This window comes from Paucibacter soli, assembly GCF_037482845.1.
GTDB lineage: Bacteria > Pseudomonadota > Gammaproteobacteria > Burkholderiales > Burkholderiaceae_C > Paucibacter_B > Paucibacter_B soli.
The window spans coordinates 1-350,414 of the sequence record NZ_JBBHJW010000006.1; the positions used below are offsets into that span (position 1 = coordinate 1).

The 350,414-nt window shown below is 67.3% G+C and carries 290 protein-coding genes, 8 tRNA genes and 1 other RNA gene; 194 read left to right on the forward strand and 105 right to left on the reverse strand.

The window, feature by feature from the left end; translation table 11 throughout:
* The 6 genes from WG898_RS13340 to ybiB all read right to left on the reverse strand — a co-directional run.
* Positions 1–291: phosphoadenosine phosphosulfate reductase domain-containing protein (locus WG898_RS13340; RefSeq protein WP_339603299.1), on the reverse strand; the 291-nt coding region annotated here is incomplete at its 3' end.
* Entirely contained in the window at positions 288–1,082 is a 795-nt protein-coding gene (locus tag WG898_RS13345; protein ID WP_339603300.1) for a phosphoadenylyl-sulfate reductase, read from the reverse strand. The genes WG898_RS13345 and WG898_RS13340, both read right to left, overlap by 4 nt.
* Positions 1,079–1,582: a DUF934 domain-containing protein gene (locus WG898_RS13350; protein WP_339603301.1), complete on the reverse strand. Its 504-nt coding sequence runs from the start codon at positions 1,580–1,582 to the stop codon at positions 1,079–1,081. Before WG898_RS13350 ends, WG898_RS13345 begins: the two co-directional genes overlap by 4 nt.
* Positions 1,583–1,597: 15 nt before the next feature.
* A complete protein-coding gene (locus WG898_RS13355; protein WP_339603302.1) occupies positions 1,598–3,301 on the reverse strand; it encodes a nitrite/sulfite reductase in 1,704 nt (567 codons plus the stop codon).
* Positions 3,302–3,318: 17 nt separating this feature from the next.
* Positions 3,319–4,086 (reverse strand): sulfite exporter TauE/SafE family protein, encoded by a 768-nt coding sequence (locus WG898_RS13360; RefSeq protein WP_339603303.1) that lies wholly within the window; start codon positions 4,084–4,086, stop codon positions 3,319–3,321.
* A 118-nt stretch (positions 4,087–4,204) separates the two neighbouring features.
* A complete protein-coding gene (ybiB, locus tag WG898_RS13365) occupies positions 4,205–5,122 on the reverse strand; it encodes a DNA-binding protein YbiB (RefSeq protein WP_339603304.1) in 918 nt (305 codons plus the stop codon).
* 36 nt (positions 5,123–5,158) lie between these two features.
* Between ybiB and WG898_RS13370 the strand changes: the two genes are divergently transcribed.
* The 4 genes from WG898_RS13370 to WG898_RS13385 all read left to right on the forward strand — a co-directional run bounded on the left by WG898_RS13370 (position 5,159) and on the right by WG898_RS13385 (position 7,716).
* Positions 5,159–5,299, forward strand: a complete 141-nt coding sequence (locus WG898_RS13370; RefSeq protein ID WP_339603305.1) for a hypothetical protein — start codon at positions 5,159–5,161, stop codon at positions 5,297–5,299.
* A gap of 96 nt (positions 5,300–5,395) precedes the next feature.
* Entirely contained in the window at positions 5,396–6,592 is a 1,197-nt protein-coding gene (locus tag WG898_RS13375) for an ATP-binding protein (RefSeq protein WP_339603306.1), read from the forward strand.
* Between the two features lie 30 nt (positions 6,593–6,622).
* Positions 6,623–7,060, forward strand: a complete 438-nt coding sequence (gene cadR, locus WG898_RS13380; protein WP_339603559.1) for a Cd(II)/Pb(II)-responsive transcriptional regulator — start codon at positions 6,623–6,625, stop codon at positions 7,058–7,060.
* A gap of 125 nt (positions 7,061–7,185) precedes the next feature.
* Positions 7,186–7,716, forward strand: coding sequence for a hypothetical protein (locus WG898_RS13385; RefSeq protein ID WP_339603307.1), 531 nt, complete (start codon positions 7,186–7,188; stop codon positions 7,714–7,716).
* Positions 7,717–7,729: 13 nt separating this feature from the next.
* Here WG898_RS13385 and WG898_RS13390 read toward each other — a convergent pair whose 3' ends face one another.
* Together WG898_RS13390 and WG898_RS13395 are read right to left on the reverse strand one after the other, a co-directional pair.
* Positions 7,730–8,629, reverse strand: coding sequence for a DUF4399 domain-containing protein (locus WG898_RS13390; protein WP_339603308.1), 900 nt, complete (start codon positions 8,627–8,629; stop codon positions 7,730–7,732).
* 102 nt (positions 8,630–8,731) lie between these two features.
* Entirely contained in the window at positions 8,732–9,760 is a 1,029-nt protein-coding gene (locus WG898_RS13395; RefSeq protein ID WP_339603309.1) for an MBL fold metallo-hydrolase, read from the reverse strand.
* A 103-nt stretch (positions 9,761–9,863) separates the two neighbouring features.
* Here WG898_RS13395 and WG898_RS13400 point away from each other — a divergent pair, with 103 nt between their 5' ends.
* Complete coding sequence (locus WG898_RS13400; protein ID WP_339603310.1) at positions 9,864–10,508, forward strand: TetR/AcrR family transcriptional regulator; 645 nt, start codon at positions 9,864–9,866, stop codon at positions 10,506–10,508.
* Here WG898_RS13400 and WG898_RS13405 read toward each other — a convergent pair.
* Genes WG898_RS13405 through ocd form a run of 3 tightly spaced genes read right to left on the reverse strand, consistent with a single transcriptional unit; the run spans position 10,492 to position 13,617 of the window.
* On the reverse strand, positions 10,492–11,313 hold the full coding sequence (locus tag WG898_RS13405; protein ID WP_339603311.1) for a M14 family metallopeptidase: 822 nt from the start codon (positions 11,311–11,313) through the stop codon (positions 10,492–10,494). The two genes, WG898_RS13400 and WG898_RS13405, sit on opposite strands and share 17 nt — an antisense overlap.
* On the reverse strand, positions 11,310–12,548 hold the full coding sequence (locus tag WG898_RS13410) for an MFS transporter (RefSeq protein ID WP_339603312.1): 1,239 nt from the start codon (positions 12,546–12,548) through the stop codon (positions 11,310–11,312). The genes WG898_RS13405 and WG898_RS13410 overlap by 4 nt, the downstream gene beginning before the upstream one ends.
* A gap of 22 nt (positions 12,549–12,570) precedes the next feature.
* Positions 12,571–13,617 (reverse strand): ornithine cyclodeaminase, encoded by a 1,047-nt coding sequence (gene ocd, locus WG898_RS13415; protein ID WP_339603313.1) that lies wholly within the window; start codon positions 13,615–13,617, stop codon positions 12,571–12,573.
* Between the two features lie 180 nt (positions 13,618–13,797).
* On the opposite strand from ocd, the gene WG898_RS13420 reads away from it, so the two are divergent.
* Genes WG898_RS13420 through pncB form a run of 3 tightly spaced genes read left to right on the forward strand, consistent with a single transcriptional unit; the run spans position 13,798 to position 16,261 of the window.
* Complete coding sequence (locus WG898_RS13420) at positions 13,798–14,223, forward strand: Lrp/AsnC family transcriptional regulator (RefSeq protein WP_339603314.1); 426 nt, start codon at positions 13,798–13,800, stop codon at positions 14,221–14,223.
* Positions 14,220–15,068: a cysteine hydrolase family protein gene (locus WG898_RS13425; protein ID WP_339603315.1), complete on the forward strand. Its 849-nt coding sequence runs from the start codon at positions 14,220–14,222 to the stop codon at positions 15,066–15,068. The genes WG898_RS13420 and WG898_RS13425 overlap by 4 nt, the downstream gene beginning before the upstream one ends.
* Positions 15,065–16,261, forward strand: coding sequence for a nicotinate phosphoribosyltransferase (gene pncB / locus WG898_RS13430; RefSeq protein ID WP_339603316.1), 1,197 nt, complete (start codon positions 15,065–15,067; stop codon positions 16,259–16,261). Before WG898_RS13425 ends, pncB begins: the two co-directional genes overlap by 4 nt.
* Here the strand turns inward: pncB and WG898_RS13435 are convergent.
* A complete protein-coding gene (locus WG898_RS13435; RefSeq protein ID WP_339603317.1) occupies positions 16,252–18,624 on the reverse strand; it encodes a penicillin acylase family protein in 2,373 nt (790 codons plus the stop codon). The genes pncB and WG898_RS13435 overlap by 10 nt on opposite strands.
* 79 nt (positions 18,625–18,703) lie before the next feature.
* On the opposite strand from WG898_RS13435, the gene WG898_RS13440 reads away from it, so the two are divergent.
* Both WG898_RS13440 and WG898_RS13445 read left to right on the forward strand, forming a co-directional pair.
* Positions 18,704–19,618 carry a patatin-like phospholipase family protein gene (locus tag WG898_RS13440; RefSeq protein WP_339603318.1) on the forward strand — a complete coding sequence of 305 codons (915 nt, stop codon included), beginning with the start codon at positions 18,704–18,706 and terminating at the stop codon, positions 19,616–19,618.
* Between the two features lie 11 nt (positions 19,619–19,629).
* Positions 19,630–20,253, forward strand: a complete 624-nt coding sequence (locus WG898_RS13445) for an LON peptidase substrate-binding domain-containing protein (RefSeq protein WP_339603319.1) — start codon at positions 19,630–19,632, stop codon at positions 20,251–20,253.
* Here WG898_RS13445 and WG898_RS13450 read toward each other — a convergent pair.
* Both WG898_RS13450 and phaP read right to left on the reverse strand, forming a co-directional pair.
* Positions 20,246–21,145, reverse strand: coding sequence for a DUF3667 domain-containing protein (locus WG898_RS13450; protein ID WP_339603320.1), 900 nt, complete (start codon positions 21,143–21,145; stop codon positions 20,246–20,248). The genes WG898_RS13445 and WG898_RS13450 overlap by 8 nt on opposite strands.
* A 151-nt stretch (positions 21,146–21,296) precedes the next feature.
* Positions 21,297–21,851 (reverse strand): TIGR01841 family phasin, encoded by a 555-nt coding sequence (gene phaP / locus WG898_RS13455; protein ID WP_285233079.1) that lies wholly within the window; start codon positions 21,849–21,851, stop codon positions 21,297–21,299.
* Positions 21,852–22,078: 227 nt separating this feature from the next.
* On the opposite strand from phaP, the gene WG898_RS13460 reads away from it, so the two are divergent.
* From WG898_RS13460 to WG898_RS13480, 5 genes are read left to right on the forward strand one after another with little or no spacing between them, the layout of a single operon-like run.
* Positions 22,079–23,044, forward strand: coding sequence for a histone deacetylase family protein (locus WG898_RS13460; RefSeq protein WP_339603321.1), 966 nt, complete (start codon positions 22,079–22,081; stop codon positions 23,042–23,044).
* Positions 23,041–23,484 (forward strand): acyl-CoA thioesterase, encoded by a 444-nt coding sequence (locus WG898_RS13465; protein ID WP_339603322.1) that lies wholly within the window; start codon positions 23,041–23,043, stop codon positions 23,482–23,484. The genes WG898_RS13460 and WG898_RS13465 overlap by 4 nt, the downstream gene beginning before the upstream one ends.
* A 2-nt stretch (positions 23,485–23,486) precedes the next feature.
* Positions 23,487–24,194, forward strand: coding sequence for a nitroreductase (locus WG898_RS13470; protein ID WP_339603560.1), 708 nt, complete (start codon positions 23,487–23,489; stop codon positions 24,192–24,194).
* Positions 24,194–25,543, forward strand: coding sequence for a sodium:proton antiporter (locus WG898_RS13475; protein ID WP_339603323.1), 1,350 nt, complete (start codon positions 24,194–24,196; stop codon positions 25,541–25,543). Before WG898_RS13470 ends, WG898_RS13475 begins: the two co-directional genes overlap by 1 nt.
* 1 nt (position 25,544) lies before the next feature.
* Entirely contained in the window at positions 25,545–26,510 is a 966-nt protein-coding gene (locus WG898_RS13480; protein ID WP_339603324.1) for a 2-hydroxyacid dehydrogenase, read from the forward strand.
* On the opposite strand, the gene WG898_RS13485 is transcribed toward WG898_RS13480, so the two are convergent.
* Together WG898_RS13485 and WG898_RS13490 are read right to left on the reverse strand one after the other, a co-directional pair.
* Complete coding sequence (locus WG898_RS13485; RefSeq protein WP_339603325.1) at positions 26,511–28,541, reverse strand: M13 family metallopeptidase; 2,031 nt, start codon at positions 28,539–28,541, stop codon at positions 26,511–26,513.
* A gap of 55 nt (positions 28,542–28,596) precedes the next feature.
* Positions 28,597–29,382, reverse strand: a complete 786-nt coding sequence (locus tag WG898_RS13490; protein WP_339603326.1) for a hypothetical protein — start codon at positions 29,380–29,382, stop codon at positions 28,597–28,599.
* 70 nt (positions 29,383–29,452) lie between these two features.
* Between WG898_RS13490 and WG898_RS13495 the strand changes: the two genes are divergently transcribed.
* From WG898_RS13495 to WG898_RS13520, 6 genes are all read left to right on the forward strand, one after another.
* Positions 29,453–30,805: a DNA recombination protein RmuC gene (locus WG898_RS13495; RefSeq protein WP_339603327.1), complete on the forward strand. Its 1,353-nt coding sequence runs from the start codon at positions 29,453–29,455 to the stop codon at positions 30,803–30,805.
* On the forward strand, positions 30,802–31,968 hold the full coding sequence (locus tag WG898_RS13500; RefSeq protein WP_339603328.1) for an MFS transporter: 1,167 nt from the start codon (positions 30,802–30,804) through the stop codon (positions 31,966–31,968). The genes WG898_RS13495 and WG898_RS13500 overlap by 4 nt, the downstream gene beginning before the upstream one ends.
* 49 nt (positions 31,969–32,017) lie before the next feature.
* On the forward strand, positions 32,018–35,071 hold the full coding sequence (locus WG898_RS13505; protein WP_339603329.1) for a CHAT domain-containing protein: 3,054 nt from the start codon (positions 32,018–32,020) through the stop codon (positions 35,069–35,071).
* Between the two features lie 8 nt (positions 35,072–35,079).
* Positions 35,080–38,031, forward strand: a complete 2,952-nt coding sequence (locus tag WG898_RS13510; protein WP_339603330.1) for an EAL domain-containing protein — start codon at positions 35,080–35,082, stop codon at positions 38,029–38,031.
* A 104-nt stretch (positions 38,032–38,135) separates the two neighbouring features.
* On the forward strand, positions 38,136–39,464 hold the full coding sequence (locus WG898_RS13515) for an OmpA family protein (RefSeq protein ID WP_339603331.1): 1,329 nt from the start codon (positions 38,136–38,138) through the stop codon (positions 39,462–39,464).
* A gap of 15 nt (positions 39,465–39,479) precedes the next feature.
* Positions 39,480–42,302 carry a caspase family protein gene (locus WG898_RS13520; protein ID WP_339603332.1) on the forward strand — a complete coding sequence of 941 codons (2,823 nt, stop codon included), beginning with the start codon at positions 39,480–39,482 and terminating at the stop codon, positions 42,300–42,302.
* On the opposite strand, the gene WG898_RS13525 is transcribed toward WG898_RS13520, so the two are convergent.
* The 3 genes from WG898_RS13525 to WG898_RS13535 form a co-directional block, all read right to left on the reverse strand.
* Positions 42,299–43,012 carry a substrate-binding periplasmic protein gene (locus WG898_RS13525; RefSeq protein WP_339603333.1) on the reverse strand — a complete coding sequence of 238 codons (714 nt, stop codon included), beginning with the start codon at positions 43,010–43,012 and terminating at the stop codon, positions 42,299–42,301. The two genes, WG898_RS13520 and WG898_RS13525, sit on opposite strands and share 4 nt — an antisense overlap.
* Before the next feature lie 67 nt (positions 43,013–43,079).
* Complete coding sequence (locus WG898_RS13530; protein ID WP_339603334.1) at positions 43,080–44,336, reverse strand: caspase family protein; 1,257 nt, start codon at positions 44,334–44,336, stop codon at positions 43,080–43,082.
* Positions 44,333–45,070 carry a hypothetical protein gene (locus WG898_RS13535; protein WP_339603335.1) on the reverse strand — a complete coding sequence of 246 codons (738 nt, stop codon included), beginning with the start codon at positions 45,068–45,070 and terminating at the stop codon, positions 44,333–44,335. Before WG898_RS13535 ends, WG898_RS13530 begins: the two co-directional genes overlap by 4 nt.
* A gap of 100 nt (positions 45,071–45,170) precedes the next feature.
* Here WG898_RS13535 and WG898_RS13540 point away from each other — a divergent pair, with 100 nt between their 5' ends.
* Both WG898_RS13540 and WG898_RS13545 read left to right on the forward strand, forming a co-directional pair.
* Entirely contained in the window at positions 45,171–45,842 is a 672-nt protein-coding gene (locus WG898_RS13540) for a FecR family protein (RefSeq protein ID WP_339603561.1), read from the forward strand.
* 16 nt (positions 45,843–45,858) lie between these two features.
* The gene (locus WG898_RS13545) at positions 45,859–48,669 is read left to right on the forward strand and encodes a M16 family metallopeptidase (RefSeq protein ID WP_339603336.1); all 2,811 of its coding nucleotides are present in this window, start codon (positions 45,859–45,861) and stop codon (positions 48,667–48,669) included.
* Here the strand turns inward: WG898_RS13545 and WG898_RS13550 are convergent.
* From WG898_RS13550 to WG898_RS13575, 6 genes are all read right to left on the reverse strand, one after another.
* Entirely contained in the window at positions 48,666–50,675 is a 2,010-nt protein-coding gene (locus tag WG898_RS13550; RefSeq protein WP_339603337.1) for a M3 family metallopeptidase, read from the reverse strand. The genes WG898_RS13545 and WG898_RS13550 overlap by 4 nt on opposite strands.
* Positions 50,676–50,856: 181 nt before the next feature.
* Complete coding sequence (locus WG898_RS13555; RefSeq protein ID WP_339603338.1) at positions 50,857–52,314, reverse strand: ATP-binding protein; 1,458 nt, start codon at positions 52,312–52,314, stop codon at positions 50,857–50,859.
* Positions 52,311–53,357, reverse strand: a complete 1,047-nt coding sequence (locus tag WG898_RS13560) for a S66 family peptidase (protein WP_339603339.1) — start codon at positions 53,355–53,357, stop codon at positions 52,311–52,313. Before WG898_RS13560 ends, WG898_RS13555 begins: the two co-directional genes overlap by 4 nt.
* Positions 53,358–53,361: 4 nt before the next feature.
* A complete protein-coding gene (gene folD / locus WG898_RS13565) occupies positions 53,362–54,222 on the reverse strand; it encodes a bifunctional methylenetetrahydrofolate dehydrogenase/methenyltetrahydrofolate cyclohydrolase FolD (RefSeq protein ID WP_339603340.1) in 861 nt (286 codons plus the stop codon).
* 64 nt (positions 54,223–54,286) lie between these two features.
* Complete coding sequence (locus tag WG898_RS13570; protein WP_339603341.1) at positions 54,287–54,910, reverse strand: response regulator transcription factor; 624 nt, start codon at positions 54,908–54,910, stop codon at positions 54,287–54,289.
* The gene (locus tag WG898_RS13575; RefSeq protein ID WP_339603342.1) at positions 54,907–57,459 is read right to left on the reverse strand and encodes a PAS domain-containing sensor histidine kinase; all 2,553 of its coding nucleotides are present in this window, start codon (positions 57,457–57,459) and stop codon (positions 54,907–54,909) included. Before WG898_RS13575 ends, WG898_RS13570 begins: the two co-directional genes overlap by 4 nt.
* A 151-nt stretch (positions 57,460–57,610) precedes the next feature.
* Between WG898_RS13575 and aceE the strand changes: the two genes are divergently transcribed.
* From aceE to lpdA (WG898_RS13590), 3 genes are read left to right on the forward strand one after another with little or no spacing between them, the layout of a single operon-like run.
* Positions 57,611–60,319 carry a pyruvate dehydrogenase (acetyl-transferring), homodimeric type gene (aceE, locus tag WG898_RS13580; RefSeq protein WP_339603343.1) on the forward strand — a complete coding sequence of 903 codons (2,709 nt, stop codon included), beginning with the start codon at positions 57,611–57,613 and terminating at the stop codon, positions 60,317–60,319.
* A gap of 24 nt (positions 60,320–60,343) precedes the next feature.
* Positions 60,344–62,029: a dihydrolipoyllysine-residue acetyltransferase gene (gene aceF, locus WG898_RS13585; RefSeq protein ID WP_339603344.1), complete on the forward strand. Its 1,686-nt coding sequence runs from the start codon at positions 60,344–60,346 to the stop codon at positions 62,027–62,029.
* 15 nt (positions 62,030–62,044) lie between these two features.
* Positions 62,045–63,853 (forward strand): dihydrolipoyl dehydrogenase, encoded by a 1,809-nt coding sequence (gene lpdA, locus WG898_RS13590; RefSeq protein WP_339603345.1) that lies wholly within the window; start codon positions 62,045–62,047, stop codon positions 63,851–63,853.
* A 67-nt stretch (positions 63,854–63,920) separates the two neighbouring features.
* Here the strand turns inward: lpdA (WG898_RS13590) and WG898_RS13595 are convergent, their stop codons facing one another.
* Positions 63,921–65,507 carry an outer membrane protein assembly factor BamB family protein gene (locus WG898_RS13595; protein WP_339603346.1) on the reverse strand — a complete coding sequence of 529 codons (1,587 nt, stop codon included), beginning with the start codon at positions 65,505–65,507 and terminating at the stop codon, positions 63,921–63,923.
* 130 nt (positions 65,508–65,637) lie between these two features.
* Complete coding sequence (locus WG898_RS13600; protein ID WP_339603347.1) at positions 65,638–66,261, reverse strand: Crp/Fnr family transcriptional regulator; 624 nt, start codon at positions 66,259–66,261, stop codon at positions 65,638–65,640.
* Between the two features lie 80 nt (positions 66,262–66,341).
* Here WG898_RS13600 and WG898_RS13605 point away from each other — a divergent pair, with 80 nt between their 5' ends.
* Positions 66,342–67,352, forward strand: a complete 1,011-nt coding sequence (locus WG898_RS13605) for an alpha/beta fold hydrolase (RefSeq protein ID WP_339603348.1) — start codon at positions 66,342–66,344, stop codon at positions 67,350–67,352.
* 139 nt (positions 67,353–67,491) lie between these two features.
* On the opposite strand, the gene WG898_RS13610 is transcribed toward WG898_RS13605, so the two are convergent.
* The 3 genes from WG898_RS13610 to WG898_RS13620 are packed head-to-tail and all read right to left on the reverse strand — an operon-like array spanning position 67,492 to position 72,027.
* Positions 67,492–68,799, reverse strand: a complete 1,308-nt coding sequence (locus WG898_RS13610) for a lytic murein transglycosylase (RefSeq protein ID WP_339603349.1) — start codon at positions 68,797–68,799, stop codon at positions 67,492–67,494.
* A gap of 54 nt (positions 68,800–68,853) precedes the next feature.
* Positions 68,854–70,527, reverse strand: a complete 1,674-nt coding sequence (gene gpmI / locus WG898_RS13615; protein ID WP_339603350.1) for a 2,3-bisphosphoglycerate-independent phosphoglycerate mutase — start codon at positions 70,525–70,527, stop codon at positions 68,854–68,856.
* 36 nt (positions 70,528–70,563) lie between these two features.
* Positions 70,564–72,027 carry a peptide MFS transporter gene (locus tag WG898_RS13620; RefSeq protein ID WP_339603351.1) on the reverse strand — a complete coding sequence of 488 codons (1,464 nt, stop codon included), beginning with the start codon at positions 72,025–72,027 and terminating at the stop codon, positions 70,564–70,566.
* A gap of 159 nt (positions 72,028–72,186) precedes the next feature.
* Between WG898_RS13620 and WG898_RS13625 the strand changes: the two genes are divergently transcribed.
* The 4 genes from WG898_RS13625 to WG898_RS13640 are packed head-to-tail and all read left to right on the forward strand — an operon-like array spanning position 72,187 to position 75,040.
* On the forward strand, positions 72,187–72,585 hold the full coding sequence (locus WG898_RS13625; protein ID WP_339603352.1) for a LiaF transmembrane domain-containing protein: 399 nt from the start codon (positions 72,187–72,189) through the stop codon (positions 72,583–72,585).
* Entirely contained in the window at positions 72,582–73,277 is a 696-nt protein-coding gene (locus WG898_RS13630) for a LiaI-LiaF-like domain-containing protein (protein WP_339603353.1), read from the forward strand. The genes WG898_RS13625 and WG898_RS13630 overlap by 4 nt, the downstream gene beginning before the upstream one ends.
* A gap of 9 nt (positions 73,278–73,286) precedes the next feature.
* The gene (locus WG898_RS13635) at positions 73,287–74,321 is read left to right on the forward strand and encodes a sensor histidine kinase (RefSeq protein WP_339603354.1); all 1,035 of its coding nucleotides are present in this window, start codon (positions 73,287–73,289) and stop codon (positions 74,319–74,321) included.
* Positions 74,318–75,040 (forward strand): LytR/AlgR family response regulator transcription factor, encoded by a 723-nt coding sequence (locus tag WG898_RS13640; RefSeq protein ID WP_339603355.1) that lies wholly within the window; start codon positions 74,318–74,320, stop codon positions 75,038–75,040. The genes WG898_RS13635 and WG898_RS13640 overlap by 4 nt, the downstream gene beginning before the upstream one ends.
* Here the strand turns inward: WG898_RS13640 and WG898_RS13645 are convergent.
* From WG898_RS13645 to WG898_RS13655, 3 genes are all read right to left on the reverse strand, one after another.
* A complete protein-coding gene (locus WG898_RS13645; RefSeq protein WP_339603356.1) occupies positions 75,033–75,614 on the reverse strand; it encodes a hypothetical protein in 582 nt (193 codons plus the stop codon). The genes WG898_RS13640 and WG898_RS13645 overlap by 8 nt on opposite strands.
* Before the next feature lie 32 nt (positions 75,615–75,646).
* A complete protein-coding gene (locus WG898_RS13650; RefSeq protein ID WP_339603357.1) occupies positions 75,647–77,836 on the reverse strand; it encodes an acetate--CoA ligase family protein in 2,190 nt (729 codons plus the stop codon).
* A 63-nt stretch (positions 77,837–77,899) separates the two neighbouring features.
* Complete coding sequence (locus WG898_RS13655; RefSeq protein WP_339603358.1) at positions 77,900–78,763, reverse strand: HDOD domain-containing protein; 864 nt, start codon at positions 78,761–78,763, stop codon at positions 77,900–77,902.
* A gap of 157 nt (positions 78,764–78,920) precedes the next feature.
* Here WG898_RS13655 and WG898_RS13660 point away from each other — a divergent pair, with 157 nt between their 5' ends.
* Positions 78,921–79,580 carry a transglutaminase-like cysteine peptidase gene (locus WG898_RS13660; RefSeq protein WP_339603359.1) on the forward strand — a complete coding sequence of 220 codons (660 nt, stop codon included), beginning with the start codon at positions 78,921–78,923 and terminating at the stop codon, positions 79,578–79,580.
* 28 nt (positions 79,581–79,608) lie between these two features.
* Positions 79,609–81,534: a bifunctional diguanylate cyclase/phosphodiesterase gene (locus WG898_RS13665; RefSeq protein ID WP_339603360.1), complete on the forward strand. Its 1,926-nt coding sequence runs from the start codon at positions 79,609–79,611 to the stop codon at positions 81,532–81,534.
* A 360-nt stretch (positions 81,535–81,894) separates the two neighbouring features.
* Here WG898_RS13665 and WG898_RS13670 read toward each other — a convergent pair whose 3' ends face one another.
* The 4 genes from WG898_RS13670 to WG898_RS13685 form a co-directional block, all read right to left on the reverse strand.
* Complete coding sequence (locus WG898_RS13670) at positions 81,895–83,874, reverse strand: DUF3732 domain-containing protein (protein WP_339603361.1); 1,980 nt, start codon at positions 83,872–83,874, stop codon at positions 81,895–81,897.
* Positions 83,871–84,359: a three component ABC system middle component gene (locus WG898_RS13675; protein ID WP_339603362.1), complete on the reverse strand. Its 489-nt coding sequence runs from the start codon at positions 84,357–84,359 to the stop codon at positions 83,871–83,873. Before WG898_RS13675 ends, WG898_RS13670 begins: the two co-directional genes overlap by 4 nt.
* Positions 84,356–85,549: an ABC-three component system protein gene (locus tag WG898_RS13680; protein ID WP_339603363.1), complete on the reverse strand. Its 1,194-nt coding sequence runs from the start codon at positions 85,547–85,549 to the stop codon at positions 84,356–84,358. Before WG898_RS13680 ends, WG898_RS13675 begins: the two co-directional genes overlap by 4 nt.
* A 340-nt stretch (positions 85,550–85,889) precedes the next feature.
* Positions 85,890–86,438, reverse strand: a complete 549-nt coding sequence (locus WG898_RS13685; RefSeq protein ID WP_339603364.1) for an NUDIX hydrolase — start codon at positions 86,436–86,438, stop codon at positions 85,890–85,892.
* A 60-nt stretch (positions 86,439–86,498) separates the two neighbouring features.
* Between WG898_RS13685 and maiA the strand changes: the two genes are divergently transcribed.
* Both maiA and pgeF read left to right on the forward strand, forming a co-directional pair.
* Positions 86,499–87,137, forward strand: a complete 639-nt coding sequence (gene maiA / locus WG898_RS13690; protein ID WP_339603365.1) for a maleylacetoacetate isomerase — start codon at positions 86,499–86,501, stop codon at positions 87,135–87,137.
* Positions 87,127–87,909, forward strand: coding sequence for a peptidoglycan editing factor PgeF (gene pgeF, locus WG898_RS13695; RefSeq protein ID WP_339603366.1), 783 nt, complete (start codon positions 87,127–87,129; stop codon positions 87,907–87,909). Before maiA ends, pgeF begins: the two co-directional genes overlap by 11 nt.
* Here pgeF and WG898_RS13700 read toward each other — a convergent pair.
* Positions 87,841–88,122: a hypothetical protein gene (locus WG898_RS13700; RefSeq protein ID WP_339603367.1), complete on the reverse strand. Its 282-nt coding sequence runs from the start codon at positions 88,120–88,122 to the stop codon at positions 87,841–87,843. The genes pgeF and WG898_RS13700 overlap by 69 nt on opposite strands.
* 124 nt (positions 88,123–88,246) lie before the next feature.
* Between WG898_RS13700 and phaC the strand changes: the two genes are divergently transcribed.
* The 3 genes from phaC (at position 88,247) to phbB (ending at position 92,088) form a co-directional block, all read left to right on the forward strand.
* A complete protein-coding gene (phaC, locus tag WG898_RS13705) occupies positions 88,247–89,956 on the forward strand; it encodes a class I poly(R)-hydroxyalkanoic acid synthase (protein ID WP_444718942.1) in 1,710 nt (569 codons plus the stop codon).
* 41 nt (positions 89,957–89,997) lie between these two features.
* A complete protein-coding gene (locus WG898_RS13710; protein ID WP_339603368.1) occupies positions 89,998–91,179 on the forward strand; it encodes an acetyl-CoA C-acetyltransferase in 1,182 nt (393 codons plus the stop codon).
* A gap of 171 nt (positions 91,180–91,350) precedes the next feature.
* The gene (phbB, locus tag WG898_RS13715; RefSeq protein ID WP_339603369.1) at positions 91,351–92,088 is read left to right on the forward strand and encodes an acetoacetyl-CoA reductase; all 738 of its coding nucleotides are present in this window, start codon (positions 91,351–91,353) and stop codon (positions 92,086–92,088) included.
* Positions 92,089–92,243: 155 nt separating this feature from the next.
* On the opposite strand, the gene WG898_RS13720 is transcribed toward phbB, so the two are convergent.
* A complete protein-coding gene (locus tag WG898_RS13720) occupies positions 92,244–93,026 on the reverse strand; it encodes a PEP-CTERM sorting domain-containing protein (RefSeq protein WP_339603370.1) in 783 nt (260 codons plus the stop codon).
* 373 nt (positions 93,027–93,399) lie between these two features.
* Between WG898_RS13720 and WG898_RS13725 the strand changes: the two genes are divergently transcribed.
* The 3 genes from WG898_RS13725 to WG898_RS13735 are packed head-to-tail and all read left to right on the forward strand — an operon-like array spanning position 93,400 to position 98,083.
* On the forward strand, positions 93,400–96,375 hold the full coding sequence (locus tag WG898_RS13725; RefSeq protein WP_339603371.1) for an ATP-binding protein: 2,976 nt from the start codon (positions 93,400–93,402) through the stop codon (positions 96,373–96,375).
* A gap of 3 nt (positions 96,376–96,378) precedes the next feature.
* Positions 96,379–96,714 (forward strand): Hpt domain-containing protein, encoded by a 336-nt coding sequence (locus WG898_RS13730; RefSeq protein ID WP_339603372.1) that lies wholly within the window; start codon positions 96,379–96,381, stop codon positions 96,712–96,714.
* Positions 96,715–96,721: 7 nt separating this feature from the next.
* On the forward strand, positions 96,722–98,083 hold the full coding sequence (locus WG898_RS13735) for a response regulator (protein WP_339603373.1): 1,362 nt from the start codon (positions 96,722–96,724) through the stop codon (positions 98,081–98,083).
* Between the two features lie 206 nt (positions 98,084–98,289).
* On the opposite strand, the gene WG898_RS13740 is transcribed toward WG898_RS13735, so the two are convergent.
* The gene (locus tag WG898_RS13740) at positions 98,290–99,087 is read right to left on the reverse strand and encodes an IclR family transcriptional regulator (RefSeq protein ID WP_339603374.1); all 798 of its coding nucleotides are present in this window, start codon (positions 99,085–99,087) and stop codon (positions 98,290–98,292) included.
* A gap of 73 nt (positions 99,088–99,160) precedes the next feature.
* Between WG898_RS13740 and WG898_RS13745 the strand changes: the two genes are divergently transcribed.
* The 13 genes from WG898_RS13745 (at position 99,161) to ntrC (ending at position 111,325) form a co-directional block, all read left to right on the forward strand.
* Positions 99,161–99,973, forward strand: coding sequence for a TIGR00266 family protein (locus tag WG898_RS13745; protein WP_339603375.1), 813 nt, complete (start codon positions 99,161–99,163; stop codon positions 99,971–99,973).
* A gap of 270 nt (positions 99,974–100,243) precedes the next feature.
* On the forward strand, positions 100,244–100,894 hold the full coding sequence (locus WG898_RS13750; protein ID WP_339603376.1) for a TetR/AcrR family transcriptional regulator: 651 nt from the start codon (positions 100,244–100,246) through the stop codon (positions 100,892–100,894).
* Positions 100,891–101,763 (forward strand): alpha/beta fold hydrolase, encoded by an 873-nt coding sequence (locus tag WG898_RS13755; RefSeq protein WP_339603377.1) that lies wholly within the window; start codon positions 100,891–100,893, stop codon positions 101,761–101,763. Before WG898_RS13750 ends, WG898_RS13755 begins: the two co-directional genes overlap by 4 nt.
* Complete coding sequence (locus WG898_RS13760) at positions 101,760–102,191, forward strand: hypothetical protein (protein ID WP_339603378.1); 432 nt, start codon at positions 101,760–101,762, stop codon at positions 102,189–102,191. The genes WG898_RS13755 and WG898_RS13760 overlap by 4 nt, the downstream gene beginning before the upstream one ends.
* Positions 102,192–102,237: 46 nt before the next feature.
* Positions 102,238–102,537, forward strand: coding sequence for a hypothetical protein (locus WG898_RS13765; protein ID WP_339603379.1), 300 nt, complete (start codon positions 102,238–102,240; stop codon positions 102,535–102,537).
* A gap of 104 nt (positions 102,538–102,641) precedes the next feature.
* The gene (locus WG898_RS13770; RefSeq protein WP_339603380.1) at positions 102,642–103,631 is read left to right on the forward strand and encodes a YncE family protein; all 990 of its coding nucleotides are present in this window, start codon (positions 102,642–102,644) and stop codon (positions 103,629–103,631) included.
* Positions 103,628–104,446, forward strand: coding sequence for a polysaccharide deacetylase family protein (locus tag WG898_RS13775; RefSeq protein ID WP_444718943.1), 819 nt, complete (start codon positions 103,628–103,630; stop codon positions 104,444–104,446). The genes WG898_RS13770 and WG898_RS13775 overlap by 4 nt, the downstream gene beginning before the upstream one ends.
* On the forward strand, positions 104,446–105,402 hold the full coding sequence (locus tag WG898_RS13780; protein ID WP_339603564.1) for a sterol desaturase family protein: 957 nt from the start codon (positions 104,446–104,448) through the stop codon (positions 105,400–105,402). The genes WG898_RS13775 and WG898_RS13780 overlap by 1 nt, the downstream gene beginning before the upstream one ends.
* Positions 105,403–105,440: 38 nt before the next feature.
* Complete coding sequence (locus WG898_RS13785; protein ID WP_339603381.1) at positions 105,441–106,307, forward strand: EI24 domain-containing protein; 867 nt, start codon at positions 105,441–105,443, stop codon at positions 106,305–106,307.
* Positions 106,308–106,590: 283 nt separating this feature from the next.
* The gene (glnA, locus tag WG898_RS13790) at positions 106,591–108,006 is read left to right on the forward strand and encodes a type I glutamate--ammonia ligase (RefSeq protein ID WP_339603382.1); all 1,416 of its coding nucleotides are present in this window, start codon (positions 106,591–106,593) and stop codon (positions 108,004–108,006) included.
* Positions 108,007–108,147: 141 nt separating this feature from the next.
* Positions 108,148–108,669: a hypothetical protein gene (locus WG898_RS13795; RefSeq protein ID WP_339603383.1), complete on the forward strand. Its 522-nt coding sequence runs from the start codon at positions 108,148–108,150 to the stop codon at positions 108,667–108,669.
* A gap of 33 nt (positions 108,670–108,702) precedes the next feature.
* Positions 108,703–109,806: a nitrogen regulation protein NR(II) gene (gene glnL, locus WG898_RS13800; RefSeq protein ID WP_339603384.1), complete on the forward strand. Its 1,104-nt coding sequence runs from the start codon at positions 108,703–108,705 to the stop codon at positions 109,804–109,806.
* A 28-nt stretch (positions 109,807–109,834) separates the two neighbouring features.
* Complete coding sequence (gene ntrC, locus WG898_RS13805; RefSeq protein WP_339603385.1) at positions 109,835–111,325, forward strand: nitrogen regulation protein NR(I); 1,491 nt, start codon at positions 109,835–109,837, stop codon at positions 111,323–111,325.
* 6 nt (positions 111,326–111,331) lie between these two features.
* Here the strand turns inward: ntrC and WG898_RS13810 are convergent, their stop codons facing one another.
* Complete coding sequence (locus WG898_RS13810; RefSeq protein WP_339603386.1) at positions 111,332–112,276, reverse strand: MBL fold metallo-hydrolase; 945 nt, start codon at positions 112,274–112,276, stop codon at positions 111,332–111,334.
* Positions 112,277–112,315: 39 nt separating this feature from the next.
* Here WG898_RS13810 and def point away from each other — a divergent pair, with 39 nt between their 5' ends.
* Positions 112,316–112,852: a peptide deformylase gene (def, locus tag WG898_RS13815; protein WP_339603387.1), complete on the forward strand. Its 537-nt coding sequence runs from the start codon at positions 112,316–112,318 to the stop codon at positions 112,850–112,852.
* A gap of 71 nt (positions 112,853–112,923) precedes the next feature.
* A complete protein-coding gene (locus WG898_RS13820; protein WP_339603388.1) occupies positions 112,924–114,780 on the forward strand; it encodes a DUF6600 domain-containing protein in 1,857 nt (618 codons plus the stop codon).
* A 6-nt stretch (positions 114,781–114,786) separates the two neighbouring features.
* Here WG898_RS13820 and WG898_RS13825 read toward each other — a convergent pair whose 3' ends face one another.
* Positions 114,787–115,425 carry an arylesterase gene (locus WG898_RS13825; protein ID WP_339603389.1) on the reverse strand — a complete coding sequence of 213 codons (639 nt, stop codon included), beginning with the start codon at positions 115,423–115,425 and terminating at the stop codon, positions 114,787–114,789.
* A 13-nt stretch (positions 115,426–115,438) separates the two neighbouring features.
* Between WG898_RS13825 and WG898_RS13830 the strand changes: the two genes are divergently transcribed.
* Complete coding sequence (locus WG898_RS13830; protein WP_339603390.1) at positions 115,439–116,134, forward strand: ABC transporter ATP-binding protein; 696 nt, start codon at positions 115,439–115,441, stop codon at positions 116,132–116,134.
* Here WG898_RS13830 and WG898_RS13835 read toward each other — a convergent pair.
* The 6 genes from WG898_RS13835 to WG898_RS13860 all read right to left on the reverse strand — a co-directional run bounded on the left by WG898_RS13835 (position 116,131) and on the right by WG898_RS13860 (position 120,497).
* Complete coding sequence (locus tag WG898_RS13835) at positions 116,131–116,694, reverse strand: DUF2062 domain-containing protein (RefSeq protein WP_339603391.1); 564 nt, start codon at positions 116,692–116,694, stop codon at positions 116,131–116,133. The two genes, WG898_RS13830 and WG898_RS13835, sit on opposite strands and share 4 nt — an antisense overlap.
* 87 nt (positions 116,695–116,781) lie before the next feature.
* Complete coding sequence (locus tag WG898_RS13840) at positions 116,782–117,582, reverse strand: peptidylprolyl isomerase (protein ID WP_339603392.1); 801 nt, start codon at positions 117,580–117,582, stop codon at positions 116,782–116,784.
* Positions 117,583–117,693: 111 nt separating this feature from the next.
* Entirely contained in the window at positions 117,694–117,966 is a 273-nt protein-coding gene (locus WG898_RS13845; protein ID WP_339603393.1) for a BolA family protein, read from the reverse strand.
* Positions 117,963–118,610, reverse strand: a complete 648-nt coding sequence (locus WG898_RS13850) for a septation protein A (protein WP_339603394.1) — start codon at positions 118,608–118,610, stop codon at positions 117,963–117,965. Before WG898_RS13850 ends, WG898_RS13845 begins: the two co-directional genes overlap by 4 nt.
* A gap of 10 nt (positions 118,611–118,620) precedes the next feature.
* On the reverse strand, positions 118,621–119,025 hold the full coding sequence (gene msrB, locus WG898_RS13855) for a peptide-methionine (R)-S-oxide reductase MsrB (RefSeq protein WP_339603395.1): 405 nt from the start codon (positions 119,023–119,025) through the stop codon (positions 118,621–118,623).
* On the reverse strand, positions 119,022–120,497 hold the full coding sequence (locus WG898_RS13860) for a protein adenylyltransferase SelO (RefSeq protein ID WP_339603396.1): 1,476 nt from the start codon (positions 120,495–120,497) through the stop codon (positions 119,022–119,024). Before WG898_RS13860 ends, msrB begins: the two co-directional genes overlap by 4 nt.
* A gap of 175 nt (positions 120,498–120,672) precedes the next feature.
* On the opposite strand from WG898_RS13860, the gene WG898_RS13865 reads away from it, so the two are divergent.
* From WG898_RS13865 to WG898_RS13890, 6 genes are all read left to right on the forward strand, one after another.
* Positions 120,673–122,334 carry a 3-(methylthio)propionyl-CoA ligase gene (locus WG898_RS13865; RefSeq protein WP_339603397.1) on the forward strand — a complete coding sequence of 554 codons (1,662 nt, stop codon included), beginning with the start codon at positions 120,673–120,675 and terminating at the stop codon, positions 122,332–122,334.
* A gap of 116 nt (positions 122,335–122,450) precedes the next feature.
* The gene (locus tag WG898_RS13870) at positions 122,451–123,695 is read left to right on the forward strand and encodes a branched-chain amino acid ABC transporter substrate-binding protein (RefSeq protein ID WP_339603398.1); all 1,245 of its coding nucleotides are present in this window, start codon (positions 122,451–122,453) and stop codon (positions 123,693–123,695) included.
* 91 nt (positions 123,696–123,786) lie between these two features.
* Positions 123,787–124,803 (forward strand): branched-chain amino acid ABC transporter permease, encoded by a 1,017-nt coding sequence (locus WG898_RS13875; RefSeq protein ID WP_339603399.1) that lies wholly within the window; start codon positions 123,787–123,789, stop codon positions 124,801–124,803.
* A 6-nt stretch (positions 124,804–124,809) separates the two neighbouring features.
* Entirely contained in the window at positions 124,810–126,114 is a 1,305-nt protein-coding gene (locus WG898_RS13880) for a branched-chain amino acid ABC transporter permease (RefSeq protein ID WP_339603400.1), read from the forward strand.
* Positions 126,111–126,878, forward strand: a complete 768-nt coding sequence (locus WG898_RS13885) for an ABC transporter ATP-binding protein (protein ID WP_339603401.1) — start codon at positions 126,111–126,113, stop codon at positions 126,876–126,878. The genes WG898_RS13880 and WG898_RS13885 overlap by 4 nt, the downstream gene beginning before the upstream one ends.
* Before the next feature lie 76 nt (positions 126,879–126,954).
* Positions 126,955–127,665 (forward strand): ABC transporter ATP-binding protein, encoded by a 711-nt coding sequence (locus WG898_RS13890; protein WP_339603402.1) that lies wholly within the window; start codon positions 126,955–126,957, stop codon positions 127,663–127,665.
* Here the strand turns inward: WG898_RS13890 and WG898_RS13895 are convergent, their stop codons facing one another.
* Positions 127,666–130,266, reverse strand: a complete 2,601-nt coding sequence (locus WG898_RS13895) for a cation-translocating P-type ATPase (protein WP_339603403.1) — start codon at positions 130,264–130,266, stop codon at positions 127,666–127,668.
* Positions 130,267–130,310: 44 nt separating this feature from the next.
* Between WG898_RS13895 and WG898_RS13900 the strand changes: the two genes are divergently transcribed.
* The 3 genes from WG898_RS13900 (at position 130,311) to WG898_RS13910 (ending at position 134,263) form a co-directional block, all read left to right on the forward strand.
* Complete coding sequence (locus WG898_RS13900) at positions 130,311–131,099, forward strand: hypothetical protein (protein WP_339603404.1); 789 nt, start codon at positions 130,311–130,313, stop codon at positions 131,097–131,099.
* Entirely contained in the window at positions 131,096–133,354 is a 2,259-nt protein-coding gene (locus WG898_RS13905) for an ATP-dependent DNA helicase (RefSeq protein WP_339603405.1), read from the forward strand. The genes WG898_RS13900 and WG898_RS13905 overlap by 4 nt, the downstream gene beginning before the upstream one ends.
* Before the next feature lie 177 nt (positions 133,355–133,531).
* On the forward strand, positions 133,532–134,263 hold the full coding sequence (locus WG898_RS13910; RefSeq protein WP_339603406.1) for a PEP-CTERM sorting domain-containing protein: 732 nt from the start codon (positions 133,532–133,534) through the stop codon (positions 134,261–134,263).
* A gap of 42 nt (positions 134,264–134,305) precedes the next feature.
* On the opposite strand, the gene WG898_RS13915 is transcribed toward WG898_RS13910, so the two are convergent.
* Genes WG898_RS13915 through WG898_RS13925 form a run of 3 tightly spaced genes read right to left on the reverse strand, consistent with a single transcriptional unit; the run spans position 134,306 to position 141,029 of the window.
* The gene (locus tag WG898_RS13915) at positions 134,306–137,158 is read right to left on the reverse strand and encodes an ATP-binding protein (RefSeq protein ID WP_339603407.1); all 2,853 of its coding nucleotides are present in this window, start codon (positions 137,156–137,158) and stop codon (positions 134,306–134,308) included.
* 5 nt (positions 137,159–137,163) lie between these two features.
* Positions 137,164–139,131, reverse strand: a complete 1,968-nt coding sequence (locus WG898_RS13920; protein ID WP_339603408.1) for a GNAT family N-acetyltransferase — start codon at positions 139,129–139,131, stop codon at positions 137,164–137,166.
* A 17-nt stretch (positions 139,132–139,148) separates the two neighbouring features.
* Positions 139,149–141,029, reverse strand: a complete 1,881-nt coding sequence (locus tag WG898_RS13925) for a patatin-like phospholipase family protein (RefSeq protein WP_339603409.1) — start codon at positions 141,027–141,029, stop codon at positions 139,149–139,151.
* Between the two features lie 94 nt (positions 141,030–141,123).
* On the opposite strand from WG898_RS13925, the gene WG898_RS13930 reads away from it, so the two are divergent.
* Entirely contained in the window at positions 141,124–143,565 is a 2,442-nt protein-coding gene (locus tag WG898_RS13930; RefSeq protein ID WP_339603410.1) for a Lon protease family protein, read from the forward strand.
* On the opposite strand, the gene WG898_RS13935 is transcribed toward WG898_RS13930, so the two are convergent.
* From WG898_RS13935 to WG898_RS13945, 3 genes are read right to left on the reverse strand one after another with little or no spacing between them, the layout of a single operon-like run.
* A complete protein-coding gene (locus WG898_RS13935) occupies positions 143,562–144,800 on the reverse strand; it encodes an esterase/lipase family protein (protein ID WP_339603411.1) in 1,239 nt (412 codons plus the stop codon). The genes WG898_RS13930 and WG898_RS13935 overlap by 4 nt on opposite strands.
* Positions 144,793–145,263 (reverse strand): GNAT family N-acetyltransferase, encoded by a 471-nt coding sequence (locus WG898_RS13940; protein ID WP_339603412.1) that lies wholly within the window; start codon positions 145,261–145,263, stop codon positions 144,793–144,795. Before WG898_RS13940 ends, WG898_RS13935 begins: the two co-directional genes overlap by 8 nt.
* Positions 145,264–145,284: 21 nt before the next feature.
* Positions 145,285–145,701 (reverse strand): hypothetical protein, encoded by a 417-nt coding sequence (locus WG898_RS13945; protein ID WP_339603413.1) that lies wholly within the window; start codon positions 145,699–145,701, stop codon positions 145,285–145,287.
* Between the two features lie 270 nt (positions 145,702–145,971).
* Here WG898_RS13945 and WG898_RS13950 point away from each other — a divergent pair, with 270 nt between their 5' ends.
* The 11 genes from WG898_RS13950 (at position 145,972) to WG898_RS14000 (ending at position 161,450) form a co-directional block, all read left to right on the forward strand.
* Positions 145,972–148,071 carry a 3-hydroxyacyl-CoA dehydrogenase NAD-binding domain-containing protein gene (locus WG898_RS13950; RefSeq protein WP_339603414.1) on the forward strand — a complete coding sequence of 700 codons (2,100 nt, stop codon included), beginning with the start codon at positions 145,972–145,974 and terminating at the stop codon, positions 148,069–148,071.
* 5 nt (positions 148,072–148,076) lie between these two features.
* Positions 148,077–149,561, forward strand: a complete 1,485-nt coding sequence (locus tag WG898_RS13955; protein WP_339603415.1) for a M20 family peptidase — start codon at positions 148,077–148,079, stop codon at positions 149,559–149,561.
* A gap of 34 nt (positions 149,562–149,595) precedes the next feature.
* A complete protein-coding gene (locus WG898_RS13960) occupies positions 149,596–150,771 on the forward strand; it encodes an acetyl-CoA C-acyltransferase (RefSeq protein ID WP_339603416.1) in 1,176 nt (391 codons plus the stop codon).
* A 2-nt stretch (positions 150,772–150,773) separates the two neighbouring features.
* Positions 150,774–151,187: a PaaI family thioesterase gene (locus tag WG898_RS13965; RefSeq protein ID WP_339603417.1), complete on the forward strand. Its 414-nt coding sequence runs from the start codon at positions 150,774–150,776 to the stop codon at positions 151,185–151,187.
* 4 nt (positions 151,188–151,191) lie between these two features.
* Complete coding sequence (locus tag WG898_RS13970) at positions 151,192–151,611, forward strand: PaaI family thioesterase (protein ID WP_339603418.1); 420 nt, start codon at positions 151,192–151,194, stop codon at positions 151,609–151,611.
* Between the two features lie 16 nt (positions 151,612–151,627).
* Positions 151,628–153,415: an acyl-CoA dehydrogenase gene (locus WG898_RS13975; protein WP_339603419.1), complete on the forward strand. Its 1,788-nt coding sequence runs from the start codon at positions 151,628–151,630 to the stop codon at positions 153,413–153,415.
* Between the two features lie 13 nt (positions 153,416–153,428).
* On the forward strand, positions 153,429–154,223 hold the full coding sequence (locus WG898_RS13980; protein ID WP_339603420.1) for an SDR family oxidoreductase: 795 nt from the start codon (positions 153,429–153,431) through the stop codon (positions 154,221–154,223).
* Between the two features lie 5 nt (positions 154,224–154,228).
* Positions 154,229–154,681, forward strand: a complete 453-nt coding sequence (locus WG898_RS13985) for a PaaI family thioesterase (protein ID WP_339603421.1) — start codon at positions 154,229–154,231, stop codon at positions 154,679–154,681.
* 91 nt (positions 154,682–154,772) lie between these two features.
* Complete coding sequence (locus WG898_RS13990; RefSeq protein ID WP_339603422.1) at positions 154,773–158,504, forward strand: response regulator; 3,732 nt, start codon at positions 154,773–154,775, stop codon at positions 158,502–158,504.
* Entirely contained in the window at positions 158,501–160,180 is a 1,680-nt protein-coding gene (locus WG898_RS13995) for a CheR family methyltransferase (protein ID WP_339603423.1), read from the forward strand. The genes WG898_RS13990 and WG898_RS13995 overlap by 4 nt, the downstream gene beginning before the upstream one ends.
* 1 nt (position 160,181) lies before the next feature.
* A complete protein-coding gene (locus tag WG898_RS14000; RefSeq protein WP_339603424.1) occupies positions 160,182–161,450 on the forward strand; it encodes a sensor histidine kinase in 1,269 nt (422 codons plus the stop codon).
* Here WG898_RS14000 and WG898_RS14005 read toward each other — a convergent pair.
* Positions 161,396–162,961, reverse strand: coding sequence for a methyl-accepting chemotaxis protein (locus tag WG898_RS14005; RefSeq protein WP_339603425.1), 1,566 nt, complete (start codon positions 162,959–162,961; stop codon positions 161,396–161,398). The two genes, WG898_RS14000 and WG898_RS14005, sit on opposite strands and share 55 nt — an antisense overlap.
* A 259-nt stretch (positions 162,962–163,220) precedes the next feature.
* Between WG898_RS14005 and WG898_RS14010 the strand changes: the two genes are divergently transcribed.
* The 22 genes from WG898_RS14010 to WG898_RS14115 all read left to right on the forward strand — a co-directional run bounded on the left by WG898_RS14010 (position 163,221) and on the right by WG898_RS14115 (position 189,160).
* A complete protein-coding gene (locus tag WG898_RS14010) occupies positions 163,221–164,240 on the forward strand; it encodes an NADP-dependent oxidoreductase (protein ID WP_339603426.1) in 1,020 nt (339 codons plus the stop codon).
* Complete coding sequence (locus tag WG898_RS14015) at positions 164,240–164,686, forward strand: GNAT family N-acetyltransferase (RefSeq protein ID WP_339603427.1); 447 nt, start codon at positions 164,240–164,242, stop codon at positions 164,684–164,686. Before WG898_RS14010 ends, WG898_RS14015 begins: the two co-directional genes overlap by 1 nt.
* Entirely contained in the window at positions 164,683–165,579 is an 897-nt protein-coding gene (locus tag WG898_RS14020; RefSeq protein ID WP_339603428.1) for an SDR family oxidoreductase, read from the forward strand. The genes WG898_RS14015 and WG898_RS14020 overlap by 4 nt, the downstream gene beginning before the upstream one ends.
* Before the next feature lie 98 nt (positions 165,580–165,677).
* Positions 165,678–168,047, forward strand: a complete 2,370-nt coding sequence (locus WG898_RS14025; RefSeq protein ID WP_339603429.1) for a GAF domain-containing protein — start codon at positions 165,678–165,680, stop codon at positions 168,045–168,047.
* A complete protein-coding gene (locus WG898_RS14030) occupies positions 168,044–170,947 on the forward strand; it encodes an ATP-binding protein (protein WP_339603430.1) in 2,904 nt (967 codons plus the stop codon). The genes WG898_RS14025 and WG898_RS14030 overlap by 4 nt, the downstream gene beginning before the upstream one ends.
* A gap of 26 nt (positions 170,948–170,973) precedes the next feature.
* Positions 170,974–172,281, forward strand: a complete 1,308-nt coding sequence (locus WG898_RS14035; protein ID WP_444718944.1) for a BaiN/RdsA family NAD(P)/FAD-dependent oxidoreductase — start codon at positions 170,974–170,976, stop codon at positions 172,279–172,281.
* A gap of 36 nt (positions 172,282–172,317) precedes the next feature.
* Positions 172,318–172,494 carry a hypothetical protein gene (locus WG898_RS14040; RefSeq protein ID WP_339603432.1) on the forward strand — a complete coding sequence of 59 codons (177 nt, stop codon included), beginning with the start codon at positions 172,318–172,320 and terminating at the stop codon, positions 172,492–172,494.
* 54 nt (positions 172,495–172,548) lie between these two features.
* Positions 172,549–173,937 carry an ethanolamine ammonia-lyase subunit EutB gene (locus WG898_RS14045; RefSeq protein ID WP_339603433.1) on the forward strand — a complete coding sequence of 463 codons (1,389 nt, stop codon included), beginning with the start codon at positions 172,549–172,551 and terminating at the stop codon, positions 173,935–173,937.
* The gene (gene eutC, locus WG898_RS14050) at positions 173,934–174,686 is read left to right on the forward strand and encodes an ethanolamine ammonia-lyase subunit EutC (RefSeq protein WP_339603434.1); all 753 of its coding nucleotides are present in this window, start codon (positions 173,934–173,936) and stop codon (positions 174,684–174,686) included. Before WG898_RS14045 ends, eutC begins: the two co-directional genes overlap by 4 nt.
* A 62-nt stretch (positions 174,687–174,748) precedes the next feature.
* A complete protein-coding gene (locus WG898_RS14055) occupies positions 174,749–177,097 on the forward strand; it encodes a Tex family protein (RefSeq protein ID WP_339603435.1) in 2,349 nt (782 codons plus the stop codon).
* A gap of 12 nt (positions 177,098–177,109) precedes the next feature.
* Positions 177,110–179,305, forward strand: a complete 2,196-nt coding sequence (locus WG898_RS14060) for a TonB-dependent receptor plug domain-containing protein (RefSeq protein WP_339603436.1) — start codon at positions 177,110–177,112, stop codon at positions 179,303–179,305.
* 15 nt (positions 179,306–179,320) lie between these two features.
* Positions 179,321–180,403, forward strand: a complete 1,083-nt coding sequence (locus WG898_RS14065; RefSeq protein ID WP_339603437.1) for a patatin-like phospholipase family protein — start codon at positions 179,321–179,323, stop codon at positions 180,401–180,403.
* A gap of 86 nt (positions 180,404–180,489) precedes the next feature.
* A complete protein-coding gene (locus WG898_RS14070) occupies positions 180,490–181,023 on the forward strand; it encodes a glycine zipper 2TM domain-containing protein (RefSeq protein ID WP_339603438.1) in 534 nt (177 codons plus the stop codon).
* 228 nt (positions 181,024–181,251) lie between these two features.
* Complete coding sequence (gene thrS, locus WG898_RS14075) at positions 181,252–183,171, forward strand: threonine--tRNA ligase (protein WP_339603439.1); 1,920 nt, start codon at positions 181,252–181,254, stop codon at positions 183,169–183,171.
* A 72-nt stretch (positions 183,172–183,243) separates the two neighbouring features.
* Positions 183,244–183,789 (forward strand): translation initiation factor IF-3, encoded by a 546-nt coding sequence (infC, locus tag WG898_RS14080; protein WP_339603565.1) that lies wholly within the window; start codon positions 183,244–183,246, stop codon positions 183,787–183,789.
* 144 nt (positions 183,790–183,933) lie between these two features.
* A complete protein-coding gene (rpmI, locus tag WG898_RS14085; RefSeq protein WP_339603440.1) occupies positions 183,934–184,137 on the forward strand; it encodes a 50S ribosomal protein L35 in 204 nt (67 codons plus the stop codon).
* Between the two features lie 24 nt (positions 184,138–184,161).
* The gene (gene rplT / locus WG898_RS14090) at positions 184,162–184,518 is read left to right on the forward strand and encodes a 50S ribosomal protein L20 (protein ID WP_102766472.1); all 357 of its coding nucleotides are present in this window, start codon (positions 184,162–184,164) and stop codon (positions 184,516–184,518) included.
* Positions 184,519–184,644: 126 nt separating this feature from the next.
* On the forward strand, positions 184,645–185,688 hold the full coding sequence (gene pheS / locus WG898_RS14095) for a phenylalanine--tRNA ligase subunit alpha (protein ID WP_339603441.1): 1,044 nt from the start codon (positions 184,645–184,647) through the stop codon (positions 185,686–185,688).
* A gap of 50 nt (positions 185,689–185,738) precedes the next feature.
* On the forward strand, positions 185,739–188,165 hold the full coding sequence (gene pheT, locus WG898_RS14100) for a phenylalanine--tRNA ligase subunit beta (protein ID WP_339603442.1): 2,427 nt from the start codon (positions 185,739–185,741) through the stop codon (positions 188,163–188,165).
* Between the two features lie 10 nt (positions 188,166–188,175).
* Positions 188,176–188,544, forward strand: coding sequence for an integration host factor subunit alpha (locus WG898_RS14105; RefSeq protein ID WP_339603443.1), 369 nt, complete (start codon positions 188,176–188,178; stop codon positions 188,542–188,544).
* 34 nt (positions 188,545–188,578) lie between these two features.
* Positions 188,579–189,052, forward strand: a complete 474-nt coding sequence (locus tag WG898_RS14110) for a MerR family transcriptional regulator (RefSeq protein ID WP_339603444.1) — start codon at positions 188,579–188,581, stop codon at positions 189,050–189,052.
* A 31-nt stretch (positions 189,053–189,083) separates the two neighbouring features.
* Positions 189,084–189,160 (forward strand) — tRNA-Pro (locus WG898_RS14115).
* 75 nt (positions 189,161–189,235) lie between these two features.
* On the opposite strand, the gene WG898_RS14120 is transcribed toward WG898_RS14115, so the two are convergent.
* On the reverse strand, positions 189,236–190,054 hold the full coding sequence (locus WG898_RS14120) for a J domain-containing protein (protein WP_339603445.1): 819 nt from the start codon (positions 190,052–190,054) through the stop codon (positions 189,236–189,238).
* Positions 190,055–190,218: 164 nt separating this feature from the next.
* Complete coding sequence (locus WG898_RS14125) at positions 190,219–192,357, reverse strand: sodium-translocating pyrophosphatase (protein WP_339603446.1); 2,139 nt, start codon at positions 192,355–192,357, stop codon at positions 190,219–190,221.
* 222 nt (positions 192,358–192,579) lie between these two features.
* Between WG898_RS14125 and ppa the strand changes: the two genes are divergently transcribed.
* Positions 192,580–193,119 (forward strand): inorganic diphosphatase, encoded by a 540-nt coding sequence (gene ppa, locus WG898_RS14130; protein ID WP_339603447.1) that lies wholly within the window; start codon positions 192,580–192,582, stop codon positions 193,117–193,119.
* Positions 193,120–193,181: 62 nt separating this feature from the next.
* On the opposite strand, the gene WG898_RS14135 is transcribed toward ppa, so the two are convergent.
* Positions 193,182–194,345 (reverse strand): GNAT family N-acetyltransferase, encoded by a 1,164-nt coding sequence (locus WG898_RS14135; protein WP_339603448.1) that lies wholly within the window; start codon positions 194,343–194,345, stop codon positions 193,182–193,184.
* Between the two features lie 44 nt (positions 194,346–194,389).
* Here WG898_RS14135 and WG898_RS14140 point away from each other — a divergent pair, with 44 nt between their 5' ends.
* Both WG898_RS14140 and WG898_RS14145 read left to right on the forward strand, forming a co-directional pair.
* Positions 194,390–196,078: an NAD+ synthase gene (locus tag WG898_RS14140; protein ID WP_339603449.1), complete on the forward strand. Its 1,689-nt coding sequence runs from the start codon at positions 194,390–194,392 to the stop codon at positions 196,076–196,078.
* Between the two features lie 37 nt (positions 196,079–196,115).
* Positions 196,116–196,454, forward strand: a complete 339-nt coding sequence (locus tag WG898_RS14145) for a P-II family nitrogen regulator (protein ID WP_241298315.1) — start codon at positions 196,116–196,118, stop codon at positions 196,452–196,454.
* A 4-nt stretch (positions 196,455–196,458) separates the two neighbouring features.
* Here the strand turns inward: WG898_RS14145 and WG898_RS14150 are convergent, their stop codons facing one another.
* From WG898_RS14150 to WG898_RS14170, 5 genes are all read right to left on the reverse strand, one after another.
* A complete protein-coding gene (locus tag WG898_RS14150; protein ID WP_339603450.1) occupies positions 196,459–196,839 on the reverse strand; it encodes a diacylglycerol kinase in 381 nt (126 codons plus the stop codon).
* On the reverse strand, positions 196,836–197,348 hold the full coding sequence (locus tag WG898_RS14155) for an RDD family protein (RefSeq protein ID WP_339603451.1): 513 nt from the start codon (positions 197,346–197,348) through the stop codon (positions 196,836–196,838). Before WG898_RS14155 ends, WG898_RS14150 begins: the two co-directional genes overlap by 4 nt.
* A gap of 2 nt (positions 197,349–197,350) precedes the next feature.
* The gene (locus tag WG898_RS14160) at positions 197,351–198,112 is read right to left on the reverse strand and encodes a DUF3106 domain-containing protein (protein ID WP_339603452.1); all 762 of its coding nucleotides are present in this window, start codon (positions 198,110–198,112) and stop codon (positions 197,351–197,353) included.
* A 75-nt stretch (positions 198,113–198,187) separates the two neighbouring features.
* Entirely contained in the window at positions 198,188–198,664 is a 477-nt protein-coding gene (locus tag WG898_RS14165; RefSeq protein WP_339603453.1) for a DUF3619 family protein, read from the reverse strand.
* On the reverse strand, positions 198,661–199,227 hold the full coding sequence (locus WG898_RS14170; protein ID WP_339603454.1) for an RNA polymerase sigma factor: 567 nt from the start codon (positions 199,225–199,227) through the stop codon (positions 198,661–198,663). The genes WG898_RS14165 and WG898_RS14170 overlap by 4 nt, the downstream gene beginning before the upstream one ends.
* 251 nt (positions 199,228–199,478) lie before the next feature.
* Between WG898_RS14170 and WG898_RS14175 the strand changes: the two genes are divergently transcribed.
* From WG898_RS14175 to pbpG, 6 genes are all read left to right on the forward strand, one after another.
* Complete coding sequence (locus tag WG898_RS14175; protein WP_339603455.1) at positions 199,479–201,269, forward strand: acetolactate synthase 3 catalytic subunit; 1,791 nt, start codon at positions 199,479–199,481, stop codon at positions 201,267–201,269.
* Between the two features lie 166 nt (positions 201,270–201,435).
* Entirely contained in the window at positions 201,436–201,927 is a 492-nt protein-coding gene (ilvN, locus tag WG898_RS14180) for an acetolactate synthase small subunit (RefSeq protein ID WP_339603456.1), read from the forward strand.
* A gap of 49 nt (positions 201,928–201,976) precedes the next feature.
* Entirely contained in the window at positions 201,977–202,993 is a 1,017-nt protein-coding gene (ilvC, locus tag WG898_RS14185; protein WP_339603457.1) for a ketol-acid reductoisomerase, read from the forward strand.
* Between the two features lie 85 nt (positions 202,994–203,078).
* Positions 203,079–203,921 (forward strand): CDP-diacylglycerol--serine O-phosphatidyltransferase, encoded by an 843-nt coding sequence (pssA, locus tag WG898_RS14190; protein WP_339603458.1) that lies wholly within the window; start codon positions 203,079–203,081, stop codon positions 203,919–203,921.
* A gap of 230 nt (positions 203,922–204,151) precedes the next feature.
* Positions 204,152–205,693 (forward strand): 2-isopropylmalate synthase, encoded by a 1,542-nt coding sequence (locus tag WG898_RS14195; RefSeq protein WP_339603459.1) that lies wholly within the window; start codon positions 204,152–204,154, stop codon positions 205,691–205,693.
* Positions 205,694–205,796: 103 nt separating this feature from the next.
* The gene (gene pbpG / locus WG898_RS14200) at positions 205,797–206,801 is read left to right on the forward strand and encodes a D-alanyl-D-alanine endopeptidase (RefSeq protein ID WP_444718945.1); all 1,005 of its coding nucleotides are present in this window, start codon (positions 205,797–205,799) and stop codon (positions 206,799–206,801) included.
* Between the two features lies 1 nt (position 206,802).
* Here pbpG and WG898_RS14205 read toward each other — a convergent pair whose 3' ends face one another.
* Genes WG898_RS14205 through hpnC form a run of 4 tightly spaced genes read right to left on the reverse strand, consistent with a single transcriptional unit; the run spans position 206,803 to position 210,619 of the window.
* Positions 206,803–207,573 carry an IclR family transcriptional regulator gene (locus tag WG898_RS14205; RefSeq protein ID WP_339603461.1) on the reverse strand — a complete coding sequence of 257 codons (771 nt, stop codon included), beginning with the start codon at positions 207,571–207,573 and terminating at the stop codon, positions 206,803–206,805.
* Positions 207,574–207,615: 42 nt separating this feature from the next.
* On the reverse strand, positions 207,616–208,908 hold the full coding sequence (gene hpnE, locus WG898_RS14210; protein WP_339603462.1) for a hydroxysqualene dehydroxylase HpnE: 1,293 nt from the start codon (positions 208,906–208,908) through the stop codon (positions 207,616–207,618).
* The gene (gene hpnD, locus WG898_RS14215; protein WP_339603463.1) at positions 208,908–209,756 is read right to left on the reverse strand and encodes a presqualene diphosphate synthase HpnD; all 849 of its coding nucleotides are present in this window, start codon (positions 209,754–209,756) and stop codon (positions 208,908–208,910) included. The genes hpnE and hpnD overlap by 1 nt, the downstream gene beginning before the upstream one ends.
* A complete protein-coding gene (gene hpnC, locus WG898_RS14220) occupies positions 209,753–210,619 on the reverse strand; it encodes a squalene synthase HpnC (protein ID WP_339603464.1) in 867 nt (288 codons plus the stop codon). The genes hpnD and hpnC overlap by 4 nt, the downstream gene beginning before the upstream one ends.
* A 226-nt stretch (positions 210,620–210,845) precedes the next feature.
* On the opposite strand from hpnC, the gene WG898_RS14225 reads away from it, so the two are divergent.
* The 12 genes from WG898_RS14225 (at position 210,846) to WG898_RS14280 (ending at position 222,100) form a co-directional block, all read left to right on the forward strand.
* Positions 210,846–211,913 (forward strand): efflux RND transporter periplasmic adaptor subunit, encoded by a 1,068-nt coding sequence (locus tag WG898_RS14225; RefSeq protein ID WP_339603566.1) that lies wholly within the window; start codon positions 210,846–210,848, stop codon positions 211,911–211,913.
* Positions 211,914–211,932: 19 nt separating this feature from the next.
* A complete protein-coding gene (locus WG898_RS14230) occupies positions 211,933–215,094 on the forward strand; it encodes an efflux RND transporter permease subunit (RefSeq protein ID WP_339603465.1) in 3,162 nt (1,053 codons plus the stop codon).
* Positions 215,095–215,244: 150 nt separating this feature from the next.
* A tRNA-Leu gene (locus tag WG898_RS14235) sits at positions 215,245–215,331 on the forward strand.
* Between the two features lie 34 nt (positions 215,332–215,365).
* Positions 215,366–216,679 (forward strand): trigger factor, encoded by a 1,314-nt coding sequence (tig, locus tag WG898_RS14240; protein ID WP_285232943.1) that lies wholly within the window; start codon positions 215,366–215,368, stop codon positions 216,677–216,679.
* Between the two features lie 136 nt (positions 216,680–216,815).
* The gene (gene clpP / locus WG898_RS14245) at positions 216,816–217,424 is read left to right on the forward strand and encodes an ATP-dependent Clp endopeptidase proteolytic subunit ClpP (protein WP_285232942.1); all 609 of its coding nucleotides are present in this window, start codon (positions 216,816–216,818) and stop codon (positions 217,422–217,424) included.
* 118 nt (positions 217,425–217,542) lie between these two features.
* Complete coding sequence (clpX, locus tag WG898_RS14250; protein WP_285232941.1) at positions 217,543–218,811, forward strand: ATP-dependent Clp protease ATP-binding subunit ClpX; 1,269 nt, start codon at positions 217,543–217,545, stop codon at positions 218,809–218,811.
* A gap of 86 nt (positions 218,812–218,897) precedes the next feature.
* Positions 218,898–221,345, forward strand: coding sequence for an endopeptidase La (gene lon, locus WG898_RS14255; protein WP_339603466.1), 2,448 nt, complete (start codon positions 218,898–218,900; stop codon positions 221,343–221,345).
* A gap of 119 nt (positions 221,346–221,464) precedes the next feature.
* Positions 221,465–221,540, forward strand: a tRNA-Gly gene (locus WG898_RS14260).
* 104 nt (positions 221,541–221,644) lie between these two features.
* Positions 221,645–221,718 (forward strand) — tRNA-Cys (locus WG898_RS14265).
* A gap of 11 nt (positions 221,719–221,729) precedes the next feature.
* Positions 221,730–221,805, forward strand: a tRNA-Gly gene (locus tag WG898_RS14270).
* 47 nt (positions 221,806–221,852) lie between these two features.
* Positions 221,853–221,928, forward strand: a tRNA-Gly gene (locus WG898_RS14275).
* Between the two features lie 83 nt (positions 221,929–222,011).
* Positions 222,012–222,100: transfer RNA gene (locus tag WG898_RS14280), tRNA-Leu, on the forward strand.
* A gap of 9 nt (positions 222,101–222,109) precedes the next feature.
* Here WG898_RS14280 and murI read toward each other — a convergent pair.
* Positions 222,110–222,910: a glutamate racemase gene (gene murI, locus WG898_RS14285; protein WP_339603467.1), complete on the reverse strand. Its 801-nt coding sequence runs from the start codon at positions 222,908–222,910 to the stop codon at positions 222,110–222,112.
* Positions 222,911–223,077: 167 nt separating this feature from the next.
* Between murI and WG898_RS14290 the strand changes: the two genes are divergently transcribed.
* The 4 genes from WG898_RS14290 (at position 223,078) to WG898_RS14305 (ending at position 227,596) form a co-directional block, all read left to right on the forward strand.
* Positions 223,078–223,827: an electron transfer flavoprotein subunit beta/FixA family protein gene (locus WG898_RS14290; protein WP_285232938.1), complete on the forward strand. Its 750-nt coding sequence runs from the start codon at positions 223,078–223,080 to the stop codon at positions 223,825–223,827.
* A complete protein-coding gene (locus WG898_RS14295) occupies positions 223,827–224,759 on the forward strand; it encodes an electron transfer flavoprotein subunit alpha/FixB family protein (protein WP_339603468.1) in 933 nt (310 codons plus the stop codon). Before WG898_RS14290 ends, WG898_RS14295 begins: the two co-directional genes overlap by 1 nt.
* 76 nt (positions 224,760–224,835) lie before the next feature.
* Positions 224,836–226,626 carry an acyl-CoA dehydrogenase gene (locus WG898_RS14300; RefSeq protein WP_339603469.1) on the forward strand — a complete coding sequence of 597 codons (1,791 nt, stop codon included), beginning with the start codon at positions 224,836–224,838 and terminating at the stop codon, positions 226,624–226,626.
* 16 nt (positions 226,627–226,642) lie between these two features.
* On the forward strand, positions 226,643–227,596 hold the full coding sequence (locus WG898_RS14305; RefSeq protein ID WP_339603470.1) for an NAD(P)H-dependent flavin oxidoreductase: 954 nt from the start codon (positions 226,643–226,645) through the stop codon (positions 227,594–227,596).
* Here WG898_RS14305 and WG898_RS14310 read toward each other — a convergent pair.
* The 3 genes from WG898_RS14310 to WG898_RS14320 are packed head-to-tail and all read right to left on the reverse strand — an operon-like array spanning position 227,589 to position 230,460.
* Positions 227,589–229,178 (reverse strand): ABC transporter substrate-binding protein, encoded by a 1,590-nt coding sequence (locus WG898_RS14310; protein WP_339603471.1) that lies wholly within the window; start codon positions 229,176–229,178, stop codon positions 227,589–227,591. The two genes, WG898_RS14305 and WG898_RS14310, sit on opposite strands and share 8 nt — an antisense overlap.
* A gap of 58 nt (positions 229,179–229,236) precedes the next feature.
* The gene (locus WG898_RS14315; protein WP_339603472.1) at positions 229,237–229,596 is read right to left on the reverse strand and encodes a hypothetical protein; all 360 of its coding nucleotides are present in this window, start codon (positions 229,594–229,596) and stop codon (positions 229,237–229,239) included.
* A 21-nt stretch (positions 229,597–229,617) separates the two neighbouring features.
* Complete coding sequence (locus WG898_RS14320) at positions 229,618–230,460, reverse strand: isopenicillin N synthase family dioxygenase (protein WP_339603473.1); 843 nt, start codon at positions 230,458–230,460, stop codon at positions 229,618–229,620.
* 328 nt (positions 230,461–230,788) lie between these two features.
* Between WG898_RS14320 and WG898_RS14325 the strand changes: the two genes are divergently transcribed.
* The 5 genes from WG898_RS14325 (at position 230,789) to WG898_RS14345 (ending at position 238,185) form a co-directional block, all read left to right on the forward strand.
* Positions 230,789–233,647 carry a 2-oxoglutarate dehydrogenase E1 component gene (locus tag WG898_RS14325; RefSeq protein WP_339603474.1) on the forward strand — a complete coding sequence of 953 codons (2,859 nt, stop codon included), beginning with the start codon at positions 230,789–230,791 and terminating at the stop codon, positions 233,645–233,647.
* A gap of 75 nt (positions 233,648–233,722) precedes the next feature.
* Positions 233,723–234,967 carry a 2-oxoglutarate dehydrogenase complex dihydrolipoyllysine-residue succinyltransferase gene (odhB, locus tag WG898_RS14330; protein ID WP_339603475.1) on the forward strand — a complete coding sequence of 415 codons (1,245 nt, stop codon included), beginning with the start codon at positions 233,723–233,725 and terminating at the stop codon, positions 234,965–234,967.
* 15 nt (positions 234,968–234,982) lie between these two features.
* Entirely contained in the window at positions 234,983–236,407 is a 1,425-nt protein-coding gene (gene lpdA, locus WG898_RS14335) for a dihydrolipoyl dehydrogenase (RefSeq protein WP_339603476.1), read from the forward strand.
* A gap of 69 nt (positions 236,408–236,476) precedes the next feature.
* Entirely contained in the window at positions 236,477–237,577 is a 1,101-nt protein-coding gene (gene zapE, locus WG898_RS14340) for a cell division protein ZapE (protein ID WP_339603477.1), read from the forward strand.
* The gene (locus tag WG898_RS14345) at positions 237,574–238,185 is read left to right on the forward strand and encodes a hypothetical protein (RefSeq protein ID WP_339603478.1); all 612 of its coding nucleotides are present in this window, start codon (positions 237,574–237,576) and stop codon (positions 238,183–238,185) included. Before zapE ends, WG898_RS14345 begins: the two co-directional genes overlap by 4 nt.
* Before the next feature lie 3 nt (positions 238,186–238,188).
* Here the strand turns inward: WG898_RS14345 and WG898_RS14350 are convergent, their stop codons facing one another.
* The gene (locus WG898_RS14350) at positions 238,189–238,956 is read right to left on the reverse strand and encodes a PP2C family protein-serine/threonine phosphatase (RefSeq protein ID WP_339603479.1); all 768 of its coding nucleotides are present in this window, start codon (positions 238,954–238,956) and stop codon (positions 238,189–238,191) included.
* 50 nt (positions 238,957–239,006) lie between these two features.
* On the opposite strand from WG898_RS14350, the gene WG898_RS14355 reads away from it, so the two are divergent.
* Together WG898_RS14355 and yoaA are read left to right on the forward strand one after the other, a co-directional pair.
* Positions 239,007–239,210, forward strand: a complete 204-nt coding sequence (locus WG898_RS14355) for a YdcH family protein (protein WP_339603567.1) — start codon at positions 239,007–239,009, stop codon at positions 239,208–239,210.
* 3 nt (positions 239,211–239,213) lie between these two features.
* A complete protein-coding gene (gene yoaA, locus WG898_RS14360; protein ID WP_506546828.1) occupies positions 239,214–241,241 on the forward strand; it encodes a DNA repair helicase YoaA in 2,028 nt (675 codons plus the stop codon).
* Between the two features lie 36 nt (positions 241,242–241,277).
* On the opposite strand, the gene WG898_RS14365 is transcribed toward yoaA, so the two are convergent.
* Positions 241,278–242,138 (reverse strand): outer membrane protein assembly factor BamD, encoded by an 861-nt coding sequence (locus WG898_RS14365; RefSeq protein ID WP_339603480.1) that lies wholly within the window; start codon positions 242,136–242,138, stop codon positions 241,278–241,280.
* 96 nt (positions 242,139–242,234) lie between these two features.
* On the opposite strand from WG898_RS14365, the gene WG898_RS14370 reads away from it, so the two are divergent.
* The 20 genes from WG898_RS14370 (at position 242,235) to WG898_RS14465 (ending at position 262,851) form a co-directional block, all read left to right on the forward strand.
* Positions 242,235–243,176 (forward strand): RluA family pseudouridine synthase, encoded by a 942-nt coding sequence (locus WG898_RS14370; protein ID WP_339603481.1) that lies wholly within the window; start codon positions 242,235–242,237, stop codon positions 243,174–243,176.
* Between the two features lie 321 nt (positions 243,177–243,497).
* On the forward strand, positions 243,498–244,163 hold the full coding sequence (gene scpB / locus WG898_RS14375; RefSeq protein ID WP_444718946.1) for an SMC-Scp complex subunit ScpB: 666 nt from the start codon (positions 243,498–243,500) through the stop codon (positions 244,161–244,163).
* Entirely contained in the window at positions 244,160–246,190 is a 2,031-nt protein-coding gene (locus WG898_RS14380; RefSeq protein ID WP_339603483.1) for a pseudouridine synthase, read from the forward strand. Before scpB ends, WG898_RS14380 begins: the two co-directional genes overlap by 4 nt.
* A 105-nt stretch (positions 246,191–246,295) precedes the next feature.
* Positions 246,296–246,721: a nucleoside-diphosphate kinase gene (gene ndk / locus WG898_RS14385; protein WP_285232921.1), complete on the forward strand. Its 426-nt coding sequence runs from the start codon at positions 246,296–246,298 to the stop codon at positions 246,719–246,721.
* Between the two features lie 64 nt (positions 246,722–246,785).
* Positions 246,786–247,907, forward strand: coding sequence for a dual-specificity RNA methyltransferase RlmN (rlmN, locus tag WG898_RS14390; protein ID WP_339603484.1), 1,122 nt, complete (start codon positions 246,786–246,788; stop codon positions 247,905–247,907).
* Between the two features lie 35 nt (positions 247,908–247,942).
* Positions 247,943–248,743: a type IV pilus biogenesis/stability protein PilW gene (gene pilW, locus WG898_RS14395; protein ID WP_339603485.1), complete on the forward strand. Its 801-nt coding sequence runs from the start codon at positions 247,943–247,945 to the stop codon at positions 248,741–248,743.
* A gap of 10 nt (positions 248,744–248,753) precedes the next feature.
* Positions 248,754–249,647 carry a helix-turn-helix domain-containing protein gene (locus WG898_RS14400; RefSeq protein ID WP_339603486.1) on the forward strand — a complete coding sequence of 298 codons (894 nt, stop codon included), beginning with the start codon at positions 248,754–248,756 and terminating at the stop codon, positions 249,645–249,647.
* Positions 249,648–249,686: 39 nt separating this feature from the next.
* Entirely contained in the window at positions 249,687–250,970 is a 1,284-nt protein-coding gene (gene ispG, locus WG898_RS14405) for a flavodoxin-dependent (E)-4-hydroxy-3-methylbut-2-enyl-diphosphate synthase (protein WP_339603487.1), read from the forward strand.
* 2 nt (positions 250,971–250,972) lie between these two features.
* Positions 250,973–252,283 carry a histidine--tRNA ligase gene (gene hisS / locus WG898_RS14410; protein ID WP_339603488.1) on the forward strand — a complete coding sequence of 437 codons (1,311 nt, stop codon included), beginning with the start codon at positions 250,973–250,975 and terminating at the stop codon, positions 252,281–252,283.
* Between the two features lie 48 nt (positions 252,284–252,331).
* Complete coding sequence (locus tag WG898_RS14415; protein WP_339603489.1) at positions 252,332–253,003, forward strand: YfgM family protein; 672 nt, start codon at positions 252,332–252,334, stop codon at positions 253,001–253,003.
* Positions 253,000–254,130 (forward strand): outer membrane protein assembly factor BamB, encoded by a 1,131-nt coding sequence (gene bamB, locus WG898_RS14420; RefSeq protein ID WP_339603490.1) that lies wholly within the window; start codon positions 253,000–253,002, stop codon positions 254,128–254,130. The genes WG898_RS14415 and bamB overlap by 4 nt, the downstream gene beginning before the upstream one ends.
* 48 nt (positions 254,131–254,178) lie before the next feature.
* A complete protein-coding gene (gene der, locus WG898_RS14425) occupies positions 254,179–255,516 on the forward strand; it encodes a ribosome biogenesis GTPase Der (protein WP_339603491.1) in 1,338 nt (445 codons plus the stop codon).
* An 80-nt stretch (positions 255,517–255,596) separates the two neighbouring features.
* Entirely contained in the window at positions 255,597–255,842 is a 246-nt protein-coding gene (hfq, locus tag WG898_RS14430; RefSeq protein ID WP_285232912.1) for an RNA chaperone Hfq, read from the forward strand.
* Between the two features lie 48 nt (positions 255,843–255,890).
* Complete coding sequence (gene hflX, locus WG898_RS14435) at positions 255,891–257,186, forward strand: GTPase HflX (protein WP_339603492.1); 1,296 nt, start codon at positions 255,891–255,893, stop codon at positions 257,184–257,186.
* Positions 257,187–257,188: 2 nt separating this feature from the next.
* On the forward strand, positions 257,189–258,484 hold the full coding sequence (gene hflK / locus WG898_RS14440; RefSeq protein WP_339603493.1) for an FtsH protease activity modulator HflK: 1,296 nt from the start codon (positions 257,189–257,191) through the stop codon (positions 258,482–258,484).
* Positions 258,485–258,502: 18 nt separating this feature from the next.
* Positions 258,503–259,405, forward strand: coding sequence for a protease modulator HflC (gene hflC, locus WG898_RS14445; protein ID WP_339603494.1), 903 nt, complete (start codon positions 258,503–258,505; stop codon positions 259,403–259,405).
* 18 nt (positions 259,406–259,423) lie between these two features.
* Complete coding sequence (locus WG898_RS14450) at positions 259,424–259,612, forward strand: DUF2065 domain-containing protein (RefSeq protein ID WP_339603495.1); 189 nt, start codon at positions 259,424–259,426, stop codon at positions 259,610–259,612.
* Positions 259,613–259,713: 101 nt separating this feature from the next.
* The gene (locus tag WG898_RS14455) at positions 259,714–260,877 is read left to right on the forward strand and encodes an ATP phosphoribosyltransferase regulatory subunit (protein ID WP_339603496.1); all 1,164 of its coding nucleotides are present in this window, start codon (positions 259,714–259,716) and stop codon (positions 260,875–260,877) included.
* Positions 260,878–260,931: 54 nt separating this feature from the next.
* The gene (locus WG898_RS14460; protein ID WP_339603497.1) at positions 260,932–262,269 is read left to right on the forward strand and encodes an adenylosuccinate synthase; all 1,338 of its coding nucleotides are present in this window, start codon (positions 260,932–260,934) and stop codon (positions 262,267–262,269) included.
* Between the two features lie 60 nt (positions 262,270–262,329).
* Positions 262,330–262,851 (forward strand): phosphoribosyltransferase, encoded by a 522-nt coding sequence (locus WG898_RS14465; protein ID WP_339603498.1) that lies wholly within the window; start codon positions 262,330–262,332, stop codon positions 262,849–262,851.
* 163 nt (positions 262,852–263,014) lie between these two features.
* Here WG898_RS14465 and WG898_RS14470 read toward each other — a convergent pair.
* Positions 263,015–263,099 (reverse strand) — tRNA-Leu (locus tag WG898_RS14470).
* 120 nt (positions 263,100–263,219) lie between these two features.
* Between WG898_RS14470 and rnr the strand changes: the two genes are divergently transcribed.
* Entirely contained in the window at positions 263,220–265,493 is a 2,274-nt protein-coding gene (gene rnr / locus WG898_RS14475) for a ribonuclease R (RefSeq protein ID WP_444718947.1), read from the forward strand.
* 33 nt (positions 265,494–265,526) lie between these two features.
* Here the strand turns inward: rnr and WG898_RS14480 are convergent, their stop codons facing one another.
* Both WG898_RS14480 and WG898_RS14485 read right to left on the reverse strand, forming a co-directional pair.
* Positions 265,527–267,029, reverse strand: coding sequence for an NAD(P)H-hydrate dehydratase (locus WG898_RS14480; RefSeq protein WP_339603499.1), 1,503 nt, complete (start codon positions 267,027–267,029; stop codon positions 265,527–265,529).
* A gap of 10 nt (positions 267,030–267,039) precedes the next feature.
* The gene (locus WG898_RS14485) at positions 267,040–268,326 is read right to left on the reverse strand and encodes an FAD-dependent oxidoreductase (protein ID WP_339603500.1); all 1,287 of its coding nucleotides are present in this window, start codon (positions 268,324–268,326) and stop codon (positions 267,040–267,042) included.
* 270 nt (positions 268,327–268,596) lie between these two features.
* Here WG898_RS14485 and rpsB point away from each other — a divergent pair, with 270 nt between their 5' ends.
* The 16 genes from rpsB (at position 268,597) to WG898_RS14565 (ending at position 283,636) form a co-directional block, all read left to right on the forward strand.
* Positions 268,597–269,343, forward strand: a complete 747-nt coding sequence (rpsB, locus tag WG898_RS14490; protein ID WP_339603570.1) for a 30S ribosomal protein S2 — start codon at positions 268,597–268,599, stop codon at positions 269,341–269,343.
* A 117-nt stretch (positions 269,344–269,460) separates the two neighbouring features.
* Entirely contained in the window at positions 269,461–270,357 is an 897-nt protein-coding gene (tsf, locus tag WG898_RS14495; protein ID WP_285232900.1) for a translation elongation factor Ts, read from the forward strand.
* 106 nt (positions 270,358–270,463) lie between these two features.
* On the forward strand, positions 270,464–271,174 hold the full coding sequence (gene pyrH, locus WG898_RS14500; RefSeq protein WP_339603501.1) for a UMP kinase: 711 nt from the start codon (positions 270,464–270,466) through the stop codon (positions 271,172–271,174).
* Between the two features lie 48 nt (positions 271,175–271,222).
* Positions 271,223–271,783, forward strand: coding sequence for a ribosome recycling factor (frr, locus tag WG898_RS14505; protein ID WP_339603502.1), 561 nt, complete (start codon positions 271,223–271,225; stop codon positions 271,781–271,783).
* A gap of 52 nt (positions 271,784–271,835) precedes the next feature.
* Entirely contained in the window at positions 271,836–272,513 is a 678-nt protein-coding gene (gene uppS / locus WG898_RS14510) for a polyprenyl diphosphate synthase (protein ID WP_444718950.1), read from the forward strand.
* A 1-nt stretch (position 272,514) separates the two neighbouring features.
* Positions 272,515–273,363, forward strand: coding sequence for a phosphatidate cytidylyltransferase (locus WG898_RS14515; protein ID WP_339603504.1), 849 nt, complete (start codon positions 272,515–272,517; stop codon positions 273,361–273,363).
* Positions 273,360–274,568 carry a 1-deoxy-D-xylulose-5-phosphate reductoisomerase gene (ispC, locus tag WG898_RS14520; protein WP_339603505.1) on the forward strand — a complete coding sequence of 403 codons (1,209 nt, stop codon included), beginning with the start codon at positions 273,360–273,362 and terminating at the stop codon, positions 274,566–274,568. Before WG898_RS14515 ends, ispC begins: the two co-directional genes overlap by 4 nt.
* Complete coding sequence (gene rseP, locus WG898_RS14525; RefSeq protein ID WP_339603506.1) at positions 274,565–275,935, forward strand: RIP metalloprotease RseP; 1,371 nt, start codon at positions 274,565–274,567, stop codon at positions 275,933–275,935. Before ispC ends, rseP begins: the two co-directional genes overlap by 4 nt.
* A 45-nt stretch (positions 275,936–275,980) precedes the next feature.
* Complete coding sequence (gene bamA, locus WG898_RS14530) at positions 275,981–278,257, forward strand: outer membrane protein assembly factor BamA (protein ID WP_339603507.1); 2,277 nt, start codon at positions 275,981–275,983, stop codon at positions 278,255–278,257.
* Entirely contained in the window at positions 278,257–278,766 is a 510-nt protein-coding gene (locus WG898_RS14535; protein ID WP_285232892.1) for an OmpH/Skp family outer membrane protein, read from the forward strand. Before bamA ends, WG898_RS14535 begins: the two co-directional genes overlap by 1 nt.
* A gap of 4 nt (positions 278,767–278,770) precedes the next feature.
* Positions 278,771–279,820: a UDP-3-O-(3-hydroxymyristoyl)glucosamine N-acyltransferase gene (gene lpxD, locus WG898_RS14540; protein ID WP_339603508.1), complete on the forward strand. Its 1,050-nt coding sequence runs from the start codon at positions 278,771–278,773 to the stop codon at positions 279,818–279,820.
* Positions 279,817–280,296: a 3-hydroxyacyl-ACP dehydratase FabZ gene (gene fabZ, locus WG898_RS14545; protein ID WP_339603509.1), complete on the forward strand. Its 480-nt coding sequence runs from the start codon at positions 279,817–279,819 to the stop codon at positions 280,294–280,296. The genes lpxD and fabZ overlap by 4 nt, the downstream gene beginning before the upstream one ends.
* Before the next feature lie 13 nt (positions 280,297–280,309).
* Positions 280,310–281,101: an acyl-ACP--UDP-N-acetylglucosamine O-acyltransferase gene (gene lpxA, locus WG898_RS14550; protein WP_339603510.1), complete on the forward strand. Its 792-nt coding sequence runs from the start codon at positions 280,310–280,312 to the stop codon at positions 281,099–281,101.
* Positions 281,102–281,104: 3 nt separating this feature from the next.
* Positions 281,105–282,256 (forward strand): lipid-A-disaccharide synthase, encoded by a 1,152-nt coding sequence (lpxB, locus tag WG898_RS14555; protein WP_339603511.1) that lies wholly within the window; start codon positions 281,105–281,107, stop codon positions 282,254–282,256.
* Positions 282,225–282,857, forward strand: coding sequence for a ribonuclease HII (gene rnhB, locus WG898_RS14560; RefSeq protein WP_339603512.1), 633 nt, complete (start codon positions 282,225–282,227; stop codon positions 282,855–282,857). Before lpxB ends, rnhB begins: the two co-directional genes overlap by 32 nt.
* Positions 282,854–283,636: a TrmH family RNA methyltransferase gene (locus WG898_RS14565; RefSeq protein WP_339603513.1), complete on the forward strand. Its 783-nt coding sequence runs from the start codon at positions 282,854–282,856 to the stop codon at positions 283,634–283,636. Before rnhB ends, WG898_RS14565 begins: the two co-directional genes overlap by 4 nt.
* 6 nt (positions 283,637–283,642) lie before the next feature.
* Here WG898_RS14565 and WG898_RS14570 read toward each other — a convergent pair whose 3' ends face one another.
* The 4 genes from WG898_RS14570 to ppsR form a co-directional block, all read right to left on the reverse strand.
* On the reverse strand, positions 283,643–284,662 hold the full coding sequence (locus WG898_RS14570) for a 2Fe-2S iron-sulfur cluster-binding protein (RefSeq protein ID WP_339603514.1): 1,020 nt from the start codon (positions 284,660–284,662) through the stop codon (positions 283,643–283,645).
* Between the two features lie 7 nt (positions 284,663–284,669).
* The gene (locus WG898_RS14575) at positions 284,670–285,695 is read right to left on the reverse strand and encodes a hypothetical protein (RefSeq protein ID WP_339603515.1); all 1,026 of its coding nucleotides are present in this window, start codon (positions 285,693–285,695) and stop codon (positions 284,670–284,672) included.
* Between the two features lie 143 nt (positions 285,696–285,838).
* A complete protein-coding gene (locus WG898_RS14580) occupies positions 285,839–286,786 on the reverse strand; it encodes a PaaX family transcriptional regulator (RefSeq protein ID WP_339603516.1) in 948 nt (315 codons plus the stop codon).
* 17 nt (positions 286,787–286,803) lie between these two features.
* Positions 286,804–287,625 (reverse strand): posphoenolpyruvate synthetase regulatory kinase/phosphorylase PpsR, encoded by an 822-nt coding sequence (gene ppsR / locus WG898_RS14585; RefSeq protein WP_339603517.1) that lies wholly within the window; start codon positions 287,623–287,625, stop codon positions 286,804–286,806.
* A gap of 184 nt (positions 287,626–287,809) precedes the next feature.
* On the opposite strand from ppsR, the gene ppsA reads away from it, so the two are divergent.
* The 8 genes from ppsA (at position 287,810) to WG898_RS14625 (ending at position 296,815) form a co-directional block, all read left to right on the forward strand.
* Positions 287,810–290,218 carry a phosphoenolpyruvate synthase gene (gene ppsA / locus WG898_RS14590; protein WP_339603518.1) on the forward strand — a complete coding sequence of 803 codons (2,409 nt, stop codon included), beginning with the start codon at positions 287,810–287,812 and terminating at the stop codon, positions 290,216–290,218.
* Between the two features lie 116 nt (positions 290,219–290,334).
* Positions 290,335–292,416, forward strand: a complete 2,082-nt coding sequence (locus WG898_RS14595) for a sodium:solute symporter family protein (RefSeq protein ID WP_339603519.1) — start codon at positions 290,335–290,337, stop codon at positions 292,414–292,416.
* A 148-nt stretch (positions 292,417–292,564) separates the two neighbouring features.
* On the forward strand, positions 292,565–292,927 hold the full coding sequence (rpsF, locus tag WG898_RS14600; protein ID WP_285235683.1) for a 30S ribosomal protein S6: 363 nt from the start codon (positions 292,565–292,567) through the stop codon (positions 292,925–292,927).
* A 42-nt stretch (positions 292,928–292,969) separates the two neighbouring features.
* A complete protein-coding gene (gene priB, locus WG898_RS14605) occupies positions 292,970–293,287 on the forward strand; it encodes a primosomal replication protein N (protein WP_339603520.1) in 318 nt (105 codons plus the stop codon).
* Positions 293,288–293,323: 36 nt separating this feature from the next.
* The gene (gene rpsR, locus WG898_RS14610) at positions 293,324–293,614 is read left to right on the forward strand and encodes a 30S ribosomal protein S18 (RefSeq protein ID WP_285232880.1); all 291 of its coding nucleotides are present in this window, start codon (positions 293,324–293,326) and stop codon (positions 293,612–293,614) included.
* A gap of 13 nt (positions 293,615–293,627) precedes the next feature.
* Positions 293,628–294,080 carry a 50S ribosomal protein L9 gene (gene rplI, locus WG898_RS14615; protein WP_339603521.1) on the forward strand — a complete coding sequence of 151 codons (453 nt, stop codon included), beginning with the start codon at positions 293,628–293,630 and terminating at the stop codon, positions 294,078–294,080.
* A gap of 168 nt (positions 294,081–294,248) precedes the next feature.
* On the forward strand, positions 294,249–295,670 hold the full coding sequence (dnaB, locus tag WG898_RS14620) for a replicative DNA helicase (protein ID WP_339603522.1): 1,422 nt from the start codon (positions 294,249–294,251) through the stop codon (positions 295,668–295,670).
* 47 nt (positions 295,671–295,717) lie between these two features.
* On the forward strand, positions 295,718–296,815 hold the full coding sequence (locus tag WG898_RS14625; RefSeq protein WP_339603523.1) for a PA0069 family radical SAM protein: 1,098 nt from the start codon (positions 295,718–295,720) through the stop codon (positions 296,813–296,815).
* Here WG898_RS14625 and WG898_RS14630 read toward each other — a convergent pair.
* The 15 genes from WG898_RS14630 to argA form a co-directional block, all read right to left on the reverse strand.
* Positions 296,812–298,482, reverse strand: coding sequence for a phosphoethanolamine transferase (locus tag WG898_RS14630; RefSeq protein ID WP_339603524.1), 1,671 nt, complete (start codon positions 298,480–298,482; stop codon positions 296,812–296,814). The genes WG898_RS14625 and WG898_RS14630 overlap by 4 nt on opposite strands.
* A gap of 38 nt (positions 298,483–298,520) precedes the next feature.
* Positions 298,521–300,146 carry a response regulator gene (locus tag WG898_RS14635; RefSeq protein WP_339603525.1) on the reverse strand — a complete coding sequence of 542 codons (1,626 nt, stop codon included), beginning with the start codon at positions 300,144–300,146 and terminating at the stop codon, positions 298,521–298,523.
* 111 nt (positions 300,147–300,257) lie between these two features.
* Complete coding sequence (gene dnaJ, locus WG898_RS14640) at positions 300,258–301,403, reverse strand: molecular chaperone DnaJ (protein WP_339603526.1); 1,146 nt, start codon at positions 301,401–301,403, stop codon at positions 300,258–300,260.
* A 104-nt stretch (positions 301,404–301,507) separates the two neighbouring features.
* A complete protein-coding gene (dnaK, locus tag WG898_RS14645; RefSeq protein ID WP_339603571.1) occupies positions 301,508–303,514 on the reverse strand; it encodes a molecular chaperone DnaK in 2,007 nt (668 codons plus the stop codon).
* Positions 303,515–303,548: 34 nt separating this feature from the next.
* Complete coding sequence (gene grpE, locus WG898_RS14650) at positions 303,549–304,097, reverse strand: nucleotide exchange factor GrpE (protein ID WP_339603527.1); 549 nt, start codon at positions 304,095–304,097, stop codon at positions 303,549–303,551.
* Between the two features lie 129 nt (positions 304,098–304,226).
* The gene (locus WG898_RS14655; RefSeq protein WP_339603528.1) at positions 304,227–304,640 is read right to left on the reverse strand and encodes an RNA-binding S4 domain-containing protein; all 414 of its coding nucleotides are present in this window, start codon (positions 304,638–304,640) and stop codon (positions 304,227–304,229) included.
* Positions 304,641–304,683: 43 nt separating this feature from the next.
* The gene (gene hemH / locus WG898_RS14660) at positions 304,684–305,775 is read right to left on the reverse strand and encodes a ferrochelatase (protein ID WP_339603529.1); all 1,092 of its coding nucleotides are present in this window, start codon (positions 305,773–305,775) and stop codon (positions 304,684–304,686) included.
* Positions 305,776–305,780: 5 nt separating this feature from the next.
* Entirely contained in the window at positions 305,781–306,746 is a 966-nt protein-coding gene (locus tag WG898_RS14665; protein WP_339603530.1) for an adenylate/guanylate cyclase domain-containing protein, read from the reverse strand.
* A 145-nt stretch (positions 306,747–306,891) separates the two neighbouring features.
* On the reverse strand, positions 306,892–309,111 hold the full coding sequence (gene rpoD, locus WG898_RS14670) for an RNA polymerase sigma factor RpoD (protein WP_339603531.1): 2,220 nt from the start codon (positions 309,109–309,111) through the stop codon (positions 306,892–306,894).
* 349 nt (positions 309,112–309,460) lie between these two features.
* Positions 309,461–311,416 (reverse strand): DNA primase, encoded by a 1,956-nt coding sequence (gene dnaG / locus WG898_RS14675; RefSeq protein WP_339603532.1) that lies wholly within the window; start codon positions 311,414–311,416, stop codon positions 309,461–309,463.
* 9 nt (positions 311,417–311,425) lie between these two features.
* Positions 311,426–314,425, reverse strand: coding sequence for a bifunctional diguanylate cyclase/phosphodiesterase (locus WG898_RS14680; protein ID WP_339603533.1), 3,000 nt, complete (start codon positions 314,423–314,425; stop codon positions 311,426–311,428).
* Between the two features lie 214 nt (positions 314,426–314,639).
* Positions 314,640–314,936 (reverse strand): H-NS histone family protein, encoded by a 297-nt coding sequence (locus WG898_RS14685; protein WP_285232859.1) that lies wholly within the window; start codon positions 314,934–314,936, stop codon positions 314,640–314,642.
* 165 nt (positions 314,937–315,101) lie between these two features.
* A complete protein-coding gene (locus WG898_RS14690) occupies positions 315,102–316,103 on the reverse strand; it encodes an extracellular solute-binding protein (RefSeq protein WP_339603572.1) in 1,002 nt (333 codons plus the stop codon).
* 144 nt (positions 316,104–316,247) lie between these two features.
* Complete coding sequence (locus WG898_RS14695; protein WP_339603534.1) at positions 316,248–316,520, reverse strand: oxidative damage protection protein; 273 nt, start codon at positions 316,518–316,520, stop codon at positions 316,248–316,250.
* Positions 316,521–316,599: 79 nt separating this feature from the next.
* Positions 316,600–317,940, reverse strand: coding sequence for an amino-acid N-acetyltransferase (gene argA, locus WG898_RS14700; RefSeq protein WP_339603535.1), 1,341 nt, complete (start codon positions 317,938–317,940; stop codon positions 316,600–316,602).
* 96 nt (positions 317,941–318,036) lie between these two features.
* Between argA and WG898_RS14705 the strand changes: the two genes are divergently transcribed.
* The 4 genes from WG898_RS14705 to WG898_RS14720 all read left to right on the forward strand — a co-directional run bounded on the left by WG898_RS14705 (position 318,037) and on the right by WG898_RS14720 (position 326,847).
* Entirely contained in the window at positions 318,037–318,426 is a 390-nt protein-coding gene (locus tag WG898_RS14705; RefSeq protein WP_339603536.1) for a VOC family protein, read from the forward strand.
* 37 nt (positions 318,427–318,463) lie between these two features.
* Positions 318,464–322,366, forward strand: coding sequence for an ATP-dependent RNA helicase HrpA (hrpA, locus tag WG898_RS14710; RefSeq protein WP_444718948.1), 3,903 nt, complete (start codon positions 318,464–318,466; stop codon positions 322,364–322,366).
* A 156-nt stretch (positions 322,367–322,522) separates the two neighbouring features.
* On the forward strand, positions 322,523–324,382 hold the full coding sequence (locus WG898_RS14715; protein WP_339603537.1) for a serine/threonine protein kinase: 1,860 nt from the start codon (positions 322,523–322,525) through the stop codon (positions 324,380–324,382).
* 47 nt (positions 324,383–324,429) lie between these two features.
* A complete protein-coding gene (locus WG898_RS14720) occupies positions 324,430–326,847 on the forward strand; it encodes a protein kinase domain-containing protein (protein ID WP_339603538.1) in 2,418 nt (805 codons plus the stop codon).
* Between the two features lie 26 nt (positions 326,848–326,873).
* Here WG898_RS14720 and ffs read toward each other — a convergent pair.
* An RNA gene (gene ffs, locus WG898_RS14725) (signal recognition particle sRNA small type) lies at positions 326,874–326,971 on the reverse strand.
* 152 nt (positions 326,972–327,123) lie between these two features.
* Positions 327,124–328,248, reverse strand: a complete 1,125-nt coding sequence (locus WG898_RS14730) for an AIR synthase related protein (RefSeq protein WP_339603539.1) — start codon at positions 328,246–328,248, stop codon at positions 327,124–327,126.
* A gap of 168 nt (positions 328,249–328,416) precedes the next feature.
* On the opposite strand from WG898_RS14730, the gene dnaX reads away from it, so the two are divergent.
* From dnaX to recR, 3 genes are read left to right on the forward strand one after another with little or no spacing between them, the layout of a single operon-like run.
* On the forward strand, positions 328,417–330,321 hold the full coding sequence (gene dnaX / locus WG898_RS14735; protein ID WP_339603540.1) for a DNA polymerase III subunit gamma/tau: 1,905 nt from the start codon (positions 328,417–328,419) through the stop codon (positions 330,319–330,321).
* 19 nt (positions 330,322–330,340) lie between these two features.
* Positions 330,341–330,667 (forward strand): YbaB/EbfC family nucleoid-associated protein, encoded by a 327-nt coding sequence (locus tag WG898_RS14740; RefSeq protein ID WP_339603541.1) that lies wholly within the window; start codon positions 330,341–330,343, stop codon positions 330,665–330,667.
* Between the two features lie 7 nt (positions 330,668–330,674).
* On the forward strand, positions 330,675–331,256 hold the full coding sequence (recR, locus tag WG898_RS14745; RefSeq protein WP_339603542.1) for a recombination mediator RecR: 582 nt from the start codon (positions 330,675–330,677) through the stop codon (positions 331,254–331,256).
* A 9-nt stretch (positions 331,257–331,265) separates the two neighbouring features.
* Here recR and WG898_RS14750 read toward each other — a convergent pair whose 3' ends face one another.
* Together WG898_RS14750 and gloB are read right to left on the reverse strand one after the other, a co-directional pair.
* A complete protein-coding gene (locus WG898_RS14750) occupies positions 331,266–332,852 on the reverse strand; it encodes a transglycosylase SLT domain-containing protein (RefSeq protein ID WP_339603543.1) in 1,587 nt (528 codons plus the stop codon).
* Positions 332,849–333,649, reverse strand: coding sequence for a hydroxyacylglutathione hydrolase (gloB, locus tag WG898_RS14755; protein ID WP_339603574.1), 801 nt, complete (start codon positions 333,647–333,649; stop codon positions 332,849–332,851). Before gloB ends, WG898_RS14750 begins: the two co-directional genes overlap by 4 nt.
* A 61-nt stretch (positions 333,650–333,710) precedes the next feature.
* Between gloB and WG898_RS14760 the strand changes: the two genes are divergently transcribed.
* The 5 genes from WG898_RS14760 (at position 333,711) to WG898_RS14780 (ending at position 340,940) form a co-directional block, all read left to right on the forward strand.
* On the forward strand, positions 333,711–334,538 hold the full coding sequence (locus WG898_RS14760; RefSeq protein WP_339603544.1) for a class I SAM-dependent methyltransferase: 828 nt from the start codon (positions 333,711–333,713) through the stop codon (positions 334,536–334,538).
* On the forward strand, positions 334,535–335,008 hold the full coding sequence (gene rnhA, locus WG898_RS14765; RefSeq protein WP_339603545.1) for a ribonuclease HI: 474 nt from the start codon (positions 334,535–334,537) through the stop codon (positions 335,006–335,008). Before WG898_RS14760 ends, rnhA begins: the two co-directional genes overlap by 4 nt.
* 137 nt (positions 335,009–335,145) lie before the next feature.
* Positions 335,146–336,294: an efflux RND transporter periplasmic adaptor subunit gene (locus WG898_RS14770; protein ID WP_339603546.1), complete on the forward strand. Its 1,149-nt coding sequence runs from the start codon at positions 335,146–335,148 to the stop codon at positions 336,292–336,294.
* Positions 336,295–336,306: 12 nt separating this feature from the next.
* Entirely contained in the window at positions 336,307–339,366 is a 3,060-nt protein-coding gene (locus WG898_RS14775) for an efflux RND transporter permease subunit (RefSeq protein ID WP_339603547.1), read from the forward strand.
* A gap of 11 nt (positions 339,367–339,377) precedes the next feature.
* Positions 339,378–340,940 (forward strand): ABC transporter substrate-binding protein, encoded by a 1,563-nt coding sequence (locus WG898_RS14780; protein ID WP_339603548.1) that lies wholly within the window; start codon positions 339,378–339,380, stop codon positions 340,938–340,940.
* An 11-nt stretch (positions 340,941–340,951) separates the two neighbouring features.
* On the opposite strand, the gene WG898_RS14785 is transcribed toward WG898_RS14780, so the two are convergent.
* Positions 340,952–341,638: a Crp/Fnr family transcriptional regulator gene (locus WG898_RS14785; protein WP_339603549.1), complete on the reverse strand. Its 687-nt coding sequence runs from the start codon at positions 341,636–341,638 to the stop codon at positions 340,952–340,954.
* 54 nt (positions 341,639–341,692) lie between these two features.
* On the opposite strand from WG898_RS14785, the gene dcd reads away from it, so the two are divergent.
* Both dcd and WG898_RS14795 read left to right on the forward strand, forming a co-directional pair.
* A complete protein-coding gene (dcd, locus tag WG898_RS14790) occupies positions 341,693–342,259 on the forward strand; it encodes a dCTP deaminase (RefSeq protein ID WP_339603550.1) in 567 nt (188 codons plus the stop codon).
* Between the two features lie 98 nt (positions 342,260–342,357).
* Positions 342,358–342,735, forward strand: a complete 378-nt coding sequence (locus WG898_RS14795; RefSeq protein ID WP_339603551.1) for a hypothetical protein — start codon at positions 342,358–342,360, stop codon at positions 342,733–342,735.
* A gap of 75 nt (positions 342,736–342,810) precedes the next feature.
* Here WG898_RS14795 and WG898_RS14800 read toward each other — a convergent pair whose 3' ends face one another.
* Positions 342,811–343,074, reverse strand: coding sequence for a hypothetical protein (locus WG898_RS14800; RefSeq protein ID WP_339603552.1), 264 nt, complete (start codon positions 343,072–343,074; stop codon positions 342,811–342,813).
* 178 nt (positions 343,075–343,252) lie between these two features.
* On the opposite strand from WG898_RS14800, the gene WG898_RS14805 reads away from it, so the two are divergent.
* Positions 343,253–345,223 (forward strand): acyl CoA:acetate/3-ketoacid CoA transferase, encoded by a 1,971-nt coding sequence (locus WG898_RS14805; protein ID WP_339603553.1) that lies wholly within the window; start codon positions 343,253–343,255, stop codon positions 345,221–345,223.
* Between the two features lie 9 nt (positions 345,224–345,232).
* Positions 345,233–346,789, forward strand: coding sequence for a GGDEF domain-containing protein (locus tag WG898_RS14810; RefSeq protein WP_339603554.1), 1,557 nt, complete (start codon positions 345,233–345,235; stop codon positions 346,787–346,789).
* Here the strand turns inward: WG898_RS14810 and WG898_RS14815 are convergent.
* On the reverse strand, positions 346,786–347,919 hold the full coding sequence (locus tag WG898_RS14815; RefSeq protein WP_339603555.1) for an alpha-hydroxy acid oxidase: 1,134 nt from the start codon (positions 347,917–347,919) through the stop codon (positions 346,786–346,788). The two genes, WG898_RS14810 and WG898_RS14815, sit on opposite strands and share 4 nt — an antisense overlap.
* 80 nt (positions 347,920–347,999) lie before the next feature.
* Complete coding sequence (locus tag WG898_RS14820; protein ID WP_339603556.1) at positions 348,000–348,899, reverse strand: LysR family transcriptional regulator; 900 nt, start codon at positions 348,897–348,899, stop codon at positions 348,000–348,002.
* A gap of 39 nt (positions 348,900–348,938) precedes the next feature.
* On the opposite strand from WG898_RS14820, the gene WG898_RS14825 reads away from it, so the two are divergent.
* A complete protein-coding gene (locus WG898_RS14825) occupies positions 348,939–349,535 on the forward strand; it encodes a transposase (RefSeq protein ID WP_339603557.1) in 597 nt (198 codons plus the stop codon).
* 199 nt (positions 349,536–349,734) lie between these two features.
* Here WG898_RS14825 and WG898_RS14830 read toward each other — a convergent pair.
* Positions 349,735–350,414 (reverse strand): hypothetical protein (locus tag WG898_RS14830; RefSeq protein ID WP_339603558.1); only part of this gene is annotated, 680 nt, incomplete at its 5' end.

Below are 350,414 nucleotides of genomic sequence, written 5' to 3' on the forward strand. Positions count from 1 at the left end.
GCGCTGGTCGCGGAACGCTATCACCTCAGGGAAGTTATGGCCGGTGTCCACATGCACTAGCGGGAAGGGCAGACGGCCCTTGAACTCGTTGCCCGCCACGCGTTGCTTGAAGGCCTTTTCGGCCAGGCGCAGCACCACGCAGGAATCCTTGCCGCCCGAGAACAGCAGGGCCGGGCGCTCGAAGGCCGCGGCCACCTCGCGCAGGATGAAGATGGCTTCCTCTTCCAGATGGTCCAGATGGCGCTGGTCCACCGTGGGCAGCAGTTTGTTCAGATTCACAGGGGCGTTCATGCCGTGGCTCCCGATTCCTTCAATTCCTCATTTGAATGCGCCTTGTGCAGACCGCATTCCTTGGCGTTCTCGTCTTCCCACCACCAGCGGCCGGCGCGGAAGTCCTCGCCCACCGCGATGGCACGGGTGCAGGGCGCACAACCGATGCTGGGCATGAACTGGTCGTGCAGCGCGTTGTATGGCACCTCGAACGTGGAGATGAAGTACCAGACATCGGCCCAGCTCCAGTCCGCCAGGACGTTGACCTTGACGCGCCCTTGCGCGTCCAGCTCGGTGTCGGGCACCTCGGCGCGATTGGCCGATTGCTCGCGGCGCAGGCCGGTGATCCAGGCGGTGCGGCCAGTGAGCATGCGCGAGAGCGGCTCCAGCTTGCGGATGCCGCAGCATTCCTTGCGCAGCGCCAGGCTCTCGTACATCGCGTCGAGGCCGCGCGCGCGCACGAAATGCACGACCGCATCGGCCACCGGCGCGTAGACCTCGGCCTTGATGCCGTAGCGCGCCTCGATCTGCGGCAAGAGCGCGAGGGTCTCGGGGTGCAGGCGGCCGGTGTCCAGCGTGGCCACGGCGATGGGCAGCCGCAGCTCGGCGATCAGGGCGGTGATCACCATGTCCTCGGCGCCCAGGCTGGTGGATTGCAGCAGGCCGGCGCCATGCGTGTCCCAGGCTTGCTGCAGCAACTGTCTGGTGTGGGCCAGGCGTGCGTCGAAGCCCGTGGTCTTGCGCGCATACAGGCCGATGGCCGAGGACGAGGCCGGCTGCAGAGTCGACAGGCTGCTCACTTCGCTCGTCATGCGGCCACCTTGTCCGCCGAATTTTCCGCAAAGGCCGGCCTGGGCTGGTTCACATCGCCCTGGTAATGGCGCGGGAAGAAGCCCAGTTGCTGCCGGGCGATCTCGGTGCTCTGGTCGGGGCGCAGCTGGGCGGCGTCGAAGCCGGTGCGGGCCAGCAGCGGCACCATGTCCACCAACACTTCGCCCACGGCGCGGATCTCGCCGGCAAAGCGCAGGCGCACGCGCAGCAGGCGTGCCTGGCTGTAGGCACGGCCATCCACCCACTTGGGGAAGTCCAGCGCGATCAGCGCCAGGCGCGGCAGATCCGCAGCGATGTCCTCGACATCGAAGTCATTGCGCAGTTGCACGCCCACCGGCAGTTCGGCCGGCCAGGTGTCGCGCACCGCATGCCATTGCTCCAGGCTCAGCAGCAGGTGCGCGGCCGCGGCGGGGTGCGAGACCGGGCCGTCCTCGCCGGCGCAGCGATGCCATTGGTCTTGGTGGGGGGCTATGAATTTCATGGCTGGTGCTCTTGTTCAGGCGGCAACGGCGGGGGCGGCGGTGGACGAGCGCACGGCATGCGCGGCGTCCTTGAAGGGCTGCAGCCCCACGCGCTTGACGGTGTCAATGAAGCGCTCGCCGCTGGCGCGCTGGCCGCGGTAGGTCTGCACGATGGCTTCGATCACGTCGCCCACCTCGTCGGCGGCAAACGAGGGGCCTATCACCTTGCCGGGCACGGCCGCGCCGGAGAGGGTGGAGCCGTCGGAGCCACCCAGCGAAACCTGGTACCACTCCTTGCCGTCCTTGTCGACGCCGAGGATGCCGATATGGCCGCTGTGGTGGTGGCCGCAGCTGTTGATGCAGCCGCTGATGTGCAGGTCGATGTCGCCGATGTCGTAGAGCTCGTCCAGGTCCTGGAAGCGCTGCGTGATGTCCTCGGCCACCGGGATCGAGCGTGCATTCGCCAGCGCGCAGAAGTCGCCGCCGGGGCAGGCGATCATGTCGGTGAGCAGGCCGATATTGGGGGTGGCGAAGCCATTCGCCCTGGCCGCCTCGAACACGGCGGGCAAGTCGCTCTCGCGCACCCAGGGCAGCAGCAGGTTCTGGTCGTGCGTGACGCGCAACTCGCCCTGGCTGAACTGGTCGGCGATGGCGGCGGCGGCGTCCATCTGCTGCTCGGTGGCGTCGCCGGGGGCGATGCCCACATGTTTGAGCGAGAGCGTCACGGCGCGGTAGCCGCTCAGGCGGTGGCCATGCACATTGCGCTCCAGCCAGCGCTTGTAAGCACCGGACTGCACGCCCGCGAAGATGTCCACGGCGGGCAGGGCCTGCACCGCGGCCGGTACGACAAAGCTGGCCGCTACGCGGTCCAGTTCGGCTTGCGGAATCAGGTGCTCATGGCCGGCCGGGTCTTCCTGCAGGATCTTGGCGAACTCGGCGTTCACATCGTCGAAGAAGGCCTGGCCCTCGGCCTTCACCAGGATCTTGATGCGGGCCTTGTAGGCGTTGTCGCGGCGGCCGTAGCGGTTGTAGACACGCACGATGGCCTCGATGTAGACGAGGATCTGCTGCCAGGGCAGGAACTCGCTGATCACCTGGCCGATGATGGGCGTGCGGCCCATGCCGCCACCCACCAGCACCTTGAAGCCGATCTCGCCCGCGGCGTTCTTCAGCAGCTGCAGGCCGATGTCGTGCCAGGCGATGGCGGCGCGGTCTTCGCGCGTGCCCGAGATCGCGATCTTGAACTTGCGCGGCAGGAAGGCGAACTCGGGATGCAGGGTGCTCCACTGGCGCAGCACCTCGGCATAGGGGCGCGGGTCGATGACTTCATCGGGTGCCACGCCGGCCAGGCCGTCGCTGGTGATGTTGCGGATGCAGTTGCCGCTGGTCTGGATGCCATGCATGTCCACCTCGGCCAGCAGGTCCATCACGTCGGCGGCACGCGGCAGCGGGATCCAGTTGTATTGCAGGTTCTGGCGCGTCGTGAAGTGGCCGTAGCCGCGGTCGAACTCGCGCGCGATGCGGGCCAGCTGGCGCAGCTGGCGGCTGCTCAGCACGCCATAGGGCACGGCCACGCGCAGCATGGGGGCGTGGCGCTGCACATACCAGCCGTTTTGCAGGCGCAGCGGGCGGAACTCGTCGTCGCCCAGGGTGCCGGCAAGGTTGCGCTCAAGCTGGTCGCGAAACTGGGCGGCGCGGGCGCGCACGAACTGGCGGTCGAAATCGGTGTAGGCGTACATGGCTTGAACGTAGAAATTCAGTGGATCACTTTCCAGCCGGCCATCAAGAGCGATGCGCACAGCAGGCCGCGGATCACGCCGTCAGGCAGGCGGCGGGTGAGTTGGGCGCCCAGCCAGATGCCGGGCACAGAGCCGATCAGCAGGGGCACGAGCAGGCTCCAGTCGACATTGCCCAGCATGGCGTGGCCGATGCCGGCCACCAGGGTCAGGGGCACGGCATGGGCGATGTCGCTGCCGACGATGTAGCGGGCTTCCAGGCGCGGATAGATCAGCAGGATCAGGGTCGCGCCGATGGCGCCGGCGCCGATCGACGAGAGCGACACCAGCACCCCCAGCAGCACGCCCGAGGCCACCGTCAAGGCCGGCTTGCGGCTGTCGGGTATGTAGCGTTCCAGGCGCAGGCCCACGGCCTGCCAGGATTTCTTGAAGGCCACCACCAGGGCGGTCAGGAAGAGCGCAATGCCCAGCGAGAAGGTCAGGGTGCTGGCCCAGCCCTTGGTGATGCCGGTGAAATGCATCAGCGCCACGGTGAGGACGGAGGCCGGAATGCTGCCGGCCAGCAGCAGGGCGGTGATGCCCCACTTCACATGGCCGTGGCGGGCATGGGCAACCGAGCCGGACAGCTTGGTGAGTGCCGCAAACCAGAGATCGGTGCCGATCGCCACTGCCGGGCTCAGCCTGAAGACCGAGAGCAACAGTGGCGTCATCAGCGAGCCGCCGCCCACGCCGGTGATACCGACGATGGCGCCGACGCCAAATCCGCTTGCAATTGCTGTCCAGTCCAAAGCTGCTCCTTAGCGGGTCAACCTGGTGGCAACCCTAGGTGGCGGACTGTAATCAGGTTCTTTATATATTCGAACTACAAATTGGTAGGTTGCTTATTCTTGAATGGGCATATAAACCCTATTGCGACAAGCGCAACAGGGCTTGGACCTGCTCGCTGATGCGCGGAGGCAGCGGCTGTTCGCCGGCCAGCATGGCGCGGATCAACTGGGCGTTGGCCGCGGCGTCGCAGGCCTCGGAGAGTGGCCAATCAATGTCGGTGCTGTCGGCCGGGTGCAGGTCCCGGCGCTCGCCATCGAAATAGCCGTAGAGCTGGGCACGCCGTCGCAGATGGGCATAGGGCTCGCCCTCGCTGGCGCGCATCAGGAGGGCGCGGCCGGCCGGCTCGGTGAGCGGCCCCAGGGCCTGGCCCATCGCGTCCAGCACCTCGGGGTGGGTCACGGCCACCACCCGCACCGAGCGGCCGGGCGCCGGGTCCAGCAGCTTGGCCACGCTGTGGCCGCTGTTGCGCACCCCCAGGCGCGGACGCAGCGCCATTAGCGCGTCCAGGCCTGGGTTGAGGGCCTGCAGCGGCAGGCACGCGATGCGGCGTTCGCCTAACTGGGCGCTCGCCTCGCGAACATCCTGCGCCAGCGTCAGCCCGAGTGCGGCCAGCAGCTCGAACGGGCTCTCCCGGCTATCGAAATCATGCCGGCCATGGATCAGCACCGGCACGCCCTGGCGCGCCAGCAGCAGCGCCACGAGCGGAAAGAGATTGGCCTGCTTGCGCGCGCCATTGAAGCTGGGCAGCACCACGCAGCGCGGGCCGGCGGGCAGCGCCAGATGGGCTGTGCGCGCCTGCATGGCGCGCTCGAAGCCGCGCAACTCGTCGGCACTCTCGCCCTTGATGCGCAGGCTCATGAGGATCGCGCCGAGTTCCAGCTCGGGTACCCGGCCGTCCAGTATTTGGCCGAACAAGGCCTCGGCCTGGTCGGTGTCGAGGTCGCGGGCGCCGCGCGTACCGCGGCCGATTTCCTTGATGAGCGAGGCATACAGCATGGGCTACATTGTGCACATCCACATACAGGAGGTCCCATGGCAAAAGGTCAGCAGAAGAGCAACAAGGAAGCCAAGAAGCCCAAGAAGGACAGCACGCCCGCCAAGCCGGTTTCCCCGGGCGCCGTGATGCCCAGCATCACCACCCTGGTGGCGGACCGCAGCAAGAAGAAAAAGTAAGCGGGGCACCCGGAATAAGGCTGTGAGCTGCGCTTCTGGGCAGGCATACACTGGTATGCGGGGGGCTGCGGTATGGCCCTCGGAAAAGAGCAGCACATGTCCCAAGACCCCAAGCAAGGTGTTGCCCTGAAGGCCAGCCTCGATGAGGCGGATCGCCAGTACTTGCACGGCGACTATGAAGCCGCACTGACAGGGGCCGATGCGGTGCTGCGTGGGCTGGAGGCGGCAGATGCCGCGTCGCCCACGCTGCAGCGCGGTGCGTTGATGTTGCGGGTGCAGAGCCTCAGCAAGCTGGAGCGTTTCGATGCCATGCTGGAGGCATGCTCCCAGGTACTCAATCTGCTGCCCTTATACGAAGCCTCGGTTGAACGCGCCGAGTTGATGGTGCTGATGGCCTTTGGCTATGTGAACCTGGGGATGTCCGAGCAATCACTGCGTGCGGCCCATGTGGCCCTGCAGGACGGGCTGCAACTGCAGAATCCCACCTTGGCGTCGCGGGCGTTGGATCGAACCGCCATGGCCTATCTGAGCATGGGCGATGGTTTGGAGGCCGAGCGTTTCATGGTCGAGGCGGTGGGTTTTTCCGAGCACCTGTCGTCGGCCCAAGAGAGGCTGAGCCGCTATTCCAACGCCTTGCACCTGTTCTGTAGCCTGCACGACGCCTATGCCGAGGTCGATCGGCGGCAGATGGCCAGCGGCGTGCTGGCGCGTGCCGCCCGCCTGCTTGGACAGGGGGATGCATTGCTGGTCGAGGTGGACAGCCCGCATATGCGTTGCATGTGGCGTGCCAACCAGGCACGCTGGCGTCGCCGGCGCGGCGAACGCGAGCCGGCCCGCGTGGCCCTGCGCGCGGTGCTGGTGGAATCGCTGGCGCAGCACTGGCATTCGATTCGCCGCTCGGTGCAGCTGGAGTTGGCGCTGATGGATGCGGAGGTGGGCGATGCGGCGTCGGCCCTGGAGCTGCTGCAAGCATTGTTTGAACCCGCCGAGCTGCGCGTGCGTGACCGCGTTGCCTTGCGCGCGCTGACGCTGATGGTGCAGCTGTATGCGGCGCTCAACCAGGTCGAGCAGGCAGCGCAGGCTGGTGAAGAGCTGGCGCGGCGCCAGGCCGAGCGGGCGGCAGCGGTGGCGCGCGCACATGCGCAGTTGGCTGGCTTGGGTGCGCGCATTCTCGACGCACTCGTCGAGGCCGATCGCGCTCGGGTGGACGAAGAAATCCGGCGACTGCGCGATCTGCGGGCCGAGGGCGGAGCGGTGGGTCGAACTTGGGGCACGGCGGCCGGTTTACAGTGACGAGCCATGCGCGCAGGTGAACCCAAAATGATGAAGATCGGCGCGCTGGCACGCGCCGCGCTGACGCCCGTGGACACCGTACGCTTCTACGAGCGTGAGGGTCTGCTGCCAGCGGCGCCGCGCAGCGAGGGCAACTACCGCCTGTATGGCGCCGGGGACGTGCAGCGCCTGGCCTTCATCCGCCAATGCCGCAATCTCGACATGTCGCTCGACGAGGTGCGCACGCTGTTGCGCGTCAAGGATGCACCCGAGCAGGATTGCCAGGCGGTGAACGAGTTGCTGGATGCGCATGTGCGCCATGTGGCCGAGCGCCTGCGCGAGCTGCGCGAACTTGAGCGTGAACTGAAGGCCTTGCGCGCGCGCTGTGCCGAAGTGCAGCGCAGCAGCCAGGCCTGCGGCATCCTGCAGCAGCTCGATGAAAGTGCGCAGCGGCACTCCGGGCATCGCTACCGTGGCGCCCATACCTGAGACGCGTGCCTCTGTCGGTGCGGCGCCACGACCGGCGTGTACCCTGCAATGGTGGCGTTATTTTGCAATTGCTGCGCGTACACTAGCGGGCAGGGGAGTCATCCAACGAAGTAGCGAGGATGCTCATGAAAACCAGAGATGTCGTGATCTATAACGGCGAACGTTTCCAGGTGCCGCAGTGCATTCAACGTATCGACCACCGTGCCACCCATGGTTGGCAACTCCGCTACGGCGGCACCAAGCTGTATTCCGATGGTCGCTATGGCGCCAGTGCCGCGGAGGCGCTGAACCAGGCGACCAAGGAATTGGCCAAGCGCATGAGCAAGCTGCCGGCGCCCACCCGCCTCAAGCCGGAGCCCAGCCGCAGCAAGAGCAGCGAGTTGCCGGTCGGCATCTCGGGGCCGATCGTGCGCGAGCGCCGGCCGAACCGACGCGACTGCAGCTTCACCGTGCTGCTGCCGCGTTTCGGTGAGGCGCCGCGCCGACGCAGCGTCTACATCGCCGCAGAGTCGACCTACACGATCGAGCGCTACCAGGAAGCCCTGGAGAAGGCGATTGCCCTGCGCCAGGAGGCCGAGGAGCTCTATCGCAAGGCGGCCACCAAGGCCAAGCGCAGCGAAGGCCGGGCGCTGAGCGCACAGCTGCGTGGCGCCTGAACGGCCGGGCCGCTCAGCGGTCCTGCCGCGTCACGCTCAAGCGCAGCGGCGCTGACTTGAGCGCGACCTTGTTGTCGGCGTCCAGCAGGGCGATCTCGAGTTCGTAGTCGCCCTTGGCGAGATCCAGGGTAGTTTCGGTGCGGCCGTCGGCAAGCACCAGGCGCTGTGCCGTGCTGCCTGCGCGCTGCACCGTCACCGCGAAGTGGCCGGTGTCGGGCAGCTTGCGTCCGGCGGGTGCGATGCCCAGCCCGATCGCCCCCAGACTCAGCACAAAGGGGCTGCTCACGGCCTCGCCGTCGCGCAGGTTCTTGGCGTAGACCTCCTTGCCGCCGCCGCGCGGCGCGCTGACCTGGTCCTGGTACCAGGCGGCGCAGCTGTTCTCGAACTCGGCGGGGTCGATGGCGATGGGCGCGGCCGTGCGCGTGCCCAGCACATGCACCGTGATCTCGGGGCTGTAGACGAAATAGGGGCGGTGGTCGTGGTCGGCGAACAGCAATCGCAGCGTGTGTGGACCGGGTGGCAGGTCCAGCACCGTGCCCGTCTGCCCCTTGCCGAAATGCTTGTGCTTGTCGGAAAAGGGGATCTTCTGCTGGTGGTCGCGCGGCAGCGGCGTGTCGATCAGCAGATGGTGATGGCCGGCGCGTTCGGTCGGGTTGCCGGCGGGCACCACCCCCATGCCGCGCACGCCGAACTCGATCATGAAGGGCGAGCGCAGCGCATAGCCGTTGCGCAGATTGACGAAGCGCACCGCGGTGGGCTCGCGCATGTCGATGGCACTGCGCTCGGCCGTGTAGTTCAACCAGCAGCGCCGTTCCAGCGCATTGCCGGGCAGACCCTGGGCCTGCGCCTTGGCCATGGCCAGCGTGCCCAGCATGGCCAGCAACGCCGCGAACTTCACGCAGTTTGACTTCATGGCCTGGACTCCCTGGTTGCCGGGCCATTATGGGAGGCCCGTCAGGGGCTGTGAAGGCGCGGCGCGTCCATCGAGTCGGGGGCAAGGCTGAGGCAGTTCCTGCTAGGTGCGCCACCAGGGCTGCGACGGCGGCGGCGCCTTGATGTCGACCCGCTCGCCCATCTGCGGCGTCGTCAGGGTCAGGTCTTGCGCCAGCGCGAGCGCGCTAATGCGCTCGAAGGGTTCGTCCCAGGCGTGCAGCGAGAGGTCGAAGGTGCCGTTGTGCATCGGCATCATGACGCGCGCCCCCAGGTCGATATGGGCCTGCAGGCTTTGCTCCGGGTGCATGTGGATGTCGGGCCAGTCCTCGTTGTAGGCGCCGGTCTCGATCAGGCTCAGATCGAAGGGGCCATGGCGCTCGCCGATCGCCTTGAAGCCCGGGAAGTAGCCGCTGTCGCCGCTGAAGAAGAGCCTGAAGTCGGCATGCTCCAGCACCCAGGAGCACCACAGCGTGCGGTTGCCGTCGCGCAGGCCGCGGCCCGAGAAATGCTGCGCCGGTGTGGCATGCAGACGCAGGCCGTCGACCTGGGTGCTATGCCACCAGTCCAGCTCCCGCAACTTGCCTGCGGGCAGGCCCCAGCCGCGCAGGATCTCGCCCACGCCCAGCGGCGCGATAAAACACTCGGTCTTGGCGGCCAGCGCCAAGATCGCGGCCTTGTCCAGGTGATCGTAGTGGTCGTGCGAGAGGACCACGCCGCGGATAGACGGCAGCTCCTCGATGCCGATGGGCGGCGCGTGGAAGCGCTTGGGGCCGAGGAACTGCAGCGGCGAGGCGCGCAGCGAGAACACCGGATCGGTGAGCCAGAAGCCGCCATCGATCTTCAGCAGCATGGTCGAATGACCGAGGCGCCAGAGGCTGGTGTCGGGCGCAGCCAACAGCGCCGCGCGGCTCAGCGCCTGTACCGGGATGGGCTGGCGCGGCACCGTGTTGGCGGGCTTGTTGAAGGCAAAGCGCCACAGGATGGCGAGCGTCTTGCGCCAGCCCTGGGCGTGGCGGGGCGCATGGTTGCGAAAGCGCCGCTGGCCTGGCTGTGTCGTGGCATGGTGACTCGGCGCCACCGTTGCGGGGCCATGAAGTGTCGTGCTGCTCATCGGTGATGCGTCCAAAAAGTACACTGAATAGTGTAGTGCTGGGTTCCTTAAAAGTAAACTGAACGGTGTAAACTTCGTGCACCAGTTCACTTTGCACGCCCACATGAGCGCCGCCACCGCAAGCCGCCTGACCGACCGCAAACGCGAGGCCATCGTGCGGGCGGCATTGGCCGAATTTCGCGAGCATGGTTTCGCCGGCACCAGCATGGACCGGGTGGCCGCGGCGGCCGAGGTCTCCAAGCGCACGGTCTACAACCATTTCCCCAGCAAGGAGGATCTGTTCGCCGAGATCCTGCTGCAGCTATGGCAGCGCAGCAAGGCCTTGCCGCCGCAGCTGTACCGGGCGGACGAGCCGCTGCGCGATCAACTGCTGGACATCCTGGGCGAAAAGCTCAAGCTCATGACCGATGCCGGCTTCATGGACCTGGTGCGGGTGGCGGTGGCAGAGATGCTGCACACGCCCGAGCGCGCCCAGGCCATGGTGGCGCGGCTGGGCGAAAAGGAGGCCGGCCTGGCGCAATGGATTGCGGCCGCGCAGGCCGATGGCCGCCTGCGCCCGGTGGATGCGCCCTATGCGGCCCAGCAGCTGCAGGGCATGCTGAAGGCCTTCGCGTTCTGGCCGCAGCTGGCGATGGGTCAGCCGCCCTTGTCCAAGGCGCAGCAGCAGCGCGTGCTGCAGGACAGCGTCGACATGTTCCTCGCCTTCTATGCCAGCGCTGCCGGCGAGGGCGTCAGGCCGCGGCCTTAGCGCCACCCAGCGCGATGAAGGCCGTCATCATCGCGGCCTGCGCCGCGATGCGGGACGCCAGCGGCTGTTGCCCCGGCGTTTCGACACAGGCCGCGCGCAGCGCACCCTGCTCCATCAGCCAGGCCTCGAAGGAGCCGTCGTAATGGTTGAAGACGATGCCGCCCTCGATCGGGCAGTCGTCCACCAGACCATCGGGATAGCAGGGAAAGTGGGCGGTGTTGGCGGCCAGCAGGGCTTGGCTGAAGGCGCCCGGGCGGGCGCTGCGCTCGAAGCTGTAGAGATAGGCCTGCTCGACGCCCACATCCTCATGGCAGCTGAGCACGCCGTCCCGCCCGGCGTCGAGCAGCAACTCGGCATGCTCCAGCAGGATCCGGCCCTCGCGCGAGGGCGGCCCGTCTTCCACGGCCAGGCTGGGATAGCCTCGGTTGGGATTCTCGCCCCATTCGTTGAAGCGCCGACCGGCGTTGAAGCCGGTCGGATTGACCAGCGGCAACACCGTGAGATGCACCCGGTCCAGCGATTCGGTGGACGCGTCTCTCAGGGCGCGCAGCACGCCCCAGGGACCGGCCGACTCTTCGCCGTGGAAGCCGCTGGCGAGCAGCAGGCGCGGCGCATCGCTGCGGCGCGCCGGGCGCGTGAGGCACCAGATCGGATGGTCGGCGACACGACCCAGCTCGCGTGCCGAAAAGCCGCGCAGCTGTGCCGTTTGCAGCAGTTGCGCCAGCAGCGCGGCTCCGTCGTTGCTAAGTTGGGCACCGCAGTCGGGTGGCAGCTCCCAAGTCCAGCTCTTTTCGGTGTCGATCATGGCCTTGCTCGTACAGTCAGTGTCTTGATGCGTGCCAACGCGAGCAGCATCAGCAGGGCGCTCACACCGATGGCGGCTTCGGTGTACAGCATGGGTCGGGCTCCCCAGTTCTGGTGTACCCAACCGTCGAACAGGGTCATCCAGGCGACCGGCAGATTGGACAGCGCGGCCAGCAGGTTGTACTTGGTCGCCGCAGCGCCGTGACCAATGGCCTCCAGCACCATGGCGGAAAAGCCGGCATAGGTCAGCCCGGAGATGAAGGCATAGAGCGCCGTGAAGACCACATAGCTGCTCTGATTGGTGGATGCGAGGCCCATGCTCAGGGCGCAGGCCGCCTGCGCCAACCCGAACAGACAGTAGGCCAGTTTGCGGTCCATGCGGTCGCACACAAAGCCTCCCACCAGGCAGCCCAGCGCCGAAATAAGCCCTCCGCCCACACCGTTGATCAGTGCGACGGTGTTGGGTGAAGCGTGCCAGTCCGGCGCGAGCACCGACCAGAGATTGGACGCGGCGCCGCTGCCAATCGGCAGGAAGCAGGCCAGCAGGGCCAGGGCACCAACGCGCGAGCGCGCCATGCCCCAAACGTCGAGCGTCACCGCTTTGAGATGCTGTCGCAGCCCCGCGTTCGGAGCGGCAGCCGATCTGGGCCGTTCCTGGATGGGCAGCAATGCCAGCGCACAAAGCATGCAAGCGGCGGCGAGCAGGCCGCTGGCCCATGCCTGGCTGAAATGCATGTCCTGGGCCAACCACAGTGCTGCACCGCCACCGATGCCCAGCCCACCAAGATTGCCAGCCTGGAACCAGCCTGCGGCGCGGCCCTTGGCATCGTCTGGCGTGCCATTGGCCATCAGACCCTCGACGGCCATGCCAAGAAAGGTGGACGCGAGATTGGTCAGCAGCACCGCGGCAGACAGCCAGGGCAGTGGGGCGTGCTTGTGGGTCAGCAGTCCCATTGCATACATGCCGGCACAGGTGAACACAAGCGACAGCATGTACCAGCGCTTGCGGCTCAGCGTCAGATCGACGCTGGGTGCCCACAGGAACTTCCATGTGTGCGGCAGGTAGCTCAGTGCAATCAAGGTGCCGATCTCGGCCGCATCCACCTTGGCCTGCGTCAGCCAGTAGGCCAGCGTGACCGTCAGGAAGCCGCTCAAGACGCCGAACGGCAGGATCAGTATCAGGTAGACCGACGGGTGCGTCGGCCAGTGCCGAGCGCTCGAATGGTGGCTCAGCATGAAGCTGCGGATCTGGCGTCGATCAAGCCGCCAGGCGGCCGCCCTGCGACAGATTCAAGCCGAGCTGGCCCATCAAGTCCTTGGGGTCGCTCATCTGCGGGATCAGGTCGGCTTCCTGGCCCAGGCCCAACTCACGCGCCAGGTCGCGCAAGAGGCGTAGTGCCGAGAAGTCTTCCAGCGCAAAGCCCACCGAGTCGAACACGGTGACCTGCGCGGCGCTGTCGCGGCCGCTGGCCGTGCCGCGCAGCACCTGCCAGAACTCGGTGACCGGGAAGTCTGCCGGCATCTGCTGCACATCGCCCTCGATGCGCGACTGCGGCTCGTACTCGACGAACACCTTGCCCATCTCCAGCACGCCGCGGTGCAGCTCGGTCTTGCCGGGGCAATCGCCGCCCACGCCGTTGATATGCATGCCCGGCTCGATCATCTCGGGCGTGATGATGGTGGCGTAGTTCTTGTCGGCGGTGACGGTGGTGACGATGTCGGCACCACGCACCGCTTCGGCCGTGCTGCCGCAGACCTTCAGCGTCAGGCCGGGCACGCCGCCGAGGTGGCGTTGCAGCTTGGCGGTGGCGGCCGGGTCGATGTCGAACAGGCGGATCTCGTTGATGCCCAGCAGGTAATGGAAGGCCAGGGCCTGGAATTCGCTTTGCGCGCCATTGCCGATCAGGGCCATGCTGCGGCTCTCGGGCCGGGCCAGGCGGCGTGCCACCATCGCCGAGGTGGCGGCGGTGCGGATGGCGGTGGTGAGGGTCAGCTCCGCCACCAGTTCGGGGCGGCCGGTGTAGACGTCGGCCAAGAGGCCCAGCGCCATCACGGTGGGCAGGCCTTCCCTGGTGTTCTTGGGATGACCGTTGACGTACTTGAAGCTGTAGAGACTGGCGTCGGCGATAGGCATCAGCTCGATCACACCGTCCTGCGAATGGCTGGCCACGCGCGGAGTCTTGTCGAATTCGCTCCAGCGCAGGTAGTCGGCCTCGATATAGCCGGCCATGCGCTTGAGACACTCGGCCAGACCGAGCTGCTGGGCGATCTTGGCAAGGTCCTTGGTGGTCAGCAGGGTGGTCATGGGCGGTCTCCGTTGTTTCGTTGGAGTGATTCTTGCCAAAGCACTTGCTAGCGAGAAGGGCAAGACTTGCCTAGTAATTGCAGGTAATCTGCCGTTTCGATAGTGGAAATTGGCAAAATGGCAAAATGGAGGCCATTGGGGCGGTATGCGCCCCTTGCTCAAGCTGCCGGAAACCACCTCATGGACACCCTCGACCAACAACTGATGGCGCTGCTGCGCCAGGATGCGCGCGCCAGCGTGGCCACCTTGGCGAGCAAGCTCAAGGTCTCGCGCGGCACCGTCACCAACCGCATTGCCAAGCTGGAGGACTCGGGGGTGATCGTGGGCTACACGATCCGCCTGCGGCCCGACGTCACGCCCAACCAGATCACCGCCTGGATGAGCATCGCGGTGGAGGGCAACCGCACGCGCGAGGTCATCAGCATCCTGCTGGGCGAGCCGGGCGTCTCGGGGCTGTTCGACACCAACGGCCGCTGGGACCTGCTGGCCGAGCTGCGCGCTGCGACGCTGGGGGAACTGGCCGACGTGCTCGAACGCGTGCGCCTGATCAAGGGCATAGGCGCCACCGAGACCAGCATCCATTTGCAGACCTACAAGCTGTCATGAATACCCAGCTCCTCATCATCGACGCGCAGAACGACTTCTGCGACCTGCCGCCGTCCTGGTGCACCACCGACCCGCTGACCGGCGTGCCGCTGCTGCCGGCCCTGCCGGTGCCGGGTGCGCATGCCGACATGCTGCGCTTGGCCGGGCTTGTGGACGTCCTGGGCGCGCGGCTCGACGACATCACCCTGACCCTGGATTCACACCACCATATCGACATTGCCCACCCCGGCTTCTGGCAGCGGGCCGACGGGGGCCAGGTCTTGCCTTTCACGGCCATCACGGCGGCGCAGCTGCGGGCGGGCGAGTTCCGGCCGCGCGAGGCCGCGGCGCTGCCGCGCGCGCAGGCCTATCTGGACGCCCTCGAGGCCGCCGGCCGCTACACCCTGATGGTGTGGCCGGTGCATTGCGAGATCGGCAGCTGGGGTCATGGCCTGCACGCTGCCGTGCGCGCGGCCTGCAACAGCTGGGAACTATGGCAGCGCCGGCCCAGCCGCAAGCTGCTCAAGGGCAGCAACCCCTGGGCCGAGCATTACAGCGCCCTGCAGGCCGAGGTGCCGGACGCGGCCGATGCCGACACCCTGCTCAACCAGCCCCTGCTGCAAGCGCTGGATCGCGCCGGCCAGCTCTTGATCGCCGGCGAAGCCTCCAGCCACTGTGTCAAGGCCACGGTGGAGCACCTGGTCGAGCACTTACCCGGCGCGAGACTGGAACGCATGGTGCTGTTGACCGACGCCATGAGTCCGGTGGCCGGCTTCGAGGCACAGCAGCAGGCCTTCTTCGCCGCCATGCGCGCGCGTGGCCTGCGCCTGGCCAGTTGCGCCGAGATGCAGGCGGAGCTGGCATGAGCGCCCCCATCATCACCAGCCTGCTGGAGACCGACCTCTACAAGTTCACGATGTGGCAGGCGATGTTGCATCGCCATCCGCAGACACAGGCCGAGTACCAGTTCCTGTGCCGCAACCCCAGCGCGTTCGCGCTCGCCGATCTCCTGCCCGAGCTCGAGCGCGAGCTGGATGCGCTGTGCGGCCTGAGCTTTCACACCGATGAGCTGGCCTATCTGCGCGGGCTGCGCTTCATGAAGTCGGATTTTGTCGACTTCCTGCGCATCTTCCGTTTCCAGCGCGACTTCATCCGCGTGCGTGCCGCTGGCGAAGGGCTCTCCATCGTCGCCAGCGGGCCGCAGGTGCATGTGATGGCCTTCGAGATCTTTGTGCTGGCCATCGTCAACGAGCTGTATTCGCGCCGCTTCGACCAGGCCGCCGCGCTGGCCGAGGGCCGGACCCGCCTGCACCACAAGATCGGGCTGCTGCGCGCCTTCGCCGACGAGCCGGAGCGCCGCCACCCCTTCGAGGTGTTCGACTTCGGCCTGCGCCGGCGCTTCTCGGGCGCTTGGCAGCACGAGGTGGTGGCCACGCTCAAGCAGGAACTGCCGCAGTATTTCAAGGGCACCTCGAATGTGCTGCTGGCGCGCGACCTGGAGCTGGTGCCCATCGGCACCATGGCCCATGAGTACCTGCAGAGCTACCAGGCCACCGGCGTGCGCCTGCGCGACCATCAGAAGGCGGCGCTGGAGGATTGGGTGCAGGAATACCGCGGCGATCTTGGCGTGGCGCTCACCGACGTGGTGGGCATGGACGCCTTCCTGGCCGACTTCGATCTCTATTTCGCCAAGCTCTTCGATGGCCTGCGCCACGACTCCGGCGACCCCTATGTCTGGGGCGAGAAGGCGCTGGCGCATTACGCCCGGCTGCGCATCGATCCGCATACCAAGCGCCTGGTGTTTTCCGACGGCCTGGATGTGCCCGCCGCTCTGGCCCTGTACCGCCACTTTGCCGACCGCACCCAGCTGGGCTTCGGCATCGGCACCAACTTCAGCAATGACATGGGGGTGGAGCCGCTCAACATCGTCATGAAGCTCACACAATGCAACGGCCAGCCGGTCGCCAAGCTGTCCGACAGCCCCGGCAAGACCATGTGCGACGACGCCACCTTCCTGGCCTATCTGCGCCAGGTGTTCAACATCCGGGATCAGGGCTGAGCCCTGGCGTTCAGCTGGTGCTGGGCCGGCCCGGCCAGCAGTGGCGTGGCCTGGCCCGCCGCCCAGGCCGCATGGCCCGCGCCGTAATAGGGCGAGAGCGGATGGCCGCTCTGGCCGCCCGGCATGCTGAGCGTGGCCTGGGCCTCGCGGCCGGGCGACACCACCAGACGCTGCGACTGGCCAAAGGCCGGCTGCGCTACATGCGGCAGATGCGAGTCGCCGCCCTGCGGCAGGCTGGGCATGTCGAGCCAGCGGCCCAGTGCCGGGATCGCGCGCGAGAGCACATGCTGGATGCGGCTGGCGTTGTGCTGGCCCCAGCTGGCCTGGGCCAGCGCCTGCCTGCCGTCCTGGGTGAGCTCCAGCAGCGCGGCATCCACCTGGGCCAGCACAAAGGCCTGCCAGCTTGAATAGCCCGGTGGCAGCAGATGGTCGGGACGGGCCTCCAGGGCCTGCACGGCGCTGTACTCGAACTGCGCGCGCCACTTGAAGCGCTTCTTCTCATCCTGCTGGTCCTCGCCCAGCAAGGGCAGGGTCCAGGCGGTCCAGAGCGCATCCAGGGTCTTCAGGCGCACCGCGCGCGCCAGTCGGTAGCCCACCTGGTCGGCATCGGCACGACCATTCCATTGCTGCAACTGGCGCGCCACCTCGGTATGCGCGCTGCTGCCCTGCAGCGCGGCGCCGATGCGCGCGGCCCAGCTCTGCATGAAGCGCGCCTCGTTATCGAAATGGATCGCCGCCAGCGTGGCCTCGTCGTGCCGGGCGGTCTCGCTCAAGCGGTCGCGGATCTGCTGGGCGCGCGCGCCCAGGTCAAAGCCGCCATCGCCAATCGTCTCGGCCGCCGCGCCCCCCAGCTGGCGGTGGTTGGCGCTCCAGAGCTGGCCCTCGTCGGGGTCGCGCAAGAGCGGGTAGTCGCGCGCGTCCAGCCAGCCGGGTGCGGCCAGCTCGGGCGGCTCGGTGGACTGGAAGCGCGCATAACGCTGTGACAGGCCGGCCTGGCGCCACAGCCGCCCGGCTATCGTCCAGGCGATATGGCCCGACTTGTCGGCGATCAGGATGTTCTGCTGCGGCATGCCGGCGCGCTGCGCGATGCCGGCGGCCTCGGCCACATCGCGCGCCGTGGCCAGACGATCGAGTTCAAGGTTGTAGGCCTCGCCCTGGTGCGCGATCCAGCGCAGCGCATAGCGCTGGCCGTCGCGCGTCATGGCCACCGGCGCGCCGTCGAACTCCTGCACCACCAGGGCCTGGGCCGTGCCGCCCTTGACCTCGATGCGCTCCTGCAGGCTGCGCAGGCGCTCGGGCGCGGGCATCGCAGGTGGCGTGGGCAGCTTGATCCAGTCGAACCATTGGCCATAGGCATTCGTGAAGCCCCAGGCCACCTGGCCGTTGCTGCCCACCACCAGGCTGGGCATGCCGGGCAGGGTCAGGCCGGCGGCGCGCTGCATGCGGCCCTTGTCGTCGCCCAACTGCAGCTGGGCGCGGTACCAGATGCTGGGCACGCCCAGGCCCAGGTGCATGTCGTCGGCCAGGATGGCGCCGCCATGCTTGCTGCGCTGGCCCGCCACCGCCCAGTTGTTGCTGCCCGGCAGCGCTTCCTCGGTGCTGACCAAGGCTGCCAAGGCAGGTTTGGGGGCGGGCAGGGCGCGCAGGTCGAACTGCTCGGCGCTGGGCATGGGCGGCGGGGCCAGCGTGCTGCCGTCCAGCGCCGCGTCCCAGCGGCCGCCGCGCGGGTTGAGCCAGTCGAACAGGGCGTCGCCGGCGCGTTCGCGCAGCAGGCTGCGCTCGAAGCCGGCTTCGAAGCTGCCGGCCTGCAGCATGAAGAACATCTCGCCCACCACCAGCAGCGAGTCCACCTCGGTCCAGGGCGCAGGCTCGGCGCGCAGCAGCAGGTATTGCCAGGGCCGCAGGCGCAGCGCCTGCAGGCCGGCGTTGACGCCGCTGGCGTAGGCGCCCAGCAGGGCGCGGTCGGCAGCGGGCAGCTGCGCGAAGCGCTCGCCCAGGCGCGCGCGCATGCGGTGCAGGCGGCGCGTGCGGTCGCGTTCCAGCGCCTTGTCGCCGAACAGCGCGGCCAGCTCGCCGGCGGCCGAGCGGCGCGCCAGGTCCATCTCGAAGAAGCGCTCCTGGGCATGCAGATAGCCCAGGCCGCGTGCCAGATCCTCGCGCTCGCGGCCCTGCAGCACGGCCGTGCCGAGCGCGTCGCGGCTGATCGCCAGCGGCGCCTTCAGCCCGGGCAGCTGGATCTCGCCGTCCAGCTGCGGCAGGCTGGCGCGCAGCAGGCACCAGGCGAGCAGACCCACCAGGAGCAGCAGGGCCAGTAGGCCGGCAAGCAGGCGGGCGCTGGTTCGGACGATGCGTGAGTTGCTCATGGCGGAGGGGCTTGAATGCGCGGCCATTGTGGCGGCGCCGGCCGGCCGGCCGTGCCAGGGTTCGTCCCTAGAATGCCGCATGCCCTTGTCTTCCGTGTCGCGCCGCGTCGCGCTCCTCTTGCTTGGCCTGGCGCTGGCCGCCTGTTCCAGCGCACCGCGCCAGCCCGCCGTCCAGCCCGAACCCGAACCGCCCGCGGTGCCCAGGCCCGTCGTGCCCAAGCCGCCGCGCATCGGCCTGGCGCTGGGCGGCGGGGCGGCGCGCGGTTTCGCGCATATCGGCGTGATCCAGGTGTTGGAGGAGCAGGGCGTCAAGGTCGATCTGGTGGCAGGCACCTCGGCCGGCAGCCTGGTGGCCGCACTCTATGCCTCGGGCAAGAACGGCAAGGAGCTCGCCACCCTGGCCGAGGGCATGGACGAGGGTGCCATCACCGACTGGGCCTTCCCGACCCGCGGCCTGATCCGTGGCGAGGCGCTGGCCCGCTATGTGCGCGCCCAGACCGGCAACAAGCTGATCGAGCAGATGGCGCTGCCGCTGGGCATTGTCGCCACCGATCTCTCGGACGGCTCGGCCATCCTGTTCCAGACCGGCGACACCGGCGCGGCGGTGCGCGCCTCCAGCTCGGTGCCGGCGGTGTTCCAGCCGGTCAAGATCGGCGCGCGCGAATATGTGGACGGCGGCCTGGTGGCGCCGGTACCGGTGCGCTTTGCGCGCCAGATGGGGGCCGATCTCATCATCGCGGTGGACATCTCCGAGCCGCCCGAGGCCAAGCCGCCGGGCGACGCCATGCGCATGCTGCTGCAGACCTTCTCCATCATGGGGCGCTCGATCAACAACTTCGAACTGCGCGAGGCCGATGTGGTGATGCGGCCGCGGCTGGACGGCGTGGGCAGCGCCGACTTCGGCGCGCGCAAGCGCAGCATCCAGGCCGGCCGCGAGGCGGCCATGGCGATGCTGGCGCAGCTGCGCCTGCGCATCGCTGCCAAGACGCGCTGATGGGGCAGGCCATGCAAGGAGTCGAACTTTTTCCGCTCGACTCGGTGCTGTTCCCCGGCGGCCTGCTGGAGCTGCGCATCTTCGAGCCGCGTTATCTGGACCTGATCCAGCGCTGCCTCAAGAGCGGCGAGCCCTTCGGCGTGGTGGCGTTGACCGCGGGCGGCGAGGTGCGCCAGCGCGACGCTGCCGGTGGTTTCAAGGCCGAAGCCTTTCACGCCGCCGGCACGCTGGCGCATCTCGAGCGCTGCGAGCGCCCGCAGCCGGGCTTGCTGCAGATCCGCTGCCGCGGCGGCCAGCGCTTCGAGCTGGCCAGCCGCCTGCAGCTGCCGCATGGGCTGTGGGTAGGCCAGGCGCGCCTGCTGGCGGAAGACCAGCAGGTGCCGGTGCCCGAGGATCTGCAGCGCGTCAGCCGCCAGCTGCAGGTCTTGCTGAGCCGCTTCGAGCAGGCGGTGGCCAGCGAGGATCTGCCGCTGCAGCCGCCCTACCACTGGAACGACTGTGGCTGGCTGGCGAATCGCTGGTGCGAGCTGCTGCCGCTGCCGCAGGCCGACAAGCAGCGCCTGATGGCGCTGGACAACCCCCTGCTGCGCCTGGAGCTGGTGGCCGACCATCTTGATCAGCTGCGTCCTAGCTAAAGAAGGCCCACAGCAGCACAAAGGCAAGGCCGATGCTCAGCGTGCTGGTGTAGGCGACGAGCAGCACAAAGGCGCGCAAGAGCGTGCTCCACCAGCGCGTGCGGTAGACGCGATGCAGGGCGATCAAGGGGTAGACGTTGATCGCCGCCGCCGCTCCGATCACGAGGGGCTTGACGCCGCTGACGAGCAGCAGCGCCATCGCGAACCAGAAGGCATGCAGGTGCAGGGCGAACACCAGGTGCTCGGTGTAGCGGCGCCGCTTGTCGACGTAGACCAGCTTCAGCCAGAAGGCGAAGAAGGGCAGCATCACGAACATGGCCGAGCCCAGGTTGCTGATAAAGCGCTCGGGCAGCTCGCGCACCAGGCCGGCGGTGGCCTCGGGGTCCATCTTGATGCGGCGCTGCACGCGTTCGCACAGCTTGGCCGGCAGCTGCTCGCAGTAGAACTCGCCCTCCTTCAGCCCGGCGCGGTGCGTACCCCATTCGAAAAAGGTCTCGGTGGGCCTGGGGGTGTCGAACCTGATCAGGTTCTCGGGCTTGCCCTCGACGTCGAGCACACCGCTGAAGCGGATCGCCACCAGGGCCAGCACACTGATGGTCAGGTACAGGCGCAGCGGCAACACGAAATGGCGGCGTCGTCCGGCAAAGTATTCCAGGGTCAACTGGCCGGGCAGCAGCAGCAGGCGCCACAGCGTGCGCCACAGCGCGCCCTCGGTGGAGATATAGGCGCCGCCGAACTGCTGCAGGAACTCCAGCAGGCTGGGCGGTTTGAGGCTTGTCTCCTGGCCGCAGGCGCTGCAGAACCTGGGTGGCGGCTCAGGCAGGGCGCTGCCGCAGTTGGCGCAATGGCCGGGTCGCGCCTGGGGCATGCTGACAAGGGACTTGAGCGTCATTCGATCGGGCCTTTTGGCGCGCATGCTAGCAGCCCGACTGCCCGGCCCGGACGAAAAAAAGCCCGATGCAAGCATCGGGCCTTGAACGGTACGGTGGCAAGACCCGCGTGGGGTCCGCCGGGGTACCGAGGAGACAATCGTGAGTGGCAGCTTAGGCAGCGCGCTTGGACGAGCGGCTGGCGGTCTGGCTGGCCTTGACGGCGGTGTTGGTCACGGCATTGAAGTTGGCTTCGGCCACTTCGGAGGCTTGCTTGGCAGCCTTTTGCACGTTCTCGAAGGCGTTGTTGGCAGCGGCCACGGCCGACTTCACCAGGGCCACGGCGTTCTCGGTGCCGGCCGGGGCGTTCTTCGACGCGGTTTCCACCACGGCGGCGAACTTGGCTTGGGCATCGGCCAGTTGGGCCTCGGCAACCTTCACCACTTCGGCGTTGGTGGCGGCGGCGATGTCGTACAGATGGCGGCTGTAGGAAGCGGCCTTCTCGGCGGAGGGTTGCAGCAATGCGGCTTGCAGGGCCAGCAGCTCTTGTGCGTCCTTCACCGACAGGGCGGCTTGGGTGGTGTCGGCGACTTCGCCCAGGGCCGTCTTGGCCACTTGCAGGTTCAGCTCGACCAGCTTCTCAACGCCTTCGAAGGCCTTGTTGGTCAGACCGAACAGGGTTTCGACATTGGCCTTGTGAGCAGCAAAGATTTGTTCAGCAGTCAGCATGGTGTTCTCCTAAAAAACTGAGCGGGATTTCCGCGGGATTTACTCGTGGACCTCGTTCACAGTGTTTATGGTGCACTGCAACATGAACCGAAGTATAGGGGTGTTGGCGGCGAATGCAAGAACTTTTTGTGCGGTGCAGCAATCATTCAGCAAGCACTGGCGCAGCATGGCTGGCCTGCGTGACCCCCACATGACAGGGCGGCGGCAAAGCGGCTATGGTGGCGGCCATGCTGGCCTTTCATTCCGACGCCCACAGCCTGGCCCTGCCGCCCGGGCACCGCTTCCCGTACAGCAAATACCGCCTCTTGCGCGAGCAGATCGAGCGCGCGCCCGGGGCGATACGGCTGCGTGCCGCGCTGCCCGCCAGCGATGCCGAGCTGGCCTTGGTCCATACGCCGGACTATGTGGACAAGGTCTTGCAGGGCCGGCTCAGCGCGGCCGAGCAGCGCGAGATCGGCTTCCCCTGGTCGCCCTCGCTGGCGGCGCGCTCCTGCCATTCGGTCGGTGCCAGCATCGCCGCCGCACGCGCCGCCCTGGCCGAAGGGGTGGCGGTGAATCTGGCCGGCGGTACCCACCACGCCCATGCCGACAAGGGGAGTGGCTTTTGCGTCTTCAACGACGTGGCGGTGGCGGCGCGCCTGCTGCAGGTCGAGTGGAAGGCCGGGCAGCAGCGCGCCCATGGCCCGGCCTTGCCGGGCCTGCGCGTGCTGGTGATCGACCTGGACGTGCACCAGGGCAATGGCACGGCGGCGATCTTTCGCGACGACCCCTCGGTGTTCACCTTCTCCATGCATGGCGCGAAGAACTTTCCCTTGCGCAAGGAGGCCAGTGATCTGGATGTGGAACTGCCGGACGGCTGCGGTGATGCTGAGTATCTGGCGGCGCTGGAGGCCGGGCTGGCGCAGGTGTGGGCGGCTTGTGGCGGCGTCGGGCTGGCCTTCTACCTGGCCGGCGCCGACCCGCATGAGGGCGACCGCCTGGGCCGGCTCAAGCTCAGCACCGCCGGCATGCTGGCGCGCGACGAGTTCGTGCTGCAGGCCCTGGCCGAGCGCCGCATCCCGGTGGCGCTGGCCATGGCCGGTGGCTATGGCCACGACCTTGCCAGCATGCTGGCGGTGCAGCTGAACACCCTGGCCGCGGCGTCGCGGGCGTGGCAGCGCTGGGCCGGCGCTGATGGAACAATCGCGGCATGAGCGACGCAAGACCTGCCCCCGACAGCCGCGCCAGCTATGCCCAGTTCCTCAGCCTGGGCACGCGCTGGATGGACAACGACATCTACGGCCATCTCAACAACGTCGTCTACTACAGCCTCTTTGACACCGCGGTGAACCAGTACCTGATCGCCCAGGGTGCGCTGGACATCCATGGCGGCGAGGTGATCGGCCTGGTGGTCGAGACGCATTGCAACTTCTTCGACTCGCTGGCGTTCCCGCAGCAGCTGGAAGCCGGCCTGCGCGTGACGCAGCGCGGCCGCTCCAGCGTGCGCTACGAGATCGGCCTGTTTGCAGCCGGGCAGACCTTGTGCGCCGCGCGTGGTCACTTCGTGCATGTCTATGTGGACCGCGACTCGCGCCGCCCCGTCGCGGCCTTGCCCGACCCCTATCTGAAAGCCCTGGAAGGATTGACACCGTGAACCTGTTCGACAAGCCCAGCCCCGCCGAGACCGCCGCGGTGGATGCCGCCATCACGAGCCGCCACTCGATGCGTGCCTTCCTGCCCACCGAGGTGAGCCGCGCCTGCATCGAGGAGATCCTGTGCGTCGCGGCTAGGGCACCTTCTGGAACGAACACCCAACCCTGGCAGGTGCATGTACTCACGGGCGCGGCCAAGCAGCGCTTCTCGGCGCGCATCCAGGCCGCCTTCGACGACCCGGCGGAGCTCTCCACCCATCAGGAGGAATATGCCTACTACCCGCGCGAATGGGCCTCGCCCTATATCGAGCGGCGCCGCAAGGTAGGCTGGGACCTCTACGGCCTCCTGGGCATAGGCAAGACCGACAAGGCCCGCATGCACGACCAGCATGGCCGTAACTACCAGTTCTTCGACGCGCCGGTGGGCCTGATCTTCAGCATTGATCGCGTCATGCAGCAGGGCAGCTGGCTGGACTACGGCATGTTTCTGCAGAACATCATGATCGCCGCGCGCGCGCGCGGCCTGCACACCTGCCCGCAAGCGGCCTTCACCCAGTTTCACCGCCTGATCGCCGATGAGCTGCGGTTCGGCCCCCAGCAGATGCTGGTGTGCGGCATGGCGCTGGGCCATGCCGACCCGGCCGCGGTGGAGAACAGCCTGGTGACCGAGCGCGCGCCGGTGGCCGAGTTCACCCGCTTCCTGGCCGACTGATGGCCACGCCCGACGCGCTGAGCAACTTGGGCGCCTGGTGGGGCCTGCCCTTCGCGGGCATGCTGCTGTCCATCGCCCTGATGCCACTGTTGGCGGCAACGATCTGGCATCGCCATTACGGCAAGATCGCGGCGGGCTGGGCGCTCGCCTTCCTGCTGCCCTTCGCCGCCAACCAGGGCCTGGACGCGGCCGGCGAGCTGCTGGCCCATACCCTGCTTACCGACTACCTGCCCTTCATCATCCTGCTAACCGCGCTTTTCAGTACCGCAGGCGGCATCTATGTGCGCGGCAACCTGCATGGCAGCCCGGGCCTGAACGCGGGGCTGATGGCGATCGGCGCGCTGTTGGCCAGCGTGATGGGCACCACCGGCGCCTCGATGCTGATGGCGCGGCCGCTGATACGCGCCAACGACAACCGCCGCCACGCCGCCCATGTGCTGGTGTTCTTCATCTTCATCGTCTCCAACGCCGGCGGCGCGCTCACGCCGCTGGGCGACCCGCCGCTGTTCCTGGGCTTTTTGCAGGGGGTGGACTTCTTCTGGACGCTCAAGGCGATCGCGCCCCAGACCCTGTTCCTGGTGCTCGCCCTGCTGGCGATCTTCTATGCCGTCGACAGCTACTGGTACCGAAGAGAGGGGGTGAGGAGGCAAGACCCGACCCCCGACGACGATCGCCTGGGCCTGCTGGGCGCCTGGAACCTGCTGCCGCTGGCCGCGGTGGTGGGTCTGGTGCTGCTGAGCGGTATCTGGAAGCCCGGCGTCAGCGTGCGGGTGCTGGGTGTCGAGCTGGGCCTGCCGGGGCTGGCGCGCGACCTCGGCCTGCTGGCGGTGACGGCCTGGTCGCTGGCGATCACGCCGCGCGGCCTGCGCCAGCGCAACCAGTTCAGCTGGGGGCCGATGCAGGAGGTGGCCAAGCTGTTTGCCGGCATCTTCCTCACCATGGTGCCGGTGCTGGCCATGCTCAAGGCGGGCGAGCAGGGCGCGTTTGCGCCGATCGCGCGCGCCGTCACCGGTGCGCATGGCGAGCCCTTGCCCTGGGCCTATTTCTGGTTCAGCGGCGCGCTCTCGTCCTTCCTCGACAACGCGCCCACCTATCTGGTGTTTTTCAACCTGGCCGGCGGCGATCCGCAGCAGCTGATGGGCCCGCTCGCCAGCACCCTGGCGGCGTTGTCGGCCGGCTCGGTCTTCATGGGCGCCAACAGCTATATCGGCAACGCCCCCAACTTCATGGTCAAGGCAATTGCGGAGGAGCGCGGCATCCGCATGCCCAGCTTCTTTGGCTATATGGCCTGGGCCGCCGCGGTGCTGCTGCCGCTGTTTGTGCTCATGACATTCATCTGGTTCCGTTGAGATGGAAAAACCTCAAGTCCTGGTCGCGCGCCGCATCTTCCCCGACATCGTCGAGTGCCTGCGCGCGCATTGCGAGGTCGATCTGCACGACGCCGACGAGCCGCTGCCGCCGGCCGAGCTGACGCGGCGCCTGCAGGGCAAGCAGGGCCTGTTCGCGTCGGGCACCGAGCGCATCGACGCCACCCTGCTGGACGCCTGTCCGGACCTGCGCGCGGTCTGCCTGATGACGGTGGGCTACAACAATGTGGACCTGGAGGCTTGCAGCGCGCGCGGCGTGCGCGTCAGCAATGCGCCCGACGTGCTCACCGAGACCACCGCCGACTTCGGCTTCGCGCTCATGATGGCGGCGGCGCGCCGCATCAGTGAGAGCGAGCATTACCTGCGCCGCGGCGACTGGAAGCAATGGCGCGTGGACCTGTTCGCCGGCGCCGACGTGCATGGCGCGACCCTGGGCATCCTGGGCATGGGCCGCATCGGCCAGGCGATCGCCAGGCGCGGCGCCTTGGGCTTCGGCATGCCGGTGCTTTATCACAACCGTAGCCGCCTGCCCGCCGCACAGGAAGCGCCGATCGCGGCGCGCTGGGTCGAGAAGGACGAGCTGCTGCGCCAGGCCGACCACCTGGTGATCGTGCTGCCCTACACGCCCGCCTCGCACCACATCGTGGCGGCGCGCGAGCTGGCGCTGATGAAGCCCAGCGCCACGCTCACCAATATCGCGCGCGGCGGCGTGGTGGACGACGCCGCGCTGGCCGAAGCGCTGGCCGCGGGCCACATCGCCGCCGCGGGCCTGGACGTGTTCGAGGGCGAACCCGCGGTGCACCCCGCGCTGCTGCAGCTGCCTAACGTGGTGCTGACGCCGCACATCGCCAGCGCATCGCTGCCGACGCGCCGCGCCATGTGCCAGCTGGCGGTCGACAACCTGATCGCCTTCTTCGCCGGCGCGCAGATGCCCAGCGCGCTCAACTGATCACCAGATGCGGATGCGCTCGGCGGCCGGCTTGAAGAGCTTGTCGCCGGGCTTGGTGCCGAAGGCCTGGTGGAAGGCGTCGATGTTCACCGGCGCGCCATTGGCGCGGAACTCGGCCGGGGCATGCGGGTCGGCGGTCAGCAGCTGCAGGCTGCGCTCCTCGCGCATCTTCTCGCGCCAGCCCTGCGACCAGCCCATGAAGAAGCGCTGCTCGCCGCTCAGCCCGCCCAGCACCGGCGCGGGCTTGCCCTTGAGCGAGCGCTGGTAGGCCTTGTAGGCCACCTGCAGGCCGGAGAGGTCGGCGATGTTTTCGCCCAGCGTGAGCTGGCCGTTCACCTGCTTGCCGGGGATGGCCTCGTAGCCCGCGTATTGCTGCACCAGCTTGGCGCCCACCGCCTCGAAGGCCTTCCGGTCGGTCTCGGTCCACCAGTTGCGCAGCATGCCGTCGCCGTCGAACTGGCTGCCGTCGTCGTCGAAGCCATGGCTGATCTCGTGGCCGATGATGGCGCCGATGGCGCCGTAGTTGACGGCGTCGTCGGCCTTCATGTCGAAGAAGGGCGGCTGCAGGATGGCGGCCGGGAACACGATCTCGTTGGTGGTGGGCTCGTAGTAGGCATTCACCTGCTGCGGGAACATGCCCCATTCGGCGCGGTCCACCGGCCGGCCCACCTTGGCGGCGATGCGCGCCCACTCAAACGCCGCCGCACGCGCGCGGTTGCCCAGCGCGTCGCCGGCGCGCACCTGCAGCGCGCCGTAGTCGCGCCAGGCGTCGGGATAGCCGATCTTGACGCTGTACTTGGAGAGCTTGATCTTGGCCTGTGCCCTGGTCTCGGCGCTCATCCAGTCCAGGGTGTCGATGGAGTCGCCAAAGGCCGCCATCAGGTTGGCCACCAGGGCCTGCATGCGCGCCTTGTGGGCGGCCGGGAAATGCCTGGCCACATAGAGCTGGCCCAGCGCCTCGCCCAGCGCCTCGTTGACGGCGTTGATGCCCTGCTGCCAGCGCGGCCGCTCCTCGCTGGCACCTGTCAGCGCGGTGCCATGGAAGGCAAAGCGCGCCTCGCGTATGGTCTTGGGCAGCACCGCGGCATGGGCGTCCAGGCTGTGCAGCTTCTGGTAGAGCTTCCAGTCGGCCAGCGGCGCCTCGGCCAGCAGCTTGGCGATGCCCCAGGCGGCGCTGGGTTGCCAGACCACCAGCTTGTCCACCTGCGGCATCTGCGCCGCGGACAGCAGGCCCTGCCAGTCATAGCCGGGCACCTGCTCGCTCAGTTGCGCGGGTGTAAAGGGGTTGTAGATCTTCACCGAGTCGCGGCTCTCCACCTCGTCCCAATGCAGGGCGGCGATGCGCTGTTCCAGCGCCATCACGCGCTGCGCGGCCTCGGCCGGCGCAGGCTCGCCTATCTGGCCCGCCAGCAGGGTCAGATAGGCGATGTAGGCGGCACGCGCCCGAGCCATGCGGGCGTCGTCTGCCTTCAGGTAATAGTCGCGGCTGGGCAGGCCCAGGCCGCTCTGGCGCAGCAGGGCGCGGTTGATGCCGGGCTGCTTGAAATCGGGCAGCACGTCCAACTGCAGCGGCGTGAGCACGCGGCCCTGCATGCGGCCCTGCCATTGCGCCAGCGCGGCGCGGCTGTCGATCGCGTCGATCTCGGCCAGCAGCGGCTGCATGGGCGCCAGGCCGGCGCGCTCGATCGCGTCCAGGTCCAGGTAGGCGCTGTAGAAGGTGCCGATCTGGGCCTCTTTGCTGCCGGGCTTTTGCGGCTTGGCGGCCAGGCCCTCGACGATGCTGCGCAGGCGCGCATCGGCACGGTCGCTGAGGTCGGTGAAGGTGCCGATCACCGCACGGTCGCCAGGGATGGCGGTGGCCTTGAGCCATTGGCCGTTGACGGCGCGATAGAGGTCGTCCTGCGCGCGTACCTGGGCGTCGAAACCATGGCGGTCCAGGCCGGTGGCCGCCGGGCTGGCGAGGGCCTGGCCGCTGAGCTGGACCAGCAGCGCCAGGGCGCTGAGCTTGAAGAGAAAGGTTGTCGATTTCATACGGCAGGTCTTGAATAAAGTGCCGCAAGGCTAGGGCCACGCGCGCACGAAGCCACTAGTTTGGGCCTGGCGGTTTCCCTAACTCCCCCTGTTCGAGGGCCAAGATCGTCTCGCGGAACCAACGCTGCAGCTCGGCGTGCTTGGCTTCAAGGTCCTGGAGATCGGCCACATAGGCCAGGCGTTCGATGCGCGGCAGCAGCTCGGCAGGCAGGTCGCGCGCCAGGTAGCGCAATCCGAAACCCCGCTTGTGCGGGCAATGCAGCAGGCGCAGCGCCTCCACCAGCGGCCGCAGCGACATCGCCTGGTAGAACTGCAGTGCTTCCACCGCGCGCCCGCGCAGCCGCTCCTTGCTGACGATGTGCTGGAACATCTCGAAGCCGCTGCGCAGCGGCGCGATGCGGGCACGCGCGGCGGCCAGGTCGGCGCGGGCATCAAGATGTGCCGGCGTGAGCAGACCGGCGCGGTCGAACCAGGTCTTGCCCTCGCCATGCAACTCCACCTCGCGGAACAGCAGCGGGTCGCTGCGCCGCAGCAGCACCAGGTCCAGCACCAGGAATTCGCTGGCGTCGCGCAGGCGGTAGAACTTCTGCGTGTAGCCCACGCTGCCGGCCACATCGTGGCGCAGCGTCACCGGGCTGAGCTGCGTGAGGGCCGCCTCCACGGCGCTGAACACGGCGTCCAGCGCGTTGTCTTCCACCACCGCCACCGCGTCCACATCGGACAGCTCGTCCAGGTAGCTGAACGCGGCGCTGCCGCCCTCCCAGGCGGCCAGCACCTCGGGCAGGTTTTGCAGGGCCTGGCGCAGGCAGGCGATGAGCTGGTGGCGGTCGATTTGAGGCATGGCGGGCACTCTACGTCGTAGTGCGCCCAACGCTGCGTGCCGGAGGCCATGGCGCTGAGACAATGGCCGCATGAGTCTTGTAGAAATCCTGTTGCTGGCGGCCTTGCTGCTGCTGGCGGTGTTGATCGTGCTGGCACTGCGGGGCCGTCGTGGCGAGGGTGCCGACCAGTGGGTGGCGGTGGTGCAACAGAGCAGCGAGCGCCTGGAGCGCGAGCTGCGCGACGAGCTGGGCCGCAGCGCCAGCGGCACGCGCCAGGAGCTGCTGGCCAGCCTGGCGCAGTTCCAGCAGACCCTGAACCTGGGGCTGCAGAACAGCAACCAGTCGCTCGCCGCACAGGCGCTTGCCTCGCGCGAAGCGCAGGACCAGGCGATGCTGCGCCTGACCGACGCGATGCGCGAGCAGCTCAAGACCATGTCCGCGAGCAACGAGCTGCGCCTGGCGCAGGTGCAAACCGCCGTCGAGCAGCGCCTTACCGCGATCCAGCAGGACAACGAGAAGAAGCTCGAGCAGATGCGTGCCACCGTGGACGAGAAGCTGCACGCCACGCTGGAGCAGCGCCTGGGCGAGAGCTTCAAGCAGGTGGCCGAGCGCCTGGAGCAGGTGCACAAGGGCCTGGGCGAGATGCAGAACCTGGCGCGCGATGTCGGCGCGCTGAACCGCGTGCTGACGAATGTGAAGACGCGCGGCATCTTTGGCGAGGTGCAGCTGGCGGGCCTCTTGGAGCAGGTGTTCACGCCCGAGCAGTACGCCGCCAATGTGGCCACCATCCCGGGCAGCAGCGAGCGCGTCGAGTTCGCGATCCGCCTGCCGGGCCAACGCGACGATGGCGCGCCGCTGTGGCTGCCCATCGACGCGAAGTTCCCGCGCGAGGACTACGAGCGCCTGCTGGAGGCGCAGGACCGTGCCGATGCCGCCGGCGTGGAGGCCGCCGGCAAGGCCATCGAGACGCGCCTGCGCCTGGAGGCCAGGACGATACGCGAGAAATACATCGCGCCGCCCCACACCACCGATTTCGGCATGCTGTTCGTGCCCACCGAGGGCCTGTATGCCGAGGCGCTGCGCCGCCCCGGTCTGGTGGAGGTGCTGCAGCGCGAGCACAAGGTCATGCTGGTGGGCCCCACCACCTTGCTGGCCACGCTGACCAGCCTGCAGATGGGCTTTCGCACGCTGGCGCTGGAAAAGCGCTCGGCCGAGGTCTGGGAGGTGCTGGGCGCGGTCAAGACCGAGTTCGGCAAGTTCGGCGATGTGCTGGCCAAGACCAAGAAGAAGCTTGACGAGGCCAGCAACACCATCGAGCAGGCCGAGACCCGCACGCGCCAGATGACGCGCAAGCTCAAGAGCGTGGAGGCGCTGCCCGACGAGGCCACGCAGAAGCTGCTGCAGCTGGGGCTGCCGGATGCCGGTGAGGACGCCGAGGAGTGAGTCCAGCTCGGCGGCGCGCTTTTCCCTGGCTGATCGCCACTCTCATCGCCGTGCATGCCTGCATGGCGGTGACGCGCGTGGCGGGCAGCCTGTGGGTGCTGCAGGCCGGCCATGGCGAGTGGATGGTGGGCCTGCTGCTGAGCCTGTTCGCGTTCGCCCCCATCGTGCTGTCGATATGGGCCGGCGGGCTGGCCGATCGGCATGGCCTGCATCGGCCGGTGGGCATAGGCGTGCTGATGGCCGGTGCTGGCGCCCTGGTGGCGCTGGCCTCGCAAAGCCTGCCGGCGATCGCCTTCAGCTGCCTGGCCAGCGGCGGCGCCATCGCGGTGGCGGCCGTGGCGATCCAGCGCGAGGCCGGTCAGCTGGCCGACGACCCCAGCCAGCTCAAGCGCGTGTTCAGCTGGGTCGCGCTGGGCCCGGCGCTCTCGAATACCTTGGCGCCGATCTGCACCGGCCTGCTGATCGACCATCTGGGCTACCGCGCCGCCTTCGGCCTGGCGGTGCTGTTGCCGCTGCTGGCCTGGGGCCTGGCGCGGCGCGTGCCACGCCATACGCCGAAGCCGCCAAGCACGCAGGCGCGCAGCCGCCCGGCCTGGGAGCTGCTGAAGACCGGCCCGCTGCGCTGGCTGCTGCTGCTCAACATCGTGCTGGCCTCCGCCTGGGATGCGCACAGCTTCGTGGTGCCGGTGGTGGGCCATGCGCGTGGCCTCAGCGCCTCCAGCATAGGCCTGGTGCTGGGCTCGTTCGCGCTGGCCGCCACCCTGGTGCGCCTGGCCATCGTGCGCTGGGCCGGCCGGCTCGACGAGCTCAAGGCCCTGCGCTGCGCCATGCTGCTGGCCACCCTGACGTTGGCCGCCTATGCCTGGCTGCCCGGCACCGTCGGCCTGATGCTGGGCTCGGCCGTGCTGGGGCTGGCGCTGGGCTCGGTGCAGCCCATGGTGATGGCCATGCTGCACCAGATCACGCCGGCCGAGCGCCATGGCCAGGCCCTGGGCCTGCGCATGCTGGCCACCAATGGCGCGACGGTCGCGATGCCGCTGGGCTTCGGCCTGCTGGCGGCGGCCAGCGTGGCGGCCGCGCCGCTGTGGCTGATGGCCACGCTGCTGCTGCTGGCGCAGCTGCCGGCGCGCGCGCTGCAGCGGCGCAGCGGATCCACTGGCTAATTTGCCGGCATGTTCTTAGCATGGGCCCAGCTGTGCCGGGAGGTGCTCGATGTGGCTGCGATGGTGTGTTGCCTACCTGATGCTGTGCCTGCTCGTGGCCGCGCCGACGGCGCGGGCGCAGAACGAGGAAGAGCCGCCCCCCGGCCTGGAGGAGCCCGAACTCGGTAGCGGCAAGCTCGGCCGCGAGGAGGCCTTGGCCCTGCTGGCCCAGCCCCTGCCCGATGCGGCCAGCGCGGCCGACGCGCGCTATGCCTTGCTGCAGCGCCAGGCGCGCGCGGCCCAGGCGCTCGACGAGCGGGCGCGCTACATCGAGCTGCTGGCGGCGCTGGCCCAGGCGGGCCGCGGGCGGCCGGGCGGCGAGGATTGGATACGCCACTACCTCAGCGCCGAGTTCATCTGGGGCAGTTCGGGCAAGGCGCTGGCGGCTTGCGAGACCTTCATCGCCGACGCCGGCCTGTCGCTGCCGACGCGCGCCGCGGTGGCACTGCGGCAAAGCTATTTCAGCGCCCAGGGCCATGACCGCCATGTGCTGGCCAGGCTGTGGTCGCGCGCCGCGACGCTCAGCAGCGCGGCCATCAAGGAGCTGGCGCTCGCCGACCCGCCCGCGGCACAGCGCATGCAGATCGAGCGCCTGCAGGTGCGCGCCGAGGTGGAACGCTGGGACGGCGATCTGGCCGGCGCGGTGGCAAGCCTGCGCGAGGCGGTACGTCTGGGGCAGCAGCTGGTGCAGCAACTGCGCGCACTGCGCGGCGCGGCCCCCGGTTCGCGCGATCCCGCGGTGCTGGATGCCTATGGCTGGCTGGATGGTTCGATGGGCATGCTCTGCTATGCGCTGGTGCGCCAGGGGCGCGCGCCCGAGGCGGTGGCGGTGGCGCAGGACCAACTGGCGCTGTGGCGCGCCGGTCAATTGAGCGACTCGCTGGGAGCGCGCTGGAATTACCGCCTGGCCATGGGCCTGGTGGCCACGCAGCGCTACGAGCCGGGCCTGGCGGCGGCGCAGCTGGCCGAACAGATGCTGCAGCGCGCCGGCGCCAGCGCCGCCAGCCACACGCGCTGGATGGCGCGCCAGGAGCAGCTGCGCGCACTCATCGGGCTGCGCCGCTGGGCCGAGGCCGACGCCATCTACCGCGACTTCCTTGCCAGCCTGCCGGACGACGGCCTGGCACGCCAGCGCGCCTCTGACTGGCGCTTGCGTGCCCTGCTGGCGGCCAAGAATGGCCGCCTTGAAGAGGCGCTCGAGACCGTCGAGCGCATGCTGGCCTTCCGGCTGCGCCTGTACGGCAGCGCCCATCCGCAGACCCAGGAGGCGGCTGGCGTGCGTGCGCTGGTGCGGCTGATGCGCGGTGAACTCGCCGGCGCTCTGAGCGATTACGAGGCCTTGTTCGCCGCCACCCTCGACAGCCCGGGCGGCTGGCTCGACCTGGACCTGCGCGGCGTGCGCGGCTATGTGCTGGGCCTGGCGCTCGAGGAGTTCATGCAGTTCGTGGCCGAGCGCGCACTCAAGGGTTTGCCGGTCGAGCCCGCCTGGAGCGAGCGCGCGCTGCAGATCGCCGATCGCACCCAGCTTGGCAGCACCCAGCGCGCGCTCAGCGACAGCACCGCGCGCGTATTGGCCGCCACGCCGGCGCTGCGCGCCATGCTCAACGAGGAGCAGGGCCTGCGCAGCGCCGCCGCCGCCCAGGCGAGCAGCATGGCCGCCAGCCTGACACAGGAAGACCGCATGCGCCGCAGCATGAGCGGCGAGGCCTGGAAGGCGCTGCCGGATACCGAGCGCAAGGCCCAGCGCGAGGCCCTGGCCCAGCTGCGCGAGCAGATCAAGGCCCAGCAGGCCGTGGTGCTGGCCGCGCGTGCCGCCCTGCAGGCGCAGCGCGACAAGGTGGGCCAGGCCTTTCCGGCCTATGCAGATCTGGTCACGCCGGCCACGCCGCGGGCCGCGCAGCTGCTGTCCTTGCTGCGACCCGGCGAAGCCCTGCTGCTGGTGCAGCCGCTGGAGCGCGCCACCCTGGTGTGGCTGCTGGGACCGGGCACGCAGAGCCGCTTTCACGCCAGCGCGGTCACGGCGGCCGGCTGGGCCGAGCGCGTCGCGGCGCTGCGCCGCCAGCTTGACCTGGGCAGCGCGGGCAAGCTGCTGCCCCTGCCTGCCGCGGGTCTGCACGAGGTCTATCGCGAGCTGCTCGAGCCGCTGCGGCCCGATTGGCGCGAGCTACGCTCGCTGATGGTGGCCAGCGACGGCGCGCTTGCCGGCCTGCCCTTTGCCGCGCTGCTGAGCGCGCCCAGCGCGCCGGCGGCCGCGCAGCAACCCTGGCTGGTGCGCCGGGTCGCGCTGACGCAGCTGCCGGCCGCCTCGGCGCTGCACAGCCTGCGCCGCGCGGGCGCCAGGCCGCTGGCGGCCAAGGCCTTGATCGGCTTTGGCGATCCGGCCTTCCAGTTCGAAGGCCAGCCTGCGGCGGCCGGCCGTAGCCTGGACGCGCGCGCGGCGCGCTACGACGCCGAATGGGGCTTTCGCTATGGCGAGATCCCGGCCCTGCCGGAGACGCGCCAGGAACTGCTGGCGCTGGCCGCGGTGCTGGGCGCCGATGCCTCCGCCGACCTGCTGCTGGGCGCGCAAGCCACGCGCGAGGCGGTGCTGCAGGCGCCGCTGGCTGACCGCCGCGTGGTCGCCTTCGCCACCCATGGCCTGATGCCGGGCGAGTTGCCGGGCGTCTCCAAGCCGGCGCTGGCGATGGCCGCCAGCGCCGACCCGCATGCCTCGCCGCTGCTGGAGCTCGACGATGTGCTGAGCCTGCGCCTGAATGCCCAGACCGTGCTGCTCTCGGCCTGCAACACCGCCGCGGGCGAGCGCGGCAGGGCGGCCATGTCGGGTCTGGTGCGCGGCTTCTTCTTCGCCGGCACGCGCTCGGTGCTGGCCACGCATTGGGCGGTGGAGTCGGCCTCGGCGGCCGCGCTCAGCGCCGCCAGCTTCAAACACCAGGCCGCTGCCTCACGCGCCGAGGCGCTGCGTCTGGCGCAGCTTGCCCTTATCGAGGGTGAACTCGGTGGCGGACGCTGGACGCATCCGTTCTACTGGGCGGGCTACGCCCTGTTTGGTGACCCGCAACAGTAGGAGAGAGCATGACGCCTCGCGCGCCCTGGTTCCTGGTCTGGCTGCTGGCCACGGTGTTCGCCATGCTGCTGTGGCAGCAGCGTGCCGCGGTCTCGATGCTGGAACGGCTGGACCAATGGACCCTGGACGCACAGACGCTCTGGCGCGGCCCGCTGCAGCCGGCCAGTGCCGAGCCCATCGTGCTGGTGACGGTGGACGATGCCAGCCTGCAGCGGCTCGGCGGGGTGGTCCCCGGGCGTGCCGAACTGGCACGCGCAGTGCGCCTGTTGCATGCCGGCGGCGCGCGCGCGATCGCGCTGGATATGTTGCTGCTGGAGCCTTCCAAGGGTGAGCGTGCGGCCGACGATGCCGCGCTGGCAGCGGCCCTGCGCGCGGCCGACCCGGTGCTGATCCCGTTTGCGCTGCCGGACCAGGGCCGCGCCGATCAGGCCCCCAGCGCGCGCCTGCTGGCCCAGACCTTTGCGCACACCAGCAACAGCGAGGCCGAGCAAAGGCTGGCGCGCTACGCCTACCAGCCGACACAACTGCTGGCACCGCTGCCGGCGTTGGCCGATGCGGCCGCGGCGCTGGGCCATGTGAGCGTGCCGCGCAGCAGCGACGGCAGCCTGCGCTGGGACTTCCCGGCGCTGGCCCTGGATGGCGAGGCCTACCCCTCGCTGGCGCTGCGCCTGGCGGTGCAGGCGCGCGGCCTGGACTGGCGCGAGGCCACGGTGCGCTACGGCGAGGCGGTCGACATCGGCCCTCTGCATGTGCCGCTGGACGAGCTCTCGCGCCTGTGGGTCAACTACTACGGCCCGGCGGGGCAGTTCGAGCGCCTCAGCCTGGTGGAGCTGCTGGATGGCAAGGTGGCCCCCGCGCGCCTGGCCGGCCGCATCGCCATCCTGGGCGTGTCGGCGCTCGGCGCGGGCGACCATTTCCCCAGCCCCTTCGACGCCGGCCTGCCTGGCGTGGAGCGCCTCGCCACCGTGGTGGACAACATCTTGAGTGGCCGCGCGCTGCAGCGCCCGCGCTGGGCCGGCGCCGCCGAGCTGGCCGCCATGCTGTGCCTGCCCGCGCTGGCGGTCGGTCTGCTGGCCTGGTGGCCGCCGCGGCGCGCGCTGCCCAGCCTGGCGCTGCTGGCGCTGGCCCTGCTGGCGCTGGCGCAGGCGCAGTTCGTGCAGCAGCAGCGCATCTTCTCGCTCGCCTTTCCGGCGCTCGCCCTGGGCGCGGCCTGCCTGGGCGCGATCAGCCTGCGCGCTGGCGTCGAGCTGGCGCGCAAGCGTGCGGCGCTGCAGGCCCTGCAGGCCAGCGAGCAGCGCTACGCGCTGGCGGCGCAGGGCGCCAACGATGGGCTGTGGGACTGGGATCTGCGCAGCCAGCAGGTCTATTACTCGGCGCGCTGGCTGGCGCTGATGGGCCTGGACGAGGCCCAGGCCGGCCAGGGCATGGCGGCCTGGACCCTGCCGCTGGACGAGGCCGAGCGGCGCGCCTTCGATGCCGAGTTGCAGGCGCATCTGCAGGGGCGCAGCCTGCAGTTCCACCATGTGCTGCATTTCCACCAGGGCGGGCAGGAGCGCTGGCTGCTGGCGCGCGGCCTGGCCACGCGTGCCGGGGGCCAGGTCTTGCGCATGGCGGGCTCGCTCACCGACATCAGCGAGGCGCGCCGCCTGCAGCAGCAGATCAGCTTCGACGCCCTGCACGACCGCCTCACCGGCCTGGCCAACCGCGCGCTGTTTCGCGAGCAGCTGCAGCAGCTGCTGCAGCAGCAGCCCGGCGCTGGCCTGCTGATCCTGCTGGGCCTGGACGAGTTTCGCGCCCTCAACGAGGCGCATGGCACGCTGGCTGGCGACGCGGTGCTGCGCGAGACGGCGGCGCGGCTGCGCGCGCTGGTGGGGGAGCGCGGCGGCCTGCTGGCGCGCCTGGGCGGCGACGAGTTCGGCATCGCCCTGGCCTGCGGCCCGGCCGAGCGCCTGCCGGCTCAGGTGCTGGCCGCCTTGGAGGCGCCGGTGCAGATCGGCGCGGGTCAGGTCTTGCGGGTGAGCGCCTGCCTGGGCTGGGTCCATGCCCAGCAGGGGCCGCAGGGGGCCGAGGAACTGCTGGCGGCGGCCGAAGGTGCGCTGGCGCGCGCCAAGGCCGACGGGGCTGGCCACAGCCATGTGTTCGATCCGGCCGAGCAGCTGCTGGAGCAATCGCGCCGCTGGATGCGCGAGCAGATCGACCTGGCGCTGGCCGCGGGCGACCAGTTCCAGCTGCATTACCAGCCCTTTGTGCGTCTGGGCGATCGCAGCCTGCTGGGCTTCGAGGCCTTGATACGCTGGCGCCATCCCGTCAAGGGTCTGGTGATGCCGGGCGACTTCATCCCGGTGGCCGAGGAGAGCGGCCAGATCGCCGCGATCGGCCGCTGGACCCTGCTGGAGGCGGCCGCCCAGCTGCGCCGCTGGCATGGACTGGGCTTTCGCGGCGAGATCGCGGTGAACCTCTCGGGCGTGCAGCTGGCGCGCGACCTCGAGCTGATGGCGGACGCGCGCGCCACCCTGGCGGCGCTGGGCGAGGTGCCGGTGCACCAGCTCAAGCTGGAGGTCACCGAAAGCATGGCGATGGCCCATCCGCAGCGCAGCGCCGAGCTGCTGCAGGAGCTCGCCAGGCTGGGCTTCAAGCTCTCGATCGACGACTTCGGTACCGGCTATTCATCGCTGGCCTATCTGCACCGCTTTCCCTTCGACACCCTCAAGGTGGACCGCAGCTTCGTGATACGGCTGGCGGCCGGGCGCGAGGCGCAGGAGATCGTGCGCACCATCGTCGGCCTGGCGCTGGCACTGGGCAAACAGACCCTGGCCGAGGGCGTGGAAGACGAGGCCCAGGCGGCGCTGCTGCTGCAGCTGGGCGTGCAGGTGGGGCAGGGCTGGCTGTTCGCCAAGGCGCTGCCGGCGGCCGAGGCCGAGCGCTGGGTGCTGGGCGAGGGCCCGCGCCGCACTGTTTGAGCAGGGAGTGCTTGCCCTGGCAGGGCGGCGGGCCTATAACAGCTGCTCGACAGGCCCGCAAAGCCCTGACCACAGGCGGGACTGCCTGCCATTGGAGGCCAAGCATGAAGCGCTCAGACTGCTCTCGGTTTGTCCTGGCTGGCGGGATGGCGCTGCTCTTGGCGGCCGGCCTGGCTGCCTGCGGCCACGGTCCCGCTGCCGCTCCGCCGCCTGACTCTGCCGCGCCCGCAACGCCCACCCCGCCCTTGCCGCCCTTGCCGCCCGCCGCGCCCGCCGCGCCCGCCGCGCCCGCCGCGCCCGCGGCGCCTGTGCCGCCACCGCCACCGACGCTGGAGCATGCCGAGGCCGTGCTGAGCGCTGCCCATGCGCTGTTCTCCAAGGCCAATCTGGCAGCGGTGCAGGCCTCGGCCGGTGGGCGCTACACGGTCCTGATAGACCCGCTGATCGACGGCGTCACGCGCATGCAGACCAAGGCCACCCAGGCCATCGAGGCGCGCATCGTGCAACTGGCCAGAAGCAGCTATCCGCAGTTCGAACTCAAGCCCTTCAGCGCCGCGGCCCTGGCGCAGTCGCCGCTCTTGGTGGTGGGCACTTTCACGCCGATCAACCAGCAGGGCAAGACCGAGGGTGAACGCGCCATGTACCGTTTCTGCCTGGCCATGGTGGACCTCAAATCGGGGCGCCTGGTGAGCAAGACGGTGGCGCGTTCGCGCATGGAGACGGTGGATGCGACCCCCTTGGCCTTTTTTGCCGACGCGCCGGCCTGGTCCAAGGACGCGTACGTGGATGGCTATGTCAAGACCTGCCAGGCCTCCAAGGCGGGCGATGCCATACAGGCCAGCTATGTCGAGTCGCTGGTCACTGCCAGCCTGGTGGACGCGGCGGTGCGCGCCTACAACGCAGCGCAGTATCGCGAGGCCTTGCAGCTCTTCACCCAGGCCCAGGCCAGCAGTGCCGGCCAGCAGCTGCGCGTGCTCAACGGCCTTTATCTGGCGAACTGGAAGCTCGGTCGTCGCGAGGCTGCGCTGCAGAGCTTCGGTCAGATCGTCGACTATGGCCTGGCCCAGGGCCAGCTGGCGATGCTGCTGCTGTTCGGAACCGGCTCCACCTCGCTGGCGGCCGACAGCAAGCAGGCGCCCAACGAACTCTGGCTGAAGTCGATCGCGCAGCGGCTCGGCGGCCGCCAGGGCGCCTGCCTGGAGGTGGCCGGCCATGCCAGCCGCGGCGGATCCGAGGTGCTCAACGAGCGGCTCTCGGCGCTGCGCGCCGAGCATGTGAGAAGGCGCTTGCTGGCCGAGATGCCGGCCTTGGCGCGGCGCATCATCGCGGCCGGCTATGGCTCGCGTGAAACCTTGATCGGCACCGGCCGCGACGACGTTTCCGACATGCTGGACAGGCGCGTCGAATTCAGGCCGCTGGCCTGCCAGGCCTGAGCGGCTGGAGGTTCGATGCCCAGCACGACGCTGCCATGGATCGGGCGCGCCGGCGCCTGGGCGGCCTTGCTCTGGTGCTGCGCGCTGGCCTGGGCAGAGCCGGCGGCGCCGCAGTTGCGCATCGAGACCGGCAGCCACCAGGCCAGCATCCGTCAGCTGGCCAGCGATGCCCAGGGTGGCGTGCTGCTGACGGTCTCGGAGGACAAGACCGCGCGGCTATGGCGCAGCGCCGACCAGCGCCTCCTGATGGTGCTGAGGCCGCCGATCGGACCGGGCAACGAGGGCAAGCTCTACGCGGGCGCGCTGACGCCCGACGGCAGCGTGGCCGCGGTGGCCGGTTGGTCGGCCGAGAACGAGGTCTACCTGTTCCGTTGCGCGGACGGGCAACTCCTTTCGCGCATCCGGGATCTGCCCAATGTCGTGAATCGCCTGGCCTTCTCGCCCGATGGCCGTAGCCTGGCCCTGTTGTTCTGGGGCGGGCAGGGCCTGCAGTTGCAGCGCAGCCAGGACGGCTGGGCCAGCAGCCGCCTGGCGGGCGCCGATCCGGACTATGGCGGCGACGCCTATGGCCTGGCCTTCAGCCCGGACGGCAAGCGCCTCGCCACCAGCGCCTACGACGGCGCGCTGCGCCTGTATGAGTTGCGCGGCGGTGCGCCCTGGTTGCAGCGCCGCAGCCAGCTTGCTGGCCAGCCACATGGCCTGGCGTTTTCGCCCGAGGGTGCGCGGCTGGCAGTGGGCCAGGCCGACGCGGCGCGCGTGGCGGTGCTGGACGCCGCCACATTGGCGCCGCTGCTGCGCCTGAGTGCAGGGGAAGGCGGCACGGGCGCGCTCAGCAGCGTGGCCTGGTCGCCCGACGGCAACCAGCTGCTGGCGGCGGGTACCTGGCGCGGCGCGCCGGCCCGGCATGGGCTCAAGCGTTGGCGTCTGCGCGACGCACAGGCGTTGCCCGATCTGGACCTGGCCAGCGACAGCATCACCGACTTGCTGCCCCTGCCCGGCGACCGGTTGGCCTTTGCCTCGGCCGACGCTTCCTGGGGCCTGCTGCAGGGCGAGCGCATGCTGGCAAGGGTGCAGGCGCAGCGCGCCGACTTTCGCGCCAACTGGGGCGGTTTTCGGCTCGCCGCCGACGCCATGGGCCTGCAGTTCGGCTTTGGCTTCGGCGGTGCCGAGCCGGCGCGCTTCGAGTTGCGCGGCTTTGCCTGGCGGCCGCCCACGCAGGCCTGGCCGGCCGCCATGCAGCAGCTGCCCGGCCTGCAGGTGCAAGGCTGGCAGGACGGGCTGGCGCCCACGCTCAACGGACGCGCGATCGCGCTCGAGCCGGGCGAGATGACGACCGCCCTGGCCCTGGCGGCCGACGCCAGCGTGGCGGCGCTGGGCAGCCAGTGGCATGTGCGCCTGCTCAATGCCCAGGCGCGCGAGCTGTGGCGGCGCCCGGTGAGCGCGCCCTGTTTCGCGCTGCAACTCAGCGCCGACGGTCGCTGGGTGGTGGCGGCGTTCGGCGACGGCACGATACGCTGGCAGCGCCGCAGCGATGGCGAGGAGGTGCTGGCCTTTTTTGCCCATGGTGATCGACGTGCCTGGGTGCTCTGGACGCCCGACGGCCGCTTCATGGCCGGGCAGGGTGGCGAGCAGCATGTCGGCTGGCACCTCAACCGCGGCCCCGACCAGGCCGCGGAATTCCTGCCGCTGGCGCGCTTCAGCGAGCGCCGGTTCGACCCGCGCGGCGTGTTCAGCGCGCTGACCGAACAGCCCGGCCAGGCCCCGGCCGAGGATCCGCGGCAGGGCCTGAAGCTGCCGCCACTGGTCAGCATCGCGGCGCCGACGCAGCCGCCCCTGCAGGGCAAGCTGGCGCTGCTGGTGCGGGCGCTGGACCGCGGCGGCGGCCTGGATGAGTTGCGCCTGTACCTGAACGGCAAGCTGGTGACGACGCTGCGGCCCGATGCGCGCAGCGTCAAGGCAGGCGCGCTGGAGCAGCGCTTCGAACTGACGCTGGAACGCGGCGACAACCTGCTGCGCGCGGTCGCCCTGGCGAGCGATCGCACCGAGTCCGCGCCGGCCGAGCTGGCGCTGCGCCGGCCCGACGAGGCCCCCTCGCAGCCCGGCCTGAGGCTGCTGACGGTAGGTGTGAACAGCTACCGCAACGGCCAGCTGAACCTGAACTTCTCGGTGCCCGACGCGCGCGGGCTGGCGAAGCTGTTCCGCGCCGCCGGCAGCCGGCTGTTCGGCAGCGTGCAGGTCACCGAGCTGCTGGACGAGCGGGCCACCAAGCTCAACATCATGGCCGGGCTGCGCGAGTTGGGCAGCAGCAGCGAGGAGGACGTGGTGGTGGTCTATCTCGCCGGCCATGGCGAGACGCTGCGCGACGAGTGGTACTTCATTCCGCATGAGCTGACCCGGCCCGAGCAAGAGGAGCAGCTGCGTGCCGGCGGCCTGTCGGCGCGCGAGCTGGCCGAAGCGCTCAGGGCGATGCCGGCACGCAAGGTGGTGGTGCTGATCGACGCCTGCAAGTCCGGCGCAGCGGTGCTGGGCTTTCGTGGCCTGGAGGAGCGCCGCGTGCTGTCCCAGCTGGCGCGCGCCACCGGCACCCACCTGATCGCGGCCACCACCAAGGAACAACTGGCGAGCGAACTCGACGTGCTGGGCCACGGCATCTTCACCTACGCCCTGCTGGAGGGCCTGGCCGGCAAGGCCGCCGCGCAGGGGCGCGACATCACCGCGCGCAAGCTGATGGTGTATGTGGAACAGGCCCTGCCGGAACTGTCGATGCGCTACCGCTCCGAGGAGCAGTTCCCGGTGGTCAGCTCTACCGGCATGGATTTCCCGCTGCTGCTTCGCTAACGCGTCGGCTGCAGGTGGCGCTGCAGCAGCCGATCCAGTTCGCCGCTGGCCTTCAGGCGCGCCAGCACCGCGTCCAGGCGGCGCGCGAGTTCGCCATGGCGTTCGCCCAGGTAATGGTGCATGGGCAGCGCGGCCAGCTCGGCATCGGCGCGCGCAATCGCCGGGCTCACGCGCTGGCCGAGCGGCAAGGCCAGACGCGCTTCGACCGTGACCACCACGTCGACCATCTGCAGCGCCAGCAGGCGAAACAGCTCGTCGACCGTGCCAGCCTCGACGCGGCGCGCATCGGCCGGCACCTGCTGCTCGATCAGCAGCACGCCGCGCAGATGAGCGACGCGCAGACCCGCCAGGTCGCCCCATTTGGCCGGGCGCGGCCCGTCCTTGTTGGCGTAGCTGTATGCCGCCAGCGTCAGCACCGGCGTCTCGACCCGGTGCAGCTGGGGCTGCTCCTGGGCCAGCGCGGCGATGCGGTAGAGATTGGCGTCCACCTCGCCGGCCAACAGGGCGCGCAGGGCGCGGCGCACCGGCAATTCGACGAACTCGATGGGCTGGACCAGCTCCGCATAAGCGCGGTTCAGCACCGCTTCGGCGGCCTGGGTGGCGGGCTCGCTGCTGCGGTTCCAGCTGGCAATGCGCAGCGGCTCGGCGGCGCCGCAGGGCGGGCAGAGCAGGGTGGCGCACAGCGCGAGCAGAGGAACCAACGACTTCATGTCAGCGCCGCCTCCAGAATTTGGGGCCGTGCTTCGATCCTAAGCATTCTCAGCCGTCGCGGCCGGCTCAGCGGTACAAATTGTTGTCGTCCGCGGCCAGGGTGCTGAACAGGCGCGGCAGCTGTTGGCGGCTGCCGGCACTGACCGCCAGGGCCTGGGCCGCGGTGAAGCGCTGGGCGGCCTCGAAGGCGGGCTGGATCAGGCCCTGGTAATGCGCCAGATAGTCGAAGAAGGCCTGGGTGAAGAAGCTGCCGCGCAGCGCGCGCTGCGGGTCTAGCGGGCTGGCGAACAGCCCCGGCCGCACCGGCGGCCCCAGGCTTTCCTGGCCCTCGCTGGTGGCGGTGATGAAGGCATAGCCGCTGGGCGGCGCATCGGCGCTCCAGGCCGCCAGCGACACACCTTCCACATCGACCCGGCCGCCATTGGCGCGCAGCATCTGGGCGCGGCTGTCGGCGTCCATGTCGGTCAGCATGTCGCCGCTGTAGCAGGTGTCCACCAGCACGCGGGTGACGCGGCTCGCCTGGCGCGCCAACCGCTGCACCAGCCGGTCGTGCACCGAACTGGCCTGCAGCTTGAGCAGGTATTCGGTGGCGTCGCGGCTGGGCCTGCCGCCGACGTCGCCGGAATCGTAGGCGGCGATCGACATGCGGTGCTGGCCCTGCCCCTTGGGTGATGGCAGGGGCGGGTTGCCATGGCTGGAGATGTAGAGGAACAGGCTGTCGGCCGGGCCGAGCCGCTCGCCCATGCGCAGCAGGGCGGCCTCGATGGCGGCCTTGTTGGCCTGCGCGCCCAGCAGCGCGCTGACCTCGTAGCCGGCGCGCCCCAGCTGGGTGGCGACCAGGCGTGCGTCGTCCTCGCCCTGGATGGGGCGCAGGTGGGCGCTGTCCATGAATTCGTTGATGCCCACCACCAGGGCCAGCTTGCGGCTGCCCGAATCCTGGGCCTGGCGCCGCGCCTGCGTCAACCGGCGCGCATGCTCAGCCATGGCCTGCACAGCCTCGCGCTCCCAATGCCGCTGCCGCACCTCGCTGGGATATTGCGGCGAGCAGGACTTCAGGCCGACGATGGACTGCACGATCAGGAAGGCGCGTTCCACCTCGTCCTCATCGCGGTAGCGCCCCAGCAGCTGCACGCGGCCGACCATGTCGCGCGCCACGCTGGCCTCGGGCAGGCCATGCTCGCGCAGCTTGAGCCGGATGCGCTCGATGAGATGCTCGGGCACCTGATGGCCCTGGTAGCCGCTCTGGTAGCCGGGCATCTGCGGGCTCGCGCAGCCGCCCAGCAGCAGGCCTAGCGTGCCAGTGAAGTGGCGGCGCTGCATCATTCCACCTGCACCGTGGCGCTTAGCGTGCGCGCCGGCAGGCCGGCGGCGGCGACGCTGAACTCGTAGCGGTAGGCCACGCCCACCGGCACCTCCTTGGGGATGGGCAGGCGCGCCAGGTCCAGGCTCTCGCCGGGCGCCAGCACGCGGCTCTCGCGCGCGTGGCCGGTGAAAGGCAGGGCCTGCTCCTTGCCGTCGGCGATCGCGAACAGCCGGCGTTCGATCAACACCTCGGCCTCGTCACCCAGCGGGGTCAGCAGCACGAAGGCGCTGCGGATCTCCAGGTTCTCGCCGGCACGCACGCGGCCTGGCATGTCAAGCGCGCGCAGCTGCAGCAGGGGGCCCATCTCGGGCCGGTAGCCGGTCTCGGCGATGGCGCGCGCATAGTCGGCGCCGCGCTGCAGCTGCGAGGCGGGGATCCAGTCGGGATGCTGTTCGTAGCAGGCGCCGGCGGCCTTGAACCAGGCACTGGCCAGGCCCATGCCGGCACCGCCGCCGATGCTGAGCGTGAGCTGGCGGCCTTCGCTGTGGCGCTCTTCACGTGGCTCCTGGCGGCGCGACAGCAGGGCCGAGCCCAGCTTGCCCAAGGCGCCGAGCGCGGCCCCCTTGACGCTGGCGGCGCGCTGCTGTTCGCGGATGCAGGCATCCAGCTGCGCGTTGACCGACTCCTGCGCGCCGGCCATGAGCGGCGCCAGCGTCAGGCCCAGCAGCAGTGCCTTGTTCGGAATCGTGACCATATCGGCATCTTGGTGAATGGAAGTCTGATTCTGCGACCGCGCGCGGCCTTAGACTGGGCCCGATGCGGCCACTCGGGGAGCAAAAATGCGCAGCTTGTTGATGATTCTGAGCCTGCTGGGCGGGGCCGCGCTGGCCGAGCCGGTGTGCGAGGTGGCGGCCCTGGTGGGCGAGGTGCAGGTGCAGGATGCGGCCGGCACACGCAGCCTGCGCGCCGGCGAGCGCCTGGAGCCGGGCGCCGAGTTGCGCAGCGGGGCGCAGGCGCGCGTGCGGCTGCGCTTCATCGACGGCTCGACCCTGGTGTTGGCGGACCGGAGCCAGCTGCGCATCGAACGCTTCGTGCAGGGGCCGGGACAACCGCGCGAGGCCGCCCTGCTGCTGCAGCTGGGCCTGATCGGCCAGCAGGTCAAGCCCGCCGCCGGCGGCAGCTGGCGCGTGCGCACGCCCACCGCGGTGACGGCGGTGCGCGGCACCGAATTCAGCGTCGAGGTGGCGAGCGACCTGGCCACCGCCGTGCATGTGAGCAGCGGTGCGGTGGCGGTCGAGCCGTTGCCGGCCGAGACCGAAGCCGGCGCCGATGGCGCGGCCAGCGCCCCCTTCAGCAGCAAGGCGCCGGCGCTGGGCCAGACGCGCGGCCTGCGCAAGCCCAGGCCGGTGCTGCTGCAGGCGGCGCGCAATGGCACGCGCTGCGATGCCCAGGGTCTGTGCAGCGAGGCGGCGGCCTGGTCGGCCGAGCGCGTGCAGCAACTCCAGCAGCGACTGGGCGGTTTCTGATCGAGGAAAGCTTGCAATGACATCGAAGTTCGCTGGGCCGGCGGCCTGGGTGGCCGCCGGTCTGGCGCTGGCATTGCTGGTCGCCGTGCCGCCCGCTGGCGCAGCCGCCAAGCCGGCGGCAAGCATAGGTGCGCAGAAGCAGCAGCCGCTCAAGCGCAGCGCGCCGCCGCTGGCAAAGGCCGAGTTCGTGCGCGAGCTCGGCGGCATTTCGGAATACCGCCTGCCCAACGGGCTGCAGATCCTGCTCTTCCCCGACGAGGCGCAGAGCACCACCACCGTCAACATCACCTACCGGGTGGGCAGCCGGCATGAATCGCAGGGCGAGTACGGCATGGCGCATCTGCTTGAGCATATGGTGTTCAAGGGCACGCCCACACACAAGGACATCGCCGGCGAGCTGGCCGCGCGCGGCGTGCGCTTCAACGGCAGCACCACCACCGACCGCACCAACTACTTCGCCTCCTTCAATGCCAGCGAGCCGACGCTGGACTTCATGCTGAAGCTGGAAGCCGACCGCATGCTCAACGCCTTCATTGCCCGCGCCGATCTCGACAAGGAGATGAGCGTGGTGCGCAACGAGTTCGAGCGTGGCGAGAACAACCCCAACCAGGTGCTGTTCCAGCGCGTGCAGGCGGTAGCCTATGACTGGCATGCCTACGGCCACTCGACCATAGGCCCGAAGAGCGATATCGAGAACGTGCCGATCGAGAACCTGCAGGCCTTCTACCGGCGCTATTACCGGCCCGACAACGCCACCCTGCTGGTGGCCGGGCGCTTCGAGCCCGAGCAGGTGCTCAAGCAGATCGCCGCCATCTACGGCCCCTTGCCGCGCCCGGCTGCGCCGCTGCGCGAACCCTATACGGTGGAGCCGGCCCAGGATGGTGAGCGCAGCGTGGTGGTGCGCCGCGTGGGCGGGCAGCCGATGCTGATGGTGCAGTACCACGTGCCTGCCGCGGCCCATGAAGATTCGGCGCCGTTGATGGTGCTGGGCATGCTGATGTCGCTGCAGCCCAGCGGCCTGCTCTACAAGGAGCTGGTGGAAAACAAGCTGGCGCTGGCCGCCGGCCTGGGCGGCATGGGCGGGCAGGGGCCCGGCGCGGTGCGTGCCTTCGTGGCGCTGGCGCCGGATGCCGACGCGGCCAAGGTGGAGCAGCGCCTGCTGGAGCTGTTGGAGGGGCGTGCCGGCAAACCCTTCGACGCGGCCGAACTGCAGCGCGTGCGCGAGCTGGCGCTGCTCACCTACCGCGAGCAGATGAAGCGGCCCGAGGCCCTGATCCAGCAGATCTCGTCGCTGCTGGGCGCGGGCGACTGGCGCCTGCTGTTCCAGTTGATGGAGGACCTGCCTCGCGTGACGCTGGACGATGTGGAGCGGGTGCGCCGCGCCTACCTGCGTCCGGCCAACCGCACGCTGGGGCGCTATCTGCCGGCCAAGCAGGTCGAGCGCGTCGAGATCCCCGCGGCGCCGTCCTTGGACGAGCGCCTGGCGCATCTGCAGGGCCCGCCCAAGCTCGACGAGGGCGAGCGCTTCGACCCGACGCCGGCGCAGTTGGAGGCGCGCACCGAGCGCCGCCAGCTGCCCAGCGGCATGAAGCTGCAAGTTCTCAACAAGCGCACGCGCGGCAACACCGTGTTGCTGCAGCTGCAGCTGCGCTGGGGCGAGCGCCAGGCCATGAAGCCGCTGCGCGGCGGCGATCTGGTGGACGACCTGCTCACCGAGGGCAGCACGACGCTGGACAAGCAGCAACTGCGCGACGAGCTGGTGCGCCTGAAGGCGGGCCTGCGCGTGGTCGGCGGCGCGCAGGGCGCCACGCTCTACCTGAGCGCCGAGCGCGACACCTTGCTGGAGGCGCTGCAGCTGGCTGCCGAACTGCTGCAGCGTCCGGCCCTGCCCGCGGATGCCTTCGATCGCATCAAGCAGGCCGGCCTGGCCGCGCTGCGCGGTTCACGCGAGGAGCTGGAAACCAAGCGCCAGGAGGCCACCAGGCTGCACTACAACCAGGCGCGCGGCGTGCGCTTCGGCGACGCCGACTACCTGCCCAGCGTGGACGACCGGCTCGCGCGCCTGCAGGCCATCACGCTGGATGAGGTGCGCGCCTTCCATGCCGAGTTCTGGTCGGCCAACGAGGCGCAGGTGGCCGTGGTGGGTGCGCTGCCCGCGGGCCTGGACGAGGCGCTGGAGCGGCTCTTCGGCGGCTGGAAAAAGCCACAGGCGCCGCGTTTCGTGCGCCATTTCTCCACCCATGTGGAGATACCCGCCGCACGTTTCGACGTGAGCGTGCGCGACAAGGCGAATGCCAGCCTGCGCATGGATCAACGTTTCGCGCTGAATCAGAAGGATGCCGACTACCTGCCCATGCTGTTGGCCGTGCACATCTTCGGTGGCGGCGGTATCGAGAGCCGCTTGTCGGAGCGCGTGCGCCAGAAGGAGGGGCTCAGCTATGGCGTGGGCGCCTCGCTGGAAAGCAGCTACTGGGGCCAGGAGGGCGCTCTGGTGATCAGCGGCAGCTTCGCACCGCAGAACCGCGAGCGCGTGCTGGCGCTGGTGCACGAGGAGCTGGCGCGCATGACGCGCGATGGCGTCAGCGCCGCCGAGCTGGCACGCGCCAAGACGGCGCTGCTGCAGGCCGCGCTGCAGGCGCGCGCCAACGAGGGCCAGCTGGCCGCCCAGCTGAACGCACTGGGCGAGGACGGCCGCAGCTGGCTGGCCGAGCAGGAAGAGGAGACACGCCTGCAGGCGGCGACGCTGGCGCAGGTGAACGCCGCCTGGCGCCGGCTGGTGCGGCCCGAGGGCTTTGTGATCAGCACCGCCGGCGACTTCATGAACTAGGCCATGCCCTGGTGGCGCAAGAGCGCGTCGATCTGCGGCTCGCGGCCGCGGAAGGCCTTGAAGTTCTCCATCGCGCTGCGTGCGCCACCCATCTCCAGCACGTTCTGCAGGTAGCGTTCGCCGGTGGCGGCGTTGAACACGCCCTCCACCTCGAACGCGCTCCAGGCATCGGCCGACAGCACCTCGGCCCATTTGTAGCTGTAATAACCCGCCGAGTAGCCGCCCGCGAAGATGTGCGAGAAGCTGTGCTGGAAGCGGTTGAAGGCGGGCGGCGGGTTCACCGAGACCTCGGCGCGCACCTCGTCGAGCAACTGCTGGATCTGGCCAGCGCTGCCCGGTTCGGCGTGAAGGCGCATGTCGAACAGCGAGAACTCGATCTGGCGCAGGGTCTGCAGGCCGGACTGGAAGTTCTTGGCCGCGGTCATCTTGTCGAAGAGGGCGCGCGGCAGCGGCTCGCCCGTGTCCACATGGGCCGAGAGCTGCTGCAGCACCTCCCATTCCCAGCAATAGTTCTCCATGAACTGGCTGGGCAACTCCACCGCGTCCCATTCCACGCCCGAGATGCCCGAGACGCCCAGCTCGTTGACCTGGGTCAGCAGGTGGTGCAGGCCGTGACCGAACTCGTGGAACAGCGTCGTCACATCGTCGTGGGTCAACAAAGCAGGCTTGTCACCGGCGGGCGAAGCGAAATTGCACACCAGCTGCGCCACCGGCAGTTGTTGCCGTCCCTCGGGCCGCGCCCAGCGGCTGCGCACCTCGTCCATCCAGGCGCCCGGGCGCTTGCCCGGGCGCGCGTACAGGTCCAGGTAGAACTGCCCGATGGGCTGAGCAGCACGTTCCAGGCGGTAGAACTTGACGCTCTCATGCCAGACCTCGGCGCAGTCCTCGACGATGCTCACATTGAAGACGCGCTCGATGATGCCGAACAGGCCTTGCAGCACGCGCGGCACGGTGAGGTACTGGCGCACCTCCTGGTCGCTGAAGGCGTAGCGCGCCTGCTTGAGCTTCTCCGAGTAGTAGGCCTGGTCCCAAGCCTGCAGGTCCGCGCCCTCGCCGGCGAATTCGCGCAGCTCGGCCAGGTCCTGCTGCGCGAAGGGCCTGGCCTTGGCGGCCAGCTCGCGCAGGAACTCCAGCACCTGGGTGGGCGAGTCGGCCATCTTGGCCACCAGCGAGGCCTCGGCGAAGTTGGCATAACCCAGCAGCTGCGCCTCTTCCTGGCGCAGTTGCAGCAGCTCCTGCATCAGCGCGCTATTGTCCAGCTCGGGCTTGGCACCGAGCTCGCTGGCGCGCGTGACATAGGCGCGGTAGACGGTTTCGCGCAGCGCCCGGTTGCTGCAGTACTGCATCACCGGCAGATAGCAGGGGAAATGCAGCGTGATCTTGTGGCCGTCTAGGCCCTCAGCCTGCGCAGCCGCGCGCGCATTCGCCGCCACATCGGCCGGCACGCCGTCCAGCTCCTCGGCCGTGGCGTAATAGGCGAAGCCATCGGTGGCGTCCAGCACATGCTCGGAGAACTGCTGGCCCAGCTCGGCGCTGCGCTCCTGGATGGTGGCAAAGCGTGCCTTGGCCTCGCCCTGCAGCTCGGCGCCCGAGAGCACGAAGTCGCGCATCCACAGCGTCAGGGCGCGCTGGCGCGCCGGGTTCAGCGCGCTGGCGTTCGCATGGATGGCCTTGTATTTGGCGTAGAGCTTCTCGTCGGCGCCCAGGCTGGTATAGAACTCGGTCACCGCCGGCAGCATGGCGTTGTAGGCCTCGCGCAGCTCGGGCGTGTTGGCCACGGCATTCAGATGGCCGACGGCGCCCCAGGCATGCGAGAGCCGCTCGGTGGCGACGCTGAGGATGGACTCCAGCGCGTCGTAGTCGGCCGGCGTGTCGTCTGCGGTGGCCTTGGCGAGGGCCTGCTGGGCCTGCGCCAGCAATTCGGAGATGGCGGGCGCGATGTGCTCGGGGCGGATCTGCGCGAAATGCGGCAGGGCGGCGGTGGACAGCAAGGGGTTGGTGTTCATTGCAGGAGTGTCACTTCCGAAGTGTTTGGGCATGCATGCTCTGACAGATCGCTGGGAGGATCGATCAAAACCCGATCAAGAAATTTCGGCAGCTTCAGTGGAGTTAAGTTGTTGATTTGCAAGGAAATAGATTTGCATGCATGGCGTCGCTCCCGGCGGCATCAAAACCCGATCAAGAACCTCAGGCCCAGTGCGGAACATAGCCAGCGCGTGGATGTTCCGGGTCTGCCACCCGTATCAGGCCGGTGTCCAATGTCTTGTTGATCACCGCAGTGGCTTGAGCGGCATTTTTCGTGGCGATACCCAGGCGGGCGCAGAGACTTGCATTCTTCATCTTGTCGCCACTGAGAAACTTCAGTACCGCATGGAAGTAGCAAGCGCGTACTCGCTCGTCTTGTGTCATCTCTGCAAAGCTGCGGGGGCCGTAGAGCACCGCCTGAGTGGCGTTGCTTTCGGCCCGGAATAGCGGGGCCGGCAGTTGGAACAGCTCGCAGGACTGCACGACCTTGTCGAGCCCGCTGCCCTGTTCTTCGCACATCTTCATGCGCCGCATCAATGATGCCAGTGCCTCGTTGCGCGAGCGTGGCGGCAAGTCAATCATGCGTTCAGGTTTGACCAATGTCGCGCCAGGATTGCTGATTTCCAGGCGGTCCTCGAAAAGTTCAATCTGCGGGCCGGCGCCGCTGACGGTCATGTCTTGATGGATCAAGGCATTGGCCACCAACTCGCGCACCGCCAAACTTGGGAAAAGCGGCCGTTCGTCGCGCAGCGCTGCGCCGATGTGCTCGTTCTTGGGGAGCAGATTGTTGACGTACTCAATCAAGCCTTCGAAGCCCACGGCATAGCCCTTCTGCCCGTCGAGGCGGTGGCTGACCGCGGCAGCGCGGTTCTTGCCTCTGTAGGCGACAAAGCGCACAGCCTTGCGTGCCAGGCTGGCCTCGAAGTCACTCAGCCGCGACGCAAAAAGGATGGCGCCGAGATTGGTGATGTTCCAGCGCGCGCCGACGTCGCGCGTGATCAGTCGGTCAGCGGCGAGCTTCTCGAAGATGCCGGCACGGTTGTCGGGCAAGGGTTGTCCGGTCAAACGGAAATAGTGGCTGTAGTCCAGCAGGCTCAACACTTCGTCGCTGCTGACATACTGACGGGCAATGCCTTGTTCCCAGCGATAGGGTTGCAGGCGCTCAATCAAGCGCTGGTAACGCTCGGGGTAGTCCGTGAGTCTCGGCGTGGCGCTGCCGATGCGGATAAAGGGTACGCCGTTGAAGGCCACTGGCGCACCCGTCGCGGCCGGAATTTCCAGCAAGACGAGTTGGCCACTCGGGTGAGAGACGGTGCGAAATGAGAAGGCGATGCTCGGTTGCAGGCTGTTCGCCAGCCAGAGGGACAGACCTTGGTTGCCTACCTTCTTGATGTCTGGATTGAACTCCGTGCCAATGATGGTGTGACCGGCATCTTCAACACCCCAGACCATATAGGCAAGATCCTGCCCGTCGATGCGAGCCGCGTTGGACAGGGCCGAACACCGCTTGCCGATCATCTCGGGATCGGTGTTGTTGCCCTTGAACTCCAGCCAGCTTGTTTCAGCGGGCTCCGCCAGCAACTGGGAGATCAGCGCGATATCGCGATCCGGATTCGTCATAGGCAGGGTAGGTGCCGCAATTCAAACGCGTCGGGTACGCCAATCAACTCGGCCCAGTGTCCTTGGATCAGACTGAGCTGGGGAGGGCGGTGGCCAATATCCATGTCCAGCAGCACGGGGATCCCCAGATCGCCCAGAGCAGACCGGATCGCGCCTTCATGAGTCAGCATGCCCACTGCAGGCGCGTCGGGTGCCGCGTGGCGTCCGATCAGGATGCCTGCTGCCTGCTCGAACCAACCATGCAGGCGCAGGCTGTGCAGCGCGCGCAGCAACTCGCAAGGGGACATTTCCGCATTTTCCAGGAACACCAGCAGCGGCCCGATGCCTGGCTGCTGTACCCAGGAACGCAGGTCGCCAAACGCGGTGCCGGCGATGCGGCCGAGGGTGTCGATGCAGCCGCCAATCAGCCGGCCACGCACATGGAGCGTTGGCTCGGCCGGGTTCAGGCTGCGCCAGCGCGTGGGCTCGGTGAGCGCATAGCCCGCATCGGGCGTCGCGGCCCAATCCGGCGCCTTGGCTTGCCAATGCGAGGACGGCTGCTGCACCAGTGCTTGATCCGCCGCGCTGCGCAAGGCGGCCCAATAGGCGGAGGTGGTGGCATCCAGCTGCGCCGCGCCCAGCTCCATGAGGTTGGGGCCATGCAGGCTCATCCAGCCCGCGCGCAGACACAGCGGCACTTGCAGGGTGCTGAGGTCGGAAAAGCCGCAGAACCACTTGGGCGTGGTGGCCGCCAGGGCCTCGAAATCCAGCAAGGGCAGCAGCTCGATGGCGCGCTCGCCACCCCAGGGCGGCATCACTGCCGCAATCGTGGGATCCAGCAGCAGGGCCTGCAACTCTGCAGCACGTTCGGCGGCCGGCGCACTGCATTGCTGCTGCTGGCGGCGTAGCGTGGCGCCTTCACGAACCTGAAATCCCTGTGCCTGCAGGTGGGCGATGGCTCTACCCAGTCGAGGCCAGCGCGACTGCGGTACGCCGGACGAGGGTGCGCACAGGGCAATGCAGTCGCCTTCGCGCAACGGGCGCGGCCGGCACGGCAGGGGCATTTGTTCAGCCCTTCGCAGCGGCACGCTCGGCCGACTCCATCGTATTGACCAGCAGCATGGTGATGGTCATCGGGCCGACCCCGCCCGGCACCGGGGTGATCCAGCCGGCGACGTCCTTGACGCCATCGAAATCGACGTCGCCGCAGAGCTTGCCCTCGTCATTGCGGTTCATGCCCACGTCTATCACCACCGCGCCGGGCTTGACCATGTCCTTGGTCAAGACATTGCGCTTGCCCACCGCGGCCACGACCACATCGGCCTGGCGCGTCATCGCGCCCAGGTCGGCGGTGCCGCTGTGGCAGATGGTGACGGTGGCATTGGCCTGCAGCAGCATCATGGCCATGGGCTTGCCGACGATATTGCTGCGACCTATCACCACCGCATGCTTGCCGCGCAGATCCTGCATGCCGATGCTCTCCAGCATCTTCATGCAGCCATAGGGCGTGCAGGCCTTGAAGCCTTGCTCGCCGACCATCAGCGCGCCGGCGCTGGCGACGTGGAAGCCGTCCACATCCTTCTCGGGCGAGATCGCCTCGATGACCTTGTGGTCGTCGATGTGCTTGGGCAGCGGCAGCTGCACCAGGATGCCGTGGATGCTCGGGTCCTTGTTGAGCGCCTCGACGCGCGCCAGCAGCTCGGCCTCGCTCATCGTCGCCTCGTACTTCTCCAGCACCGAATGCAGGCCGGCGTCCTCGCAGGCCTTGACCTTGTTGCGCACATAGACCTGGCTGGCCTGGTTGTCGCCCACCAGCACCACCGCCAGGCCGGGCTTGAGCCCCTTGGCCGTCAGCGCCGCGGCGCGTTGCGCCACTTCGGCGCGGAGTTGCTTGGAGAGGGCGTTGCCGTCGATCAGTTGGGCGGTCATGGTGAGGACTCCTAGAAAGCAAAGAGGCCGCTGTAGCAGCGGCCTCGATGGGGGTATGTCGTGTTCAGGCCTTGGCAGGGGCGCCCAAGGCAATCTTGAGCAGGTCGGCCACGGTGTTGGCGTTCAGCTTCTCCATGATGTTGGCGCGATGCGCCTCCACCGTCTTGATGCTGATGCCCAGATCGTCGGCGATCTGCTTGTTGAGGCGGCCGGCGACGATGCGCTCCAGCACCTGGGCCTCGCGGGTGGTGAGGCGCGAGAGCAGGGCGTCGCGGCTGGCGGCTTCCTGGTGGCTGGAGAAGGCCTCGCGGGCCTGGTCGAGCATGCGCTCCACCAGGGCCAGCAGCTCGTCTTCCTTGAAGGGCTTCTCGATGAAGTCCATCGCGCCCTTCTTCATGGTCTGCACCGCCATCGGCACATCGCCGTGGCCGGTGATGAAGACCACCGGCAGCGGGCTGCGGCGTTCCAGCAGGCGGTCCTGCAGCTCCAGGCCGCTCATGCCCTCCATGCGGATGTCGGCGATCAGGCAGGCCACTTCGCGCGGGTCGTAACGGCTCAGGAAGGACTCGGCAGAGTCAAAGCACTTGACGCGGTAGTCTTTGCCCTCCAGCAGCCATTGCAGGGAATCGCGCACGGCTTCGTCATCATCGACAACGTAGACGTTGCCCTTCTTCGGAATCAGGCTCATGGTGTCGCAGCAGTGTTCAGGGCGGGTCCCGAGGCTTCGGGACGGGATAGTTCGACGGGGATGGTGAAGGCGAACCTGCACCCCACGATGGAGGCGCCATTGTAGAGGTTCTCGGCACGGATCCGGCCCTGGTGCGACTCCACGATAGACCGGCATAACCCTAAGCCAATGCCCATGCCGTCGGACTTGGTGGAGAAAAATGCCTCGTACATGCGCTCGATCACCTCATCGGGCAGGCCCGGCCCCATGTCGGTGACCGAGAACTCGATATTGCCGCCCAGCTCGGCCGTGTGCTTGGGCACCACGCGCAGCTCGATGTGCCGGCGCGAGACCGGCAGCGCGGCGTTGTCGATCGCCTCGGCGGCGTTCTTGAGCAGGTTCATCAGCACCTGCTCGATCAGGATAGGGTCCACCATCAGGGTGGGCAGGCGCTGCGCCACATAGGTGTGGATGGCCACGTTGCGCCGGCGCAGCTCGATGCCGGCGAGCTCCACCGCGTCCTCGACGATGGCGTGGGCGCTGGAGGCCTGGCGCTGCGGTTCGCTGCGCTTCACGAAGTTGCGGATGCGGTGGATGATCTGGCCGGCGCGCTGCGCCTGCTTGGCGGTCTTCTCCAGCGCAGCCAGCAGATCGTCCTTCTGGATGGCGTCGTTGCGCACCCGCGAGACCATGCCGTTGCAGTAGTTGGTGATGGCGGTGAGCGGCTGGTTCAGCTCATGCGCCACGCTGGAGGCCATCTCGCCCATGGTCATCAAACGGCTGGTGACCTGGGCCTTCTCGGCCTGCTGGGCGGCTTGCTCCTCGGCGCGGCGGCGCGCGGTAATGTCGGTCGCGATCAGCATTTGCGCCAGTCGCCCGTCGGTCCATTGCAGGTACCGGGCGCGCACATCGAACCACATCTCCAGGCCCTCGATGAAGACCTCGCGCGGGTCCGAGCCCACCTCGGTGAGGTGCTGGGCGGGCAGACCGGTGTAGTCGTCCACCTCCTCGTCGGCGTCGGGGTCGTCCTTGCTGCGGCTGAGCTGGCTGCCGGCCAGCATGGCATGGCCCTTGGGGTCGGCGCCGAACCAGAGTCGGTAGCTGCGGTTGGCGAACAGCAGCTCTCCTTGCTGCACCGAGAGTACCGAGACGGCAGCGTCCAGCCCCTCCAGCACGGTGGTGAAGCGCTCGTGCGAGGCGCTGAGCTGGTCGCGCACGCGCTTGGCCTCGGTGATATTGGTCATCGAGGTCATCCAGCCGCTCTGCTTGCCCTTGGGGTCGATCAGCGGCGAGACGTACATGCGCGCGTCGAACACCGTGCCGTCCTTGCGCATCACCTTGACCTCGGCCCCGCCGGCCGGGCTGCGGCCGTGGATCTCCTGCTGCAGCAGGCGCGCGTTCTCCTCGAAGCGGTCGGGCGGCCAGTAGGGGAAGGGCGGCTTGCGGCCGATCAGCTCGGCCTCGGAGAAGCCGGTCATGGCGCAGAAGGCCGGGTTCACATAGGAGATGCGCGAGTCCATGTCCATGGCGCGCATGCCGGTGAGCATGGAGTTCTCCATGGCGCGGCGGAAATTGGTCTCGTTGGCCAGGGCGGTCTGGAACTGCATGCGCCGGCGCATATGTTTCCAGGTGCCCAAGAGCATCCACACCGTCAGTACCGACAGGGCCACCACCATCCAGAACAAGGTGTTGCTGATCAGCCCGATCGAGGTGCGATAGCCCTGGCCACGCAGCACCAGGCCGTTGAGCGCCGGCGCCAGCGGCACCTCGGAGACGATGGAGGCGCGCTTGATGCGCTGGCCCGGCATGGGGGTGACGGTGGAGGCCATCACCTGCTCGCGTGCGTCCAGCACCGAGACCGCGTGGCGGCCCGCCACCTCGGTGGGCACGTAGTAGCGCAGCAGGGCCTCGATCGAGTATTCGGCGATCAGCACGCCGGCAAAGCCGGTGCGGTCGATCAGCGGCACCTGCACCTGGAATACCGAGCTGCTGTTGTTGTCGCTGAAGGGCTGGGAATACACCACCTGGCGCCGCTCCTTGGCGGCCTGGAAGGCGATCTCGGGCGCAGTGTTGGGATTGCCGCTGGGCATCGAGGGGTCGCCGCCGTCCAGCACCATGAGGTTCTCTGCCTGGAAGCCGGCGCCGCTGACGCTGGCGCGCCGGTCGCGGCGGTTCGTCAGCCAGGTCACATGGGTCACCTCGGGCCGCTCGCGCGCGAAGGCGCGTGCCTGTACGCCGAATTCCTGTGGGTCGATGGCGCGCGTGACGATGTCGCGCGCGATCACCACCAGCTTTTCCTGGTTCTCGTTCAGGCGCACGCGGATCTGCTGCTGGGCGATCTCGGTGTCGCGCTTGACAGCCTCGGCCTCGCGTTCGATTTCCTCGTTGCGCAGGTACCAGAAGGCCAAGATGATGGCCGCCAGGAACAGCATCACCGAGACCAGCGGACCGAGGGTGGCAAAGCGGTCCTGGCGCGAGGGCGACTGGCGCCGCCACCAGGCGGCGGCCAGGCGTTGCAGCGGGGTGAGGGTGCGGCGCAGGGCGCCCTTGAAATCGAAACGGGAAAGCATGGTGTGATTATCCCGGCGCATGTGCCGCCGGCCCAGCGAGCAATCCCTTTGATTTCATTATGTGAAACGAGCTCGCACGATTTGGAATTTCAGAAAGCTTGTGAGAAACTCGCGCCGGAAAATTTCGACGCAGGATTCAGTAGGAGACAACATGTCCGCGCAGCCTCAGTCTTTTCTCGGTGCATCAGCCAATGACACCGACGCTCTCGAAACCAAGGAATGGCTGGATGCCCTGTCCGCGGTGATCGGTGAGGAAGGGGGCGAGCGCGCCCACTTCCTGCTCGAGACCCTGATTGACCATGCCCGCCAGGCCGGCATCGAGACTCCGTTCTCGGCCCATACCGCCTACGTCAACACCATCCCGGCCGACCAGGAGGCGCGCTGCCCCGGCAATATCGCCATCGAGAAGCGCCTGCGCGCCTATATGCGCTGGAACGCCATGGCGATGGTGGTGCGCGCCAACCGGCTGAACCCGGCCGACGGCGGCGACCTCGGCGGTCACATCGGTTCCTTCGCCTCGCTGGCCTCGATGCTGGGCGCCGGCTTCAACCATTTCTGGCATGCCGAGAGCGAGGGTCATGGCGGTGACCTGCTCTACATCCAGGGCCACAGCGCCCCCGGCATCTATGCGCGCGCCTTCCTGGAAGGGCGGCTGACCGAGGCGCAGCTGGACAGCTTCCGCCAGGAGGTCGACGGCCGTGGCCTGTCCAGCTACCCGCACCCGAAGCTGATGCCCGAGTTCTGGCAGTTCCCCACCGTCTCCATGGGCCTGGGCCCGCTGATGGCGATCTACCAGGCGCGCTTCCTGAAGTACCTGCATGCCCGCGGCATTGCCGACACCGCCAACCGCAAGGTCTGGGCCTTCATGGGCGACGGCGAGATGGACGAGCCGGAAAGCCTGGGCGCGATCGGCCTGGCCGCGCGCGAGGGCCTGGACAATCTGATCTTCGTCATCAACTGCAATCTGCAGCGCCTGGACGGCCCGGTGCGTGGCAACAGCAAGATCATCCAGGAACTCGAAGGCGAGTTCCGCGGCAGCGGCTGGAACGTCATCAAGCTGATCTGGGGCAAGGGCTGGGACGAGCTGCTGGCGCGCGACAAGAGCGGCAAGCTCAAGCAGCTGATGATGGAAACCGTGGACGGCGACTACCAGGCCATGAAGGCCAACGACGGTGCCTATGTGCGCAAGCATTTCTTCGGCAAGTACCCCGAGACCGCCAAGCTCGTCGAGCACATGAGCGACGAGGAGATCTTCGATCTGCGCCGTGGCGGCCACCAGCCCGAGAAGGTCTTCGCGGCCTTCCACCAGGCCCACCACAACAACACGGGCCAGCCCACGCTGCTGCTGGTCAAGACCGTCAAGGGCTATGGCATGGGCAAGGCCGGTGAGGGCAAGAACACCGTGCACCAGACCAAGAAGCTGAGCGACGAGGACATCAAGTACATCCGCGACCGCTTCAACATCCCGATTCCGGACAGCGAGCTGCCCAAGCTGCCCTACTACAAGCCGGCCGACGACACGCCCGAGATGCGCTATCTGCACGAGCGCCGTCAGGCCCTGGGCGGCTATCTGCCGCAACGCCGTGTAAAGGCCGACGAGAGCTTCAACGCTCCGCCGCTGGAGACCTTCAAGGCCATCCTCGAGCCCACCGCCGAGGGCCGCGAAATCTCGACCACCCAGGCCTATGTGCGCTTCCTGACCCAGCTGCTGCGCGACAAGGACCTCGGGCCCCGCACCGTGCCCATTCTGGTCGACGAGGCGCGCACCTTCGGCATGGAAGGCCTGTTCCGCCAGATCGGCATCTACAACCCCAAGGGCCAGCTCTACACCCCGGTCGACAAGGACCAGGTGATGTACTACCGCGAGGCCAAGGACGGCCAGATCCTGCAGGAAGGCATCAACGAGGCCGGCGGCATGGCCAGCTGGATCGCTGCGGCGACGTCGTATTCGACGAACAACCGCGTCATGATCCCCTTCTACGTCTACTACTCGATGTTCGGCTTCCAGCGCATCGGCGACCTGGCCTGGGCCGCGGGCGACATGCAGGCGCGCGGCTTCCTGCTGGGCGGCACCTCGGGTCGCACCACGCTGAATGGCGAAGGCCTGCAGCACGAGGACGGCCACAGCCACATCCTGGCCGGCACCATCCCCAACTGCGTCAGCTACGACCCGACCTTTGCCCACGAGGTGGCGGTGATCATGCAGCATGGCCTGAAGCGCATGGTGCAGGACCAGGAGAACGTCTACTTCTACATCACGCTCTTGAACGAGAACTACCCGATGCCCGGACTCAAGGCCGGCACCGAGGAGCAGATCATCAAGGGCATGTACCTGCTGGAAGAGGCCGGCCCCGGCCCCTTGAGCGTGAACCTCTTGGGCTCGGGCACCATCCTGCGCGAGAGCCAGGCCGCCAAGACCCTGCTGGAGCAGGACTGGGGCGTGAGTGCCAATGTCTGGAGCTGCCCGAGCTTCAACGAGCTGGCACGCGACGGCCAGAACGCCGAGCGCTGGAACCTCTTGCACCCCACCGAGCTGGCCTGCGTGCCCTTCGTGACCCAGCAGCTCAGCCGCACCAGCGGCCCGGTCGTGGCCTCCACCGACTATATGAAGAACTACGCCGAGCAGATCCGCGCCTTCGTGCCCGCAGGCCGCTCCTACAAGGTGCTGGGCACCGATGGCTTCGGCCGCTCGGACTTCCGCTCCAAGCTGCGCGAGCACTTCGAAATCAACCGCCACTACATCGTCGTCGCCGCACTCAAGAGCCTGGCCGACGAGGGCAAGCTGCCCGCCGCCAAGGTGGCCGAGGCGATCGCCAAGTACGGCATCAACGTCAACAAGATCAACCCGCTGTACGCCTGATTCGGCGGCGATCGGAGACACGAAATGGCATTGGTAGAAGTGAAGGTTCCGGACATCGGTGATGTCAAGGACGTGGCCGTGATCGAGCTGATGGTGAAGGTGGGCGACAGCGTCAAGCTGGAGCAGAGCCTGATCACCGTGGAGAGCGACAAGGCCTCGATGGAAATTCCCAGCTCGCATGCGGGCGTGGTGAAGGAGATCAAGGTCGCCGTGGGCGACAAGGTCAACGAGGGCAGCCTGGTGCTGCTGCTTGATGCAGAGGGCGTGGCTGCAGCCGAGCCCGCTGCGCCCGCGACTGCTCAGGTGGCAGCGCCTGCGCCTGTGGCAGCATCGGCTGCCCCTGCCGCCAGCTCGCTGGTGGAGGTGTTCGTGCCCGACATCGGCGACTTCGAATCGGTCGCGGTGATCGAGGTCTTCGTCAAGCCCGGCGACACCATCAAGCTCGAGCAGAGCCTGGTCACGGTGGAGAGCGACAAGGCCTCGATGGAGATCCCGTCCTCGCATGCCGGCGTGGTCAAGGAGCTCAAGGTCAAGCTGGGCGACAAGGTGGCCAAGGGCAGCCTGCTGGCGCTGGTGGAAGTGCAGGGCGCTGCTGCTGCTGCTGCTCCTGCTGCAGCTGCCGCTGCCGCTGCCGCTGCGGCAGCGCCGGCGATCGCGGCCGTCACCGCCCCGGCGGTCGCCGCAGCGCCGGCTGCCCCGGCAGTCCCGGCAGCAGCGCTGCCGGCGCATCAGCCCGGCACGCCCAGCGCAAGCCTGCCCCACGCCTCGCCCAGCATACGCAAGCTGGCGCGCGAGCTGGGCGTGCCCCTGGCCGAGCTCAAGGGCTCGGGCCTCAAGGGCCGCATCGTCGAGAGTGACATCCAGGGCTTCGTCAAGGCCGTGATGGCCGGCGCGGTGCAGACCCTGGCGCAAAAGGCCGCGGCCCCGGCCGCCTCTTCGACTCCCGCCGCCAGCGGCGGCGCCTTGCCTGGCCTGCTGCCCTGGCCCAAGGTCGACTTCGAGAAATTCGGTGCGGTGGAGCGCAAGGAACTCTCGCGCATCAAGAAGATCTCTGGCGCCAATCTGCATCGCAACTGGGTGGTGATCCCGCATGTCACCAACCACGACGATGCCGACATCACCGAACTCGAAGCCTTCCGTCTGCAGACCAACAAGGAAAACGAGAAATCGGGCATCAAGGTCACCATGCTGGCCTTCATGATCAAGGCGGCCGTGGCGGCGCTGAAGAAGTTCCCCGAGTTCAATGCCTCGCTGGAGGGCGAGGGCGATGCGCAGAAGCTGGTGCTGAAGAAGTACTTCCACATCGGTTTTGCGGCGGACACGCCCAATGGCCTGGTGGTGCCGGTGATCAAGGACGCCGACAAGAAGGGCATCTTCGAGATCAGCCAGGAAATGGGCGAGCTCGCCAAGAAGGCGCGCGACGGCAAGCTGGGGCCCGCCGAGATGAGCGGCGGCTGCTTCACCATCTCCTCGCTGGGCGGCATAGGCGGGCGCTACTTCACCCCCATCATCAATGCGCCCGAGGTGGCCATCATGGGCGTGTGCAAGAGCCAGATCGAGCCGGTGTGGGACGGCAAGGCCTTCCAGCCGCGCCTGATGCTGCCGCTGTCGCTGAGCTGGGACCACCGCGTTATTGACGGTGCCGCCGCGGCCCGCTTCAACGTCTATTTCGCTTCGCTGCTGGCTGACTTCCGCCGCATCGTGTTGTGACCGGAGACTACTGACATGGCATTGATAGAAGTTCAAGTTCCCGACATCGGCGACTTCAAGGACGTGGCCATCATCGAGTTGCTGGTCAAGCCCGGCGATGTGGTCAAGGCCGAGCAGAGCCTGATCACGGTGGAGAGCGACAAAGCCTCGATGGAGATCCCGTCCTCGCACGCCGGTGTGGTGAAGGAGCTCAAGGTCTCGCTGGGCGACAAGGTCAACCAGGGCACGGTGCTGTTGCTGCTGGAATCGGACGCGGCCGCCGCGCCGGCACCTGCAGTCGCTGCACCCGCCGCGACCGCTCCCGCGGCGGCGCCGGTCGTGGCTCCCGTCGCTGCCGCCTATACGGGCAGTGCCGACCTGGATTGCGATGTGCTGGTTCTGGGCGCGGGCCCCGGCGGCTACTCGGCCGCCTTCCGCGCCGCCGACCTGGGCCTCAAGGTCGTGCTGGTGGAGCGTTATGCTACGCTCGGTGGCGTCTGCCTGAACGTGGGCTGCATCCCGTCCAAGGCGCTCTTGCATGTGGCGGCGGTGATGGACGAGGTCTCGCACATGGCCGATCTGGGCGTAGATTTCGGCGCGCCCACGGTCGACGTGGACAAGCTGCGCGGCCACAAGGAAAAGGTCATAGGCAAGCTGACCGGCGGCCTGGCGGCGATGGCCAAGATGCGCAAGGTCACCATCGTGCGCGGCTATGGTGCCTTTGTGGACCCCAACCATGTGCAGGTGGAAGAGACCACCGGAGGCGCGCAAGAGAAGACCGGCGCCACCAAGACCATACACTTCAAAAAGGCCATCATCGCCGCCGGCTCGCAGGCGGTGCGCCTGCCCTTCCTGCCCGACGACGAACGCATCGTCGACTCCACCGGCGCGCTGGCCTTGAAGGGCACGCCCAAGAAGATGCTGATCATCGGCGGCGGCATCATCGGCCTGGAGATGGGCACGGTCTACTCGACGCTGGGCGCACGCCTGGATGTGGTGGAGATGCTGGACGGCCTGATGCAGGGTGCCGACCGCGACCTCGTCAAGGTCTGGCAGAAGCTCAATGCCAAGCGCTTCGACAACATCATGTTGAAGACCAAGACGGTGGGCGCCGAGGCCACGCCCGAGGGCATCAAGGTGCAGTTCGAATCGCTGGACGGCGTGAAGAGCGAAGGCACTTACGACCTCGTGCTGCAGGCCGTGGGCCGCACGCCTAACGGCAAGAAGATTGCCGCGGACAAGGCGGGCGTGGCGGTGACCGATCGTGGCTTCATCAACGTCGATGTGCAGATGCGCAGCAACGTCGCCAACATCTTCGCCATCGGCGATGTGGTGGGCCAGCCCATGCTGGCGCACAAGGCGGTGCACGAGGCCCATGTGGCGGCCGAAGTCATCGCCGGCGAGCTGCTGGGCGATGCCAAGCTGGCCAAGAGCCAGTTCGACGCCCGCGTGATCCCCAGCGTGGCCTATACCGACCCCGAAGTGGCCTGGGTGGGCCTGACCGAGGACCAGGCCAAGGCCCAGGGCATCAAGGTCAAAAAGGGCCTGTTCCCCTGGACCGCCTCGGGCCGCGCGATCGCCAACGGCCGCGACGAGGGCTATACCAAGCTGCTGTTCGATGACAGCCCGGAAGCCCATGGCCACGGCAAGATCCTGGGCGGCGGCATCGTCGGCACCCATGCTGGCGACATGATTGGCGAGATCGCCCTGGCCATCGAGATGGGCGCCGACGCGGTGGACATCGGCAAGACCATCCATCCGCACCCCACGCTGGGCGAGAGCATAGGCATGGCGGCTGAGATCGCGCATGGCAGCTGCACGGATGTGCCGCCGGCGCGGAAGTAGGCAGGCCGCCCGTGGCGACGCCATACGAGGCCCGGGCCGCTGGCGGCTCGGGCCGGCAAGCCGTCCCTTAGTGCAGATTGATGACGCGGTAGCCGGGGGCGAAGGTCCGTTGGATATAGAGTGCGCCGTTTGGCGACAGGGCCAGCGGGCCGCCGACCTTGTCCTGCCAGACCGATTGCCGTGTCGTCAAGTCAATCGCGTAGCTCATCCACCTGCTGGATACCAGCGCATGCTTCCCTACGATTAGCAGCGGGCTGTTGAATCCGCCCAGCTCGGAGTCTGTGCTGGTCCAGGACCAGAGGGGCTGGCCGGTTTCAATCGATCTTGCTTCGAGCTTGCTGCCGTTGACTACATAGACCGCGTCGGGTCCCTCCACCAGATTGCTGTTGAAGTTGCCCTGCACATTCCAGGCGAGCTTGCCTTGCAGAGTGTCAAAAGCGAGCAGGCGAGGCAAAAAGGACTGCCCATACCAGGGCGCCCAGGCGGCAAGATAAACGCGCCCGCCCGCGCCCAGCACTGGTGCCTGCTGCATGGCGGGCGGGAAGTAGCTATCGGCAGGAACTGGGATGGTGAACGCGATCCGCCCGCTGGCCAGATCGATGACTTGCAGTCCGACGCGTCGGTACACATAGGCATAGCGCTGATCAACGGCGGGCGAGCAAATCGGATCGTGTTCATCGCCCGCCAATGTGACAGTCCACTCCTCTTGCAGGCTCAAGGCGTCGAAGCGGGTCAGGGCATTGCCCGTCTTGCAGAGATATAGCTTGCCGTCGCGGATCACAGGATTGGGCTGCTCTCCCATATATCGGCTCAGCGCGACCTGGCCCAGCGCCGCGCCCGACGCTGCGTCGAAGCTCTGCAAGGTGGAGCGACTGCTGGGGCTCCAGCTGCCGGTCACCACATAGACGCGGTTTCCCGCCAGCGACGGACCGCTGAGGGTGCCGTCGTCGAGTGTGCTCATCCATGTCTGCGTGCCGTCGCGTTCACTGAACGCGGCCAGCTTGAGGCCAAGGCTGACGAACACATGGCCATTGCCCAGGGCCGGAGGACGAGTCGGAGAAGGTGCGGCGGCCTCGGGATGGCTCCAACGCCGGCTGAAGCGCGAAGGGTCCAGCACGCTGCTGGCGCTGGCATTGTGGCTCGCGCTGCCATAGTAGTTGGACGCATCGACCACGGGGCTCAACTCGCGCGGGTCCGTCTGCGAGCGCACCGTCAAACGGTAGGGCAGCTGCCAGGGCGAGCCGGCGATGGGTTTGCTGCAAGTACGCGGATCGTCCTGGCAGGCCCGCACTTCAATGGCCCCCTGGTGCGTGCCGACGCCCAAGCTGCGCGCGATCGTGAGGGTCGCGGCGAAGCTGGTCGTACTGGTCGGCAAGACCTGCATGCCGGGTTCGAGCACGCCCACCGAATCCATCACGCCAACATTGATGGTTTTACCCGCGGGCGGCAGGCTGCCCCCCGCCTGCGCGGTGATCGCAAAGCTCTGCGATTCGCCCTGGTAGATAGTGGCATCCAGCGAGCCAGGCGCGAAACTGAGTTGCATGCCCTGGCTGACGGGTGGTGCAGTCGATCCTGCAGTGCTCCCACCGTCAGTACCGCCGCCGCCACAGGCGGTCAACACCAGGCCAAGCAGGCCATAAGCAAACTGTCGCATTGCATTCCTCCCTCGGTTCCCGGCATCTCATGGCGTCGGGTAAGCGCGCGAATTCTATGCGGTGCGCCGTACCGGCTGGTGCATGCCGACAAACCCAGTGGCTGGTTCCAAATCTCGCTAGTTGCTGGCCCTAGCCTTTCAACTGCGCGCGCAGCCGGCTCAGGCTTACCGGCGTGATGCCCAGATAACTGGCGATATGGTGCTGCGCCACCTGCGCCTCCAGCCCCGGGAACTGGGCGCGGAATTGCAGCAGCCGCTCGCGCGCGGGCAGGGCGGCCAGGGCCCATTCGCGCTCGGCGCGGCGCAGCAACTCGCCGCGCAGTATGTGGTCGCCCCAGGCACCGACGCAGGGCTCGCTGCGCATCAATCGGGACAGGGCCTCGGCGCCGAAACTCGCCACCCGGGCCGGGCCGAGCGCATCGCATTGGATGCGCGAGCGGCCCTCGGCGTGCCGGGTGATCGCTGGGGGCAGGGCGCAGGGGCCGACATGAAAACCCAGTGTGACGCTGCGACCCTCACGGTCTCCCACCCAACTGCGCAGACAGCCGCGCAGCACCATCACTTCACGCTCGCCATGGTCGCCCACGCGCAGCAAGGTCTCGCCGGCCTGCAGGTCGCGCAACTGCATCTGCGCCAGCAGCGGCTCGAAGGCCCGCGCTTCGATCGTGGCACCTGGCGCGCTCAGCGCCGCGATGCATGCCAGCAGCTCGATGCGCAGGGCCTGTGGCGGCGATGGGCTGACGGGGCAAGTCAATGGCGCTTATCCGTTGTTAATGAGGGCGTGATGGCTTGCTGCAAGCATGCGGCCAGCCATCATTCTAGAAAGGAGATCCTGTGCTCAACGAGATTTGGCGATTTTCCTGGCTTCGCGTCACATCGCTGCTGGGCCTGCTGGCCAGCCTGGTCGCCTGTGCGGGTGCGCCTCCAACGGTGCCGGCCACGGCCCTCACCGACCCCAGCCTGCCGCAGCTGCGGCTGCGCGGGCATGTGTTTCATGCCGAGGCCTTTGGCGATGCCTCGCTGCCCGTGCTCATCGTCTTGCATGGCGGTCCGGGCGCCGACTACCGCTACCTGCTCGGGCTGGCGGCGCTGGCCGACCGGTACCGGGTCGTCTTCTACGATCAGCTCGGCAGCGGTCTGTCTGAGCGCGTGCCCGCCGCACAGATCACGGTGCAGAGCTTTGTCGACGACCTGGATGCCGTGGTGCAGCACCATGCCGGGCAGCGCGCCGTGCACCTGCTGGGCCATTCCTGGGGGGCGATGCTGGCGACTGCCTATGCCGGCGCACATCCGCAGCGCGTGGCCAGCCTGGTGCTGGCGGAGCCGGGCTTTCTCGACGCCGACAGCTTGGCCGGTCTGCAGGGCGGTGCATGGCCCGGCTGGCGCCGGATCTTCGGCATGTCGCGGGCTTGGCTGGCGCAATGGCGGGTCTCGGAGCGCGACGATCCCTACGCCCGGCGTGACTGGCTGATCCAGCAGATGCTGGTGATCGCGCAGCCCGACGAGGCCTTATGCAATGGCCGCCTGCCGGAGCTGCAAGGCTGGCGTGCCGGCAGCCCGGCCTTTGACGCCACCCTGGGGCGCATGATGGACGATGCGGCATTCGCCCAGAGCCTGGACTTTGCTCGCGGTGTCGAGCACCTGCGCAGCCCGGTGCTGTTCCTGCGCGGCGCATGCAACCAGGCGCAGGGCGAGGCGCATCAGCGGCGCATGATGGCGCGCTTCCCGGCCTCGAGCCGCCCCCAGCTGCTCAGCATCGCGGATGCGGGCCACTTCATGTTCAACGACCAGCCCGAGGCCAGCATGGCGGCGGTGCGTGGATTTCTGGCGGCGGTGCCGCCATGAGTTGGCAAACGTCGCCAATGATCGTCCACCGGCAGCGGCAAGGGTTCGGGCCTGTTCGCTTCTTGGCGCGGCTGCATGCGCAAGCGAGGGTTTCCAACGCGGGGATTCAAACGCGGAGATGACGCCGCAGGCCCAAACGTCAATCGCCCCGGCCAGACGCTGGCTCACCCGGCCAGAGCCGCTGTAGCAGTTCCAGGGTAGGAAAGCCATCGACCGGCAGGCCCTCGCGCTGCTGCCAGGCCCGCAAGGCGGCGCGGCTGACGGGGCCGAACACGCCGTCGGCCGGGCCGGGCGCAAAGCCTTGCTCAGCCAGGGCGCGCTGCAGCGTCTGCAACTGCGTGCGGCTGAGTGCCTGCAACTCGCGCGGCCAAGCGGCGTGCACGCCCTCGCTGCGCCCCGCCAGCCGCTCGCTGAGCAGGCCGATGGCCAGCGCATAGCTGTCCGAGGCGTTGTAGCGCCGTATCACGCGCCAGTTATGTCCCACCAGAAAGGCCGGGCCACGGCTGCCCGCCGGCTGCAAGACCCAGGCCTGGGCCATGGGGCTGAGCCCAATGGCCGCTGGGTCGGTCGGGCGCAGGCCTTCGGCGGCCCAGGCCGCGCTGGACTGCTGCAGCGATGCATCGGCGCGCGCGGGGTCAAAGCCCTCCGGCAGTATGAGTTCCTGGCCCCAGGGTTCGTCGGCCCGCCAGCCACGCCGCTCCAGGTAATTGGCGGTGGAGGCCATCACATCGGGCAGGCTGGCCCAGAGGTCGCGGCGGCCGTCGCCATCGGCGTCCAGCGCGTCGCTGAGAAAGTTGCTGGGCATGAACTGGGTCTGGCCCATGGCCCCGGCCCAGGAGCCGACCAGACGGCCCCGGTCCGCATCGCCGGCCTGCAGGATGCGCAGCGCCGCCAGCAACTCGCGCCGCGCCATCGCCTCGCGCCGGCCGTCCACCGCCAGCGTCACCAGCGCATCGATCACCGAGATGCTGCCCGAGTCGCGGCCGAAGTCGCTCTCCAGTCCCCAGAAGGCAGCCAGCACCGCAGCCGGCACGCCCGAGCCGGCACTGGCCCTGTCCAAGGCCGCGCGGGTCGCCGGCTCGGCCATGCGCGCCAGCCCGCGCTTGACACGGGCCGCCGACACCGCCGTGTCCAGATAGCTCCAGATCTGCCGGCTGAACTCGGGCTGGCTGCGGTCCAGCGCCAGCACCCGTGGCTGGCACTGCAGGTCTTGGAAGGCGGCGTCGATGACGGCGTCCCCTATGCCCGCGGCCCTCGCCTCGGCGCCAAAGGCCTGGGCCCAGGCGCGGCAGCGAGCCTGCAAGTCTTCGACCAGCACAGGCGTCGCGGTCGGCGCCGGTGCCGGCTGCGTCATCTCGGCATCGGCTCTCGCCGTGGCCTCGCGCAGTGGCGCGGCCGCGCAGGCAGTCAGAAGGGCTGTCAGCGCCAGTGTGAGCAACAGCGTCACTGGCGCCGGCTGCTGCCGGGACACCGTGGATCGGCAGGATGGGCGCAGCAAGCCTCAGCCCTTGTCATCAACACTCAACAGGCTCTCATCCCAATCCGGGTGCTTGTCATAGCCCAGCAGCGCGGCCGTGGTGGCCGCCAGATTCGACAGGCCGGCCGCGGCGGTTTGCTTCAGCCCCAGCCGCAGGCCAGGGATGCGGTGATAGAGGATCAGCGGCACCGGGTTGAGCGTGTGCGCGGTCTTGGCCTTGGGGCTGCCGTCCTTGTTCAGTGCCGGTTGGCCGGTCTTTTTGTCGAGCTCGAACATCTCGTCGGCATTGCCATGGTCGGCGGTGATCAGGGCCACGCCGCCGGCGGCGTCCACCGCCTTGAGCAGGCGGCCCAGCGCCAGGTCCAGTGCCTCGATGGACATGGTGGCGGCGCGGAAGTTGCCGGTATGGCCCACCATATCGCCGTTGGCAAAATTGCAGCGCAGGATCTTGTGCTGGCCGCTCTGCAGCGCCGCGATCATCGCGTCGGCAATCTCGGCCGACTTCATCCAGGGGCGCTGCTCGAAGGGCACCACATCGCTGGGCACTTCCAGATAGGTCTCGCCCTCGAACTTGCTGGAGCGGTTGCCGTTCCAGAAGTAGGTCACATGGCCGAACTTCTGGGTCTCCGAGCAGGCGAACTGGGTGATGCCCAGCTTGCTGAACCATTCGCCCGAGGTGTTGCGTATCGCCGGCGGTGCCACCAGAAAGCGTGCCGGCAGCTTCAGGTCGCCGTCGTATTGCAGCATGCCGGCAAAGGCGACCTTGGGGGTGCGAATGCGCTCGAACTTGTCGAAGGCTGCACCTTCCTCGAAGGCACGCGTGATCTCGATCGCGCGGTCGCCGCGGAAGTTGAACAGCACCACCGCGTCGCCGTCTTCAATCGTGCCGATGGGCTGGCCGTGCTCGGCGATGACGAACTCGGGCAGGTCCTGGTCGATCACGCCGGGGTGCTGCTGGCGCAGGCCCTCGATGGCGGCGCCGGCATTGGGGAACTGCGGGCCCTGGCCCAGCACATGGGTCTTCCAGCCGCGCTCGACCATGGGCCAGTTGGCGTCATAACGGTCCATGGTGATGGACTGCCGCCCACCGCCGGAGGCGATGCGGGCGTCGAAGTTCTCATCGCTCAGCTCGGCCAGCAAGGCCTCGAAGGGCAGGACGTACTCCAATGCGCTGGTTTCGGGCACATCGCGGCCGTCGATCAGCGCATGCACGCGCACCGAGCGCAGGCCCTCGGCCTTGGCCTGGCGCACCAGGGCCTTGAGGTGGTCGATATGGCTGTGCACATTGCCGTCGGAGAGCAGGCCTATGCAGTGCAGGCGGCCACCCTTGCCATCCTTGCCGGCCTTGGCCGCGGCGACGATCTCCTGCCAGGCCTGGCCCTGCCAGATCTCGCCCGCGGCGATGGAATTGGCCACCAGGGCCGCGCCCTGGGCATAGACCTGCCCGGCGCCGAGCGCGTTGTGGCCGACCTCGGAATTGCCCATGTCCTCGTCGGAGGGCATGCCCACCGCGGTGCCATGGGCGCGCAGGCGGATGTTCGGGTGCTCGGCGAAGAGCTTGTCCAGCGTCGGCTTGTTGGCGGCCGCGATGGCGCTGCCGGCGTCCGTTTTCGCCAGGCCGTAGCCGTCCATCACGATCAGCACCACGGGGCCGACGGCGGCGGCGACTTGGGAGAGGGATTCGTTTCTTTGCAGCATGAGCGGGAGAGTGAGCTGGAATTTGGCGTGCGGCCGCTATTGTGCGTGCTCGGCCGTGATCAGCTTGCGCAGCCAGGGAATCAGCGCCATCAAGGCAATGCCCACCGCCACGCTGCCCAGGCCCAGCTGGGTGAACAGGGTTGCATAGGCCGGGTTGCTGGTCAGCGCGTTGGTGCCGGCGGGCTGCGCCACCATGCCGGAGAAGTCGGCCGCGAACAGCGAGGCCAGGCCGGTCACCAGCATCCAGCTGCCCATCATCACGCCCTGGTACTGGCGCGGTGCCAGCCGGCCAATCATGGCGTAGCCCACCGGCGAGATCAGCAGCTCGCCGAGCGACTGCAGCACATAGCTGGCGAACAGCCAGACGAAGGCCACCTGGCCCTCGGCATTGGCGAAGTGGATGCCCAGCGGCAGGGCCAGAAAGCCCAGGCCCATCAACAGCAGCGAGGCGGCGAACTGCTGCGGCACGTCCAGCGGCCAGCTGCGCGCACGCAGGCGCACGAACCAGGCCGACAGCAGCGGCCCGCCCAGCACGATCACCACGGTGTTGATGTTCTGCACCCATTGCGGCGCGATCGTCACGCCCGCGAGCTCCAGCTTCACATTGCCCACCGCGAACAGCTGCAGGCCGCTGGGCGCCATCTGGTAGAGCGACCAGAACATCAGCGAGCCCAGCGTCAGCACCAGATAGGCCCACATGCGTTTTCGCTCGGGCACATCGCGGTGGCGCAGCGTCAGCACGACCAGGGCCAGGGCCACGCCCGCGCTGATCAGCTTGACCAGCGACTCGGTGCCCTCGGGATGTTGCAGCAGCCACCACAGCAGCGGCACCAGGCCGATCAGGATGGCGGTGCCGGCGGCAAAGCGCGCGCGGAACTGCGCGGCGCCGACCTTCATCAGCGGCGTGTCCAGATCGGCCAGTACCTTCCAGAAGGCCAGGGCGAGGCCGATGGCGACGATGTTGCCGATGGTTGCGAACCAGAACAGGCTGCTGTAGCTGTGGCTCAGCTGGAAATGACCGGCCACCGTGAAGCCGATGAAGAAGCCCACGTTCATGCCCGCGTAGTTCCACAGGAAGGCACCCTCGCGGCGGTTGTCCTCGGGCGCGAAGCGCTGCGTCAGCATCATGTTGAGGCAGGTGACGTTGAGGCCGCTGCCGGTCAGGAACAGCGCCAGCCCCCAGTACAGCAGGGCCTCGGTGCCGCCGGCGATGGCGGCGCAACCGAACACCTGCAGCAGCATGCCGCCGACGAAGAGATTGCGATTGCTCAGGAAGCGGCCGCCCAGATAGCCGCCGAACAGGTGCAGGCCATAGTTGAAGGCGCCGAACACCCCCATCACCAGTGCGGCATGCTCGGCGCTGAAGCGCAGATGCGCGGTGGCATACAGCACCAGGCTGGAATACAGCACGGCATAGCCCAGCGTGGAGAACATCTGGACGAAGAACAGCACGCCCGAGCCGGGCGGGATATGCGCGAGGCGCTGCGAGGTGGTGGACAAGGCTGGGGCTCTTTCGGTGAAGGAGCGGGGAATCATAGCCACGCGTCGACCCGGCGCGTCATTCACCGGGCCCGGCCGTGCATTCGCCGAAATCCACGCGACAAGCGCCGCCGGCTTCGCTATCGTCGCGGCCATTCACTCAAAGGGAGTATGTCCACCATGTCTCGTCGATCCCGCGGCTGCGAGCGGCGCCAACCGCATGACCATCTCTTTGTCGGCCTGGTGCTGATCGCGATCGGCAGCGCCGCGCTGCTGGAAAAACAGGGCTATGGCGTGCTGGACCTGCTCTGGACGCATTGGCCGCTGGCCATCACCGTGCTGGGCCTGCTGCGCCTGGTGACGGCGCGCAGCGCGCGCCAGCTCGGCAGCGCCTGTTTCCTGCTGCTGCTCTCGGCCTGGCTTTATGCCTGCGAGACCGCCTATATGGGCCTGAGCTACCAGAACAGCTGGCCGCTGCTGCTGCTGGCCCTGGGCCTGGGCAAGATCCTGGTGGGCAGCTTCGGACTGCTGCGCGGGCGCGGCAGCAGCGCCGGTCGTGACGATCAGGGGCAGGCATGAGAAGAGACCGTGATCCACGCCAGCAGCTGCTGCTGGGCCTGGTGCTGGCCCTGCTGGGCCTGCTGTTCCTGCTCGACAACTTCCATGTCTTCGACGTGCGCCGCATCCTGCCCTTCTGGCCGCTGGTGCTGATCGCGCTGGGCGTGCTCAAGTTCACGCAGTCGCCACAGGGCCCGGGCCGCGGCCTGGGCGCGGCGCTGATCGTGGTGGGCAGCGTGCTGACGCTGCGGCATCTGGGCCTGTTCGACTTTCGCTGGCGCGACTGGTGGCCGCTGCTGCTGATCGGGCTGGGGGTGCTGGTGATGGTCAAGGGCCGCATCGGCGCCGACTGGGGCAGCAAGGACGCGCCCGTCGACGAGCTGAACACCGACCGCATCGACCTGACGGCGGTGTTGGGCGGCAACCAGTCGCGCGTCAGCAGCCCGCAGTTCAGCGGTGGCAAGGTCAGCGTGGTGCTGGGCGGCGCGCAGCTGGATCTGCGCCAGGCCTCGGTGGAGGGCACGGCCCGGCTGGATGTGTTCGTGCTGATGGGCGGCCTGGAGCTCAAGGTGCCGAGCGACTGGGCGGTGAGCGTGAATGGCCATCCGGTGCTGGGCGCGATCGAGGACAAGACCGTGCCCCCGCTGCTGAGCAGCAAGCGCTTGGTGATCCAGGGCGAGGTGATCCTGGGCGGCGTGGAAGTGCGGAACTGACGGAATAGGGTGCGCTCGATCTACTCGCTGCTGTTCCGCCCGGCCGTGCTGCTGGGCTGGCTGGCCGCCTGCGCGCTGCTGGGGGGGCTGCTGGCGGGCGGCCTGGTCTGGCTGGCCGGCTGGGGCTGGCTCGCGGCGCTGGGCGCGGCCATGCCCCTGCTGCTGCTCTATGGCCTCTTGCTGCCCTCGGCCTGGGAACTCAGCCGCGCCCTGCCGCTGGCGCGCGGCAGGGCCTGGCAGGGGCTGGCGCGCTACGCGGTGGCCGCGCTGCTGGTGGGCGGCCTGTGCCTGCTGCCGGCCTGGGCCTGGCTGGAGCCCGGGCCGCCGCTGGCGGCGAGCCTGTTCGCGCTTGCCAGCGGCGGCTATCTGCTGGCCCTGCTGGCCGCCGATGCCTTGCAGGCCTGGGCGCGCCTGCGCGAGGCCGAGCGCCGCGCCGAGCAGGCGCAGGCGCGTGCGCAGGAGGCCGAGCTGCTGATGCTGCGCAACCAGGTGAATCCGCATTTCCTCTTCAACTGCCTGAACTCGATCAGCGCGCTGACCAGCTTCGACGCCGCGGCGGCGCGCCAGATGACGCTGGCCCTGGCCCAGTATTTCCGCCAGACCCTGGCGCTGACCCAGCGCGACTGGATCACGCTGGACCAGGAGCTGGCGCATTGCCGCGGCTATGTCGAGATCGAGCAGGTGCGCTTTGGTGCCGAGCGCCTGCGCCTGGACTGCGAGCTGGCGCCCGGCGTCGGCGCCGCGCTGCTGCCGCCCATGCTGCTGCAGCCGCTGGTGGAAAACGCGGTCAAGCATGGCATCGCGCCGCTCAGCGAGGGGGGTAGCCTGCGCCTGCAGGCCCTGCGCCAGGGCGATTGGCTGCATCTGCACATCCACAACCCGGCCGCGCCGGCCAAGCCGGTGTCCCATGGCACGGGCACCGGCCTGAGCAATGTGCGCCAGCGTCTGCTGAGTCTCTACGGCGGCCAGGCGCGCCTGGCGCTGCGCAGCGAGGCCGGGCAGTTCGTGGCCGAGATTACCCTGCCCTGGAGAAGCGAAGCATGAGGCTGACTGCCCTGCTGGTGGACGACGAGGCGCTGGCGCGGCGCCTGCTGCGCGAGTTCCTCAAGCCCCATGCCGATATCGAGGTCGTCGGCGAATGCGCCGATGGCGAGGCCGCGCTGCAGGCGCTGGAGACTCTCGCCCCCGATCTGGTGTTCCTGGACATCCAGATGCCGCGCCTCAGCGGCCTGGAGCTGCTGCGCTTGAGTGGCCGCGAGCATGGCGTGATCTTCACCACCGCGCACGAGGCGCATGCGCTGCAGGCCTTCGAACTGCATGCGGTGGACTATCTGCTCAAGCCCTTTTCGCAAGCGCGCTTCGACCGTGCGCTGGCACAGGCGCGCAAGCTGCTGCCGCTGGCCACGCCGGGCCTGCGCCAGTTGGTGGCGGCCAGCAGCCCGCAACGCATCGTGGTGCGCGAGCGCCAGCAAGTGCATGTGATCAAGCCGGACGAGCTGCTGTGCGCCGAGGCGCAGGACGACTATGTCTGCATCCACCTGGCCGAGCGCAGCCTGCTGAAGACGCAGACCCTGGCCGAGTTCGAGGCCGGCCTGGATCCCAAGCGCTTCGTGCGCGTGCACCGCTCCTGGCTGATCAATCTGGACCAGCTGTTGCAGATCGAGCGCCAGGGCAAGGACCAGCTCGTGGCGCTGCTGCGCGGCGGCCGCCGCGTGCCGGTGAGCCGCGCCGGCTACGAGCGCATCAGGCCGCTGCTCAAGTGAGTGGCAGGCGGCCGCAATCGGCGGTGCCGAAGCGGTCCACCTGCAGGCGCAGGCGCTGGCCCTGGCGGTAGGCCTGCCACTGCGGCTGCGCCAGCCGGCAGGTCCAGGCCCGGCCATCGGCGGCGCGCATCAGCAGCTCGTAGAACTCGTGCCGCTTGCCCGCGCGTTCCGCGCCCAGCTGCTCGGGTGCCAGGCGGTTCAGCGCCGGCACGGGCCAATGCGGCGGGCCGGGCGCATCGCCCTCGGCCTGCGCGCTATGCAGCGCGCGCCATGCCGGCGCGCTGTAGCGGCAATGCTCGGCCGGCGCACTGCGCTGGCCGCTCGGGTCGGGCAGCAGGCGCCGGCCGATTTCGCGCGCGCCGGCGGGCATCTCGTCGCACCAGCCGGAGGCGCTTTCGGCCACCAGGGTCTCGATCTCGATCACCAGCCGCCAGCGTTGCTGCTCGATCCGCACCGGCACACCCGTGGGGCCGAACACCCACCAGGCCGCGAGCAGCAGGGGCGGCGTCATCCACAGCGCCGCCCACAGCGGCGAGCGCGGGGCGCGGTTGGGATAGGCTGAGTCGGTCGGCATGCCGCGCATTGTCGGCGCGGCGGCGGCGCTGCTCAGACGCTGAGCCGGAGCGCGCGCAGGGCGCGGTCGGCGCGCCGGAAGGTGGGCACGCCGCCGGCCTCCAGCAGGCGCGCCAGCTCGTCGTAGATGGAACCGCCATCGATCACCGCGATGCAGGGCTTGTGCTGGGCCTGCAGCAGCTGGATCCAGCGCGTGGCGATGGCGTCGGGCTCGAGCGCCGCCGCGCCCAGGGTCTTGAGCGACGGCGTGAGCGGCACCAAGCCGACCAGGGCCAGGTCCACGCCGGGGTCGGCCAGCACGGCTTCGATCACCGCCTCGTAGCCGGCGTCGCCGCACATCGGGGTGAGGTCCAGCGGGTTGCCCACGTCCACCAGCTCGGTGAGGCGCTCGCTGGCAAACACTTCCTTCAAGCGCGCCTCGGTGGCCGCGTTGAAGCTTGCCAGCTGGAAGGGGCCGAGGTTGTCGGCCATGGACACGCATTCGAAGCCGGCATTGCTGACCGCGGCCAGGCGCCGCCCGCGCACCTGGCGCCGGCCCAGTGCCAGGTGCAGGCCGATCAGGGCCTCGAAGTCGGTGATGGTCTCGGCCAGCATGACACCGCAGCCGCGCGCCAGCTCGCGCGTCACCGCGGCATTGCCGGCGATCGAGGCGGTGTGGCTGCTGCTGGCCTGGGCACCCTCCTGGGTACGGCCGGCGCGGTAGAGGATGACCTTGCGGCCGCTGGCGGTGATGGCCTTGGCGGCACGCAGGAACTTCAAGCCGTCGAGCTCCTTGAAGCCCTCCACATAGACGGCAAAGACCTCGATCTTGGTGTCGTGCTGGAGCTGGCTGAGGTAGTCGCCCACGGTCAGATCGCTCTGGTTGCCCAGTGTGATGCAGTAGCGCGGGTTGACATGGTGGAACTGGTTGAGCCGCGTGATCGCGAAGGCGCCGCTCTGGCTGATGAGGGCCAGCGGCGATTCCGGCCCGGTCGAGAAGGGCAGCTTCTCGCCCGGGATGAAGAGGGTGTTGTAGCGGCCCGGCAGCGAGCGCACGCCCAGGCAGTTGCCGCCATTGATGAGCGGGCCCTGGTCGGTGGAGGCGCGCGCCGCCTGCAAGGCCTGCTGCATGCGCGCCACCAGCTGCTCGGTGCCGGCCTTTTCCTCCAGCCCGCCGGGGATCACGATCACCGCCTGTGCCTTGGCCTGCGCGATCACCTCGCCCAGCACCCCGGGCACCTGGGCCGCGGGCACGATCACCACCAGCAGGTCCACCGGCGCGGGCAGGGCGCTCACATCGGCCACGCAGGCGATCCCGTCTATGGCCGCCGTGCCGGGCTTGATGACGGTGAGCGCCGCCGGGTCGAAGCCCTGGGCAAGGATGTTGTGCAGGATGGTGCGGCCCGGGCCACCCTTGTCGGAAACACCCATGATGGCCATGCTGGCGGGCGCCAGCAGCCGGCCCAGCTTGTGCAGCGGGCGCTCGGGCGGCTCGGTCAGGTAGGGGCGCTCGGGCAGGCGTGCCACGCAGTCCAGCGCCACCAGCTCGCCAGCTCTTGAGATCACCAGCGGGTTGATCTCGACCTCGACCAGCTCGGCCGGCATGCGCTGGCGCGCCAGCGTCAGCAGCTTGTCCAGCAGCGCGCGCAGGCTGGCCTCGGGCAGCAGGGCGGGCTGCTGGCGCCAGGGCTGGGTGGCGAACTGCGCCACCGCGTTGCTGGCCAGGTCGAAGTCGCTTGTCAGCTCGGGCGAGAACACCGACAGCTCGCGGCCCGGCCTGAGCTGGCCGGCCAGGTACTCGGCCGCCACGCCGCCGCAGGCCAGGCTCAGGGTGGCGCCGAAATCCTCGGTCCAGCGCAGCCCGAGCAGGAACTCATGGCCGAAGCCGCGTTCGTACTCCACGCATTCGTTGAGGCTGTAACCGCTCACCGCGTAATGCGGCGCCAGCCTGGCATGCATATCGGCCAGCACCTCGGCCACCGCCTCCAGCCGGTTGTCGACGATCTTCACGCCGCCCAGCTCGGTCTTGTGCAGGATGTCGTGCGCCACCACCTTGACCACCACCTTGTCGCCGGGCGGCAGCTGTTCGGCGCTCAGTTCGGCAGGGCTGGCCAGCAGCACCTGGCGCGGCACGCGCACGCCGGCCTCGGCGAGTATCTGCAGGCCCTCGGCCTCGGTCAGGGTGTGGCGTTGCTCGGCGCGCGCGCGCGCCAGGATCGCCTGTGCGGTGTTGTCGTGGTTCATGCTGGCGGCGATGCTAGCGAGCCGCGCCGCCGCCGCCCATGACCTAGGGCAAGAACAGGGGTTTCAGGCCTCGTCGAGGATGGGGCGCAGCTGCTCGTCCCATTGGTCCACATCGTCCGGGCCGATGTGCAGCCAGTCCATCGCCGCGCCATGGTGGGCGGCCCAGTCGGCGTCCTCGGGCAGCACCTCGTGCAGGCGCATCAGGTGCTCGGCGATCAGGCCGGCGGCCACCAGGGTATGGATCTCGGGCTCGATGCCGGCTTCGCCCAGCGAGGCGAAGTCGTGGTGCAGGCGGATCGCGCTCATCAACGCGGCCGGCAGGTTCCAGACCCGCGCCACCAGCGCACCCACCACCGCGTGGTCCGTGCGGTGGTTGGCGTTCTCGGTGGCGATGAAGGGGCGGTCGATGCGCGCCGCCGCCTCCACCATGGTGGCGCCATAGCCGCGCACGCTTTGCAGCAGCACCGGCATGCCGACATGGCAGAACAGGCCGTAGGTATGCGCCAGGTCGACCGACATGCCGGGCAGCTGTCGGGCGATGAAGCTCATGGCCAGCGCGCGCTTGCTGGAGCGCTCCCAGAAGCGCGCCAGCTGCGCGTTGTTGACCGGGATGCTGTTCTTGAGCAGAAAGCCCGTCATCACCGCCGCGGTCTCGTCCAGCCCCAGCCGCGTCATGGCCTGGCCCACGGTGCTGCAGGGCATGCCGTCGGCCAGGTGCAGCGGGCTGTTGGCCAGGCGCAGCAGGGTGGCCGACATGGCCACGTCGCTGGCGGCGATGCGTGCCACCTCGCTGAGGTCGGGCTGGGCCTCGGCCATCGCTGCGCGCAGGCGCGTCAGCAGCTCGGGGCAGGGCGGGATCTTGATGTGCTGGAGCGGGCCCGAGGCGCGGGCGCGGTCCAGCTCTTGACGTACTGCTTGGGATTTCATGGCGGTCTGTAAGGGTCGGCGGATTATGGCCCGCCCCTGCGTCGCCCCCGGCCGGCGACTGCGGCAAATTGCCCGAAACCGGGGGCCGCGTGTGGCGCGTCGAAGCGACGCCACAGGCCAGCCTGTACAGTGCCGCAAGCCCTATGACGATGCCCTGATGTCAAGTCCCGGAATCCTGCTGCGCTTGCGCGCCGGCCTTGGCCTGGCGCTGCTGCTGGGCTGGGCGGGCGGCGGCCAGGCCTGGGATGTGCCTGGCTTTCTGGAGGCCGCAGCGCAGCGCGGCCCGCGCACCCTGGTGGCGGCCAAGGCCTTGCAGCAGCTGGTCGAACGCGTCAGCACGCAGGACGAGGAGCAGCGCCTGCAGGCGCTCAACCAATTCTTCAACCAGCGCATTGCCTTCCGCGACGATATCGAGGTCTGGGGCCAGCAGGACTACTGGGCCAGCCCGCTCGAGATGCTGGAAAAAGGCCAGGGTGATTGCGAGGACTATTCGATCGCCAAGTATTTCAGCCTGGTGGCCGCCGGCGTGCCCGAGGCCAAGCTGCGCATGGTCTATGTGCGCGCGCAGTTCCGCGGACGCAGCCAGGCGCATATGGTGTTGGCCTACTATGCGCAGCCGCAGGCCGAGCCGCTGATCCTGGACAACCTGGTGCCCGAGTTGCGCCCGGCCTCGGCGCGCGGCGATCTGCAGCCGGTGTTCAGCTTCAACAGCGAGGGACTGTGGCAGGGCGTGGGCAGCGCCAGCGCCGGCAGCCCGCTGGCGCGGCTGTCGCAATGGCGCGACTTGCTGGCCAAGGTGAAGGCCGAAGGCTTCTGAACATGATCAAGCGAGGAGAATGCAGCCCATGTCGCTGATACGTCAAATCTGGCTTCTGGTGCTGAGCGTGGTGCTGCTGTCGCTGCTGGGCAGCGTGGTGGTGTCCACCGGCTCGCTGCGCCAGCTGATGCAGACCCAGCTGCAGCTCAAGAACGGCGACAACGCCAACGCATTGGCGCTGGCGATGTCGCAGCAGGGCGGCGACGCCGAGCTGATGGCGCTGCTGATCTCGGCCCAGTTCGACACCGGTGCCTATGAGAGCGTGGTGTGGAAGCGCAACGACGGCAGCATCGCCTTCGAGCGCCATGCGCCGCCGCTGCTCGCCTCCAAGGCGCCCGGCTGGTTCCTGAGCCTGACGCCGATCCCGACCGAGGCCGGCGTGGCCAAGGTGTCGAACGGCTGGAACGCGGTGGGCTCGGTGGAGGTGAAGAGCCAGTCCGCCTATGCGCATGACGCGCTCTGGAGCAGCACCTTGCGCAGCGCGCTGCTGCTCTTGGCGCTGGGCAGCCTGGCGGGGCTGGCGGCGCTGGCGGTGCTGCGCCGCATACGCCAGCCGCTGGACGCCGCGGTGGCGCAGGCCAATGCGGTGGTGCGCGGCGAGTTCGGCACGGTCGACGAGTCCAAGGTGCCCGAGCTGCAGCGCCTGACCGGCGCGATGAACAGCATGGTGCTGCGCGTGAAGAGCATGTTCGAGGCCCAGGCCGAGCAGCTGCAGGTGCTGCGCCAGCAGGCGCATTGCGACGCGCTCACCGGCATGAGCCATCGGAAGCAATTCCTGGCCGAGCTGGAGTCGGCACTTTCGCGCGACGAAGGCCCCAGCCATGCCGGCCTGGTGCTCTTGCGCCTGCGCGATCTGGCGGGCCTGAACCAGAGCCTGGGCCATGCCGCCACCGACCAACTGCTGGTGGCGATAGCGCGCGCGATCCAGGTCTATCCCGAGCGCGTGCATGGCTGCCTGGCCGGCCGCCTGAACGGCGCGGACTTCGCGCTCTGGCTGCCGGCCCCCCGGGTGGCGGCCGAGACCGCCGAGGCCCTGGCCGAGGCCCTGCGCGCCAGCCTGCCGGCCTTCGGCTCCGGCATCCAGGTGGCGCTGGGTGCCATCGAGCTGCCGCGCGAGCGCGCCGCCAGCCATTGGTTTGCCCAGGCCGATGTGGCGCTGGCGCGTGCCGAGGCCGGCAGCGGCGTGGTGGTGCAGGCGCTCGTCGCGGCCGAGCCGGAGCGCTATCTGCAGGGCGAGCGCGCCTGGCGCCTGCAGATCAGCGAAGCGCTGCAGGCGCGCCGCGCGCGTTTGCTGGAGTTCCCGGTGATCGACCGCGAGCGCCGCCTGGTGCATCTGGAATGCCCCTTGCAGCTGCGCCTGGACGAGCAGGCCGAGTTCGAAAATGCGGCGCGCTGGCTGCCGCTGGCGGTGCGCAACCGCCTCACCGCCGAGGTGGACCTGTGCGCGATTGCGCTGGCGCTGGAGGCGAACGCGCATGACGAGCAATGGCGCTGTGTCAACGTGGCGCCGGCCTCGCTGCTGGACGGCGGCTTTGTGGCGCGCGTGCGCGAGCTGGTGTTCCACGCGCCGCAGGCCGCACGCCGCCTCGGCCTGGAGCTGGCCGAATCGGCCGCGACGCATCATTTCGAGCTGCTGCACGAGCTGGGCCGGCAGCTGCGCCCGCTGGGCGTGCGGCTGGGCCTGGAGCATGCCGGTGCCGGCCTGGCCCAGGTGGATCGGCTCTACCAGGCCGGCCTCGACTATGTGAAGCTGGACAGCGCGGTGGTGAGCGGCGTCTCGGGCGACGCCGCCCGCGCCGCCTTCGTGCGCGGCATGGTCATCATGCTGCGCAGCCTCACGCTCAAGGTCTATGCCGAGGGCGTGACCGACGCGCTCGACGTGCAGGCGCTGTGGGACTGCGAGATCGACGGCGTCACCGGGCCCTGGGCGACGGGGCAGTTGATCAAGCCGTGAGGGGTGGGGGAGCGCGGGGGGCTGATGGCTTGGGTGAGTGGGAGGGGCGGGCGGGCTGTGACCTGGGCTGGTGCTCGCACTGGTTCGGTGTATGTATGCGCAATTGACCCTGAGTAGATCTCCGAATCACCGATCTCGCTGCTGAAAAGCTCTCGCTCATTTCTGATCTGTCGCGGAGAGGGCGCGCCAGCCAACTATCGGCAAGCCGCACTTGTCGATAGTCAGCGTAGCCGGTGTCGCCGAGCGGTACGGTTGCTTTAGGTGTCAGTCCCCCTGCGTCTGCTCCTTGCTGCGTTGGAGGGGCGTTCACAGTGATGGCTTTCGTTCCGCCATACGTGGCACTGCCTGTTGGCATCAGCGCTACTGCTGCCAACTGGGCCAGTCGTACGGCACCAGCGCCGGTGGATTCATCCAAGGTTCCTCCACGAGTGCACGCTGGAACCACTCGTCCGCGAAGTTTGCGTGCTCTGTGACAATGAGCTGGAATCCAGGCACCACAGTCTTTGTGTAGTCGAGCAGGATCTCGAACAAGCGCCTTGCGGCAACCAAGTCTGCGTCCTTTGTCTGCTGCACGCGCTCGATGTCGCCGGCGGCCGCTTCATAGGCAATCTGCGTGGGGAAGTACACCTGCGTTGGCTGATCGAGCATCAAGAAGCGTGGGATCGGGACGCCGTTCTTGGAAGCGTAGTGATGCATCGCCAGCAGGGCGGACATGTGATATGCGAGCCAGTTGGCACCGCCACCTGTCCGCTTCATGGGCACCGGATTGCCGGGCCTCTGAACCACAACCGTGAGGTCGCGCATGTCCAGCCAGAATGGAAACTCCGAGAAGAACGGCTTGAACTCGCCGACGAGCGAAGTCATCGTTGAGGAGATGTTCGTCAGAACCGAGTGCATCCGCGCTTCAGCATCGTCGTCGGCGCCGGCGTCCAACATGATCTGATCCAGTTTGGCCTGGAGGCGCTGCACCTTGGCCTTCAACGTGTTGATGGCGTGGCTGGGCTGTAGGCTTTCAAGGTAGAAGCTCACGCGGCCCTGCACCCGGGTCGCCTGGGCATTGGTGTCCTCTAAAGCCGCGGCCTTTTCCTCGATCAGCACCGCGGCGTTGATGCTCTGCTCTACCTGGCGAATTTCAGCTGCCAGTTGGCTGGACTTCTCGGTCAAGATCGCAAGTCGCTGATCCAGCCGTGGACGGGCACCGCCGACGGCTTGAAGTTCTTGGCTGAGGCTTGCAAGTTCACCCAGAAGCGCCTGAGCAATGCCATCCATGCGAGCGTCCTCTTCCCTGAGGAACGGCCACTGCCAAGCGCCATCTGCACTGTGAGGTAGGGCGTTGATGGATTCCAGCCTCGCCCGCTGTTCATGAACCTCACTCTCGAAGTCAGAGGCCCCTTTCACGTACCGCTGGGCGGCCGCAATCTCGCCCTGTACGCTGTTGCGCTGCATGCGCAAGCTGAGCCGGCGCGCTTGTAGCTTGGCCATCTCAGTGTTGGCCATCAGAGGAGTAGATCTAGGCGTCCAGCTCAGCACCTGGCGCAGGGATGCAACCAGATCGTTGCCCGGGGCGGTGCCCTCTAGCACATCCGTAGCCGCAGTGCCGCCGAATGGGATGCCGACGGCGCGCGCCTCGGCAAGCAGCCCAACACCCTTGGTGTCGAGCGCGTCCTCAGCCTCTTCGGCGGAACGCAGTTCCTTGGTGGCAATCCTCAAGTCACGCTGCGTGGCTCGGCGGTTGGCCTCCGTCTCCATGTCGGCAATCTGCGAGATCCCGAATAGCACCGCGAAGGTGTCCCGGATAGCCTGGGGGAGGTGTTCTTCGCTCTGCCTGTAGAACAGAAGATCCTTGCTGGCGACCAGTCCTTGCTTTTGGAATAGGTAGTAGGTGGTGTGCTTAACGTTCACTGAGTAACTGGCGCGGCTGCTGCGCTCCGGTACCGAGGTCTTTGTCTCGGGAATACCGAGCAATGAAGAAAGTACCTGTTGAACGAGTTCGTCGCCACCGTTGTGGGCGAGATCCTTGAAGTCAGGAGTCTTAATTTGTGCACCGCGCAGCAGCATTGCGAGGGAGCACTGGACACGCCCGGGCTTCGGATTCGGCTTTGCGACGAACACCTGCTGACCAGGAAACTGGAAGGTGACAGCGAACCAGGACACCTTCTCGCGAATGAATCCCTCTGCAATCTTGCAGTCGGCCTCGCCCATGCAGTACTCGACGATGTCGGAGAGCGACGATTTTCCGGTGGACGCTAGGCCCGTGATGATGTTCAACCCTTCGGTTTCAAAAGGGAGATCCCGCCGGCGCCCGTCATGGCTGTAGATATGGATAGAGGCAATCTTCATGGGCGGACAGATAGGCTTGTGTAGATGGTCACGCGATCATTGATGCGTGCGAAATCGCGGCCGACGACCGTGGCGGCCAAGCGGCATGCTTCAGCGTCTGCTGTTGGCAGCGATTTTGGAGATACCTTGCGAGGCAGTAAGCGAATGCATCCGTCGTCTGCGACCGCGATGCAACCTTTGCTCGACAGCAGGGCAAACGCCTCAAGCGCGTACTGCACGAGCGCCTTGGCACGTGGCGCGAAGTGAATCAACAGCTCAGGACGCAGGGCGATGACCCGCAGGACGGAAATCGTCTTGTTGTCGAGAATCTCATCCCGGGTCGTTGGGTGCAGACAAAGCGGCAGCACCAGCAGCGTGAGGGAGTAAGGCATCGGCTTACCGGAAATGCGTTCGTACTCGCGGATGGCTGCAGCGATGACGAGCGCGCAGAACGCAGGGTTGAAGAGGTTGCGCTCCTCGAATGGTCGTTCTCTCCAGTCAATCACGGTGCCGTCTCCGCCGCTGCCTTCAGCATGTCGAGGAACTTCGGGTGCCAGTAAACGCGCGGCTCGGGCTTCTCTTCAGCCAGGATGTGAAAACTGCCTCGACGGATAAAGTCCTCGGTGACCTGCTTGCGAATCTGAAGGTGCCTCGACTCGTTCTCTGCCCATTGGTACAGGCGCTGCCCAGCTTCCAGGAGTTGAGTTTCGTCATTAAGGCCTTTGATGGAGGCCCAAGACCTTGCACGTTTCCATTCTTCGACAAGCCGAGCTTCGAACTTCTTCATCTCACCACCCAATAACACGTCAACCCGTGCCCAATGCGAACGCTGGGAAACGGCGCGGTAGAAGTCCAGGATGGCCATCTCGAGGCCGATGGTGTCGATGCCGATTGCGCGAAGCTGCTGGACGAACTGGCGTGGGTCGTTCAAGGGATCAACCCCTTCAGGCGGAATCTCTTCTTCAAACGTGATTGGCAAGCGCTCATCGTGGTACTGGCTGGAGATTGAGGAGACCATCAGCCACACCTCCGAAGACGTGATGGGTGCACGCTTCTTCCGGATGAGCTCGATGGCCTGACCCAACCACCAGCCTTCAAGACGCTCTCGAACGTCAGTGCGGAACTTAGGGACGACCGACTTCAGCTGCTTGGCAACCGCGGCCTCGAGCTCGTTGATACGAAGTGAGCAGTCCGCGATGACGATGCGGGAAAAGAAGTCGCCAAGTTCGGCGTCGCTCAGGCCGGTCATCGAAGCGCTGATCTCTTTGCTCAGCTCAGTCGAGGAGGTTTGCAGCTCGGCGAGCAGCTTGGCGACGAAGTCCTCCGGCCTAGGCTCTGCCCCACCTTGGAAATGCTTCAGCATCGACTTCGGTCCGACACGAGCTGTCGTTGCCATGCAGTAGCTGTGGCTACAGGCCAGCTTGCCGTCCCGCTTGTAGCGGTCCAGCCAGATGCGCACGGACTTCCAGAAGTCGGCAGAAAGCGTGCCTACAGTTTCGCCCTCCTGCTTGTGCTTGAGGGAGATTAGGGTGTCCTTGCCGTTGATGTCCTTCACTTGGACATCGTCGTCGGCTTCTATGAGCAGGGACGAACTCTCGTCATCCTGCCTCATGAGGTGCGCCAGTGCGAACCGAATTTGGTAGACGTAGCCCAAGCCTTGCTCGCCAGCGGCGTACTTATCTGTCTGAGTTGCCACTTTCCTTCCTCCCTATTCGCCCTCAACCGGGTGCATGTGTACCTGTCGTCCATATTTGGATCTGCAGGCGAATGCCATCGCGCGACCGCGAGCACCAATCGTCGCATAGCTCCCGCCCCAAAACGCCCAACAGCTTGTTCAGCGAACTGATGAGGACTTGAGTTCGCACACCTCAGGGTTGGATGTGACTTGGATGACGAACGGGAACGAGTGCCGACGCTCGGCACGCATCGCCAAGCAGCGACAGCACGCACTTGTCGATAACCAGTTTCTGCAGCGCATGAATAGGGTGCTGCAAAGCTGGCGTTCGTGGGCGTCAGCTCCTGGCCGCGCGTGCCCCTCAGCCAATATCCGCGCAATGCAGCAGGTAGTCTCGCCCCAGGCGCCGGTCCTCGAAGAAGCGTTGCAGGGTCTCGCGCACGGTGCGGAAGGCGAGTTCGTCCCAGGGGATCTCGTGCTCGTGGAACAGCCGCGCCTCGAGCGATTCGGGTCCGAGGTCGAAGCGGTCGCTGAGCAGGCGGGCGCGGTAGTACATATGGATCTGCCCGACCCTGACGACGTTCAACACGCAGTAGAGGTTCTGCAGCTCGATCTGCGCGCCGGCCTCTTCGTCGGTCTCGCGCCGCGCACCCTCGGCGCTTGTTTCGCCCAGTTCCAGAAAGCCCGCCGGCAGGGTCCAGAGGCCGTAGCGCGGCTCGATGGCGCGCTTGCACAGCAGCACCTGCTCGCCCCACACCGGCAGCGTGCCCACCACATTGATGGGGTTCTCGTAGTGGATGGCGGCGCAGGCGGTGCAGGTGGCGCGCTCGCGGTTGTCGTCGGCCGGCACGCGGTACTCCACGGGGCTGCCGCAGCTGGGGCAATGCTTGAATCGGCGCGTCAGGAACATGGGGCCAGTGTATCGGCTGCGTGGCATGATCTTGGCTCCGGTCCCAAGGCTGAACCCATCATGGAACTCTTCAATTACTACCGCTCTTCCGCGTCCTTCCGTGTGCGCATCGCGCTGGCCCTGAAGGGCCTGGAGTACGACTACAAGCCGGTGCATCTGGCCAGGAACGAGCAGTTCAACGAGTCCTACGCCGCGGTGTCGGCCTCGCGCCTGGTGCCGCTGCTGCGCGACGGCGATGCGGTGATCACCCAGTCCATGGCCATCATCGAATACCTGGACGAGACCCATCCCGAGCCGCCGCTGCTGCCCAAGACGGCGCTGGCGCGCGCCTATGTGCGCGGCCTGGCGCAGGACATCGCCTGCGAGATCCACCCGCTCAACAATCTGCGCGTGCTGCGCTACCTGACGCGCGATCTGGGCCTGGCCGAAGAGGCCAAGGACCGCTGGTACCGCCATTGGGTCGAGACCGGGCTGGAGGTGGTGGAGCAACGCCTTGCCAAGGAAGGCCATGCGGGCCGCTTCTGCTTCGGCGATGCACCCGGCCTGGCCGAATGCGTGCTGGTGCCGCAGATCTTCAACGCCCAGCGCTTCAACTGCCGGCTCGACCATGTGCCGCGCCTGATGCAGGTGTTCGAGGCCTGCATGCAGCTCGATGCCTTCATCAAGACCCAGCCCAGCGCCTGCCCCGATGCGGAGTGAGTTGATACACGAGGATTGGCTGCGCCCCGACTGGCAACTGCCCGCCGACTGGCCGGCCATCCGCGCCTTCATGACGACGCGGGCCGGCGGCGTCAGCCAGGGCGCGCATGCCAGCATGAACCTGGGCCGCGCCGTCGAGGACGAGCCGGCCGCGGTGGCCGCCAACCGGGCCTTGCTGGCACAGGCCCTGGGTGCGCCGGCGGTGTTTCTGCACCAGGTGCATGGCGCCGATGTCTTGACGCTGGACCGCACGCACCTGGATGGTGAGCGGCCCGTTTTTGATGCCGCCATCAGCACCACCGTGGGGCTGGGCTGTGCCATCCAGGTGGCGGACTGCCTGCCGGTGCTGTTCGCCGCGCGTGGCGGGGTGGGCGGCGCCCATGCGGGCTGGCGCGGGCTGGCGGCCGGGGTGCTGGAGCACACCGTGGCGGCGCTCTGCGAGGCCAGCGGCAGCGCCCCGGACGAGCTCTATGCCTGGCTGGGCCCCTGCATAGGGCCGCAGCGTTTCGAGGTGGGCGCCGAGGTGCTGCAGGCCTTTGGCAGCGCTGCGGCGGCGCCCGATGCGCGCTTCTTCACCTACCGCGCCAACGCCGCGGGCGAGCCGCGCTGGCTGGCCAATCTGCCGGCGCTGGCGCGTGCGCGTCTGAGTGCCGCGGGCCTGCGCCACATCAGCGGCGGCCACTGGTGCACGCTCAGCGAGCCCTCACGGTTCTTTTCCTTCCGCCACGAGCGGCTCGGCGGTCGCATGGCCGCTGCCATCAGCCTGGTTTGACGGCTGTTTTGGGGCCTGGTCCGTGGCCTCGGCACGCCGCCTTGCGGCGCGCCGTGCCGGCGTGCCCAGCAGATAGAGCACGATGCTCACCGGCAGCGCGCCGTAGAGCGCAAAGGTGACGATGGCCCCCAGCACCGAGCCCTGGCTGCTGCTGGCCTCGGCCAGCGCCATCATCAGCGCCACATAGATCCAGGCGATCGCAACCAGGTACATCCGTGAAGCCCCGTCATAAGAAGGTAAGGATGCGAGGTTACAACAGCAACTATGGCAAGCTTCTTGCCTGGCTCTTGTCATGAGCCAGCGTGAGCAACAAGCAAGTTTCAGCCCAAGGAGACACATGAGGTCGAAGAAACAACAAGAGGCCAGCGGCAAGGCAGATCCCCTGACGCTGAATGCCGCCGCAGAGATGGCCGCAGGCCTGGGCGAAACGATGAAGACCCTGGCCGGCCTGCAGATTCCGATGCAAAGCCTGGCCGAGCTGCAGGCCGACTACCTGAAGCAGGCGACGGCGCTGTGGAACAACTCCCTGTCCCCCGAAAAGGCGGCAGCCAAGCCCAAGCTGGGCGATCGACGCTTTGCCGCCGAGGCCTGGAGCGCCAGCCCGGCCTCCAGCTTCATGGCCCAGCTCTATCTGCTCAACGCGCAGACCCTGCAGCGCATGGCCGAGCAGGTGCAGGGCGATGCCAAGACGCGCGCGCGCATCCGTTTCTCGGTGCAGCAGTTCGTCGACGCCTCGGCGCCCAGCAACTTTCTGGCGCTAAATCCTGAGGCGCAGAGCCTGGCCCTGCAGACCCAGGGCGAGAGCATCGCCAAGGGCATGCAGCTGCTGTGGGCCGATGTGCAGCGCGGCCGTGTCTCGCAGACCGACGAGGCCGCCTTCGAGGTGGGCCGCAATGTGGCCACCACCGCCGGCGACATCGTGTTCGAGAACGAGTTCTTCCAGCTCATCGAATACAAGCCGCTCACCAAGGAGGTGCACGAGCGGCCCTTTCTGCTGGTGCCGCCCTGCATCAACAAGTTCTACATCCTGGACCTGCAGCCGGATAACTCCTTGATCCGTTATGCGGTGGAGCAGGGCCATCGCACCTTTGTGGTGAGCTGGCGCAACCCGGACGAGAGCTGCAAGGCCTGGACCTGGGACGACTACATCGAGCATGCGCCCATCAAGGCGATCGAGGTGGTGCAGGCCATCAGCGGCGCCAAGACCATCAACGCGCTGGGCTTCTGCGTCGGCGGCACCATACTCGCCACCGCGCTGGCGGTGCTGGCGGCGCGCGGCCAGCATCCGGTGGAAAGCCTGACGCTGCTGACCACGCTGATCGATTTCTCCAGCAACGGCGTGCTCGACCTGTTCGTCGACGAGGCCTCGGTGAAGCTGCGCGAGATGACGCTGGGCCCCGATGCGCCCAAGGGCCCGGGCCTGCTGAAGGGCCAGGAGCTGGCCACCACCTTCAGCTTCCTGCGCCCCAACGACCTGGTGTGGAACTATGTGGTGGGCAACTACCTCAAGGGTGAGGCGCCACCGGCCTTTGACCTGCTGTACTGGAACGGCGACTCCACCAACCTGCCCGGCCCGATGTACTGCTGGTACCTGCGCCACACCTATCTGCAGAACGAACTGAAGATCCCGGGCCAGCTCGAGGTCTGCGGCGAGGCCATCGACCTCGGCAAGATCAAGGCGCCGGTCTATATCTACGGCTCGCGCGAGGACCATATCGTGCCCTGGGACAGCGCCTACCGCAGCACCCAGGTGTTCAGCGGCAAGAAGCGCTTCGTGCTGGGCGCCTCGGGCCATATCGCCGGCGTCATCAACCCGCCGGCCAAGGGCAAGCGCAGCCACTGGGTCGGCAAGACGGCGGCCCTGCCCGCGAGCGCCAACGAGTGGCTGGACAGCGCCGTGGAGCATCCCGGCAGCTGGTGGACCGATTGGTCGCAATGGCTGGCCGCGCATGCCGGCGCGATGAAGCCCGCACCCAAGGCGCCGGGCAATCGCAGCTACAAGGCGATCGAGCCGGCACCGGGCCGCTACGTCAAACAAAAAGCCTGAACAAGGCTTTGTTTCCGCATCTCACACTGGAGTAGACAAACATGAGCACCGACATCGTCATCGTCGCCGCCGCGCGCACCGCCATCGGCAAGTTCGGCGGCACGCTCGCCAAGACCCCGGCCCCCGAGCTGGGTGCCGTGGTGGTGAAGGAGCTGCTGCGGCGCAGCGGCCTGGAGGCCGGCCAGATCGGCGAGCTGATCCTGGGCCAGGTGCTCACCGCCGGCTCGGGCCAGAACCCGGCGCGCCAGACCGTCATCAAGGCCGGCCTGCCCAATAGCGTGCCGGCCATGACCATCAACAAGGTCTGTGGCTCGGGTCTGAAGGCGGTGATGCTGGCCGCGCAGGCGATTCGCGATGGCGACTCCGAGATCGTGATTGCCGGCGGCCAGGAGAACATGAGCCTGGCACCGCATGTGCTACCGGGCTCGCGCGATGGCCAGCGCATGGGCGACTGGAAGCTGGTCGACACCATGATCGTCGACGGCCTCTGGGACGTCTACAACCAGTACCACATGGGCATCACGGCCGAAAACGTGGCCAAGGCCTACGGCATCAGCCGCGAGGCACAGGATGCGCTGGCGCTGGGCTCGCAGCAAAAGGCCGCCGCGGCGCAGGACGCCGGCCGCTTCAAGGACGAGATCGCCGCCGTCACGATCCCGCAGAAAAAGGGCGATGCGATCGTCTTTGACGCCGACGAGTTCATCAATCGCAAGAGCAATGCCGAGGCCCTGGCGGGCCTGCGCCCGGCCTTCGACAAGGCCGGCAGCGTCACCGCCGGCAATGCCTCCGGGCTGAACGACGGCGCGGCCGGCCTGCTGCTGATGAGCGCGGCCAAGGCCGCGGCCCTGGGCCTGACGCCGCTGGCGCGGATTGCCTCCTACGCCAGCGCCGGCCTGGACCCCGCCACCATGGGCATGGGCCCGGTGCCAGCGGCGCGCAAGGCGCTGGAGCGCGCCGGCTGGAAGCCGCAAGACCTGGACCTCTTGGAAATCAACGAGGCCTTTGCGGCCCAGGCCTGCGCGGTGCATCAGGAGATGGGCTGGGACCTCGGTCGCGTCAACGTCAACGGCGGCGCCATCGCGCTGGGCCATCCGATCGGCGCCTCGGGCGCGCGCATCCTGGTGACGCTGCTGCACGAGATGCAGCGCCGCGACGCGAAAAAAGGCATTGCCTCGCTGTGCATCGGCGGCGGCATGGGCGTGGCGCTGACGGTGGAGCGCTGAGCTCGGGAGTTTCACCCATAGGGGCAACCCGCTTGACCCCCAGCGGGGCTTGGCGGAGCCTAGGGACGCGTCTTCTTCGATAGTGAGACCGTCCGTGGGGGTGCAGAGGACGCGGCACCCGCGCGGACAACAGCAGCAAGCAAGCAAGCCATGGAGGCGAAGGAGATTCATATGAGCCAGAAGATTGCATACGTGACCGGCGGCATGGGTGGCATCGGCACCGCGATGTGCCAGCGCCTGCACAAGGAAGGCTTCAAGGTCATAGCGGGCTGCGGCCCCAGCCGTGATTTCGACAAATGGATCAGCGAGCAGGCTGCGCTGGGCTACACCTTCCACGTCTCGGTGGGCAATGTGGCCGACTGGGATTCCACCGTCGCCGCCTTTGCCAAGGTCAAGGCCGAGCATGGCCCCATCGACGTGCTGGTGAACAACGCCGGCATCACGCGCGACGGCATGTTCCGCAAGATGAGCCGCGCCGACTGGGACGCGGTGATCGACACCAACCTAAACTCGATGTTCAACGTCACCAAGCAGGTGATCGAGGACATGCTGGACCGGGGCTGGGGCCGCATCATCAACATCTCCTCGGTGAACGGCGAGAAGGGACAGTTCGGCCAGACCAACTATTCCGCCGCCAAGGCCGGCATGCACGGCTTCACGATGGCGCTGGCGCAGGAAGTGGCGAGCAAGGGCGTGACGGTCAACACCGTGAGCCCGGGCTATATCGGCACCGACATGGTCAAGGCGATCCGCCAGGACGTGCTCGACAAGATCATCCAGACCATCCCCATCAAGCGCCTCGGCACCCCCGAGGAAATCGCCGCCATCGTGGCCTGGCTGGCGGGCGAGGACTCCGGCTTCACCACCGGTGCCGACTTCTCCTGCAATGGTGGGTTGCACATGGGGTGAGTTGCGAGCGAGGACAGTCCTGAGGACTGTCCGACCCGCAACGAACGACAGCCCACATCTCGTGTGGGCTGGCCGGGGAAAGAACGCCGGTCCACGTCTTGCGTGGGCCGGCCGTGGGAAAGAACGACAGCCCACATCTTGCGTGGGCCGTCCCTTCAATTGGCCTTGCCGCGACCGCGCAGCTTCAGCGAGCCCACGACGAGCAGACCCAGGGCCAGGCTGGCCCAGGTGCTGGGCTCGGGCACGGCCGAGATGTTGTAGGTCACGTCCTGCGAGAAGCTGCTGCCCTCAAAGGGGCCCGAGCCATGCGTCAGCGTGGTGACATGCAACTGGTGCTGGCCGTAGGAGAGCGGCTGCATCGCCACCAGGTAGCCGTCCACAATGGCCGGCACCACCGATTCCGGCACGCCGGCGATGTTGTTGGCGCCGAAGCTGAGCGGGAACAAGGGCGAGTGCTGGCGGAACTGTTCCAGTGAACTGAAACCCGCCGGCATCAGCGCCGGTGCCCCGTCGACGGTCAGGCTTAGCATGGGGTTGACGCCCTGCACATTGGCCGCCTCCTGGCGGATCGCCGCTTCGGTCATGAGGCTGCCGCCCATCCAGTCGATCACGCTGGTGAGATTGATCACCAGGCTCTGGTCCGTGCGCACCGTGAGATTGCGAACCACCGGGTCCGTGGTGAACGATCCGCCCAGGAAGAAGAAGGCGCCCTGGTCACCGGCCGCGGCATTGGCGCCACTGTCATCCAGCATCGGGTTGCTGTCGGCTGGGTATTTGATGGCCCACTGACCAAACTGGGCCGCGATATAGCTCTGGCTCAGCTGTGCCACAGGGGCATCGGGCGCGATCAGCTGTTGCGCCAGCACGGGGCCGGTGCCGATGGCGAGCAGGGTGGCCGAAGCCAGCCCGATCAGAGTGCGCTTGACGATGATGGACATGTCGTTCTCCCTAGGGACGAGGGGTTGAGGCTGGCGGACGCTGCTGCTGCCAGTGCCACGGCGTCTTGAACGATGTCTTGAGGCCGTGGCGGGACTGTCGCGTCGATCGGGCGGGCCGTCCTGAAAGCGCCTGAAGCAGGGCTGAAACTTGCTGAAAGTGCAGGGCCGCTGACATGACGAGTTCGGGACGCGCGCGCGGCGGTTTCAGAAGGCTTCAGCACGGTTTCAGGGCGTTTTATGACGGGCCGGCAGTTGGGGATGATGATGCAGCCATGGCGTCGCACAAGGTCTTTGCGGGTCACTCAGGGTTGATGCCCTCGCGCGGCGGCCCGGACTGCTTATGCTGCGGGAGGCCCCTTGCTTGGAGTACACGATGACAAGTTCATTGGCGCCCATGGGCTCTGCGTGTGTGGCGGGTGCACGGCCACCGCCGGGCTCAAGTACCCGCCTGTGGCAGGTGCTGCTGATTGCCATGTGCCTGGGCTTCATCGGCCTGCGGCTGTGGGGCCTGGCCTACCTTGAGCGCAGCATCCAGCCAGCGGCTGCGGGAGGCATGGGCGCCAAACTCGGCCGTGCCGATGGGCCGTTATGGCTTCGAGAGGTCAAGGCGCTGCAGGAAGGCTCCGACCTGGCGCGGCAGGGCGTGAAGCTAGGGGATCGGCTGTCCTTTGACCATGCCGGGGATGCCTGGCGCCCGATGGGGCTGGACGAGTTCATCCCCGTCACGATCGAGTCGCAAGGGCAGTTGCGGTCGCTGTCGGTGCGCACGATGCCCGATCCCGGTCGCATCAGCCCCATTCACGTCGCCGCGTCGCTGGGCGGCCTGGTGGATTGCTGGATGGCACTGAGCATTGCCTTGCTGATGAGTTGGCGGCGCGCCGACAGCAAGGCGATACGGGCGCTCTCGCTGGCCTTGGCGCTCTATGGTATTTCCGACATCGGCCCAACCCTGCCGGGCGGCTGGACGCAGACCCTGGTATTCCTGACCGGGAATGACGTCCAGTTCTTCATCTTCATTGCGGCCATCCTCTATTTCTCGATCGCCTACCCCGACGAACAGAGCCGATTCTCAACACGCTGGGTGCGCATCTCCTACCTCACGCTGGTCAGCGTGGGCTTGGCGCTGGCGCTGTTCGAAGCAGGGTTCTTCCTGCGAGTGGTGCCGCTGTCGTCGGCGGTGTGGCAGTACACGGTCGAGAGGGTCGCCCGGGCGCCCACCATCGTCGCGACGGGCGCTGCGCTGGTCTTTCTCTGCACCGCCTGGCGTCGTGCCAGCGGGACCACCAGGTACCGGGCTGCCTGGATCGGGGCCTGCGTGGCGATGCTGCTCCTGAGCAATTTGCTGTTCGCGGTGGCCGGTGCGCTACCTGGGCGCACCCGAGAGCGTGAACTCATCGTGACTTGCGTGCAGGCGGTCATGGACATCAGTGCCATGCTGGGCCTGGCCTATGCGGTGCTGCGCTACCGCGTCTTCGGCTTCGGTTTCGCCCTTAATCGCGCCCTGGTCTGGGGCTTGGTGCTGGCGGTGCTGTTGCTGGGCATGGCGCTGCTGCAGCGGCTGGGGGCGCGCTGGCCGGTGATGGCCGATCCGCGCGTCGCGGCCGGCGTGACGGTGCCGCTGGCGCTGCTGTTTTCGGGGGCGGTGCCGCGTTTGCGCGAGTGGGCCGACCAACTGGTGCAAAGGCTGGTCTACCGCAACTGGCACAGCAAGCAAGAGGCGCTCCTGACAGCGGCCATGGTGGCGGTCGGCCTGCAGGGCCAGCAGGCGCTGCTGAGCCACTATCTGCGTGCCATCAGTCGCTTCGCGGGTGGTGCGCAGGCCTCGGTCTACCAGGTGCAGTCCGAAGACGCTGGCAAGACCTGTCTACGCCTGGCGTCCACCGTCGCCCAGGCGCCGGAGGTGCTGAGCCTGAGCGCGGCGGAATCGCGCAGCCTGCAGGCCCATCGCCTGCCGGCCTCCCTGGCCTTGCGGGCGGGCAGCGATGCCCTGGCCGTGCCGCTGCTGCACCGCGACCAGCTGACGGGTTTTCTGTTGCTGGGCACCCGCCCCGATGCCGCCCCCTACCGGCCCGATGAGGTGCGCGCCCTGGCCAAGGCGGCGAACATGATGCAGGAAGACCTGCAGGCCGACGCCGCGCGCGCCCAGGCCCAGCTGCTGGAACAAAAGCTCGCCGCCGAGCTGCAGGCGCGCGAGGCGGCGCAGTCCGCCAACGTTGCCAAGAGCGCCTTCCTGGCCACGGTGAGCCACGAGATCCGTACGCCGATGAACGGGGTGATAGGCATGAGCGGCCTGCTGCTCAACTCGCCGCTGAGTGAAGAGCAGCGCGACCATGCCTTGACGATCCGCGAGTCGGCCGAGGCGCTGCTGACCATCATCAACGATGTGCTGGACTTCTCCAAGATCGAGGCCGGCAAGCTGGAGATCGAGGCGCAGCCCTTCGAGCTGCGCGACTGCGTGCGCCTGGCGCTCGATCTGGTGAGCGTGCGTGCCGCGCAAAAGGGGCTGCGCCTGCAATGCGTGGTGGACGAGGCGGTGCCGGTCGGCGTGCTGGGCGACGCCGCCCATCTGCGCCAGATCCTGCTCAATCTGCTGAGCAACGCGCTCAAGTTCACGGACGCGGGCGAGGTCCTGCTGCGGGTCTCGGCGCCGACGGCCGGACAGCTGACGTTTCAGGTGCGCGACACCGGCATCGGCCTGAGCGCAGAGGGCCGCGCGCGCCTGTTCCAGCGCTTCAGCCAGGCCGACAGCAGCATTGCCAGCCGCTACGGCGGCACCGGCCTGGGCCTGGCCATCAGCAAACAGCTGGCCGAACTGATGGGTGGCAGCATGGGCGTGCAGAGCGCCGGCCCGGGCCAGGGCAGCTGTTTCTTTTTCAGCATCCCGGCGCCGGCCGTGGCCGCCGAGCTGCTGCCGGCGCGGCCGGTGGCGGCGCCGGTGGCGATGGACCCGCAGATGGCGGCACGCCACCCGCTGCGCATCCTGCTGGCCGAGGACAACGGGGTGAACCAGAAGCTGGCCATGCGACTGCTGGCGCAGATGGGCTACCGCGCCGACCTCGCGAGCAATGGCCGCGAGGCGGTACAGAGCCTCGCGCGGCAGAGCTACGATCTGGTGCTGATGGATGTGCGCATGCCCGAGATGGACGGGCTGCAGGCCACCCGCGAAATCCTCGCCCGCTGGCCGGCCGCCGGGCAACGCCCCCGCATCGTGGCCATGACCGCCAACGCACTCAACGGCGACCGTCCGCAATGCCTGGCGGCCGGCATGGACGAACACCTCAGCAAGCCGCTGCGCGTCGAGGCGCTGATCGAGACCTTGGCGGCCACATCGAGGCGCACGGAGGCCTGAGCCATGAACATCGCAGTGATTGACACCCTTACCTTCGAGGCCCTGCAAGCCCATGCCGGGGCCGACTTCGTGCTGACCCTGCTGGACGCCTTTGCGGAAGAATCGCCGCAGCTGCTGGACGCGCTGCGCCAGGCGCTGCGGCAGCAGGATGGCGAGCGCTTCGAGACGGCGGCGCACACCTTGAAGAGCAATTGCGTGACCTTTGGCGCCACCCGCCTGGCCGAGGCAGCTGCCTGGCTGGAGTGCCAAGGGCCCGCGGTGGATGCCGGCTGTATCGATTTGCTGGCGGCGGAGCTGGCCGCGCTGCTGCCGGCCCTGCGGGCGCTGGCGAGCCGCTGAGGTGGACATGGGAACGCACAGCGCCAGCCTGGTATTCGGACACATCGAGTTGCGCCTGGCCGAGAGGCTGCTGCTGGTCGAGGGCCAGCCCGTGGCGCTGGGCAGCCGTGGCTTTGATCTGCTCAAGGCCTTGGTGAGCAAACGCGATCGCGTGGTGGGCAAGGGCGAGCTCCTGGACGAGGTCTGGCCGGGCCTGGTGGTGGAGGAGAACAATCTGCAGGTGCAGATCTCCGGCCTGCGCCGGGTGCTGGGGGCAGGGGCTATTGCCACCGTGGCCGGCCTCGGCTATCGCTTCACGCTGGCGCCCGGACCGGCGCGCGAGTCGGCCCATGCCGCCGAAGCGGCCCGCCAGCATGGGCCCGCCATGGACGCTGCCACGCCGGCGGCCGCCACCGCGGTGCAGGGCGCGCGCGTGCTGGTGGCCGATGACAACAAGGTCAACCGCCTGCTGCTGTGCCGCTCGCTGGAACTGCTGGGGCACCGGGTGGAGAGTGCCGAGAACGGCCGCCAGGCCTTGGACAAGCTGAGGCAGCACAGCTTCGATCTGCTGCTGCTGGACCTCGCCATGCCCGAGCTGGACGGCTTCGACCTGCTGCGCCTGCGCTCCGATGACGCGGCGCTGCGGCGGGTGTCGGTGATCGTGACCAGTTCGCTGGGAGGGGTGGCGCCGGTGGCGCGCTGCATCGAGCTTGGAGCCGATGACTTTCTGCACAAGCCGGTCGACCCCTGGCTGCTCAAGGCCAGGGTGGAGTCCAGTCTGGCGCGCAAGCAGGTGGCGGATCTGCAGGCCGACACGCTGCGCCGCCTGCTGCCCCATCCCGGCAGCGCGCCCACGGCCGCCCAGCGCCTGTCCGCGGCGGTGGTGCTGGCGGCCTGCCTGAACGAGCTGGAAGGCCTTGGCGCGGCGCAAACCCCTGAGGAGACGATGGCGCTACTGAGCGACTGGGGCACCTTGATGCTGGATGCCGTGGCCGGCCACCATGGCGAGCTCGCCCAGTACCGCGGCGACTGTCTGGTGGCGCTGTTTGCCGAGGCCAGCACGGCGCTGCAGGCCGCCCATGACATGGCCGAGGTGCAGGCCGGCTTCAACGCCGAGCGCCAGGCCGCGGGCCAGACCCAGGTCAGGTTCGGCGTGGGCATCGCCAGCGGCGAGGTGCTGCTCGGCACGGCCCTGCCATCCGGCCGTGTCGCGCAGGCCTGCATAGGCGCGCCGGTTCTGCTGGCGCAGCGCCTGGCCCAGGCCTGTGCGCCGCTGGGCCTGCAGCTCCTGATGGACTTGCCGACCCAGGCCGGCTTGGGCGAGCGACTGCGCGGTGTGCCGGTGCAGCTGCCTGGTGGGGGTGCGGCGTGCACCGCCATATCGGGTTAGCTGCTGTGCTCCTCGATGGAATTGGGATGCTGGTTTTGTCGAGATGCTGGGCCTGGCCGCTGGCGGCAGCCGTCGGCTTGCTCGCATCGCCCGATGCAATCTCCCAAACCAGCGAACCTGTGGCCGGCGTCGCGCATCGCAGCCTCTGTGGGCTGCGAACTTGCACCACGGGTCGGGACATCACCCGAGGGAGCGCCGGCAGCCTTCTATGACTTGATCTGCAGCAGCCTGGAGATGCTCTGCGCCGCCTCCAGCAGGCGCGGCAGGCATTGCTCCAGCAGCGCGTCGGGCGGGGTGCGGTTCACCTGCGCGCCGACGTTCAGCGCCGCGATGGTCTGGCCCTTGCGGTCCACGATGGGCGCGGCCAGCGAGACCAGGCCTTCTTCCAGCTCCTGGTTGATCAGGCACCAGCCTTGGCTGCGCACCTGGGCGATGCGGGTGCGCAGCTCGTCGAGATTGCGCGCGGTGCGCGCCGTGTGCGCCTGGAACTGCACGCGCGCCAGCTGTGCCTCCAGCTCAGGCTGCGGCAGGCCAGCCAGCAGCACCCGACCCATCGAGGTGCACCAGGCCGGCAGGCGGCTGCCGACGCCCAGGTTGATGCTCATGATCTTGCGCGCCGGCACGCGCAGCACATAGACGATGTCGCCGCCCTCCAGCACCGCGGCCGAGCAGCTTTCCTTGAGGTCGCCGGCGAGCTGCTGCATCACCGGCTCGGCAAACTGCCACAGTGGCTGCGAGCTGAGGTAGGCGAATCCCAGGTCCAGGATCTTGGGCGTGAGGGCAAACAGCCGGCCATCGGCCTTCACATAGCCCAGGGTTTCGAGCGTCAACAGGATGCGGCGCGCGCCGGCGCGTGTGAGGCCGCAGCGTTTGGCCACCTCGGTGAGGGTCTGGCGCGGCGCCTCGGCGCTGAAGGCGCGTATCACCGAGAGCCCGCGCGCGAAGGACTGCACATAGCTGTCGCCGGGCTTCAGCGCGGTGGATTCATCAAGGGGCTCGGACATGCGTCGCAGTATAGGCAGGCGCAAAAGTGGCTAATATCGCGGCCGGTTTCAATTTGCTGGAGGCATACAGATCATGGCCATGGACGTCGTCGATTACGAGATCAAGGGCGCCGAGATGCAGTTCGTCGAGGTCGAGCTCGACCCGGGCGAGGCCGCCATCGGCGAGGCCGGCAGCATGATGTTCATGGATGCCGGCATCAGCATGGACACGATTTTTGGTGATGGCTCGGCGCAACAAAGCGGTTTCCTGGGCAAGCTGCTGGGTGCTGGCAAGCGCCTCATCACCGGCGAGTCGCTGTTCACCACCATCTACACCAACCAGGGCCAAGGCAAGCTGCGCGTGGCCTTTGCCGCGCCTTACCCCGGCAAGATCCTGCCGATGGATCTGCGCCAGCTGGGCGGCACGCTGATCTGCCAGAAGGACGCATTCCTGTGCGCGGCGCGCGGCGTCTCGCTGGGCATTGCCGTGCAGCAGAAGCTCGGCACCGGCTTCTTCGGCGGCGAGGGTTTCATCATGCAGAAGCTTGATGGCGACGGCCTGGCCTTTGTGCATGCCGGCGGCACGGTGGTGCGCCGCACCCTGCAGCCCGGCCAGACCCTGCTGGTGGATACCGGCTGCGTGGTTGCCTACACGCCCGGCGTGGACTTCGAGATCCAGTACGTGGGCAAGATCAAGACCGCGCTGTTCGGCGGCGAGGGCCTGTTCCTGGCCAAGCTCACCGGCCCCGGCGAGGTCTGGCTGCAAAGCCTGCCGTTCTCGCGCCTGGCTTCGCGCATCTTCGCCGCCGCGCCGCAGCGTGGCGGCTCCAAGGAAGAGGGCTCGGTGCTGGGCGGCTTTGGGGCCGGCGGCCTGCTTGGCGGCATTCTGGGCGGCGACGACGAGTAAGTCGTTAATGAGTTAGGAATGCGCCGGGCCTGATCGAAGCTCTTATCCGGAACGGCTGTTTTGAGTGGCGATTCTGCTGGCCCTGAGCGCCGCCACCGCGAAGAATATCGGCCGATGACCGAGACCCCGCATGATCTGACCCTGACCCTGACGCACCCGCAGGCACTGCCCGCGGCGCCTGCGCCCAGGCCGGCTGGCAAGCCGGCAGATGGCGGCCTGTCCGGCTGCGCAAGGCATGGGGCGTGCTCGGCCTGATCAGACGTTGGTGCCATGAATCAGCCCGCCCAGCCTGCCGCCGACAGCGTTCCCGAACGCCTGCTTCGTGCCGCCAAGACCTTCTTTCTGGCCGACGAGTACCACGCGGTCAGCACGCGCCGGCTGGCCGACGCCGCCCAGGTCAACACGGCCATGATTCGCTACTACTTCGGCAGCAAGGAAGGCCTCTACGAAGAGATGATCCGTCAGGCGTTGCAGCCCATTCTGGACGCCCTGGACCAGCTCTCGCTGACGGGCCCCGAGGGCTATGTCAACTACCTGCGCATCTACTACCGCACCATGGCGGCCACGCCCGAGCTGCCCAAGCTGCTGTTCAAGGTGGTGGCGCTGAATGCCGGCCCCGGACGCCGCTTTGTCCAACAGCTGCTGGAGCGCGGCCAGCAGCGCGGTACGCAGCGTTTGCAGGAGATGCAGCGGGCCGGCCTGCTTGATGCCGAGCTGGACGCCGATGTGCTGCGCCTGTCCTTCACCAGCCTGGCGATGATGCCGATGCTGCTGCGCGAGAACCTGGAAGCGCAGATGGAGCGGACCATGGACGAGGCCTTTCTCGAGCGCCTGGCACGCTTCAACGGCCAGATGTTTGCCATGGTGCTGGCGGCCAGCGTCAGGCAGGGCGGGGCCGGGCAGGGCGCGGGCGGGCCATGAGGGACTGGCTGATGCGCCAGGCCATGGCCGCGGCGCGCCGACGTGCCGGCCTGAGTCAGCGGCAGCAGGCCTGGCCCTGGGGCAGCCTGACCTACTTTGTTTCGAATGAAGGCGGTGCGGGCACACCGCTGCTGCTGCTGCATGGCGCATGCGCCGACCACGCCAGTTGGTTGTCGTTTGCGGCCGCCTTGGGCCCCCGCTGGCCCTTGCTCGTGCCCGATCTGCCCGGCCATGGTGACAGCCCGCTGCCCGCGGACGCCGAACTGGGCATCGTGGCGCAGGCCGAACGCATGCTCGCGTGCATGGATCGCCTGGCGCTGACGCGCGTCCACCTGGTCGGCCATTCGATGGGCGGCGCGCTGGCGATGCGCATCGCGGCGTTGCGGCCCGAGCTGGTGCGCTCGCTTACCTTGATCAGCAGCGCCGGCGCCGAAACGCGGCCGAGCGAGTTGCGCCGCCATGTGGAGCTTGGCCATCCTCATCCCATGATCGAGGTGGACAGTCTGCGCGACTTTCGCGCCATGCTGGCCTGGGGCATGGCCAGGCCGCCCTGGCTGCCCGGCTTTGCGCAGGACTGGCTGTTGGCGCAGAAGCGTTCGCGCCGCGCCACCGAGCGCAAGCTGCTGTGCGATCTCGAGCGCGACCAGGACCAGCGGGCTCTCCTTGGCCAGATCAAGGCGCCCACCCTGGTGCTGTGGGGCCAGCTGGACCGTGTCGTCGATGTCGCCGATGCCACCACGCTGGCCAGCGGCATCGCGCACAGCCGCAAGACCGTGCTGCCCGCGCTGGGCCATGTGCCCATGGTTGAAGCGCCGCGCGAGCTTGCGCGGCTGTGCCGCGAGTTTCTGCTGGACGTGGAGGCCTCTTGAGTCGTCTGATCTTGTTCACGCATCTGCTGCTGGTCGGCCTGTGGCTGGGCTGCGTGCTCACCGAAGCGTTGTTCGAGCGCGCCCTGCTGGGGCGCGGACCGGCCGCCGAGCTATGGCTGGCGCGCCTGCATTGGCGCGTCGACCTCTGCGTCGAGATACCGGCCTTCAGCGGCGTCGTGATCAGTGGCTTGCTGCTGCTGCCGCAGGCCACCGGCACTGTGCTGCTCTCGCTCAAGCTTGGCATGGCCGGGCTGGCGCTACTGGCCAACCTGGTCTGCGTGGGGCTGGTGCGGCGCCGCCTGCGTTGCGCCGAGCGCTCGGATGCGGCTGGCTTTGCCGCGCTCGATCGCTGGCAACACCGGTTCGGTGCGCTCGTCTTGCTGGGCCTGCTGGGCGCAACTGCGCTGGGCTTCCGGCTGGCCGCATGAGGGCCGGCGCCTGCGGCTTTCGACCGCCGCGCTCGCGGCAGGCCCGATGCTTGGCATAGGCTGGTTCCCCTTTGCGCTGCTGCCGCTGCTGCTGCCTTGGATCCTGCTCGGCCCTTGGTGCTGGGCCTTGCGCGCCGGGTCCTGCTGGGCCGATCACCGCGCGGGGGCCCTGCTGTGCGCCGCGATCGCCGCGGCCAGCGTGCTGGTACCGCTGGCCGCATTGGCGCTGTCCGCCCTCGATGCCTGCCTGGCGGCCTTTGTGATGGCCGCGCCCAGCCTGCTGCTCTACCTGCTGGTGGGGCTTGTTGCCCGTTTGCGCCATTGGCGAAGCGCCGCTGGCAAGTAGCTGAAGCAGGGCGCTGCGGCCGGCCGGCGTGGCCGGCCCTCTACACTTGGGGCTGTTGCCTCGGCCCAGGTGGGCCGCAGGCGTGCGTACTCAAGGACTCCTCGATGTTTGCTCTGAACTGGCGGTGCCTGGCGGCCGGCTTGCTGCTGGCCCCCGCCTGTGCCCTGGCCGATGGCCGGCCGATCTTTGTGCTCAATTCGCTGGATGCCGACATCAGCGTGGTGGACCCGGTGAGCTTCAAGCAGCTCAAGCGCATTCCCACCGGCAAGGAGCCGCACCACCTCTACCTGACGCCCGACGAGAAGTCCATGGTGGTGGCGAATGCGCTGGGCGATTCGCTCACCTTCATCGATCCGGTCACGGCCAATGTGCAGCGCGTGCTGAACGGCATCACCGATCCCTACCACCTGCGCTTCTCGCCCGATATGAAGTGGTTCGTGACGGCCGGCAACCGCCTGGACCATGTGGCCCTGTACCGCTGGCAGCCGCAGCAGGCTGACAAGCCGCTGGAGCTGCTCAAGCGCATCCCGGCGCCCAAGACGCCCAGTCATCTCTTCATCGACAGCAAGAGCACGCTGCTCTATGTGAGCCTGCAGGACAGCGACGAGTTGCTGTGCGTGGACCTGGCCGCGCAGGCGCCGCGCTGGAAGATCCCGGTGGGCAAGATGCCGGCCGACATCTTCCTCACCGCCGACGACAAGCACATCCTGGTGGCGCTGACCGGCGACAAGTTGGTGGAGGTCTACGACGTCTCGGGCGCCGCGCCCAAGCTGGTCAAGCGCCTGCCCACTGGCGACGGCGCGCACAGCTTCCGCTCGCTGGGCGACAAGCGCCATGTGCTGGTGAGTAACCGCGCCGGCAACAGCATCAGCAAGATCGACCTGCAGGGCTTCAGCGTGGTCGAGACCTTCGCGGCACCGGGCGGGCCCGACGATATGGAAGTGCTGGCCGATGGCAAGACCCTGATCTTCACCTCGCGCTGGGCGCGCAAGCTGACTATGCTGGACCTGCAGAGCAAGCAGGTCCTCAAGCAGGTCCGGGTGGGCAAGTCGCCGCATGGCGTGTGGACGCTGGACCACGCGTCGCGCCAGTGAGGCGGGCGCTCGCGGCGCTGGCGCTGTCCGGCGCGCTGTCTGTGCAGGCCTGTCAGCCGGGCGAGAAGCCCGTCTTCCTGACCTTCGACACCGGCCATATGGGCGTGGCGCCGCTGGTGGCCGAGCTGCTGACGAAGTACCAGGCCAAGGCCACCTTCTTTTTGTCCCGGGAGCCCACGCTGAACTATGGCCATACGCTGGACGAGCAATGGGCGCCCTGGTGGCGCGCGCGTGCCGCCGAGGGCCATGACTTCGGCTCGCACACCTGGGAGCACGACACCTGGCTGGAGGACCTGCCGCCCGTGAATGGCGAGGCGCGCTTCAAGGTGCGCAGCCAGGCGGGCATCGAGCCGGCGCGCATCCGCGAGCTGAGCGCCGAGCAGTATTGCGAGGGCCTGAAGAAGCCCGCGCAGCGCTTTGCCGAGATCACCGGCCAGGCCATGGGCGCGATCTTCCGCGCCCCCGCAGGTCGTACGTCGCCGGCCCTGCTGGCCGCCGCCAAGGCCTGCGGTTTCAGCCATGTGGGCTGGAGCGCGGCGGGCTTTCTGGGGGATGAGTTGCCCAGCGATAAATACCCCAACGAGCAGTTGCTGGCGCGCGCGCTGCGCGATATCCGGCCCGGCGATATTCTGATGGCGCATCTGGGCATCTGGCAGCGCCAGGACGCCTGGGCACCCGCCGTGCTGGAACCCCTGATGAAGGGCCTGAAGGAGAAGGGCATGTGTTTTGCGCCGCTGCGCGAGCATCCGCGCTATGCGCGGCTGATGCGCGGCCTGGGATCTGAGCAAGCGCAAGGAAAGGCAGGCAAGCCATGATGGACTGGTTCAGCGAGAGCTTCGAGCTGGCCCGGCAACAGCTGTTCGAGACCCTGGTCCAGCCGCTGGTGTTCGGCATCGGCCTGGGCAATCTGCTGGAGGATGCCTATGACGCGACCGGTTGGCTGCTGGTGGGCCTGCTGCAGATCGCGGTGATGCTGTTGCTGATACGCGCGCTGGAGCGCTGGCGCCCGGTGGAACCGCTCGGCGACAGCGCCGCGGTGCGGGTGGACATGCTCTATACCCTGATCCACCGCCTGGGGCTGTTCCGCCTGGTGATGTTCTTCAGCCTGGACCCCCTGCTCGATGGCGTCTCGGGCCAGCTGCGCCTGGCTGGCCTGCCGACCTGGCAGCTCGACGCGCTGCTGGGCCTGAGCGAGCTGCCCTGGGCCAGCTTCCTCGTCTACCTGCTGGTGTTCGACCTGGTGAACTACTGGCTGCACCGCGCCCAGCACCAGTTCGCTTGGTGGTGGGCCCTGCATGCGCTGCACCACAGCCAGCGCCAGATGACGATGTGGAGCGACAACCGCAACCATCTGCTCGACGACATGCTGCGCGCAGCCGCGTTCGCGCTGCTGGCGCGCTTCATCGGCGTGGAGCCCGGGCAGTTCGTCGCCCTGGTGGCGCTCTCGCAGCTGATGGAAAGCCTGCAGCACGCCAATGTGCGGCTGTGGTTTGGCCCGCTGTTCGAACGGGTGTTCGTGAGCCCGCGCTTTCACCGCCTGCACCACGCGATCGGCATCGGCCATGAGTCGGGCGGCCGTGGCACGCTGGGCGGCCACAACTTCGCGGTGCTGTTCCCGCTCTGGGACATGCTGTTTGGCACCGCCAATTTCGAGCTGCGTTTCGATGCCACCGGCGTGCGCGACCAGTTGCAAGAGGAGGGCGGACGCGACTATGGCCGCGGCTTCTGGGCCCAGCAATGGTTGGGTCTGCGGCGATTGTTCGGGCGCTGATTGATATGCTGCGCTCTTCCCGGAGGAGGGGAAGACCGATGATCCATGCCACCGGCCGCATCGCCGACGCCTTCTGGCGCGCCGCCGCCTATTGCCTGCATCCGCGCGTGATCGCGCTCTCGCTGCTGCCGCTGCTGATCTCGGCCCTGCTGGCCGGCGCCTTCATGTACTTCTTCTGGGAGCCCGCGGTGACCGGCGTGCGCGCCACGCTGGAATCGTGGAAGCTGATCGACAGCCTGCTGGGCTGGCTGGACTATGTGGGCGCCAGCGGTTTTCGCAGCGTGATGGCGCCGCTGGTGGTGCTGGCCCTGGGCATCCCGGTGGTGGTGGTGCTGAGCCTCCTGATGGTGGCGCTGCTGATGACGCCGGCGATGGTCCAGCTGGTGGCCACGCGCCGCTTCCCGGGCCTGGAACTCAAGCGCGGCGGCTCGGTCTGGCTGAGCGCGGCCTGGTCGCTGGGCCATACCCTGCTGGCCCTGCTGGCCATAGGCGTCAGCATGCCGTTCTGGTTCATCCCGCCGCTGGTGCTCTTCATCCCGCCCTTGATCTGGGGCTGGCTGGGCTACCGCGTGTTTGCCTTCGATGTGCTGGCCGACCATGCCTCGGCGCCCGAGCGACGCCGGATCCTCAGCGAGCACAAGGCGCCTTTGCTGGCGCTCGGCCTGGTGACCGGCTATCTGGGCGCCGCGCCCGCCGCGATCTGGGCCTTTGGCGTGCTGACGATTGCGCTCGCGCCCTTTCTGGTGCTGATCTCGGTGTGGCTCTACACCCTGGTGTTCGCCTTCACCTCGCTGTGGTTCGCGCATTACGCCCTGGCCGCTCTGCACGAGCTGCGCCAGGCCGCGGCGGCGCCAGCGGTGGAGGTGCTGGATCCCGTGGAGGTGCTGCCGCCTCTGCTGCCCTGAAGCCGCGATCGCACCAGGATGGTGCATGAATGGGCACCACAATGGTGCCATTGTTGGTCCGCAATTGGTGCATCGATGGTCTTGATGGGGGCTTCGTCATGCTGGCGCGGGCCCCATCGGCGCATAATCGCCCGGCCGGCGGGCATGCACCGTGCTGGCACGCAAACTGCATACAGCTACGGTGCCTGAGTCGGGTGTCATGCCTTGCGCAAGACCCGGACCCTGCCGAATTCCCAGATCCGATCTACCCCCAGTTTCTACCCCCTTTCGCTAGGAGTGATTGATGGCCAAGACCGTCGCCGACGTGATGAAGATGGTGAAGGAAAACGAAGTCAAGTTCGTCGACTTCCGCTTCACCGATACCCGTGGCAAAGAGCAGCACGTTTCCGTGCCCGTGTCGCATTTCGACGAGGACAAGTTCTCCTCCGGTCATGCCTTTGACGGCTCGTCGATCGCTGGCTGGAAGGGTATCGAAGCCTCCGACATGCTGCTGATGCCGGACCCGGACACCGCCAATATCGACCCCTTCTTCGAAGAGCCGACCCTGATCCTGTCCTGCGACGTGGTCGACCCGGCCGACGGCAAGGCCTATGAGCGCGATCCGCGTTCGCTGGCCAAGCGCGCCGAAGCCTATCTGAAGGCCTCCGGCCTGGGCGACACCGCCTACTTCGGTCCCGAGCCCGAGTTCTTCATCTTCGACTCGATCCGCTGGGGCAACGACATGTCCGGCTGCTTCTTCAAGATCGAAAGCGAAGAAGCCGCCTGGAACACCGGCAAGGAATACGAGCACGGCAACAGCGGCTACCGTCCCACCGTCAAGGGCGGTTATTTCCCCGTGCCCCCGGTCGACGCCGGCCAGGACATGCGCTCGGAAATGTGCCTGATCCTGGAACAGCTGGGCATCCCGGTCGAGGTGCATCACCACGAAGTGGCGAACGCCGGCCAGATGGAAATCGGCACCAAGTTCAGCACCCTGACCAAGCGTGCCGACTGGCTGCAGCTGCAGAAGTACGTGATCCAGAACGTCGCCCATGCCTATGGCAAGACCGCGACCTTCATGCCCAAGCCCATCGTGGGCGACAACGGCTCCGGCATGCATGTGCACCAGTCGATCTGGAAGGACGGCAAGAACCTGTTCGCCGGTGACGGCTATGCGGGCCTGTCCGACTTCGCGCTCTACTACATCGGCGGCATCATCAAGCATGCACGCGCGCTGAACGCCATCACCAACCCCGGTACCAACTCGTACAAGCGTCTGGTGCCCGGCTTCGAAGCCCCGGTGAAGCTGGCCTACTCGGCCAAGAACCGCTCGGCCTCGATCCGCATCCCCTATGTGGCCAACCCCAAGGGTCGCCGCATCGAGGCGCGCTTCCCCGATCCTTCGGCCAACCCCTATCTGTGCTTTGCCGCACTGATGATGGCCGGTCTGGACGGCGTGGAAAACAAGATCCATCCGGGCGAAGCCGCCACCAAGGATCTCTACCATCTGCCGCCGGAAGAAGACGCGAAGATCCCGACCGTCTGCCACAGCCTGGACCAGGCGCTCGAGTATCTGGACAAGGACCGTGCCTTCCTGACCAAGGGCGGCGTGTTCACCGACAGCTTCCTCGATGCCTATATCGAGCTGAAGATGCAGGAAGTGACGCGCTTCCGCATGGCCACCCACCCTGTCGAGTACGACATGTACTACTCGCTGTGATGGGAGCGCGCGGCGTGCGTGTTGAAGAGCAACACGGCGCGCCGCGGGCTGCCAGGGCAGGGGAGGGACGGCGCGAGCCGTCCCTTTTGCTTTCTTGCGCCACAATGCGGGCCAGGTTCCTCCCTCTCGACGATTCGGCCGATGCACATCCAGCGACCCAAGAAGCAAGCCCAGTTCCTGCTGCTCAGCGCCCTGTTGGCGGCCGGCGCTGCGCAGGCCCAGGGCGTGGTCTACCGCTGCCCCGGGCCGCCGGTGCTCTACACCGACGCACTCTCGGCCAAGGAAGCCCAGGAAAAGGGCTGCCGCACCATCGAGGGCACGCCCATCACGGTGCTGCAGGCGCCGGCACGCACCAAGCCGGCGCCGTCGTCGCAGCCCACCGAGGGTGCTGCCTCGCGCGGTGGGCCTGATGCGCGCGTCGATCCCGGCCAGCAGCGCGGGCGCGATAACGAGCGCCGGCGCGTGCTGGAGACCGAGCTGCGCGACAGCGAGGAACGCCTGGCCAATTTGCAGCGCGAGTACGCGGGCGGCAACCCGGAGCGCCGCGCCGAGGAGCGCAATTACCAGCGCTACCTGGACCGCGTGGCCGAGCTCAAGGCCGGCATCGCGCGCCAGGAAGCCGATATTCAGGCTCTCAAGCGAGAGCTCAGCAAACTCCCTTGAGTCTGTCCGTGTTGGGACAGGCGACCCGACGCGATGAACGACGACAGCTCAGCCCATGCCGCCGGCTTTGCCGCCTATGCGGCCTTCGACTCACTGGCCACCATGGTCGCCGTGGTGCGACCGAACGGCGAGTGCGTGTTCGCCAACGCCGCCTTCGAGACCGCGATGCGGCTCTCGCGCCGCGCGGTGCAGCGCAGCCAGTTGTTCGACTGGTTCGCCGACTCCGCGCGGCTGCGCGAGGCGATGGACGGCGTGGCGCGCAATGCCTATTCGAGCAGCCGTTTCGATGCGCTGCTGCGCCGCGGCCCGCGCGTGCACGAGGACCTGCTACCCGTGCAGGTGATCGTCAGCCAGACCGAGGATCCGCAGCAGTTGCTGGTCGAGCTGATCGAGAACGCGCAGCAGACGCGCCAGGACCGCGACGAGCGCAAGCTCGACCAGGTGCAAGCCACCAAGGAGCTCATACGCAATCTGGCGCACGAGATCAAGAATCCGCTGGGCGGCATACGCGGTGCGGCCCAGTTGCTGGCGATGGAGCTGGAGCCCACCGACGTGGGGCCCGAGCTGCAGGAGTACACCTCGGTCATCATCCACGAGGCCGACCGCTTGCAGTCCCTGGTCGACCGGCTGCTGGCGCCGCACCGCTTTGCCCAGGTGGTGGGCGATGTGAACATCCATGAAATCTGCGAGCGCGTGCGTTCGCTGATACTGGCCGAGTACCCCAAGGGGCTGAAGCTGCTGCGCGACTACGACATCTCGCTGCCCGATTTCCGCGGCGACCGCGCGCAGCTGATACAGGCGCTGCTCAACATCGCGCAGAACGCCGCCCAGGCGCTGCAGGCGCGCATCGCGGCCGGCGATGCGCAGATCACGCTGCGCACGCGCGTGGCGCGCCAGGTCACGATTGGCAAGCAGCGCTGGCGCTTGGCACTGGAATTGCATGTCGAAGACAACGGCCCTGGTGTGCCGGCCGAGATCCGCGACCGGATCTTCTTCCCCCTGGTCTCGGGCCGGGACGGAGGGTCGGGTCTCGGGCTCACCCTGTCGCAAACCATCGTGCAACAGCATCAAGGCATGATCGATTGCGACAGCGAACCAGGTCGGACCGATTTTCGAATTACCTTGCCCTTGCCCTGAGAAAAGGGGCGCGAGGCGGAGCCACTGCATGAAATCCATCTGGATTGTTGACGACGACCACTCGATCCGCTTTGTGCTGGAGAAGGCACTCGGCCGCGAGGGGCTGCCGACGCGCAGCTTCAGCAATGCGCGCGATCTGCTGGCCGCGCTCGAGGAGGACAGCCCGCAGGTGCTGGTGTCGGACATCCGCATGCCTGGCGGTTCGGGCCTGGACCTGCTCAGCAAGGTGAAGGAGAAGCTGCCCGGCCTGCCGGTCATCATCATGACGGCCTACTCCGATCTGGACAGCGCCGTCTCGGCCTTCCAGGGCGGTGCCTTCGAATACCTGCCCAAGCCCTTCGACCTGGCGCGCGCGGTGGAGCTGATCCGCCGCGCCCAGGAGGAGAGCGTGCGCGAGGCGGTGGCCGAGGAGGCCGCCGCGCCGCTGCCCGAGATGCTGGGCCAGGCCCCGGCGATGCAGGACGTGTTCCGTGCCATCGGCCGCCTGAGCCAGAGCAATGTCACGGTGCTGATCACCGGCGAGTCCGGCAGCGGCAAGGAGCTCGTGGCGCGGGCGCTGCACAAGCACAGCCCGCGCGCGGAGGGGCCGTTTGTAGCCATCAATACCGCGGCCATCCCCAAGGACCTGCTCGAGTCCGAGCTCTTTGGCCATGAGCGCGGCGCCTTCACCGGCGCCCAGGCGACGCGGCGCGGCCGCTTCGAGCAGGCCGAGGGCGGCACGCTGTTCCTGGACGAGATCGGCGACATGCCGCTCGATCTGCAAACGCGTTTGTTGCGCGTGCTCTCGGACGGCCAGTTCTACCGCGTGGGCGGCCACAGCCCGCAGCGCAGCAATGTGCGCGTGGTGGCGGCCACGCACCAGAACCTTGAGGCGCTGGTGCGCGACGGACGCTTCCGCGAGGACCTGTTCCACCGCCTGAATGTGATCCGCCTGCGCCTGCCGCCGCTGCGCGAGCGGCGCGAGGACATCCCGGTGCTGGCGCGCTACTTCCTGCAGCGCAGCGCCACCGAGCTGGGCGTGGAGGCCAAGCGCCTCACCGAGCCGGCGCTGGCGCGCCTGGTGGCCTTCGATTTTCCCGGCAATGTGCGTCAGCTGGAGAACATCTGCCATTGGCTCAGCGTGATGGCGCCCAGCCAGGTGGTCGAGGCAAAGGACCTGCCGCAGGAATTGCTGGCCACCACGCCCGCGCCGACCGCCGCCGTCGCGCATGCCGCTGAGCCCGTGCCGCTCATGCCCCACATGCCCAATATGCCCGCCACGGCCCTGCCGCTGCCGCCCGCCGGCCCGCAGCCTGGCGGCACCGATGCCTGGGTGGCGGAGATGGCGCAGGAGGCGCGCCGCCTGCTGATGGCCGGCGAGCCGGATGTGTGGGACCTGCTCACGCGCCGCTTCGAGGCCAGCCTGATCCTCACCGCGCTGGACATCACGCGCGGCCGCCGCATCGAGGCGGCACAGAAGCTGGGCATAGGCCGCAACACCATCACGCGCAAGATCCAGGAGCTGGACCTGGACGCCTGAGCGCGCTCAGGCCGGCGGCAGCTTGTCCAGCCACACGCCCAGGCCCTGGGCGTTCAGTTCCACGTCCATGGCCAGCAGCTCGGTGCAGCGCGCCTCGCTCAGCTCGCAGCCATGGCGCCGCAGGCTGTGCAGGTACTGCCGCAGCAGCGCGGCCTTGAGGGCCGCATGGCGCTCGGGCGCCTGGCGCAGCGCGAGTGCGGTGTCGGCCATGGCCCGCACCGCAGCCAGCAGGGCCTCGGCCAGCCTGGGCACCTGATCGACACGGCCGAAATGCGTCAAGTACATGCACTCGGGCCGGTAGCTCAGCAGCCGCAGCACCGAGGCTTCGAGGGCCTCGGGCTCGAACTGCACCGGCGTGCTGGTGGGCAGCATCCAGGGTCCTTGCGCGGTATCGAACTCGCGGTAGGAGAGGCCGAAGGTATCGCCGGTGAACCAGCCGCGGCTTTTCGCATCCCAGATGCAATGGTGGTGGCGCGCATGGCCGGGGGTGTCGAGCAGCAGCAGCGGCCGGCCCGCCAGGGCAATCTCCATGCCGTCGCTGCTGGCGCGGGCACGGCTTGCCGGCACCGCCACCAGCTCGCCATAGGAGCGTTGCATTTCGGCCTCGCCGTAGACGGCCAGCGCGCCGGCCCACAGGGCGCTGGGGTCCAGCAGATGGCGCAGGCCGCGCGGATGCACCAGGCAGACCGCCTGCGGCAGGGCCTGCATCAACAGCCCCACGCCGCCGGCATGGTCCAGGTGCACATGGGTGGGGATCACATAGTCCACCGCGCTGCGCGGCAGGCTTAGGCGCTCCAGCGCCGCCAGCAGATGGGGCACGCCATGGTTGGTGCCGCTGTCGATGAAGGCGGCGCGGCCCTGCTCGACGATCAGATAGGCGGCGTCGAAATGCGCGCGCTGAAAAGCGGTGTCGATGGCGTAAATGCCGTGGCCCAGGTCCTGCATCAGCATGCTCCTTAGAATCCGCCACGATATCGCAAGGAAGCAGCCATGGCCGTTCGTGAGATTCTGAGGATGGGCGACCCGCGCCTGCTACGCGTGGCCCAGCCGGTGCAGCAGTTCGATGCGCCCGAGCTGCGTGCTCTGCTGGACGATATGTTCGAGACCATGCAGGCCGCCAAGGGCGCCGGACTGGCCGCGCCGCAGATCGGCGTGGACCTGCAGGTGGTGGTGTTCGGCTTCCAGCACAACGAGCGCTACCCCGAGGCCCCGCCGGTGCCGATGACGGTGCTGATCAATCCGCTCATCACGCCGCTCTCGGACGAGATGGTCGAGGGCTGGGAGGGCTGCCTCTCGGTGCCAGGCCTGCGCGGCCTGGTGTCGCGCCATGCGCGCCTGCGCTACCAGGGCTTCGACGCGCAGGGCAAGCCGATCGACCGCGACGCGGATGGCTTCCACGCCCGCGTGGTGCAGCATGAGTGTGACCACCTGATCGGCAAGCTCTATCCGATGCGCATGACGGACTTCAGCCGCTTCGGCTACACCGAGCTGCTGTTTCCGCAGCAAGATCCGAACGCCGACGACTGAGTTCTTTTTTTGTAAAGCGCGTCGTCCTGGCGCAGGATCCGGGCGTTAAGCCGGGGTAGAGGAGATCGCTCATGGAAAGCGCAATACAAACATCGCCGGCCAAGCGCTGGTGGCAGCTGGTCCTGGCCCTGTTGCTGAGCCTGAGCCTGGGCTGCGCCTGGGCCGACCCGCCCGGCCGCGTCGCCCGCGTGTCCGAGCTGAACGGCGAGGCCTGGTTGTTCGATGTCGAGAGCAAGGAATGGCTGCAGCTTGGGCGCAACCACACCATCAGCGAGGGCGACCGCCTGCGCACCGACCCGGGCGCGCGCATGGCCTTGCGCATCGGCTCCAGCAGCCTGTGGGTGGACGAGCGCAGCGATATCGAGTTCAGCCAGCTCGACGACGAGCGCATCGAGCTGCGTGTCGACCAGGGCAGCCTGGCGCTGCGTCTGCGCAATGCCGAGAGCGCAGCCGAGACCCGGCTGCGTACCCGCGAGGGGCGCTTCAGCTTCGAGCGCGAGGGCTTTTATCGCGTCGACGCGCTCGATCGCGGCAGTCGCGCGCTGAGCTGGCAAGGCCGCATGCGCTTCGAGTCGCGTGATGGTGGCGACGCCCGGCCAGTCTGGCTGGACGCCAATGAGCAGGCCGAATTCTGGTGGGCCAATGGGCCGCGTGCCGAGCGTCAGCGTCTGGAGGTCGATGCCTTCACCGATTGGGCACTGGCGCGCAGCCGCTCGGACGGCGAAGCCATTAGCTACCGCTATGTTTCGCCCGAAATGACCGGCGCCGAGGATCTCGACCGTTATGGCCGTTGGGAGAATGCGCCCGACCATGGCCCGGTCTGGATCCCGGTGCAGGTGGCACCCGACTGGGCGCCCTACCGCGACGGCCGCTGGGTCTGGTCGCGCCACTGGGGCTGGACCTGGGTGGACGACGCCCCCTGGGGCTTTGCGCCCTTCCACTACGGCCGCTGGGTGCATTACCGCGCGCGCTGGTGTTGGGTGCCGGGCCGTTATGTGGCGCGCCCCGTGTACGCGCCGGCCCTGGTGGCCTGGGTAGGCGGCGGCGCGGTCAGCGTCGGTATCAGCATAGGCTCGCGCCACGACTATCCGCACTATGGCTGGTTCCCCCTGGCACCGCGCGAGGTCTACCGCCCCAGCTACCACCATAGCCCTGCCTATGTGCAGCGCCTCAATCCCGAGGCCGACCCGGTGACGGTGCTGAACCCCAATGGCTCGGTGAACAAGCCGGTCTATCGCAACCGCGATGTGGTGGGCGCCGTGAGTACGCTGGCGCCGCAGCCCGGCGGCGCGCTGCGCCCGGCGCCCTGGCGCGATGCGCAGGTGCCGCTGCGCCCGGTGCCGCAGGCGCCCGGGCGTCAGGAGCTGCCGCCACTGCCGGTGGCCAATCTGCCCGAGCGCCGCGGCCCGGTGTTCGATGCGCCGCGCCCCACGCGCGAGAGCCGCCCTGATCGCAATGCCGGCGAGGCACCGCGCTCCGTCATCGAGCGTGAGCAGCAGCGCGAGCAGCAACGTGAGCCTGTGCCGCGCGAACTGCCGCGACGCGAGCCCGAGCGCGGCATCGAACGCTCCAGCCCGGTACCGCTGATGCCTCAGCCAGTGCCGCAAGTCCTGCCCCAGCGCGAGCTTGGTGCGCCGCGCTCGGCCATAGAGCGTGAGCAGCAACGGGAGCAACAGCGCGAGCAGGTGCGCGAGCCCGTGATGCGCGAACCGGCGCGTATGCCCGAACGTATGCCCGAGCGCGCCATCGAGCGAGCGCAGGAACGTCCGCAGGAGCGTCAGTCGGAGCGTGGTCTGCCGATGCGCAGTGCCCAGCCGATGCCGCCTTCGGCTCCGCCAGCGGCGCGCGCCGAAGAGCGTCCACAGCGCAAGGCCGCCGACGAGCCGCCGCGCCGCCAGGACGGGCGTCCGCAGCGCAACAACGATTGAGCAAACTCAGAGCAGGGGTCTGAGCGCGCGCCAGACGTTGTCCAGCATCAAGGGATGCGCCTTGGCGAGCGGATGGATGCGGTCGGGCTGGAACCAGTTGTCGGCGTCCGGCCGATCCGCCACGCCGGCGAGCAGGAACGGGGTGAGGGCGGTCTTCTCGTCCCGGGCTAGCTGTTCGAACAGCTGCACAAACTCCTTGCCATAGGCCGCCCCATAGTTGGGCGGCATCTGCATGCCCACCAGCAGCACCTTGGCACCGGCGGCTTTGCCGGCCTGCGCCATGGCGCGCAGGTTGTCGCGCGTCATTGCCAACGGCAGGCCACGCAGCGCGTCATTGCCGCCCAGTTCGATGATCAGGTGGCTGGGCGCTTGCGCCTTCAGCAGGCCGGGCAGGCGTGAGCGGCCGCCCGAACTGGTGTCGCCGCTGATGCTGGCGTTCACGACCTCGATGGCAAGCTTGTGCTCTTTCAGCCTGGCCTCCAGCAACGCCACCCAGCCGCTGCCGCGCGCCAGGCCGTACTCGGCCGACAGGCTGTCGCCCAGCACGACGATGCGGCGTGGCTTGCCCGCCGCGGCCGCCGGGGGTGACGCCAGGCATGCCAGGCCAAGCAGGCTACATTGCGCTATCCAGTCTCTACGCCGCATTCCAGAGCGCCCTATGTCTGAATTCATCATCGAAGTTGATCGCGTCAGCAAGTCCGTGCGGGACGCCACCGGCGAGCTGACGATTCTGCACGACATCAGCTTTCATCTGCTGGCGCGCGAATCGGTCGCCATCGTCGGCGCCTCGGGCTCGGGCAAGAGCACCCTGCTGTCCATTCTGGCCGGCCTGGACAAGCCCAGCAGCGGCACGGTGCGGCTGCGCGGCCAGGACATGTTTGCGCTCGACGAAGACGCACGCGCGGCCCTGCGCGGCGCGGAGCTGGGCTTTGTGTTCCAGAGCTTCCAGCTGCTGGCCAACCTGACCGCGCTGGAGAACGTGATGCTGCCGCTGGAGTTGCGCGGCGAGCGCGATGCCAAGGCCCTGGCCACGCAGATGCTGCAGCGCGTGGGCCTGGGCCAGCGCCTTGGGCATTACCCGCGTGTGCTCTCGGGCGGCGAGCAGCAGCGCGTGGCATTGGCGCGTGCCTTCGTGGTGCGGCCGGCGCTGCTGCTGGCCGACGAACCCACCGGCAGCCTGGATTTCGCCACCGGCGCCCAGGTGATGGCCCTGATGTTCGAACTCAACCGCGAGGCCGGTACCACCCTGGTGCTGGTGACCCACGACCAGGCCATTGCCGAGCGCTGCGATCGTCAGCTGCGCATCGAGGCGGGGCGGCTGGTCGAGTCCCGCTTGGCCGACATGCCCGCCTAGCCTGCGCGGCGCGTGCGCTGGCGCAGGCGCCGGCCGCGCTCGGCCATGATCACCGCCCACCAGCCCAGGTAGACGGCCAGGTAGGCCAGCGCGCCCAGCAGCAGGCCGGCCAGCGGCAGGCCCACCAGCAGGGGCTTGCCCAGGCTGGCCAGCCACAGGCCCAGATCGCCGATCCAGCCGGCCGGATGCTGCCAGTCCAGGCTCAGCATGGGCGGCGCATGCACCGGGCTGGCCTCGTGTACCAACAGCCCGCCCAGCCAGATCGCCAGGCTCCAGATCGGCACCAGGGTGAAGGGGTTGGTGAGCCAGGTCGCGGCCACCGCGGCCGCCACATTGGCGCGCAGCAAGATCGCCACCAGCGCGGCCAGCAGCATCTGGGTGGGCAGCGGGATCACACCCACCGCCAGACCCAGGCCCACGCCCCAGGCGACGCGGCGGCGATGTGCCACCCACAGCCAGGGCCGCGGCCGCAGATAGTGACCCAACCAGCGCAGCCCCTTGATGTTCTCCAGGGTCTCGGGCGTGGGCAGCAGGCGACGGGCGAGGCGGGTGGCGGGCATGCAGCTAACTATGAAAAAACCCGCGCGGCCAGACTTGGGCCTGGCGCTACGCGGGTTTGTGCGACGAGGGGACTCAGCCCCGGCCGATCAATTGGAAAATTTGTAGTCCGTCTTGGCCTTGGCCTTGAGTTCCTTCTGGAAGTCGCCCAGCTTTTGCTGGTTCAGACGCTGCAGGATCTGGGCCTTCACGTCGTCGAAGCCGGGGAAGGTGGCTTCACGAGTGTCTTCCAGCTTGATGATGTGGTAGCCGAACTGGCTCTTCACCGGTTCCTGCGTCATCTCACCCTTTTGCAGGCCGGTCAGGGCCTTGCTGAATTCGGGCACATAGGAGTTGGGGTTGGCGAAGTCGAGGTCGCCACCGTTGGCGGCCGAGCCGGGATCCTTGGAGTTCTTGCTCGCCAGTTCCTCAAACTTGGCGCCACCCTTGATCTGGGCGATCAGGGCCTTGGCGTCCTCTTCCTTTTCCACCAGGATGTGGCGGGCGCGGTATTCGGTGCCGGCGCTCTGCGCCTTGAACTTGTCGTACTCGGCCTTGGCATCGGCGTCGGTGACCGGGTTCTTCTTGCTGTATTCGGCGAACAACTCGCGGATCAGGATGCTCTGGCGCGCCAGCTCCATCTGCGCCTTGAAGTCGGCGCTGGCGGGGATGCCGCGCTTTTCGGCTTCCTGCATGAAGATCTCGCGCAGGACGATCTCGTCCCTCACTTGCGCTTCCATCTCGGGCGTGCGGGGCTGGCCGTTCTTGGTGATCTGGCCAATCAGCAGGTCGGCGCGTGCCTTGGGCACGGCCTTGCCGTTCACCGTCGCGATGTTCTGGGCGCTGGCCGTGATGGGTGCGAACGCTGCAGACAGGGCCGCGATCGAGGCGGCGAGCACAATCTTCTTCATGGACATTGGGCCTTTCAACAGACTCCACCGGCGGTGGCATTGAGCGCATCGACCGGGTTCAATACACAAAACAAAGCGCCGTGGCCGGCGCGGGTTCAAGGCGAAATCAGTTCAGCGATCATCCGGGCTGCGGGCGTCGATCGCCAGCGCATGGATGCCCTGCTGCATCAGTTCAGCCAGGGAATCATATACGAGGCGATGGCGAGCCACCCGGTTAAGCCCGGTAAAGCCGGCCGCGACGATGCGCACCGTGTAATGGCCGCCCTCGCGGGCGCCGGCATGGCCGGCATGGCTGGCGCTGTCGTCCTGCACCTCCAGGCTGCTGGGGGCGAGGCGCTCGCGCAACCTCGCTTCGATGTCATGTAGCGATGCGCGTGCGGTCATGGCTGCTGTTCTTCCTTGTTCTTGCTGCCGTCATCGATGATGTGGCGGCCCATATAGAGGCCCTGTGCCAGCGTGAACACCAGCATCAGGCCGGTGCTGCCGAAGACCTTGAAATTGGCCCAGCTGGAGGTCGAGAAGTTGTAGGCCACGTAGAGATTGAGCACGCCCATGGCGGCGAAGAAGCCCACCCAGGCCAGGTTCAGGCGCGACCAGATCGCCGCCGGCATCTGGATCTCCTCGCCCAGCATGGACTTGAGCAGGTTCTTGCCCATCAGCTTGTCGCTCAGCAGGAACACCAGGGCCATGCCCCAGTACAGGCCGGTGGGCTTCCACTTGATGAAGGTCTCGTTGTGGAACCAGACGGTGGCGCCGCCCAGGGTCACCACCAGACCCAGGCTGATCCACAGCATGAGGTCGATCTTCTTGCCGCGCAGCTTCAGCAGCAACGCCTGCACCAGGGTGGCGGCCATCACCACCAGGGTGGCCAGCAACACCGGCGCCTCCTCGGGCCCGACCTTGCCGCCCGAGACCATGAAGCCGAAATGCTCGCTGGCGAACAGGGCGGCCCAGTCCTTGTGGGATTCGGCGTACTTGAAGCTGCCGAAGAACAGCAGCAGGGGCAGGAAATCGAGCAGAATTTTCATCAAGGCGCCATCAGTCTTTGGGCGCGAAGTCTAGCGCGGCCGAGTTGATGCAGAAGCGCTCGCCGGTGGGCGCGGGTCCGTCGGGGAAGACATGGCCCAGGTGCGAGCCGCAGCGCTGGCAGCGCACCTCCACCCGCACCATGCCATGGCTTTCGTCCACCACGCGCTCCACCAGCTCGGCGTTGATGGGTGCCCAGTAGCTGGGCCAGCCACAGCCGGCGTCGAACTTGGTCGCGGGCTCGAACAGCGGCGTGCCACAGCCCACACAGTTGTAGCGGCCCTGGCTGTCCCAATGGTCCCAGTACTTGCCGGTGAAGGCGCGCTCGGTGGCGGCATGGCGGGTCACCTGGTACTGCATCGGGTCGAGCTGCTCGCGCCACTCGGCATCGCTCTTCTTGATGGGGTAGTCACTCATGATGAACAAGACACTTCCAGATGTTGCGCCCAGTCGGGCGGGAAGCCGGCATCGCTGGCCTGCTCGGGTTCGTCGAAGGGCCGGCTCAGAACTTTCAGCAGGCGCTGCACTTCGCTGAAATCGCCCGCCTGGGCCTTGCGTATCGCCGCTTCGGCCAGATGGTTGCGCAGCACCACGGCGGGATTGCTGGCCAGCATGCGGGCTTCGCGCTCGGCCGCCAGGCTGCCCTCCTGGGCCAGCCTGGCCTGGTAGCGCAGCGCCCAGGCGTCGAAGGCGGGCCGGTCCAGGAACAGGTCGCGCAGCGGCTCGGGCTGGGTACCGTAGCGGCTCAGGCGGCGGTGCGCGATGGTGTAGTCCACCCGGCTGGCGGCCAGCAGGCGCAGCCAGTCGTCCACCAGCTCGCGGTCACCCTCCTGCGCGGTGGCCAGGCCCAGCTTGGTGCGCATGGCCCCGAGCAGGGCGCGCGGGAAACGCTCGCGGTAGGGTTCCAGCGCCTCCAGCAATTGCTCGCCGGCGGCCTCGCGTTCGGCCTCGCGTGCAGCCGCGGGATCACCCGGCATCAGCGGCAGCAGCGCCTGGGCCAGCGCATGCAGGTTCCAGAACGCCATATTGGGCTGGCGCGCATAGGCATAGCGGCCCTGGTGGTCGGAATGGTTGCAGACATGGCCCGGGTCGAAGCCGTCCAGAAAGCCGAAGGGGCCGTAGTCGATCGTCAGACCCAGCAGCGACATATTGTCGGTATTCATCACCCCATGGCAGAAACCCACCGCCTGCCATTGCGCCAGCAGCTCGGCGGTCTGTCCGGCCACGCGCGCCAGCAGCGCCGCCAGCGGCTGGGGCGCGTCCAGGCATTCGGGCGCATGCTCTGCGATGAAATGCTCGGCCAGTCGGCGCAGCGCGGCATGCTGGCCATGGTGGGCGAAATGCTCGAAATGGCCGAAGCGCAGAAAGCTCGGCGCGACGCGCGTCACCACCGCCGCGGTCTCGATGCTTTCGCGCCGCACCGGCAGCGCCGAGCCGGTGATGCACAGCGCGCGCGTGGTGGGGATGCCCAGCGCGGCCATCGCCTCGGAGCAGAGGAATTCGCGGATCGAGGAGCGCAGCACCGCGCGGCCATCGCCCATGCGGGAATAGGGCGTCAGTCCCGCGCCCTTGAGCTGCAGCTCCATTCCGCCCCCCGGCGTGGCCAGCTCGCCCAGCCAGAGCGCGCGTCCATCGCCCAGCTGGCCGGCCCATTGGCCGAACTGGTGGCCGCTGTAGACGCTGGCCAGGGGCTGCATGCCTGGCCATAGCGCGTTGCCGCTGAAGACCTGCAGGGCCTCGTCCGATGCCCAGTCGGCGCCCAGGCCCAGCAGCTCGGCACAGGCCGGGCTCTGTGCCACCCAATGCGGCTCGGGCAGACCCTGGGCGGGCAGCTCGGTGAAGAACTCGGGGCCCAGGCGGGCAAAGCGGTTGGGCCAATGGGCATGCATGCCGGCAGTGTAGGCAGGCGGCGTCCAAGGGGCCGGGCCGGCCGCGCAAGCCCCCGCGCCGGGGCAGTGTTTACGCTAGGTCCTCTTGCGCAGCCTGTGTAACGAGGGTGACTATCCAGCTAGGGGACGCGCCCTAAACTGGTTTGGACCAGGACGCACAGACAGGAGACCGTAGATGGCCTTGATGGGACAGATGATGTCCATGCCCTTGCTGATTTCTTCACTGATCCAGCATGCGGCGCGGCATTCGGGCGATACCGAGATCGTCAGCAAGCGGGTCGAGGGCGACCTGCACCGCTACAACTGGCGCGAGGCCGAGTTGCGCTCGCGCAAGCTGGCCCAGGCCTTGGCGCGGCTGGGCCTGCAGGCCGGCGAGCGCGTTGGCACCCTGGCCTGGAACGGCCACCGCCATCTGGAGATCTACTACGGCAGCTCGGGCTCGCAGCTGGTCTGCCACACCATCAATCCGCGCCTGTTCCCCGAGCAGATCGCCTGGATCGCCAACGACGCGCAGGACCGCGCCCTGTGTTTCGACCTCAACTTCCTGCCCCTGGTCGAGAAGCTGGCCGAGCACCTGCCGCAGATCAAGCACTATGTGCTGATGACGGACCGCGCCCACATGCCGGCCGCCAGCACGCTGCCCAATCTGCTCTGCTACGAGGAGCTGCTGGAGGCCGAGGACGGCCGCTATGCCTGGCCCAGCTTCGACGAGAACACCGCCTCCAGCATCTGCTACACCTCGGGCACCACCGGCAACCCCAAGGGCGCCGTCTACAGCCACCGCTCCAGCGTGCTGCATGCTTACGCCTCGGCGCTGCCGGACGCGATGGACTGCTCGGCCAAGGACGTGATCCTGCCGGTGGTGCCGATGTTCCACGTCAACGCCTGGGGCCTGCCCTACAGCAGCGCCATCGTCGGCTGCAAGCTGGTGTTTCCGGGGCCGCACCTGGACGGCAAGTCGCTCTACGAGCTGTTCGAGACCGAGAAGGTCAGCTTCAGCGCCGGCGTGCCCACCGTCTGGCTGGGCCTCTTGAGCTATGTGGCCGGCAACAAGCTCAGCTTCAGCAGCTTCAAGCGCACCGTGATCGGCGGTTCGGCCTGCCCGCCGGCCATGCTCAAGACCCTGATGGACGACTATGGCGTGGAGGTGATTCACGCCTGGGGCATGACCGAGCTCTCGCCGCTGGGCACGCTCTCCAAGCTCACCGCCAAGCAGCTCGTCCTGCCGCCCGAAGCGCAGCGCCGCATCCTGGAAAAACAGGGCAAGGTGATCTACGGCATCGACATGGCCGTGATCGACGACGAGGGTCAGGCCTTGCCCTGGGACGGCGCCAGCGCCGGCAACCTGGTGGTGCGCGGCCCCTGGGTCATCAACAGCTATTTCCAGCAGGACGGCTCGCCGCTCGTGCCCGTGCATGCCGCCGACGGCAGTGCGATGGGCGAGTGGTTCCCCACCGGCGATGTGGCCACCATCGACGCCGATGGCTTCATGCAGATCACCGACCGCAGCAAGGACGTGATCAAGTCCGGCGGCGAGTGGATCAGCTCGATCGAGCTGGAAAACATCGCCATGGCCCACCCGGCCGTGCACGAGGCCGCGGTGATCGCCTGCCGCCACCCCAAATGGGACGAGCGCCCGCTGCTGGTGGTGGTGAAGAAGCCCGGCGCCGAGCTCACGCGCGAGGAGCTGCTGGCCTTCTACGAGGGCCGCATCGCCAAGTGGCAGATCCCCGACGACGTGGCCTTCGTCACCGAGCTGCCGCACACCGCCACCGGTAAGCTGCAGAAGCTCAAGCTGCGCGAGCAGTTCAAGGGCTACCAGCTGCCTACGGCCTGAGCAACAGGCAGCACGCCAGGCAAGACCTGGCACCGCGGCCGTCAGAGCGCGCGGGCCGGGTGAACGATGCCCATGAGTTTTGTTTTGCACGCCTTAACCAACCGAAGGAGACAACGATGCACAGCACCCAACGGAACGCCACCCTGGCAAGCCTTGCCGCCGCAGCGCTGCTCAGTTGCGCCGGCCTGGCCCATGCCCAGAAGGGCGAGACGGTCAAGATCGCCTTCATCGATCCGCTCTCCGGCCTGCTCGGCCCGGTCGGCCAGAACCAGGTCAAGACCTTCCAGTTCATGCTGGAGAAGTTCAACAAGAGCAACCCGGCCGGCGTCAAGTTCGAGCTGGTGACCTTTGACAACAAGCTCAGCCCCGCCGAGACCCTGACCGCCTTCAAATCGGCGCTCGATCAGGGCATACGCTATGTGACCCAGGGCGACAGCTCGGGTGTGGCGGCGGCGCTGCTGGATGCCGTCAACAAGCACAACGAGCGCAACCCCGGCAAGGAGGTGGTCTACATCAACCACTCTGCCGTCGACCCTGACCTCACCAACAGCAAGTGCAGCTACTGGCATTTCCGGCTCGACGCCGATACCTCGATGAAGATGGAGGCCATCACCACCTTCATGAAGGACCAGGCCGACGTCAAGAAGGTGTTCCTGCTGAACCAGAACTATGCACATGGACACCAGGTCGCCAAATACGCCAAGGAGTTGCTGGCGCGCAAGCGGCCCGACATCCAAATCGTTGGCGAGGACCTGCACCCGATCGCCCAGGTGCGTGATTTCGCGCCCTACGTGGCCAAGATCAAGGCCAGCGGCGCCGACACCGTGATCACCGGCAACTGGGGCTCGGACCTGGCGCTGCTGATCAAGGCCGCCAACGAGGCCGGTTATGCAGGCAAGTTCTTTACCTACTACACCAGCACCACCGGCACGCCGACGGCGATCGGCGCGAATGGTGCCGGCCGGGTCTACCAGATCGGCTATGGCCACTACAACATGGGCGGCCAGATGGACGCCTGGGGCAATGAGTACAAGGCACGCTTCAAGGACGACCTCTATACCAACAGCATCATCCACCTCTACACCCTGCTGAGCCAGGCGATGGCGAACGCCAAGTCAACCGACCCGGTCAAGGTGGCGGCGGCATTGGAGGGGCTGAAGGTGAAGAGCTTCAACGGCGAGGTGGAAATGCGCAAGGCCGACCACCAGTTGCAGCAGCCGCTCTATATGACGGTGTGGGAGAAGGCCAGCAAGAAGTATCCCTACAGCCCCGAGGACACGGGCTACACGCTGGCGCCGGTGAAGACCTACGAGTCCTATGTCTCGAGCACGCCGACGTCCTGCCAGATGAAGAGGCCTTGACCGGCTGAGGGGCTGAGGCCCCGATCCAGGCCATGCGGGGCCATCGCGACGATGGCCCCGTCTTCGACACGCCCCGCCGACGCGAGACCCCGTGGACCAAATCCTCATCAATCTGCTGAACGGCCTGTCCTCCGGGCTGCTGCTGTTCATGCTCAGCTCCGGCCTCACGCTGATCTTCAGCATGATGGGCGTGCTCAATTTCGCCCATGCCAGTTTCTACATGCTGGGGGCCTATGCGGCCTACAGCCTGGTCGGGCTGCTGGGCTTTTGGCCGGCCCTGCTGCTGGCACCGCTGCTGGTGGGGCTGCTGGGCGCCGGCTTCGAGCGCATGGCGCTGCGGCGCGTGCACAAGTTCGGCCATGTGCCCGAGCTGCTGATCACCTTCGGCCTCAGCTATGTGGTGCTCGAACTGGTGCAGCTGATCTGGGGTCGCACGGCGGTGCCCTTCACGCCACCTGCGGCCCTGCAGGGCTCGGCCTTCACCTTTGTGCAGCGGGCGGGCAGCGGCCTGTCCATCGTGCTGGGCGCGGCGCCGGCCGAGCTGTGCGCCGGGGCGACCTGCTCGACGTTCCCGCTCACGCGCGTCTTCATGATGGGGGTGGCGGTGCTGATGCTCGTGGCGCTTTGGTTGCTGCTCACGCGCACCCGCATCGGCCTGGTGATACAGGCGGCGCTGACCCATCCCGAGATGGCCGAGGCGCTGGGCCACAACGTGCCGCGCGTGCTGATGCTGGTGTTCGGCAGCGGCTGCGCGCTGGCGGCCCTGGCGGGGGTGATAGGCGGCTTTACCTTCGTCACCGAGCCCTCGATGGCGCTGGTGGTGGGGCCCATCATCTTTGTGGTGGTGGTGGTGGGCGGCATTGGCTCGCTGGCAGGGGCCTTCGTCGGGTCGATCCTGATCGGCCTGCTGCAGACCCTGCCGCTGACGGTGGATGCCTCGCTCGCCTCCCTGCTCAACGGCTGGGGCTTCAAGGTCGGACCAGAGACGCTGTTCTATCCCATCCTGCGCCTGCGCCTGCCCGAGGTGGCGCCCACCTTGCCCTATCTGCTGATGGTGCTGATCCTGATCTTCCGGCCCAAGGGCCTGCTGGGTACCCGGGAGGATTGATCGACCATGCAAGTCCGCGCCACTTCCTCCCATTACCACTTCAAACCCTACAACGTCGGCCGCTGGCTGGTGTGGGGCCTGTACGCGCTGCTGCTGGCGCTGGCACCGCTGCTGTGGACCAGCGGCCTGGCCCAGACCATGCTCACCCAGATGGGCATCGCGGTGATCGCCTGCCTGGCCTACAACATGCTGCTGGGGCAGGGCGGCATGCTCAGCTTCGGCCACGCGGTCTATAGCGGCCTGGGCGCCTTCCTGGCCATCCACACGCTCAATCTGGCGGTCAGCGGCGCATGGCAAATCCCGGTCAGCCTGGTGCCGCTGGTGGGCGGTCTGGCCGGGCTCTTCTTTGCGCTGCTGTTCGGCTATGTCTCGACCAAGAAGGCCGGCACGCCGTTCGCGATGATCACCCTGGGCCTGGGCGAGCTGGTGTGGTCGATGTCGCTGATGCTGCCCGAGTTCTTCGGCGGCGAGGGCGGGGTTTCCAGCAACCGGGTGATCGGCAAGCCGCTATTGGGCATCAGCTTCGGTCCGCAGATCCAGGTCTATTACCTGGTGGCGATCTACTGCTTCATCAGCACCGCGGCGATGTTCGCGCTGACCCGCACGCCGCTGGGCCGCATGCTCAATGCGGTGCGCGACAACCCCGAACGCGTCGCCTTCATTGGCTACGACACGCAATGGGTGCGCTTCATGGTGTTCGCGATCTCGGGCTTTTTCGCCGGCATCTCGGGGGGCTTGAGTGCCATCAACACCGAGATCGTCACCGCCGAGGTGGTGGGCGCGGCGCGCTCGGGCGCCTATCTGCTGTTCACCTTCCTGGGCGGCGCCACCTTCTTCTTCGGGCCCATCATCGGCGCGGTGCTGATGGTGGTGGCCCTGGTGCTGCTGTCCGAGCTCACCAAGGCCTGGCTGCTCTATCTGGGCCTGATCTTTCTGTTCATGGTGATGTACGCGCCGGGCGGCGTGGCCAGCCTGATCATGATGAATCTGCGCGTGGCCGCCTTCGGCAAGCTGCGCAAGCTCTGGACCTCGTATCTGGCGCTGGCAGGCACCGCGCTGACCATGTTGGTGGGGGGCGGCGCGATGGTGGAGATGCTCTATCACAAGCAGCTCAACGAGGCGCTGGGTCCCCAGCTGCGCTTCATGGGCGCCACGCTCGACAGTTCGCGCATCGACGCCTGGTTCGGTGCCGCGATGGTGCTGCTGGTGGGCTTGGTGCTGTTCGAGCTGTCGCGCCGGCAGTTCAAGCACGACTGGGATCTCCTACAGGAGGAGATCGAGAAGGAAATCAAACGCAGGGAAACGCTATGAGCAGCGAATACGCCCTTGAGCTGCGCGCGCTGCGCAAGAGCTTCGGCAAGACCGAGATCATCCGCGGCGCCGAGCTGGCGGTGAGGCCCGGCGAGCGCGTGGCGGTGATAGGCCCCAACGGCGCCGGCAAGTCCACGCTCTTCAACCTCATCAGCGGGCGCTTTGCACCCAGCAGCGGCGAGATCCTGCTGCACGGCGAGCGCATCCACCGGCTCAAGCCCTACGAGATCAACCGCCGCGGCCTGTCGCGCAGCTTCCAGGTCTCCAATCTGTTCACGCGCCTCTCGGTGTTCGAGAACATCCGCTGCGCGGTGCTGTGGAGCATGGGCTACAAGTACGCGTTCTGGAAGTTCCTGGCCGGGCTCGACGATGCCAACGACCGCGCGGACGAGGTGCTGGAGATGATCAAGCTCGATCGCCGCCGCGACGTGCTGGCGATGAACCTCACCTATGCCGAGGCGCGCGCGCTCGAGATCGGCATCACCATCGCCGGCGGCTCCAGCGTGATCCTGCTGGACGAGCCCACCGCGGGCATGAGCAAGAGCGAGACCAAGCGCTTTATCCAGCTGATACGCGAGGTCACCGAGGGCAAGACACTGCTGACCGTGGAGCACGATATGGGCGTGGTGTTCGGTCTGGCCGACAAGATCGCGGTGCTGGTCTATGGCGAGGTGATCGCCTTCGACACGCCCGACGCGGTGCGCGCCAATGCGCGCGTGCAGGAGGCCTATCTGGGCTCGGTGCTGGCCGAGGTAGCCGTATGACCCCCACGCTCACGATGTTCGCTGCCCCCCGAGGGGGCGCATGCCGCCCTTGGGGCGGCCCGGCGGGAGGCATGGCATGACAGGCAAGACGCTACAACTCAGCAACGTCCACGCCTTCTACGGCAAGAGCCATGTGCTGCATGGTGTCAGCATGGTGCTGCGGCCGGGCGAGATCGTCAGCCTCCTGGGCCGCAACGGTTCGGGCCGCTCCACCACCGTCAAGACCATCATGGGCCAGGTGGATGGCAACGGCTCGGTGAAGTTCGGCGAGCAGGAGTTGCTGGGCAAGAAGGCCTACGAAATCGCGCATCTGGGGCTGGGCTATGTGCCCGAGAACCGCGACATCTTCCCCAAGCTCACGGTGCATCAGAACCTCTTGCTGGGCCAGAAGTCGGGTACGAAGAAGGACCCGCGCTGGGGCTTCGACGATATGTACCGAATGTTCCCGCGCCTGAAGGAACGCCAGCACACCGAGGCCGGCGTGCTCTCGGGCGGCGAGCAGCAGATGCTGACCCTGTGCCGCACCTTGATGGGCGACCCGGATCTGATCATGATCGACGAGCCCACCGAGGGCCTGGCGCCCAAGATCGTCGAGCTGGTGGCCGAGTACCTGAAGGAGCTCAAACGCCGCGGCATCGCCGTGCTGCTGGTCGAGCAGAAGCTGGCGATCGCGCTGGAAATCTCAGAGCGCTGCTATGTGATGGGCCATGGCCGCATCGTGTTCGAGGGTACGCCGGCCGAACTGCGCGCCAATGCCTATATCCGCAAGGAGTGGTTGGAAGTGTAGTCAGCGGCGGCGGCGGCGCCGCCACAGCCACAGCTTCTCCATTTCCACCGCCACGAACACCAGGCCGGCCAGGCCGAAGCAGGTAAAAAGTTCGCCGGCGCTGAGCGCCTCGGTGCGGAAGATGGGCTGCAGCCATGGGCTGTAAATGGTGGCCAGCTGCAGCGCCAGCGTCAGCAGCACCGCGCCCAGCAGCGGCAGATTGCTCAGCAGGCCCTGGGCAAAGAGCGATTCGCGCTCCGAGCGTATCGCCAGCAGATGCGCCATCTGCGCCAGCGTCAGCAGCGTGAACACCATGGTCTGGCCGTGCGTGTTGCCAGCCTCGCCATGCAGGCCCAGCGACCATGCCTGCACGCCCAGGCAGAGGCCACCGATCAAGAGGCCCACCCAGAGCGCGTGCTGCCACAGGCCATGGGCGAACACGCTCTCCTGTGGCGGGCGTGGCGGGCGCCGCATCACGCCGCGCTCGGCCGGCTCGGCGGCCAGGGCCAGTCCCGGCAGGCCGTCGGTGACCAGATTGACCCAGAGGATGTGGATGGGCAGGAGCGGGATCGGCAGGCCCAGCAGCGGCGCCAGGAACAGCAGCCAGATCTCGCCCGAATTGCCGGTCAGCGCATAGCGTATGAACTTGCGGATGTTGTCGAAGATGCGCCGGCCCTCGCGCACCGCGCCGACGATGGTGGCGAAGTTGTCGTCCAGCAGCACCAGGGCGGAGGCCTCGCGCGCCACGTCGGTGCCGCCGCGCCCCATCGCCACGCCGATGTCGGCGGCGCGCAGCGCCGGCGCGTCGTTCACGCCGTCGCCGGTCATGGCCACATACTGGCTCTGGGCCTGCAGGGCCTGCACTATGCGTATCTTCTGCGCCGGGTCCATGCGCGCATAGACCGAGACGCGCCGCACCGTGGCGGACAGGGCGGCCTCGTCCAGGCCGGCCAGTTCGGCGCCGCTGAGCGCGCCGCCTGCGGTGTCCAGGCCCAGATCGCGCGCGATCGCCAGCGCCGTGGCCGGATGGTCGCCAGTGATCATCACCGGCCTGATGCCGGCCGTGCGGCATTCGGCCACGGCGGCGCGCGCCTCGGGACGAGGCGGGTCGATCAGACCCACCAGGCCCAGCAGGGTCAGGTCTTGCTCGAAGGCATCGGCCGCCACCGCCACCACCTCGGACTTGCCCTGCTTGCGCGCCACCGCCAGCACGCGCAGGCCCTGGCTCGCCCAGGCCTGGGCGGTGGCCAGGGCCTCGGCCAACTCGGGTCCGGCGGCGCAGCGCGGCAGCAGCGACTCGGGCGCACCCTTCGCATAGGCGATCCAGCCCGTGCCGGCCTGGTGCAGGGTGCTCATGCGCTTGCGCTCGGCGTCAAAGGGCCACTCGTGGCGGCGCGGGCTGGCCTGCTTGAGCGCGGCCACGTCCAGGCCGGCGTCGGCGGCGGCCTGCAGCAGGGCGGTCTCGGTGGGGTCGCCCAGCCAGCCTGCGGGGCCCGGCATCGCGTCGTTGCACAGCACCAGGGCCTGCCAAAACGCGTTGGCGTTGGCGTCGGCATGCCAGCTGCGTTGCTCGCGCAGCTGCATGCGGTTGAGGGTGAGGGTGCCGGTCTTGTCGGAGCAGATCACCGACACCGAGCCCAAGGTCTCGACGCTGGGCAGGCGCCGCACCAGCGCGTTCACCGTGACAAGGCGGCGCGCACCCAGCGCCAGCAGCACCGTCACCACCGCCGGCAAGGCCTCGGGGATGGCCGCCACCGCCAGGCTGATGGCGGTCAGCGCCATCAGCAGCAGGGGCTCGCCGCGCAGCACGCCGATCGCGAACACCAGCGCGCAGATCGCCAGCACCACCAGCGAGAGCCGCTTGCCGAAGGCGGCCAGGCGCTGCTGCAGGGGCGTGGCGCGCTGACCTTCGCGATTGGCCTTGCCCAGCAAACCGGCCACCTGGCCCAGCTCGGTGCGCGCGCCGGTGGCCACCACCATGCCGGCGCCGCGCCCATGCGTCACGACCGTGCCCTGGTAGGCCATATTGATGCGGTCGCCCAGGGCGCTCACTTCCAGCGGCAGGTGCCGGTGTGTCTTTTCCACCGTGACCGATTCGCCCGTCAGTGCCGATTCGTCCACCCGCATCTGCGCCACCTCGTGCAGGCGCAGGTCGGCGGGCACCAGACAACCGGCCTCCAGCAGCACCACATCGCCGGGCACCAGATGCTCGGTCGCCACCACATGGCGCTGGCCACCGGCGCGCATCACGGTGGCCTGCGGTGCCGCCATGCGCTGCAGGGCGCTGAGCGCCTGGTCGGCGCGCCATTCCTGCCAGAAGCCGATGGCGGCGTTGAGCAGCACGATCAGCAGGATCACCAGGGTGTCGGCCAGATCGCCGATCAGGCCCGAGAGCAGGGCCGCCGCCAGCAGCACCAGGATCATGAAGTCGCGGAACTGGTCCAGCGCGCGCGCCCAGGCCGGGCGTGGCGGCGCCTCGGGCAGGCGATTCGGGCCATGGGCCTGCTGGCGCGCCAGCACCTCGTCGGCGGCCAGGCCTTCGTCCAGGCGCACGCCCAGATGCTGGGCCAGGGCCTGGCTGTCGATGCTGTGCGGGGCGGGGTGCGGCGGCGTCGAATCCATGGCATCAGTATCTGTGTCGGAGCACTGTATTTATAATCAGGTACATGAGCCAGCCCGCCCTGAGTCGCAGCCACCGCAGCCGCCTGATGCAGGTCTGGCGTTCGGCCGGCTGGCCCTGCAAGGACGCGCTCGAGATCGATCTGCTGGCGGCCGGCATGCTGGATCTGCACATCGCCGCGGACGGGCGCGAGACCCTGCGCCTGAGCCAGGCCGGCATCCAGTGGCTGGCCGAGGCGCGCCAGCAAAATTCCCGGGCCTTGAGCGGCCACGACCGGCTGGCGCAGAAGTTCGCCGAGCAGCTGATGGCGGGCGGCCGCATCGTCTGGCGCGAGCTGAGCTTGCGCGCCCAGGTCGAGACCGAGGCGCCGGCCGAGCTGCCGCCGGCGCTGCGCGAGGCGCTGCCGCTGTGGGATGAGCCGGCGCCCGCGCGCGCGGCCGCGCATGTCTGGCGCATGGCGCGGCCCGATCTGTTCTCGGTGCGCAATACCTCGGTGGAGGCCTATCTGCAGCCGCTGGTGCACGAGGTCAAGTTCAGCCGCGCCGATCTGCTCGCCGATCTGCGCCATGCCGCCAAGCGTCAGGCCTATCAATGGCTGTGCAGCGAGGTCTACTACCTGTTCCCGGCCGGCGTGGCCAAGCCCAATGAGATTCCCGAGCAGTACGGCATCTGGCTGCTGCATGGCACGCTGGAGGAGGGCAGCTTCGAGCTCTTGCGCCCGGCCCAGCACCAGCCCTGCAAGCTGCCGTTTGCGGTCTGGCTGGCGCTGGCCAAGGCGACGCCGCTGCGCAGCGAGGCCGATGCGCCACCGCAGACCGCGCTGGCCGAGCCTTGAACAGCGCCGGCTACACCGTCGCGGTGCGCGAGCTCTGCGAGTTCACCGCCAAGCAGGGCGACCTGGATCTGCGCTTCACGCCCGCGCCCAGCGCGCTGGAGGGCATGGCCGGCCATGCCACGGTGGCCGCGCGCCGCGGGCCCGGCTACCAAGCCGAGCTGGCCCTTGGCGGCAGCTACAAGCAAACGCTGCAGGTGCGCGGCCGTGCGGATGGCTACGACCCGGCGCGCCAGCGCCTGGAGGAGGTCAAGACCTACAAGGGCCGCCTGGAGACCCAGCCGGCCTCGCATCGCGCCCTGCACTGGGCGCAGGCGCGCATCTACGGCCATCTGCTGTGCCAGCAGGAGGGGCTGGCGGCGCTGGAGCTGGCCCTGGTGTATTTCAATGTCGGCAACCAGCAGGAGACGGTGTTCACCGAGCGTTGCAGTGCGGCCGAGCTGCAGGCGCATTTCGAGCTGCATGGCGAGCGCTTTCTCGCCTGGGCCGAGCAGCAGCTGGCGCAGCGCGTCGAGCGCGATGCGGCGCTGCAGGCCTTGAGCTTTCCCTTTGGCGAGTTTCGCCAGGGCCAGCGGCCGCTGGCCGAGGCGGTCTACAAGGCGGCCCTGAACCAGCGCTGCCTCTTGGCCCAGGCGCCCACCGGCATCGGCAAGACCCTGGGCACGCTGTTCCCGCTGCTGAAGGCGGCGCCGGCGAAGGCGCTGGACAAGATCTTCTTCCTGGCCGCCAAGAGCTCGGGCCGCCAGCTCGCGCTGGATGGCCTGCAGCGGCTGGCGCCCTTGCCGCTGCGGGTGCTGGAGCTGGTGGCGCGCGAGAAGGCCTGCGAGCATCCTGACCGCGCCTGCCATGGCGAGTCCTGCCCGCTGGCCCAGGGCTTTTACGACCGCCTGCCCGCGGCGCGCGCCGCCGCCGCGCAGGAGCTGCAGCTCGGCCAGGCGCGGCTGCGCGAGCTGGCGCTGGCGCACCAGGTCTGCCCCTATTACCTGAGCCAGGAGCTGGTGCGCTGGGTCGACGTGGTGGTGGGCGACTACAACTATTTCTTTGACGTCAGCGCCCTGCTGCATGGCCTGACGCAGGCCAACCAATGGCGCGTCGCCCTGCTGGTGGACGAGGCCCACAACCTGGTGGAGCGCGGCCGCAAGATGTACAGCGCCGAGCTGCTGCCCGAGACGCTGGCGCAGGCGCGGCGTTCGCCCGCGGCGCGCAACTACCCGCCCCTGAAGAAGGCGCTCACCAAGCTGCAGCGCGCCGCAACGACCCTGGGCAAGGCTCAGGCCGAGGACTACCGGGTGCACGAGCATCTGCCCGAGGCCTTGCTCACGCCGCTGCAGCTGTGCAGCGCCGCCATCGGTGAGCACTTCGGCGAGCACCCGGCCGAGCCCGATGCAGCCCTGCAGGCCTTCTACTTCGAGGCCCTGCATTTCCTGCGCATGGCCGAGCAGCTGGGCAGCCATTCGATCGTCGACAGCAGCCGCGAGCCGGGCGGCGCCGGCCTTTGCTGGTGCCTGCGCAATGTGCTGCCGGCGCCCTTTCTGCGCCCGCGCCTGGAGGCGGCGCAGAGCAGCACCCTGTTCTCCGCCACCCTGCAGCCGGCCGACTACTACGCCAAGCTGCTGGGCCTGCCCGAGCAGCATCTGCAGATCGAAGTGGGCTCGCCCTTTGCCGCCGAGCAGCTGCAGGTCAGCGTAGCGCGCGGCATCTCCACGCGTTATGCGCACCGCCAGGCCTCGCTGGTGCCCATGGCCGAGCTGATGGCGCGCCAGTACGCAGCGCGGCCGGGCAACTACATCGCCTTCTTCAGCAGCTACGCCTATCTGGAGCAGCTGGCCGAGGTGCTGGCGGCGCAGCAGCCGCAGCTGCCGGTATGGGCGCAGTCGCGGCGCATGGGCGAGGCCGAGCAGAAGCGCTTCCTGGCCCGCTTCACCGAACACAGCCAAGGTATCGCGCTGGCGGTGCTGGGCGGCGCCTTCTCCGAGGGCATAGACCTGCCCGGCGCGCGCCTGATCGGCGCCTTTGTCGCCACCCTGGGCCTGCCGCAGATCAATGCCGTCAACGAGCAGATCCGTGCGCGCATGCAGCAGCTGTTCGGCGCCGGCTACGACTACACCTACCTCTACCCGGGCCTGCAGAAGGTGGTGCAGGCGGCCGGGCGGGTGATACGCACGACCGCGGACCAGGGCGTGCTGCACCTGATCGACGACCGCTATGCGCGCGCCGAGGTGCGCGCCTTGCTGCCGCGCTGGTGGCGCCTTGGCTGACAAGCGCGTCGGGATTCTTTACAGCCATGGCTGTTGGCCCTGCGATATTGCACATGCTGCGTTGGAACATCCAACGAGAACAATGGCTTGCGTCTATTCGCGTGCCCTGGAACGGAACCTGCTTGCCTGGCGCCAGTGCCGTTATTTTGACGGGCAATACTGGTGAAGGAAGAACAAATGCTGAATTGGTGTAGCTGGCGACATTGGGTCGCGACCTTGGCTCTGGGCTTTGCAGCGATGGGCCCGGCTCAGGCGGGCTTGGTGACTGGCGATGCCGATCCTGTGTTCGGGCCCTGGGTGCCCGGCTTGTCGTACCGGGCTGACTTCAGCTTCTACCTGCCCGATTCCGTGCTGGCCCTGGCGCATTCCTCGCCAGCCAACACGATAGACATCAATGCGCTCGACATCTACCTGGAAGGCCATGTGTGGCTGTACGAGACACTCAACCCTTCGAATGAGAGTCTGCCCGGTACCTTCAAGTTCAAGCTGCACACCGTCACCTTCGATCTGGGCAACGACCTTTTGGTGAACTGGCAGGCGTCGGGCCTTTGGCCCTGCGTTCCCTGTTTCAGCAACATGATGCCGCTCAACGACTTTGCGCCCGCCTATACCTTCGGCTTCAGGTGGCCTGAGCTGGCCCAACCCATGCAGCTGACCTGCTACTACGGCTGCGAGGGCTCGGACGACAGCCCCAAGCCCGCCGAAACGGCCGGTCTGACGGTTGCCTACACCTACAGGGACGACCAGGGCCGTGCACGCCCCAAGCAGGCCGAGTACAGCTTTGATGCGGCCGGCAATCGCACCATGCGGGTGAAGGGCGCAAGCGTGCCCGAGCCTGCGTCGCTGGCCTTGGTGGCCTTGGCCTTGCTGGGCTTGGGTTGGCAGCAGCGCCGCCGTCAGCAAGCTTGAGTTGAAGTCTTGCTTGCGCGCCGCAAGCCTTGCGGCGCGCCTTCAGTGCATATGCCCCGGCGGCTGACTCAGCCGCAGTGCCGCCTTGACGGCGCTGGCCGTATCCCAGTCCATGGCTGACAGCCATGCAGGGTGCTTGGTCGGCTCGGGTGCGGCCTTGCTCATTGATTCCAGCAGGCCCAGCCAGCGCGCTTGGGCGCGCTCGGATCGCACCAGACCGGCGCGCTCGCGCAGGGCTTGGGCGGCGCAGGCCAGGGCCAGCGCGGGCTCTGTCTGAGCCTGGCCCTGGGCCAGCCAGGCGTGATCCTCCAGGCTGGCGAGCAGTTGCTCCCGCATATCGAAGGCATTGAAGGCGATCAGCGATTCCGCCAGCCTGGGCATGGCTTCGCTGCTGCGGCCTTCCATCAGGTCGAGTCGCGCCAGCAGGGCCAAGGCGTTCGCGGTGCCGCGCCGGTCGGCGGCGGCCAGGCATATCGTCAGGGAGCGCGCCAGCCCCTGTGCGGCATGCTCGCGCTCACCGGTCTCCAGGGCCAGCTGTGCCAATCCCAACTCGGCCTCGGCCTCGGTTTCCGGATGCCTGAGCTGGCGAGCGAGGTCCAGGGCCTGCTGAAGAAACTCCAGCGCTGCATCGTCATGGCCACGCCACAGATCGATCTGCCCCAGCTGCAGCAGCGCGATCGCCTCCCCGACTGGCTTTTCGCATTGTCGAAAAATGTCCAGTGCTTCCAGATTGGCCACCATCGCGGCATCGGCCTCGCCCGCCGCCAGCTTGGCCATCGCCAGGGTGGAGAGCGTGGACGCTACGTCAAAAGGTTTGTCCGCCAGCCCGCGGCGCAAGGCCAGGCAGGTTTGCAGGTCGCGCTCGGCCGCCACATGGTCGCTCTGGCTGACGGCCAGGGCGGCTGACACATAGAGTGCGTGGCCACGCATCCAGTCGTCGGTCTGCAGCGCCGGCAGCTGCAGCAAGGCTGCCATGGTGCTGCGGCCCTCGCTGGTATAGCCGCGCAGGATCCAGAAGCCCTGCAGCGCCACCGCCAACTTGACCCCGACGATGGGGTCGATGACGCCGTTGTCGGCCTGCGCAAAGGTGATTGCGGCGCGCAGATTGTCCTGCTCGGTATCGAGCCGGTGCAGCCACTCGCCCTGCTGGGGGCCGCGCAATCCATCGCGCCCCTGCTTGGCAAAGGCGAAGAAGTAGTGGCAGTGGGCGGCACCCAGCGCTTCGGCGGCGCCGCTCTGGCCTAACTTTTCGCTGGCGTAGTCGCGCAGGGTCTCCAGCATGCGGTAGCGCGTGCCTTCGGCCCCCGCGCTCATCAACAGCAGAGACTTTTCCACCAGCTGCGTGATCAGGTCCAGCAGATCAAGCGGGTCAAGCGGCTCGGCGCTGCACACGGCCTCGGCGGCCGCCAGACTGAAGCCGCCCTTGAACGGCGCCAGCCGCTGGAACAGCGTCTGCTCCGGTTCGGGCAGGCTGTCGTACGACCAGTCCACCAGCGCGCGCAGGGTCTGCTGGCGTTCCTGCAGCACGCGTGAGCCGCCGGTCAGGATCTTGTAGCGATCATGGAGCCGCCGGTTGATGTCCTGCAGCGAGAGGGCGCGTAGACGCGCGGCCGCCAGCTCCAGGGCGAGGGGAATGCCTTCCAGGCGTGCCACCAACTCGGCCACGGCCGGCGCCTGCTCCTCGTCCAGCACAAAGCCGGGCTTGTGGGCCTGGACGCGATCGACGAACAGGCGCACCGCGGCAGAGCGCTGCAGCGTGGCGAGGTCGTCGCCGGGCTTGGGAATGGGCAGGGGCAGGATGGGGTAGGCCTGCTCACCCGGGATGCGCAAGGCCTCGCGACTCGATGCAGCCAGGCGCACATGGGGGCAGGCCTTGATGACGGCATGGGCAAGTTGCGCCGCGGCCTTCACCAGGTGTTCGCAGTTGTCGAAGATCAGCAGGGTGCGCTTGTCCTTGAGATGGGCGCAGACCGATTGCAGCAGGCTGCGATCGGGCTCTTCACGCAACTCCAGTACCTGGGCGACCTCCGCCAAGGCCAGTTGCGGATCGCTGATGGGAGCCAGGTCGAGGAACCAGACGCCATCCGGAAACAGGTGCATCAACTCGGCCGCGGCCTGCAGGCTCAGCCGCGTCTTGCCCAGGCCGCCCATGCCCAGCAGCGTCACCAGCCTGGCGCTGCCCAGCAAGGCCTTGATGTCGCGCAGCTCCTGCTCGCGGCCGACGAACATGCTGGCCTGCTGCGGCAGATTGTTGGGAATTTCGCGCACCGGCAGCCAACGTTCGCCGCGGCGTGCCACCCGGTAGGCCTTGTCGCCATCGGTGGGCGTAGCCAGCATCACGCCCGGCGACACCAGCTCGAACAGTTCCATCGGCTCGCTCACGCCCTTGAGCACCCAATGCCCCTGCGAGGCCAGCGCCAGGCCCTCGGCCAGTTCGTCCACGGCCACGCCAACGCGCGCCTCCGGGCTCAGCAGGGTTTGCCCGCCGTTGGCAAGTGCCATGATGCGGGCGGCGGTCGGCTTGGCCAGGCCGTCCACTTCCAGCGGCTTGGCGCCCCGCTGCACATCCTGCGCACTGTTCTCGCGCAGCAGCACCGGCCCCAGATGCAGGCCCGCACGCGCCTTGAGCGGCGTGCTCAAGCCTGCGATGGCGCGGTGGTAGGCGAGGGCATAGTGCAGGGCGTTGGCGGCGCTGTCGAACATCAGCAGCATGCCGTCGGTCTTGTCGATCTCGCGGCCCTGCCAGCGCGGCAGCAGGTCGCGTGCGACCCGGTCGTGCTGGCGCCAGACCTCGGCCATGGCGGCATCGCCCAAGCGCTCGGACAAGGCGGTGCTGTCGACCACGTCGGTCAGCAGCAGGGCCCGTATCTGCGTGCTGGTCGCTTGCTCGCTCATGCAGCTCACAGCAGACTGGTGATCTTCACGGACGAGCCCAGGCTTTCAATCTGCACCTGCTCGGAGAGGCCGCGCGCGAGCTTGATCATGGGGTCGTTGCTGGCGAGCACCTCGGCGACGAAGCCACGCACGCCGCGCGCCCTGGCATGTTCGCCCATGCGCTGCTGCAGCAGGGCGCCCAGGCCCTGGCCCTGCCAGCCGGGATGCACCATGAAGGCCGTCTCGGCCAGATTGGTGCTGGGGTCCACCATATACATGGCATGTGCGATCACCTTGGGGTCCTCGCGGCTGCCCACGCAGGCCACCATGGCCACCTCGGTTTCCGAGTTCAGATTGCAAAGCCGCTGCACGTCGCGGCTGGACAGGCCGCGCAAGCGCCTGAAGAAGCGGGTGTAGACGTCGCGTTCCGGCAGCTGGTGGAAGAGTTCGCGGATGGCCTCGCCATCGCTGGCCATGGCCGGCCGCAGCAGCACCGAGCGCTGGTCCTTCAGCAACATTTGCCGTTCCTCTTCGACGGCATAGGCCAGCAGATTGCGCAGGGTCTGGTCGGCCGGCACATAGCCCATGGCCTTGGCCTGCTCAAGCAGCTCAGCGCGCGCGCCGGGGTGGGCGATCTGGATCAGCGCCACCGCACGCTCGCGGATCGACTTGCCGAACAGATAGGCAATGCCGTACTCGGTGATCACGTAATGCACATCGCTGCGCGGGATGGCCACGCCTTCCCCGGCCAGCAGGGCGGGCCGGATGCGCGAGCCCTGCTCGCCGTCCTCGGTCGAGGCCAGGCAGATGATGGCCTTGCCGCCGCGCGAGCGCGAAGCGGCTTGCAGGAACTCGGCTTGTGCGGCAACACCGCCGTAGAAGTCACCCTGGAACTGGTCGACGCAGACTTGGCCCGTCAGGTCCACCGCAAAGGCCTGGGTCACCGACACCAGCTGGTGTTGCGCGCCCAGGGTCCAGGCATCGCAGACCGCCTCGATGGGCTGGAAGGAAAACATCGGGTTGCGGTCGATCAGCTCGTAGAGCCGGCGTGAGCCCATGGCAAAGCTGGTGACGATCTTGCCGCGCTGATTGGTCTTGCGCTGGCCGGTCAGAATGCCGCGCTCCAGCAGCGGGATGATGGCGTCGGTGATCACGTCGGAGTGAATGCCCAGGTCCTGGCGGTCACTCAGGTACTTGAGCGCCTCGTTGCTGTAGCGGCCCATGCCGATCTGCAGCGTGGAGCCGTCATCGATGATGCTGCCGATGTAACGCGCGATCTGCTCGACCACCTCGGTGGGCGGTGCCGGGTGCGCATACTCGATCACCGGCGTGTCCACCGGCACCAGGTGATCGATCTCGCCCACATGCAGCATCGAGTCCCCCATGGTGCGCGGCATATGGGGGTTGACTTCGGCGATCACCAGGCGCGCCCGGGCCACGGCAGCGGGCGTGATGTCCACCGACACACCCAGTGAGACATAGCCGAACTCGTCCGGCATCGAGACCTGGATCAGGGCCACATCGACCGGAATGCGCCCGATCGCGATCAGCTGCGGCACGCGTGCCACGGAGAGCGGCACATAGTCGGCCTGACCTTGCTTGACGGCGGCGCGCATGTCCTGGCCCACAAAGAAACAGCGGTGCCGATACTTGGTCTGGGGCAGGCCTTGCGCGTCGTGCTGCAGCGCGCTGTCGGTCAGGAAATGCAGCAACTCGACGTCTTGCGGTGCCGGCGAGCAAGCCTCCAGCGCTGCCACCAGGCTGCGCGGGGTGGCGCTGGCGGTGCCGACATAGACATGGTCGCCGGGCTTGATCAGCTTGACCGCCATCTGCGCGCTGCAGATCCTTTCGGCACAGGCGGCCAGGCGCGGGTCGATCGCCGGCTCGGCGTCCTTGGGGCTGGCGCTGAAGCGCTGTTGCCAGGCTTGCACCAGGCGTTGCAGCAAGCCCTCTGCGGATGGCTTGGGTGCTGTTTCTGATTGACCGTCTGCCATCGCTGGACTCCTTGCTGTTAGCTGCTGCTGCCGCTTGCCGGGGCGAGTCTGCCGGCAAGCAGATCCGCATCGAGCACCTCGATGGCATGCTCGTAGCCCAGCCTCACCAACTCATCGAAACGGCTCCACTGCAGCATGCCGATGCGCTGCAGCGGCGGGTTGAAATAGAGGTCGATCTGCTTGCGCACCTGACGCTGGCGCGAGGTGCTGTAGAGCACGGTCACGTTCATCAGCAGGGCCGACAGGTCGGGCAGGCGATAGCGGCGCTTGGCGCGCGGGCGCAGCTTGTCGCGCAGCAGCGCCAGACTGCCCGGCACCTCGTCCATCTCGAAGCGTCGTGGCTTGTTGCTGCCGAGGTCCACGCCTATCACCCGCCCAATGCCCCAGCGCCCACGCATCACGTCGGCGGGCAGGTTGTTGAAGGTGCCACCGTCGCACAGCAGATCGCCATTGAGGATGACGGGCGGCAGCGCGCCGGGGATCGCCACGCTGGCCAGCAGAGACTTGGCGAGCGAGCCTTCGTCCAGCAGCTGTTCGCGCGCCTGCGAATAGTTGGATGCGATGCAGAAAAAGTTCTTCCAGAGATCTTCGATCTGCGCGGCATGGCCGGTGAGCGTCTGGATGGAACCCTCGACCACACGGCGCAGGCGCCGTCCGCGTATCAGGGAAATCACCGGCAGCCAGTTGAAGTCGCCCGTGGGGTTGATGGCAAAAGCGCGCCTGGCCGTGGCCGTGGTCAGCTCCAGGGGCCTGTCCATGCCGACCAGCGCCGCCATCACCGCACCGATGCTGGTGCCGCCTACCAGGTCCACCTCGACGTTCTTCTCCAGCAGGGCGCGGTAGATCCCGATATGTGCCAGGCCGCGCGCGCCGCCGCCGGCCAACACCAGGCCGACGCCGTTGCGGCTGACCAGGCGTGCCAGGCGCGCCATGTCGCGCGGCAAGGCCGGGCGGATATGCACATGGTCGGCAAGGGGCCGGCGCGCCAGCCAGGCCTGCGTGCCGCTGGGCGAGAGGCGACCCTCGGGATGCAGCAGGACCAGGATTTCGGTGGCGTCGGTGCGCGGTGGCCGGCTGATCAGGCATTGGGTCTCAATGGCGTGCAGCCGCACCGGCTGGTCGGCGTCGGCCAGCAGCAGCAGCTCGTCGCAGTGCCGGCAGCAGCGCTCGGTCCACGGCGTGGATTCGCTGTCGCTGATCAGCAGCACGAAGTCGTTCTCAGACTCGATCTGGTCCAGATGCACCGCAATGCGGCGCGTGGCCTCAGCATCCTCGCGCGGCCGCTCACAAATGCTCGGGTCGTTCAGGTCGGCGCCTATGCTCTGCGCCGATACCACCGATACGCGCCCCATGCTGCCGAGATGCCTTGCCAGCTCTGCCGCGAAGCCGGACGCGTCGACCTGGGCCGTGATCGGCAGCAAGCCGATGGTGACCGGCTTGTCTGGCAGCGAACGCGAGCCCTCGGTCTTGAGTCTGTGAATGATCTGTCGGGTCAGGGCGATCGAGATCTGCCCGCTGATGGCCAGCAGCTGTTTGAATCTGTCCTTGGCCAGGCGCACCAGCACCGAATCACGGATGGCCACCAGGCTGGCCGAGCGGGGCTCGTCGGTGAACAGGCTCATTTCGCCAACAATCTGGCCGCGCCCGATTTCGCGCACCGCCCGCGTATCGCCAAACTCGTTCGTGATGTAGGTGCGCAGGCGGCCGCTCAAGAGCAAATACAGGGCGTCGCCCCTGTCGCCCTGGTTCATCAAGGCCTGACCGGCCGGGACCTCCACCCATTCCAGATACTCCAGCAGCACTTCCACGGCCTGAGGATCGGTGTCTCCGAGCAGCTCCGGCAGATGGCGGCGTAGCAGGGCGTCAAGGTGATTGGGGTGCTCGATGAGGTCTGGCATAACGCGCCTGGCGTACAGGCTCTTGAAGGCTGCACATATTGACACAGAATTTGCGCGGCGCTGTCCCTGTTCGGCGCGGCGCACAATCAGCGCCATGAGTAGCGCAAGAGAACTCTCCGCCGCCGAGCTGCGGCTCACGGTGGACCCGGCCTCGCTGGGCTTTGCCGATACCTCCGAACTGCTGGACCAGCCCCTGACCTGGATAGGCCAGGAGCGCGCCGAACAGGCGGCGCGCTTCGGCCTGCGCATGCAGCAGCCCGACTACCACCTGTTTGTGCTGGGCGAGGTGGGCAGCGGCCGCAGCTCGCTGCTGCTGGAGATGATGAAGCAGGAGGCCTTGCTGCGCCCGGTGCCGCCCGACCTCTGCTATCTGCACAACTTCGAGCAGCCCGAGCATCCGCTCGCCCTGCGCCTGCCGGCCGGCGAGGGGCGCTTGCTGCGCCAGCTGATGGCCGACTTCGCCAAGACCCTGCAGAGCGAGATTCCCAAGCGTCTGATGGACGCCGATGTGCGCGCCGGCTGCGAGCGCCTGGAGAGCGCATACAAGGCCGAGGAGTCGGCCGCCTATGCCGAGCTAACGGCCTATGCGGAGGCGCGCAACTTCGGGCTTATGCGCGATCAGGGCCGCATGGTGTTCACCCAGCGCGACGAGGCGGGCGAGCCGCTCAGCGCCGCCAAGGCGATGACGCTGACGCCGGCGCAGCGCGCCGCCTGCGATGCCGCCGAGGAAGAGTTGCGCAGGCAGATCGGCCGTTTTCTGGAGCTCACCCGCGCCAAGGAACTGCTGATGCTTGAGCAGCTGGCGGCGCTGCGGCGCCAGCTGCTCAAGCCCATGCTGGACCATGCGCTGCAGCAGATCCGCAATCGCCTGCGCAAGCAGATCAAGGATGCCGTCAAGCTGGGGCTTTATCTGGAGGGCGCGCAGCAGGAGGTGCTGGACAGCCTGGCACTGTTCCAGCCCAGCGAGGAAGCCGACGAGGCCCGCGCCGCCGCCTTGGCCGAGCTGCTGGCGCGGCTGCGCGTCAACCTGGTGGTGGACCACCATGGCAGCAGCGGCGCGCCGGTCATCAGCGACGACAACCCGGTGTTTCGCTCGCTGTTCGGCAGCATCGAGGTCGAGGCCGAGCGCGATGTGCTGCTGACCGACTTCTCACGCATCCGCGCCGGCAGCCTGCTGAAGGCGCATGGCGGCTTTCTGATGCTGCACCTGCGCGACCTGCTCAGCGACGAGGCGGTGTGGGAGAAGCTGCGCCGCTTCCTGCGCAGCGGGCGTTTGCAGATCGAGGAGCCCGGCATGGCGCTGGCGCCGATCAGCGCGGTCTCGCTGCAGCCCGAGCCGGTGGACGTCGACGTCAAGCTGGTGCTGATCGCCTCGGTGGAGGACTACTACCTGGTGCAGGAGGGCGACCCCGAGGTGGCGCGGCGCTTGCGCTGCAAGGTCGATTTCGCCGAGAGCTTTGCCGCCACCCCCGAGGTGCGGCGCGCCACCGCCGTGTTCGTGGCGCACAGCTGCCGCAAGCTGGGCCTGCCGCATTTCAGCGCGCCGGCGGTGGCGGCGCTGATCGAGCAGACGCACCGCGAGGCCGAGGACCAGGCACGCCAGAGCGCCATCTTCGCGCACAGCGCCGGCCTGCTGGCGGAAGCCGCGGCGGTGGCCTGCGCGCGCGGCGCGGCCTTGGTGGAGGCCGACGATGTGCAGGCGGCGCTGGCGGCGCGCCAGCACCGGCACGACTACCCCGAGCAGCGTCTGCAGGAATCGATCACCGATGGCGAGCGCCTGCTGGCGGTGGCGGGAGAGCGCGTCGGCCAGCTCAACGGCCTCACGGTGGTGGACTTGGGCGACTACCAGTTCGGCTTTCCGGTGCGCGTCACCGCCTCCACCCATGCGGGCGAGGAGGGCTTGCTGAACATCGAGCGCGAGGTCGAGATGTCGGGCCCCATTCACGACAAGGGCGTGCTGATACTGCACAGCCACCTGGCCGGGCTGTTCGCGCATATCGCGCCGCTGGCGCTGAACGCCGCGGTGGTGTTCGAGCAGGAGTACAACGGCGTGGAGGGCGACTCGGCCTCCTGCGCCGAGTTCTATGCCCTGCTTTCCAGCCTGGCGCGCCTGCCGCTGCGCCAGGGCATTGCGGTGACCGGCGCGCTCAACCAGCATGGCGAGATGCTGCCGGTGGGCGGCATCAACGAGAAGATCGAGGGCTTTTTCCGCAGCTGCGAGCTGCTGGGCCTGGATGGCCAGCAGGGCGTGCTGATACCGCGCCGCAACTGCCGCCATCTGATGCTGGCGCCGCGCCTGGTGCAGGCGGTGGCCGAGGGGCGCTTCCACATCTATACCGCCGAGCTCGCCAGCGAGGGCATGGAGCTGCTCAGCGGCCTGCCGTTCGGCAATATGGGGCCGCATGGCTATGCACCCGACAGCGTGCTGGGCCGGGCGCAGAAGACCTTGCAGGACTATCGCCGTGCCTGCGAGCCGCCCACCCGTGCCGCGACCAGGCCGCTGCGCGCGCGGCGTGGCCAGCAGGACCGGCGTTAGGAAGAAAACCAGGCCCGCAATTGGCCTGTTACCGCGGGGGCGTTGAGCAGCTGCATATGGCCCATGCGGTAGAGGATGAGCTGGCGCGTGGGCGCGAAGTCCAGGCAGCGCGCCGCCTCGTCGTGCTGACCCAGGGCGCTGCGCAGCGGCACCAGGCCGTCGCCCAGCAGGCGGTCGGCCAGCAGGCCGCGCTGCGGCGCCAGGGTGGCGGCGATGGTGTAGCAGGCAATGCCTGCGGGCAGGGGCAGGTGCTGGCGCCGGTCGGGTTGGCGTCGGAAGCGATCGCGGCCCTGCCAGTCGGCATCCTGGACATGGCCATAGCGCAGGTCGGTGATGCCGGCGCTGCGCAGCTGGCCCAGCCTGGCCAGCGGCCGCGACCAGGGCGTGCTGCCCAGCAGCACGTCGACCCAGTTGCCGGCGCGCTCCAGCGGCGCGCCATGGTGGGGGGTGCCGAGAAAGGCGATGCGCTGCACCAGCGCGGCCCAGGGCAGGCCGCTCGCCTGCGCGATTTGCAGCGCGCTGCGCAGTACCAGGCCGCCCATGCTGTGCACCACGCAGTCCAGCGCCTGCAGCGGCTGCGGCCAGGCGCGCAGCAGCCGGTCCAGCAGGGCGGCGAGTTCGCGGCCGTTCTGCGAGGTGTGCAGTCCCGTGTTGTAGCGCAGGTAGATGGGCGTGTAGCCCAGCGCGGCCAGGGCCTGGGCATGCTGTTCACCCCATTGCAGCTCGTTCATGCACAGGCCGTGGATGAAGAGCAGGGGCTTGGCCGTCACCGGCCCGGCCGCCAGCACGGCGGGCAGGTTTTCCATCGTCAAGACCTGACCCTGGCAGCGCAGCGTCATCTCGAGGGCGAGCGGATTGCCGCTGGCGCGCAGCTGGTCGCCCATCACGCCGTTGAGCGCGGCCAGCACGGCGGCGCGCTCGGGGCTGTCGGGCCGGGACCGGTCGATGCGCTCGAACAGCGGCTGCAGCGCGCGCAGCGCGCCGTCCAGGCCCTTGCCCACCAGACCGTTGAGACCCTGCACGCAGCGGTAGACCAGGCCGGTGATGCCGCGCGCCTGCTCGGCAGCCCGACCACCCTGTGCGCCCATTGCGCCCGGTGCGCCCAGGGTCTGCCAGACCGATTGATGCACGCCTTCGGCGATGCGCACCACGCCGGCGGTGGCCTGGGTGGCGAGCTGGGCCGCCGCGCGCAGGTCGCTGGCGCGCAGGTGACGCAGCGGGTTCTTCTTAGTCATGACGGGCCTCGCGTTGCAGTTCGAAGCGCAGGTCGCCATTCGCGGTGTTGCCGGTGCAACGCCAGCCCAGGCGCCGGTAGAGGGCCTCGGCGCGCGTGCCGGCACCGGTGCTGAGCCACAGGGTCTGCAGGCCGCGCGCCCACAACCAGTCGCACATCTCGGTCAGCAGGCGGCGGCCATGGCCGCGCCCCTGGGCCTTGGGATGCACGAACAGGGCCCATAGGCAGCCGTCGTCGGCGTGCACGATGCCAAACGCCAGCAGGCGATGGCCAAATTCGTCGATCTCCTCGATCACCCATCCGCGGCCGCGCTCCTCGATGGCCTGGCGCACCTCCTCGTCGGCAATGATGCCGCGCGGGATGGTGTTCTCGGTGACGGCGTAGCGCAGCTCCCAGATCGCCGGGATGTCGGCGCGCAGGGCCTGACGCACAAGAGTCTTGATGGCGGGCATGGTGTGCATCATGCCCGAAGCATCAGCGCCTCATCAGCGCGCCAGGCGCCAGCCCGCCTGCCAGAGTGCCTGCAAGGCCAGGGTCTGGGCCTGCTGCTTGAGCAGCTGCGGGCGCAGGCCGGCGCGCGCGGTCAGCGGCGCGCTCAGCCACAAGGGGCCGGCATCGCGCTGCAGGCGGGGCTGGCCATGGCGGTCGGCGCGCAGCAGGGCGAGGCGCCAGCCATTGTTCAGGCCGCGCTGGCGGCTGTCGTCGGCCAGCACGCCCAGCCAGTCGTCGGCGGCAATGCGGTGCGCGGCGCGCAGGATCGCTTGCGGGCTGCAGGGGAAGGGTAGTTCGGCGACGCTGTCGCCCTGCGGGTTCAGCAGTTGGCGGGTCTGCGCTGCGCTGCCCGTCGGGGTGCCGCTGCGGGCGCGCGTCAGCAGGCGGTCAAAGCTGGCAAGTCCGTGCATGAATGAAAAAGCTCCGAAGGCCCCAGGTGTCACCGGCGTTTGCCGGCCCGGGGCTGTTCGGAGCCGCAACGCTTTAGCCGCATTTGTAGTCCGCCCGCAAGTAGTTGGTAAATCGGCGGCGAGGCGTCGTAAGGTGTCACGGCGCGTCAGGGGCGGATTCTAATCAAGCTCGCGCCTGCCTGTCACGCCAGAGACAAACAAATCCACAAAACGCTGCCTAGAATCGAACGATCGTTCTTTTTTGCTGCTTGATTCACAAAGGGTTTTGCAATGACTGCCACCTACGAAGTCCGCGGCTCGGTTGCCGTGATCACCCTGGACAACCCGCCCGTCAACGGCCTGGGCCATGCCACGCGCAAGGCCGCGGCGGCAGGGCTGGAGCGGGCCGAGAACGATGCGGCCATCAAGGCCATCGTCATCACCGGCGCCGGCAAGGCCTTCTCGGGTGGCGCCGACATCAAGGAGTTCGGCAGCCCCAAGGCCCTGGCCGAGCCGAATCTGCACAGCCTGATCGCCCTGGTGGAGAACTGCAGCAAGCCGGTGGTGGCGGCCATCCACAGCGTCTGCATGGGCGGTGGCCTGGAGTTGGCGCTGGGCTGCCATTACCGCGTGGTCTCGCCGGGCGCCAAGATCGCGCTGCCCGAGGTCAAGCTGGGCTTGCTGCCCGGTGCCGGCGGCACGCAACGCCTGCCGCGCGCGCTGGGCGTGGAGCCGGCGCTGAACATGATCGTCAGCGGCGAGCCGGTCAACAGCGAGCTGCTGGCGCAGCTGCCGGGCCAGAAGCTGTTCGACCGCGTCATTGAGGGCGATCTGATGGAGGGCGCGCTGGCCTTGGCCGCCGAGGTGGCGGACAAGCGTCCGCTGCCCAAGGTGCGCGATCTGAAGGCGCGCCATCCCGAGAGCCAGGCCTTCTTCCAGTTCGCCCGCAATACCGTCGGCGCGATGAGCAAACACTTCCCGGCGCCGCTGCGCTGCCTGGAGGCGGTGGCCGCGGCGGTGAACATGACGAAGTTCGAGGACGGCATGAAGGCCGAACGCGAGGGCTTTCTGGCGCTGATGATGACGCCCGAGTCCAAGGCCCTGCGTCATGCCTTTTTTGCCGAGCGCGCCGCCAGCAAGATCGCCGACGTGCCCGAGGGCACGCCCACGCGCAACATCGCCAAGGTGGCGGTGATCGGCGCTGGCACCATGGGCGGCGGCATCAGCATGAATTTTTTGAACGCCGGCATCCCGGTGACGATTCTTGAAACCAAAGCGGAGGCACTGGAGCGCGGCGTCGCCACCATACGCAAGAACTACGAGGCCCAGGTGAAGAAGGGCAAGCTCAAGGAAGACAAATACGCGGCGCGCATGGCGCTGCTCACCACCACGCTCAACTACGCCGACATCGGCGACGCCGATCTGGTGATCGAGGCGGTGTTCGAGGAGCTGGGCGTGAAGGAGGCGGTGTTCAGGCAGCTCGACGCGGTGATGAAGCCCGGCGCCATCCTGGCCTCCAACACCTCGACGCTGGATCTCAACAAAATCGCCGGCTTCACCCAGCGCCCGCAGGACGTGGTGGGCCTGCATTTCTTCAGCCCGGCGAATGTGATGCGCCTGCTCGAAGTGGTGCGCGGCGCGGCCACGGCCAAGGATGTGCTGGCCACGGTGATGGCGCTGGCCAAGAAGATCAAAAAGACCGCGGTGGTCTCGGGTGTGTGCGACGGCTTCATCGGCAACCGCATGATCGAGCAGTACAGCCGCCAGGCCGGCTTCCTCTTGGACGAGGGCTGCACGCCGGCCCAGGTGGACCGGGCGGCCGAGGCTTTCGGTTTCGCCATGGGCCCCTTCCGCATGGGCGATCTGGCCGGCAATGACATCGGCTGGGCGATCCGCAAGCGCCGCTACCAGGAGAAGCCCGAGCTGCGCTACTCGGCCAGCGCCGACCGCCTCTGCGAGCTGGGCCGCTACGGCCAGAAGACGGGGGCCGGCTGGTACGACTATGTGCCCGGCAAGCGCGACGCCATCCCCTCGCCGCTGGTGGTGGAAATGCTTGAAAAGCACCGCGCGCGCTTAAGCATCACGCCGCGCGCCATCAGCGACGAGGAAATCGTGCAGCGCCTGGTGTTCGCCCTCGTCAACGAGGCCGCACATCTGCTGGAGGAGGGCATTGCCCAGCGTGCCTCGGATGTGGACATGGTCTACCTCAGCGGCTATGGCTTCCCGCTCTGGCGCGGCGGCCCGATGTGCTATGCGGATACGGTGGGCCTCTTCAACGTCGTGCAGGCGATGAAGCGCTTTGCCAGGAACCCGCTGGACGACGCCAAGTTCTGGCAGCCGGCGCCGCTGCTGGCGCGCCTGGTCGAGCAGGGCAAGAGCTTTAACGAGTGAGCCGCATGCCCATCATCAAGCGAATCCTGCTGGCGCTGCTCGCCGCATTGCTGTTGCTGCTGGCTGCCCTGGCCATCAACACCTGGCGCAAGGGCTCGCGCCAGATCGACGTGGCGCCGCTGCCGGTGCTGGCGGTGGACGAGGCCGGCGCGGCCCAGCGCCTGGCCGCGGCGATACGGCTGCGCACCATCGCCTCGCACGATCAGCCCGAGCTCAACCGCGATCAGTTCCTGGCCCTGCATGAGCAGCTGCAGCGCGACTATCCCAAGGCCCATGCGCTGATGCAGCGCGAGCTGATCGGCGGCCACAGCCTGCTGTATCGCTGGCAGGGCAGCGAGCCCCAAGCCGCGCCCATGCTGATGCTGGCGCACCAGGACGTGGTGCCGATCGCGCCGGGCACGGAGGCGAAGTGGAGCGAGCAGCCCTTCGCCGGCACGGTGAAGGACGGCTTTGTCTGGGGCCGCGGCGCCTGGGACAACAAGAGCAATCTGATCGCGCAGATGGAGGCCGTGGAGATGCTGGCCGCCAGCGGCTTCAGACCGCGCCGCACCATCTATCTGGCCTTCGGCGCCGACGAGGAAGTGGGCGGCCTGCATGGTGCGGCCGAGATCGCCAGGCTGCTGCAGCAGCGCGGCGTGAGGCTGGACTTCGTCATCGACGAGGGCCTGCTGATCACCGAGGGCATTCTGAAGGGCCTGGACAAGCCGGCGGCGCTGATCGGCATTGCCGAGAAGGGCTATCTGTCGGTGCAGCTGAAGGTGCCGGCCACGCCTGGGCATTCCAGTCTGCCGCCGCCCAAGGGAGAGAGCGCGATCGCGATGATGAGCGCCGCGCTCAAGCGCCTGGACGACGATCAGCTACCCGGCGGCGTGCGCGGCATCGCGCGCGAGATGTTCGACGTGATCGCACCCGAGATGCAGGGCTTCGGCCGCGTGGCTCTGTCCAATCTCTGGCTGTTCGGGCCGCTGGTGGCCAGGCAGCTGGAGCAGGGTGCGGCCACCAATGCCTTGATGCGCACCACCACCGCGCTGACCATCGTGCACGCCGGCAACAAGGACAATGTGCTGCCCGGCGAGGCCCAGGCCACGGTGAACTTCCGCCTGCTGCCAGGCGATACCCAGGCCCAGCTGCTGGCCCATGTGAAGGCCAGCCTGCCGCGGCAGGGCGCCGACAAATTCGAACTCAGCACCCTGCCGGGTTCGTCCGAGCCCTCGCCCGTCTCGCCCACCGACAGCGCGGCCTACCAACGCGTGGCCACCACACTGCGCGAGGTCTTCCCGGGCACCTTGGTGGCGCCAGGCTTGATGACCGGCGCCACCGATTCGCGCCACTTCGCCGCCATCTCCGATCACATCTTCAGGTTCTCGCCGGTGCGCGCCAAGCCCGAGGATCTGAGCCGCTTTCACGGCACGAACGAACGCATGGCCAGCGCCAACCTGGCCGAAATGATCCGCTTCTATCACCGCCTGGTGAGCGAAGCCGCCAAGTGACCACCAGCATCCCCGCATTCAAGGAGCTAGCAGCATGAGCAAGGCCGTCATTGTTTCCACCGCCCGCACCCCCCTGGCCAAGAGCTGGAAGGGCGCCTTCAATATGACGCATGGCGCCACCCTGGGCGGCCATGCGGTGCAGGCCGCCGTCGAGCGCGCCGGCATCGAGGCCGCGCACATCGAGGACGTGCTGATGGGCTGCGCCACCCCCGAGGGCGCCACCGGCAGCAATATCGCGCGCCAGATCGCGCTGCGCGCCGGCCTGCCCATCACGGTCAGCGGCGTCACCATCAACCGCTTCTGCTCCAGCGGCCTGCAGACCATCGCAATGGCTTCGCAGCGCATCATGGCGGGCGAGGGCGATGTCTATGTGGCCGGCGGCGTGGAGAGCATCTCCTGCGTGCAGAACGAGGCGAATCGCCACATGATCGCCGAGAGCTGGCTCGCCAAGAACAAGCCCGAGATCTACTGGAGCATGCTGCAGACCGCCGAGAAGGTGGCCGAGCGCTACGGCATCTCCCGCGAGCGCATGGACCATTACGGCGCGCAGAGCCAGCAGCGCGCCTGCGCGGCCCAGGCGGCGGGCAAGTTCAATGACGAGATCGCCCCCATCACCGTCACCGCCGGTGTGGCCGACAAGACCATGGGCCTGACGACCAGGCAAGTGACCGTCAGCGCCGACGAGGGCCTGCGCGAGGGCACCACCTTCGAGGCCATCCATGGCCTGCGCTCGGCCCTGCCCGGCGGCCTGATCTCGGCCGGCAATGCCAGCCAGTTCTCCGACGGCGCTGGCGCCTGCGTGGTGGTGAGCGAGCAATACGCCGAGCAGCATGGTCTCAAGCCCCTGGGCCGCTTCCTGGGCTTCGCGGTGGCCGGCTGCGAGCCCGACGAAATGGGCATAGGTCCGGTGTTCGCGGTGCCCAAGGTCTTGAAGAAGCTGGGCCTGACGGTGGCCGATATCGACCTCTGGGAACTCAACGAGGCCTTTGCGGTGCAGGTGCTGTATTGCGCCGACACGCTGGGGATTCCGATGGAGCGCCTGAACGTCAACGGCGGCGCCATCGCGGTGGGCCATCCCTATGGCGTGTCGGGCCAGCGCCTCACCGGCCATGCCCTCATCGAGGGCAAGCGCCGCGGCGCCAAGCGGGTTTGTGTGACCATGTGCATCGGTGGCGGCATGGGTGCCGCCGGTGTGTTCGAGGTGTTGTGAGCATGAGCCCCGAAGCCTTCCTGGCCATGGGCCGCGAGGTGCTGGCCCAGCAGGCCTTCAGCCAGCTGCTGGGTGCGGAGCTGACGGCGCTGGAGCCCGGCAAGGCCGAGCTGCAGCTGCCTCTGACCGACAAGCTCAAGCAGCAGAACGGCTTTGCCCACGGCGGTGTGCTCAGCTATCTGGCCGACAACGCGCTGACCTATGCCGGCGGCACGGCCCTGCAGGTGCCGGTAGTGACCTCGGAGTTCAAGATCAACTATCTGCGGCCCGGCCTGGGCGAGCGCCTGATCGCGCGCGCCGAGGCGGTGCATGTCAGCAAGAGCCAGGCGGTGTGCCGCTGCGAGGTCTATGCCGTCTCTGGCGGCGAAGAAAAACTCTGCGCACTGGCGCAGGGCACCATCGTCAAACTGGGCTGATGCCATGAGCGACCCGCGCCTGGCCCAATATCAGAGCGTCTTCCGCGCCGCGCCCTTTGTGGCCGACCTGGGTGCCGAGTTGCTGGAAATAGGCGACGGCCTGTGCCGCAGCCGGCTGCTGATCGAGCCGCGCCATTTGCAGCACAGCGGCGTCGTGCATGCCGGCGTGATCACCACCCTGGCCGATCACAGCGCCGGCGGGGCCGCGCAGACCCTGGTGCCCGAAGGCCATATGGCGCTGACCGCTGAACTCAAGCTGAGCCTGCTGCGCGGCGCCAAGGGTCAGGTCTTGCGCTGCGAGGCGCGCGTCATCAAGCCCGGCCGCCAGCTCATCTTCACCGAAGCCGATGTGTTCTGCGATGCCGACGGCGCGTCGCAGCTGGTGGCGCGGCTCTCGGCCACCATGGCCGTCGTGAAGATCTAGCTTCGAGGAGAACGCCTTGCGCCAGACCCTGGATTTCCTCTTGCATGACTGGCTCAAGGTCAGCGAGCTGACCCGGCGCGAACGCTTCGCCGAGCACAGCGCCGAGACCTTTGCCGCGGTGCTGGATACCTGCGAGCGAATCGCGCGCGAGAAGTTCGCGCCCTTCAACCGCGAGGCCGACACGCAGGAACCCCGCTTCGACGGCGAGCGCGTGCACCTGCCCGAGTCCACTCATGCGGCGCTGGCCGCCTATGTGGCATCCGGCATGCTGGCGGCGGCGCAGGACTATGAGCTTGGCGGCATGCAGCTGCCCTGCGTGATCGAGATGGCCGCCAATGCATTTTTCAGCAAGGCCAATGTCGCGATGGGCGGCTATGTGATGCTCACCAACGGCAATGCCAATCTGCTGATGGCGCATGGCACGCCCATGCAGCGCGAGGTGTTTGCCAGAAACGAGTTTGCCGGGCGCTGGTTCGGCACCATGTGCCTGAGCGAGCCGCAGGCGGGCTCCAGCCTCAGCGATGTGGCCACCCGTGCGGTGTTGGAGGACGAGACCGACCCGCTGGGCCCGCGCTACCGCCTCAAGGGCCACAAGATGTGGATCTCGGCCGGCGAGCATGAGATCAGCGAGAACATCATCCATCTGGTGCTGGCCAAGATACCGGGGGCGGATGGCAAGACCATCCCCGGCACGCGCGGCATCTCGCTGTTCATCTGCCCCAAGCATCTGGTCAACACCAGGGCCGAGCTGACCGGCGAGCGCAACGATATTCGGCTGGCCGGCCTGAACCACAAGCTGGGTTATCGGGGCACCAGCAACTGCCTGCTGAACTTCGGTGAAAAAAACGAGGGCGCCGTCGGCTATCTGGTTGGCCAGCCGGGCGAGGGCCTGAAGTGCATGTTCCACATGATGAACGAGGCGCGCATCAGCGTGGGCCTGGGTGCTGCCATGCTGGGTTATGCCGGCTACGAGGCCAGCCTTGCCTACGCGCGCCAGCGCCCGCAGGGCCGGCCCATGGGCAAGGGCGGCAAGGACGCGGCCGCGCCGCAGCGGCCCATCATCGAACATGCCGATGTGAAACGGATGCTGCTGGCGCAGAAGAGCTATGTCGAGGGTGCGCTGGCGCTGGAGCTGTTCTGCGCGCGCCTGGTCGACGAGCAGCATACCGGCACGCCCGAGCAGGCCGCGGCCGCTGAGCTGCTGCTGGAGGTGCTGATCCCGATCGCCAAGAGCTGGCCCAGCGAATGGTGCCTGGAGGCCAACAGCCTGGCGATCCAGGTGCTGGGCGGCTATGGCTACACGCGCGACTTCCCGGTCGAGCAGTACTGGCGTGACAACCGCCTCAACATGATCCACGAGGGCACGCATGGCATTCAGGCGCTGGACCTGCTGGGCCGCAAGGTGGTGATGAATGGCGGCGCCGCGCTGATGGCCCTGGCCGGCCGTATCAACCAGACGGTGCAGGCGGCGCTCGCGGTGCCAGGTCTTGCCAGCCATGCCAATGAGCTGGCCGCGGCGCTGGCCCGGGTCGGCCAGGCCACCAAATCGGCCTGGTCCAGCGGCGTGCCCGAAGAGGCGCTGGCCAATGCCACGCCCTATATGCAGGCCTTCGGCCATCTGGTGCTGGCCTGGCTGTGGCTGGATGTGGTGCTGGCGGCCCCTGGCGAGAGCGATTTCGCGCGCGGCAAGCAGGCCGCGCAACGCTACTTCTATGTCTACGAGCTGCCCAAGATAGACGCCTGGCTGGCGGTGGCGGCCAGCCGCGAACCGCTGGCGCGCGAGATGCAGGATCAATGGTTTTGAGTGGGGATTAGCGATGAGCAATAGCAAGGTACAGGATTTGTTCGACCTCAGCGGCCAGGTGGCCCTGGTGACCGGCGGCTCGCGCGGCCTGGGCCTGCAGATAGCGGAGGCGCTGGGCGAGGCTGGCGCCAAGATCATGCTGAGCTCGCGCAAGGCCGGCGACCTGGAGGAGGCGGTGGCGCATTTGCAGGCGCGCGGCATCGATGCGCGCTGGATCGCCGCCGACGCCGCCGACGAGGCGCAGGCGCGCGGCGTGGTCACGCAGACCATGGAGCGCCTGGGGAAGATCGACATCCTGGTGAACAACGCCGGCGCCACCTGGGGCGCGCCGGCCGAGGAGCATCCGCTCGAGGCCTGGGACAAGGTCATGAACCTGAACATCCGCAGCCTGTTCGTGATGAGCCAGGAAGCGGCGCGCCAGAGCATGATCCCGCGCCGTTATGGCCGCATCATCAATGTGGCCTCGATCGCCGGCCTGGCCGGCAACACGCCGGCCATGAAGACGATTGCCTACAACACCAGCAAGGGCGCGGCGGTGAACTTCACGCGTGCGCTGGCGGGTGAATGGGGCCAATACGGCATCACCGTGAACGCGCTGGCACCGGGCTTCTTCCCCAGCAAGATGACCAAGGGCCTGCTGGCCGCGCTGGGCGAGGAGAACATGGCGGCCAAGGCGCCGCTCAATCGCATCGGCGATGATGAGGACCTGAAGGGCGCCGCCCTGCTGTTCGCCTCCAGGGCGGGCAAGCACATCACCGGGCAGATACTGGCCGTGGATGGCGGCGTCTCCGCCATTCACGGAGCCTGAGATCGATGTCGAGCAAGACCAAGCTGTCCTTCCCCGTCCACATCCCCTTTGTCGAGCGGCTCGGCTTCGAGCTGCACAGCATGGGCGATGGCGTGGCCGAGTTGCGCGTGGACTTGCAGGAGGGCCACCTCAACTCCTGGGAGGTGGCGCATGGCGGCGTGCTGATGACACTGCTGGACGTGGCCATGGCCCATGCGGCGCGCAGCATCCACCGTGAGCAGCCCGGCTTCGGTCCGGGCGTGGTGACGATCGAAATGAAGACCAGCTTCATGCGCCCCGGCGAGGGCGAGCTGCGCGCCATCGGCAAGCTCTTGCACCGCTCCACCACCATGGCCTTCTGCGAGGGCTCGGTGCTGGGCGAGGACGGCAAGCTCTGCGCCCATGCCACCGCCACCTTCAAATACCTGAAGGCGCTGCCGGGGCGGGGGCGCAGCGTGAAGACGCTTCGCCAGGGCTGAGCGTGGTGGCCGGGCGACAGCCGGTGGCAGGCTTGCCGCCGGCCTGCCGCCTATGGTCAACTCTGCCAGCCCACGCTACGGAGGCCGCCGCATGCAACTCACCGTACAGCGCAAGCTGATCCTGGCCGCCCTGGCGGTGCTGCTGGCCGTGACGCTGCTGATATCGCTGGCCTACCGCGAAAGTGAGCGCATCTACGACAGCAGCAGCATCGTCGCCAGCAACAACCTGCCCAGCATCGTGCTGCTGGATCAGTTGCGGCGCGACTTCCTGCTCTTGCGCCATGCGGTGGCCCGCCATGTGATGACATTCGAGGCGGCGCCCATGCAGGAGATCGAGGGCGAGATCACGCGCTATCGCGAGCTGGTGGAGCAGCATTTGCGTGCCTATTCCCAGGACGGCTGCCTGGGCCAGGCCTGCATCGTCGATGCCCGGGATGGCGACCTGCTGCAACAGGAGCGCGCGCTGTGGCTGCGCTACCAGCCCTCGCTGGAGCCCATGCTGGCGCAGTCGCGCCGTGGCGAGGCGGGCTTTGCGGCGGCGCGCGAGATCCTGTTGGGCAACAACGCGGTGTCGCGCCAGTTCGCCAATGTGGTGGACGAACACATCACCTACAACGTGACGCTGGGCAAGCAGAGCATGGCGGAGGCGCTGCGCATCAAGCAGGCGGCGGTGGGCATGCAGATCGGCCTGGGCGTGCTGGTGCTGGCCATGATCGGCCTGATCAACTACTTCATATTGCGCGATCTGCTGCGCCTGCTCGGCGGCGAGCCCGCCGAGGCGATGCGCGTGGCCGGGCGCCTGGCCGCGGGCGATGTGGACGTGCGCTTGCGGTTGCGCCCCGGCGACGAACACAGCGTGATGGCGCGCATGCAGTCGCTGGTGCACACGATGCGGCATCTGGCCGAGCGCGCCGACGCCATTGGCCAGGGCAAGCTCGACCAGGAGGTGATGCTGGCCTCGGAAAATGACCGCCTGGGCCTGGCCATCAACCGCATGATGCAGCAGCTGCGCGAGGGGCGCAGCCAGGAGGCGCGCAGCAACTGGCTCAAGGACGGCTACGCCCAGCTGTCCGAGGCGCTGGCGCGCGACATGAGCGAGCAGGAGGCGGCCGAGCTTGGCCTCAGCCTGATCGCGCGCTATCTGGCCGCGGGCCGCGGAGTGGTCTATCTGCTGGCCGAGCAGGGCACGTATCTGGACCTGCTGGCCAGCTATATGTACACGCAGCGCAGCCGCGTGGGCGAGCGCTATGCGCTGGGCGAGGGCGCCATTGGCCAGGTGGCGCGCGAGCGCAAGCCGATTGCGTTGGAGGTCGGCGGCCAGGAACTCGCGCCCATCGTCACCGGCACCAGCAGTGCCAATCCGCGCTACACCTACAGCCAACCCTTGCTGCACGAGCGCGAGCTGCTGGGCGTGCTCGAAGTGGCCAGCATGCAGGCGCTGGACGAACTGCAGCAGGAGTATCTGGGCAGCGCCAGCCATATGCTGGCGGCGGCGCTGTATCTGGCGCAGCAGCGCGCCCGCGTGCGTGCCATGCTGACCGCCGCCGAGGCGGCCGAGCGCCAGCAGCGTGAGCAAAGCGAGCTGCTGCGCGAGAGCAATGCGCGCATGGAAGAGCAGCAACAGCAGTTGCAGCAGCAGGCCGAGGAACTGCAGCAGGCGAACGCGCAGATGGAAGAGCAGCAGCAACAGCTGCAGCAGCAGACCGAGGAGTTGATGCAGTCCAATGGCCAGCTGCAGGCGGCGCAGGCCGGGCTGGAGCAACGCAACCGCGAGCTGGATCGCTCGCGTGCCGAGCTCGACGCGCGTGCCCGCGACCTGGAACAGGCGAGCCGCTACAAGTCCGAGTTCCTCGCCAATATGTCGCATGAGCTGCGCACGCCGCTGAACTCCATCATCCTGCTGTCCAAGATGTTGAGCATGGAGGATCAGACCCGCGACGCCGAGCAGGCGCGCCAGTGGGTGCAGGTGATACACCGCTCCGGGCAGGAGCTGCTGAGCCTGATCAACGATGTGCTGGACCTGGCCAAGGTCGAGGCCGGCCGGCTCGATCTGCAGCTGCAGTCCATCGCCAGCGCAGACCTCCTGGGTGAGCTGAGCGAGCTGTTCGAGCCGCTGGCGCAGGACCGCGGCATCAGCTTCGCGGTGCGCGACGCCGTGGCCGGCCCGTTCGTCAGCGACCCGCAGAAGCTGGGCCAGATCCTGCGCAATCTGCTCAGCAATGCCTTCAAGTTCTGCCGCCAGGGGCGCGTGGACCTGGAGTTGTGGCGCGAGCCCGGCCAGGATTTGCCGCTGCGCCTGGCGGTACGGGACACCGGCATCGGCATCCCGGCCGACAAGCAAAGCCTGATCTTCGAGGCCTTTGCACAGGCAGATGGCTCCACCTCGCGCGAGTTCGGTGGCACCGGCCTGGGCCTGACCATCAGCCAGCGCCTGGCACAGCTGCTGGGCGGTCGCATCGAGCTCAGCAGCGTGGTCGGGCAGGGCAGCAGCTTCGTGCTGTGCCTGCCGGAACTGGCGCTGCCCGCCGAGGCCAGCGCGCCCGCCGATCCCGCCCTGGTGGGCTCGGCGCCCGCGCCCGCCGAGCCAGGCTGGCGCGACGACCGCGACAACCTGGCGCCGGACGACCGCAGCATCCTGCTGATCGACGACGACCCGGTGCTGGGGCGCGCGCTGATGAGCCTGAATCGCCGCAAGGGCTACAAGACGCTGGTGGCGGCCGATGGCGCGCAAGGCCTGAGCCTGGCGCGCCGCTACCAGCCGCGCGGCATCCTGCTGGACCTGGGTCTGCCCGATATGGACGGCGGGGAGCTGCTGCACCTGCTCAAGACGGATGCCCAGCTGAAGGATATCCCGGTGCACATCGTCTCGGCGCGCGACCGCGACGCCAGCTTGCTGGGCGAGGGCGGCGCCATCGGTTATCTGCAAAAGCCGGTCACCGACGAGAGCTTGCTGGCCGCCCAGGCGGCCTTGCTGGACGAGGTGGGCGCGCATGTGGGTGCGCATGTGGGCGCGCACGGCGAAGCCTGCCTGTTGCTGCTGGAGGGCGAGAGCCTGCGGCGCGAGGAATTGCAGGCGCTGCTGCCCAAGGGGAGCGGCCGGCTGCTGGCGCTGGCACGCGGCGAGGCGGTGCTGCCCTTGTTGCAGCAACAGCGTTTCAGCCTGGTGCTGCTGGACCTGGCCGGGCGCACGCTGGACGAAAACCTGGCCCTGTGCAGCGCCGTCAAGCAGGCGCAGCCACAGGCGGCCCTGCTGTTCTACACCGACGCGGCGCTGGACAGCGAGGCCGAGCTGCGCCTGCGTGCCTTCTCCGACAGCCTGATCGTCAAGTCGGGGCAGGCCTACCAGCGCCTGCTGCACAACATCGAGCGCTTCCTCAGCCAGGTGCCCGCGAGCCCGCGCAGCCCAGCGGGCAGCGGCGCCGGCAGCGCCAGCCTGGCGGGCCGGCGCATCCTGGTGGCCGACGACGATCCGCGCAATCTCTTCGTCATCATCGCGGCGCTGGAGAAGCATGGCGCGCGTGTCAGCACCGCGGTGAACGGGCGCAAGGCGCTGGACTTTCTGCAGGAGCAGGAGGTGGATCTGGTGCTGATGGACATCATGATGCCGGAGATGGATGGCTACCAGGCCCTGGCCGCGATCCGTGCCCAGCCGCGTTGGGCGCAGCTGCCGGTGGTGGTGCTCTCGGCCAAGGCCCTGCCGGCCGACCGTGCACGCATGCTGGCCGCGGGCGCGGACGATTTCCTCTCCAAGCCGGTGGACTATGAGGTCTTGATCGCGGCCGCGCAGCGTTGGTGCCAGGGCCGCACGGGGCTGGCGCCGTGAGCCTGCACTTCCAGGCCGGTGGACAGGTCGCCGCGCTGCTGGGGCATGAGCTGGCCGAGGCGGATGTCGAGCGCCTGCGGGCCTGGCTGGCGGATCCGGGCGAGGGCCCGCGCGAGCTGCGCTGCTACGACGCCGACCAGCTCCCCACGGCCCTGATCGAGCAGCTCTGCGCGCGCCTGGACGCCGGCCTGCCGCTCAAGATCCTGGCCTACCATGGCCGCCTGGCCCAGCGCCTGGCGCGCTTGGGGCTGCCGGTGCGCCAGGCCGCCGCCGCGCCGCCGCCACGGCGCCAGCAGGCTTTTCGCGTGCTGGCCCTGGCGGGCTCGGCGCAGAGCCTGGACAAGATCCTGCGCATCGTCGAGCAACTGCCCAGCAGCGCCCTGACGGTCTTCATCGCCCAGCATGTGCATCCCGAGCAGCCCAATCTGCTCGACCAGTTGCTCAAGGTGCGCACCGACTATGCGGTGCTGATGCCGCGCGAGCTGAGCCCGGTGCAAGCGGGCACCATCTATGTGGCGCCACCGGCCCACCACATGAAGGTGGCCCATGGCCTGATCTATCTGACGCGCGATCGGCCGGTGCAATATGCGCGCCCCTCGATCGATGTGCTGTTCGAATCGCTGGCCGGCGAGTATGGCGCTGGCGTGCTGGCGGCCCTGCTATGTGGCTATGGGCAGGACGGCGTGCAGGGCTGCGCGGCGCTGCGCCAGGCCGGTGCCATGGTGCTGGCCGAGAGCGGCGACGATTGCGGCGACGCCCGCGTCATGCCCGATGCGGCGCGCGACGCCGGGCATGTGGAGCGGGTGCTGCCCCTGCCGGCGCTGGTGAGCGTGCTGGCCGCGGCGGCGGCCGGCGATGCCTGGACCGAGGCGCCGCTGGGCCTGTTTCTGGAGGCCTTGCGTGCCCATTGCGGCCAGGACTTTCGCCACTATCAGCGCGACAGCCTTGAGCGTCGCGTGCGCCAGCTGATGAGTCAGCTGGGCTTGCCGAGCTTCCTGGACTTCCAGCTCGCCGTGCTGTGCGATCCGGCCGTGCTGGAGCGCTTCAACGCCGAGTTGCCGGTGGGCGTGACCAGCTTCTTTCGCCATCCCGAGCAGCTGCGCGAACTGCGCGAGCAGGCGCTGCCCTATCTGCAGAGTTTCTCGGTCATCAAGCTGTGGTGCGCCGGCTGCTCGACCGGCGAGGAGGCCTATTCGCTGGCGGTCATGCTGGCCGAGGCGGGTTTGGCCGAGCGCAGCCACCTGTTTGCCACCGACCTCAACCCCGACGCGCTGGAGATGGCCCGCAGTGGCTTGTATCCGGCACAGGCTGTGGAGGCCGCGCGTGCCGCTTACAGCGCCAGCGGCGGCCAGGCCGATTTGTCGCGCTACCTGAGCACGCGCGGTCGGCTCGGGCGCGTTGCGCCCAGCCTGCAGCAGCAGGTGTTGTTCTACCGGCATTCGCTGGTGGACGAAGGTATATTCAACGAGTTCCAGTTGATCGTGTGCCGCAATGTGCTGATTTACTTCAGTGCGGCGCTGCAGGCCCAGGTGCTGCAGCGCTTTGCCCAATCCCTGCATGCCGATGGGCTGCTGGTGCTGGGGCCGCAGGACGGCATGAGTCTGCAAGCGCGAGCGGCCGGTTTCGAGCCGCTGCGGGCAGGCGGCCAGATATTTCATCGTCGCGGGAGGGGCTGAGATGGACCGGAGCTTTGTGGTGCTGGCGGTGGACGATCGCGAGTCCAATCTGCTGGCCATCCGTGCCCTGCTGGCCGGCCTGCCGGAGTTCGAGCTGTGCGAGGCACGCTCGGGCGAGGAGGCGCTGCTGATCACCATGCAGCGGCCCATCCACCTGATCCTGCTGGATGTGAACATGCCAGGCATGGATGGCTTCGAGACCGCAAGGCATCTGCAATCGGTGGAGCGCACGCGCCAGATTCCCATCGTGTTCCTGACGGCCTACTCCAAGGCCGAGGACTTCGTGCAGCGCGGCTACGACCTGGGTGCGGTGGACTATCTCTACAAGCCCCTGGAGAGCAACCTGCTGCTCAACCGCATGCGCATGTATCGCCGGCTTTATGAGGGCCATCAGGATCTGCGCGACAGCCGCGACTCGCTGATGCATGCCATGGGCGAGCTGCGCGACACCCAGCAGCGCCTGTTGCGCAGCCAGAAGCTGGCCGCGCTCATGCCCATGGTGGCGGCGGTGGCGCATGAGCTCAATACGCCGATCGGCAATTGCCAGCTGATGGCCAGCACCTTGCGCGAGGAGACGCTGGAAATGCTGGCGCATTGGCGCGCCGGCGAGGGCATGCGGCGCCGCGACCTGGACAGCTTCCTGTCCAGCAACGCCGCCGCCATCGAGATCCTGTCCGACGGCCTCAACCGCGCCGCGCAGGTGGTGGCGCGCTTCAAGGAAATCGCCATCGACGAACATGCCTGGACGCGCACCCGATTCGATCTGGGCGAGGCCGTGACCGTGGCGGTCGCCGAGGCGCGCACGCGCGTGCTGCGGCCCGACGTGCATATCGAACTGGCCCTGGTCGAGGGCGTGCGCATGGATAGCTATCCCAGCCCGATCGCCCAGCTGCTAGACGAGCTGATTGCCAACTCGCAGCTGCACGGCTTTGGCGCCGAGGGCAGTGGCCGCATCGCCATCAGCATCCAGCGTGACGGCGCCCATTGCCTGCTGCGCTATAGCGACGACGGCCGCGGCATGACGCCCGAGGTGCTGGCCCGCGTGTTCGATCCCTTCTACACCACAAGATTCGGGCAGGGCAGCAGCGGCCTGGGCCTGGCGATTTGCTACAACCTGGTGGTCGGGTTGCTGGGTGGGGAGCTCAACGCCAGCAGCGAGCCGGGGCGTGGGGCCAGCTTCAGCGTGCGCCTGCCGCTGGAGGCGCCGCGCGCGGCTCAGCGCGCCGAGGCGTCCAGCTTGAACACTGCCACCACCGATACCAGTTCCTGAGCCTGCTGCCTCAGGCTCTCGGCCGCGGCCGCAGCCTGTTCCACCAGGGCGGCATTCTGCTGCGTGACCTTGTCCATCTGGGTGATGGCCTCGCCCACCTGAGAGACACCTGCGCTTTGCTCGCGACTGGCCGAGCTGATCTCGCCGACGATGTCGGTGACGCGCCTGATCGCGGTGACCACTTCTTCCATGGTCTCGCCCGCGCGCGCCACCTGGGCATTGCCCTGCTCGACGCGCTCGACGCTGGCGCCTATCAGTGTCTTGATCTCCTTGGCGGCCTCGGCGCTACGCTGGGCCAGGTTGCGCACCTCGGAGGCCACCACCGCAAAGCCGCGGCCCTGCTCGCCGGCGCGCGCGGCTTCCACCGCGGCGTTCAGCGCCAGGATATTGGTCTGGAAGGCGATGCCATCGATCACGGAGATGATGTCGGCGATCTTGCGTGAACTCTCGTTGATGCCACCCATGGTCTGTACCACCTGGGCCACCACCTCGCCGCCGCGCGAGGCGACCTCGGAGGCACCCAGCGCCAGCTGATTGGCTTGCTGGGCGTTGTCGGCATTGTTGCGCACCGTCGAACCCAGTTCGTCCATGGTGGCGGCGGTCTGCTCCAGCGCGCTGGCCTGTTCTTCGGTGCGCTGGCTCAGGTCGGAATTGCCCTGCGCGATCTCAGCGCTGGCGGTGGCCACGCTCTCGGAATTGCCACGCACCGTGGCGACGATGTCGCGCAGGCGCAGGCGCATGGTCTCCAGCGCCAGCAGCAGCTGCGAGGTTTCGTCCTTGCCGCGGGCGTCGATGGCCTGGCTCATATCGCCTTCGCTCATCTGCTGGGCAGCTCTCAATGCGCGGCCCAGTGGCTCGGAGACATTGCGGCTGATGGCAATGCCCAGGCCCGCGCCGCAGGCTACGCCGAGCAGAATCAGCACCACGGTCGTGTTGCGGCTGGAGGCATAGAGCTCGTCGTTGCTGTCGGACACGCCCTTGGCCTGCACTTCCTTTTGCTGCGCCAGCTCCGTCATGGCCTTGCCCGCTGCGTTGGCCTGCGGCACGAGCTGCCCCTTGATGAACTTGAGCGCGTCGTTGGAGGTGGTCAGGTCGGCGATCTTGACGCGCTTGGCGGCCTCGTTGGAAAGCTCGTCATAGCGCGCCCAATCTTGGCGAAAAGCGTCCAGTGCCTTGCGGTTCGCATCATCGACACCCAGCGCCTCTCGCTTCGCTATCAACTGCACGCTCTTGGCCTTCGATTCGGTCAATCTTGCCAAGGCGGCTTCACGCTCCGCCGCATCGGTGGCCAGCAAGGCGTCGCGCAGCGCCACGACGGCCTTGAGACGCTCGACGTTGGCCTCCTTGATCAGGGATAGCCCCACCAGCTCATGCTCGTACAAGCGGGTGTCCGCATCGTTGATGCGCTTCATGTTGTACACGGCGAAGATACCCGTCGCCGCGCCGATCAGGGCCACGATCAGAAAGGCCGTGATCAGTTTGACGGAGATTTTGTAGTCGGAGAGTTGCATTGCCTGAGCTCCTTGTTTTGTGCGCAGCCAGGCCTGGGGCCCGGTCCCGCGCGTATTCGACCGTCATGTTGAGGGTGTAGTTTGCTGAAACTGCGCCGGTTTGTCGCGCCTGATTCCGGTTTTGTGTGCGGGCGAGCTGTGGCTGCCGAAATGGCTGGCTTGCGAACGGTCGTGCTTTTTTGTCGCCCATGGGACTTTGCCGACCCGGGACGCATGATTCAATCGCAGCATCGTGTTTCGTCAGCAGGAGCGTCAGCCCATGAGCCGTATCAACCATCAGATTCTTTTGGCCTCGCGCCCGCAGGGCGAGCCCACGGCCGAGAACTTCAAGCTGGTCGAGGCCGCCGTGCCGGCGCTCGCCGAGGGCCAGGTACTGGTGCGCAACCATTACCTGAGCCTGGACCCCTATATGCGCGGCCGCATGAACGACGCCAAGAGCTATGCCCAGCCGCAGCCGCTGGGCGAGGTGATGCTGGGCGGCACGGCGGGCGAGGTGGTGGAGTCGCGCAACCCGAGCTTCAAGCCGGGCGACCAGGTGGTGGGCATGGGCGGCTGGCAGGAGTACCAGCTGGTCGACGCCGGTCAGCGTGGCGTGCTGCAAAAGGTCGACACCAGCCATATCCCGCTCTCGGCCTATCTCGGCGCGGTGGGCATGCCGGGCGTCACCGCCTGGTACGGCCTGGTCAAGATCATCAAGCCCGAGCCGGGCGAGACCGTCGTGGTCAGCGCCGCCAGTGGTGCGGTGGGCAGTGCGGTGGGGCAGCTCGCCAAGCTGCGCGGTGCACGCGCGGTGGGCATTGCCGGCGGTGCCGACAAATGCCGCTATGTGGTGGAGGAACTGGGCTTCGACGCCTGCATTGACTACAAGCAGCATCAGGATTTGAAGTCGCTCTCGGCCGCGCTCAAAGAGGCCTGCCCGAACGGTGTGGACGGCTACTTCGAGAATGTCGGTGGCATGTTGCTGGACGCGGTGCTGCTGCGCGCCAATGCCTTCAGCCGCGTGGCCATGTGCGGCATGATCTCGGGCTACAACGGCACGCCCATCCCCTTGCAATACCCGCAGCTGATCCTCAGCAACCGCATGAAGGTCGAGGGCTTCATCGTCTCCGAGCATATGGAGGTCTGGCCCGAGGCGCTCAAGGAACTGGGCACCCTGGTGGCCAGCGGCAAGCTCAAGTACCGCGAGAGCGTGGCCCTGGGGCTGGCCGCCGCGCCCGAGGCCTTCCTGGGCCTGCTCAAGGGCAGGAACTTCGGCAAGCAAATCGTCAAGCTGGTCTGATGCTGAGCTGGCAATGTGCTCGCCTGGACGAGCTGGATGCGCCCACCCTCTACGCGGTGCTGCGCCTGCGTGCCGAGGTCTTCGTGGTGGAGCAGCGCTGCGTCTATCTCGATCCGGATGGCAAGGACCTGGACGCCTGGCATCTGCTGGGGCGCGCGGAGGACGGCAGCCTGCTGGCCTATGCGAGGCTTCTCGAAGCAGAAGAGGGGCCCAAGATCGGCCGCGTGGTCACAGCAGCTGCCGCACGCGGCGCCGGCCAGGGCCGCGCGCTCATGCTTGAGGCCCTGGCCACCTGCGAACGTCTCTGGCCGGGCCGGGCGGTCGGCCTGCAGGCCCAGGCCTATCTGCAGGATTTCTACACCAGCCTGGGCTTCGCGCCCGTCTCCCAGGTGTACGAGGAAGACGGCATCCCCCACATCGATATGCGCCAGGAGGACGGTCCATGAAGAGCTACCAAGGCAAGACCGCTGTGATCACCGGCGCGGGTTCGGGCTTCGGCCTGGAGGTGGCACGCCTGGCCGCCCAGCGCGGCATGAAGCTGGTGTTGTGTGATGTGCAGGCCGACGCGCTGGAGCGCGCGGCGGCGGAATTCGAAGGCCACGAAGTACTGGCGATGCGGGTGGACGTGAGCAAGGCCGCGGAGATGGAGGCGCTGGCGGCGGCGGTGCAGCAGCGCTTCGGCGCCCCGCACTTCGTCTTCAACAACGCCGGCGTCGGCTCGGGCGGGCTGATCTGGGAGAACAGCCTGGCGGACTGGGAATGGGTGCTGGGCGTGAACCTGATGGGCGTGGTGCATGGCGTGCGCCTGTTCACGCCGATGATGCTGGCCGCCGCCTCGGCCGACCCCGCCTACGAGGGTCATATCGTCAACACCGCCTCGATGGCCGGCATGGTGAATGCGCCCAATATGGGCGTCTACAACGTCTCCAAGCATGCGGTGGTCGCCCTGAGCGAGACGCTCTATCAAGACCTGGCCCTGGTCACCGAGCAGGTTCATTGCTCCTTGCTGTGCCCCTTCTTCGTGCCCACCGGCATCTCGCAGAGCCACCGCAACCGGCCGGGCGATCTGGCCCCGGCCAGACCCACCAAGAGCCAGCTGGTCTCGCAGGCCATGAGCGAGAAGGCGGTTGCGTCCGGCAAGGTCAGCGCGGCCGAGGTGGCGGCGCTGGTGTTCGAGGCTGCCGACGCTGCGCGCTTCTATGTATTCAGCCATCCGAAGCTGTTGTCGGGCGTGCAGACCCGGCTCGAAGATGTGATGCAGCTGCGCAATCCCAGCAGCCCCTTCAAGGACAAGCCCGAGCTCGGCCATCAGATCGCCGCCCTGCTGAAGGCCGATTGAGCCGGGCATTTCCCTGGCGGCGCGCGCCACGAACTTGCTAGCATGGGCGGGCGTCGCGCCCCCGTCCTGTGGGGCGGCCGCGTCGGCAAGGGAGAGGCATGGCGATGCTGGAGTTTTCGGCCAGCCAGGAGAGTCTGGCCGCGCTCGAGGCGCAGTGGGTCGAGTCGGCCGCGTGCGGCCCGGCCGCCGAGCGCCTGCGCCTGAGCGTGGCGCTGGCGTGGCAGCTGCGTCAGCGCGAGCCGCAGCGCGCGCAGCGGCTTGTGGCCGAGGCGCAAGCGCAATTGCCCCACTCCGGGCTGGCGGCTAGTGAGCAGCAGCGGCTGGTGCTGCGACTGCAGCTGACGCTGGCCGAGCTGGCCATATTGCGCACCGATCTGGCTGGCGCTGAAGCCCTCTTGCAGCAGGTGTTGCGCCAGGCTGCTCCCTTGGCCGAGCCGTTGGCCTGCGCCGATGCGCATGCGCTGCGCGCGACCATCGCGGCGCTCAGTGGCGTCAGCAGCGACCAGGTCTGCCTCGCCTATGAGCAGATGTTGCAGGCGCTCGGTTCGGCCGATGCGACGCGCCAGGGCATTGCCGAGGCCGGCCTGGTCTATGCCATGTGCTTTCGCAGCCCCGAGGCCGCGCGCCAGCGCTGGGAAGCCCGAACACGGCGCGCAGATGAGACGCTGGCGCCGGCCGAGGCCGCTTCGGTTGAAGACGCTCTGGGCTTGTTGGCGGGCATGTCCAGCGCCTATGCTGATTCGATCCGGCACTTCGCGCGCGGCTACGAGCTGTCGCTGGCATCGGGGCAGTTGCGGCGTGCCGTGGCCCAGGCCAGCAATGCTGGCGTCGGCTTCATGCGCCTCAATGACCTGCCCGCCGCTGCGGAGTGGCTGCAGCGCGGGCTGGAGCTGGCGCGTCGCTGCCGCTGGCCCAGTACGCTGGCGCTTGCCTTGGTGCAGGCCGCGTCGGTGATGCGCGATCTGCAGCGGCAGGCGCAGGCCCGCGAGATGCTCAACGAAGCGCTGGCGCTCCTCAAGATCGCGCCGGCGGCCCGCTCCCTGGCGCTGGCACTGAAGCACCTCGGCAGCCTGGAACTGGACAGCGGCAGGGTGGCCGAGGCGCTGGACTGTTATCAACACCTGGAACGCCAGGCTCGTGCGCTCGACAACCCTGATCTGCAGGGCGATGCCTGGCTGGGTCAGGCCCGCGCCCTGCGGGCCCAGGGCGAACTGGACCTGGCGCTGCAGGTGGGCGGCAAGGCCTTGCTGGCCTGCAAGGCCAAGGCGGACCAGATCGGCGCGCTGATGTTGCTGGCCGAGATCCATGTGGCCAAGGCCGCGGCCTCGGCCGGCGAGGCGACAGCGCGCGATGGCCAGGCACTGGCCTGCCTGTGTCGCGCCCTGGCGCTGGCGGACAGCATCGAGGGCTATGCGACGCCAGGCGCCTTGCATGAGGCGCTGGCGCGCGAATATGCGGCGCACGGTGATGCCGCCCAGGCTTGCCGGCACGCGCAGCGCGCCAGCCGCGCCTACGAGCAATTGCATGGGCGCGAGGCGACCAACCGCGTGATCGCGATGGAAGTCAGCCAGGAAACCGAGCGTGCCCGCGTCGAGAGTCTGCGGCAAGCCGAGCTTGCGCAGTCTCACAACGAGCGCAACCAGCTGCTGGTGCAGGCGCAGACCACGCTGGAGCAACTGGGCCGCATCGGTCGGGAACTTACCAGCAATCTCGAGACCGAGGCCGTCTGTGCCGCCCTCTGCCGAGGGGTGGGCGAAATGCTCGACATGGCCAGCCTGTTGGTGTTCAGGCCGGACGCCGATGGTCTTAGCCTGCGCCTGGTCTACGGCGTTGCGGACGGGCACAGCCTTGGCGAGGTGCGCTGCGCCGTCGACGACCCCGACCGCCGCGTGCCGCGTTGCGCGCGCACGCGCGAGGAAATCGTGATCGAAGACGATGCCGACGATCGCTTTGTCATTCCCGGCACGCGGCACACCCGCAGCAAGCTGTACGCACCCCTGCTGGATGGCGACCGCCTGCTCGGCGTGCTGAGCATCCAGGCCTTTGCGGCCCATGCCTATGGTGAGCGCGAGCGTTCGATCTTCCGCAGCCTGTGCGCCTATGCCGCGATCGCACTCGCGAATGCCGATGTGCTGGCCCATTTGCAGCAGGCGCAGGCCGAGCTGGCGCAGCGCGAGCGGCTTGCCGTGCTCGGGCAGATGATCAGCCATGTGGCCCAGCAGGTCGACGCACCGGTCGCGGCGATCCGCGGCGCCGGGCGCAGCCTGGGCAGCGCGGTGGATCAGCTCTTTGACGAACTCCCACGCCTGCTGCCCAACGGTGCGGGACGGGCATCGAGCCATCGCTTGCTCGGTGGTACGGACATCGCGCAGGAGCTGGCCGGGCTTGGCGCTGCGGTGGACAGCCTGGCCCAGTTGGTGCAGGCGCTCAAGCGCAATGGCGCGTCGGTGGGGGGCGCTGCGCCATGAGTGCCATGACCGCCGCGCAGCCTGGCCTGGCCTTTGCGCTTGACGAGCGCGCTTTCGCGGCGCTGCAGGCGGCCGCTGCCCGCCAGCAGCTGCCGGACATGGTGGCGCTGGCCTGGCACAGCCGCCAGCGCGACAGCCGGCGTGCCCTGGCGCTGGCAGAGGCGGCCCAGCAGCGCTTGGGCAGCGGCACAGCGTTGCCGCGGGACGATGCCTTGCGCCTGGGTGCCCGCCTGCTGCTGGTGTTTGCCGAGGCGCGCTGGCTGGCCGCCGAACTGGACAGCGCCGAGATCCTGGCCCAGCATGCGCTGCAGCAGTTCGGTGACGCCGGCGACGCCATCGGCTGCGCCGACGCGCAGCTGCTGCGCGCCATGCTGGCCACCGAGCGTGGCGACCGTGCCCTGAATCTGGAGGCGCTCGCGGCCATGGCGCGCTGCGCCGAGCCGGCGGACCCACTGCGCCATCAGCTGGCGCTGGTCTTGCAGGCGCGCGAGCTTGCCTTCGTCGACGTCGACGAGGCCCAGCGTTTCTGGGCGCGGGCCTTTGCCAGCGACCCCGCCGGCCAGCATGTGCTGCTGGATTGTTTCATCCATGGCTACCAGGGCGTGGTCGCCGGACTCAATAGCGACTTTGCCGGCGCGGCACAGCTGTTCCTGCGTGCCCATGCCGAGGCGCTGGAATGCGGAGTCGTGCGTGCGGCCTGCGTGGCCGCCGTCAACGCCAGCGTCAACCTCGATGGCCTGAACGACCACCAGTCGGCGCTGGAGTGGGCGCAACGCTCGCAGGAGCTGGCGACGCGCCAGGGCTGGCCGCTGCTGCTGGCCGGCGCCCAGACACGCATGGCCGCCATCCTGGCGCAGCTGCAGCGCTTCGAGGCCGCGCGCGATCTGCACCAGTTGGCGCTCAGGCGTTTCGCCGCGCTGCCGGGTGCGCCGGCCCATGCGATTGCGCTGCTGTACACGGGCGAACTGGAATTGCATTGCGGCCAGCACCAGACCGCGCTGCAGCTCTTGCGAGCGGCCGAACGGGCAGCTCTGCGCCTGGGGCGCATTGACTTGCGCTGCATGGCGCGCACCGGACAGGCGCGCGCCTGGCTGGGGCTGGGTGACGTCGGGCAGGCGCTCGACGCCGCGGCGGCGGTGGCGCAGGAGCCGCGCGCGCCGACCAGGCATCGCATCGCGGCGCTGCAGGTGCAGGCGGCCGCGCACGGCGAACTGGCGCGCGAGGCTTCACGGGCCAGGGCCGAGGCCGGTTTGCGCCTGCAATGCCTGCAGCAAGCTGAGGCCCTGGGCGCGAGGGTGGCGGGCTATGTCGTCGAGCCCGAGCTGCTGGACGCGCTGTCCGAGGCGCATGCGGTGATGGGCGAGCTGCAACAGGCCAGTGACTGCGCGCTGCGGGCCTGCGAAGCCAGGCGGCAAAGCCACAGCGTGACGGCGATGAACCGGGTCATCGCGATGCAGGTGGCGCGGGAAACCGCGCAGGCCGCAGCGGAACGCGAGCTGCAGCGTCAGCGCGCCGAGTCCGAGGCCGCGCGTGCCCGGCTGCTCGCCGATGCGCAGGCCAGTCTTGAGCAGCTGGCGGCAATGGGGCGCGAGATCACCGGCAAGCTGGACCGCGCCGAGGTCCTGGCCACCCTGCATCGACATGTGCAGGGCTTGATGGACGCGCCGCAGTTCGCCATCCATGTGCCGGACGGCGATGAGGCGGCGCTGCACGAGCTGGCAGTCGAGCAGGACGGTGCGGGCAGCGCGCTGCATATGCCGGTGCTGCTGGGACAGCGCCTGCTGGCGGTGCTGAGCATCGGCAGCCCCAGGCCCGAGGCCTATGGCGAACGCGAGCTGGCGATCTTGCGCACCCTGCGCGCCTATGCGGCGATTGCGCTGGGTAATGCCGAAGCCGTCGAGATGCTTGGCCGCGTGCAGGCGCAGGCCGCGCAGCGCAAGCAGCTCGCCGCGCTGGGCCTGCTGGTGGCCAATGTGGCGCATGAGATCAACACGCCGATTGCGACGGTCAAGGCCAGCGGCATGAATTTCGAGGCTGCCCTGCTGCAGTTGCGCGAGCGCTTGCCGGCGCTGCTGGCACGGCTAGCGCCCAGCGAGCAGACCTTGCTGCTGCGTCTGCTGAGCGGCGCGCACCGCCAGGCCGAGCCGCTGAGCACGCGCGAAGAGCGCACCCAGGTGCGGGCCCTGATGGCAAGCCTGGAGCCGCTGCTGCAGGGCGCCGCCCGCGCCGCCGCCGAATGCCTGGTGCAACTGGGCGCGCAGCAGCAGCATCGCGACTACCTGCCGCTGCTGCTGCACCCGGCGCGCGACGAGATCTTCGATCTGGCCGGGCAATTGGCGGCGCTGCTGCATGGTGCGGACAATGTGTCGCGCGCGATGGAGCGGGTTGCCAAGCTGGTGTTCGCGCTCAAGAACCATGCGCAGCTCGGCGACGAAGGCGCCTGGCAGGCGCTCGATCTGCGCGACAGCCTGGAAGCCGCGCTGACGCTCTACCGTCCGTATTTCAGGAGCGGGGTCACCTTGAGCTGCGGCTTCGAGGCGCTGCCGGCGGTGGAGGGCCAGCCGGATGCGCTGCATCAGGTCTGGACCAATCTGATCCACAACGCGCTGCAGGCCATGCAGTACCGCGGCCAGCTCAAGCTGCAACTGCGGCGGGCGGGCGACCGAGCGATCGTGAGCATCGAGGACACGGGCTGCGGTATCGCGCCCGAGTTGCATGCCCGCATCTTCGAGCCCTTCTTCACCACCAAGCCCGCCGGCGAGGGCAGCGGCCTGGGCCTGGACATCGTCAGCCGGGTCGTGCGCAGGCATGGCGGGCATGTCGAGCTGTGCAGCCAGCCCGGCCAGGGCGCGAGCTTCCAGGTCAGCCTGCCGCTATGTGCAGCCGGCGCAGCGGGCTGATCTGTCACACTGATGCCCCCAAATGCATGCCTGTTATGAATTTCGCCAGCGCCCAAACCAGCCCGAACAGTCCCCAATCCGCTGTTGTCATCGGCGGCGGTCCTGCCGGTCTGATGGCGGCCGAGCGCCTCAGCGCAGCGGGCCTGCGGGTCGATGTCTATGACGGCATGGCTTCGGTGGGGCGCAAGTTCCTGCTGGCCGGCAAGGGTGGCCTCAACCTCACCCATTCCGAGCCGCTGGACGCCTTCGCCAGCCGCTACCGCACCGGCCGCGGCGAGCCCTGCGCCGAGGTGCTGAACTGGCTGTCGCATCTGGACGGCCCCGGCCTGCGCCAATGGGCCCAGGGCCTGGGCGTGCCGACCTTTGTGGGCAGCTCCGGCCGGGTGTTCCCGGTGGACATGAAAGCCGCCCCCTTGCTGCGTGCCTGGCTGAGCCGGCTGCGCGAGGCGGGCGTGCGCTTTCATATGCGCCACCATTGGCTGGGCTGGAACGAGGCGCGCGAATTGCGCTTGTCGCATGGCGGCCAGGAGTTCGGCGTGGCGGCCGATGTGGTGGTGCTGGCCTTGGGCGGCGCTTCCTGGCCGCAGCTGGGCTCCAACGCCGCTTGGGTGCCGCTGCTGACGGCGCGTGGTGTGGACGTTGCTGGCCTGCGCCCGGCCAACTGCGGCTTCGATCTGGGGCCGCGCCGCGCCGAGGTGGCCGAGGCCGGCTGGAGTCCTCTGTTCGCCGAGCGTTTCGCCGGCCTGCCGGTCAAGCCGGTGGCCCTGCATTTCGAGGGGCGCAGCGGGCGCCGCTTCGCGCGCCAGGGCGAGTTCGTCATCACCGCGGGCGGCGTGGAAGGTTCGCTGATCTATGCGGCCTCCGGCCTCTTGCGCGAGGAGATCGCCGAGTTTGGCGAGGCACTCATTCATCTGGACCTGCTGCCCGGCCGCAGCGAGGCCCAGGTGGCCGCCGAGGTGGCGCGCGGGCGCGGCACGCGCTCGATGTCCACGCACCTGAAGAGCCGGCTTGGCATCGATGGTCTCAAGTCGGGCCTGCTTCACGAGGTGCTCAGCAAGGCCGAGTACCTCGATACCGCCTGCCTGGCGCGCACCCTCAAGGCCCTGCCTTTGACGCTGCTGCGCCCGCGCCCGGTGGCCGAGGCCATCAGCAGCGCCGGTGGTGTGTGCCTGAACGAGCTGGACGCCCAGCTGATGCTCAAGCGCATGCCAGGGCTGTTCTGCGCCGGCGAGATGCTGGACTGGGAGGCCCCCACCGGCGGCTATCTGCTCACCGCCAGCATGGCCAGCGGCTGGGTGGCAGGCGAGGGCGCGGCGCGCTACCTGGGGCGCTAGCGGCCGCAGCACCTTGGCCATGCCGGCCAGGGCGAGGTGGCGGGCGGCAAGCGCATCGACGGCAGCGGCTGGTACGACCTGGGCGTCACCCTGGAGGGCGATGCCAGCTATTGGCGCCGCCTGGCCGGCCACCTGGAGGGGGCAGGTCTTGACTACACCGACCCGTTGCTCAACGGCCTGGCCCGGGCGCAGGCCTCGCCCGCCATCCGCTGAGCCGTCAACTGAAGCACTTGCTGCTACCCTGTGGGCTCACCGGAGTCCGCCGCCATGGGATACCGAAGCCGCCTAGGGACCCAGACTTACCACTTTGCCGATCTGCGCGAGCTGATGGCCAAGGCCAGCCCGGCGCGTTCGGGTGACGAGCTCGCCGGGCTGGCCGCGCACGACGCTACCGAGCGGGTGGCGGCACGCTTCGCGCTGGCCGAGCTGCCGCTCAAGGCCTTTCTGCACGAGGCCCTGGTGCCCTACGAGGCCGATGAGATCACGCGCCTCATCATCGACGGCCACAAGGCAGCCGCCTTTGCGCCGGTGGCGCACCTGACGGTGGGCGAGTGGCGCGACTGGCTGCTGTCGCCCGCGGCCGACGCCACCAGCCTGGCGGCACTGGCGCCCGGGCTGACGCCCGAGATGGTGGCGGCGGTGAGCAAGCTGATGCGCAATCAGGACCTGCTGCTGGTGGCGAGCCGCTGTCGCGTTGTGACGCGCTTTCGGTCGACCATAGGCCTGCCCGGCACGCTGGCGGTGCGCCTGCAGCCCAACCATCCCGCCGACGATGCCGCCGGCATCCTGGCCAGCATCATCGACGGCCTGATGTATGGCGCGGGCGACGCGGTGATCGGCATCAACCCGGCGTCTGACAGCGTAGCCACGCAGGTGCGCCTGCTGCAGATGCTGGACGAGCTGATCGCGCGCCAGCGCATCCCCACCCAGAGTTGCGTGCTCACCCATCTCACCAACGGCCTGCAGGCCATCGAGCAGGGCGCGCCGGTGGATCTGCTGTTCCAGTCGATTGCCGGCACCGAAGACGCGCAGCGCAGCTTCGGTATCAACCTGGCGCTGTTGGACGAGGGCCATGCGGCGGTGCGTGCGCTGGGCCGTGGCGGCGAGCATTTGATGTATTTCGAGACCGGGCAGGGTTCTGCGCTCTCCGCCAATGCCCACCATGGCGTGGACCAACAGACCCTGGAGGCGCGCGCCTATGCGGTGGCGCGTCGCTACCAGCCCCTGCTGGTCAATACGGTGGTGGGCTTCATCGGACCGGAATATCTGGTCGACGGCAAGCAGATCATCCGCGCCGGGCTGGAAGACCACTTCTGCGGCAAGCTGCTGGGCCTGCCCATGGGCTGCGACATCTGCTACACCAACCATGCCGAGGCCGACCAGGACGATATGGACAACCTGCTGGTGCTGCTGGCCAGCGCCGGCCTCCATTTCATGATGGGCGTGCCGGGCGCCGACGATGTGATGCTGAACTACCAGAGCAGTTCCTTCCACGACGCCCTGTTCGTGCGCCAGTTGTTGGGGCTGCGCCGCGCGCCCGAGTTCGAGGCTTGGCTGCATGCGATGCAGATCACCGATGCCGCGGGCGCGCTGCTGCCAGCGCCCGCGCAACCGGCCCTGGCGGCGGCGCTGCAGCGTCTGCTGACATCGCTATGAGCCGCACGCCGCTGGATCCCTGGGCCGAGTTGCGCCACTACACACCGGCACGCATCGCCCTGGGCCGCGCTGGCAGCAGCCTGCCCACGCGCGAGCTGCTGACCTTCGCGGCCGCCCATGCGCGGGCGCGCGACGCCGTGCATCAGGCCCTGGACCTGCCGGCGCTGCAGGCGAGCTTGCAGGCGGATGGCTGGGCCTCGCTGCGAGTGGCCAGCCGCGCCGCCGACCGCGCGACCTATCTGCGCCGACCCGACCTGGGCCGCCGGCTGGACGCGCCGAGTGCCGAGCGCCTGGAGGCGCTGGGCCAGGCCGGCGCCGACCTACTCATCGTGCTGGGCGACGGGCTCTCGGCACAGGCGGTGCAGGCGCATGCGCTGCCGCTGCTGCGGGCGCTGCTTGCGGCCCTGGGCGGCGAGTTCACGTTGGCGCCGCTGCTGGTTGCCAGCCAGGCCCGTGTGGCCCTGGCCGACGAGGCCGGCGCGCTGCTGGGCGCGCGCCTGGCGCTGGTGCTGATTGGCGAGCGTCCCGGGCTCTCCTCGCCCGACAGCCTGGGCGCCTACCTCACCCATGCGCCGCGCCTGGGCTGCTTTGACGCCCAGCGCAACTGCATCAGCAATATCCGCCCGCAAGGCCTGGCGCCCGAGCTGGCGGCCTTGCGGCTGAACTGGCTCTTGCGCGAGGCCCTGCGCCGCCGCCTCACGGGGGTGGGGCTGAAGGACGAGAGCGAGACCCTGATGCTGGCGCGCTGACGCCGCTGCATGGCCCGCTGTGGCAAACTCGCGCGCTTCGCATTCAGCCGATCCCCGACGTTTTGGACAAGATCCTGCTTCAGATTGCCGCCGAACTGAAGGTTCGCCCGGCCCAGATCCACGCCGCCGTGGAGCTGCTCGATGGCGGGGCCACCGTGCCCTTCATCGCCCGTTACCGCAAGGAGGCCACCGACGGCCTCGACGACATCCAGCTGCGCGAACTCGAGTCGCGCCTGGGCTATCTGCGCGAGCTCGAGGAGCGCCGCACCGCGGTGCTCAAGAGCATAGCCGAGCAGGGCAAGCTCACGCCCGAGCTGCGCCAGGCCATCGAGGCCGCGCCGACCAAGCAGGAGCTCGAAGACCTCTACCTTCCCTACAAGCAAAAGCGCCGCACCAAGGGCATGATCGCCCGCGAGGCCGGCCTGGAGCCCTTGGCCGACAAGCTGTTTGCCGACCCCACGCTGGACCCGCTGGCCGAGGCCGCCGCCTTTGTGAATGCCGAGCTGGGCTTTGCCGACGCTTTCGCGGTGCTGGACGGCGTGCGCGACCTGCTCTCCGAGCGCTGGGCCGAGGATGCCCTCTTGATCGGCAAGCTGCGCGAGTGGCTGTGGGAAGAGGGCCTGTTCCAGTCCAAGCTGATGGACGGCAAGGACGAGAACAACCCCGACATTTCGAAGTTCCGCGACTATTTCGATTACGCCGAGCCCATCCGCACCGTGCCCTCGCACCGCGCGCTGGCGGTGTTTCGCGGCCGCACCCAGGAATTCCTGGATGCCAAGCTGGTGCTGGACGAGGAAGTCGTGGCCGGACAGCCTGGCCTGGCCGAAGGCCGCATCGCGCGCCACCTCGGCTGGAGTCATGGCAAGCGCGCCAGCGATGAGCTCTTGCGCAAGACCGTGGCCTGGACCTGGAAGGTCAAGCTCTCGATGAGCCTGGAACGTGATCTCTTTGCGCGTCTTCGTGATGATGCCGAGAAGGTCGCGATCAAGGTGTTCGCCGAGAACCTGCGCGATCTGCTCTTGGCCGCGCCCGCGGGCAAGCGCGTGGTGATGGGCCTGGACCCCGGCATCCGCACCGGCGTGAAGGTGGCGGTGGTGAGCGACACCGGCCGCGTGCTGGACACCCACACCGTCTACCCGCACGAGCCGCGCAAGGACTGGGAAGGCTCGCTGCACACGCTGGCGCGCTTGGTGGCCACGCATGGCGTGAACCTGATCGCGATCGGCAACGGCACGGCGAGCCGCGAGACCGACAAGCTGGCCGCCGACCTGATCAAACGCATACAGCAGCTGGCCCCGGGTACTCTGATCGACAAGGTGGTGGTGAGCGAGGCCGGCGCCTCCGTGTACTCGGCCTCGGAGTTCGCCTCCAAGGAGCTGCCCGATCTGGACGTGAGCCTGCGCGGTGCGGTCTCGATCGCACGCCGCCTGCAGGATCCGCTCGCCGAGCTGGTGAAGATCGATCCCAAGAGCATAGGCGTGGGCCAGTACCAGCACGATGTGAACCAGAGCGAGCTGGCCAAGACCCTGGACGCGGTGGTGGAAGACTGCGTCAACTCGGTGGGCGTGGACCTCAACACCGCGTCGGCGCCGCTGCTGTCGCGCGTCTCGGGCCTCTCCAACGCGGTGGCAGCCAGCATCGTGCGTTGGCGCGACACGCATGGGGCTTTCAAGAACCGCCAGCAGCTGCTGGACGTGAGCGGCCTGGGCCCCAAGACCTTCGAGCAGGCGGCGGGCTTTCTGCGCATCCGCGATGGCGACAACCCGCTGGACCTCTCGGGCGTGCACCCCGAGACCTATCCGCTGGTGCAGCGCGTGCTGGCCCAGTTGGGCCGGCCGGCGGCCGAGGTGATGGGCCGCAGCGATGTGATTCGTGCGCTCAAGCCCGAGGCCTTTGCCGATGAGAAGTTCGGTGCTATCACGGTCAAGGACATCTTTGCTGAGCTGGAGAAGCCCGGCCGCGACCCGCGCCCTGACTTCAAGGTGGCGCGCTTTAACGAGGGCGTGGACGACATCAAGGACCTGGTCGAGGGCATGGTGCTGGAGGGCACGGTCTCCAACGTGGCGCAGTTCGGTGCCTTCGTGGACCTGGGGGTGCACCAGGACGGGCTGGTGCATGTGAGCCAGCTCGCCAACAAATTCGTCAGCGATGCGCGCGAGGTGGTGAAGACCGGCGACATCGTCAAGGTCAAGGTGCTGGAGGTGGACCTGGCGCGCAAGCGCATCTCGCTGACCATGAAGCTCGATGCTTCAGCGGCGCCGCGCGGCGAGCGCCGGGCGCAGGACAATGGCTTCAGACCCGCGGCGCGCAACGAGCGGGCGCCGAGCGGCGGCCGCGCGCAGGCCGCACCGGCGGCCGGCGGTGGCAATGCCATGGCCGCAGCCTTCGCCAAGCTGCAAACCAAGCGCTGACTGGAGTCCCACTTGAAACCTGCCGCCCCGCCCCTTGTTTGTGCCGTGCTGCTGGCGATGCTGGCGCCACGGGCGGGTGCGCAAGACCTGCCCCCCGGGGTGGGCGAGCCGCAGCAGCGGCCGGCGGGTGCCAAGCTGGAGCGGGTCGAAATCAGTTCCAGCCGCCAGAGCGATACCGACCTGCGCCGCAAGGCCAGCGTGGCCAAGCAGATCTACGGCCGCGAGGAGCTTGACAAGTACGGCGACACCAATGTGGCCGATGTGCTCAAGCGCCTGCCCGGCGTGGACCTGGCCGGCGGTGCGCCGCGCATGCGCGGCCTGGGCGCCGGCTACACGCTGATACTCATCAACGGCGATCCGGCGCCGCCCGGCTTTCAGCTGGACCAGCTCAACCCCGCGCAGGTGGAGCGCATCGAGGTCACCAAGGGCCCCACCGCCGACCAGAGCGCGCAGGCCGTGGCCGGCGCGATCAACATCATCCTGAAGGACGCACCGCGCGTGACCCAGCGCGATCTGCGCCTGGGCCTGGGCTATAGCGCGGTGCGGCCCACGCCCTCGGCCACCTTCACCTTCGGCGAGACGCTGGGACCGCTGGCCCTGTCGCTGCCGGTGTCGGCATTCGAGTGGCGCAGCCTGAATGAATCGACGCAGGCGCGCAGCATGCCCGGCGCCGATGGCAGGCCGGCCAGCTCGGTCCAGCACCAGCTGCAGCCGGTCTGGGGCCATGGTTTCAACAGCGCGCCGCGCGCCAACTGGCGCCTGAGCGACGAGCAGACGCTGAGCCTGCAGGGCTTTGCCCAGCGCGGCTACTGGAACAACCGGCAGTTCTATCGCAACGAGGCCGTCACGCCCAATGCCAGCGTCGACGACGACGCCTACAGCCATGGCATCTGGCAGAACCTGCGCGCCAATGCGCAGTATGTGAACCGCTTCAGCGACAGCCAGCGCGTCGAGCTCAAGGCCGGCGCGGGCGACTCCAAGAGCATCTTCGACATCCTGACCTTCCGCGCCGGCGCCGACCAGCGCCACACGGCGGGCAACAACCATGACCGCAGTCTGAGCCAGGCCGGCAAGTTCGCCCAGTTGCTGGGCGATGCCCATAGCCTGACGCTGGGCTGGGACCTGGAATGGCGCAGGCGCGAGGAGGAGCGCACGGTCACCGAGCTGGGCCGGCCGCAGCTGCCCGAGTTCGACGGCCAGCCCTTTGGTGCACGCATCCAGCGTCAGGCCCTGTTCGTGCAGGACGAATGGGAGCTCTCGCCGCAATGGTCCACCTATCTGGGCCTGCGCGGCGAGCGCATCGCCACCAAGAGCGTGGGCCTGGGCGAGCAGGTGCGCAACACCAGCCGGGTGATCACGCCGGTCTGGCATCTGAACTACAAGCTCGACGCCAAGGGGCGCGACTTGATACGCGCCTCGGTGACGCGCAGCTACAAGGCGCCGGACCTGAGCGCCTTGCTGGCGCGGCCGTCGCTGAGCAGCCTGTTCCCCGACACCGGCATGGCCAATACCGAGCTGGCGCCAGATCGAATGGGCAATCCCGCGCTCAAGCCCGAGCTGGCCACCGGCCTGGACATCGCCTTCGAGACCTACCTGGCCGGCGGCGGCATGATCAGCGTGGGCGGCTTTTACCGCCATGTGAACGAGCTGATACGTAACGTCACCTCGCTGCAGACCGTGTCGTGGTCGCCGGTGCAGCGCTACCTGACGCAGCCGGTGAATTTCTCCAAGGCGCACAGCATGGGCCTTGAGTTGGAGATGAAGGGCCGTGCCGGCGAGTTGATGCCCGCGCTCTTCGATCCCAAGCTGGCACTGAATCTGCGTGCGGCGCTGAATTTCTACCACTCCAGGGTGGACGCGGTGCTGGGCCCCAACAACCGCCTGGACAGCCAGCAACCCTGGTCGGCCAGCCTGGGTTTCGACTACCGCGTCAGCGCGCTGCCGCTCAATATGGGGGCGAGCCTGGCCTACACGCCCGGTTACGCGACCCAGCAGACGGCCTTGCAGGCGCTGGATGTCACGCGCACGCGTTCGCTGGACATGTTTGCCCAATGGAGCTTCAGCCGCCAGCTGTCGCTGCGTGCCTCGGCCAACAACTTCGCCCCGGTGCAGACCCGTGCGGCGACCCGGTTGGCCAGCGGTTACGGCAGCAGCAGCACGCGTGAGGGCCGCGGCTGGTTCGGCCTGAATCTGGAAATGAAGCTGTAAGAGCAGCGCGGCGCTATGCAGGCCTTGCAGATCTTCGCCGGTCCACGGGCGCGCGCCCGTTTGGCCGAGCGCGGCCTGCGGCCCGGCGATGTGCGGGTGATCCCCGCGGCGGCGGGCGGACCCAAGGGTCTGATCCTGAATCCGCTGGACCAATTCATCTTCGGCGAGTGGCTGGCCGCGAGCGCCCAGGAGGTGCATCTGCTGGGCGCCTCGATCGGCTGCTGGCGAATGGCCACGGCCTGCCTGGCGCGCGATGGCGCCACGGCGGCGCGCGAGTTCGAGCGCATGGCCGAGGCCTATGTGACGCAGCGCTACGAGAGCCCGCCGGGCAGGCAGCCCGATGCCGGCACGGTGAGCCGAGGTTTTGCCGCCACGCTGGCTGCGATCTTCGATGGCCGCGAGGCCGAGCTGCTGGCCCACCCGCGCTGGCGTCTGCATGTGTTCACCTCGCGCGGCCGCCATCTGCTGGCGCGCGAGAGCCGCTGGCGCACGCCGCTGGGCTATGGCGCGGCCTTTGCCGCCAACGCCCTGTCGCGCCGCGCCATGGGCGGCTGGCTGGAGCGCGTGGTGTTCTCGGACCCGCGCGCGCCGCTGCCCATGCCCTTGCACGATTACCGCAGCCGGCAGGTGGCGCTGAGCGCCGCGAACCTCCAGGCTGCCATGCTGGCGAGCTGCTCGATCCCGTTCTGGCTGCGCGCCGTGCACGACATCGCTGGCGCACCCGCCGGCCCCTACTGGGATGGCGGTATCACCGACTACCACCTGCACCTGAACTACGCCGCCATGCTGGGCGACGGCCTGGTGCTGTACCCGCATTTCCAGCGCGAACTCATCCCGGGCTGGCTGGACAAGGCGCTCACGCACCGGCATCGCGCCTCGGCGTTTCTGGACAATGTGGTGCTGCTGGCCCCGCGGCCCGAATGGGTGGCCGGTCTGCCGCGCGCCAAGCTGCCGGACCGTGCGGACTTCATATATTACGGCGACGATGTGGCCGCGCGCGCCGCCGCCTGGCGGCGGGCTATTGCGGAGAGTCAGCGTCTGCGCGACGAGTTTGCGAGTGCCTGCCTCCAGGATGGCATCGAGGCCTTGCCGCTCTGAAGCCTTGGTAACAAACGTAAGCGGCTGACAACCCGGGCGCCGCTGGCGGCGTTAGGTCTGGGTCAGATCGTTTCTTGGAGGGTCCGATGATGGCCGTTTCGTGCTCAAGACTGCTGGGCTCATGCCTGGTGATCGGGCTGTTGAGCCTGTCCGCATGTGCCCATGGCCCGCGTGAGCAGCGGGCTTATCCGCAAGGCTATTACGGAGCGGACTACCGCGGCGCGCAGCAGTTCGTCCAGTACGGCTATGTGCGCAGCATCGAACAACTGGTCGATGGGCGTGAGAGCCGCCATGAGGGTCGCGACCAGCACGAACGCTCGGGCAGCAGCGGGGCCGGCGCCGTGGTGGGTGGCGTCATCGGCGGCGTGGTGGGCAATCAGATGGGGCGCGGCGAAGGGCGCGCCGCCGCGACCGTGATCGGCGCCGTGGCGGGCGCCGTGATCGGCAACGAGATCGAGCGCCAGGAGGGGCGACGCGAGGAGCGGCGCGTTCAGGTGCGCTATCGCGTCTGGGTTCGCCTGGAGGGCGCCGGCGAGCAGGCCTTTGATTTCGAACGCCTGGACGGCCTCCGGGTGGGCGAGCGGGTGCGTGTGATTGACGGCCGCCTGCAGCGCTGGTGATGCGCTTGACGGCCCGGCCCGGGCCTCGCCTACAATCGGCGCACGATCAACGCACAAGGGCTGAGAAAGGCGACTTGGTTATGACACCGCGAACTACGACCTCCACTGTCAGGGTTTAGTCGGCCGCGGCTCGTCACGTCTCATCTCAGCTGGAAGCGCAGGCTCCGGCCTTGAACAAGGAAGCGCGGCAAGTGGCCGCGCTTTTTTGCTTTCTGGAGTACATATCCCATGATTTCTATTCAATTGCCCGACGGTTCCAAGCGCGAGTTTGCCCAGTCCGTCACGGTGGCCGAGGTGGCTGCTTCCATCGGTGCCGGCCTGGCCAAGGCCGCGCTGGCCGGCCGCGTGGGGCAGGGCGATGCCGCCCGCCTGGTGGACACCAGCCATCTGATAGAGGCCGATACGCAGCTGGCCATCATCACCGACAAGGATGCCGATGGCCTGGAGGTGATACGCCACTCGACGGCCCACCTGCTGGCCTACGCGGTGAAGGAGCTGTTCCCCGAGGCCCAGGTCACCATAGGCCCGGTGATCGAGCATGGCTTCTATTACGACTTTGCCTACAAGCGGCCCTTCACGCCCGAGGACCTGGCCGCCATCGAGGCCAAGATGGCCGAGCTGGCCAGGAAGGACGAGAAGATCGTCCGCTCGGTGCTGCCGCGTGACGAAGCCGTGAGCTACTTCAAGGGCATCGGCGAGGCCTACAAGGCCGAGATCATCGAGAGCATTCCGGCCGACCAGGACGTGTCGCTGTACGCCGAGGGTGCCTTCACCGACCTGTGCCGCGGCCCGCATGTGCCCTCGACGGGCAAGCTCAAGCATTTCAAGCTGATGAAGGTGGCCGGCGCTTACTGGCGCGGTGATCATCGCAACGAGCAGCTGCAGCGCATCTACGGCACGGCCTGGGCCAGCAAGGACGACCTGGCCAAATACCTCGTGATGCTGGAGGAGGCCGAGAAGCGCGACCACCGCAAGCTGGGCAAGGAGCTGGAGCTCTTCCACATCGACGAGCACGCGCCCGGTGTGGTGTTCTGGCACCCCAAGGGCTGGACGGTCTGGCAGCAGGTCGAGCAGTACATGCGCGCGGTCTATCGCGACAACGGCTACCAGGAGGTCAAGGGCCCGCAGCTGCTGGACAAGACGCTCTGGGAGGCCACCGGCCACTGGGACAAGTACCGCGACAATATGTTCACGACCGAATCGGAAAAGCGCGACTATGCGCTCAAGCCGATGAATTGCCCCGGTCACATCCTGATCTTCAAGCACGGCATCAAGAGCTACCGCGACCTGCCGCTGCGCTTCGGCGAGTTCGGCCAATGCCATCGCAACGAGCCCACCGGCGGCCTGCACGGCATCATGCGCGTGCGCGGGTTCACGCAAGACGATGGCCATATCTTCTGCACCGAAGACCAGATCCTGCAGGAATGCGTCAACTACACGGCGCTGCTGCAAAAGGTCTACAAGGACTTCGGCTTCACCGACATCATCTACAAGGTGGCCACGCGCCCCGAGGCCCGCATCGGCTCGGACGAGGTGTGGGACAAGGCCGAGCATGCCTTGATGGAATCGCTGCGCGCCTCGGGTGTCGAGGTCGTGATCGCCCCCGGCGACGGCGCCTTCTACGGCCCCAAGATCGAGTACACGCTCAAGGATGCGCTGGGTCGCCAATGGCAGTGCGGCACCATGCAGGTGGATTTCTCGATGCCCGGCCGCCTAGGCGCCGAGTATGTGGACGAGCATGGCGAGCGCAAGACGCCCGTGATGCTGCACCGGGCCATCGTCGGCAGCCTGGAGCGCTTCATCGGCATTCTGATCGAACAGCATGCCGGCGCGCTGCCGGCCTGGCTGGCGCCGACCCAGGTGGTGGTGGCCAATATCACCGACGCGCAGGCCGAATACGTCGCGGAAATCGTGAAATCGCTGCAAAAACAAGGGCTTAGGGTCTCAAGCGATTTGCGGAACGAGAAAATCACGTATAAAATCCGCGAGCATTCCTTGCAAAAGGTTCCGTTCATCCTGGTCGTTGGCGACAAGGAGAAGGCAAATGGAGCCGTTGCGGTGCGCGCCCGTGGCAACCAAGATCTGGGTGTGATGGCGCTGGAAGACTTCATCGCGAAGGTCACCAGCGACATTGCGGCCAAGACCTGAAGAGGTTGAGAGCTGGGCGCGTTTTTGCTTTTGTCCGAGCCCCTGCCTTGGGTTTATTGAAAGGGTGGCACCATCGCTACTTTTGCTGACCGTCGTGCGATTCCCGAGCGCAAGCATCGGCTGAACCGTGAAATTCTTGCTCCCGAAGTCCGCCTGAATGGCCCGGAAAACGAGCCCATCGGGGTTGTGAGCATCCAGGAAGCCCTGCGCATGGCGGGCGAGCTGGATGTGGACTTGGTCGAGATCTCTGCCACCGCCAACCCGCCCGTGTGCCGGTTGATGGACTACGGCAAGTTCAAGTACCAGGAGCAGAAGCGTGCTGCCGAGGCCAAGGCCAAGCAGAAGGTCATCGAGATCAAGGAAGTCAAGTTCCGCCCGGGTACGGACGAGGGCGACTACCAGATCAAGATGCGCAATCTGCGCCGCTTCATCGCCGAGGACGGTGACAAGGGCAAGGTGACGCTGCGTTATCGCGGCCGCGAAATCACCCACCAGGACATCGGCATGCGCTTGTTGGAGCGCATTCGCGATGAGCTGTCGGATGTGGCCGTGGTCGAGAACATGCCCAAGCTGGAAGGCCGGCAGATGATCATGGTGTTGGCGCCCAAGAAGCGTTGACACGACAGGCCTCGGCGCGAGCCGGGGCTTTGCGGTTCTGACCCGTCGATCTGGTCGTCGGCGGGTTTATTAGTCTCCAGAGGCCAACAAGTGCAGCGAGTGAATCGAGGCCGCCCCTGGGACATACTTAAAAGGAGCAATAACATGCCCAAAATGAAGACCAAGAGCAGCGCGAAGAAGCGTTTTCGCGTGCGTCCGGGTGGCACCGTCAAGCGCGGTCAGGCGTTCAAGCGCCACATCCTGACCAAGAAGACCACGAAGAACAAGCGCCATCTGCGTGGTGCGACGAACGTGCATGAAACCAACATGGGTCACATCGCTCAGATGCTGCCCTTTGCTGGTCTGTAATCCACATATTCAAGGAGATACAACATGCCTCGCGTCAAACGTGGTGTAACCGCCCGTGCTCGTCACAAGAAGGTCCTGGCTCTGGCCAAGGGCTTCCGTGGTCGTCGTAAGAACGTCTTCCGCATCGCCAAGCAGGCGGTGATGAAGGCGGGCCAGTACGCCTACCGTGACCGCCGTGCCAAGAAGCGCGTGTTCCGTGCCCTGTGGATTGCGCGTATCAACGCCGCAAGCCGCGGTCTGGGACTGACCTACAGCAAGTTCGTGGCTGGCCTGAAGAAGGCTCAGATCGACATCGACCGCAAGGTCCTGGCCGATCTCGCCGTCAACGATCCTGCTGGTTTTGCCAGCATCTTCGCCAAGGTGAAGGCCGCTCTCGCTTAATTGCCCGCCTGCCGCCTTGTGCGGCAGCGGCTGCCCCGGTGCACGCCGGGGCGCGCCCCTTAAAGGCCGACACCCCTGGTGCTCGGCCTTTTCTTATTTGCTTCCGAATAGAACGATCGCCCCGCGATGAACGATCTCGATCAATTGCTGCAACAGGCGCAGACGGAATTCGCCGCCGCCACCACGCCCGCCGACCTGGAGAACGCCAAGGCGCGTTTTGTCGGCAAGTCCGGTCGCGTGACCGAGCTGATGAAGGGGCTGGCCGCGCTACCAATTGAAGAGAAGAAAAGTCGCGGCGCCGAAATCAATGTGCTGAAGTCCGGCATCGAGGCGGCGCTGAACGCGCGCCGTCAGCAGCTGGCCGACGCCGAACTGGCCCTGCAACTGAAGGCCGAGGCGCTGGACGTCAGCCTGCCCGGCCGCCAGCGTGGCACCGGCGGCCTGCACCCGATCACGCGCGCGATGGAGCGCATCGAGGCCATCTTCGCTTCGATGGGTTTCGACGTTGCCGACGGCCCCGAGATCGAGACCGACTGGTTCAGTTTCTCGGCGCTGAACAACCCCGAGAACCACCCGGCACGTTCGATGCAGGACACCTTCTACGTCGACATGAAGGACGAGCAGGGCCGCTGGTTCAATCTGCGCCCGCACACCTCGCCGATGCAGATCCGCTACGCGCAGGCGCATGCAAGGCGTTATGCGGGACAGGCGAGCATGCCGGAGATCCGTGTCATTGCCCCCGGCCGCACCTACCGTGTGGACAGCGATGCCACCCATTCGCCCATGTTCCACCAGGTCGAGGGCCTGTGGGTGGGTGAGAACATCAGCTTCAAGGATCTGAAGTCGGTCTATCTGAACTTCATCACCGCCTTCTTCGAGACCGACGAGCTGGAGCTGCGCTTCCGCCCCAGCTACTTCCCCTTTACCGAGCCCAGCGCCGAGATCGACATCATGTTCGAGTCCGGCCCGCTGAAGGGCCGCTGGCTGGAGGTCTCCGGTGCCGGCCAGGTGCATCCCCAGGTGATACGCAATATGGGCCTGGACCCGGAGCGTTATATCGGCTTCGCCTTCGGCTCGGGCATCGACCGCCTGGCCATGCTGCGCTATGGCGTGAACGACCTGCGCCTGTTCTTTGATGGCGATCTGCGCTTCCTGTCCCAGTTCAAGTGAACGAGACGCCGCGACCGCCCACCACCGAACAAGCCTGAAGAGAACAAGACATGCAATTCCCCGAGTCCTGGCTGCGGAGCTTCTGCAATCCGCCCCTGAATACCCAAGAGCTGGCCCATCTGCTCACCATGTCCGGCATGGAGGTGGAGGAGCTGCGTCCCGCCGCGCCGCCTTTCCATGGCATCGTGGTGGCCGAGATCCTGGAGGCCGAGCAGCACCCTAACGCCGACAAGTTGCGCGTCTGCAAGGTCAATGCCGGTGCTCACTTCAACAATGGGGAGCCCTTGCAGATCGTCTGCGGCGCACCCAACGCGCGTGCCGGCATCAAGGTGCCGCTGGCCACCGTGGGCGCCGAACTGCCCCCGGGCGAGGACGGCAAGCCCTTCCAGATCAAGATCGGCAAGCTGCGCGGCGTGGAAAGCTACGGCATGCTGTGCTCGGCGCGCGAGCTCAAGCTCAGCGACGAGCATGGCGGCCTGCTTGAGCTGGACGCTGCCGCGCCGGTCGGTCAAGACATTCGCGCGCACCTGAATCTCGACGACACCCTCTTCACCCTCAAGCTCACGCCCAATCTGGGCCATGGCCTGAGCGTCTACGGCATCGCGCGCGAGGTCGCGGCGCTGACCGGCACGCCGTTGCAGACTCCGGCCTTCCCGCCGGTGGTGCCCAAGCACCAGGACCAGCTGCCAGTGCGCGTGGAGGCGCCCGATCTGTGCGGCCGCTTCGCCGGCCGCATCGTGCGCGGCGTCAACACCAAGGCGAAGACGCCTGCCTGGATGGTGGAGCGTCTGGCACGCTGCGGCCAGCGCTCGGTGACGGCGCTGGTGGACATCTCCAACTATGTGATGTTCGAATACGGCCGCCCCTCGCATATCTTCGATCTGGACAAGATCAGCAAGGAGCTGGTGGTGCGTTGGGGCCGGCCGGGCGAGACGCTCAAGCTGCTGAACGGCAATACCATCGAGCTGGACGATAAGGTGGGCGTGATCGCCGACGCCGAGCAGGTCGAGTCGTTGGCCGGCATCATGGGTGGCGATGCCAGCGCGGTGTCGGATGAGACGCGCCATGTCTATGTCGAGGCGGCATTCTGGTGGCCCGAGGCGGTGATGGGCCGCGGCCGCCGCTACAACTTCTCCACCGATGCCGGGCATCGCTTCGAGCGCGGCGTGGACCCCGCCACCATCGCCGAGCATATCGAGCGCATCACCCAGCTGATTCTCGACGTCTGCGGCGGCGAGGCCGGCCCGCTGAACGATCAGACCCTGGCCCTGCCCGAGCGCAAACCGGTGCAGCTGCGCGTGGCGCGTGCCGCCAAGGTCATCGGCATGCCGATCACGCAGGCCGATTGCGTCAGCGTGTTCCAGCGCCTGGGCCTGGCGTTCAGCGAGCAGCCCGGCGTGCTGACGGTGACGCCGCCGAGCTGGCGCTTCGACATCCAGATCGAGGAAGACCTGATCGAGGAAGTCATCCGCGTGCTCGGCTACCCCAAGCTGCCGGCCACGCCGCCGCTGGCTCCCATCGTCGGCAAGACACGCTCGGAAGCACGCCGCGGCGTGCACGCGCTGCGCCATGCGGTGGCGGCACGCGACTACTTCGAGACCATCAACTTCAGCTTCGTCGAAGCGCGCTGGGAGCAGGAGCTGGCAGGCAACCAGGAGCCGATCCGCCTGCTGAACCCGATTGCGGCGCCGCTCTCGGTGATGCGCACCAGCCTGCTGGGCAGCCTGCTCAACGTGCTGCGCTACAACCTGACGCGCAAGGCGCCGCGCGTGCGCGTGTTTGAGATTGGCCGCGTGTTCCTGCGCGACGCCTCCGTGGCGCAGGGCGATGCGAGCGTCAACGGCGTGGCCCAGCCGCTGCGCCTGGGCGGCCTGGCCTGGGGCCCGGCCGAGCAGCAGCAATGGAGCCAGCGCGAGCGCGCGGTGGACTTCTTTGACGTGAAAGGCGATCTGGAGGCCTTGTTCGCGCCGCGCCAGCTGCGCTTTGTGGCGGCCGATCATCCGGCGCTGCATCCGGGCCGCAGCGCGCGCGTGGAACTGGACGGCCGCGACATCGGCGTGCTGGGCGAGCTGCATCCCAAGTGGCGCCAGGGCTACGAGCTGCCCAGCGCACCCATTCTGTTTGAACTGGATCTCGACGCGGTGTTGGCGCGCAGCCTGCCGGCAGGGCAGGGCGTACCGCGCCAGCAGGCCGTGCTGCGCGATCTGGCCGTGATCGTGGGCGAGCAGGTCACGCATGATTCCTTGATGCAGGCCATTAGCAGCGTGCCAAGCGGACTGGTACGCTCGGCCAGACTTTTTGATGTGTTCAAGCCAGCGCAGGCAAATGCCGAGTTCAAGGACGGCGAGCGCAGCATGGCCGTGCGGCTGGAATTGCTGGACGACGAGAACACCTTGACCGACGAACGCATTGAGCAAACGGTGGCGGCCGTGGTGGCCGCGCTGGGCGACAAACTGGGCGCGCGCCTGCGCGGCTGAGGACATGCTGATGAGCGACGACGATTCCAAGGAGCAGGGCGCGCGCGTGCTGCTGCCCAGCCTCGAGACGCCTACGCTGACCAAGGCCGAGCTCGCCGAGCTGCTGTTCGACAAGCTGGGCCTCAACAAGCGCGAATCCAAGGACATGGTCGAGGCCTTCTTCGACATCATCCATGCCAGCCTGGTGCAAGGGCGCGATGTGAAGCTATCGGGCTTCGGCAACTTCAACATCCGCCGCAAGGCACCGCGCCCAGGGCGCAATCCGCGCACCGGCGAGGCGATTCCGATCAAGGCCAGGAATGTGGTTACTTTTCATGCCAGCCACAAACTCAAAGCTGCGGTACAAGGGGAAGCCCCCGTCGCAGACGACTTCGAGTAGAGTCTGACCTCCGCACCTGAAGCCCTTGATTTCAATGGACAAAGCGCTTCCCGCCATTCCCGCCAAACGCTACTTCACCATTGGTGAGGTGAGTGAGCTGTGCGGTGTGAAGCCCTATGTGCTGCGCTACTGGGAGCAGGAGTTCACGCAGCTCAAGCCCATGAAGCGACGCGGCAATCGGCGCTATTACCAGCACCACGAGGTGTTGCTGATCCGGCGCATCCGTGATCTCTTGTACGACCAGGGCTTCACCATCAGCGGTGCGCGCAATCAGCTTACCGAGGGTGGCGCGCCGCGCGGCGACGCCCTCAGCAGTTTCCGCGAGGAGGCGCAGGCCGCCGAGCTGGTCGGACACAAGCAAGACCTGACCCCTGGCCATGCGCTGGCAGCGGCGATGGCGGCGGGCGTGCACGACAGTGCGCACGCCACGGTCAGCCTGGAAAAACTCTCGTTGGATCAGGTGCGCGAAGAATTGCTGTCGATTCGAGCGAGTTTGCTTGCGGTCTAGTCAAAAATCGTTCTATAATCTCTTTCTCAGTCGGGGCGTAGCGCAGCCTGGTAGCGCACTTGCATGGGGTGCAAGGGGTCGCGAGTTCGAATCCCGCCGTCCCGACCAATGAAAACGAGAAACCCAGCATCGCAAGATGCTGGGTTTTGTCGTATCTGGGGCCGCTGTTTTGAAGCGAGCATTTCAGCCCAGTGCCATCGCGCCCATGCGTTCCACGCGCTGGTGCAGGAAGGCGAGTGCCAGCTTGGAATCGGGCTGCAGGCGCTGGCCGATATAGAGCTCCTGGCGCCGTTCGCTGATCTGCGCGCGCAGCCGGTTTGCCATCACGCCCAAGGGATCCAGGCCCTTCAGCTCGGCGCGTTCGATGGCGACCCAGAGCTGGTGCATGGGATGGGCTTGCAAGGCCAGCAAATGGGCCTGCACGACGCGCAATCTACCTTGCACGGCCAACTCGCTGCGGCGCAACCATTCGAGCACGGCGCTGCCATTGCTGCCTGTCACCTTGAGTGGGTCTTCGCCCGCCGCCAACAGCAGTGCCTCCAGCCTGGGGCGGTCGCCAGCGGCGTAGGCCTCGTTGGCGGCCATCATCTGTTCCTCGCGCTTGCTGCGCTCGCGCTCGCTGCGCGCCAGGTCCGGATGCAAGCGCATCGCGGCGCGGCGATAAAGCTGCTTGAGCGTGGGTGGCGCGACGTTGACCACGCCACCCTGTGGTTCAGGCGGCAGCGGGGCCGCACTGGGCAGCACGCTCAGACGGGGCAGGTCGGTGGCGCGCGGCGGCAACGGCGCGCGCGCATCGACACCATGGCTACGCAGCGCTTCGGAGAGGCAGGTCATGGCCAGATGCAGCTGCGATTCCAGCGCATCGAGTTCCATGTAGAGCGGCCCCAGCGTGGCCACGTAACGATCGATGAAGGCCGTGAGCCGGCCGTGCAACTGGCCGAAGGCCTCTTCCTGGCTGAGCACATAGCGCTGCAGGTCGGCCATCTGGGAGCGACGGCGCATCAACTCGTGTTGCGTGATCGCTGGTTTCATCATGGGGCTCGCTGAGATTGGGTGGCCGGCATCGGCGCTGCGCTTCGATGAGCTATTGTTGCGCGCATTCTCGCCCCGTCAAAGCAAGAACAGCCCGCGATCGCGGGCTGTTTGGCCTTGGCTAGGGAAAGCCCTCAGGGGTGAGACGCGGCGGACGCCGGTGGCGCAGCGGGCTCGCTGGCCGCCACGGCGGCTGGCGTGGCATGCGCGGCCGGTGTCTCCACGCTGCTGGCGGCCATCGGCAGCAGCGGCACGATCAGCAGGGCCACGATGTTGATGATCTTGATCAGCGGGTTCACCGCCGGGCCGGCCGTGTCCTTGTAGGGGTCGCCCACGGTGTCGCCGGTGACCGCGGCCTTGTGGGCCTCGGAACCCTTGCCGCCGTGATGACCGTCTTCGATGTACTTCTTGGCGTTGTCCCAGGCGCCGCCGCCGGTGCACATCGAGATGGCCACGAACAGGCCGGTCACGATGGTGCCCATCAGCAAGCCGCCGAGCGCGGCCGGGCCCAGCAGCAGGCCGACCAGCACCGGCACCACCACGGGCAGCAGCGAGGGCACGATCATTTCCTTGATCGCTGCGGTCGTCAGCATGTCCACGGCACGGCCGTACTCGGGCTTGCCCGAGCCGTCCATGATGCCCTTGATCTCCTTGAATTGGCGACGCACTTCCACCACCACGGCACCGGCCGCGCGGCCCACCGCCTCCATGGCCATCGCACCGAAGAGGTAGGGAATCAGGCCGCCGATGAAGAGGCCCACGATCACCTTGGGATCGCTGAGGTCGAACTTCACGTCGATGCCACGTGCCGACAGCGAGTGCGTGTAGTCAGCGAACAGCACCAGCGCCGCCAGGCCGGCCGAGCCGATCGCATAGCCCTTGGTCACCGCCTTGGTGGTGTTGCCGACGGCGTCCAGCGGATCGGTGACGGCGCGCACACTCTCGGGCAGCTCCGACATCTCGGCAATGCCGCCGGCGTTGTCGGTAATGGGACCGTAGGCGTCCAGCGCCACCACGATGCCGGCCATGCTCAGCATCGACGTGGCCGCCACCGCGATCGCGTAAAGCCCGCCCAGCGCGTAGGACGCGATGATGGCGGCGCACACGAACAGCACCGGCCAGGCGGTGGAGCGCATCGACACGCCCAGGCCGGCAATGATGTTGGTGCCGTGGCCGGTGGTCGATGCCTGCGCAATGTGCTGCACCGGCGAATATTGCGTGCCGGTGTAGAACTCGGTGATCCAGACCAGCACGGCGGTCAGCACCAGACCGACGGCGCAAGCGCCGAACAGGCGCAGCTGCGTGCCGGCACCCAGCGCATCATCTGGCACCACGGCCTTGGTGACGAAATAGAAGGCGATCAGCGAGAGTACGCCGGCCACTGTCAGCCCCTTGTAGAGGGCCGGCATTACGTTCTTCATGCCGGGGCTGGCCTTGACGAAGCTGCAGCCGATGATGGAGGCGATGATGGATACGCCACCCAGCAGCAGCGGGTAGAGCACCGCGGCCATCGGTGCGTTGCTGACGACCAGGGCGCCCAGGGCCATGGTGGCGATCAGCGTCACCGCATAGGTCTCGAACAGGTCGGCCGCCATGCCGGCGCAGTCGCCGACGTTGTCGCCGACGTTGTCGGCGATCACGGCGGGGTTGCGCGGGTCATCCTCGGGGATGCCGGCCTCCACCTTGCCCACCAGGTCGGCGCCGACGTCGGCGCCCTTGGTGAAGATGCCGCCGCCCAGACGCGCGAAGATCGAGATCAGCGAGGAGCCGAAGGCGAAGCCCAGCAGTGGCTTGAGCGTGGCGGAGTCGACCTTCTCGCCGCCGCTCAGGAACCAGAAGAACAGGCTCACGCCCAAGAGGCCCAAGCCCACCACCAGCATGCCGGTGATGGCGCCACCCTTGAAGGCGACGTTGAGGGCCGGGCCCATGCCTTGCGTGGCCGCCTGCGCGGTGCGCACATTGGCACGCACCGAGACGTTCATGCCGATGAAGCCGCAGGCGCCCGAGAGCAGGGCGCCGACCACGAAGCCGACGGCGGTGGTCTTGTCCAGGAACAGTGCTATCAGGATGGCAAGCACCACGCCGACGATCGCAATCGTCTTGTATTGCCGGGCCAGATAGGCCGCAGCGCCCTGCTGGATCGCCGCGGCGATCTCCTGCATGCGGGCATTGCCCGCATCCTGACTGAGAATCCAGCTTCGTTGGATGAAGCCGTACAGAACCGCGGCTAGGCCGCAGGCCAGCGCGAAATACAGCGCCAAACTCGTCGACATGTACATGTCTCCTCTGTTGTATCTGCCGTTGTTGAAGACGCCCCGCAACAGGGCGCTGAGTTCATGCTAAGTGAGGGGCGTGACGCTTGGATTGCGCGTTTACCAGTGGATGCGGGTAAACGAGATTGAAGCGAGCCTGAAGTGGCCGCGGGGCTCCGGGTGTCAGCCCCCTATCAGCTGAGCCTCTAGAATGCGGGTTTCCCCCTGGCCGTAGAGAACACAATGAGCCTGCACAACGTGACCCCCGGCGCCAAGGCGCCCGAACAGTTCAACGTGATCATCGAAATCCCGATGAACGCCGACCCGATCAAGTACGAGGTCGACAAGGAAACCGGTGCCATGTTCGTGGACCGTTTCATGACGACCGCGATGCACTACCCCTGCAACTACGGCTACATCCCGCAGACCCTGTCGGACGACGGCGACCCGGTGGACGTGCTGGTGGTGACCCCCTTCCCCCTGACGCCCGGTGTTGTGGTGACCTGCCGTGCCGTCGGCATGCTGAAGATGGACGACGAGGCGGGTGGCGATGCCAAGCTGCTGGCCGTGCCTATCGACAAGATCCTGCCCATGTACCAGCACTGGCAGAAGCCCGAGGACGTGAACAAGATGCGCCTCAACGCCATCCAGCATTTCTTCGAGCATTACAAGGATCTGGAACCCGGCAAGTGGGTCAAGGTGCAGGGCTGGGAAGGTCCGGAGGCCGCCAAGGCCGAGATCATGGCGGGCATCGAGGCCTACGCCAAGCAGCAGCAGAAGTAAGGTCGGTCCTGCTTCCGACGACAGGAGCGCCGCGAGGCGCTCTTGTCGTTTCTGGGGTCAGGTCATGCCTTTTTGAAGGGCTGATGCTGCTCCAGCTCGTTCACATAGTCGTGCATGGCCTCGCCCTCGCGGGCCAGGAATTCGGCCACCGCGTCGCGGAACTGCGGATGCGCCAGGCGGTGGGCCGATTGCGTGCCCACCGGCATGAGGCCGCGCGCCATCTTGTGCTCGCCTTGGGCACCACCCTCGAAGCGCTGATACGCCTGGGCCAGGCACCAGGCCAGAGGCTGGTAGTAGCAGGCGTCGAAATGCAGGCAGGGGATGGATGCCAGCGCGCCCCAGTAGCGCCCATAGGCGGTGCGGCGCTCGGGATCCAGGGCGAGCAGCGAGGCGGCCAGGCGCTCGCCCGCGCGGTAGGCGATGAACATCAGCCAGTGCTGCTGCATCTGCCGGCTCGCCTCGGCGAAGAAGCTGCGACTCAGATAGGGCGTGCTGCGATGGGCCCGGTAGGTGTGGGTGTAGCAGCGGTAGAAGAAGTCCCAGTCCTGCGCGCTGATCTGCGCGCCTTCGCGCACCTCGAAGCGCACCCCGGCCTCGCGCACGCGGCGCTGCTCCTGCTGGATCTTCTTGCGCTTGTCGCGCTGCAGGCCGGCCAGATAGTCCTTGAACTCGCGCGGCGCCCGCTGGCTGTTCTGCCAGTGGAACTGCACATTGTGGCGCGGCAGCCAGCCCGCGCCCTGCAGGGCGAGCATGTCCGCGTCATTGCAGAACAGCACATGGGCAGAGGAGAGCTGCAGCTGTGCGGCCAGCGCCTGCAGGCCGCGCACCAGGGCTTCGCGCGCGGCGGCGTCGCGCGCCAGCAGGCGCGCGCCCGGCACCGGCGTGAAAGGCACCGCCACCAGCAGCTTGGGGTAGTAGCTCAGGCCGTGGCGCGCATAGGCGTCGGCCCAGGCCCAGTCGAACACGTATTCGCCATAGGAATGGCTCTTCAGATAGGCCGGGCAGGCGCCCACCAGTTCATCGCCTTGCCAGAGGCTCAGGAACTGCGGCTGCCAGCCGGTGGAAGCCACCGCCGAGTCGCTGGCGTGCAGGGCCTGGAAGTATTCCAGCCGCATGAAGGGCGTGGGTTGCTCCTGCGCGCTCAGCAATTCGTTCCATGCCTGCAGGGGTAGGTCATGGGGATCGGTAGCAACCCGAATGACATAATCGGCGCCGCCTCGATTCATGCTTTTGCCCTGCGCTTGCCAGGGCTCGCCAGGACCCCGCGCCCATGTCTGTGAAAGTCGCGCTTGCGCAAATCAACGTCACCGTCGGCGATCTGGCCGGCAACGCCAGCAAGATCATCGAGTACGGCCGGCGTGCCCATGCGCAGGGTGCCAGGCTGCTGCTCACGCCGGAGCTGAGTCTGTGTGGCTATCCGCCCGAGGACCTGTTGCTGCGGCCGGCCTTTATGGAGGCCTGTGCGGCCAGCCTGCGCCTGATTGCCGAAGAGCTTGCCGCGTGCGAAGGCTTGCATGTGGTGGTGGGGCATCCGCATCAAATGGACGATGGCGGGGATCTTAGGTCCAAGTCCCTGAGCGTGCCGCGCCGCTTCAATGCGGCCTCGGTGCTGGCAGGGGGACAGGTCTTGCGCACCTATTGCAAGCGCGAACTGCCCAACTACCAGGTGTTTGACGAACGCCGCTATTTCATCTCCGGCCGCGATGCGGGGCAGGGCGCAGTGGTGTTCGAGATCGATGGGCTGCGTTTCGGGCTGACGATTTGCGAAGACGCCTGGTTCGACGAGCCCGCGCGTGCCGCCAAGGCCGCGGGCGCCCAGGCGCTGTGCGTCTTGAACGCCTCGCCCTTTCATCTGGGCAAGGTGGCCGAGCGCGAGGAGCGCATGGCCCAGCGCGCGCGCGATGTGGGGCTGCCGCTGCTCTATGCCCATCTGGTGGGCGGGCAGGACGAGGTGGTGTTCGATGGCGCTTCCTTCGCGCTCGATGCCCAGGGTCAGCTGGTGGCGCGTGCGCCGATGTTCGAGGAGGACCTGACGCTGATCGAGCTGGGCGCCGACGCCTGCCCGCGGGGTCAGGTCATGCCTTTGCCGGTGCTGGAGGCGCAATGCTGGGCGGCGCTGGTCACCGGGGTGCGCGACTACATCGGCAAGAACGGTTTTCCGGGCGCCATCATCGGGCTGTCGGGTGGCATCGACTCGGCCCTGGTGCTGGCGGTGGCGGTGGATGCGCTGGGTGCGGAGCGCGTGCGCACGGTCATGATGCCCTCGCCCTACACGGCCGACATTTCCTGGATCGATGCGCGCGACATGGCCGAGCGCCTGGGCGTGCGCTACGACGAGAAGTCCATCACGCCCATGTTCGAGGCCTTCACGCAAAGCCTGGCGGGCGAATTCGCCGGCCTGCCGCTGGATGCCACCGAGGAGAACATCCAGGCGCGCGTGCGCGGCACGCTGCTGATGGCGCTGTCCAACAAGTTCGGCTCCATCGTGCTCACCACCGGCAACAAGAGCGAGATGGCGACCGGCTACTGCACGCTATACGGCGACATGGCGGGCGGTTTTGCCGTCATCAAGGATGTGGCCAAGACCCTGGTATTCCGCCTGGCGCGCTGGAAGAACGAACAGCCGACGCGGCGCGCCGATGGCACGCTGGGCCCGGTGATTCCTGAGCGCATCATCACCCGTCCGCCCTCGGCCGAGTTGCGCCCCGACCAGAAGGACCAGGACAGCCTGCCGCCCTATGAGGTGCTGGACGCCATCCTGGCGCGCTATATGGAAGAGGACCAGTCGATCGCCGAGATCATCGCGGCCGGTTTTGATCCCGCCGACGTGGAGCGTGTCACCCGGCTGATCAAGATCAACGAATACAAGCGGCGCCAGGCGCCCATCGGCATACGCATCACGCACCGCGCTTTCGGGCGCGACTGGCGCTACCCGATTACCTCCAAGTTCCGTGCTTAAATTGCCGCAATCCTTTCAAGAAAGCTGGAGTCAGACCATGAAGCAGATCACCGCCATCATCAAGCCCTTCAAGCTGGACGAAGTCCGCGAGGCGCTGGCCGAGGTGGGTGCGTCGGGTCTGACGGTGACCGAGGTGAAGGGTTTCGGCCGCCAGAAGGGCCATACCGAGCTCTACCGCGGCGCCGAGTATGTGGTGGACTTCCTGCCCAAGGTGAAGGTGGAAGTGGTGGTCAAGGACGATGACGTCGAGCGCTGTATCGACGCCATCCTGAAGGCGGCCAAGACCGGCAAGATTGGCGATGGCAAGATCTTCGTCACCCCGGTCGAGCAGGTGGTGCGTATCCGCACCGGCGAGACCGACGAGGCGGCGGTCTAAGGCCTCAGGCCAGCAGGCGCTGCCACAGGGCGGTGCCCCAGATGCCCGCGCATAGCAGCAGCGCCAGGAACACCGCGGCGCTGGCGATGTCCTTGGCGCGCTTGGACAGATCGTGCAACTCGAACGAGATGCGGTCGATGGCCGCTTCGATGCCCGAGTTCAGCAGCTCCACGATCAGCAGCAACAACAGCGAGCCTAGCAGCAGCGCCACCTCGACCCAGTTGCGGCCCAGCCAGAAGGCCGCCGGTGTGGCCACCAGCATCAGCCAGACTTCCTGCCGGAACGCGCTTTCGCCCGTGTAGGCCGCGCGCAGGCCGGCCATCGAGTAGCCGGTGGCGCGCAGGATGCGGTCCAGGCCGGTGCGGCCCTTGTGCGGATTGCTCATGCCTTTTTGGGGGGTGTTTGCGTGATGAGGCGGGTGCGGCTCAGCACATCGTGGAGGAACTGCCCTTGCGGATGCAGCTTGGCCAGCAGGGCATAGCCCAGCACGCCAGCCAGCAGGGTGCCGAAGATGGCCCCCAGGCCATGCAGGCCCATGGCGTAGACGCTCAATAGCGCCGGCATGAACCACAGCCAGCTCAGCAGATAGCGCAGCAAGGCACGCGCCTGGCTGAGCGGGGCGCCTTGTTGGTCCACCACGCGCAGATGCCAGGCCTTCATCGCCACGGTCTGACCGCCATGCGACCAGAACCAGCTGAAGTAAATGCCCAGCACCACGAACAGAAAGGCCTGCAAGCCATGCTGGCCCTGCATCGCATGGCGCTGCTGGGTGAGGGCTGAGTACAGATAGCCGGCCACGAACACCACGCCGAACAGCAGCACGCCCTCGTACATGAAGCAGGCCATGCGGCGCAGCAGGCCCGGTGCCGGCGGGCTGTTCATCGCTTCGCTCATGGTCAGTTGGCGCGCGCCTTCGGCAGCAGGGTTTTGGGGTCGACCAGATTGGGATCGGCCAGCACCTTGGGTTGACCGGCGGTCTGGTGCGCGGGCAGCGTCTTGGCCTGCGTGATCAGCACGGTGGTCGCGCCAGGTCGGGCCTGCAGGATGGACGGTGCTACTGCCGTGATTGGCGCCGCCGACGGTGCCGGTACCAGGTTGGACTTGGCAAGGCTTGCCGGTGCTGCGTCCGTACCGCTGGTGGCTGCGCCCGCGGCGGGCAAGGTCTTCTGGCTGGCGCGATCCGCCAGCGCCTGGCGGCGCTCGGGGGGCAGGGCTTGGTAGGCTTCCCACTTGGCCTGCAGTTCGTCGTTCTTGAGCGGCGGCGTGGACTGGAAGCCAACCCGGGCCTGCTGACGCTCGATCGGGCTCAGCCTGGTCCACTCGATCATGCGCTCACGGATGCGCGCCTGTTCGTCGGCCGGCAGCGCGTGAAAGCGCGCCGCCACCTCCAGCCATTTGCCGCGGCGCGAGCTGTCGAGCTTGTCCCATTCATGCTGCAGGGGGGCCAGGGCAGAGCGCTGGGCCGGGCTCAATGCCTGCCAGTTGCTAATGCCCAGCAGGCTCGCGGCTGGCCGCGCCGGCAGCGGCTTGGCCACCATGGCGGCGCTGGCAGTGCTGGTGGCGGAGGCGACACTGCTGGCCGGCGCCGCACTCGCCGCCTCGGCAGCGGCGTCGGGCGCCTGCGCAAGAGCCGGCTGCGCGGGCAGCCAGGCCGTCAACAGGCCGAGGGCAAGGGTGATGGAAGGGGCGACGAGCGAATTTGTTGGGAGTGGCCGAATCATGTTCTCAATCGGTCACTCGGGCTGCTCGGTCGCAGCTTGCTGGTCTTCATTCAGATACTCGCGGAAGCCCGGATCGCTGTAGGCGGCGGGTGGCAGCTGGGTCGACAGCAGGGCCGTATCAATTTCCGCCGCGGCCAGGATCTGCTGGTACCACTGGCTGTGCTGGATCAGCAACAAGCCCAGTACCAACAAAAGCAGCGGGCCCAGCGATGCCAGCTTGAGCCAGCCCGAAGGCTTGCCGCCAGGGCCGCCTTGCAGGGCCAGGCTATCGCCCTGCGGAATCGCCGCCGCTTGTTGCACCAGTTCGGGCTGCGCCAGACGCGCCGCCTTGGCTTTCAGCAGGGCCTGCTCGCGCGCGAAGCGCAGGCGTTCGCCGATATCGGCCGGGAGTTGCTCGCATTGGGCATTCAGGCCCGCGGCGACGCTCAGGCCAAAACGTGCCATGCGCGCTTCCTGGTCCTGACTGATCTGCGAGTGCTGCTTGCTCATAATGTGATTCCCTTGGCTTTGAGTGACTTGGCCAATGAATGAATCGCTCGCGAGCAGTGTGTCTTAACACTTCCCTCGGAGCAACCCATCACGGCCGCGGTCTCGGCGACATCCAGCTCTTCCCAGTAACGCAGCAGGAAGGCTTCCCGTTGACGCGCCGGCAACATAGATACTTCCTGATCGATGGCCTGCAGGATCTGACCCTTGGAAACCTCGTCGGCCGCGCTCAGCGCGCCCATCGCGCCGTCCTGCGATTCAAGGGTTTCCAGCAGGTCGAAAATTCCGTCGGGGTCCGATGACTCGAAGTCCGACATGTTGTGCATGACGGCGTTTCTGACCTTCTGGCGCCGGAACCAGTCCATCGTCGCATTCGACAGGATGCGCGGAAACACCAGCGGCAGCTCGGCCGCCGGGCGGTCGAAGTACTTTTCGGCCAGGCGGATCATGGCGTCCTGCACGATGTCCAGCGCGGCATCGTCGTCACGCACCAAGTAGGCCGTTCGTTTGAAGGCCCGGCGTTCGGCGCTGCGCAGAAAATCGTTGAGTTCTGTATCGGAAGCCAATGTGGAGAGGGCAAGCCCGGAGCTGGCAAAACGACGCGAATTATTGCATTGCGAGAGCCGACCCTAGGCAAATCATTGGTGACCGCGGGTTTGCGTGCATAATGCTGCTTCGCACAATGAGTTCCTAGTCTCAAGCTGGCCGCCCAACCGGGGCGCCTTGTTTTTGACCGCACAGGCTCCGAATCCACCTCACAAGGGTGCGAGAAGGGGCACCGATGGTTTTTCGTTAGAGAAATTCACAGAGGTTCTATATGGACATGTCTGCCGCGGACGCCAAGCGTGCTGCGACCCCCGATGGTCGTGCACAACCGCACAATACCCCCCCCTCGTCGGAGCCGAACGGCTCTGAAATCCTTGTTCGCAGCCTGCAGGCCGAAGGTGTCAAGTACCTTTGGGGCTACCCGGGCGGCTCGGTGCTGTACATCTACGACGCACTGTACAAACAAGACCATATCCAGCATGTGCTGGTGCGCCATGAGCAGGCCGCCGTGCACGCCGCTGACGGCTATGCCCGCGCCACTGGCGAAGTGGGCGTTGCCCTGGTGACCTCGGGTCCGGGTGTGACCAATGCCGTGACAGGCATTGCCACCGCCTATATGGACTCGATCCCGATGGTGATCATCACCGGCCAGGTGCCGACGCCGGCGATCGGCCTGGATGCCTTCCAGGAATGCGACACCGTCGGCATCACCCGCCCCATCGTCAAGCACAACTTCCTGGTGAAGGATGTGCGCGATCTGGCGATGACGATGAAGAAGGCCTTCCATATCGCCCGCACCGGCCGCCCCGGCCCGGTGGTGGTGGACATCCCCAAGGATGTCTCGCTCAGCAAGGCCCACTTCAGCTATCCCGCCCATGTGGAGATGCGCTCCTACAACCCGGTGCGCAAGGGCCATAGCGGCCAGATCCGCAAGGCGGTGCAACTGCTGCTGCAGGCCAAACGCCCCTATATCTACACCGGTGGCGGCGTGATCCTTGGCGAGGCCTCCAAGGAGTTGCGCGAGTTGGTAGACCTGCTCGGCTATCCGGTCACCAACACCTTGATGGGTCTGGGCGCCTTCCCCTCCAGCGACCCGCGCTTCCTCGGCATGCTGGGCATGCACGGCACCTACGAGGCCAATATGACCATGCAGCATTGCGATGTGCTGCTGGCCGTGGGTGCGCGCTTCGACGATCGCGTGATCGGCAATCCCAAGCATTTCGCCCAGGTGGAGCGCAAGATCATCCATGTGGACATCGACCCCTCGTCGATTTCCAAGCGGGTGCGCGTCGACATTCCCATCGTCGGCGACGTCAAGGACGTGCTGCAGGAGCTGGTCCACCAGATCCGCGAGGCCCAGGCCAGGCCAGACGCCGCCGCCATCAACGCATGGTGGAGCCAGGTCAACGAATGGCGCCGCCGCGACTGCCTGGCCTACAAGAAGGACAGTGGCGTCATCAAGCCGCAGGCCGTGGTGGAAACGCTGTGGAATCTGACCCGCGACCGCGACACCTACATCACCTCCGATGTGGGCCAGCACCAGATGTGGGCCGCGCAGTTCTACCGCTTCGATGAGCCGCGCCGCTGGATCAATTCCGGCGGCCTGGGCACCATGGGCGTGGGCCTGCCCTATGCGATGGGCATCAAGCTGGCCAAGCCGGAGTCGGATGTGTTCTGCATCACCGGCGAAGGCTCGATCCAGATGTGCATCCAGGAGCTTTCGACCTGCCAGCAGTACAAGACGCCTGTGAAGATCGTCTCGCTGAACAACCGCTACCTGGGCATGGTGCGGCAGTGGCAGGAACTGGATTACGGCAAGCGCTACTCGCACAGCTATATGGATGCGCTGCCCGACTTCGTCAAGCTGGCCGAGGCCTATGGCCACGTCGGCCTGCTGGTCGAGCGCCCCGAGGACGTCGAGCCCGCCCTGCGCGAGGCGATCCGCCTGAAGGACCGCACCGTGTTCCTGGACGTGCGCACCGACCCGACCGAAAACGTCTGGCCCATGGTGCAAGCCGGCAAGGGCATTTCGGAAATGCTGCTGGGGTCCGAGGACCTCTGAGGCATCGAAGGCGATGTGCAGGCTTGTTGTTACCGCAGCAAGCCCGGCGCATTGCCGGATGTGCGGCAGAGTGACCCCAGGCGTTCCATTCCATTGACATCGAACAGCGTGGCCAAGGGCCGGCGGTTACCGCCGACGGTCTGAAGAGCGCGCAGGACGAGGACCCATGAAACACATCATTGCACTGCTCATCGAGAACGAGCCGGGCGCGCTGTCGCGCGTCGTCGCCCTGTTCTCCGCCCGCGGCTACAACATCGAGAGCCTGACGGTGGCGCCGACGGAAGACGCCTCGCTGTCGCGCATGACCATCGTCACCACCGGCTCCGACGAGGTGATCGAGCAAATCACCAAGCACCTGAATCGCCTCATCGAGGTGGTCAAGGTGGTCGATCTGACCGAGGGCAATTACACCGAACGCGAGCTCATGCTCATCAAGGTGCGTGCCGTCGGCAAGGAGCGCGAGGAAATGAAACGCACCGCTGACATCTTCCGCGGCCGCATCATCGACGTGACCGAGAAGACCTACACCATCGAATTGACGGGCGACAGCTCCAAGCTGGATGCCTTCATCGACGCCATCGACCGCAGCGCGATTCTCGAGACCGTGCGCACCGGTGCCAGCGGCATCGGGCGCGGCGAACGCATCCTGCGCGTCTGAGCGCCTTTCTTAGCCAACACCCCTGAACCGTTTTTTCCTGGAGACCGACATGAACGTTTACTACGACAAGGACGCTGACCTGAGCCTCATCAAGGGCAAGAACGTCACCATCATCGGCTACGGCTCACAAGGCCATGCCCACGCACAAAACCTGAATGACAGCGGCGTCAAGGTGACCGTCGGCCTGCGTCGTGGCGGCGCGTCCTGGGCCAAGGCGGAGAACGCCGGCCTGAAGGTGGCCGAGATTGCCGATGCCGTGAAGGCCGCCGACGTGGTGATGATTCTGCTGCCCGACGAGCAGATCGCCGAGGTCTACAAGCGCGAGGTCGAGCCCCATATCAAGCAGGGCGCCTCGCTGGCCTTCGCGCATGGTTTCAATGTGCATTACGGCCAGGTGACGCCGCGTGCCGATCTGGACGTCTGGATGGTTGCCCCCAAGGCTCCCGGCCACACGGTGCGTGGCACCTACACCCAGGGCGGCGGCGTGCCGCACCTGATCGCGGTCTACGCCGACAAGACCGGCAAGGCGCGTGATCTGGCGTTGTCCTACGCCTCGGCCAATGGCGGCGGCAAGGCCGGCATCATCGAGACCAATTTCCGCGAAGAGACCGAAACCGATCTGTTCGGCGAGCAGGCCGTGCTGTGCGGCGGCGCCGTGGAGCTGATCAAGGCGGGCTTCGAGACCCTCACCGAGGCCGGCTATGCGCCCGAGATGGCCTACTTCGAGTGCCTGCATGAGCTCAAGCTCATCGTGGACCTGATCTACGAGGGCGGCATCGCCAACATGAACTACTCGATCTCGAACAACGCCGAGTACGGCGAGTACGTCACCGGCCCGCGCGTGGTGACCGAAGCCACCAAGAACGCGATGCGCCAATGCCTGAAGGACATTCAGACCGGTGAATACGCCAAGAGCTTCATCCTCGAGAACAAGGCCGGTGCGCCGACCTTGCTGAGCCGCCGTCGCCTGACCGCCGAGCATCCGATCGAGCAGGTGGGCGAGAAACTGCGCGCCATGATGCCCTGGATCAAGAAGAACCGCCTGGTGGATCAGTCGAAGAACTGAGGCGGGGCCGAGCCGGTTTCCAGAGCCGCGCAGGCAATGGCCGCGCGGCTTTTTTCATGATCGCACTGTTGTATCCTCCGGCCCCATGAGCGAAGCCAAGAAACCCGATCACCCGCTGGACGACGAGTACGGCGAGGTGTTGGAGCCCGTGCGGCCGCGCCGCAAGGGCATCTACATCCTGCCCAATCTGTTCACGCTGGCGGCCTTGTTCGGTGGCTTCTATGCCATCGTGATGGCGATGAACGGGCGCTTCGAGCAATCGGTCTACGGCATCTTCTGCGCCATGGTGCTGGACAGCCTGGACGGGCGCGTGGCGCGCATGACCAACACGCAGAGCACCTTTGGCGAGCAGATGGATAGCCTCTCCGACATGGTGTCCTTCGGTGCCGCTCCGGCGCTGATCATGTACGAGTGGGCTCTGAAGGGGCTGGGCAAATGGGGCTGGTTCGCGGCCTTTGTCTACTGCGCGGCCGCGGCGCTGCGCCTGGCGCGTTTCAACACCAACCTGGCGGTGGTCGACAAGCGTTTCTTTCAGGGCGTGCCCAGTCCGGCCGCCGCAGCGCTGGTGATGGGGCTGATCTGGGTGCTGGACGACGCCGGCTATATGGGCGTGAGCCAGGATCCGCAACTCAGCTGGCTGGCCTTCGGCTTCATGCTATATGCCGGACTTACCATGGTCACCAACGCGCCCTTCTACAGCTTCAAGGATGTGAGCTTCAAGCGCTCGGTGCCCTTCATCACCATCGTGGCCATCGCCCTGCTGATCGCGGTGATCAACATCCATCCGCCCATCGTGCTGTTCAGCCTGTTCTGCTTGTATGGCCTGTCGGGCTATGTGGTGTATGGCTACAAGCGCATGAAGGGCAGGCCGGTGAGCGTGATCGCCACGTCGACCGATGAGCCCGATGAAAAGGGACTTCACCATTGACGTAGGCTGGCCGGAAAAAACCGAGCAGGCCATGCTACATTCGAACGCATGAAGACCGTTGTCGTCACCGCCGCTTTGCTACTAGCCATCGGGCCCTGGGGCTTGAGGCCGGTGCGCGCCTGACACCAGCCGTCTCTTCTCCCCAGGAGCCCGCCGAGCATCTGCTTCGCGGGCTTTTTGTTTTTTCGCCTGCTACTTCATCACCAAACTGCCTGACTCGGAGGATTCCCATGGCTGACAAGCTGATCATCTTCGACACTACCTTGCGTGACGGCGAGCAATCGCCCGGCGCTTCGATGACGAAGGACGAAAAGCTGCGCATCGCCCGCCAGCTGGAGCGCATGCGCGTCGACGTGATCGAGGCCGGCTTTGCCGCCTCCAGCAATGGTGATTTCGAGGCCGTCAAGGCGATTGCCGATGCGGTGCGTGAGAGCACCATCTGCTCGCTGGCGCGCGCCAATGATCGCGACATCGCGCGTGCGGCCGAGGCGCTCAAGGGTGCGGCACGCTCGCGTATCCACACCTTTATCGCCACCAGCGAACTCCACATGGAGAAGAAGTTGCGCATGACGCGTGAGCAGGTGCTGGAGCAGGCCACGCTGGCAGTGCGCTTTGCCCGCAACCTGACCGACGACATCGAGTTCTCGCCCGAAGATGGCTACCGCTCCGACATGGACTTCCTGGCCCGTGTGGTCGAGGCCGTGATCAAGGAAGGCGCGCGCACCATCAACATCCCCGACACGGTGGGCTATGCCATTCCCGAGCTCTACGGCAATTTCATAAAGACCTTGCGCGAGAAGGTGCCGAACTCCGATCAGGCGGTCTGGTCGGTGCATTGCCACAACGACCTCGGCATGGCGGTGGCCAATTCCCTGGCCGGGGTCAAGATCGGTGGCGCGCGCCAGGTCGAGTGCACCATCAATGGCCTGGGTGAGCGTGCCGGCAACTGCTCGCTGGAGGAGGTGGTGATGGCGCTGAAGACAAGGCGCGATTACTTTGGCCTGGACCTGGGCATCGACCCCTCCCAGATCGTGCCGGCCTCGCGCCTGGTGTCGCAAACCACCGGTTTCGTGGTGCAGCCCAACAAGGCCGTGGTGGGTGCGAATGCCTTTGCGCATGCCTCGGGCATCCATCAGGACGGCGTGCTGAAGGCGCGCGATACCTACGAGATCATGCGCGCCGAGGACGTGGGCTGGAGCGCCAACAAGATCGTGCTGGGCAAGCTCAGCGGCCGCAATGCCTTCAAGCAGCGCCTGCAGGAGTTGGGTGTGGCGCTGGAGTCCGAGGCCGAGGTGAATGCCGCCTTCGTGCGCTTCAAGGACCTCGCCGACCGCAAGAACGAGATCTTCGACGAGGACATCATCGCCCTGGTGATGGACGAGTCGGTGACCCAGGACCACGAGCATTTCCGCCTGGTTTCGCTCGCCCAGCATTCGGAAACCGGTGAGCGTCCGCATGCACGGGTGGTGTTTTCCGCCGGCGACCACGAGTTCAGCGCCGAGAGCGATGGCAACGGCCCGGTGGATGCCAGCCTACGTGCAATCGAGAGCAAAGTGCAAAGTGGTGCCGAAATGATCTTGTATTCGGTGAACGCAATCACCAGCGGTAGCACAGAATCTCAGGGCGAGGTCACCGTGCGACTGCAGCACGCGGGGCGCGTGGTCAACGGCGTGGGGGCCGACCCGGATATCGTGGTGGCCTCGGCCAAGGCATATTTGAGCGCGCTGAACAAGCTGCAGAGCAAGGTGGAGCGGGTGGCCGCGCAGGGTTGAGGCTTCGATCAAAAAGCGATGCTTTACTTAAGCATCATGCTTTAAGTTTCTGATCTTGCCTGACTTTTTTCTATCGCCTAAACTGCGGTCGACCTTGTTGGGGATGCGATTGAAGACTTTAGCTACTCTGTTTTCCGGCTTTGCTTTGAGCGGTCTTCTATTGGGCGCGGGTGCCTTGGCGCCCGTGCAGTCGGCCGAGGCGGCTGCGCAGCAGCCCACCAGCAAGAGCGGTGTGCGCAAGGCCAAGCCGGCACCACGCTCGCCGCGCAAGGCTGCGATGGTGGAGGCGGCCGCCAAGCCCACGTTCGGCCAGCTTTATGGCCTGCATGCCGTGGATGATCCGCTGGACCTGAAGTCCAGCGTCGCCCTGGTGCTGGATCAGGACACCAACGAGGTGCTGTTCTCGAAGAATTCCCAGGCGGTGCTGCCGATTGCCTCGATCACCAAGCTGATGACGGCCTTGGTGGTGGTCGAAGCGGGTTTGCCACTGGACGAGCGGCTGACCATCAGCGACGAGGACAAGGACACCGAGAAGGGCACGGGCTCGCGCTTGGCCATCGGTACCACGCTGAGCCGTGGTGAGTTGCTGCATCTGGCGCTGATGGCGTCGGAGAACCGTGCCGCCAGCGCGCTGGGGCGCAACTACCCGGGCGGGCCAGCCGCCTTTGTGGCGGCCATGAATCAGAAGGCCCAGAGCCTGGGCATGACGGACACGCATTACGTCGAGCCTACGGGACTGTCGAGTCGCAATCAGTCGAGCGCCAAGGATCTGGCCGCGCTGGTCAAGGTGGCGCATGAATTCCCACTGCTGCGCGAATTCTCCACCTCCAAGGACCATCAGGTGATGGTGGGCAAGCGCCAGATGGCCTTCCACAGCACCAACGGTCTGGTGCGCAGTTCCAGCTGGGACATCGGTCTGCAAAAGACCGGTTTCATCAACGAGGCCGGTCGTTGCCTGGTGATGCAGGCCAAGCTGGCAGGTCGCAAGCTGATCATGGTGTTCCTGGATTCGACCGGCAAGTACTCGCGGATCGGCGATGCCGAGCGGGTGCGCAAATGGCTGAGCACCCAACCCAGCACGCTGGCCGACAGCAGCGCCAGCGGTTGATTCAGCCGCCGCGGTAGCCCAGCGCTGCTGAGATCTGCGCGGCGGTTTCCTTGACGCGCGCCAACCAGGCCTCTTCGAGCCGGTCCGCCGGCGCCGAGATCGACAGGCCGGCGATCAGCTTGCCTTGGTCGTCGTAGATGGCGGCGGCCATGCAGCGCACCCCCAGCTCCAGCTCCTCGTCGTCGCGCGCCACGCCGCGCTGGCGCACCAGCGCCATTTCGCGTTCCAGGGCCTGGATGTCGGTGATGCTGTTGCGGGTGTGGCCGGCCAGCCCGGTGCGAGTGGCATAGGCACGCACCCGCTGCGGATCGTCGCTGGCCAGGAAGAGCTTGCCCACCGAGGTCAGGTGCAGCGGCGCGCGGCCGCCCACCGCGCGCACCACCTGCATGCCCGAGCGTTCGGAGTAAGTGCGTTCGATATAGACGATCTCATCGCCCTGGCGGACCGACAGATTGACGGGCTGGTGGGTCAGCTTGTGCAGTTCACGCATCGGCCCGATGGCGGCATCGCGCACATCCAGGCGCGCCTTCACGAGGTTGCCCAGTTCGAGCAGGCGCATGCCGAGTCGATAGCTGCCCGCCTCGGGCCGGTCGACGAAGCGGCCAATCGCCAGATCGTTCAGTATGCGGTGAGCGGTGGAGGGGTGCAGCCCGGTGGTTTCGCTGATCTGCTTGAGCGAGACCGGATCCTGCTGGCTGGCCAGCACGTCCAGGAGTGCAAACGTTCGTTCCAGGACTTGAATCGCGGGTGCCTGAGCCTCTTTTTGCTTCATGGCTTCATTGTGCGGGAATTGCCCTGTTTTTACATCGCGAAATTAGAGGCTGCCGCTGTGCGACAACGCTTGACGCGCTGCCGCCATGCCCGCGCGTACCGCGCCCTCCAGGGTGGCGGGGTAGGGGCCGTCGACATAGTCGCCCGCCGCATAGAGGCCGGGCGCAAGCGTGCTGCCGGGGCGCACCAGCCCCGGGGTGCAGGCAAAGGTGGCGCGTTTCTCGGCCAACACGCGCAGCAGGCGCGGCGCGCTGGCCCAGCCGAGTTGGCCTTGCGCCTGTTGCATGCACGCTGCCGCGCAGGCGTCCAGGCCGCGCGCGGTCCATGCTGCCGCCCCGCTGACGACCAGGCTGAACTGCCCATGGCGCCGCGGGTCCAGCTGGCCCAGATCGAACGCGAACTGCGCCGGGTCGGCCGGACCCTCGCGCAGCGCCAGCATGGGCGAGGGCAGGGTCGAGCCCGGGCTCTCCAGGTAAACGGTGACGATGGGTTCAAAGCGCAGCGCCCGGGCGAGTCCGCTCCAGCCCGGGGCCAGGTCTTGCGTCAGGCGTGCCGCCTCCACGCTGCTGCAGGCCAGCACCACGGCGTCGAAGCGTTCGCCATCGACCAGCCAGGCGCCATCGCGATTGGCGTGCAAGGCCTCGACACGCTGCGACATGCGCAGCCTTGCGCCATGACGGCCCAGCCAGACCGCCGCCGGCCGTGCCAACAGGTCGCTCAGGCCCAGGCGCGGCAGCAGCAGGTCGGCCGAGCCGGGGCCGCTGAACAAGGCGTCGCGCAGCACGCGCAGGAATACGCGCGCGCTGGCGTGCTCCGCCGGCGTATTCAATGCCGCCACGCACAGCGGCCAGACCAGATCTGCGCGGACTTTGTCGGCCAGGCCCGCGCAGAGCTCGGCCACGCTAAGTTCCTCAGCGCACTCGAAGCGCCGCAGCGCCCAGGCCGTGCAATGCCGCAGCAGCGAGAGCCGTGCCCGCCATGACCAGCCGGCGTGGCGCAGCACCGCGAGGGCGAAGCTAGGCACCGGATGGCCGGCGCGCAAGCGCAAGCCGGCATGCTCGGGGTAGCGCAGTTGCAGCGGCAGGCGCAGCAGCGCCGTGGCAGGGTCCACGCCCAGGGTTTGCAGCAGCGACAGGCTGGCGCTGTAGGCGCCGATCAGGATGTGCTGGCCGTTGTCGAGTTCATGCCCGCCGGCGCTGACCGAGCGCGCCCGCCCCCCCGGCGCGCCGGCCATCTCGAACAGCGTGACTTCGGCGCCGGCCTGGCAGGCCTGGACGGCCGCCGCCAGCCCGGCCCATCCTCCGCCTATCACCGCCAGGCGCGTGCGGCCGGCCATCAACGGCCGCGCCAGTTGGTGCGCACCGCGATCCAGAGTTTGCGTAGCGGCGTCAGCGAGATGCGCTGGTGCAGTACCTGGAAGCGCTCGGCCTCGATCTCACGCAGCAGGGCGCGGTAGATATTGGCCATCATGATGCCGGGCTTCTGGGCCACGCGATCGGCCTCGGGCAGCAGTGCGAAGGCTTCGTCATAGAGGCGATGTGCGCGTTCGGCCTGGAAGGCCATCAGGCGGCTGAAGCGCTCGCTATAGCCCCAGGGTGCCTGCCTCAGCAGGATCTCGTGCGCCTTGACGTCGAACTGCTGCAGCTCCGAGATCGGCAGATAGATGCGGCCACGGCGCGCATCGTCGCCGACGTCGCGGATGATGTTGGTGAGCTGCATGGCCAGGCCCAGCTTGTGCGCATAGGCCACCGTCTGCGGCTCGCTGCGGCCGAAGATGGCCGAGGCGACTTCGCCCACCACGCCGGCCACCAGGTGGCAGTAGCGCTGCAGGCCGGGATAGTCGAGAAAGCGGCTCTGATCCAGGTCCATCTGGCAGCCCTCGATCACCGCCATCAAATGTTCCAGTCGGATGTCGTAGACAGGGCAATGGGGCATGAGCGCGCGCATCACCGGATGCTGAGCCTGCCCCGCAAAGGCGGCCATCGCTTCCTTGCGCCACCAGGCCAGCTTGGTCGCGGCCACACCGGCGTCCTGCGTCTCGTCCACCACATCGTCGATCTCGCGGCAGAAGGCGTAGAAGGCCGTGATGGCGGCGCGGCGTGGCGCGGGCAGGAACAGGAAGGCGTAGTAGAAGCTCGAGCCGCTGCCGGCGGCCTTTTCTTGCACATACTGCTCGGGGCTCACGCGGCCTCCGCGTGTTGCGCTTGGCGCGCCAGGCGCGCGGGCGTCATGCGCAGGGCGCGCCACAGCATTGGGGCCAGGTCTTGCGCGCCCAGATGGGGGCGCGCGCTGAGGGTAGCAAATTCCATGGCGCGGATTCTCTCAAGAATGCGCAGGCCGCCTTGCACCACCAGCCTGAGCTCCCAGCCGGCGCGCCCGGGCAGCTGATGCACCAGCGGCGCTCCCTCGCGCATCAGGCCCTCGGCCCAGGCGCAAAGTTCGTGCAACAGCTTGCGGGCGGCCGGGCTGTCCTTGCAGGCAAGCAAGTCCTCGGCCGTCAAGCCATGGCGCTGCAGATCCGGGCCCGGTGCGTAGCAGCGCCCGACCGGACCGTCGCGGCTCATGTCCTGCCAGAAGTTGATCAGCTGAAGGCTGGTGCAGATGGCGTCCGAGCGTTGCAGCGCGAGGGCATCGTCGACGCCGTAGAGATGCAGCAGCAGGCGCCCCACCGGATTGGCCGAGCGGCGGCAGTAGTCCAGCAGCTCGGCGCGGTCGGCGTAGCGTGTTTTCACCAGGTCCTGCTCGAACGCGTCCAGCAGATCGTCGAGCAGCTGCAAGGGCAGTCGGTAGGCCTGCAAGACCCGGCCCAGGGGGGCGAATACCTGCGCTCTCCAGCGCGGCGAGGGCGCGACGCCGGCCGAGACGGCATGGAGATCGCTGCGGTACGCCCGCAGCGCCTGTTGGCGCTGCTCGGTCGTCGCTTCGCCTTCGTCGGCCAGATCATCGGCGGTGCGAGCGAAATGGTAGATCGCTGTGACGGCCGGCCGCAGCGCTGGTGGGCACAGCCAGGAAGCGACCGGGAAGTTTTCGTAGTGTTCTATGCTCACGGGGCAGATTGTGTGTGTTTTGCAAATGCAATGTTGTCTGCCGCTGGACGAATTGGCGGCTAACGCCGTTTGACAGCGCAGAAGCGGCTGCATACATTACTGACCGGTTGGTCAGTTAAATCCGGGGTGCATTGTCTTTGCGTTGTTGCGACGCGCCCCTTTGTCGAGGTGGTCCATGCCCCAAGTCTTTTCGCGTCTGTCCGCATCGGTGCTCGGTGCATTGCTGGTGCTCGGCTGCAGCAAGCCGGCGCCGGCGCCCGAACCCGAGCGTGCCGTGCGTACCATGGTGTTGGCTGCCGGTTCAGCGGAGGGCGTGCGTGAGTATGCGGCTGAGATCCGCGCGCGCACCGAGTCTCGCCTGTCGTTTCGCGTGGGCGGCAAGTTGTTGCAGCGGCGCGTGAATCTGGGTGACGCCGTCAAGCCCGGACAGGTGCTGGCCCAGCTGGACGCCCAGGACCTGCTGTTGGCGCAGGAGGCGGCCAAGGCGGCGGTATTGGCTGCGCGTGTGAGCCGTGACCAGATGGCGGCAGACTACCGTCGCTTCATCGAGTTGCGCGATCAGGGCTTCATCAGTGCGGCGGAGTTGGAGCGCCGCGACAGCGCGTTCAAGGCCGCGCAGGCTCAACTGGAGCAGGCGAAGGCGCAGGCCGCGGTGCAGGCCAATCAGGCCGCTTATGCGGTGCTGGTGGCGGACACCGCGGGGGTCATCACCGGCGTGGATGCCGAACCCGGCATGGTCGTCGGGCCGGGCACGCCCATTGTGCGGATTGCCCATGACGGACCCCGGGACGTGGTGTTCTCCGTGCCGGAAGACCAGGTCGGTTTGCTGCGTGCGGCGGCATCGGTGCCGGGGGCCTTCAATGTGAGGCTGTGGGCTGACGATCAGCCGGTCAAGGAGATACGCTTGCGCGAACTCGCCGCAGCGGCCGATCCGGTGACACGGACTTTTCTTGCCAAGGCGGATGTGGGCAAGCTGGATGCAAAGCTCGGGCAAACCGCCGCCGTGCTGCTGAAGACGCCCAATGTAAGCCAGGTCATCAAGTTGCCGCTGAGCGCGGTGTTGGAGCAGCAGGGGCGTACCTCGGTGTGGGTGCTGGACCCAGCCGGCATGACCGTCAAGCCGCGCCCGGTGCAGGTGGCCGGGGCCGACGGCAACGAAGTGGTGGTTGCCAATGGATTGAAACCGGGTGAGGAGGTCGTGGTGGCCGGCGTGCATGTGTTGACGGCCGGGCAGAAGGTGCGCCGATACCAGGCGGCTCCGCCCACGCAGGCCGCCAGTGCGGCCTCCCACTGAGCCACGCGGGGACAACAGCATGAACAGCGCATCTTCCCGCAGCGCGGCCGCCTCGCGTTTCAATCTCTCCCGTTGGGCTCTGCAGCATCCCGCGCTAACGCGCTATCTGATGGTGGTGCTGATGGTGATGGGCTTCGCCGCCTATTTTCAGCTTGGCCAGGACGAGGACCCACCGTTCACCTTCCGCATCATGGTGGTGCAGGCGTTCTGGCCTGGGGCCACGGCGCTTCAGATGGCCGAACAGGTGACCGACAAGATCGAGAAGACGCTGCAGGAGGTGCCGCATGCGGACAAGATCCGCAGCTACACCAAGCCGGGCGAATCTCTGACCTTCTTTTTCGCCAAGGACAGCACGCCGCCTCAGGAAGTCAGCAGTCTTTGGTACTCGGTGCGCAAAAAGGTCGGCGACATGCGGATGACGCTGCCGCAGGGCGTGCTCGGCCCGGTGTTCAATGACGACTTCGGCGATGTCTACGGCTCGATCTTCGCGCTCTCTGCCGACGGATTCAGCAACGAGGAACTGCGCCAGCAGGCCGAGCGCGTGCGCTCCATCCTGCTCAAGGTGCCGGACGTGGCCAAGGTCGAGTTGTTCGGCACGCAGGCCGAGAAGCTCTATATCGAGGTGTCGCAAAAGCGCCTGGCCGAGTTGGGTGTGGACTTCAACCAGGTCATCGGCCAGCTGGGCGCGCAGAACGCGGTGGAGGGGGCGGGGGTTCTCAACGCCGGCAGCAACAATCTTCAGGTGCGTGTCGAGGGGCAGCTGAACTCGGTGAATGCGCTGCGCGAGATGCCTATTCGCGCGCTCAACCCGCAGACCGGCGTGGCCAGCAGCCTGCGCCTGGGCGACATCGCGGAAATCAGGCGCGCCTTTGTGGATCCGCCCAGCCTGATGGTGCGACACCAGGGTAAACAGGTGATTGCCCTGGGGGTTTCTATGGCTAAGGGCGGCGACATCATTGCGCTGGGCAAGGCCTTGCGCGCCGCCAACGAGACCATCAAGTCCAAGCTACCCGCCGGACTGGAACTGAGCCAGATCCAGGATCAGCCGCAGGCCGTGACGCGTTCGGTGAACGAATTTGTGCATGTGCTGATCGAGGCCGTGGTGATCGTGCTGGCCGTTAGCTTCATCGCACTGGGCCTGCATACCAGGCCGCTACGCATCGACGTCTGGCCCGGCCTGGTGGTGGCCATCACCATTCCGCTGGTGCTGGCGATCACCTTTGTGACCATGTTTTATTGGGGCGTGGGGCTGCACAAGATCTCGCTGGGCTCGCTCATCATTGCGCTGGGCTTGCTGGTCGACGACGCCATCATTGCGGTGGAGATGATGGTGCGCAAGCTCGAGGAGGGCTACGACAAGATGCATGCGGCGACCTTTGCCTACGAGGTCACTGCCATGCCCATGCTGACCGGCACCTTGATCACCGCGGTGGGCTTCTTGCCCATCGGTCTGGCCAAGTCAGCAACCGGCGAATACACCTTTGCAATCTTTGCGGTGACCGCGGCGTCGCTGCTCATTTCCTGGGTGGTATCGGTCTATTTCGTGCCCTATCTGGGCGCCATCCTGCTGCGCAGCCGGGCGCACGGCGGTGGTGAAGCGCACGAACTCTTTGACACGCCGTTCTACAACCGCTTCCGCGCGATGGTGAGATGGTGTGTGGAGAACCGCTGGAAGGCCATTGCCATGACGGTGGCCTTGTTCGTGCTGGGCCTGGTGGGTATGGGCCGCGTGCAGCAGCAGTTCTTCCCGGACTCCAGCCGGCCAGAGGTGTTGGTGGACCTCTGGTTGCCTGAGGGCACGACGATCGAGCAGAGCAACGAACTTGCCAAGCGCTTCGAGGCGCGCATGCTCAGGGAGCCGGGCGTCGACTCCGTCAGCACCTGGGTCGGTAGTGGTGTGCCGCGTTTCTATTTGCCGCTGGACCAGGTTTTTCCGCAGGCCAACGTCAGCCAGTCCATCCTGATTCCGCGCGACTTGCAGGAGCGCGAAAGCCTGCGCAAGCGCCTGCCCGAGTTGCTGGCCAAGGAATTCCCGGAGGCGCGTACACGTGTCAAGCTGTTGCCCAATGGGCCGCCCGTGCCCTACCCGGTGCAGTTCCGGGTGGCGGGCGAGGATGCCAAGGAAGTGCGCCGCTGGGCCGATCAGGCCAAGGAGATCTTGCGCGCGAATCCGAACATGCGGGGTGTGAACGACAACTGGAACGAGTCGATCAAGACGCTTAAGCTGGAGGTGGATCAGGACAAGGCGCGTGCCTTGGGCGTCACGAGCCAGAGCATCGCGCAGGCTTCGCGCGTGATGCTGTCCGGGGTCACGGTGGGGCAATACCGCGAAGCCGACCGGCTGATCGATATCGTGGTGCGCCAACCGGCCGAGGAGCGCAATGCGATTACCGATCTAGGTAGCGCTTACCTGCCCACAGCCAGCGGCCGCTCCGTACCGCTGACGCAGATCGCCAAGGTGCGCTTTGAATGGGAGCCCGGCGTACTGTGGCGCGAGGGGCGCAGTTTCGCTGTCACGGTGCAGGGTGACGTGGCCGAGGGCCTGCAGGGTGCCACGGTGACGGCGCAGGTCTGGCCGGCGCTGAAGGAATTGCAGGCCAAGATGCCGCCGGGGTATCGGATCGAGGTAGCGGGTTCGGTCGAGGAGAGCAGCAAGGGCCAAGGCTCCATCGCTGCCGGTGTGCCGGTGATGCTGTTCATCACGTTCACCCTGCTGATGCTGCAGTTGCAGAGCTTCTCGCGCGCCATGCTGGTGTTCCTGACCGGACCGCTGGGTATTGCCGGCGTGGCCGGCGCGCTGCTGCTGTTGAACCGGCCCTTCGGCTTCGTGGCCCTGCTGGGCGTGATTGCCTTGATGGGCATGATCATGCGCAACTCGGTGATCCTGATCGACCAGATCGAGCAGGACCGCGAGCGCGGCGTACCCGCCTGGTCGGCGATTGTCGAGTCGGCGGTGCGGCGCTTCCGCCCTATCGTGCTGACGGCGGCCGCTGCCGTGCTGGCGATGGTGCCACTGTCGCGCAGCGTGTTCTGGGGGCCGATGGCCGTGGCCATCATGGGTGGACTGATCGTGGCCACCGCGCTGACCTTGCTGGCGCTGCCGGCCATGTACGCGGCCTGGTTCCGGGTGCAGCGCCCGGCCGCCGCCTCGCGTTTCATGCCCTCGAAGCTGGAGTCCTGAGCGCCGGACGTGTCCGCGCCGGCGCGCTCCAAAACCCTTGGGTGGATGGCGCGCCGGTTTTTGCCTAATCTACCGGCTACAATCTCCGGTTTGCCGCATCGCCACAGGGCTGCCGCGATCAGAAAGATCGAGGCAACTCTGAATCCACTCGCGCGGGTGGCGAAATTGGTAGACGCACCAGGTTTAGGTCCTGACGCCTTCACGGGCGTGCCGGTTCGAGTCCGGCCCCGCGCACCAGGTCTTTTGTTCAGAGTCACATTCAGAGTCACATATGGCTGTCACCGTCGAAACCCTCGAAAAGCTCGAACGCCGCATCACGCTCACGCTGGCGGCCGCTGACATCAACAGCGAAGTCGAATCCCGTCTCAAGAAGCTGGCCCGTACCGTCAAGGCCGACGGCTTCCGCCCCGGCAAGGTGCCGATGAGCGTCGTGGCCCAGCGCTACGGCTACTCGGTGCAGTACGAAGTCATGAACGACAAGCTCGGTCAGGCCTTCTCGCAAGCCGCCAACGAAGCCCAGTTGCGTGTTGCCGGCGCTCCCAGCATCGCCCAGAAGGACGAAGCACCCGAAGGCACGATGGCCTTCGACGCTACCTTCGAGATCTATCCGGAAGTCAAGCTGGGTGATCTGTCGGCCGCCGAGGTCGAGCGCGTCACCAGCGAGGTGACCGAAGAGGCGATCGACAAGACCGTCGAGATCCTGCGCAAGCAGCGTCGTACCTTTGCGCAACGCGCCGCCGCTGACGTGGCCGCCGAAGGCGATCGCGTGACCATCGACTTCGAAGGCAAGATCGACGGCGAGACCTTCGCCGGCGGCAAGGCCGAAGGCTTCCAGTTCCTGATCGGCGAAGGCCAGATGCTCGAGGCCTTCGAGAAGGCCGTGCGCGGCATGAAGGCTGGCGAGTCCAAGACCTTTCCGCTCGCCTTCCCCGAGGACTATCACGGCAAGGATGTGGCCGGCAAGGAAGCCGACTTCCTGGTCACGGTCAAGAAGATCGAAGCCCAGCACCTGCCCGAAGTGAACGAGGCTTTTGCCAAGTCCCTGGGCATCAAGGAAGCCACGGTGGAAGCGCTGCGCGCCGACATCAAGAAGAACCTTGAGCGCGAAGTGAAGTTCCGCGTGCTGGCTCGCAACAAGGGCGCCGTGATGGACGCCGTGGTGGCGGTGGCCGAGCTGGACGTGCCCAAGGCACTGATCGCCAGCGAGACCGAGCGCCTGGTTGCCGGTGCGCGCGAAGACCTGAAGAAGCGTGGCGTGAAGGATGCCGAGAAGGCGCCGATCCCCGCCGAGATCTTCCAGCCGCAAGCCGAGCGCCGCGTGCGTCTGGGCCTGGTGGTGGCCGAGCTGGTGCGCGCCAACAATCTGCAAGCCAAGCCGGAGCAGCTGCAGGCGCACATCGAAGAACTGTCGCAAAGCTACGAGAAGCCCGCCGAAGTGGTGCGCTGGTATCTGAGCGATCGTCAGCGTCTGGCCGAAGTGGAAGCGGTTGTGATCGAAAACAACGTCACCGACTTCGTGCTGGCCAATGCCAAGGTCACCGACAAGGCATTGCCCTTCGACGAACTGATGGCCACGGCCGGCTGAGCCGGTTGAGCCAGGCTCTTGCGAGCAAGGCGTCGCGCCGCAAGGCCGACGCCTTTTTCATTCCCGCTGCGAGGTCGAGCCGAGGGCGACATAATCGGCCCACCTCAACGCTACACGCATGTTTCAAGGATTCTTCATGAGCGCGCTGGAAACGAGCAATCTGGGCATGGTGCCCATCGTCATCGAACAATCGGGCCGTGGTGAGCGCGCCTACGACATCTACAGCCGTCTGCTGCGCGAGCGCATCGTCTTCCTGGTCGGGCCGGTGAACGATGCGGTGGCCAATCTGGTGGTGGCGCAGTTGCTGTTCCTGGAGAGCGAGAATCCCGACAAGGAGATCTTCCTCTACATCAACTCGCCCGGCGGCAGCGTCTCGGCGGGCATGTCGATCTTCGACACCATGCAGTTCATCAAGCCGCCTGTGTCGACCTTGTGCATGGGCATGGCTGCCAGCATGGGGGCCTTCCTGCTGGCCGCGGGCGCCAAGGGCAAGCGCTTCGCGCTGCCCAACTCCAAGATCATGATCCACCAGCCGCTGGGCGGTGCCCAGGGGCAGGCCACGGACATCGAGATTCATGCGCGCGAGATCCTCAAGACCCGTGAGCAGTTGAATCGCATCCTGGCCGAGCGCACCGGTCAGAGCCTGGAAAAGATCCAGCTCGATACCGAGCGCGACTATTTCATGTCGGCCGCCGAGGCCGCGACCTATGGCCTGATCGATCAAGTGATCGAAAAACGCGCCTGAGCGCTGCCGCCGGGGCAACTGGCGCTGGAACGGGGCCCTTATTGAGAAAAGGGCCCCGGCCGCATTTGAACTATCATCAGTTCAGGCAGTCACGCCTGAATGAAACCCAAGCAGATCCATGGCCGAGAAAAAAGGCAATTCCAGCGAAAAAGTTCTGTACTGCTCCTTCTGCGGCAAGAGCCAGCATGAGGTGAAGAAGCTGATCGCTGGCCCGTCGGTGTTCATTTGCGACGAGTGCATCGAGCTCTGCAATGACATCATCCGCGACGAAGTCCCGGCCGACTCCGCGCAAACCCGCGCCAGCAAGTCCGACCTGCCGGTGCCCAGCGAAATCAAGGCCAGCCTGGATCAGTATGTGATCGGGCAGGATGTGGCCAAGCGCACGCTGTCGGTGGCGGTCTACAACCACTACAAGCGCCTGCGCCACATGGGCGGCAACAAGGACTCGGTCGAGCTGTCCAAGAGCAACATCCTCTTGATCGGCCCCACCGGTTCCGGCAAGACCCTGCTGGCCCAGACGCTGGCGCGCCTCTTGAACGTGCCGTTCGTGATCGCCGATGCCACCACCCTGACCGAAGCCGGTTATGTGGGCGAGGACGTCGAGAACATCATCCAGAAGCTGCTGCAGAACTGCAATTACGACGTCGAGCGGGCCCAGCGCGGCATCGTCTACATCGACGAAATCGACAAGATCTCGCGCAAGGCCGACAACCCCTCGATCACCCGCGACGTCTCGGGCGAGGGCGTGCAGCAGGCTTTGCTGAAGCTGGTGGAAGGCACGATGGCCTCGGTGCCGCCGCAGGGCGGGCGCAAGCATCCGAACCAGGACTTCCTGCAGATCGACACCACCAACATCCTCTTTATCTGCGGCGGTGCCTTTGATGGCCTGGAGAAGGTGATTCAGAACCGTTCGGAGAAGTCTGGTATCGGCTTTGGCGCCACGGTCAAGACCAAGAGCGAGCGCCGCGTCTCCGAGGTGTTCCGCGAGGTGGAGCCCGAGGACCTGATCAAGTTCGGCCTGATTCCCGAGTTGGTGGGCCGCCTGCCGGTGGTCGCCACCCTGGGCGAGCTGAGCGAGGATGCGCTGGTGCAGATCCTCACCGAGCCCAAGAATGCGCTGATCAAGCAGTATCAGCAGCTGTTTGCAATGGATGGCGTCGAACTCGAAATCCGCCCATCGGCGCTGATGGCCATTGCCCGCAAGGCGCTGGCACGCAAGACCGGTGCGCGCGGCCTGCGCTCCATCATGGAGCATTCGCTCATCGACACCATGTTCGAATTGCCCGCCCTCGATGGCGTGGCCAAGGTTGTGCTTGACGAGCACAACATCGAAGAAGACGCGAAGCCGCTGCTCGTCTATCGCGAGCAGGCCAAGGCCAGCGCCTGACCGGGTATTCGTGCGATCCAGCAGCGCACGCGCATCTTGTAATAACCCCCTCAGGCCCTAGATGGGTCTGAGAAAGAGAGGTTTCTATGTCCGGTCATCCCATCCTGCCTGCAGAACCGATCACGCTGCCGCTGCTCCCGCTGCGCGACGTGGTGGTGTTCCCGCACATGGTGATCCCCCTGTTCGTCGGCCGCCCCAAGTCCATCAAGGCCTTGGAAGCAGCCATGGAAGCCGGCCGCCAGATCATGCTGGTGGCACAAAAGGCCGCTGGTAAGGACGAGCCCAAGTCGGACGATATGTTCGAGGTCGGTTGCGTCTCCAGCATCCTGCAGATGCTCAAGCTGCCCGATGGCACCGTGAAGGTGCTGGTCGAGGGCCTGCAGCGCGCCACCACCCAAAGCATCACCGAGACGGAAGAACATTTCGTTGCCGAGGTGTTGCCGATCCCGCCCGAGGCCGATACCAAGCCCGAGGTGGAAGCGCTGCGCCGCGCGGTGACCCAGCAGTTTGACCAGTACGTCAAGCTGAACAAGAAGATTCCGCCGGAGATCCTCACCTCCATCGGCGGTATCGACGATGCCGGGCGCTTGGCCGACACGATTGCCGCGCATCTGCCGCTCAAGCTCGACGCCAAGCAGTCGGTGCTGGACCTGTCGGACGTGGCCAAGCGCCTGGAGAAACTGCTCGACCTGCTCGAGCACGAGGTCGACATCCTGCAGGTGGAAAAGCGCATCCGTGGCCGCGTCAAGCGCCAGATGGAGAAGAGCCAGCGCGAGTACTACCTGAACGAGCAGGTCAAGGCGATCCAAAAGGAGCTGGGCGACGGCGAAGACGGCGCTGACATGGAGGAGCTGGACAAGAAGATCCAGGCTGCCCGCATGCCCAAGGAAGCGCGTAAGAAGGCCGATGCCGAGCTCAAGAAGCTCAAGCTCATGTCGCCCATGTCGGCCGAGGCGACGGTGGTGCGCAACTACATCGAGACCCTGGTCAACCTGCCCTGGAGCAAGAAGACCAAGATCAAGCACGACCTGGCGAATGCCGAGCATGTGCTGAACGAAGACCATTACGGGCTGGAGAAGGTCAAGGACCGCATCCTCGAGTACTTGGCGGTGCAGCAGCGCGTCGACAAGGTCAAGGCGCCCATCCTGTGCCTGGTGGGCCCCCCGGGCGTTGGCAAGACCTCGCTCGGCCAGTCGGTGGCGCGCGCCACCGGCCGCAAGTTCGTGCGCATGGCCCTGGGCGGCGTGCGCGACGAGGCCGAGATCCGTGGCCACCGCCGCACCTATATCGGCTCCATGCCGGGCAAGGTGCTGCAGAGCCTGTCCAAGGTCGGCACGCGCAATCCGCTCTTCCTGCTCGACGAGATCGACAAGCTGGGCATGGACTTCCGCGGTGATCCGTCCTCGGCCCTGCTGGAGGTGCTGGATCCCGAGCAGAACCATACCTTTGGCGACCATTACGTCGAGGTCGATTTCGACCTCTCGGACGTGATGTTCGTGGCCACCTCGAACTCGATGAACATCCCTCCGGCCCTGCTGGACCGCATGGAAGTGATTCGCCTCTCCGGCTATACGGAAGACGAGAAGGTCAACATCGCGCAACGCTATCTGCTGCCCAAGCAGCGCAGCAACAACGGTGTGAAGGACGAAGAGATGGAGGTCGCCGAGTCGGCGATCCGCGGCATCATTCGCTACTACACCCGTGAGGCTGGCGTGCGCTCGCTGGAACGCGAAATCTCCAAGATCTGCCGCAAGGTGGTGAAGGGCCTGGCGCTCAAGACCTACGAGGGCAAGGTGCTGGTCAACGAGGACAACCTGAACGACTTCCTGGGCGTGCGTAAGTACGACTTTGGCCGCGCCGAGAAGAAGAACCAGGTGGGTCAGGTCGTCGGTTTGGCCTGGACCGAGGTGGGCGGCGATCTGCTGACCATCGAAGCCACCGCCATGCCCGGCAAGGGCAACATCATCCGCACCGGCTCGCTGGGCGATGTGATGAAGGAGTCGGTCGAGGCTGCGCGCACGGTGGTGCGCTCACGTGCCCGCCGCCTGGGCATCAAGGACGAGGCATTCGAGAAGCGCGACGTGCACATCCACGTGCCCGACGGCGCCACGCCCAAGGATGGTCCGAGTGCGGGCATCGCGATGACCACCGCCTTTGTCTCCGCGCTCACCGGCATCCCGGTGCGTGCCGATGTAGCGATGACGGGCGAGATCACCCTGCGTGGCGAGGTCACTGCCATCGGCGGCTTGAAGGAGAAGCTGTTGGCGGCGCACCGCGGCGGCATCAAGACGGTGATGATTCCCGAAGAGAACGTCAAGGATCTCCAAGACATCCCAGAAAACGTCAAGAACCAACTCGAAATCGTGCCGGTGAAGTGGATCGACCGCGTGTTGGAAGTGGCGCTGGAGGCCGCGCCTCAACCTCTGCCTGACGAGGAAGTGGCTGCCGCCGCGCCCGAGAAGGCGGTGGCCGAGGCCGTGAAACCGGAGCCGGCGACGGCGGCCGTTGCGGGTGGCGATGCACTCAAGCATTGAAAATCCGCAAGACCTCTTGCATGACACAGAAAATCCAGTATAGAATGTGAGCTTCAGCGCAAACAGCACAGCGTAGATGGCGAGAGTCGAAGCCCTGTGAGTCGTGTGTTGAAGTCCATGCGGGAGTAGCTCAGTTGGTAGAGCGCAACCTTGCCAAGGTTGAGGTCGAGAGTTCGAGACTCTTCTCCCGCTCCAGGATTTCAAAGGGAAGCCCTGGCTTCCCTTTTTGCTGACACGAGAAGCCGCGGCTTCTCGTTTTCGTCAAAGTCTCGCAAGAGGCGATGGCGATGGATTGTTGAGGCGCGGTAGCAAAGCGGTTATGCCCCGGATTGCAAATCCGGTTAGTCCGGTTCGACTCCGGACCGCGCCTCCAGGAATGACACTGCGGGAGTAGCTCAGTTGGTAGAGCGCAACCTTGCCAAGGTTGAGGTCGAGAGTTCGAGACTCTTCTCCCGCTCCAGTTCATTCAATCCAAAGTAGCTGACCATGAGAATGGCCAGTGTTCATGCGGGAGTAGCTCAGTTGGTAGAGCGCAACCTTGCCAAGGTTGAGGTCGAGAGTTCGAGACTCTTCTCCCGCTCCATATTCGAAAGGGAAGCCGCAAGGCTTCCCTTTTTCGTTTTCGCTGTGTGCGCGGCCGCCATAATTCGGCCGCAGCACTGACCCGCCCGGGTGGTGAAATTGGTAGACGCAGCGGACTTAAAATCCGCCGCCTCGTGAGGGGCGTACGGGTTCGATTCCCGTCCCGGGCACCACAGACGGCGTCAGATGCTGACCTGCCCTACCTGGGGTGTGCTGCCGAGCGCGAGTTGGCCCAGCCGGCGCAGTGGCTCGCAGTTTCCAGTGGTGCTCAGCGCGATGTCTGCGCCATCGCCGCATGCGGGGAGCTGCAACTCCTGCCATAGGCGCTTGGCCTGTCTGGCCACGGCATCTTCAATATTCAAGAGCTGCACCTGCTGGCCCAGCGCGAGTTGGATCTGTGGCTGGACAAAAGGGTAGTGGGTGCATGCGAGCAATACGGTATCCACCTGTGCTTCGCGCAATGGCGCGCAATAGCGCTCGATCAAGTCCAGCAACTCGCGGCGATCCAGTTGCCCGGTCTCAATCTGGTCAACCAGGCCAGGGCAGGGCTGGCTGAACACCAGTACCTGGCCCGCATACCCTTGCAGCAGGGCCTGATAGCGTGCACTCGCCAGCGTGGCCACCGTTGCCAGCACGCCGACCCGTCCGTTGACGGTGCTGGCAACCGCAGGCTTGATGCCGGGCTCGATGGCGACGATGGGCGTCGCGGGCCAGCGCTCGCGCAAGGCCTGCACCGCGTGCACGGTGGCGGTGTTGCACGCCACCACCAGCATGCGCGCGCCCAGCTCCAGCAGATGCCCTGCCACCGCCAGGCTGCGGTCGATGATGTAGTCGGAGCCGCGTCCGCCATAGGGCGCATAGCCCGAATCGGCCACATAGCGCAGCGCCACGCCCGGCAGGGCGGCATGCACGGCCTTCAGCACGGTAAGGCCGCCGAGGCCCGAATCAAAGATGCCAATAAAGGGCGTGTTGGTTTTGCTCATCAGGGGGCGCAGTCTAAAACGAAGCCGCGCAAGGGCCGAACTCGTCTCTAAAATAGCACGATCGTTCGTTTTATTTGCGGCTCAGACATCTGGATGACTCGGGCGTACGCTCAGAGCCCCGTAGAATCCTGATTAACGTTAACGTCAATTCGCCTTGGAGTGCTGAGATGAAGGTATTGGTTCCCGTCAAACGAGTCGTCGACTACAACGTCAAGGTGCGCGTCAAGAGCGACGGCACCGGCGTGGATATCGCCAACGTCAAGATGTCCATGAACCCCTTTGACGAAATTGCCGTCGAAGAGGCAGTGCGCCTGAAGGAAAAGGGCGTGGTCACCGAGGTGATCGCCGTCTCCTGCGGCGTCACCCAATGCCAGGAAACCCTGCGCACCGCGATGGCCATCGGCGCCGATCGCGCCATCCTGGTCGAGACCGACGCCGAGTTGCAGCCCCTGGCCGTGGCCAAGATTCTCAAGGCCCTGGTCGACAAGGAACAGCCCCAGCTGGTGATCCTTGGCAAGCAGGCCATCGATGACGATTGCAACCAAACCGGCCAGATGCTCGCCGCGCTGACCGGCATGCCCCAGGGCACCTTCGCCTCCAAGGTAGAAGTGGCCGACGGCAAGGTGGCCGTGACCCGCGAGGTCGACGGTGGCCTGGAAACGGTGAGCCTGACGCTGCCGGCCGTGGTGACCAGCGACCTGCGCCTGAATGAGCCGCGTTATGTCACGCTGCCTAACATCATGAAGGCCAAGAAGAAGCAGCTCGACGTGGTCAAGCCCGCCGATCTGGGCGTCGATGTGGCGCCGCGCATCAAGACCCTCAAGGTCGAAGAGCCGCCCAAGCGCAGCGCCGGCATCAAGGTGCCTGACGTGGCGACCCTGGTGAACAAGTTGAAGAATGAAGCGAAGGTGATCTGATGACTGCTTTGGTAATTGCTGAACACGACAACGCCCACATCAAGGGCGCCACGCTCAATACCGTGACCGCCGCGCTGGCCACGGGTGCCGAGGTGCATGTGCTGGTGGCCGGCCACAACGCGGCCGCCGCCGCTGCTGCCGCCGCGCAGATCGCCGGCGTCGCCAAGGTGCTGCATGCCGATGCCGCGCATCTGGCCGATGGCCTGGCCGAAAACCTGGCCGCGCAAGTGCTGGCCGTGGCCGCCGGCCACAGCCACATCCTGTTCCCTGCCACCGCCTCGGGCAAGAACGTGGCGCCGCGCGTCGCTGCCCTGCTGGACGTGGCGCAGCTCAGCGACGTCACCAAGGTCATCAGCGCCGACACCTTCGAGCGCCCGATCTACGCCGGCAACGCCATCGCCACCGTGCAATCGGCTGACGCCACCAAGGTGCTGACCGTGCGCACCACCGGCTTTGACGCCGCCGCCACCAGCGGTGGCGCCGCTGCCGTTGAAACCGTGGCGGCCGCTGCCGACAGTGGCAAGAGCAGCTTCGTTGGCCGCGAGGTCACCAAGAGCGATCGCCCCGAGCTGACCGCCGCCAAGATCATCGTCTCCGGCGGCCGTGCCCTGGGTTCCAGCGACAAGTTCAATGAAGTGCTGACCCCCTTGGCCGACAAGCTGGGCGCCGCCCTGGGCGCCTCGCGCGCCGCGGTCGACGCCGGCTATGCGCCCAACGACTGGCAGGTGGGCCAGACCGGCAAGATCGTCGCGCCCCAGCTCTATATCGCTGCCGGCATCAGCGGCGCGATCCAGCATCTGGCCGGCATGAAGGACTCCAAGGTGATCGTCGCGATCAACAAGGATGCCGAGGCGCCGATCTTCTCGGTGGCCGACTACGGGCTCGAGGCCGACCTGTTCACGGCCGTGCCGGAACTCGTCGCCGCGCTCTGATTCCCGCCTATTGATCAGCCTGCAGGGCGCCCGACTTCACGGTCGCGGCGCCCTTCGTTTCTCTGGAGACAAGACAATGACTTACCGCGCCCCCGTCAAGGACATGCTCTTCAACATGAAGGAGCTGGCCGGCCTGGAATCGCTCACCGCCATTCCCCAGTTCGCTGATTACGGTATCGATACCGCCCAGGCGGTGCTGGAAGAATGCGCCAAGCTCAACGAGGACGTGATCGCCCCGCTGAACTTCGAAGGCGACAAGAACCCCAGCTACTGGAAAGACGGCCAGGTGTTCACCACCCCCGGGTTCAAGCAGGCCTTCAAGCAGTTTGCCGAGGGCGGCTGGCAGGGCCTGCAGCACCCGGCGGAGTTCGGCGGCCAGGGCCTGCCCAAGACGATTGGCGCGGCCTGCGGCGAGATGATCAACAGCGCGAACATGAGTTTTGCGCTCTGCCCGCTGCTGACGGATGGCGCCATCGAGGCGCTGCTGACCGCCGGCAGTGATGAGCAACGTGCCACCTACATCCCCAAGCTGATCGATGGCAGCTGGACCGGCACCATGAATCTGACCGAGCCGCAGGCGGGGTCAGATCTTGCGCTGGTGCGCACGCGCGCCGAGCCGCAGCCCGATGGCAGCTACAAGATCTTCGGCACCAAGATCTTCATCACCTATGGCGAGCACGATATGGCCGAAAACATCGTGCATCTGGTGCTGGCCCGCGTGCAGGGCGCACCCGAGGGGGTGAAGGGCATCAGCCTCTTCATCGTGCCCAAGTTCATGGTGAATACGGATGGCTCGCTGGGCGCGCGCAATGACGCGCACTGCGTCTCCATCGAGCACAAGATGGGCATCAAGGCCAGCCCCACCGCGGTGTTGCAGTTTGGTGACCATGGCGGCGCCATCGGCTACCTGGTGGGCCAGGAGAACCGCGGCCTGGAGTACATGTTCATCATGATGAACGCGGCCCGCTTCGGCGTGGGCGTGCAGGGCATTGCGATTGCCGAACGGGCCTACCAGAAGGCGGTGAGCTATGCGCGCGACCGCGTGCAGTCACGCCCGGTGGACGGTTCGGTGGCCGGCAGCGCCGCCATCATCCATCACCCCGATGTGCGCCGCATGCTGATGACGATGCGTTCGCTGACCGAAGGCTGCCGTGCCATGAGCCTGGTGGCCGCGGCCGCCTACGATGCGGCCCACCACCATCCCGATGCCCAGACGCGCAAGGACAATCAGGCCTTCTACGAGTTCATGGTGCCGCTGGTGAAGGGTTACAGCACCGAAATGAGCCTCGAGGTCACCGACCTGGGCGTGCAGGTGCATGGCGGCATGGGTTTCATCGAGGAGACCGGTGCGGCCCAGTATTACCGCGACGCCAAGATCCTCACCATCTATGAGGGCACCAGCGCGATCCAGGCCAACGACCTGGTGGGCCGCAAGACGCTGCGCGACGGCGGCCAGATGGCCAAGGCGGTGGCGGCCCAGATCGAGTCCACCGAGCGCCTGCTGGCCGAGCGCGGCAGCGACGCGGCACGCGCCATGCTCAAGCGTCTGAGCCAGGCGCGCGCGGCCTTGCTGGAATCGTCCGACTTCATCGCCGGCTGCGGCAAGGCGAATCCGAACGCGGCGTTCTCGGGCTCGGTGCCGTTCATGATGTTGGCCGGCAATGTGGTGGCGGGCTGGCAACTGGCGCGCGCACTCATGGTGGCCGAGGACAAGCTCGCCGCTGGTGAAGACAGGGCCTTCATGACCGCCAAGATCGCCACCGCGCGCTTCTACGCCGAGCACATCCTCACGCGTGCCGGCGGCCTGCGCGATGCCATCGTGGAGGGCGCCGACAGCGTCACCGCGCTGGCACTGGACTCGTTCTGAACGGAGGCGCCAAGTCATGAGCGTATTGCCTTCCGTTTTGCAAAACCTGCCCCTGCCCATCATCGGTTCGCCGCTTTTCATCATCAGCAATCCCAAGCTGGTGATCGCGCAATGCAAGGCCGGCGTGGTGGGCGCCATGCCCGCGCTGAATGCGCGCCCGGCCGAGCTGCTGGATGAGTGGTTGAACGAGATCACCACCGAGCTGGCCGCCTACAACAAGGCCAATCCCGACCGGCCGGCCGCGCCCTTTGCGATCAACCAGATCGTGCACAAGAGCAATGACCGGCTGGAGCACGACATGGCGCTGTGCGCCAAGTACAAGGTGCCCATCATCATCACCTCGCTGGGTGCACGCGAGGATGTCAACGCGGCCGTACATGCCTGGGGCGGCGTGGTGCTGCACGACATCATCAACAACAAGTTCGCCAAGAAGGCGATCGAAAAGGGCGCCGATGGCCTAATCGCGGTGGCGGCCGGTGCCGGCGGTCATGCGGGTGTGAAGAGCCCCTTCGCGCTGATCCAGGAAATCCGTGCCTGGTTCGACGGCCCGGTGGCGCTCTCGGGTTCCATCGCCAGTGGCGACGCGGTGCTGGCCGCCCAGGCCATGGGCGCCGATTTTGCCTACATTGGCTCGGCCTTCATCGCCACCGAGGAGGCGCGCGCGGCCGCAGCCTACAAGCAGATGATCGTGGAGAGCAGCAGCGATGACATCGTCTACAGCAACCTCTTCACCGGCGTGCACGGCAACTACCTGCGTGGCTCCATCATCAATGCCGGCATGGATCCGGACGCCTTGCCGGAGTCGGACCCCAGCAAGATGAACTTCGGCGGCGATGCCAAGAAGGCCTGGAAGGACATCTGGGGTTGCGGCCAGGGCATAGGCGCGATCAAGGAGGTGGTGCCGGCCCGCGTGCTGGTCGAGCGCCTGCGCAGCGAGTACCAGGCGGCCCGCCAGCGCCTGGCTATTTGATATTGGTGAAGCGAGCCTCTGGCCGGTCGTCCGACCGGTGCAGGGTCTCGACATTCGCCTTCATCGCCCAGGGCCGCATCTGGTGATGCAGGGGGATGAAGAAGTGTTCGTCGCGCACGCGCAGCAAGGCCTCGCGTATCAGGGCGTTGCGCTTGGGCACGTCGACCTCGGTCTTCATCGCGTCGATGAGTTGATCCAGCCTGGCGTCGCTGAGCTTTGCGAAGTTGAAATTGCCGTCGGCGCCCGTGGTCTTGGTGTGCGCGATGGCCTGCAGCGTGAACTGCGCGTCATAGGTCGCCACGCCCCAGCCCAGCATATAGAGCGGCGCCTCGAAGCGCTGGAAGGTCAGACTGTGCTGGGCCATGGGCGCGGCCTGCAGATTTGCCTTCACGCCCACGCGCGCCCACATCGCCGCCACCGCCTGGCAGATCTCCTCATCGTTGACGTAACGGTTGTTGGGGCAGTTCAACTGCAGTTCCAAGCCCGAGCCATAGCCGGCCTCGGCCAGCAACTTCCTGGCGCGTTCGACGTCCTGCTTGAGCGGCACGTCGATGTCCGGCGTGTTGCCGTTCACGCCCGGTGCCACCATGATGCCGGCCGGTATCGATAGCCCGCGCATGGTGGCGCGCCTGATCGCCTCCCGGTCCACCGCCAGGCTCAGCGCCTCGCGCACGCGCTTGTCCTTGAAGGGGTTCTTGCCCTTGATGTTGGAGCCCTTGAGTTCGTCGCTGCCCTGGTCCATGGCCAGGAAGATGGTGCGCACCTCGGGGCCTTCGATGAGCTTGAGCTTGGGGTCGGCCTTGAGCTTGGCCACGTCCTGCGTCGGCAGGTCGGTGAGCAGGTCCACATCGCCCGAGAGCAGCGCGGCCACGCGGGTGGGGTCCGACTTGATCGGCAGGTAGCTGACTTCGGTGACGTTGCTGGCGTGCTTGGCATCCCACCAGTCGGGGTTGGTCACCATGCTGATCTTTTGATCGGGCTGCCAGCCGGTGATCTTGTAGGGGCCGGTGCCCATGACATGGCGCGAGGCGTAGTTGTCTTCCTTGGCCTTGTAGTCCTGCACATTGGTGGACTTGTTCTTCTCGGCCCAGGCCTTGCTCATGATGCGGAAGTCGACGATGTTGCGCAGCAGGATGGGGTTGGGGCCCTCCAGCATCAGGTCCAGGGTGTAGTCGTCGACCTTCTTGATTTCCTTGATGCCGGCCACATAGATCTGCATGGTGCCCTGGGGCTGGCGGATGCGGCCGAAGGTGAATACCACATCGTCAGCCGTGAACGGCGTGCCGTCATGGAACCTGACGCCGCGGCGCAGCTCGAAGCGCAGCTGGGTGGGCGAGACGTAGCTCCACTTGGTGGCCAAAGCCGGCTCCACCTCATGGTTGGCGTTGTAGCGCGTCAGCCCCTCGTAGGCATGCATCAGCACGGCCAGGGTGGTGGCATGGTTCTGTGAATGCGGGTCCAGCGTGAGGATGTCGTTCTGCGCGGCCCAGCGCAGGCTGGCGGCGGGGCTGATGCAGGGGCTCAGCGCGGCCCAGCTCATCGCCAGGGACAGGGCCGCGAGTCTGAGAGGCTTGCTGATCATGCGGGGGCTCCGGGTTGGTGTTGCGAGCCATGCTAGCGGCAGGCCGCCGGCCGCCTACCTATGGCTTGCCCGGGTGCTCGGGCTCTGCGGGCTCGATCTCGGCATCGCAGCCGATGCCGGCGGCAATCATGCGGCGGCTCCAGGCGCGCAGGCCGCGTTCGAGCAGCTGGCGCAGGCGTCCGCTCGGAAACCGGGCCATGCCCAGCTGCGTGAGCGGGGCCTCCAGCATGCCGCAGCGGTAACGCTTGAAATCAGCGGACCATTGCAGCGCCTTGCAGGCACCGTGGCGGCGCCGGCTCAGCAGCACGCCCACGGGACAGGGCTCGGCCAGGCAGCAGATGCCGCAGCCATTGCAGGGCTGGCCCAGCGCCGGCTTGGGCGGCGCCTCAACTTCGATATGGATGATGCGATGCCGCACGCCGCTCAATATAGCCTGGGGTCAGGTCTTGACGCCCAGCTCGCGCAGCCGCTCCTCCAGATAGCTGTGCGCGGTATAGCGCTCCGACAGCACCACGTCGTTGCGCGGGTGCAGGAACAGCGGCAGCGAGACGCGGCTCTTGCGGGCGCCTTCGCCCGTGGGGTTGACCACGCGATGCTGGGTCGAGGGGTAGTAGCCCTGCGAGGCCTCCTGCAGCATGTCGCCGATATTGATGATGAGCATGCCGAAATCGCAGGGCACATCCACCCACTGGCCGCTCATGTCCTGCACCTGCAGGCCGGGTTCATTGGCCGCGGGCAATATGGTCAGCAGATTGATATCGCCATGCGCGGCGGCGCGCAGCGATCCCTCGGGCTCCTGGCCGGTCAGCGGCGGGTAGCGCAGCACGCGCAGCAATGTCTGCCGGCTGTCCTTGATCATGTGCGAGAGCGGCTCGCTATAGCTCTTGGCGATGTCGGCCGGTGTGTGGCGTTCGACCCAGGACAGCAGTTCGGCCGCCAGGCCATTCGCCACCTCGTAGTAGCGCATCGCGTCGGCGCGCAGGCGCTCGGGAATGCGGCCCCAGGGGTAGATGTGGAAGTACTCCTTGATGTCCTTCTGCGTCGCGCCCTTGGCGGTCTCGGAGATGGCGGTGGAGAAATAGCCGTCCTGGGTTTCCTTTGAGAACGCGAAGCCATGCTTGTCTTCACCGTCGAAGAAGCCCAGCCAGTCGGCGTAGATCTGCTCGACCAGGGCCTGCGGTATCGGGTGGTTGACCAGCACGCCGAAGCCGGTTTCGTGCAGGGAGCGGGTGAATTGCTCGGCCGCATCCGCGGCACGGTAATCGACGACTCGAACTTGCATGGGATCTCCTGAACTGTCCCGTCGCGCAGCCATTCAATCGCGGGGCTGGCGCGAGCGGAAGTTTACCAAGGAGTAAGAAATTTTATCCCTGGCGGGATGGCGCCTGCGGGAAAGTGCGGATACCCGACAGACCCGCGGCGCTGCCAATTTGTGCTTTGGTCGGGTATGGCAGGAGTGCTACAGTCCGGCCCTTGAGACTTGAGGTCCTTCCCGTCCCCTTTTCTGGCAACAGTGAAGGCGGGTCGCAATCCGCCAACCGGTCGAGCCGTGTCGCGGAAGGTTTGTTAACCAGCCAACGTCCTGGAAACCAGGGTGAAAGGTGAGCGAAATGATGCAGCAATACAGGTCGAACTCGTACCTGTTCGGGGGCAATGCGCCCTACGTCGAAGAGATGTACGAGGCCTACCTCGACAACCCGGGCTCGGTGCCCGACAACTGGCGCGCCTACTTCGACGCCCTCCAGCATGTGCCTGCCACCGATGGCAGCGACGCACGCGACGTGGCCCATGCGCCCGTGATCGAATCCTTTGCCCAGCGTGCCAAGGCCAATGCCTTCGGCAACAAGGCCTCCAGCAGCGACCTCGCGGTGGCCCGCAAGCAGGTGCATGTGCAGTCGCTGATCGCCGCCTACCGCTTCCTGGGCTCGCGCTGGGCCGACCTGGATCCGCTGCAGCGCACCGAGCGCCCGCGCATCCCGGAGCTGGAGCCCTCGTTCTATGACCTGACCGAGTCCGATATGGACATCTCGTTCAGCGCCACGAACACCTATTTCTCCAAGGCCGAGAGCATGACCCTGCGCGAGATCGTGCAGGCCTTGCGCGAGACCTATTGCGGCTCGGTCGGTGCCGAGTACATGCACATCACCGATCCAGCCGAGAAGCGCTGGTGGCAGGAGCGCTTGGAATCGATCCGTTCCAAGCCCAGCTTCACGCCCGAGAAGAAGAAGCACATCCTCGACCGCCTGACCGCGGCCGAGGGCCTGGAGCGCTACCTGCACACCAAGTACGTCGGCCAGAAGCGCTTCTCGCTGGAAGGCGGCGAAAGCTTCATCGCCTCGATGGACGAACTGGTGCAGCGCGGCGGCGAAAAGGGCGTGCAGGAAATCGTCATCGGCATGGCCCACCGCGGCCGCCTGAACGTGCTGGTGAACACCCTGGGCAAGATGCCCGCCGACCTGTTCGCCGAGTTCGAGCACAAGGCCCCCGAAGACCTGCCCGCGGGTGACGTCAAGTACCACCAGGGCTTCTCCAGCGACGTCACCAGCCCCGGCGGCCCGGTGCACCTCTCGCTGGCCTTCAACCCCTCGCACCTGGAAATCGTCAATCCGGTGGTCGAAGGCTCGGTGAAGGCCCGCATGGACCGCCGCGGCGACAAGGAAGGCGCGCAAGTGCTGCCCGTGCTGGTGCACGGCGACGCCGCCTTTGCCGGCCAGGGCGTGGTGATGGAGACGCTGGCGCTGGCGCAGACGCGTGGCTACTACACCGGTGGCACGGTGCATCTGGTCATCAACAACCAGATCGGCTTCACCACCAGCGACCCGCGCGACACCCGCTCCACGCTGTACTGCTCCGACGTCGTCAAGATGATCGAGGCGCCGGTGCTACATGTGAACGGCGATGATCCGGAGGCCGTGGTGTTGTGTACCCAGCTGGCGCTGGAATACCGCCAGCAGTTCAAGAAGGACGTGGTGGTCGACATCATCTGCTTCCGCAAGCTGGGCCACAACGAGCAGGACACGCCGGCGCTGACCCAGCCGCTGATGTACAAGAAGATCGCCCAGCATCCCGGCACCCGCAAGCTCTATGGCGACAAGCTGATCGCCCAGGGCGTGCTGAGCGCCGATGGCCCGGACAATATGTCCAAGGCTTTCCGCGCCGCCATGGACGAAGGCCGCCACACCGTCGACCCGGTGCTGACCAACTTCAAGAGCAAGTACGCCACCGACTGGTCGCCCTACCTCGGCAAGAAGTGGACCGACTCCTGCGACACCGCGCTGCCGGTGGCCGAGTTCAAGCGCCTGGCCGAGAAGATCACCACCATCCCCAACACCTTCAAGGTGCATCCGCTGGTGGAGAAGGTGATCGCCGACCGCGCCGCCATGGGCCGCGGCGAGATCAATGTGGACTGGGGCATGGGCGAGCACATGGCCTTCGCCTCGCTGGTGGCCTCGGGCTATCCGGTGCGCCTGTCGGGCGAGGACTGCGGACGCGGCACTTTTGTGCACCGCCATGCGGTGCTGCACGACCAGAACCGCGAGAAGTGGGACATCGGTACCTATGTGCCGCTGCAGAACGTGGCCGAGGGCCAGGCGCCCTTCGTCGTGATCGACTCGCTGCTGTCGGAAGAGGCCGTGCTCGGCTTCGAGTACGGCTATGCCTCGGCCGATCCGGTGACGCTGACGATCTGGGAAGCCCAGTTCGGCGACTTCGTCAACGGCGCCCAGGTGGTGATCGACCAGTTCATCGCCTCCGGCGAGGTGAAGTGGGGCCGCTCCAACGGCCTGACCCTGATGCTGCCGCATGGCTACGAAGGTCAGGGCCCCGAGCACAGCTCGGCGCGCCTGGAGCGCTTCATGCAGCTGGCCGCCGACAACAATATGCAGGTGGTGCAGCCGACCTCGGCCTCGCAGATCTTCCACCTGCTGCGTCGCCAGCAGCTGCGCATGTTCCGCAAGCCGCTCATCATCATGACGCCCAAGTCGCTGCTGCGTAACAAGGACGCCACCTCGCCGCTGGCCGAGTTCACCAAGGGTGAGTTCAAGACCGTGATCGGCGAGCGCGATGCCAGCATCGATGCGGCCAAGGTCAAGCGCGTGATCGCCTGCTCGGGCAAGGTCTATTACGACCTGGTGAAGGCGCGTGCCGAGAAGAAGGCCAGCGATGTGGCCATCATCCGCGTGGAGCAGCTCTATCCCTTCCCGCACAAGGCCTTCGCCGCCGAGATGAAGAAGTATCCCGGCGTGAGCGAGATCGTGTGGTGCCAGGACGAGCCGCAGAACCAGGGCTCCTGGTTCTTCGTGCAGCACTATGTGCACGAGAACATGAGCGAAGGCCAGAAGCTCGGCTACGCCGGCCGCCCCGCCTCCGCCTCGCCGGCCGTGGGTTATGCCCACCTGCACCAGGAGCAGCAGAAGGCGCTGCTGGATCAGGCCTTCGCCAAGCTCAAGGGCTTCATCCTGACGAAGTAAATGCCTGCACGGCGCCCTGTGCCTGAGTGGCCGGTGCGCCCTTGCAGCAGCTGCAAAAGAATCGAAAGAACCATCATGGCAATCGTAGAAGTCAAAGTCCCCCAGCTGTCCGAGTCCGTGGCCGAAGGCACGCTGCTGAACTGGAAGAAGAAGCCCGGCGAGGCCGTCGCCATCGACGAAATCCTGGTTGAGATCGAAACCGACAAGGTGGTGCTGGAAGTGCCCGCACCCTCGGCCGGCGTGATGGCCGAGATCGTCAAGGCCGACGGTTCCAGCGTCGTCAGCGAGGAAGTCATCGCCCGCATCGACAGCGAAGGCAAGGCCAGCGCCGTGGCCGCACCGGCCGCCGCTGCCCCGGTGGCAGCTGCCGCTGCCGCTCCCGCCGCGGCCGGCAAGGGCGATGTCGCCATGCCCGCCGCCGCCAAGATCCTGGCCGAGAAGGGCCTGGCCGCCACCGACGTGGCCGGCTCCGGCAAGGACGGCCGCGTGACCAAGGGTGACGCCCTGGCCGCTTCGGCCAAGCCGGCGGCCGTGGCCGCACCGGTGGCCGTGGCCGCCGCGCCCGCCGTCGCCAAGCCCCTGCCGTCGGTGGCCGCACCGACTGCGCAGAATCTTGGCGACCGCCCCGAGCAGCGCGTGCCGATGACGCGTCTGCGTGCCCGCGTGGCCGAGCGCCTGCTGCAGTCGCAGGCCACCAATGCCATCCTGACCACGTTCAACGAAGTGAACATGGCGCCGGTGATGGAGATGCGCAAGAAGTTCCAGGAGAAGTTCGAAAAGGAGCATGGCGTCAAGCTCGGCTTCATGAGCTTCTTCGTCAAGGCCGCGGTGGCCGCGCTGAAGAAGTACCCGGTGCTGAACGCATCGGTGGACGGCAATGACATCGTCTACCACGGCTACTTCGACATCGGCATCGCCGTGGGTTCGCCGCGCGGCCTGGTGGTGCCCATCATCCGCAATGCCGATCAACTGAGCTTTGCCGACATCGAGAAGAAGATCGCCGAATTCGGCCAGAAGGCCAAGGAAGGCAAGATCTCGCTGGACGACCTGACCGGCGGCACCTTCTCGATCTCCAACGGCGGCACCTTCGGTTCCATGCTGTCCACGCCCATCATCAACCCGCCGCAATCGGCCATCCTGGGCGTGCATGCCACCAAGGACCGTGCCGTGGTTGAGAACGGTCAGGTGGTGGTGCGCCCGATCAACTATCTGGCCATGTCCTATGACCACCGCATCATCGACGGCCGCGAAGCCGTGCTGGGTCTGGTGACCATGAAGGAAGCGCTGGAAGATCCGGCCCGCCTGCTGTTCGACATCTAAGCCAAGAGACGATTTATGAGCGCTGTTAAGCAATTCGACGTCGTCGTCATCGGCGGCGGCCCCGGCGGCTATATCGCCGCCATCCGCGCGGCCCAGCTGGGCTTCAACGCGGCCTGCGTGGACGAGTGGAAGAACGAGAAGGGCGGCCCGGCACCGGGTGGCACCTGCACCAATGTCGGCTGCATTCCCTCCAAGGCCCTGCTGCAGTCCAGCGAGCATTACGAGCACGCCAGGCACCACTTTGCGGACCACGGCATCTCGACCGGTGAGGTCACGATGGACGTGGCGAAGATGCTGGGCCGCAAGGACAGCGTCGTGAAGCAGAACAACGACGGCATCCTCTACCTGTTGAAGAAGAACAAGGTCAGCTTCTTCCATGGTCGCGGCAGCTTTGTGGGCGCCAAGGATGGGCTCTACGAACTCAAGGCTGGTGAGGAAACCGTGCTGGCCAAGCATGTGATCCTGGCCACCGGCTCCAACGCCCGCGCACTGCCGGGCACGCCCTTCGACGAGGAGCTGGTGCTGTCCAACGACGGTGCCTTGCGCGTGGGCGCCGTGCCCAAGAAGCTGGGCGTGATCGGCTCCGGCGTGATCGGCCTGGAGCTGGGTTCGGTGTGGCGCCGCCTGGGTGCCGAGGTCACGGTGCTGGAGGCCATGCCGGCCTTCCTGCCCGCGGTGGACGAAGCGGTGGCCAAGGAAGCCGCCAAGATCTTCAAGAAGCAGGGCCTGAAGATTGAGCTGGGCGTCAAGATCGCCGCCGTCAAGACGAGCAATGATGGTGTTAGCGTGTCCTATGCCGATGCCAAGGGCGCCGAGCAGACGCTGGCGGTGGACAAGCTCATCGTCTCCATCGGCCGCGTGCCCAACACCATTGGCCTGAACCCCGAGGCCGTGGGCCTCAAGCTGGACGAGCGCGGTGCCATCGTGGTGGACGACGAGTGCAGGACCAATCTGGCCCATGTCTGGGCGGTCGGTGACGTGGTGCGCGGCCCCATGCTGGCGCACAAGGCCGAGGAAGAGGGCGTGGCCGTGGCCGAGCGCATCGCCGGCCAGCATGGCCATGTGGACTTCGACATCATCCCCTCGGTGATCTACACCAGCCCCGAGATTGCCCAGGTCGGCAAGACCGAGCAGCAGTTGAAGGCCGAAGGTCGCGCCTACAAGTCCGGCCAGTTCCCCTTCCTGGCCAATGGCCGCGCGCGCGCGCTGGGCGACACCAGTGGTTTCGTGAAATTCCTGGCCGACGCCAAGACCGACGAGATCCTGGGCGTGCACATCATCGGCCCCTTCGCCTCGGAGCTGATCTCGGAGGCCGTGGTGGCGATGGCCTTCAAGGCCTCTAGCGAGGACATCGCACGCATCTGCCATGCGCATCCCTCGCTGTCCGAGTCCACCAAGGAAGCGGCCCTGGCCGTGGACAAGCGCACGCTCAACTTCTGATGCGTGCTTGAGCGAAGCAAGGAAGAAAGGGGCGGCGCGGGTCGCCCCTTTTCATTGGGAATCTTCTGAATGACTTCGGTCACCGAGCTTTACCAGCAGACACTCGCCGAGCGCGGCTACAGCGCCGATCCGGCGCAGCTGCGCGCGGTGGCGGCACTGCAGCGCTGCCAGGACGAATGGGCCGACTACAAGGCGCGGCGCAGCAATGCCGTCACCAAGCTCCTGGTGCGGCCGCCGCTGCCGCGCGGCGTCTATATGTACGGCGGGGTGGGGCGGGGCAAGAGCTTTCTGATGGACTGCTTCTTCCAGGCAGTGCCGCTGACCCGCAAGACCCGCCTGCATTTCCACGAGTTCATGCGCGAGGTGCACCGCGAGCTGCAGGATCTGAAGGGCATTGCCGATCCGCTGGAGGAGCTGGGTCGCCGCATTGCCAAGCGCTTCCGCCTGATCTGCTTCGACGAGTTTCATGTCGCCGACGTCACTGATGCGATGATCCTGCACCGGCTGCTCGACTCGATGTTCAAGCACCGCGTCTCCATCGTCACCACCTCCAATTTCCACCCCGACGGCCTCTATCCCAACGGCCTGCACCGCGATCGCATCCTGCCCGCGATCGCACTGCTCAAGGACAAGCTGGAGGTCATCAACGTCGACAACGGCACCGACTACCGCCAGCGCTCGCTCGAGCATGTGGAGCTCTACCACTGCCCGCTCGACGCGTCGGCCGATGCGGCGCTGAGCCGCGCCTTCGAATCGCTGGCCGAGGCGCGCGACGAGGATCCGCTGCTGCATATCGAGCACCGCGAGTTGCGTGCGGTGCGGCGAGCCGGCGGCGTGGTGTGGTTCGACTTCCGCACCCTGTGCGGCGGACCGCGCTCGCAGAACGACTACCTGGAGCTGGCGACGCAGTTCCACACCCTGATCCTGGCCAATGTGCCCGAGATGCCGCCGCGCCTGGCCAGCGAGGCACGCCGCTTCACCTGGCTGGTGGATGTGCTCTACGACCGTCGCTGCAAGCTCGTCATCTCGGCCGCCGTGCCGCCGGAGCGGCTCTATACCGAGGGTCCGCTGGCGCATGAGTTCCCGCGCACCATCTCGCGCCTGCAGGAAATGCAGTCGCAGGAATACCTCTCGCTGGAGCGGCGCGAGGTGGATACTTCGCTGACATGAAGCGCGCATTGCTGGCCCTGCTTTGCTTGTTATCGTCCCTGGCCTGGAGCCAGGGCGAGCTTGGCCATGAGGTCATCGAGGCCAGATACCAGAGCGAGCTGAAAGCCTGTGCCGAGCGTTTTGCGGTGACGGCCTGCCGCGACGCGGCGCGTCAGCGGCGCCAGCAGGCGCTGCAGCCCTTGCTGGAGCGCGAGCGGCGCGAGGCCGCGGACGCGCGCGCCCAGCAGGCACAGGAACAGCGCGAGCGCATCCAGCTCAAGCAGCAGGAGGCGGCCGCGCAGGAGGGGCGCAAGCGCACCGAGGCGGTGTTGGGCTTCCAGAGCGAGCCGGCCTCGGCACCGGCCTCGGCGCCGCGCCCCACGCGCGCCAATCCGGAAACGCACGCGCGGCAGCTCAAGGCACGCGATGCGCAGGCCGAGCAGACGGCGCAACAGCAGCGCGAGCAGGCCATGCTGAGACAGCAGCGTCTGCGCGACCACCAGGCCCTCGTGGGCAAGCGCGTGGCCGAGCGCGCCGCAAAGAAAGCCTCGGCTGCGCCCTTGCCGGTGCCGGCCGCGTCGACGATTGCGGCGCTGCCGCCGATGCCGGCCAGCGCGCCCGCGCGCTGAGCGTCAGCCGAGCGCTTCCACCCGCACGATGGCGAGCGAGAGGTTGTCGCCACCGCCGCGCGCGCGCTGACGGGCCTTGCTGATCAGCAGCTCGGCGGCTTCGCGCGGCGGCAGGCTGTGCAGCACGGTGCCGAGCTCGCGCGGGTTGAAGTAGTGCCAGAGGCCGTCGCTGCAGGAGATCAGGCTGTCGCCCACTTCCAGTCGCTCGATGAAGTCCTCGGCGGGCACGGGTTCGGTCACAGTGCCCAGGCAGCCGGTCAGCAGATTGGATTGCGGGTGCACGGCCGCCTCGGCCTCGGTGATCTGTCCTTCATCCAGCAGGCGCTGTACATAGGACTGGTCCATGCTGCGCTTGAGCATGTTCGGGCCGCGGAAATGATAGATGCGCGAGTCTCCGGTGTGTATCCAGTAGCAGCGCCGGTCCGGGCAGATCAAATAGGCCGCCAGCGTGCTGTGCGGCTCTTCCTCTGCCGAGATGGCGGTCAGCTTGATCATCAGATGCGCTTCCGAGGCGATCTGGCGCAGCAGCTCGGCCGCATCTTCCTCGCCGGGAACAAAGCGCTCGAACAGCTGCTGCGCCGTCAGCACCACCTGGTCGGCGGCCTTGCGGCCGCCGCTCTTGCCGCCCATGCCATCGGCGAGCACGGCCAGCAGGCAGCCGCTGCTGCGGCCGTGGCTGATGATCTCGACTTGATCTTGTTGATAGAGGCGGTCACCGCGGTGGATGCCGGTCGCAGCGTTCAGGCGAAAGCCAGGGGGAGTGCGGCTCATCCGAAAACTATAATCGCGAATCAATGCTCAAAGCGTCGCTCGGTCGGCCCATGGATGAAGAACTTCACTCTCTGTCGCGCCGCCTGATTGAATTGCGCATCGAGCACGCCGACCTCGATGGGCTGATCGACGCGGTGACTCAGACCACGCCGCTGGACGAGCTGCAATTGCGCCGCCTGAAAAAGCGCCGCCTAGCCTTGCGAGACCAGATCACCCGACTGGAGATCGCCTGCGATCCCGATGAGCCGGCATAGCGCTTGAACTCACATACCGAACTCACTGCCGAGCTGGCCCCTTCAGAACTGGAGCAATGGGTGGCGGCCGCCTTCGACGCCGGCGGCCCGCTGTCAAGATCTGACCCCGGCTATGCGCCGCGTGCGCCACAGCTGGCGATGGCGCAGGCGGTGGCGCGCGCCGTGGCGTGCCGCGAGACCCTGGTGGTGGAGGCGGGCACCGGCGTGGGCAAGACCTTCGCCTATCTGGTGCCGGCCCTGCTTTCGGGTGGCCGGGCCCTCATCAGCACCGCCACCAAGAGCCTGCAGGACCAGCTCTTTCTGCGCGACCTGCCGCGCCTGTGCGATGCACTTGGCGTGCCGGTGCGCATGGCCCTGCTGAAGGGGCGCGGAAGCTATCTGTGCCTGCACCGCATGAACCATGCGCGCGTCAGCGCCGAGCTGCCCGATCGCCGCGCCGTGCTGGCGCTGGCGCGCATCGAGCGCTGGGCACAGCAGACGCGCAGCGGCGACTTTGCCGAGCTGGACGGGCTGGACGAGCGCTCGCCGGTGATCCCCATCGTCAGCTCCACGCGCGACAACTGCCTGGGCAGCGAGTGCCCGGAGTTCCGTGCCTGCTTTGTCGTGAAGGCGCGGCGCGAGGCCATGGAGGCCGATGTGGTGGTGGTGAACCACCATCTCTTCTTTGCCGACATGACGCTGCGCGATACCGGCGTCGCCGAGCTCCTGCCCAGCGTGGACATCGCGATCTTCGACGAGGCGCACCAGCTGGCCGAGGCCGGCGTGCAGTTCCTCGGCACCAATCTGGGTACCTCGCAGCTGATCGACTTTGCGCGCGACCTGCTGGGCCTGGGGCTGGCGCAGGCGCGCGGCCTGCAGGACTGGCAGGCCTTGCAGGCCATGCTGGAGCGCGCCGCGCGCGAGCTGCGCCTGGCCTGCGCCGGCCCGATGCGCGAGGTGCGCGGCCTGCTCAAGCTGCGCTGGCAGGACCGCGCCGGCCGGCCCGGCTTTGCCAGCGCCCTGGCCGAGCTGGCCTGCGCGGTGGACGAGGTGCTGGAGGCGCTGGCCAGCGTGGTCGAGCTGTCGCCCGACTTCAAGCGCCTGCAGGAGCGCGCCCAGCAGTTCGGCGAACTGGCGCGCCTGTTCTCGGCCGAGCCCGCGCCGGGCGAGGTGCGCTGGATCGACCTGAGCCCGCACCAGGCGCGCCTGGTCGAGTCGCCGCTGGACATCCGCGCGGCCATGCAGGAGCAGCTGCAGGCCGCGCCCAAGGCCTGGGTCTTCACCTCGGCCACCCTGGGCGATGACGAGCGCCTGAGCTGGTTCACCGAGCCGGCGGGCCTGGACGACGCCACCGTGCTGCGCGTGGGCAGTCCCTTTAATTACCCCGAGCATGCGCGCCTCTACATCCCGCGTCGCTTCCCCAAGCCCTCGGAGCCCGATCATGCGCAGGAGGTGGCGGCACTGGCGGCGCGCTGCGCGCGTGCGCTGGGCGGGCGCTGCTTCGTGCTGACCACCACCTTGCGCGCCCTGCAGACGATTGGCGATGCCTTGCGTCAGAGCTTCGACGAGGGTGGCGATGGCATCAAAGTGCTGGTGCAGGGGGCGGCGCCCAAGCGCCTGCTGCTGCAGCAGTTCCAGGCCGACCCGCGCGCCGTGCTGGTGGGCTCGGCGAGTTTCTGGGAGGGCATCGACGTGCCGGGCGACGATCTGCAATGCGTGCTGATCGACAAGCTGCCCTTTCCCCCGCCCAGCGATCCGCTGGTGGAGGCGCGCGTGCAGCGCCTGGAGCAGGCGGGCCGCAATGCCTTTGCCGAATACTTCATCGCCGAGGCGGCGATCGCGCTCAAGCAGGGTGGCGGGCGCCTGATACGCACCGAGAGCGATCGCGGCCTGCTGGTGGTTTGCGATCCGCGCATGGCTGGCATGAACTACGGCCGGCGCCTGTGCGCTGCCTTGCCACCGATGACGCTGCTGGCCGAGGAGGCCGAGGCACTGGCCTGGTTGGAGCAGCTGGCCGAGCGGCGCGCGGAACGGGCACAAAAAAGCGCGTGACTCGCACGCGCTTTTTGTCCGTTCCTCAGGCTGCGATCACCAGAACTGCCACCAGGCCTTGTTCTTGGCACGCGCGTCCAGGCCGCCCGCCAGATAGGCGCTGTTGGGGAAGTTGGCCTTGAGCACGCGCACGGCATCGTCGCGCAGCGGCGCCAGACCCAGCTTGTCGTAGCTCTGCGTCAGGATGTAGAGCGCTTCTTCCACCGCCGGGGCGTATTGGAATTCCTGCATCGCCTGCTGGGCACGGTTGGCCGCGGCCACATAGGCGCCGCGCTTGAAGTAGTAGCGCGCCACATGCACTTCGTAGTCGGCCAGGCTGTTGGTGATGAAGTCCACGCGCACCCGCGCATCCTCGGCATACCTGGACTCGGGGAATTGGTCCACCACCTGGCGGAAGGCCTGCAAGGCGTCGCGCGAAGCTTGCTGGTCGCGCTCGGTGACGTCCTGGCGCGCGATGCGGCCGAACAGGCCCAGGTCTTCGTTGAAATTGACCACGCCCTTCATGTAGAGCGCGTAGTCCATCGCCGGGCTGGAGGGGTTGAGCTTGATGAAGCGATCCAGGGTGCTGACGGCCTGGGCGCGTTCGCCGCTCTTGTAATAGGCCCAGGCCAGATCGAGCTGGGCCTGCTGAGCCATCAGGGTGCCGGCGGCGCGGCCTTCGAGGCGCTCCAGCGACTTGATGGCGCGCTCGTAGCTGCCGCCGGCGATGTCTTCCTTGGCCTCTGCGTACAATTTGTCCAGGCTGGCCTGGGAATTGGGATCGTCCTTGGGAGACGAGGAGCAGGCCGCCAGACCAAGGGCCAGGACGGCGGCCAGCAGAGCAGCGCTTCGGCGTCCCTTGGAACCAGCAGACACCGGCGTCGCATGACGCTTCTTCTTCACCCAGTTTTCGATCATGGTCCCCGGCGCACAGGCGCCACCTTCAGCTGAATACGGAGCGGCGATTATATGGTTCAGGCCTTGCCTGTTGATGAAGGCTCAGGCCTGGATGGAATGGACGCGGCCGATGTCGAGGCCGAGGTCGAGACGCGCGTGGCACAGGTGGACGAGGGCTGGCACTTGCAGCGCCTCGACAAATTCCTCGTGCAGCTGGCGCCGGAGTTCTCGCGCAACCATCTGCAGGGTCTGATCGAGCGCGCCTGCGTCAGCGTGAATGGCGTGCAGGCCGCATCGGCCGCGCAGAAGTTGCGTGCCGGCCAGCGGGTGCTGGTGAGCCTGCAGCCCACCGAGGAAAGCAAGGCCTTCCGCGCCGAGCCCATGGAGCTACAGCGGGTGTTCGAGGACGAGCATGTGCTGGTGCTCGACAAGCCCGCCGGCGTGGTGGTGCACCCGGCGGCCGGCAATTGGTCGGGCACCATCATGAATGGGCTGCTGGCGCATCACGCGCCGGCCGCGGCGCTGCCGCGTGCCGGCATCGTGCATCGCCTGGACAAGGACACCTCGGGCCTGATGGTGGTGGGCAAGACGCTGGAGGCGGTGACGGCGCTGTCGCGCATGATTGCGGCGCGCGAGGTGCATCGCGAGTACCTGGCGCTGGCCGCGGGGCGGGTGCCAGAGAGTCTGGTGATCGAAGCGCCGTTGGCGCGCGACCCGGTCTCGCGCGTGAAGATGGCGGTGCTGGCCAGTGGCAAGCCCTCGCGCACCGATGTCTTCTGCCTGGCTTGGTCGGAGGGCATCTCGGCCCTGCATTGCGTGCTGCACAGCGGCCGCACCCACCAGATCCGCGTGCATCTGGCCTCGCGGGGCTTTCCGCTGGTGGCCGATGCCCTCTACGGCGGCGCGCCCGCCTTGGGGCTGAAGCGCCAGGCCCTGCATGCGGCACGCCTGAGCTTTGCCCATCCGATCAGTGGCGAGGCCCTGCGCTTTGATGCGCAATTGCCACAGGATTTGGCATCTGCCTGGGCTCTTGCCGGCCTGCCGGCGCCGGAGTTCTGACCGAACGTCCGCAACAAGGCTACAATCGCGCCATCGTTGACGCTGCGTGCGCCAGCACCGGGGGCTCTAGTGACCCGGTGGCGCCGAACAGCCGGGCAGTTACCGAGTCGTCATGCGTCCGTGAGGGCGCACGCTCAGCCCCAGCATCGCAGGCCCTGATGGGCCCCACTGACTATCCGACGCCCCGCAAATGGCGATAGACCGTGACAACGCTCGACCTCAGGGTCGGGACAGGCATAACAGTCGATGAATACACAGGATGCAAAACGCGTCCTCGAGACTGCACTCATCTGCGCGCAGCAGCCGCTGACCTTGCGCGAGATGCGTGTCCTGTTTGCCGATGAGATCGGCGCGGACAGTCTGCGCACGCTGCTGGACGAGTTGTGCCGCGATTGGGATGGGCGTGGCGTGGAGTTGGTGACGGTGGCCTCGGGATGGCGTTTCCAGAGTCGGCCCGAACTGCGCGAGTACCTGGACCGGCTGAACCCGGAAAAGCCGCGCCGCTACTCGCGGGCCGTGATGGAGACCCTGGCCATCATTGCCTACCGGCAACCGGTGACGCGTGGCGATATCGAGGATATCCGCGGTGTGGTGGTCTCGACCGAGATCATCAAGCAACTGGAAGACCGCAGCTGGATTGAAGTGATCGGCCACCGTGAGGCGCCTGGGCGGCCGGCCCTGTATGCAACGACAACGCAGTTCCTGGATGACCTCGGTCTGGCCAGCCTGGAACAACTGCCGGCGCTTGAATTGACCGGCAGCGACCAGGCCGAGGCCCTGGCGCAGGTGGCGCAGGCCTCCTTGCTGGACGAAGAGGCAGTGCAACAACAAGAACCCGGCGCGGCCGACCCTCAGGTCGCCGCTGCCGCCGAAGAATCCCCAGGCGTGCCTGTGCCCGAGCTAGCTGCCGAGTACGAGCCCGCATCCGAACCGGCCCCGCCGGCTCCTGAGTCTGAGGCCACCGACAAGGTGCAAAGCGACGCATGAATTCCAACGACACCGATCCCAAGCCCGAAGGCGGCGCTCCCGAGGCAAGCGAGACGCCCAAGCGCAAACGCGCACCGGCCCGTGCCAAAGCGGTTGAGGGTGCCGAGGCGGTAGCCGCGGCCGCCGAGGCCGAAGCCAAACCGGTGAAGCCGCGCGCGCCGCGCAAGACGGCCGCCAAGAAGGTCGCTGTGCTGGCCGAAGAGTCGGCCGCCGCGCCGGTGACCGAGCCGGTGATCGAGCCTGCGGCCGAGACGCCGCCTGCCGAGGCGCCCAAGCGCCGTGCCCCGCGCAAGACTGCTGCCGCCGCCGCCGAAGCGTCGGCCGCCCTTGCCCCGGTGCAGCTGGACCTGGCGCCGGCCGCGCCGGTGGCTGGCGAACCCCTGCCTGCCGAGTCGGCAGCCGAGGGCGCCGAGGCTGGTCAGGAGGCTCAGGAAGCCCAGGACGGCGAGCTGCGCCAGGGCCGCAATCGCCGCCGCAATCGCCGCGGCCGTGGTGGTGAGGCGGACGAGGGCGCGCCGCGTGCCGAAGCCCCGCGCGTGCAAGTCGATGTGGCGCCCGAGCAGGTGCTGGCCGAGGTGGGCGAGCGTTTTGCCCAGGTGCTCGCCGGCGAGTACGACGAGAACGCGCCCGTGGAGGAGCCCACGGAAGAGGTGCAGGACAGCAAGCGCGTGCTGGCGCCCGAGCCCGATGCGCCCAAGCTGCAGAAGGTGCTGGCGCAGGCCGGCGTCGGCTCGCGCCGCGATATCGAGGACATGATTGCCGAGGGCAAGATCACGGTGAACGACGAGGTCGCTCACATCGGTCAGCGCATCTCCTTTGGCGACCGCGTCAGCGTGGCCGGCAAGCCGATCAAGGTGCGCATCTCGCCGCCGGCGCCTCGCATCATTGCCTATCACAAGCCCGCCGGCGAGGTGGTTACCCACAACGACCCCGAGGGTCGCCCGACGGTGTTCCGCCGCCTGCCCAAGCTCTACCAGGGCAAGTGGCAATCGGTGGGGCGCCTGGATCTGAATACCGAAGGCCTGCTGCTGTTCACCAACTCGGGTGAGCTGGCCAACCAGCTGATGCACCCGCGCTTCGGCGTGGAGCGCGAGTACGCGGTGCGCGTGCTGGGCACGCTGACCGACGAACAGCGCGCCAAGCTGCTCAGCGGCGTGGAGATCGACGGCCAGGCCGCCAGCTTCAAGAGTATCGAAGATGGCGGCGGCGAGGGTGCCAACCACTGGTATCGCGTCATCATCACCGAGGGTCGCAACCGCGAGGTGCGCAAGCTCTTCGACGCTGTGGGCCTGGCGGTGAGCCGCCTGATCCGCATCCGCTACGGCACTGTGGTGCTGCCGCGCGGCCTCAAGCGCGGCGTCTGGGTGGAACTGGACGACAACGATGTGCGCGTGATCCGCGGCCTGGCGGGCCATGTGCGCGAGAACCGTGGCGAGCGCGGTGAACGTGGCGAGCGTGGCGCCGAGCGTGGCGAGCGCGCACCGCAGCGCGGCAATGATCGCAATGACAAGCAGCGCGGCGGCGGCAACAACCGCCGTGCCGACGGCCGCCATGCCGGCGTGGGGCCGCGCCCCAGCCGCCCGGACCGGCCCGAGCGTCCTGGCGACCGGCCCGATCGGCCGGACCGCCCCGAGCGCGCACCGCGCGAGGAACGCTTTGTCGACAACCGCGACAGCGCTGCCGACCGCGACGATCAGGACGACGACTTCATTCCGCGCAACGTCAATCCGCTGGAGCAGACCTTCGACCGGCGCTTTGCCGGCAAGTCGCGCGGTTTCCCGCAGGGCTTCGGCCATGGCGGCAGCGGCCCCCGCGGTGGTGGTGGCGGTGGCGAGCCGCGCGGCGGCCGCGGCCCCGGCAAGGCCGGCGACGGCCCGCGCCAACCCGACCCGATGCAGACCTCGGTGGGCTATATCGGCGCCGATGCTTTCCATGGCCGTGGTGGACGCCGCGGTGGTGGTGGCGGCGGCGGCGGGCGTTCCGGTGGCGGCGGCGGCCGCTCGGGCGGCGGCGGTCGCCATCGCTGAACCAAAGCATTCCTTGGCGGGCCTGCGTCAGGCTGACATCAGGCCCGCAACTTCACACAGTACAATGCAAGGCTTTGCCAAGCCTCAGATTTCAGGAGAAAAACCATGGCTATCGAACGCACCCTTTCCATCATCAAGCCTGATGCCGTGGCCAAGAATGTCATCGGTCAGATCTACAGCCGCTTCGAAGGCGCTGGCCTGAAGATCGTGGCCGCCAAGATGGCCCACCTCTCGCGTGGCGAGGCCGAGGCCTTCTACGCCGTGCACAAGGCCCGCCCCTTCTTCAATGACCTGGTCAACTTCATGATCTCCGGTCCCGTCATGATCCAGGCGCTGGAAGGCGAGAACGCGATCCTGAAGCACCGCGACCTGATGGGCGCCACCGACCCGAAGAAGGCCGAGAAGGGCACCATTCGTGCCGATTTCGCCGACAGCATCGACGCCAACGCCGTGCATGGCTCGGACGCCGCTGAAACCGCCGCCGTGGAGATTGCATTCTTCTTCCCCGGCATGAACGTTTACAGCCGCTGAACGGCGCATCGCCTCTTGTCGCGCTGGCCTCAAGAGGCCAGCATTGACGAGAAGGGGCACACACATGGACGCGGTCAACCTGCTTGGATTCGATCTCGAAGGCTTGGCTGCGTACTGCGAGCAGCTGGGGGAAAAGCGCTTTCGCGCTACCCAGCTGTTTCGCTGGATCCATCAAAAAGGGGCATCTGACTTTGCGCAGATGTCCGATCTGGCCAAGTCGCTGCGCGACAAGCTGGCCGGCCGGGCGCATATCGCGGCGTTGCCGGTGATCTCCGAGCACCTCTCCGCCGACGGTACGGTCAAGTGGCTGTTCGACGTGGGGCAGGGCAATGCCGTCGAGGCGGTGTTCATTCCCGAGGACGACCGTGGCACGCTGTGCGTATCCAGCCAGGCGGGCTGCGCCGTGGGCTGCCGCTTCTGCTCCACCGGCCACCAGGGCTTCAGCCGCAATCTCGAGACCTCCGAAATCGTCGCCCAGCTCTGGTATGCCGAGCACAGCCTGCGCAAGCGCCTGAACAGCCAGGAGCGCGTCATCTCCAATGTGGTGATGATGGGCATGGGCGAGCCGCTGCAGAACTACGGCGCCCTGGTGCCGGCCCTGCGCGTGATGCTGGATGATCATGGCTACGGCCTCTCGCGCCGCCGTGTCACCGTTTCCACCTCGGGGGTGGTGCCGATGATCGACCGCCTGCGCGAGGATTGCCCGGTGGCGCTGGCGGTGTCGCTGCATGCGCCCACCGATGCGCTGCGCGACCAGCTCGTGCCGCTCAACAAGAAATACCCGATCGCCGAGCTGCTGGATGCCTGCAAGCGCTATCTCGACAAGGCGCCGCGCGACTGCATCACCTTCGAGTACTGCATGCTCGACGGCGTGAACGACACGCCCGAGCAGGCGCTGGAGCTGGTCAAGCTCTTGCGTGGGCATGTGTCATGCAAGATCAACCTGATTCCCTTTAACCCCTTCCCGGCCTCGGGGCTGAAGCGTTCGCCGCGCGAGCGCGTGATGGCATTTGCCGAGCTCTTGATCAAGGCCGGCATCGTCACCACCGTGCGCAAGACGCGCGGCGACGATATCGATGCCGCCTGCGGTCAGCTGGCCGGCGAGGTGCAGGACCGCACCCGCGCGCATGTACGCATGGTGCGCGCGCCGGTTGTGGTCAAGAATGGTGCTGGCAAGTCCTCCTAGTCCACCACTCAGACGGTAAGCACATGGCCTCTTCGATGCAGCGCATTTCTTCCGGCGTCAAGCCCTTGCTGGCGGGACTGGTCCTGGCTGTCATGGCGGGATGTGCCGGCATGGCCGGCAACGCTGGCCAGCAGCCACGCACCGAGAGCGATCAGACCGACGCCGACCGGCGCGCCAATGTGCGCCTGGAGCTGGCCGGTGGCTATTTCTCGCGCGGCCAGTACAGCACCGCGCTGGACGAGGTGAAGCTTGCCCTGCAGGCCAAGCCCGGCATGACCGAGGCCATCAATCTGCGCAGTCTGATCTTTGCCGCCATGGGCGAGCCCGAGCTGGCCGAGGAGGGCTTCAAGAGGGCGCTGAGTCTGGCGCCCAAGGATGCCGACACGGCGCACAACTACGGCTGGTTCCTGTGCCAGGGCGAGCGCTGGCAGGCCGCCAACGCGCAGTTCGAGGCCGCGCTGGCCCAGCCGCAGTACCGCTTTCCCAGCCGCACCCTGCTGGCGCGCGGCGTGTGCGAGGCGCGCGCCGGCCAGCTGGGCGATGCCGAACGTAGCCTTGCCAAGGCCTTCGAGCTTGATCCCGCCAATCCGGCGGTGTCGGTGAACCTGGCCGAGGTGCTGCTGCGCCTGGGGCAGCCGGACCGTGCGCGCTTCTATGTGCGGCGCGTGAACGCCCTGGCCGAACAGATCAACGCCTCCAGCCTCTGGCTGGAGTTGCGCGTGGAACGCCGTCTGGGCAATACCGCCAGCGTGGAGGACCTGGGCCAGCAACTGCGTCGACGCTATCCGCAGTCGGCCGAGGTCGCGGCCCTCAACAGCGGTCGATACGATGAATGAGGGACATCGCATGACTTCCATGGTGACCGACGAGGCGCCGCCGGTGTCTGCGCCTGCCGTGCCTAGCGTGGCTGGTGCGCCGCTCACCGCTGGCGCCGCCCTGCAGGCCGCGCGCCGCGCCCGCGGGCTGCACATCGCCGCGCTGGCCGCGATGCTCAAGGTGCCGCAGGCCAAGCTGGAGGCGCTGGAGGCGGATCGCATCCAGGACCTGCCCGACGCGACCTTTGCGCGCGCCCTGGCCACGGCGATGTGCCGTGCGCTCAAGACCGATGCGGCGCCGGTGCTGGCGCTGCTGCCCAAGGGCAACGAGGCGGGGCTCGAACGTGTCACGCGCGGCCTGAATCAACCCTTCCGCGACCGCTCCGGGCGCGAGGAGGGCCTGTCGCTGGAGCTGCTCAAGCGGCCGGTGGTGTTGGGGACGGCAGGGCTGCTGTTGGCCGCCGCCCTGGTCTACCTGGTGCCCGGTGCCTGGCTGACGGCATGGACCGAGCGTGCCGATACCACCGCGGGGAGCGCTGCAACGACCACGACCACGAGCGTACCCAGCCAGCCCATGCCCGAGCCAACGCCCGTGGTGCAGGAGCCCGTGCAGTCATTGGCGCCTAGCGCCTCTACGCCCGCGGAGCCGCTGCCCGCACCGCTGGCGCAGGCCGTGCCGGCGGATGCTGCCGCGCCATTGCGCGTTCGCACCAGCGCCGACTCCTGGGTCGAGGTGGTCGACGCCAAGGGTCAGGTCTTGCTGTCGCGCGTGTTGCATGCGGGCGAGCAGGCCGAGCTGGGCGGCCAGCTGCCCTTGAGGCTGCGCATCGGCAATGTGGCCGGCACCGAGCTGAGCTACAAGGGCAAGCCGGTGGACCTGGTGGCGCAGGCGCGCGACAACGTGGCGCGCTTCGAGCTGAACTGAATCTGGACGACATAAGCAGGGCCCGCCGCCCGACCGACGATGAGTGATGAGCCCAAGACCCTGAATCCCGCCGCCGTGGCGATTGCTGCTGCGCGCCCGGGTCGCCGTGTGACTCGCCAGGCCAGCGTGCGCTGGGGTGCGCGCGTGGTGACCATAGGCGGCGATGCGCCGGTGCGCGTGCAGTCGATGACCAATACCGACACGGTGGACGTGATCGGCACTGCCATCCAGATCAAGGAGCTGGCGATCGCCGGCTCGGAGCTGGTGCGCATCACCGTCAACACGCCCGAGGCCGCCGAGGCGGTGCCGCATATCCGCGCCCAGCTCGACCGCATGGGCATCGATGTGCCCCTGGTGGGCGACTTCCATTACAACGGCCATCGCCTGCTGAGCGAGTATCCCGAGATGGCCCAGGCCCTCTCCAAATACCGCATCAACCCCGGCAATGTGGGCAAGGGCGACAAGCGCGACCGCCAGTTCGCGCAGATGATCGAGGCCGCCATCCGCTACGACAAGGTGGTGCGCATCGGCGTCAACTGGGGCAGCCTGGACCAGGAGCTGCTTGCCCAGATGATGGACGAGAACGCTAAAGCGTCCGAACCCTGGGATGGCCAGCAGGTGATGTACCAGGCGCTGATCCAGTCGGCGCTGTCCTCTGCCGACTATGCCCGCGAGCTGGGCATGAACCCCGACAACATCATCATCAGCTGCAAGGTCAGCGGCGTGCAGGACCTGATCTCGGTCTACCGCGCGCTCAGCGAGCGCTGCGACTACGCCCTGCACCTGGGCCTGACCGAAGCCGGCATGGGCACCAAGGGCACGGTGGCCTCCGCGGCGGCCCTTTCCATCCTCTTGCAGGAGGGCATAGGCGACACCATCCGCGTCTCGCTCACGCCCCAGCCCGGCGAGGCCCGCACCCAGGAGGTGGTGGTGGCGCTGGAGATCCTGCAGTCGCTGGGCCTGCGCGCCTTCAATCCCAGCGTGACGGCCTGCCCCGGTTGCGGCCGCACCACCAGCACCACCTTCCAGGAGCTGGCCAAGCAGATCGACGACTATCTGCGCGCGCAGATGCCGGTCTGGCGCAGCAAGTACCCGGGCGTCGAGAACATGAAGGTGGCGGTGATGGGCTGCATCGTCAACGGCCCCGGCGAGAGCAAGCATGCCGACATCGGCATCAGCCTGCCCGGCACCGGCGAGGCGCCCGCCGCTCCCGTCTTCATCGATGGCCAGAAGGCCCTGACCCTGCGCGGCGAGAACATCGCCAGCGAGTTTCACGCCCTGGTCGAGAACTACATTGAGAAGCGCTTCGGCGTCGCCGTTTGAGAATGACTGAGCAAAAGAAGTTGCAGCCCTTGCAGGCCGTCAAGGGCATGAACGACATCCTGCCGCCGGAATCGGCGCGCTGGGAATGGCTGGAGGCCAAGATGCGCAGCGTGCTGCAGCGCTATGGCTACCAGAATGTGCGCACCCCCATCGTCGAGCCGACCGCGCTGTTCGTGCGCGGCATCGGCGAGGTCACCGACATCGTCGAGAAGGAGATGTACGCCTTCGAGGACCGGGCAGACAAGCATGGCCAGGCCGAGCATCTGGCGCTGCGCCCCGAGATGACGGCGGGCGTGGTGCGCGCCATGACCGAGCATTCCTTCCTGCGCGACTCGGGCCGCCGCCTCTACTACTTCGGCCCGATGTTCCGCCGCGAGAAGCCGCAGAAGGGACGCTACCGCCAGTTTCACCAGATGGGTGTCGAGGCGCTGGGTTTTGCCGGCCCGGACGTCGATGCCGAGGTGATCCTGATGGGCAGCCGGCTGCTGCGCGAGTTGGGCCTGGTGGAGGGTGAGCACTTCACGCTCGAGCTGAACTGCCTCGGCGAGGTGACCGAGCGCCGCGCGCACCGCGAGGCCCTGATCGCCCATCTGGAGCAGCACAAGGAGCTGCTCGATGAGGACAGCCAGCGCCGCATGTACACCAACCCGTTGCGCGTGCTGGACACCAAGAACCCGGCCCTGCAGGCCATGGCCAATGCCGCGCCCAAGCTGCTGGACTTTCTGGGCGAGGCCTCGCTGGCGCATTTCAACGGGGTGCGCGCCATCCTTGACGCGGTGGGCGTGGCCTACCGCATCAACCCGCGCCTGGTGCGCGGCCTGGACTATTACAACCTCACCGTGTTCGAGTGGGTCACCGACAAGCTGGGCTCGCAGGGCACGGTGTGCGGCGGCGGCCGCTACGACGGCCTGATCGAGCAACTGGGCGGCAAGCCCGCGCCGGCGGTCGGTTTCGGCATGGGCTTCGAACGCATGCTGCTGCTGCTGGAGGAGGTGGGTGTGGCGCCGGACGCACCGGTGCCCGATGCCTATGCCATCGTGCCCTCGGCGCAGGGCCTGGCGCAGGTGATGGTGGCGCTGGAAGGTCTGCGTGCCGCCGGCGTGGCGGTGCTGCTGCACCCCGGCCAGGGCAGCATGAAGTCGCAGTTCAAGAAGGCCGATGGCAGCGGCGCGCGCGTGGCCCTGATCTTCGGCGCGGACGAGCTGGCCCAGGGCCTGGTGGCGGTCAAGCCGCTGCGCGATGCGCAAGGCCAGCAAGTCACCCGCCCGCTCGCCGACGTGACGAGCTGGGCGCATGAGCTGCGCAACGCATAATCGCGGCTTGGTTTTCATTCCCTCTCTCTTGCAATAGAACGATTCCACATGGCGTCTCATCTCGATCTGGAAGAACAGGAACAGCTGGACCAGCTGAAGGCGTTCTGGAACAGCTACGGCAATCTCATCACCTGGGTGCTGACTCTGGCATTGGCCGCCTATGCCGGCTGGGTCGGCTGGGGCTGGTGGCAGCGTGACCAGGCCGTCAAGGCCGCGGCCATGTACGACGAACTCGATCGCGCCGTGCAGGCCGGCGAGGTGGACAAGGCCACGCGCGTGTTCGCCGATCTGAAGGACCGCCACCCGCGCACCACCTATGCCGCCCAGGCCGCCCTGCTGGCCGCCAAGCTGCAGGCCGACAAGGGCCAGGCCGACAATGCCCGTGCCAGCCTGGAATGGACCGCCGCGAACGCGCATGCCGATGAATACCGCGATCTGGCACGCCTGCGCCTGGCCGGCCTGCAGCTGGACGCCAAGCAGTACGACGAGGCCGCCAAGACCCTGGATGCGGTGAAGTCGGTTGATTTCGCCGCCCTAGTGGCGGACCGCCGTGGCGATCTGGCCTTGTTGCAGGGCAAGCCCGAGCTCGCCAAGGCCGAGTTCCAGAAGGCCTATGCGGCGCTGGACAAGACCCTGGACTACCGCCGCCTGGTGGAAGTGAAGCTGGCCAGCCTGGGTGTGGCCGTGGCGGACGATGCCGACAAGAAGGTGGCGCAATGATGATGTCGTTCCGCCGTGGCGCGCCCGCCCTCTTGAGCCTCGCCCTGCTGGCTGGCTGCTCGATCTTCGGTTCCTCCAATGCGCCCAAGCCGGCCGCGCTGGAAACCATCACGCCGCAGATTGCCGGCCGCCAGGTCTGGCATAGCAGCGTGGGCAGCGTGCAGTTCCCGCTCGCCATCACGGCGCGCAACGAGCAATTCTTCGTCGCCGGTTCCGACGGTGCGGTGATGGCCTTGCAGGCCGGCAACGGCCAGCTGCTGTGGCGTGCCGAAGTGGGCGAGCGTCTCAGCGCCGGCGTGGGCAGCGACGGCCGCTTTGCCGCGGTGGTGACGCGTGGCAACGAGGTGGTGCTGCTGGATGCCGGCAAGGTGTTGTGGCGCAAGGCGCTCAAGACCCCGGTGACGACCGCGCCGCTGGTGGCGGGCGAGCGCGTCTTCGTGCTGACGGTGGACCGCGTGGTGCATGCCTTCGACGCGCTGGACGGCCGCCGCCTGTGGGAGCTGCGTCGTCCCGGCGATGCCTTGACGCTGGCGCAGGCCGGCGTCATCACCAGCTACAAGGACACCCTGGTGGTGGGGCAGGGCGCCCGCATGGCCGGCGTGGACCCGCTCAAGGGCACGCTGCAATGGGAGGCCAGCGTGGCCAATCCGCGCGGCACCAATGAGGTGGAACGCCTGGCCGATCTGGTCGCGCCGGCACTGCGTACCGGCGAGCTGATTTGCGCGCGCGCTTTCCAGTCGGCCGTGGCCTGCATCAATGCCGACCGCGGCACCACGCTGTGGAGCCGCAATGTCGGCGGCGGCCAGGGCGTGGGCGGCGACGCCCAGCTGGTGGTGGCGGCCGATGGCTCGGACCGCATCACCGCCTGGAACACCCGTAACGGCGACGTGCAGTGGACGGCCGAGCAGTTCCTCAACCGCAAACTCAGCGCCCCGCTGGTGCAGGGGCCGACGATTGTGTTCGGCGACTTTGAAGGCCAGCTGCACTTCATTTCGCGCGACACCGGCAAGACCCAGCTGCGCCTGCCCACCGATGGTTCGCCCATCGTCGGCGCGCCGGTGCTGGCCGGCAACACCCTGCTGGTGGCCACGCGCAACGGCGGCTTGTTTGCCTTCCGGCCCGAGTGAGCGTGCGCCAGCGCTTGAGCAGTACCCTTAGCTGAAAAGAACAACAAGATGAAACCCGTGATTGCCCTGGTGGGCCGCCCCAATGTGGGCAAGTCCACCCTCTTCAACCGGCTCACCAAGAGCCGGGACGCCATCGTGGCCGACTTTGCCGGCCTCACGCGCGACCGGCACTATGGCGATGGCCGCCTGGGTGACCGCGAGTTCATCTGCATAGACACGGGCGGCTTCGAGCCCGACAGCACCACCGGCATCGTCAAGGAGATGGCCAAGCAGACGCGCCAGGCCGTGGCCGAGGCGGATGCGGTGGTGTTCGTGGTGGATGTGCGCACCGGCCTGTCCGGGCAGGACCAGGACATTGCGCGTTATCTGCGCCAGGCCAACAAGCGCATCTTCCTGGCCGTCAACAAGGCCGAGGGCATGAGCGACTCGCCGCTGCTGGCCGAGTTCCACGAGCTCGGCCTGGGCGAACCGCACCCGATCTCGGCCGCGCATGGCCAGGGCATACGCAGCCTGCTGGACGCGGTGCTGGAGGGCTTCGACGGCGCCGAGGAGTTCGGTGCCGGCCCCGAGGACGAGAGCACCATCCGCATCGCCGTGGCGGGCCGCCCCAATGTGGGCAAGAGCACGCTCATCAACACCTGGCTGGGCGAGGAGCGCCTGGTGGCCTTTGACATGCCGGGCACCACGCGCGATGCCATCAGCGTGCCCTTCGAGCGTAACGGCCAGAAGTTCCAGCTCATCGACACCGCCGGCCTGCGCCGCAAGGGCAAGGTGTTCGAGGCGATCGAGAAGTTCTCGGTGGTCAAGACCCTGCAGGCGATTGCCGACGCCAATGTGGTGCTGCTGCTGATCGACGCCACCCAGGGCGTGACCGACCAGGACGCGCATATCGCCGGTTACATCCTCGACAGCGGCCGCGCCGTGGTGGTGGCGATCAACAAATGGGACGCGGTGGACAGCTACCAGCGCGAGACCCTGACGCGCTCGATCGAGACGCGCCTGGGCTTCCTGAAGTTCGCCACCATCCTGCATATCTCGGCGCTGAAGCGGCAAGGGCTGGCACCCTTGTGGAACGCCATGGCCGACGCCTATGCCTCGGCCTACAAGAAGATGACCACGCCGGTGCTGACCCGCCTGGTTCAGGAGGCGGTGCAGCACCAGACGCCCAAGAAGGTGGGCCATTTCAGGCCCAAGATGCGCTATGCCCACCAGGGCGGCATGAACCCGCCCATCGTGGTGATCCACGGCAATTCGCTGGACCATGTCACCGAGGTCTACAAGCGCTACCTGGAAGGGCGCATCCGCGCCCACTACAAGCTCACCGGCACGCCGCTGAAGATTGAGCTGCGCTCGTCCAAGAATCCGTTTGACGAAAAAGACAGCTGAGCCGCAAGCACGGGGAAACCCGCGCCTGTGTTAAGGTGGCGGCTCTCTCTCCAACCCTCTCTCACAACACGGAGCATATCGTGAGCAACAAAGGACAACTCCTGCAAGATCCCTTCCTGAACCTGCTGCGCAAGGAGCATGTGCCGGTGTCCATCTACCTGGTCAACGGCATCAAGCTGCAAGGGCATATCGAGTCCTTTGACCAGTACGTGGTGCTGCTGCGCAATACCGTGACGCAAATGGTTTACAAGCACGCCATCTCCACCGTGGTGCCCGGCCGTGCCGTGAACTTCCACGCCAGCGACAGCCCCGAAGCCACTACCTGAGGCCGCTAGTCTCGCGCCCACAAGGCGTGAGCGCGATTACTCAACACCTTGAGTTCTTCCACATCTCCGCAGTCGCCGCCGCCCTCCGAGGCGGCGCGCGCCATTCTTGTGGGCGTTGATTTCGGCCGTAGCGGCCATCACGCCGGCGCCTTCGACCCCACCCTGGACGAGCTGGCCCTGCTGGCCGAATCGGCCGGCGATACCGCCGTGGCCCGCGTGGTGGCGCGCCGCCAGGCGCCCGACGCCGCGCTCTTCGTCGGTTCCGGCAAGGCCGACGAGATCAAGCTGCTGGTGGACGCCCACCAGGCCCATACCGTGCTGTTCGACCAGGCGATCTCGCCGGCCCAGCAGCGCAATCTGGAGCGCGTGCTGGGTGTGCCGGTGGCCGACCGCACCGCCTTGATCCTGGAGATCTTCGCCGCCCGCGCCAAGAGCCACGAGGGCAAGCTGCAGGTGGAGCTGGCGCGCCTGCAATACCTGGCCACGCGCCTGGTGCGGCGCTGGAGCCATCTGGAGCGCCAGAGCGGCGGCATCGGCATGCGAGGCGGCCCGGGCGAGGCGCAGATCGAGCTCGATCGCCGCATGATCGACGAGCGCATCAAGACCATCAAGGAACGGCTCAAGAAGGTGCAGCGCCAGCGCAGCACGCAGCGCCGCGCTCGCAGCCGCAACGGCGTGTTCAAGGTCTCGCTGGTGGGCTATACCAATGCCGGCAAGTCCACGCTCTTCAATGCGCTGGTGAAGGCGCGTGCCTACGCGGCCGACCAGCTCTTCGCGACGCTGGACACGACCACGCGCTCGCTCTACCTCGAGGCCGCCGGCGCCAGTGTCTCGCTGTCCGATACCGTGGGCTTCATCCGCGATCTGCCGCACAAGCTGGTGGAGGCCTTCCAGGCCACGCTGCAGGAGGCGGCGGATGCCGACCTGTTGCTGCATGTGGTGGATGCCGCCTCGCCGGTGCTGGACGAGCAGATGGTGGAAGTGGAGCGCGTGCTGGCCGAGATCGGCGCGGGCGACATTCCGCAGATCCTGGTCTACAACAAGCTCGACAAGCTCGAGGACAACCAGCGCCCGCGCACCCCGCAGGACTGGATCGAGCGCGATGGCGGCGAGCGCGTCGCGCGTGTATTCGTCAGCGCACTGACCGGCGAGGGCCTGGATGTGCTGCGCCAGCAGATCGTGGCGGCTATGTCCAGCATGGCCGAGCTCGCGGCGGGGCAAGATGTGACCCCGGCGGACTTGAACTCGCCGGCCGCGGCCCCAGATGAGCAAGGTTTGCCGTCCGGAGACCCCTCCATTTGGCCCGAGAATGACGACTCGGCCGTATTCCCACCACAGGCATGAGCATGAATCACTCCGCGAGCGCGCGCTCCAAGACGCCCTTCACCGCGACGGCACAGGCGGCGCGTGCCCTGTTGGCGCGGCTGCTGACGCCCGCCGGCTGGCGCGCCGGCCGCCATCTGAACAATGGCCGCAACGACGGCCCGCCGGACCTGGACGAGCTCTGGCGCGACTTCAACCGCAAGCTCTCCGGCATGTTCGGCGGCCGCGCCAGCAAGGGCAGTGGCCCCGACAACGGCGGCGGCAACAACAACAATTTCCAGCCCGACATCAAGAGCGCCGGCATCGGCATGGGCCTGATTGCCGGCGTGGTGGCGCTGGGCTGGCTGGCCAGCGGCGTCTTCATCGTGCAGGAAGGCCAGCAGGCGGTGATCACCTCCTTCGGCAAGTACAGCAAGACGGTGGATGCCGGCATCCAATACCGCCTGCCTTACCCCTTCCAGGCCAACGAGGTGGTGCCGGTGACGCAGTTGCGCTCGGTGGAGGTGGGGCGCAATGCGGTGGTGCAGGCCACCGGCCTGCGCGACTCGTCGATGCTGACGCAGGACGAGAACATCGTCGACATCCGCTTCACCGTGCAGTACCGCCTCAAGGATGCGCGCGAGTACCTGTTCGAGAACTTCCGTCCCGACGAGGCGGTGGTGCAGGCGGCCGAGTCGGCGGTGCGCGAGATCGTCGGCAAGAGCAATATGGATTCAGTGCTGTACGAGCAGCGCGACGCCATCGCCGCCGAACTGGTGAAGTCGGTGCAGACCCAGCTGGATCGCCTCAAGGCCGGCATCCTGGTGGTGAATGTGAACGTGCAGAATGTGCAGGCCCCCGAGCAGGTGCAATCGGCCTTTGATGACGCCTTCAAGGCCGGCGCCGACCGCGAACGCCTGAAGAATGAGGGCGAGGCCTATGCCAACGACGTGATCCCCAAGGCGCAGGGCGAGGCCGCCAAGCTGCGCGAGCAGGCCGAGGGTTACAAGGCGCGCGTGGTGGCACAGGCGGAGGGCGACGCGCAGCGCTTCAAGAGCGTGCTGGCCGAGTACCAGAAGGCACCGGCGGTGACGCGTGACCGCATCTACATCGACACCATGCAGCAGGTCTATTCCAACGTCAGCAAGGTGATGGTGGACAGCCGCTCGGGCTCCAACCTGCTTTATCTGCCGCTCGACAAGCTGATCCAGCAGTCCGGTGGCACGGTGACGAGTAGCTCGCCGCTGCCGACGCCGAATACCGATGGCAGTGCGCCCGCGCAGACCAGCGATGTGCGTTCGCGCGATGGCCTGCGCAGCCGTGACCGCGATGGTCGTTGATCGGGAGGAAACAAGAACATGAACCGCATTGCCTCCATCGTCGCCGGCGCGCTCGTCGCCTTCATGCTGCTGAGCTCCACGCTCTTCATCGTTGACCAGCGCCAGTTTGCCGTCGTCTACGCCCTGGGCGAGATCAAGGAAGTGGTCACCGAACCGGGCCTGAAGTGGAAGTTGCCGCCGCCCTTCCAGAACGTGGTGTTTCTGGATCGCCGCATGCAGACCCTGGACAGCCCCGAGTCGCGCCCCATCTTCACCGCCGAGAAGAAGAGCCTGGTGATCGACTGGCTGGTGAAGTGGCGCGTCGCCGATCCGCGTCAGTTCATCCGCAACAGCGGCGCCGACATGCGTAATCTGGAGAATCGCCTCAGCCCCATCGTGCAGGCGGCGCTCAACGAGGAAGTCACCAAGCGCACCGTGCGCGCGGTGCTCGCCACCGAGCGCGAGAAGGTCATGAACGACGTGCAGAAGCGGCTCTCCGACGAGGCCAAGCAGTTCGGCATCGAAATTGTCGACGTGCGCGTCAAGCGCGTGGACTTCTCGGCCAATATCACCGAGTCGGTCTACAACCGCATGAAGTCGGAGCGCGCCCGTGTGGCCAATGAGCTGCGCTCCACCGGCGGCGCCGATGGCGAGAAGATCCGCGCCGACGCCGACCGCCAGCGCGAAGTGATCGTGGCCGAGGCCTACCGCGACGCGCAGAAGATCAAGGGCGAGGGCGATGCCAAGGCCTCGGCCCTGTATGCCGAAGCCTTCGGCCGCGACCCGCAGTTCGCACAGTTCTACCGCTCGCTGGAGGCCTACCGTTCGAGCTTCCGCAGCAAGTCGGACGTGATGGTGGTGGACCCGAGCAGCGAATTCTTCAAGGCCATGCGCAACGGCGGGCCGGGTGGTGCCGCCGCCGCCACGCCGGCGCGCAAGTAAGCCAGCCGCTGCCAGCCCATGTCGGATCTGCTGCTGGGCGCCCTGGCGCTGATGCTGGTGATCGAAGGCCTGCTGCCCTTTCTCAATCCGACGCTGTGGCGGCAGGTGTTCCTGCGCGTGCTGGCAATGAGCGATGGGCAGATCCGCTTCGTCGGGCTCTCCAGCATGCTGATGGGCCTACTGCTGCTCTACGTGCTCTACAACTGAGCCTGTTGTTGTAAGGCCGTCGCAGACCGCGATGGCGGGCTATTGCCGAGCGGCCGTGGCCTGCCGGTACAATGCCGCTTTTAATCCCCCCCAATACGTCCATGTCCTCAGCTTGGCTGCTGCCCGAGCACATTGCTGACGTCCTGCCGTCCCAAGCCCGTCGCATCGAAGAGTTGCGCCGCGAATTGCTGGACATGGCGCGGACCTACGGTTGCGAACTGGTGATGCCTCCGCTGCTGGAGCATCTGGAGTCGCTGCTATCCGGCACCGGTCGCGAACTGGATCTCAAGACCTTCAAGCTCGTCGACCAGCTCTCGGGTCGCAGCCTGGGTCTGCGCGCCGACACCACGCCGCAGGTGGCGCGCATCGATGCGCATCTGCTCAACCGTGCCGGTGTGACGCGCCTGTGCTACTGCGGCCCGGTGGTGCACACCCGACCCGATGGCCTGCATGCGACGCGCGAGCCGCTGCAATTCGGTGTCGAGATCTACGGCCATGCCGGCCTGGAGGCCGATCTGGAGGTGCAGGAGCTGGCGATCGATGCGCTGCAGCGCGCCGGCCTGCGCGAGGTGACGCTGGACCTGGGCGATGCGCGCCTGGTGCGTGGCGTGCTGGGCGATGTGCAGCTGTCGGCCGATCTGCTGGATGCGGTGGTGGCGGCGCTGGCGAGCAAGGATGCAGCGGCGCTCAAGGCGCTGAGTTCGGACCTGCCCGCGCCGGTGGCGGCGGGTCTGCAGACCCTGCTGTCGCTGTATGGCGGCGTCGAGGTGCTGGCGCAGGCGCGCGCCCAACTGCCCGCGCATCCGCTCATCGGCGCGGCGCTGGACGATCTGGAGTGGCTGTCCAGCCATGTGCGCCACACCCATCCCGAGCTGCGCCTGGGCTTCGACCTGTCCGACCTGACCGGCTACGCCTATTACAGCGGCATGCGCTTCGCACTCTATGTGCCCGGCTGCAGCCATGCGGTGCTGCGCGGCGGCCGCTATGACGAAGTGGGCGCGGTGTTTGGCCGCCGCCGTCCGGCGGTGGGCTTCAGCCTGGACCTCAAGACACTGGTGGGCCTGTGCCCAGCGAGCGCGCTAAGCGCCGCGGTGCGCGCGCCCTGGGGCGAGGATGCCGGCTTGCGTGCGGCGATCCGCCGCCTGCGCGCCGAGGGCGCCACGCTGGTCTGCGTGCTGCCCGGGCACGAACACGAGAATGACGAATTCGATTGCGACCGCGAACTGGTCAGCGTTGACGGTCAGTGGGTGGTGCGCGCGCTGTGATCGCCCGATCCAGCCCCTCCACCGATAACAACACAGCATTGGACGAGCAAGAAAATGAGCAGCAGTGAAATCGCGCGTGGCCGAAATGTGGTCGTCGTGGGCACCCAGTGGGGTGACGAGGGCAAGGGCAAGGTGGTGGACTGGATGACCGATCACGCCGACGGCGTGGTGCGTTTCCAGGGCGGCCACAATGCCGGCCATACGCTGGTCATCAAGGGCGTGAAGACGGCGCTGCAGCTGATCCCGTCGGGCATCATGCGCGACGGCGTGGCCTGCTATATCGGCAATGGCGTGGTGGTGGATCCCACCCATCTGCTGTCCGAGATCGAGCGCCTGGAAAAGGCCGGCGTGGACGTACGTTCGCGCCTCTACATCAGCGAGTCCTGCCCGCTGATCCTGCCCTTCCATGTGGAAGTGGACAAGGCGCGCGAGGCGCTGCGCGAGAGCAGCGGCAGCGGCAAGATCGGCACCACCGGCAAGGGCATAGGCCCGGCCTATGAAGACAAGGTGGCGCGCCGCGCCCTGCGCCTGCAAGACCTCAAGCATCCCGAGCGTTTCGCCAAAAAGCTCAAGGAATTGCTGGAGCTGCACAACTTCGCCCTGACCGGCTATCTGAACGGCAAGGCGCTGGAGTTCCAGCCCATCTACGACCAGGCCATGAAGATGGCCGAGCAGCTGCTGCCCATGATGGCCGACGTGGGCTATATGCTGCACAAGGCCCACCTGGCCGGCGCCAACATCCTGTTCGAGGGCGCCCAGGGCACGCTGCTGGACATCGACCACGGCACCTATCCCTATGTGACCTCCAGCAACTGCGTGGCCGGCAATGCCGCCGCCGGCGCCGGTGTGGGCCCGCAGATGCTGCACTACATGCTGGGCATCACCAAGGCCTACACCACCCGCGTGGGTTCGGGCCCGTTCCCGACCGAGCTGGAATGGGAGAAGGAAGGCACGGTGGGCTACCACCTCAGCACCGTGGGCCAGGAGAAGGGCACCGTGACCGGCCGTGCGCGCCGCTGCGGCTGGCTGGATGCGGCCGCGCTGAAGCGTTCCATCATCATCAACGGCATCACCGGCCTGTGCCTGACCAAGCTCGATGTGCTCGATGGCCTGGCCGAGATCAAGATGTGCGTGGGCTACGAGCTCGCCGGCCGCACCCTGGACATTCTGCCGCTCGACGGCGACGAGATCGCGGCCTGCCAGCCGGTCTACGAGACCTTCCCGGGCTGGACCGAATCGACCTTCGGCGTGACCGAATGGGACAAGCTGCCTCTGAACGCGCGCCGTTATCTGGAGCGCGTGCAGGCGGTGATCGGCGCGCCCATCGACATGGTGTCCACCGGCCCCGACCGCGAGCACACCATACTCTTGCGTCACCCCTACAAGGCCTGAAGGCTCGTCCGAGCAAGACCTGACCCCGCACCGCACCAATCCAAGCAGGAGACCTTTTCTATGTTGACCGACGACGGCAAACACCTGTACGTGTCCTGGGACGAATACCACATGCTGATCGAGCGCCTGGCACTCAAGGTGCATGCCTCGGGCTGGGAGTTCGACCAGATCCTGTGCCTGGCGCGCGGCGGCATGCGCCCCGGCGACGTACTCTCGCGCGTGTTCGACAAGCCGCTGGGCATCATGTCCACCAGCTCCTACCGCGCCGAGGCCGGCACCATCCAGGGCCGCCTGGACATCGCCAAGTACATCACCATGCCCAAGGGCGAACTGGCCGGCCGCGTGCTGCTGGTCGATGACCTGGCCGATTCGGGCGTGACGCTGCGGGCGGTGGTCGAGCGTCTGCGCGGCATGCCCTCGATCAGCGAGCTGCGCTCGGCGGTGATCTGGACCAAGGGCGTGTCGAGCTACACGCCCGACTATTACGTCGAGATGCTGGACACCAGCCCCTGGATCCACCAGCCCTTCGAGGAATACGACGATATGCGCCCGGACGCGCTGGCCAAGAAGTTCGTGGTCTGAGCCCCTGGCGCCGCAGATGCCCCAAAACCAGCCGCTGGGCTGGTTTTGTTGTGATGAGGGTGCAGCAATTCGCCGCGCCACAAAGCAAAATGGCCACATGCTTTGCAACATGCAGCCATTCGATTTTCTGACTTTCAACTCGACGAATCAGCAAGCTGAATCGTGGTGCCCAGGAGAGGACTCGAACCTCCACGGAGTTACCCGCTAGTACCTGAAACTAGTGCGTCTACCAATTCCGCCACCTGGGCAAGGTCCAGAGAACTTTGAAATGACTGTTGAAGTCGATTTCTAGGTTCCGGCGTTTCAGGAAAGAAAAGGATTCTATCATCAAAAATTTCAAGTCCGCAAGCCCGAGCCAGGGCGCGCTGTTGAGCGAGGTCGAGGGCACGCTGCAAGGCCATCGTGACGGCCACGGTTTCCTGATTCCGGACGAGGGTCAGACCGACATCTACCTGTCCCAGCAGGAAATGCACGCGGTGATGCATGGCGACCGGTTGCGCGTGCGCGTGGTGCGCTTCGACAAGCGCGGCCGCCCCGAGGGGCGCGTGCTGGAAATCCTCGAGCGCAAGAAGAAGCCCATCATCGGCCGCCTGCTGCTGGAGAGCGGCATCTGGCTGGTGGCGCCGGAGGACAAGCGTTTTGGCCAGGACATCCTGATCCCCAAGAACGCGATCGCCAATGCGGCCGCGGGCCAGATCGTCTCGGTCGAGCTGACCGAGCCGCCCTCGCTGTATTCGCAGCCGGTGGGGCGCGTGGTCGAGGTGCTGGGCGAGATCGACGATCCCGGCATGGAGATCGAGATCGCGGTTCGCAAGTACGAGGTGCCGCATGCCTTCAGCGCCGAGACGCTCACCCAGGCCGGCAAGCTGCCGGATCGCCTGCGCGCTGCCGACCTCAAGCAGCGCATCGACCTGCGCGACGTGGCCCTGGTCACCATCGATGGCGAGGATGCGCGTGACTTCGACGATGCGGTCTATTGCGAGCCGCACAAGCAGGGGCGCGGCAAGAGCGCCTTCAAGGGCTGGCGCCTGCTGGTGGCGATCGCCGATGTCAGCCATTACGTCAAGCCCGGCGAGCCGCTGGACCTGGATGCCTACGAGCGCGCCACCTCGGTCTACTTCCCGCGCCGCGTCATCCCGATGCTGCCGGAGAAACTCTCCAACGGCCTGTGCTCGCTGAATCCGCAGCAGGATCGCCTGGCCATGGTCTGCGACATGCTGGTGACGGAGGAGGGCGTGACCCACGCCTACCAGTTTTACCCCGCGGTGATCTGCTCGCAGGCACGCCTGACCTACACGGAAGTGGCGGCGGTGCTGGGCAACACGCATGGCCCCGAGGCCGCCAAGCGCAGCGAACTGGTGCCGCATCTGCTGCATCTGCACGAGGTTTACCGTGCGCTGCTGTCGGATCGCCAGAAGCGCGGCGCGGTGGATTTCGACACGGTGGAGACGCAAATCGTCTGCGACGACAACGGCCGCATCGAGAAGATCATGCCGCGCGTGCGCAACGAGGCCCATAGGCTGATCGAGGAGGCGATGCTGGCCGCCAATGTCTGCGCCGCGGACTTCATCGCCGATGCCAAGCACCATGCGCTGTTTCGCGTGCACGAGGGCCCGACGCCCGAGAAGCGCATGGCCTTGCAGGCCTATCTGCGCGCCTTGGGCCTGGGCTTGGGCCTGAGCGACGAACCCACGCCCGGCGAGTACCAGGCGATTGCCCAGGCCACCAAGGACAGGCCCGACTCGACCCAGATCCACAGCATGCTGCTGCGCTCGATGCAGCAGGCCAACTACACCTCGGCCAATGCCGGCCACTTCGGCCTGGCCTATGCGGCCTACACGCATTTCACCAGCCCGATCCGGCGTTATCCCGATCTGCTGGTGCATCGGGTCATCAAGGCCATGCTGATGGGCAAGCGCTATTTGCTGGATGCCAGCAAGATGAAGGTGCCGATGCCGCCCAAGCGGCCGGGCCGCGCCAAGCCCCTGGATCCGGCGCTGGCCTCCACCGAGCTGGAGCGCTGGGAAGTCGCGGGTGCGCATTGCAGCGCGAATGAGCGGCGTGCCGACGAGGCCTCGCGCGACGTTGAGGCCTGGCTCAAGTGCCGCTATATGCGCGAGCATCTGGGCGAGGAGTTTGCCGGCACGGTCAGCGCGGTGACGAGCTTCGGCCTGTTCGTGCAACTCGAGGCGCTCTATGTGGAGGGCCTGATCCACATCACCGAGCTGGGCGGCGAGTATTTCCGCTTTGACGAGGTGCGCCAGGAGTTGCGCGGCGAGCGCACCGGCATCCGCTACGCCACCGGCGCGCGCGTGCAGGTGCAGGTCAGCCGCGTGGACCTGGACGGCCGCAAGATCGACTTCCGCCTGGTGCGCGACAGCGAGGAAGCGCGCATCGTCGCGCGCGCCCAGCGCGACAAGCATGGCCATGCGGTGGCCGTGGCGGCGCCGGTCACGGCGGTCGAGGCGCTGGAGCAGGTCAAGCGCAGCGACCGCGAATTGAAGGCCGAGCGCAAGGGTGGCAAGCCGGCCGCTCGCGGTGGCGCCGGCGGCAAGGGCACGGCGCCTGCGCACCCGATCAAGGCGGCGCGCAAGACGGCGCGTGGCGCGGCCGAGCCGCGGCCGCGCAGCAAACGACGCTGATCAGGCGCTGATCGGGCGCTGATCGGGCGCTGATCAGCCGGGGCGGGGCGCATGCAGGGCATGCATGCGCTCGATCAGCTCGGCGGCGCGCAAGGGGCCATGCAGGCCCTGGGCGGCCGCGCCATGCCAGTAGGCGGCGCTGCGCGCGACTGCCTGTGCATGTGCTTGCGAACGACGCGCCCACATCCCCCCCAGCCAGCCGGCCAGCACATCGCCGCTGCCGGGCGTGGCCAGGGCGGCATTGCCGCTGCTGTTGACGACCGGCAACTCGCCCGGGCTGGCGATGATGCTGCCCGAGCCCTTCAGGATCACGGTGCACTGCAGGCGCTCGCCGAGCGCGGCAGCGGCGCCAAGCCGATCGGCCTGCACCTCGGCCGCGCTGCGGCCCAGCAGCCTTGCGGCCTCCAGCGGATGCGGGGTCAGGATGCTGGCCAGGCCCTGTGCCGCGCGCTGGCGCAGCAGGGCTTGCAAGGACGGATCGGCGGCGATGGCGTTGAGCGCGTCGGCGTCCAGCACCAGGCGGGCGGCGCGCGCCAGCAGGGCGGGCAGCACGCCGCGCACGGCCGCACCGCCACCGCAGCCACACACCAGGGTCAGGCCTTGCCAGTGTTCGGGCGAGGCCAGGCGCGCCTCGGGCCAGCGCATCAGCTCGGGGCGGGGCGGCCAGGGGGCTTGTTGCTCGCTGTCTTCCAGCAGGCAGACATAGACTCGGCCGGCGCCCGCGCCCAGGCCGGCGCTGCCGGCCAGCCAGGCGGCGCCGCGCATACCGGGCGCGCCGCCTATCACCAGCAGATCGCCCTGGCTGCCCTTGTGGCTGCTGTGCGAGCCGGGCGCCTGCCAGTCGCGCAGATCCGCACCGGAGCTCAGCCAGGCATCGGCGGGCTGATTCGGTGTGGTGCCCAGGTCATCGAACCAGATCTCGCCGGCGTGGTCGCGGCCCTGGGCGGTGAACAGTCCGGGCTTGAGACTCAGCAGCGCCAGCGTGTGTTGCGCGCGCACCGCCGCGGCGCCGGCAAGCGCGCCGCTGTCGGAGCACAGACCGCTGGGCAGGTCCACCGCCAGCACCGGGCATGACTGCCGGTTGATGAGGGCGATGGCCTCGGCCAGCGCGGCGCTGGGCGCGCGGCTGAGCCCCAGGCCCAGCAGCGCGTCGATGACGAGGTCCGGCGCGGCGGGCGCGTCCGCCAGCCGGCTTTGTATCGCCAGCCCTGCGGCCTGCGCGGCGTGCAGCGCGGCCGCGGCATCGGCGGGCAGGGGCTTGCCCTCGTCGAGCAGGGTCAGATGTACCCGCAGCCCCGCGCTAGCGAGCAGGCGGCCGGCCACCAGGCCGTCGCCGCCGTTGTTGCCGGGGCCGCAAAGCACCCAGACGCTGCGCGCCAGCGGCGCGACCGCGCGCGCCAGTTTGGCCACGGCCAGTCCGGCGCGTTCCATCAGGGCCTGCGCCGGCAGCCCGGCCTGCGCGGCGGCCTCCAGCGCGCGGCAGCTGGCTTGGTCGTGCAGTGCCAATGCCGTGCTGGCGGGCAGGACCTTGATCATGGTGCCGACTCTAGCCGAGCCTGAGCAGGCCCAGGCTGCTGATTTCCGTGGGCGCGGCGCGTCCGGCGATGCGCTCGGCCAGGGCCTTCGCACTGCCGCAGGCCAGCGCCCAGCCGCTGGCGCCATGGCCGAGGTTGAGCCATACACCGGCCTGGCCGCTTTCGCCCAGCAGGGGCAGGCCATCCGGCAGCAGCGGCACGCTGCCGCTCCAGGCCTGCACCGAGGCCAGGTGGGCGGCGCCGGGAAACCAGTCGTGCAAGACCTTGTGGAGCTCGGCCATGGCAGCAGCCGGTGCCCGCGCCGGGGCCGTGCCCATCGCCATTGCGCCCGCCACGCGCACACGCAGGCCTTGTCGGCTCAGGCTGACGCGCTGGGCCAGATCCAGCAGCCCGGCGCGCGGCCCGAGGTCGGGATGGGCCTCGAACTGGCGCAGCGGGGCGGTGATGGAATGCCCGTGCAGGCTGGCCATCGGCAGCTTCAGTCCCAGCGGCCGCAGCAGCGCGTCGGCACCCATGGCGGCGCACACCACGATGGCATCGAAGTGCTCCTGCTGCGGCTCCATGGGCATGGGCACGGTGTCGGGGCCGCTGTCGGCACGACCTTTTTCTTCGGCACGGGCCGCGGGCGTCGTGCCCTGCGCGGGCGGGGTGTACTCGTGCAGCAGGGCGGGCGCGCTGCCGGCGTCGATGCGGCGCACCGTGGTGTGGAAGCGAAAGCGCACGCCCAGGCGCTGCGCCTCGGCCTTCAGCAGATGCGCAAACTGCCGGCCGTTGCCGACCTCGGCCTGCGGCAGGTGCAGGCCGCCCTGCAGTGCGGTGTCGGGGCACAGCCCCGGTTCGACGCGCAGGCATTGCGACGCGTCCAGCCACTCGTGCTTGATGTCCAGGGCTGTCAGCGCCGCGGCACCGGCCTGCGCCGCCTTCAGCTCGCGCGCCGTGCGCAGCAACAGTAGCACGCCGTCGGCGCGCTCATAGTCCAGCCGCAGTTCCTGGCGCCAATGCTGCAAGCGGGCCTGGCTCAACAAGGCCAGGCGCTGCGCCTGCAGCTGGTGCTCGGCATGGGCCCTGTGTTTGCGGGCGCGCCAGGCCGACCATTGCCAGGCCGGTTGGGCCAGCACGCCGGCGGCGGGCTGCAGCGCGCTCGGCCAGCCCGGGTGCAGCAGGCCGCCATGGGCAAAGCTGGCATCGGAGGCGACGCTGCCATGGCGCTCGAACACGGTGACTTCGTGGCCTTGCGCGGCCAGCTCGTAGGCGCTGGTGACGCCGACAATGCCGGCGCCAATGATGGCGATGCGCATCTCAACACCCTCCGATCGAGGGCAAGGCGGCGCTGAGGAATTCGTGCACATGCGGGCGCTGCAGGGCGCCGCTCGGGTCCAGGGGCATGGATCGTGTATACTCTTTGGGTTTTGCCGGATGGCGCTCGAATTTTTCGGTGCGTCAGTTTGGCAAGACTAATCGCAAACCCGGCATTCGAAAGGTGTCGTTGCTCCGGTCAGGCGCTCAAGTGAGTGCGCGCCGGGCAACGATTCGAGCCGGATTTTAGAACCAACCTTCGGAGTATTTACATGTCCGTTACGATGCGCGAGATGCTGGAAGCCGGCGTCCACTTTGGTCACCAAACCCGCTTCTGGAACCCCAAGATGGCCCCGTATATCTACGGCCATCGCAACAAGATTCACATCATCAACCTCGAGAAGACGCTGCCCGCGTTCGAGGAAGCGATGAAGTTCGTGCGCCAGCTGTCGGCCAAGCGCGGCAACATCCTGATGATCGGCACCAAGCGTCAAGCGCGCGAAGTGATCGCCCTGGAAGCCCAGCGCGCCGGCATGCCCTATGTCGACCAGCGCTGGCTCGGCGGCATGCTGACCAACTTCAAGACCGTCAAGGGTTCGCTGAAGAACCTGAAGGACATGCAAGCCCAGGTTGATGCCGGCACCCAGCCCGCCATCAAGAAGGAAGCCCTGCTGTTCCAACGCGATCTGGCCAAGCTGGAGAAGAATATCGGCGGCATCCAGGACATGGCTACGCTGCCGGACGCCATGTTCGTGATCGACGTGGGTTACCACAAGATTGCCGTGGCCGAAGCCAAGAAGCTGGGCATCCCCGTGATCGGTATCGTTGATACCAACCACTCGCCCGAAGGCATCGACTACGTGATCCCGGGCAACGATGACTCGGCCAAGGCCGTGGCGCTGTACGCCCGCGCCGTCGCCGACGCCGTGCTGGAAGGTCGCGCCAACGCCACCAACGAAGTGCTGCAAGCCGTGGCGCCCGCCGGTGACGAGTTCGTGGAAGTCAGCGAAGGCGCCTAAAGCGCAATCGCACCCAGGCAAAGGGGCTGATTCAGCCCCTTTTTCGCAAGCCGGGTACTGAAATGGTTTAACCGTGGGGTCAGGTCTTGCCTGCCCCGCGCTCGATGGAGATTGATGATGGCTGCTATTACCGCAAGCATGGTCGCCGAGCTGCGCGCCCGTACCGATGCACCCATGATGGAGTGCAAGAAGGCCCTGACCGAAGCCGAGGGCGACCTGGGCCGCGCTGAAGAGATCCTGCGCGTCAAGCTGGGCAACAAGGCCGGCAAGGCCGCTTCGCGCGTGACCGCCGAAGGCGTGGTCGCCTCGGCCGTGGTGGGCGCGACCGGCGCGCTGGTCGAAGTGAACTGCGAAACCGACTTCGTGTCGAAGAACGACGCCTTCCTGGCCTTCGTGAACGCCATCGCCGGCCTGATCGCCACCGAGGCGCCGGCCGATGTGGCCGCCCTGTCGGCCCTGCCACTGTCGCAAGAAGGCTTCGGCCCGACGGTGGAAGACGTGCGCAAGGGCCTGATCGGCAAGATCGGCGAGAACATGACGATCCGCCGCTTCCAGCGCTATGCCGCCGGCAACAAGCTGGCTTCCTATCTGCACGGCACCCGCATCGGCGTGATGGTCGAGTTCGAGGGTGACGATGTCGCCGCCAAGGACGTCGCCATGCACGTCGCCGCCATGAAGCCGGCCGCCCTGTCGTCGGCCGATGTGCCGGCCGAGCTGGTGGAGAAGGAGCGCAAGATCGCCGCCGAGAAGGCCGCCGAGTCCGGCAAGCCTGCCGAGATCGTCGCCAAGATGGTCGAGGGCTCGGTGCAGAAGTTCCTCAAGGAAGTCTCGCTGCTGGACCAGGTCTTCGTGAAGGCCGCCGACGGCAAGCAGACCGTGGCTGCCATGCTCAAGGAGAAGGCCACCAATGTGAAGAGCTTCACCCTGTATGTGGTGGGCGAAGGCATTGAGAAGAAGGTGGACGACTTCGCGGCCGAAGTGGCCGCCCAGGTGGCTGCTGCCAAGGGGCAGTAAGCCTCCCCAGAAAAGGGCGCCACTAGGCGCCCTTTACACTTGTGCCTGCGGCTAGGTTCACGAGGCCTGGACACGCGGCAACCCTTTACGCTCTGACGAGGTACGAATGCCCGCGCACAAACGCATCCTGCTCAAACTCTCCGGTGAAGCCCTGATGGGCGACGACGCCTATGGCATCAACCGCGCCACCATCGTGCGCATGGTGCGTGAGATCCAGGAGGTCACCAAGCTGGGTGTGGAAGTGGCCGTCGTGATCGGCGGCGGCAATATCTTCCGCGGCGTGGCCGGCGGTTCGGTGGGCATGGACCGCGCCACCGCCGACTACATGGGCATGCTGGCCACGGTGATGAACTCGCTGGCCCTGGCCGACACGATGCGCCAGGAAGGCATGACCGCGCGCGTGATGTCGGCCATCGCCATCGAGCAGGTGGTCGAGCCCTATGTGCGCCCCAAGGCCCTGCAGTACCTCGAAGAGGGCAAGATCGTGGTCTTCGCTGCCGGTACCGGCAATCCCTTCTTCACCACCGATACCGCCGCCGCGCTGCGCGGCGCCGAGATCGGTGCCGAGATCGTGCTGAAGGCCACCAAGGTGGACGGCGTCTACAGCGCCGACCCCAAGAAGGACCCGTCGGCGACGCGCTACTCGCGCATCAGCTTCGACGAGGCCATCACCAAGAACCTGCAGGTGCTGGACGCCACCGCGTTCGCGCTCTGCCGTGACCAGAAGCTGCCCATCAAGGTCTTCAGCATCTTCAAGCCGGGCGCGCTCAAGCGCGTGGTGATGGGCGAAGATGAGGGCACGCTGGTGCACGTCTGAGCGGCGCGAGCCGTTCAGATGGCACTGGGCTTTACTGAGGTTGAGATCATGAGCATTGCAGACATCAAGAAGAACGCCGAAGCCAAGATGGCCAAGTCCGTCGAGGCCTTCAAGAACGAGTTGCACAAGATCCGCACCGGCCGCGCCCACCCGGGCATCCTGGACCAGGTGCATGTGGACTACTACGGCTCCATGGTGCCGATCTCGCAGGTGGCCAATGTGAGCCTGCTGGACGCCCGCACCATCAGCGTGCAGCCCTGGGAAAAAGGCATGGGCGCCAAGATCGAGAAGGCGATTCGCGAGTCCGATCTGGGCCTGAACCCGGCATCGCAAGGCGATCTGATTCGCGTGCCGATGCCCCCGCTGTCCGAAGAGCGCCGCCGCGACCTGACCAAGGTGGTGCGCAATGCCGGCGAGGATGCCAAGGTGGCGGTGCGCAATCTGCGCCGCGACGCCAATGAGCAGGCCAAGAAGCTGCTCAAGGACAAGGAGATCGGCGAGGACGACGAGCGCCGCAGCCTCGACGAGGTGCAAAAGCTCACCGATCGCGTCATCGCCGAGATCGACAAGCTGACCTCGGGCAAGGAAGCCGAGATCCTCGCCGTCTGACGCGCCCGTGACTAGCGAAAGCAAGGCGGTTCCCCGCCATGTCGCCATCGTCATGGATGGCAATGGGCGCTGGGCCAAGAAGCGCTTTCTACCGCGCTTCTTCGGCCACAAGCAGGGCGTGGATGCGCTGGTGAAGATCGTGCAGGCCTGCATAGCCCGCGAGATCGAATACCTGACCGTGTTTGCCTTCTCCAGCGAGAACTGGAAGCGTCCCAGCGACGAGGTCTCGGGCCTGATGGGGCTGGTGCTGGCAGCGGTGTCGCGCTACCTGGCGCGCATGGGGGCCATGGGCGTGCGTATCCGCATCGTCGGCGATCGCGAGGCGGTCTCCGAGAAGCTGCGCAATGCCTGGAACGAGGCCGAGAACGCGACCCGCCACAACACCAAGCTCACGCTCAACGTGGCCTTCAACTACGGTGGCCGCTGGGACATTGTGCAGGCCACCAAGGCGGCCATCAAGGCGGGCGTGCCGGCCGAGCAGATCACCGAAGCCAAGCTGTCGGAGTTCATGGCGATGAGCTATGCGCCGGACCCCGACCTCTTCATTCGCACCGGCGGCGAGGTGCGCATCAGCAACTTCATGCTCTGGCAGGTGGCCTACACCGAGTTTGTGTTCTCCGACTGCCTCTGGCCCGAGTTTGGCGAAGCCCAGCTCGACGCCGCCATCCAGGCCTTCCGCGAGCGCGACCGGCGCTTCGGCGGGGTCAAGCTCTCACCCCAAGAGGCCTGAATTGCTGAAACAGCGCATCATCACCGCCATCGTGCTGCTGGCCATCCTGCTGCCGGCCCTGTTTGCCGCGTCGCCCTGGCCCTTTGCCCTGCTAACCCTGGCGTTGATTGGCGCGGCCGCCTGGGAGTGGGCGCGGCTGAACGGGCTGCCCGGTGCCGGCGCCTGGGGTTTCGGCGTCGTGATCGCCGCGGCATGCGGCGCCACGCTGTGGCTGCTGCGGCTGCAGGCGCCGCCCAGCTGGTGCTGGTGGCTGGCGGGTGGCATCTGGGTGCTGGGCGGCACGCTGGCCCTGCGCGGCGGCCCGGCGGCCTGGCCCAAGGTCTCGCGCGCGCTGCGCCTGGTGCTGGGCGGCCTGGCGCTGTGGGCGGCCTGGCTGGCGATGGCGCAGGCCAAGGCCCAGGGCATCAACTTCCTGCTGTCGATCTTCTGCCTGGTCTGGATGGCCGACATCGCCGCCTACTTCGGCGGCAAGGCCTTTGGCCGCCGCAAGCTGGCGCCCGCCATCAGCCCCGGCAAGAGCTGGGAGGGCGTGTGGAGCGGCATGCTGGGCGTGCTGCTGCTGGGCGTGATCTGGGTGCATGTGATCGACGCGCGTTTCCACGTCGATGCGCCCAGCCTGTTCAGCCTGCTGGCGCATGGCCTGGGTCCGGTATCGCTGCTGGCGCTGTTTTTCCTCGCGGCCATGAGTGTGGTGGGCGACCTGTTCGAGTCCCTCATCAAGCGCGCGGTCGGCGCCAAGGACAGCAGCCAGCTGCTGCCCGGCCATGGCGGCGTACTCGATCGTGTCGATGCCTTGTTGCCCGTGTTCCCCCTGGCCCTGGCCCTGAGTTCCCTTCCCAAGCTGATATGAGCGCACCCTCCATGAACCGCCGGCAACGCGTCAGCGTGCTGGGTTCCACCGGCTCGATCGGCGTCAACACCCTGGACGTGCTGGCGCGTCATCCGGAGCGCTACGAGGTGTTTGCCCTCAGCGCGATGAGCCGGGTCGATGCACTGCTGGCGCAATGCCTGCAGCACCTGCCTCGCTACGCCGTGCTGCCCGACCAGGCCCTGGCCGCCGAACTGCGCGGCAAGCTGCGCGAGCAGGGCGCGCACACCGAGGTGCTGGACGGCCCCGATGCCCTGAGCGAGATCGCGGCCCACCCCGAGGTGGATGCGGTGATGGCGGCCATCGTCGGCGCCGCCGGGCTGGCGCCCTGCCTGGCGGCGGCGCACGCCGGCAAGCGCCTGCTGCTGGCCAACAAGGAAGCCATCGTGGTGGGCGGCGCGCTCTTCATGCAGGCGGTGGAGCAGGGCGGTGCCACGCTGCTGCCGATCGATTCCGAGCATTCGGCGATCTTTCAATGCCTGCCCGAGGACCGCAAGACCTGGCACCAGCGCATCGATCACATCGTGCTGACCGCCTCGGGTGGCCCCTTCCGCAACCGCGCGCCCGGCAGCCTGGCCGAGGTCACGCCGGAGCAGGCCTGCGCGCACCCGAACTGGGTGATGGGCCGCAAGATCTCGGTGGACTCGGCCACCATGATGAACAAGGCGCTCGAGGTGATCGAGGCGCGCTGGCTGTTCAACCTGAGGCCCGAGCAGATCAAGGTCATCATCCATCCGCAAAGCATCATCCATTCGATGGTGGTGTGTCGCGACAACTCGGTGCTGGCCCAGCTGGGCACGCCGGACATGCGCGTACCGATCGCCTATGGGCTTGCCTTTCCCGAGCGTGTCGAGTCGGGTGCCAGCCGGCTCGATCTGCTCAGCACGCCGGGGTTGAGCTTCGAGGAGGCCGATGCACAGCGCTTCCCGGGCCTGCACCTGTCCTGGGCCGCGCTGCGCGCGCGCGAGGGTTCGACCGCCGTGCTGAATGCCGCGAACGAAGAGGCCGTGGCGGCCTTCCTCGACGGCGGCCTGCGCTTCGACCATATCCACCGCGTGAATGCCGAGGCGCTGGAGCAGCTGTTGCCCGCCGCCGATGAATGCGCTAGCGTGGCCGGCTTGCTGGCGCTGGACGCGCGTGCGCGTCGCCATGCACAAGGCCTGATCAAGGCCTTGCGCGCATCATGATCACCTCGCTGCTGGCCTTCGTGCTCACGCTGGGCGTGCTGATCGTGGTGCACGAGTACGGCCATTACCGCGTGGCGCGTGCCTGCGGCGTCAAGGTGCTGCGCTTCTCGGTCGGCTTCGGCCGCGTCATCTGGCGCTACCGCAAGCATCCCGAGGCCACCGAGTTCACGCTCAGCGCCTTGCCCCTGGGCGGCTATGTGCGCATGCTGGACGAGCGCGAAGGGCCGGTGGCGCCAGAGGAACTCACCCAGGCCTTCAACAAGCGGCCGCTGCTGCAGCGCACCGCCATCGTGGCCGCCGGCCCGATCGCGAATCTGCTGCTGGCGGTGCTGCTGCTGGCGGCGGTGAACTGGATCGGCCAGGACGAGCCCAAGGCCGTGCTGGGCGCGCCGCTGGCGGGCAGCCTGGCCGAGCGCGCCGGCATGCGCGCGGGCGACTGGGTGCAGGCGGTGTCGCGCGACGGCCAGGACTGGCAGGAGCTGCGCTCGCTGCCCGAGCTGCGCTGGCAGCTCACGCAGGCGGTGGGCGCACGCGCCAAGCTGTACCTGAATCTGAGCGACAAGGACGGTCACGGCCGCCGCGCCGTGCTGCTTGACACCGATGCGCTGGAGGGCCGCGATCTCGATGCCGCGCTGCTGCGCAAGCTGGGCCTGGGCGGCGCCTATAGCGAGCCGGTGCTGGGCGCGCTGCTGCCCAGCGGTGCCGGTGCCGCCGCCGGCCTGCGCCAGGGCGACCAGGTACTGAGCGTCGATGGCGTAGCGATCCTGGATGCCGCCAGCCTGCGCGAGCGCATCCGTGCGGCCGTCCAGGATGGGCGGCCGCGCACCATGCAGTGGCAGCTGCGCCGCGCCGGCGAGCTGCTCAGCATCGAGGTCACGCCGCGTCTGGCGGACGACGCCGGCAAGACCATAGGCCGCATCGAGGCCATGGTGGGCGCCGCGCCGCAGTTCGTGAAGGTCAGCTATGGCTTTGCTGAAGGCTTGATGAAGGGAGCCGAGCGCACCTGGGAGGTCGCCAGCATGACGCTCACGACGCTGGGCCGCATGCTGATCGGCGAGGCCTCGCTGAAGAATCTCAGCGGGCCGCTGACGATTGCCGACTATGCGGGGCAGTCGGCGCAGCTGGGCATCACGCCCTTCCTGAGCTTTCTTGCGCTGGTGAGCGTGAGCCTCGGCGTGCTGAACCTGCTGCCGCTGCCGATGCTCGATGGCGGACACCTGATGTATTATCTTTTCGAGGGTTTGAGCGGCCGCCCCGTCTCCGAGTGGTGGCTAGCGCAGCTCCAACGCGTGGGCGTGTTCGTGATGCTGCTGATGATGACTCTGGCCCTTTCCAACGACGTGACCCGCTTGCTGGGTCTGCATTGAAGCTTCCAACGCATGTCCCTATCTCTGTTGTCTAAGCGTTCGCCTATGCGCCCCTCTTTGTTGTCCCTGGCGCTGGCCGCCACGCTGCAATCGGGTGCTGCCTGGGCCGTTGATCCTTTCGTGCTGAAGGACATCCGCGTCGAGGGCCTGCAGCGTACCGACCCCGGTACCGTGTTCGCCAGCCTGCCCTTTCGCATCGGCGACAACTACAACGACGACAAGGGTGCCGCGGCCTTGCGCGCGCTGTTCGCCACCGGCCTGTTCAAGGATGTGCGCATCAATATCGACGGCAGCTCGGTCGTCGTTGTCATCGAAGAGCGCCCCATCATCGCCAACGTGAGCTTCGTCGGCCTGAAGGAGTTCGATACCGAGGCGCTCTCCAAGTCGCTCAAGGACGTGGGCATCGGCGAGGGCAAGCCCTTCGACAAGGCCCTGGCCGACCGCGCCGAGCAGGAACTCAAGCGCCAGTACCTGACGCGCAGCCTGTACGGCGCCGAGGTCACCACCACCGTCACGCCGCTGGAGCGCAACCGCGTCAACGTCGCCTTCACGGTGGCCGAGGGCGAACCCGCCAAGATTGGTGAAATCCGCATCCAGGGCGCCAAGGTGTTCTCCGAGAGCACGCTGCTGGGCCTGCTGGAGCAGACCACCTCGGGCTGGCTGACCTGGTACACCAAGACCGATCGCTACTCGCGCACCAAGCTCAACGCCGACCTCGAGACTCTGCGCTCCTACTACCTGAATCGCGGCTATCTGGAGTTCGCGGTCGAGTCCACCCAGGTGACGATTTCGCCCGACAAGCAGAGCATCGGCGTGGCCATCAGCATCAGCGAAGGCCAGCCCTATACCGTCAGCGCCGTCAAGATCGAGGGTGACTTTCTGGGGCGCGAGGAAGAGTTCAAGCGTCTGATCGCGCTCAAGCCCGGCGAGGCCTACCGCGGTGAAGCGGTGGCCAATACCACGCGCGCCTTCCAGGATCTGTACGGCACCTTCGGCTATGCCTTTGCGCGCGTCGAGAGCCGGCCCGAGATCGATCGTGCCACCGGTCAGGTGGTGGTGACCTTCAGCGCCGAGCCACAACGCCGCGTCTATGTGCGTCGCGTCATCGTTTCGGGCAACACGCGCACCCGCGACGAGGTCATACGCCGCGAGTTCCGCCAGTTCGAATCGGCCTGGTACGACGGCCAGCGCATCAAGAATTCGCGCGACCGGGTCGAGCGCCTGGGCTATTTCAAGGACGTCAATATCGACACCGCCGAGGTGCCGGGTTCGCCCGACCAAGTGGACGTGACGCTCACGCTGACCGAGAAGCCCACCGGCAACATCATGGTGGGTGCGGGCTATTCGAGCGCGCAGAAGCTCTCGCTGACCGGCTCGATCCGTCAGGAGAATGTGTTCGGCTCGGGCAATTACCTGGCGCTGGAGGTCAACACGGCCAAGACCGGGCGTGCGCTGGTGGTGTCCACGGTGGATCCGTATTTCACGGTCGATGGCGTTTCACGCGCGGTGGATGTGTTCTATCGCACCACCAAGCCGCTCAATACGTTGGGTGAGCAGTACGAGCTGGCGTCCTACGGTGGATCAGTGAAGTTCGGCGTGCCGTTCTCTGAGCTGGACACGGTGTTCTTCGGCATCGGCTACGAAATCACGCGCATCACCGCCTCGGCTGGGCTCCCGAACAACTACTTCCTGTTCCGCAACCAGTTCGGCCCCAGCAGCACGGCCGTACCCTTCACCATCGGTTGGGCCAACGACAGCCGCGACAGCGTGATCTCGCCGACAGCGGGCCGCTATCAGCGTGTGAACGTCGAACTCAGCCCCCTGGGCGACTCGCATTTCTGGCGCGCCAATCTGCAGCATCAGCAATACTTCAATCTGACGCACAAGTTCTCGCTGGGCATCAACGGCGAACTGGGCTGGGGCGGCGGCCTGGGTGGTCGACCCTATCCCATCTTCAAGAACTTCTATGGCGGAGGCCTGGGTTCGGTGCGCGTGTTCGAGCCGGGTTCGCTGGGCCCGGTCGACGTGACCGGCTCCTATACCGGTGGCAATCGCAAGTTCAACCTGAACGCCGAGTTCTACGTGCCGGTGCCGGGTTCGGGCAATGACAAGAGTTTCCGCTTGTTCGCATTCATGGACGCGGGTAACGTCTGGGGATCGCATGAGAAGCTGGATTTGGCCAGCGTGCGCTCCTCGGCAGGTGTGGGTATCAGCTGGCTCTCCCCCATGGGCCCGCTGCGTTTGAGCTATGGCGTGCCATTGCGCAAGAAGCCCACAGATAGAATCGAGAAATTCCAATTCCAGATCGGGACTGCATTCTGATGAACAGCAAGCTGTTGAAGACGGTGGCCGCGGCCGCCCTGATGTCGCTGTCGGCCTTCGGCCTGCAAGCGCAAGACCTGAAGATCGGCTACATCAATAGCGAGCGCGTGCTCAAGGAAGCCAATCTGGCCAAGGCCGCCCAGCTCAAGTTGGAAACCGAGTTCGGCAAGCGCGAGAAGGATCTAAAGGACGCCGAAAACAAGCTGCGCGGCGCCGCCGAGAAGCTCGAGAAGGACGCCCCGACGCTGGCCGAGGCCGAGCGCAACCGCCGTCAGCGCGATCTGGTGGAAGCCGACCGCGACCTGCAGCGCAAGCGCCGAGAGTGGCAGGAAGACCTGACCCAGCGCAAGAACGAGGAACTGGGTGCGGTGGTGGAGCGTGCCAATCGCGTCATCAAGCAGATCTTCGACGCCGAGAAGTACGACCTGATCGTGCAGGACGCGCTGCACGCCAGCGGCCGCGTGGACATCACCAAGAAGGTGATCGACGCGCTCAACGCGCAGAAGTAAACCGGTGGCCGCAGTCGCACTGCTGCCCGAACTGATCGCCGCCTTGGGCGGCGATCTTCTTGGTGCGGCCGAATCGCTTGCGGCGACGCGCATCGCCCGCATCGCCACGCTGGAAGACGCCGACGCCGAGTCGATTGCCTTCCTCGCCAACCCGCGCTATGCGGCGCAGTTGGCCGGTACCAAGGCGGGCTGCGTGATCGTGGCGCCGGCGATGGCGGATGCGGCCGTGGCGCGCGCCGAGGGCGTCGCCACGCTGGTGACGCCGGACCCCTATCTTTACTTTGCCCGCCTGACGCAGTGGTGGGCCGCGCGCGGCCGCAGCGGCAGCGTCGCGAGCATCCATGCCAGCGCATTTGTCGATCCCGCGGCCCAGTTGGGTGCGGGCGTCAGCATCGGGCCCTTCGCCGTCGTCGAGGCGGGCGCGGTGATCGGTGACGCCGCGGTGATCGGGCCGCATTGCGTGATCGAGCGCGGTGCTCATGTGGGGGTGGGCTCGCGCCTGGCGTCGCATGTGAGCGTCTACCATGATTGCGTGATCGGCGATCGCTGCATCATCCACAGCGGCGCGGTGATCGGCGCCGACGGCTTCGGCTTCGCGCCCAACCAGGGCCAGTGGGAAAAGATCGAACAGCTGGGTGCGGTGCGGATAGGCAATGACGTCGAGATCGGCGCGCAGACCTGCATAGACCGCGGCGCCCTGGGCAACACGGTGATCGAGGACGGCGTCAAGCTCGACAACCTGATTCAGATTGCCCACAACGTGCACATCGGCGCGCACACCGCCATGGCCGCCTGCTCCGGTGTGGCCGGCAGCACGCGCATCGGTCGGCACTGCATGATAGGCGGCGCGGCCAATATCGTCGGCCACATCACGATTGCCGACCATGTGTTCGTGTCGGCCTGTACCTTTGTCACGCGCTCCATCCACAAGCCGGGCCAGTACACCGGCGTGTTCCCGATGGACGAGAATGCGAACTGGGAAAAGAACGCGGCAACGCTGAAGCAGTTGCACGCCATGCGCGATCGCTTGCGCGCACTCGAGAAGAAATCATGACCAGCCATACCGACCAAAGTGCCGACAAGAGCGGCTTCGACATCCACCAGATCATCAGGATGCTGCCGCATCGCTACCCCTTCCTCTTGGTGGACCGGGTGCTGGAGGTGGAGAAGGGCAAGCGCATCCGCGCGCTCAAGAACGTCACCATCAACGAGCCCTTCTTCCCGGGGCATTTCCCGGTGCGTCCGGTGATGCCGGGCGTGCTGCAGCTCGAAGCGATGGCCCAGGTGGCCACGCTGCTGGCGGTGGTGAGCCTGGACCGCCAGATCGACGACAAGACCATCTGCTACTTCGCTGGCATCGACGGCGCGCGCTTCAAGCGCCCGGTGGAGCCGGGCGACCAACTGGTGTTCGAGGTCACGCTGGAGCGCGCCAAGGCCTCGCTGTTCAAGTTCAGTGGCAAGGCCTTTGTGGGTGCCGAGCTGGCCTGCGAGGCCGAGCTGATGTGCACCATGCGCCGTATCGAAGACTGAGGTCCGGGCGCATATGGCTCGCATCCATCCCACCGCCATCGTCGATCCCAAGGCCCAGCTGGCCGAGGACGTGGAGGTTGGCGCCTATGCGCTGATAGGCCCCCAGGTCACGATAGGCGAGGGCACCCGCGTGGGCCCGCATTGCGTCATCGAGGGCCGCACCCGCATCGGCCGCGACAACCACTTCTACCAGTTCAGCTCGATCGGCGCGATGCCGCAGGACATGAGCCATGGCGGGGAGGTGACCGAGCTGGTGATCGGCGACCGCAACACGGTGCGCGAGTTCTGCACCTTCAACACCGGCACCTTCAAGGAAGAGGGCATCACGCGGGTCGGCTCGGACAACTGGATCATGGCCTATGTGCATCTGGCCCATGATGTGCAGCTGGGCAACCACTGCGTGCTGGCCAATAACGCCACCCTGGCCGGCCATGTGCGCGTGGGCGATTGGGCCACCATCGGTGGACTCACCGGCGTGCATCAGTACGTCAAGATCGGCGCGCACGCGATGATTGGCTTCCAGGGCCATGTGGCTCAGGATGTGGCGCCCTATATGACGGCGGACGGCAATCCGCTGGCGGTGCGCGCGGTGAACCTCACCGGCCTGCGCCGGCGCGGCTTCAGCAACGAGCGCATCGCCGTGATACGGCAACTGCACAAGCTGATCTTTCGCAGCGGCCTGACGCTGGAACAATCCATCGCCGCCTTGCAGTCCCTGCAGGCCGAGCAGGGCGCTGAGTCTGCGGCCGATGTGCAGCTGATGCTGGACTTCATGGCCGGCTCGACACGCGGCCTGGTGCGCTGAGCGATGGCTGATGAACCAGCACCGCGCCTCGGGCTGGTGGCCGGCGAGGCCTCTGGCGATCTGCTGGCCAGCCTCTTGATCCAGGGCCTGCGCCAGCGCTGGCCGGCGCTGCGCACCCAGGGCATAGGCGGGCCGCGCATGCAGGCCCAGGGCTTCGAGGCCTGGTGGCCGTCCAGCAAGCTGTCCATCTTCGGCTATGTGGATGCGCTGCTGAATATCCGCGAGCTGCTGAGCATCCGCCGTCAATTGGGCAATCGCCTGCTGGCCGAGCGGCCGCGCGCCTTCGTCGGTGTGGATGCGCCCGACTTCAATTTCGGCCTGGAGACGCGGCTGCGTGAGGCCGGCATCAAGACCATCCATTTTGTCTGCCCCTCGATCTGGGCATGGCGCGGCGAGCGCGTGCACAAGATCGCCAAGGCGGCCGACCATGTGCTGTGCCTGTTTCCCTTCGAGCCCGAGATCCTGCACAAGGCCGGCGTGGCCGCGACCTATGTCGGCCATCCGCTGGCCGACACGATCCCGCTGCAGCCACCCAGGGCCGAGGCCCGCGCCGCCCTTGGCCTGGCCGAGGGCGACACCGTGGTGGCCCTGCTGCCCGGCAGCCGCCGCAGCGAGCTCGCCTACATTGCCGAACCCATGCTGCATGCCGCGCAACTGATGCGGCAGGCCCGGCCCGAGCTGAAGTTCATCGTGCCGGTGGCGCCGGGGCTGCGCGAGCTGCTGCAGCCCATGGTGGAGCGGCTTGGTCAGGGCCTGAATCTGACGCTGCTGGAGGGGCGCTCGCACGAGGCCCTGGCGGCCTGCGACCTTACCCTGGTTGCCAGCGGCACTGCCACGCTGGAGGCGGCGCTGTTCAAGCGCCCCATGGTGGTGGCCTACCGCATGCACGCGCTGAACGCCTGGCGCATGCGCGGCAAGAACTACCTGCCCTGGGTGAGCCTGCCCAATGTGCTGGCGCGCGAATTCCTGGTGCCCGAGCTGCTGCAAGAGGCCTGCACGCCCAAGGCGCTGGCGCGCGAGGGCCTGGCCTGGCTGGCCGATGCCGAGCGCTATGCACGCGTGCAGGCGCGCTTTCACGAACAACACTTGCTGCTGCGCCGCGATACGGCGCGGCTGGCCAGCGATGCGATCGCGCAAGTCCTCGCCGATGCCTGAGCTGCCGACCCAGCTCGGGCTGGTCTGGGACGTGCCTGGCCTGATGGCCGGCGTGGACGAGGCCGGCCGCGGCCCGCTGGCCGGGCCGGTGGTGGCCGCCGCGGTGATCCTCGATGATCAGCAGCCGATTGCCGGCCTGGCGGACTCCAAGGTGCTGACCGAGAAGAAGCGCGAGCGCCTGTTCGACGAGATCCGTGCCAAGGCCTTGTGCTGCTGCATCGCCGAGGCCAGCGTGGCCGAGATCGATGAACTCAACATCCTGCAGGCCACCATGCTGGCGATGCGCCGCGCGGTGGAGGGCCTGCGCCTCAAGCCCGCCAAGGTGCTGGTGGACGGCAACCGCCTGCCGGTGCTGAAGATTCCGGCCGAGGCCATCGTCAAGGGCGATGCCAAGGTCAAGGCGATCTCGGCCGCCTCCATCCTGGCCAAGGTGCACCGCGACCGCCTCTGCCAGCTGATGCACGAGCAGCATCCCGAGTACGGCTTTGCCACCCACAAGGGCTATCCCACCGCCGACCATCTGGCCGCGCTGCGCGAGCATGGCGCCACGGCCTGGCATCGCAGGAGTTTTGCGCCGGTTCGCGAGGTTTTGACGACATGACGAGCCCCAACGTTCTCCACATCACCTCGCGCGACAACCCGGTGCTGCAGCGTCTGCGCAAGCTCGCCGCCGACGCCAACGCCTACCGCAAGCTGGGCAGCATCTGGCTGGAGGGCGACCACCTGGCGCGCGCCGCGCTCGCGCGCGCCTACCCGATCACGCTGGCGGTGGTCACCGAGACCGCCTACGCCGAGGCGCCGCTGCGCGATCTGGCCGACGCCGCGCCGCGCGTGCTGGTCGTGCCCGAGGCCTTGTTCAAGAGCATCAGCGGGCTGGAGTCGCCGGCGCGCATCGGTTTCGAAGTGCCTTACCAGGCGGGGCAAGACCTGAGCCCGGGCCTGGACTCGGTGGTGCTGGACCGGCTGCAGGATGCCGGCAATGTGGGCACCATTCTGCGCAATGCCGGCGCCCTCGGCTTCAAGCAGATCCTGGCGCTCAAGGGCACAGCGGCACTCTGGTCGCCCAAGGTGCTGCGCGCCGGCATGGGCGCGCATTTCGGCCTGCGTCTGGTCGAGGGCCTGGCGCCCGAAGACCTGGACCGCCTCGGCGTGCCCCTGGTGGCCACCAGCTCGCATGCGGCGCAGCAGCTGCACCAGCTGCGCCTGCCCAGCCCCTGCGCCTGGGTGATGGGCCACGAGGGCCAGGGCGTGCAGCCGGCCCTGATGCAGCGCTGTGCGCTCACCGTGGGCATTCCACAGCCGGGCGGTGAGGAGTCGCTCAACGTCGGCAGCGCGGCGGCGATCTGCCTGTACGAATCGGCGCGCCAGCGCCTGGTCTGAGGGTCTTCAGCCCAGGCGCTGCGACATAAAGCGCTCGTGGTGCAGCAGCGAGGGCTGCGCACCCAGGGCGAGCGCGGCGCCGATGCAATCCTCGGTGAAGGCCGTGCTGCCGGCCACGAACACGCTGTGGGCCGAGAGGTCCGGGAACAGGCCGGGCAAGAGTGCGGGGATGCGACCCTGCAGCAGCCCCGGCCTGGCCTCGCCGGTGAGGGTGAGCTTCCAGCTGAAGTTGCGGTGCATGCGCGACCAGTAGCTCAGCCGCCCCAGGGCATAGCAATCCTCCTCGTGGCGCGCCGAAAACAGCAGGGTCACCGGCTTGCGGTAGCCGCGCTTCAAGGCCGCCTCGGTGAGCGAGAGCAGGGGTGCCAGGCCCGAGCCTGCCGCCAGGCACAGCACGGGGGTTTCGGCCTTGGGGTCGCCGATGAAGCTGCCATAGGGGCCGGACAGCGAGAGGCTGGCGCCTATGCCGACCTCCTCATGCAGCCAGTTGCTGGTCAGCCCGCCATCGACGCGGGTCACTTGCAGCGTCAGGCAGCCATCCTGGCGCGGCGCGTTGGCCAGTGAATAATGCCTTGGCGTAGCGCCCGGCCTGGGCGCACAGACGGCCACATACTGGCCCGGCCAGAAGCGCAGCGGCGCGCCCAGCGGCATGAGCTGGAATTCGGCGATGCGCGGGGTGCGCTGGATCTTCTCCACTACCACATAGGGCATGGCCTCGCGCGGCGGAAAGAGCTTGGGCGAGGCATCGGCCGAGCCCCATTCGATCACCAGCTTATCGGACAGGGGCTTGGCCATGCACATCAGGCCATAGCCCTGCTTGCGCTCCTCCTGCGACAGGGCCATGTCCATCACAAAGCCCTGGTCGAACTGGCCCTCCAGCACGCGCACCTTGCATTCGCCGCAGGCGCCGGCGCGGCAGTTATTGGGCAGGGCGTAGCCGCCCCGCTCCAAGCTCATCAACACCGTGTCGCCATCGGCCACGGGAATGCTCTGGCCCGAAGGCGAAAGGGTGATGGTCTTGCTCATGTGCCGCTCAGAACACCGGGATGATGTCTTTCATGTCCACATCGCGCACCTCTTCGCCGGAGATGCCCACCTCGGGGATGGCGGGGAAGGGGATGCCGTACTTGTCCAGCACGCCCTTGAGGTTGAGCATGGCGTTGCGCCAGTTGTCGCGCTTGGCCTCGTACTCGGGGATGTAGAAGCCGGCGTTGCGTGCCACGGCCTCGATCTCGCGCTGGTTGGGGATGAAGTCCGGGCCGATGTCCCAGAAGTCTTCCGGCGGCTCGAACAGCACGCCCGAGAGGAACAGGAAGCCGGCGCGTATCTGCTTGGTGATCAAGGCCTTGTCCGACAGATCCATCTTGGGATAGTCGCGCTCCATCAAGGCCATGCAGATCGCCATATGCCGGCCCTCGTCGCGGCCCACCTTGCGGAAGCCCTCCTGGAACACCGGTTCGGTGCATTTGGCGGCCATCTGGTGAAAGATGGTGGCCGCTGCGATCTCGCCCATCAGGAAGGAGCTGAACAGCACGGCCAGGCTGTACTTGGGCACGGCGTTCTTGTAGCCGTTCCAGTAGCGGCCGCCATTGTGATAGAGCCAGTGCGCGTTCTTCCAGGCCTTGCGGCCGATCTCGGTCTTGGGCTCGTAGCTCAGCGGGTCCGGATGCTCCAGCAGCTTGGAGATGGCCAGGCCGCAAAGCTGCTCGTGGTTTTGCTCGTCGCGGGTCACCGAGAAGAAGCAGCGCCGCACGGCGTCCTCTTCATGGGCCTCGTAGGTCTTGATGAAGGCTGCGGCAAATACCGGCGGGGCCGAGGCGTCAAACACCGAGAGCAGGGTCCACCAATAGGCCATGGCTTCGCGCTCCTCCCATGTATAGCGCGAGGCGTCGAAGGTATCCCAGGGCAGCTTCTTGGGGTCCCAGTACTCGCGCTGCGAGGCGTCCCAGACCTCTTCCAGCTTGGCCGTCTCATTGCGCCAGCTCAAGGGGTAGACATTGGGCTGCACCGTGGCGGGTGGCAGCTCCATGGTGTGGGCAATCCGTTCGTGGTGTGACATGGCCGTCTCCAGATGTTGTGGGGCTCAGGCCGTGTTGTGCTTGTGGACCTGATACAGAAAATGGTATGCAAATGCACATCTGTATCATATTGACCTGCATCAGGGGATTTTGGGGCCGGCTCTAGGGCTTTCCCCTGGCGCGCTCAGGCCGTTTCGAGCAGGCCGCCGAAGCGCTGGAAGAAGTAGGGGGTGAGCGGCGGCACAAAGCCGGACTCGGCCTCCAGCAGGGCCAGTACATGGGTGTCCGCCGCGCGGTGCAGCTGCCGGTAAAGCCTGGCGGACAAGGCATAGGCCTGTGCGCCCGGCCAGCCGCGGGGCAGCAGGGCGGCGGGCAGCTGCGGGTCACGCAGCTGCACGCGGCGCAAGGCATGGATCAGCAGCGTGCGTGCCAGCAGGGCCGGTCCGGCAGGGATGGGCTGGCCGCTGGCCCGCGCCTGCTCCAGGCTGGACAGCAGAGGGGAGAAGCGTTGCACGAAGCGGCCATAGTCCTGGGCCAGGCGGGTCAGCGGCCAGGCCTTGGCGGCAAACTCCTGCAGTGAGCGGCCATGCAGCGGCGCTATTTCCGTGGCCGCCAGCACAAAGACCTGGTCGCGCAGGCCCAGCCGGTGCAGGATGCCGGCCAGCGCATCGCGCCGCGGCGAGGGGTGGCCCAGCACACCCTGGCCCAGCGCCACAAAGCCCTCCCAGGCCAGCTCGCGGCGCATCTGTAGCCGGGCCGGCGCGGCCTCCACCCCCGCTTGCATGACGAGCAAGGTCCACTGGCCATCCCAGCCTTCTGGCGTGGTCGAGTAGATGCGGCTGTGGGCCTGTTCGAAGCGGCTGAAACCTTCGGGTGTGAGCTGGTATTCGCTGCGCCGGCCCTGGCGATTGGCGCGCAGCCAGCCATCCTGGGTGAGGCGGTAGACGCTGGTGCGCACCAGTCGCTCGTTCAGCCCCAGCGGCTCGGCCAGGCGGATCAGGCTCTTGAGCCAGAAGTGGCCGCCAAAGGGTGCGATCGAATCGCCCAAGAGGGTGGTGATCAGGGACTGGGCGTTGAGCCGCTCGCTGGCCAGGGTCTCGGCAATCCAGTCGCTCAGCGACGGCGCAGTCATGCTCAAGTGGGGCGTCGTCAGTAGATCAGCCGATCAGGGCGGATGTCGCGCAGTATGGTGGTGGCGATCTCTTCGATCGACTTGTGCGTGGACGAGAGCCAGGAGATGCCATTGCGCTTCATCATCGCCTCGGCCTCGTTGATCTCGTAGCGGCAGTTCATCAGGTCGGCGTATTTGCTGCCCGGGCGCCGCTCGTTGCGGATCTGCGAGAGGCGCTCGGGGTCGATGGTGAGGCCGAAGCATTTCTTCTTGTGCGGCTCCAGCATCGAGGGGATCTTGCTGCGTTCGAAGTCCTCGGGGATGAGCGGGTAGTTGGCTGCCTTGATGCCGTGCTGCATGGCCAGGTAAAGCGAGGTCGGGGTCTTGCCGCTGCGCGATACCCCAACCAGTATCACATCGGCCGATTCCAGGTTCTTGGCCGACTGGCCATCGTCATGCGCCAGCGAGAAGTTGATCGCCTCGATGCGGTCGTGGTACTCCTGGCTGCGCGCCACATCGGAGAAGCGCCCGACGCGGTGGTTTGACTTGACCTGGAACTCCTCTTCCAGGGGTTCGATAAAGGTGTTGAACATGTCCATCACCAGGCCCTTGCAATGCTCGCGCACGATCTGCAGCACCTCGCGATTGACCAGGGTGGCAAACACGATGGCGCGCTGGCCTTCCTGCTCGCCCAGTTGGTTGATCTCATGCACCACCTGGTAGGCCTTCTCGGCCGTATCCACAAAGGGGCGGCGCACATGACGGGGCTTGCCGGGAAACTGGGCCAGGATGGAGTTGCCGAAGGTCTCGGCCGTGATCCCGGTGCCGTCCGAGACAAAGTACACGGTGCGATTGGGCATGGCGCTGGGGCTTTGAAGTACGGGTTTCCATCATAGAAGCACATCACCGTAGAATCGGCCGCAGTTTTCCCGCTTGAGCGATGCACGGCCTCATGAACCCCCTCTACCTCCCAGAAGAATCCAGAAATGGTGGGGTGGGTGCCTGCGCGGGAGCCCCGGTTTCACAACATCACGGAGTTTCCCCATGTCTTCTCGCTTTGATGCGGCCGCCCTGGTCGTTCCCTTTGAGAATCTGAGAATGAGCGACGTCGAGGTGGTTGGCGGCAAGAACGCCAGCCTCGGCGAAATGATCTCGCAACTGGCCGCCTCGGGGGTGCGTGTGCCCGGCGGCTTTGCCACCACGGCCCATGCGTTCCGCGAGTTCCTCAAGTACGAAGGCCTGGACAAGCGCATCGAAGAGCGCCTTGCGACGCTCAATACCGACGACGTGCGCGCGCTGGCCGAGGCTGGCGCCGAGATCCGCGGCTGGCTGGAGGCGCAGCCCTTTCCGGCCGATCTGGAAGCGCAGATCCGCGCCTCCTTCGCCAAGCTGACCGCCGACAACCCGGGCGTGTCCTTTGCCGTGCGCTCCTCCGCCACCGCCGAAGACCTGCCCGATGCCTCCTTCGCCGGCCAGCAGGAAACCTTTCTGAACGTGGTGGGCATCGAGGAGGTGCTGCACAAGATGAAGGAGGTGTTCGCCTCGCTCTACAACGACCGCGCCATCAGCTACCGCGTGCACAAGGGCTTTGCCCACGCCGAGGTGGCGCTGTCGGCCGGCGTGCAGCGCATGGTGCGCTCCGATCTGGGTTCGGCCGGCGTGATGTTCACCATCGACACCGAGTCGGGCTTCAAGGACGTGGTCTTCATCACCTCCAGCTACGGCCTGGGCGAGACGGTGGTGCAGGGCGCCGTCAACCCCGACGAGTTCTATGTGCACAAGCCCGCGCTGCAGCGCGGCAAGCTGCCCATCATCCGCCGCAACCTGGGCTCCAAGCTGATCCGCATGGAGTTCGCCTCGCCCGAGGAAAAGGCCGCGAGTGGCAAGCTGGTGAAGACCGTGGACACCGCGCCCGAGCAACGCAACCGTTATTCGCTGGCCGATGCCGAGGTGGTGGAACTCGCGCAGTACGCGATGATCATCGAGCAGCATTACCAGCGGCCGATGGACATCGAGTGGGGCCGTGACGGCGTGGACGGCAAGCTCTACATCCTGCAGGCCCGCCCCGAAACGGTGAAGAGCCAGGCCGAGGGCCAGGTCGAGCACCGCTACAAGCTCAAGGGCCACAGTGCGGTGCTGGCCGAAGGGCGCGCCATTGGCCAGAAGATCGGTACCGGCCCGGTGCGCCTGGTGCACAACATCGCCGAGATGGAGCGGGTGCAGCCGGGCGACATCCTGGTGACCGACATGACCGACCCGAACTGGGAGCCGGTGATGAAGCGCGCTTCGGCCATCGTCACCAACCGCGGCGGCCGCACCTGCCACGCCGCCATCATCGCGCGTGAGCTTGGCATCCCGGCGGTGGTGGGTTGCGGTGACGCGACCGAGAAGCTCAAGGACGGCCAACTGGTGACGGTGGCCTGCTCCGAGGGTGACACCGGCTACATCTACGACGGCCTGCTCGAGACCGAGGTCAGCGAGGTGCATCGCGGCGAGCTGCCCTACTGTCCGATCAAGATCATGATGAACGTCGGCAACCCACAGCTGGCCTTCAACTTTGCGCAAATGCCCAGCGCCGGCGTGGGACTGGCCCGGCTTGAGTTCATCATCAACAACAATATCGGCGTCCACCCCAAGGCCATCCTCGACTATCCCAATATCGACGCCGACCTGAAGAAGGCCGTCGAGTCCGTGGCGCGCGGCCACGCCTCGCCGCGAGCCTTCTATGTGGACAAGCTGGCCGAGGGCATCGCCACCATCGCCGCGGCCTTCTTCCCGCGCCCGGTGATCGTGCGGCTGTCGGACTTCAAGAGCAACGAGTACCGCAAGCTGATCGGTGGCTCGCGCTACGAGCCCGACGAAGAGAACCCGATGCTGGGCTTCCGCGGCGCCTCGCGCTATATCAGCGGCGAGTTCTCGGACGCCTTCGCGATGGAATGCGAGGCCCTCAAGCGCGTGCGCAACGACATGGGGCTCAGCAACATCGAGATCATGGTGCCCTTCGTGCGCACGGTGCGCCAGGCCGAGCGCGTGGTGGATATGCTGGCCGAGCGCGGCCTCAAGCGCGCCGCAGCGGGTGGCACGGACGGCCTGCGCGTCATCATGATGTGCGAAGTGCCCAGCAACGCCATCCTGGCCGAGCAATTCCTGGAACATTTCGACGGCATGTCGATAGGCTCCAACGACCTGACCCAGCTGACCCTGGGCCTGGATCGCGACTCCGGCCTGGAGCAGCTGGCGGGCGATTTCGACGAGCGCGACTCGGCGGTCAAGGCCCTGATCTCGCGTGCCATCACCGCCTGCCGTGCCACCGGCAAGTACATCGGCATCTGCGGACAGGGCCCCAGCGACCATCCGGACTTCGCCGACTGGCTGGCCTCGGAAGGCATCGTCTCGATCTCGCTCAACCCCGACACCGTGATCGAGACCTGGCAGCGCCTGGCCAAGCGTTGAGCATCGACAGCCCGGCAAGGAGGCGGCCCGCGGGCCGCCTTTTTTGTGCGCGAACTGTGGCGTGATGCGGGTAGTCGGGGATGCGCGGTGGCGTGGCCCTCAAGCATCATCGCCGCATGGCAATCATGGACTTGGCGGCAGCATTCAAACGCAGGCTCGGGCGTATCTATGGCGCCTACACCCTGGGCTTTTGCGTGCTGGTGCTGGTGCTGGCTGTGCTCGAGCATTGGGGCATGCCCAAGACCTGGATAGGCTTTTGCTTCCTGGCCGTGACGGTGGGCGTGTATGCCGGCATCGGCATCTTCACCCGCACCACCGATCCCGACGAATACTATGTGGCCGGCCGCCGTGTGCCGGCCTTCTACAACGGCATGGCCGCCGGCGCCGACTGGATGAGCGCAGCTTCCTTCATCGGCCTGGCGGGCACCCTGTATCTGACCGGCTATGGCGGGCTGGCCTTCGTGCTGGGCTGGACCGGCGGCTTCTGCCTGGTGGCCCTGCTGCTGACGCCCTATCTGCGCCGCTTCGGTCGCTTCACCATCCCCGACTTCCTGGCCGAACGCTATGACAGCCAGACGCTGCGCCTGCTGGGTGCGCTGGCCGCCATCCTGATCTCCTTCATCTATGTGGTGGCGCAGATCTATGGCATCGGCCTGATCACCACCCGGCTCACCGGACTGACCTTCGAAATCGGCGTGTTCGTCGGCCTAGGTGGAGTGCTGGTGTGCTCCTTTCTGGGCGGCATGCGCGCCGTCACCTGGACCCAGGTGGCGCAATACATCATTCTGATTGCCGCCTACCTGGTGCCGGTGGTGTGGCTCTCGATCAAGCAGACCGGCGTGCCGGTGCCGCAGGCGGTATATGGCTACCAGGTGCAGAAGATCAGCGCACGCGAGCAGGAGCTGACCAAAGACCCGGCCGAGTTGCAGGTGCGGCAGTTCTACGCCCAGCGCGCCATCGAATACGGGCAGAAATTGCAGGACGTGCCCACCGCATTGGCGGCGGAGCGCACCCAGGCGTCGCGGCACATTGCCAAGCTCAAGGCCAGCGACGCGCCGCTGGCCGAGATCCAGGCCGCCGAAAAGCGCCGCGCGGCCCTGCCCAAGACGGTGGCCGAGGCCGAAAGCCAGTGGCGCCGTGCCAAGGCCCAGGACGAGTTGCGCGCCCGGCCGCTCTCGGGCATGCCGGCCCATACCCAGCCGTTTGCGGGCGACCCGGAGGGCGATGCCGGCCAGCGGGAAAGCTTCGACGTCTCGCGCCGCAACTTCCTGGCCCTGGTGTTCTGCCTGATGCTCGGTACGGCGGGCCTGCCACACATCCTGGTGCGCTACTACACCACGCCCTCGGTGGGCGAGGCGCGCGCCTCTGTGGCCTGGTCGCTGGGCTTCATCGGCCTGCTCTACATCACCGCGCCGGCGCTGGCGGTGATGCTCAAGTTCGAGGTCTTCAATGGCCTGGTGGGCACACCGATCGCCGATCTACCCGCCTGGGTGGGGCAGTGGATGCGAGTGGATGCGGGCCTGCTGTCGATCAACGATGTGAACGGTGACGGCATCCTGCAGTTGGGCGAGTTGCACCTGGGCAGCGACATCATCATGCTGCTGGCACCCGAATTGGCCGGGCTGCCCTATGTAGTCTCGGGCATGGTGGCGGCGGGCGGCCTGGCCGCGGCGCTTTCGACTGCAGACGGCCTGCTGCTGACCATCTCGGCATCGCTTTCGCACGACATCTATTACCGCATCGTCAACCCCGGCGCCAGCAGCACCCGCCGTGTCACGCTCTCCAAGGCGCTGCTGCTCGCCACGGCATTGAGCGCGGCCGCGGTGGCGGCGCAGCGGCCGGCCGATATCGTGCTGTTGGTTTCGGCGGCGTTCTCGCTCGCCGGCTCGACCTTTGTGCCGGTGCTGGTGCTGGGCATCTTCTGGCAGCGGGCCAACAAGCAAGGTGCGCTGGCCGGAATGCTGATCGGGCTGGCGGTGTGCGCCTACTACATGGTCAGCGCCGATCCGGGCCTGCGGCGCAGCCTGGGCATTCCCGGTGCCGCCGAACTGTGGTGGGGCATCCAGCCGATCTCGGCCGGCTTGTTTGGCATACCGGCGGGCACGGCGGCCCTGGTGCTGGTGAGCCTCCTGACGCCCGCGCCGCCGGCGTCGGCGCGGGCCCTGCTCGCTCGTTTGCGCGCGCCAGACCCGCGCTGAGGCGTGCACCGGGTCGAGCGCATTTGGGCCTTTGGGCATTTCGCGCTACAATCGTAGGCTTTCCCTTGCCGTGCCCATGAGTTTGACGCTGGGGCCCGGCTTCCACAGCGCGGGAATTATCCCGTGCTGGAATCCACAAGGAGTGTTTATGCGTCACTATGAGATCGTTCTGCTGATCCATCCGGATCAAAGCGAACAAGTTCCGGCCATGCTGGAGCGCTACAAGGGCCTGATCACCGCTGGCGGTGGTGTGGTCCACCGTGTTGAAGATTGGGGCCGCCGTCAACTGGCTTACCTGATCCAGAAGCTGGCCAAGGCGCACTACCTGTGCCTGAACATCGAATGCAGCAAGGAAGTCCTGGCTGAGCTCGAGACCGGTTTCCGCTTCAACGACGCCGTGCTGCGCCACCTGACGGTGGTCAAGCCCAAGGCCGAGACCACGCCTTCCGTGATGATGAAGGCTGTGGAGCGTGAGGAAGCTCGCAAGGCTCCTCAGGAAGCTACTGCCTAAGTTGGGTGATCAAGCGAGTGTTCCTGTGAAGCGCGGTCGGCTGTGAATCAGCTCCTATTGCTCGCGCAGATACAGGAACTCGGTCTACTCAGATACACGCCTGCCGGATTGCCGGCCCTGGACATCGTGCTCAAGCATGATTCCACGGTGCAAGAAGCAGGCGGCCCCCGCAAGGTCTCCATGGAGCTCAAGACGGTGGCAATCGGAGAGATGGCCAGGCGCGTTCAGGCACTGGGTGTTGGTGGAAATGCCCGCTTCGGCGGCTTTCTGGCAGCCCAACGCAACGGTCGTGGAATCGTCTTCCACGTCACCGAACTGGCAGCGCAAGAGGCCGAGGCCGTCACTCACTCGCGCACCTGAATCTGTATCCGGATTGAAAAGTTAAGAGGTCACACTATGCCCCCAGCACGTGGTAAAGGTCGGTTCTCCAAGGACCGCAAGCCCAAGCGCAATCAACAGTCGCTGCTGTTCCGCCGCAAGCGTTTCTGCCGCTTCACCGTCACCGGTGTCGAGCAGATCGACTACAAGGACATCGACACGCTGCGCGATTTCATCAGCGAAAACGGCAAGATCACGCCCGCTCGCCTGACCGGCACGCGCGCCTTCTTCCAGCGTCAGCTGACGGTCGCCATTAAGCGCGCCCGTTTCCTGGCCATGCTGCCCTACAGCGACCAGCACAAGGTCTGAGGAGTAACCCAACATGCAAATCATCCTGCTTGAAAAGGTCGCGAACCTCGGCAACCTGGGCGACGTCGTCAAGGTCAAGGACGGCTACGCTCGCAACTTCCTGATCCCGACCCGCCAGGCACGTCGTGCCACGGCCGCCGCTATCAAGGAATTCGAAGCCAAGCGCGCTGAGCTCGAAAAGGCTGCCGCCGAGAAGCTGGCCGCCGCTCAAGCCCTGGGCGACAGCCTGTCCGGCAAGACCGTGCGCATCAGCCAGAAGGCTGGCGTGGACGGCCGTCTGTTTGGCTCGGTGACCAACGCCGACATCGCCGAAGGTCTGACCAAGATGGGCTTCGCCGTGGCCAAGTCGCAGATCCGTCTGCCGAACGGCCCGCTGAAGGCCGTGGGCGAATTCGCCGTGAGCGTGGCTGCACACACCGATGTGGTGGTGGAGATCTCCGTTCAAGTCGTCGCCGACGCAGAGTAATTTCCCCGATGCGTTTGCGGCTCGAAAGGGCTGCAATCAGAGAAAGCCGAAGGCTGCCAAGCCCTCGGCTTTTTTGCCTTTTGGGGGTAGAAGTTGTCCCGCGCTACCCCCAGGCACTGAACAGTTTCTCCACAGACTTGTCCACAGCGGCGTTTGGAACCCGAGACCATGTCAGCGATCATTTCTCCCAACTCCGGATCCTCCGATCGCAGCGATGACGAGGTGTCGCGCCTGCGCGTGCCACCGCACTCGGTGGAGGCCGAGCAGAGCGTGCTCGGTGGTTTGCTCATCGACAACAGCGCCTGGGACCGGGCCGGTGATCTGCTGTCCGACAGCGATTTCTACCGTTTCGAGCACAAGCAGATCTTTGCTGCGGTGGGCAAGCTCATCAATGCCGGCAAGCCGGCCGACGTGGTGACGGTGTTCGAGGAGCTGACCTCGCTGGGCAAGGCGGCCGACTGCGGCGGCCTCAAGTACCTGAATGACCTGGCGCAAAGCGTGCCCAGTGCCGCCAATCTGCGCCGTTATGCGGAAATCGTGCGCGAGCGCGCCATCCTGCGCAAGCTGGTCAGCGCCAGCGACGAGATCGCCACCGCGGCGCTCGCGCCGCAGGGGCGCGCAGTGACCCAGATCCTCGACGAGGCCGAGGGCAAGATCTTCCGCATCGGCGAGGAGGGCTCGCGCAGCCGCCAGGGCTTCCAGAGCATGGACAACCTGGTGGTGCAGCTGATCGACCGCGTCAACGAGCTGGCCGAAAACGGCGCCGAGGACGTGACCGGCGTGCGCACCGGCTTCTTCGACCTGGACCGCATGACCGCCGGCCTGCAGCCCGGGGACCTGATCGTGCTGGCCGCGCGCCCCTCCATGGGCAAGACGGCTTTTGCGGTGAACATCGCCGAGAACGTGGCCATCAACGAGGGCCTGCCGGTGGTGATCTATTCGATGGAAATGGGTGCCGCCCAGCTCGCCCTGCGTATGGTGGGTTCGATCGGACGCATCGACCAGGGCCATCTGCGCACCGGCCGCCTGGCCGACGACGAGTGGAGCCGGCTCTCCGAAGCGGTGGACAAGCTCGGCAAGTCCAGCATCTTCATCGACGAGAGCCCCGGCCTCTCGCCCAGCGAGGTGCGCGCGCGCGCGCGCCGCCAGGCCCGCATCTGCGGCAAGCTGGGCCTGATCGTGATCGACTATTTGCAGCTGATGAGCGGCAATGGCGGCAACGAGGAAAACCGTGCCACCGTGATCGGTGAGATCTCGCGCGGACTCAAGGCCCTGGCCAAGGAGCTGCAGTGCCCGGTGATCGCGCTGTCGCAGCTCAACCGCTCGGTGGAAACGCGGCCCGACAAGCGCCCGATGATGTCCGACCTGCGCGAATCCGGCGCCATCGAGCAGGATGCCGACATCATCATGTTCATCTACCGCGACGAGTACTACACCAAGGACGAGTGCAAGGAGCCGGGTGTGGCCGAGATCATCATCGCTAAGCAGCGTAACGGCCCGGTGGGCACGGTGAAGCTGGCCTTTCAGCGCATGCACACCAAGTTCGAGAACCTGGCACCCGGCTACAGCGGCGGCGGCGACGAGTACTGAATCACCCTGGCGCTGGCAAAGAATGGCATGCTGTATGAAAATACAGTATGTCTTCGACCATCAAGCCTCCCATTCCCATCAAGGGGCGCGGCAGCGACTGGGCCATCGCGCATCGCTTCGAGCGCCAGGCCCGCGAATGCTTCGACGATGGCTGGGGCACGCTGGAGCAGCAGGCCGCCGAAGAGCGTCTGCCGCCCAGCACCCAGATCATCGAGGAGCATGCCCGGAGCATCATCTCGAGCAACCAGTCGCCCGACATCAGCTTTGACCTTTCGATCAACCCCTACCGCGGTTGCGAGCATGGTTGTATCTACTGCTTCGCGCGGCCCACGCACAGCTACCTGAACCTCTCGCCGGGCCTGGATTTCGAGACCCGCATCATCGCCAAGGTCAACGCGGTCGAGCGTCTGCATGCGGCCTTCGCGTCGCGCGCCTACAGCCCTAAGCTGCTGTGCCTGGGCACCGCCACCGACGCCTACCAGCCCATCGAGCGCAAGCTAGGCATCACGCGCGGCCTGGTGGAGCTGATGGCGGCCTGCCAGCACCCGTTCTCCATCGTCACCAAGTCGTCCGGGGTGGAGCGCGACCTGGACCTGCTGGCGCCAATGGCCGCCAGGCGCCAGGTGGGCGTCTATGTGTCCATCACCACGCTGGACCCGGCGCTGGCGCGCATCCTCGAGCCGCGCGCCGCCGCGCCCCAGCGGCGCCTGCGCACGCTCAAGACCCTGGCCGAGGCGGGCGTGCCGGTGGGTGTGAGCGTCTCGCCCATCATTCCCTTTGTGAACGAGCCCGAACTGGAGCAGATCCTGGCCGCGGCCGCCGAGGCCGGTGCCAGCAAGGCCTTCAGCATCCCGCTGCGCCTGCCCTGGGAGGTGGCGCCGCTGTTCCAGGACTGGCTGCAGCAGCATTTGCCCGACCGGGCCGCGCGCGTGATGGCGCGGGTGCGCGAGATGCGCGGCGGCGCCGACAACGATGCGCGCTTCGGCTCGCGCATGCGCGGCGAGGGCATCTGGGCCCAGCTGCTGCAGCAGCGCATGCGCAAGGCCTGCGCGCGCCTGGGGCTCAACCGCGAACGTATCCCGCTGGACCTGAGCCAGTTCCGGCCGCCTGCCTCGCCGGCTGCGGCACAGGCCGAGCTGTTCTAAGGCTTGCCTGGACGGCAGGGCGCCAGCAGGTCCCAGTCGCTGCGCATGACGCTGGTCTGCACGCCCATCAGTCCCAGGGTGGTGTGGAAGAGCTGGTCGTGCGAGAGCGGCTGGTCCAGGCGCTGGCCCAGGCAGCTGCGCGACACACCGGCCGCCCGTGCGCTGGGCTCGGGCAGCCACAGGATCAGCGGCACCTGTTTCTGTTCCGGCGGCGCCACCGCATAGGGCATGCCGTGCAGATAGAGCTTGTTCTCGCCCAGCGACTCGCCGTGGTCCGAGGCATAGAGCAGGCTGGTGTCGAAGCGCGCCTGCTGGGTCTTGAGCCAGGCAATCAGGCCGGCCAGCACATGGTCGGTGTAGGCGATGGTGTTGTCGTAGGCGTTCAGCACCTGCTCGCGCGGGCATTGCTGCAGGGCGTTGCTGCGGCACTCGGGCTGGAAGGGCTTGGCCGTGGCTGGCGAGCGCTTGTAGTAGGCCGGCCCATGGCTGCCCATCTGGTGCAGCACCAGCACGACGCCGCGCGCCACGCGCGCCGGGTCCAGCGCCGCGATGCGCTGATCCAGACCATGCAGCAGGGCGGCGTCCAGGCATTCCTCGCCATCGCAGAGCCCGTCCGGCAAGGGCGCGGCGCCGGCGGCCGGCGTGGCGGCCATGCTGTTGGGAATGCGCTCGCACAGGCCCTTGCAGCCCGACTGGTTGTCCAGCCATAGCACCGCCAGGCCGGCACGCTGCAGCACGTCCAGCAGGTTCTCATGCGCGCCCTGCTGGCTGCCGTAGGCTTCGCGCCCCAAGGGCGAGAACATGCAGGGCAGCGAGGCGGCGGTGCTGGTGCCGCAGGAGCTCACGGCGCGGAAGCTCAGCACCTCGAGCTTGGCCAGCTCGGGGTTGGTGTTGCGGGCATAGCCGTTCAGCGAGAAGTTGGCGCTGCGCGCGGTCTCGCCCACCACCAGCATGAACAGCGGCGGCTTGCTGCCGGCCGGGCGCGGCGTCAGTCGGGCATCCGCGCCCAGCACCTGGGGCGGGCCTTGTGGCGCCTGCTGCGACTCGAGCACCACCGAGCCCAACGACCAGAAGGCCGTCATCGGGTTGATCATGTAGCGCAAGGCCTTGTGGTTGCGCATGGTCGACGCCAGCTCGGCAAAACTGCTCATGGCCAGGGCCACCGCCAGCGCCATGCCAAGCGCCAGGCTCAGCAGATTCAGGCCCAGGCTGGGCAGCAGCTGGCGGTGCGCCAGCGGCCGACGCCACAACCACCAGCTTGGCAGACCGCCCAGCAATGCCAGCGTGAGGAACAGGCGCAGGCTCAGCAGATCGCGCGTCTCGCGCACATCGGTGTGCAGCACGTTGACGATCATGCCGGGGTCCACCACGATACCGTAGCTGCTCATGAAATGGGTCAGGGCGGCCGCGGTGAGCAGGCACAGCGCCAGCACCGGCTTGATCAGCCCGCGCCAGCACAGCAGGCTCAGCAGGCCGGCAGTGAGGCTCACCACCATGCCGGCGAACACCAGCACAAACAGGCGGCCAGCGGCGTCGCCCAGCTCGGGCAGGTCCAGCATGCGCCGCCACAGCGGCCAGTTGCACAGCAGGCCCATCCACAGGGCGGCCAGCCAGGTCAGGCTCAGGGGTGAATTCAGGCGGGGGCGCAGAAAGCCGGGCAGGCGCATGGGCTGGGGGGCAGGGGACCAAAGCCCCGGATTGTGGCTCAGCCTCGCAGTGCCAGCCCGCCCGCGCTGCGGGCCTGGCGTATCCCCGAGCCGGTGCCCAGCGGTTGGACAAAGCGGCGGTGCAGCTCGCCGATCTGCTCGCGTAGCTCGGCCGCGTTGTCGATCTTCTCTTCATGGCGCTTGAGCACCAGGCTGGCCATGTCGATCAGCTTGGCGTTGCGGGTTTCAGCCCCCTGCTGTATCAACAGCTCCACGCCCACCCTGGCCGTGCCGCGCATCGAGTGGCGCATGGCCGTCTCGGCGATCGAAAAAATGCGTGCATGGCAGTCGCGCAACTCCTGTGCGGCCGGCTCGTTACCTTCCGTCATCGCCACCAGCACCTCGGTGGCCGACTTGGTGGTGCAGTAGCGCAGGCCGATGCGGGTCAGCAGGGCCGTCATTTCTTCCAGCTGGATCTCCTGGCCGGCAAAGCGCATCCAAAGCGCCACCAGCAGGCTGGCGGCCTCCAGATCGAAATCCTCGCTGTCGAATTCGCGGCCGAAACTGCGCGCCAGCTGCAGGGCATCGGCCACGCGCCGCTCCTGCAGCAGGCGCAGTCCTTGGATCACGGTGGCAAAGCGCTGCAAGCGGCTCGACTTTGGGTCGCGCTCCAGTTCGCGCAGCATGGCCTCGTGGGTCTGCTTGAGGCCGCGCGTGTCCCTGGCATCAAAGCGCATCAAGGCCACCAGCACCAGGGTCAGCATGTCGAAGAGCTTGCTGCGCAGGCCGGTGGCGATGGTGCGCTCCAGCTGCTTGAGCGCCTCATCGCGCTGGCCGACATAGAAGGCCAGCGTGCCGGCGCGCTGCTGGCGCAGCAGGCAGCCCGGCGTCAGGTTGGCGGCGGTGCGATAGGTGGCCATGGCCTGCGCGATCTCGCCTTGTTCCATCTGCACCCGGCCCATCACATCGTAGGAGTCGGCATGGCCTGGCATGTCGCCGATCAGGGTTTCCAGCGTGCGGCGCGCGGCCGCCGGGTTGCCCGAGGCCAGCTCGCTGCGGGCCACGCCCAGCCTTGCCCAGGGCACGGTGCGTGCCTCGATGATGGCGTCGTAGAGCTTGCGGGCGTCGTCATGACGCTCCAGGCGCAGCAGCAGCTCGGCGCCGATGCGGGCGGCGTAGAGCCAGAACTGCTCCCGGGCCTGGAAGCGCCGCAGGCAATGTGCTGCAGCGGCCTCGTAGTTCTGCGCCTCCAGGGCCTCGAAGATGTCCTTCAGCACGCGCTTGCGGTGCCGTGCATGGGTCAGGCGTTCGGCCAGCGAGGCGCTGGTGTAGGGTTTGATCAGATAGGCGTCGAGCGCAGCCTCGGCGGCCTCGGCCACCTTGGCGTAGGAGGCCTCGCCGGTGACCATGATGAAGACGGTGGAGTGCGGCAGCAACTGCTCGCGGCGCAACTCGTCCAGCAGGTCCTGGCCAGACATCTCGCTGCCATCGAAGTGGTAGTCGCACAGCACGATGTCATAGGCCTTGTGCTCCAGGATCACGCGCGCATCGCTGATGCGGGTGGCCTGGCGCACCATGCCCACGCCCAGCTCGCGCAACTGCGCCGCCATCAGGCTGCGCGAGGTGGCGTTGCTGTCGATGACCAGGGCGCAGGCGTCCTGGATGCTGTTGTCGATCAACTGCATGGCCAGGCGCGCACTCCGGTGTACATGGAGTCCGGTTTGCTCACCCCCGTCTCTTCGGCGCTATCGCACGCGACTTGAGCGCCGCAGCGTGACGCAAGTCGCGGCTGCGGCTTACTTGAACAGGTCCTTGACCCGGTCGGTCCAGCTCTTGGCATTGGGCGAGTGGCGCTCGCCACCATCCTTGAAGCTCTTGTCCAGTTCCTTGAGCAGCTTGCGCTGGTGCTCGGTGAGCTTGACCGGCGTCTCCACGCTGATGTGGCAGTACAGATCGCCCGGGTAGCTGGAACGCACGCCCTTGATGCCCTTGCCGCGTAGACGGAAGGTCTTGCCATGCTGGGTGCCCTCGGGCAGCTCGATTTCGGCCTTGCCGCCCAGGGTCGGCACCTCGATGCTGCCGCCCAGCGCGGCGGTGGTCATGGCCACCGGCATGGTGCAGTGCAGGTCGTCGCCGTCGCGCTCGAACAGCTCGTGCTGCTTGATGCGGATCTCGATATAGAGGTCGCCGGCCGGGCCGCCGTTCACACCCGGCTCGCCATTGCCGGCCGAGCGTATGCGCATGCCTTCGTTGATGCCGGCCGGGATCTTGACCTCCAGGGTCTTGCTCTTCTTCAGCTTGCCCTGGCCGCTGCATACCGTGCAGGGGTCGGGGATGATCTTGCCGCTGCCGTGGCAGTGCGGGCAGGTCTGCTGGATCGAGAAGAAGCCCTGGCGCATATGCACCGTGCCGCTGCCGTTGCAGGAGCCGCAGCTCTTGGCGCTGGTGCCTGGCTTGGCGCCAGTGCCGCTGCAGGTCTCGCAGCTTTCCCAGGAGGGGATGCGGATCTGCGTTTCCTTGCCGCGTGCGGCTTCTTCCAGCGTGATCTCCATCGCATAGCTGAGATCGCTGCCGCGGTAGACCTGCTGGCCGCCACCACGCCGGCCGGCACCGCCGGCGCCGCCAAAGATGTCGCCGAAGATGTCGCCGAAGGCCTCGGCAAAGCCGCCAAAGCCCTCCGCGCCCGGGCCGCCGCGGCCGCCCATATTCGGATCCACCCCGGCATGGCCGTACTGGTCATAGGCGGCGCGCTTTTGCGCATCGGAGAGCATCTCATAGGCCTCCTTGGCCTCCTTGAACTGCTCTTCGGCCTTCTTGGCCCCGTCCCCCTGGTTGCGGTCGGGGTGGAACTTCATGGCCAGCTTGCGATAGGCCTTCTTGATCTCTTCCTCGCTGGCGTTCTTGGCCAGGCCGAGGATCTCGTAATAGTCACGCTTTGCCATGGGAGGGTCCGGGGCGTAGAAAAAAGGTGCGCCGCGTCAAGCCTTTGAAGGCCTGCGCGGCGGCTTGCTGCAAGCGGCCGGTGGGCCGGCGCGCCCGCGGCTTCTTACTTGCTGTCCTTGACTTCCTTGAACTCGGCGTCCACGACGTTGTCGTCGGCCGGCTTGGCGCTGGCTTGCGCCTGCTCATGCGCGTGCGGCTGCTCGGCAGCACCCGCGGCGGCGGCGCCCGCGGCAGCGGCGGCCTGCGACTCGGCGTAGATCTTCTCGCCCAGCTTCTGGCTGGCCTTCATCAGCTCTTCGGTCTTGGCTTCGATCGCAGCCTTGTCATCGCCCTTGATGGCCTCTTCCAGATCCTTGATCGAGGCCTCGATCTTGTCCTTCTCGGCGGCTTCCAGCTTGTCGCCATGCTCGGTGAGGGACTTGCGCACGCTGTGCACCATGCCGTCGGCCTGGTTCTTGGCCTGCACGATCTCGACCTTCTTCTTGTCCTCGGCGGCGTTGGCTTCGGCGTCCTTCACCATCTTCTCGATCTCGGCCTCCGACAGGCCCGAGTTCGCCTTGATGGTGATCTTGTTTTCCTTGCCGGTACCCTTGTCCTTGGCGCCCACATGCAGGATGCCGTTGGCGTCGATGTCGAAGCTCACCTCGATCTGCGGCGTGCCGCGCGGTGCCGGCGGGATGCCTTCGAGGTTGAACTCACCCAGGCTCTTGTTGCCCGAGGCCAGCTCGCGCTCGCCCTGGTAGACCTTGATGGTCACGGCCGGCTGGTTGTCGTCGGCGGTGGAGAAGGTCTGGCTGAACTTGGTCGGGATGGTCGTGTTCTTGGCGATCATCTTGGTCATCACGCCGCCCAGGGTCTCGATGCCCAGCGACAGCGGCGTCACGTCCAGCAGCAGCACGTCCTTGCGCTCGCCGCCCAGCACCTGGCCCTGGATGGCCGCACCGACGGCCACGGCCTCATCGGGGTTGACGTCCTTGCGCGGTTCCTTGCCGAAGAACTCCTTGACCTTGTCCTGCACCTTGGGCATGCGGGTCATGCCGCCGACCAGGATCACGTCGTCGATGGCGCTCACCGCCACGCCGGCATCCTTGATGGCGGTGCGGCAGGGGGCGATGGTGCGCTCGATCAGCTCTTCCACCAGCGACTCCAGCTTGGCGCGCGTGAGCTTGATGTTCAGATGCTTGGGGCCCGACGCATCGGCGGTGATGTAGGGCAGGTTGACGTCGGTCTGCGAGCTGTTCGAAAGCTCGATCTTGGCCTTCTCGGCGGCTTCCTTGAGGCGCTGCAGGGCGAGCACATCCTTGGTCAGGTCGACGCCCTGATCCTTCTTGAACTCGGTGACGATGTAGTCAATGATGCGCTGGTCGAAGTCTTCGCCGCCCAGGAAGGTGTCGCCGTTGGTCGACAGCACCTCGAACTGCATCTCGCCGTCGACATCGGCGATCTCGATGATGGAGATGTCGAAGGTGCCGCCGCCCAGGTCATAGACGGCGATCTTGCGGTCGCCCTTGCCATGCTTGTCCAGGCCAAAGGCCAGGGCCGCGGCGGTGGGCTCGTTGATGATGCGCTTGACATCCAGGCCGGCGATGCGGCCGGCGTCCTTGGTGGCCTGGCGCTGGGCGTCGTTGAAGTAGGCCGGCACCGTGATCACGGCCTCGGTGACTTCCTCACCGAGGTAGTCCTCGGCGGTCTTCTTCATCTTGCGCAGCACTTCGGCGCTGACCTGCGGGGGCGCCAGCTTCTTGCCGCGCACTTCGACCCAGGCGTCGCCGTTGTCGGCGGCGGCGATGCTGTAGGGCATCAGATCGATGTCCTTCTGAACTTCCTTCTCGGTGAACTTGCGGCCGATCAGGCGCTTCACCGCGTACAGGGTGTTCTTGGGGTTGGTGACGGCCTGGCGCTTGGCCGAGGCGCCCACCAGGATTTCGCCATCTTCTTGGTAAGCAATGATGGACGGGGTGGTGCGAGCGCCTTCGGCGTTCTCGATCACGCGCGTCGTGTTGCCTTCCATGACGGCCACGCACGAGTTCGTGGTGCCCAGGTCAATGCCGATGATCTTTCCCATGTTGTTCTCCTGAACTGAATGCTTGGATGCTTTGAATCTGTGGATAAGTCGCCGCTCTTCAAGAGGGGCGAGCTGTGAATTACTTGGCCGCGGCCACCGTCACCAGCGCCGGGCGCAGCACCCGGTCGGCGATCAGATAGCCCTTTTGCAGCACTGCAACCACGGTGTTGGCTTCCTGCTCGGCCGGCACCATCGAGATCGCCTGGTGCTGGTGCGGATCGAACTTCACGCCGGCGCCGGGGTTGATCTCCAGCACCTTGTTGCGCTCCAGCGCGGCGGCCAGCTGGCGCTTGGTGGCGTGCACGCCCTCCAGCACCGTCTCGACCTTGGCGTCCGGAGTGGCGATGGCTGCTTCCATGCTGTCCATCACCGGCAGCATGGCCTCGGCAAAGGCCTCCACCGCGTATTTGCGCGCCTTGGACATCTCGTCTTCCGAGCGGCGACGGATGTTCTCGGTCTCGGCCTTGGCGCGCAGGTAGGCGTCGGACATTTCGGCCAGTCGCGCTTCGGTTTCGGCCAGCTTTGCCTCGATGCTGGGCTCCGCAGTGCTGGCACTGCCTTCGGTCTGGGCCGCCTCAGCGGTGCTTGCGGCGTTGGGTTCCTGGGACATGGATGGCTCGGTCGTCATGGTCTGTGTGGTTCTGGCTGGGCCCCCGCGCGACTAAGGCTTTCGGGGTAACCGCGCCCATATGGGGCGAGAGCCCGGGCTTTCAAGAGGGGAATTTGAAGCTGGGGTTTGAGTGTTAACCCTGATTAATCAATCAATCTGGGCCGACCAGCGGTCCCAGTCCGCCAGGGCGCGCCGGTCCTGCTTGGTGGGACGGCCCTGCACGATGCTGGCGGCCGGCTCGGGCGCCAGGCGGCGTGCCTCGGCGGCGCGTTCGCGCGCGGCGATGCTGTCCGGCGTTTCTTCATAGAGGGCCTGGGCCTGTGGCGCCGGGCCGCGGATGTGGCTGAGGCCGCGCACCAGCAGCTCGCGCTCGATGACGCCCTGGCGCAGGTGGATGCGGTCGCCCAGCCGGACCTCGCGCGAGGCCTTCGCGGACTGGCCGTTGACGGTGACCCGGCCTTTCACGATTTCCTCCACCGCCAGGGCGCGGGTCTTGTAGAAGCGCGCGGCCCAGAGCCATTTGTCCAGGCGCAGGCCGCTCGCTGCAGCATCTTTCTTCATGGCGCGATTGTCGCCGATGCCGCGCTGTGCCCCGGTCACCACGTCAGCGCTGCGCTCCCTTGGCAAGCGCCAATTCCTGCTGAGCCCGCAAGGCCGCGGCGTCGGCTGGCTGCGCGCTGGGCCAGCCCTGCAAATGGCGTTCTGCCAGGTCAGCCAGGGCATGCATGCCGGCCGGGCTGTCGTTGAGGCAGGGTATGTAGCTGAAGCGCTGGCCGCCCGCGTTCTTGAAGGCCTGTTGCGCCTCCTGGGCGATTTCTTCCAGCGTTTCAAGGCAGTCGGCGCTGAAACCTGGGCAGATCACGTCCACCGATTTCAGGCCTTGCCGAGCCAGCTGGATCAGGCTGGGTTCGGTATAGGGCTCCAGCCACTTGGCCTTGCCGAAGCGGCTTTGGAAGGTCACCAGGTACTGCTCCTTGCTTAGGCCCAGAGCCTCGGCCAGCAGGCGGCCGGTCTTCAGGCATTCGCAGTGATAGGGGTCGCCCAGGGCCAGGGTGCGGGCGGGCATGCCGTGAAAACTCATCAGCAGCTTGTCGCCGCGGCCCTCGCGCGTCCAATGGCTGCGTACCGATTCGGCCAGCGCGGCGATATAGCCGGGCTCGTCGTGGTAGCGATTGATGAAACGCAGCTCGGGCAGGTGCCGGGTCTTGAGTGCCCAGCGCGCCACATCGTCGACCACGCTGGCGGTGGTGGCGGCGCAATACTGGGGATAGGCGGGCAGCACCAGCACGCGCGTCACGCCTTCGGCCCGCAGGGCGTCGAGCTGCGCGGCAATGGTGGGCCGGCCGTAGCGCATAGCGTACCGCACCGTGGTTTGGTGGCCGCGTTGGCCCAGATACCCCTGCAGCAGCTTGGCCTGCTTCTCGGTCCAGACCTTCAGCGGCGAACCATCTGATGTCCAGACACTGGCGTATTTGGCGGCCGACTTGGCCGGGCGTACGCGCAGGATGATGCCGTGCAGGATGGCCAGCCAGAGAAGGCGCGGAATCTCCACCACGCGCGGGTCGCCGAGAAACTGCGCCAGATAGCGGCGCAGGGCCGGCGCGGTGGCGGCATCGGGTGTTCCAAGATTGCAGAACAGCACGCCGATCTTGGGCGCGCTGCCATGGGTATAGGCAGGTTCGGGCTTGAAGCTCATCGGAATCAGCCCCTCAGCCGCGATTGGCCAAGAGGCAGGGGTTCTGTGTCGGCGAAGTGCAGCACCTCGAAGCGCACCGTCGGCGAGGTGGCATCCAGCGGTGCGCTGCCCAGGCCGATCACGCCACTGCCATGCAGGGTGCAGGAGCCGCGCCGCAGGCTGACGATTTCGTCATCGTTGCCAAAGCGCACAAAGGTGCCGTTGTAGCTCAGGTCGGTGAGCGAGAAGCTGCCGCCATGCCAGTCGATGCGGGCATGGGAGCGCGAGACCCGGCCGTCGGTGATGCAGTAGGTGGCCTGGGTGCTGCGGCCCAGCACGATGGGCATGCTGTCGATGTCGAAGACCCGGTCCAGGTCCAGCCAGACCAGGCGTATGCCATCCGGCTCCATCGAATGCACCACCTCGCCGAACTGGGTGGCGGCGGCGTCGCCGGAGGGGGCGCCGTCCAGCACGTAGACATGCACCGGCTCGGCGCGGCCGCGCACCGCGATGCGATCCAGGCTGCGAAAGCGCGACTTGGTGTTGCTTGCCAGGCCCTGCAGCACTTCGGCGGTGATGAGGATTTCGTTGTCGCCCGCATGGTCCAGCAAGCGCGCGGCCACATTGACGGCGTCGCCGAAGCAGTCGCCGCCCATCTCGACCACCTCGCCGCGGGCCAGTGCCACCTGCAAGCGCAGCGCACGTAGCCCCGGCGAGGCGCCATGCTGGCGGCCGCGCGACACCACCTTTTTCAGCAGCTCATGCATCTGGACGGCGGACTTGACGCCATCGCGGGGGGTGTCGAACACCGCCATCAGGCCGTCGCCCAGGGTCTTCACCAGGCGGCCGCCGCAACCATCCACCGCCTGGCCGATCAGGCTCACCGTGTGCGTGACCACCGAGGTGGCCTCGGCATTGCCCAGGGTCTCGAACAAGCCGGTGCTGCCGCGCAGGTCGGCAAACAAGACGGTGCGATCCCGTATCTGGGTCATGGGCGGGTACTGGGTCTGGCGACTGTGAACTAAGTCTCAGTGTAGCCCGGCATCCATGACGGTCATTGCAGCGAAAACGCGGAGAACTGCGCAGCAAATGAAAAGGCCGGCGCTGGGCCGGCCTACGTTGGGTAGCTCGCGCAGCTTACAGATTGTCCAGATACGTGCGCAGCTTGTCCGAGCGGCTGGGGTGCTTGAGCTTGCGGATCGCCTTTGCCTCGATCTGGCGGATGCGTTCACGCGTCACATCGAACTGCTTGCCCACTTCTTCCAGCGTGTGGTCGGTGGACATCTCGATGCCGAAGCGCATGCGCAGCACCTTGGCCTCGCGCGGGGTCAGGCTGTCGAGGATGTCCTTCACCACATCGCGCAGGCCGGCCTGCATGGCAGCCTCAATCGGCGCGGTATTGTTGGTGTCCTCGATGAAATCGCCCAGATGCGAGTCGTCGTCGTCGCCGATCGGCGTCTCCATGGAAATCGGCTCCTTGGCGATCTTCATGATCTTGCGGATCTTGTCTTCGGGGATCTCCATCTTCTCGGCCAGGGTCGGCGCATCCGGCTCGAAGCCGAATTCCTGCAGATGCTGACGCGAGATGCGGTTCATCTTGTTGATCGTCTCGATCATGTGCACCGGGATACGGATGGTGCGGGCCTGGTCGGCGATCGAACGCGTGATGGCCTGGCGAATCCACCAGGTGGCGTAGGTCGAGAACTTGTAGCCGCGACGGTATTCGAACTTGTCCACCGCCTTCATCAGGCCGATATTGCCTTCCTGGATCAGGTCCAGGAACTGCAGGCCACGGTTGGTGTACTTCTTCGCGATCGAGATCACCAGGCGCAGATTGGCCTCGATCATTTCCTTCTTGGCGTCGCGCGAGGCCTTTTCGCCCTCGTTCATGCGCTTGTTGATCTCCTTCAGATCGTCGAGCGGCACCACCGCTCGGGCCTGGATGTCGATCAGCTTCTGCTGCAGTTCCTGCACCGGCGGCAGATTGCGCGACAGCACCGTGCTGTAGGGCTTGCCGGCTGCCACTTCCTTCTCGGCCCATTGCAGGTTCAGCGCATTGGGCGGGAACACCTTGATAAAGTGTTCCTGCGGCATGCCGCACTTGTCCACCACGATCTTGCGCAGCTCGCGCTCGTAGCGGCGCACATCGTCGACCTGCGAGCGCAGGATGTCGCACAGCCGTTCGATGGTCTTGACGGTGAATCGGATCGTCATCAGCTCGGCGCTGATGGCGTGCTGGGCCTTGTCGTACGAGGCCGAGCGGTAGCCGTCCTTCTCGAAGGCCTTGCGCATCTTGTCGAAGTTGGTCGACAGGTTGTCGAACTTCACCAGCGCGGCGTTCTTCAACTCCTCGAGCTTCTTGGTCAGCGCCTTGGAGCCGCCGTTGCCGTCGTCGTCGTCCTCTTCGTCGAACTCGTCGAAGTCTTCCTCGGCCACATAGTCGTCGGCCTCGTCATCGGAGACGAATCCGTCCACCGATTCGGAGATTTGCATCTCGCCGGCGCGGATCTTGGCGGCGATCGAGAGGATCTCGGCGATGGTGGTGGGCGAGGCCGAGATGGCCAGCATCATGGCCTGCAGGCCACCTTCGATGCGCTTGGCGATTTCGATTTCGCCCTCACGCGTGAGCAGCTCGACCGTGCCCATTTCGCGCATATACATGCGCACCGGGTCGGTGGTGCGGCCGAACTCGGAGTCCACCGTCGACAGCGCAGCTTCCGCGGCTTCTTCGGCTTCTTCCTCGGTGGCGGTGGGCGAGGTGCTGCCCTGGATCAGCAGGGTGGCGGCGTCGGGCGCCTGCTCGTAGACCGCGATGCCCATGTCGTTCAACATGGACACGATGGCCTCGAGGATTTCCTCGTTGATCAGCTTCTCGGGCAGGTGGTCGTTGATTTCCTGATGCGTCAGGAAACCACGCGTCTTGCCCATCTTGATGAGGGTCTTGAGCTCCTGCCGGCGCTTGGCGACTTCCTCTTCGGTCAGTGCCGTTTCGTCCAGGCCGAACTCGCGCATCAGCGCGCGCTCCTTGGCGCGACTGACCTTCATGCGCAGGGGCTTGGCCTTGGGCTTGTCCTCGGCCGCCTCTTCCACCTCGGCATCCGCCTCGGGCTCGCCTTCCAGATCCGCTTCCAGGTCGGAGAGGTCCACTTCCTCTTCGATCGGCTTGGCCTTGGCGCCGGCCTTCTTGGTCTCGGTGGCCGCCTTGGGCTTGCGACCGCGCTTGGGCTTGTCGTCGGCCGAGGCCGCGGCGGGTGAGGCAGCCTTGCTGGCCTTGGCGGCCTTGGCAGGTTTCTTGGTTTCTTCAACCAATGTTTCAGCCTGATTCTCAGCCTTTGGCGCGGTCTTTTTGGCGGTCATGCAGTTCCTCGGATGGGGTATTTGGGCGGCGCAATGCAAGCGGCCACCTGAGAGCTCAGCGCGAAAACTCCGAGGAGTGATGCGGCGCGATCATGCCCAGGCGGCAAAAACATGGGCCTTGCAGCCAGGATAGATGCGGGCATCTGGCCAGGCCACAAGGCTTTGCGCGTGCAAGGCTAGCGTGAACGTTTGAGAACGCAGCCCTTTAGCGGATACAGGTGGCCTGATACCTCTATGTAGGTGCCCAGGGTCAGTGGGTGGCCGGGTCCGGAAGGTGCTGCCGTCACTCTTGACGCGCGAAAACCCTTAATTATCCGCCAAGAATGCAGGCTCGTCAAAGAATTTGACGTCATGCCGTGCTCAGCTGACGGATCTGTTCGTGCAGTTCCTTCAGTCGTACCAGCGTGTCCGGGCCGACCGGCGCGCTGGCCAACCGGCTGGCCTCGCCCTTGAGCCGGTCCAGCCAGAGCTTGCGCAGCAGTTGCTGCAGATCCTCGAACTGCAGCTCCTCCGCTTCCATGGCATCGAGTCGACCGCCGCAGGCGCGGCGTGCGGCGTCCAGTTGCCCCTCCTCGGCCAGGCTGACCTGCAGCACGGACCAGGCGCAGGCGCCATGGTTGACCAGGAAGCGCTCCAGCCATGCGACCAACTCGCCATGCGCGCCGGGCAGTTCGTGCAGCAGCTGGTGGTCCTGGTCGCTCAGGCGTTCCCACCAGGCGCTGTGCAGCAGCAGCATGCGCAGCGCATGGTCCATGGGCGCGGCCGGCTGGTGGCGCGGTGTGCCCAGCGTCGGGTCGTCAGCCTGGCCGCGGCGCTTCCAGTCCTTGTTCCAGTCCTTCTTCCAGGGCTTGCGTTCGCCGCCGGCCTGTTCGGGGCGTCGGCGTGGTGCGGCGGGCACGCTTGCCTCAGATGCATAGAACTCCGGCGGCGGAGCCCAGCCATCGTCGGGCGGATAGGCTTGCTCATGCGCCTGGCTGGCTGCACGCGCAGCTTGTTGCATGACTCGGGCCTGCCACAGGTCCATCAACTCCTGATCGGGCAGTTGGGCACGCCGTGCCAGATCGCCCAGCAGTTGACGGCGCAGCAGCCCCTGCGGCAGCGCCTCCCACAGGGGCTTGGCCTGGGCCAGCATGCGTGCGCGGCCCTCGGCGCTACCCAGGTCCAAGCCCTCGGAGCAGGAGTCCAGCAACTGGCGCGAGAGCGGGATCGCCTCGGCCACGCAGCGCTCGAAGGCCTCGGCGCCGAGTTCGCGCACATAGGAGTCGGGGTCATGCTCGCTGGGCAGGAACAGGAACTTGACGCTGCGCACGTCGCTGGCATGGGGCAGGGCGGCCTCCAGCGCGCGGCCGGCGGCGCGCCGGCCGGCGGCGTCGCCGTCGAAGCTGAACACCACCGATTCGGTGAAACGGAACAGCTTTTGCACATGCTCGGCGGTGCAGGCCGTGCCCAGCGTGGCCACGGCATTGTTGAAGCCATGCTGGGCCAGCGCCACCACGTCCATATAGCCTTCCACCACCAGCGCATACCCGCGTTGGCGCAGGCCTTGGCGGCCCTCGTACAGGCCGTAGAGCTCGCGCCCCTTGCTGAACACCGGAGTCTCGGGCGAGTTGAGGTATTTGGGCTCGCCCTTGTCGAGCACGCGGCCGCCGAATCCGATCACCTCGCCCTGCACATTGCGGATCGGGAACATGATGCGGTCGCGGAAGCGGTCGTAGCGCTTTTGCTCCTCGCCCTCGTCGCCGGAGCTGATGACCATGCCCGACTCGGCCAGCAGCGGGTCGTCGTAGGCCGGGAAGGCGCTTGCCAGCGCACGCCAGCCCTCGGGCGCATAGCCCAGGCCGAACTGGGCCGCGATCTGGCCGGTGAGGCCGCGCTGCTTCAGGTAACCGATGGCGCGCAGGCTTTTCTTCAGCTGCGCACGGTAATGCTCGCCGGCCCTGGCGAGCACGTCGGTCAGGCTGGCCTGGCGCTGTTTCTGCGCCTGCGCGCGTTCGCGCTCCTCGGCGCTGCGCTCGTCCTGCGGCACCTGCATGCCGGTCTGCTGGGCCAGATCCTCGACCGCCTCGACAAAGCCGGCGCCGGTGTGCTCCATCAGGAAGCCGATCGCATTGCCATGCACGCCGCAGCCGAAGCAGTGGTAGGTCTGGCGCGTCGGGCTGACGATGAAGCTGGGCGATTTCTCGCCATGGAAAGGGCACAGGCCCTTGTGGTTGATGCCCGCCTTCTTGAGCTCGACATGGCGGCCGACGACCTCGACGATGTCGACGCGGGAAAGCAGGTCCTGAATAAAGCCGGGTGGGATCACCGGCCGAGTCTAAGCGAAGCCGATTTTCGTCGCGCCGGTGGCGACGCGCCGTCCGCCAAAGCTGGGTGCCTGCTCGAAGGCGGCCACCCACTCGGGCACGCGCTCGGCCGGCATGGCATGGGCGATGCCGCTGCCCTGGCCCAGTTCGCAGCCGGCCACCAGCAAGGCGCGTGCATGGGCGTCGGATTCCACACCCTCGGCCACCACGCTGCAACCAAAGGTCTTGGCCAGGCCGATCACGCCCTCCACCAGGGCCTGGTCATGCGGATCGATCAACATGTTCTGCACGAAGGAGCGGTCGATCTTGAGCGCGTCCACGGGCAGGCGCTTCAGGTAGGTGAGGGTGGAATAGCCGGTGCCGAAGTCGTCCAGCGCGAAGCTCACGCCCAGTGCCTTGCAGTCCTGGATCAGGCGATGCGTGGCGTCGACATCGGCCAGCGCTGCCGATTCCAGCACCTCCAGCATCAGATGGCTGGCAATCGGTTCCGGGTGGCGGGCCAGCAACTCCTTCAGGCGCTGGGTGAAATCCAAGGTCTGCAAGTGGCGCGCCGTGACGTTCACGCTGACGCGCAACTGCAGGCCCTGCGCAAGCCATTGCGCCGACTGCCGCATCGCCTGCTCCAGTACCCAGTCACCGATCTGCACGCCCAGGCCGGTGCGCTCTACCAGGGGCAGGAACAGGCCAGGCATCAGCAGACCGCGCTCGGGATGCTGCCAGCGCAGCAGGGCTTCGAAGCCCAGCACGCGGCCACGCCTCATGTCCACCTTGGGCTGGTAGTGCAACTGCAGTTCACCGCCGTCCAGCGCCTCCTGCATGCGGCCCAGGGCGATGCCATCGGCATGCTTGCGCAGGCGCTTCTCGGTGTCGAAGAACTCGCAGGCATTGCGGCCGGCGCGTTTCACTCGATAAAGCGCGTGGCCGGCGTGGCGCATCAAGGTCTCGGCGCTGGAACGGTCCAGCGGGAACAGGCTGGCGCCCAGGCTGGCGGTGAGTGTCAGCGGCGCGCTGTGCTCGTCCAGGTAGATGGGCAGGCGCAGCACGTTCAGCATGCGCTCGGTGGCCAGGCGGGCTTCGGCCAGGCTGTCGCAGCGCAGCAGCAGGGCGAACTCGTCGCCGCCGATGCGCGCCAGCTGGTCCGACCATTGCTCAGCGCTACGCAGCGCGCCGTGCAAGGCCTGCGACAGCGCGCGCAGCGCCGCGTTTGCGCGCGCCTCGCCCTCGGCTTCGGCCAACTGGGCAAAGTTGTCCAGGTCGAGGTGGCAGACGCACAGCATGAAGCCCTGCTGCTCGCTGGCGGGCAGCGCCAGCTCAAGCCGGCGCAGGAACTCGCTGCGATTCGGCAGCCCGGTCAACTCGTCGAATTGGCGCTGCCGCTCCAGCAAGGCCTGGCGCCTCAGCTGCTCGGTCATGTCGCTGACGGCAATGACCTGGAAGCGCGCCGGACCCTCGGGTTCGGGCATGGTCGAGACGGTCAGCTGCAGCTCGCAGCTGCTGCCGTCGTGGCGCGTGCAGCTCACCAGGCCTTGCCAATGCCCCTGTGTCTGCAGGGCCTGTTGCAGCTGTTCGGCGCTGTGCCCGGACCGGCGCAGGTACTCGATCAGCAGCGGCCTTGCCTGCTGGCCCAGCAAGGCCTCGCGTGCCTGGGCCATGATGCGGCAATAGCTGGGATTGGCGTCCAGCACCACGCCATCGGTGTCGGTGATGAGCAGGCCCTCGTGCAAATGCTGGAACAGGCTGACGCTCATGCGCTCGCGCTCCTCGGCGGTGCGCTTCCAGGTCACATCGTCCAAGGTGCCCACCAAGCGCTGCGCGAGGCCACGGGCGTCGCGTTCCTCGACATGCATGCGCAACTCGAACCAGCGCCAGTCGCCGCCCTCGCGGCGCAGCCTCAGCGTCTCGCTGATATGGGCAGGCCCATGGGGCGCGAGCAGCTCCGTGATCAGGGGCTGTAGTCGCAGCCGGTCCATCGCATGCACGGCCTCCAGCCAGGCCGTCGGCTCGGCAGCGGGCGGCGGCGCGGGCGTGCCCACAAAGCCTTGCCAGGCCGGCGAGGCGCGAAGCTCGCCTGTGACCAGGTCCCAACTGGCGATGCCCATGCCGGCGGCCTCCAGCGCATGGCGCCAGCGCGCATGCTCCTGGTGCAACTCGCCGAGCACCGCATTGGCCAGCAGGGGGACGGCCGCAGCGCTTGCCGAGTAGGCCCATAGCGTGGCCAGTCGTTCTGGCAGCGGGATGGCGGCAAACGGACCCAACTCGACGCCGGTGCTCAACGCGGCCAGCAGGGTCAGTAGCGCGGCGGTCGCCGAGGCCAGGGTCAGGCCATCCCGCAGTGTCAGCCAGCTGAGCAGCAGATGCGGCGCAAACAGCCAGGGGCTCAGCACCGAGGCACTCTGCCCGCCCAGGCCGAACACCAGCGCCGCGCTGCCCAGGGTGGCGAATGCCAGCAAGCCGCTGGCAAGCCAGGCGGTGCGCCTGGCCTGCGTGCCTGGCTCGTTGCCTGGCCGCGCTTGCAGGTTGGGCAGTACCAGCAGGGGCACGCCCAGGCTCAGCACGCCGAGCGCATCGCCGCCCCACCAAGAGAGCAGGGCGCGTGGCAATTCTGCGGGCACGATGTGGCCGAAGGCTAGCAGGATCAAGGCACCTGCGAGTGCGCTGACGCCCGGCCCCAGCACGACGCCCAGCAGCACAAAGCTGGCGAGATCGCGGCGGCGCGCCATGTCGGGCCTGAAATGGAGGCGCCGCAGGCCCCAGACCGCGAGTGTGGGTCCGGTGAGGTTGGCCGCCGCGAGACAGCATGCCAGCACGGGCGATGCACCCTGCAAGACGGCGATGGCCGCCACCCCGGTCAGCACCCCGATGGCGGCCGGCCAATGCCAGCGCAGCAGACTGGCCAGCGCCAGGCCGGCCGGCGGCCAGAACAGGCTCACAAAGGCACCAAGCGCGGGCGTGAGCAGGCCCAGCCAGGCGCAAGCCATGCTGGCCACGCCCACCAGGGCGATACGCGTCAATGGCGATTTATCCAAGTGGCGGCCCTGGTTGGATTTATCTGAAAAGCCGGGGCGCCGATGCTAGCAGGGCGGCCTTGTGCCAGCGCACCCTGCGAATAGGTGGTGGTGGTTTCCCCTTGTTGAATATCGCTCCGCGCAAAGAAAAAGCCACCCCGCGGGGTGGCTCCATATGCAAGCGCTGCAGCGCAGCGGCCGCGGCCGCCCGCGCGGAATGTCAGACGTGGAAATCGTCCAATTTGGCACCGGCGCCAATTGCAGCCTTCAGCCATTTGGGTTGCAGGCCGCGTCCGCTCCAGGTTTCGCCGGTCGCCTGGTTGCGATATTTCACCGCCACCTTGGAGGTCTTGACCGCCTTGGGTACCTTGGCACTCAGATCGGCCACGCTCAGTCCATACTCGGACATCAAGGAACGCACCTTGGCGATCGCATCGGAACGCTCGCGGTCCTTGGTTTCGGCAATTTGTTGATCAAGCGCGGCCCTCTGGGCCAGGAGGTCTTTCAGCGATGCCATCTTTGCAAATCCTCGCAAGGTTTCTTTCGTCGTCCCCGCCCGGTACGGCAAATATTGGGGGGCGCTGAAACCGAACAATAATGGATTTTCAGATCTTGTGAAATAGGGGGGCGCTGAAAGTGGGTGATATTCACGACACCCATTCCGGTGGGGCGCGCGCCGTACTTACTTGTAGCCGACCCGATCCAGAATCTGTTGCACCTTGGGCAGATTGGCCCCCACCACCGATACCGGGATGGTTTCGGCCTTGAATGGCCCCATCGCATCAAGCGCCGAATTGCTGGCGCGCACGCCGCTCACCGCGGGCCATTCGTTGTTGCCATTGGCAAAGTAGATCTGCGCCTCGGGCGAGGCGAGGTACTCCAGGAACTTGATGGCGTTATCGCGATTCTTGGCATACTTGGCCACCGCGCCGCCGGCGATATTCAGGTGCGTGCCCCAGCTGGCTTGATTGGGGAACACGATGCCGATCTTCTCCACCACCGCGCGATCCTCGGGTTTGTCCGAGCGCATCATGCGCGCCAGGTAATAGCTATTGGTGAGGGCCACGCCGCATTCGCCGCTTGCCACCGCCTTGATCTGGTCGGTATCGCCGCCTTTGGGCGCGCGCGCCATATTCGCGACCATGCCCTTGAGCCATTGCTCGGTGCGCTCCGCTCCCATATGTTCGTACAGGGCGCCGAACAGTGAGAGGTTATAGGGGTGCGAGCCGGAGCGCGTGCACACGCGCCCCTTGTTTTTCGGATCCGCCAGGTCCTGATAGTTGAGGACATCGTCCTTCTTGACGTTCAGCTTGTTATAGACGACCAGACGCGCGCGGGTGGACAGGCCAAACCAGGACACGCCCTGGGCGGTATTCTTTGCGTGCAATTGCGCCGGGATGCGCTGCTCAAGCAGGCTGGACTTGACGGGCTGGAACAAACCGTCTTCATCGGCCTGCCAGAGTCTGGCGGCATCCACCAGCAGGATCACGTCGGCCGGGCTGGAACTGCCCTCGCTTTTGAGCCGCGCCAGCAAACCCGCATCATCGGTATCGACTCGATTGATGCGAATACCGGTGGCCTTGGTGAAATTGCTGTAGAGCGCCTCGTCGGTTTGATAGTGGCGCGCCGAGTACAGGTTCAATACCTGTTCCTGGGCTTGGGCCGCGGCGGGCGCCAGCAGCATGCCGGCCAATGCGGCGACGGCCGGGAGAACAGCGGCGCGGGCGCGCCGATTCTGCAAGAAACGCATATCAACTCCTGAGCAGGGGCAAGAGGCCCGGTGCGCAGGAGTTTAGCTGAAACGAGAATGATTCTTGTTTGAGCTGGCTCAATTCGTCGGCGGGACATAGCCCGCCGGCTGCTCGGCGCCATCGCCGAAGAAGAACTGCTCCATTTGCCTTGCCAGGTATTGGCGGGCGCGCTGGTCGGCCAGGTTCAGGCGGTTTTCGTTCACCAGCATGGTCTGGTGCTTCATCCAGGCTTGCCAGGCTTCCTTGCTGACGTTTTCATAGATGCGCTTGCCCAGCTCGCCGGGGTAGGGCGCGAAGTCCAGGCCGTCGCCTTCCTTCTTCAGATAGATGCATTGCACGGTGCGGGCCATAGTCAACCTCGGTGATTCAATCGATAAGTGGGATGGCGCGCACTGTAGCGCGCCCGGCAAGGGCGCATGCTGCGCAGGGTCAGGCCAGCTTCTTCACCAGCACCTGCGAGCGACGGTCCCAGTTGTATTTGCGCTTGCGTTCTTCGGGCAGCCAGTCGGGGTCCACCTGCACGAAGCCGCGCTTGATGAACCAATGCATGGTGCGGGTGGTGAGCACGAAGATGCTGGCCAGGCCCATGGCCTTGGCGCGCTGTTCCACGCGCTTGAGGATGCGGTCGCCGTCGCCCTGGCCCTGCACGGCCGGCGAGACGGTCAGTGCCGCCATCTCGGCGGTGCGCGCTTCCACATAGGGATAGAGCGCGGCGCAGCCGAAGATCACGCCGTCATGCTCGATCACCGTGTAGAGCTCGACGTCGCGCTCGATCTCGGTGCGGTCGCGCTTGACCAGGGTGCCGTCGCGCTCGAAGGGTTCGATCAGCGCGATGATGCCGGCCACATCGTCCGAGCTGGCCTCGCGCAGGCTTTCGAGCTTCTCATCCACCACCATGGTGCCTATGCCGTCGTGCGTGTAGACCTCCTGCAGGATGGCGCCGTCGACCGCGAAAGGCACGATGTGCGAGCGCTCCACGCCGGCCTGGCAGGCGCGCACGCAGTGGCGCAGGTAGAAGGCCACGTCGGTGGGTTCGGTCGGCTCGGGCAGTCGCGCCAACAGGCGCTCGGCATCGGCCAGGGCCAGTTCGGTGTCGATCGGGCTGTCCAGGTCTTCGGGGTTCTCGCGCACACCCGGGATCTCGCCCACAAACAGCAGCTTGTCGGCCTGTAGCGCGATGGCGGTGCCGGTGGCCACGTCTTCCATGCTCAGGTTGAAGGCCTCGCCGGTGGGCGAGAAACCAAAGGGCGAGAGCAGCACCACCGCGCCGGTGTCCATGGCACGCTGGATCGCCGCGGCATCCACCTTGCGCACCACGCCGCTGTGCTGGAAGTCCACGCCGTCCACGATGCCCACCGGGCGCGCGGTGAGGAAGTTGCCCGACACCACCCGCACCGTGGCATTGGCCATCGGCGTGTTGGGCAGGCCTTGCGAGAACGCCGCCTCGATCTCGAAGCGCAGCTGGCCGGCAGCCTCCTGGGCGCAATCCAGCGCCACCGCATCGGTGATGCGCAGGCCGTGGCTGTATTGCGAGGCATGGCCCTTGGCGGCCAGCTGTTCATTCACCTGTGGGCGGAAGCCATGCACCAGCACGATCTTGATGCCCATGGCGTGCAGGATGGAGAGGTCCTGCACAAAGGCGTTCAGCTTGCCGGCCGCGATCAGCTCCCCGGCCATGCCAATCACAAAGGTCTCGCCTCGGTAGGCGTGGATATAGGGAGCGACCGAGCGAAACCAGGGGACGAAGGTGTGGGGGAAGACCAGGCTCATGGGGCCGAATTGTGCCGCAGCGAGGCCTGCGTCAAGGCACTTGCGTGCCGGGCCGCGCCGCGACAGCATAGGGACCCCAATCACGAGGAGACCGAGATGGATGCATTCAAGACCCATGGCGCCTTCAGCTGGTCCGAGTTGATGACGCCCCAGCCCGCGGCCGCTTCCGAGTTCTACGGCAGCCTGTTTGGGTGGAAGATCGAAGCCATGGACATGCCCACCGGCAAATACCATGTGGCCAAGATCGGCGATACCGCTGTGGCCGGCATGATGGCCTGCCCCGACCCGAGCAGCCCGATGCCGCCGGCCTGGGGTTGCTATGTGACGGTGGACGACGTTGACGCCACCATCGCCAAGTGCACGGCCCTCGGGGGCGCGGTGCTGATGCCGGCGATGGACATTCCCACGGTGGGCCGCATGGCCTGCATACGCGACCCGCAGGGGGCCGCGATCAACATCATCACCTACGCGCCCAGGCCCGCCTGAGTGGCCGCTATCGCGGGGCGCGGATAATCCGCGCCTCGTGAACGAAAAGCTCTCCCCCCCTCAGGCCCCGGCGGCCCCTGCGGCCCCACGCCGGCAGCGCCAGCCGCGTACCGGCCAGCCGGCCCCGGCCGCCAATCCGCTGCCGCCCATCAGCTTCCCCGAGTCGCTGCCGGTCTCGGCGCGGCGCGAGGAAATCGCGCGCCTCTTCAACGAGCACCAGGTCATCATCGTCTGCGGCGAGACTGGCTCGGGCAAGACCACCCAGTTGCCCAAGCTTGCCCTGGCCCTGGGCCGCGGCCGCGCCAACACCGGCAAGTTGATCGGCCATACCCAGCCGCGCCGTATTGCCGCCTCCAGCGTGGCCAAGCGCATTGCCGAGGAGCTGAACACGCCGCTGGGCGAGATCGTCGGCTTCAAGGTGCGCTTCCAGGACCGGCTGCAGCCCGGCGCCTCGGTCAAGCTGATGACCGACGGCATTCTGCTGGCCGAGACTCAGACCGACCCACTGCTCCAGGCCTACGACACCCTCATCATCGACGAGGCGCACGAGCGCAGCCTCAATATCGATTTCCTCTTGGGCTATCTGCGCGAGCTGCTGCCGCGCCGGCCGGACCTGAAGGTCGTGGTGACCTCGGCCACCATCGATGCCGAGCGCTTCGCCAGGCATTTCGAATCTGCCAAGGGGCCCGCGCCGGTGGTGATGGTGTCGGGCCGCACCTTCCCGGTGGAGCAGCGCTATCGCCCCTTCGAGGAGTCGCGCGAGTACGACCTGAACAACGCCATCACCGACGCGGTGGACGAGCTCTGGCGCGAGGGTGGCGGCGACGTGCTGGTGTTCCTGCCCGGCGAGCGCGAGATCCGCGAGGCCGCCGAGGCGCTGCGCAAGCACCATCCGCCGGGCGTGGAGATCCTGCCGCTGTTTGCGCGCCTGTCGCAGCAGGAGCAGGACCGCGTGTTCGAGCCCCATGGCCAGCGCCGCATCGTGCTGGCCACCAATGTGGCCGAGACCTCGCTCACCGTGCCCGGCATCCGCTATGTGATCGACCCGGGCCTGGCGCGCGTGAAGCGCTACAGCTACCGCAACAAGGTCGAGCAGCTGCAGATCGAGCCCATCAGCCAGGCGGCGGCCAATCAGCGCGCCGGACGCTGCGGCCGGGTCGCCAACGGCATCTGCATACGCCTGTACGACGAGAAGGGTTTCAACGAGCGACCACGCTTCACCGACCCCGAGATCCTGCGTTCATCGCTGGCCGGCGTGATCCTGCGCATGAAGGCCCTTCATCTGGGCCAGGTGGACGACTTCCCCTTCATCGAGCCGCCGCCGCGCAAGGCCGTGGCCGATGGCTACCAGCTGCTGGCCGAGCTGGGCGCGGTGGACGAGGGCAACGAGCTCACGCCGATGGGCCGCGAACTCTCCAAGCTGCCGCTGGACCCGCGCGTGGGTCGCATGATTCTGGAGGCCAAGAGCCGTGAGGCCCTGGCCGAGGTGCTCATCATCGCCAGCGCGCTCTCGGGCCAGGACGTGCGCGACCGGCCCATGGAACAGCAACAGCAGGCCGACGAGAAGCACAAGAAGTTCGATGACGAGCGCTCGGAGTTCATGGGCTATCTCAAGCTCTGGAAGTGGCTGGAGGAGAGCCGTGGCGGACAGGGCGAGCACAAACTCAGCAACCGCCGCCACGAGCAGCTTTTGCGCGACAACTTCGTCTCACCGCGCCGCGTGCGCGAATGGCGCGACATCTACTCGCAGCTGCACACCGTGGTGGCCGAGCATGGCTGGCGCCTGAATGGCAGCCCGGCCACCTACGAGCAGGTGCACCTCTCGATGCTGGCCGGCCTGCTGGGCAATATCGGCTGCAAGAGCGACGAGGACGAGTGGTACCTGGGCGCGCGCGGCATCAAGTTCTGGCGCCATCCCGGCGCGCACCTGAGCAAGAAGCCGGGGCGCTGGATCATCGCCGCCGAGCTGGTGGACACCACGCGGCTGTTCGGTCGCGGCATTGCTAACATCGACGTGCAGTGGATCGCGCCGCTGGCCGGCCACCTGCTCAAGACCCAGCTGCTGGAGCCGCACTGGGAAAAAAAGGCCGCCGAGGTGATCGCGCTGGAGCGTGCCACGCTCTACGGCATCGTCATCTACAACAACCGGCGCGTGAACTTCGGCCGTGTGGACCTGCCCGCGGCGCGTGAGATCTTCATCCGCGAGGCCCTGGTCAACGGCGAATTGCCGGATGACATGATGCGGCGTCTGCCCTTCCTGGCGCACAACCAGAAGCAGATCGCCAAGGTCGAGGAGCTGGAGCACAAGTCGCGCCGCCAGGACGTGCTGGTGGACGACGAGCTGATCTACAACTACTACGACCAGCAGCTGCCGCGCGAGGTCTGCTCGGGCGCGACGCTGGAGAAGTGGTGGCGCGAGGCCAGCCGTGGCAATCCGCGCCTCTTGCACCTCAGCCGAGACGAGCTGATGCGCCACGAGGCCGCCGGCATCACCAGCAATGCCTTCCCCAAGACCATCCGCCTGGGCGGGGTGGACTGCACGGCCAGCTATCTGCACGAGCCGGGCGACCAGCGCGACGGCCTGACCGTCAGCGTGCCCATCTACGCGCTCAACCAGGTCAGCGAGGAACGCTGCGACTGGCTGGTGCCCGGCATGCTGGAGGCCAAGATCATGGCCCTGCTCAAGAGCCTGCACCAGAAGCCGCGCGCGCGCCTGGTGCCGCTGCCGGACTTCGTGGCCGAGTTCATCGAGCTCAACCCCTTTGCCCAGGGCAGTTTGGTGGAGGTGCTCTTGAAGGCGGTGAAGGAGCGCAGCCAGATCGCGGTGCAGCGCAACGACTTCAAGCTCGAGCAGCTGCAGCCGCATCTGTTCATGAATATCCGCGTGGTGGACGAGCATGGCCGCCAGCTGGGCATGGGCCGCAACCTCGCGGCGCTCAAGGCCGAGCTGGGCGGCCAGGCGCGCTCGGCCTTCCAGGCCCTGGCCCAGCTCAAGCTGGCCACGCCGGCGGCCGCACCGGCGCCGGTGGCCGCGGGTGCGGTGCGTGCTGAAGTGATTCACAAGCCCAAGGCGCGTGAGGCCACGCCAGCCAGCCAGGCCTACACCGCCTGGACCTTTGGCGAGCTGCCCGAGCTGATGGAAATCCAGCGCGGTGCGCAGGCCCTGATTGGTTTTCCGGCCCTGATCGACCGTGGCACGCATGTGGAGATCGAGGTCTTCGACGAGCCCGCGGTGGCCGCCGTCAAGCATCGCCTGGGCCTGCGCCGATTGGTGGCGCTGCAGCTCAAGGAACCGCTCAAATACCTGGAGAAGAACATCCCCGATCTGCAGAAGATGTCGGTGTTCTATATGGGCCTGGGCACGGCCGAGGAACTGCGCGATCAGATCATCGGCGTGGCGGTGGACCGGGCCTTCCTGGCCGAGCCACTGCCGGCCGACGAATTCGCCTTCAAGCAGCGCATCGAGGAAGGGCGCACGCGGCTGAACCTGATTGCGCAGGAGGTGGCGCGCCTGGCGGGTGTGATCCTCATCGAGTACCAGGCGGCCACGCGCAAGCTCAAGGACGCGCGCGCAGCCAAGGAAGTGGCGGATGACATCACGGCCCAGCTGCAGCGCCTGATGCCCAAGCAGTTCGTGGCGCTGACCCCCTGGGCCCAGGCCCTGCACCTGCCGCGCTATCTGAAGGGCATCACCGCGCGCCTGGACAAGCTGCGCGCCGATCCCGCCCGCGATGTTCAGCGCCTGGCCGAGCTGCGCCCGCTCGAGCAGCGCTATCTGCGCCGCGTGGCCGAACTCAAGGGCACGCAGGATGCGCGCCTGGCGGATTTCCGCTGGCAGTTGGAGGAGTTGCGCATCAGCCTGTTTGCACAGGAGCTGCGCACCCCCCAGCCGGTCAGCGTGAAACGCCTGGACAAGGTCTGGGCTCAGCTGCAGGGCTGAAGGCAGGCGGTGAAAAGGACGACAAAACCCGCCAGTTCACGCTACCGCCGCCGCACGCTTTTGGGTCAAATGCTTACAAATTGAATCTGGCCATGGAGGGCCAGCCTAGCCGTGTCCGACGCCCCGCCTGCCCCCGCCGCCCCATCTGCAGCTCCCATGCGCCGCTTCGGGCGCTTCGAGCTGCGCGCCCTGCTCAACAAGAGCGCGCGCAGCATGCTGTGGCTGGTGCATGACTCGCGCCATGGCCAGGAGATGCTGCTGGCGATGCCGCGCCAGGCACCCAATAGCGAGGCGGCGATGGCGCATTGGCTCAAGACGGCGAATGCCGGCGCGCGCGTGCAACACCCCAACCTGGCCCATGTGATCGAGGTCGGTCGGGTCGAGCAATGGCCCTTCGTGGCCTACGACCGCGCGCTGGGCGAAACCCTGGACGAGCGTCTGGCGCGCCAGCCGGCGCCCACGCCGCTGGAGGCCGCCGACTGGGTCTGCCAACTGCTCGAAGGCTTGGCCTTTGCACATGAGGCCGGCCATGCGCACCGCGATATGCAAGCTGCCTACCTGCTGATCGACGCCGCCAACAAGGTGCGCCTGGCTGGGCTGGAGGTGGCGCAGGAGGTGTTTCCGGCCAATGTGGACTTCAACACCGTGACGCGCCGCGCGGTGCGCGAGTCGGCCGAAGAGGATGTGCTTTGTGTCGGTCTGATCCTGCACCGCATGCTCAACGGTCGACCTGTGCTGGAGCAGCAGGACCTGCAGACCGCGGTGCAGCAGATGCAGCCGCTGGGTAAGGAGCTGGTGCGCCTGGGCTGGGAGACACCGCATCCGATTCCCGAGCCGCTGCGCGCCATTGCCAATCGCGCCACCGACCGCCAGGCACGCCAGCGCTACCACCTGGCGCGCAGCTTCTTGCGCGCGCTTGATGGCTGGCGCACTGCGGCCGCCTATGAGCAGGGCGGTCCGATCGCGCTGCTGATGGACAAGCTGCAGCGCATCGGCCATCTGCCGGCCAGCTCGGGCAAGCTCCACCGCATCGGTCAGTCCTCCTCACTGGAGGCCCAGCATGCCAGCGCGCTCTCTAGCCTGGTGCTGCAGGATATGGGACTGAGTCTGGAGCTGCTGCGCCGTGTCAACAACGCACTCAGGCAGCAGGGGGCCACCAGCGGCGGCACGGTGCTGAATATGCAGCGCGCCATCGCCATGCTGGGACTCAATGGCCTGCAGCAGGCGGCGCGTTCGCTGAAACCCTGGCCTGGGCCGCTCGGCGAGGTGCAGGCGGCGCTCTTGCGCAGCCTGATGACGCGGGTTCACAAGGCCGGCATGGTGGCGCAGGCGCTGCGTCCGGCCGGCTATGACGGCGAGGTGGTCTACCTCATCACGCTGCTGCAGAACCTCGGCCGTCTGCTCCTGCAGTACCACTTTGCCGACGATGCGCAGCAGATCCGCCAATTGATGCAGCCGGGCGAGGCCAGCGAGGACAACCCCAATCCGCAGGGCATGAGCGAGGTGGCCGCCGCCTATGCGGTGCTGGGCTGCGACCTGAATGCGCTGGCCCTGGCGGTGGCGCGCTACTGGGCGCTGGGCGAGGAGGTGATGCACATGATGCATCGCCAGGCGCCCGATGCGCCGGTGCGCCATGCGGAGGGCGATGCCGAACTGCTGCGCCTGACCTGCAGCCTGGCCAACGAGCTGATTGATGCGCAGCTGCTGCCCGAGGCCAAGCGCCAGCCGGCCATCGAGCTGGCCACGCGGCGCTATGCGCGCGTGCTGGGCCTGGGGCTGCGCGATGTGTTGCAGGCCCTGCATCCCGAGCAGGCGCGGCATGACGGCGATGCCCCGCCGCGGCCGGCCGGGGTGGACATCGCCGAGGCGAGTTTCAGTGCGCCGCAGCCCACCGCGCCCGGCGCGCTCGATGACGGTGCAGAATCGATGGCGCCGCGCGGCGGCGCTGCCCCGCTGCCCAAGGCCTCGACGCTCAGGGCGAAACTGGGCGGCAAACCTCCCGAGGAAACGTCCTGAGTTCGTCGTTCAGCAGCCTGCGCCAGCCCAGAGTTCAAAGGTCCACCATGTCGTCCCCGCCCCCCGTCTCGCAGCCACCCGCGGCCATGGGGCGCTTCCGTCCGATCAAACAGCTAGGCCTTGGGGCCCAGGCCACCGTGTGGCTGGCTCATGACCCGCGGCTGGACCGCGAGGTGGCGCTGAAGGTGCTGCACAAGGGCGCCGAGCCTAGCAGTGTCGATGCCTGGCTGCACGAGGCGCGCGCGGTGGCGCGGCTCACGCACCCAAACATCGTGCCGGTGTTCGAGGCCGATATGCAGGGCGGCCAGGCCTATATGGTGTTCGAGTATGTGGAGGGGGGCACGCTGTCCGACAAGCTGCGCGGCGGCCCCTATGCGCGGGCTCGCGATGCCGTTGAGCTGATGCTGGGCGTGCTGGACGGGCTCAGCGCCGCGCACGCGGCCGGGTTGGTGCATCGGGATCTGAAGCCCTCCAACATCATGATCGACGCCAAGGGGCGCGCCCGCGTGATGGACTTCGGCATCGCCGCCTGGCTGTCGGATGGCGGCATGCCGCAGCACGTGGTGGGCACGCCCGGCTATATCTCGCCCGAGGCCGCCAGGGGGCTGGCGCCCAGCCCGCAGATGGATGTGTTCGCGGCGGCCGTGATGCTGGCCGAGATGCTCTCCGGGCAGCGCCTCAATTTCCACCGCGACCCGTGGACGGCGGTGCGCCGTGTCATCGAGCAGGAACTCTCGCTGCCCCATGGCTTGGGTGCGGACGTGGACGACAAGCTGCGCGCCATCGTGCAGCGTGGCCTGGCGCGCGACCCGGCCCAGCGCTGGCAGAGCGCGCGTGAGTTTCATGACGCCTTGGCCGACTGGCTGCATCCGGCCGCGCAGGCCGAGGCCGTCGAGGCCGCCGAGAGCGCGACGCTGGAGTTCCTCTTGCGCCGCATGCGCCACAAGACCGATTTCCCGGCCATGTCCGACGCGATGGGTCGCATCCAGCGGCTCACGCAATCGGAGCACGAGAGCCTGGCCAGCATTTCGAACGAGATCCTCAAGGACGTGGCGCTCACCCACAAGCTGCTGCGGCTGGTGAACACGGCCCATTTCAGCCATGCCGGTGGTGGCGGCATCACCACCGTGTCGCGCGCCGCGGCCCTGATCGGCTTTGCGGGCATACGCAATCTGGCCATGTCGCTGATCCTGCTCGAGCGCATGGAGAACAAGGCCCATGCGCAGCAATTGCGGGTGGAGTTTTTGCGCTCGCTGATGGCGGGCTCGCTGGCGCGCGAACTCTGCAGCGCCACGCGCGAGAACGAGGAGGCCTTCCTCGCCGCGATGCTGCAGAACCTGGGCCGCTTGCTGACCGAGTTCTACTTTCCCGAGGAGGCGGAGCAGGTGCGCCGCATCACGCGGCCGGAGCGCCGCGCCGGCGCCGCCGCAGCCCCGCTCAGCGAAGCCGCCGCATCGGCCCAGGTACTGGGCCTGAGCTACGAGCAGATGGGCCTGGGGGTGGCGCGGCAATGGGGCCTGCCCGAAGCTTTGCAGCGCGCCATGCGCCGCCCGGAGGGCGAGGCGCCCAACAAGGCGGTGGACGTGCCGGCCGAGCGCCAGCGCTGGCTGGCGCGCGCCGCCAACGATGTGGCCGACCTGATCCTGCATTCCGACCCGAGCGAGGCTCATGCCAAGGTCAAGGCGATGGCGCAGCGCTACTCGCGTGCGCTGGGCATTTCCGCGCAGGACTTCGATGCCGCGGCCGACCTGGCGCGCCGCAACCTCTCGCAGATGGCCGAGGCCATGGACATCCGCCTGCCCAAGAGCTCGCCCGGCCAGCGCCTGCTGGCACCGCTGAGCCCGGCGCCGGGCGACAGCCTGTCGCCGCACGAGCTGCACGCCACCGCGGTGATGTATGAACCCACCATGGTGCTGGACGAACGCCAGGTTTCGCTGGAGCAGGCCGCCGAGACCCTGGCCGCGGGCATCCAGGACATCACCAATGCGATGGTCGAAAACTTCAAGCTCAACGAAGTGTTGCGCATGATTCTGGAGACGATTTACCGCGGCCTGGGATTCAGGCGCGTGGTGTTCTGCCTGCGCGACCCCAAGACCGAGACGCTCACCGGGCGCTTTGGCCTGGGCGAGGGCGTGGAGGCGGTGGCGCCGCTGTTCCGCGTGCCCTTGCGGCACCCGCCCGGGGCGCAGGTCGATCTGTTCGCCGCGGTCTGCCAGAAGGGGGTCGACACCCTGATCGTCGACGCCACCGTGGCCAAGATTGCCGAGCGCCTGCCGGCCTGGTTCATGGGCGCGCCCAAGGCCGCCAGCTTCCTGATCCTGCCCATGGCCATGAAGGGCGCGCCCTTCGCAATGATCTATGCCGACAAGGCCACGCCGGGCGGCATCGATCTGGGCGAGAAGGAGTTGTCGCTGTTGCGCACGCTGCGCAACCAGGCGGTCATGGCGTTCAAGCAGGCGAGCTGAGAACGCCGATCAGAAGGAAGAGGGGGGTTGACGAGCCTTACCCCCGGCACTGGTCACAACGGCTAGGGCTGCTTGGTTCCCCACCTGACCCGGTTGGCCGCGCTTCCATGCGAGGAGGCCCGTCAGCGGGCATTATAGCCCCTCGGCCGAGGGTACTCGGCCGGTCCCCCGAGGGGACGCGCAGACGCGCGGGGGGTGCCCCGCGCGTACCTGCGCTTGAGTCGCCCTTGGGGCGGCCCGGCGGGCGACTCAAGTCAACGCCGGGTGCTTTCGGCGTTAGCGCAGTTGCAGATCGTCGTCGCTAAAGCGGATGTTGAGCGGCTCGATCAGCAGCTGCTTGGGGCCGTCTTCCAGCGCACCCGCCACCCAGGCTGCTATGCCGCAGGCCTTGGCCACGGCCACGGTGCGCTCGGCGTCTTCGGCCTTCACGAAGATGGCAAAACCTGCCCCCATGTTCAGCGTTGAATAGGCCTCGCGGTCGTCCTGCTTGGCATGCTCTTGCATGAACTTCAGCACCGGCGTCACCGGCGGCACGGTGTGGATGCGGTAGGTGAACTGGGCCGGGTGGCGCAGCAGCTTGCGCCAGCCATGGCCGGTGATGTTGGCGCAGTAATGCGGCTGGATGCCGGCCTTGTAGAGCGCCTCGGTGACGGGTGAGTACAGCACCGTGGGCGCCAGCAGCGCCTCGCCATAGCTCAGGCCCGGCTCCACCTCGGTGAGGTAGCCCTGGGGCAGGCGCTCCACCAGCTTGCGCGCGAGCGACAGGCCATTGGCGTGGATGCCGCTGGAGGCCAAGAGCACGATGGCGTCGCCGGCGGCCAGCTCGTCGCCCACCGAGAGGCGGCTCTTGGGATTGATGATGCCGGTGCAGGAGGCCGCCAGGTCGATGCGGCCTTCTTCCACGATGCCAGCCAGCGCCGGCGTCTCGCCGCCGCCCCAGGAGACCTGGCAAATGTCGCAGGCCTTTTTCCAGCCGGCCACCAGGGTCTGGGCGCGCTCGGCATTGCCGAACCAGTCGGAGCCACCCGCGGCCCAGTAGGCCTGCACCACCAGGGGCGTGGCGCCCACCGTGATGAGGTCGTTCACCGCCATCGCGATGGTGTCCTGGGCGATGCCGTCGTAGTAGTTCTTGCCGGTGAGCTTGTTCATCTCGTCGGCCACCAGGGTCTTGGAGCCCAGGCATTCGACGATGGAGGCGAGGTAGAAGGGCCCCACATCAAGCACATAGGCGGACTCGCCGCGCGAGGCCGTGACCTCGCTGAAGCCATGCGCGCCCATATGGACGGCGGTGGCGGCGGCGGCGCGCTGGGCGCTCACCTTGAGGGGGTCGATCAGGTCGTAATTGACCCCGGCTTGCTCGTAGCTCAGGGTGTCCGGGGAGGAGGGGGCATGCGTGCTCATACTTGCATTATCGTTCACCCCTCGCCTGCGAATACGCAGGCGGTCCCCCGAGGGGACGCATGCTCAGGCGGGGCGTGCCCCAGCCTGGGCATGCCATTGTCGCCCTTGGGGCGGCCCAGCGGGCGACAAAGCCCAGGCCGCGCTGGCGCGGCCCCATAGAATGCCGGGATGAGTTACCAGGTCCTCGCGCGCAAATATCGCCCCCACAGCTTCGAAGAGCTGGTGGGCCAGGAGCATGTGGTGCAGGCCCTGGCCAATGCACTCACCCAGCAGCGCCTGCACCATGCCTATCTGTTCACCGGCACGCGCGGCGTGGGCAAGACCACGGTCTCGCGCATCCTTGCCAAGAGCCTGAACTGCACCGGCCCGGATGGCAATGGCAGCATCACCGCCACGCCCTGCGGCGTGTGCGAGGCCTGCCGCGACATCGATGCCGGCCGCTTCGTTGACTATGTGGAGCTCGACGCGGCCTCCAACCGCGGCGTCGAGGAGATCTCGCAGCTGCTGGATCAATCGGTCTACAAGCCGGTGGTGGGGCGCTTCAAGGTCTACATGATCGACGAAGTGCACATGCTTTCCAACACCGCCTTCAACGCCATGCTGAAGACGCTGGAGGAGCCGCCCGACTACCTGAAGTTCGTGCTGGCAACGACTGACCCCCAGAAGGTGCCGGTGACCGTTTTGTCGCGCTGCCTGCAGTTCAATCTGCGCCCGATGGCGCCGCAAAACGTGCTGTCGCACCTGACCCAGGTGCTGCAGGCCGAGCAAGTGCCGGCCGAGCCCGGCGCGCTGCGCCTGCTCGCACGCGCAGCGCGCGGTTCGATGCGCGACGCGCTCTCGCTCACCGACCAGGCGATCGCCTTTGGCGCCGGCCAGTTGCAGGAGGCCGGCGTGCGCCAAATGCTGGGCACGGTGGATCGCGGCCATGTGATCGCCATCCTCGATGCCCTGATCGCCAGCGACGGCCCGGCCGTGGTGGCCCAGGCCGACGGCCTGCGCGATCTGGGCCTGTCGGCCGCGGGGACGCTGGAAGACCTGGCCAGCACCCTGCAGCAGATGGCGGTGGCCCAGGCCGCGCCGGGCGCGCTGGACGAGCAGGAGCCCGAAACCGCCGAGGTGCAGCGCCTGGCGGCCCAGTTGCCCGCCGACGAGGTCCAGGTGATGTACAGCATGGCCCTGCACGGCCGCGCTGAACTCTCGCTGGCGCCGGACGACTACGCGGGCCTGGTGATGGTGCTGCTGCGCATGCTTAGCTTTCGCCCCGCCGAGGATGGCGGCGAGCGCGCCGTGACGCCCTCGGCCAGGCCGCAGGCAAGACCTGCCCCCGTGGCGATGGCGGCACCCGCTGCCGCACCGCTGCTGCGTGCCGCAGCGCCCAGCATGGCGGTGAAACCGCTGACGGCAACGGTGGCCAGCGAGCCCGTTCCCAAGCCATTCCCCGCGCCGGCCAGTGCCGACAGCCCCATGAGCGCGCGCCTGCGCCCCAAGCCGGTGGAGCGCGCGCCCGCGCCCGAGGCGGGCGACGAGCCGCCGCCCTGGCTGGATGTGCCGCCGGCCGACGACGAGGGGGCGGCGCTGGCCGAGGCCTCGCTTGATGCCGGCGCGATCGAAGGCGAGGCCCCCCCAGCCGGTGCCGAGGGCGACTATGCCTCCACCGCCGGCGCCGAGATCCCGCTCGTGCCCACCGCGTTGGGCGAGCGTTGGGCCGGCGTGATCAAGCAACTGGGTGTCACGGCCCTGGTGCGCGAACTGGGCATGCAGGCCGAATGCATAGGCATAGACGCGCAGGTCCAGCCGCAGCGCTGGCGTTTGCGGGTGGAACGCGAGTCGCTGCGCCAGCCGGCCTTGAAGGACAAGCTGGAGGCCGCGCTCGCCGCACATCTGCAGGCCGCTGCCGTGATCGAACTGGAGCCCGGCCTGGCCCAGGATTCGCCCGCGTTGCGCGACGCCACCGAGGCGCGCGCACGGCAACGCCGCGCCGAACAAATCATTCTCGAGGACCCCTTCGTCCAGCAACTGCTGACGCAGTTCCGGACGGCGCGCATCGTGCCCGGGTCTATCAAACCACACTGAACTCCAAGGAGAAATTGACATGATGAAGGGTCAACTGGCCGGTCTGATGAAGCAGGCCCAGGCGATGCAGGACAACCTCAAGAAGGCGCAGGACGAGCTCGGCAATATCGAGGTCGAGGGCCAGTCGGGCGCGGGTCTGGTGAAGGTCACCATGACCTGCAAGCACGACGTCAAGCGCGTCAGCATCGACCCCAGCCTGCTGGCCGACGACAAGGACATGCTCGAGGACCTGGTGGCCGCCGCCTTCAACGACGGCCTGCGCCGTGCCGAGGCGGTGAGCCAGGAGAAGATGGGCAAGCTGACGGCCGGCATGCCCCTGCCTCCCGGCATGAAGTTCCCGTTCTGAGCGGCCGTTGAGCGCGCTTGAGCAACTGATCGAGGCGCTGCGGCGCCTGCCCGGTGTGGGCCAGAAGTCGGCGCAGCGCATGGCCTACCACCTGCTGCAGCATGACCGCGAGGGCGCGCAGCGGCTCTCGGCCGCGCTCGCCGCGGCGGCCCAGCAGGTCCAGCATTGCCAGCGCTGCCATACCTTCAGCGAGGCGGCGCTGTGCCCGGTGTGTCTGGACACCACGCGCGACGCCAAGCTGTTGTGCGTGGTGGAAACGCCGGCCGACCAGGCGGCGCTGGAGCGCACCGGCTCCTACCGCGGCTATTACTTCGTGCTGCAGGGGCGCGTCAGCCCGCTGGACGGCATCAGCACCAAGGACATCGGCGTGGCCGAGCTGCTGGAGCGCGCGTCCGACGGCCTGGTGGAGGAGGTCATTCTGGCCACCAGCTTCACCGCCGAGGGCGAGGCCACCGCCCATGTGGTGGGCGAGGTGCTGCGCGCGCGCGGCCTGCGTTCCACCCGCCTGGCGCGCGGCGTGCCGGTGGGCAGCGAACTCGAGTATGTGGACCTGGGCACCATCGCCCATGCCCTGGTGGATCGGCGCTGACGCCGCGCTTCAGCGGCGCTGGTTGAGCTGGCGCGAGATCGCCGGCGCGCCGTTCATGGCCGTCACGGTGCGCCCGCCGGCGCGCAATGCCGGCGGCTTGGCTTCGGCCTGGGCGGTGTAGACCACCACCGGCTGGCCGGGTTTGAAGCTCGCCTTCACGCCCACCTTGTTCCACTGCGCCACCTGGCCGGGGCTGACGCGCCAGCGCTTGGCCACCGTGGCCACGGTCTCACCCTTGCCGGCCTTGAGTGCGACACGCCGCAGCGGCGGCACGTCGGGTGCCAGGCTCATGCTGGCGTTGTCGGCCAGATGCTCGGAGACATCCTGGTCGCGGTGTGCGGTGCGCGGCACCAGCAGGGTCGAGCCCTGCTTGACGAGCATGCGTGCCGGGATCTTGTTGAGTTCGCGCAGCTGCGCCTCGCTCATGCCCAGCTGCTTGGCCGCCTCGGCCGGCTTCATGGTCTTGGGCACCACCCAGGCGGTCCAGCTGGCCAGCGGGCCGCGGTTGACGGCCTGGTGCGCGGCCAACTGACCGATGAAGACGGCGGCGTTGTCGTAGGGCAGCAAGATCTGACCCCCGGCCTCGCCGCCGGCCTTGGCCAGTATCACCGGCTGGTTCATCTGCGGGTTGAACTGGCGGAAATGCTGTTCGCTCATGCCGGCCAGACTCGCGGCCAGGGCCACATCCATGTCGCGCTCGATCTTCACCGACAGGAAATAGGGGTGGTTGGCCACCGGCGGGAGGCTCAGGGCATAGGCCTCGGGGCGCAGCACGATGTTCTTCACCGCCTGCAGCTTGGGCAGGTAGTAGCGCGTCTCGTCCGGCATCTTGATGCTGTCGTAGTCGGTCGGCAGCCCCGCCTTCTGGTTGCGCGCGATCGCCTTGCTGACATTGCCCTGGCCCCAGTTGTAGGCGGCCAGCGCCAGCTGCCAGTCGCCATCAAACATCTTGCCCAGGCGGCCGAGGTAGTCGAGCGCGGCGCGCGTGGAGGCCAGCACGTCGCGCCGGTCGTCGCGGAACACGTTTTGCTTGAGCGCGAAATCGCGGCCGGTGGCGGGCATGAACTGCCACATGCCGGAGGCCTTGACGCGCGAGGTGGCGTCGGTGACGAAGGCGCTTTCGACGAAGGGCAGAAGGGCCAGCTCGGTGGGCATGCCGCGCTTTTCCACTTCCTCAACGATGTGGAACAGATAGCGGCTGCCGCGCTCGGTCATGCGCTGTACGTAATCCGGGCGGGCGCTGTACCAGGCCTCGGCGCGGCGCACGCCCTCGTTGTCGAGCTCGGGCATGGCAAAGCCGCGGCGGATGCGCGCCCACAGGTCGGCCTGGGCGGCGGAGTCGTTGAGGTCGATCTTGGCGCCGGGGTTGAGGCTGTCTTCCAGCAGGGCCATCGATTCGCTCTCGGCCTGGCGAAACACCTGTTGTGCGGTGTCCGTGGTCTTGGGCGGCAGGGCCGCGGCCACGCTCTCAACGGGGGCGGCGGCGGTCGGCGCGCCCGCATCCGGGGCGGTGCTCGCGCAGGCGCCCAGCAGCAGGGCGGCCACCAGGCTTGCGAGGGTCAGGACTTGCCTGGGAGGGCTCAATAGCATGCTCATCGATAGTCGTTCTTCCATTGCCGCAAGCTGGCGAATACCGCGAGCGGCGAAGCGTCGGCGGCACTGGGGACCTGCTGGTGTTCGCTGCGCCATCGCAGTGCCGAGGCGATCACGTCGGCGGCCGTGCAACGCAGGAACGGGTTGATCTCAAGTTCGCGTGTCAGGGTGGAGGGCAGGGTGGGCAGGCCGGCCGCACGCTGCGCCTCGCACCAGGCCTGGTACTGCTGCAGGGCCTGGTTGGCGGGCTCTATGGTCCGCGCAAAGCGCAGATTCGACAAGGTGTATTCATGCGCGCAGCAAACCCGCGTGTCGCCCGGCAGTGCCGCCAGCTGCTGCAGCGAGGCCAGCAGCTGCGCCGCGCTGCCCTCGAACAGCCGGCCGCAGCCGCCGGAGAACAGGGTGTCGCCGCAGAACAGCAGCGGCGCCGAGCCGTCGCTGGGCGCGTCCAGCACGAAGGCAATATGACCGGCGGTGTGGCCGGGCACGTCCAGCACGCGCAGGCGCTGGCCCAGCAGCGTCAGGCTAGCGCCGCCGCTGAGCGGCTCATAGGGACCTGGAATGACCTCGCCGGCCGGCCCCCAGACCTGGCCCTGCAGCACCGCACGCAGCTCGGCCAGGCCGCCCACATGATCGGCGTGGTGATGGGTCACTAGAATGCCCGCTAGGCGCAGCGACAGGGAGCGCAATGCCTGCAGCACCGGCGCGGCATCGCCTGGATCAACCACCAGGGCTTGAACGCCGTCATGCAGCATCCAGATGTAGTTGTCCTTGAAGGCGCTGATGGGGACCAGATGCAGGGTGGCCAGGTTCATGCAGTGCGCAAGCGAGTAGAAGTAATGCAGTAATGCGGCAAGGGCGATGACACGCGAATCCCAAATTGTAGAGCTCGCCGCCTGGTTGCAGACGCCGCCCGGGCGCTATCTGCTGGCCTGGGAGCAGGCGCGGCTGGACGAGGCAGTGGCCGATCTGTTTGGCTTTCACGCCCTGCAGCTGGGCCTGCCCGAGCTGCAGAGCCTGCGCGGCAACCGCATGCCGCACCGCTGGCTGGCGCTCGATTCGCTCGAGCAGACCCTGCTCGACTGGCCCCTGGACGAGCGCCCGGCGGCGGTGTCGCTGCACTGCGAGTTCGATGCCTTGCCCTTTGAGTCCAGCAGCCTGGACCTGGTGGTGCTGCCGCATGCGCTGGAGCTGGCGCTCGACCCACACCTGACGCTGCGCGAGGTCGAGCGCGTGCTGCGTCCGGAGGGGCGGCTGGTCATCCTGGGCCTGAACCCGGCCAGCCTGTGGGGCTTGAGGCAGAATCTGGGGCGCCTGGCCAGCCGTTTCCGGCTGCGTCGCGATCCGCCCCTGTTCCTGCCGCGCGCCGGTGACTTCATCGGCTACTGGCGCTTGCGCGACTGGCTGCGCCTGCTCAGCTTCGAGGTCGAGCAGGCGCAGTTCGGTTGCTACCGGCCGCCGCTGCGCAGCGCGGCCTGGCTGGCGCGCTGGCAATGGCTGGAACGCCTGGGGCCGCGCTGGTGGACCGTGCTGGGCGCGGTCTACTTCGTGGTGGCGGTCAAGCGCGTGCATGGCATGCGCCTGGTCGGCCTGGCGCGCCAGCAGCGTCGGCAGGCACGCGGCGCCTCGGCGGTGGCCTTGAATTCGCATCCTCACCCTTCCTCTTCCTCTTTGATACGAGATCCATGACAGAACCCAAAGTGGCCGCGGCCCAGATTGCCAAGCCCAGCGTCGTCATCTACACCGATGGTGCTTGCAAGGGCAACCCCGGCCCGGGCGGCTGGGGTGCCTGGTTGAGCGCCGGCGGCCATGAGAAGGAAATGTGCGGCGGCGAGGCCAACACCACCAACAACCGTATGGAGCTTACCGCGGTGATCGAGGCGCTGGCCTCGCTCAAGCGCAGCTGCCAGATCGTCATCTACACCGACAGCGAATATGTGCGCAAGGGCATGACCGAATGGATGGCCGGCTGGCAGCGCCGCGGCTGGAAGACCGCCGACGGCAAGCCGGTGAAGAACATCGAGCTCTGGCAACGCCTGGACGCGCTGCGCAAGCTGCACCAGGTGGAGTGGCGCTGGGTCAAGGGCCATGCCGGCGACCCGGGCAACGAGCGCGCCGACGCGCTCGCCAACAAGGGCGCGGCCACGGTTGGCCGCTGAGACGAGCGCCACTGTGCGCAGGGCGCCCGACGCGCCCTATTCGCGCCCTGAAAACTGGCTTTGATCGCAGCGTGCTGCCGCTGGGCGCCTGAAAATCGCCAATCGCCGCTACAGTGCGCGCTCGGAGACCCGCGCGCATGAGCCTGAGCAAGAAGACCCACACCGTTGTAGCCCTTGTTGCCCTGGCGGGCCTGAGTGGCCTGGCCTATTGGTGGCAACACCGCCCCGAGGGCAGCGTGGCCGCGGCCGTCGCGCCCAAGGCAGGCAATGCCGGCGGCCCCACCCCGGTGGAGGGCCGCGCCGTCGAGCTGCTGACGCTTACCGACGATGCCCAGGCGGTGGGCAGCCTGCGCGCGCGCCAGTCGGTGCTGCTCAAGCCCGAGGTCAGCGGCCGCGTCGTCAAGCTCGGTTTCAGCGATGGCCAGCGCGTGCGCCGGGGTCAGGTCTTGATACAGCTGGACGATGCCTTGCAGGCCGCGCAATTGCAGCAGGCCGAGGCCCAGGCCGGCATTGCCCGCACCCAGCTGCAGCGCAATCGCGAACTGCTGGCACAGAACTTCGTCTCCGCCAGCGTGGTGGATCAGGCGCTGGCGGCGCTGCAGGTGGCCGAGGCCCAGGTGGCGCTGAGTCGCGCCCAGCTGGCGCGCATGCAGGTGCTGGCGCCGTTTGACGGTGTGGCCGGCATCCGCAATGTCAATCTGGGCGAATACGTCAAGGACGGCGCCGAGTTATTGAGTGTCGAGGATGCCTCCTCGATGTGGGTGGACTTCCGCCTGCCCGAGCGCTATGTGCCCAGCTTGAGGCTCGGCCAGCCGGTAGAACTCTCGCTGGATGCGCTGCCCGGGCGCAGCTTCACGGCCAGGGTCGAGGCGCTCGACACCCAGTTGGATGTGGGTGGACGTTCGATGCTGGTGCGTGCGCGCCTGGACAGCCTCGGCAGCGCGCTGCGCTCGGGCCTGTTCGCGCGCGTGCGCGTGGTGTTCGCCACGCGTGAGCGGGCCCTGGTGGTGCCCGAGGAGGCACTCGTGCCGCTGGGCGGCAAGCAATATCTGTTCAAGCTGGTGGATGCTGCGGGCGGCAAGCAGGTGCAGCGGCTGGAGGCGCGCCTGGGCCTGCGCGTGCCCGGCAAGGTCGAGGTGCTGGACGGCTTCAAGGCCGGTGACTGGGTGGTCACCGCCGGCCAGTCGCGCCTGACGCGTGGCGAAAACCAGGCGGTCAAGCTGGTCGACGTGGACAAGCAGGGCGGCACCGCCGCCAATGCTGCGGCTTCGGCAGCCAGCCGCTAAGGGGCAGATGCCATGCGCCTGTCCGAAATCGCGATCCGCCGCCCCGTCTTCGCCACGGTGATGTCACTGCTGCTGGTGCTGGTGGGTTTTGTCTCCTTCAGCAAGCTCTCGCTGCGCGAATATCCGCGCATCGACGAACCGGTGGTGACGGTCAACACCCGCCTCACCGGCGCCTCCTCGGAGGTGATCGAGAGTCAGGTCACCAAGCCGCTGGAGGATTCGATTTCCGGCATCGAGGGTGTGGACATCGTGAGCTCGATCTCGCGCTCCGAGTCGAGCCAGATCACGGTGCGCTTCAAGCTCGAGAAGAACCCCGACAACGCCGCCGCCGATGTGCGCGACCGTGTCGCACGCGTGCGCTTTCGCCTGCCCACCGCGGTGGACGAGCCGGTCATCGCCAAGGTCGAGGCCGATGCCCAGCCGACGCTGCGCATGGTGTTCACCAGCGAGACCCTGGACCCGCTGCAGGTCAGCGATGTGGTGAACCGCATCGTCAAGCCGCGCCTGCAGACCATCCCCGGCGTGGCCGACGTGGAGACCGGCGGCGATCGTCGCTACGCGATGCGCATCTGGCTCGATGCCGACCGCCTGGCCGCCTACAAGCTCACCGTGCAGGACGTGGAGGACGCGCTGCGGCGCCAGAACCTGGAGGTGCCGGCCGGCCGCATCGAGAGCCAGCAGCGCGAATTCAACGTCACCGCGCGCACCGATCTCAACAGCGTGGCCGAGTTCGCCGAGGTCGCGCTACGCCAGGTGAACGGCAGCGTGGTGCGACTCAAGGATGTGGCCCGCATCGCCGAGGCCGCCGCCAGTGAGCGCTCGCGCGTGCGCCTGAACGGCCTGCCGGCGGTCTCGCTGGGCGTGATCAAGCAGGCCACCGCCAATCCGCTCGAGGTCTCGGCGGCGGTGAACGCGATGCTGCCGCGCCTGCAGCAGGACCTGCCGGCGGGCATCGTGGTGCGCCCGGCCAGCGACAACGCCATCTTCATCGACCGCTCGATCCAGTCGGTCTACCACACCATTGCCGAGGCGGTGGTGCTGGTGGCCCTGGTGGTGTTCGTGTTCCTGCGCACCCTGCGCGCCTCCATCATCCCGCTGGTGACGATTCCGGTCAGCCTGATCGGCGCCTTCGCCATCATGGCGGCGGCCGGCTTCACCGTGAACACCATGACGCTGCTGGCCCTGGTGCTGGCGATCGGCCTGGTGGTGGACGATGCCATCGTGGTGCTGGAGAACATCTTCCGCCATATCGAGGAGGGCCTGGCGCCGCTGCAGGCCGCGTTCAAGGGCGCGCGCGAGATCGGTTTTGCGGTGGTGGCGATGACGCTGACCCTGGTGGCGGTGTTCGCGCCGCTGGCCTTCACGCCGGGCCGCACCGGCCGCCTGTTCGTCGAGTTCGCGCTCACGCTGGCGGGTGCGGTGCTGGTGTCGGGCTTCGTGGCGCTCACGCTCACGCCCATGATGTGCTCCAAGCTCTTGCGACATAACGCCCGGCCGACGCGCTTCGATGCCGGCATGGAGCGCGTGCTGGTGTGGATCAGCGAGCGCTACGCCGCGCTGCTGCGCCTGGCGCTGCGCCAGCGCTGGCTGGTGGTGGGGCTGATGCTGGCCTCGGGTGCCGGCAGCTGGTGGCTGTTCGTGAACGCCAAGTCCGAGCTCGCGCCGATGGAGGACCGCGGCGTGGTGGTGATGCCGATCACCGCGCCGGACGGCGCCACCATGGAATTCACCGCGCGCTACCTGGACGCGATCGAGCGCATCGGCGCGCAATACCCCGAGTTCGAGAAACGCTTTGTGTTCGCCGGCGGTGCCACCGTGTCGCAGGGCATTGCCATCCTGCGTACCGTCGACTGGGACGAGCGCAAGCGCAGCACGCAGGAGCTGGCGCGCGGCCTGATCCCGCAGGTCAGCCAGCTACCGGGCGTGAACGCCTTCCCGATCACGCCGCCCAGCCTGGGGCAGGGTTTCAACTCGCGGCCCATCAACTTCGTCATCGTCACCGGCGACAGCTACCAGAACCTCGCCAAGGTGGTGGCCCAGTTCAGCGCCGAGATGGGCAAGACCCCGGGCTTTGTGCAGATCGACAACGACCTGCGCCTCAACAAGCCCGAGATCTATCTGGAGGTGGACCGCGAGCGCGCCGCCGACCTGGGCGTGCAGGTCGATCAGGTGGCGCGCACCGTCGAGACCATGCTGGGCAGCCGCGCGGTGACGCGCTACAAGCGCGATGCCGAGCAGTACGACGTGCTGGTGCAGACCGAGTCGCAGCAGCGCAGCACGCCGCAGCAGATCGGGCGCCTGTTCGTGCGCGGCAAGGGCGATGCGCTGGTGCCGCTGTCCGCGCTGGTGAAGGTCAGCGAGGCGGTCAGCCCCAAGGAGCTGAACCACTTCAACCAGCGCCGCTCGGTTTCCATCACCGCCGGCCTGGCGCCCGGCTATGCGCTGGGCGAGGCGCTGCTGAAGATGGACGAGATCGCGCAGCGCACCCTGCCCGCCGGCTATGCCACCGAGCTCAACGGCGTGTCGCGCGAGTACAAGTCCTCCTCGGGTGCGCTGGGCCTGGTGTTCGTGCTGGCCCTGCTGTTCATCTTCCTGGTGCTGTCGGCGCAGTTCGAAAGCTTTGTCGACCCCTTCGTGATCCTGCTCTCGGTGCCGCTGTCGATGGTGGGCGCGCTGCTGGCGCTGCAATGGTCGGGCGGCACGCTCAATGTCTATTCGCAGATCGGCCTGATCACGCTGGTGGGCCTGATCACCAAGCATGGCATCCTGATCGTCGAGTTCAGCAACCAGCTGCGCCAGCAGGGCCGCGCCACCATGGACGCGGTGGTGGAGGCAGCGGCGCTGCGCCTGCGCCCCATCCTGATGACCACCGGCGCGATGGTGCTGGGTGCGCTGCCGCTGGCGCTGGCCTCCGGCGCCGGCGCCGAGAGCCGGCAGCAGATCGGCTGGGTGATCGTCGGCGGCATGAGCCTGGGCACGCTGTTGACGATCTTCGTGGTGCCCACCATGTACACCTTGTTTGCACGCAAGGCGGTGCCGGGCGAGATCACCGTGCCGGCACTGCAACATTGATAGGAGCTGTGATGGCGCGGATTTGCAAGCTGTTGCTGGTTTCTCTCCTCGCCACCACGCTGGCCCAGGCCAGCACGCTGCGCTTCTGCGCCAGCGGCAGCCCCAAGACCTTTGATCCGGCCAACACCGATTCGGGCATCGACCATGTGGCGAGCCAGCCGGTCTTCGACGGCCTGCTGGAGGCCGAGCGCGGCAGCGGCAAGCTGATCCCGGGCCTGGCCGAAAGCTGGCGCATCAGCGCCGATGGGCGCCAGCTGCGCTTCAAGCTGCGCCACGGCGTGAAGTTCCACCGCAGGCCCTGGTTCACGCCCACGCGCGACTTCAATGCCGACGACGTGCTGTTCACCTTCGGCCGCCTACTCGACCCCAAGCATCCCTTCCAGCAGGCCTATCCGACCATCTCGCCCTATGTGCTCTCGCTGGGCTGGGGCAAGCTGATCAGCAAGGTGGAGCGGCTGGCCGACGACGAGGTGGCGATCACGCTCGCCAGCGTCGATGCCTCCTTCCTCAGCATGCTGAGCTTTGCCTTCGCCGCCATGCAGTCGGCCGAATACGGCGCCCAGCTGCTGAAGGCCGGCAAGGCCGCGCAGATCGCGCAGCTGCCGGTGGGCACCGGGCCCTTCATGTTCAAGAGCTTCCAGCCCGACAGCGTGCTGCGCTACCAGCGCCACCCCGACTATTTCCGCCGCGATACCGCGCTGGTCGACCAGCTCGTCTATGCCATCACGGTGGACCGCAATGTGCGCGCGCAGCGCCTGCGCCGCAACGAATGCGACATCGCCGCGCTCACCAGCGCCGCTGATGTGCAGGAGCTGGCCAAGGACCCGGCGATAGTCTTCGCCAGCGCAGCGGGCCTGAACGTGGGCTTCCTGGCCTTCAACCTGAAGAAGCCGCCCTTGGACCAGCTGGCGGTGCGGCAGGCGCTGGACATGGCGATCGACAAGCCCACCCTGGTCAGGACCGTGTTCGGCGCGGCCGGCGAGCTGGCGGTCTCGACCATGCCGCGCGCCAGCTGGGCGCACGACGCCACGCTCAAGCCCGTGCCCTATGCGCCCGAGCAGGCGCGCGAACTGCTCAAGCGCGCCGGCGTCAGCGAGCTGAACCTGACGCTCTGGGCCATGCCGGTGCAGCGCTTCTACAACCCGAATGCACAGCTGATGGCGCAGATGATCCAGGCCGACTGGGCCAAGATCGGTGTGCACTCGCGCATCGTCAGCTATGAATGGGGTGAGTACCTGAAGCGCATCGATGCCGGCGAGCACGACACCGCGCTGCTGGGCTGGAACGGCGAACCCGAGCCTGCCGATACCGCCGGCCAGCTGGCCTGCGGCGCCGCCAGTGCCAGCTTCTTTTGCGACAAGGCCTATGACGAGGCCATCCAGCAGGCCAGACAGACGCTCGACCAGGGCCGGCGCCAGCAGCTTTATGCCAAGGCGCAGCGCATCGCGATGGCCCAGCTACCCTGGAGTGTGATCGCCCATGGCCAGCTGACCGTGGCGGTGCGCAAGCATGTGCAGGGCTTCAAGCTGGGCCCCGATGGCCGGCTGCGCTTCGACGGCTTAACCTTACGCTGAGCTGAAGCGGCTCAGGCCGGCGAGGTGTAGTTGCGCAGCCCGTCGAGATCCAGCACCTTGATGCCGCGCCGCTCGGTGCCGAGCAGGCCGGCGTCCTCCAACTGATGCAGGGCGATATTGGCGCGCTGGCGCGACACGCCGGCCAGCTGGCCCAGCTCGGACTGGCTCAGTTCCAGGAACTGGCCCGGCTCGGGATAGAGCTCGGGGTTGAAGAAGCTGGCCAGGCAACGCGCCACGCGTTCGGTGGAGTCGAGCAGGCGGTCGTGGCTGAGCCGGGCGATGAAGCTGCCCATGCGGGCGCTCATCAGCTGCTGCAGATAGTGATTGAAGGGCAGGCTGGTCGCGCGCAGCCATTCGAAGGTCTCGCGCGGCATCAGCGCGACGCGGCAATCGCGCAGCGCCACCGCGTCGTACTGCCAGTGGCCATGCTTGATCAAGGTGCCCTCGCCGAACCAGCCGCCAGCGGCGATGCTGATCAGGGTGGTCTCGCGCCCGTCGGCGGTGCTGACGCTCATCTTGCCGAAGCCGCTGATCAGGCCCATCCAGTACTCGGCCTTCGCGCCGCTGCGCACCAGCAGCTCGCGCGCCGCCACCGGGCGCTCGCGGCATTCGTGCAGCACGCGCTGCAGCTCGGCGGCGCCGAGGCGGCGGCCCCACAGCGAGGATTCGAGCATTTGGGTGAGGCTGATATGGGTCATGGTCGGTGCCGCATTCTAGGAACCTAAAATGCGCCAAACCCCGAGGGACACCCGATGAGTATCAAAAGCGACAAGTGGATACGCCGTATGGCGCAGAGCAGCGGCATGATCGAGCCCTTCGAGCCCGGCCAGGTGCGCGAGGTGGACGGTCGCAAGATCGTCAGCTACGGCACCTCCAGCTATGGCTACGACATCCGCTGCGCGCCCGAGTTCAAGATCTTCACCAATGTGCACAGCACCGTGGTGGACCCCAAGAACTTCGATGAAAAGAGCTTTGTGGATTTCCAGGGCGATGTCTGCATCATCCCGCCCAACAGCTTTGCGCTGGCGCGCACCGTCGAGTACTTCCGCATCCCGCGCAATGTGCTGACCATCTGCCTTGGCAAGAGCACCTATGCGCGCTGCGGCATCATCGTCAATGTCACGCCCTTCGAGCCCGAGTGGGAGGGCTATGTGACGCTGGAGTTCAGCAACACCACGCCGCTGCCGGCCAAGATCTATGCCGGCGAGGGCTGTGCCCAGGTGCTGTTCTTCGAGAGCGACGAGGTCTGCGAGACCTCCTATCGCGACCGCGGCGGCAAGTACCAGGGTCAGCGCGGCGTCACCCTGCCCAAGGCTTGATCGAAGATGGCGGGTCTTGACCCGCTTATTCGCGCTTAAGTTTTCCGGCCGGCCGGCATCATCGAGCCCATCAGCAATCCCTGATGTCGAGGCCGCCAATGATTATTCCGCTGCACCTGGTTCCAGACGCTGGCCCGGCACCGCTGGAGTTCTTCTTTGACGCCCGGCAATGGCAGGGCCCGCAACTCACCAGCGCTGGCCGGTCGTTGGACCCGGCGCTGCTGCCCGAGCAGACGCTGGACATCGGCATGACTATCGCCGGCCCGGTGGATGTGCGCGACCTGCAGGTGCTGCAGGAGTTGATGCAGGGCGAGGGCCTCGCCCTGCAGCCCACCCGCATGCTGTATGACCGCCTCTACGCCTTCGAGCGCCTGGCGGCCGCCCATGCCAGCGACCATGCCCCGCTGCAGGCGCTGGCGATGCGCTTGTTCGGCGACTATCAGCGTGCCGGCGAGTGGATCGGACTGATCCACTGAGTCTGGACCGAGCCGAGTGCCGGCGCACTCGGCGACGCCAGACGAAGGCCCTGCGCCTGCATGCGCAGGGCATGATCACAGCGCAGTCAGCCAATCGCAGCGCAGCCGCCCATGGCGGTGCAGACGCAGCCTGACGCTGGCGTAAAGCGTGGGCCCCAGGGTGGCGAGCAGGCAGGCCGGCAAGGCCTCCCATTCCTCGATCAGCATGGCGCCCGGCATGCCCATCCAGCCCATCAGCCAGCAGGTCAGCACCAGGTTCCAGACCGCCAGTTCGACCGGATGGCGATGCGCGTGCAGGACCATCCAGCGCTTCACCTGACCAAGTTGCTTGAGCTGCATGGCGGCCTCCGAGTTTCACGCGGGCGCCAGATGGCGTCAGCTTCGTGTCAGTAAGTTATCGGTCAGGATGCAGGAAAACTCCAGCCCCTAAATCGGTGCTGTGCGACGAACGCACTGCGCGCGGCGCTGGCCGAGCCAGAATAGCCACAGGGCAAGAACTGACCCCGAGGAGACCCGCATGCCGCAGCACAGCAGTCCGGAGCAACAAGGGCGACTTGCGCAGATCCATGCGCTGCAGGCGCGCGAGCATGGCAAGGTGGTGAGCGCCGCTGCCGCGGTGGCGCTGATCCAGGACGGCGATTGCGTCGCCAGCTCGGGCTTCGTCGGCATAGGCTTTGCCGAGAACCTGGCGGTGGCGCTGGAGCAGCGCTTTCTGGCCACCGGCACGCCGCGCGAGCTCAGCCTGGTGTACGCGGCGGGGCAGGGCGATGGCAAGACGCGCGGCCTCAACCACCTGGGCCACGCGGGCCTGCTCAAGCGCGTGGTGGGCGGCCACTGGGGCCTGGTGCCGGCGCTGCAGCGCCTGGCGCTGGCCGGCGAGATCGAGGCCTGGAACCTGCCGCAGGGCGTCATCACCCATCTCTACCGCGACATCGCCGCCGGCAAGCCCGGCCACCTCAGCCGCGTCGGCCTGGACACCTTTGTCGACCCGCGCCATGGTGGTGGCGCGCTGAATGCGCGCAGCACCGAGGCGCTGGTGCGGCTGATGCCCATCGACGGTGAGGACTATCTGTTCTACAAGGCCTTCCCGATTGACGTGGCGCTGCTGCGCGGCACCACCGCCGACACCGACGGCAACATCACCATGGAGCGCGAGGCGCTCACGCTGGAGACGCTGGCGATCGCGATGGCGGTGCGCAACAGCGGCGGCATCGTGATCGTGCAGGTGGAGCGTCTGGCCGAGCGCGGCAGCCTCAGTCCGCGCCAGGTCAAGATCCCCGGCGCGCTGGTGGACGCGGTGGTGCTGGCCGAGAAGCCCGAGTACCACCAGCAGACCTTTGCCGAGCCCTACAGCCCCGCTTTTGCCGGCGAGCTGCGCGTGCCGATGGCGGCCGCCACGCCGATGGCGCTGGGCCCGCGCAAGGTGATCGCGCGCCGCGCCGCGCTGGAGCTCAAGTCCGGCCAGGTGGTGAACCTGGGTATAGGCATGCCCGAGGGCGTGGCGGCGGTGGCGGCCGAGGAGCATCTGATCGACCTCATCACCCTCACCGCCGAGCCCGGCGTGATCGGCGGCATCCCGGCCGGCGGGCTCAACTTCGGCGCGGCCATCAACACCCAGGCGGTGATCGACCAGCCCTACCAGTTCGACTTCTACGACGGCGGCGGCCTCGACCTGGCGGTGCTGGGCCTGGCCCAGGCGGATGCGCAGGGCAATGTCAACGTCAGCCGCTTCGGCAGCCGCCTGGCCGGCGCCGGCGGCTTCATCAACATCAGCCAGAACACCAAGAAGCTGGTGTTCGTAGGCCAGTTCCTGGCCGATGGCAGCCCCAAGTTCGTGCCCGAGGTGGAGCACCGCACCTTCTCGGGCCGCGAGGCGCTGCGGCGTGGCCAGGAGGTGCTCTATGTCACCGAGCGCTGCGTGCTGCGGCTTACCGCCGCCGGCATGGTGCTGAGCGAACTGGCGCCGGGCCTGGACCTGCACAAGGATGTGCTCGATCTGATGGGCTTCCAGCCGCTGCTGCCGGTGCCGCCGAAACCCATGGAGGCGGCGCTGTTCGAAGAGGCCGGCCTGGGCCTGCGCGCGCGCCTGCTGATGCTGCCGCTGGCCGATCGCTTCAGCTATGACGCCGCCAAGCGCCAGTTCTTCCTCAACTTCGAGCGCCTAGCGGTGCGCACGCTGGACGATGTGGAGGCGATCCGCGCCGAGGTCGAGAAGCGCCTGGCACCGCTGCCGCACAAGGTCTGGGGCATCGTCAACTACGACCATTTCTTCTGCGCGCCCGAGCTGCTCGAGGCCTATGCGGCGATGGTGCGCGAGCTATGCGACCGCTACTACCTGAACGTGACCCGCTACGGTGCGGCCGGCTTTGCGCGCAGCCGCCTGAGCGCGGCGCTGAGTTCGCATGGCGTGGCGCCGCAGCTGTACGACTCGGCGCAACAGGCACAACAGGCGCAAACTGCGCTGGCGGGCATGCGGCCGCAAGCCTGAGGAAGCGCCATGGGTCTACGCCTGAAGATCATCGTTATCTTGCTGGCCATCCTGTCGGCCATGGCGGGCCTGAGCGTGTGGGTGGTGCGCGAGCAATTGCTCGCGGACGGCCTGGTGCAGGAGCGCGTGGAGGCCGACAAGGACCTGCGCCGCCTGCTGCTGGCGCTGGATGCGCAGCTGGTCCAGCTCGATGTGGTGCTGGGCTCCTGGTCCAACTACACCGCCATGTTCGAGCATGTGGCGCAGCCGAACCCCGAGTTCCGGCGCGATGAATTGACGGCGGCCTCGCTGCAGGCCGGCCATATCGACTGGCTCTACCTGCTGGACGCGGCGGGCCGCACGCTCGAACAGGTGGAGGTGCCCGGGCCCGAGGGTGCCCAGCCCATGCAGGTGCATGCGGCCCAGCTGCAGGCAGGGCTGCTGGGCCACATCAGCGTGCTGGCGCGCGGCGCGCAGCCGGGTTGCGGCCTGAGCCTGATCGGCACCGCGCGCGCCCTGCTGTGTTTTCGGCCGCTGCTGCGTTCCGATCGCAGCGGCCCGGCGCGCGGCACCGTGGTGATAGGGCGCTGGCTAACCCAGGCCATGCTGGAGTCGGTGCAGCGCCAGACCAAGCTCAACTTTCAACTGCTGCCCGCCGATACCGCGCCGCAGGGGGAGCGCATGGGCGCCGCGGTGGAGGCACAGTTTGCCCATGGCGTGCCAGCGCTGAGCCTGCACGCGCGCGAGCTGGACATGGACCTGCCGGTCGCTGGCATCGGCGGGCAGCCGGTGGCCTTGCTGCGCATGAGCGCTGCGCGCGGCACGCTCGAGCGCCTGCAGCAGAGCCAGGGCTACCTGACGCGCGGGCTGGTGCTGCTGATCCTGCTCACCGGTACGGGCATGATGGTGGTGGTGGACCGTCTGGTGGTGAGCCGTCTCAGCCGGCTCGAGCAGGAGCTGCGCTCGGTGGTCGACAGCAACCACTGGGCCGGCCAGCTCGAGGTCTCGGGCCAGGACGAGATCGGCCGGCTCGCGCAATATGCCAACGGCATGATCCAGCTGGTGCGCCAGCAGATGGTGGAGCTGACCGCCCAGTCCACCACCGATGTGCTGACCGCGCTGCCGAATCGGCGCAAGTTCGACGAATGCCTGGCGCGCCTGCTGGCCGTGCATCAACGGCATGGCCGCGGTGGCGCGCTGGTGCTGGTGGATGTGGACTTCTTCAAGCGCTACAACGACAGCTACGGCCATCCGGCCGGCGACCAGGCGCTGCAGGCGGTGGCGCGCTGCCTGCACGCCCTGGCACGCCGCCCCGAGGACCTGGCGGCCCGTCTGGGCGGCGAGGAGTTCGCCTTGCTGCTGGAAGCGACCAATCTGGATGGCGCCATGGTCGTGGCCCAGCGTGCCTGTGCCGCCGTGCAGGCCTTGGGCCTGCCGCACCGCGCCAGCGAGGTGCAGCCGGTGCTGACCATCAGCTGTGGCGTGGCACCGCTGCAAGCCGGCGACAGCGCAGAGCTGCTGTATTCGCGCGCCGACCAGGCGCTTTACCGCGCCAAGCAGGCCGGCCGCAACCGCGTGGCGGACTAGCGCAGAATCTCGCGCCCGACGTTCTGCAGCTGGGTATGGCCGGTGAAGGCCATGGTCAGGTCGAGCTCCTTGTGGATGATTTCCAGGGCCTTCGTCACGCCGGCCTCGCCCAGCGCGCCCAGGCCGTAGAGGAAGGCGCGGCCGATATAGGTGCCGCGCGCGCCCAGGGCCCAGGCCTTCAGCACGTCCTGGCCCGAGCGTATGCCGCCGTCCATATGCACCTCGATCTGCGAGCCTACCGCATCGACGATGGCCGGCAGCGCATGGATGCTGGATTCGGCGCCGTCGAGCTGGCGCCCGCCATGGTTGCTGACGATCAGCGCGTCGGCGCCGGAGGCCACCGCCAGGCGCGCGTCCTCGACGTCCTGGATACCCTTGAGGATGAGCTTGCCGCCCCAGCGCTGCTTGATCCATGCGACGTCGGCCCAGCTGAGCTGGGGATCGAACTGCTTGGCGGTCCACTCGGCCAGCGAGCCCATGTTCTCGACCCCCTTCACATGGCCGACGATATTGCCGAACTGGCGGCGCGGCGTGCCCAGCATGCCCAGACACCAGCGCGGCTTGGTCATCAGGTTGATGAGGTTGGCGAGGGTGGGCTTGGGCGGCGCGGACAGGCCGTTTTTGATGTCCTTGTGGCGCTGGCCCAGGATTTGCAGGTCCAGCGTCAGCACCAGGGCGCTGCACTGGGCGGCGCGGGCACGTTCGATCAGGCGGGCGATGAAGTCGCGGTCGCGCATCACATAGAGCTGGAACCAGAACGGCGCCTTGGTGTGGGCGCGCACGTCCTCGATCGAGCAGATGCTCATGGTCGAAAGCGTGAACGGGATGCCGAACTTTTCGGCCGCCCGGGCCGCCAGGATCTCGCCGTCGGCGTGCTGCATGCCGGTCAGGCCGGTGGGCGCGATCGCCACCGGCATCGCCACGCGCTGGCCCACCATGGTGGTGGCGGTGCTGCGGTTCTCCATGTTCACGGCGACGCGCTGGCGCAGCTTGATGGCCTGGAAATCGGCCGAGTTGGCGCGGTAGGTGCTCTCGGTCCAGGAGCCCGAATCGGCATAGTCGTAGAACATGCGCGGCACGCGCCGCTGGGCCAGCAGGCGCAGATCTTCGATGCAGGTGATCACGGGCATGGGGCTCTCCTTGGGTTGGAACGCATGCTAGGGCCTGGGCCGCGGAGCGCCGGGAAAGTTCTTCAGGCGCCGGCTGAAACTTATTCCGTCTGCTGCACCTGCAGGCGCCGGCAGTGGCCGCGCAGCCAGGCGGCAAAGGCGGCCGCCGCGCCCGAGCCGCTGTGCAGCAGCAGGCCGTAGCACTTGGCGGCCGGCACGCTCAAGGGGAAGAGCCGCTGCAGCGCGCCGCTGTGCAGATAGGGGCCGGCCAGCGTCGGCCGCCCCAGCGCCACGCCCTGGCCGCACACCGCGGCCTCCAGGGTCAGGCCCAGGTCGACGAAGCGCGTGCCGCTGGCGGGCTCGGGCCAGGCCAGCCCGGCGGCGCGCAGCCAGGGCGCCCAGGGCTCCAGCGGCGTGCGCAGCAGCGGCCAGTCAAGCAGGTCGGCGGGCTGGCGCAGCGGCGGCATGCGCGCCAGCAGGCTGGGCGCGGCCATCGGCGTGACCACGTCGCGCAGCAAGACCTGACCCTCCATCATGTCGCCATGCCGCACCTCCACATCGGCCGGCGGGCTGGTCTCGTCCAGATACGGGATCGAGAGCACCAGCTCCAGTTCCAGCTCGGGATGTGCGGCGCTGAACTCGGGCAGGGCCGGCACCAGGATCTGGCGCGCGAAGGTGGGCGGCACGGTGATGCGCAGGCGCTCCAGGCGCTGGGCGCTGCGCTGGTGCAGGGGCACGGCGGCCAGCAGCGCGAGCGCGGCGCGCACCTGCTCCAGATACTCCTTGCCGGCCGCACTCAAGGCCAGCGGCTTGGCGGTGCGCATCAAGAGCGTCAGGCCCAGCAGCTCTTCCAGCGTGCTGATGCGCTTGCTGACCGCGCTGGCGCTGATGCAGAGCTCCTCGGCGGCGCGCTCAAGGCTGCCCAGCCGGGCGGTGGCTTCAAAGGCGCGCAGGCCGTCGATGGAAGGGAAGCGGAGGTCCGAAGCGGGGGCGCTGCTCATGGCTGCACTTTAGCGGCTGAGGCTGAGGCCGTGGCTTGAGTGTCGCAGGCGGCTTGCACCTGCGGCCACCGCGCCTGGGACACGCTCAAGATCAAGGCCGCCCTCCCGCTGGCCGGGCTGCCCCTGCCGCCCGAGCTGCCGGCTCAATGGGTGGTGGACTGCAAGTCCGTAGGCGATGGCCAGGCCGCGCTGCGCTATCTGGGCCGCTACCTATACCGGGGCGTGATCCAGGAATCCGACATCCTGAGCTGCAAAGACGGCCAGGTGACTTACCGCTGGCGTGATGCCAAGACCGGCAAGGCCGCGCGCCGCACCATCCCCGGCGCAGACTTCCTGTGGCTGCTGCTGCAGCACGTGCTCACGCGCGGCCTGCAGCGGGCCCGCAACTTCGGCTTCCTGCACCACAACAGCCGCCGCACCCTGTGCCTGCTGCAGCTCACGCAGAGGCTGCCCAGGCAGCTCGCTCCACCCGAGCCTCCACCCACACGCCCGGTGTGGCGCTGCAGTTGCGGCCAGCCCAGGGTGATCCTGAGCCGACGCATGCGAGCCGAGTGCGCATCATCATCATCATCATCAGCAGCGCCGCACACCGTGCCGTCCGACAAGCCTGAACCCGGGGAGGCCGCCAGCCACTGAGATCCGGCGCCGCCTCTCACCATCAGCAAGGCGGCGCGATGCCACTTGCCGGCGCAAGCCTGACCGCTGATCTCTAAAGGCAGCCACCAGGCGCTGCGAATATGTCAAGGCCCCCATCACGCTTTGCGCCGTTTCGCCGCCGCAGGCCAACCTGACGAAGCGGGCGAAGCCCGTCGCAGCAGGTCGGGTGCAACGAAGGTTAGGCGTCACAGCGCAAGTACGCCAGAGCGCTCTGCACGCCAAGCAGAGGGTTGGCAAGAACCTCCACGTCTAGGTCGCTCAGAAGTTCCACGGCCGGTGCCATGGAGGCCTGAGCCAGGACCACGACACTGGCCCTCGACGTGGCCGCACGAACGGCCGCGGCGACTGCTTCGGCATACGCAGTGCGATCACCCTGCAAGAAGTGCGACCACGCGCCGGCAACAAGCAGGAGTTCGAGTTCGACCTCGGATCGCAGGGCAGCCGCTGACTCGTGAATGAGCTCTGCGGTAGGGCCGAGTGTGCTTTCGAGCGCGGCGACGAGCAAGATTCGCGGCCCGAGCGCGACGGCGCGGTCGGCCATGGCACGGTCGATCCTGATAGCTGCAAAGCCAGCGCTTGTCGGCGTTCGCTCGGCCGCGCCACCAATGGTTGAGCATGTGCAGATCACGAGCGCTGCGCCGTTGGAGGCGGCGTCCACCATTGCATCCTGGACGCGCTTGACGAGCGAGGGGGCGCTTGCGCCGAGGCGCTGGGCATCGGTCAGGAGGACTTCGGCGACGACATGCTCGACCTCGAGCGTCGGATCGGCGGCCTTGATAAGGCGCCCGAAGGTCTCGACGTGGACGGGCGAAGTGTGAAGAAAGGCGATGTGCCTGCGCATGAGGTGGTTGTGATGCC

Coding starts and splice junctions, on each gene's coding strand:
- WG898_RS13345 (WP_339603300.1), bottom strand. CDS start 1,082: ATGACGAGCGAAGTGAGCAGCCTGTCGACTCTGCAGCCGGCCTCGTCC.
- WG898_RS13350 (WP_339603301.1), bottom strand. CDS start 1,582: ATGAAATTCATAGCCCCCCACCAAGACCAATGGCATCGCTGCGCCGGC.
- WG898_RS13355 (WP_339603302.1), bottom strand. CDS start 3,301: ATGTACGCCTACACCGATTTCGACCGCCAGTTCGTGCGCGCCCGCGCC.
- ybiB (WP_339603304.1), bottom strand. CDS start 5,122: ATGCTGTATGCCTCGCTCATCAAGGAAATCGGCCGCGGTACGCGCGGC.
- WG898_RS13370 (WP_339603305.1), top strand. CDS start 5,159: ATGGCAAAAGGTCAGCAGAAGAGCAACAAGGAAGCCAAGAAGCCCAAG.
- WG898_RS13375 (WP_339603306.1), top strand. CDS start 5,396: ATGTCCCAAGACCCCAAGCAAGGTGTTGCCCTGAAGGCCAGCCTCGAT.
- cadR (WP_339603559.1), top strand. CDS start 6,623: ATGAAGATCGGCGCGCTGGCACGCGCCGCGCTGACGCCCGTGGACACC.
- WG898_RS13385 (WP_339603307.1), top strand. CDS start 7,186: ATGAAAACCAGAGATGTCGTGATCTATAACGGCGAACGTTTCCAGGTG.
- WG898_RS13390 (WP_339603308.1), bottom strand. CDS start 8,629: ATGAAGTCAAACTGCGTGAAGTTCGCGGCGTTGCTGGCCATGCTGGGC.
- WG898_RS13395 (WP_339603309.1), bottom strand. CDS start 9,760: ATGAGCAGCACGACACTTCATGGCCCCGCAACGGTGGCGCCGAGTCAC.
- WG898_RS13400 (WP_339603310.1), top strand. CDS start 9,864: ATGAGCGCCGCCACCGCAAGCCGCCTGACCGACCGCAAACGCGAGGCC.
- WG898_RS13405 (WP_339603311.1), bottom strand. CDS start 11,313: ATGATCGACACCGAAAAGAGCTGGACTTGGGAGCTGCCACCCGACTGC.
- WG898_RS13410 (WP_339603312.1), bottom strand. CDS start 12,548: ATGCTGAGCCACCATTCGAGCGCTCGGCACTGGCCGACGCACCCGTCG.
- ocd (WP_339603313.1), bottom strand. CDS start 13,617: ATGACCACCCTGCTGACCACCAAGGACCTTGCCAAGATCGCCCAGCAG.
- WG898_RS13420 (WP_339603314.1), top strand. CDS start 13,798: ATGGACACCCTCGACCAACAACTGATGGCGCTGCTGCGCCAGGATGCG.
- WG898_RS13425 (WP_339603315.1), top strand. CDS start 14,220: ATGAATACCCAGCTCCTCATCATCGACGCGCAGAACGACTTCTGCGAC.
- pncB (WP_339603316.1), top strand. CDS start 15,065: ATGAGCGCCCCCATCATCACCAGCCTGCTGGAGACCGACCTCTACAAG.
- WG898_RS13435 (WP_339603317.1), bottom strand. CDS start 18,624: ATGAGCAACTCACGCATCGTCCGAACCAGCGCCCGCCTGCTTGCCGGC.
- WG898_RS13440 (WP_339603318.1), top strand. CDS start 18,704: ATGCCCTTGTCTTCCGTGTCGCGCCGCGTCGCGCTCCTCTTGCTTGGC.
- WG898_RS13445 (WP_339603319.1), top strand. CDS start 19,630: ATGCAAGGAGTCGAACTTTTTCCGCTCGACTCGGTGCTGTTCCCCGGC.
- WG898_RS13450 (WP_339603320.1), bottom strand. CDS start 21,145: ATGACGCTCAAGTCCCTTGTCAGCATGCCCCAGGCGCGACCCGGCCAT.
- phaP (WP_285233079.1), bottom strand. CDS start 21,851: ATGCTGACTGCTGAACAAATCTTTGCTGCTCACAAGGCCAATGTCGAA.
- WG898_RS13460 (WP_339603321.1), top strand. CDS start 22,079: ATGCTGGCCTTTCATTCCGACGCCCACAGCCTGGCCCTGCCGCCCGGG.
- WG898_RS13465 (WP_339603322.1), top strand. CDS start 23,041: ATGAGCGACGCAAGACCTGCCCCCGACAGCCGCGCCAGCTATGCCCAG.
- WG898_RS13475 (WP_339603323.1), top strand. CDS start 24,194: ATGGCCACGCCCGACGCGCTGAGCAACTTGGGCGCCTGGTGGGGCCTG.
- WG898_RS13480 (WP_339603324.1), top strand. CDS start 25,545: ATGGAAAAACCTCAAGTCCTGGTCGCGCGCCGCATCTTCCCCGACATC.
- WG898_RS13485 (WP_339603325.1), bottom strand. CDS start 28,541: ATGAAATCGACAACCTTTCTCTTCAAGCTCAGCGCCCTGGCGCTGCTG.
- WG898_RS13490 (WP_339603326.1), bottom strand. CDS start 29,382: ATGCCTCAAATCGACCGCCACCAGCTCATCGCCTGCCTGCGCCAGGCC.
- WG898_RS13495 (WP_339603327.1), top strand. CDS start 29,453: ATGAGTCTTGTAGAAATCCTGTTGCTGGCGGCCTTGCTGCTGCTGGCG.
- WG898_RS13505 (WP_339603329.1), top strand. CDS start 32,018: ATGTGGCTGCGATGGTGTGTTGCCTACCTGATGCTGTGCCTGCTCGTG.
- WG898_RS13510 (WP_339603330.1), top strand. CDS start 35,080: ATGACGCCTCGCGCGCCCTGGTTCCTGGTCTGGCTGCTGGCCACGGTG.
- WG898_RS13515 (WP_339603331.1), top strand. CDS start 38,136: ATGAAGCGCTCAGACTGCTCTCGGTTTGTCCTGGCTGGCGGGATGGCG.
- WG898_RS13520 (WP_339603332.1), top strand. CDS start 39,480: ATGCCCAGCACGACGCTGCCATGGATCGGGCGCGCCGGCGCCTGGGCG.
- WG898_RS13525 (WP_339603333.1), bottom strand. CDS start 43,012: ATGAAGTCGTTGGTTCCTCTGCTCGCGCTGTGCGCCACCCTGCTCTGC.
- WG898_RS13530 (WP_339603334.1), bottom strand. CDS start 44,336: ATGATGCAGCGCCGCCACTTCACTGGCACGCTAGGCCTGCTGCTGGGC.
- WG898_RS13535 (WP_339603335.1), bottom strand. CDS start 45,070: ATGGTCACGATTCCGAACAAGGCACTGCTGCTGGGCCTGACGCTGGCG.
- WG898_RS13540 (WP_339603561.1), top strand. CDS start 45,171: ATGATTCTGAGCCTGCTGGGCGGGGCCGCGCTGGCCGAGCCGGTGTGC.
- WG898_RS13545 (WP_339603336.1), top strand. CDS start 45,859: ATGACATCGAAGTTCGCTGGGCCGGCGGCCTGGGTGGCCGCCGGTCTG.
- WG898_RS13550 (WP_339603337.1), bottom strand. CDS start 50,675: ATGAACACCAACCCCTTGCTGTCCACCGCCGCCCTGCCGCATTTCGCG.
- WG898_RS13555 (WP_339603338.1), bottom strand. CDS start 52,314: ATGACGAATCCGGATCGCGATATCGCGCTGATCTCCCAGTTGCTGGCG.
- WG898_RS13560 (WP_339603339.1), bottom strand. CDS start 53,357: ATGCCCCTGCCGTGCCGGCCGCGCCCGTTGCGCGAAGGCGACTGCATT.
- folD (WP_339603340.1), bottom strand. CDS start 54,222: ATGACCGCCCAACTGATCGACGGCAACGCCCTCTCCAAGCAACTCCGC.
- WG898_RS13570 (WP_339603341.1), bottom strand. CDS start 54,910: ATGAGCCTGATTCCGAAGAAGGGCAACGTCTACGTTGTCGATGATGAC.
- WG898_RS13575 (WP_339603342.1), bottom strand. CDS start 57,459: ATGCTTTCCCGTTTCGATTTCAAGGGCGCCCTGCGCCGCACCCTCACC.
- aceE (WP_339603343.1), top strand. CDS start 57,611: ATGTCCGCGCAGCCTCAGTCTTTTCTCGGTGCATCAGCCAATGACACC.
- aceF (WP_339603344.1), top strand. CDS start 60,344: ATGGCATTGGTAGAAGTGAAGGTTCCGGACATCGGTGATGTCAAGGAC.
- lpdA (WP_339603345.1), top strand. CDS start 62,045: ATGGCATTGATAGAAGTTCAAGTTCCCGACATCGGCGACTTCAAGGAC.
- WG898_RS13595 (WP_339603346.1), bottom strand. CDS start 65,507: ATGCGACAGTTTGCTTATGGCCTGCTTGGCCTGGTGTTGACCGCCTGT.
- gpmI (WP_339603350.1), bottom strand. CDS start 70,527: ATGCTGCAAAGAAACGAATCCCTCTCCCAAGTCGCCGCCGCCGTCGGC.
- WG898_RS13625 (WP_339603352.1), top strand. CDS start 72,187: ATGTCTCGTCGATCCCGCGGCTGCGAGCGGCGCCAACCGCATGACCAT.
- WG898_RS13630 (WP_339603353.1), top strand. CDS start 72,582: ATGAGAAGAGACCGTGATCCACGCCAGCAGCTGCTGCTGGGCCTGGTG.
- WG898_RS13640 (WP_339603355.1), top strand. CDS start 74,318: ATGAGGCTGACTGCCCTGCTGGTGGACGACGAGGCGCTGGCGCGGCGC.
- WG898_RS13645 (WP_339603356.1), bottom strand. CDS start 75,614: ATGCCGACCGACTCAGCCTATCCCAACCGCGCCCCGCGCTCGCCGCTG.
- WG898_RS13650 (WP_339603357.1), bottom strand. CDS start 77,836: ATGAACCACGACAACACCGCACAGGCGATCCTGGCGCGCGCGCGCGCC.
- WG898_RS13655 (WP_339603358.1), bottom strand. CDS start 78,763: ATGAAATCCCAAGCAGTACGTCAAGAGCTGGACCGCGCCCGCGCCTCG.
- WG898_RS13660 (WP_339603359.1), top strand. CDS start 78,921: ATGTCAAGTCCCGGAATCCTGCTGCGCTTGCGCGCCGGCCTTGGCCTG.
- WG898_RS13665 (WP_339603360.1), top strand. CDS start 79,609: ATGTCGCTGATACGTCAAATCTGGCTTCTGGTGCTGAGCGTGGTGCTG.
- WG898_RS13670 (WP_339603361.1), bottom strand. CDS start 83,874: ATGAAGATTGCCTCTATCCATATCTACAGCCATGACGGGCGCCGGCGG.
- WG898_RS13685 (WP_339603364.1), bottom strand. CDS start 86,438: ATGTTCCTGACGCGCCGATTCAAGCATTGCCCCAGCTGCGGCAGCCCC.
- maiA (WP_339603365.1), top strand. CDS start 86,499: ATGGAACTCTTCAATTACTACCGCTCTTCCGCGTCCTTCCGTGTGCGC.
- pgeF (WP_339603366.1), top strand. CDS start 87,127: ATGCGGAGTGAGTTGATACACGAGGATTGGCTGCGCCCCGACTGGCAA.
- WG898_RS13700 (WP_339603367.1), bottom strand. CDS start 88,122: ATGTACCTGGTTGCGATCGCCTGGATCTATGTGGCGCTGATGATGGCG.
- phaC (WP_444718942.1), top strand. CDS start 88,247: ATGAGGTCGAAGAAACAACAAGAGGCCAGCGGCAAGGCAGATCCCCTG.
- WG898_RS13710 (WP_339603368.1), top strand. CDS start 89,998: ATGAGCACCGACATCGTCATCGTCGCCGCCGCGCGCACCGCCATCGGC.
- phbB (WP_339603369.1), top strand. CDS start 91,351: ATGAGCCAGAAGATTGCATACGTGACCGGCGGCATGGGTGGCATCGGC.
- WG898_RS13720 (WP_339603370.1), bottom strand. CDS start 93,026: ATGTCCATCATCGTCAAGCGCACTCTGATCGGGCTGGCTTCGGCCACC.
- WG898_RS13725 (WP_339603371.1), top strand. CDS start 93,400: ATGACAAGTTCATTGGCGCCCATGGGCTCTGCGTGTGTGGCGGGTGCA.
- WG898_RS13730 (WP_339603372.1), top strand. CDS start 96,379: ATGAACATCGCAGTGATTGACACCCTTACCTTCGAGGCCCTGCAAGCC.
- WG898_RS13735 (WP_339603373.1), top strand. CDS start 96,722: ATGGGAACGCACAGCGCCAGCCTGGTATTCGGACACATCGAGTTGCGC.
- WG898_RS13740 (WP_339603374.1), bottom strand. CDS start 99,087: ATGTCCGAGCCCCTTGATGAATCCACCGCGCTGAAGCCCGGCGACAGC.
- WG898_RS13745 (WP_339603375.1), top strand. CDS start 99,161: ATGGCCATGGACGTCGTCGATTACGAGATCAAGGGCGCCGAGATGCAG.
- WG898_RS13750 (WP_339603376.1), top strand. CDS start 100,244: ATGAATCAGCCCGCCCAGCCTGCCGCCGACAGCGTTCCCGAACGCCTG.
- WG898_RS13755 (WP_339603377.1), top strand. CDS start 100,891: ATGAGGGACTGGCTGATGCGCCAGGCCATGGCCGCGGCGCGCCGACGT.
- WG898_RS13765 (WP_339603379.1), top strand. CDS start 102,238: ATGCTTGGCATAGGCTGGTTCCCCTTTGCGCTGCTGCCGCTGCTGCTG.
- WG898_RS13770 (WP_339603380.1), top strand. CDS start 102,642: ATGTTTGCTCTGAACTGGCGGTGCCTGGCGGCCGGCTTGCTGCTGGCC.
- WG898_RS13780 (WP_339603564.1), top strand. CDS start 104,446: ATGGACTGGTTCAGCGAGAGCTTCGAGCTGGCCCGGCAACAGCTGTTC.
- WG898_RS13785 (WP_339603381.1), top strand. CDS start 105,441: ATGATCCATGCCACCGGCCGCATCGCCGACGCCTTCTGGCGCGCCGCC.
- glnA (WP_339603382.1), top strand. CDS start 106,591: ATGGCCAAGACCGTCGCCGACGTGATGAAGATGGTGAAGGAAAACGAA.
- WG898_RS13795 (WP_339603383.1), top strand. CDS start 108,148: ATGCACATCCAGCGACCCAAGAAGCAAGCCCAGTTCCTGCTGCTCAGC.
- glnL (WP_339603384.1), top strand. CDS start 108,703: ATGAACGACGACAGCTCAGCCCATGCCGCCGGCTTTGCCGCCTATGCG.
- ntrC (WP_339603385.1), top strand. CDS start 109,835: ATGAAATCCATCTGGATTGTTGACGACGACCACTCGATCCGCTTTGTG.
- WG898_RS13810 (WP_339603386.1), bottom strand. CDS start 112,276: ATGCTGATGCAGGACCTGGGCCACGGCATTTACGCCATCGACACCGCT.
- def (WP_339603387.1), top strand. CDS start 112,316: ATGGCCGTTCGTGAGATTCTGAGGATGGGCGACCCGCGCCTGCTACGC.
- WG898_RS13820 (WP_339603388.1), top strand. CDS start 112,924: ATGGAAAGCGCAATACAAACATCGCCGGCCAAGCGCTGGTGGCAGCTG.
- WG898_RS13825 (WP_339603389.1), bottom strand. CDS start 115,425: ATGCGGCGTAGAGACTGGATAGCGCAATGTAGCCTGCTTGGCCTGGCA.
- WG898_RS13830 (WP_339603390.1), top strand. CDS start 115,439: ATGTCTGAATTCATCATCGAAGTTGATCGCGTCAGCAAGTCCGTGCGG.
- WG898_RS13835 (WP_339603391.1), bottom strand. CDS start 116,694: ATGCCCGCCACCCGCCTCGCCCGTCGCCTGCTGCCCACGCCCGAGACC.
- WG898_RS13840 (WP_339603392.1), bottom strand. CDS start 117,582: ATGAAGAAGATTGTGCTCGCCGCCTCGATCGCGGCCCTGTCTGCAGCG.
- WG898_RS13845 (WP_339603393.1), bottom strand. CDS start 117,966: ATGACCGCACGCGCATCGCTACATGACATCGAAGCGAGGTTGCGCGAG.
- WG898_RS13850 (WP_339603394.1), bottom strand. CDS start 118,610: ATGAAAATTCTGCTCGATTTCCTGCCCCTGCTGCTGTTCTTCGGCAGC.
- msrB (WP_339603395.1), bottom strand. CDS start 119,025: ATGAGTGACTACCCCATCAAGAAGAGCGATGCCGAGTGGCGCGAGCAG.
- WG898_RS13860 (WP_339603396.1), bottom strand. CDS start 120,497: ATGCATGCCCATTGGCCCAACCGCTTTGCCCGCCTGGGCCCCGAGTTC.
- WG898_RS13865 (WP_339603397.1), top strand. CDS start 120,673: ATGGCCTTGATGGGACAGATGATGTCCATGCCCTTGCTGATTTCTTCA.
- WG898_RS13870 (WP_339603398.1), top strand. CDS start 122,451: ATGCACAGCACCCAACGGAACGCCACCCTGGCAAGCCTTGCCGCCGCA.
- WG898_RS13880 (WP_339603400.1), top strand. CDS start 124,810: ATGCAAGTCCGCGCCACTTCCTCCCATTACCACTTCAAACCCTACAAC.
- WG898_RS13885 (WP_339603401.1), top strand. CDS start 126,111: ATGAGCAGCGAATACGCCCTTGAGCTGCGCGCGCTGCGCAAGAGCTTC.
- WG898_RS13890 (WP_339603402.1), top strand. CDS start 126,955: ATGACAGGCAAGACGCTACAACTCAGCAACGTCCACGCCTTCTACGGC.
- WG898_RS13895 (WP_339603403.1), bottom strand. CDS start 130,266: ATGGATTCGACGCCGCCGCACCCCGCCCCGCACAGCATCGACAGCCAG.
- WG898_RS13900 (WP_339603404.1), top strand. CDS start 130,311: ATGAGCCAGCCCGCCCTGAGTCGCAGCCACCGCAGCCGCCTGATGCAG.
- WG898_RS13910 (WP_339603406.1), top strand. CDS start 133,532: ATGCTGAATTGGTGTAGCTGGCGACATTGGGTCGCGACCTTGGCTCTG.
- WG898_RS13915 (WP_339603407.1), bottom strand. CDS start 137,158: ATGAGCGAGCAAGCGACCAGCACGCAGATACGGGCCCTGCTGCTGACC.
- WG898_RS13920 (WP_339603408.1), bottom strand. CDS start 139,131: ATGGCAGACGGTCAATCAGAAACAGCACCCAAGCCATCCGCAGAGGGC.
- WG898_RS13925 (WP_339603409.1), bottom strand. CDS start 141,029: ATGCCAGACCTCATCGAGCACCCCAATCACCTTGACGCCCTGCTACGC.
- WG898_RS13930 (WP_339603410.1), top strand. CDS start 141,124: ATGAGTAGCGCAAGAGAACTCTCCGCCGCCGAGCTGCGGCTCACGGTG.
- WG898_RS13935 (WP_339603411.1), bottom strand. CDS start 144,800: ATGACTAAGAAGAACCCGCTGCGTCACCTGCGCGCCAGCGACCTGCGC.
- WG898_RS13940 (WP_339603412.1), bottom strand. CDS start 145,263: ATGATGCACACCATGCCCGCCATCAAGACTCTTGTGCGTCAGGCCCTG.
- WG898_RS13945 (WP_339603413.1), bottom strand. CDS start 145,701: ATGCACGGACTTGCCAGCTTTGACCGCCTGCTGACGCGCGCCCGCAGC.
- WG898_RS13950 (WP_339603414.1), top strand. CDS start 145,972: ATGACTGCCACCTACGAAGTCCGCGGCTCGGTTGCCGTGATCACCCTG.
- WG898_RS13955 (WP_339603415.1), top strand. CDS start 148,077: ATGCCCATCATCAAGCGAATCCTGCTGGCGCTGCTCGCCGCATTGCTG.
- WG898_RS13960 (WP_339603416.1), top strand. CDS start 149,596: ATGAGCAAGGCCGTCATTGTTTCCACCGCCCGCACCCCCCTGGCCAAG.
- WG898_RS13965 (WP_339603417.1), top strand. CDS start 150,774: ATGAGCCCCGAAGCCTTCCTGGCCATGGGCCGCGAGGTGCTGGCCCAG.
- WG898_RS13970 (WP_339603418.1), top strand. CDS start 151,192: ATGAGCGACCCGCGCCTGGCCCAATATCAGAGCGTCTTCCGCGCCGCG.
- WG898_RS13980 (WP_339603420.1), top strand. CDS start 153,429: ATGAGCAATAGCAAGGTACAGGATTTGTTCGACCTCAGCGGCCAGGTG.
- WG898_RS13985 (WP_339603421.1), top strand. CDS start 154,229: ATGTCGAGCAAGACCAAGCTGTCCTTCCCCGTCCACATCCCCTTTGTC.
- WG898_RS13990 (WP_339603422.1), top strand. CDS start 154,773: ATGCAACTCACCGTACAGCGCAAGCTGATCCTGGCCGCCCTGGCGGTG.
- WG898_RS14000 (WP_339603424.1), top strand. CDS start 160,182: ATGGACCGGAGCTTTGTGGTGCTGGCGGTGGACGATCGCGAGTCCAAT.
- WG898_RS14005 (WP_339603425.1), bottom strand. CDS start 162,961: ATGCAACTCTCCGACTACAAAATCTCCGTCAAACTGATCACGGCCTTT.
- WG898_RS14010 (WP_339603426.1), top strand. CDS start 163,221: ATGAGCCGTATCAACCATCAGATTCTTTTGGCCTCGCGCCCGCAGGGC.
- WG898_RS14015 (WP_339603427.1), top strand. CDS start 164,240: ATGCTGAGCTGGCAATGTGCTCGCCTGGACGAGCTGGATGCGCCCACC.
- WG898_RS14020 (WP_339603428.1), top strand. CDS start 164,683: ATGAAGAGCTACCAAGGCAAGACCGCTGTGATCACCGGCGCGGGTTCG.
- WG898_RS14025 (WP_339603429.1), top strand. CDS start 165,678: ATGGCGATGCTGGAGTTTTCGGCCAGCCAGGAGAGTCTGGCCGCGCTC.
- WG898_RS14030 (WP_339603430.1), top strand. CDS start 168,044: ATGAGTGCCATGACCGCCGCGCAGCCTGGCCTGGCCTTTGCGCTTGAC.
- WG898_RS14035 (WP_444718944.1), top strand. CDS start 170,974: ATGCCTGTTATGAATTTCGCCAGCGCCCAAACCAGCCCGAACAGTCCC.
- WG898_RS14045 (WP_339603433.1), top strand. CDS start 172,549: ATGGGATACCGAAGCCGCCTAGGGACCCAGACTTACCACTTTGCCGAT.
- eutC (WP_339603434.1), top strand. CDS start 173,934: ATGAGCCGCACGCCGCTGGATCCCTGGGCCGAGTTGCGCCACTACACA.
- WG898_RS14065 (WP_339603437.1), top strand. CDS start 179,321: ATGCAGGCCTTGCAGATCTTCGCCGGTCCACGGGCGCGCGCCCGTTTG.
- WG898_RS14070 (WP_339603438.1), top strand. CDS start 180,490: ATGATGGCCGTTTCGTGCTCAAGACTGCTGGGCTCATGCCTGGTGATC.
- thrS (WP_339603439.1), top strand. CDS start 181,252: ATGATTTCTATTCAATTGCCCGACGGTTCCAAGCGCGAGTTTGCCCAG.
- rpmI (WP_339603440.1), top strand. CDS start 183,934: ATGCCCAAAATGAAGACCAAGAGCAGCGCGAAGAAGCGTTTTCGCGTG.
- rplT (WP_102766472.1), top strand. CDS start 184,162: ATGCCTCGCGTCAAACGTGGTGTAACCGCCCGTGCTCGTCACAAGAAG.
- pheS (WP_339603441.1), top strand. CDS start 184,645: ATGAACGATCTCGATCAATTGCTGCAACAGGCGCAGACGGAATTCGCC.
- pheT (WP_339603442.1), top strand. CDS start 185,739: ATGCAATTCCCCGAGTCCTGGCTGCGGAGCTTCTGCAATCCGCCCCTG.
- WG898_RS14105 (WP_339603443.1), top strand. CDS start 188,176: ATGAGCGACGACGATTCCAAGGAGCAGGGCGCGCGCGTGCTGCTGCCC.
- WG898_RS14110 (WP_339603444.1), top strand. CDS start 188,579: ATGGACAAAGCGCTTCCCGCCATTCCCGCCAAACGCTACTTCACCATT.
- WG898_RS14120 (WP_339603445.1), bottom strand. CDS start 190,054: ATGCGCCGTCGCTCCCAGATGGCCGACCTGCAGCGCTATGTGCTCAGC.
- WG898_RS14125 (WP_339603446.1), bottom strand. CDS start 192,357: ATGTCGACGAGTTTGGCGCTGTATTTCGCGCTGGCCTGCGGCCTAGCC.
- ppa (WP_339603447.1), top strand. CDS start 192,580: ATGAGCCTGCACAACGTGACCCCCGGCGCCAAGGCGCCCGAACAGTTC.
- WG898_RS14135 (WP_339603448.1), bottom strand. CDS start 194,345: ATGAATCGAGGCGGCGCCGATTATGTCATTCGGGTTGCTACCGATCCC.
- WG898_RS14140 (WP_339603449.1), top strand. CDS start 194,390: ATGTCTGTGAAAGTCGCGCTTGCGCAAATCAACGTCACCGTCGGCGAT.
- WG898_RS14145 (WP_241298315.1), top strand. CDS start 196,116: ATGAAGCAGATCACCGCCATCATCAAGCCCTTCAAGCTGGACGAAGTC.
- WG898_RS14150 (WP_339603450.1), bottom strand. CDS start 196,839: ATGAGCAATCCGCACAAGGGCCGCACCGGCCTGGACCGCATCCTGCGC.
- WG898_RS14155 (WP_339603451.1), bottom strand. CDS start 197,348: ATGAGCGAAGCGATGAACAGCCCGCCGGCACCGGGCCTGCTGCGCCGC.
- WG898_RS14165 (WP_339603453.1), bottom strand. CDS start 198,664: ATGAGCAAGCAGCACTCGCAGATCAGTCAGGACCAGGAAGCGCGCATG.
- WG898_RS14175 (WP_339603455.1), top strand. CDS start 199,479: ATGGACATGTCTGCCGCGGACGCCAAGCGTGCTGCGACCCCCGATGGT.
- ilvN (WP_339603456.1), top strand. CDS start 201,436: ATGAAACACATCATTGCACTGCTCATCGAGAACGAGCCGGGCGCGCTG.
- ilvC (WP_339603457.1), top strand. CDS start 201,977: ATGAACGTTTACTACGACAAGGACGCTGACCTGAGCCTCATCAAGGGC.
- pssA (WP_339603458.1), top strand. CDS start 203,079: ATGAGCGAAGCCAAGAAACCCGATCACCCGCTGGACGACGAGTACGGC.
- WG898_RS14195 (WP_339603459.1), top strand. CDS start 204,152: ATGGCTGACAAGCTGATCATCTTCGACACTACCTTGCGTGACGGCGAG.
- pbpG (WP_444718945.1), top strand. CDS start 205,797: ATGCGATTGAAGACTTTAGCTACTCTGTTTTCCGGCTTTGCTTTGAGC.
- WG898_RS14205 (WP_339603461.1), bottom strand. CDS start 207,573: ATGAAGCAAAAAGAGGCTCAGGCACCCGCGATTCAAGTCCTGGAACGA.
- hpnE (WP_339603462.1), bottom strand. CDS start 208,908: ATGGCCGGCCGCACGCGCCTGGCGGTGATAGGCGGAGGATGGGCCGGG.
- WG898_RS14230 (WP_339603465.1), top strand. CDS start 211,933: ATGAACAGCGCATCTTCCCGCAGCGCGGCCGCCTCGCGTTTCAATCTC.
- tig (WP_285232943.1), top strand. CDS start 215,366: ATGGCTGTCACCGTCGAAACCCTCGAAAAGCTCGAACGCCGCATCACG.
- clpP (WP_285232942.1), top strand. CDS start 216,816: ATGAGCGCGCTGGAAACGAGCAATCTGGGCATGGTGCCCATCGTCATC.
- clpX (WP_285232941.1), top strand. CDS start 217,543: ATGGCCGAGAAAAAAGGCAATTCCAGCGAAAAAGTTCTGTACTGCTCC.
- lon (WP_339603466.1), top strand. CDS start 218,898: ATGTCCGGTCATCCCATCCTGCCTGCAGAACCGATCACGCTGCCGCTG.
- murI (WP_339603467.1), bottom strand. CDS start 222,910: ATGAGCAAAACCAACACGCCCTTTATTGGCATCTTTGATTCGGGCCTC.
- WG898_RS14290 (WP_285232938.1), top strand. CDS start 223,078: ATGAAGGTATTGGTTCCCGTCAAACGAGTCGTCGACTACAACGTCAAG.
- WG898_RS14295 (WP_339603468.1), top strand. CDS start 223,827: ATGACTGCTTTGGTAATTGCTGAACACGACAACGCCCACATCAAGGGC.
- WG898_RS14300 (WP_339603469.1), top strand. CDS start 224,836: ATGACTTACCGCGCCCCCGTCAAGGACATGCTCTTCAACATGAAGGAG.
- WG898_RS14305 (WP_339603470.1), top strand. CDS start 226,643: ATGAGCGTATTGCCTTCCGTTTTGCAAAACCTGCCCCTGCCCATCATC.
- WG898_RS14310 (WP_339603471.1), bottom strand. CDS start 229,178: ATGATCAGCAAGCCTCTCAGACTCGCGGCCCTGTCCCTGGCGATGAGC.
- WG898_RS14320 (WP_339603473.1), bottom strand. CDS start 230,460: ATGCAAGTTCGAGTCGTCGATTACCGTGCCGCGGATGCGGCCGAGCAA.
- WG898_RS14325 (WP_339603474.1), top strand. CDS start 230,789: ATGATGCAGCAATACAGGTCGAACTCGTACCTGTTCGGGGGCAATGCG.
- odhB (WP_339603475.1), top strand. CDS start 233,723: ATGGCAATCGTAGAAGTCAAAGTCCCCCAGCTGTCCGAGTCCGTGGCC.
- lpdA (WP_339603476.1), top strand. CDS start 234,983: ATGAGCGCTGTTAAGCAATTCGACGTCGTCGTCATCGGCGGCGGCCCC.
- zapE (WP_339603477.1), top strand. CDS start 236,477: ATGACTTCGGTCACCGAGCTTTACCAGCAGACACTCGCCGAGCGCGGC.
- WG898_RS14345 (WP_339603478.1), top strand. CDS start 237,574: ATGAAGCGCGCATTGCTGGCCCTGCTTTGCTTGTTATCGTCCCTGGCC.
- WG898_RS14350 (WP_339603479.1), bottom strand. CDS start 238,956: ATGAGCCGCACTCCCCCTGGCTTTCGCCTGAACGCTGCGACCGGCATC.
- WG898_RS14355 (WP_339603567.1), top strand. CDS start 239,007: ATGGATGAAGAACTTCACTCTCTGTCGCGCCGCCTGATTGAATTGCGC.
- WG898_RS14365 (WP_339603480.1), bottom strand. CDS start 242,138: ATGATCGAAAACTGGGTGAAGAAGAAGCGTCATGCGACGCCGGTGTCT.
- WG898_RS14370 (WP_339603481.1), top strand. CDS start 242,235: ATGGACGCGGCCGATGTCGAGGCCGAGGTCGAGACGCGCGTGGCACAG.
- scpB (WP_444718946.1), top strand. CDS start 243,498: ATGCGTGTCCTGTTTGCCGATGAGATCGGCGCGGACAGTCTGCGCACG.
- WG898_RS14380 (WP_339603483.1), top strand. CDS start 244,160: ATGAATTCCAACGACACCGATCCCAAGCCCGAAGGCGGCGCTCCCGAG.
- ndk (WP_285232921.1), top strand. CDS start 246,296: ATGGCTATCGAACGCACCCTTTCCATCATCAAGCCTGATGCCGTGGCC.
- rlmN (WP_339603484.1), top strand. CDS start 246,786: ATGGACGCGGTCAACCTGCTTGGATTCGATCTCGAAGGCTTGGCTGCG.
- pilW (WP_339603485.1), top strand. CDS start 247,943: ATGCAGCGCATTTCTTCCGGCGTCAAGCCCTTGCTGGCGGGACTGGTC.
- WG898_RS14400 (WP_339603486.1), top strand. CDS start 248,754: ATGACTTCCATGGTGACCGACGAGGCGCCGCCGGTGTCTGCGCCTGCC.
- ispG (WP_339603487.1), top strand. CDS start 249,687: ATGAGTGATGAGCCCAAGACCCTGAATCCCGCCGCCGTGGCGATTGCT.
- hisS (WP_339603488.1), top strand. CDS start 250,973: ATGACTGAGCAAAAGAAGTTGCAGCCCTTGCAGGCCGTCAAGGGCATG.
- WG898_RS14415 (WP_339603489.1), top strand. CDS start 252,332: ATGGCGTCTCATCTCGATCTGGAAGAACAGGAACAGCTGGACCAGCTG.
- bamB (WP_339603490.1), top strand. CDS start 253,000: ATGATGATGTCGTTCCGCCGTGGCGCGCCCGCCCTCTTGAGCCTCGCC.
- der (WP_339603491.1), top strand. CDS start 254,179: ATGAAACCCGTGATTGCCCTGGTGGGCCGCCCCAATGTGGGCAAGTCC.
- hflK (WP_339603493.1), top strand. CDS start 257,189: ATGAATCACTCCGCGAGCGCGCGCTCCAAGACGCCCTTCACCGCGACG.
- hflC (WP_339603494.1), top strand. CDS start 258,503: ATGAACCGCATTGCCTCCATCGTCGCCGGCGCGCTCGTCGCCTTCATG.
- WG898_RS14450 (WP_339603495.1), top strand. CDS start 259,424: ATGTCGGATCTGCTGCTGGGCGCCCTGGCGCTGATGCTGGTGATCGAA.
- WG898_RS14455 (WP_339603496.1), top strand. CDS start 259,714: ATGTCCTCAGCTTGGCTGCTGCCCGAGCACATTGCTGACGTCCTGCCG.
- WG898_RS14460 (WP_339603497.1), top strand. CDS start 260,932: ATGAGCAGCAGTGAAATCGCGCGTGGCCGAAATGTGGTCGTCGTGGGC.
- WG898_RS14465 (WP_339603498.1), top strand. CDS start 262,330: ATGTTGACCGACGACGGCAAACACCTGTACGTGTCCTGGGACGAATAC.
- WG898_RS14480 (WP_339603499.1), bottom strand. CDS start 267,029: ATGATCAAGGTCCTGCCCGCCAGCACGGCATTGGCACTGCACGACCAA.
- WG898_RS14485 (WP_339603500.1), bottom strand. CDS start 268,326: ATGCGCATCGCCATCATTGGCGCCGGCATTGTCGGCGTCACCAGCGCC.
- rpsB (WP_339603570.1), top strand. CDS start 268,597: ATGTCCGTTACGATGCGCGAGATGCTGGAAGCCGGCGTCCACTTTGGT.
- tsf (WP_285232900.1), top strand. CDS start 269,461: ATGGCTGCTATTACCGCAAGCATGGTCGCCGAGCTGCGCGCCCGTACC.
- pyrH (WP_339603501.1), top strand. CDS start 270,464: ATGCCCGCGCACAAACGCATCCTGCTCAAACTCTCCGGTGAAGCCCTG.
- frr (WP_339603502.1), top strand. CDS start 271,223: ATGAGCATTGCAGACATCAAGAAGAACGCCGAAGCCAAGATGGCCAAG.
- uppS (WP_444718950.1), top strand. CDS start 271,836: ATGGATGGCAATGGGCGCTGGGCCAAGAAGCGCTTTCTACCGCGCTTC.
- ispC (WP_339603505.1), top strand. CDS start 273,360: ATGAGCGCACCCTCCATGAACCGCCGGCAACGCGTCAGCGTGCTGGGT.
- rseP (WP_339603506.1), top strand. CDS start 274,565: ATGATCACCTCGCTGCTGGCCTTCGTGCTCACGCTGGGCGTGCTGATC.
- bamA (WP_339603507.1), top strand. CDS start 275,981: ATGCGCCCCTCTTTGTTGTCCCTGGCGCTGGCCGCCACGCTGCAATCG.
- WG898_RS14535 (WP_285232892.1), top strand. CDS start 278,257: ATGAACAGCAAGCTGTTGAAGACGGTGGCCGCGGCCGCCCTGATGTCG.
- fabZ (WP_339603509.1), top strand. CDS start 279,817: ATGACCAGCCATACCGACCAAAGTGCCGACAAGAGCGGCTTCGACATC.
- lpxA (WP_339603510.1), top strand. CDS start 280,310: ATGGCTCGCATCCATCCCACCGCCATCGTCGATCCCAAGGCCCAGCTG.
- lpxB (WP_339603511.1), top strand. CDS start 281,105: ATGGCTGATGAACCAGCACCGCGCCTCGGGCTGGTGGCCGGCGAGGCC.
- rnhB (WP_339603512.1), top strand. CDS start 282,225: ATGCGATCGCGCAAGTCCTCGCCGATGCCTGAGCTGCCGACCCAGCTC.
- WG898_RS14565 (WP_339603513.1), top strand. CDS start 282,854: ATGACGAGCCCCAACGTTCTCCACATCACCTCGCGCGACAACCCGGTG.
- WG898_RS14570 (WP_339603514.1), bottom strand. CDS start 284,662: ATGAGCAAGACCATCACCCTTTCGCCTTCGGGCCAGAGCATTCCCGTG.
- WG898_RS14575 (WP_339603515.1), bottom strand. CDS start 285,695: ATGTCACACCACGAACGGATTGCCCACACCATGGAGCTGCCACCCGCC.
- WG898_RS14580 (WP_339603516.1), bottom strand. CDS start 286,786: ATGACTGCGCCGTCGCTGAGCGACTGGATTGCCGAGACCCTGGCCAGC.
- ppsR (WP_339603517.1), bottom strand. CDS start 287,625: ATGCCCAATCGCACCGTGTACTTTGTCTCGGACGGCACCGGGATCACG.
- ppsA (WP_339603518.1), top strand. CDS start 287,810: ATGTCTTCTCGCTTTGATGCGGCCGCCCTGGTCGTTCCCTTTGAGAAT.
- WG898_RS14595 (WP_339603519.1), top strand. CDS start 290,335: ATGGCAATCATGGACTTGGCGGCAGCATTCAAACGCAGGCTCGGGCGT.
- rpsF (WP_285235683.1), top strand. CDS start 292,565: ATGCGTCACTATGAGATCGTTCTGCTGATCCATCCGGATCAAAGCGAA.
- rpsR (WP_285232880.1), top strand. CDS start 293,324: ATGCCCCCAGCACGTGGTAAAGGTCGGTTCTCCAAGGACCGCAAGCCC.
- rplI (WP_339603521.1), top strand. CDS start 293,628: ATGCAAATCATCCTGCTTGAAAAGGTCGCGAACCTCGGCAACCTGGGC.
- dnaB (WP_339603522.1), top strand. CDS start 294,249: ATGTCAGCGATCATTTCTCCCAACTCCGGATCCTCCGATCGCAGCGAT.
- WG898_RS14625 (WP_339603523.1), top strand. CDS start 295,718: ATGTCTTCGACCATCAAGCCTCCCATTCCCATCAAGGGGCGCGGCAGC.
- WG898_RS14630 (WP_339603524.1), bottom strand. CDS start 298,482: ATGCGCCTGCCCGGCTTTCTGCGCCCCCGCCTGAATTCACCCCTGAGC.
- WG898_RS14635 (WP_339603525.1), bottom strand. CDS start 300,146: ATGCAGTTGATCGACAACAGCATCCAGGACGCCTGCGCCCTGGTCATC.
- dnaJ (WP_339603526.1), bottom strand. CDS start 301,403: ATGGCAAAGCGTGACTATTACGAGATCCTCGGCCTGGCCAAGAACGCC.
- grpE (WP_339603527.1), bottom strand. CDS start 304,097: ATGACGACCGAGCCATCCATGTCCCAGGAACCCAACGCCGCAAGCACC.
- WG898_RS14655 (WP_339603528.1), bottom strand. CDS start 304,640: ATGAAGAAAGATGCTGCAGCGAGCGGCCTGCGCCTGGACAAATGGCTC.
- hemH (WP_339603529.1), bottom strand. CDS start 305,775: ATGAGCTTCAAGCCCGAACCTGCCTATACCCATGGCAGCGCGCCCAAG.
- WG898_RS14665 (WP_339603530.1), bottom strand. CDS start 306,746: ATGACCCAGATACGGGATCGCACCGTCTTGTTTGCCGACCTGCGCGGC.
- rpoD (WP_339603531.1), bottom strand. CDS start 309,111: ATGACCGCCAAAAAGACCGCGCCAAAGGCTGAGAATCAGGCTGAAACA.
- WG898_RS14685 (WP_285232859.1), bottom strand. CDS start 314,936: ATGGCATCGCTGAAAGACCTCCTGGCCCAGAGGGCCGCGCTTGATCAA.
- WG898_RS14690 (WP_339603572.1), bottom strand. CDS start 316,103: ATGCTGCTGGCGCCCGCCGCGGCCCAAGCCCAGGAACAGGTATTGAAC.
- WG898_RS14695 (WP_339603534.1), bottom strand. CDS start 316,520: ATGGCCCGCACCGTGCAATGCATCTATCTGAAGAAGGAAGGCGACGGC.
- argA (WP_339603535.1), bottom strand. CDS start 317,940: ATGAGCCTGGTCTTCCCCCACACCTTCGTCCCCTGGTTTCGCTCGGTC.
- WG898_RS14705 (WP_339603536.1), top strand. CDS start 318,037: ATGGATGCATTCAAGACCCATGGCGCCTTCAGCTGGTCCGAGTTGATG.
- WG898_RS14715 (WP_339603537.1), top strand. CDS start 322,523: ATGCGCCGCTTCGGGCGCTTCGAGCTGCGCGCCCTGCTCAACAAGAGC.
- WG898_RS14720 (WP_339603538.1), top strand. CDS start 324,430: ATGTCGTCCCCGCCCCCCGTCTCGCAGCCACCCGCGGCCATGGGGCGC.
- WG898_RS14730 (WP_339603539.1), bottom strand. CDS start 328,248: ATGAGCACGCATGCCCCCTCCTCCCCGGACACCCTGAGCTACGAGCAA.
- dnaX (WP_339603540.1), top strand. CDS start 328,417: ATGAGTTACCAGGTCCTCGCGCGCAAATATCGCCCCCACAGCTTCGAA.
- WG898_RS14740 (WP_339603541.1), top strand. CDS start 330,341: ATGATGAAGGGTCAACTGGCCGGTCTGATGAAGCAGGCCCAGGCGATG.
- WG898_RS14750 (WP_339603543.1), bottom strand. CDS start 332,852: ATGAGCATGCTATTGAGCCCTCCCAGGCAAGTCCTGACCCTCGCAAGC.
- WG898_RS14760 (WP_339603544.1), top strand. CDS start 333,711: ATGACACGCGAATCCCAAATTGTAGAGCTCGCCGCCTGGTTGCAGACG.
- rnhA (WP_339603545.1), top strand. CDS start 334,535: ATGACAGAACCCAAAGTGGCCGCGGCCCAGATTGCCAAGCCCAGCGTC.
- WG898_RS14770 (WP_339603546.1), top strand. CDS start 335,146: ATGAGCCTGAGCAAGAAGACCCACACCGTTGTAGCCCTTGTTGCCCTG.
- WG898_RS14775 (WP_339603547.1), top strand. CDS start 336,307: ATGCGCCTGTCCGAAATCGCGATCCGCCGCCCCGTCTTCGCCACGGTG.
- WG898_RS14780 (WP_339603548.1), top strand. CDS start 339,378: ATGGCGCGGATTTGCAAGCTGTTGCTGGTTTCTCTCCTCGCCACCACG.
- WG898_RS14785 (WP_339603549.1), bottom strand. CDS start 341,638: ATGACCCATATCAGCCTCACCCAAATGCTCGAATCCTCGCTGTGGGGC.
- dcd (WP_339603550.1), top strand. CDS start 341,693: ATGAGTATCAAAAGCGACAAGTGGATACGCCGTATGGCGCAGAGCAGC.
- WG898_RS14795 (WP_339603551.1), top strand. CDS start 342,358: ATGATTATTCCGCTGCACCTGGTTCCAGACGCTGGCCCGGCACCGCTG.
- WG898_RS14800 (WP_339603552.1), bottom strand. CDS start 343,074: ATGCAGCTCAAGCAACTTGGTCAGGTGAAGCGCTGGATGGTCCTGCAC.
- WG898_RS14805 (WP_339603553.1), top strand. CDS start 343,253: ATGCCGCAGCACAGCAGTCCGGAGCAACAAGGGCGACTTGCGCAGATC.
- WG898_RS14810 (WP_339603554.1), top strand. CDS start 345,233: ATGGGTCTACGCCTGAAGATCATCGTTATCTTGCTGGCCATCCTGTCG.
- WG898_RS14815 (WP_339603555.1), bottom strand. CDS start 347,919: ATGCCCGTGATCACCTGCATCGAAGATCTGCGCCTGCTGGCCCAGCGG.
- WG898_RS14820 (WP_339603556.1), bottom strand. CDS start 348,899: ATGAGCAGCGCCCCCGCTTCGGACCTCCGCTTCCCTTCCATCGACGGC.